Here is a 431,817-nt window from a genome sequence, read left to right as displayed (position 1 = left end):
CTGAATTTGTGAGGCCGGGGGGCCAGCCCCCCGGACCCCCCGGAGTATTTAGGAAAAGATGAAGTTAAAATTCGACCGGGCCGTCAAGCTCGTGGACCTGCCAGGGCAGACCGTGTTCGTTCAGCATGTCCATGAAGTTGTCCGGGTCCAGCTGTTCCATGTTCCACACGCCGGGTTCGCGCCAGTTGCCTTTCAGCACCTGAGCGGCACCGATCATTGCGGGGACGCCGGTGGTGTAGCTGACGGCCTGACTGCCGACCTCGGCATAGCATTCTTCGTGGTCGCAGATGTTGTAGATGTAGTAGGTCTTCTCGCCCGAGCCGTCCTTGGCCTGACCTGTGGCGATGTCGCCGATGCAGGCCTTGCCCTTGGTTTCCGCGCCCAGATCGCCGGGATCGGGCAGCAGGGTTTTCAGGAACTGGATCGGGATGATTTCCTTGCCGTCATGCATCACCGGGTCGATGCGGGTCATGCCAACGTTTTCCAGCACCTTGGCGTGAGTGATGTAGGCGTCGCCGAACGTCATCCAGAAGCGGGCGCGCTCGATCTCGGGGAAGTGGGTCGAGAGCGACTCCAGTTCCTCGTGATACATCAGGTACATGTTCTTGGGGCCGATGGCGGGGAAGTCGAACTCGACCTTGTGGGTCATGGCTGGGGAGTGTTTCCACGCGCCACCTTCCCAGTGGCGCACTTCGGCCAGCACTTCGCGCAGGTTGATCTCGGGGTTGAAATTGGTGGCAAACTCCTGATCGTTGCTGCCGCCATTGGCGTCTAGAACGTCAATCTGGCGGATGGTGTCCAGCTTGTGTTTCTTCAGCCATGTGGCAAAGACGGAGGTCACGCCCGGATCGAAACCCGAGCCGAGGATGGCTGTCAGGCCGGCCGCTTTGAACCGTTCCTGATAGGCCCATTGCCAGTGGTATTCGAACTTGGCCTCATCCTCGGGCTCATAATTCGCGGTGTCGAGATAGTGGATACCGGCCTCGAGGCACGCATCCATCAGCACCAGATCCTGATAGGGCAGGGCAAGGTTCACGAGGATTTCCGCCCCGGTTTCCTTGATCAGCCTGACCGTGTCCTCGACCTTATAGGCGTCCAGTTCGGCGGTTTTGATGTCCACGCCGACGCGGTCCTTGACGGCTGCGGCGATGGCGTCGCATTTCGATTTCGTGCGGCTGGCCAGAGTGATTTCGGTGAAGATGTCCGAATTCATCGCCATCTTGTGCACAGCAGCGTGGGATACGCCGCCTGCGCCGACAACCAGTGTTTTGCCCATGGTGTCCTCTCCTCTCGGGTTATTCGTAATAGGTGTAGCCGTTGATGCTGTCGCGGTAGGCGGCCATCAGGGTTTTGCGGTCTTTGGCCAGCAGAGTACCGGTCGAGATCGCCTCGTCCACCATTTTGCGGAAGGCGGCGACGCAGTCCTGCGGGTCGAACTCGACATAGGACAGGACTTGACTGATGGTGTCGCCCTCTTGTTCGTGCAGCAGGTCGAAACCGCCATCGGCGCGCAGGTCGATGGTGACGACATTGGTGTCGCCGAACAGGTTGTGCAGATCGCCCAGTGTTTCCTGATAGGCGCCGACAAAGAAGACGCCCATACAATATTCGCCATCCTCGGGCAGGGAATGCACCGGCAGGCTGGGCGAGACACCGTCGGCCAGAATGAAACGGTCGATCTTGCCGTCGCTGTCGCAGGTGATGTCGGACAGGACCGCGCGGCGGTCGGGGGTGTCGTTCAGCCCTTGCAGTGGCACGATCGGGTGCAGCTGATCGATGGCCCAGACGTCAGGCAGGGATTGAAACAGCGAGAAGTTGCAGTGGTAGATATCGGCCACTTTCTCAAGCTGGTCGTCCACATCCGTGTCCAGCTCGTCGCTTGCGGCCAGCGCCTTGAGGCGGGCCATCAGCGACAGATAGATGCGTTCGGCGCGGGCCATCTGGCGCAGGTCGACATAGCCGCGTCTGAACAGCGCGCGCAGTTCATTGCGATAGAAATTGGCGTCATTCCAGCATTCCTGCAGCCGGTCGCTGGACAGGTAGCCATGCACGGCGGCAAGGTCCGAGACCATGTGATGGTCGTCGGGTTCAACCTCGGGGCCGTTGGGGGCGTCATAAAGCGTGCTTTCCAGCACGTTGAACACCAGCATGGACGATGTCGCAACCACCGCGCGGCCGCTTTCGGTGACCAGCGTGGGGTGGGGCACCTCGGCCTCGTCCAGCGCATAGGCAACGGTTTCGACGACGTTGGCGCAGTATTCCTCGACCGTGTAGTTGATCGAGTTTTCGGCAGCCTTCTTCTCGCCTGTATAGTCCACGCCCATGCCGCCGCCGAGGTCCAGATGGGTCAGCGGAACGCCCTCTCGGGTCAGTTCGGTGTAATAACGGCACGCCTCACCCACGGCGCGGCGCACGTCGTTGACGTCCTGCACCTGGCTGCCCAAATGCGAGTGCTGCAGTTTCAGGCAATGCAGCAGCCCGGCCTCCTTCAGCTTGTCCACGGTGGCCACCAACTGGTCGGTGTTCATGCCAAAGGCGGATCGGTCGCCCGAGCTTTCCTCCCATTTGCCGCTGATCTGGTTGGTCAGTTTCACCCGCGCGCCCAGCAGCGGTTCGATGCCCAACTCGTTATAGACCTCGATCACCGTGTCGGCCTCTTTCGGGCTTTCCAGCACGATCACCGTATTGAAGCCGATCTTGCGGCTGAGGATGGCAAGCTGGATGAACTCGGCATCCTTGACGCCGTTGCAGACGATCAGCGCGTCGCGCGACAGCCGATGCGCCAGGGCAATCACCAGTTCGGGTTTCGACCCGGCCTCGAGCCCGTAGTCGTATGTCTTGCCGAATTCGACGATCCGGTCGACCACCTGCGCCTGCTGGTTCACCTTGATCGGGAACACGCCGCGATACGCCCCTTGGTAGCCGGTGCGGGCAATCGCATCGCGGTAGCTTTCGTTCAGATGCGCGATCTCGTGTTCCAGATAGGATGTCACGCGCAGCAGCATCGGGGCCTTGATGCCGCGGTCGTCCAGATCGGTCAGGATGCCGGGCAGGCTGATCGCCTCGGCCTCGGGGGCCATCGGATTGCGCAGACCGATCTCGCCCGCCTCCGTCACCTCGATGAGGCCCTTGCCCCATTTCTCAACCCCGTAGATGGAATGCGGTGCGTCGGGCGTGTGTTTCAATCAAGTCAGTCCTTAACGTAGGGTGCCGGTTTCGCGCCCGCCAATACGGCAGCAGTTTGATTCTTCCAAGTGTAAACTATGTGACGGGGATTGCCGAATTTTATGCGAAACTGCGGATCGGGATCAGATGGTTGTCCCATTGGCAATCAGACCGGGTCAGGATCTGTGTCCGCGGCCCGTCCAGCGTGCCGACAAGGCCGGTTCCTGTAGTGAAGACCAAACCGTTCGGACCAGACCCAAGACCGCAGACATCGTTCAAGGCGAAGGCGTCTAGGAAGGTTGCGGTCTGCACATCGAACCGGTGCAAAGCGTTGCCGCGCGGGCAGGTGATGGCGATGGCCGTCCCATCGGCTGAAAACGCTATACTGCCTGCATATCCCTGTAACCGGCTTTGATCCGCTTCGGGGGCCGATAGCAGCGTCGCAGCTTCACCCCGGCGGTGCAGACCCACCAGCGGAGGATGCTCGGACGCACTGCCCTGCCATTGCATCGCAAAACCGACAAGCCCGTCATCGCGTACGGTCAGATGCCGGATCGAGTTCTTGTGCATGGCGCGCGGCAGTTCCACCTGTTCCAGCAGTGTTCCGGACAGATCGAGGTAACTCAGATTCGGGCGCATCACCGGCAGGTTCAGTTTGGTGCGTCCGGTGTCCGGATGGGTTTCAATCCCGCCATTGGCGATCACCAGCGACTGCCCGTCTGGCATCAGTCGCATGTCATGGGGGCCAACGCCGCCAGACGAGAACTCACCCAGACGTTCAAAACTGTCCGCGTCCCAGATGCTAACTTTTCCGGTACCGGCTTCATAGTCGTTTTCGGTGGCAAAGAAGTGCATGCCATCGGCCGAAAACGTGCCATGCCCGTAGAAATGTCGCCCCTCCGGGGCTTCAAGCCGGGCCAGTTCCGTGCCGTTGGCGCAATCGATCACAACGGCGAAGGTTCCGGGGCGGCGCGCGAAGGCGACAGCCTGCGCTTTGTTCGGATGTGCGGCGGCGGCGTGGCCGCGCGCGGGCAGGGGCAGGGCGAACAGGATATCTCCATCGGCGGTCAACCCCGCCAGACGGAATGAACCGTCGGGGAACAGCCCTGCAGCCAGATAGTCTGGCGCGCCAACGGAAGCCCATCCCCGGATCGGGGTGATGCTCGCCGCCGCCAACCCGGCAAGAAAACGCCTGCGACTGGTCAAGGCTCAGTCCCCGTCCAATGAGTTGAAGCCTGCGCTGATCCCAAGGGTCGGGCCAAGTTCGGTTGAGGCGATGGTGCGGATGTCGGTGATGGATTGTTGCAGGGCTTCGATCCGAAACCGCGCCGCAGGGTCCGCCACGCCGGCCAATGCCGGATCATCAATCGACCGTGCAGTGCCTATCGCGCGAGCGAAGGCGGCGTCCAGATCGGAGGCGACCTCGGGGTGATCAGAGGATAACCGCGCCGCCAGATCGCGCAGCGCGATCAGCGACAGTTCCACATGCCGCAAGGATCGTTCAGAGCGTCGCGCCTCGGCCCGCTTGGGACGCGGGCGGTCGAATGTTCCGAGCGGTCGCCCCAGCCTTGTTGATGCGGTGAACTCAAGACCGGTCGAGAGCGCCTTGAACAACTCCTGCAGTGCCTCATCCTGCGTCCTATAGCGACTGTTGACGCCGGGTTGGGTCAGGCTGGGGGCGTAGGTCTGCCAGTCATCGGCCATCGCGCGGGCATTGGCGTCAATATCCGCTGTGATCACCTGAATCAGGGCGCAGCGGTAAGCAGCACTGCCCTGATCGGCAAACGCAGGGTCAAACAGCATCCGCTCCAAAGCAAAGAACCCACGCCCAGCCACCGAGGTTTCGGCGTAGACCTCAACGCTTTCAACGGCCGCGTCTTCGGCGGTGATATGCTGCGACAGGGCCTTGGAGGTAAACCCTTTGGTGTCGGGCCAGAAGGCCATGGCAAAAGCACGGTCATCCACCTCGGTCGGTCCAAAGCGTAAATGGCTGAGGGAAATCCAGCTGTCGAAAGACGCGCCATAGGCCGCGCGCAGGGCGGGTGAGGTTGGTTCGCAGTCCTGCTGTGCAGTCTCGGCCAGCGCGTCGGCGGTATCCGCCAGTTCGGCGAACCGGGGCAGGATATGCGACTGGGTCGCATCCAGCAGGATTGCGGAACGATCCTGTGCCAAAGCGCTAACCGGTAGCATCAGTGATGCGGCGATGAGGGGCAGTATGCGCATGTCAAAGGCTCTCAAGGAAACGGATCAGGGCGTCCCGGTCGGCCTTGGGCATTGAGACGACGGCATGGCGCGCCGCCTGCGCCTCGCCCCCGTGCCACAGGATCGCCTCCAGCAGATTGCGGGCGCGCCCGTCATGCAGGAATTGCGTGTGGCCCGAGACTCGTTCGGTCAGGCCAACGCCCCACAGCGGAGGTGTGCGCCATTCGCGACCGGTTGCGCGGGCTTCGGGGCGGTTGTCGGCCAGACCTTCGCCCATGTCGTGCAGCAGCAGGTCGGTATAGGGCCAGATCAACTGAAAACTCTGTTCGGGCCGGTCGTCCATGCGGTGTGTCACATGGGACGGCGTGTGGCATGCGGTGCAGCCCGTGGTGTAGAACACCTCTTTGCCGCGCAGAACCTCAGGGTTATCTACGTCGCGGCGGCCGGGCACGCCCAGATTGCGGCTGTAGAAGGCCACAAGATCCATGCCGATCTGATCGATCTCAAACCCGCGCGTGTCATCATCGCCATGCGGCGCGTCCGTGCAGGTGATCTGCGCGTCGGTACAATCCCCGTGCGGGGCCGGGAACAGTGGGCTTGAGATGCCGATATCCCCGGCAAAGGCCGCCGCTGACTGCTCCATGATCGTTGGCATGCCCGCCTTGTGCCCAAACCGGCCCATCATGGGGACATCGTATTCTGCCGACCAGACGATGTTCGCCCGGCCCGAGATCCCATCGCCATCCGAATCTTCGGGGTCGGCTTTGGCCAGAAGATCAGCGACCGGGATCGCCTCCAGCAAACCAAGGCCGATCATCTGCGGCGCGACGCGGGGGCTGAGCATCGCATCCGGGTGCAACGGACCATAGCCCAGATCGGCGGCCCGATAGGTCGGGCGGCGCAACGACACGATTTCGCCGTCCGACAGCGCGACCGGGACCTCTTCGTAAGTGATGTCCAACTGGTATTCCGCCGGGTGTCCGGCCAGCGCGAAGTCTTGCATCTGGCCACCATATGTCGGCTCTGGCAGGGTCGCGATATAATCCTCGATCTCGGGAAAGCCGTCGTTTGGGCCGCCCGGTATGGAGACTCGCAGGAACATAGACACCGCATTGTCATCCGGCCCGTTCGGCGTGTGCCCGCGCCCGTCCTTGATGTGACACCGCTGGCAGGACCGCGCGTTGTAAAGCGGACCCAACCCGTCAGATGCCAGCGTCGATGACGGCGACGACACCCAGATTTTCTTGAACAGCCCGTTGCCGACCTTGAAATCAAGCTCTTGCTCAAAGCTTAGGTTGCCCGAGGGTTGGGAAAACGCATCCGCATCGTTGCGCACGCGAACCGTTGCGGCCCCGGCGGGCAGGTCTTCGAACCGCTGCGGCACGCTGAAGTCCTGCGGCGGTGCAGTGACCGCCTCAACGCGGGCGCGTTCGTCATCGGTGCGGGGGGTGATGTTCAGGTGAAGGTCCTGCAGGGGAAGGTTTTGGGTTTCAGCAGGCAGGGCCGGGGTGGCCGCCAGGGCGGCCACTGACAGGGCAAAAAGACTATTCGCCTTCGTCCATTTTCGATGCGTTGAGTTGCGCATAATTGGCTTCGCCGATCCTTTCGTACAGGTCGAGCTGCGTTTCCAGGAAGTCGATATGGCCTTCCTCATCTGCGATCAATCCTTCGAACAGCGTCATAGAGACGTAGTCCCCGGCTTCCCTACAATAGTCGCGCGCTTCGGCATAAAGGGCACGAGCGTCCAGTTCGGCGGCCAGATCACACTCCAACGTTTCCTTTGGGTTCTGACCGATACGCAGCGGGTCCAGCTTTTGCAGGTTCGGGTGACCTTCCAGAAAGATGATGCGCTCAATCAGCTTGTCCGCGTGCCCCATCTCCTCGATGCTTTCTTCGCGGCTTTTCTTGGCCATATGGCCAAGGCCCCAATCTTCCTGAAGCCTGTAGTGTAGCCAATACTGGCTGACCGCGGTCAGTTCATGCCGCAGGGATTTGTTGAGATATTCTATGACCTTGGGATCGCCCTTCATCAGCTTTCTCCTGTGATACTCCGCTGCGCAACGCGCGGAGTTGCATGGGGACTTCCAGATTATCGCTAGAACGCATCGTGTCTAGGAAAAGCGGCATGCACCCGCCGCAATCCGCCGACTTTCCGAGGGCGTGGTAGATTTTGCCCGGCGTGATGATGGCCTGCGAATCCGCCGCGCGCATCCAGTCAATCGCGGCGCGGATGTCGTGGTCAGAGATGTTGGTGCAGTGGCATACGATCATGGCGAATCGAGGCTCGTTAGATTTCTTACTTAAATAGTAGGTTATTTGTTTCAGGTCCAGCGCGCTTTCATACGTCTTCGTGACCAGACCGGTCGGAACCGAGGTGTCGCCCCGTTTCCGACCGACGGGGCCGTTTAGTGGAAAACCGCGTCGGGGTTGTCCAGGCTGTCCGAGCCTTCGAACTCGATGTTGTCAAGCTCAAGTGCTGTGACGATGCGTTCGATGGTCTTGGTCTGGTCGATCAGGCCGTTGACGCCGCCCATGATCAGCGCCTCGCCACCGGCATTGCCGCGTTCCAGCATCTGGTCATAGGCAAATCCGGCCTCGGCGGTCGATTTCATCACGCCAAGCGCCAGCATCGTGTTTGCCAGCTTGGTCTTCATTTCCGCGTCCAGCGCAGGATCGCTTGCGATCACCAGCTCCGACAGCGATGCGCCGCTGACCGGCGTACCGTCGATACGGGTATAGCTGCCCAGATAGACGTTCTGGATGCCAACCCCGTTATAGTAGTGGTCGTTATGGGTGTTGTCGGCAAAGCACGAATGCTCTTCTTCTGGATCGTTCAGCATCACGCCCAACCGCATGCGTTCACCTGCGGTTTCCCCATATGACAGCGAACCCATGCCGGTCAGGATTGCACTGATGCCAGCGTCTTCGTTTTGGGTCAGAGCGGCGCGGGCTTCTCCACCTTCGGCCCACTGTGCCGCCATCCATTCCAGATCGCTGACCAGCAGATCGGTGGCAGCGCTCAGATATTGCGCGCGGCGGTCGCAATTGCCGTTGGTGCAGTCATCGCCCTGCGCATAGTCGGTGGCCGGACGGTTGCCCGCGCCAGCACCGTGGCCGTTCAGATCCTGACCCCACAAAAGGAACTCGATCGCGTGGTAGCCGGTGGCGACGTTTGCCTCGACCCCATCTGCCTCGTGCAGCGTGTCGGCCAGCAGCTCCGGCGTGATCTGGGACGCGTCAACAGTGTTGCCCGACAGATCAAAGCTTGGGTTGGCAATGACGTTCAGAACGGCGAACTCGTTTTCGTCGCTGGGCCCACCGTAAGAGGCGTCAACATAGTCGATCATCCCTTCGTCCAGCGGCCATGCGTTCACCTTGCCTTCCCAGTCATCAACGATGGCATTGCCAAAGCGATAGACCTCGGTCTGCTGGTAGGGAACACGCGCCGCCAGCCAGGCCGCGCGGGCGGCGTTCAGCGTGGCATCCGACGGATCGGCGATCAGGGCGTTAACGGCCGCTTGCAGCGATTTTGCCGCGATCAGGCTGTCGTCATATTTGGCTTCGGCGATGTCGGCATAGGTGTTCAGAACATCGGCTTTTGCGGGTGCATCACCGGCCAAGGCGCTGGTTGCGGCACAAAGTGTTAAAGCGCTGGCAGCGGTCAATAATCTGGTCATGAGGGTTCAGTCTTTCCTGTCAGAAACGGCTAAGTGGGCGAGTGGCCACATAGAGTTATGTATCAATAACTGAGTGATTAAGTCAGATTTGTCAACCTGAGTTTTATTGTCGGAAATTAAGCCGGGCAAGGTAGCAATCACCCGCTTATTCCCCATATCTGGCGAGGCCTGAACGCGGGGCTTGCGTTGCGCAACAGGGGATTCGGGCTAAACTGATCGGTGTGATTCTATTTTGGTGGTACTTGGTTAATGAAATGCGCGGTTTTGGCATTGTCCCTTTTGCCGGCGGCTGTCACGGCCCAGGCAACGCAGCTGGAAAGCCAGCCTGAACGTGGGACCGGACGGTTAGCCATTCAATTTTCGGGTGCCGAGTTTGCACTGTCTCTGGCAGTTCCCAGCGCGGATATTGTCGGGTTCGAGCGGCCTGCCGCCTCGGATGAGGACCGCGCCATGGTTGCGGTGGCAATTTCGGACCTGTCTAAGCCATTGGAGTTGTTCGTACTTCCGGAAGAAGCCGGATGCTTTACTGCCTCGGCGAATGTGGCCCTGACATCTGATGCGCAGGGTGCGCCAACCCAGGCGATCGGAGCCGAAACAAGCCCATCCGAGACCCCCGAACTGTCCGAGTTTCAGGCCGATTACGTGATCCAATGTCAGAGCATCGAGGCGCTGAACACAATCGAATTCGCCTATTTTGATCGGTTCGAAGCAACTCAGAAGTTTCAGGTCAGTGTCGAGCGGTCTGATGGGCTGCACACATTCGACGTCACCCGCGCCACGCCACTGGTGGATCTGTCGGGGCTTTAGCAACAATCCCAGCGCTCAACGCCCAATGAGCCCGCCAAGGGGACATTCAAACCATCTGTTGTCGGGAGTTTTGGTAGCGGAGGAGGGACTTGAACCCCCGACACGCGGATTATGATTCCGCTGCTCTAACCAACTGAGCTACTCCGCCATGAGTGAGAGGCGATTTAAGGGAGCCGCTGGGGAGGGTCAAGGGGGAAAAGACCGGATCACAGCGGATTCTTTCAGATCGTTTGCGTGTTTTCGTCCTCGCCGGAATTCGATGTGTCCGCAGCGGATTGAATGACCCTGCGGATGAAATCTGCGCACTGGTCCGGAACCGTGATTGGCGTCATGTGGCCCAAACCGTCAACCTCTTCGTAGAACAACCCAAACTCCGTCATCGGAGGTCCGTGCAGCGCCGGAGACAGGATCGTGTCCTGCGCGCCGTAGAATACGCCGCCCGGGGTTCGCAGTTCGGGGTAGCGGGCGCTTTGGGCTGCGATGCTGTCATCCACGCCGACAAGATCCTGCGAGGCGGTGACGAAGGCTGACGGTCTTAACCCCAATGCCCCGCCCGCGCGGCTTAGAAAATCGTCCGGCACCGGTTCCGGGTCAAAGGCGAAATGCAGGGAATGGGGGGCCGTTTTGGCGGCAATCGGAACCGCCAGCGTGTTGCCCACCAGATTGCGTATCCATTCCGAACGGATTTCCAGCGATTTGAAGATCACTGGCGGGGCGGGCATCTTGTGGGTCAGCGGTGCCAGCAGGGCAAGGGCTGCCACCCGGTTCGGGTAATCCAGCGCGATGGCCAGTGACAGCGCGCCGCCCAGGGAATGCCCCACCAGCACCGCGTCGGATATGCCTTTGACTTCAAGAAATTCGTTGATCATCCGGGCCTGTTCCGGCAGCCGCCCGACCTCGGGCGCTTCGCGGGTCGAGTAGCCACATCCGGGGCGATCCAGGGCGATGACGTGATATTCATCGGCCAGCGCGTCGACCAAAGCATAGGTGAAATGCTGCAACTGCCCCGCCAGTCCATGGATCATGACAATGGTCTGCGCCTCGGGGTTGCCTTTTTCAACATAGTGAATGCTGCCCCCGGTGACAGGAACGATCTGCCCCAACTGCGGAACAGTTTTGAACCCCTCGTTGGTCAGATGCCGGGTCCAGAGGTGCATGACCAGCAGGACGGCCGCTAAAAGGGCGATTAGGATCAGCACAATTGTCATCTCATCAATCTCCTGCCGCGTCAGGCGCGGGCCCGTAGTGTTCCATTCCTGACCGGGCCATACGCTTTTGGAATTCTGCGACGGTTCCGGGCCACAGCGTCGTGTTGCGCCCCTTGGCATCCAGATACCAGGACGTGCAACCGCCGGATTTCCAGACACCGTCTGCGTGGCGGTCCTGCATTTCTTTGGTGAACGCCTCTTGTTTCTCGGCATGCGGCGTGATGGCGTCCAGCCCTTGATCCGCCATCGCGCTCAGCACTTCGCCAATATGGCTGACCTGCGCTTCGATCATCAGCACGACCGAGTTGTGGCCAAGCCCGGTATGTGGCCCGAGCAGAATGAAGAAATTCGGGAAACCCGCGACGGCGGTGCCCAGATTGGCCTGCATCCCGTCCGACCACGCCTGCCTCAGCGTCAACCCGTCCAGGCCGGTAATGTCCAGACGTTCGGCAATGTCGGTGACGTGAAAGCCGGTGCCCCAGACCAGAATGTCGGCCTGCGTCTCGGACCCATCGGTCGCAAGTATCTTGTCGCCGTCGATGGATGCCACGCCCGACGGGATAACGTGAACATTGTCACGTGTCAGGGTGGGGTACCAGTCGTTGGAACTGAGGATGCGCTTGCAACCGATCTGATAGTCCGGGGTCAGTTTCTCGCGCTCGGCCGGATCGGATATGGCACCGTGCAGCGATTTGCGCCACATGTTCATCGCATACGCCACCATGAGCTTTTCGCCCCGGAACACGCGGTGGCGAAACTCGAAAAAGGCGAAAATCAACCCGCGTCTGATCCGGGCCAGCAAGGGGACGCGCCGGTACAGCCGCCGGACCCAGGGCGCAATTGGACCGTCCGGGCGCGGCAGGACATAAGGCGCGCTGCGTTGGAAGACCGTCACCTGTTTCGCGGTCTTTGCGATTTCGGGCACAAACTGAATGGCCGATGCCCCGGTTCCGACAACAGCTACGCTCGCGCCGGTCATGTCAATGTCGTGGTCCCATTCCGCCGAATGGAAGCTGGGACCGGGGAAGCTGTCGGCGCCGGGAATGGCCGGAATGCTTGGAATATGCAGCGCGCCGATTGCGGACACCAGAAACCGTGCCGTCCAGGTCTGGCCGCTTTCGCTTTCGACATGCCAGTGATCCCCGTCCCATCTGGCGAATTTCAGGCGTTGGTTGAACTGGCACAGATCGTACAGTCCTTCATCCCGCGCGACGTTCTGCAGGTAAGCCTGTATTTCCGCACCGCCCGCATAAGACTGGCTCCAGTCCAGATTCGGATGCGTTGCCATGGAATACAGGTGCGAGGGCACATCGCAGGCAACACCGGGATAGGTGTTCTCGCGCCAGGTGCCGCCGATGTCATCGGCCTTTTCAAGAATGATGATGTCGCGAATGCCGCGTTTTCGGGCCTCCAGCGCCATGGTCAACCCGGCGAACCCCGCGCCGACGATCAGCATCTGTGTCTTTTGCGTCAAAACCTTGCCTCCCGGCACAACCATATGGAGATAACCCAAAGATAGGAAGGGGTGTGGTTTTGAGAAGCAAGTTATCGGGAATAAAAGTAAATCAGTGGGTGCTTGCGCTGTGAACAATTGGCACGTGTGCGTGTCACAGGTTCAGCCGATCGGCCCGCCCGTGTTGCACCAGTCGCAGGTTCAGCTCATCCGCCTCGGGTGCGCCGTGTTCCAGCGCAAAGACAAAGGCGTGGGTCAGGTAGAAACAGGCGGCGTCAATGTCGCCTGCCTCCTCGCGTTCATCTGCGGCCATGGTGTAGTATCGGACAAGGCCCGCGTGATCGTTGCCGGCGTGCGCGGCAAGAAGCAAATCGTCAAGCGCGGCCCTGTCCATGCCCAACGGCCTATTCTGACCGTCCATTTTCAATCTGTGTCGCGACCCAATGGTGGAAATTATGCGTGGGGCCGTCCATCGCGGGTGAAAAGCGGCCACCGTCGAACAGCATACCGTGACGCCCCTTTTGCATCCCTTCGACGACAAAGACATCCTCTTCGAACACGGTTTTCCAAAGCTGCGCGTTTGATGCCCGCAGACCGTCATGCTGGGGTGTCTCAGCCTCGCTTTTGGCATAGTAGAGCTCGATATGCTCGACGGTGTTTTCCTGATCCACCGGTTCCAGCACGATGGCAAAGCTGTGATCGCGCTGAACGCCCAACAGCACGTTGGGATACAGCGCCACATATTCCGCGCCCTCATCCCATTTGTCGCTAAGGCCTTCGAAATCCGGCAGGGTCGCACCGTCTTGATCTGTCAGTTGCCGGTAGACCAGCGTGCCCTGACCCGAGTAATGCCCGCGCTTTTCGATATTGTAGTGGTCCTCCAGCCGGGAATAGCTGTTCAGGCCGGGATGCACCCAGGGCAGGTGATAGCTTTCGCAGTAATTCTCGACCGCCAGCTTCCAGTTGGTTTTCACCTCCAGCTTGAAGGAGGATTCGTCGCCGCCGTGAAACAGCGGGGTTTCGAACTCTTTCCAACGTTCCAGCAGCTCGCCGTGGGCGTCTTCGAAAGAGGGCGCATTGCCGTCGACATTCACAAAGATCACATCGCGCCAGACATGCGAGCGGATACGGACCAGCCCGAGGTCTTCGTTCTTGACGTCTTCGTGCTTGTTCTGGCCGGGGCCGCCGACATGAGGGGTGGCACGCAGCTCACCCTTCAGGCTGTAGCACCAGCTGTGATAGGGGCAGCGGATGGCCCCGCCGATTTTCTTTGGCGCGTCCACAAGGATCATGCCCCGGTGGCGGCAGGTGTTTTGAAACACGCCAACCTCGCCATCGCGATCCCGGACGATAAGCAGCGGCATTCCCAGAAAATCGACCGGCTTGGCATCACCGATTTCAGGCACGTCCTTGCCGAACCCGATGCCTGACCAATTCGCGTACAGGACAGATTTCCGTTCTTCCGCGAACATGGCCGGATCGACGTAATGTTCATTCGGCAGACCATTGGCTGTGTTCACATCGGTCAGAACCGACGAGAGCGGGCTGTGCTTGTTCATCGAACTCTCCTGCGGTTGGGAATTGCCTTTCAGTTTCCTATTGGCGGACAGGTTGGGGGGACATCAATATCAGAAAAGCTCATCAATGGATGAGTTGAACTAAACCGAACCATCGCGCACCTCATCGATGATCCAATTTTTCAGGGCTCGGGCGTTGTCGGACAATTCCTCATCCGGGCGTCCGACAAGGTAAAACTGGTTCGGCGCTTCCAGAAAATGTGATCCGATCGGCACCAGTTTGCCGGATTGCTGCATCGGTTGAATCAAGCGTTTCCACCCCAGGGCCAGACCCGCCCCCTTGCGGGCCATCTGCAATGCGACCGAATAGCTGTTGACCCGCGTTTCCATTGTGATCCGGTCTGTATGGCCGAGTTGACGAAACCAGTCGGGCCAGGTTGTCCAACTGTTGTCTTCGGAATCAAGATGTATCAGCCGCTGTTGCGCAAGGGTTCTTAGCCCTGTACCGGCCAACTGTTCGGCAAGTTCGGGGCTGCCGACCGGCATCAGGTGATCCCGAAACAGCGGCGTATGATCCAAGTTGGGATCACCATCGCGCCCGTAGCGGATAAAAAAGTCCAGATCGGATCGATCCTTGAACGGGCGATCCTGCGAGATCTGGTCGATGCTTACTTCGGGCATTTCACGCCAGAACCGGATCACGGATGGCGACAGCCACAAGGCCGCGACGGAGGTGGTCGATCCGACCGTGACCTTACCGCCATATGACCGATCCCGGATGGTCGAAAGCGATTTCGAGATGCGCCCGAAGGATGATGACAGCGCCTCGTGCAGCGCCTTGCCGTCATCCGTCAGAGCGACGCTGCGGTGTTTGCGCTGAAACAGCGGTGCTTCCAGATAGGCCTCCAACGCCTTGATCTGATGGCTGACCGCGCCGGGTGTCACCGAAAGCTCTTCGGCGGCGTTTTTGAAGCTGAGATGGCGGGCGGCCGCCTCAAAAGCCGACAGGGTTGTCAGGGGCGGCAGTTTGTAGTGGCGACGGGACATAGGGACCTGGCTGGCTTCGGGTTAGTTTTGCTCGTGCGACTATGAAAATTTTTATCGTTGAACGCTAGCATTTGATGCATTGAGAATGCGTCAAATTTCAACGTTTGCGATTTTGGAGTCGCGAAAAACATCAAACAGGTCGGTTCTTGCGCGCCGGTTCGGCGGATGCCCCGTTACGCAGGCATACCAAGCATAGTCAATTCCGATACACAGTCGGGCATAAGTGTTCAGGGTCGCATTCGGGCCGCCTTCCCGGAGATGCCGTTCAAGCGTGCTGGTTTAAACCTGCAAAGGACCAAGGATGGAAATGTGCGATGCAAATTCAAAAGGCAAACACTCTAGGGACCTTGTTCTAACTTCGCATGTGGTATGGAAAGTCACCCATTCGAAAAGAAACTGAGAGGGCTTCGCCTTTGCAGCGACCCCCGAAAACCACGGATCGACAACACGGAGGAGAAATATGTCGGTACCTGAACCATTCACGGATCTTGAGATAGAAACGGCCGACGCCGGTTTCTATGAGAATTATAGTGTGCCGATTGCGCTGATCAGCAAGGGCATCATGGTGGCCTTGGTGCTGTGGGCGCTGGTGTTTCCGGCAAACGCAAACAGCACATTGGGCAGCTGGAACGGTCGGCTGCTCGAAAGCTTCAACGGCTTTTACGTGATTATTGTTGGCCTGTTCTTTTTCTTTCTGGCGATTGTCGCGATCATCCCCTCGACCGGAAAGCGGATCATGGGCACGCCTGGCGAAAAGCCCGAATTCTCGAATTTCTCGTGGTTTTCGATGATGTTTGGCGCTGGTCTGGGCGTTGGCCTGATGGTGTTTGCCACCGCCGAACCGCTGGGCCTGTGGGGGTCGAACCCTGTTGTCGTGTCCGGCTCGGTCGAAGGCAACAGCCCCGAGGCGCTGCAATCGGCCTACCGGTTCACCTATCTGCACTACGGCTTCCACGCTTGGGCGATCTACGTGGTGACCGGCCTGTCGCTGGCCTACTACGCCTATACACGCAACATGCCCCTTACCATTCGCTCGGCGCTGACGCCTTTGTTCGGTCGGCTGATGAACGGGTTCCTGGGTCATGTGGTTGACGTGCTGGGTGTTGTGGCAACGATCCTCGGCGTCTCGGTGACCATCGGCTACGGTGTCAACCAGTTCATCGATGGGGTCTACGCCATCACTGGCATGCAGTGGGTCATGGATCTGGGTGGTGACGTGCCAACCCCAAGCAAAGTGGGTCTGATTGCAGGTCTGCTGGTCATCATGTGCCTGTCGATCATCTCGGCTGTTTCGGGTGTCGGGCGCGGGGTAAAGTACCTGTCGAACCTCAATCTGGTGCTTTCGATCATCCTGCTGGGAACGTTCGTCGTGTTCGGATCGTTCGTCTTTGCCATGACGACCTATGGTTCGGCGATGGTCGATTACATCCTGAACTTCCTGTCGCTCAGCTTCAGCGCGTATGGGCCGTTGTCTGCGGAATCCTTCGCGGCGGCCTTGCCTGCCGAGGCGCAGGCGCACGCCAACGACCTATTCGGCGGCGCTACCAACGCCTGGGGCAGCTTTGACGGCTTCAAAAGCGGCCTTGAAGGCGCCGCAGCCGAGTTAGACGAGGCCACTCTGACCGCAGCATATGCTGCTGGTGAGCAGGGCCGTCAGTTCGGATGGCAAGCCGGTTGGACCACGTTCTACTGGGCCTGGTGGATCGCGTTCTCGCCCTTCGTGGGCCTGTTCCTTGCGCGTATCTCCAAGGGCCGTTCGGTGCGCGAGTTCATTCTGGGCTGTGTCTTTGCACCTGCACTGGTCTGCTTTGCGTGGATGACGGTTCTGGGTGGCACCGCGATTGATCTGGAGCTGGCCGGTGCCGCAGAAGGTGCGATCATCGGGGCATCGAACACCAACAAACTGTTCGTGACCCTGTCTTACATGATCGATGGCGGGCTGCTGTCCATGCTGAACGTCATGTGCGTGATCCTGATCATGACCTTCCTCGTGACCTCAGCGGACTCTGGCATTCTGGTGATGAACACCATCATGTCGGGCGGCAGTCAGGAAACCGGCGTCAAGCACCGTATCATCTGGGGTGTGATCCTGACCGCTGTGATCGGTGCGCTGATCCTTGCAGCCGGGGACAACAACCCGATGGACGCGCTGCGCAACGCGATGATCATCGGGGCGTTGCCGTTCACGATGGTCATGGGTCTGATGTGCATCGCACTGGGCAAGGCCTTGTTCCGCGACGGGCAGCGCGACAAACACGCGGCCTCGTCTACGCAGGCGGCTGAATAGCGCCGTTTGCGATCCCTTGAAAACAACAAACGCCGCCCGAACGGGGCGGCGTTTTTCGTGTCGCTTCCTGCAAGCACATATCGCAATCAGAGAGGTGACAGCGCGGCGAATCCCCCAAAGTGAAACGCAAGATGGAGGATTGCCAAGTGAACATCCGTACGACAACGCGCGCCGGTGGGCGCTCGGCCCGCCGCGCGCTGCGCACCGCACCGAACTTTGACATGTTACCCGGCCTGACGCGGGGCATTCCGCTATGCGAGGTTATGGACGGCGGCCAGGTTGAACGCATCGACAACGCCTCGATGGACATCCTTGAAAACGTCGGCGTTCAGTTCCGCGACCCGATTGCCCTGGAGGACTGGAAGAGGGCAGGGGCCAAGGTTGAAGGTGAGTTGGTCTATCTGGATCGGGGCCTTGTGCGAGAGTTGATCGCGACGATCCCGTCGGACTTCACCTACCACGCCCGCGATCCTAGCAAGAATGTGCGTTTGGGCGGGAAGCACTCGATCTTTGTGCCGATGACCGGCGCGCCGTTCCTGCGCGATCTGGACGATGTGCGCAGGAACCCCACGCTGGACGATCTGGCGATGTTTCACAAACTCAGCCACATGATGCCCGCGCTGCATTCCTCGGCGCATCATATCGTGGAACCGTATGACCATCCGATCAGCCAGCGGCATCTGCGCATAACCTATTCGTCAATGAAACACTCGGACAAGACGTTCATGGGCATGACCACCTCGCCCAAGAACGCCGAAGACGTGATGGAGATGTGCGCGATCCTGTTTGGCGAGGATTTCCTTGAGGATCACCCCGTTACCACTGGCAATTGCAATGGAAACTCACCGCTGGTCTGGGATGAGACGATGCTGGGCGCGATGCGGGCCTTTTGCCGCCGCAATCAGCCTGTCTTGTGTTCTCCGTTCGTTTTGGGCGGGGCCAATACGCCTGCCTCTGTTCCCGCCACGGTCGCACAGCTGAACGCCGAGGCGCTGAGCGCGCTGGCGTATACGCAGGTCATCCGCAAAGGGGCTCCGGCGATCTATGGCCATTACCTGTCGACAGTGTCGATGAAATCCGGCGCACCGATGGCTGGTACGCCCGAGATCAGCCTGATGAATTTCATGATCGGTCAAATGGCGCGGTATTACGATGTACCTTGGCGCACCTCGAACACGTTGGGCGGGGCCAAAACCTTTGACGCACAGGCAGGGTATGAATCGGCGACGACGCTGAGTGCGGTGATGCATGCCGGGGCGAACTACATCTGGCACAGCGCCGGGTGGAACGAGGCCGGGATGCACTGTTCGGTTGCCAAGTTCATTGTCGATGCCGAGCAATGCGCGATGGCCTACCGCATGGCCGAGGGGCCCAAATGGGGCGATTTCGACGAAGCACTCTCTGCCGTTCCTGAGGTCGGGCCTGGCGGGCATTATCTGGGTCACCCCCACACGCAGGACAATTTCCAAACCGCGTTCTTCATGCCCGAAATGTTCGACAACAACTCGATCGAACAATGGGTGGCCGAAGGTGAGGTCGAAATAACCGAACGCGCGTTGACCCACGCCCGCAAACTGCTGGCCGAGTATCAGGAGCCCACGCTCGACATCGCCAAGAACGAAGAACTTCTGGACTACATCGCCCGCCGGGAGCGAGAGATCCCGGCAGCCGATGAGTTGAATCAGACCTACTGAAGAACACTCCCCGTACTGGCCCGCCCCTGCACAGGCGGGCCCTTTTTTGTTCATGATCCGAAGGCCAAAATGAAGATCGCCGAAATTCACATCTACAGCCACGAACTGCCGGTCAAAAACGGCCCCTACACGATGGCAAATGCCGAAGTTTGGGCGCTGGACACGACCCTTGTGAAACTCGTGGCAGAGAATGGTCTGGTGGGGTGGGGGGAAACCTGCCCGGTTGGCCCGATCTATGCCGAAGCCCATGCCGCCGGTGCCCGCGCCGCATTGGCCACAATGGCACCGGGCCTGATCGGGGCCGAGGTGCTGCCGGTGCCGCTGCATCGCCGGATGGATGCGGTGTTGAACGGGCATAACTACGCCAAGGCGGCGGTGGATATTGCGGCGCATGATCTGTTGGGCAAAGCGCTGGGCGTTTCGGTTGCTGATTTGTTGGGTGGCGCAGTGCGCCGCAGATTGCCGTCCTACTACGCGACCGGGGTCGGGGCACCGGACGATATCGCGCGGCTGGCGGGTGAGAAACTGGCAGAAGGCTATCCTCGCCTGCAGATCAAGGTTGGTGGGCGCCCGGTCGAGCTGGATATCGAGACGATCCGCAAGGTGTGGGAGGTGATCCGGGGCTCGGGCATGAAGCTGGCGGTCGATGGCAACCGGGGCTGGACCACCCGCGACGCGCTGCGTGTCAGTCGCGAATGCCCCGAGATCCCGTTCATCATGGAACAGCCCTGCAACACCATTGAGGATCTGCAGAAAATTCGCCCGCAGGTTCAGCATCCGATCTACATGGACGAAAACAGCACCAGCCTGAACACCGTTATCACTGCCGCGGGAACCGGTCTGGTGGACGGGTTCGGAATGAAACTCACTCGGGTCGGCGGTTTGCACACCATGCGCGCCTTCCGTGACATTTGCGCGGCGCGCAACCTGCCGCATACCTGCGATGACAGTTGGGGCGGGGATATCATCGCTGCCGCCTGCACACATATCGCCGCGACTGTGCGCCCGGACTTGTTGGAGGGCGTCTGGCTCGCAGCGCCTTATATTGATGGGCATTACGATCCAAAAAACGGCATTCAGATCAACGGCGGGCATATCGACCTGCCAACCGGGCCGGGCTTGGGTGTTATGCCTGACGAAAGCCTGTTCGGCGCGCCTGCCGCGTCATTTTAGATTGGGTGACAGAATGGATTTGAACGGAAAAGCAGCCCTTGTGACAGGCGCGGCAGGTGGGATCGGTACCGCACTGGTGCAGCGTTTGCGCGATGCCGGTGCGCGTGTCGCCGTGGCAGATCGCAATGTGGACGGGATCGAGGCCGAGGCGCATTTGCCAGGTGATCTTCTGAACCCCGATTACGCGGACGCTTTGCCCAAGGCGGCAGCTTCGGCTTTGGGTGGTCTGGATATCGTTCTCAACAATGCGGGCGTTATTACGCGCGGGTCTGTCACCGAGACCTCGGATGACGATTGGTCCTTGTCATTGGGCGTGAATGTCGAAGCCCCGTTTCGCATTTGTCGGGCCGCGATTCCGATCATGGCCGGTTGCGGCGGTGGAGCCATCGTCAACACAGCCTCTTGCTGGGGGCTGCGTCCGGGGCCGAACCACGCGGTCTATTGCATGACCAAGGCGGCCATCGCGTCGCTAACGCAGTGCATGGGGATGGATCATGCGCATCAGGGCATCCGCATCAATGCCGTTTGCCCGAATGAGGTGAACACGCCGATGTTGCGCTCGGGCTTTGAAAAGCGGGGATTTGACCCCGACACCGCCGTGGCCGAGCTGGGCCAGACCGTACCGCTGGGCCGCATAGCCGAGCCTGAGGATGTCGCAGATGTCATTATGTTCCTTGTCTCGGACGCGTCGCGTTATGTTTGCGGCACATTGGTTGAAGTGAACGGAGGCAAGCCGGTCTCATGACGCGATTTGAAGGCAAAACCGCGCTTGTCACCGGCGGGCGCAGCGGGATTGGTCGGGCCATTGCCGAACGGCTGCGGCACGAAGGCGCGCGCGTGTTTACGGCGCAGCGTGGGGCAGACCCGGAGCTTGAATGGATCACGGCGGACTTTACCGATCCGGATAGTCCCCGGCGGGTGGTGGATGCCGTTATCGCCAAGGCCGGGCGTCTGGATGTTCTGGTCAACAACGCAGGTATGATGCAGGAATCCTCGGTCGAGGATATGAGCCTTGAGGACTGGCAGCGCACTCTGACCGTCAATCTGACAGCGCCCTTCCTGATGATAAAAGCCGCGCTGCCGCATCTGCGCAAAACGCGGGGTTGCATCGTAAATACCGGATCGATCGAAGGTTTGGGCAGCAATCCCGGTCACGCGGCCTATTGCGCGTCCAAGGCCGGTTTGCATAGCCTGACCCGCGCTGTTGCTGTGGATCACGGGGCCGAAGGCGTCCGCTGCAACGCGGTCGCGCCGGGGTGGATCGACACCGACCTGAACGAGGATTTCGTCAACGCGATGCCCGATCCCGATGCGTTTCGCCGAGATATTGCAAATATCCACCCTGTCGCCCGGACCGGACGGCCCGAGGAAGTTGCGGCGCTAGTCGCGTTTCTGGCCTCGGAGGATGCGGCATTCATCACCGGGCAGATATACACCGTTGATGGTGGGCGAATGGCAAAGCTCAGCCTGCCCTGAGACCTTCGGCGCTATTCCTTGCCCGAGCGCCATTCCTTCCAGATCAGATAGCTGTTTGCCCCGAGCGAGGCGAAGGGCTCGGGCGGCAGGCGCGGCAGGTCCGGCTGCGCCAGAAAGTGATCCGCGATTTCTGAACCGCCCTGCAGCACAAGCTCGGCAATGCCCATTCCTTGCAATGTCCCGCGGGCGATGCCGAGGCCGTTCTGGCAGCAGGCAGAAAAGATGCCGTCCTCCAGTTGTCCAAAGGCGGCTGATCCATTGCGGCTGAGGCAGAGCATTCCGGCCCAGCGATGCTCCATCCTCACATCAGGCAAATGCGGGAAGCGTTCCGTGAACTTCCGGTCATGCACCCAGCCCGCGTTGCGCAACCGCATCGGGCTGGTTTCGATGCTCGGGTGAAAGCTGGAACAGGTGCGGATCAGGATGCGATCCCCATAGCTGCCCGACACGCGCCGGACCGAGGTGCCCATCGGATCGGCCGGCGTTGCCGACCAGCGCGACTGCCCGCCTAGCGTATTGATCTGCGCCTCGGTCAGCGGGGCCGTGATCGAGGCGTAGAGGCAGATATGCATCAACTGCCGCTGGTAGAACCCAAAGCTTTCAAGATGGCCGTTATTGGCCAGAATGATCCGCCCGGTGCTGACCCTGGCCTTGGGGGTGTTGACCACCCAACCTGCACCTTGCTTTTCAAAACCGGTGACCGGAGAGTTCTCGAACACGTCGATCTGTTCCGCCAGTCGGGCCGACAGCGCCCGGATATAGGCTGCTGGCTGGATCATCACCGTTCCCGGTGCATAAAGACCCGAGGTATAATGCGGGCTGCCCGTAATCTCTTGCATCTGCTGTTGATCATAAAGCGTATGCGGCTCGCCCAGTTTGGTCAGATGCTCGGCAAATTCGTGATTATGCGCGTCACCCGCCTTGGTGGCGGCGGCGTTGTACTTGCCGCACGGGTCGAACATCTCCTGCGGCAGGTCGCACTCATCGGCCACTTCGGTCGCAAAACCGATGGCCTTGCGGTTCAGCGCGATGGCGGCGCGATCCGCCTCTAACCCTTCGCCCGCGTAATTGTCCGAGGCCAGATCATGCGGCAGGTCGATCATGAACCCCGAGTTCCGCCCTGCCGAGCTGTCAGCGAATTGGGCCGCCTCCAGCAGAACGATTTTCAGGGACGGATCCAGTTGGTGCAGCCGTCGCGCCGTGCTGAGCCCGGCAAACCCGCCACCGACAATGGTGATGTCGGCGTTTTGGTCCTGTTCCAGCACCGGCAGGGGCGTCTGGGATGGCAGGATGGCATTCCATCCCGCCGGGCCGGTCTGCCGGGGCAGTCTTTTGGCCTTGAACCGTGTCAATCCACGGCCTCGTCCGCGTCATCGGCCAGATCGATCCAGATGGTTTTCAACTGAGTGTACTGGTCATGGGCATGGACCGAGTTGTCGCGACCACCAAAACCCGATTGCTTGTAGCCGCCAAACGGGGTGGTGATGTCGCCCTCACCAAAACTGTTGACTGTGACGGTACCCGCCCGGATCGCCCGCGCGCCGCGAATGGCGCGCTTTGCGTTGGCGGTGAAGATCGAGGCGCAGAGGCCATAGTCGGTGTCGTTGGCAAGCTTGATGGCCTCATCAAAGCCCGACACTTCGATCACCGACAGAACGGGGCCGAAGATTTCCTCGCGCGCCAGAGTGGCGTCATTGCCGGGCACTTCGACCACAGTGGCTTCGACAAAGCCCCTCTCAGCTTTTCCTCCAATGACCACGTTTTCGGCCTGATCCAGATAGCCGCACACTTTGTTGTAGTGCCCTTCGCTGACCAGCGCGCCCATACGGGTTTCCGGGTCAAGCGGGTCGCCGATATTCCACTGTTTGGCGTGATGCGCGATGCGCTCCAGCAGTTCCTCTTTCACGCCCTTATGCACGATCAGGCGGGACGAGGCCGAGCAGTTCTCGCCCATATTCCAGAACGCGCCGTTCACCACATGCGCGGCCACACGATCCAGGTTTTCGGCGTCCTCCATCACGATGGCGGGGTTCTTTCCGCCCATCTCAAGCACCACCTCTTTGGCGTTGCTTTCAGCAGAGTAGGTCAGGAACCGCTTTCCGGTGACGGTCGATCCGGTGAAGGACACCATGTCGATATCCGGATGCCGCCCAATCGGTTCTCCGACGTCGGCCCCGCCACCGGGCACGATATTCAGCACGCCGCGCGGCAGACCGGCCTCCATCGCCAGTTCGGCCAGACGCAAAGCAGTCAGCGTGGTTTCCGCTGCCGGTTTGACAACGACCGAACAGCCTGCTGCCAGAGCAGGCCCGATCTTCCACGCCAGCATCAGCAGGGGGAAGTTCCACGGTAGCACCAGCCCGACAACGCCGATGGGTTCGCGCACCACCATGGCGATGTGATCGTCGCTGGCGGGTGAGACCTGATCGTAAATCTTGTCAATCGCCTCGGCGTGCCATTTCAGGCAGTGAATCGTCTCGGGCACGTCCACGGTTTCGCAGTCATAGATGGTCTTGCCGCTGTCGATGCTCTCCATCACCGCCAGTTCGCGCGCGTTGCGTGTCATCAGCTTGCACAGCCGGATCAGCACGTCCTTGCGCTCGGATGGATGCAGTTTCGACCAGCGGCCATCGTCAAATGCCTCACGCGCCTTTTCGACAGCAAAATCCACATCCGCCGCACCGCAGGCGGCGATTTCGGCCAGTTTTTCGCCGGTGGCGGGGTTCACCGTCCCGAATGTCTCACCCGAGATCGCCGGGCGGAATGCGCCATCAATGAAGGCTCCGGTCGGCAGTTCCAGATTGGCAGCGATGGATTTGTATTCGTCCTTAGTAAGCAATCCCATGCCTTAGCCCTCCGCCACGATATCTGCGATTGTCTTTTTCAATACGCGCGTCACCTGTTCTAGCGCGCGCTTGTCGTCCTTGTTCAGACCTTTCAACGGAGGCCGCATCGCGCCCGCGTCGATCCCGTTCATGGTCACACCGTGTTTGATGGTCTGGATGAATTTGCCGCCCTGTTCCAGCACCCGCATCAGCGGCATCATGGCGGACATGATCCGGCGACCCTTGGCGAAATTGCCCTCGATCACGCAGGCCTGATACAGGGCCACATGCTCTGCAGGCAGGAAGTTCGACCCGCCGCAGACCCAGAACGGTGCGCCCCAGGCAAAGAACTCCAGCGCCTGATCGTCCATGCCGCAGCCCAGCTGGATATGCGGATAGTCGCGCGCCAGCAGATGCACCCGGTTGATATCCCCCGAGCTTTCCTTGATGCCGCAGAAGTTGCGACTGCGACCCACGCGGTCGAGGAATTCCTCACCCATCATCGTGCCGGTGCGGTGTGGGTAGTTATACAGCATGACAGGCAAGTCAGCGGCTTTGTCGATGGCCAGCGCGTTCAGTGCGTTTTCGCGATCGGTTGGCACTGAATAGGGCGGGCTGGCCAGCAGGATGGCATCGGCACCGATCTCACGCGCGCCCGAGGCCAGGGCAATCGAATCCGGTGTCAGCATTGCCCCGGTTCCTACGACCAACGGCAGACGGCCCTTCAACTGCTCATGCGTGAACCGCGCCAGTTCCAGCCGTTCCTCGACAGTCTGCGCATAGTTCTCACCGGTCGACCCGCCCGAGATCAGGCCGTGCACGCCATTCTCAATCAGGTATTCGATCACCTGCGCCAGAGCGTCCCAATTCACGCGTCCATCGTCGTGATAGGGCGTGACCACCGGGGTATAGATTCCCTCAAATCTGAAAATCGGGTTCATTCCGTCCTCATGCAGGTTTCGAAAGTGGGACGCCCATCGGGACATCCAGCGCGTCGGGCATAACGAACAGCTCGATCTGATCGCGTGACAGGTTCCAGTGATCCTCAGCCAGCTGCGCAGCAGCCGCCTCATCGCCCGCCTCGATGGCGGCGATGATGGCGTCGTGCTGACGGCTGGCTTCTGACAGGTTTTCGGACATTTTGGCCGTCTGAGGCCGGTAAAAGGTCATCCCGATCCGGGCGTGATCGATCAGCAACCGGTTAAACGACGGCAGCAAGTAGACATTGCCTGACATCTCTCCGGTCACGTCATGAAAGCGGTTGTTGGCCAGCGCGCGATCCTCGGCAGACCCCGACCGCAATGCTGCCTTAAAGGCGTGTTGGGCGTCTTTCAAAGCGTCCATCTGCGCGTGCGTGGCGTTTTGCGCCGCTAGCCGCAGGATTGCGCCGTAGATCATTGGGGCTGCCAGAAAGAAGTCGCGCAATGTGGTGTAAGACATCTCGGACACCCGCGCACTGCGATTGGCGCGCAGATCCAGATAGCCCTCGCCTGCCAACTGCCTGAACACTTCGCGCAGCGGCGTCCGGGACAGGCCAAATGCATCGGACAGATGCGCCTCATCCAGATCGGTGCCGGGTTGCAGGCGCAGCGTCAGAATCGCGACCTTCAGATGCTCGGTCAGTTCGGTTTTGCGGGACTTGGCATCGTCTTTCATCAGGGCCCTCTGGCTTGGCGCGGACGAATCACAAATCCGGCCGCTGTGCACCACCTGTATTCGAAAAAAATACAACTTGTATACAGAAAAAAATCGTGCAGCATGACACTTCCTGAAAGACTCGGGCGCGAACTGCCCAATTGAACTGGAAACACCATGCGCCAAACGCGGCACATCACCTTCATCCTGGTCGAGGAGTTTTCGCACCTCGCCTTTTCCTGCGCGGTCGAGCCGTTGCGGATTGCCAATCTGGTCAGCGATGAAAAGCTATATGAGTGGACCCTGCTGTCCGAAGATGGCGAACGTGCGGTGTGCTCGAACGAGCTGGTGACTTTGGTGCATGGCGGTTTGGATGACCTGACCAAAACGGACCAATTATTCGTGTTGTCGGGCATTCACATGCGCAATCACGTCACGCGACCGTTGCTGTCCACTCTTAGGCGCGAACGGGCGCGGGGGACGCCAATTGGGGCGTTGTGTTCCGGGGCGTGGCTGCTGGCCGAGGCCGGTTTTCTGGACGGGATGCAGGCCGCAATTCACTGGGAATATCACGACGCGTTCATGGAGGCGTTTCCCGAAGTGAACCTGGTGCGCAGCGTATTTGTGGCTGACGAAAAGCACATCACCGCCTCGGGCGGCACGGCGACGGCGGACCTGATGCTGCACCTGATCGAACGCGACCACGGAGAGGAACTGGCCATCGAGGTGGCCGATCAGATGGTCTATAACGCCGTCCGAAACGCCACCGCAAAACAGCGCGTCTCGCTTCAGTCGCGCAACGGGATGCGCAATGCACATCTGGCCAAGGCAATCCAGATCATGCAGGGCAGTATCGAAACGCCGGTCTCGCCATCCGACATTGCCGAGACCTTGGGTATTTCGACGCGCCAGTTAGAGCGTTTGTTCGGCAAATACCTCAACACCTCGCCCAAGAAATACCTGATGGAGATGCGTTTGGAGCGGGCACAGAAGCTGTTGTTGCAAACCGAAGCCTCAATCACCGAGGTCGCCATTGCCTGTGGCTTTGAAAATCCCGGCCATTTCTCACGCGTGTACCGGTCAAGCTTTGGTGTGACGCCGCATTCGCAAAGAAACAAGATAGACTAAGAACGGCAAGGCGGGGGGAGCACAGCAATCATCCGAAAATCGGACAATCGCGTGCTCACCCCCTGAACCCGCCGAGATACCCCCTCGTTAAAAAATCTGACTAGTCAACCGTTCGGTGGGCTTAGGTGTCGATATATATCGATATTGGCATAACTATTGCGAGATCATGTCACTTGTGCGTTAGTTTCTGCCACAATGATTAACATTTGAACCTTGATGAGGTCAGATGCTGGATATGAAACGCGAAATCGGGCGCTGATGATCGCGGCTAAGTTCGCCAAAAACGGCCCTTCATCAATCACCCGCCCACATCCCGAAAGAGCTTTCGTCAAACTCGGCGACCATGGGTGCGTGGTCGGATTCTGGGAATTTGCTGTCGGTTGCGAAGGCGATGCTTTCGTCGTGGATAAGTTCGTTATGAATCTCGGCATTCACAAAACTTGCCATCATTCGGCGCGACACAAGCATATGGTCCAGCAGGTTGGGCTTTCCGTGGTGATACAGGGTAAAGCGGCGGCTTTGCGCAACGGATAGTGCGACAGGGTGCATGACCCGGTCATTCAACGCGGGGTTTCCAGTGTCCTCGGTCGTACCGCGAATGGCCATGATCGGCACGTCGTTGGGCTCGGCATTGAAATCGCCGCAGATCAGGATTTTGGCGTTCGGCTCGTTCTCGAAGATACCGTCGACAAACAAACGCGCCTCCAGTGCTGCACCGACCCGTTTCATGGATGAAATGAAGTACCCTTCGGCCCAACCCGCCGCGCTGGCCCATTTGTAATTTGTTGGCCCCTGTCCCGGAATCGGAGTGGGGATCTTCGACTTGAAGTGGACGTTCAGAATGTGGATCGGATCCTCCTGACCTTTCCTCAACCGCACATAAAGGGACGGACGTTCCCATTTGACGTCCAAAGGACCCGGATTGCCGGTTGCCGTGACCCGCGAATAGGACGGCGGATTTACCAGCGTGTTCTGAACCTCCCGAACCTCTTCAACGGTCATGTCGGGCGAAGACGCAACAACCAGATTGCGGTATCTTTCGACATCGGGTTTGTTTTTCAGCGTGGTAGAAGAGAGTGTAAATTGCTCGTACCTGGTGCCCGTCAGCAACGTGTCAAGCGCCCGAAGCTGCCGCGGGCCGCTGTCCATATCCTGCCCGTGAACTTCCTGAAAACAGATGACATCTGCCCGCAGTCTTTCCAGCATCGGCTGCAGGATTTTGACGCGATCATTAAAGGCGGCGGTGCTGTTTTCTGATGTGCCGTCGTCGAGGTTCTCAATGTTGAAAGTCGCAAAACGCATGGCGTGGTCCTCAATGAAATGAATACAAAAACGCTAACATATTGGGGTAGAAATGATACCGTTTTGAGACAAACGACTGAATAGATGGCGGATCTTCTGATAGGGCCACATGATCGCTATTCGTGCAAAAACTGGACCCTGAGGACAAGTTTACCGCCCGGTTCTAGGGTCATATTCTGTAGGTTTGCCTAAGGATTGCCCGAAGCGACCATTGCCGCCAGCGAAATCATGGCTTCGCTAGGAATGCACAACACTAAAAGCGGGATGGTGCTGCTGGAGAGAATTGAACTCTCGACCTCTCCCTTACCAAGGGAGTGCTCTACCTCTGAGCTACAGCAGCGCTGTGGGCGGGTGATTAGACTCAAACGAAACGGGGCGCAAGGGTGTCTGGACGGTTTTTTTCGCCTCCTGTAGAGAAAGACCATGGCAGACAAAGATACACCTAAAAAACACGGCAAATCCGGGGATGCGCGGGAAGAGCGTTTGAAGGCTGCGCTTAAGGCGAACATGGCGCGGCGCAAGGCGCAGGCCAGGGCGCGGGCGGCATCCGACAACAAGGCCGGTAAGGACGAGGGATAAGAGCAGATGGATTCGATTCTGGTGACGGGCAACGGGCCGCTAAACGGTCAGATACCGATTGCGGGGGCCAAGAACGCGTGTCTGACGCTGATGCCTGCAACGCTGTTGAGCGAAGAACCGCTGACGCTGACCAATGCGCCGCGGCTGAGTGACATCAAGACCATGACAGCCTTGTTGCAGTCGTTGGGGGCCGAGGTGTCGTCATTGCAGGATGGACAGGTGATCGCGATGTCCAGCCACAGCCTGACCAGCCAGACAGCTGATTATGACATCGTGCGCAAGATGCGCGCCTCGAATCTGGTGCTGGGACCGTTGCTGGCGCGGTTCGGACAGGCGGTTGTGTCGCTGCCGGGCGGGTGTGCGATTGGCGCGCGGCCGATGGACCTGCATGTCGAAGGGCTTGAGGCGCTGGGCGCCGAGATTGAGCTGAAAGACGGCTATTTGCACGCCAAGGCACCGGGCGGATTGAAAGGTGCGATGCACGAGATGCGCTTTGCCTCGGTGGGTGCGACCGAGAACATCGTCATGGCCGCGACGCTGGCCAAGGGCACTACGGTTCTGAAAAACGCTGCGCGCGAGCCCGAGATTGTCGATCTGGTCGACTGCTTGCGCAAGATGGGGGCGCAGATTTCCGGCGAGGGCACTTCGACCATCGAAATTCAGGGGGTCGAGCGGCTGCACGGTGCAACGCATCAGGTTGTGACCGACCGGATCGAGCTGGGCACCTATATGCTGGCCCCGGCGATTTGCGGCGGTGAGGTGGAGTTGCTTGGAGGGCGTTTGTCTCTCGTCGAGTCGTTTGCGGCCAAGCTGGATGCAGCGGGCGTCAGCGTGACAGAGACCGAGAAAGGCCTGAAAGTCACCCGCAAAAACGGACCGGTGCGCGCCGTGGACGTGGTGACCGAGCCCTTCCCCGGTTTCCCGACCGATCTGCAGGCGCAGATGATGGCGCTGATGTGCACGGCCGAGGGGACTTCGGTACTGGAAGAGCGTATCTTCGAGAACCGCTTTATGCATGCGCCCGAACTCGTGCGCATGGGTGCGAATATCGAGGTACATGGCGGCACCGCCACGGTGACGGGTGTCGAACGTCTGAAAGGTGCGCCGGTAATGGCGACCGACCTGCGCGCCTCGGTCTCGCTGATCCTTGCGGGGCTGGCGGCGGAAGGTGAGACTACGGTCAGCCGGGTCTATCATCTGGATCGGGGATATGAACATGTGGTGCGCAAGCTGGAAGGTGTGGGTGCCAAAATCGAACGGATCAAGGGCCAATGACAGACGCAAGCTTTGAAGACGGGCGCGAGGCCCCGCTGAATCTGGGGGCCGAGGATGCGGATGACCTGCAGGTAATCTCAACCCTCGCGCAGGACGCCGTGTTTCCGGTGACAGAGATGACATGGCATCCCTCGCAGCGCCGGTTTGGCCTGCTGCTCAACCGGTTCCGCTGGGAGGACAAGGACGCAGCCACGCGCCGTGACCGCCCGTTCGAGCGGGTGCAATCGGTGTTGGTTTTTGATTCCGTGCTGTCGGTGGCCAGTCAGGGTGTCGATCGCAGCGACACGGATATGGTCATGTCGCTTCTGTCGGTCGATTTTGAGCCCGGTGAAGATGGCGCGGGCCAGATCATGCTGACGCTCGCCGGAGATGGAGCGATCCGACTGACGGTTGAGGCCATTGAAGCAACGCTCAAAGACGTGACGCGGCCCTATCAGGCCCCGTCCGGTCAGGCACCGAACCATCCGGAATAAACGCGGCATATCGCAGGCGTTCACCAACCCTGTCGAGGGGGTGGTGCTGCGCCGCGCCACCGTGTTCGACGTGTTCCAGATGAGCCAGGTGTTGATCCGGTCGATCACCCATCTTTGTGCTGCGGATCATGGGAAAGACCCGCATCTTCTGTCCCTGTGGACGGCCAACAAGGATCCGCAGAACATTCGGGGATGGATTCAATCCGGGTCCGAAGTCTGGGTCGCAGAACTGGCCGGGCAGATTGCAGCCGTCGGCGGCGTGCGGCTGGGGTCCAAGATTTCTCTGCTATACGTCGATCCGTCTTATGTCCGTCGTGGGATCGGTCGGGCGCTTTTGGCGCGGCTGGAGCAAGAACTTGCAGATCAGGAATGTGAACAAGCGTCCTTGGATGCCACGCATACCGCGCGCGCCTTCTACCTGAGATACGGGTGGGTGCAGGCGGGCGAGCCGGAAGACTGGCGCGGGATGACCCAGTTTCCCATGCGCAAATCGCTGCACCCCGCCAAGAAGGGTTGAGACCTGCGGGTCCCGGCGATATGTCCCCGTGAAACGCTCCGGAGTGCCCGATCATGCCCGTATTCCTTGATACCACATCGCCCGAGTTTGAAGCCGCTTTTCAAACCCTGCTGTCCGCCAAGCGCGAGGACAGCCCGGATGTTGATGCAGTTGTAGCCGGGATCATCGAGGATGTCCGGGCACGCGGCGATGCAGCAGTGATCGAGCTGACCGCCAAATTCGACCGGCTGGAACTGACGCCTGACACGCTGGCGTTTTCGGCCGAAGAGGTGACGGAAGCGGTTGCACAGGTATCAGAGGCCGACCGTGCGGCATTGGAACTGGCGGCTGCGCGTATCCGTGACTATCACGAAAAACAGATGCCTCAGGATCAGCAATGGACGGATGCTGCTGGGGCTACGCTGGGCTGGCGCTGGTCGGCGGTTTCGGCGGCGGGGCTTTATGTGCCGGGCGGGTTGGCCTCTTACCCCTCATCCGTGCTGATGAACGCCATACCGGCAAAGGTGGCGGGCGTGGAACGGCTGGCCATCGTGGTGCCGACGCCGGGCGGTCAGGTAAATCCATTGGTTCTGCTGGCGGCGCAACTGGCAGGCGTGGACGAGATCTATCGCATCGGCGGCGCGCAGGCTGTTGCCGCGCTGGCCCATGGCACGCAGACCATTGCGCCGGTCGACAAGATCACAGGTCCGGGCAATGCCTTTGTCGCGGCTGCCAAGCGGCGGGTTTTCGGCAAAGTGGGCATCGACATGATCGCGGGCCCGTCCGAGATTCTGGTCATTGCCGACAAGGACAATGACCCGGACTGGATCGCGCTGGACCTGCTCAGCCAGGCCGAACATGACGAAAGCGCGCAGTCGATCCTGATCACGGATGATGCCGCATTCGGACAGGCCGTGGCGCGGGCCGTTGAAAAGCGGCTGGAAACCCTGCAGCGGCGCGAGATTGCCGGGGCAAGCTGGCGCGATTTTGGCGCGATCATCACCGTGTGTGATCTTGAGGAAGCCGCCGCGCTGTCCAACCGTATCGCCCCTGAACATCTTGAGCTGTGTGTCGCAGACCCGGTGGCGCTGAGTGAAAAGACTGTCCACGCGGGCGCGATCTTTCTGGGTCAATACACGCCCGAAGCCATTGGCGATTATGTGGGCGGCCCCAACCACGTGCTGCCCACGGCACGGTCTGCGCGGTTTTCGTCCGGCCTCAGCGTTATGGATTTCCTCAAACGCACGACGCTGAGCCAGATGACACCCGAAGCGTTGCGTGCCATCGGTCCGGCAGCCGAGCAACTTGCGCAATCCGAAAGCCTTGAGGCACATGGATTGTCGGTGACGGCGCGTCTGAATCGGCTGAACGGCTGATGTGACGCAAAGACCTGTGGAATATGGCGCTTCTGTGCGTTGCCCAATGAAATGCGTTGTTATAGGTCTGAGCAGACGTGAAGGATTGTGACCGTTAAGATGACCCGCATTTCGCATATCGAACTGGACGACCGTAACCTGCCCCCGCCGACCCCCGAGATCGAGCAGGAGCGTAAGGTCGCCATCTATGATCTGTTGGAAGACAACAGCTTTGCCCTGCCAGCGCGGGACGGGCGTCAGGTGCCGGACGGGCCGTATCATCTGCAACTGTCGATCCGCGACAAGCGGCTGGTTTTCGACATTGCCACCGAAGCTGCGGAAAAAGCGGCTGAGTTCCACCTGTCGCTTGGCCCGTTCCGTCAGGTGGTCAAAGACTATTTCCAGATTTGCGAAAGCTATTTCAACGCGGTCAAAACCCTGCCGCCCAGCCAGATCGAGACCATCGACATGGCCCGGCGCGGCATCCACAACGAAGGCAGTCGGGTGTTGCAGGAGCGGCTTGAGGGCAAGGCCGATGTGGACACTGACACCGCCCGACGCCTGTTCACGCTGATCTGCGTGCTGCATTTCGGAGGCTAACGGGTGACGCCTCTGCCGCAGTCGATCCTGTTCTGTTGCGACCACAACTCGGTTCGGTCTCCGATGGCCGAGGGCATCATGAAAAAGTTCTACGGCACCGGCACCTATGTGCAGTCTGCCGGCGTGCATAATGATCTTGAGATTGACGGGTTCTGCATCTCGGTCTGCCACGAGATCGATGTTGAGCTGTCCCGCCATCGTTCACGCTCATTCGACGAGATGGAGGAATGGGGCGATGACCTCAGTTCCTTCGACCTGATCGTCGCCCTGTCCCCCGCCAGTCAGCGCAAAGCGCTGGAGCTGACCCGGATTTTTCATCTGGATGTCGATTATTGGCCAATAATGGACCCTACCGGGATGGGTGAGACGCGCGAAACAAAGCTACACCACTACCGACAGACCCGCGATCAGATCATCAAGCATCTGAAAGACCGCTGGGGCGAACCAACGGAGTGACCCATGAAACAGACCGTTCAAACCTATTTCGATGCCTTCAACGCCGGGGATCTAGACGGCATGCTGGCCTGTTTGTCCGATGACGTGGCCCATCACGTGAACGAAGGCCAGATTCGCGTCGGCAAAGAGAAATTCGCGGCTTTCTGCGCCCATATGAACCGCTGCTATAGCGAGAACCTGACCGACATCGTAGTGTTCGAGGCCGAAGGCGGCACCCGTGCGGCAGCCGAGTTCATCGTCAACGGCACCTATCTGGAAACCGACGAAGGGTTGCCGGATGCCCATGGTCAGACCTATCGCTTGCCGGCCGGGTCGTTCTTCGATCTGAAAGACGGCAAAATCACTCGCGTCACCACTTTCTACAACCTTGCGGATTGGACCAAGCAGGTCTCGAATGGCTGAGGTCACCGCGGTCCGCGCCCTGACCGGAGCGGCGCTTGAGGCTGCTCTGGACGACGTGGCGCGCCTGCGGATCGAGGTGTTTCGGGCCTGGCCGTATTTGTACGACGGCGATCTGGAGTACGAGCGGACGTATCTGCAATCCTACCGCGATAGCGACAAGGCCATCGTCGTGGGAGCGTTTGAAGGGGATCGTTTGGTTGGTGCGTCAACAGGCGCGCCGTTGATGGATCACGCTGACGATTTCGCAGTGGCGTTCGATGGCACGGGTCTGGACCTGTCGCAGATCTTCTATTGTGCGGAATCCGTCCTGTTGCCTGACTATCGCGGGCAGGGTGTCGGGCATAAGTTCTTTGACTTGCGTGAAGCTCATGCGCGCGCCTTGGGCTTTACCAAATGCGCCTTTTGCGGTGTGCAGCGCCCGACGGATCACCCGTTGAGACCCGAGAACTACCGCCCGCTGGACGTATTCTGGCGCGCCCGTGGCTATGAGCCCCTGTCGGGTGTGATTGCGCAGTTTTCGTGGAAGGATATTGGGGAAGACGGTGAGACGCTGAAGCCGTTGCAGTTCTGGATCAGAAATCTTTAGGCATTTCTTGATAGGTGGGACACCTTAGGACAATCGGAGCCGACCGGATCGTCCAAGTGGCTGTTGCTTGGACCTTTTTTCCCGCCAACATCTTGTGACTTCTTGCCAGCAGACTTGTCGGCGCGGGTTTTCCCCTCAAGTTGGCCTTGAATTAACGAGGTCACAGAATGATTGAGAACGAACCCAAGCCAGCCCGCTATTATGACGAGCACGATATTTGGACATTGGACCCAACAGCGGCAGATGCTGTGGTCTATGAACGTTTCGCCTCAACCATCGTGGACCTTGTGAATGTGCTGGATGACAGTAAGCCGATGATGTCACGGGACGTGTACGCCAGACTGTTTGATTCCTTGCTGAATATGTCGCGGATTTTGGGGCAGTACGAAGAGAGTTGGGGCCTGGCTTCGGGCGGCCAACGGACCGATTGACCTGACACCGGCCAAAAGTTGAATGGCAAATCGACGGTTTTTGCGTTTCCGCGCCCATGCTCACTATACAAACTCGGACATAGACGATTAGTCTCGCCCGCGGACCGATACGCTGGGATCGCTGAAATGAAAGTCGCCGCCGCCGCCTACAATCTCGACTGGCTCGACAGTTGGGCGCAGTATGAGGACAAGCTGGACCGCTGGGTCTCGGACGCCGTAGGGCAGGGGGCCGAGCTGCTGGTCTTCCCCGAATATGGTGCGATGGAGTTGTCGACACTGGACGGGCCCGAGGTGGCAGGCGATCTGGAACGCTCGATCCGGGCGGTGTCCGATCGGATGGGGGATGCGCAGGCCCTGCAACAGCGCCTTGCAGCTGAGCACAGTGCGTACATTCTGGGGGCCTCGGCACCGGTGATTACCGGGCCGGGCCGTCCTGTGAATCGCGCCGAGCTATATGCGCCGGACGGTCGGCAGGATCATCAGGACAAGCAAATCATGACCCGGTTCGAGCGTGAAGATTGGGACATCGCCCCTGGCGGTCCGCTCAAACTGTTCGATACGGCGCTGGGCAAGATCGGCATTCTGATCTGCTATGACAGTGAATTTCCCCTGCTTGGCCGCGCGCTGAGCGATGCGGATATCATCCTCGTTCCGTCCTGTACCGAGGCGCTTTCGGGCTATTGGCGGGTTCGGATTGGTGCAATGTCGCGGGCGTTGGAAAACCAGTGTGTGACGGTGATGTCCTCGCTGGTCGGCAGCAATGACTGGTCCGAGGCGGTTGATATGAACACCGGCACCGGGGGCATCTTTGGCCCGCCCGACAAGGGTTTTCCGCAAACCGGCGTGCTGGCCGAGGGTGCCCTGAACCAGCCCGGTTGGACCTATGCCGACATTGATCTGACCGCGATTGCCACTGTCCGCGCCGATGGTCATGTTCTGAACCGAACCCATTGGGACGAACAAATCCCCCGAGTCGAATCGGCCACAATCTCTCAGCTTTGATGATTCTGGCCTTGAAATAAGGCCGAAATAGGCTCATTTAAGCGCACATCCTCGCAGATTCTGCGGGTGCAACGTAACGATGGAGACAACATGGCCAAGGAAGATACGCTCGAATTTCCCGGTGTCGTGAAGGAACTCCTGCCTAATGCGACGTTTCGGGTCGAGCTGGAAAACGGCCATGAGATCATCGCACATACGGCAGGCAAGATGCGCAAGAACCGCATCCGTGTTCTGGCCGGCGACAAGGTTCAGGTCGAGATGACCCCCTATGATCTGACCAAGGGTCGGATCAACTACCGCTTCAAGTAACGCCTGCCGCAATGGCGTTTATCTTAGGATCGGGCAGCCCAAGGCGGCTGGACCTGCTGGCGCAGCTTGGCGTGCAGCCCGATGCTGTCAGACCCCCGGATATCGACGAAACGCCGCTGAAGGGGGAACTGCCGGTTCCCTATTGCAGCCGCATCGCACGCGAAAAAGTGCGGGCCGTGCAGGCCGATGCCGAAGATATCGTTCTGTGCGCGGATACCACGGTTGCTTTGGGCCGCCGCATTCTGGGAAAGCCTGAAGATGCAGGTGAGGCGGCGGCATTTCTTTTTGCCCTGTCCGGTCGGCGTCACCGCGTCATCACCTCGGTTGCCGTACGCCGTGGTGACCGTGTTCTGCAAAAGGACGTGGTTTCGCAAGTTCGGGTAAAGCGTCTGTCCGATACTGAGGTCAACACCTACCTTGAAACAGGGGACTGGCAAGGCAAGGCCGGAGCCTATGCCATCCAAGGTCCGGCGGGCGCTTTCATCCCCTGGATTTCCGGTTCATTCACCGGCATCGTTGGTCTGCCTTTGGCCGAAACATCGGGGCTGCTGCAAGCGATCGGTTACCCATTACATCGAGGAACGCCATGAAGGGCCGCACCATTGTTCTGGATCACATAGAAGGCCGCGAAGCTGCGGCTTTGATGGTGGACGGCAAACTGGACGACTTTCTGATCGCTGGCGACGCGCCAACCCCCGGTACGATCTACCGCGCCCGCGCGGATCGCCCGGTCAAGGGGCAGGGGGGCATGTTCCTGACAACCCCAGACGGCCCTGCGTTTCTGCGGCAGGTGAAGGGTCTAGCCCCGGGTGCCTTGGTGCTGGTTCAGGTCACAGGCTACGCAGAAGACGGCAAGGCACTGCCGGTCACGGATCGCGTTCTGTTCAAAAGCCGCTACGCCATTGTCACGCCCGATGCGCCCGGCCTGAACATCTCGCGCAGTATCAGGGACGAGGATGAGCGGGACCGGCTGCTTGAAATTGCGCATGAGATGATGGGCGACAGTCCCTACGGGCTGATCCTGCGCTCCTGCTGTGTCGGGGCCGATGCCGATGAGGTTGCCGAAGACATCAGCGCCATGCTCGCACAGTCCGAACAGGTGGTGAACGATCCCGGAACAGAGCCGGAAACCCTGTGCGAAGGGGATGGTCCACATCTGCTTGCATGGCGCGACTGGACCGATCCGGCAGAAGTTGTCACCCAGACCGGCGGGTTTGAAACCCACGGCGTGCTGGACGCGCTGGAAACCGCGCGCAGTATCAAAGAGCCTTTGACCGGAGGAGGGCTCCTGTACATCGAACCCACGCGGGCACTGGTGGCAGTGGACGTAAACACCGGCTCGGACACGTCCTTGGCGGCCGGAACCAAGGCCAACTTCGCCTGTGCGAAACAATTGGCCCGCGCCTTGCGTGTGCGGGGCCTAGGCGGACAGATCACGCTGGATCTGGCCCCGATGCCCAAGAAGGACCGCCGCGGCTTCGAACAAGCCCTGCGCACCGCCTTCCGGCACGACCCCGTCGAAACAACGCTGGCAGGCTGGACCCCTCTGGGCCACTTCGAACTGCAGCGCAAAAGGGGTCGTATCCCTTTGAAAGAGGTGTGGAAATGAGCTGCCCGATCTGTGGTGAAGAGACAGTGAACCGCTTCCGCCCTTTCTGCTCGAAGCGTTGCGCGGATATTGATCTGGCCAAATGGCTCAACGGCTCATACGCGGTTCCATCGCAACGCGAAGAGGACATCGAGGCCGACATTTCCGACGCGCCCGAAGCCCTTCAGCGGCCACATTGAAAAAATGTAAAAAAGCCTCTGGACACTGCTGAACGCAAGTCATAGAACGCCTCCACCCAACGGCAAACACCGTTCCCGTGCCCGGGTAGCTCAGGGGTAGAGCAGTGGATTGAAAATCCTCGTGTCGGTGGTTCGATTCCGCCCCCGGGCACCATTTCAAAGCGGTAGGATGCTATCTTTATTCAGTCTTGCTTAAAGTTTTTTAACCACCGTGCTTCCTCCAGGGCCGGTCTAAATCCTTCTCCTGCTCACCTGTGGGTTTCTCCCTTCGGGCGGCGGTTTTGAAATGGTCCCAACCATCTATGAACGATCAAATTTAGTTGTTCGCAAGCAGACCAGATCAGAAGATGGTGCGCGGCGCCAAGCACAAAAAGAAAACCAACGGAAGAATAAACGCAGGTGTCGCGCCCGGCTTCAGGCTTCTATGCGATAGCAAACAGCTCTCCTCGACAAAACCAGCTTGATTCCGCAACGGCGTAAAGCAACTGTGTGACCAACCGACAGAACACTCGGAGAATAAGGGAATATGACTTCTGCCAACTTAACGAAGCATGGGAGCAGGTTTCGGAGACTCTTCCGATGGCTCAACCACCAGCCTGAAGTCATTCTCCACATAGGGCAGCACAAAACGGCCTCTTCTACTATTCAAAACTCCCTGCAGGGGGCTGAGCGAGCGAAGCTGTTAAGTGGCGTTCGATATTGCGAATTTTCTCGGCCAAACCACTCTTTTTTGGTCGCTTCTGCCTTTGCCGACCCGGCATGTGTTCCATACCATAAAAGTTTGAAATTTGGTTCTGGTATCCCCTATCGGTTCATGAAGGCGCAGAGTGCGAAAGAACACATCAAAAACGAATTGAACACGGCGCGTGAGCAAATGGTCCCGCTTATTCTTTCTGCTGAGGATTTTTGCGCTCTTTCTTATGAGGAGTTGGCAGCCGCCAAACTATTTTTTAGCGAACTCGGAGTATCAAGGGTGCGCGTAATCGGGTACGCTCGCAGTGTAGAAAGTTGGGCAAATAGTTTTTCCCAGCAAATTATTAAACAAGGGGTGCAGACAATCGATGAGGTTTCTGAAATCGAAATCTACCCAAAGTACCGGGAGAATTTTGAAAAATTCATTGATCTATTTGGCGAAAAAAACGTTCACATAAGTGCTTTTGACAAGTCAGCGTTGAAAAGCGGATGCATTGTTGCTGACTTTCTAAGCAAATGTGATATTATTGGAGCCGAAATCCCTGTAATTAATAGAAACACGTCTATTAGTCTGTTTGAAGCTAAAGTTGCGTCTAGGGTAATCCCGCTTTGTCGGCAAAGGGCTGGTCGCAATTACAGCAAGTATCGACCGCTCGTGCAAAGCTACTGTAGTGAGTTTGGAGGGAGAAAGTTTTCCCTTCAACGTAAGACACTAGACAGATGCAGAGAAGCGGCATCAGACGACATCGAATGGGCCCGAGATACCTTGAAAATCGATGAGGATTTTCTTCTGTCGAAAGCAGCGGAAACACCTCGAGAAGAATATTGCGCACCAGTGCAGGATTGGGAGCTAATGCAGTTCTTTCGGCACTGTCGAAATATGATGAGAGCGGGGTAACACCTCACTCGACATTTGACCGGGAAACATGCCGAAACTCTGAAAGCACTGGGTCCAGAGCCTAGTTCAGAAAAATCTTAACCCCGAAATAGGGCCCGTGCTGTGTGACGTCATAGGCAAAGTCGCCAGTGTCGAGTGTATCGCTGTAATCGACACTGAAAAAACGATAGCCAAACGTAATCGCCGTATTCTCCCAAGGCTGATAGTCAAATCCGATATTGGCCCCGACCTGAAGGTCGTTGCCTCCGGCCCCGAAGCCGCCAAGATCTAGTGAGGCGATGGTCGTCCAGCGCTCGTTGAGGCGCCACATGCCGCGGGCCCCTATGACTGGTTCGATCCAGTCCTGGTCTCCGCCAAGGGTGGGTGGGTTTGCTGGCCCGGTTGTGGTGAAATCGATCTCTTGCCGGATCGAGTTATAGCGGAGGCCGCCTTGCAGATCGACGGTGTAGCGTTGGTTGTTCGCTCCATAGGTTCCGTCCGCTATGCGATATGCGCCGAGGATCGCGAACCACTTCTGCCGGACATCCACGTTCACGGCTGTCGCGCGTGGGCCGGGAAGTGTTGCATCCTCTTCGATGCCCACATAATTGGCGTCGACTACAATCCCCAGATCGCCGTTCCACGCCTCGTACCGCCCGGCGGCCGCGAAATCCAGAACGCTCAGCACATCGCCGAGATCAAGGTCAATATCGGCGGAAACACCAGCAACCGTTGACGTTCCAGAGGTCCTGAGTGGCGTAAACAGATAGAAGCCCAGGGTATGTCGCCACCCTTTGTCATTCTGGCCGGGCGCGGGCAGAGATTGTGCAGATGCGCCAAAAGCAAGCAGACAGGGCAGAGCAATTGTGCTTGCGGTGCAGGCGGCTGATCTGATGGTCATGTCTCAATCTCCTTAGTCTACTCCGCGGCCAGGCGGACAGTCCGTTCGTCACGAATGCAGCGCCTCTGGTCATTTGCTGACCGAGGATTGTTTGAGCAGAAAGGCCTCAACAGCGGCCTGGGTTTCGGGACGCAGGTTGTCGATGCCTTCATATGGAACGCCGCGTGCGGGTTCGGTGTCCGGGTACATTTCCTTGCGCTTCAGATGCCGTCCGAGAATGCGTACAAACTCCTGCCCGCCCCAGGCGCCAACCTCGGTAGAGACCGGGTATTTTTCATGCGTGTCCCGGTAAACATCGAAGAAGTCAGCAAGGATTGCGCTTTCACCGGATCCTGGAATACGCAGCTTTAACTGATCCTTGATGATCGCCTTGGGCGTTTTGACCGAATAGACGATCAGGTGATCCCGCCGGCCCTTTGTTTCCCCCAAAAGCAACAGCGCAGATTGATCGACGCCATCTACCAACCGGTCCCTGGGGATACCTGCATCCGCCCCCGCAAACCGAGCCAGTGTTGTGTACAGATCAGAGACATGGACGATATCCCCGACAATCCCGTCTGCCTCGATCATGCCGGGCCAGCGGATGAAGCTGTCGACCCGGATACCGCCTTCGGACACATCGCCTTTGCCGCCCGAGAAAACCATCGGCGTGAACCCGGACTGAGGGGCGTATTTGGTGAAGTGACCGTTGTCGCCCATGACGAGGACGATGGTGTTTTGGGCGATGCCAAGTGCCTCTAATTCGGCAAAGATGTCGCCCAGCCACTCATCAAGCAGTTGCATCTTGTCGACATAAAGCCCGCCATTTGGCGATTGCGGCCCGCTGCGGCCTGCGCGTGTATTATCGAGCGGGATCAGAGGCCAGTATTGCAGGAAAAAGGGCTGATCACCGCCCGCAAGCTTGCGCAGTTGTTCCAGGGTCTGATCCTGATAGCGCTGGTTCATGTCGTCGTATTTTTCTGCTGTCCAGCGTTCGCCCGCGGTCATATGAACTTCGCGCGCGGTTCCTCCTTTTTCGGCCTCTAGCCCGGTCACCATGGCCGCCGGGTCGGGGCGAAAGAAGTTGTCCAGAACAAAGCGATCATCGAAATCCGATATCCCGACAGAGACCTGTTCCCGGATTGCGTCGTCATTGAAGATCGTGAGCTGCCCCTGCTGGTGCACCGGGAAACCGGCCCAGTCAAACCCCTGGTTATGCGGCCAGGCTTCGGGGATATCGCCCATATGCCATTTGCCGACATGCGCTGTCGCATACCCTGCACCTGACAGGATCTCGGCCAGTGTGACCTCGTCAGCGGGCAGGCCGAACCCTGCGATGTCGACGGTGGTGTCGCCCATCCCCATCCGCACCGGCAGCCGTCCGGTCATCATCGCAACACGGGTGGGTGTGCACGAAGGCTCGGTATACATGCGCACCATACGCATCGCCTGATCCGAAAAATCGTTGATGTTCGGGGTGGAATACCCGCGCACAGCATTGAGTTCGGGAATGCCCAGATCGCCGAAACCAATATCGTCAATCAATATGTTGAGGATATTCGGCGGCTTGCCTTCGTTTGTGGCCCGGAAGTCCTCTAGCAGTTGATCGACCTCGGCATTATCCGCCGCCCATTGTTCCGCGTTTTGCGCTTCGAGGATATAGTATTCGGCGTCGTGGACAATGGGTGCGTTCTGCGCTGTTGCGACGTTTGCAGCGAGACAGATGAGTGCCGAAAGGCCAATCCGTTTTTTCATTTCGGTGCTCCTCATTGGTTCTGCTCAGGTGTTTGTTCGGTTGCGGAGTCGACAGCGGACTGCGGGCGAGTGGGCTCGGTGTGCCCTGCGGTTGTGCGGTTGATGTCGGTGCCGGGGAAGAACTCGACCCAGACGTGCCAGAACATCCCGGATCGCAGGGTTTCGACCCGGTTCAGCCTGCCGCAATTTGCATTTCCGAAGAAATCGATCTCTGTCACTGGCGTGCCGCTGTCATTGTACCAGACGCCAACGCTTTCATAGGTCGGGTCATAGGACACGACGACCTCGCGACCGCCCACCGTGGCGTTGATCAGCCCGTGATGTTCGGCAATGAAATCATCGGTCCAGCACACGGCATCGTCACCAACCGTCACGCCCCAGACGTATGTCTTGTTTGGAAGGCGGTCGTCGCTGTGGCTCATGTTGTCCATGACCGGCGCGGATTCCTGATGCTGTTTTGCGATGCCCGACGAGAACACGGTTTCGGTGAACATATCGAACAGCCTTAGAAATGGGTTCGATGACGGTTTGTTCAGAAAAACCTCTCCGTCCGGGTAGGCTTTCTGAAATCCACGAAAGCTCATCCGGAAGGTTGGCCAGGGCTGCATCGCGGACTGCCCTGAGGCATCGCTGTCGAAATGGCCATAGATCTGTTGGATCGGTTCGCCACTGGTGTTGTCGCGCAGGATCAGGTTGTTGCCGTGCTGGGCCAGCACTTCCAGGTCCAGTCTTTTGCCATCGACTAAGGGCTTGTAGGCCAGACCCAGATTGGCCATCGCGCAATAGGTCATCACGATGTCGTCTCCACCCAGCCCTTTCGCATTCCCGGCCAGATGCGGGCGCATCAACTGCGCGTCGGAATGCGCGCGTGCGTGGCCATTGTTCTCGATCACCAGAACGCTTGCCGATGGATTGATGTAATCGCGCGCTTCTGAGATCGGGAAATACTGCGCGCTGTTTTGCTGATTGCGCAGGCCGATGTGGACCCAAACCCAGGGGAAGACGAACAGGAAGATGATCAGCACGGTCACGGCCGGCATGCCCAGGAAAAACAACCATCCGGGGCCACCGCCCATTAAATGGCCAATAAGCATAAGGATCAATGCTCCGATACCGGCGGCCAGATAGGCGTTTTCGTTGCGGATAAATCGGATCATGTTGTTCCGCTTCACCTTCAACACCATCTGGCTGATGTCGCCGAGGTCGCGGAAATACATGAACCCTATCGTCAACGATACGATGAGACCCGCGTAGAATAAGAGATTTGCCAGCATTTGGATCGCCTTTGCCGTGTTCTGGTTAGCCTTCGGGAGGTTTTGATCTGGACGCGAGGTAAAGGTGAATTTCGTCCTCAAGCCCCCGAAGGCTATCGATTAAATCAGAGTAGGTCGGATCACTGGCATCGCAGGGTAACAGGGCAGCCAGGCTTTCATAATCAACGCAGATTTGGGCGAACACAGTGTCCGCGCTTCGAAGGCGTCCGATTTCATTCGCCCGGTCCGGAAACAACATCGACAGTGTGTCCATAGTGATCCTCAAATCGCATGTTCCCAAGTTCTGCCCCAGCGACGAGGCGCGCTCCCCCTCCTTTCCCATCCAATATCGCTGAAATTCATTTACATATTCAGGTATCTTAACGTATGTTACGACGTAACATGTTATTTTTCAGGGGCTTATAGGTTACCTGAAGGCTTCCAAGGCGATGTCGTTGACGAAATTGCAGACAGATCCGGGTCCTGATCCGGTTGGGTCGACTCTTTCGGATGTAGAAATCCGGCAGGCTTTGGCATCGATTCTGGAAAGCCCCGAATTTGACGGGGCAGAGCGTTTGCAGTCTTTTCTAAGCTACGTCGTCGAAAAGCTATTGACGGGGCAAGCCGAGGACATTCGCGCCAAATCAATTGCCGAGGACGTCTATGGCAGATCGCTGGACGCAGGTGGCGACCCGATGGCGGTCGTACGTGTCGACGCGGGCCGAATGCGCCGACGGCTGGCCAGTTACTACTCGAACTCCGGGAAAGAACAGCGCCTACGTATTCATGTCGATCCCGGTGGGTATGTGCCCCGGTTCGAGTTGCTGGAGCCTGGGCGAGGAAAGAAACGGAAGCGGCCGTTGCCGAGATACCTGCTGCCCGGAATGGTCGTTCTGGCGGCGCTGGGGGTTGGGGCAGTCGTCTTTTTCTCCAAGGCTGCAGACATGCCGCAATTCACCTCTGTTCAGTCCGATGACACCTTGAAACAGCAAGCGGTCAGAGAAGCGTTGTTTTCCACCAACCCCACAAAGTTGCAGGCGGTTAACCTGGCCGCCGAGGCGCGCCCGTTGATGTTTCCGGTTCTTGATCGTGAACGGCTGCACGCAGTACGTGGTATGTTTGACCGGGCTATCGCTTTGGATGAGACATATTTCGGCGGTTTCGCAGGCTCGGCCCAAGCCATGGGAATTCTGGCAATCACCGCTCCGCCCGGTGAGGAAAAACGCGACCTGCTGAACCTCGCAAGGGTGCGCGCGATCAAGGCTGTGGAACTGGCCCCTGATGAGGGGTGGAGCCACTCTGCGCTTGCTTTGGTCTCATTCGCCAATCGCGATTTTGATGCGGCACTCAACCAATCCGCGCGGGCGATCAGCCTCGCGCCGGACGACATCCATGTCACAAATTTTGACGCTTTGTTTGCGTTGTTTGGCGGCGCGTTCGAACGCGCAATTGCCTCTGCCAAGCGCGCGCAAGAAAGCGACCCGAACAATCGAAGGTTCCCATATCGAAGCGTCCTGGCCTCTGCGAGTTTCCATTTGGGGGATTTTCAGTATTCAGTGAACCAGTTCAACGAAGCGATAAGACTGGGCGACCCGGTAAGCGCAATTTCGATTGGGTATCTGGCCGCCGGACATCAAAGGTTGGGAGAACACGAACAAGCCGGTGCAACAATCCTGCTTTTGCAGGAAGCCTGGCCTGACTACCCCCTTGCGGCTTTGTTTCGGACTTTGTTTGCTGATCCGGCCCATGCCGAGGATATTCTGTCCGCATTGGACGAAATCGCGCCGTCACCTGTTGATCAATGATCCGGTAAACATGCGAGTCTGGAATTCAAACTCCGGAAGCAAGGCGCTCGTATTTTGCCAAAATCTGCTTTGCCAGAATGGAATAAGCAAAAAATCCAATCGGAAGCGGCTCGCTCGGCCGTCACATGGTTCAGGTTATGTTGTGCCTATCCAATCCAGGAACCGCGCGGTGCCGGGCTTTCTTGAACCTTCCGGCGTGATCGAGCAAAAATAACCACGCGATGTTGGGTGTTCGTAGCTGCAGGCAAGAGCCAGTGTTTCATTCGCAAGAAACTCATTGAGTATCGGACGCCAGCCGATCCCGATGCCCAAGCCTTTTTGGATCGCGCGAAGATACACCATACCGTCCGCCCGAAAAATGCGCACCTCCTCGAATACAGATCGTTGTTCCGCAAGCCAGTTCGCCTAAGCGTTCCGATGATCTCAGTTCCAGTTTCCTGCCGTAGGCGTTCAACAGATCAACGCAAATAGACAAGGCGCTTCATGAACTAGAAGGAGCGACCGCGAGGCTAGAGAAAAGACCCGACGCGCCTGCACCGTGGGCTACGATATTCGATTTTGGGACAGGAAGTGTGCAACCGATCTTTCGTCCCATTGTCGGGAGACTTGGATACACATCAGGTGGAACGGGAGGATTTCCCGTTTTTTTGCTGTACTTTCGGAAAATCATGGCTGTGCGGACAGTTTCCAGCTAGCCAGTCTCACTCCGATTTCCCTGAAAACAGGGAAATTTACAGGGAATACGCACCGTTTTGGCGCTATTTTATGTCTGAGGATTCAAAATATATAAGCAGGTCAGTGCCTTGTGGGTGAATTCCCTAGATGGGACAACAGGGAAACCAGACGAAGCATCAGTGAACCCCAGAGATACATCAGGGAACACAGATCAGATTTCACCTCAATTTCAACTGGTGGAGGACGGGAGTAGGAAGAAGAATGATCCGGGGATCGTCCCGATTCCCAGAGGGCATATTCAGCCGCTGTCTTCAGTGAAATCCTCAGGCTTTAGCTCCATGATTTCAAGGTACCTAGCGTTCGAAATTGGATCAATCCGATCGGCCTCTTCGCTTACGAATTCTGCCCAAGCAGTTGTGTGATCATTAGTTTCGTGGCCCCTTAACTTCAGTACGTCCTGGACCAACTGGCGCAATATCCTCGCATCTTCGAGGTCGCGGGCATGGCCAAGTAGCATGCTGCGTTTCGCTTTCTCGAATTTTTCGTCCCTGACACGGAGCGCTTCAAGCCTTGCCGCTTCGGCTTCTTTCTTTCTTCGCTCATGGTCTTGTTTACGTTCAATCAACCACTCATGCTGGCGCTCGGCATGCTCCCGGTGAAAGGTCTCGGCCAATACTACCAGCTCGATTGCAATCTCGGTAAGACGCGTTTCAAGTTTGGCGTCCGGCTTATCCGCCCAAGATAACCGGACATCTTGCCCACGAAAGTGGTTTGGAACGATCAGAGTTAGTGGTTCTTTACCTAGCCTGTGGTCGTCGGGGTTCCGATGGTAGTTGCTCCGCCTCAAATCCGCCGTCGCGAGAAGCTTAAACGGTACATGCTGTTGATGAATGGAAATCGAGATTTCGATGGCCTCTTTTCCCTGAATGCTCGGTTTGCCGCCGCATTTTGCGACGCCCAGGAAAAGTGCATTCAAGATTCTTAGCCTGCGTTGCTCGAAGGGGTTGTCGAAAAGCGGTTTGTCCCAGGAGTAAGCCCACTTGCTTTCGGCAATTTTTGCCCGTCTTTTATCGTCTGCGGAAAACAGACGTTGCAAAACATGGTGCCATGCGTGTTTGCCGTGCGGTACTGCGACTCGCCCAATTTTCTTAGCTATCCTAGCCCGGACGTCTTCAATTGGGGTGTTGAAGGACGGTGGTATAGGAAGCGGAGCCTCCAGGTCGACTTTAGAACCGTAGTACCGATCATAGCCTGATCCGCCAATTATCACTTCGTCAGACATTCCTGGGGCGCGTTCGGGCAGTGAAACACGTTTGACGGATTTTCCGGCTTTGACTTTGTTCCAGTGCCCTCTGTCGGGAATGGGGATATCGAACTTCCTGCAAGCATTCCTGACTGAAGTTGAAGACACTCCAACGACTTCGGGCATATCTTTCAAAGGTCGACTCCACACAATTTCTAGGAGTTCTGCCCTTGTCAGCCTTCTCGCTCCCGCCATTTTCGCCCCCTGATTTGTCGAAGTACTTGCCGATATCCTCAGCTTGCGGTGAAAAAATTGATACTCAGCTCAAACCAAGATTATTAGTGAAACTACAACTACCTGTCGCAGGTTTCGAGCCTCGTTCGAGCAGATAGAGAGTGGAATTTGAAACCAGTTAAGCAAAGCTGATCTACGCGTAAGCGCCATTATGTTAAATCGGTGAACCTTAGAGTTATTTGGGGCTTGAACCAATTTTGGGGAGAAGGCTAATTTGGTGCAGTTTCAAGCAATCCAAATGCACTACAGAATAAAATGTTTCAACAAAACGAAGTGTTGAAATGGTTTCGTCAAATGTTGACCGGAAAGCCATCAGAAGCCCAGGATCGATACTTCAGGCCCAGATCATGTTGAATTGTTTCCGGCGAGCTTGTGGCCAACACAAGATCAAACCGGTACTATCGGTCACATGCTCTGCTTTAAATCTCTAAATTTTTTGTCAATTTTACCGAGAAAGCCCCAACTTGTTAACAGCGAAAACAGAGTAAACATGGTGGACTTGTCGCCATCGGCAAGCAGTTGTTGCAGTTGCGGTTGAGAGGAACTTAAGCCGAGTTGCGGAAGCACGGCAGTGGCGACCAGGCCGACGATGCCGATAATAGACTTTTTACCGTCCAGCAACTTGCCAATCATCGGTCCAAGAGCATTGTTGACGGGGGTCAGTTCTTCGAGAGCTGCAATAGGCTGAGCAGTTGCTTTTTCATCCGACGAGGCGTTGATTTTTTCGTCTAAAATCGCATTAAGTAAATTGAATTTGTCATCACCATCGTCGACTTTTTTCTCGAGTCTCTTTTTCAGAATGCCTATGGCCAATGCCTTAACGGCCACGGATTTCCCACCTGTCAAAGCCATCAGTGCAATTCTCAGGATGTCGTCAGCGTCAATGTCCAAGTCTCTTTCTTTAACTTTCATAATTTTGATAGGACGTTTGCCCTCTCCCTCCGGCAAAGTATTCAAAAAGACACGCAGCTTGTTGACACGATTTATCCAACCGGCCCCAAAGATGACAAAATCCTCGAGACCGCGCAGGCGTTGTTCGTATAGCTCAAGGTATTTCTCGGAAAGCACGGACGGATCGGTCTGATTGATCGCGCTCAACGTGATCCGACCGATTATACCGTCTTCTTCCAGCGTAGTGCCGTCGACCTTCATGCCAAGCTCATTGAAGGCCCGTTGCACAGTTCTTTGAGCCACCTTTGACCCTGAGTGAACCGCCATGTTGTAGACGACCATTGCAACGCGATCGTGCAATTTATCGCACTTACATTTGATGTAGTAATTTGTATAGAGGATCTCCTCGGCCTCTTTCTGACCCATAGCGGCAACGTCTTCTTCCGTTACGTTTGTTTCGCGCCACTCCGCCAGAGTGCTCTTAGTAATGCCAAAGTTTGTGGCACCACCTTTGTCGTGCTGATTATTTACGAATCCGCCTTCTGCGTCTTTGATGAATTCGTGGAGCTTTTGGAAACGGAGATCTCTTTCGGCCAAATTTGTCGAAAAATGAATCGGTGCCGGTGACTCAGCCTCCATGGATGCCATCAAATCCGTGTCGATTGCGGGTGCGCCCAGAATGATCGAAGGCCGGGGCGGGGAGGGCAGGTGTCCACGCCAATTGTCGATCAGTTCGTTGAGGCGATCCGCCCAGGCTTCGTCTCCGCTAACCGGGTAAACACCTTTGTACAGATCGCGAGATCTTACTCCTTGAATCTGAATGTGTGGTTTCTCGATGAGCTTGCCTTTTGAGTTGTAGATCGGCGTCATTCCATTTTCTTTTGCGAGCACATGCATCCGGTCCCACCAAGCCTCCTTGTGACCAGTGGTATCCCAACTCCATTTACCGTTCTCTTTTAGGACGAAATCGACGGCGAGCCCGTATTGATGTATCGAATGCCACGGTCCAACCCAGGTCACCTTGGTGCCTGGCTTCGTTCTGCCTTGCGCATAAAGGTCTGCTTGGCGCTCTGGGGTGCGAAATGCTTCGAAAACCTCGAATGGAATATTCTCTTTCTTTAGTTGAGCCTGTATGGCTAGGACGTTTTCCCTAATTGCAGGATGCAGATTTGAGATGTCGTTTTCTCGCTTTCTTGAATTTCCCATAACTTAATTCCTTCCTCAAAAAATATTGGCGGAAACCATCCGCCACAGACTTCCAGCCCGAAATACTGCTGTATAATCCTTGAAATTTTGCACATCTGTAAGTGTACACTCTAGCATACTTGATGTAATTTTGCAGGGTTAGATACTTTTTTGTAGAACTGATTCTACGCCCGATCAAACAAAGGGCATCACCCAAATGGGCTATGCTGAAATTCGTTTTTGAGGTTAAGATGGTCTGTGATATTTGAAAAAATGGAAACTTATTGTGACCCAAGAAATTCGAAATCTTACGCTTGAAATTTATGATACAATTGCTGACCCATTGACTTGGACGAGCGTCCTTGACCAGCTGGTGGATCGCGTAGGAGCGCAGGGAAGCATAATATTTGAATGGTCTCAAGACGATGGAGATTTGTCTCTGACCGCACCGTTTCACTCTGGCTTTTATACAGGTGCTGCACTGAACACCTATCTTGTAAAGTGCCAACATCTTGAAGCCAAAGATCAGGAAATTTTACGGGAACAAACCCGAAATCACGACGAGATTGAACTTCTTGACGACACTCTTCTTGCGCCGTCGGTTAAGGAACTAAAAAGCCAAGAACACGTTCAAAAACTAATGCGTCTTGGAATATTCCATCGCGCGGCTGGAATATTGAATAAAGACAATCCATGGATATCCCTGTTTTCGGTTCAATTAAACGCCAACAGGGAGCCTCTAGACGAAGTAGAGAGGAGATACTTGGCCCAACTCCTGCCCCACATCGCAAAAGCTCTCGACCTCAGTTTTCCTATGCGGCAACTGCAGGCACGTTACCAAGGTGTACTTTCAGCCATCGACTGCTTGAACATAGGCATTTGTGTTCTTGATGGTAGAGGTATGATTGTGGCGCGAAATCAGGAGTTTCAGCGACAACAGGAAACTTATCGCACATTCCGAATTAGCCCGGACGGAAAGTTGAACATCACGGATCGTCTTGGGCAAAAGTTTTTGGAAAGCCTGATGTCCGATCTAGATCAGCACGGCAAGTTCGGCGCTCGACCACGTAAGGAGAGTATCGTTAGCCACTTGTTGGAACCCCTTTGCATCGAGCTTTCACCACTCCACAAATCTGGCGAAATCGGAACCAAGGTATTTGACGGTTTTATACTCTGTAGTACCGATACGGGGCTCCCTGTTTCGTGCAATACGCGCCTGGTGCAGCAGGCATTTGGTTTGACATCAGCGGAAACATCACTGGTCGACGCAATAGGGCAAGGTTTGACCAATCCCGAAATAGCGGACCGCCGTGGTCGTTCTGTAGCGACAGTAAACGCACAAACCAAATCCATTCTTCTTAAGTCAAATTGCTCAAATAGAACTCAGTTCGTTCGTGCGATGATGCGATTTGGGGCAAGTTTTCTTTCGACAGATGATGCCTCGAAGAAGCTTAATAAACCTAAGAGGATGATATGATTTACGTTTATTGGATCGCAATAGCAATTGTCATTGGAGGGCATTTTTTCTTTGCGTATGTACAATGGTTCCGTTGGCCAGATATTTGCAAGAAGCTCACAAATTTTTGTGAAGAGGAGATTAAGGCTACGGCATTTTTGGGACGTAGTATTTCGTCTTATAATGCATCGATAGCTGTGGGGCTTTGTTTGAGTTTCTGGCTACCGGCTCCGTATCAAACTTATACTCAAAGTATAATCCTGTTTCTAATTTCGATTACAGCTGCTGTTGGTGTTTCGGGAGCTCGTGGGAATACTATCCTGATAATGCGACTGCTGCCAGCGTTGGTCGCATTTGTGGCCTCGCTTTTGGTTTGAGTAATGGCGGCTAACTGCGGTCACACCAATCACTTGCAATGGGGGGGGCATCAGTTTCGATCGTAAATAGATGTTTCTGTGAGGCAAGGAATACCTTGAAAATCCACGGCAGCTATATTTTAACATCTTCGGTTTTGAATGTCGTTTGAAAGAGAAAGTTATACAGATTCACCGGGTGACTTATTTTCGCCAAGACTTTGATGAAAAAAGGAAAAATGTGATCGTACTAATTGAAGGCCAACAATGAAGATCTATTTTATATGAGTTAATATGCAACTTCTTATGGAACCTGAAGTCCGTAGACTTCTAATCGAAATCAAGTCAGAATTTGAATTGCAAGCTCTGGCCGGAGCAGGGGCGAACGGCCACAGTAAATTGCTTGGTATCGATCGCTTCTTTTGGCTTCGAGCAACTAAGAACGAGACCGAAATTGGTGGCCACAATATTCGTTCAATCTTTTCTGAGCCCTCACCGGACGTCCAAGAATCTTATCGACTTTGCAATCTGATCTTACAGGGCGGAGGAACACTTGGTCTGGCACATGCCGGGTTTGTCGCCGGGTTAGAGGCTGCGGGGGTGCGCTTTGCCGGATTGGCCGGGACCTCGGCAGGATCGATCATCGCCATGGGTATTGCTGCGATACGCGGCGACGATCTGACCCGCCCAACGGCCGAAAGGCTTGCAAATCTTACCGAAACAGTCCCATTGGATCAATTCATCGACGGCCCGCTACCGATCCGCAAGCTTATCAAGCAAGCGCTCAATCAACCTAAGATTTACCAATTCCGCAGTTGGTACGGTTTGCTCGCCGCCATACGCAGGCTTCGCGACCGTCGAGGTCTGAACCCAGGGCAAGCGTTTGAGAATTGGATGGAGTCCGTTTTGGACGATCTCGGCTTCAAATCTATCGAGGATTTGTACCAATCCCTCGACGAGATTTGGAACGACCTTGAGGAACTACGCACTGGAAAGGACCCTGAGGGTCAGCGCGAGGCAGAAGCCAGATTTCCTGGTCGGTTCGATGACGGTCCAATTCTCAACGCCGTGGGTTCCGAAATAGAACACCCCGGGATTGAATTGCTTCAATTGGTTGCGACGGCGATGCCAGTCGGTCTGAAGATGCAATTTCCACAAGACCTAAACTTGCTAAGCGACGAGTACAGCAAAACTTCGCCCGCGCGGTTGGTGCGAACGTCAATGTCAATTCCAGCGTTTTTCGAACCGGTGGTTATGCGTCCCGATAGAAAGACCTGGCCTGCATTCGCAAAAGCTAAACTTCATGGTTTGTTTTCGGAAGCTCAGATTCGCAGGTTCGCAGAACTGGAGAAGTTCGTTTTTCTGGATGGTGGATTGACCTCTAATCTTCCGAGCGACTCGTTTCGCAAACTGATGCCGGACGTTCCGACCGTCGTAGTGCCATTGATCAGCAGCGGCGAGAAACAAACGGTTTCGCAGCGCAGAAAGCTATCTGATCTGGCCGGTGATGTTATCGCTTGCGCAACGGCTGTCCGACTACAGCGGGACCGTGAAATCTGGCTTCAAAACACGGCTCTGCAGGATCAGTTTGATGAGCGAAAAGAGAACAAAGGCGACCTTAACCTGAAGCAACGTAAATACCCGGTGGAAATCGCGCCCATTGATCCGGGCGAGGCCAATTGGTTGAACTTTGTTATGTCGGGCCCAGAGAAGACATATCTTTATTTGGCCGGTCTTAAGCGCGCCCGACAGTTTCTGAAAGACCTGAACAAGACGGAGTAAAAGAACGGAAGAGGGGAGTTCGATATGTTACGTGAAGCATTTGATAGAATTATTAAAACTCTGGAAAAGATTATCAATTTGCAGGTTGCTAATTCCGATGCAGGCAGCCCTGAGCAACAGACAAAACACCAAGCAAAGGCTGTTCAGAAAATTCTCGAAGATCTGCTGCCGGAGGTCGACGATTTTGATCATGACTATGAAACATACAAGAACACCAACGATGAGGTTAATGAGCATCGCACGAAGATCGAAGGCTTGCGACAGAACATCCAGGCCAGTTCTGACGAACGCGCACGGATACAACGTGACGCACAACAGTTCGAAGAAATCGTCAATGAACAAAGGGAGAAGTTGGAATCCGCGGCTGAAACCGAACGCGATGCGCTTGCCGAACGACTGGATAAGGCTCAGGCCGAATTAAAAGATTGCCGACGGATCATCACCGACCTTAGCGCAACGATCAGCGAGGCAGAGCTCGAAAGAGCGACAGCGCAAAAAAAACTGGACGAAGCCGAGGCGCGCCTGAATGCGCAGGAACAACGCCGCGAGGCTGCCTATCAGAAAGCCACAGGTAAAATCCAGAACCTGCTAAACGCGCTGAACGACCTGTCCGAAAAAATCATCCTCGGCATCTTTCCGGGCGATGGCGCGCCGTTTCTCGTTGAAAACAAATCCAAACTCCCACTGCAAGAGGCGGATGATTTGCTCGACCAGGTTCGAAGTCTGGCAAGAGCGCCTCAAGAGGCAGAGAGCAAAGATGCCGATCTGTTCTTTCGTCTGAATTGCAAATCATTAGAAGAAGAAATGCAATCGCTGCTTGACCATCTGACGGCAAAGCGGGTTGCCGAAGAAATGGACGGTCAAACCTACGTGAATCGTCTGCGTGGAAACTATGACAGGATCAGTCGGAAAGCCGAAACGGACATAAAGACACTTTCGGAAGAGCAAAAAAAGGTACAATGCGCTAAGAAACAATTGCAGGACTGTCAGAGCCTCGTCGTTGCGGTGAGACAAGAATTTTCTTGGTATGCTGAGCAGATACAGACCGAAGCGGACATTGGTGAGGGCGACGACAATAACGAGAGCGACAACGTCGACCTACAAGAGATCGAAGATCTGTGCAAAAACGGTGCATCCTTTTGCGAGCGGCTTGGTGATTTTCTCAAGCAAAGCAAGGGCAATCTCAAAAACCTGCAAAGCGACTTTTGCAGCGCTCGAAACAGAGATGCGGCTGAACAGCAATCGCGATTTGTTTCGCGGGATATCGAGCGGAATCCGCTTATCAGACCGTACCCCCTCATCTGGGCAGTGTGCGTTACGCTTCTGGTCAAGATCATTCTGGGCCACAATACAACCGAACTGTTGCACGACCAATCGGTCGGAATCCTAGTCATCAGTTTTGTGGTGACCTGGGTCGCCTCGATTTGGATAGGATTTACAGCGCGCAGAAACAAGATGGAAGCACTGCGCGACCATACCTGGCATCAGATCCAACGCCTGATCAACCCAACCACCTCAAGCGACCCGAACAACCCGAAGGACGCCAGCGCCGGGTCGAAGACTGTAGTGAGTTCACAAACACAGCCCACGGAGACTATAGCCGAATTGGGACCTATTCAGCAGCGGATACAGGATTTGCGCTTAGCTGACGAAGCTACAAAATTCCTTTCCGTCCCGTATGGCGCGGCGGCAACCGGACACTCAAACTCCACTGATTTTAACTTTAAAATCAACGAACTGAGAAACAACGAGAGAGTCGTCAGGCACAATGCTTGGGCGCTGGTTATTCCCATTGCTCTGCTAGTCTTGGTGATCGCGGACAATTTGGGAGGTTCATCGCAACGGGTTTTTGTGGCTCGCTTCCCTGAGTCCCCGCCGTGCGTGCTGGCGACCGGTAGGTTGGTTTTCACCACGACAGACGACTTCTTCATCCGTGAAAAAAATATAGAAACTGACAAAACTGTAGCTCAGGGAATACAGAACTTCGTCCAAGTGGTGGCACAGCAGATATTCCCTGAAATAGGTGCTCAAGTTGTGCCTCGGGATCTGGTGATCCGTGTTATCCCCACTAACCACGCGGATGACGATCATGGCTTGCTGAATTGCACGGCAACAGATCCCAATCACAATACCTTGCGTATCCATCACGCGGGCAAGGTTCTTGATGCGCTGGGTGAAGAGGAAGTGCGCCAAGAGATTTTCTCGGGCCTTCAGAAAATTGCTGAAAATCTGAGCGGAGCACCAACTGCCGTATGGTCCCCCGATACGGATCCTGAGATTGCAGAAGCGCGCGACGAGATGGAAGAGTTGTTGGCCGTGACCGACCCAATTGAGTTCGATGGCCCTCGTTTCATTGCTGCCTTTGGCCGCATTCAACAGTCCCTGGCGGAAAAGCTTGTGATTGCCGAAAAACTGTCGATAGCGGATACCATGCGCCTGACATGGCCAAGGACAGGCTCGCTCACTCCGTCGACTAAATTCCCGAACCCGTTACAGGTGGACTTGCTCGATCAGGACGAGCTCGAGGCGCTAACTGACCTGGTGGCCAGGATTGCAGCGTCAAACGAGAAACTGGCGCAGCTTATCGAACAAGAAATACCGCTGGGAAACAGCCCGGCAGCGGTTGTCCTGCCCATCCTGCATGAGCTGCAAAAAAATACACCATCCTCAGAGGTTCAATCCAGCACTTGGATAACCAACCTTCTCCTGCCCAATGGCGCACCCGCCGGGAAGGGCTGGCCGGACACACTGATTTTGCCCTTCTTCACCGATGAAGTGAAATTCACGGAACCGAAAGACATCACAGCTTATGATGATAATCCCCTGAAAATGGCCTTTGTCTTTGGTGCGCGAAAATCGAATTTCAAAGATCCGGCGCTGGGGTCAGAAAAGGAAGACACCTATTTCAGCCGCATCGCCAAGCATCTGGGCCAATGCCTGAAAAACAATGGCGATCATAACTTGGGCGGTGACGATGCCGAACTGACTTTGGACATCATTGGGCTGGCCAGCCGCACCTGGAAAGACAAGAACCCGACGCATTCCAAAGAACAGTTGAACCTGGCTTTGGCCGAAGGCCGCCGGGCAGTCACCCTGCTCAAGCTGATCGATGCGATTTCCGACAAGGAAGTCCAGAACCGAATTCATATCATGAGCAGCAACAGCCCAACAGACACCCTGAGCCTTGCCCAAATCTCAGACATGTTAGCAGGAGAACCCGAGGACTGGTTTGATCGGCGCTTGGAATTCGATCGTTTCTCGACACATGAAGAACATGCGAAAACCCGGTCCAACTTCATTACGCCATCCGCCTCACAAGGCGACGACCGGCTACCGCTCGAAGAGCTCTTTGCGCGCTCCGTTGTCGTAAAGGTCGAACGTGTGAGAGGCGGACCATGTGCGGATATTTGACAGACTGGCAGACGGTTTTAGAACACGAACTGCAAAATATTCTGTTTGGTTGGAGCAATTCCGCCAGCCCAACGTATTAAGTGGCCAATGCCAAGAGTTGTCGAAACGAAAAGGCTTCGAGAGCTGGTTGCTTTTTTCTAACGTGTTTCTGACTTTGCTACTTGTGAGGGTTACTGCGGCCAAGGTGAAGGATTTAGGTCTCTTGATGTCACGTTTTTCTCCATTGAAAAAACTAACCATGCTTGGAATGTTTGCCTTCATTATGGGTGCAATCGGATAACCGAGGAAGGCTGCAGTCGGCTGGAATGATGATAATTGCTTTGGCGTTGGCGTAATTTTTTTTGGAATGAGATAATATTAATTTCACATTTGTGTAGAGTTATTTGCCTGCTTTGTTTAGAATTTGAATAATTATTTAGTTAATTGACAGTAGGTGAAGCATGTCGACTAAAAAGACCTCACCAGACCATTTGGTTTTTTGCGTGCATGGGATTGGAAACCAACTGCCGGGCGATACAGTCGGCGATGTGCTGAGCGGTGCTCTGGAAGAGCATAATCGGAATGGTAAGCCGCCGGCGATTGCTGACGAAACTATCGTGAACGTGTTTGAAACGCACTTTGCAGAATATGATGGTTTGTCGGTCATGGAAGAACGCACCTATCCGGGCGGCAAAAAGCAAAAGGTGCAAACCCCAATTCATGATCGCCCAAAAGGCAAAGACCCTCGGCGTGAAGGGATGCAAAAGAAATTTCCGATGCACGTCAAACGCATACGCGAGCAGGGCACCCAAACAAGCGAAGTAAAAACGGTCATGGCCGAGGTCTACTGGGCCGATATTTCACCCGAGCCAAAGGGTGCTTTTGCAACAATCTTTGATCTGATCAAGGTCTTGATGTCGATCGGTTACTTAGCGCTCGACAACGCAGCCAATACCGGAGCTCGCGGCGGTTATCGTTTCGTTGCATGGTTTCTGTGGGCGCTGATCGGCGGGGTCGTTGCACTCAACGCGGCGTTGTTGATGGGCGTTCTGGTGCTTCTGCTTGAAGGCTCGCTGGTCGATTTCAACAAGATCCAGGCAGAAGGCTTCATGGGATCTTGGGTTCAGGTAGGTCTCGCGCTGGCAATTGCCGGGTTTGCGGTCGTGGCCCTGGCGCTCGGATTTATTTGCAATCGGCGAATGGCGGAAGACCCCTTATGGAAATGGTTCGGGCGCTGTACAGTCGTGCTGATGGTGCTTGGGTTGATTGGGTTGTTCATCCTGCCAGCAGCAGAAGCCGTCGTTGCCGCCACAGGCATGCTGACGATACTTTTTGGTCGTGTAATTGGTCATACGCGATGGGAACTAAGCCTATGGCGTCAATTTAGCGTTGGGACGGGCACATGGGGTTTGTTGATCTTGTTCTTCGTTCCATTTCTGCCCGAGGCTACTTTGGCTAGTTCTATTTGCTCGACGGAGAACAGCACATTTTGCAGTCTTATTACTTCTGACAAATTTAGCGGCGAAGCAGACCAGTTGCTTTTTTTCATTGGCTGTCTGATGTTGTTACTTTCAGTCCTTTGGGCTCTATCGGTGTTGCTGTGCCTATTTGTTTACGTAGCTTGGGCGTGTGACTGCGGCGATTTACAGGGCGATTTACAGGACTCTGCGCCCTCTCAGCAACGCAGAATATATGCCCCAATCTGTTCCGCGTTATTGTTGCTTTGGATGATTGCGGCCTCGTCCTTTTGGGTGGCCATTCAGCATGCAACCGACAACCTCCGCGCCAAGACGCTCGACACAGGGCACCTTATAGGCATTGAAGAAGGCCTACCTGAGACAATCACAGTCGCAAGCCACAGTTACGGTCCAGATAGGGTATTACCCGAAGCCTTCGTGGCAATCGTCGATACGATAACTCCTACTATGGCAATTGGGGTGGCTTTCCTATTGATTTTGCTTGTTTTTGGAATTTACGTTGTGGTTAAGCGTGCGCTGAACAGGGATGTTTTGTTCGAGGCCACAACCGCCGAACCGTCGGTCGGACGGGTGCTGTTGAACGGGCTCTTTCAAGGCGTATTTGCGGCTTCAACTCTGGCGTTTGCAACCATGCTGGTGCTTCGGATTTTTGATGGGAATCTCAGTTGGATCAGCGATGGTGTCATCGGCGAAGTTTTATTGCCATTTGTGCCGGTATTTTTGTTGGGTTTGGCGTTGGTGGTTTACCAAATGCGCGATCTGGTCGCGGGCGGATTGGGTGTGTTTCGGGACATTGTAGTTTACGCGAACAACAAGGCATTGGATTCGTCGTTTGATGCCGAGAATGATCTGCTGAATTTTCCTGCCCGCAAGCAGATAGAAGGTCGGTTTGAGCGTGTCTGTGAGTTCATGATGGGTCGAGTCAAGCCCAAACGCGTTACTATAATCTGCCATTCGCAGGGAACAGTGGTGGCAACACGCGCGCTCAAACGGTTACTTGCCAAGAAAGAGAATCCGTTCAAAGACTGCGAGGTTACTTTGGTCACAATGGGTTCACCGGTCACGCATCTTTATCGCAAGTATTTTCCAAGAGGTTTTCATATTGAACCGGGTGACTTCGACAATGCAGCTAAGCCGATAAACTGGTACAATATCGGGCGAACTGATGACTTTGTTGGTACCTATATTGAGAAGCTCGACGAACTTAACGGGCTTGAACCGGCGCCGGTTAGCAAGTCAAAGAGGAACCTCTTGGTCCCGGCAGGCGGACATCCTGGCTATTTCACCGATCCATACGTGTGGCAACATTTTTCTACCAAGATAGGGTTTAACTTGCTGTAACCAAATTGCCCCGACCGAAACACAGATATGTCAGTTTGGGGTTGGCGCGGAGTGAGCCCAGCTTGCGGAGAACGCCGGGTGCAAGATGTCGTCGATCTGGCAATGCTGGCGCCTGATATTCTGGATGCCATCGCTGCGGGCGAACAACCTGATGGCCTGACCACGGATTACCTGATCAAGTCGGGCTTTCCGGCGATCTGGTCGGATCAGCATAAGCAGTTCGCTGTGCTCTGATCTACAGACACTCCCAAAGTCACCAAACTCGTACCGCCGGAATCGCGAACTGAGACTGCGGCCCGAAATCGACCATTGTTGCGCGTAAACTCGGGTCTCAGCTGGAATAGCCGGATGATAACCTGCTGAAAACACGCGGTAATAGGCGACCAAATATTCAGTGCGTGATTTAAGGGAAAATCATGGCTGTGCAGGCAGTTTGTAGCTAGCTAGTCTCGGCCCAAAATTCCCTGTAAACAGGGAATTTACAGGGAAAACTAATAGATTTAGGCCGTTTTCGGAGGTTTGGAGCTCGAAGTTACTCTTAAAAACAGTGGCTTGCGTGGATTTTCCCTAGATCGATTAACAGGGAATTTTTCTCTGATGATCAGGGAATTTCTTACGACTAACAGTGAAGAGGATAGGGGGAGCGGGCTAAACAAACCTGATCTGAATGTCGGAAGCCGACATTCACGTGAAGTGTAACCAACGGCTGTTGTGAGCCCACTCTGACCGATGCTGCGCGATGCCCGAATGACAACAATGCGCAGAAAGCTGACTTTGCAAAGTTTCGCGTGCCTAACCTGACCGGCCCAGATGGTCGGAGGCTCTTCGTGGAAGTGCGGCAGTATAGATTGTTGGCCTATTTGAAGTAAATTTAGGTGCGGAGCATTGTCGGGCTACGTCGGCCAACGTAATCGCCAGGGAATAAAGCAATACGAAATCCAATTATCCAGATGACAATTGAGGAACTTTTGGTCGATTAATCTCATTGTCCGAGCAAAACCCACCAAGTGAGCTTCAGCGCTGCTTTCGTTTAACCGAAATAATGCATCCAGAGTGTTTTGGATGCCGTGCAGGGACATCTCGTGCCATAGCGTCCACGTTTCCGAGGTGCCGCAACGCTCCGTTGTTGAGCAATACGCCTCGCCCAGCATCATACCGGCGCTGTCCGAATCCGCTGGCAACACATTCCCAGTTTTCCTTGGCCGCCGCGTTGCGGAATCTCGGTAGGTCGTGCGGGTCATGCCGTCCAGGTATTGCTGCGACGTGATCGTGTTTCTTTGAGTTGCTTTGGTGACTTAAGTGGTGGGTCACTTGTGTTGAGCCAGGTTGCTGAACAGTACCGGTTGTTGGCCTCGGCCTAGGGCGCATGATTGTCACGACACCTTGTGGATTCTTATGTCCTGGGACGGCCACGTGAGTTGCCGTAGGTCTTGGTGTCAACTGTGGAACCTGGCCAGGAACCGCTATGGGAACCTGATTAGGAGTCGCGGACGGGACGAGCGGTGGCACAGCAGTTTGGCCGGTAGGCTGAGGAGGAATCTGACCAGGAACGGCGACTGGTATTTGGTTGGGTGTCGCGGTTGGCACAAGGGGCGGCACATTAGGCTGAGGCGGCACCTGGCCAGGGACAGCTATCGGAACTTGATAAGGAGTCGCAGTCGGAACTTGCGGCGGCACAGTAGCCAATGGCGGAACCTGATTGGGAACGGCTGTCGGAACCTGGTTTGGTGTTGGATTTGGCACCAAGGGCGGAGCTAGGGTCGGCGCTACGATTGGCGTTGGAACTTGACCGGGAATCGCTATTGGCGTCGCGATAGGAACCCGACCGGGAATTGCATTCGGGACCGCGCCCGGCGCAAGGACCGGCACAGCAACGGAGGTGGGCGTTTGCGGCGTTCCCTGAGGTGGCAACTGATTTGCCACCGGCTGCGTTGGACCGGTAATTTGGTTGCCTGCCCCTTGCCCGCCGGCCTGCCCACATCCTTGGCTCGATTGGTGTGGGTTCCCTACGCCACGGCACCACCCGTAATGATTGCCGCGGGCGACGACCTGCGTGGCGGCCAGCTCTGCGACCAAACAAGCTGCGGAAAGTAAAACAATGCGGTTCCGTTTCATAACATCCTCACCAACTTGTTGTCAGAGCAAGATACGCGCCAGGATCGCCAGAGTCAGTCAACGGACCGTCTCTCAAAGGGACACCGACATATCCGGACAGGAATAGGTTTTGCTTAAACTCAATGTCCAAACCCAGACCTGTCGAGGCCAGTGTAGCACTATCAACTTCAAAACTCGCAGGGTCATTGTTCGAGATGTAGCCCACGTCGAAAAAGACAAAGGGCGTTAAGCGATGAATGCTTTGGGAACTTGGAAAGTAGGAGTGAGACACTTCGAAAATCGCGGAAATCCCGGAATCACCATCCACTTCGTCAAACCGATATCCACGCAAAGCATAACGATCACCAAGGAAGTACTCCTCGACCGAGGGCAGCCGGTCGGTGGTGTACTGCCCCCAAATCTCAGTGCGCCAAGCTGTGTTGGGCGACAAGCTCGTTAGCGGGCTTTCGTATCCAATGCCGCCCCGCAGATGCCAGAACGAAGAGTCTCCGTCGTCAAAATTCGCGTCCGTCGTGTCATTGTCGTTATCGCCAAAAGATAAGGTTAGTCCCGCTTCCAGAGCTTGACCTTTTGGATAGTTTTGCCCGTAAAGATATGTAAGGCCAACGACACTCGCGTCACTAGACAATGGAACGCCGCCACTGACTGAGTCTGCTTCGGAAAGGCGATAGTCCAGCAGAAGGTACCCATAGCGGGCCACATCGCGGATCACGGGGTAACCCAACGCGACGGTGAGGTTCTCGCCATCAACATCTGTTCTCGCAAATTCCCCCGAGAGGTCACGTTTTGCGTTTATGTTTCCGTAGAAAATCTCACCGTACAGGCCATTGCTGTTCAACGGTGCGCGATAGGTAACAGCGCCCCACAATGAATGTTCGTCGTCTTTGTCCCAATTGTGGTTGCCTGACCCCTCAAAGCGCAGCAAATCGCCGACGGTCAGCGTCGAATAAAACTCTTGTACGATATAGAAGCTGAGCGCCTCTCCAAGCTCACGCGGAGGGTTGTCGAGTGTCGCACTGCCGGCTTGTTTGCGTAGAGGTTCTCCTAACACTCTCAGCCGAGCACCAGCCTGATCCGGGTAATCAAGTTCGGTCGACACGTCCAAGTCGGGTATGTCCTCGGCTAACATAACGGCCCGCTCAAATCGTTTTAGAGTTATAGGATATGCGGTAGTGAGGGGGCGAAAGATATTTTCCAAGGTTTGGAACGTGCGCGTATCTACCCCCTCTATTTCGATGGTTTGAATACGCCCTTCATCAACAACTATGCTCTGCCCATCGGGACCAGGCCAGGCCTCAGCCAAGAAGTAACCGTCTTCTCGGTAGATCTGCGTAATCGTTGATGCGACATCCGCCGCTGTGATGCGCCCCGACCGGTCAAAGGCCAACTGACCGGCAAACGTTAACAGCTCATCGGTATCATACACCGTTACGCCACTGACAGAGTGCTGGGATGCGATGTCCCAAGTTTGGGCCATGCCGTATTTTGGGACTGATACAATAGCCAAAAAAGTGCAAATGATCGCATTTACAACCGAGTTGGTTACAGGCATTTTCTACAACCTTAGCATGATTGAGCATGTTAAAACCCAATCCTATTACGAGGTTTGAATGTCTGAGCTTACCGGTACTCAAATTTGATCACGACTGGTGCTTTCGAGATACACAGCGACCAGATTACAGTGCGCCTTCGTCGCCCAGGAACTCGATACCAGCTGTCGCACCATCCGTGTAAGCAATACAATTCCAAGGAGCACGATCCTCACCAACGCCGACAGTGACTTGTGTTCCAGCTTCGCTAAACGCGGACGAGAGCACAACCACTTGCGAATTGTTCGTGGTTTTGGCCACATCTCGCAAACATGCCTGCTGAGCGGGTGTGGGTTCGGCGGACGCGCTAGACGTACTCGTTTCGTCACATGCCGCAAGCAATGCAAACAAAGTTGTGCCTGCAATCATCACTGTCTTTTTGGTCATTTTCTTCTCCATCAGGGTCCATCGAATCTAGTGAAATTGGATGCTCCTTTTTGAAGCGTCCGCTTCTACTCAGCCAATTGAGCACAGCTCGATCCGGTGCTTACCTATCTCAAAGATTTGTCGCCAACGGATTGGTCGGGGGAACGATATCGAGTTGATTGCCGGGGCCGATAACAACGTGGGTCAAATAAAGCTTAGTCGAATTCGCATGTTTGAATCTTATTTTTCATAAATCAACATTTTTTCCGCGCGTAAATTTCGCTACCTTTTTGAAAGATAGGTTTTTGGCGTTCAAACAAAAATAGAAGGCGGGAAAACCCAGAAGGGCGAAGGCGTGCTTTTGGGTCCGCGAGGCGTTCTGAGGCCGCACAGAAACTAAGAAAGGATTGAAAAATGGGATTTGGTGAAGCCGTTAAAACGTGTTTCTCGAAATACTTCCAGTTTTCCGGTCGGGCTATACGCTCAGAATACTGGTGGTTCTTCTTGTTTGTGGTTCTCGTGAGTGCGGCTTTAGCTGTGCTGGATACGATCCTATTCGGGACCAACCCTGAAACGGGGCAGGGATCACGGGTTTTGTCCTCTGTTTTCCAACTGGCCGTTCTCATACCTATGCTGGCCGCCGGTTGGCGGAGGCTGCACGATACAGGACGACCTGGCTGGTACTTGCTACTGCCGATGGCGCTCAGCATTGTAACTCTTTTTGTTATGCTGGGTGGGGTGGCGTTCTTCTCGGTATTGGAGCAAGGGACCGAAAACCCCGATGCATTGCGAGGACCTGCGGCCGTCCTGGGCGTGACCGGCATTGTTGTTGTCTCAATTCTTCAATTGGTTCTGTCCATCCTGATGATCTGGTGGCTGACGCGACCTTCCCAAGAAGGCGCAAACGAATACGGCGCACCTGTTTCCTAACCTGGTTGCCCGAGTAACGGGCCGGAAACTCTGGCTGAATGACAGTACGAACCACAACACCATGGAGAGAGAAAATGAGTTTCAAATCGATTTCCATTGGAATGCTACTGATGGTTATGTCGACTACGGCATCAGCGGAGTGGTCGTTCAACTCCGGGCCTAACCCCAATGCTTTTTTTCAGACCGGAAACATGACGCTGGAACTTCAGTGTAATCGTATCCGCTTTGCTCCGGCTGGGTATGAGGATAGCCAGGACATCGTGGAAAAGCAGGGGCTCTCCATTCGATTTTTGAAGAACGGCACCACCGAAGTCGGGGCATTTCAGGTTGGCGCAGGAAACGCTGACGTGCAGATCGTCGACAATTATCCTGTCGAGGTCAGTTTCAATAGTCAGCAGGATTATGGTTTTGTACTGGAACAGCTCGCGGCCAATGCATCCGTTAACCTGTCCATGATTGATCAAGATGTCAGCTACGGAATCTTTGACTTGAAAGGTTCCAGCGCGGCAATTCGATCCCTTCGCTCCGCCTGCGATTCAGGTGCTAGCCAGGGGGCCTCCTACGAACCCCCAGAAGGCATCGTCTATTGTGGTGGCGGAGCGGTAGAGCGTGTCATCGAACCGGTAATTTTGGACAACCCGGAGGGAGAATGGGACGCGCGAGTAACGGTCAACGGCAAGTCGATCAGAGCCATGACGGCCTACAGTTACTTTGGAAACTATGAGCCTCCCGCCGGATTTGTCGTCGCCCTGCTTGGGGAAGACAGGTCCGAGTTTCTGATTTTTAGCGAAGGCTCGGTAAACTGGCTGGAATACGGGGACTACAGATATGATCAGTGCAATTGATGCCACCTTCCAAACAGCTTCCCAAATAGTGCGTCAATTGAAAGGTTTAGTTTCCAGGTTTGTGCTGGTCTCTGGTCTAGTATGGAACTCACCAGCTGTCGCGGCTGATGTATCGCAACTTCCGCCCGGTTTGCAGGCGAAGGTTGATCTGGCGGCACAGGCCTGCGCGGAGTTCAACGACGGTCAGTTTGACTTAGACTGGGGTGCGGTTGAGAGGGCCGATCTCGACGGAGATCTACGACGCGACTGGGTTCTGAATGAGTCTGGTTTCGCGTGTTCAAGCGCCGCATCTCTTTATTGCGGAACTGGCGGATGCATGTCGCATTTTTGGGTTGGTGAAGAGGTGCACTCCTTGCTCAATCAAGGCTGGACAGTCGTTGAATTTGGGCGCCAACGCGTTGTTGTGGCAGGTATTCATGGATCCAATTGCGACGGAATAAACCCAACGCCTTGCGTTACGGCCAGTGTTTGGGACGCGGAAGCTAAAGCGTGGCGCTCGTCTGCTGGTGATTGGGAGTAAACTGCAATTGGGCACCGTATAGAAGCCTGAGAGCCTGTTTGTTCGATGGGTTCTCTGTAGCATGCAAACTTTTGGGCGAAGTTTCAGCATATTAATTTATAAAATCAATCTTATACATGTAGCAGTTTAAACGCACCTACACCCAGTCTCGGAAATTGCAAATTCTTGTTACGAATGTCCGCTTCGGGCTGCCTGTGGTCATCCACCCTCAACAGGCGAGTGACAGTATTGTCCCGCAAACTGTGTGTTCGCGATAGCCCTGAGTTTGCAGTCGCGGCGAATGACGGCTTTGGCGGGCCGCATTGCAGCGATGAAGGTTCTGGGCCAATGGCGGCTTTGGGCCGCCAATGCCAGTCAGAGGCTCATCAACCGGCAGCTTCCAGAGCACGGTCTTGCCTGGGCGCTCTGCCGAACTTGCGCGAATACTCTCTCGAGAACTGTGCGGAGCTTTCGTAGCCCACAGCGAATGCGACTTCGGAAATCTTGGCGCGACTTGTTCTTAGGTCGTCTCTGGCCTTCAACAAGCGCAGCTCCTTCTGATATTGGAGCGGTGAAGTTCCTGTGACAGCTTTGAAGTGCTCGAAGAAGGCCGAGTTGCTCATCCCGATCCTCTCAGCCAGATTTCTGACAGCGATGGTTTCCGACAGGTTTGCCTGTATTTCGCGGGTTGCCATTAAAATTCGGCTGGCGGTGCTCTCTTGCCAGAGAAGCCTTTGCAGGGTCTGCGCATGTTGTCCGATCAAAAGTCTTGCATGGATTTCGCGGGACGTAATCGGTGCCAACAGATGCCGCGTTTCCCCTTCCTCGCACTGAAGGAAATAGCGGTGAAGTGCGTCTGTCAGACCTGGATCGGTGTCACACAAACAGATCGAGAATGGATCAGCGGACTTCACACTCAAGGTGGAGGACACCGAAGGCGCTAGTGACCTGAGAAGATCGAGTTCGAGAGGAAGGACCAAGGCCGTGTAGGGCGCCCCGGGGGAGGCCTCTGTAATGCGCGAAACAACCGGCAAGGTATGGCTGACGATAAGCGACCGCCCGGCGCCGACCGTGAGTGTTCGAGTGCTGGACCCGACCTGCTTTGCGCCTTGCAGGATAAGACAAAGTAGCGGTCGATAGACGGTTGCACTCAAGTCGGTTGTCGCGTGATGCCGCAGGAGGTGGGTGCCGCTCTGCGCATGATGAAATGAACCTTCAGCGATGCCTGCTTGATCGAGCAGCGCGGTGATGTGAGATAACAGATTTTCGCTCGTCATGTCGAAGGCCTCCCTAAGGACGTCTTTCGATAGCATCACCACACACCCCACCAAAACAGAAATCTCTATTTCTGGAGGATCAGGCAAGTATTCTGGTCAATCGGAAAAGAATGAAGCGCATGATGCGACTAACGTGATCAAGACACAGCAAAGGAGACCGACATCCAAAAGGTTATGATCACCGGTATCGCAGGCGGGTTTGGAAAGCCGACTGCGCTCGCGCTTCTTGAACAAGGCTATCAGGTTGCTGGAAGTGTTCGAAGCCGCGAGGGAAAGAGCGCCGAGACAGTTGCCGAGCTTGAAGTGGCGGGGGCGTCCATCGTCGAAATGGACGTGACCGACACGGCCAGCACCGAGCGTGGGATGGCCGAAGCCATTGCCCATCACGATGGCATTGACGTCCTTTTCAACAATGCCGGGATCGGCTCATACGGGATACAAGAGTTGATGTCGCCCGAGGATATGGCACGTGTCTTTGATGTGAATGTCATGGGTGTGCAGCGTGTCATGCGCGCGGCGTTGCCCCATATGCGGGCGCAGGGGCGGGGGACGGTTCTATACACCTCCAGCCTGATCGGCCGGATCGCGACACCGTTCTATGGAACCTATTCCGCGTCGAAATGGGCACTGGAAGCGATCGTTGAATGCTATCGGACCGAATTGTCTGGGTTTGGGATTGAATCCTGCATCTTCGAACCAGGCGCCATGCCGACTGCCTTCTTCGACGGAATGGTCGCGCCAGCCGACCCGGAACGCGAGGCGCAGTTTGGGGAGTTCGCAGCGGTACCCGCAATGTCCGCAGTCGGCTTGGCCGAGATGATAACGGCGACACCCGATCAACGCCCGGAGCGGATTGCGGAAGCGGTTGTCGACCTTCTGGAAAAACCCTTCGGACAAAAGCCGTTCCGTACCGTTGTGGATCACGTGGGCGTTGGCCCAGAGATCGAGCGCTACAATCACGTGCTTCACGAAGTCACCCGCACTGTCATGACCAACTTCGGCATCGAAGATATGCTCAAGCTCAACGCCTGAAGGAGATACCTCATGAAAACCATTCTGATCACCGGCGCCTCCTCGGGCATTGGAGAGGCCACTGCCAAACATTTCCAAACCAAAGGCTGGAATGTCGTCGCCACCATGCGCAACCCCGACAGCGCAGGCGACCTTGCCGAACTAGACAACGTCCAGGTCGTGCGTCTCGATGTCACCGATCCCGCTTCGATCACGGACGCCGTCGCCGCCGGCATCGACCGTTTTGGCAAGATCGATGTCCTTCTCAACAATGCGGGTTACGGAGCATACGGCGCGCTGGAGGCTTTCTCGATGGATCGCATCCGCCGCCAGTTCGATACCAACGTGATTGGACTGATGGAGGTCACGAAAGCCGTACTGCCGCATATGCGTGCAAACCGCGCAGGCACGATCATCAACATCTCATCCATCGGCGGCCAGATCACATTCCCGCTCGGCACGCTCTACCATGGGACGAAGTTCGCGGTCGAAGGTCTGTCGGAAGCACTACATTACGAGCTTGAACCGCTCGGAATCCATGTCCGCATCGTCGAACCCGGCATGATCAAAACCAACTTTGGCGGGAGTTCATTCGACTTCGCCATGGAAGAGGACCTTGCGGACTACGCGCCGATGGCCGAAGCCATGGGGCGAGTCTTCGGAAAGCTGGCGTCTAATCCGTCCGCCCCAGAGACGGTTGCAGACGTCATCTGGGACGCTGCCAATGACAGCGGTGACCGCCTCAGGTACCGGGCAGGAGTGGATGCGGTGGAGTTGCTCGACAGGCGCAAGACACAGGACGACGCGACCTTTATCGGCGGGATCAAAGAGTTGATGAAAGAGTAAGGCTTGGCGGTACCGCAGCGACAGCGAGGTCCGCTTTCGGGAAGCTGCGCTGCGGCATCGTTTGACACGACGAGAGTCTGGTATGGGCCGAGTAACTCACGGAAGAAAGGGTAGGGACCCATACTGCGGGGCTTCCGAGGTCTGCTATTTTCCCTTGAGCACTTCACCAACCAAGTGGTTCATAGCTTTCTTGTAAGTCACTGGGTCGCCCCCATAGGCGATCTCAAGAGCGGCGCGATCAAACGCTGCCGACAACAAATTAGTCAAAGCATCGATCTGCTCTGGTGAATGCTCAGGACGAGCCCGCGAAAGCCCTTCACGAAGTTCTGCTGTTCCATTGGCTCGAGTCAACGCGACAGCAACGCTATGCCCTAATACCGCTGGTGCCTCTTCCATCAGGAGGCGCACCCGACCTGGAACCAACATCGCTTCAAAAAAGGCATTCGATCCTGTCACCATGGCCTGTTCGGGATCGGCCACATTGCGGGTTGCTTGGTCAATATGGTGTGAGATCGCTTTGGCCTCCTCTTCTGCGACGGCGCGGAAAAGGTCAGCCTTGTCCTTGAAATGATGATACAGTGCGCCCCGAGTTACGCTGGCCTTACGTACAATGTCAGGGGTTGCAGTATCGGCAAATCCCGAATCCACAAACAGTTCACGGGCGGCCACCAGGAGTTTGGCACGCGTTTCTGCGCGCCGGTCTGCTTGGCTGCGTCGGGCGGGTTTTTCTGGGGGCAAGATTGACGGCTCCGAATATCACTACAAGCACCTTACATACATCTTGCATGTATTTGCAAATCTATGATACATACACATTGCATGTAAGTTAGGGAGATAAAGAAATGCGTGTCACTCAATATTACCCGGTCATTCAGTCTGAAACGGTTTCTGAAACGGCAGAGTTCTACAAACGTCACTTTGGCTTCCGCGCAGCATTCGAGGCGGATTGGTATGTGCATCTACAAAGTGAAGCGGATCCGTCGGTCAATCTCGCGGTCGTCCAGTCAAACCACGAGACGATCCCAGAGGTTTCCCGCGGTGCGTCTAAGGGTATGATCCTCAACTTTGAAGTCGAGGATGTCGACAAAGTGGATGAACGACTTCGGTCGGAAGGAGTTCCGGTGGCAAAGTCACTTGTGAGCGAGCCGTTTGGTCAACGCCATGCGATTTATCGCGATCCAAACGGGGTACTGATTGACGTCATCACTCAGATCCCACCCTCAGAGGAATTCCTGTCGCAATACGCGGCCGACGCGGTGCCGTCGTAATTCAGGGTGCCGGGTGGCCAGGTTAGTTCGAAGCAGTTGGAACGATTTGCCCGCGTGTAAAGGGACCAATTCTGGACAGATCAGTGGCCCTCGCCGAGTTGGCCACCTATGGTACTGGGGCGGCCTTGTTACCTGTGCCCATGTTCGAACGCTACATCGAACACGGCCGCCTGATACAACCCTTCAGTGAAGCCGTTAACGCTGGTAAATATTGCTTCGCCTAGCCTTCGGATCGCCCCGCAACGGATGATATGGGTAAATTTGCAGAATGGCTGACCGCCAACGGAGCCACTGAATTAAGTGACTTCACGGACCAGAACCGCGCAAATTGATCTGCATCAATATTTGGACCTCAAACGAGAGTTATGGCGAACCGAAGCAGTTTGGATGAAGTCGCGGTGACAAAAGAAAAAGTTGGCCGAATTGTCTGGCACGATCTTTTCACGCCTGATGTGGAAGCTTCCAGGTCATTTTACGAAAGCGTGGCAGGTTGGAGCTATATTGTCGAACACGCCACAGATTTCGCATGGGGCGGCGGCCATAGAGATTTTGTCCTCGCCACTCTCGATGGAGAGGCAGGGGCCGGGATTGTTTCTCAAAATCTGGTGCTCTTTGAAGGGTGGATTCCTTATGTTGAAGTCGAAGACGTAGATCAGGCCGCCAAACTCGCCGTCAAGCTTGAAGGATCAGTAGTGAAACCTCCCTTTGAAGTTCCTGGGGTTGGTCGGAACTGCCTCTTACGTGATCCGCTTGGCGCATTCTTCGGTGTATCAGTTTCGCGACACGAATACCCTGTCCCCGCTCGTCAGTTTACGCATGAACACTACCTATCCCGTAGCGGCGTATTCCCCGACAACTTCTACCACCAAATGTTCGGATGGAATCTCTCACCTGCTAGAAACGTACCTTCGTCACAGAGACCAATTAGTCTAAAAGACGAAGTGTTGGCGATATGTGCAGCGGAACCTGCAGTTCCCAACAACAACGTGGCGTGGGCGCCGGGTGTTCGCGTCGACTTTCTCGAAAACGCGCTGAGCAAGATCAACTCAGGCCCAGGTTCCGTGCTTGCTCGTCATCAGAATAATAAAAACACTTTTGAGAATGGTCTGGTATGCGATGCAACTGGGGCATTGTGCTGTGTCGTCCAGAATTGATGCTCGGTCGCAAGGTTCGCAGTCTATTGTTTATAACGGCATCCTCAAGTGGGTCAAAAATCTCAAATCTGACTATAGTACAAGCGTAACGCAATTCCACTTTGCCCCGTTAGAGATAATACATTTAGCGCCAGTTTTCACAATCGCAGCGAAGGCAGGAAAGCGCGCTGCTAGCGAAGTGTGCGAGAACCATACTTGAGGTTCGGGTCGGGGCGATTGCACTTGATAGTTGTTAGAATTGTGAGCACGCAACATCCTGATGCGAAACGGCATTGTTTGGCCTTGAAAACAAGGACCGGCTATTCCAGAAATCCGTCGATGGTCGAGGCGACGTCAACGGCGGTTTTCACATCAGACATGCTGGTGTTCTCAAAGGCGCTGCCGCTTTCGACACTTGGCCTGAGCCTCTCATAAATGGACAGGATGTCTTCTTCCAGTTTGGCCGGCTTTTCTTCCGACCAACCGGCTTTGGTCTTGGCGATGTCCGTTGCGAGTTTCATCAGATCAAGGCGCTGTGGCAAAGTTAGCATTGGTCGTTTCCGGGTCTGGTTGTGATGTCAGGACCAACCTACGCGCAGAGGTGGAAAGGGCAGAGTGAGTCACCGTTAAATCCCTGACGGCCGAACCTCAGTCCAACGCCCCGGTTGTGCGCAGCGCTTCGGTCATTTTCTGTGAGATGTCAGATGGCACATGCCAGATCGCGTAGAGCGTCTGGATAAAACGGTCAACATCGGGAATGTTGGTCTTCAGGGCCAACAGGGTTGAATCCAGGTCGGCGTCCGGTTCCGTGTATGGGATGCACATAAGCTCAAGCACTTCAGAACCATTCCACATGCCACCACCGACTTTGCGCGCCGCTGAACGCGCGCCGCTGTAATCATCTTTCATGAAACAGATCAGGAACGTGCTTGCGTGGTACCAGCCGGGCGGGTTGGGGCTCAGCTCGATCGCGCGGGCGCTCAGTCTCGCGGCCTGTTCAAGATCGCCGCGCAACGCAAAGCAGGCCGCCAGATCGGCCAACATGTCTGGATAATTCGGATTGGCCCGCAATGCTTTATCAGCCGCGTCTTCAAAGCTTTCGAACTCTCCACGATGAAAATGGGTCAAAAACAATGCGTGCTGGCCGGTTGCGTTCAGCGGATCCAGAGCGACCGACCGCTGTGCGGCCTCCAGCGCGCGATCAAAGGGCGGGGGGGACTTGCGAAAATTGAACCCGCCGCGCAGTTCGTCGCCGTAGACAATCGCGAGCATCCCCCAGGCGCCGGCATATTCGGGATCAATCTCAACGGCGCGCTCCAGCAGGTCGCGGACCTTCTTGTGTTTTTTAACCGTGGGTTCACGCCAGTATTCGGTGGCCAGCAACCTGCACTGATAGGCATCCAGCGTGTGCGTCTGTGCCCTGCGCTGCACTGCACCTGTTCGATGGATCACTCCGTGGGGTTCCGCGATTTCCGTGGCGATCCGGGCGGCGATATCGTCCTGAATTTCAAATAGGCTGTCCGCGCTCAGGTCGCGGTCATAAGTGTCCGCGGAAACCTGTTGGCCGGTTTCCGCGTCAATAAGCTGGGCGGTGACGCGCAGCTTGTTGTCCCAATGTCGCACGCTGCCTTCGACCAGATATTGGACGTCGAGTTCGCTTCCGACCGCGCGCGGATCGCGGCCGCGGCCGCGAAAGCGAAAGGTGACGTGCCGGGACAGCACGCTCACCTCGCGAAACCGGGCGATGGCCGAGATGATTTCCTCGGTAAACCCATCGGCCAGATATTCCTGCGACGGGTCTCCGCTCAAGTTGTCAAAGGGCATCACGGCCACCGCGACCCGTCCGGTTGGCGCCGGGGGCGTTTCGGCATCGGTCCGGCGTTCGGGGTCAAACGCGATCTCAAAAACCGGGGCGTAGGACCCCTTGGGAATATGTATTCGAACCGGGTCCTCGCGCCCTTCCTGAGCGTAATAGAGATCCAGCCGGCTGCGCATTTTATTGGCCTGAACCCGAACGATCGTGTCGATGGTGGGGTCGAAATCCTCGGGCTTGTCGAAAACGTCAATGCCGATTGCATAGCCTTTCAGCGTCTCGGACCGTCCGGCAAGCGCTTCGCCGACAATATGCGACAGAAAGCGGTTCAGGCGCGTGGTATCCGCGAAATGCGGACTGACGAGGACGCGCTTCAACTGTTCCTGAATAGCGCTTGGATCGATGGCAGAGCTTACTTCGGCAAGCATGTTTCCCTCCGTCGCTCAACTTTGTCCGATGACGAGCAGCGCCACAAGACAGCGCGACGGTTTAACCGTGACTCACTCGGATGCGGGCCGTGGATCTGCGAGGGTCTGGGCCATGGCGCTCAAAAGAGCCCAGCAAACATATGACCCATGAAAGGACTGAACCATGACAACATTTTCCGAATTCGTACAGAAAGCCAAGGACGACTATACCCGTGTCGAGGACGAGCTGAAATCGTTCGAACAGAAGGTCAAGGACGCGGGCGACGCGACCGACAAGTGGACCCAGGAGCAGGTGACAAAGCTGCAATCCGATCTGCAGGAAGCAAATGACAAGGTCACTGACCTTGCCGATCGCATCCAGAAAGAAGGCGAAGACGCTGTGACGGAAGCGCATGATCAGGCGAAGAACCATTGGGAAGCCTTGCACGCCGCCGTTGCCGCCTATCGCGATCATCTCGACAAGTCGGTCGCCTGACCCTGATCCCGGAGGTCGACATGACTGATTCAGTTAATGAAACCGTGCCGAAACCCGCGCTCATGGAAGAGGCCGCCGGTTGGCAGCCTCGACCGGCCTGGCTGATTGTGCTCGGCGTCGCCATGCTCTGTGTAGGGCTGTGCGCCGTAGCCTTCCCGCTGATGTCCACGCTGGCCGTCGAAGCCTTTGTCGGCGTGGCCCTGCTGGGCGGAGGCATCGTCACAGCGATTCAGGCATTTGCGGAAAAGGCGTGGAAAGGGTTCTTCTGGCTGTTGGCCATCGGTGTTCTGAACGCGCTTGCGGGGCTTGTTCTGTTGCTTGATCCGTTCGGCGGCGTTCTGGCACTGACCCTTGCGCTTGGCGCGGTTTTTCTGGCCGAAGGTGTGTTGCGGATCGTAATTGCCATTCGGTCGCGTCAGGAGCGGCCCATGGCGCTGATGATTGCGTCCGGCGCGATGGCCATCCTGCTTGGCGGCCTGATCCTGTCCGGTATCGTCAATGGCACGTCCCTTGTTCTGCTGGGGGTTCTTGCCGGCCTGAACCTGATATTCGCCGGTGTATCCCTGATGTCTTTGGGGCTGGTGCAGCGGTCCTTGGCGCATGGGGGCCCGCAAGCTTAAGCGCGCCCTGGCGAACCCGGAATGGCAGGGGCATCTGATGCTCCTGCTTTCCGTTTTCACTGCGCCGCTATATTCCTTGCCCGGCGCTCGCCGCCCGAGTGTCTTCAAACAGCCGGACCATGCGGTCCAGAAACCACAGCTTGCCACCCATAACCAGCAGCAACCCCAGAAGCGTCGGCCAGATTTGAAGCTGCCAAAGCCCCCAGACCAAGGGGCCGATACCGACCGCGCTGACTGCGGCCAGAACAAGAGGCATCTGGCGGTGCCTTGCAGGGACCGGCGATTTCGCGCGCGCAAGCCAGATCCGTTCCCCAAGTACACCTTTGGACATCCAGTTATCCGGATTGGCCGTTTTGCGGAAGGCGCGCGGGTTCCACCATGTCCAGAAGACAACAATTCCGATTGGAACAAGGCACCACCAGCCCTGCCAAACCCGGCTCCAGACGGCCAGAACGAACAGGGGCGGGATGCTCAGACGGCTCCAGCCGCTCCACGGGTTGGTGTGCCGGTCCCAGACGACATCGGACATCGTCATGAGCTTTTCCAGAATGCTGCGATCGGTCATCGAACCCTCTTCCGAAGCTGGATCGCAATTATGGCCGCTTCTGCCCGCGTCGGCCAGAGCGGCAGGCAACGCGCGCCGCTCTGACCATGCGGGTCAAAGACCCGAGATATCCACATACACCCGGTAATCCGCGATCCTGTCCTCGCGAAAGTTGAACCGTGCAGCAAAGCGCACGTCGTGTGTGCTTTGGTCCTTGCGCGTGTAGTGAACGGTGCCGTCGCAGAACGCGGTATCGCCGCTGGACCAGATGCCGGTGATGGTATGTTGCATACCCTGGATCGTGGCAAAGAATTCCGCGTTCGCGGCTTGCACGGCTATGCGCCCGTCAATCTGTTCGAAATTGCCAAGCTGGAATTGCACGTCTTCGGTGACATGCTCGACAACGCCGGCTTCGTCGAGCGCGTCAACCGCTGAATAAAGGGACGCGATCCGGGGTGCGTGAGCCGCTGTGGTGGGGGCCGTGATTTGCATGTTTTGGTTTCCTTTTCTGTTTGAAAGTTTTCGGTGGGTCTAAGTCTGGTTGGCCTGTGAACGTCGGTGCAGGATCGGCGGGAGTTTCAGGTGGCTGTTGGTGACGGCTAGCCCAAGGAACAGGATTGCGAGGGACCCAAGCAGTCCGAGGCCAAGAGGTTCCCGAAAGACAATTGCCCCGATTGCGATGCCGGAAAGCGTGGCAAAATAGCCGACCTGCGCGAACCCAACGCCATCCGTGCGCCGCTGTACTTCGAAGGTCAGCGCATAGCAGAGCGCGGTGATGGATCCGATGCCTAAGATTGCGCCAAGCAGGGCAGGGGGCACCGAGACGTCGCTGATTGTGCTGCCGCGTCCCAGTAACAGGGCGGAAATCAGCACCAGCTGTGACAGAAGCGTTCCGGTCGCCAGCCCCAACGGATCGCCGCCGGGCGGGTAGGCATAGCTGCGAAAGACGTTGCCGCAGGCCAGAAACAAGGGCCCCAAAAGCGACAAGGCAATCCACGCCGGCTCGACACCCGACAGGTCAAATCCACCCATGGTGGCAAGGCTGACCTCTGCAAGGCCGATCAGAATACCAATCAGGCGGTGCAACGGCAGCGTCCTGCGCGCGATCAGTGCCGTTATCGCAAAGGTAAACAGCGGTGACAGCGTGACAAGGGCGGAATAGAACCCAAGGCTCACGTGCTCCAGCACCAGAAACCCGATCACAGCGGGGCCGCTGACACCGAAAACTCCGGCACCGACATAATAGGGGATGTGCCGCGTGTCGAGCGCCACCCGCTTCTTCGGCAGCAAACACAACGCCAACAGCGCGATGCTTGCCAGCAAAACCTGCCAGAACAAAGCGGTCAGAGCAGATATTCCCGCCATCGAGACGAATTTGGACAAAGTGAAACTGACCCCCACCAGGACGCCGATGGCCATGATCAGCGCTGATACACGGGATCTTCTGACTATATCAGGCATCACGCGGCCCCCATTTCCGGCACATCGGCTGTGCGCAGAGAAGCCGGGCCGATCGGGATAATTCCGCTGGGGTTGATGTGCCGATGGCTGCGGAAGTAATGCTGACGGATATGGGCCATGTCCACAGTGTTGGCCACGCTCGGCAATCCCATGATCTCGGCCGATTCGGTGCTGACGATCCGGCCCGTAACCTTGTCCAGTAGCACAGGCACGCTGATCAGACCCGTGTAATCCGGCTTGGCACTCTGACAGACTTCGTAAAGGAAGCGGGTGCGTTTTACACCGCTTTGGTCGTCGAATAGCGTCTGGTCGATGACCCAGCCGTTTTCCGACATGACCGGGTCCATCCATGTGATGCTGAACGCATTGCGTAAGCCTTTCAAAGTTAGAATCAGATCGACGCCATGACACCAGGGGCAGGCTTTGGACAGGTAAAGGTGGTACCGGCCGGGCGTGTTAGGAAACGGGGCGCCCGGTTGCACGCTGATGTGGCTCGTGAATGGGCTTTGCAGGCGGTGAAAACGACCGTCCGAGGCGAGCGGTCTGTCACGCAGAACTCCGTTGATAAGCATCTTGGGCATGGCAGCCTTCGGCGTTAACAGGACATGCAGATAACTATTAGGCTTTCTATTTGATGATAATCGTGTGAATTTGAAACTTATAGGTGAGAATAATTCACCCAAAGGATCGCAAAACATGACTGAAATTGGCGCAATCCCCGTCTTTGTTGCCGTGGCGGACCGTGGCGGGTTCGCAGCCGCCGCGCGGCATCTGGGTCTTACAAAATCAGCAGTCAGCAAGCGGATCGGTGTACTGGAGGCACATCTGGGAACGCAGCTTTTTCATCGGTCGACGCGGTCCATTTCCCTTACCGAGGCGGGAGAAATCTATCTGGCCCACGCGGAGCAGGCGCTTGGCGCAGCGCAGGACGCCGAAGACGCAGTTGCGGCGTTGCAGGGGCAACCGGTTGGATTACTAAGGCTCAGTACACCCATGTCCTTTGGTCAACTGCATGTTGCGCCTCTGATTGCTGCATTCCTCAGGCAATATCCGGGGATTAGAATTGATCTGACAATGGATGACAAATTTGTCGATCTCGTCGAAGGGGGCATCGACGTGGCCTTACGCGCCGGAACGTTGCCGAACTCGGCCCTGATCGCACGCAAACTCGCCCCGATCCACAGCGTGATCGTCGCCTCGCCGGTCTATCTTGCGAAGTTCGGAACGCCAGAAACACCCGAGGATCTTCTGGCGCATTCCTGCCTTCACTATGCCTATTCGCGCGACCCTTCGGAATGGCGCTTAGCCGGGCCCGCGGGTGACGTGCGCGTTCAGACATCCGGTGTTCTGCGCGTGAACAACAGTGAAGCCCTGTGCACCGTGCTGCTTGACGGTCTTGGTATCGGTCGCCTGCCGACCTTTATTGCAGGAGCCCACTTGACCAGTGGCCGTCTGGTCAGGGTGCTGCCCGAATATCGCCTGCCTGAACAGGCGCTGTACGCAGTCTTCCCCGAACGAAAGCACATGCCAGCGAAAGTTCGCGCGTTTTTGGATTTCGTCGTTGAACGCATCGGGCACGACGCACCTTATTGGGATATGGATGCAGGTCCGCTTTAGGGACAAGGGCCGATGATACTCAAACAATAAACTTGGAACGACCAAGAACACCCAAAGTGCGGGGCAGTCCGGCAATGTCTTCTTCGGGGAATGCTGTAGTGCAGCGTCGGACACGTTCGTGAACGGCTGGATCGGGCCGTGGTTGGGTCGTGGCAAGCGGGGCAGGGTCAATTGCTGCGTCTGCTCCAAAGTCAGCGCTTGAGCCCAAAGTGACAAATGCTGCAGCTTGTACCGATGTCCGCTTCCACTTTAGCGCTAGGGGTCGGTCCTCAAAGTCTCTTGCTTTGCAACATACAAAGCACTTCTCGATAAGACCTATGCAAAAAGTGGATCTCTGATCGGGGATTTTGGCTATGCCAGCGGCAAATCGAGTCGGTTCCTCGTTGCTACACAGGTCAACTATCGCGCTAGCATGAATTTGAGAAGTTTCTACAGCCCTAATGACGGGCTAAGCATGGCTAAAATATTTCTGGTTCTGCCGAAAACACCTAGCGAATGTACTAATTTCGAGTGGCGTCCGTGCGCCTACAGTCCTGGTCTGATGTAATTCAGGATCGAATTCATCCTGACAATTACTTTGCGAATGACGTGAGTTGCTCCTGCTGCCTCAGTGTAAATTGCCGCCACTCCGGCCGCGCCTGGCGGAATCGTGTCCAGTAGTGCAGGGTCATCAGGCACAATCGTCACGATAAATGGCTCACTTACGATCTGCCCCGCTTGAAACACCGTGCCGGTCACTTGCGCTTGTCCTTGTGACGAAACGTCGAAGATTGTACCTACCGTACCTGTTACTAGCTCTCCCGGTCTAATTTTGAAAGCAATTTCAGTAGGTTGACCTGGCCGAAGATGGCGCATATAGATCTGATGCACCTGAACGACCAAAGCTTTTTCAGCGGTGTCAACGAATACCCCCGCGGGCGAAAACGGGAACGAAACCACTCTTTGACCTTCTGTGATGGCAAGGTTGTTTACAAAGCCTTCCGAAGGGGCACGGACAATTGTCTCTTGCAGATTCCACTGCGCCTGATCAAGCGCCGCTTGCGCCTCTGCAAGCTTGGCAACGACTCCATCGAGTGTCAGCGCGTCGAGTTCGACCTGTGCCCGAGACACGGCGGCCTGCGCTTGATCAACTGAGCCTTGTGCCGTGTCGAGACTAGACTGTCGGGTTTCGAGCCGATTTTCCGAAATAGCCCCGCTTTCGACAAGCCTACTATCATCCTCAAAGCGTGATTGAGCCAAGTCTCTTTGCGCAATTGCCTGATGCAGTTGCGCCTCGGCGGACGCAAGATTCTCACGGTCCTGCCGAATTTGTGCCTCGACACGTGAAACAGTTGCTTGCGCTCGTTCAACCGCAATTTCGAAGGGTTCCGGATCAATACGGAACAACACGTCACCCTCTTGCATCGGAACATTCGGTTCTGCCACGACCTCGACAACCTCGCCAGCGACGTTAGGCACGATTGAAACTGCTCTGGTGAGAACCTTGACCGGCCCGGAGGGTGCACCCCACTGCATGGGAATGAAAAGGAAGATGAGCAGGATAACCATCCACCCAATGGTGGAAAGCCACGTCGCCTTGGAGTTTGGAAGAACCTTGAGTTTTACAAGAGTGAAAAGGACAGCAACATATATGAGGGTCAGGAAGACAATCATGACGCGCCTTTCGACCGAGCACTGGTTTCAGCTTCGGTTGCTGAATTCGTTATTGTTTGCAGCGGCGACTTTGTGAATGCCCAAATCAATGCAAGCGGCCAAAATATGCCAAAAGTAATCGCTCCCACCCAGCCAGCGACATTGATCGCATCTGCTTGGGGATGCTCGCGTTGCTTCGCGATTTTCCCCGGTAACATTGCCAGGATCACAAATCTTACGATGGCTGTTATGATCAGTATGACAAGCACGACCCACGCAAAAATGTCCAAGCCGCTCTCTCTAAATGCCTCCCTGTATTAGCTGTGCCCACCGAGCTATATTGGTCTAATTCGCCGGAACAATTTCCGGAACACGGTAGGCTCGAAATTCTTCGACATCCGGTCGATATGCCCGAAGCAGCAGGTTCCAACCGTCTTCGGGTGTGAAGGCGAAGTTGGGAGCAAGTGCGCGACAGTCCTCGCCACCGAATGCAACGTCAAACGAGCCGTCGTCGTTGCTGACAACGCCCTGGTTTGAGCTGACGATGTTATCGGTGTCCGACATGAGGTATTTCTGCGGGCCATATACCGTGATGGAGAAGAATGCATCGACCGGTACTTTCGGGAAAGTTGCTGTGTAGCAAGCGCCTCCCACCGCGTTTTCAGGACCACCGATAGCGTACATTGCGTTTTCGTCCGCCGACAAACCCCAGGCGCCTGCCGTGACATAGGTGAAATACTCCCAGTCCTCGACATCGGCGACCCGCTTCTGCATTGCGCCAAACGAGGAAGGCAGCTTGGAATACTCCGTCAGCAGGGCGGCGCGCACCCTTTCAAGTGCCTCCGCGTCAAAACTCGGCAGATCATCCTCTGGCGCCGCGCCTGAAATCGCATATTGCGGCTGCAGTTCTTCGGTCACCACGCGTACATCGTCGGCCGTAGCATCCGTTCCGGTCCGAATGCCAACGGCGACGAAATCGGTCTCGATATCCTCGGACGAGAACGTGTATTGACCGTCCCCATACAGGTAGAACGGCGTCATGTGGTCTTCCGTGATGATCTGGATCGATAGAAACCGGTCGCCCACATCTGGCACGTCCAGCGTGAACCCCTGTCTCGCATTAACAATCGCAATCGAATAGATCGTATCGTTATTGGGCGAAACGACCCAGCGGTCGTCGGCGGTAGACAGATTCGTGAAGTGAAAGAATTGGTTGATACCAGAGCGGCCCATGAAGTTCGCGAAAAACGCCCGGCTATCTGCGTTGATGTATTCGGCGGCGCTCATCCCGTAATCGTTCGGATCTGTGGACCAGCCGGAACTGTCTATGTCCGGGATATCCGCTAGCACCGTCGGTACGATCAGAGTGCTGCACAACAAGGCGGCTGCAATCTTGTGGAACTTGCTGGATGCGCTTTTCATTTTGTTTCAACCTCGACTGTCAAGTCAGCGCCGGGAACCGGAACATAGGCGCGAAGGACGCCATAAAATGGCGTTCCGGTCGGAATGCCGTTCTGCCCCTCGCCGGACGGGCTGAGCGTTACGGTATAGGTGCCGTCTTCATTCGGCTCGGCTGTATAGCTGGTTTGATCATAGATGCCCTTGTCGTTCGGGATCAGCAGTTTGTTGGCGGACGCATAGACCGTAACGGAGAAATAGCCGCCTTCTTCGACGATGTTTGCAGGGACTGTCAGAATGTAGGTGTCTTCACCGTTGAACGGCTGGCTGTTTTCGTCAAACGCAAGCAGGCCGTACCTCACCACGTTGGACGGCGTGCCAAGCTGTCCTTGGAACACGCCGACCGCAGCGTGAATCTCGCCCACATCGCCTGAAACCGACCCGAATATCTTGTCGGTATCTACAAGCGGTACCGCTGTTTCGATGAGCGTCAGTGCCGCAGCCTCGGTTTCAGGCGAAAATCGCTGCACGTCGCGGTCCATGTCACCCTGGCCGCCTTCCATCACAATCTCACCGCTCAGTGCCATGACCTCGTCAAGATTGTCGACGACGACCATTCGGCTAAAGGCAAGCCCTTGGTCGGTTTCGAGAGCCAATTTGTGGAAGTTGCCCTCGGGCAGGGATTGCCCGGGTCGGTACAGCAGGATCGGCAAATCCGGATTCACGATGACGCCCGGTATGTTGTGCTTCATGTCGAAAATCGACACCGAGAAATAGCGGTCGTATTGCGGCGTGTGGATGATCGCCGGGCCTTCGGACAGGCTGAACCAGTTATAGCCGTAATTCACCGTCGCCTGGGGCGTGATCACCGTGTCATCGGTGGGATCGACGAGTCCCGTGAACTGAAAGCTGCCCGGCTCGTTGGTTTCGAGCCAGCGCTGCATCATGCGCACCTGTTCCTGGTTGGGATACTCGCGGATATAGTTTTCGATGGTGTCCTGAGCAAATGCAGGAACAGCAAAGAACGGCAGAAACAATATCAGATTGCACAGCTTGCGTATCAACATGTCGTTTCGTGCCTTCTTGATCCAATGATTTCGAGTTTATCACCTTGAACGTAACACTGAGCCAATCTAGGTCAAACTTCTGGGGATTGGGCGCTGTTGTGACGCACAATTTATACGGGAGTTGTATGTCCGTAGAAAACGAATGAGTTTGACGTGGCCCAAAACCCTTCAAGAATGAGCCTTTGTCTCACCAAGTTTCGGCACCATTGTTGATCATATACCGCCGCCTTCGACTGGCTTCCCCAAAGCGGTCATTGGCAAACTTGCGGCGAATGGCCGTTTCGTCAGCACAGCGGTAATTGTGAACCTCTGTGAGGATCGTCGGCTTTGGACCCTTCTAGAGCTTTTGATTGGCTCTGATATTTGTAGTCCGGATTTAGCAATAACAATGCTTCTTGAACGAGAGTGTATCGGGTTAAAGTTGAGTTTCCCGGCGTTCTGAATCTCTTCGGTTTGCCTGGAGTTCGACGTGGATGCACCGGTTGATATTGAATCTTTCACTGCAATAGTTACATTGATCTTAACAATAAAATGGCCGGAATGATCTTGACGCTGTCTGAGATTGAACCGGGACAGCGCCTGGCTGAAACAAGTGCCCAGACATATAACACGTTAGAATGCGCTTGCGTGGACCCGAAGTGAAACCCGGGGACGCATTGTATCTGACGTTCTGAATTCGGCTCCGCCTATGTGAGGAGCCACGTCATTGACTGCGCTGAAGTTAGTTTATCAATCTCCCAACGCTCTTAAGCCAAGGAACAGAAATCCCAGAACGCATTCGAAAAGCCAGATCCGGCAGGTGATGCGCTCAATCGAGCACTTTGGGTTTACCAACCCCGTTCTTGTTGATGATGACAATCAGCTCATTGCGGGACATGGCCGTGTCGAGGCAGCCAAACTCTTGGGGTTGGAGCAAGTCCCAACGATCTGTTTGTCAGGCATGAGCCAAGAGGACATTCGGGCTTATGTCATCGCGGACAACAAGCTTGCTGAAAATGCGGGTTGGGATGCAGGCCTTCTGGCGCTCGAATTCCAGTACCTCGAAGAGTTGGAAATCCCATTTGATCTCACACTAACGGGTTTCGAGTTGCCTGAGATCGATCTGAGCATCCAGGCGCTGAGACTGGATGGTGAGGAGGGGCAGGATCCGTTGGATCAGGTTCCGACACCAACTGGGAATTCGCCGGTAACCCGGGAGGGTGACATCTGGCACATTGGCCCTCATCGCCTGATCTGCGGGGATAGCACCAGGGCGGAGACCTATGCCGCTTTGCTCGGATCGGAACGTGCTCAGATGGTCTTCACAGATCCCCCTTACAACGTGCCCATACGGGGACACGTCTCGGGCTTGGGATCGGTTCAGCATCGAGAGTTTGCCATGGCGTCCGGTGAAATGTCGCCAGAAGACTTTCAGTGCTTCTTGACGACTGTATTCAAACACCTTGCCGCCTATAGTGAAGACGGTTCCATTCATTTTCAGTGTATGGACTGGCGCCATATAAGAGAAATCCTTGGGGCAGGGGACGTGGCTTACTCCGAGCTCAAAAACCTTTGTGTTTGGTCTAAGACCAATGGCGGAATGGGATCGCTGTACCGCTCACAGCACGAGTTGGTGTTTTTGTTCAAATCGGGGGCCGGCAAACACATCAACAATGTCGAACTTGGAAAGAATGGCAGGAACCGGACGAATGTCTGGACTTATGCCGGAGCCAATAGTTTTGGTGAAGGGCAGGGCGGCCTTGAGATGCACCCTACAGTTAAGCCTGTGGCATTGGTGAGGGACGCCATTCTGGACTGCTCACATCGTGGCGGGTTGGTGTTGGACCCATTCTGTGGGTCGGGATCCACACTTGTAGCGGCTGAGCAATCGGGTCGCCGTGGATATGGGGTCGAGCTTGATGCAGCCTACTGTGACGTGATCCTGCGCCGTTTGACGGAAACATTCGGCCTGATCCCACGTCTTGGTGAAGACGGTCCGGTGTTTCATGAGGTCGCGGCTGATCGTGCAAGCGAAGGTGTCAGTGCGATAGCTGAATCGGAGGCAGCAGATGCGTGACAAAGACTACCAAGTTGGCTTCGGTCGTCCTCCTCGGGATACTCAGTTCCAAAAGGGACAATCCGGAAATCCAAAAGGCAGGCCCCGTAAAAAAGGGTCCATTGAACTGGATCTGGATCAGGTCCTGGATCAGCAGGTCAGAGTTCGTTTGCCCGGCGGCAGCAAAAACATGGACGCGCGCGAAGCCACACTGCGTGTGCAGGTTGATAAAGCGCTCAAGGGAAACATCCAATCGGCAAGGTACGTGCTAAAGCAGTTTGAAAAATATGAAGCCATAACACCCCCGCGATCGAAGATACAAACAGGCGTGGTGATCGCACCAAGAGCCCCCGTGCAAGAACATGAAAACGACACCTAATGGCTATCTTCAACGCTCAAAGACTGGGGCAAGCCGCGAGGTGCAAAGTATGGCCAAGCCCCTAATTTATGTATCAAGGAATTAGCCTATGACCGATGGTGCTGACCCGCTTGAGGATTTCGATCCTCTTTATCCCACCAGGTTCCAAAGAGGAAAATCTGGCAATCCCAAGGGAAGACTGCGCGGTGCGAAAGGGATGAAGCCTATTGTCCAGAGAGTTGCGCATGAAACACATGTTGTCAGCGAAGACGGCGAACGCAAGCGCTACTCGACTGTGGAATTGGTGTTGAAGATGATTCAGCGTGAAGCGCTGAAGGGTAATCTGAAAGCCAAAGTTCTACTTGATGAACTACAGGAAAAATACAGCCCGCAGGAGGTCAATAACATGGGCTACGGCTGTCTTGTTGCGCCTGAAGGTTGCACGCTTGAGACCACGCTGCTCAGGGTCGAATACGTTAAGGAGGATGAACAACCCTGGCACCGTCCGACATAGGCAGCACTGGAATGGCGTAGCTAAGTGAGTCAGACCATCCTGTCGGACAGCCACTTAAAAAGCCCGGACTCCAAAGTTCTTGAGGCCAGCTCGTTGCCTGTCCAAATGTCCAGGTTCAAATCCCTTTGCGTTGGAAGGGCCAATGCGCCGCGTGGATCGGCACATGCAAATATGAAACGGTCCCAGGACCCATCGGCTAAGAATCGTTCAATATAGCTGTCGAGCTCAGCCTGACGTGCCTGGCTCTTGACCTGAACCCAGGCCGTTTCCCCGGTCAGGGGTTGCTCGAGCACCAGGTCCACATCAGGCATGTTGCCACCCAGCAGGCTGGTACGCCGCCAGCCGTTTCGCAGGAAGATGAGATCAATCAATGTTTCAAATTCTGCCCAATGCAGGGTCCTGATCATTTGCTCTGCCAGACTATGCATCTCGTCGGTGAGCGCGCAGGCGTGGTGTTGTAGCGGATGGCGCTCTCCCCGGATGGATCGCAACAGGTAGTCCTGAGCCTCGACCTTACAAATTGTCCGCCTGTATGATGCTGTCTTGGTGAGCGCTGAACTCAGGGTGTTTAGTTGGAGAGGGGTGCCAGCAAGCGATATTTTGGACCAGCCACTTTGTGTTGATCGCCAACGCACCGGGCCCGACGATTTTACCTTGGATAGTTCGATCTTGTCGCCCGCAAGCGCCCACCATAGGTGCCCACGCGCCATTGTAATCCAAAGCGAGCCGTCTGGCAGGTCGTAGAAGTCTTTCAATTCCCGTATATCTTCTTTTGCGGCCTGAATTCCGCGCCCGGCCTGGGTCATCGTTGTTAGCAACATCTCCCAATCGCCTTCCAGACACAGCGAGTGGTCGGCCAGGTCAAAGTCGACAGGAATGACCGCATTCTCCAGGGCATAATCAACATGTTTGCCGCCAGAGCCTAGCTTTACATATCGCACATCTGATGGGTTCAACTGGTCTTTCATCTGCCGCGCCTTGTCGTCGATCGGTGACATACCAGCGCTTCGTTTAGGACGGAAGTCAACAGAATATGTCACTGATCGTCTGTAGACTGATCATCTGTGTCGATGTCCAACACGCTGTATGGATGTGCGCGACCGCCTTGCCAAATACCTGCGACGCTTGCGGCAGATAAAAGGCTGGTCGCAAGAGGAGTTCGCGCATCAAGCGGATGTTCACAGGACGTACATTAGCGATCTCGAGCGCAGTGCCCGCAACCCAACGATTACCGTTGTGGATAAACTGGCTACCGCGCTTGGTGTCTCGCTGGGTGAGTTGTTGGACTAGTTCTACGGATTGACTGACTACCGATCCTGTGCAGGCTCATACGCCCGCTTTGCGCAATCCAAAGTTGGTGCTTCGCTTCATTTTCGCCCGTTCTGACGGGCTAAGAGCTCAATCGCCCGCATACGCGCGGCGGCGTGTTGCAGCGGGACCTGGAGGGACTGAACAAGCTCTATTGCTTCTTTTGGGCTAATCTTCGATCGCTGGCCTTTGAGAGCTTGCGATGCCGCGTCCTCCAAACTACCCGTTAGCTTTGCAAAAACGAAACTGAGCTGTTCACGGGTTGTGTTGTCCATGCCAGCAGTGCCGCTTGCCAAGCCATGGAAGTCGAGCAATTTCTTTACTATCATCGGATGTACGACAAAAAACGCTTTGAGGAATCCACATCAATTTATGGGACATGGCACAACTAATTGAGGTCCCAAACTTGTGGGCCCAATGTCCCATGACATGAAGCATCAGTCGTGGGTCAAGAAAATGCGACGCCGGAACCGGCCCAATCCCGACCTTCGCCGAGCATTCAAGATGCCGCAGCGGCAGCACGCATTCGGCCATTCGCTGCAGGCGCGAAACCTAAAAAGCCCGCCGTCGGGGGGGGCGTGAGAAAGGCGACAGTTGGCTCCTGATCGTGAATGTCGATTTCATTTCCACATTCTGAGTTGGTTATCGAATTTGACCATCCCGCGAAATATTGAAGCGTTCACAGAAGAGGTCTTGTGATTTAGTCAGAACGACGAAGGAGTGCATGCGCTAATGACTTTACAGGGTGTGTCTCCAGCGTTTCGAAACCTGTGTGGCAATATGCTTGAGAAATAGTACGCGTCCCCGGGACCCAGAACCCTGGACTGCCCATCTACCGTCACTTCAAGACGGCCCTCTATCACAACCGCGCATTCCTCTCCTTCATGCGATAGTTCAGACCGACCCGAGTCAGCTCCGACGTCGTACTTTTCTATGAGCATCTGAAGCTTTCTGTCTCGGCGCTCACCTGCGACAAGCAAATAGGAAACTCCGGGTGATCCAAGATCACGCATGCTGCTGTGAGGAAAATAAAAGCTGTCGTCGTTTTTGAGTTCAAAGCTGAAAAAGAAACCAAGATTTATGTCTACACCTGCAAGAATCTTCTTGAGCAATGCCACAGATGGCTGGGACGATCCGCTTTCAATTTGAGAAATCGTACCGCTTCCCACACCGGCCCGCTTTGCCATTTCGCGCTGACTGAGGCCCTTTGAGGTTCGAATCAATCGCAGCCGTCTTGCGGTTTCCAGATCAGATTTTAGTGAGGCATCCATAATGATTTCCCGCTTTTGATTTTAAGCACATTAGGGGGCGGCGGTCTGTTTTTCAATAACTTACAGAATCGCATAAAGCCGGGTGTGCGGAAGGTCTGAACTCTGCAAAGATTTGTCATCAAATGAAAATCTGTTTCACGAGGAAAGAACGTGCTCGATCAACCCAACTCAATGTCATCGTTTTGGATGCCGTTTTCGGCCAATCGTGATTTCCTTCGCGAGCCCCGAATGATCCAAGCGGCTGATGGGATGTACTACACTACCTCCGATGGTCGCAGGGTCATGGACGGCACCGCCGGACTGTGGTGCGTCAATGCCGGTCACCGTGATCCGCTTATCGTTGAAGCGGTACAGAAACAGGTGCACGAGCTGGATTACGCACCAAACTTCCAGTTCTCACACCCGCAGGCATTTGAGTTGTCGGCAAAGCTGACCGCGATGATGCCTGAGGGGATGAACCATGCTTTCTTCACCAACTCTGGCTCCGAGTCTGTTGATACGGCGCTAAAGATTGCGCTGCACTACCATCGAATGCGCGGCGATGGGGCGCGTACGCGTTTGATCGGGCGCGAGCGTGGCTACCACGGCACAGGGTTTGGTGGCATCTCGGTTGGCGGTATCGTCAAGAACCGCATGCATTTCGGCACGCTTCTGACCGGCGTTGATCACCTGCGTCACACGCATGATCTGGACAAAAACGCTTTCTCCCGCGGTTGCCCACAACACGGGGCAGAGCTGGCAGACGATCTGGAGCGTTTGGTTGCTTTGCATGACGCCTCGACCATTGCGGCTGTGATCGTCGAACCAATGGCCGGTTCGACCGGTGTTCTCCTGCCGCCGAAAGGATACCTAAAGCGGCTGCGTGAGATCTGCGACCGCCATGGCATTCTGCTGATTTTCGACGAGGTCATCACCGCTTTTGGCCGCTTGGGGGCAGCGACAGCATCAGAGTATTATGATGTAAAGCCGGACATCATCACGACCGCCAAAGGCCTCACCAATGGTGTCATTCCGATGGGAGCGGTCATCGTATCCGACAAGATATATGACTCGGCTATGGAAAACGCCGATGCGCCGATTGAGCTGTTCCACGGTTATACCTATTCCGCCAACCCTGTGTCCTGCGCCGCGGCGCTGGCAACGCTGGAGAGTTACAAGCAGAATGATCTATTCCGGCGCGCTGCATTGCTGTCGCAGCACTGGGAGGATCAGCTTCACAGCCTCAAGGGTCTGCCCAACGTCATCGATATCCGCAATCTGGGATTGGTGGGCGCGGTCGAGCTTGCACCACGAGAGGGCGCGCCTGGGGCACGGGGTTATGATGCAATGAAACGGGGCTGGGACGCCGGAATAATGATCCGTGTCACCGGTGACATTATCGCCTTGTCGCCGCCGCTTATCATTTCGGAACCTGAAATAACGACACTCTGTCAAACACTTGGAGAGGTATTGGCTGACTTGCCATGACCACTGACTTCTAACCCCAAAAAGGACTGACATCATGAAAGATGCATCCCCGATCGCTTTGATCGGCCACTACATTAATGGCCAAATCACTGCTCCTTCTGGTGAGAAGACCCAGCCGGTATTCAACCCTGCAACCGGGGCGCAAACCGGCGCGGTGTCGCTGGCGACGGTACAGACGGTTGACGATGCGGTTGCAGCTGCCAAAGCAGCGTTTCCCAAGTGGTCGAATACCCCGCCGATCCGCCGCGCCCGCCTGATGAACAACTTCCTGGCCCTGGTGCGCGAGCATAAGGACGATCTGGCCCGCGCCATCACCGTCGAACACGGCAAGGTGTTTACGGACGCGCAGGGTGAAGTTGAGCGCGGCATCGACATCATCGAGTTTGCCTGCGGCATCCCTCAACTCCTCAAAGGCGATTACACGGAGCAGGTGTCTACTGGAATGGACAACTGGACCACGCGTCAGGCATTGGGCGTTGTGGCCGGGATCACGCCGTTTAACTTCCCGGTCATGGTTCCGATGTGGATGTTCCCGATCGCCATCGCCGCAGGCAATACCTTTATCCTGAAGCCGTCGCCGACCGATCCGTCCGCAGCGCTGCTGTACGCGGATCTGATGCAGAAAGCCGGTTTCCCCGATGGCGTGTTCAACGTCGTGCAAGGTGACAAGGTCGCCGTGGACGCGCTGTTGGAGAATGACGACGTCAAGGCTGTGTCCTTTGTCGGTTCGACCCCGATTGCGAACTACATCTACGAGGTTGGTGCGCGGCACGGCAAACGGGTTCAGGCCCTGGGTGGCGCAAAGAACCACATGCTGGTGATGCCCGATGCGGACATGAACAAGGCCGCCGACGCCCTGATCGGCGCGGCCTTTGGGTCGGCGGGCGAACGCTGCATGGCGATCTCGGTTGCTCTGCTGGTTGGCGATGCTGCCGACAAGCTTATCCCGGTTCTGAAAGAGCGCGCCGAAACCCTGAAGGTCAAGAATGGCCTTGAGCTGGATGCCGAGATGGGCCCGATCGTTACGGCCGCTGCGCGTGACCGGATCAAGGGTTATATCGACTCTGGCGTTGCAGAAGGTGCTGACCTGCTGGTCGATGGCCGTGACTACAGCGTCGAAGGGCATGAGGAAGGCTTCTTCCTGGGCGGCACTCTGTTCGACAATGTCACGACAGATATGAAGATCTACAAGGAAGAGATCTTTGGCCCGGTTCTGTCCTGTGTCCGCGTCTCGAACTTTGCCGAAGGCCTGCAACTGATCAACGACCACGAGTTCGGCAATGGTGTGTCGCTGTTCACCCGTGACGGCAACGTCGCGCGTGAATTCGGCAAGCAGGTTCAGGTCGGCATGGTCGGCGTCAATGTTCCGATCCCGGTTCCGATGGCCTGGCACGGTTTTGGCGGCTGGAAGAAGAGCCTGTTCGGCGACATGCACGCCTATGGCGAGGAGGGTGTGCGTTTCTACACCAAGCAGAAATCCATCATGCAGCGCTGGCCTGAAAGTATCTCGGAAGGTGCCGAGTTCGTCATGCCAACCGCAAAATGATCATCCGTTCCAAGGAGTGAAGAACATGTTCATTGGTGTTCCCAAGGAAATCAAGAACCATGAATATCGGGTCGGCCTGACCCCTGAAAGTGTCGCGGAACTGGTTTCGCATGGTCACAACGTCGTCGTGGAAACCAATGCCGGTGTTGGCATTGGGGCTGATGATAATGCCTATCGTGCCGCTGGCGCGGAGATTGCCGAAACCGCAGCAGACATCTTTGCCAATGCCGAGATGATCGTGAAGGTGAAAGAGCCCCAGGCCGTGGAACGCGCCATGCTGCGTGAGGGTCAGATCCTTTATACCTATCTGCATCTGGCCCCCGACCCGGAACAAACCAAAGATCTGGTCGACTCGGGCGCTGTCTGCATCGCTTATGAAACCGTCACCGACGACAATGGCGGTCTGCCCCTGCTGAAACCGATGAGCCAGGTGGCCGGTCGCATGTCGATCCAGGCCGGTGCCGGTGCGTTGGAGAAAGCAAAGGGAGGCCTAGGCGTGCTGCTGGGCGGTGTGCCTGGTGTGAAACCAGGCAAGGTCGTGATCATCGGTGGCGGTGTTGTTGGGTTCAATGCGGCTCAGATGGCTGTTGGCTTGCACGCGGACGTGACCATTCTGGACCGCAATCCGGCAGTTCTGGAGAAGCTGGAAAACCACTTCGAGGCCTCGGCCAAGGTTGTCTATTCAACCAAAGCTGCACTGGAGGAAGAAGTCACCAATGCGGATCTGGTTGTTGGCGCGGTTCTGATCCCGGGCGCTGCTGCGCCCAAGCTGGTTTCACGCGAGCTGATCTCGAAAATGAAACCCGGTGCGGTCGTCGTGGACGTGGCGATCGATCAGGGCGGCTGCTTTGAAACGTCCAAAGCCACCACTCACGCAGAGCCTACCTATGTTGTCGACGATGTTGTTCATTACTGCGTCGCCAACATGCCTGGCGCAGTCGCCCGAACCTCGACCTATGCACTGAACAACGTCACGCTGCCGCACGCTCTGGCTATTGCCAACAATGGCTGGAAGCAGGCGCTTGCAGACAATCGTCACCTGAAGAATGGCCTGAACGTGGCCCACGGGAAGGTGACTTACAAGGCTGTGGCCGATGATCTTGGATACGAGTTCATCGCCCCGGAACTTTGCTGACTTGAAGCAAAGAAATGTCCCGTTGCGCGTATTGCGGCGGGACACACACCACTGAGGAGGAAACCTTAATGATTACGAAGATTAACCGCCGCGCCCTCGGCGCGATGGGTGGCGCAGCTTTGCTCGCTGCAACCACAATCTCAACGACCGCTGCAGCGGAAGACATGACACTGCGCTTCGCTGGCGTGTTCCCGATCGATCATCAGGGCACGAAGATGATGGAACAGGTCGCAGCGGATGTGGCAGCAGCGGATGTCGGCTTGAAGGTCGAGGTCTTCCCTGCAAACCAGCTGGGTTCTGGTGAGGCGCTGTTCGAAGATGTTGCACGCGGCAACATCGATCTGGCATCGGCGTTCATCTATGCCGATACAGATCCACGCCTCGAATTCCTGTCAATGCCGTTCCTGCTGGGCGGCTGGGATGACATGGAGAGCACGCTTCTGAACATGGACTCCGAGTTCAACACCATCCTGCAAGAGATCACCGACGAATATGGCGTGCGCGTCATGGCGCAGAATCCGGAAGGGTTCATCGGCATCGTTTCGTCGCAAGAGCCCCAGAACTGGAATACTTTTGACGACAAGGGCATGAACATTCGCGTCTGGTCGTCCAGCGTTGTGAAGTCGATGGTCGAAGAACTGGGTTACCAGGCGACCACCATGGCATGGGGCGACATCTTCCCCGCACTTCAGGCCGGTATTGTTGATGGGGCGATCTGCTGCACCAAGACAGCCACCTACTCGATCTTCGCTCAGTCAGATGTTGGCACCCATTTTGTCGAGTACAACTCGATTTCGGAACTGACAACTTTCTATGCGTCGCAGCGGACACTCGACAAGCTGAACGATGAACAGCGCACCGCTCTACAAGCCGCTATGACCAAGGCGTCCGAAGACTTCTTTGCCTACAACCGTGAGAACGACGAAGTGTTCGGCCAGAAACTGATCGACAAAGGCTACACCATCTTGCGCCTGAGCGACGAAGAACAAGCTGCGATGGCCGCTCATGTCCAGGAAACGGTCTGGCCCGCAATGGCACAAAACGTCGGTCAGGACATCATCGACCGCCTGCTGGCAGCAAAAGAACAGCAATAATCACTGAGAAGAAGGGCCAGCAGATCAGCTGGCCCTTTTTTGGTCTTTGGCTCAACAAAGGGAGGGAGAAAGATGTCTAGTTCTGAAGCTGAACGTCCATTGGTCGTCGAAAGCGCAGAAAAGAAGAGTTCGCAAAAAATCACTGACGAGTTGCCAGTCATTATTGGGTATCCGCTGAAAGCAGTGGCTTTTGTCATGAGGCAGATCGTTATGTTTGCCGGTTTCCTGATGGCTTTCACATTTGGGGCAGTTGTTGTCATCCGGTATGGATTTGGCGGTGATCTGTTTGCCTACGAAGAATGGCTTTTGGGCATTAGCATCATCGGCTTTTTTGCAGGTGCTGTTCTGGCCTCTGCCCGCAACCTGCACATCAACGCGGACATTCTTGGCATTGTGATCCAAAATCCTCGGTTGATTTGGTGGCGCGGCTTTGTCGTCCTGACAGTCGAGGTGCTGGTGATCCTATTCCTCATGTACGCCTGTTATGTCTCGCTGCTTGATGACTTCTCATTCCCCCGGCTGCGCGCAACCCCGGTGCTGCGCATTCCGTTTGTGACCTGGCGGATTGCAATCATGATTGCCTTTGGCCTCATGGCGACGTTCACGGCGGCATATTTGTACGTGCACATCCGCAAAGGGCTCGGTCTACCCCTGAGATCCGAAATGCAAAAAGGAGAAACCCAATGATCATCGGAGGAAGTCTCCTTATCGTCTGCTTTATGCTGCTGTTAGGCGTCAGCGTTTATGTGGCATTCGGATCGGTTTTGATTTTCATCGCCCTTATTGGAGATCAATCCATCACCGGCTACTTGCCCACCGGCTCTACAGGTATCCGCTCACTGGTGCTTCTGGCGATCCCCCTCTTCATGATTGCCGGTGGCATCATGGAAAAAGGTAAGATCGCCGCCCCTCTTGTTGCACTGGCTGAAATGTTCATTGGTCACATCAAAGGAGGTTTGAGCGCAGCGGGGGTGCTGGCCTGCGGTGTGTTTGGCTCCATTTCCGGCAGTGCAAACGCAACGCTGACCTGTATCGGCGGCATCATGATGCCCCACCTGAAAAAGGCCAACTATCCGGGTGGGCAATCGGCGGCTTTGATCGTAGCGGCCAGCCCTTTAGGTCTGTTGATCCCGCCGAGTTCGTCGCACATCCTTTATGGCTGGGTCGCACAGCAGCATGTACTAAAGTGCTTCTTGTCCACGGTCATTCCGGCGATCATCCTGATCACGCTATTGATAATCGTTAATCAGTTCATGCTGCGGAAGTATGACGACATCAACCTGACGGAACGTCCTAAACCGTTCCTGCCGACATTCGGAGTTCAGGCGCGCCTGGCCGGACCTGCGCTTATGATGCCGTTGATCATCCTTGGCGGTATCTATGGCGGTATCATGACACCGACCGAAGCCGCCGGTATCGCAGTGGTCTACTCGATCCCAATCGCGCTCTACTTCTATCGTGGCCTGACCTGGAAAACTCTGGCCCAGACGATCCAGAATTCCGGTGTTACGATTGGTGTGGTCATGGTCATGATCTTCATGGTTCTGATCGTGTCGGACAACCTGATCTCGCAGGGTGCACCTCAGTTGGCCAAAGATCTGGTCTATTCCGTTTCGGACAATCCGGTCGTCATCCTTCTGATGATCAACGTCGTGATGATCCTGATCGGGATGCTGATGGACGATATCTCCGGTCTGCTTTTGGCAACACCAATCCTACTGCCCATCGCGCAGAGCACCGGCATGGATCCCATCCATTTTGCGGCCGTGATTGGCGTGAACTTAGGTATGGCGAACATCACCCCTCCGACTGCACCTCTGCTCTATCTTGGTGCGCAGGTCTGTGATGAGCCGGTTTCGCGCATGTTATGGCCGACTTTGATCTTCATAGTCTTTGCCTGGCTCCCAACGCTGATGTTGACAACTTTTGTACCAGAGTTGGCCCTGTTCCTGCCGGACCTCCTGCTCAGCAGGTAGCGACGGGAAAGCACAAATAAGCCCAAGACGAAACTGCACGCACCCCATTCTTACGGCTGGGGTGCCTGTGCGCCCTCCCGAAGGTGAAATAGGAGCGGCGAGTTAGCAGCAGAAAACTGAAGACCTGAATACGGAGGTTTGAAATGTACAAAAATATTCTAGTCGCTCTGTCTCTGGAGCATGGCATCAGTGAACACGCACTTGCGGCGGCACATGCCCTTGTATCCGAAGGTGGAAAAATCACTGCCGCGCATATCCATGAGCCCCCAAACAGACAGATAATGTACTATATGGATGAAGGAATCGCAGAAAAGTCTCTCCAAAAAGCAAAGGCGCGCTTGGCCGAGCGCCTAACAAGTGAGACAGAAGTGTCGTCTATCCTGATCGAGAGCCAATCGGCGGGTCGCGCAATCACCGAATACGCCAACAAACACGGCATCGACTGTATCGTCCTCGCTTCACACAAACCTGGGATGAAAGAGTTCTTTTTGGGTTCCACGGCTGCTCTCGTTGTTCGCCATGCTCAGTGTTCGGTGCATGTACTCCGACTGTGACGCTGGCACCCGCAACATGCTCGTAACTTCGCCCAGTGAAATCTGCGGTGATAAGCACGTCTCACGGTGACCAAGGTCTAATTTTGGTGCACCTAAAAGAGTTTCACTTTGCGGCCTTTGGGAGGTATGATTCGCAGCCAATCTCGGCGGCAACGCGGCATCCTGTGATATCCTCTTTTGTCAACGTCGGGTTGTCGTTGTGGGCGGGAATGGCGGAAAGGAGGATCAGTTATGGATACACCAAACTTACCTGCCATTCGCGCGCTTCGCCCAGCTTGGAACAAGGGACGCATCGTCGGTCAAAAACGCCCGTTAAAACCCAAACACGTCTGGGCAATTCGAGTAAGATTGGAGCTCGCAGAGAACCATCGCGACCTCGCTCTCTTCAATATGGCCATCGACAGCAAGTTGCGCGGTTGTGACTTGGTGAAGATGAAAGTCGTTGACATCATGGCCTCTGGTCAGATCAAGGAGCGGGCTTCGGTGCTGCAAAGTAAAACTCAGAAACCGGTCCGCTTCGAAATTTCTGAAGGTACTCGGACCTCCGTCGAGAAGTGGATGGAAGATGAACTTATGGTTGGGTCTGAATACCTTTGGCCAGGGCGTTTCCATGAGCGTTTGCACATTTCAACGCGCCAGTATGCCCGGATCGTGCGTGATTGGGTCACGTCTATAGGTTTGGAAGCCAGCGCATATGGCACACATTCGATGCGGCGCACAAAGGTTACTCAGATTTACAAAAAGACGGGCAATCTGCGCGCGGTACAACTCTTACTTGGGCATACAAAGATGGACAGTACCGTTCGGTATCTCGGAGTTGAGCTCGAGGATGCACTTGCTATAGCAGAGGCAATTGAAATCTGAATACTGCGGGCCGCTTTCGTTGGCGGCCCCAGCCAGTCATTCATCGACTAGGAAAGATACTGTGATCGCAGCCCGCATTCTGGACGCTCGATGCAGCCGCTAAGTTAGATCGTAAACAAATTTAATCTTCTTGGACATAAGGAAAATTCGCTACGCTTTCGCCAACAATTTTTTGTTGGACTGCAGTCTTTCAGTTCGTCAAACAAGCGCCGACGCAAAGAAGAGAAATGGCCAGCACAAAGCCGCGCATGCCTCAGTGGCTGCCGAAATAGGCCTCCAGCAGCCGTTCATCGTTGCGCAGTTCTTCGGCGGTTCCCGAGGTTTGCATCCGGCCCGATTCCAGCACGTAGATCCGGCTGGCCAGAGACAACGCGAAGTTGGCGTTTTGCTCGGTGATCACAACGGTCAGGCCGAATTCCTTGTTCAACTGTCGAACAACTTCGGCGATCTCGTTGCAGATCTTGGGGGCCAGGCCGATCGTCGGTTCGTCGATCAGCAGCAGTTCGGGGCTGGTCATCAGCGCACGCCCAAAGGACACCATCTGCCGTTCACCCCCCGATTGGGTCGAGGTTTCCTGCCCTTCCCGCTCTTTCAGGCGCGGGAACAGCTTGTGGACCATGTCCATGTTGTCCTCGATATCCTCGCGGGCGGTATAGGCACCGACCATGAGGTTGTCGCGCACCGACATGTAGGGGAACAGGTTGAACCGTTCCGGCGCATAACCGACGCCGTGGCGCACGATCTCGGCGGGGGTCCGGCCCGTCAGGCTGTGGCCATGCAGCCGGATGTCACCTTCGGTTTCCACCAAACCCATGATGCTGTCCAAAAGGGTGGACTTGCCTGCCCCGTTGGGGCCGACCACGGCGACGATCTCGCCCGGTTCGACGGTGATCGAGATGTCGGTCAGCGCCTGCGCCTTGTCGTAGAACGCCGACAGGTTTTCGATTTCCAGATAAGACATCAGGCGCTCCCCAGATACGAGGCCTGCACGGCCTTGTCATTCATCACCTCGGTAAAGGTGCCCTCGGCGATCATCGTGCCCCGCTCGATGGCGACGGCGCGGTCGATCAGTGGCTCCAGCGCGGGCAGATCATGGCTGACGATCAGGAAGGTCATGCCATCCTTGCGCATCTGCTGGATCAGTTCCGAGATCTGCGCGATCTCCCCCACGGTCAGACCGGCGAACACCTCGTCCAGCAGCATCACCTTGGGTGCGGTGGCCATGGTGCGGGCCATTTCCAGCTTGCGCAGATCACCCATGGCCAGCTCGGACGGGGTCCGTTCCAGATCGGCCTCGGTAAATCCGACGCTTAGGGCAAGTTCGCGTTCCCGGTCGGGATCGGGAGATCTGGTGATCATCTGCCAGATATTGTCGGGCATCAGGCCTACGCGGATGTTTTCGGCCACGTTCATGTCGCCGAAAGGGCGCGGGATCTGATAGGTCCGGCTGACCCCGGCCTGAATCCGCTGTGATGTCGGCAGGGACGAGATCTCATTCCCGAACAGCTCGATCGTGCCGCTGTTCTGGCGATGCTCGCCCATGATCTGGCTGAACACGGTGGTCTTGCCCGCCCCGTTCGGACCGATCAGGCCCAGGGATTCACCCTCTTTGAGGGAGAAGGACAGACCATTGGTGGCGACCAGCCCGCCGAAGCGTTTGAACAGGTTTGTGACTTCCAGCGCTGCGGTCATGCCACACCTCCTTTCCGCAGCCGGGCAAAGCCGCGCTGTATCAGTTCGATCAGGCCTTTGGGCTGATACATGTAAAGGACCAGCGCGATCGCCCCGTAGACGAAGTACCGTTCCGCCCCCGGCAACACCGGACGCAGGTATTCCAGCAGGAAGGTCATGAAGAACGCTCCGATCATCGGACCGATGATGGTCGAGGTTCCGCCCAGCAGCGCCGCCACGATGATGGTGAACAAAAAGCTGATATCGAACAGAGCACGTGGTGCCAGCGAGCCCAGATAGTGGACATAGAACGCCCCGCCCAGCCCTGCGACCATCGCGCTGGTCAGAAAGGCAAACGCCTTGAGCCGCGTGGTGTTGAGGCCCGAGCCCCGCACGCTTTCCTCGTTCATGCCGATGGCGGCCAGTGCGGTGCCCAGACGGGTTTTCATCAGCAGCCACATGCTGATCGCAACGCTCAGCATCAGCGCGGTCGACAGGTAATAGCCGTTTGCCGCACCACGGGTCAGGGTCTGGATGCCCGACATGCCGCGGGTGCCGCCGGTCAGATCCGGACGGATCACCTGCACCAGTTGGTACAGCAGCTCCATGAAGGCCAGCGTGACCAGCGCAAAGTAACTGCCACGGATGCGCAGCGCAGGCAGCAGCACCAGCAGACCCGCAGCCATGGTGACCAGAACTGCAGCCGGGATGGAGATTTCGACCGGCACGTCAAACCGCTTGGTCAGGATCGCCGTGGTATAGGCCCCGATCCCGATCAGGAACGGGTGGCCAAAGCTGATATACCCGGTACGACCGGACAATACGTCCCAGCTGATGGCGAAGATCGCCAAGTAGTTGGCAAAGATCATCGTCCGCAGTGTGCCGTTCGAGACGACCTGCGGCAGCAACAGCATTCCAGCGATCAGACCGCCCCAGAGGGCAAAGTGAAACCAGCGCAGCTCCATCGTCAAAGTTCCTCGCGGCCAAAGAGGCCCTGTGGACGCGTCACCAGCACGCCAATGATCAGCAGCATGGTGAACACGCCGCGCAGTTCCGGGGCGAGTGTCGCCACCACGATAACCTCGAGAAAGCCGACGATATGGGCCACCACCAGCGTGCCGATGATCGATCCGATCCCGCCGACGATGACAACCGCGACCGAGATGATCAGCGGGGCCACCCACATCGAGGGCGACAGCTGCGTGTAGCTGGCGAAGAACACCCCGCCAAGCGCACCCAGCGCGCCGGAAATGCCCCAGGTGATCAGGTTGATCCGGTCCGGGTCGATGCCCGAGATTGCCGCGCCCTTGGCGTCCATCGACACCGCCTGCATCGCCCGCCCGGTATGGGTCAGCCGCACAAAGGCATAGAGGCCCAGCAAAATGGCCCAGCTGATCAGCGTAGCGATCAGAATGTTATACGTCACCGAGGCCCCAGCCACATTAATCACGCCGGGTACGATCGGCAGCAGGATCTTGCTGCTGTCGCCAAAGGCCAGCACCACGCCCGCCTGAATGACGACGGCCAGTATCAGCGTTGAAATCTCAACGGCGACATGATCGCCTTTCAGTGTCTTGACGATCAGGCGGTATTTCAGCACCCCCATCACCACACCCAGCGCGGCGGCAACGACAACACCCATCAGTTTGGGCATTCCCAGGGTCTGCGACACCCAGAAATAGATATACCCACCGACCATCAGATATGCGCCATAGGCAAGGTTCAGGACGCGGCCGATGCTGAAGATCAGCGTGAAACCCATGGCGATAAGCGCATAGAGACCGCTGAGCAAAAGCCCCTGTATCAGTATCTGCAACATTTAGTTTGGATCCTTAGCTTCGGGCGCGCATCAAGGCGCGCCCGCTTTATGCTATTCTACGCGGTGGGATTACTTCTCGACCCAGCTGGGCAGAGTGAACTCGCCCGTCGCGTATTTCTCGGGGTAGACCACAGCCGCCGTGCCGTCTTCGTACCATTGGACCACAACCATCGAAGGCTGGGCATCGTCGAAAGGTTCAGACAAGTCAAAACGCGCGTTGTGCGGATAGGTCCGGTTGGTGACGGGCTCAACCTCGTCATCGCCCCAGAAGGCGTAACGCAGCCACAACTGACCATCCAGATCCAGCACCAGATCCTGCTTCTTCATCGCCTCGGCCCAGGCCTCGACCTTGTCAAACCCACCGGCCTCTTCGGCTGCCGCCATCGCCTGTTTCAACCCGTGATAAGCGTTGAACCCATTAAAATGGGGCAGCAGCGGGCGGCTGTCATACTTGGCCTGATAGGTGTCGACAAATTCCTGGCTGGCCGGGTCCAGCTTGAAACCCACCGAAGGCACCGGCGACAGGGTTGAGATGCCACCGCCAGCCCCTCCTGTATCCTCCCAATACTCCATCCCCAGGGCAGAGACGTTTACGCCCGTCATCGCCATCGGCACCTGAAGCTTTACATATTGCGAGGATACCACCTGCGAGTTTACCGACGAGACCTGATAGATGAAATCTGCGCCCGTATCCTGCGCCCGGCTGAAGATCGGCGCGAAATCGACGGTGGCGACGTCATAGGTGATGATGTCCTTGACTTCGATCCCGGCCACGGGGGCCAGCGCCTCGGTCACAAGACCGGTGATGGCCTCGCCAAAGGCTGTGTCCTCGGCTAAAATGACCACGGTGTCCCAGCCCATTTGGCCCTTCAACACATCCGCGCCAAAGTTAATGTACAGCGTTGCCAGCGCCTCGTCCGAGGCGATGTTCATGAAATAGGGAGCCATACCCTCGGGGTCTTCGGCCACCATGTCGATGATGCCGATATAAGATGTCCAGGTGTCCAGCGTCGGGATGCGGTATTCCTGCATCCGTGGCAGCCAGCCCAGCGACACATCGTCGATCGAGCCCGAGATGATAAAATCAACCTCTTCGGTTTCCGCCAGATACTCGTAAGCGCGCACGCCTTCGGTAGGGTCCTGCCCGGTATCAGCTGAAACAAGCGTGATCTGCTGGCCCAGAACACCGCCATTGGCGTTCAGTTCCTCAATGGCAACTTCGGCACCGCGCAGCGTGGACAAACCGGTGTCCGAAGACAGTGACCCGATAAATCCAACTTTGATCTCTGCAGCGGCCGTCGAGGCCATTAGCGCGATGCATGTTCCGCTTAGTAGTGCTGTTTTGATCATCACATTAGCTCCCTGTGTCTGTTATTTTACCATTCTTGTATTCTGTATACAGTACACAAGCCGAAGGTGCGATCAAATCCTTTCTTGGGGACTCATGTTCAGAATCCGCTGATTTCTCCGTTTTTGTTGCGAATCACTGCGTCAACGTCGATCTTCACCAACAGACCGGGTTGCGTCAGGTCGACCTGAACAGCGGTCAGTACCCGGTCGATATCTTTGAACACCTCACCATGCACACGGGCGAATTCGCTTGCCTGTAACAGGTCAGTCAGATATAACTGCAACCTGCCACATTGCGCAGATCGGCCCCCATCTCCTTTGGCGCTTTTTCGGTGCGGGAAAGGAATTAGCTCGTTTGCGCGCCTACATCGCCGGGCGCATGAATGCGTCCCGTGAGTTCGATTGCCGTCGTACCCACGACCCAGACAAACGGCGCGATACGACTTTGAGCGCGACTATTATTGCTACAGTTGCACCCCGCAATGCTGTCATTCGCTGCGTCAGCGAAATCTCCAAGCGTATTGCCTCACAGTTGGCGCAATGAAGTGAAAAATTTCCGCATTCCGTAAAAAGAGTTTCGCAATCAGTAGAACCGCGTGATGCCTTGAAAAGCATGAAATTTAGCTTACGGGTCTTTGATTAAGGAGCTTAATTGCATCAATCACATCGATCGTAGACTCACCTCCTGCAATACCATCCAGAGCAGTACGAAGATCAGATATCGCCTTGTGCGTATGTCCAAATAGTCTGCATTGTTCTGCGTAATCTACCGACGTTCGGAGTTCAAACATCTTAGCTTTCTGTTCTCTTGCAGTGGCCAAAGCCTCAAGAAATGCTTTTTCTGCGAGCTCATTCTCGCAACGTGCGAGCGCGTAGACTCGATCGGTCTCGGATCGGGCCCAGCCTTCATTTGTGTGGTGCTGTTGATCACGGGCCTGAGCCAACAATTTCAGGGCACCGTCCCGATTACCTATGTTCAAGGTGAGTTCCGCCACTAGGGTCAGAAAGAACGGTTTATAGTTTCCCGCACCACTCTCCCACCAAGTTATAGACGCTGCGTGTAACGCATCGATCGTTTCTTGTTTCGGCGAAACATAGGCATTCACCCAGCTTCGCCACAAGGTCGCGGTCAAAGACATGAATGTAAACGAGTGCTTGGCTGAAAGTTCCTCAAGCTGTTCCGCGATCTCCAGCACTTTTGCGGGTTCACGGCGCAGAAGGTGAAGCATACACAGATAGGTCATTGACTGCGCGATGCTATGAGCATGCTCCAGCTCTTTTGCACCCGCCACCGCGAGCTGTTGAACCTCAAGGGCTTTGTCCGGGTCCCCACGCATCCAAATGGCCAAGCTTAAAAAGCACGAAGTAATCGCCGCATGGTCGGACCCATAGATGTACGCCAGATGCGCATCACGTTTCCTGCTGTAGAGGTCCAGTGCTTTGCTTAAATGCTCATACGCCGACACCAGGTCACCAATGTGGAACAGTACAGCACCCATTGCGCGATGCGCCACCATCTGATGCTGCGTCTCACGAGTCGACACCGCTAGGTCCAGCAATTGCGCTGCGACGTCCCTAGCCAAATCATACTCGGCACGCACCAAATGGAAGGAATACAAACCATTCAGAACTGGGAACAGATGCTCGGTTTCGTCGATGCGTTCACACAATTCGCGTATTCTTGCATAAACAGAACCGGTTTCGTCGGCAGCTATTCCTGCGGTTGATCGTAAGACACCAGCCTTGAGTACCTGAATCTCAATTTCCTTGCGGTCCCGTTCAAAACTTTGATCCATTTCGCCAAGCTGCTCAATCGCCAACGACAGTTGCGTGCTTGCCTCAATGTTAGCGGATCGCTGGACTGCTCGTTGGCCTGCAAGGTAACGATAATCTACGGCCTCCTTACACATTCCTGCCATGGTATAGTGATGAGCCAGAATTTCCGGGCTTGCGTCACCAGTGTGAGCCAACGTGTCATCCAAATATTGCGCGACGCGAGAGTGCAGAACCCGGCGTTCTCGCTTTAGAAGGCTGTTGTATGCGGTGTCACGAATAAGGGCGTGACGGTAGCTGAAGGTTTCAAAATCCTCTGCGCGAGAAACTGAAACTATGCCAGCTTCGACCAGAAGCTCCAATCCTGCGCGTAACGCTTTATCGCTGATTCTGGCCACTTTTGAAATCAACTGGTAAGTAAACTGAGGGCCAATTACAGCTCCAATCTGGGCAACCTCTTTGGCAGAGCTCAGGCGGTCAAGGCGTGCCATCAGTGCATCATGTAACGTACTTGGCACCGAGTTCGCAGGCGATGCCCCACCCATCGTGTAAGTGTCCCTTCCCCTGGTCAGGACGCCCGATTCAAGGAGATCTTTTGTCACCTCCTCGACGTATAGCGGCACACCGTCGGATCTTGCCGCGACCACATCATACATCCCGTCAGCGACCAACTCGTCTTTAGCGACTTCGTCAACAATGCTCTTGACCTGTCGAAAGCTTAACTGCTTCAAATCAAGCTTCGTAAGGTTCGATTGCAGTGTCCAACCTGGATCGAATTCAGGCCGGAACGTCATAACCACCAGAACTGGAAGGTCGCGAATTCGCTCCACCATCCGATCCAGCAACAATTTGGTTGTTGGATCAATCCAGTGAGCATCTTCAAACAGGAAGAGAACCGGATGATCGTCAGCCTCTGATGAAAGATTGTTCAGCAACAATTCCAGAGACAGATCCATGATCTGCCGCGGTGTCAGATCCAACGCCCCCAAATGATCTTCGAACGGTATGGACAAAAGGGATGCTGCCAACTTCAAAGCTTGGTCGGTTTGATCGCTCAACACGCCGCGGATTTTTTCAAGCTTAACGTGATTTGACTCGTCAGCGCGAAGATCAGCGGCACTCTCAAGTTGGCGAATGACAGGGTACAGTGCAGTCGCAAAGTGATATGGAGAACATTGATATCGCATTTGCGTGTGGGGCAAATCGGAGATGTTCTGCCGAAATTCCTCCACCAGACGCGACTTGCCAATTCCCGGCTCGCCTGACACCAACACAACCTGCCCATTTCGATTACTGGCCAAGGCCCAATTATCGTTCAACGCCTTCAATTCTGCGGCGCGACCGACCAAAGGCTTGAGCAAAACACTGTCGATCGCCATAAACCGGCTGACTGTTTCTCGCTCTCTGGTTACTTGCCAGGCTTCGACTTCCTTAGCAAAACCCTTGAGCTTGAACGCGCCACGCAAAACGTATTCAAAAGCATCACCAGCCAACTGATGAGTGGTTGGGGCGATGATCATCGTCCCCGGATCTGCCATCGCTTGAAGACGCGCGGCCAAGTTGGGCGTCTCACCCATCGCCGTTCCGTCCTCAAACATCTTTTCGCCTCGCAGATCGCCGACCACGACCAATCCGGTTGCGATCCCAATCCGGACGTTGAGTTTCGCGTGGGTGCGAACATCCGGCATCTCATCAATGATACGCAGACCCGCACGAATGGCGCGTTCGGGATCATCTTCATGGGCGTGGGGAAATCCAAAAAAAACCATGATTCCGTCGCCATAGTAGCTGGCAATATGGCCATCAAACGCTGCAACAGCCGCCGCACAGGTTTCCTTAAAAAGTCGAAGTACATCGGCCAGATCCTCCGGATCGACGCTTTGTGCTATTTCCGTTGATCCGACAAGATCGATAAACATTACCGTAAGCTGTCGCCGCTCTGCCACGATCTCGGGGCTGTTGGTTTTGCTGGGCGGTCGCCGCTCCTCTTCTATGCTGGCGCGAATGGCTTTCAGAAACCGCCTCCTCGGCCCGAGGGGAAGTCCGATTGTTACTAGGTCTTCGTCAGTTAATTCGGACAGGTCGCCAAGTTCGATTTCATGTTCAGTAAAAGCGACAGCATACTTGGACAAACCATGTTTCTTTAGCCAAGACGCTATATCGGACATCAATAAGTTTTGCTTACGTTAGTAACAGGATCTCTACATGTACTCTGCCAGCAAGCATCTCCTTGTTAACTTAAACCGCCAATTAACCGATGGCTTATTTGTTAAACAATAAGAACAAGTACTTATTCAATGAAGACGTCCGTTTAATACCAAGTCAAGGACTTCATTAGCTCTATTGACGTTTTACTGGAAGCCATGTCGGATCCAAGCAAGCGGTTTCGCCGAGGCTGCAAACTGTGTTGCCTGGAGAACTAGCGGACTGCGGACAGGAGCAACCATCTGTTGCAGCTCTGCGAAACAAGGGTGCATGAACGAGAAAATATATGTCAAAGTATATCTTTTTCAGCATTTTGCTTGCTTCCTTCAGGTTCGAAGGTTCAAAAACTCGCCGCGTTTGATTGATAAGCAACTATTGGCTTAGGTTCACCATCTGCGATCCCTTAGCAAACCCCCAAAGTTAACGTATGGTGTTAAGTACAGCCGCCTGTGAATAACGCGACACATGCTCTCGTAACCGATTTCATACGAATGCCGCGGATAGTCCGCGAAAGTCGCGTTGACCAACCCACTTGAGAGGTGCCCAATGTCGTTCTCTAACCGCCCACCAATTTCGCGTCGTCAGTTTCTGTACACAACTGCTGCAAGTGCCGCAGCCGTTACGCTTCACCCCTTCTCGGCTGCTGCGGCGAACAACCAGGCACATTTGCGGATCATGGAAACAACCGACATCCATGTTCATGTATTCCCCTATGATTATTATGCCGACAAGCCCCGTGACACGGTGGGCCTGTCCCGTACGGCTTCGATCATAAATGAAATCCGCTCTGAGGCGACGAACTCGCTTCTGGTGGACAACGGAGACTTTCTGCAAGGAAACCCAATGGGCGATTACATCGCCTATGAACGCGGTATGAAAGAAGGGGGCAGCCATCCAATCATCACCGCATTCAATACGATTGGCTATGATGCGGCCACACTGGGCAACCACGAGTTTAACTACGGATTAAACTTTCTTGAGACCTCATTGGCAGGTGCGGATTTCCCAGCGGTTCTGGCTAATGTAGCAAAGGAGAAAGGCGCAAGCCCGCGCGAGGACAAGACGCTTATCCAACCATACGCCATTCTCGACCGCGAGATCGAAATGGGTGACGGCACAAAACATCCGATCAAGATCGGTGTGATAGGCTTTACGCCTCCGCAGATCATGAACTGGGATCGCAAGCATCTCGAAGGCAATGTCCAAGCGCGGGATATCGTTGAGACGGCAAAGGCTTTTGTCCCTGAGATGCAGGAGCGGGGCTGCGACCTGATCATCGCCTTGTCGCATTCCGGGATTGGGGACGCCAACCATGAAGATGGTATGGAAAACGCGTCGGTCGTGCTGGCTGGCGTCGAAGGGATCGACGCGCTGGTCACAGGTCACAACCATTTAGTTTTTCCGTCGCCTACCTTTGCAGACCGCCCCGGAATTGACGTCGATAAAGGTACTCTGATGGGCAAGCCCGCCGTCATGGGCGGGTTCTGGGGGTCGCATCTTGGTCTGCTTGATCTGCTGCTGCAACGGGATGGAAATGAATGGCGGGTGGTGACAACCACATCCGAGGCGCGGCCTATCTCGCGGCGGAACGAAGACCGGTCAATCACCGCCTTGGTCGAAGATGATGAGCGCGTCCTGGACTCGGTTGCGACGGATCACGACGAAACGCTGGCCTATGTTCGTCGCGCAGTTGGCAAGACCTCGGCACCGCTGCACAGTTATTTCGCGCTGGTCGCAGATGATCCCTCAGTCCAGATCGTCTCGATTGCGCAGAAGTGGTATGTCGAAGAGATGCTGAAAGGCACCGAACATGAAGGCCTGCCGATCCTGTCTGCGGCAGCGCCTTTCAAGGCTGGTGGCCGCGGTGGTCCGGAATACTACACCGATGTACCCGTTGGTGATGTTGCCATCAAAAACGTCGCGGATCTCTATCTCTATCCGAACACGGTGCGCGCAGTCCGCGTGAATGGAGCGCAAGTTAGGGGTTGGTTGGAACGGTCGGCCGGAATGTTCAATCAGGTTGAGACGGGTTCAAAGGATGCGATCCTGCTGAACCCGGAATTCCCGTCCTACAATTTCGACGTCATAGATGGCGTGACCTATGAAATTGACCTGTCCCAGCCATCGCGCTTCGGACCCAAGGGAGAAGAGATTAACCCCGATGCAGCGCGCATTGTGAACCTTTCTTACGACGGCGAACCAGTTACCGATGATATGGAGTTCATTATCGCCACCAACAACTATCGCGCATCAGGGGGTGGTTCATTCCCCGGAGCTTTAGGTGACACAATCGTATTTGAGGCCCCGGATACCAACCGCGACGTCATCGTTCGCTACATTGTCGAACAGGGTACGATTGATCCAAAGGCAGATGCCAACTGGTCTTTTGCTCCGCTTGCGGACACGACTGTTTTGTTCGAGACAGGCCCGAAAGCACGGGATTACATAGGCGACGTCAAGGGTGTCACAATTGAGGACGCCGGAGAAGGAGCCGACGGCTTCGCAGCCTTCCGGATCAAGCTCTGACTCAATTTGGGCTCAAAAATAACCCGCCATCAAAAAAGGTGGCGGGGTTGTTTCAGTTGCCTCGCGGCCCTCTGTAGCGACGCGAATTTCATCGCTTTTGCTAAGTGCGGCTCGTCAGACGAGACACTTACTACAAACGCGAAACTCGGGCATGGGTGGAGGTCGGAAACAATAGGCAAAGACATCTTCTGACCCCAGTAAGGCTAAATTGGATATGTTGAACAGTATGAACAGAACCCATGCTTTATTTGAATGCCGATAAAAGCAAACCGCAGTCTTGGTCGAAAACCCCGTGTCTACCCTTATTGTTCTTGCAGGCAATTCTTCGGGTTATTGCGTTTCAACTTCGAATGCTCCGTGACCAAGTCAACCAACTCTGGACGGCATGAACCACAGTTCGTTCCAGCCTGAAGGGTATCTCCGATATCGTCCACATCGATCAAACGTTTGTCGTGAATGGCGCTAATGATGGTCTTTAATCCCACCCCGAAACACGAACAGATGATTGGTCCACAGTCTTCAGAAGCGGAAGATGACCGGCCAGACAGAATCTGATGGAGTGAGACCTCAGGCAAAGTTGCCAAAAACTCTCGCATTAGTGTGATGGGTTGTCGGGAAACAAAGAGCGCTGCCAAAAGGCGCTGTCCGTCAGACAATGCGATCCTGTACGAGCCGCGTTTGGAATCTTCGATTGAAGTCACTACGGCATCGGATAGCCCAAACCACTCGCGGGCTTTGTCTTCCCAATCGTCAATATCTTGCTTCCCCGCTAACTCGATCCTGTAACCTTTGGCCGTTTTGCTCATTGCCCAATATTCTGCCGTAGGTGAGGCCGCATCGACGGACACGGCGAAACCGTACCACGAGGCATTCATACGTCGCACAGAAACGGCCGCCGCCTTGCTCTCAGGCTGTCCAGAGATTGGATCGACTACACTTGGAACAAGCGCATCCACACGGGCTGTTGGCGCCGTTTCACCTGTCCAGTGAATGGGAGCAAATACTTGACCTGGCGCGACGGTGTCTGTGATGCGAAGTCGAAAGATGCCGCTTCCGACCACGCTGTTGAGCTCAACCAAATCTGCGGTACCAAGACCCAACCGATCAACGTCCTTCGGATTAACCTCGACGTATGGTTCGGCCAAATGGGCCGAAAGACGGGGAGACAACCCAGACCGAGTCATAGTGTGCCACTGATCCCGGTTTCGTCCTGTGTTCAACAGAAACGGGTATTGGTCAGACGTCGCCGCTTTGGGTGAACGATGAGTGACAGGAACAAAACGTGCTTTGCCATCCGGATGAAAAAACTGCGCATCACCGAAAAATCGGCCATCCGATTTGCGAGATGTCGTCGGCCACCGTGACGGGTTCAGATCTTCGTAGTCCGAGTCATCAATGTCCGAAAATTCGGTAATGTCCAAGTCTTTGCCAAATGCCACGGCAAGCGAAGTCATGTTCGCGTATTCTCGAAAAATCTGCGCCGGTGACTCATAACTGAATGCCTCGGTCCACCCCATGCGGCGGCCCACCTCGGCCATAACATCCCAATCCGCACGTGCTTGTCCCGGAGGTGACAGAACGACGCGTTGTCTGCTGATCGTGCGGTCTGAATTGGTTACTGTTCCGCTTTTTTCGCCCCATCCCGCAGCGGGCAACAAAACGTCTGCAACGCGTGCAGTGTCTGTTCGGGCAGTCAGGTCACTGACAACTACGAATGGACTTTTTTTGATAGCCGCCATCACTCGGTCTGCATCCGGCATGGTGGCCGCCGGATTGGTGTGGATGATCCAAAGTGCCTTTATCTGACCGCCTTCGACAGCGCGAAACAGGTCAACCGCTTTCAGCCCCTGCTTTTCTGGCATCTTTGGAGCTTTCCAGAAGTCCTGGACGGCTGTTCTGTGAGCTTCGTTTTCGATATCCAAGTGACATGCGAGCATGTTGGCCAAGCCACCGACCTCTCGGCCTCCCATAGCGTTAGGCTGACCGGTGACCGAGAACGGACCCATCCCTGCGCGCCCGATCCGCCCGGTGGCCAGATGGCAGTTCAGGATCGCGTTGACCTTGTCTGATCCGCTGGAGGATTGATTTACTCCCTGGCTGAAGATCGTAACAACGCGCTCTGTACCGATCCATAAATCGCAAAAAGCCTCAATTTCATCAGGGCTTAGCCCGGTCTCATTCGCATCATCAAGCTGCGCGAGTTCGAGGGCTTCATTGAACCCCAGGCTGCGATCCAGAAAATCCGGAGCAATATGCCCCGTTTGGTGAATTCTGTTCAGCAACCGATTGAACAGCGCCACGTCACTGCCGGGTCGCAGCGCCAGATGGAGATCTGCTTGATCGCAGCTTGCTGTTCGACGCGGATCGACAACTACAATCTTCGTACCGCGCGCCTGACGGGCAGCTATGACACGCTGATACAGAACGGGGTGGCACCAAGCGAGATTCGAGCCAACCAAGACAACCAGATCAGCCTCGTCTAGATCCTCAAAGGTTCCGGGTACTGTATCTGTCCCGAAGGCGCGTTTGTGCCCGGCCACGGTCGAAGCCATGCATAGCCGCGAGTTGGTGTCGATATTCGCCGAGCCTATGAAGCCTTTCATCAGCTTGTTGGCAACATAGTAGTCCTCGGTTAGCAACTGTCCTGATACATAAAAAGCCACGCTGTCCGGCCCATGCTTCTTAATTGCGGCAGAGAACCGATCTGCGACCAATTGCAAGGCATTGTCCCAACTGGTGTCCTGGCCAAAGGCGCGAGGAGCCAGCAACCGGTGTTGCAGCCCGACAGTTTCACCTAACGCCAGTCCTTTTGAACATAAACGACCACGGTTCGCCGGATGATCCGGATCGCCGCGAACGGTCAAACCTCCGACCCCATCAGGCCTCAGGAGCACACCGCAGCCAACCCCGCAATAAGCGCAGGTCGAACGAACTTCGGGTAGGCTGGTGCCGTCCATCAGGCTGCGCTCCGTTGAGCAACCGCGCTGACGTCGAGCAGAATACGATCATCTTCGAGGCGCACCGGATATGTGGTGATCCGACCGTCATCGGCACCCTGCGCTTCGCCTGTGTTCAGGTCGAATACCCAATTGTGTAAGGGGCAGGTCACCGACTGGCCGTGGACAATGCCTTCGGACAATGGGCCACCCTTGTGCGGGCAGCTGTTTGTCGCGGCGTATACTTCTGCCTTGGCGGTCCGGAAGACGGCGATACAGCCGATATGGGTTTTGACCAGACGCGCTCCGCGCAGTGGTATGTCGTCGATATGTCCGATGTCGATCCAGCTCATTCCGCCGCCTCCAGTGTGAAATCTGCAATCGGCGCATAAGTTTGCGCCTTGTCGCGCACGTGTTCGGCCCATGGATCCTTGCGGTAGATGCTTTGCGACAGTTCAAACCGCGCGACCAAGTCGGCCCGGTTTTCAAGATCATCCACAACCTGCGCCTTGACCCAGTCCATGCCGACCTTCTCCAGCCATTTATACAATCGATCCAGATACTTACCGCCTTCACGATAGGCCTGGGTGACGGCCATCACGACCTCGATGGCCTCGTCTTCGGTGGGCACCTGACAGAGCAACTCGGTCTCTTTCACGTCCATACCTGCGGCCCCGCCGATGCTGATCTGATAGCCAGATTCCACGCAAACGACACCGATATCCTTGCAGGTCGCCTCAGCACAGTTGCGAGGACAACCGGATACTGCCAGTTTCAGCTTGTGCGGCGTCCACGAGCCCCACAGGATTTTCTCCAGCTTGATACCAAGGCCGGTGCTGTCCTGCGTGCCAAACCGGCAATGATCGGTTCCGACACAGGTTTTGACCGTCCGCAGACCCTTGGAATAGGCGTGGCCCGAGACCAGACCAGCCTCGTTCAGATCCGACCAGATCGAAGGCAGATCCTCACCCTTCACGCCCAGAAGATCGATGCGCTGACCGCCGGTGACCTTGACGGTTGGCACATCATACTTGTCAGCGGCGTCAGCGATGGCGCGCAGTTCTCCGGGGGTAGTGATCCCGCCCCACATGCGCGGCACAACGCTGAATGTACCATCCTTCTGGATATTGGCGTGTTTGCGTTCGTTCACAAACCGGCTTTGCGGGTCGTCCTGATATTCCAAAGGCCAATCCGCCAGCAGGTAGTAGTTGATCGCCGGACGGCAGACATGGCAGCCATTTGTCGTTGTCCAGCCAAGCTCCTGCCAGACAGCGGCCTGGCTTTTTAGTTCCTGGCCCTTGATTAAACGCCGTACGTCCTCATGCGTCAGATCGGTGCAACCGCAGATCGGTTGCGCCGTTGGCATTTGGAATTCATCGCCCAGGGTGACTTGCAACACCTGTTCAACCAGCCCCGTGCATGTCCCGCACGAGGCGCTGGCCTTGGTGCTTTCACGCACGGCGCCCAGACCGTTGGCGCCTGCGTTGATCGCCTCAACTATGTTTCCTTTACATACGCCGTTGCAGCCGCAAATCTCCGCTTCAGGCGGCAATGCTGCAACGGCTGAAAGAGGGTCCGCGGTATCGCCCCCCTGATAAGCCGGACCGAAGATCAGCGTCTCGCGCATGTCTTCGATGCTAGTACTGTTCTTGATCAGGCCGAAGAACCAATTGCTATCGGCAGTGTCGCCATACATGACCGCGCCGACCAGACGATCCTCTTCGATGACGAGCCGCTTGTAGACGCCGCGCGAAGGGTCGCGGAACACGATATCCTCACGTCCCGGCCCATCCGCGAAATCGCCCACGCTGAACAGATCACAGCCGGTGACCTTCAACTTCGTTGAGAGGGTTTTCTGAACAAACGCTGCCTCTTCGCCCAACAGCACCTGCGCGGCCACTTTCGCCTGATCATAGAGCGGCGCGACAAGGCCAAAGACCGCCCCGTCATGTTCGACGCATTCTCCCACGGCGTAGACATCCGGGTCCGAGGTCAGCATCTGGTCATCCACACGAATGCCGCGCCCGGTTGCCAGCCCTGCCTCCTGCGCCAGCGCGGTATTGGGGCGGATGCCCACCGCCATGACCAGCAGATCACAGGGCAGTTCGGTCCCTTCATCCAGTAACAGAGCGCGGACCTTGCCGTCTTCCCCGAGGATTTCCTTGGAATTCGCCTGCAGGCAAATCTTGATGCCTTTGTCTTCCAGCGACTTCTTCAGCAGATAGCCTGCAGCTTCGTCCAACTGACGCTCCATCAGGTGGCCCATGATATGAACGACCGTGACGTCAACCCCATGCGCGGCCATGCCCGCGGCGGCTTCAAGCCCCAGCAGGCCGCCGCCGATGACGACAACCTTGTTGTCCGGGCCCATGCCCATCATCTGCTGGGTGTCTTCCAGATCACGATAGGCAATCACGCCGTCCAGATCATGACCGGGCAAGGGGATGATGAACGGGTTAGACCCGGTGGCGATCACCAGCCTGTCGTATGGAACGTGGCCGTTTGCGCCCACGACCACCTTCATCTCGCGGTCGATTTTTTCAACTTTTTCGCCAAAGCGGCAGGAGATGCCGCGCTCGGCATACCAGGTGTCGTCATGGGTGACGATCTCTTCATAGGTCTTCTCACCCGATAGAACGGGGCTCAGCATGATGCGGTTGTAGTTCCCGCGAGGCTCGGCGTTGAACAGGGTGATGTCGAACGCATCCGGCGCGGCATCGGTCAGGTGTTCCAGCACCCGACCTGAGGCCATACCTGCGCCAATGACAACAAGTCTTTGCTTCATGATTTCACTCCGCTGCAATCGCCTTGGGGGCGGGTGTGTTGGGCTTGGCGCCGTGTTCGTATTCTTCGAGGAAATCGAGGACTTCCTGCCGGTAGGCGTAGTAGTCCGGATGTTCCAAAAGGGCCTTGCGAGTGCGCGGCCGCGGCAGGTCAACCTTGGTGATCCTGCCGATCGTTGCCTGCGGGCCGTTGGTCATCATCACCACACGGTCGGCCAGAAGGATCGCCTCATCCACGTCGTGGGTCACACAGATCGCGGTGACCTTGGTGCGGGACCAGACCTCCATCAGAACTTCTTGCAATTCCCATCGTGTGAGGCTGTCGAGCATTCCAAACGGTTCATCCAGCAGCAGCAGTTTGGGAGACAGGGCAAAAGCGCGGGCGATGCCGACGCGTTGCTTCATGCCGTTCGACAGGTTTGAGGCGGATTTGTCCATCGCATCGGCCAGACCGACCCGCTCCAGATAGTATTCGACCACATCCTGCCGCTCGGCCAAGCTGGCCTTGGGATAGACTTTATCCACCCCAATCGCGACGTTTTCCTTGGCGCTGAGCCACGGGAACAGGTTGGGTGACTGGAACACGACGGCGCGCTCAGGATCTGCCCCTTCGACATGGCGTCCATCCAGCTTGATCGCGCCTTTCGAGATGTCGTTCAGCCCAGCGGCCATTGTCAGAACCGTGGATTTGCCACAGCCAGAGTGGCCGATCAGCGAGATGAATTCTCCCTTGTCGATCTTCAGGTCGAAATCCTCGACCACGGTCAACGGGCCTTTGGGAGTCGGATAAACCTTGTGCAGTTGCGAGAAGTCTAGGAAGCGGTCCTGGATCATTCCTTTCTGCGCCTCTGCCACCGCCGTTGGCACGCCATGAATTGGGGTGACATCGGGCAGGATGCGCGAGCCTTCGACCTTGGCCTCGATTCCCACATCCATCAGGTATTTGGTGACGTTAGCGCGCAAGCGCTTGAATGTTTCTTCGTTGTTCATCGCGCCCCGATCCCGTGGGCGCGGGATCGACACCCGAAACTCCTGTCCGAGCGTACCATCCGGGTTCAGGGCAATGATCCGGTCGGCCAGAATGATTGCCTCATCCACGTCATTGGTGATGAGGACACAGGTTTTCTTGTTAGCCTCCCAGATGTGTTCAATCTCATCCGCCAGATTGGCGCGAGTCAGCGCGTCAAGCGCTGACAGAGGCTCATCCAGCAGCAGAACCTCGGGGTTCATCGACAAGGCGCGCGCCACGTTGACCCGCTGTCGCATCCCACCGGACAGTTCTGCTGGGCGGCGCGTTGCGGCATGGCTTAGGCCTACCATCTTCACGTAGTGCGCAACCTTCTCGGATTTCTCGGCCTTACTGAGGCCGGGAAAGACTGTGTCTACCGCCAGACCCACATTGCCGCTGACCGTCAGCCACGGCATCAGAGAATAGTTTTGGAAGATCACGCCACGCTCGGGGCCCGGCCCCTTGATCGGAGTACCTTTGAACGTGACCTCTCCGCCGGTTGGGGTGTCCAGTCCGGCCATCAGGTTGATCAAGGTCGTCTTGCCGGTGCCCGAGAAGCCGAGGATCACCAGAAACTCACCCTCTTGCACGTCAAGGTCGATACCTTTCAGCACGTCGGTGCGTGCGGCGCCTGCACCGAAGGATTTCGAGGCCTTCTTGAAGCTCAGAATGCTCATCTCGATCACCGGTTATTCGTGAAGGTAAACAGCGATTGCAGCGCGTACATCACCCGGTCCAGCAGAAAGCCGATGATGCCGATGGTGAAGACCGCAACCATGATTTTGGCGAGCGAGCTGGACGAGCCGTTCTGAAACTCATCCCAGACAAATTTGCCCAAGCCGGGGTTCTGCGCCAGCATTTCAGCCGCGATCAGAACCATCCAGCCGACGCCCAGCGACAAGCGCAGGCCAGTGAAGATCAGCGGCAAGGCCGAGGGCAGCACCAGCTTTGTGATCTTGGTATAAGTGTTCATTTTCAGAACCTTGGAAACGTTTACCAAGTCTCTATCGATGGATGCCACGCCCAGAGAAGTGTTGATCAGCGTGGGCCAAAGCGAACACAGGGTCACAGTGATGGCCGAGATCAGGAAGGATTTGGCGAACAAGCCGTCATTGGTGACGTAAACCGCCGAGACGATCATGGTCACGATCGGTAGCCATGCCAGCGGTGAGACCGGCTTGAAGATTTGGATCAGCGGGTTCAGCGCCGCATTTGCAGTCGGTGAAAGGCCAGCAGCGATCCCAAGCGGAACAGCCACAACCGTAGCGATCAGGAAGCCGAAAAACACGGTTTTGATCGAGGTCCAGATTTGCTGGTAGTAGGACGGAGCACCGGTGTAAGCGACTTGCTTGACCTCATCCGCCCGGCCCGCATCGATCAGCTTCTGGTTCCGTTTCTCAACCATCGCCTCGAACTTGTCGCGTTTGGCGGCCTTGGCCTGCGCGTCCTCGTTCAGGTTGATCATTTCTTCCCAGACCTGAGCCGGTCCGGGGACCGCGCCCAGAGAGGTTTGAACTTTGGGTGCCAATGTCCCCCACAACAGCAGGAACGCGCAGATCGACAAAAGGGGAACGACCAGAAGACGCCAGATCTCGGTCATCTGGGCGCGCGGGTTGTCTCCGGCAGCGGCCTTCAGAACCGGGGTGGCCCAGCTGAGGCCCAGAACCTGGAACCATTTGTCGGCTGCGTTGATACGGGTGAACAGGCGGGCGCGACGCGCCTCTCGGGCGGCGTCTGCGTTGAATTCGGGATCGACCGTTGTCATCTGATGTGTCCTTGCGATGGCGGGGCACTTTGGGGTCCGCGCTCGACCAATGCCGGGCGCGCTGTTTCGGGATTAGCCTTGCACGTCCGAGCCGACGATCTTCTGATCGCCTTTCAGACCGATGGAGAGGCTTTCGAGATAGGCGTTGGGGGCGCGGCCGTCATAGGCGATGCCGTCGATGATATCCTCGGCAGGGGTCGGCGCTTTGTAACCATCGCTTTCCCAAGGGAAGTCGGCCTCATTCGCCAGCCCTTCGTCGACCAGCAAGCGCGCGGCTTCCAGATAGATCTCAGGCTTGTAGATGGATTTGGCGACTTCGTCATACCAGCTGTCGGGCTTGGATTCGGGGATCTGACCCCAACGGCGCATCTGGGTCAGGTACCAGATGGCGTCTGAGTAGAACGGGTAGGTCGCGTTGTAGCGGAAGAACACGTTGAAATCAGGAACTTCGCGCTTGTCGCCTTTCTCGTATTCGAACGTGCCGGTCATCGAGTTGGCGATCACGTCATAGTCCGCGCCGACGTATTCCGCACGGCTCAGAATTTCGACGGCTTCAGGGCGGTTGGCGTTGTCGTTTTCATCCAGCCACTGCGCAGCACGGATCAGAGCCTTGGTCACGGCCAGAGTGGTGTTTGGGTATTCTTCGGCGAACTCTGCCGTGATGCCAAACACCTTTTCCGGGTTGTTCTTCCACAGCTCATAGTCGGTAATCACCGGAACGCCGATACCCTTGAACACGGCCTGCTGGTTCCACGGCTCACCCACGCAGTAGCCATAGATCGTGCCGGCCTCTAACGTGGCAGGCATCTGCGGCGGAGGCGTCACCGACAGGAATACATCTGCACCGATCTGACCGGTCACGTTTTCGGGGCTGTAGAAGCCCGGATGCAGACCACCGGCTGCCAACCAATAGCGCAGTTCGTAATTGTGGGTCGAAACCGGGAAGACCATGCCCATGTTAAAAGGCTTGCCTTCGGACTTGTATTTCTCAACCACCGGAGCCAGAGCTTCGGCGCTGATCGGGTGCTGAGGACGGCCATCCTCCATGACAGGGATGTTCGGCTTCATCTCTTCCCAAACCTCGTTGGAGACGGTGATGCCGTTGCCGTTCAGGTCCATCGAAAACGGAGTGATAATATGGGCTTCGGTCCCGTACCCAATGGTCGCTGCCAAAGGCTGTCCAGCCAGCATATGCGCGCCGTCCAACTGACCGTCGATTACGCCGTCCAGCAGCACTTTCCAGTTGGCTTGTGCTTCCAGCGTCACGAACAGGCCTTCGTCCAGAAAGTACCCATTCTCATAAGCAACAGCCAGCGGCGCCATATCGGTCAGCTTGATGAAGCCAAACGTCAGCTCGTCTTTTTCCAGTTCCAACTCGGCTAGCGCCGGAGACACAAGTGCCGTCGTTGCAGCGAGGCCTAAAAGAAGCATTTTCATCTCGATCCCTTTCGGTTCAGCCCAACCCCTTGGGCAAACAAAAAAGCCGCCGACACAGTCCGCCGGGAGGAGGTGGCGGATGGTCGAGCGGCTTTGCTCTTGTGAGGTGCCCTGGACTATGGGCGAATTCCGTCGGTGGGCGTCGTTGCCTGCCGATGTCTTAATTAAGTCAGTCGCAAAGCGCGGCGTCATCACTTTTTGAGGTTTTCACCCTGAAAATTCTGCAATGCAGCAAGAAGATATGCTGCACTGCAAAAATTTTGTGCAGACTTACCCGGTAGGCTCGAAAATGCGCCGGTCGAAAAAGACATTCCGAGACAGAATCAGGCTGCCATTGGCCGAGGCAACCGCCGTCGACTCGGGCAACGCCCCCTCCAGTTTCTCCGACGCGCCGGGGGTTTCGACGCCCAACCCTTGTAACTCGCGGCGATAGAGATCACTGCGAAAGACCTTGGCGGCTTGTCGTTCCGCAGTTCCGGCGTCCAGCCCGTTTCTTTGCGCCAATTGATGCGCGACCCATTTCGCCTGGCTGCGCCACGGGAAAGTAGCGGCGCCGTCAAAGAACTCGACGAATCCATCCACATGGCGTTGCTCGCCGCGGGCCGAGATTGTGAATTCGCCCATCAATGCTCGGTCGATCAGTTCGGGTGAGACGTTGAGGTAGGTTTTACGCGATAGCATCTCGGACGCGGTCGTCCGGCTGTCTGCGTTCGAGAGCCAGCGCCCCGCGCGCCAAACGGCCCGCATGAGGCTGCCCAGCAAATGCGGCTCGGTTTCGGCCCAATCGTTTCTGACCGCCAACACCTTTTCAGGTGCACAGGTCCAGATCGCCTTGCCGGGCAGCAGCAGTGCGCCGACATTGTCGTCTACGGCGAATGAGCCCCAAGGCTCGCCCACGCAGAAGGCATCGATCTCGCCACCCGCGAGTGCCTGCGCCATCAGCGGCGGTGGCACAGTTCGGATTTCGACCCGTTTAGAGGCCAGCTCGGTTCTAGAAACCCAATAGCGCAGTAATTCAACATGCATTGAAAAGGGAAAAGGCACGCCAAATACCAAAACGTCACCGGCGGCCTTTGCCAGCGCAGTCCCAGCCGCAGCGGCATCAAAGAAGTCGAAGCCGTAACCTTGTTCGGTCAACCGGTCAGCCAATTGCGTTCCAACGCCGATGACATTGCCATTCAGGGAAAGGACAGACACGGCGGATAGCGGCGTTGCAATGCCACCAAGACCTAAAGCCATCGCAACGGGGATAGGCGACAGCAAATGCGCCGCATCCACATGCCCGAAGGCGAGCAAGTCGCGCAAAGAGGACCATGACGGGGCTGGGCGCAGGTCCAGCGAAACACCCTCGGCATGGTCAAACCCCATCTCGCGCGCGACGATAAGCGGGGCCGCGTCGACCAGAGGCATATAGGCGACGGGCAGAATTGGGGTTCTCATGACAACAACCCCGACGCAGTTACAAGGGCTTCGGCAACATCCGCGACCCGGCGGTTCTGATTCATCGCAGTTTTGCGCAGCAGGGCATAGGCTTCGTCTTCCGACACACCCTTGGCCTTCATCAACAACCCTTTGGCGCGGTCGATCACCTTGCGATCTTCCAAGGCGCGGCGGGTCTCCGCCAGTTCGGTCCGCATCTGACGTAGTACCTGAAAGCGAGCGATGGCGGTATCGATCACAGGTTTTATGCGCTCGACTTGAAGGCCATCGACTACATATGCTGAGACCCCAGCTTCAACGGCGGCTTTTGACAACCCGCCCGCTGCGCCCGAGACGAACATAGCCACGGGACGTTCCAGTGGACCCGACGCAACGGTCAGCTCTTCAAGCATATCGCGCGAGGGATTGTCGATATCTATCAGGACAATGTCTGGGCTATGCGTTGCGATTTTGCGTGCCAGCCCGGAGACATTACCGATCACAAAAACCTCAACGTCTCCGGACTCTTTTAAGGAATCTACAATTGCAAAAGCACGTTCTTGATTCTGTTCGACTACAACGACTGTCAGGTTTGTTTTCATAGAGAATCAAGTGAGCCCAAGCGTCATTGATCGCAATTACAACTCCATCAAAAGTAGTCATCGGACTACCGGTTCGCCCAATTTCTCAGCTTATTTTTCGCGCGCAGCGGAATGTCTGCACAGTTTTTTTGCATGTATCAAAAAATTTTACAGTGAACACCGCGGTGACGCATTGGATCGAATCTTTTTGGGGGGCACTCTTTAGCTCTGGGACGTTCAAATGCACTTCCTTAGACGATCAATTCGAAAGTCCGCTTTGTCAGCAAACCATGTGGTTTCGCGAACGCAGCGAACGACCGCTTCCCGCCCGATTCTTACAGTAAACAACTGGACTTTGGCTTGTACGGAAGTGGTACTGACGACGGTTGAGATTCGCTCGGGGCACCCGGGCTCCACTCAGTACAGGGCGCAGGATCAGCCTGTGCCCGCAAAGTGGAGACATCAATGACAACTTCATGTGATACGGAAATCAAAACACCACCCGCCAAACCCGCCCGGAACAACCCGACGCGACAGCAACAGTTGCAGAAACTGTTGTCCCGCAAGGCTGGTGCAACGATTGCGCAGATTCAGAACGCCTTTGGGTGGCAACCGCATTCCGCGCGCGCGGCGATTTCGATGTTGCGCAAGGCGGGACATACTGTTGAGCGATCTGGATCTGGCAAAGGTACGCTCTACCGGATAGTGAAGTCGGTGTGATCGCCATGGATCCTACGCGCGCGGATCGTGACCTTGCGAAGACATTTGACGACATTGAACACCTAGATCGCCTCGGCTGTCTTGACCGATGGCGGGAAGTGTTCGGTCGGTCGCCGCCAAAATACCTGTCCCCGCAGTTCATGAAACGGGTACTAATCTGGGAACTACAGAACCGGGAATTGGGAGGGTTGTCTGCGAAGACAGAACGCCGATTGCAGAATATCGCGTTGGGAAAAACGCCGCCTCCTAGTCTGAAGCCGGGTTCACATCTAGTGCGGGAATGGAACGGACGCACCTATCAGATTGAAGTGGTTGATCGCGGGTTAGTCATGGACGGCAAAACATGGCGTTCCCTGTCCGCCATAGCAAAGCACATCACCGGAGCGCACTGGTCCGGGCCGCGCTTCTTCGGGGTTCAGTGATGCGACGCATCCGCTGCGCCATTTACACTCGGAAAAGCTCGGAGGAGGGGCTGGAGCAGGATTTCAACTCACTCGATGCCCAGCGGGAAGCCTGTGAAGCATACATCGCGAGCCAGAAGCATGAGGGCTGGGAATTATTGCCGGATCACTATGACGATGGCGGTATCTCGGGCGGTCATCTTGACCGCCCGGCGTTGCAGCGGCTGATGCAGGCTGTTGACCAGAAACGCGTGGATCAGATTGTTGTCTACAAGATTGACCGGCTGACGCGCTCGCTGGCTGATTTTGCAAAGCTGGTCGAACGCCTCGACGCGGCCGACGCATCGTTTGTGTCCGTTACCCAGTCCTTTAATACGTCGACCAGTATGGGTCGCCTGACACTCAACGTGCTGCTCAGCTTCGCTCAGTTCGAACGGGAAGTCACCGCTGAGCGTATCCGGGATAAAATTGCTGCCTCAAAACGCAAGGGTCTTTGGATGGGCGGGAACGTTCCACTTGGGTATCAGGCTGACGGCCGGACGCTCAAAATCGACGAAGAAGAAGCTGAGATCATCAGGACTCTCTACGATCTCTATCTGGAGCATCAGACCATTCTTGACGTGAAAGAGCAGGCGGAAGCACTGGGTCTCCGGTCGCGCCGCCGGGAACGTTCTGGCGGACGCGTGACAGGTGGTACGTTCTTCGATCGCGGACACATCCATCATCTGATCAGCAACCCAATCTATGCTGGCCACATCCGACACAAGGGTCGGGTTTATGAGGGGCAGCATCCTGCCATCATCAACCCGGCGGTGTGGGAGCGGGTGCAGCAGCTGCTGAAAGATGGCGCAGTAAGGGAGCGCGGCGTTAAGCAGAAAGCAAAGCGATCAGCACTGGCCGGAAAGCTCTATGATGAGACCGGAGATCGGCTGACGCCCAGCCATAGTCGCAAAAATGGAAAGCGGTTGCGGTACTATATCTCTGGTCGTCTTGTGACGGATCGCAGTCAGAAGTTTCCCGATACGTGGCGACTGCCTGCAGAACAGCTTGAGAACCTCCTGGCTGAAGTGGTTAGACAACACCTAAGCCGACCGAACGCTGTGACATCAATGTTACAGGATATGTCTGCGGCCGAAATTGCTTCAGCAGCGGAGCATCTCAGAAATTGCCAGTCCGTCAGGAAATGCCTCGACCTGATTGCGCGGGCAGACATACGACAGGGGTCGCTGAGTCTGCAGCTGGATCTACAGGCACTGGCCCGGATGATCGAGTGCAGAGCGGATCAGGTCAATGCCGAAGAACTAACAATTGAAGCTCCATTCCAGATGCGCCGCAGAGGCGTGGAACTGAAATTGCACTTGGGCGATCCGCCTCCTGAGATCGATCAGACACTTGTCCGCAACATAATCAAGGCGCGCCAATTGTTGGCGATGATTATTGACGGCAGAACGTTTTCTGAGATTGCTGAAGAAGAGGGCATTTCCAAACGCCGCGTTCAGGATGTGGTCGATCTGGCCATGCTAGCGCCTGATGTTCTGGATGCCATCGCTGCAGGCGAGCAACCTGACGGCCTGACCACGGATTACCTAATCAAGTCCGGCTTCCCAGCGATCTGGTCAGAACAGCGCCAGCAGTTCGCTGCGCTCTGATCTACAGACTCTCCCAAAGTCACCAAACTCGTACCGCCGGAACCGCGTACTGAGACTGCGGCCCGAAATCGGCTATTGTTGTGCTCACGTTCGCGTCTCAGCTCGAATCGTCAAAAACTAAGTCCCTGAAAATTAGCCACAATCGGCAACCAATTATTCAGTGTGTGATTTAATGGAAAATCATGGCTGGGGTGGTAGGATTCGAACCTACGATACACGGTACCAAAAACCGCTGCCTTACCACTTGGCTACACCCCAACGGTGAGCGGCTATCTACGATTGTTGTTGGCGGGGTTCAAGGGCTTTTGGGTAAAAAATGCGACTGCCTTGGAAAAATATTTTTGGCCGGTCGTCAGGTGGTTTTCAACAGCACTGCGCCGTTGCGATTGCCGGTTTGGACAAGGTCATGGGCGGATGCGCAATCCTGTAGCGGCAGGATCGTTTCAACCGGGCAAATCAAGCTGCCATCTTCCAATGCTGCATGCAGCCGATTGATCGCCGCAGATCGCGGTGCAGGCGGCAGAAGGTAGATCAGGATAAGCTCAAGCGTCACAGCTTTGAACATCAGGGGGTAAAAGGGCAGGGTGGGGGACATCTCCTGCGCAGAGCCGAACGCGTTGATACGTCCATTCTCGGCGATCACGGCAGTATTTGTTTCAACATTCCGGCCAAATTCAACATCGACGATTCGGTTGATCGGAACGCCATCATTGGCGGCAAGGATTTGCTGGGCCAGATCGGGATCGCTGTAGTCCAGTACCGTTTCCGATCCGGCCTGTCGCACGCGCTCATAGTTGCGAGGGTGTGCAGTGCTAATGACACGGGCGCCTGCCCATTTCGCCATTTGGACGGCCAGATAGCCGACCGTGCCTGCTCCGCCGTGGATCAAAATGGTTTGGCGTTCAATTTCACCGCCTGAAAAGACAGCGTGGCTGGCCGTCAGGCCCGGAATGCCAAGAACTGCCCCGGTTTCCAGGGAGACGGCGTCCGGGAGGGCAACCGCCTGATCCGAGGGCAGTGTGATTTGGGTGGCCGCTGTTCCCAAGGCGCGATTCCACTGGCCATTCCATATCCAGACGCGCTGACCCAGCCGCGATTTTGGAACGCCTTCTCCAACGGCAGAGATTACACCGGACCCGTCGCTGTGGGGGACGATAACCGGGAACGCAGGTTTCGTGACCCCGGGTCTGGATCCGGCACGCGCTTTGACGTCCGAGGGGTTCACACCGGAAAAGGCCAGATCAACGGTCACGTCACCTGGGGCCGGAGGCACGTCGGGAAGGTCTTGCAGTTTCAGAACGTCTGACGCATCGCCGAATGCTGAATATGTGATGGCTTTCATGGTGTCCCCTCGGCCCTGTCAGGTCAATTTAGCTGCGTCGCGGGGCATTGCCAGAGATTCGAACCTCGGTCGCGCCCGAACGATTGCGCGGTGCAGCCAGCACAAGGCGGTGGCTCTTACTCGCGGATTTCGGAGGGTTCGACGCCCCAGAGGTTGGATTTCAAGGTCCAGCCGCGATAGCCGCCTGCGGATATACGGCACCAATCCAATGAGCAGGTGCCAAGGCGGGCGACGACTCCGGTTTCGAAATGCGCATTGATCTGAGAATTTGGGTCAGGGCGGGCGTAGACGGGCAACATATCGGATTCGATCAGAACGGTCCGAACACCTGACAGCAACGCGTAATGGACCCAGCCGCCTGCTCCGTCACGGTCCTGTACCTTGCGCCAGTTGCCATACTCTGCCGTGATCTGCAGCGGCATGCCCCGACGTTTGAACACCCAGTCGATTCGATGGGTCAGGGACGGGCCGCGCCGCACATTCCCCTCGGCCGCTTTCATCGAGACATAGCGGGGCAGGGGCAGATTCGTGACAGGGCCGCGCGCCTCTTGCGTCGCGGCGGCGATTGGGCCGAACGCCATAAGAACCACGGTAAGGATCGCCAAACAGCGGCGTTTCACCGGTAGAAGACCACTCACTGACTGTCTGCTCTTGTGCCTGTTGATCTGCTTTCGAAAAAAGGTCGACTCAATGCCTTAGGGGTTCTTGTGCCCCGCCTTATCCTGCGCCACGATGCCATGGAGCGCGCGCGTTTGCAAAGCGATGGGAGGGCTGAGGTGCCAAGAGAACGTCTGAGTGTTGTTGTAACGCGACGGTTGCCCGAGGCAGTGGAAACGCGGTTGAGCGAGTTGTTCGATGTTCGCCTGCGCGAGGATGACGCGCCCATGACACGCGAAGAACTGGTCGCGGCGGTGCAAGAGGCCGATGTGCTGGTACCCACAGTGACCGACACAATTGACGGTGGATTGTTGGGGCAGGCGGGTGAGAACCTGCGTCTGATCGCAAACTATGGCGCGGGTGTCGATAATATCGACGTGGCCACAGCCCGGCAGCGCGGCATTCTGGTGTCGAACACGCCGGGTGTGCTGACCGACGATACGGCCGACATGACCATGGGCCTTATTCTGGCGGTTACGCGCCGCATTCCCGAAGGGTTGGCCGTGATGCAGCAGGGCGATTGGACCGGGTGGGCACCCACAGCATTGCTGGGTGGCCGGATCGGTGGTCGACGTCTGGGCATTCTGGGCATGGGCCGGATTGGGCAGGCCGTTGCCCGCCGTGCCAGCGCCTTTGGCATGCAGGTGCATTATCACAATCGCCGCCGCCTGCGCCCCGAGACCGAGGAAGAGCTTGAGGCGACCTATTGGGAAAGCCTGGATCAGATGGTGGCGCGCATGGATGTGATCTCGGTCAATTGTCCGTCAACGCCATCGACCTTTCACCTGATGAATGCGCGACGGTTGAAGCTGATGAAGCCCTCGGCAGTGCTTGTGAACACGTCGCGGGGTGAGGTGGTGGACGAGAACGCCCTGACCCGCCTGATCCGCGCGGGTGAGATCGCCGGGGCCGGGCTGGATGTTTATGAACACGGCACCAATGTGAACCCGCGCCTGCGGCAATTGCCGAACGTTGTGCTTCTGCCGCATATGGGGTCGGCCACGTTGGAAGGGCGGATCGAGATGGGCGAGAAGGTGATCATCAACATCAAGACGTTTGAGGATGGCCACCGCCCGCCGGATCAGGTTGTGCCCGCTATGCTATAGCGCATTGGGAAAGGACTGTGATGGAGGTTTATCGGGCCGGATGCCGCTGTGGCAGCGTGCGCGTAACGGCAAATGGGCCTCCGTCGCGGGTTGGGATGTGCCACTGCCTTGACTGTCGTAAGCATCACGGAGCGTTGTTTTATGCCGCTGCCATCTTTCCCAGGGACGCGGTTGAGATCAGCGGAGAGGTCCGCAGCTATGCGGGGCGGTCATTTTGTCCGATCTGCGGTTCGCCGGTATTTGCCCAAACCGGAGAAGAGGTCGAGGTTCATTTGGGCAGTTTTGACCAACCCGACCAATTGAAACCGACATATGAATGCTGGACAATCCGGCGGGAAGGCTGGCTGCCCGAATTTGAGGGCATGCAACGATACGATCGGGACCGCGCAGATTAGGTGATGAACGGTGTGGCGGAACTCTGCCGTCGTTCGGTTCTGTATCAACCGATGGTTGCGGTGTTGCGGTGGCCCGTACAGTGTTGAAAGCAATAGTTGAATTGGAGGATACGATGCGTTCCGGTTATATTTCAGGTCTCATACTGTCTGCGATCACGTTTGCTGCCCCGGCTATTGCGCAGGAAACCGCAGATGCGGTTGCGCCCGAAGGGGCAACGGAAGGTCAGGTTCAGGCCCTCACCGAAGAAGTGGTTGCCGCGCTTGAGGCGAAGGCCGCAGGCGTGCCGGTGCAATCCGACAACTGGATGGTCGCCGCCGCCAATCCGCTGGCCGTCGAAGCCGGGGCGCGGGTGCTGCGCGCAGGCGGCTCGGCTGCGGATGCGATGGTTGCTGTTCAGGTTGTTCTGGGGCTGGTCGAGCCGCAATCCTCGGGTCTTGGGGGCGGGGCATTTCTGGTTTGGTACGATGCCGCCACAGGAGAATTGAACACGCTGGACGGGCGCGAAACGGCCCCACTGGAGGCGACGCCGCGGCTGTTTCACGACGAAAACGGTGAACCGCTGAAATTCTTCGACGCTGTAGTTGGCGGGCTGTCGGTGGGTACTCCGGGAACGCCCGCGCTGTTGGAAGAGGCGCACCGCCGCTGGGGCCGGTCGCCATGGCCCGGCCTGTTCACAGATGGTATCCGGCTGGCCGAGGACGGCTTCCTTGTGTCGCCGCGCCTCGCCACGCTGGTCGAGAATGATGCCGAACGGCTTTCCCGCTTTCCGGCAACGGCCGAGTATTTCCTGCCCGGCGGAGAACCCTTGCAACAAGGGCAGCGATTGGTGAACCCCGACTATGCAGAGACGTTGCGGACACTGGCGGCCGATGGGGCTGCGGGGTTTTATGGCGGTGATATCGCTGCGGGCATCGTCAACACCGTTCGGACCGCTCCGGGCAATCCGGGCGTTCTGTCGGGCATTGACCTTGCGCTGTATCAGGTGATCGAGCGTGAGCCGGTCTGCGCGGCATACCGGTCGTTTGACGTATGCGGTATGGGGCCCCCTTCATCGGGCGCGCTGACGGTTGGTCAGATTCTGGGCAAGCTGGACAATTTCGACCTGTCCGCCATGGGGCCGGACAGCATGGAAGCCTGGCGTTTGATCGGAGACGCCTCGCGCCTCGCCTTTGCGGACCGGGGGCGGTACATGGCGGATAGTGATTATGTCCCCATGCCGACCAATGGGCTGGTGGATCCGGACTACCTGTCGGAACGCGCTGCCTTGCTGAACACCGAAAGCGCGCTGACCGAGGTCGCGCCCGGCAATCCCGAATTCGACCACGCGTTGAACTGGGCCGATGATGCCTCGCTGGAACTGCCTTCGACCTCGCATATTTCGATTGTGGACGGCTATGGCAATGTCCTGTCGATGACCACGACCATCGAAAACGGCTTTGGCTCGCGCCTCATGACCAACGGGTTTCTGTTGAACAACGAATTGACGGATTTCTCGTTCAAGACCCATTCGGACGGAGTACCCATTGCCAACCGGCTGGAGCCTGGCAAACGTCCCCGCTCGTCGATGAGCCCGACGATTGTGATGCTGGACGGCGCGCCGGTTCTGGCCATTGGATCGCCCGGTGGCAGCCGTATCATTGGCTACGTGGCCAAGTCGATCATCGCCTGGGCGGATTGGGGCATGGATGTGCAGCAGGCCGTCTCGCTGCCGCATCTGGTAAACCGGTTCGGCACCTATGACGTTGAACTGGGGACCACCGCCGAAGGTTATGTCGATGCCCTGACCGAGCTTGGGTTCGAGGTGAACCCCCGCGACCTGACCTCGGGCCTGCACGCCATCGAAATTCGCGACGGGCTGAGCGGTGGCGCGGACCCTCGGCGCGAAGGCATCGCGCTGGGCGAATAGGTCTTGGGACTTGTCCCGCGTTGCCGGGCCTTTTAGTCATGAACTGAAAGGCCCGGCACCCTGTCGGGCAGGGGAGAACCAAGATGGTGCAGGCAACCGCGCTGCCCCGCAATGACGCGGGTATTGAAACGGCGATTGGAATTCTGAAACAGCGCTTTGGCGACCGGCTTCAAACCAGCGCCGCGATCCGGGAACAGCATGGTCACACCACGACGTGGATCGCGAACCAAAGCCCCGATGCCGTCGTCTTTCCGCAGACGACCAGCGAGGTCGCCGACATCGTAAAAACCTGCGCGGCCCACAAGGTTCCGGTGATTGCCTTCGGCACCGGCACCTCGCTTGAGGGGCACGTCAATGCGCCAGCCGGTGGGGTTTGCGTTGATCTGATGCAGATGAACAGGGTGCTGGCGGTAAATGCCAGCGATCTGGATTGTGTCGTGCAACCCGGCGTCACCCGAGAGGACCTGAACACCCATCTGCGCGATCAGGGCTTGTTCTTTCCCATCGATCCGGGGGCCAACGCTTCGCTGGGTGGAATGGCCGCAACGCGGGCCTCGGGCACCAATGCCGTGCGATACGGGACCATGCGCGACAACGTGCTGAGCCTTGAGGCCGTGATGCCAGACGGGCAGGTGATCCGAACCGGGAACCGCGCCAAGAAGTCTTCGGCCGGCTACGATCTGGCCCGGCTGCTGATCGGGGCCGAGGGGACGCTGGGCATTATTACGGAACTGACGCTGCGGTTGCACGGGATACCCGAGGCGATCAGCTCGGCCCGCTGTTCTTTCCCAACCGTCGATGCCGCGTGTCAGGCGGTGATGATGACAATCCAATACGGCATCCCGGTCGCGCGGATTGAACTGCTGGATGAGATGTCGGTTCGGGCCGCGAACGCCTATTCTGGCCTGACGTTGCCCGAAACTCCGCTGTTGCTGCTGGAATTCCACGGGTCCGAGAATGGCGCGGCGGAACAGGCCGCAACCTTTGGTGAGATCGCCGCTGAATTCGGGGGTGCCGATTTCGCTGCGACCTCGACCACCGAAGAACGCAACAAGCTTTGGCAGGCGCGTCATGATATGTATTGGGCCTGCCTGCAATTGCGCCCCGGCGCACAGGGCATATCGACGGATGTCTGCGTTCCGATCTCGCGCTTGGCCGAAGCGGTTGGTGCCGCGCAGGGCAAAGCCGCCGAACTGGACCTGATCGCGCCGATTGTAGGGCATGTGGGCGATGGGAATTTCCACACGTTACCCCTGATCGATATGGACAACAAAGATGAGGTTGCCAGGGCCGATCAGTTCGTTGGCTGGCTGAACGATCTGGCAATCTCGATGGATGGAACCTGCACGGGTGAGCACGGAATTGGTCAGGGAAAGCGCCCTTATCTGGTCAAGGAACTTGGCGCTGCGACCCGGTACATGGCCACGATCAAGGCTGCGTTGGATCCAGACAATATCATGAACCCGGGAAAGATCGTTCCGGACCAATAGCCCGCTGTATCGCGGGGCCATATTCGCTGTCTCACTGCGACTTTTTAGGACACTGATTCAGCCTGCGGGTCGTTTTTTTCTTATCACCGGTCGGATGAATGTCGCGCCGCGCCCTGGATTTGCGCCATATGGGTGCAACTGAATTCAAGGGGAGACGCCCGGTTATGAAAACCCAAGTCAAAGCACTGGTTGTTGGCGGCGGTGCCGTCGGCACCTCGATTGCCTATCATCTGGCCAAAGCGGGCTGGGACGATGTGATGCTGATCGAACGGGATGAGCTGACCTCGGGCTCGACCTGGCACGCGGCGGGCCTGCTGCCGCTGTTCAATATGTCCTACGCGACGACCCATATCCACAAATACTCGGTCGATTTCTATAAACAGCTTGAGGAAGAGACCGGCCTGAACGCAGGCTTTGCCGTGGTCGGCAACCTGCGCATGGCGCAGACGCAGGAGCGTATGGATGAATACATGCTCTATGCCTCGACTGCCGAGACCTGCGATGTCGCTTATGAATGGCTGACGCCCGAACAGATCAAGGACCGCTGGCCGCTGATCGAGACCTCGGATCTGAAAGGCGCGATTTATCACACCGAAGACGGCTATATTAACCCGGCCGACGTGACGCAGGCCATGGCCAAGGGCGCGCGCCAGCGCGGCGTGGACATCGTACGCAAGATGCAGGCCGATGCCTTCCACTGGAACGGCACCCATTGGGAAGTCACCTGCACCAAGATGATCGAAAAAGGTGGTAACCTTATCCCGTCCGATGAGCAGGTGGTGATCACCGCCGAGCATGTGGTGACCGCATCAGGCAACCACGCGCAGCGCACCGCCAAGATGCTGGGCATCAAGATGCCCGCGATCCCGGTCGAGCACACGTTCATCGTCATGGACAAGGACCCCGAACTGGTCAAATGGCGCGAAGCGGGCAACCCCGAGCATCCCGTTGTCCGCGACGCCGACAACGAATCCTACGCGCGTGAGGAACGCGGCGGCTGGATTCTGGGCATCTACGAACATGGCGCGCCCGCACAGTTCGAACATGGCGTGCCCGACAGCTTCCGCGCCGACCTGTTCCCGCTGGATCTGGACCGGATCGCCGATCAGTACATGGCCATGGCCGAGCGCGTCCCCTCCTGCGCCGAATCCGGTCTGAAAGACGATTTCAACGGCCCGATCTGCTACACCCCTGACGGCAACCCGCTGGTCGGTCCGGCTCCGGGCCTGCGCAATATGTGGCTGGCCGAAGGTTTCTCGTTTGGTATCACCGCTGCGGGTGGCACCGGCTATTACCTGGCGCAGATGATGGTCGATGGCGAAGCCGAGATCGACATGGCCTCGCTGGACCCCAAGCGGTACTCGTCCAACTGGATGACCACCGAATTCGCAGCCCGCAAGAACGAGGAATGCTACGAACACGTCTACATCCTGCACCACCCGGATGAAGAGCGTGAGGCTTGCCGTCCGCTGCGCACCGTCCCTGCGTATGACCGCCAAAAGGCACGCGGCGCGCAATTCGGCTGGGTCAATGGCTGGGAACGTCCCAACTACTTTGGCCCGCTGGACGCGGCGGACAATTTCGACAAGGAAAGCCGCTCGTTCCGCCGTGGCGGCTGGTGGCAATATGCCGTCGAAGAAGCCAAGGCGATCCGCGAAGGCGTCGGCCTGATCGATGCCTCGGCCTTCACCAAGCATGTCGTCAAAGGCCCCGGTGCGACCGCGTTCCTTGACTGGTTCACCTGCAACAAGCTGCCCAAGGTTGGTCGTATCAACCTGACCTACGCGCTGACCTCGCATGGCACCACCCGCACCGAATACACCATCGTCCGCAATGGCGAGAACAACTACTACATCGTCTCTGCCGGTGCCTGGACCGAGTACGACGCCGACTACCTGCGCAAGGCGGCCGAGGACAAGATGGAGGAGTTCGGCTATATCGAAATCCAGGACGTGACCACCCAGTGGGGCGTCTTTGCCATCGCCGGACCTAAGTCGCGTGACGTTCTGAAAGAGGTCATCAAGGACGCCGACCCGGACACCGCGCTGTCCAACAAGCGCTTCCCATGGCTGTCGGCGCGTCAGATCGAACTGGGTATGTGCCCGGTCAATGCGATCCGCGTGGCCTATACCGGCGAGTTGGGCTGGGAACTGCACCACCCGATCGAGATGCAGAACTACCTGTTCGATCTGCTGGAGAAAGCCGGTGAGAAACACGGCATGAAACTGGTCGGTGCGCGCGCCCAGAACTGGCTGCGACAAGAGAAATCCTATCGCGCCTTCGGCACTGAATTAGGTCGCGATGCGACCCCGCTTGAGGCCGACCTGCCGCGTTTTGTCGATCTGTCCAAGGATTTCCACGGCAAGGCCAAGCTGGAAGAAACCGGCGTGCGCGTGAAATGCTGCACGCTGCTGATCGACGGGCCGGACGATGCCGATCCGTGGGGCCGCGAGGCGCTCTATACGCCGGAAGGTGAGCGCGTGGGACGTCTGACCTCGGGTGGCTACTCGGTGGCGTTCGAAAAATCCATCGGTATGGGATACGTGAAGCCAGAACTGGCGGTCGAAGGCACCAAGCTGCAGGTCAAAATGCAGGACAAGCTGTGGGATGCGGTTGTGACCTGCGACAGCCCGTATGACCCGAAAAACGAGGTCATCCGCAAGGACGGCTAGTAGCTCGTAATAAATGGGTCGCCTTCGGCGCCCCATGCCTCCGGCGGAGGTATTTTTGAACAAGAGAAGCGGGGGCTGGTCACAAGATCCAGCCCCCCTGCTTTTGGCGAGGGGGCCTTCTCCTGTTACGGTCATCGGCGCCTCCGCCTGTACCGCAAAGACACTGTCGCCCATCAGAGTTAACGATCCGTTACTTCTTCTGTTCAAAAATACCTCCGCCGGAGGCAAGCCTGCGACAGCAGGCTTTTTGAAGAAAAGAGCCGGCTGGCTTATGCCGTGGCAATGAAGGCCAGATTGTTTGCGGGCATTTCAACAGTTTCGACGCGCTTCATCCCCTTGGCAAACAGCATTGATCGAATGTCGGCATCGTTTTTGTAACCAATTTCGGGGTCCTGCAGGACAAGCGCCTCATGAAATCGTTTATCCCCGTCACTGGTCAACAGCCCGTCCCGTTTGAACGGGCCGTACAGAATAAAGCGCCCACCGGGTGAGAGCTTTTTTGCGGTTTCCGACACCAGTGTTTCCGCCTCTTCCCAACTGATCAGGTGCAGCAGATTAATCAGCACGATCAGGTCCTTGGGCGCGAATTGCTTGCTCCAACCCGCTTGCGTTGCGTTCAATTCCAAAGCCGGCGCGATGTTGGGGTGATTGACTGCATATGCATCAATGCTGGCGCGGCGTTCGGGATCAATCTCTGTCGGCTGCCAGAACAGGTTGGGCAAACGCTCGGCAAAGGCGCAAACATGCTGGCCCGTGCCGCTGGCGATTTCGAGGGCGGAGCCGTCGGAGGGGGCCCATGCTTCCATAAGGTCACTCAGAACGCCTGCGTTCCGGGTGGCGGCGGGCGCGACCAGTTTGCCGTTATCCGCGGGGGTGGCGACGCTGGCATTTTGCGGAGGGATGCGCTTGCTCATCTGTTCAATCGGTCCGGAGTTAGCATGTTGATGATGGTTTGATCAAATATCGGAGAGTTTCCGACAACAAGGTCTGCCAGAAACTGAGACGCGGCTGGTGCGCTTTGAAACCCGTACCCGCCCTGACCAGCGCACCAGATAAACGACCGTTCCAGCGGATCGGGGCCCAGCACCAACGTCCCATCTGGCGCAAAGCTGCGCAACCCGGCCCAGTTTGTCTCAACCCGCGTGACGGGTTCGGTCACCAAAGCCTCGTACTGCGCCAAGCCTTCGGCGAGCACCATGTCATCCGCATAGGCGTCATGCGGTGTAACCGGTGTTGCGTCGGCCGGAGACACCAGCAACTTGCCCGCATCCGGTTTAGCATACCAGCTTTCGTCTGTGCCCAGCATCATCGGCCAGCCCGAGACGTCGTGCCCTCCTGGGGCCGGGATTCGCGCCACGGAACGGCGGCGCGGGGTGATGCCGATGGGCTGAACGTCGGCCAGTTGTGCAATCTCATCCGCCCATGCGCCTGCCGCGTTGATCAGGTAGCGGGCGTCGAATACGTCTCCGGCCTCGACCCGCCAATGCGCCGATTTGTGAATGGCTGTCACCTTGTGCTTTGTCAGCACGGCCCCGCCATTTCTGCGAATGGTGCGCGAGAAATCCTGCATCAGGCGGTCCGTGTCGATGTCAAACGCGGCTTCGCTGAGTGCGGCATAGCCAACACCTGCGGGATCAAGAATTGGTATTCGGGAAACTGCATCTTCGACCGACACCCTGCTCATGTCGAGACTGGTCAGATCAGCATTGAAGGCTTCACGCTGATCTTTGGCTGCGACCAGCATCAGTCCGCGGGGTGTCAGGTAGCCTTCGTTCTCTGTATGCAGAAACCGGGCGCTGGCTTTGTTCAGCTCTACCACCGATGGCGGGCCGTAGTTCTGCTCGAAAAGGGCGGCCGATCGACCGGATGCATGATAGCCAACTGCATCTTCTGCCTCCAACACGGTTACGGACCCGTGCTGTGACAGCCGGGCGCCTGCGCTCAGCCCTGCAATGCCGCCGCCGATGATGAGGAAATCAATCATATCATGTGCTTTCATTTAGGCAGGTACCCCAAAGGGTTTCAGGTTTCATATCGGTGTCTGAGGTCCCTGTTCGTCTCGACAGTCGGTCCGTGGACTATAAGCAAGCTTGAATTTGTGCTTCAACCCGGTCAAAGAAGTAGCAAAACAAACAGGAGGGTAAGGTGACCGCAGCAGAGCTTCATCCAATGGCCACCGGGCATATTCCCAGATACGTCGTCGCAGCTGACGGGAGCGATTACCTTTTCTCCGCCATGGTCGTTTTCTTTGTGGTGCTTGTGGTGCTGATCGGTGTTGGCTACCTGACACTTCATTCGGTTCCCGAGAAAATGGCGCATGAAAACAACCATCCGCAGTTCCAGTTGGTGGGAATTCTGGCGCTGTTGGCCCTGTTCACGCATAACGGAATTTTCTGGATTGCGGCCATTCTGGTTGCCGGGTTCCAGTTCCCGGATTTTGCGACGCCGATGAAGAACATTGCCGACGCTATTCGATCTTTGGGTCGGTCACCTGTGCCAGAGACGCTGCCCGAAGCGCCGCCCCCAGCCGCGCCGAGTGCGGACAAAACCGAAGCGCAGGAGCACTAAGTCATGATCGAGACGATGATCTGCGCCCTGATTACGGTGCTGCCCGACTATCTGTTCCGCCGCTTTGTCCAAGGTAAGCGGATCGGGCATGAGATTACGTTGTTCACCATGTGGTATGAATTGCGCTGGGGGCTGACCACCTGCGCCATTCTGGCCCTGACGGTCATCACCACGCTGTTCTATTTCCACCCGGCCAGCACAACCGCTGCGTCCTATTTCAGGACAGTCACCATCCTGCCGCAACTGGGTGGGCGCGTGTCCGAGGTCTATGTCCGCAACAACGAATTGGTGCAGGCCGGCCAGCCGATTTTCCGGATCGAGGATTTCACTCAGCAGGCGCAGGTTCAGGCCGCGCATGCGCAGGTTGCTCAGGTGCAGGCCTCGCTGAAAGTGGCCGAAACCGATCTGGCCGAAGCCGACGCCGGGATCGCGGGTGCCCGCGCCGCGCTGGATCAATCGCTTGAGGATCTGGAACGCAATACCACGCTGCGGGACGAAGGGTCGAGCGCTGTTCGTCTGACCGAGATCGAGCGGTTGGAGAACCTGGTAGAGGAGCGCGAGGCGCAGGTCACGGCTGCGGAATCCCGGCGCGCGGCGGTTGTTCAGCAGATCGAAGAGCTGATCCCGGCCCAGCTAGCCAGCGCCAACGCCCAACTGGACGCCGCGCTGACCGAGTTGGACAAGACCGTGATCAACGCCGGAGTAACCGGTCGGGTCGAACAATTCGGGCTGCAAGTGGGGGATTACGTCAGCCCGCTTTTGCGTCCTGCTGGCATTCTGGTGCCGTCGCATTCCGGGCATGACAGGTTTCAGGCTGCGTTCAACCAGCTTTCGGCACAAGTCATCAAACCCGGCATGATCGGAGAGCTGGGCTGCATGACCAAGCCCTTTACCGTGATCCCGATGGTCGTGGTCGAGGTGCAGGACGTGATCCCCTCGGGCCAGATCCGCCCGTCGGATGAGTTGCGGGACGTGCAGACCAACAACAACCCCGGTTCTATTCTGGTGTATATGGAGCCGTTGTATAAAGGCATGACCGACGACATTCCGCCGGGCAGTAACTGTCTGGCAAATGTCTATACCGACAACCACGAACGGCTGGAGCATGAAGACCTTGGGTTTTGGGAGGGGGCCTTCCTGCATGTCGTCGACACCATCGGCGTGGTTCATGCTGCGGGATTGCGTCTGCGCCTGATCCTGATGCCGGTGAACACTCTGGTCCTGACCGGCCATTGATCTGCCTTTGACCCCGGTCGTCAGACCGGGGTCGGCTAGGGACCGTTAATATGCCGGTACCCGAAGTGGTTTGAATTGATCTGTCGGCAGGCCGATGTGCTTCAGATGGCAGATGCAATTTTGGGGTTGGATGCCCCCGTCAAATTCCCAGTTGTGACGCTGCCAGATTGCGCAGCACCTCATCCGTGCCACCGCCGATGGTCATCACCTTCACTTCGCGGTAAATCCGTTCCGAGGCCGTCCCACGCATATATCCCGCACCACCCAGAATCTGCACCGCCTCATCGGCGCAAAATTTCAGCGCGTCCGTCGCTGTTACCTTGGCCATCGAGGTGCGGGCGACGTGGACGTTCAAGGGGTCAGCCCCCTGCATGTACCGCCAGATGATGTCATAGGTCAGGGTTCGGGTCGCATCGATCCGGGCCGCCATGTCGATCAGCTTGTGCTGAATGGCCTGACGCGCTGTCAACGGTTTGCCGAAGGCGGTGCGTTGTCTGGCCCAGGCCAGGGCCTCGTCGTAGCAGACCTGCGCCATCGTGTAGGCGTGCACCGCCAGGGCCAGTCTTTCATTGTTGAAGTTTAGCATGGCCGCCAGAAAGCCTTCGCCTTCCATACCCACCAGATTTTCAGCCGGAACGCGGCAATTGTCGAAATGCAGATGCGCGGTGTCCGACGCCCACCAGCCCATCTTTTTCAGTTCTGTCCGGGTCAGCCCCGGCGTGTCGCCTTCGACAACCAGAAACGAGATGCCGGTCATGCTTTGATCGTCAGGATCTGTGCGCACAGCCACGGTCAGTTGATCGGCCTGCATGCCCGAGGTGATAAAGGTCTTTTCCCCGTTCACGATGTAATGGTCACCGTCCCGGATCGCCGTGGTGCGCAGGGCGGCCACGTCCGATCCTCCGCCGGGCTCGGTTATGGCCAGCGCCGCGATGCGGTCGCCTGCGATCACCGGTTTCACGAACTTTTCGAGTAGTGCCGCGTTGCCGCTTTGCGCGATCGGAGGCAGCGCAATCGAAAAAGACCCCAGCGAGGCTGCAACGCCCCCCGCACCACAGCGCGCTATCTCTTCGGTGCCAACCACTTGCATGAACAGATCACCGTTCGCACCGCCTAGATCTTCGGGGAAGGCGACGCCCTGAAATCCAACCTCGGCAGCTTTCTTGTACAGCTCGCGGGGAAGGCGACCGGCGTCTTCCCATGTGTCGATATTGGGCATGATCTCGGCCTCGACAAAGGCGCGCAGGCTGCTGCGGAAGGCCTGATGTTCTGCGCTGAAATGACGGTCGGGCCGCGTATTGTCGTACATGATGCTCTTTCCCCCGAACTGTGATCAGGTGCTTTTTCTGGACTGAACGAATTGCCAGACGATTTTTGAGAACTGGTCGATTTTGGATTGCAGGGCCATCGGGTCAGGCGCAAAACGCGCCTGAATCAACAGCCCGCGCAAATAGGTGCGGCAAAGATCCCAGACCATCACCATCAATTCCGGATCATCGGGATAGGTGGCGCGCAGTTGCTGGTTCAAATCCGCGTCCCACTGCGCCAGCATATCGTTAAGCGCGAATTCCAGATTGGGGTCGGTGCGCGCAGCCACCATCAACTCGACAAAGGCGCGCCCGGCCGAGGTGTTCACAACCCTTGACCACAGCAATTGCGCGATCTGCCCATAGTCCCCGGCGCTGTCCTGACCATGCGCGCGTCCGAAATAGCTGATCGCACCGGCGCGGGCATTGTCCAACATCAGTTCCGCAGCGGCCACGATCATGTCGTGACGGGTTGGAAAGTGATAGTTCACCGATCCGCGCGACAGGCCTGACCGGCTTTGGATCGCGCTGAAACTGGTCTCGGCATAGCCAAGTTGGTCAAGGCATTCGATCACGGAATCCAGAACCGCGCGCCGTGTCGCAACGGCGCGATCCTGCTGGCGACGGGGCGATGTGCCAGTTGCGTCAGACGAAGTCGTGTTGGTTTTCATGTTGACAGGCTGCTCTGGACTTGTGAAAAAAACAGGACGTCCTGTTTTATATGAGAGCCACAGTGCCATATCAATCATCAATTCAGACCAGCAGCGAAACTTTTCACGAAAATCAGGCGGCGATGCTGTCTCTGGTCGAAAAGCTGCGCGAGCTTGAGGCGCGGCCCGTGAAGCTGTCGGAACAGAAACGCGAGCGGTTCGAAAAGCGCGGGCAGATTTTACCGCGCGAGCGTCTGGCCCGGCTGCTTGACCCCGGCATGCCGTTTCTGGCGCTGCACACCATTGCTGGGTATCTGATCGACAGTTCGAAAGAAGAGAAATCGGTGCCGGGGTCTTCGCTGATCGCGGGGATCGGATTTGTGAACGGCGTGCGCTGCATCATCTGGGTGGATGACAGCGGCATCAAAGCTGGTGCGATGGGCGTCAAGGGGCTTGAGGCCGGGCTAAGCGTGCAGCGGTTGGCATTGCGGCACAAGCTGCCCTTTGTTCATCTGGTCGAAAGCGCGGGGGCCGACCTGACCAATTACAAGGTCGAGATGTGGGCGCAGGGCGGCACAGCCTTTGCCAATCTGGCCCGGATGAGCGCTGCAGGCATTCCCACAATCGCAGTTCTGCACGGGGCCTCGACCGCGGGCGGGGCCTATATGCCCGGCCTGTCGGATTATGTGATCGGGGTGAAAAAGAATGGCATGGCGGCTCTGGCCGGGGCCGCCTTGGTCTATGCGGCCACCGGGGAAGAGGCGGACGAGAAAGAGCTTGGCTCGGCCGAGATGCACGCCTCGGTCAGCGGACTGGTCGAGTATCTGGCCGAGGATGATGTGCAGGCGATTGCCATGGCACGCGATGTGGTCGGCAAGCTTGACTGGAACAAGGGCCAGTCCATGCCGCCGCGCCACGCGTTTGAACCTCCGGTCTATGACCCGGCGGAACTGGCCGGGATTGTGCCTGCCGACCCCAAGGTACCCTATGACGTGCGCGAGGTGGTGGCGCGTCTGGTCGACGGGTCTGAGTTTGAGGATTTCAAACCGGATTTCGGCCCGGCCACCGTCTGTATGCGCGCCTCGATCCACGGGTTTGCCTGCGGCATCATTGGCAATAATGGTCCGATTGATACGCAAGGGGCAAACAAGGCCACGCAGTTCTTCCAGCTTTGCGATCAGGCGGACATCCCGGTCATCTTCCTGAACAACACCACAGGTTACATGGTCGGCACCGCCTATGAACAAGCGGGCATGATCAAGCACGGCTCCAAGATGATTCAGGCAGTCACCAACATGCGGGTGCCCAAGATCACGATGTATATCGGGTCCAGCTTCGGGGCCGGTAATTACGGCATGGCCGGATATGGCTTTGCGCCCGATTTTCTGTTCGCCTGGCCGAATTCGAAATCCGGTGTGATGGGGGGCGAGCAGGCTGCCAAGACCATGAGTGTCGTGCAGGCCATGACCGCCAAGCGCAAGGGTATGGACGTGCCGAAAGAGGCGTTGGAGCAGCAAGGCAAGATCATCCGCCATATTTTTGACGAACAATCCGATAGCTTCGTCACCTCGGGGCGTGTTCTGGACCATGGCATCATTGATCCGCGCGACAGCCGCAAGGTTTTGGCCATGTGTCTGGAAACGGTCGAGGAAGGCCGCAATCGCCGTCTCAAACCCAACGCATTTGGCGTGGGGCGGATGTGATGGACGGCGCTGCCTATAAGACTCTGGACCTTGAACAGCAGGGCGGGTGGCTGACAATCTGGTTCAACGAACCGGCCCGTCGCAACCCGCTGACGTTCGAGCGGATCGATGAGTTGCTGGCCCTCTGCGCCGAACTGCAGGGACGCCGTGACATTCGCGGCGTGGTTCTGCGCGGTCGGGGCGGGGTGTTCTGCGCCGGAGGGGACCTGCGGGCGTTTCAATCTGCTTTTCAAGGAGCGGATGCGCGCGATGAGGTCATCGCGGCGTCGGTCCGTGGGGCTCAGGTGTTCGATGCCATCGATCAGTTGCCGCAATTCGTGGTCATCGTGGTCGAAGGGGCCGCCATGGCCGGAGGTTTTGGCATGGTCTGCTGCGGTGATCTGGTGATCGCCGAGGAAAACGCCAAATTCGCCCTGACCGAGACCCGGATCGGCATCGTTGCCGCCCAGATCGCACCCATGGTGCAGCGGCGGCTGGGGCGGCGTCAGACACGTCGTTTGATGCTGTCTGCTGCCACTCTGACCAGCCAGCAAGCCGTCGAAGTTGGGTTGGTCGATCGGTTGGTCAGCGGTACAGACGGGATCGATGCGTCCTTGACCGACATTCGGGCGCAGATCACGCGTGTATCCCCCAATGCCCTGGAAGTGACCAAAGCGCTGTTGCGCGACATGGAAAGCCTGCCACGACAGGACCAGATTGCTCGCGCCGCCGACGACTTCGCCGGGTGCCTGTTGTCGCCCGAAGGGATCGAAGGCGTCACCAGCTTTATGCAGAAACGAAATCCGAAATGGGCCGAGGCCGAAGATGTTTGACACAATTCTGATTGCCAACCGGGGTGAGATCGCCTGCCGCGTCATCGACACCGCTCGGCGGCTGGGCCTGCGGACGGTCGCGGTTTACTCGGACGCGGATCGCGACGCGCGCCATGTGAAACTGGCGGACGATGCGGTTCATATCGGTGGCTCGGCCCCGGCGGACAGCTATCTGCGCGGCGATGCCATCATTGCCGCCGCACAACAGGCGGGCGCACAGGCGATCCATCCGGGCTATGGCTTTCTGTCCGAGAATGAGGCGTTTGCCGCCGCCGTTGGCGCGGCGGGGTTGGCCTTTATTGGCGCACCGGCCAGCGCAATCGCCGCGATGGGCAACAAGGCAGCCGCAAAACGGCTGATGATCGCCGCCGGGGTTCCCTGCGTGCCCGGTTATGAAGGCGAGGATCAATCCGACGCCGCGTTGACCGAAGCCGCCGCCAAAATCGGCTTTCCGCTGATGATCAAGGCCGCCGCCGGTGGCGGCGGGCGCGGGATGCGCATCGTGCATGGTGCCGACGATTTGGCGGCGGGTCTGCAGCTGGCCCGGTCCGAGGCGGAAAACGCCTTTGGGTCCGGCGAATTGATTCTGGAAAAAGCCGTAATCGCACCGCGCCATGTCGAGGTTCAGGTCTTTGCTGACGATCACGGCACAACCCTGCATCTGGGCGAACGCGATTGCTCGGTCCAGCGTCGTCACCAGAAGGTTCTGGAAGAGGCGCCATGCCCGGTGATGACGCCCGAACTGCGCAAGGAAATGACCGACGCGGCAATCGCCGCCGCCCGAGCGGTGGACTATCGCGGCGCGGGTACGGTGGAATTCCTTCTGGACGCCTCGGGCGCATTCTATTTCCTGGAAATGAACACGCGGTTGCAGGTCGAACACCCTGTGACCGAGGCCATCACCGGCCTCGATCTGGTCGAGTTGCAGATCATCGTGGCGCAGGGCCTGCCCCTGCCGTTGGCGCAAGCGGATGTGCGGCTTGACGGACACGCCATTGAGGCGCGGCTATATGCCGAAGACCCCGGCGCGGATTTCGCGCCCGCAACCGGCCCGATTGCCTTGTGGCAAGCACCCGACGGCGAAGGGATGCGCACCGATACCGGCATCGAAACGGGGGGTGAGGTCTCGCCTTTTTACGATTCGATGCTGGCCAAAGTGATCGGCATCGGTCCCAGCCGCGACGTGGCGCGTCGTCGTCTGGTCGCCGGGCTGAAGGAAACCGCGCTGTTGGGTCTGACCACCAATCGCGGCTTTCTGATCGACGCGTTGAACCAGCCCGGTTTCGCCGACGGGTCGGCCACCACGGCCTTTATCGCCGAGACCTATCCCGATGGCGTCGACCCGGTTCAGGCCCGGCCCGCCGATTTCGCGTTGACCGCCGTTCTGATCCATTGTCAGGACCGCGACCGCCTGTTTGCGCAATCCACCGTCGTCAGCGTCGAATTGCTTGACTGGCACAGCGTTGCGCCACTGCCGAACATGGTGACACTGATCCACGGCGAGACCGAGGCCAAGGTCTCGGTCTCGCCGGTTGGCAATCGTTTCGACGTCCGTTGCGGCGATGACAGCTTTGTCGCGACGGTTCAGAGCATGGACGACACCGGCGCAACCCTGACGCTGGACGGGCGGCGCGTTACCGTCAGCTTCACCCGCTGGGGCAACCGCCAATTCGGCCTGCGCCTCGACACAGTTGACCTCGCGTTCACGATTTTCGATCCACTGACCGCGTCAGGCGACGATGCGGGCGGCAGCCGGATCGTGGCTCCGATGCCGGGGGTTGTGGTCTCGATCAACGTCGCGCCGGGTGATGAGATCGAAAAGGGCCAGACGCTGGCCGTTCTCGAAGCGATGAAAATGCAGCACCAGATCACGGCCACGCGCGACGGACAGGTCCGCGAGGTTGTCACCCGGGCCGGTGCGCAACTGACCGCTGGCGCGCTGATGATCGCGTTGGAGGAAGACGCGCCGTGAATTCTGAGCTGTGCAAGAATATGGGGCTGGAGTTCCCGCTGTTTGCTTTCAGCCATTGCCGGGATGTGGTCGCTGCGGTGTCGCGGGCCGGTGGGATGGGTGTGTTTGGCGCGGTGATGTACACGCCCGAGCAGTTGCGGCAGGAACTGGAATGGATTGACGCCAACGTCGATGGCAAACCTTACGGCGTGGACCTGATCGTACCGAACAACCTTGCGGCCTCTGGTGCAGGGCTTGACCCCGACCAATTGTTGGCCGCGTTGCCCGCCGAGCAGAAACTACTGGCCGAACAAGTCCTGCAAAGCCATGGCATCGACACGTCCGGGATTGATGATGATCGGATCAGGTTCCTGGATTTCGCCCGCAACATGGATGCAGAAGGCGCGCAGGCGATGCTTGAGGTTGCGTTCTCGTTCCCGATCAAGCTGATCGCAAACGCTTTGGGTGAGCCGCCGAAGATCATGATCGACATGGCGCATGAGCGGGGCGTTCCGGTGGCCGCTCTGGTCGGGGCAAAGAAACACGCCGAACGGCAGATCGCCGCCGGGGTGGATGTTCTTGTGGCTGCGGGCGGCGAAGCGGGTGGTCATTGCGGTGAGGTTTCAACCATGGTGTTGACGCCCGAGATCGTCTCGGTCGCGCAGGGCAGGCCGGTTCTGGCGGCGGGCGGTATTGCCACGGGTCGCCAGATGGCGGGCGCGATGGCGATGGGGGCTGCGGGCGCGTGGTGCGGTTCGGTTTGGCTGACAACTGCCGAAGGGGAACCGGCGCAGCCGATCAAGGACAAGATGCTGGCGGCCACGTCCTCGGACACTGTGCGCAGCAAGTCGCGTACCGGCAAGATGTCCCGACAGTTGAAATCGGCCTGGACAGATGCGTGGGAGGACAGCGATGTGTCCCCCTTGCCGATGCCGTTCCAGACCATCGTCAGCGAGCCGGCATTGCATCTGACCGAAAAACTGGCCTCAGCCGGGCATGAAGGTGCGACCGAACTGGCGACCTATTGGGTCGGACAGGCGGTTGGATTGATGAATGAAACAACCTCGGCCGGACAGGTCGTTCAGGATTTCAAAGCCGATTTTCTGGACGCCGTCGACCGGCTCAATACTCTGTTGGAGACATAATGGAACAGGTCACTGCCTTTCTGGAGGAAAGCGAAGCATTGGCTGCCGTAATCGAGGCGCAGTGCAACGGACGTTGGGATGCGCCCACCCAGTTCAAGGGGTGGACGGTGAATGATGTGTTGGTGCATCTGCATTTCTGGAACCGGGCCGCCGATCTGTCGCTGACCTCGGCGGATGCGTTCAATGCGATGCTGGGTGAAAGCCTGCCCAAAATCCAGACGCTGGGGTTTCGGGCCATGGAAAACGCCGCCATCTCGGAACGGGGCGAGGCGCTGCTGACCCTCTGGCGGGATTACTTCCGCGATATGGCCACCCGTTGGCAGGGTGTGGATCCCAAAACGCGCCTGCCCTGGGTGGGACCGTCGATGTCGGCGCGGTCGTCCATCAGCGCGCGCCAGATGGAGACCTGGGCCCATGGGCACGAGGTCTTTGACCTTTTCGGCGCGGAACGCACCGAGAGCGACCGGATCAAGAACATCGTCATTCTGGGCGTCAACACATTCGGGTTTTCGTTCCAACTGCGCGGGAAAGAGGTTCCGCCTGCGATGCCTGCCGTCGAACTGACTGCGCCCTCGGGCGAGGTCTGGCAATTTGGCGACGCGTCGGTGGGGCAGATCAGCGGTTCGGCCCTTGGGTTTGCGCAGACGGTGACGCAGACGCGCAGCTATGTGGACACTGATCTGACCGTTTCGGGCGATCTGGCGAGGGAATGGATGGAAAACGCCCAGTGCTTTGCTGGACCGCCTGAGACCACGCCGCCGCCCGGATCGCGGTTCCGGCAATAAACGGTCCTGACCCCGGAAAGGACGAGATGCAGCCGATCGACGCCAATACCCTGAAGCCCGTACCGCTTCACCTGATCGACACCGTCAGGCGGCTTGGGGATGCGCCTGCTTATTGGCACGAGGTTGATGGGGATTGGCAATCGCAAAGCTGGTCGGGGTTCGGGGCCGAGGTTGAGCGGGCGGGTCGTGCATTGATCGCCTTGGGGCTTGACCCCGGACAGGTCGTTTGCATTCTCGGCCGCAATCGCCCGGAATGGGTGGTCATGGCCCATGCGGCAATGGCGGCCGGGTGCAATCCGACAGGGATCTATTTCACCTCATCAGCCGAAGAGATTGACTATATCATCCGCCATTCGGATTGCCCGCTGGTCTTGTGCGACACGGACGAAAACCTGTCGCGGGTGCAATCGGTGCGGGCAGATGTCCCGGGTCTGCGCCACGTCGTGTCCATGAACCGACAGGTGGCAGAGGCCGATGTGCTGTCCTGGCCTGATTTCCTTGGGCTTGGCGGGGCAGAGTTTCAGCCCGAATTGGACGCCCGCCGCAATGCGCTGACGCTGAAAGACACGGCACTTCTAGTCTATACATCGGGGACCACCGGGAAACCGAAGGCGGTTGTGCTGTCGCATCGCGCCGCGATCTGGATAACGCAGACGCTTGGTGAGTTCATGCAGGTCAAGGACGGCGCGCGTATGCTGTCATACCTGCCGCTGGCCCATATTGCAGAGTTCAACAACTCGATATTGGGCCAAGCCGTGTTTGGAAGTCAGGTCTGGTATTGTCTGGACCCTTTGACCATGCGCGATGTGCTGCCCCTGTGCCGCCCAACGGTGTTTCTGGGCGTGCCGCGCGTCTGGCAGAAGATCGAAGAACGGATCACCACGGGTGTTGCTGCGGCAAAAGGGGCCAAAGGCGCGATGGCGCGCTGGGCACTGGGTGTTGGGCAGGAGGTGGCTCAAAAGCGGCTTGGGGGTCAAAAGCCCGGCTTTGGCCTTGCGCTGCAATACCGTCTGGCTGATCGGCTGTTGCTGAGAAGGGTGCGCCGCGCATTGGGGCTGGCGGATTGCGGTACGATCCTGTCCTCTGCGGCACCGATCTCGGTTCAGACACTGCAGTTCTTTTTCGGCCTCGGCATCGATGTCTATGAAGGTTACGGCCAGTCCGAGGCCTGCGGCCCCAGCACGATGAACTGCGCCAGCGCCAACCGATTGGGCAGTGTCGGCAAACCTCTGCCGGGCATCGAGGCGCGCGTTGCCGAGGACGGTGAGGTTTTGGTGCGTGGTCCGAACGTCTTTGATGGGTATCTGAAAGACCCTGAATCCAGCAGCGAAACCCTGACCGAAGATGGCTGGCTTCTTACAGGTGACTTGGGGCAGATCGACGAGGATGGGTTTGTCACCATCACCGGGCGCAAGAAAGAAATTCTGATCACCACCGGCGGCAAGAACATCTCGCCCGCCGCGATTGAAAATGACCTGACGGATATTCCGCTGGTCGAACACGCCATGTTGTTGGGAGATAGGCGCAAATTCGTGGCCGCGCTGCTGAGTATCTCGGAAGATGCGCTGGCCGCCTTTGCCAAGGCTGAAGGGTTGGACAATCCGACACCGTTGCATCCCCGCGTGCAAGAGGTTGTCGCTGCCGCCATTGCCCAGATCAACCCTCGTTATTCTCGCGTCAATCAGGTGCATGAATTCCGTATTCTGGACCGACCTCTGTCTCAGGACGCCGATGAACTGACCCCGACCCTTAAGATGAAGCGCCGGGTGATCGAGGAAAACCATGCCGCTTTAATCGACGCAATCTATGCAAATCCCCCCGAACAGGAGCCTTTATGAGCCCCCATTTGAACGACCCAACCACCCCCATCAAACCCGCTGCGTTTGGTGCCTGCCACGGCCTTAACCATGGATAAGGCGATCCTGACCTGTGCGCTGAACGGGGTGCTGACCAACCCGGCGCAGCATCCCGTTCCGGTTACCCCCGAAGACTGCGCAGCCTCGGCGCATGAGGCTTATGATGCAGGGGCGTCGATCATTCATGTCCATTACAGGGATCAGGGCCCCGGTCGCGGTCACTTGCCCAGCTGGGATCCAAAAGTTGCCCGCGACATTACTGATGCAATCCGCGATGCCTGTCCGGACGTGCTGATCAATTCGACCACCGGCTTGCCCGGTGCGGATATCAGCGCACCGGTCGGTGTGTTGCGTGAACTCAGGCCCGAGATTGCGGCCTGCAATGCCGGGACGCTGAACTACCTCAAGCTGCGGGCCTCGGGCGATTGGGCCTGGCCACCGATGGTCTTCGATAACCCGCCCGAAAAGGTGCAGGGCTTTTTGGACGTAATGGCAGAGACCGCAAGCATTCCCGAGTTTGAGTGCTTTGACGTGGGCATTGTCCGCTCGGTCGAGATGTATGTGCGTGCGGGAATGGCCAGGCAAGCACAGTATAACCTTGTGATGGGTGTCGCCTCGGGCATGCCGGTGGATGGTGATCTGCTGCGTCTGCTTCAGAAATACATGATCCCCGGATCAAAATGGCAGACAACGCTGATCGGGCGGGCGGACATTTGGCCAGTGCACCAGCTGAGCGCCGAGTTGGGTGGTATGTTGCGCACCGGGGTTGAGGACACGTTCTATCTGCCGTCAGGCGACAAAACCTCGGGCAACGGGCAGTTGATCGAAGCGCTGGCCACATGTGCTGGCAACGCCGGGCGCGCGGTCGCATCTCCGGCCGAGGCGCGCGCGATCTTGGGGATTGGCTGACCAGTCAGGCCGATTTCGTCTGCGCGCGACCAGCCTGCCACGCTTGCTGGGCCGAAAAAGCATGAGCCATTATTGACTCATGCTGCACTAGCACAATAGGAGGGGTCGGTCCGGTCGCATCGGGTGACCGGCACAGCCTTCCCGATGGAGCATATCGAAATGTCTGAACTGCGTGACACCGCAATGTCGTCCAAGGCCTGGCCTTTTGAAGAGGCGCGCCGGTTGCTCAAACGCTATCAGAAGAATGCGCCGGAAAAGGGCTATGTTCTGTTTGAAACGGGCTATGGCCCTTCTGGCTTGCCGCATATCGGCACGTTTGGCGAAGTTGCGCGGACCACGATGGTCAAGCGTGCGTTCGAGGCGCTGTCGGATATCCCCACCAAGCTGATCTGTTTCTCGGACGATCTGGACGGGATGCGCAAGGTTCCGACCAATGTACCGAACCCTGAGATACTTGAACAGCATTTGCAGCGCCCGCTGACCTCGGTCCCGGATCCGTTCGGTGAATACGACAGCTTTGGCGCGCACAACAACGCGATGCTGCGGCGGTTTCTTGATACCTTTGGGTTCGATTACGAGTTCTATTCGGCCAAGGAATTCTACGAGTCCGGGCAGTTTGACGAGATCCTCAAGCGCGCGGTCGAACGCTATGACGAGATCATGGCAATCATGCTGAAAAGCCTGCGGGAAGAACGCCAGCAGACCTATTCGATCTTCCTGCCGCTGCACCCGGAAAGCGGGCGGGTCATGTATGTGCCGATGAAAAAGGTCTGCGCCGAGACCTTCACGGTGACCTTTGACGATGAAACCGGCAAGGAATGGACCGTGCCCGTCACCGGCGGACACGTGAAGCTGCAGTGGAAGCCGGATTTCGGCGCGCGCTGGGCGGCGCTGGGCGTCGATTTCGAGATGTACGGCAAAGAACACGCGACCAACGAAAAGATCTATGACGCGATCTGCCGTGCGTTGGGTGGCCGTGCGCCTGAGCATTTCAGCTATGAGCTGTTTCTGGATGAAAACGGTCAGAAGATCTCCAAGTCCTCCGGCAATGGCGTGTCGATTGACGAATGGCTGACCTATGCGCCGACCGAGTCGCTGGCCTATTTCATGTATCAAAAGCCCAAGACCGCCAAGCGGATGCATTTTGATGTGATCCCAAAAGCTTATGACGAGTATCATCAACAGTTGCGTGCCTATCCGGGTCAGGACCTGAAGGCGCAGTTGAACAACCCGGTTTGGCATATCCATGGCGGAGAGGTGCCCGAGTCGACCCTGATGGTGCCCTTTGCGATGTTGCTGAACCTGGCATCAGTGTCCGGGGCCGAGGACAAAGAGGCGTTGTGGGGCTTTATCCGCCGTTACGCGCCCGACGCGACTGCGGAAAGCCATCCCGATCTGGATCAGGCGGCGGGCTTTGCCGTGCGCTACTTCAACGACTTCGTCAAACCGACCCGCAAGCACCGCGCGCCAACCGATCAGGAACGCGAAGCGCTGGAGGCGCTGAAAGCTGCGCTTGAGGCCTATGACGGCCCGGTCGAGGACGAGGCGCTGCAATCAGTGGTCTATTCCATCGGACGCGAGCGGTTCGACCCGATGCGCGGTTGGTTCACGGCGCTTTATGAGGTGCTGCTGGGGGCCTCGCAGGGGCCGCGCTTTGGTGGTTTCATCGCGCTTTACGGCGTGGCCGAGACGATCGCACTGATCGACAAGGCCCTGGCCGGAGAGCTGGTCTGATTTGACCTGATCCCGCTTGGGGCTACCCTTCCGTCAGGAGGTGGCCCCATGCGTCGATTTTTGCTTGCTGTATCCCTGAGTGTCGCTCTGGCTTCGGGTGCCTATGGTCAGAGCGAAGAGATCGAGGCCAATATCGCGGCGCAGATCGAAGCGTTCGAAGCCGATGATTTCGCCACCGCCTTCACCTTTGCCAGCCCGAATATCCAGCGCCTGTTCCAGAATCCCGACAACTTTGGTGCCATGGTGCGCAACGGCTATCCGATGGTGTGGCGGCCGTCCGAGGTGCGGTTTCTGGAACTGCGCGAGATTGCGGGCGCGCTGTGGCAAAAGGTCATGATCGTGGATGGTGACGGCCGGGTTCACATTCTCGACTACCAGATGATCGAGCAGGAAAACGGTTGGAAAATCAACGGCGTGCAATTGCTGGGCAATTCCGACCCATCAGCCTGAGGCAACGCCACCGTCACGGTGGGATGAGCCGCAGTTAATCCCTTTTGGATACTCAGACTTTCGCGTTCGGGGTGGACCCGGGCTGAGGGTTTGAACGTGTCGCTGTTCTGTGCGGCGCGATTGGGAAAGGGATTTCTATGAACAAGGCAATCACCGACGGCATCGTTTTCATGCCGCCTCAATTCGCGGATGGTCTGGGGGTTTGGTCTGCGGGGGACGGGACACCGGGCTCGCCCACCTATGCCGGGTCGGGCACGGGGGCATTTGTGCCAGCGGATGCGGATTTTGGCGGCTGTCTTGAGATTCTGAAGGTCAATCCAACGCAGCAATTGCGCTATATGGGCCAGACGCCACTGCTGCCCGGCTGCTATCTGCAGATCAAGGCGCGTGTCAAAGCCGTCAGCGGTCCGTTGCCCGAGGTTCGGATTGCGGCCTGGGCTGGCGGGGCCGGGGATACAAACCTGACCGGCGTGATCGAAGAGGGGCCGGCGACGCAGCTTTCCGGCTATGGGGCAGTGCATGAAATCACCGCAATCGTCGGCACCGGGCGTCGCCCCGGGGTGGACATGCCCTGGGGTGTCGATGCGCTGTACGGCCATTTTGGTCTGGATATCCTTGGTGCCAACGGCGCACTGGTGCGGGTCGATGACATCGAGATCACGGATGTGAGCGGCGTGTTCCTGCGCGAGATGATCAGCGTTGTGGATGTGCGCGATTACGGGGCCATTGGCGACGGTGTCACCGATGACTCGGCTGCGTTCGAGGCGGCGGATCAGGCTGCGGGCGGTCGTCGGGTCTATGTTCCGCAGGGCACGTATCATTTGGCCGAAAATACCAGCATGGCGTCCGAGATGGATTTCGAAGGCACGGTGACCATGCCCGACGACAAGATGCTGCTGTTGACCAAGAATTTCGATCTGCCTGCCTACATCACCGCTTTCGGGGATGAGGAACTGGCCTTCAAAAAGGCATTTCAGGCTTTGCTGAACAACTCGGACCACGACTCGCTGGATCTTGGCGGGCGCAAGGTCGCGGTGACGGGGCCGATTGATATGGCGGCGGCTGTGCCCAACAAGCAAGGCTTCTCCACCCGACGTGTGATCCGTAACGGACAGTTCGACGTCAAAAGCAGCACGGATTGGGACACCGAGACCTTCACCTCGGTCGCCACCTATGACCCTTCCGACAATACCCGCCTTACGGATGTGGCCAATGTGGCGAATATCCCTGTTGGATCACTGGTGCAGGGCGCAGGCGTGGGGCGCGAGATTTACGTGCGATCCAAGGATGTCGGTGCGGGCGAGATCACGCTGAATGCGCCGATCTATGACGCCTCGGGCACGCAGACCTATACGTTCCAGTCCTTCAAATATCTGCTGGATTTCAGCGGCTTCAGTACGCTGCGCAAATTCGGCATGGAGCAGATCGAATTCCAGTGCAACAGCCGGTGCAGCGCCATCCGTCTGGCGCAGTCGGGCAGCACGTTTTCGCTGAACGATTGTTTCATCAGCCGCCCCAAAGATCGCGGCATCTCGTCAACCGGGACCGGGTGCAAGGGGATGCTGATCGACAATTGCCAGTTCCTGTCCGCCGAGGAATCCTTCACCGTGCCCGAGCGTAACTCGATTGCGCTGAACACAAACGCGAATGACATCAAGCTGCGCCATAACCGCGTCGTAAGGTTCAAGCATTTCGCCGTGGTGGGCGGCGACAACAACATGATTTTGGGCAATCATTTCTTTCAGGGGGACAGCATTCCGCAGGGCGTTCGCACCGCTGGCCTGATCATGATTGGCACCTACAACAGCTCGACCATTGCCCAGAACTACATCGACAACTGCTTTATCGAATGGAGCAATGAGCGCGACGCAGAACCCAGCTATGTTTCGGGCAATTCGTTCAGCGCCATGAGCATCACGGACAACATCTTCTATTCCAGCGAAGCACCGCCCTGGTTCAGCTATATTGTGGTCCGCCCCCATGGGCCGGGGCATTTTCTGAACGGGCTTTCGGTGACGGGGAACGTGTTCCGGTCAAGCAGCAGCGACATTGAACGCGCCGAGCGGGTGGATACAACGTTTGCTGACCTCAATAAGGATCGCCACGTCAATGTGACGTTCCAGAACAACACCTTTCACGGTATCGACAAGAAAGTAGCGAACCCTCTTCGGCTTCGCCATACACAGAACACGGCTGCCGGGACATGGAGCGTTTGGACCTCTGCCCGCTTGCCATTCAAGGGCAAGGCGCGAAGCTGCGATTCCGTCACCGCGCTGGGGGCGCTCAGAAGTACGCTTGGCACAGTTCGCTATGCCACCCCCTATGTCGATGTCGAGCAGGGGAACAACGAAGACGGTGTTCGCCTGCGGTGGCAGGAAAACCTGAGGGGTACGGCATCTGTTCTGGTGCGAATGGAGCGGTAAGTGCTCAGGCGGTCGCCCCAGGCGGGCGGCCGTCATTCTCTTGCCAAAATTACAAGAATCCAAGGAATTGCGCGACTTATAGGTTTCCTGTGCTAGGCTGAGATCAGCCAAAGGAGGATCAGATGCCGACCATCGCCAAAACCGCAACCGTGCAGACCGTCATTACAACATTTGAAATGACACCGGGAACCTGTCAGGACCTGTTAGAAGCGCTGACGGATGCCTATTCCAGCTTTATCTCCAAGCAGCCGGGATTCGTATCAGCGGGCCTTCATGTGAACGACGCGCAGACCCGCATTGCCAACTATTCACAGTGGGAGCGCCGTGAGGATTTCCTGGCGATGTTGCGCACGCCCGAGATGCGGGACCGCAACCGCAAGCTCAACGAATTATGCAAGAGTTTTGAACCGGTCATGTACGAGGTGGCCGAAACCTTTGACCGATCCTGACCTGGATCAAGGCCTCTGATTTCCGCGTGGTTTATTATGACTGCGGTAAAACGGAGGCCCTAAAATGTATCACAACATTCTTGTCCCCATTTCCTTCGACACCGAACGGGATACGTCCGGCCCGATCAAACTGGCCGAGGTATTGGCAACACCGGACGCAAAGGTCACCTTGCTGCATGTTGTCGAGCATATTCCCAACTATGCGATTTCCTACATGCCCGCCGAATATCTGACCGAAGCGCGCAAGGCCATTCAGACCGAGCTGGATGACCTTGCCGCAAAACTGCCCAATGCCGAAGGGCTGGTGATCGAGGGGCATTCGGGCCGCAGTATCCTGGACTGGGCCGAGGCACACAGCCCGGATCTGATCATTATGGCATCGCATCGGCCGGGGATGCAGGACCTGCTGCTGGGGTCTACCGCGACGCATGTGGTGCGCCACGCAAAATGCGCGGTTCACGTGGTCCGATGACGTCTAGAAATCCGCAGGGCTCAGACGGTAGGCTTTTCCGAACCCTGCGTTGAGCAGCCCGTCGGTGATGTCAAAGCGAACAAACCCGAAGTCTGCAAAATCGACATAAAGCTTGGCTTTCGGGCGCAACTCCAGATAGCGCAGGCGCAGGTCCTCATGATCGGGTGTGCCTCGGGCGACCAACTGTGCTGTGGCGTGCAACGTCAGGCGCGGATGGGTCAGCGGATCGCCCTTGTCCGCCGGTTCTCCGATCAATAGCGCACAGGCTGGGTTCGCGTGCAGAGCACGGGTGTGATCGGACAGCGTTGAAATCAACGAGATCGGTTGCCCTTGCTCATCCGTCGCCAGTGCAATGCGTGACGATGATGGCAAGCCGTTGTCCGGGCGCAGAAAGGACAGCGCGGCAAAAGTAGCGCTGCCCACCAGATCGCGCGCCAACTTGCGCGCTGCGTCGTCCGTGGGTTGGTATGGGTCGGCCTTGGGCATCGCACTCGGTTTGCTGTCGCGTCAGAGGTGACCATTTGATACGGGTTTGAGGGACACAGTTCCAGCCCGTCGGGTCGCCGCCGCCTCGGCTTTGCCACAAATCGCGTGTACAGACGGGGTATGGATTTGGATCGCCTCACGCAGGAACAGGATAACCTGAACCCGCAGCCCTCAAAGCGACACCTGCGCGCTGACGCGACGCGGCGGCGGGCTTTGTCGCCTTTTCGCATTGGGCTGATGGTCGTGGCCTTACCTCTGACAACCGCACTGATTGCGGCGAACATCTACATCCGAATGTCCGAGTTCGACCGGAACGGAGCGATCCTGCACCTCATCGCCCTGTCAGGCTGTGAAGCACCCGCAAAGCTTGGCTTTGGTCCATTCCGCAAAGGTTATGCCGGGTATCACGAACGCTATGACCCGGACCGCAACGGTGTCTCGTGCGAAAAGTCAGGTCAGGTGCGCGCCAACAAATCACCCACATCCGGCACGGCAACACAACGCGCTGTGGGGAACGCGAAATTCGTGCGGCCCTGATCCGTTCGGCCTGATTTCTTCACCTCAGGACAATTGAGCCCCGGCGCAGTCGCGAAAAATGCGGACCTGCGGCGCGGCACCGTCCAAAGGAAACTCGGCCACCCCGTCCTGAGTGAAGGCGTAGGCGGTCTGATTATATTCCAACCCGTCCAGCACATTTCCGAACCCGGTATCCGTGACAGTCAGCGAGGCCGCACCGTCCGACAACACATGGCGCGAGGTGGCAATTTCGATCGGGTTCGGCCCCTCAAACCGCATGGCAAACCATGGGGCCTGTGTCCAGGCCTCGGTCTTTTGCGTGACCGTCAGCGTATAGAGAGGTTGGGACGGGTCGTAGGTCAGGAAGATTTCGGCCTGTTCGGTGTCATGCGACAGGGTGCAGATTTGACCCACCGAGGCCTCCCATGCGGTGGCCGGGGTGGCGAGGAGTATCGTGAGCAGAAGAAGGCGCATGACGGAAACTTAGCTGTCGATGGGCCTTGGGCAAGGGTGGTGATCTGTCTTTACGACAGACGTTAGTAGTGCACGAGGCGGCCTGATTGAAGGCGCTGACGGATTTTTCATAAAACTGCGCCAGATCCTCGGCCAGCACCACGCGGGTGCCCCGTACCCGGTCAATGGCGCTTTGGAATTCGAGCAGGCTGTGTGGGGTGTTCGTCATGACAACCGTTTTGAAAACACAACCTGTTTTTTCAAACGTGGAGGAGAGGGCGTTGGGCTGTAAGGGTAGTGTCGGGCTGTAGGATGGGTGATTTCACCCATCAATGTTCATCACAAAAAAGATGGGTGCGAGCACCCATCCTACGCTTGCTGACAGATTTTCCTGAGAAGCGCGCCTGGTCCTTTGCCTGTACCACACGAGCGCCGTGCACTCGGTGAATGGCGCATTAGATCTCACGCCTAGAGAGAACGTGTTGGGGTGCGTCACGGCAACCGTTTGGAACCACAATTTGTGATCTCAAACGCGAAATAGAAGGGTTTTGGCTGCAAGTTCTTAGTATACGTTTGTGAGTAGGTAAGGGTCATATCCCCTTTTTTGAGTTTAGAGAGCATTGGAGGAATGAGTTGAAAATCCATCCAGCGCCTTTGGTAAGATTATGAGATGCCAAAAAAAGATGATAAGGTATGTTGGTTTTTGAGGGTTTGGTATGAAACGTAGTTTGTATTTGCAATCAATAGTTGTGGTATTTGCACTATTCAGCACAACCACATTCGCACAGTTTTCAGATTCAACAGCCGAAGATGAAACGGAGCAAGATGATGCATCGGCTGGCCAAAGCAGCGAGCTTGAGCAGGAAGGCGGTGGCTGTAAGCTACTTACACTAAAACGGAAATCCGGCGAGACGTTGAGTTTAGATGAATCAACACAGCTGCTAAATTGTTTCGAAAGCCCACTTGAGTTTGGTGATGACTGGGAGGGCTTCATGGCAAACCAACCATCACCAGATGCATTCGGAGATCCAAACAACTTTGCCCCGTGGCTAACACTGGATGAACTCAATGTATAAAATTGATTTGTTACTATCTTTGGAGAAAACAGCAGTATTGTTTGGGTGCAGTTTAGCACTGGCCCTAACTTCAGTCTTAGCGTTGTTTTTGTTCAATTTGGTGAGGGACAGATGCGTTAGCGCCGAAGCCAAAATGGACGTTTCTTACGGAACGATTTTAGGACTTGTTCTGGTTTTTGGATGTTTGGCAGGCGTTATCGGGTTACTTATGGGTAGTAGCCGTACTGCCGCTGCAGGTAATGTTTTGCCGGTAGCATTGACGTTTATTGGCGGGTTGGCGATATTTTTGATCACAAAGGAAGCAAACAAAGCCGTTAACGTTTCAGCTTCTGTTTTGGCATTTTCATTGATGCTTCTCTTTGGCACGGTAATCGGTTCGTATGAACGAGCGAGAGCGACTGAACAGGTAGCTCTAAAAACCTGGGATATTGAGAGACAAAAGTGGTTGGCGCAGCGAGAATTTGCGATAAATGCCTATCGAGATACCCTGGGTTTGAAGCCACTTGGCGAAAAAAAGTAGAGGCTATCACCTCTTCCGCCGCTTCACATTCCCACCCCGTTGGCCCGGCCTCCCAGCCGTTGACCGCCCACGCGACCTAACCGCGTCTTCCGAGGCTTTCTCGACCGCCCATTGACGCGCCATGGGGTCGTCGGCGACGGCGAGATCGACCGCTTCCAGACGTTTGATCTCATCCCGGATGTTGGCGGCCTCTTCGAATTCCAGGTTCTCGGCGGCTTTGCGCATCTGGTCGCGCAGACCGTCCAGATGGGCCTCAAGATTGGCACCGTGCATCGGTTTGTCGATGGTGGCGGTGACGCGATTCATGTCCACGTCGCCTTCGTAGAGCCCGGCCAGAACGTCCTCGACATTCTTTTTCACCGTCTCGGGGGTGATGCCGTGTTCCTCGTTATAGGCAAGCTGTTTGGCGCGGCGGCGGTTGGTTTCGCCCAAGGCGCGCTCCATCGAACCGGTGATCTTGTCGGCATACATGATAACACGGCCATCGGCGTTACGCGCGGCGCGGCCGATGGTCTGGATCAGTGAAGTCTCGGACCGCAGGAACCCCTCTTTATCCGCGTCCAGAATGGCGACCAGCCCGCATTCGGGGATGTCGAGCCCCTCGCGCAGAAGGTTGATGCCGACCAGCACGTCAAACGCGCCCAACCGAAGGTCGCGCAGGATTTCGATGCGTTCCAGCGTGTCGATATCCGAGTGCATGTAGCGCACCTTGATGCCCTGCTCGTGCAGGTATTCGGTCAGGTCCTCGGCCATGCGTTTGGTCAGCGTCGTGACCAGCGTGCGGAAGCCGATGGCGGCGACCTTGCGCACCTCGTCCAGCAGGTCGTCCACCTGCATCGACACGGGGCGGATTTCGACCTCGGGGTCCAGCAGGCCGGTGGGGCGGATCACCTGTTCGGTGAAGACGCCGCCGGTCTGTTCGATCTCCCACTTGGCGGGGGTGGCCGAGACAAAGACGGATTGCGGGCGCATGGCATCCCATTCTTCGAACTTCAGGGGCCGGTTATCCATGCAGGACGGCAGGCGGAACCCGTGTTCGGCCAGCGTGAACTTGCGCCGATAGTCGCCCCGGTACATGCCGCCGATCTGCGGCACGCTGACATGGCTTTCATCGGCGAAAACGATGGCATTGTCGGGGATGAATTCGAACAGGGTCGGGGGTGGTTCGCCCGGTGCGCGGCCTGTCAGATAGCGCGAATAGTTCTCGATCCCGTTGCAGACACCGGTGGCCTCGAGCATTTCCAGATCGAAATTGGTGCGCTGTTCCAGCCGTTGCGCTTCCAGCAACTTTCCCTCACCCACCAGTTGGTCCAGCCGGATGCGCAGCTCCTTTTTGATCCCGATGATCGCCTGCTGCATCGTGGGTTTCGGCGTCACATAGTGCGAGTTCGCATAGACCCGCACCTGTTCCATCGTTGCTGCGCGCTCACCGGTCAGCGGGTCGAATTCGGTGATCTGTTCCAGTTCTTCACCGAAGAAGGACAGTTTCCAGGCGCGATCCTCAAGGTGGGCGGGCCAGATTTCCAGTGAATCGCCCCGCACCCGGAACGAGCCACGCTGAAAGGCCTGATCGTTGCGGCGGTATTGCTGGGCCACCAGATCGGCCATCACCTGCCGCTGGTCGTACTCATTGCCAACCTTCAGGTCCTGCGTCATCGCCCCGTAGGTCTCGACCGAACCAATGCCGTAGATGCAGGACACCGAGGCGACGATAATCACGTCATCCCGTTCCAACAGCGCCCGCGTGGCCGAGTGGCGCATTCGGTCGATCTGTTCGTTGATCTGGGATTCTTTTTCTATGTACGTGTCCGAGCGCGGCACATAGGCCTCGGGCTGGTAGTAATCGTAGTAGGACACGAAGTATTCTACTGAGTTCTCGGGGAAGAAGCCCTTGAACTCACCATATAGCTGCGCCGCCAGCGTCTTGTTGGGGGCAAGGATGATGGCGGGGCGCTGGGTTTCTTCAATCACCTTGGCCATGGTGAAGGTCTTGCCCGTCCCGGTCGCGCCCAGCAGGACCTGATCGCGCTCGCCGTCGAGAACGCCGCCGGCTAGTTCCCTGATCGCTGTCGGCTGGTCTCCTGCGGGGGCAAACTCGGTATGCATCACGAACTGTTTGCCGCCTTCCAGTTTCAGGCGGGCGCGGACGTCTTCGGCGGTCAGTTGGGTCTTGTCGGAATGGGCATAGGGCATGGGCAGGCTCCAGGTCAGGCCCTTACATTTGTTCTTATTTTGTCCAACTGCAAGTCCTGATCTGGTTTTTGAAAACGCCTTTCAGTAATACGCAAGCCGACCGTCCGGGATTTGATCCGATTGCACCTGTGGCGGAAATTCGTCAGTGTTCATAAACCGGCTTAGAACGGCCCGGTTGGCCTCGGGCCGGGCATCGATTTCAAGGGTTCTTTCGTGGTGGATCAAGTTGCAATCCTCATCATGAGCTGAACCCTTTTTAGGCCACGTTGATGACAGTTTCTGGCATCAGTCGGATCGCTGAAACCCGCGACAATTGCGGACTTGTCCGCGCCGCTCGCGTGGCGCATAAACATGATCAGCCAAGTGAGGACGGAGAGGCGACATGCGCGCACGGATTTACCAGCCTTCAAGAAATGCGATGACCTCGGGCATGGCAAAGACCCGCAAATGGGTTCTGGAATATGCCCCCGCCTCGGCGCGCGAGGTTGATCCGCTGATGGGCTGGACCTCGTCCAATGACACGCAGACTCAGGTTCGGCTGAAATTCGATACCAAGGAAGAGGCGCTGGAATACGCCAAGGATAACGGCATCGAGGCGCAGGTCAGCGAGCCGCATAAGCGCAAACCCAACCTGCGCGCCCGGGGCTATGGCGAGAACTTCGCCACCGACCGGCGCGGCCCCTGGACGCACTGAGTGATCGACATTCGTCAGGCCGACCCCACATCGGACGCTTTGCGCCCGGTGGTCGAGGCGCATTTTGCCCATAGCCAAACGGCTGGCCCTGCGGAAAGCAATCATACAATGGATGCCGATGCGCTGTCCGGGTCGGGGATCCGGTTTTGGGGCGTTTATGACGGCGATCAACCGGTGGGATGCGGGGCGCTGAAGCTGTTGCCGGACCAAACGGCCGAGGTGAAATCGGTGCACATCCTGTCACAAGCGCGCGGACGCGGGCTTGCGCGCGCGATGATGGATCATCTTGCGGAACACGCCCGGTCGGAAGGGTTATCCGCGCTGGTTCTGGAAACCGGCGCGGCGCATTTGCCGGAATATGACGGCGCCCGCAAACTGTACGAAGCATTGGGATATTCCTATTGCGGCCCGATCTACGGCTATGAGGATGATCCCAACAGCGCCTTCATGCGCTTGGGCCTTGAACCCCGCCCGTAAAAACCGCAAGAAGGGCGCAGCGGTCCCTTAGCTCAACTGGATAGAGCAGCTGACTTCTAATCAGCAGGTTGAGGGTTCGAGTCCTTCAGGGATCGCCATTTCCAACCGATGCAACCGACCCATCGCGCGCGAAATCTCGTTTGTGTGATCCGGGTCACTGACCGGCCCCACAGAATCAGTCAAAGTGACCCTATTGATGAGTTGGCGTCAGTTGGTTTTATGACGTGAGTTTTTTTAAAGTTCTCCCCAAGACACTTGGCGCGTTTGTTTCAAACGCGCCATTTTCTTTTGGCCTTGGGGGAGGGTGAGGGGCTGGGTGAGGGGGTCAGGCCAGCCCCTCGTAAGGGGTTACTGAGTGGTAGTGTAATCCGCTGACCTCAAACTAGCCCAAGTCTAAGGCCTCGGATATTGGGGGATTCCCGTACGGATCGCCTTTTCTGGTCGGATTTTCTGCGATTTCCCACAAAATTCGAGCGATTTTCGGGGCCTTTGATCAAAACAGGGCCAACCTTAGGCGTGAGTCCGACGGGTGATTCCCATCCGTCAAAAGGCGCTTGGCCTGTGTTTGCCTGTTTCCTCGTGGCATCCCGAAAAAAAATCTTGCAACCGGTTGCAAAGAGCAACATTGTGACGCCAAGTAAGATTCGGGAGAATTACATGCTGAAGGTCGGGCTGCTTGGTGCTGGTCGTATCGGACGTGTCCACGCGCAAGCCATTACGTCGCATTCGGAAAGCAAGCTATGTGCGGTGTCGGACGCAATGGCCGAAGCCGCGACGCAACTTGCCGAGGCGCATGGCGCGCAGGTGCAAAGCTCGGACGAAATTATCGATAACCCGGATATTGATGCGGTACTGATCGCAACGCCGACCGACACGCATTCGGACCTGATCGAGGCTGCAACGCAGGCAGGCAAGGCGGTTTTGTGCGAAAAGCCGGTCGATCTGGACCTGCAGCGGGCGCTTGACTGCCAGACTGTTGTGGCCGGGCGCAAGCCACCTGTCATGATTGGGTTCAACCGCCGGTTTGATCCCAACTTTTCCGCGATGAAGGCCGCTGCCGACGCAGGTGAGATTGGCAAGGCTGAGCTGTTGTCGATCACCTCATTCGATCCTGCACCCCCGCCGGTCAGCTACATCAAGGTTTCGGGCGGGCTGTTCCGTGACATGATGATCCACGATTTTGACATGGCGAACTATCTGATGGGGGAAATCCCTTCCTCTATTTCCGCGGTCGGGTCCTCGGTCGTGGACCCCGAGATCGGGCAGGCCGGGGATGTTGATACCGCTGTTGTCACAATGACTTACGCCGATGGTCGGATCGCGGTCATCAAGAACTCGCGCCGTGCGGCATATGGTTATGACCAACGGGTCGAAATGCTGGGATCAAAGGGACTGCTGCAGGCCCAGAACATGCTGGAAAACACGGTGATCAAATCGACGGCGGACGGTGTTGTCGGGGCCAAGCCTACCTACTTTTTCCTTGAACGCTATATGCCCGCGTATCGGGCCGAATGGGATGCATTTGTCCAGGCCGCAACGTCGGGCGCGGCGGTTCCGGTGACTTTGGATGACGGTGTCGCTGCGCTGGCCATGGCCGAAGCGGCAACGCAATCCGCGCGGTCGGGCGCACCCGTCCAAATGGCGGAAATTTTGAAACCGGTTGCAAAATGAGCGAATTTCTTCAAACTGAAAACGGCTCGGTACCACTTCCGGCTACGACAGATTCGGTCCGACCGAGTGAATGGGGCGGATAGCCCAGGACAAAAACAGACGGTTTTTATGGGAGGAAACCAAATGAACAAGTTTGTGAAACGAGTGCTGATGGCCAGTGCTGTGGCGGTTGCAGCGGCCACGGGCGCTGCGGCGGAAGGCGAAAAGTACATCCTGGTCAGCCATGCCCCGGACAGCGACAGCTGGTGGAACACGATCAAGAACGGCATCGCGCTGGCGGGTGATCAGATGGGTGTCGAGGTCGAGTATCGCAACCCGCCCACCGGCGACATCGCCGACATGGCGCGGATCATCGATCAGGCGGCGGCCTCGGGGCCGAACGGGATCATCACCACTTTGGCCGATTATGACGTGTTGAAAGGTCCGATCACATCTGCCGTGGACTCGGGCATTGACGTTATCATCATGAACACCGGCACGCCGGATCAGGCGCGCGAGGTTGGAGCGCTGATGTATGTCGGCCAGCCCGAATATGACGCCGGTCTTGCCGCCGGTCAGCGCGCAAAAGGTGACGGCGTTACCAAATTCCTGTGCGTGAACCACGCGATCCAGCAGCCCACGGTGGGCGAGCGTTGCCGTGGCTTTGCCGATGGTCTGGGTGTTGAACTGGGCGATGCGATGCTGGACAGCGGCACCGACCCGGCGGAAATCAAGAACAAGGTTCTGGCCTATCTGTCCGCAAACCCGGATACCGATGGCATATTGACTCTGGGTCCGGTGTCGGCTGATCCCACCGTGGCGGCGCTGAAGGAAAACGGCATGGCCGGTGACATCTATTTCGGCACCTTCGATCTGGGTGAGGAAATCGTCAAAGGCATCAAGGACGGCACCATTCAGTGGGGCATCGACCAGCAGCCCTTCCTGCAGGCGTATCTGCCGGTTGTGATCCTGACCAACTACCATCGCTACGGCGTTCTGCCGGGCAACAACATCAACTCGGGCCCCGGTTTTGTGACCGCAGACGCCCTTGAAAAAGTCGAGGAACACGCGGGCGAATACCGCTGATCCCAACCGGGTGGCGCCAGGGCGCGCCACCCGCCTGACTTCAATCCGCACCTTTCAAATCGTGGAGGCACCCCATGTCCACCACCCAAGTCGCTGACGAACGCGTCAAGGAAATGTCCGCGCTGCGCCGCTGGCTGATCCGCCCCGAGCTGGGCGGGATCGTTGGAACCGTCGCAGTCTTTACCTTCTTTCTTCTATTCGCCGCTGATTCCGGCATGTTCAACGCGCAGGGCGTGATGAACTGGGGCACCGTGTCCGCTCAGTTCATGATTATCGCCGTCGGCGCGTGCCTGTTGATGATCGCGGGTGAATTCGACCTGTCCGTCGGCTCGATGATCGGCTTTTCGGGCATGATGATTGCCATCTTTCTGGTGATCCTGGGCTGGCCCGCCTGGATCTCGATCATTGTGACTTTCATTCTGTGCATGCTGATCGGTGCCTTTAACGGCTGGATCGTGATCCGCACCGGGCTGCCCAGCTTTATCGTGACGCTGGCGGCGCTGTTCGTGCTGCGGGGCTTTACCATCTATCTGCCGCAAACCTTCGAGAACAAGACCATCATCGGCGGTATCCGCGACGCGGCAGAAGGCGACTGGCTGGCCCCGATCTTTGGTGGGAAAGTTCTGCAGGGGCTGTTCGTCTGGCTGGGCGACAACGGCATTATCGCCACGTTCGAACGCGGTACGCGCGCCGGTCAACCTGTTGTTGACGGTATCCCCATGCTGATCGTCTGGGCGATTGTCATCATTATCTTTGGCCATGTGCTGCTGACCAAAACCAAGTTTGGCAACTGGATCTTTGCGGCCGGTGGCGATGCCGAGGCCGCGCGAAACTCGGGTGTGCCAGTGAACAAGGTGAAAATCCTGATGTTCATGTTCACCGCCTTCTGCGCCACCGTATTTGCGACCTGTCAGGTCATGGAATTCGGTTCGGCCGGCGCGGATCGTGGTCTGCTGAAAGAGTTCGAGGCAATCATCGCCGTGGTCATCGGTGGCGCGTTGCTGACCGGCGGCTATGGCTCGGTTCTGGGGGCGGCGCTGGGTGCGCTTATCTTTGGTGTGGTGCAGCAGGGGCTGTTCTTTGCAGGCGTCGAAAGTTCGCTGTTCCGGGTGTTTCTGGGTGTGATCCTGCTGGGTGCGGTGATCCTGAACACTTATATTCGTCGCATCATCACAGGAGAACGCTGAGATGACCGAAGACACCAAATTCCACCACGGCGACTCGCAAGAGCAAAAGCCGATCATCCGTATGGTCGACATTCAGAAACACTTTGGTTCGGTGATCGCGCTGGCTGGCGTCAGTTTCGACCTGAAACCGGGGGAATGCCATTGCCTGCTGGGAGATAACGGCGCGGGCAAGTCGACCTTCATCAAAACCATGTCCGGTGTGCACAAGCCAACCGCCGGTGAGATCTTCTTCGAAGACAGGCCGATGCATTTCGAAGACCCGCGTGACGCCATTTCAGCGGGTATCGCCACGGTGCACCAGCATCTGGCCATGATCCCGTTGATGAGCGTCAGCCGCAACTTCTTCATGGGCAATGAACCGACACGCAAAGTGGCCGGGATCAACTTCTTCGACAAGAAACTGGCGGATGAGATCACCATGGAAGAGATGCGCAAGATGGGCATCAACCTGCGTGGCCCGGATCAGGCCGTCGGCACGCTGTCGGGTGGGGAACGTCAGACAGTTGCGATTGCCCGCGCCGTGCATTTCGGTGCGAAGATCCTGATTCTGGACGAGCCGACCTCGGCCCTTGGGGTGCGTCAGACTTCGAACGTTCTGGCGACCATCGACAAGGTGCGCAGTCAGGGTGTGGGCGTCGTGTTCATCAGCCACAACGTCCGCCACGCGTTGGCGGTGGGCGACCGCTTTACCGTGTTGAACCGGGGACAGACGCTGGGCACGGCCAAACGGGGTGAGATCACGCCTGAGGAACTTCAGGACCTTATGGCTGGCGGTCAGGAACTGGCCGAACTGGAAGGTTCGCTGGGCGGGACCGTTTAAAACACGGGTGCCCCGCAGACATGCGGGGTGCCCGATCATTCAGTGGTGCAAGGCCACACATAAATCACAGGTCAGATTGGGTGGCCTGGAACCTTCAGAAATGTGAAAACCGACCTAAAGCCCATGGCGGCTTCGTGTTGAAAGGGATCATGATGAGCAAGACAGTCCGACTGACCGCGGCGCAAGCTCTGGTGCGCTATCTCGGGGCGCAGATGAATGAGGCCGGAGAGCCCTATATCGCTGGTGTCTGGGCCATTTTCGGCCATGGCAACGTGGCGGGTCTGGGTGAGGCTTTGCACGCCGTCAAGGACAGCCTGCCCACCTATCGTGGTCACAACGAACAGACCATGGCCCATTGCGCGATTGCCTATGCCAAGCAGATGCGCCGCACGCGGGCGATGGCCGTGACTTCGTCCATCGGGCCGGGGGCCACGAATATGGTGACAGCGGCGGCATTGGCCCATGCGAACCGACTGCCGGTACTGATCATCCCCGGCGATGTGTTTGCTTCGCGCGGCCCGGACCCGGTGCTTCAACAGATCGAGAATTTCGGCGACGGCACGGTCAGCGCAAATGACTGTTTCCGCCCGGTCAGCCGGTACTATGACCGCATCTCGCGCCCCGAACACCTGTTGACCGCGCTACCGCGCGCCTTCCGTACCATGACCGACCCGGCAGATTGCGGCCCGGTGACATTGGCCTTCTGTCAGGACGTGCAGGCAGAGGCTTATGACTACCCCGAAAGCTTCTTTGAGCCACGCGTCTGGTATCAGCGCCGCATCCGCCCGGACGAGGGTGAATTGGCCCGCGCGGTTGCTGCGATAAAAACGGCCAAACGTCCGGTCATCGTGGCCGGGGGCGGGGTGCATTACTCGGGCGCGACCGATGCATTGCAAAGCTTTGTTGAAACCCACAACATCCCCGTCGCTGAAACGCAGGCGGGCAAATCAGCCTTGGCCTGGGACCATCCATTGAATCTGGGGCCCATTGGAGTGACCGGTGGAGAGCCGGCCAACGATGTCTGCGCCGAGGCTGATCTGGTCCTTGCGGTCGGTACGCGGTTGCAGGATTTCACCACCGGGTCATGGGGCCTGTTTTCGAACCCCGAACGCGAGATGATCTGCCTGAACACCGCCGCCTATGACGCCGAAAAGCACGGGGCGATGCCATTGCAATCCGACGCGCGCGTGGGTTTGCAAGAGCTGGGCGCAGGCTTGCAGGGCTACAGCGCCGATCCAGTGGCCGATACCCTGAAAGCCGATTGGTTCGGCAAGGTCGACAAACTGACCGACGCGCCCGGCGACGGGAATGCTCTGCCCACCGACATGCAGGTGATTGGCGCGGTTCAGCGGGCCTCGCATAACGACACGGTCGTGATGTGCGCCGCCGGAACAATGCCCGGTGAGTTGCACAAGCTGTGGAAGGCCCCGCGCCCCGGCGCCTATCACATGGAATACGGGTTCAGTTGCATGGGGTATGAGATCGCAGGCGCAATGGGCATCAAAATGGCCGAGCCCGAGCGCGACGTGATCTGCTTTACCGGCGACGGCACCTATATGATGGCGAACTCGGAAATGGCCTCTGCCGCGATGATGGGTATCTCGTTCACCGTGGTGATCACCGACAACCGTGGATTTGGCTGTATCAACCGCTTGCAGATGGGCACTGGCGGGGCCGAGTTTAACAACCTTCTGGATCACGCGGTGCATGAGACGCCCTCGGCCATCGACTTTGCCGCACATGCGGCGGCGATGGGGGCGACCTCGGTCAAGGTGAGTTCAATTGCTGAATTGGAAGAGGCACTGGCCAAACGGGGCGACATCAAAGGACCTTACGTGGTGGTCATTGATACCGATCCGTACCCGTCGACCGAATATGGCGGCACGTGGTGGGAAGTAGCCGTGCCCGAGGTCTCAATCCGCCCCGAAGTGAACGAAAAACGCGCGGCATATGAAGTTGCGATCAAGGAAAGAAACACGAAATGAGCGTGAAGATCGGTATCTCTCCGATTGCGTGGCAGAATGACGATCTGCCCGACCTGACGGCGGCCTATACCATGGAACAGGCGCTGAAAGAGGCCAGAGAGATTGGTTATACAGGCGTTGAGCGCGGCCAGCGGATGCCCGGCGACACCGAAGGGTTGCGCGCCTATCTCGACGGCAACGACATCGCCCTGTGCGGCGGTTGGTGTTCCGGTGCGTCGCTGGTCAACGACTTCGCGACCGAACGTGAGGCGGTGCGCGAACAGGTCGAGCAATTCGTGGCGCTGAACAGCCCGTGCATTGTCTATGCCGAATGCTCGAACACCGTGCAGGGGCAGATGGGCACGCCGGTCAATCACCGTCCGAAACTGTCGAAGGATGAGGTTAAAGCCTACGCAGCCAAGATCACCGAATTGGCGAAATGGATGGCCGATCAGGGGATGCCGATGGCCTATCACCACCACATGGGCACGATCATCGAAAGCGAGGATGACGTGAACTGGCTGATGGAGGGATCGGGCCCCGAGGTGAACCTGTGCTTTGACACCGGCCATCTGCTGTTTGGCGGCGGTGATGTGATGGCAACCCTGAACCGCTGGGGCGACCGGGTGCATCACGTGCATTTCAAGGACATTCGCCCTCAGGTCGTGCAGACAACCCGCGAGAATGACCATTCTTTCCTGGATGCGGTGGTCGGCGGCGCTTTCACCGTTCCAAGCGATGGTTGCATCGACTTTCAGGCGGTCGCAAACGCGCTGAAAGCGTTGGATTACGACGGCTGGATTGTGGTCGAGGCCGAACAGGACCCGGCCAAGGCGCCGCCCTATGAGTATTCCAAGATGGGCTACGACCACATTGTCGAGGTCTGCAAACGGGCGGGATTGGAGATCACGGCGTAACACCCAGCCCCAAAGGGCAACACCAAAAGCCATGAGAAAGGAGACTGTCATGGTGACTCAACAGCTTGGATATGTCGGCTATTTCGACCGGGAATCCTGTGATCTGGATGAATTCAAGGTGTTGACCTCTCAGAACCTTTTGGCTGAAACGGTGCCTTTTGCGGCCTCCGTCGAAAAGAACGTGCCCGTCTATGACATGCAGGCGCTGCGTCCGATGTTGGAACAACCTGACACACGCCGGGCTTTGCTGGCGGAATGGGGCTGGGTTCTGGACAAATCCGCCGGTGTGATCGCTTTGAAAGGGGCGTATCCGGATACCTCGATCATTGATCGGGCGACGGATGTGTTTCGTCAGATTATCGAACTAGAACGCCAAAGCGGGGCGGGTGAGGGTGATCATTTCGCCGCCTCAGGCGCGAATGACCGGATTTGGAACGCCTTGCAAAAACAGTGCCTGCGCGATCCGGAGGGGTTTGCGCTCTATTTCGGGAACACGGCGATCTCGGCGGCTTGTGAAGCATGGCTTGGGCCGAACTATCAGGTGACGGCGCAGATCAATCAGGTGCGTCCCGGTGGCAAGGCGCAACAGGCGCATCGGGACTATCACCTTGGGTTTCAAAGTGCGGACAGCACGGCCCGGTACCCGGCCCATGCCCATCTGGTGACAGCCTCGCTGACGCTGCAGGGGGCGGTTGCGCATTGCGACATGCCGGTGGAAAGCGGTCCGACCAAGCTGCTACCGTTCTCGCAGCTCTACCCGCCGGGCTACCTGGCTTTCCATGATGAGGCCCACCGGGCGCATTTCGAGGACAGCTATATCCAGCTCCCACTGGAAAAGGGCGACGCGGTGTTCTTCAACCCGGCCCTGTTCCACGCGGCGGGCGAAAACAGCAGCGCCGATATTCACCGTATGGCGAACCTGTTGCAAATCTCCTCGGCCTTTGGGCGCGCGATGGAAGCAGTGGATCGCCAAGCGATGTCGCTGGCGGTGTTTCCGTCCCTCGTCGCCTTGAAACAGCGTGGAGTGTTGGGCGCAGCGCAGTTGGAGGCCGCGATTGCGGCCACCGCTGAGGGTTATCCCTTCCCCACCAATCTGGACACGGACCCTCCGGTCGGGGGCAACGCGCCTGAAAGTCAGGCGGACATACTGCGCCGAGCTGTTGCGGAAGGCTGGACCGAGGCGCAACTGTCCAAGGCTCTTTCGGCCCTGAACCAAAGGCAAGCTGCCTGAAACAACAATCGGGCGGCCCGAATGGCTGCCCGCAAGGAGAACAAAATGGCAGATCTGCTCAAGAAACCCTTCGGCACGCGCGGCAAGGTCCACGATATCACCCCGGCCAGCGCCGGGTGGCGGTATGTCGGGTTTGGTCTCTATCACTTGCGGGCCGGAGACACGGCGTCTGAGGTCACCGGGGATCGTGAGGTCATTCTGGTCATGGTCGAGGGGAAGGCACAGATCACCGGGGCCGGGCAGGATTGGGGTGTTCTGGGCGACCGGATGAACGTGTTCGAGAAAACACCGCCGCATTGCCTGTACCTGCCGAACGGAACCGAATGGGAGGCCGTGGCAGAAACCGACTGCGTCATCGCCGTCTGTTCCGCGCCGGGCAAAGGCGGGCATGCTGCGCGTCGCATCGGCCCCGACGGGATAACCCTGACCGAACGCGGCAAGGGCGTAAACACGCGCTATATCAACAACATAGCGATGGAGGCCGAGGACTACGCCGACAGCCTGCTGGTGACCGAGGTCTTCACGCCAAACGGCCACTGGTCGTCCTATCCCAGTCACCGCCACGACGAGGACGATTACCCCCGGATCACCTATCTGGAAGAGACCTATTACCACCGCCTGAACCCGCCCAACGGCTTCGGCATTCAGCGGGTCTATACCGATGACGGCCAGTTGGATGAAACTATGGCGGTGTCTGATGGCGACGTCGTGACCGTCCCGCGCGGCCACCACCCCTGCGGCGCGCCCTATGGGTTCGAGATGTACTACCTGAACGTCATGGCCGGGCCGCTGCGAAAATGGCGGTTCGTCCCGGCCCCCGAGGTCGAATGGATCATGGAGCGTGACGCTTAGCGCCTGCTGGATACCGGGCCCCGCCATTCCGGGGCCTTTTTGCTTCTATCGCTGCGACGGCGCACCAAAAGCGCGGATCACCATGCGAGCAGCAGCCTCGACGGGGTCATGCGTTTCCTTCAGGATGGTCACGCGGTCGAACCTGTCGGGGTCTGCATTCACGGCCTCGCGCAGGGCCTGACCAAAGGCCATGCGCAGTTCGGTTCCGATGTTGAACTTGCAAATTGCGGTCTCGCGGGCGAGGCGCGCGCGTTGTTCGACCGGCACGCCTGAACCACCATGGATGACCAGTGGAACCTCGGTCATGGCGTCGATCTGGCGGATGCGGTCTTCGTCGAGCCCGCCTTCCTTGTTTTGCTGTAAATGGACATTGCCGACCGAGATCGCCATCGCGTCCACGCCGCTGTCGCGGGCGAACTGCGCAGCCTCGGTCGGGTCGGTCCCGTTCGAGCCTTCGCCGCCGGAATAACCCACGAACCCGATCTCGCCCTCGCAGGAAATGCCTGCCGCGTGGGCCATCTCGGCAATTGCGGCAGTCTCGTCGATGTTCTGCTGCAGGGGCTTGCGCGATCCGTCGAACATCAGCGAGGTAAAGCCGCTGTCCAGTGCGATCTTGCACTCCTCAAACGTATAGCCGTGATCCAGGTGGGCCACTACCGGCACCGAAGCGTTCTCGGCCAGATGCCGGAACATCTTACCCAGAATAGGCAGGGGGGTGTGCTCGCGGCAGCTGGGTCCGGCTTGCAGGATCACTGGGGCATTTTCGGCCTCGGCCGCGGCCACATAGGCGCGCATGTCTTCCCAGCCGAGGGTCACAAGCCCGCCCACGGCATAGCCTTGTTCGTAGGCCGGTTGCAGGACGTCTTTCAGAGTGACGAGGGTCATTTGAACTTCGCGATCATGTCTTTGATGCCCGGAATCGTTTCGATCTGATAGGCATGTGTTGGTTGGAAATACTGCACCAGAGACCGCTGGCTGAGACCGCCGAGGATGGTGAAGTAATACATCTCATACCCCGGCAGCACGCAGCAGGGGTGATAACCCTTGTCGATGCAGATCGTCGAGCCATCGACGATGTGGTAGGCATCGCCCGGCTCGTTGTCCTCGCGCTGCAGCATTTGCAGGCCCGAGCCCCAGTTGGGTTTGAAGCGGAAATTATAGGTCTCGTCGTGGCGCGATTCATCCGGCAGGCGGTTGGTGTCGTGCTTGTGGCTGGGGAAACCTGACCAGCCGCCCTGACCAACCGTGAACAACTCGCTCACCAGCAGGCGACCAACCTTGTCATGTTGTTTCTGGCCAAGGATGTGTTTGATTTTACGATGGGTTTTGGTGTCATCGCTGCCATATTGCACAAGGTCATGTTCGCGCACGTCGAACGGATCCAGCACCTTGTCGAACTTCGCGCCCGCGACGAAAACCTCGGCCTCGTCCGATACACAGACCAGTTGTGCCTTGGCCCCGACCGGAACGTAAACGCCCTCGGGCTCGCCATCCCAGACATCCTCGCCCCGGTTGCCCAGCTTGGGGAAATGCGCCCCTTCGACATCTACATCCACACTGCCGGTGGCGGGCACGATGCAGGTCTCATACCCCGGTACCTGATATTCGAACGCCTCGCCACGGCGCAGTTTGACGATGTTGAAATAGTTCAGCGGCACCGTCGGATCGTCGGCATCCACAATGGGTTTGTTCTGGTTGTCATAGGGCGCGATATGCATGGGAAACTCCTATGTGGTCGGGCCGGGATGATCGGCAAGGAACGCATTCAGTTCCGGGGTTGTGGGCATGGCGGGGGCGCAGCCGGGATTGGAAACCACGATGGACGCACAGGCTGAACCGCGCAGGACCGCCTGTTCCAGCGACGCGCCAGCAGCGATCGAGGCCAAAAGACCGGCCATGAAACTGTCACCCGCGCCAACGGGTTTGATCGCATCGACCGGGAAGATGCCTGTTTGAATCTCTTGCCCGTCGGTCAGGGTCACGGCACCCTTTTCGCCCATCTTGTAGATGACAACCCGGCCCGGTTTCGAGGCCAGTTCCCGGGCCTTGTCGAACCCTTTTTCGATGCCACCGGCCATGAAACCGAATTCTTCATCATTGCCGACGATCAGGTCGCTGGCCTCTCCGGCGCGGGACAGGACATCGGCGGCCACCTCGGGTGAGGGCCAGCTATAGGGCCGGTAATCGACATCGAAGATCACCGGCAACCCGGCTTTGTGTGCATTGTCAAAAGCGCGGAACGTGGCGCTTCGGGAAGGTTCCGAGGCGAATACCGTTCCGGCGGAAAGGACAGCCGAGAATTCCCCATAGTTGACCCGGTCCACGTCATCTTCGGTCACCTGAAAATCGACGGCCCCGTTGCGATAGATGACGTTCTGGAAGTTCTCGGTCCGGCTTTCATACAACGCCAGAGAAGTGCGATATTCGCCGCCCAAAACGCGAATATAGGACGTATCCACCCCGTAATGCCGCAGCCGGTTCAGGCAAAAACGCCCGATTGCGTCATCCGAGACCGAGGTGACCAGCGATGCCTGACTGCCCAGCTTGACCAGACCCGCGCAGATATTGGCCGAGGATCCGCCAAGATCGGCGTGGAACGTCTCGGCATCTTCGCTTTTGACGTTGATGGGATCGGCAAACAGGTCCATGCCAGCACGCCCGAAAACTGCAAAACGGTTCCCTTTGATACCGTCCATCAAAGCGCTCACGTCATATTCCTCCGGCTTAGGGGCGTCGGCAAAGTTTGGACCTTGCGTTGAATCGATTCACACGATACTGATTTTGCAACCGGTTGCAAATGATATGTTCGGAGCCGTGACAGATGCCTGAAATCGGAATTGGAATCGTTGGTGGCGGCTATATGGGCAAGGCGCATTCCGTTGCCATGTCCGCCGTTGGTGCGGTGTTCAACACGGCGCTCAGACCTCGGCTTGAGGTGATTTGCGCGTCCACGCCAGCAAGCGCCGAGCGGTATCGGGAAGCCTATGGGTTTCAGCGCGCGACCCATGACTGGCGCGCTTTGGTCGAGGACCCAAAGATCGAGGCTGTGGTGATCGCGTCCCCGCAGGAAACCCATCGCCAGATCGCCGAGGCAGCTTTTGCTTTGGGCAAGCCGGTTTTGTGCGAAAAACCGCTGGGTGCGTCGCTTGAGGACAGTCAGGCGATGGTCAACGCTGCCGAGGCTGCGGGTACCGTAAATATGGTCGGTTTCAACTATATCCGCACGCCTGCCAGCCAGTACGCCCGCCAGTTGATCGCCGAGGGCGAGATTGGCAATGTTACCTGGTTTCGGGGCGAGCATACCGAGGATTTCTATGCTGACCCGCAAGCCCCCGCCACATGGCGCACGACGGGGATGGCCAATGGAACAATCGGTGATCTGGCCCCGCATATGGTGAACGGCGCGATGGCTTTGATCGGACCAATTGCGCAGGTCATGGCCGATGTGGAAACCGTGCACCGCACCCGCCCCGGCGGAGAGGTCACAAATGACGATCACGCGCAGATGATGTGCAGGTTTGAAAATGGCGTGATGGGGAACCTCTATTTCAGCCGCGTCGCGACGGGGCGGAAGATGGGCTATGCCTATGAGATTTCGGGAACAAAAGGCGCGATCCGCTTTGATCAGGAAGATCAGAATGCCCTATGGCTTTATCGGCGCGAAGGGCCCGAGGCGCAGCGGGGATTCACCAAAATCCTGACCGGCCCGGCACATCCGGATTACGAACCCTTCTGTCAGGGACCCGGCCACGGCACCGGCTATCAGGATCAGATCATCATCGAGGCCAAGGATTTCCTGCGGGCTATCCACACAGGCGAAGCGATCTGGCCCACATTCCGCGACGGGCATCAGGTCAACCGGGTGCTGGCGGCGGCACTGGCCTCATCGGACCAGCGGCAGTGGGAAAACATCAGCGATTTCTGATCGCTTAACGATACAATCGATAGAGAGACCAAGACCATGGCAAAGCTGAAATGGGGCATGATCGGTGGTGGCGAAGGCAGCCAGATCGGGCCCGCCCACCGGTTGGGCGCGCAGGCGGACGGGATGTTCGAATTCGCCGCAGGCGCGCTGGATCATCGGCCCGAGGTAGGCCGTGAATACGCGCAACGGCTGGGTATTGCTGCCGACCGCGCCTATGGCAATTGGCAAGAGATGCTGGCAGGGGAGAAAGACCGCGACGATCGCGTCGATCTGGTGACGATTGCCACGCCAAACTCGACCCATTTCGAGATCGCCAAGGCGTTTCTGGAAGCCGGGTTCAACGTGCTGTGCGAAAAGCCGATGACCATGACAGTGGAAGAGGGCGAAGAGATCGTTCGCGTCGCAGAAGCCTCGGGCAAGATCTGCGCGGTCAACTATTGCTATTCGGCCTATCCGATGGTTCGTCAGGCCCGCGCCATGGTACGGGCGGGTGATATTGGCAAGGTCCGTCTGGTTGTCACCAATTTCAGCCATGGGCACCACGGCGATGCCACGGATGCCGACAACCCGCGCGTGCGCTGGCGCTACGATCCGGCGATGGCGGGTGTCTCGGGCCAATTCGCGGATTGTGGCATCCACGCGCTGCATATGGCCAGTTTCATCTGCGATGACGAGGTGAAGTCCTTGTCCGCCGATATGGCCTCGACCATCTCCAGCCGGGAACTGGAAGACGACGCGATGGTGAATTTCCGGATGGAAGGCGGCACGGTCGGGCGGCTGTGGACTTCATCCGTTGCCATCGGGCGGCAGCACGGGTTCGACATTCAGGTGTTCGGCGAAACCGGTGGGTTGCGCTGGGCGTCCGAGCAGCCGAACCAGTTGATTTACACGCCTGTCGGTGGGCGCACCCAGATCATCGAAAAGGGCGAGGGCGGGCTGCACGATGAAGTGCAACGCCTGTCTCGAGTGGCGATTGCGCACCCCGAAGGCTTTCCGCTGGCCGTGGCCAATATCTACTGCGATCTGGCTGACGCGATCCGGGGCGAGACGCGCGACGGCTTGCCCGGCGCTGCGGATGGGGTGCGGTCTATCGCGGCAGTCCACGCCGCTGTCGCGTCCGGCAAAGAGCAGGGTGCGTGGAAAGACGCCCGCCCGCCAATGTTTCGCTGATCAAGGGCGGGGCCGCCGCAACGTGCCCCGCTCGATCACCCGACAGGGGAAAATCCGGGCCTCAGGGTATCTCTGAGGCTCTTTCAGCATCTCCTCGACCAGATCAACGGATGAGGTGATGATCTGTTTGATCGGTTGGTGAATGGTGGTCAGATCGACGCTTTCCCACCGGGCCATTTCCATGTCGTTCAGGCCGATGATTCCGATGTCCTGCCCCGGCTTCAGCCCGTGATCCTTCAACGCCGATAACGCGCCGATAGACAGGATGTCGTCGCCGCAGAAATACCCTTCGGCGGGTTTGCCTTGCAGCAGGCGCAGCATTTCCGCGCGCCCCGCCTCGAACGAGTAATTATCCGCGAAAGAATGCGACACGTCGAGGTCGGGATGCTGGTCGGTTTCCTCGATGAACCCCCGATACCGATCCATGGCCGACGTCGCATCTTTTGGCCCACCGAGGTAGCCGACGCGCTTGTACCCGCGCGAAACAAGTTCGCGCGCCGCCATGCGCCCGCATTCGACGTTGTCGATGCCGACCACATGCACCTCGGGCGAGGTCGCCGACCGTCCGAAGGTATGCACCACCGGCACGCCCGCATCGTGGAACGCCTTGGCAAAACTGGGGGGCAGGGTTGATGACGCGACAATGACCGCATCAACTGAATACTGACGCAGCATTCGCACGGAATTGGCAGGCTCGGTCTCATCCGTCAGGTTCACGATCAAAGGCCGAAGCCCACGTTCCTGCAGGGCGCGGGTGAACTGGTCGAACACCTCAAGAAATATCGGGTTATGGAAGTTATTCGAGATCAGGCCAATCAGCTTGGTCCGCCCGGTCGTCAGCGACGAGGCCAGCGCATTCGGGCTGTACCCCAATTCTCGCGCCGCTTTCTCAACCTTGCTGCGCGTTTTGGCCGAGACCGAGGCCCCTTCGGTAAAGGTGCGCGAAACGGCGGATCGGGACACCCCGGCAAGCGCCGCAACATCTTTCAAAGTCACGCTCACAGGGCGTACCGTTCATGCGGGTGGGGTGTGGATCGGGTCGCGATAATCATTGGGCTTGATTATGCACTATTGCGACGCGGCTGCAACCGGTTGCAACCTGCCCGAGGTGGTGCGAGGCGGCTTGAAAACCGCCTCGACCGGGTATGATCAGCTCGCGCCCTGGGTTTCCAGCGCCGTCAGCAGCGTGCCCAGATTATGCTGGAACATCGCCAGATAGCTTGTGGCCGGGCCACCACGCTCGGACAGGGCGTCCGAGAACAGGCGACCACCGATCTCAATACCGGTTTCGTCCGAGATCTGTTGGACCAGAGCAGGGCTGGTGATGTTTTCAACAAACAAAGCTGCCGCACCTTCGGCTTTCAGCTGCTCGATCAGTACGGCCAGTTCCTTGGCGGAAGGCTCGGCTTCGGTGTCGATACCGACCGGGGCCAGGAAGGTCATGCCATAGGCGTCCGCCAGATAGCCGAACGCGTCATGGGCAGTGACGACAGTGCGGCGGTCTGCGGGCAGGTTCGCAAGTTTGGTTTTGGTTTCGGCATCCAGTGCCTCCAGCTTGGCGATATAGGCGTCGGCATTGGCGGCGATTTCATCCGCATGCTCGGGCATGGCGTCTTTCATCGCGTCCGCCACGTTGGTCACGTAGATCACGCCGTTCAACAGCGAGTTCCAGGCGTGGGGGTCAATTGCACCGTCGACCTCGACCGGCGTGATGCCGTCGGTTGCGACATGTACGGTGGCTTCGGTGCCCGATTCCGCGATCAGCGTGTCGGACCATGTCTCAAAGCCCAGACCGTTGACAAAGATGATGTCCGCCTGCGCCACGGCCTTGGCGTCCGCAACCGACGGCTGATACACATGCGCGTCCGCATCGGGGCCAACGATTGTGGTCACATCGGCCAGATCACCCACGACCTCTTCGACCATGTCGCCGAGGATCGAGAAGCTGGCGACGACCTTGACGTGGTCTTCGCCTGCATAGGCTGGCAGGGCAACCAAAGCGAGGGATGCCGTGGCAATACCGGCATAGAGCGATTTAATAAGAGTCATTGAGCTCTCTCTTCTTGTGGAACTTGCGCAACGGGGATGTCTTTTGAAACGGACGGTTTGCGTAGCCGTCCGCCAAAACCAAGCGGCCCGAAGATGGCCGAGAACAGGAAGAACCCGCCCGCGACCAGCACGATGGCCGGGCCGGATGGCGTGTCGGGGAACAGGTAGGACAGGGTCAGACCGATCCAGCAGCTGGACAGGGCAAAGATGAAGCCCAGAACCAGTTGTGCCGTGATGGTGCTTGCCCAATACCGCGCGGCGGTTGCGGGCAGGATCATCAGGCCGACAGCCATAAGTGTGCCCAGCGTCTTGAACGCGGCCAGCAGGTTCAGAACCAGCAGCAGCATAAAGCCCTGATCGACCAGCCAGGGGCGGCGCGTCTGGGTTTCGAAAAACACCGGGTCGCAGGTGCTGACAATCAAGGGGCGCAGCAGGACAGCAAAGGCCACCAACGTCACGGTCGCGACCCCACCCACCAGCATCATCGACGCATCGTCAATCCCGAGGATCGAACCGAACAGGAAGCTTTTCAGCGGTACGGCGGACCCGGCTGCGGATAGAATGAATATCCCTATGGCCAAGGCGATCAGGTACAGCGAGGCAAGGCTGGCATCGCTGCGCAGGATCGTCCGGCGAGCAAGCAAAGCCGTAAGGATGGCCACCCCGACCCCAGCAATCAGCCCGCCGACCAACAGCGACATGACCGATAGACCCGCCGTCACGAACCCGATGACGATGCCGGGCGTAATCGCGTGGGCCATGGCTTCACCCGCCAGTGACAGGCGGCGCAGGACAAGGAATGCCCCCACCGGCGCGACCGAGGCCGACAGAACGGTGGTCGCCACAAAGGCGCGGCGCATGAAGGCAAAGCTCCACATTTCGGTAAGCAGATCAAACACGGGCATGCTCCGATGCTGAAGGGTTTCCACGGAACATCCACGAGGCCTGACTTTCGGACAGATACCCCTGCGCGACCAGCCGGTCGGGCGTCAGGACGTCATTCACCGGACCATGGGTCGCTTCTTGCCCGCCCAACAGCAGGGCATGGCTGCAATGGTCCAGAACCGATGACAGGTCATGCACGACCAGCACAACGGCGCGGCCCTCATCCCGCCAGCGGCGGATGATCGTCAGCAGATGCGCCTCGGTGCTTTGGTCAACGGCGGCAAAGGGTTCGTCCAGCAGGATCAAAGGGGCGTCCTGCATGATGACACGCGCGAACAGGGCGCGCTGAAGCTGGCCACCCGACAGCATGTGAAGCGGACGGTCGGCGATGTCCAGAACCCCGGCCTCGTCCAGTGCTGCGGTCATCCGGTCGCGCGCGGCGCGGTCCAGACCGGATCGGAAGCCAAACCCACGCCAGGCCCCCATCGCGGCCAGATCGCGCACGCGGATGGGAAAGCGGCGGTCAAACTCGGTCATTTGCGCCAAATAGCCGATGGCGCCGGGGCGGCCATTGGGCCAGTTCATGCTGCCCGAAAGCGGATCCAGCAGACCCAGCAGCATCTTCACAAACGTGCTTTTGCCCGACCCATTGGCCCCCAGAACGGCCAGAGTTGTGCCGGCTTCAATATCCATGGACAGGCGACGGAACAGCGTCAGATCAGGGTATCCAAGCGTCAGATCGCGGAGTTGCAAGACAGCCGTCATCACAGCACCACGTAAATCGCAAGACACAACACAGCCGACACGGCCAAAGCGCCAGCAATCAGCGCCACAACGCTGAATTCGGTTAGGCAGCGCCCTCGTGCACCCGAGTCGTCATGGGTAATGTGCCGCGTCATCGGGATACCCCAATGGCTTGCGCGCAAACAGGGGTGTTGCAGGTCACCGGGGCAACGGTCACCCGATGCGGGTTGCAGGGTGGAAATTCATTTGTTTGCAATGACAAAAGCATCGCCTCCTTCGCGAGGTCGAGGGCAAAGCGAGTGCAAGGTTTTGGACGGCACAGGCCGTTTGAAACATTGTCATCTCCCTCTGGGACACCCCGCCCAGGTTCATTCAAATTCGGATGGCAGGTCTCCTGACTTGCGGGTCAACGCTGTCCCGATCCTTCCCAGGCAAATGCCCAGTGGACGATCTCGGGTCGCTCGCCGCCTACAGTTGCGGGGGCAGTCACGGAATTGGCTATGGGGCCGCACCGTATTCCCTTTTATCCCTACGCGCAGAACGCGGTCGGGAACCATCGCGGGCGACAGAACACGAAACACCTTGATTCGACAAGAGCACGTTCTAGAACGTTGTTGTTATCGGACGCGCCGGTTTCGACGGGCAATAGAGCTTCGTGGCAACTTGTGGCATAAAAAGCGTGGTTTTGGGGCGGCGGGTCCGAACGGAGATCCGCAAGCGAAAAGGCCTGCCAGGCGCACGTGATAACCGCGCATTGCCTTGATATCATGTATATGGAGAAGTGGTGGGCGACCCTGGAATCGAACCAGGCGTGCGTCTCCGCGAGGGAGTTACAGTCCCCTGCCACACCTTGCGGCCTGTCGCCCACTGTCAGGCGTTGCACCTGACGTGGAGGCGTGATTACTAGCGCACCAAAGGAGCGTCAACAGGAAAATTCCGCTTTGACGCAGGAAACCGAATTCCCGGCCTGGAGGCCCCCAAAATGAAAAAACCCAAGTGGGTCGTCGAAAAGGAACAGGCGCGAAAAGCCGCCGCTGCGGAGACCGTTTGGTTGTTCGGCCTTCACGCCGTGCGGGACGCTTTGATGAACCCCAAGCGCCAGAAACTGCGCCTGATCGTGACCCGCAACGCCCGCGACAAACTGGCTGAAGCCATTGAATCTGCAGGGATCGAAGCCGAGATGGTCGATCCGCGCAAATTCACGGCACCCATCGATGCAGGCTCGGTCCATCAGGGCGCGGCGCTTGAGGTCAAGCCGCTGGAGTGGGGCGGTCTGGCTGAAAACTGCATCGGGCGCGAACACCCGCGCGTAATCCTTCTGGACCGGGTGACTGATCCGCATAACGTGGGGGCGATTCTGCGCTCGGCCGAGGTTCTGGGCGCAAGTGCCGTGATCGGAACGCGGCACCATTCGGCCCCTGAAACCGGGGCGCTTGCAAAAACGGCCAGCGGCGCGTTGGAACGTCAGCCCTATCTGCGGGTGCGTAATCTGGCCGACACGATCACCGAATTGCAGGAAATGGGCTTTCTGGTGCTTGGGCTGGACGGTGAGGCGCAAGAGACGATCGAAAGCGCGCTGGGCGATCAGCGCGAGCGGCCCGTGGCCCTGGTGCTGGGCGCCGAAGGGCCGGGATTGCGGCAAAAGACCAAGGAAACGGTTGATCAACTGGTGAAAATTGACGCATCCGGCGGGTTCGGGTCCCTGAACGTCTCAAATGCGGCGGCAATCGCCTTATATGCCTCACGTCACCATTGAACAGGAGAGCGTCATTTCCGGACCATCCAAAATCGCCACCTGCTGTTACTGCGGGACCCGGGCTGCGCTGGTTCTGACCGGTAAGAACCGGCACGAGCTGAGCTGTTCCAATTGCGGCGCGCCGTTGCATGACCTGAAGAAGCTGCCAAAGCGCAAAGTGGCAAAGCCCAGGCAGGAACGCACCGCTATCAGCCATGTTGCCCCGCCCAAGACGCGCAAGAAGAAAAAGAAGAAAAGCGTGCTGTATCGGGTGCTGGACGAAGCCTGGGACGTGATCGAGGATATTTTCGACTAAACTGCAACCCAGGCAGCACAGGCGTTCACAACCGCGTCAACAGGGGTTCCCGAAGCGTCAAAAAATTGCACTTTGATACTCTCGATTCTCAGTTGTGGGTTCCGTGATGCTTCGTCGTCGCTCCATCTTTGGTGCAATATTTGCCTTGGCCTTGGCGCCTGCCGTTCAGGCGCAGGATAAACCTGTCTATTTCGCGACCGAAGGGGCTGCGATGGCGGGGTACGATCCCGTGTCTTATTTTGACAGCGACGTTCCGATTCAGGGTCAGCCGACGATTGCCGTGATGTGGAAAGGGGCCGAATGGCATTTCGCGTCGCAGGAAAACCGCGAGCGTTTTGAAAGCAATCCGCGCGCCTATGCGCCGCAATTCGGTGGGTATTGTTCCTACGCGATGGCCAAGGGTGTGCTGAAAAGCACCGACCCGATGGCGTGGCAGGTGGTAGATGGCCGACTGTACCTGACGCATTCGCCGGAAATCGAGCAGATTTGGCAGCAGGACAGGTCGGAATACATCCAGATGGCCGAACAGAACTGGCCGGTGGTTTTGTACGAGGAATAGGCCGGTTTCCGCTTTTTGTGAAAAGTCATCACAAAAAAGAAGGCCCCCTCTTTTTTTCATCCGGATCATGCTTAAATGTCACAGTGACCGCGGAACGGAACTGCCGCGGGTCATTTCACTGTCCCTCGTTCCAACAACTGGCGCCCAAGGCTTCTTGGGCGCTTTTTTCTTTTTGCGGTCTGTGCTTAGGATGCCGCTATGCCTGACTATTCCGATGATCATCTGAAAGGTATCCTGCAGTGCACCAAACGTGTTGCTGTTGTCGGCGTTTCGATGAATCCTGTGCGGCCCAGCTATTACGTGGCGCGCTACCTGTCGCTGAAGGGGTATACCGTGATCCCTGTCAATCCGGGCCACGCGGGCAAGGACCTGTTTGGTCAGACAGTGCGCGGCAGTTTGGCCGAGATTTCCGAGCCCGTCGATATGGTGGATATCTTCCGACGGTCCGAAGCCGTTCCGCCGATTGTGGATGAGGCTTTGGAGGTCTTCCCCGATCTTCGCACGGTCTGGATGCAGATTGGCGTCGAACACGCCGAGGCCGCGGCCAAAGCGCAGGCGCGCGGCGTGGATGTAGTGATGAACCGTTGCCCGAAGATCGAATATCAGCGCCTGTTTGGCGAGTTGCGCATGGGTGGATTCAGCACCGGCATCATCTCATCCAAGCTTTAGCTTATTCAGCCGGGTAGGGCCTTAGCCGGGCCACCTGCGCCTGGCGACGCTTTTCCAGAACCACATTGCGTGGCACCCAATCGTATCTTGTGTCCTTTGACAGAGGCGACCAGTACAGCACGCCGCCATAGCGCCACGGGTCCAGTACGATGCCTTGGTCCATCGGGTCTCCGGCGCGGCTGATGATGGCGGTGCTGTGGTCGATTCGGAACGGATTGTCCGCATTGGCGATGGCGCGGTGCAGGGTCAGTGTCTGGAACTGTTCCTGCTTCAGACGTCGTTCGACATCTTCGGCCCAATGCCAGCACAACCCGCGCGGGCGCAGCCCATTGTTGACCTTGGCATTGTGGATCAGGGGCGGGTCGGTGATCTGGTATTCCTGCACCAGTTGCGCGGTATAGGCATAGGCGACCCGGGCGGCGCGGTCGGCCTCTTCGGGATCGATGCCGGGGCCCAATTCGCGAATTTCGGTGGCCAGACGCTGGGCTTCATCGCCGGTCGACGGGGGCGGGGACGCACAGGCCCCCAACGTCACAAGGGCCAGAACAAAGGCCAAAGCTCTGATCATTCTCATGCCCTTAGGGTTACAGACCGCACAGCCCGATCATAGGGCCGGGGCGGTCGCAGCGAAACCCCGCAGCTTACCCCTTGGGGCGCGCGGCCTTTTCGGCGATACCGCTGAGGCCCTGACGCCGCGCCAGTTCGGCCAGCACATCGTCTAGTGCCACGTCCCGCGCCGCCAGCATGACCAGCAGGTGATACAACACATCCGCCGCCTCGGAGGTCAGCCCCGCCTTGTCATTCTTGACGGCTTCGATGATGGCTTCAACGGCCTCTTCCCCGAATTTCTCGGCGCATTTCTCGGGGCCTTTGGCCAGCAGCTTGGCGGTCCAGCTCGATTCAGGGTCGGCGGTTTTGCGGGCCTCAATGGTGGCGGCCAGATCGTTCAGAATGCTCATGTCAGCCTCATCGGGATGCCAGCGGCGGCCATATGTTCCTTGGCCTCGCGAATGGTGTATTCGCCGAAATGGAAGATGGATGCCGCCAGAACGGCACTTGCGCCGCCTTCGGTCACACCCTCGACCAGATGGTCCAGATTGCCGACGCCCCCGCTTGCGATCACCGGAACATCCACCGCGTCCGAGATCGCGCGAGTCAAAGGCAGGTTGAACCCCGCCTTGGTGCCATCACGATCCATCGAGGTCAGTAGGATTTCCCCAGCACCCTTGGCCACAACGGTCTTAGCAAATTCCACCGCGTCTATGCCGGTGGGTTTGCGGCCGCCATGGGTGAAAATCTCCCACTTGCCGAGGCTGACGGTCTTGGCGTCGATGGCGCAGACGATGCACTGGCTGCCAAACTGATCCGCAGCCTCGGCGATCACGTCCGGGTTTGCCACCGCAGCCGAGTTGAAGCTGACCTTATCCGCCCCCGCCAGCAACAGGGCCCGCACGTCGTCCTTGGTGCGCACGCCGCCGCCCACGGTCAGGGGCACGAAACACTGCTCTGCCGTGCGCTGCACCACGTCGAACATGGTGCCCCGGTTTTCATGCGTGGCGTGGATGTCCAGAAAACAGATCTCATCCGCCCCGGCGGCGTCATAGGCCTTGGCCGATTCCACCGGGTCGCCCGCATCGCGCAGGCCCACAAAATTCACACCTTTGACCACGCGGCCATCGGCAACATCCAGACAGGGAATGATACGGGTTTTCAGCATGGGTCGTCCTTTGTTGAGCGCACCTCTACCGGCAAAGCCCCGCCGATGCCAGACTTGTGATTGCCACCCCTCTCAAAGCTGTGAAAACTGTTCCCAAATTCAGCAGGAGATCAATGAGATGCGAAACCTCTTTTTGACGACCACATTCATTTTTGCAGGAGCAGTCGCCGCAATGGCAGACGATATCATCAAGGTGGAAACCGACAAATCCGTGGCCGAGGCGCTGGACGCGCTTGAGGCTGCAGTGGGCAATGCAGGCGCAACCGTCTTTGCCCGGATCGATCACGCGGCAGGGGCCGAGAAGGTTGGCACACCCATCCCGCCCAATCAGCTTCTGATCTTTGGCAACCCCGCACTGGGCACGCCAGCGATGCAGATTGATCCGCGCGCTGGTCTGTTCCTGCCGCTGAAAGTGCAGGCTTATGAGGACGAAAACGGGCAGGTCTGGCTGGCCTATGAAGACCCGAAAGAGACCATGGACGAGCTTGATGATGTCGAAAACTCGCCCGTGATCGAAAAGATGCGTGGTGCGCTGAACAATCTGACTTCGGCTGCCGCGCAGTAGGGGTTAAGACAGGGCGCGAATGGCCTCGGCCAGGTCAATCGCGCCATCATAAAGCGCGCGACCCGAAATAGCGCCGTTCAACTCAACGCCGCAGTCGCGCAGGGCGATCAGGTCGTCCAGTGAACTGACACCGCCCGAAGCAATCACCGGGATCGACACAGCCTGCGCCAGAGCGGCCGTCGCCTCGATATTCGGGCCCTGCATCGCGCCATCGCGGTTGATGTCGGTGTAGATGATCGCGGCAACGCCTGCGTCCTCGAAACTGCGGGCAAGGTCAGTGACCTGCACGTCGGTTTCCTCGGCCCAGCCTTTGGTCGCAACCATACCGTTGCGTGCATCGATGCCCACGGCGACTTTGCCCGGGAATGCTTTGGACGCTTCGCGCACCAGATCGGGGTTTTCGACGGCGACAGTGCCCAGAATGACGCGCGCCAGTCCCTTGTCGATCCAGGTCTCGATGGTTGCCATGTCGCGGATGCCGCCGCCCAGCTGCGCGGGTACATCGCAGGCTTTCAGAATCGCCTCGACCGGGGCGGCATTGACCGGCTCGCCCGCAAACGCGCCGTTCAGGTCGACCAGATGCAGCCATTCACACCCGGCCTCGACAAAAGCGCGCGCCTGCGCTGCCGGGTCCTCGTTGAACACGGTGGCTTTGTCCATTTCTCCGCGCAGCAGGCGAACGGCGTTGCCGTCTTTCAGGTCGATGGCGGGGTAGAGGATCATGTCGGGCGGCCCTATCTAAGTGTTACACGCGCGGCATATCGCACAGGCGGGGCAGGGGATGCAACGCGACGCTGGGTCATTCTTGCCCACACGCACGCCTCGGGTCAGACTGCCCGCAAATCAGGGAGGTTGATTATGAAGAAACTCACTCTTGCCGCCGGTTTTGTAGCACTGGCCACCGGTGCTTTTGCCGATCCGGTCGATGGCATCTGGAAAACCCAAGCAGGTGATGAAGGCGGTTACCTGCACGTATCCATTTCGGAATGCGGCAGCGCCGTCTGCGGAACCATTGACAGTGCATTTGATGGCAGCGGCAATCAAAACTTGGAATACGAGAATCTGGGCAAGCAAATCATTTGGGACATGGTCCCTGAAGGTGACGGGAGCTATGACAATGGCAAGATCTGGGCCCCAGACCGCGACAAGACCTATAACTCGAAGATGACTCTGGACAGCCAGAATCAACTGACCGTCAAAGGCTGCGTTGCTGGTGGTCTGGTCTGTCGCGGGCAGACCTGGACGCGCGTTCAGTAATTGCTCAGGGGGTCCAGGTCAGGAAATTCCCGATCATGCGCAGGCCCACATCCTGACTTTTCTCAGGATGGAACTGCATCCCAACCATTGTGTCGCGGCCGATCACGGCCGTGACCTCTTGCCCATAGTCCACATGGGCCAGCCGCTGCGCCGGATCGCTGACCCGGAAGTGGTAGGAGTGAACGAAATAGGCATGATCGCCTGAACGCACCCCATCGAACACCGGATGGGCGCTTTCCAGAACCAGATCGTTCCAGCCCATATGCGGCACTTTCAACGCGCGATCTGACGGCTCGATTCGAACAACATCGCCGCCAACCCAGCCCAGCCCGTCGGTTTCTGTGTATTCGTGCCCCTTCGAGGCCATCAATTGCATTCCCACGCAGATGCCCAGAAACGGGCGGCCCTTTTGTTCGACCGCCTCGACCATCGCGTCATAGATGCCCTTGTGCCCGCGCAACTCGGCAGCGCAGGCCGGGAACGCTCCATCGCCTGGCAACACCAGGCGATCCGCACGCGCCACGACATCCGCGTCCGATGTCACGACAACCTCACCCGCGTCCACCTCACGCGCCATGCGCTGAAACGCCTTCTCGGCCGAGTGCAGATTGCCCGACTCATAATCAATGATCGCAGTCAGCATGATACGGACCTGTTCTTCTTCTTGTTCCAAATACGGCGGGGTGAATTGGCCGCAGGCCAAGAGGGGCAGCGCCCCTTACGACCGCCTACAAAGCACCCTTGGTCGAGGGAATCGCATCCGCCTTGCGCGGGTCGGTCTCAACCGCCAGCCGCAACGCGCGCGCGACAGCCTTGAACGCCGCCTCGGCGATGTGGTGGCTGTTGAACCCGTGTAACTGATCTATATGCAGTGTGACACCGCCATGGGTGGCCAGCGCCTGAAAGAACTCGCGCACCAGTTCGGTGTCGAAATTGCCGATCTTGGGCGTTGGCAGGTCAACGTTCCAGATCAGGAACGGACGGCCCGACAGGTCCAGCGCACAGCGGACCTGCGCGTCATCCATCGGCAAATGACACTCGCCATAGCGACGGATGCCCTTCTTGTCGCCAAGGGCCTGCGTCAACGCCTGTCCCAGCGCGATGCCGGTATCCTCGACCGTGTGGTGATCGTCGATGTGGTAATCACCCTGCGCCCGGATCGTCATGTCGATCAGCGAATGGCGCGCCAGCTGGTCCAGCATGTGATCGAAAAAGCCAACGCCGGTCTGATTGTCATACTGGCCGGTGCCGTCCAGATTGACCTGAACCGAAATCTCGGTCTCAGCGGTCTTGCGGCTGATCGATGCGCTGCGCATGGGCGAATTCCTTTTGCTTCGAGGGAGCTTATAGACGGGGTGGGGCGGGTTGATCCAGACCATGTGTGGCATTCGCCGCAAACTGTTGCAGGGGATTGCACCCGGCCCGGCCCCGTGCCAGCCTGCCCGCAAGTCAATTGAAGGACCGACGCCATGTCCACTTGCGTTTTCATCCAGATTCGCTGCAAACCCGGCACCACCTACAGTGTGGCCGAGGAAATCGCGCTGCGCGAAATCCATTCCGAACTCTATTCGACAAGCGGCGAATATGACCTGCTGCTGAAGCTCTATATCCCGGAAACCGAGGACGTGGGCCATTTCATCAATGAAAACCTGCTGGTCATCCCAAACATCGAACGGTCACTGACCACGATGACATTCAAGGCTTTCTGAAGGTTTTTGGTATCTGGAGCGGGCGAGGCGATTCGAACGCCCGACCCTAACCTTGGCAAGGTTATGCTCTACCCCTGAGCTACGCCCGCATCAGATACATATGTGTCGGTCCAAAGACCTCTCAATGGAGCGGGCGAGGCGATTCGAACGCCCGACCCTAACCTTGGCAAGGTTATGCTCTACCCCTGAGCTACGCCCGCGCCGTTGAGTGAGGAGGGATGTATAAATTCCCACGCGGGGCTGCAAGTGGAAAATGCGGCGCAATCGAATTTTCTTTTGCGCCGCCGGGGCCCGTCAGATGGCAAGAACGAAGCTGGTGATGGCCGTACCCAAAAGGGCGATATAGGTCAGGATCATCCCGTACATCCGCAGCGGCTGAATCTGAGGCGTGCGGCCGAAACCATAGGCGTGCATCAGGCGTCCGACCAGAAGGGCCGCGCCAAATGCGTGGATCAGCCAGCCTTCGGCCCCCTGAATTTCGATCATCGCCAGCAACAGCAGGGTGAAGGGGGCGTATTCCAGGCAGTTCTCCTGCGTGCGCATCGCCTTGAGCACTTCTTCCTTCCCGCCATCCCCGAACGAGACCAGGCCCGAGCGGCGATACCGGACGACGAGAAGGCTGAGCACAACATACAGAATGGCGATGGGGGCCGCATAAAGCGGGGTGATCGATAGCATTGGTCCTGTTTCTCCTCGGGCCGTTATGCAACCGCCGGGTCGTCCGGGCGGCTTTACAGGCAAGGGGACTAAACCGGTCGGTTCAGTTCAGCCAGTCACAGTTTTGTGTAGATGTGGCATGTCGGTCGAATGCGTGCGGAAATTGCCACGATAGTCCTGTTGGACCCGAGGTGACCTGACGATTAGCGGCAGTTGTGGGGGCAGTTGAGCCCTGAGGTAATGGGGTAAGGCCGGAAAGCCGACCCGTGACGGTTGTACCTTGCAAAAACAAAGGCGCGCCGGTGGCGCGCCTTTTTTCGTCGATTGCTTGAATGTCAGTTACTCAAGCTCAACCAACAGGTCCTTGGCGTCAATCTGACCGCCGGGCTGAACATGGACAGCTTTGACAACTGCGTCGCGTTCGGCGTGGATGCCGGTTTCCATCTTCATCGCTTCGATGGTCAGCAGCATGTCGCCTTCCTTGACCTCTTGCCCGGCTGTCACAGCGACGGTTGCCACGACACCCGGCATCGGCGCGCCGACATGGTTGGGATTGCCGGCTTCGGCCTTCGGACGGGCCTGTGTGGTCGAGGTCACCATGCGGTTCGGTACCCGGATCACGCGGGGCTGGCCGTTGAGTTCAAAGAACACTTTGACCTCGCCCTTTTCGTCGGTGTCGCCAATGGCCTGACAACGGATTTCCAGCGTCTTGCCGGGATCGATTTCCGCCGTGATCTCTTCGCCCGGCTCCATGCCGTAGAAGAAGGTGCGCGTGGGCAGGGTGCGGACCGGGCCGTAAACCCGGTGGCGGCCCATGTAGTCCAGAAAGACCTTGGGATACATCAGGTATCCGTTCAGGTCCTCGTCATCGACCTCCATGCCTTCCAACTGTTTGGACAGATCGGCACGGGTGGCTTCCAAATCGACCGCTTCGACCCCCTTGCCGGGGCGCTCGGTATTGGGCGTTTCGTCCTTCAGCACCTTCTTGATGATCGACTCGGGGAACCCGCCCGGAGGCTGGCCCAGATTGCCGCGCATCATGTCCACCACCGAGTCGGGGAAGGCCACATCCGTCGACGGGTCTTCGACCTGTTCCCGGGTCATGTTCTGGCTGACCATCATCAGCGCCATGTCGCCCACCACCTTGGACGAAGGCGTCACCTTCACGATATCGCCGAACATCTGGTTCACATCGGCGTAGGTCTGAGCGACCTCGTGCCAGCGCTCTTCAAGGCCGAGGCTGCGGGCCTGCGCCTTGAGGTTGGTGAACTGACCGCCCGGCATCTCGTGCAGGTAAACCTCAGAGGCCGGGGCCTGCAGACTGGATTCGAACGCCGCGTACTGGCCGCGGACTGCTTCGAAATAGTCGCTGATCTCACGGATGGCCTTGATGTCCAGCCCGGTGTCCCGCTCGGTATGACGCAGGGCTTCAACCACGGTGCCTAGCGTTGCCTGCGAGGTGTTGCCGCTGAAGCTGTCCATCGCGCAATCCACCGCATCCACGCCCGCCTCGGAGGCCGCCAGAATGGTTGCGCTGGCGATACCGGCGGTGTCGTGCGTGTGGAAGTGGATCGGCAAGCCGACCTCTTCCTTCAGCGCGCGGATCAGGATCTTGGCCGAGGCCGGTTTCAGCAGGCCCGCCATATCCTTGAGGCCCAGCACATGCGCCCCAGCATCGCGCAGCTCTTTCGCCATGCCGACATAGTATTTCAGGTCATACTTGGCGCGGTCCGGGTCCAGTATGTCGCCGGTATAGCAAACTGTGCCTTCACAGATCTTGCCGCTCTCAACAACCGCATCCATCGCAACGCGCATATTCTCGACCCAGTTCAGCGAGTCGAACACGCGGAACACGTCGATGTTCTGCGCTGCCTGACGCACAAATTCCTGCACGACGTTGTCGGGGTAGTTGGTATAGCCAACCCCGTTTGCGCCGCGCAGCAGCATCTGGGTCATCAGGTTCGGCATCGCCTCGCGCAGATCGCGCAAGCGCTGCCACGGGCATTCCTGCAGGAAGCGATAGGCCACATCGAAGGTCGCGCCGCCCCAGCATTCGACGCTGAACAGCTGTGGCAGGTTGGCCGCATAGGTCGGGGCAACCTTGATCATGTCGATCGAGCGCATCCGGGTCGCCAGCAGCGACTGGTGCCCGTCCCGCATGGTGGTGTCGGTGATCAGCAACTGCCGCTGCGCCTTCATCCAGTCGGCAACCGCCTGCGGGCCTTTCTGTTCCAGCAGGTTGCGGGTGCCCATCTGCGGTTCGGCCTTAGCGGCGGGGGCCTTGGCCTCTTTCAGATCAGTGCGCGGTTCCGGGCGGTCCTTGGTTTCGGGATGCCCGTTCACGGTGATATCCGCAATATAGGTCAGAACCTTGGTGCCCCGGTCGCGGCGGCGCTTGAACTGGAACAGGTCCGGCGTCGTGTCGATGAACTTGGTGGTGTATTCATTCGACAGGAAGGTCGGGTGCTTCAGCAGGTTGATGACAAAGTCGATATTGGTGCTGACGCCGCGAATACGGAACTCGCGCAGGGCGCGGTCCATCCGGGCAATCGCCGCCTCGGGCGTCGGCGCCTTGGCGGTGACCTTGGTCAGAAGCGAGTCGTAATAGCGTGTAATCACCCCGCCTGCATAAGCCGTGCCGCCATCCAGACGGATGCCCATGCCGGTGGCCGAGCGGTACGCAGTAATGCGGCCATAATCGGGGATGAAGTTGTTCTGCGGGTCCTCAGTTGTGATCCGGGTCTGCAACGCATGACCGTTCAGGCGCACATCGGCTTGGCTGGCGGCACCGGTGGCCTCGGCCAGGGTTTTACCCTCGGCGATCAGAATCTGAGCCTGCACGATGTCGATACCGGTGACCTCTTCGGTGACAGTGTGTTCCACCTGCACGCGGGGGTTCACCTCGATGAAATAGAACTTGCCGGTTTCCATATCCATCAGAAACTCGACCGTGCCTGCGCATTCATAGTTCACATGGGCACAGATCTTGCGGCCCAGTTCGCAGATTTCCGCGCGCTGTTCTTCGGACAGGTAAGGGGCAGGGGCGCGTTCGACGACTTTCTGATTCCGACGCTGGACCGAGCAGTCGCGTTCATAGAGGTGATAGATTTCACCATGCTTGTCGCCCAGAATCTGCACCTCGACATGACGCGCGCGGGTGATCATCTTTTCCAGATAGCCCTCGCCATTGCCGAATGCGGCCTCGGCCTCACGCCGACCTTCCAGCACCTTTTCTTCCAGCTCATCCTCGGAGTTGATGGGACGCATGCCGCGCCCGCCGCCGCCCCAGGACGCCTTGAGCATAAGCGGATAGCCGATCTCTTTGGCCTCAGCCCGGATCGCATCCATGTCATCGCCCAGAACCTCGGTCGCGGGGATCACCGGAACACCTGCCTCAATCGCCACGCGCCGCGCGCTGGCCTTGTCGCCCAGGGCGCGCATGGTCTCGGCCTTTGGTCCGATGAAGGTGATGCCGTTCTGAACACAGGCATCCACAAAGTTGGGATTTTCGGATAGCAGGCCATAGCCCGGATGGATCGCATCCGCGCCGCATTCCTTGGCCACCCGGATGATCTCGCCAATCGACAGATAGGCCGCGACCGGTCCCATGCCTTCGCCAATGCGATATGCCTCATCCGCCTTGAAACGGTGCAGGCCCAGCTTGTCTTCTTCGGCAAAGACGGCGACGGTGCGTTTGCCCATCTCATTGGCTGCGCGCATGACGCGGATAGCGATTTCGCCGCGGTTGGCGATCAGGATCTTGTTGAAGTCGGTCATTTTAGGTCCCGGTCATTTAGGTGTGGCCGTTTAATAGGCGGACAATACGCGCACGTATATCAGTCGTTCTGGGTAGAACCGGCATGTTATCGCTCGCAAACGCCGCCTTATGGCGGTTTCTCTTTAGCGTTGCTGCGGCGCAGCATCAATCGCAGAGTTGACCTTGCGGCACCTGATCCAGCGAAGCGATGCCCATTTGTCCCATATTGGCCAGCAAATCCTGCCGCAGAATGTCGATCACATGGGCCGGACCCTGCGCGCCAAGGGCCGCAAGCCCATACAGAAACGCCCGCCCCAGCATGACAAAATCCGCACCTTTGGCCATGGCGCGCAGTATGTCCAAACCACCCTCGACGCCGCTGTCGAAAATCAGCGGCAGGCTGCAGGCGGCGCGAATCTCGGGCAGCACGTCGATGCTGGCCGGTGCAGCGTCAAACTGGCGTCCGCCGTGGTTCGAGACCCAAATCGCATCCACACCTGTTTTCTCAAGCCGTTCCGCATCTTCGGGGCGCAACACGCCCTTCACGATAAACGGCCCGTCCCATTGATCGCGCAGCCATTTGACGTAATCCATGTCGGGCGAGGTGCGCAGCAGATACCCGATATGGGCGGTTGGGGGCAGGGTCTGCTGGCCATCGATATACTTGTCCAGGGTCCGCATCCTGGGCGTTCCGTGTCGCCACATGCCCATGGCCCAGGCCGGGCGCATCGCAACCTGAGCCAGCAATCGCGGCGTCAGACGCGGCGGCTGCGTCAGGCCCGAGCGCGTCTGACGTTCGCGCCGCGACGCAACCGGCACATCGGCGGTCAGAACCAGAGTCTTGAACCCGGCGTTACGTGCGCGGGCCAGCACATCGCTGCGAATCTCGGGGTCTTTGGGCGGGTAGAGTTGAAACCACGCGTTTTCACCCAGATGCGGTGCCATATCCTCGGGCGATTGGCTGGCGACGGTCGACAGGGTGAAGGGCAGACCGGCCTGCGCGGCTGCGCGCGCCAGCAACGCTTCGGCATTTGGCCAGATCAGGCCGCACATCCCGATCGGGGCGATTCCAAAAGGCAAGGCGCAGGTCTGCCCCAAAAGCTCGACCTGTGTGTCGAACGTTAACTCTCCATGCAGGATCGAGGGGTACAGTCGCACATCGTCCAGCGCCTGCCGGTTACGGTGCAGAGTGGTTTCCGTTCCGGTGCCGCTGTCCACATATTCCCAGACAAAATGCGGCAACCTGCGCCGGGCGCGGCGTTTCAGATCCGGGATGCCGGGGTACATGCTGTGCAAATCCATGCGGATTGATCCGACCTGCACGGCGATTCGGCAAGGGTTTGGGCGTTGCAGGTCCTTCGACGCGCCTTGGCCGATCAAAATGAGCCGTTCGAAGCGCGCGTTAAGAAAGTTGAAAGCGCGTGTGAACAAGCCGTGAACAAACTCTTTCCCTTGGCACGCATCCGGCGTAGTTTGGAGCCATGAGCAGTTTTGACGAAATGGACGCCTTCGAGGGCGCATCGCTGTCGCAAAGAGCCATGGCTGCGCGGCCAGCGCCGTATCTGGATGACCTGAACCCGGCCCAGCGCGAAGCGGTCGAGCGGTTGGACGGGCCCGTGCTGATGCTGGCGGGCGCGGGGACGGGGAAAACCAAGGCCCTGACGACCCGGATTGCGCATTTGCTGACCACCGGGAAAGCGCGTCCAAATGAGATTCTGGCGGTGACCTTCACCAACAAAGCCGCGCGAGAGATGAAAGAGCGTGTGGGGCGGCTGCTTGGGCAACCAGCCGAGGGCATGCCCTGGTTGGGCACTTTCCACGCCATCTGTGTCAAGCTGCTGCGGCGGCATGCCGAACTGGTCGATCTGAAATCGAACTTCACGATTCTGGACAGCGACGACCAACTGCGCCTGCTCAAGCAGTTGGTGCAGGCCGCCAATATCGACGACAAACGCTGGCCTGCGCGGATGCTGGCCGGAATCATCGATGATTGGAAAAACCGCGCCCTGACGCCTGACAAAGTGCCCGCAGCGGATGCCGGGGCGTATAACAGCAAGGGCATCGAGCTGTACGCGCAGTACCAGACCCGCCTGCGCGAGTTGAACGCGGTGGATTTCGGCGACCTGCTGTTGCATATGGTCACGATCTTCCAGACCCACCCGGACGTTCTGGAACAATACCAACGCTGGTTCCGCTATATCCTTGTGGACGAGTATCAGGACACAAACGTCGCCCAGTACCTCTGGCTGCGTTTGCTGGCCGGGGGGCACAAAAATATCTGCTGCGTGGGCGATGACGACCAGTCGATCTATGGCTGGCGCGGGGCCGAGGTGGGCAACATCCTGCGGTTCGAGAAGGATTTTCCGGGCGCTTATGTGGTGCGGTTGGAGCAGAACTACCGCTCGACCCCGCATATTCTGGCGGCTGCGTCGAATGTCATTCGGGGCAACGAAGGCCGTCTGGGAAAAGAGCTGTGGACAGCCGAAAAAGAAGGCGAAAAGGTTCGTTTGATCGGCCATTGGGATGGCGAGGAAGAGGCGCGCTGGATCGGCGAGGAAATTGACGCGATGCAGGGCGGCACGCGCGGCGTGCGGCCGATGAACCTCGATGAGATTGCCATTCTGGTCCGCGCCTCGCATCAGATGCGGGCGTTTGAGGATCGGTTTTTGACGATTGGTCTGCCCTACAAGGTGATCGGAGGCCCTCGGTTCTATGAACGGATGGAGATTCGCGACGCCATGGCCTATTTCCGTCTGGTGGTCAGCCCCGAGGATGATCTGGCGTTTGAGCGGATCGTGAACACGCCGAAACGCGGTCTGGGGGACAAGGCGCAGCAGACGATTCAGGTTGTCGCTCGCGAGAACGGGGTGTCTCTGGTCGATGGTGCGCGGATCGCGGTCGATAACGGGCTGATCAAGGGCAAAGGCGGCAAGGCGCTGCGTGAACTGATTGATGGTCTGGCGCGCTGGAATGCGATGACACGGGGCCCTCGGATCGAGGTCGATGACGACTCGGTCATCGACGATGGCGTGTCGCCGATCCGCTATGGCGCGCCGGAGCATACGCATATCGAACTGGCGCAGATTGTTTTGGACGAGTCCGGCTATACCGGTCACTGGCAGAACGACAAAACACCCGAAGCGCCGGGACGGCTGGAGAACCTCAAAGAACTCGTCAACCAGTTGGACAATTTCGAAAACCTGCAAGGGTTTTTGGAACATGTCAGCCTGGTCATGGATAACGAGCAGGATTCGGATGGGGCCAAGGTTTCCATCATGACACTGCACGCGGCCAAGGGGCTGGAGTTTCCCGCGGTGTTCCTGCCGGGGTGGGAGGATGGTCTGTTCCCCTCGCAACGTTCAATGGACGAATCGGGCCTCAAGGGCCTCGAAGAGGAACGGCGATTGGCTTACGTGGGCATCACCCGTGCGGAAGAGGTCTGTACGATTTCTTTTGCGGCCAATCGGCGGGTGTTTGGGCAGTGGCAGAACTCGATGCCGTCGCGGTTCATCGACGAATTGCCCGAGGATCATGTGGAGGTGCTGACGCCTCCGGGGCTGTATGGTGGTGGTCAGACAACGGCAGGGATCGAAACCCGCGCGGCGGAGGCGAATGTTTATAACTCTCCCGGTTGGAAGCGGATGCAGGCGCGGCAGGGCCAGTACGGTATGTCGCAACCGCGTGAGAGCCGGAATACGGTGATCGATGCCACGGCTGTGGCCAGTTTCACCCTGGGTGAAAGGGTCTTTCACCAGAAATTCGGCTATGGCGGTGTGGTTGGCATCGAAGGCGACAAGGTCGAGGTCGAGTTTGACAAGGCCGGGACGAAGAAAGTTGTTTCCCGGTTCCTGTCTGCCAAGGACGACGTGCCGTTTTAGTCTTTTGCGAGGCTCTGCCTCGCGCTCCGAGGTATTTTGAACAGAAGAAGCAGGGGCGTTCGCGCCCCTTTTTGCTGTGCGCAAAAGAAAAGCGGCGGTTCCCAGGGAGGAGGAGGGGGAACCGCCGCTCTTTGCAACATCAGAGCAGGGAGGAGGAGAGCCCTGATGTATCAGCACCCGGGTTTGAGCCCGGTATGGGTAAGACGCGGCGACGTCAGGGAGGAGAAGGACGTCGCCGCGCGCTTTCAACATCAGGGCAGGGAGGAGGAGAGCCCCGATGTACCAGTTTCCGGCGTTCAGGGCCGGTATTAGGTGCGGCAGCGTCAGGGAGGAGGAGAGACGCCGCCGCTGATTACAGACCCTAAAGGGAGGAGGAAGGGTCTGATCTCGGGTATTTCGGTGCGCCTAGCGCGCGGTGTAATCGTCAGCCGCCTGCATCGCTACGCGGCGGATCATCGAGCGGTGCAGGCCCAGATCGGCCAGCTCGCGGTTGGACAGGCCGGACAGTTCGTTGACCGTCTGGCGGTACATGCGGTGACGGGCAAAGCGGATTTTGGCGGCTTCGATCAGCGCGCTCAGCCCGCTTGAGTGTGCGCCCTTCAGCGCGGTGGAATTTGCTGCAACAGCCATGTGCTTTACTCGGTCTCGTGTGTCTGTGCCGGTGTCATCCGGCGCTTGCTTGAGACTGAAAATAGGCAAATGCTGCGATTGCACAATACCGGGTGACGTCAATGCTGCTATGCAGCAAATGCATAGATATCAGAATGTTGAGCGGGCACCCGTAGATTCCCCTTATAAATATGGGTTTTGGACACGCCTTTGGTTGTGGTTTGCGAAGCGGAAAAAAGTTACCGCAAGCATTCGCCATATGTTTGAGCGCTAACTTGGAAAATTTGTGCGTTGTAAAAGCCCAAGATTTCAGCAGCGCCAGCCTGTTTGGGACTGTGACGGCCCCCACTTGGGAATTCATAGGATGTTCTGTGGATTGATGGTCCAAGCAAGACTGCCGTGGATTTTGAGGTCATTGATTCGGGATGGGTGTCACGGTTTTTGGGCGGTATTTCCAGAAAGTCGGGGTAAAGCTAAAAAAAATGGGAAATCGTGGGAAGTCTTTTCCGCTTATAGAAATTGGAACATATGGGTACATAGATGCCTTGCTTGTCTATATGCGGTGTATATACGCCTGTTAATCATAGTGATATGATGGTCGCATCGCAGCTTGACGAACGCGGTGACCAAATTTTCCAGTTGATTTCCATGATTTCCCATGTCATCCCTTATTCATCCGATGAGGACGAGGCAGCAGGGGCACAAAACGACCCCAACCAATAATAATCAGGTTTCATACAGGCATCTCGCTTTCATCTATCAAGAGATCCGGCGCGCGGGCGAGCAGACATCCCCCCAGGTGGCGCGTGCAGCTGGACATCCCGCAAAGCGGGTCAATGCGGCGGGTTGATCAGTGGCAGCAGATCAACCCGCCGTTTTTCATCCGGGGGGGCGTGAATTTGAGGTGGGGCGCAAGCGAAAGGGACAGTCGTCTTGGCGCGCAGGTTTAGAGGTGAAAGCCACCATAAGGTGGACACGAAGGGCAGGGTCTCGATCCCGGCCTCGTTTCGCCGTGTGCTTGAAGCGTCCGATCCCAACTGGCAGCCCGGTGACAATCCTGAGCTTGTGATTGTCTATGGCGATCACCGCCGCAAATATCTTGAATGCTATACGATGCAGGCGATCGACGAGGTTGATGCCAAGATCGATGCGCTGCCGCGCGGCTCGATGGAGCGCAAGATGTTGCAGCGCATGTTCCACGGTCAATCCTTCCCGACCAATGTGGACGAAACCGGGCGGCTGGTGCTGCCGGCAAAGCTGCGCAGCAAGATCGACCTTGCAAATGAGGCGTTCTTTATCGCTGCCGGTGACACCTTCCAGATCTGGAAGCCTGAGACCTACGAGGTCGAGGAACTGGCCAAGGCCGAAGAGTGGATGGACGATCTGCCAGACGATTTCGACCCGATGGTCTATCTCGATGGCATCGGGGACGCGTGACGGCATGTCCGGCGCTGACACCCCTTCCGATAAACCTCATATCCCTGTTCTGTTGCGCCCGTTGCTGGGTGCGGTGGCGCCGGTTTCAGGCGTGTGGTTGGACGGAACCTTCGGCGCGGGCGGGTATACGCGTGGCTTGTTGGGGGCTGGGGCTGACAAGGTCATCGGCGTGGACCGCGATCCGCTGGCCTTTGAGATGGCGGCGGGTTGGGCAGCCGAATATGGTGACCGGCTGGTGATGCAACCCGGCGTGTTTTCCCGGATGGACGAATATGCCGAAGGTCTGGATGGCGTTGTGCTGGACCTCGGGGTGTCGTCCATGCAGTTGGATCAGGCCGAGCGTGGGTTTTCCTTCATGAAGGACGGGCCGCTGGACATGCGCATGAGCCAGGAGGGTGAAAGCGCCGCTGATCTGGTGAACGAAGCGACCGAGGCGCAACTGGCCGATATTCTGTTTCACTACGGTGAAGAACGCGCCAGCCGTCGGATTGCCAAGGCAATTGTCAAAGCGCGGGCCGAGGAGCCGATAACCACAACCCTGCGTTTGACAGAGATCATCGAATCCTGCTTGCCGCGCCCGAAGCCGGGGCAATCGCATCCAGCGACGCGCAGCTTTCAGGGGCTGCGGATCGCGGTGAACGCGGAATACGAAGAACTGTTTCAGGGCCTCATGGCCGCCGAACGGGCGTTGAAGCCGGGCGGGCAACTGGCTGTTGTCACCTTCCATTCCATCGAAGACCGCATGGTCAAACGGTTCTTTCAGTCCCGCGCGGGCAAAACAGGCCGGGCGAACCGCTATGCGCCCGAAATGGAACAGGAATTGCCGCAATTCACTTTGAAAACCCGCAAGGCCGTGGGCCCGGATGATCAGGAATTGCAGGAAAATCCGCGCGCGCGGTCGGCCAAACTGCGTGTTGCGGTGCGAACCGAGGCTCCGGCGGGGGAAATTGACGCCCGCGCAATCGGGATGCCGCAATTGGGGGGAAGGGCAAGATGAAGAGTGTTTTGTATGTGTTGACCGCTCTGTCCGTGTTCGGGTTGGCGCTTTGGGCGTATCAGGAAAATTACCGCACCCAGCAAGTGTTAAAAGAAACACAGAAATTGCAGCGCGAGATCGGCATGGCGCAGGTGCGTCTGGCGGTTCTTAACGCCGAATGGGCCTATCTGAACCGTCCCGACCGGTTGCGCGAACTGGCGGATTTGAATTTCGAACGTCTGGGTCTGCTGCCCCTGCGGGCCGAGCAGTTTGGGCGTGCCGATCAGATCGCATATGCCGAAGACCCTGATCTGCCCATCGTGGATCCGATTGAATTGCAGGCGATTACTGACTTGCAGGCATTGGGCGAGGTGCAGATTCCATGACCCGCACACCGCTCCGCCCTTTGGCCCGTGTTCTGGATGCCCGTGCGCGTGGGGAAAATCCGAAGGTCATCGAACGCGAAAACATCCGTCAGCGTCATGAACAGATGAAAGACCGCGCCCGCGCCAGGGCCGAGGGTCGCCTGCTGGTGCTGGGCCTTTTCTTTTTCTGTGCCTTCTCGGTCGTTGGCTTTCGGATGGGAATGTTGGCGACCTCCGAGGCGCAAGAGCCGCTGGCCAGCGCGCCGGGGGCGGCGATTGCGATGCAGCGCGCCAATATTGTGGATCGTGAGGGTCGGATTCTTGCGACCAATCTGGATACATACTCCGTCTACGCCCAACCGCCCCTGATGATCGATCCGATTGCTGCGGCGGATCAGTTGGTGGCGATATTCCCTGACCTCGACAAAGAGCGTCTGGTCAAGGATTTCACCGGCGAACGCAAATTCCTTTGGATCAAAAAGCGCATCTCGCCCGAGCAGAAACAGGCCGTTCATGACATCGGTGATCCCGGCATCCTGTTTGGTCCGCGCGAAATGCGCCTGTATCCGAATGGCAAGCTGGCCGCGCATATTCTGGGTGGCTCCGGTTTTGGTCGTGAGGGCGTGAGTGCTGCCGAAGTGATCGGCGTTGCTGGTGTCGAGAAGAAATTCGACGATTATCTGCGCGATCCGGCCAACGGCAACAAACCGTTGCAACTGTCGCTGGACCTGACCATTCAGGCCGCAGTCGAGCAGGTGCTGTATGGCGGCATGAAAATCATGAACGCCAAGGGGGCTTCGGCCGTTCTGATGAATGCGCATACGGGTGAGGTGGTCTCGGCCGCGTCGCTGCCGTCTTTTGATCCCAACGATCGCCCGCGCCCTCCGACCTCGGGCTTTGATCCGTCGGACAGCCCGTTGTTCAACCGCTATGTGCAGGGCGTGTATGAGCTGGGCTCGGTCTTCAAGATCTTTACTGCCGCGCAGGCCGTGCAGCTTGGGTTGGTGAACTCCGAGACCATTATCGACACCTCGGGGCCGATGAAAATCGGTCGCTTCCCGATTGGTGAGTTCAACGGCAAGAACTACGGCAAGATCAGCGTTGCGGATGTGATCGTCCATAGCTCGAACCGGGGAACCGGGCGGTTGGCCTTGCAGATCGGTTCCAAACGTCAGCAGGAGTTTCTGCAAACACTGGGCATGTTTGAACCCACACCGTTTGAGATTGTCGAGGCCGCCGGGGGCGCGCCGCTGAAGCCCAAGAAATGGGGTGAGTTGAGCACGGTGACCATTTCCTATGGCCATGGCCTGTCGACCAGCCCGATGCACCTGGCGGCGGGGTATGCGGCGATTGCCAATGGCGGGCATTATGTCAGCCCGACAATCCTTAAGAAAAACGGCCCGCAATACGGCCCGCGTGTGCTTTCCGACAGCGCGGCATCGCAGGCGCAGAAGATGCTGCGCAAAGTGGTGACCGACGGCACCGCCAGCTTTGGCGATGTCAAAGGTTATGACGTTGCGGGCAAAACTGGAACGGCGGATAAGCCGAAACCGCGTGGCGGGTATTACGATGACAAGGTCATCGCGACCTTTGCCACCATCTTTCCGGCCTATGATCCGAAATACGTGCTGATCGTCACGCTGGATGAACCGTCAATCGTGGCCTATGGCGAAAAGCGCCGCACCGCAGGCTGGACGGCTGTCCCGGTCGCGGCTGAGCTGATCGGGCGGGTTGCTCCTTTGCTGGGCCTGCGTCCCCGGCTTGAGCCTGAGGCGGGCGCTGCTATAACCCTGACCTCGAATTAGGGTGCCAAAGAACAGGTGGGTCATGGGCGCAAGAACAAAGAAACTCAGCCAACTGGCCCTGACCGCACGCGGTGGCGCAAATCCGGATATCACCGGGCTGGCCGTTGACAGCCGCGAGGTCAAAGACGGCTACTTGTTTGCGGCCCTTCCCGGCACCCGAGTCCACGGGGGTGAGTTCATCCAATTTGCCCTGCGCATGGGGGCCGCCGCCGTTTTGACCGATGCCGAAGGCGCACGGATCGCGGCAACCGAACTGGCCGCTTCCGACGCCGCCCTGATCGTGGTCGAAGACCCGCGTCAGGCGCTGGCCGGGTCGGCGGCGCTGTGGTTTGGCCAGCAGCCGCAGACCATTGTGGCGGTTACCGGCACCAACGGTAAAACTTCGGTTGCCAGCTTCGTGCGCCAGATCTGGACCGAGCTTGGCCATGCTGCCGTCAATCTGGGCACCACCGGTGTCGAGGGTGCCTGGACCGCTCCGCTGGCCCACACCACGCCCGAACCGATCACCCTGCATCGCTGTTTGTCCGAGGCCGCCGAGAACGGCGTGACCCATGCGGCGATGGAGGCGTCTTCGCATGGGCTAGAGCAGCGCAGGCTGGATGGCGTTCAGCTAACCGCCGCCGGATTTTCGAACTTCACGCAGGATCATCTGGACTATCACGAAACCTTCGAGGCCTATTTTGCAGCCAAGATGGGGCTGTTTGACCGGGTTCTGCCTCATGATGGGACCGCAGTGATCAACCTCAGCGACCCAAAGGGAGCCCGCGTGCGCAAGATTGCCGAGGCGCGGGGACAGTCGGTGCTGACAGTCGGATTGGGCGAGGCCGATCTTTGCCTTATGAACCAACGCTTTGACTCGACCGGGCAGGATTTGCGGTTTTCCTGGCAAGGCAAGACCTTCCAGACCCGCCTGAACCTGATCGGAGGGTTTCAGGCCGAAAACATCCTGCTCGCCTGTGGATTGGTGATCGCCGCCGGGGATGAGCCCGAGCGGGTGTTCGAAACCCTGCCGCACCTGACAACGGTCCGGGGGCGTATGCAACTGGCGGCCACACGTGACAACGGCGCAGCAGTATTTGTGGACTATGCCCATACGCCCGACGCCGTTGCCACGGCATTAAAGGCGCTACGCCCGCATGTGATGGGCCGTCTGATCGCCATTGTTGGCGCAGGTGGAGATCGCGATGCCACCAAACGTCCGCTGATGGGCAAGGCAGCAACGAACCATGCGGATATTGTATTCGTCACCGATGACAACCCGCGTAGCGAAGACCCAGCCACCATCCGCGCTGCTGTCATGGACGGCGCACCGGGTGCGACCGAGGTAGGCGACCGGGCCGAGGCCATCCTTCGCGGCATCGACGCCTTGCAGCCGGGCGACGCGTTGCTGATCGCAGGCAAGGGGCATGAAACCGGCCAGATCGTCGGCGATCAGGTTCTGCCCTTCGACGATGTCGAGCAGGCGAGCATTTCCGTGGCCGCTCTCGACGGGAGGGTCGCATGACGCTCTGGACAGCGGCAGAGGCTGCCGAGGCCACCGGCGGGCGGGCAACCACGGATTGGCAGGTAAATGGCGTGTCGATTGACACAAGAACGTTGCAGCCGGGTGACCTGTTTGTTGCGCTGAAGGCTGCACGTGACGGGCATGATTTCGTGGCTCAGGCGCTTGAGAAGGGCGCAGGGGCGGCGCTGGTTTCCCATATCCCCGAAGGTGTGTCCGAGGATGCGCCGCTGTTGATCGTCGAGGATGTGCAAGCCGGGCTCGAGGCGCTCGGGCAGGCCGCGCGCGCGCGGACAGATGCGCGCGTGGTCGGGGTAACAGGTAGCGTCGGCAAAACTTCGACCAAGGAAATGCTGGCAACCATTCTTGAAACTCAGGGCAAAACCCATGCCAGCGTCGCCAGCTACAACAATCATTGGGGCGTGCCGCTGACACTGGCACGGATGCCGCAGGACACCGAGTTTGCGGTGATCGAGATCGGCATGAACCACCCCAGCGAGATTGCTCCGCTGGCCCGCCAGGCACGCCCGCATGTGGCGCTGGTGACAACCGTGGCTGCGGTTCATCTTGAGGCGTTTGAGTCGGTTGCAGGGATCGCCCACGAAAAGGCGGCTATTTTCGAGGGGCTGGAACCCGGCGGCGCAGCCATCGTGAACGCCGATATAGAACACGCCGAAATTCTGCGTCACACGGCGCAAGATCACGGTGCAGGGATCGTTGAATTTGGCCGCAAGGCTGCAGATTACAAACTGACGGATGTGACTGCCGGGCCGGATTCGGTTCAGGCCCAAGCCGCGGTTGGTGACACGCAGTTCACCTTCGACGTCCAATCCGCCGGTACGCATTTTGCGATGAACGCATTGGGCGCTTTGGCCGCTTGTGTCGAACTGGGCGTTGATCTGGATCAGGCCATCGCCGGTCTGCGGCAATGGTCGCCGGTCAAGGGGCGCGGCGTGCGCGAGACCTTGCCGCTGGCCGCTGGCGGACAGATCGAACTGCTGGACGACAGCTACAACGCCAACCCCACCTCGATGGAGGCCGCCTTGGATGTGCTTGCTGCATCGCAAGGCGCGCGCCGCATCGCCTTTCTGGGTGACATGAAAGAACTGGGGCCGCAGGAACAGGCCATGCACGCAGCCATGGCCCAGGTCGATGCGATGGCGCGTGTGGACCAAGTGCATTGCATCGGTCCGCTTATGCAGGCTCTGCATCAGGCCCTGCCAGCCAACAAGCGCGGACTGTGGTTTGAAACCAGCACCGAGATGGCCGTGCACCTGCCTGATCTGATCAAAATCGGCGATACTGTGCTGGCCAAGGGCTCGCTGAGCATGGCTCTGGCGCGGATTGTTGACGGTCTGCGCAAAATGGGGCAAGGGGGCGCGCTTAACGGGTGAACGCACCCATGAGCCTCGTGTGAGAAGGGTTTTGTAATGCTGTATTGGTTGACCGCCTTGTCGGACGGAGGGGATTTCTGGAACCTCTTCCGCTACATTACCTTCCGCGCAGGCGGCGCCTTCATGACCGCGCTGATCTTTGGCTTCATCTTCGGCAAGCCGCTGATCAACGTGCTGCGCAGGAAGCAGGGCAAAGGCCAGCCTATCCGCGATGACGGGCCAGAGGCGCATTTTTCCAAGGCCGGAACACCGACCATGGGCGGGTTGCTGATCGTCGGCGCGCTGGTGACATCGACGCTTGTCTGGGCGCGGTGGGACAATCCCTATGTCTGGATGGTGCTGTTCGTGACTCTGGCCTATGCGGCCATCGGCTTCGCGGACGATTACGCGAAGGTTTCAAAGCAGAATACTAAGGGTGTTTCGGGCCGGATGCGGCTTGCGCTGGGCGTTATCATCGCCGTTCTGGCCTCGCTCTGGGCCACTCTGCATCATCCTGAAATACTGCAAAACCAACTGGCCGTGCCGGTGTTCAAGGACACTCTGGTCAATCTGGGCATCTTCTATATCCCGTTCGCTATTGTCGTTATCGTGGGGGCCGCAAATGCGGTGAACCTGACCGATGGTCTGGACGGTCTGGCCATCATGCCCGCGATGATCGCGGCCTCGACCCTGGGGATCATCGCCTACGCCGTGGGCCGGGTAGACTTTACCGAGTATCTGGACGTGCACTACGTGCCCGGCACCGGTGAGATCTTCATCTTCACCTCGGCCCTGTTCGGCGCGGGGCTTGGCTTCCTGTGGTACAACGCGCCGCCTGCGGCCGTGTTCATGGGCGACACCGGATCACTGGCGCTGGGCGGTGCGCTGGGCGCCATAGCTGTCGCTACGAAACACGAGCTGGTTCTGGCCGTCGTCGGCGGTTTGTTCGTGGTCGAAGCGCTGAGCGTGATCATTCAGGTCCTCTATTTCAAACGCACCGGCAAACGCGTCTTCCTGATGGCCCCGATCCATCACCATTATGAAAAAAAGGGCTGGGCCGAGCCAACCATTGTGATCCGCTTCTGGATCATCTCGCTGATCCTGGCGATGATCGGGTTGGCGACGTTGAAGGTTCGGTGAGCGATCGCCGGATTGTACTGTCCGGGTGTTCGGGCGGTGGTAAGTCCACACTTCTTAACGAAATGGCCCGGCGCGGCTATGCGACGGTTGAGGAACCGGGTCGCCGCGTTGTGATGAACGAGCAAAGGGAAAGCGGGGGTGCCGTGCCATGGGCCAACCCGGAAGCCTTTTGTCGAAAGGTGATCCAAACCGCTTTCGATGATATGGCCGGGGCTCCGGATGGGTTGGTCTTGTTCGACCGTTCAGCACTGGACGCTTTAATCTGGTTCGACCGAACCGGTGCCGCTCTGGAAAGCGCTTTACGGAACAGGATATTGCACCTCGGCTATGATCGCCGCGTATTTCTGTTCCCACCGTGGCCTGAAATCTATGAAAAAGATGAACAACGAAGGCACGATTTGTCCGACGCACTTGCGGAGTATGAGGCTTTGTGCGACCGCTTACCGAAACTCGGGTTTCAAACTCTGCTTGTTCCGAAAGCACCGATTGCTGAACGCGTGGATTGGTTTGAGGCAAAGCTAGACGAAGGGCAAAGGACATGATCCCGGTCAAAGGGTTTTCAGGACAGAAAGTTGCGGTTCTGGGGCTGGGGCGGTCTGGGCTGGCCACCGCACGGGCACTACGGGCGGGTGGGGCTCAGCCGGTGTGCTGGGATGACAATCCGGATGCGCGGGATACGGCTGAGGCTGAGGGGTTCGTTTGCACCGATCTGCTTCGGAACGGGGCGTTTGATCAGATTGCGGCGTTGATCGTGTCTCCGGGCATTCCGCATTTGTATCCGACGCCCAATCCGGTTGTCGCGGCAGCTTTGGAGGCGGGCGTTCCGGTCGATAATGATATCGGTCTGTTCTTCCGTTCCTTTGCGGGGCCGGAATGGAACAATTTTGACACCCCGCCGCGTGTGATCGCGGTGACCGGGTCGAATGGAAAATCGACCACGGCGGCGCTGATCCATCACATTCTGACCGAGGCTGGGCGCGATGCGCAATTGGCCGGAAATATCGGGCGCGGGGTGCTGGATATTGATCCGGGCGGCGATGGCTCGGTCGTGGTGCTGGAGCTTAGCAGCTATCAGACGGAACTCGCCCGCTCTCTGACGCCGGATGTGGCGGTATTCACCAATCTTTCACCGGATCACCTGGACCGTCACGGCGGTATGGGGGGCTATTTTGCTGCCAAAAGACGGTTGTTTGCCGAGGGCGGCCCGGATCGCGCCGTCATTGGCGTGGATGAGGCCGAGGGCGCGTTTCTGGCTGGGCAGATGGCCGAGGGGCCAGCGGATGATCGGGTGATCCGCATATCGGTCGAGCGCAAGCTGACCGGTCCGGGCTGGCAGGTTTTTGCCCGCAAGGGGTTCTTGTCGGAATACCGCAAAGGGCGGCAGGCGGGTTCGATCGATCTGCGGGCGATCAAGGGCCTGCCGGGGACGCATAACCACCAGAACGCCTGCGCGGCCTATGCGGCCTGCCGTTCGCTGGGGTTGGCGCCTCGGGTGATCGAGGACGCTCTGCACAGCTATCCGGGCCTGCCCCATCGCAGCCAGATCATCGCCGAAGCCGGGGGCGTGACTTATGTGAACGATTCCAAGGCCACCAATGTCGACAGCGCGGTGAAGGCGCTGGGCGCGTTCAAGCGGATTCGCTGGATCTGCGGCGGGTTGGAGAAAGAGGGTGGGCTGGACGCGCTGAACGATGCTGCAAGCGATGTGCTGAAGGCCTATGTGATCGGGCGCGAGGCGGCAGGTTTCGCCATGCAACTGAACGTGGATGCGCAAGTGTGCACGACCATGGTCGCAGCGGTCGAGCAGGCGATGGCGGATGCCGAGGCAGGTGAAACTGTGTTACTTGCGCCCGCTGCTGCAAGTTTCGACCAATATGATAACTTTGAACAACGCGGTGAGGATTTTGCCGACAATGTGCGGCAAAGGCTGGCTGAATAACGCGGTTGCAATCGACCGCCGGTTCATCTGCTCTGGGTCGCTATCGGCTTGACGCCCCACCGGATTTGGTCTTGCCTTGGCGGGACGTTAGAAAACGAGGTTACGGATATGTCCAACCGAAAGAAATTGATGGCCTTGCCAGCGGTGCTGCTGATTGGGGCCTGTGCAAGCTCGGGTGCCAACTATACGCCGATCATCGACGGCAATATTGGTCCGAATTACAACGCGGATCTGGCGCAGTGTCAGGCTCTGGCCCGGACACAGCCAACTGTTGATGGCCGAACGGCCGGCGCGGCGGCCATTGGTGCTGCGGGTGCGGCGGGTGCGAAGGCGATCATTGATGACAGCGCCAGCGACCTTGGCCGGACGGCTGTCGCAGGGGCGTTGCTGGGCGCGGGGGCAAGCGCGTTGCAGAACAACCAGAATCAGGAAGTTATTGTGCGCAACTGCATGCGCGGGCGCGGGTATAACGTCGTCGGCTAAGGGTGCTGACGGCTTGCGATGGCGGTTCCGGCGGAATGCCCCGAGGACCACGCCCATTGAAAGTTGTAACCGCCCAGCCAGCCGGTGACATCCACAGCTTCACCAATCGCATAGAGGCCGGGGATCTCCCTGGCCTCCATCGTTTTTGACGACAGGTCATCTGCGTCGATCCCGCCCAGAGTGACCTCGGCGGTGCGATAACCTTCTGTGCCCGAAGGGGTCAGGTGCCAATCGGACAGGGCGGCGATCAGGTCTTTGAGGGCCGCGTCGGACTGGTCGGCCAGATTGCGCGGCATCGGGATATGCTGGCTGAGGTAGTCCACCAGCCGCGCGGGCAGGTGGCGGGCCAGTTCCGTGGTTAGCGCCTTGCGCCCGCCGCTTTGACGTTGATCGCGCAGCAGGTCGAACAGGGGCAGATCGGGGATCAGGTTGACGCGGATCGCCTCGCCCTCGCGCCAATAGGACGACAGTTGCAGCACCGACGGACCGCTGAGCCCGCGATGGGTGAACAGCAGCGCCTCGTCAAAGCTAGTACGGTCGTTTGACAGCCGCGCTGGCAGCGAGACGCCCGAGAGGTCTTTGAATTTCCCGTCCGAGAAGGTGAACGGGACCAAAGCGGCACGTGTTTCGGTGATTCGCAGCCCGAATTGCTGCGCGATGTCATATGCCAGACCAGTCGCCCCCATCTTTGGGATCGACTTGCCGCCGGTGGCCAGCACGAGGTTGCTGCAAGTCAGGCTGAGGCGCTGACCTTCGCGGTCGACCTCAAGTTCAAACCCGGCCTCGGTCTTGCGCAGGTCCCTGAGTTCAGTTCGCACCCACAGCTCGGCCCCGGCGCGCTCCATCTCGGTCAGCAGCATCTGGATGATCTGTTTCGAGGAACCGTCGCAGAATAGCTGCCCCAGCGTTTTCTCGTGCCACGCGATATTGTGGCGCCCGACCAGATCGACGAAATCCCATTGCGTGTAGCGCGCCAGGGCGGATTTGCAGAAATGCGGATTCTGGGACAGGAAATTTGCCGGTCCCGCATACATGTTGGTGAAATTGCAGCGCCCGCCGCCCGAGATGCGGATTTTCTCGCCGGGGGCTTTTGCATGGTCGATCACCAAAACGCGCCCGCCGCAGTGGGCGGCGCACATCATACCGGCTGCACCGGCCCCGAGGATGATCGTGTCGTAGGTCATGGGCGGGGGATGGCGTGGATTGAAGGGGATGGCAAGTGCACTCGGATCGATTGGAGCGAATTCGAGCGCAAAAATAACTCGATGGGGCTGGATCTAGTCTAGAGGAACTCGAAGCTTCTTGGGTCTGCGTCTTCCAAGCGGATCGACTATTTCAGAGCGCTTGCCACTATTGCCGAGGTACTCTCTTGAAGATCGACGTCCATTGCGATCTTCGATGGTGATCACATATTTATTTCCGCTTGACTGAGATATAAAGCGCACCAGAAAATCGGTGTAGTCAGAATAGTTTACTTGGTTTTGCTCGCAAAAATCAGGGAACGCGTTTCTGAACAGCGGAAGAAAGGTTGCCAACTCATCGTCGAACAAGCCGCCGCAAGCCCGGCCCGTTAGGAAGTTGGCGATGAAATAGCCGTCTTTATTTCGAGCCGCCTCGGCAAACACCGAAATTTCGATCATGTGGCCCGGCACGACGAAGCTAAGGCCACCAGCCAGTGAATCGGTGAAGTTATGGGCTACGCTATGAAGAATGCTGTGTTTCATGCCGCAACTCTAGCCTCGACGCTGAGCAGAGAAAAAGTAGGGTTCTGTTCTTTTGTGCGTTGCCCTTCATTTCCCTAGCCCAATCTCCAAAATCCCTGTAGACTCTCACCCAGATCCCGAAAACGGGACACGAGTGAGGCAGTAAGTGGCGGTATCTCATGACTGAGATGGTGTATGGCGCGGTCCAGGACCAGCGCGGGGAACCGATTCTACCAAAGTGGTGGCGTACGATTGATCGCTGGACGATGTCCTGCGTTCTGATCCTGTTTGTCATCGGGCTGTTGCTGGGGTTGGCCTCATCGCCGCCGCTGGCCGGGCGCAACGGGTTTGATCCGTTTCACTATGTCGAACGGCAGGTGTTGTTCGGCGGGCTGGCGCTGATTGCGATGCTGCTGACGTCGATGATGTCTCCGACCCTTGTGCGCCGTTTGGCGGTTCTGGGCTTTCTGGGGGCGTTCGTCGCGCTGGCCTTTCTGCCGATCTTTGGCACCGATTTTGGCAAAGGGGCGGTGCGGTGGTATTCGCTGGGCTTCGCCTCGTTGCAGCCGTCTGAATTTCTGAAGCCCGGATTTGTGGTTGTGGCCGCGTGGTTGCTGGCGGCCTCGCAGCAGATCAACGGCCCTCCGGGGCGGTTGTGGTCTTTTGCGCTGTGCATGGCGATTGTCGGGATGCTGGTGATGCAGCCCGATTTCGGTCAGGCGTGTCTGATCCTGTTCGGCTGGGGCGTGATGTATTTCGTGGCCGGGGCGCCCATGCTGCTGCTGGTTGGCATGGCGGGCGTCGTCGTGCTGGGCGGTATGTTCGCCTATTCCAACTCGGACCACTTTGCGCGCCGGATTGACGGGTTTCTGAATCAAGAGGTCGATCCGACCACCCAGCTTGGCTATGCCACCAACGCCATCCGCGAAGGTGGCCTGTTTGGCGTTGGCGTGGGTGAGGGGCAGGTGAAGTGGTCTCTGCCCGATGCGCATACGGATTTCATCATCGCTGTGGCGGCCGAGGAATACGGCCTGATCCTGGTGCTGATCATCATCGCGCTTTATTCACTGATCGTTGTACGCTCGCTTTTGCGGCTGATGCGCGAACGGGACATGTTCATCCGACTGGCGGGCACCGGTCTGGCCTGCATGTTCGGTGTTCAAGCGATGATCAATATGGGTGTTGCGGTGCGCCTGCTGCCTGCCAAGGGCATGACGCTGCCCTTTGTCAGCTATGGTGGTTCGTCCCTGATCGCAGGCGGCATCGCCATCGGCATGTTGCTGGCCTTCACCCGCACCCGCCCACAGGGCGAGCTTGGCGATATTCTGCGCGGACGAGGTTGATGAGCAAACCCTACCTTCTGATTGCGGCGGGCGGCACCGGGGGCCACATGTTCCCGGCGCAAGCGCTGGCCGAGGCGATGCTGCACAAGGGCTGGCGCGTGCGCCTGTCCACCGATCCGCGCGGCGCGCGCTATACCGGTGCTTTCCCCGAAGGCGTTGAGATTGTCGAGGCATCCTCGGCCACTTTCGCGCGCGGGGGTCTCGCCGCCAAGGCGCTGGTCGGACCAAAGATTGCGGGCGGCGTCGCCAGCATGGCCTTTCAGATGATGCGCGACAAACCGGATGTGGTCGTGGGCTTCGGGGGGTACCCCTCGATCCCGGCGCTGGGTGCGGCGACACTGCTGAAAATCCCGCGCATGATCCACGAACAGAACGGTGTTCTTGGACGTGTGAACCAACTGTTTGCCACCCGCGTCGCTCAGGTGGCTTGTGGCGTCTGGCCGACCGACCTGCCGGAGGGCGCACGAGGCATCCACACCGGCAACCCGGTGCGCGCTGCCGTTCTGGATCGGGCAGCCGCCCCCTATATCCCGCCGGGCGAATACCCGATGTCGGTTCTGGTTATGGGCGGATCGCAGGGCGCGCGTATCCTCAGCGATGTCGTGCCCGGCGCGATCGCTGCATTGCCCGAATTCCTTCGATCCTACATCCGCGTCTCGCATCAGGCGCGGGACGAGGATGGCGACCGCGTCACCACCTTCTACGCCGACCATGGCATCCGCGCCGATGTTCAGCCGTTCTTTGATGATGTGCCACGCCGTATGTCGGACGCGCAACTGGTGATCAGCCGCTCGGGTGCGTCCAGCGTGGCCGATATCTCGGTCATCGGGCGGCCTTCGATCCTGATCCCGTTTGCTGCCGCCGCTGGCGATCACCAGACCGCCAATGCCCGTGGTCTGGTACAGGCGGGCGGGGCGATCATGATCCCTGAAAATGCTCTTGACGCGGCCGCGTTGACCGAGCAAATGACCACGGTTCTGACAAACCCCGAAGCCGCACAGAAAATGGCCCACGCCGCCTTGTCGGTCGGGGCACCGGACGCCACCGAGCGTCTGGTTGCCCAGGTCGAGCAACTGGCGCAGAAGGAGACCACATGACCCCAGCAACCAAACTGCCGCAGGACGTAGGGCCGATCCATTTCGTCGGGATCGGCGGGATCGGGATGTCTGGCATTGCCGAGGTGTTGCTGAACCTTGGGTACAGGGTTCAGGGGTCGGATCTGAAGGCGTCGAAAATCACTGACCGTCTGGCCTCGCTGGGGGCCGAGATTTTCGTGGGGCAAAAGGCCGAGAACCTCAAGAACGCTGCAGTGGTTGTCACGTCGACCGCGATCAAACCGGGCAACCCGGAACTGGATGAGGCGCGCGCCCAAGGCCTGCCTGTTGTACGCCGGGCGGATATGCTGGCCGAACTGATGCGCTTGCGCTCGAACATCGCGATTGCCGGAACCCACGGCAAAACCACCACAACCACGATGATGGCCGAGCTGATGGTCGCCGGTGATTTCGACCCCACCGTGATCAATGGCGGCATTATTCACGCCTATGGCTCGAACGCGCGAATGGGGCAGGGCGAGTGGATGGTGGTCGAGGCGGACGAAAGCGACGGCTCTTTCAACCGCCTGCCTGCAACCATAGCCATCGTCACCAATATCGACCCCGAGCATATGGAGCATTGGGGCGATTTCGACACGTTGCGCGATGGGTTCTATGAGTTTGTCTCGAACCTGCCCTTCTACGGTCTGGCTGTCTGCTGCACCGATCATGCCGAGGTGCAGGCTCTGGTTGGTCGCATCACCGACCGCCGCGTGCGCACTTATGGCTTCAACGCGCAGGCGGATGTGCGGGCCGAGAACCTGACCTACAAGGGCGGCGTCGCGCATTTCGACATCCACCTGCAATACGAAGACAAAGTGATCGAGGGCTGCACCCTGCCGATGCCGGGCGATCACAACGTGTCAAATGCGCTGTCCGCCGTGGCCGTCGCCCGCCATCTGGGCATGAAGGCCGCGGAAATCCGAGAGGCACTGGCCAATTTCGGCGGTGTGAACCGTCGCTTCACCAAGGTCGGCGAGGTCGATGGAGTCACCATCATCGACGATTACGGCCACCATCCGGTCGAAATTGCCGCCGTCCTCAAAGCCGCGCGTCAGGCGACCGAAGGCCGTGTGATCGCTGTTCACCAGCCACACCGCTACTCGCGCCTGTCTAACCTGTTCGACGATTTCTGCACCTGCTTCAACGATGCCGACGTTGTCGCCATTGCCGAAGTATTCGCCGCCGGGGAAGACCCGATCGAAGGCGCGTCCCGTGACGATCTGGTCGAAGGTCTGATCCGTCACGGCCACCGCCACGCGCGCGCGATACTGAGCGAAGACGATCTGGAACGCCTTGTGCGGGAGCAGGCCCGTCCGGGCGATATGGTCGTCTGCCTCGGGGCCGGTACGATCAGTGCTTGGGCCAATGGACTGCCTGAGAGATTGCAAAGAAAACAAGCAGTTTGACGTTCATCCTCATTTGGCACACAACCTGAAAGTGTGATAGAGTATTCACTGATACCGCGTACCCGTGGAGGGGGCGAATGGACTATTCGATGATCTTTGCCGCGCTTTGGGTGATCTGCGCGACCATCGTGGCGCTGTTGCCGATGCGGCTGCAATTCCCTCCGGGTATCTTGCTGCTGATCTGCGCGCCGGTGCTGATCCTTTGGCTGGGTTATGATCACGGCTGCTTCTGGTCGGTTGCGGCCTTTGCCGGGTTCGTGTCGATGTTCCGCAATCCCATCCGCTTTTACTGGCGCAAATGGACGGGCCGGGAGGTCACGGAATGAGCTGGTCGATTGCTCTCGCCGCTGCTTGGGGTGTGGCCGCCAACGTGCTGGCGATGATCCCCAGCAAGGACAACCACTGGACCCGCGCCTACATCCTGATCGCGGTTGGCATCCCAATCGTTGGGTATGTCACGTTCGAGCATGGCCCCTGGATTGGCTTGCTGGTGCTGGGAATGGGGATGTCCGTGCTTCGGTGGCCAGTGATTTATCTGGGGCGGTGGCTGCGTCGGCGGGTCTGAGAAACGTATCCCTTATACGTCTTGCCTTGGACGCCTAAATCCGCGATCTAGCGGCCATGAGCACTCTTCCATCAACACGCGGCAGGCTGTCCCAAAATCGCAGCCTCAACGACCTGACATGGCTCCGTGTCGGAGGGCCGGCGGACTATCTGTTTCAACCTGCCGATCTGGAAGACTTGCGGGGCTTTCTGCGCGATCTGCCCGCAGATACTCCTGTTTTTCCGATGGGCGTCGGGTCTAACCTGATCGTGCGCGATGGTGGTTTGCGTGCCGTGGTGATCCGGCTGGGGCGCGGTTTCAATGGTATCTCCATCGACGGTAACACCGTCACCGCAGGCGCTGCGGCCTTGGATGCGCATGTGGCGCGGAAGGCGGCGGATGCGGGGGTTGACCTGACGTTTCTGCGCACCATTCCCGGATCTGTCGGAGGCGCGGTGCGGATGAACGCGGGCTGCTATGGCAGTTACACAGCGGATGTTCTGCGCAAAGCCACCATCGTCACGCGGCAGGGTGAGGTCGTGGACCTGACCCCAGCGGATCTGAACTTCCGATACCGCCAGACCGATCTGCCCGAAGGCGCGGTGTTGGTTTCGGCGACGTTCGAAGGCCCCTCGGGCAATCCGGAAGAACTGCACGCCCGCATGGACGCACAATTGAAAAAGCGGGATGAGACGCAGCCGACCAAGGACCGTAGCGCCGGATCGACCTTCCGTAACCCGGCGGGGTTCTCGTCAACGGGGCGGGAAGACGACGTGCATGACCTCAAGGCGTGGAAGGTGATCGATGACGCGGGGATGCGCGGGGCCACCAAGGGCGGCGCGCAGATGAGCCCGAAGCACTCGAATTTCCTGATCAATACCGGTGACGCCACCGCTGCCGACCTCGAAGGGCTGGGCGAAGAAGTGCGAAAAAAGGTTTACGAAACAAGCGGCATCACGCTAGAGTGGGAAATCATGCGGGTCGGCGATCCGCTGACAGAATAAAGCCCCAACCGTCAGACCATAACAGGCAAATTCAGGCGACGGATCAAAGGCATAACGCAGTACGGACCACGACATAAGGTCCGGGGACATTGAGGCGCACAAAGTGGGACTGTCGAGCAGGACAAACCCCAAAGTGGCGGTATTGATGGGCGGCCCCTCGGCGGAACGCGAGGTGTCACTCAGCAGCGGGCGCGAATGCGCAGCCGCCCTTGTGGGAGAAGGCATTGAAGTGGTCGAGCTGGACGCGGGTCCCGACCTCTATGCGCGCCTATTGGACATCAAACCGGATGTTGTATTCAACGCCCTGCATGGCCGCTGGGGTGAGGATGGCTGTGTGCAGGGTCTGCTGGAATGGATGCGCATTCCCTATACGCATTCGGGCGTGCTGGCCTCGGCCCTGGCGATGGACAAGCAGCGCAGCAAAGAGGCGTTTCGGGTGGCCGGGCTGCCCATCGCGGAAAGTGTGATTGCCGCCAAGTCGGATGTGATGGCCGATCACGTCATGCCACCGCCCTACGTGGCCAAGCCCAACAACGAAGGGTCCAGCGTCGGCATTTATATCGTGCATGAAAACGCGAACGGCCCGCCGCAGCTGTCCGAGGACATGCCCGATCAGGTGATGGTCGAACAATACGTGGCGGGGCGCGAGTTGACGGTGACGGTGATGGGCGATCGCGCCCTGACCGTGACCGAGATCATGACCGATGGCGGCTGGTATGACTATGACGCCAAATACAAGCCCGGCGGCTCGTGGCATGTGTTGCCTGCCGAGATTCCGTCCGAGATTTTCGATCTGTGCATGGACTACGCGTTGCGCGCCCACAATGTGCTGGGCTGCAAGGGCGTCAGCCGGACCGATTTCCGCTGGGACGACAGCAAGGGGCGCGACGGCTTGTTCCTGCTGGAGACCAATACTCAGCCGGGCATGACGCCGACCTCGTTGGTGCCCGAGCAGGGGCAGCATCTGGGCATGACATTCGGCCAGCTTTGTGTGTGGATGGTGGAGGACGCCTCATGCGACCGCTGACAGCCACCCGCGCGCCAGTGATTCACCGAACCAAGGCCTTGGCCGGTCCGGATGCCGATTTTGAATCTGCGGATACGGAACCCCATGACACTCAGCCCGTTCTGCGCTTGAGCGGAGTAAAGCTGTTCAACCGCACAGCGCGCCGGGCTGATCCTGCGCCGTCGCGGCTCAGCTATCGGTTCCAGCGGTGGATGCTGACGCCGGGCATTCGACTGGGTGTCAAGCTGGGCCTGCCGATTTGCGCGGTGGCTGCTGCCATCGGCCTGTACTTTGCGTCGGAAGATCGGCGCGAGGCGGTCAGCACCTATATCGCCGACATCCGCACCTCGATTCAGGAGCGTCCGGAATTCATGGTCAACCTGATGGCCATTGATGGCGCAGGGGCCGGTCTGGCCGACGATATTCGCGAAGTGGTGCCGTTGGATTTCCCGATCAGTTCCTGGGATCTGGATGTCGAACAGATGCGCGACACGATCACCGGGCTGGACCCGGTGAAATCCGCGACCGTGCGAATCCGGCCCGGAGGCATCCTTCAGGTCGATGTGGTCGAACGGCAGCCCGTGATCGTCTGGCGCACCCGTGACGGCGTTGAGCTGTTGGATGAGACCGGTGTGCACGTGGATCAGGCGGCCTCGCGCAAGGATCATGCGGGCCTGCCCTTGATTGCGGGCGAAGGTGCGGATGCGCATGTGGCCGAGGCGCTTGAGATTTTTCAGACCTCGCGCAGCCTTGGCACTCGTGTCCGGGGATTGGTGCGCGTGGGTGAGCGCCGCTGGGATCTGGTGCTGGATCGTGGTCAGCGGATCATGCTGCCGACCGAGCGCCCGGTGCGCGCGCTGGAGCGTGTGCTGGCGGTGAACGAGGTGCAGGACCTGCTGGAGCGTGATGTGGCCGTGGTCGACATGCGCCTTGGGAACCGGCCAACTATAAGAATGACCAAAGCCGCCAGCGAAGACTGGTGGAATACAAAAGTGAACGCGAGTAACGGGCAGTAGCAACCATGATGACCGATCTTTATCAGTCCCAGCGCGCCATGCGGCAGATGCGCAGACAAGCGATGCAACGGGGCGTTATCGCCATTCTGGATGTGGGCAGTTCCAAGATCGCATGCCTTGTGCTGCGGTTTGACGGGACCGGTCGGCTGAGCGAAGACAACACCATCGGGTCGATGGCCGGGCAGACCGGGTTCCGCGTGATTGGCGCGGCGACCACACGCTCGCGCGGGGTGCAATTCGGTGAAGTCACCGCGATGCAGGAAACCGAGCGCGCCATTCGCACCGCATTGCAGGCAGCGCAGAAGATGGCCGATATTCGTGTCGATCACGTGATCGCCTGTTTCTCGGGCGCAAACCCGCGCTCTTACGGTCTGGACGCGCAAGTCGATCTGGAAGGCCAGCTTGTGACCGAGGCCGAGGTGGGCCGAGTGCTCAACGCTTGCGACGTGCCGGATTACGGGGCAGGGCGCGAGGTGCTGCATGCCCAGCCGGTGAATTTTGCGCTGGACAACCGCTCGGGCCTGATCGATCCGCGTGGGCAGTTGGGGCAGAGCCTTGCCGTGGACATGCACATGCTGACTGTCGACGCTGTGGCGATTCAGAACATCGTGCGTTGCATCAAACGCTGCGATCTGGAATTGGCGGGGATTGCGAACTCGGCCTATGTGTCGGGCATCTCGGCGCTGGTCGAGGATGAGCAGGAATTGGGTGCCGCCTGTATCGACATGGGCGGTGGCACGACCAGCGTCTCGATCTTTATGAAGAAACACATGATCTATGCCGACTGCGTGCGCATGGGCGGCGATCACGTGACGCAGGACATCTCGATGGGTCTCGGCGTGCCGACTGCCGTGGCCGAGCGGATCAAGACCTTTAACGGCGGCGTCCATGCCACCGGGGCCGATGATCGCGACCTGATCGATATCGGCGGCGATACCGGCGATTGGGAGCATGATCGCCGTACCGTCAGCCGGGCTGAATTGATCGGTATCATGCGGCCTCGGGTCGAGGAAATTCTGGAAGAGGTCCGCGTGCGGCTGGATGCCGCCGGGTTCGAACATATGCCCAGCCAGCAGATCGTTCTGACCGGGGGCGGCAGCCAGATCATGGGGCTGGACGGTTTGGCCACGCGCATTCTGGGTCAAAGGGTCCGCCTGGGCCGTCCGCTGCGCGTTCACGGCCTGCCGCAATCGGCGACGGGGCCGGGCTTTTCCTCAGCCGTAGGTCTCAGCCTGTTTGCGGCACATCCGCAGGACGAATGGTGGGATTTCGAAATTCCGGTCGATACCTATGCCGCGCGCCCGTTCAAGCGCGCGGTGCGGTGGTTCCGTGACAATTGGTAAAACCCTTGGCGGCGCCGCTCTGGCGTTGTGGCCGGGTCTCGCCCCGGCCCAAACCCTGATCACGCCCGAGGTTTTTCTGGACGCCGTTATCGGCAAAACCGTCATGTTCTACGAGATCCGCAGCGGTGATCTGGTCGGAACGGAGGAATTCCTGAACCACAGAACTTCGGTCTGGCGGGAAGCAGGGAGGGGCTGCGTCTACGGGCAGATCACCACGCCCAACGGCCAGATCTGCTTTCTATATGACAATGACCCGGATGGCATTCCGGTCTGCTGGTGGCCGTTTCTGCATGAAGACCGCCTGATGGTCCGGCTGGCGTCATTGACAAACGGCGAAATTCAAGAGGTGCGCAGCATCACCGAAAACGGCTTGGACTGTCCAAGTGCCCCGATCAGCTAAAGAAACCGGTTGCGGCTGCGGGATTTATCCCTAAAGATATCCACAAGGCCCGTCAGAGGCCCGGCGGCAGGACATTGAGCAGTTTTCCGCCCTACCAAAACCGGGATTTCCGTCCGTGTGCAAATCAATCGCCACGGCGCGGTTTTCGGCTGTCTTGTGGCATCTTTAGGCCACTCCGCAAGATTTGGCGGCTGGTGCGAAATACCGCCGTTTGATGCCTTATTTCCTCCATATTTTGTGGATTTGCGCGATTTTTGACGTGACCTTTGCGCATCACAAGGATAGAATCGAACAAGGATAGGTAAGAAAAACACCGCTTTGGCGGAACAAAAATACAGGCGGACAGAGCATGACATTGAATCTTTCGATGCCCGGGCACGACGAACTGAAGCCTCGGATTACAGTATTTGGCGTTGGCGGCGCAGGCGGCAACGCGGTCAACAACATGATTGAAAAACAGTTGGACGGCGTCGATTTTGTCGTCGCCAACACCGACGCGCAGGCGTTGCAGCAAAGCCAGTCTTCGGCGCGGGTGCAACTGGGTGTGAAGGTCACCGAAGGTCTGGGGGCAGGGGCCCGTCCGACGGTTGGGGCCGCCGCCGCCGAAGAAAGCATCGAACAGATCGTCGATCATCTGGCAGGTGCGCATATGTGTTTCATCACCGCCGGTATGGGCGGGGGTACCGGTACCGGGGCCGCGCCGATCATCGCGCAGGCCGCGCGGGAACTGGGTGTGCTGACCGTTGGCGTTGTCACCAAACCCTTCCAGTTCGAAGGTGCCAAGCGCATGCGTCAGGCCGAAGACGGCGTTGAGGCGCTGCAACAGGTCGTCGATACGCTGATCATCATCCCGAACCAGAACCTGTTCCGTCTGGCCAATGAAAAGACCACGTTCACCGAGGCGTTCTCGATGGCCGATGACGTTCTGTATCAGGGCGTCAAGGGCGTGACCGATCTGATGGTGCGTCCGGGTCTGATCAACCTCGACTTCGCGGACGTGCGCGCCGTGATGGACGAGATGGGCAAGGCGATGATGGGCACGGGCGAGGCGACCGGCGAAGATCGCGCAATTCAGGCCGCCGAAAAGGCGATTGCCAACCCGCTGCTGGACGAAATCAGCCTCAAAGGCGCGAAGGGCGTGTTGATCAACATCACAGGCTCGCACGACCTGACACTGTTCGAACTGGACGAGGCCGCCAACCGCATTCGCGAGGAAGTGGACCCCGAGGCCAATATCATCGTCGGCTCGACGCTGGACACCGCGATGGAAGGCGGAATGCGTGTTTCGGTCGTGGCAACCGGGATCGATGCCACGGAAAAAACCAGCGATGTGCCGGTTGCGCGCCGTTCGATGTCCGAGCCGTTGACCCGCACCGTTTCGGCCGAAGAACCTGCGCGTGAAGAAGCACCTGCCGCAGCAGAAGTGGCCGAGGCCGCGCCTCAGATGCCGGAAAACCGCGAACCCTCGCTGTTCGAGGCAACCGAAGAGCCCGCGCAATTCCAGCCACGTGACGAACAGGACGATGATGGCCTTCCGCCGCCCGCCTACCAACCGCGTGTCGCTGAATTCGAACCGCAGCCGGAACCTGTTGAGCAGGCGCCGAACGCCTACGCCGCGCAACCACACGCGGCGGGAACGCCTTCGCCCGAGGCGCTGCAGCGCTTGCAGGCGGCGGTGCAGAATGTCCCCTCGGCAGCACAGCGTCTGACCGCAACACGGTCGCCGGAAACCGCGCCGCAGCCGCAAGCTGAAGCCGAAGAGCGCCCCCGCTTTGGCTTTAACCGTCTGATCGATCGGATGACCGGTCACGCCGCGGATACCCCCGCGCAGCCGGTCCGTCAGCAGCCCGCGATGCGACAGGTTGACGCCACGGCACCTGCGCATGAAGAAGCGGATCCCGACCAGGAGCGGATCGAAATTCCGGCTTTCCTGCGCCGTCAAGCCAACTGATCGCGGTAACAAAATGAGCATCAGGGGTCGCCATCAGGCGGCCCTTTTTCTATATTTGTTAAGGATTTATGAGCAGATAAGCAGGGTTTTGCCGATCTGTTACATTGATGTTTCATTCAGTTACAAAGAGTGAGTTGAGCCTGACCGCCCGCTTCCTTAACTGAGTGTCCAACACAGCCGTCCGAGGCTGGACACCACTCGCTGAGGCCCATTTTGCAACATACGCTCAAATCTCCGGTCACGTTCAAAGGCGTCGGACTGCATGGCGGTCAGCCTGTTGTCATGGTTCTGAAACCGGCAGCAGCAGGTCATGGCATCTGGTTCAAACGGACGGATATCGAGCTGGGCAACGCTTTGATCCCTGCCATCTATGACATTGTCGAACGTACGCCGCTGTGCACCCGACTGATCAATGATGCAGGCGTGTCGGTGTCGACCGTCGAACATATCATGGCGGCGCTGGCGGGTTGCGGCGTGCACAACGCGCTGATCGAGATTGACGGGCCCGAAGTGCCGATCATGGACGGGTCGTCCATCGACTTTGTGCGGGGCATCATGGCCAAGGGTGTGCGCCGTCAGGCCAGCCCGGTTCTGGCTTATGAAGTGCTGAAACCCGTCACCGCATCGCGCGAGGGGGCCAGCGCATCTATCGCTCCGGCGGATGGGCTGATCATCGATTTCCATATCGACTTTGAAGATGCCGCTATCGGCAATCAGACCAAAACGCTGGATATGCGCAACGGATCCTTCGTGCGCGAGCTGAGCGATTGCCGCACCTTCTGCCGTCGCATCGACGTGGAAGCCATGCGCGAAAACGGTCTGGCCCTGGGCGGTACGCTGGAAAACGCTGTTGTGGTGCAGGGTGACGAGGTTCTGACCCCGGGTGGCCTGCGCTATGCGGACGAAGCCGTTCGTCACAAGATGCTGGATGCGTTGGGTGATCTTTATCTGGCGGGTGGTCCGATCCTGGGTCATTTCACCGGTGACAAGTCCGGCCATTCGATGACCAACACCCTGCTGCGCAAGCTGTTCGAGACACCCGGCGCCGTGCGTCCGATCCTGTGCACACCTGAACAGGCAGCCCGCTTGCCGGGTCAGGGCCTTGTTCTGGATGAAATTCCGGCGGTCGCCTGATTCAATCAACTCTGACGACATTTGCGACAGAGCGCGCATAAGGCGTTTTGCACCGGAAATATCTATGCTAGACCATGGCTCAATTCGGGGCAAACCTCGTTGAGTATGATGACAAGGATGGGCGGTATGGTTGGCAGCAAAGCGGCAGTCAGGTTCGCGGGCGCGATTCTTCTGGCAGCAGTTTTGACAGCATGTGGTAACAGGGGCGCTGACCGCGAACAGAACCTTGAAGGCTTCACGCCCGAGCAGATCTATACGCGTGGCGAATATGAGCTGTCGCAGAATCGCTCGGACGATGCGGCTTGGTATTTCTCGGAAGTCGAACGGCTGTACCCCTATTCGGATTGGGCCAAACGCGCGCTGATCATGCAGGCGTTTTCATTCCATGCCGACAAGAATTACGAAGAAAGCCGCGCCGCCGCGCAGCGCTATATCGACTTTTACCCCACCGACGAAGATGCGGCCTATGCGCAGTATCTGCTGGCGCTCAGCTATTATGACCAGATCGACGAAGTTGGCCGCGACCAGGGCCTGACCTTTCAGGCCCTGCAAGCGCTGCGCACGGTGATCGAGGTTTACCCCGACAGCGAGTATGCCACCTCGGCAGTGTTGAAGTTCGATCTGGCCTTTGACCATCTGGCGGGCAAGGAAATGGAGATCGGGCGCTATTACCTGCGTCAGGATCACTATATCGCGGCCATCAACCGCTTCCGTGTCGTGGTCGAGGATTTCCAGACCACGTCGCACACAGCCGAAGCGCTGTATCGTTTGGTCGAGGCCTATCTGTCCTTGGGTCTGTTTGATGAGGCGCAGACCGCAGGCGCGATCCTTGGGTACAACTACCAGTCCTCGGAATGGTATGACGATGCCTACAAGCTGTTGACTTCGCGCGGGCTGGATCTGAAGAGCCGTGGCAACAACTGGCTCAGCCAGATCTATCGCCAGACGATCAAGGGTCAGTGGTTGTAAGCTGGTGACGGTCTGGGGATGCTAACACCCGATGCTGCGCGCCTTAGATATCCGTGACATGCTGATCATCGACCGGTTGGAACTGACGTTCCAGCCGGGTCTGAACGCGCTGACGGGTGAGACCGGGGCGGGTAAGTCGATCCTTTTGGATTCGCTGGGGTTCGTTCTGGGTTGGCGCGGTCGGGCCGAACTAGTTCGGCAGGGTGCAGCGCAGGGTGAAGTTGTAGCCGAGTTTGAGCTGCCCGACGGCCATCCGGCCCATGCGGTTCTGGCAGAGGCTGGATTGCCGGGCGGAGAGGAATTGATCCTGCGCCGCGTCAACACCGCCGAGGGCCGCAAGACCGCCTGGGTCAATGACCGTCGTTGCTCGGGCGAGGTGTTGCGGGCGCTGTCCGAAACGCTGATCGAATTGCACGGCCAGCATGATGATCGTGGATTGCTGAACCCGCGCGGCCACCGGGTTTTGCTGGATGACTACGCTCAGGTCTCGGGTCAGTTGGCATCGGTCCGCCGCGCGTGGTCCGAGATGTCGCGCAGCCGCAAGGCATTGGCCGAGACCGAGGCCGCGCTGGCCGCGATGCGCGCCGAAGAGGAATTCCTGCGTCATTCCGTGGCCGAGTTGGACAAGCTGGACCCGCAACCGGGTGAGGATGCCGATCTGGATGCGCGCCGCCGCATGATGCAGGGGGCCGAGCGGATCCGCGATGATGTCGCCCGGGCATTTGACCTGTTGGGCGGTGAGGGGGCCGAAGGCGCGATGTCGGACGCAATGCGCTGGCTCGAAGGTGTGTCCGACAATGCAGGCGGGCAGTTGGAAGACCCCATCGCTGCGCTGGGGCGTGCCCTGATCGAATTGGGTGAGGCGCAGGACGGTGTGAACGCCTGCCTTCAGGCGCTGGACTTCAATCCGGCGGAACTGGAAGCCGCCGAAGAACGCCTGTTCGCGATCCGCGCGCTGGCCCGCAAGCATAACGTGGCACCGGATGATCTGGGCCCGTTTGCAGATACTCTGCGGGATCGTTTGGGGCAGTTGGACGCCGGTGACGCCGATCTGGCCGAGTGTCGGGCCGCCGTCGAGGCTGCGCAGGCCACATATGATACGGCTGCGGCCAGGCTCAGCGCGACCCGCCAAAAGGCCGCCGGGCAGTTGGATGCGGCGGTCATGGCCGAGCTTGCGCCGCTGAAAATGGAACGGGCGGTGTTTCAGACAGAAATATCGCCAGCCGATCCCGGCCCCGAAGGCACCGATGCGGTGGCCTTCACGGTTGCCACCAACCCCGGCGCACCGTCGGGGCCGCTGAACAAGATCGCCTCGGGTGGTGAGCTCAGCCGGTTTCTGCTGGCGCTCAAGGTTTGCCTGTCCGGTGATGACAGTGCCCGAACGATGATCTTTGACGAGATTGACCGGGGCGTCGGCGGTGCCACTGCCGATGCGGTTGGGCGCCGACTGGCAGCCCTTGCGCAAGGCGGGCAGGTGCTGGTCGTCACACACTCACCCCAAGTGGCCGCGCGGGCTGCGCATCACTGGCGGGTGCAGAAGCAAGTAAGCGCGGGTCAGACCCTTTCGACCGTTGTGCCCTTGGCCGAAGGTGATCGCGTGGATGAGATCGCCCGAATGGTGTCGGGCGACACGATCACCGACGAAGCGCGCGCTGCCGCCCGCGCCTTGCTGGACGCCTGACGCCGTTTGTGGCGTTTCCTGGTGCCCCCACCGTCGCTATCGCACTTTTATATGGCCGCCCCGTGGCTTACTAAGGGGTATGTATTGATCCCCGAGGGCCAATGACCCAGTCAACCCGCACCGTTCTGCGCAACCAGCTCAATCAGGCCATGGCCGCGATCAAGGATGCGTGGCGGGTGATGCGGCGTCGTGGGCCCAGCCAGATTCAGTTCTGGTTCATCGCGCTGGCCATCGGAATCGCCGCCGGGTTCATGGCGCTGGGGTTCCGCAAGGCGATCCGCGCGCTGCAGGCGTATCTCTACGACACCGAGGATATTCTGCTGTTGCACAGCCATGCAGAGATGCTGCCGTGGTTCATGGTGTTGATCATCCCCATCATTGGCGGTCTGATCGTTGGTATCATCCTGAACAAGTTTACCGATGATGGCCGCGTGCGGTCTGTCGCGGACGTGATCGAAGGGGCCGCCGTCAGCGATGGCCGGGTAGAAACCAAGGCTGGTATCGCCTCGTTCTTCGCCTCGCTGATCACGCTGAGTTCGGGCGGCTCAACCGGTCGGGAGGGGCCGGTGGTGCATATGGCCGGTGTCATCTCAACCTGGGTCAGCAACCGCATCCACGCCGACGGGATCACCGGGCGGGATCTGCTGGGGTGCGCGGTCGCCGCCGCCGTTTCAGCCAGCTTCAACGCGCCCATCGCCGGGGCGCTGTTTGCGCTTGAGGTGGTGTTGCGTCACTTCGCCGTGCACGCCTTTGCGCCGATTGTCATCGCCTCGGTCGCGGGGACGGTGATCAACCGTCTGGAATATGGCGATGTCACCGAATTTACGCTGGATACGCCCGGATCGCTGCAATTCTACGTGGAACTGCCCGCCTTTCTGATCCTCGGGCTGATCTGCGGGTTCGTCGCCTTGCTGCTGATGCGCTCGATCTTCTTTGCCGAGGATATTGGCAACCACATCCAGAACCGCCTGTCTCTGCCCGGTTGGCTGCGCCCGGCTGTGTCCGGTGCGATGCTGGGCCTGCTGGCGATCTGGTTCCCGCATATCATCGGTGTGGGGTATGAGACGACGACCCGCGCCCTGACCGGCGATCTGGTTTTGACGACGGCCATCCTGTTTGCCGTGGTCAAGACCGTTGCGGTTGCCATCACCATGGGCGGGCGCATGGGGGGCGGGGTATTCTCACCCGCGTTGATGATCGGGGCGCTGACGGGGCTGGCCTTTGGTCTGATTGCCACCGGTTTGTTGCCCGACGTGTCGGGAACCCACACGCTCTATGCCTTTGCCGGAATGGGGGCGGTTGCAGCCGCCGTTCTTGGTGCGCCGATCTCGACCACACTGATCGTGTTTGAATTGACCGGAGACTGGCAGATCGGTCTGGCCGTGATGGTGTCGGTGTCGATGTCCACAGCGCTGGCCTCGCGCCTTGTAGATCGGTCGTTCTTCCTGACCCAGCTAGAGCGTCGCAATGTGCATCTGGCCGCCGGTCCGCAGGCCTATCTGCTGGCCATGCTGCGGGCCGGGGCAGTGATGCGGCCCATTGGCGACGCGCGCTCGATCACCGCTGACGAGGCGCGCGCGCTGATCGAGCAGGGCCTGTGTGTCAAGGCCAGCGCCACGCTGGAGGCTGCGATGCCCTATTTCGATCGGGACGACATTCCATGCATCCCGGTGATTATCCTGGAAGACGACGGGACCGAAACTCCGGTTGGTGCCTTGTATCATGTAGATGCGCTGAAGGCGTATAACCGCGCCTTGGCCGCCACAGCGGCCGAAGAGCATTCCTAGCCGCGATACACGCTCGCCGCATCGCCCAGATAGTTGTCCCACGCGAACCAGTACGAGATATGCCCGGCCACCCGTGGCAATTGTGTGCCATCCGGGCCGACCAGCATTTCTTCGGTCAAGGTCCACTTTCGGCCTGCTTCATCCACCAGACCGCCATCCGCAGCCTTGAACCTGTGCCCGGCACGTTCATAGGCGCGTACGGTGCGCCGATCCGGGTTGCCGATCAGGACCAAAGGCCGGTTCGCAATCGCATCGTTGATCACGCGGGTTCGGCTGAACGCATCCAATGGCCAGGCCCGTGCCGCGCCAAACTGACGGATCGCAAACACATAGTCCTTTTGCCGGTGCTGTGACTGATCCACCTGCGCCGGGAACATCAGTTCGGGTGAGGCAAAATACTCGCGATACACCACGCCCGAGCCATAGTTCCGTCGATGCCCGGTGTTCAACGACAAGGCCCGCGTGTCAGGGTGCGAGGTTTTCCAGCTATCCCAGGTGGTGATGACAACCGGCCGCTGTTTCAGTTCTATCCCGCTGTCAACCAGTGGGCCGACGACGGGCTTGCCGGTATATTGGTTCCACAGCGAATGCGTCTCGCGGTCAAACATCAGCTTGTTCGAACGGTAAAGGAACCCTGACGAGCCAAACACAAAGGGCTTGCGCCGACCCGCGACCTGCGTTTCGAACAAAATACCGGACCCGCATAGGGTGCAATAGGCCAGGGCGACAGGGACCCCGCCGATCACCTCGTTAAACATCTCGTGCCAGCCCATGATCCGCAGCGGATAGGCGCGCGTGTCGCCGTTGATCGAGACGCCAAAGACCAGATCATCGTCCCTGAGGTAACTGGCATCCGAGGCCGAGATCAGCGTCGGATTGTCCAATGAGGGAATGCCATCCTTGTAAACGCCGCCCCATGCGATCTCTTCCAGCCGGATTTTCATCCTGTCGCGCGTCAGGTATTCGGGCCGCAGGAACAGATCGAAATTCTGATCGATCCCCAACAGAACTTCGCGTTTGAACGGGATGAGCGACGGATGGGGGACCAGTTGCGGGTTCCGTTCCTGCCAAAGCATCCAGTCAAACCAGTCAGTGCCGTATTTCTGGCCCGAGAGGGTTTCAATCACTTCGGAAATCTCGTCCCGCCGCCGGTCAGAAAACCGCATCGCGGTGATCAGGGCCGGAACCACATCCGGGTTTCCTCGCCGTATCAGGTAAGCCATCTGTGCTTCAAAATCGGTACGACCGGAATACAGCGTGCTGCGTATGGCCTCCAGCACCGGATCGCTTTGCGCCCATACCGACCCCGGCACTAACGCTCCGACCCCGATCAACCCGGCAAATCTGCGACGTGAAACAGACATGGCACCCTCCTGTTCGCATCCACATTCAGTGTGCACGCCACACGCTTCACATGCACACCACAGTCGCGTGAGCAGGATACGCGAATTTGAAATTGGCTTTGCGTCGAAATTCGAATCTCGTCATGGTCGCGTCAGAATCCCGGAAACGGGACCAACACATGCGGTTGTTTCATCTGCCAGGAGCCAGCGATGTCGAACACAAATGGTGCGGTTGCTCTGAAAGATCAGGGGCTTGTTCTCCACACCGGTGGGCAGGACGTCTATTTCAACTATTACTGGCTGCGGGACAATTGCACCTCGTCTTTTGATCCCGAACTGCGTGAGCGCACGTTTGACATTACTTCGCTGACTCAAGCCCCGCAGGCCAGATCGGCCGAGGTTGAGGGCAATGATCTGATCATCGATTGGCTGGGTGAAGACCACCAAAGCCGGTATTCAATCGACTGGCTGATGGGGTTTCAGACACGCGGCGGGCGGGATGATCCGGCGGTGCTTCCCAGAAAGCTCTGGCGGGCCGGGCATAGCGACAGCTTTCCACGGTTCAGCCAACATGACGTGATCCACGACATGACAACCCGCGCGGCCTGGGCCCGTGCCTTGATCGAAGAAGGCGTCGCCGTCATCACGGATATGGAGGACAGCGACGAGTCCTTGACCAAACTCACCAATTGCCTCGGGCTGGTCCGGCCCTCGGTCGCTGGTGAATATTTTGATGTGAAGGTCCATATAGACCCCGTCAATCTTGCGTTCACCGCCAATGCACTGGAGATGCATACCGACACACCGTCAGAAGAAATGGCGCCCGGTGTTCAGTTTCTGCATTGCCGCAGAAACAGCGTGGATGGGGGCTACAGCCTGTTTGTCGACGGGGCCGCCGTGGCCGAAGACTTCCGCGCCGAACATCCCGAAGACTTTGATCTGCTGGTCCAGCACAAAGTGCCGTTTTTCTATGACCACGAAGATTTCGATTGGCGCGCGCATCAGCACGTGATCGAACTGGATACAAATGGCACCGTGTCAGGCGTGACCGTCTCGCAGCATATGGCGGATGTGTTTGATTTGCCCCAGGACATTCTGGATGCCTATTACCCGGCTTTCAGCAAGTTCCTGCGGGCAATCAACAGCCCCAAATACCTCAACCGCTTTCGCATGCAGGCAGGCGAGTGCTTTGTCTTCGACAACCACCGGATCGTTCATGGCCGCGAGGCGTATTCTGCCACAAGCGGAGAGCGCTACCTGCGGGGATGTTACATCGACCGGGGCGAGATGCGATCAAGCTACCGCACGCTGGTGCGCAAGGGCTATGTCTGATCCGCGCCGCAGCCCAGGGCAAATACAGGTGAGCCAAACAGGTTTAAATCTGTTCAACCTTCACTGACTCCGCTGGATAAAACGCCAGATAACCCTTGATCTCGGCCATGGCAGGGATCGGGTTTTCATAGCTCCAGGCGGCGTTTTCTGTCACCGATGACTTGTTCACGATCGAATAATGCGTCGCGTCGCCCTTATGCGGGCAATGCGTAACCTTGTCCGTCTGATCCAGAAACGCCATCGCGATATCCGCGCGAGGAAAATAGACCACTGGATCCAGATCGCCTTCCAGCAGTACCAGAGCATTGCTGCTTTCGCCCAGAACCGCACCGCCCGAGCGAACGCTCCACTTTCCGTCCGCCTTCTCGATTGTGATCTCAGTCATATTTCGTCTTTTCCTCGCCTTTTTCGGGCCTCTCCTCTGCCCGTTCCATGTAACAGTCCGATGTCAAATCGGCGCTGTTGCGGCATCCAACCACAGTTGAGCCTCAGGGCCCAGCCTTGGCCGGATCTTTTCTGCAACGGCCTGATGATAGCTGTTCAGCCAGGCGCGTTCGGTGGAGGTAAGCATATCTACCAAGATCAGGCGCCGGTCAATCGGCACGTAAGTCAGCGTACGCCATTGCAGCATGGCGCGTTCATCATCGCCGTCAGGCAGGTTGGGGGCTTCTTCGACCACGACAAGGTTTTCGATGCGAATACCAAACGCGCCTTCGCGGTAATATCCGGGCTCGTTCGACAGGATCATGCCGGGCTCCAACGGCACGTGGCTGATCCGCGACAGGCGCTGCGGGCCTTCGTGCACGCTTAGGTAAGCGCCGACACCGTGACCGACCCCGTGATTGAAATCCTGTCCCGCCTGCCACAGCGGCACCCGGGCGATGCATTCAATGTCGCGCCCGGCCAGCCCGACCGGCCAGCGCAGCATCGACAGATTGATCATGCCCTTCAGAACGCGGGTGAAGCAGGCTTTTTCGACCTCTCCGACCTCGCCGATTCCAATGGTTCGAGTAATATCGGTGGTCCCGTCCAGATATTGCCCGCCACTGTCCAGCACCAGCAGATGGCCGTTTTCCAACCTGCTATCGGTCGCCTCGGTCACCCGGTAGTGCATGATCGCACCATGGGGGCCGGTTCCCGCGATTGTGTCGAACGAAATGTCCTGCAACGCATTGTCTTTGCGCCGGCTCTCTTCCAGCCGTGTCACGACCTGGGTTTCAGAGACGGTACCGGGGCCTTGTCCATCCAACCAGCACAAGGTTTCGATCACCGCAACCGCATCACGCAAATGCGCCTCGGCGCTGCCTGCGATTTCAGCCGGGTTTTTACAGGCTTTCGGCACGGCGCAGGGATCGCCGCCATCAACCATCTTGTCCCCCAAAGCGTCTGCAACGATCTGAGGTACCGTGTTCGGATCCACCTGAACGCGCCCCTCCAACCGACCGACAGCATCCAGAAACTCCGCAGGGTCCCGGACCGAGACCTGATCCCCCAAATGCTCGCGTACACCGTCCAGCTTTCCGGCGGCCATGAACAGATCAACCTGCCCGACGGCGTGCAAAATCGCGAACCCGTGCGCCACAGGGTTATAGGCGATGTCCGAGCCGCGAATATTCAGCAGCCACATGATCGAATCCGGCAAGGTGATCAGCGCCGCCGCGCGCCCGGACGTATTCAAACCCTCCGCCAGTCGCGCGATCTTGCTTTCGGCGGTTTCCCCGGCAAATTCAATCGGATGGGCTGCCACAGGGTTCATTGGCGGGGCAGGCTGATCCGCCCAGATCCGGTCTACCAGATTGTCACTGCGCACCAGTTCAATACCGCTGCCCGCAAGCTCTTTCGCCACGGCCGAGACCTGACCGGCCGCGTGCAACCAGGGGTCAAACCCGACCTTGCCGCCCTGCGGCAACTGCTCTTTCAACCAGGTGCTCAGGCTGACATCCGGCCATGGGACCGGAGTGTAGACCTCGGCAACCTGCGCCTTGACTTGCGTCCGATACCGCCCATCGACAAACACACCGGCCACATCGCGCAGCGCAGCGCAGAACCCGGCCGAGCCGGTAAACCCGGTCAACCAGCCCAGCCGCTCATCCCGCGGGGCCACATATTCCCCCTGATGCGCATCCGCGCGCGGGATCAGAAACCCGTCCAGTCCCTCACGCTCCATCTCGGCCCGCAATGCAGCCAAGCGCGGCGGCCCCTGTTCCGGACGCGCCGTAACTTCAAAAGACTGAAACATCGTTCCCTCCCTCAAACCGAAGGACGGCTTGAAACGCCGCCTCTTCTTCTTGTCTAAAATACGGCCGCCGGAGGCAAGGCCAGCCTTAGCTGGCCTTTTTCATTCCCATCACACGCGCGCGGGCGCGTGGATCGCTGTCAAACAGCGCCGCCAGTTGTTCGGTCATCGCGCCAGCCAACTGCTCGACATCGGTGATCGTGACGGCCCGATCATAATACCGGGTCACGTCGTGGCCGATCCCGATTGCCAGCAATTCGACCATCTTGCGTTTTTCGACCATGGCGATCACATCGCGCAGGTGTTTTTCCAGATAATTTGCCGGGTTCACGCTGAGCGTTGAATCATCGACCGGAGCGCCATCCGAAATCACCATCAGGATCTTGCGCTGCTCCCGTCGTGCCAGCATGCGGCGATGGGCCCATTCCAGCGCCTCACCGTCGATATTTTCCTTCAGCAACCCCTCTTTCATCATCAGACCCAGATTGGCCCGCGCGCGCCGCCAGGGCGCATCGGCCCCTTTGTAGATGATATGGCGCAGATCGTTCAGACGCCCGGGCTGTTGCGGGCGGCCATCGTTCAGCCATGCCTCACGCGCCTGACCGCCTTTCCACGCGCGCGTGGTAAAGCCCAGAATCTCGACCTTCACATTGCAGCGCTCCAGCGTCCGCGCCAGAACATCGGCGCAAACCGCCGCGATCGAGATCGGACGCCCGCGCATCGATCCTGAGTTATCCAGCAGCAGAGTCACCACGGTATCGCGGAACTCGGTGTCTTTTTCGACCTTGAAGCTCAGCGGCGTGGTCGGGTTCGCCACGACACGCGCCAGACGTCCGGCATCCAGAATGCCTTCCTCGCGGTCAAACTCCCACGACCGGTTCTGTTGCGCTTGCAAACGGCGTTGCAGCTTGTTGGCCAAACGGCTGACAGCCCCTTTCAACTGATCCAGCTGCTGATCGAGATAGGCGCGCAGCCGTTCAAGCTCGGCCGGTTCGGCCAGATCTTCGGCGGCGATCTCTTCGTCATGCGTGTTCAGGTAGACCTTGTAATCCGGGTCAGCCTCGGACGCGGGCGGTGGGGCAGGCGGTTCCAGTGGAGCCTCGCCATCCGGCATTTCGGCCTCATCGCCCATCTCATCTTCGGCCATCTCATCCATCGAGACCTGGGCCTGAGACTGATCTTGCTGTTCTTCCTGCGTTTGCTCGGGCGTGGCGTCGGCGTCTTGCTCGTCCTGATCATCCTGCCCGGTGCTGTCGGGATCGGGCTGTTCGTCCGCGTCGTCCTCGGCCTGATCTTCCTGCTCGTCATCCAGCTCATCCGGGTCATCGCCCAGCTGGTCGCCATAGCCCAGATCCTTGATCACCTGACGGGTGAATTTGGCAAACTCGGCCTGATCCGAGAGAATATCGTCGAGGTTTTCCAGCGTGCCGCCCGCCTGTTCCTCGATAAACCCGCGCCACAGGTTCATGACGTTTTCCGCTGCAGGCGGCAGATCGCGCCCGGTGGCCAGATGCCGGATCAGATAGCCTGCCGCCACCGACAGGGGCGCTTCGGCCGGTTGCTTGCATTGATCATACCCGCGCCGCAGCGCTTCGTGGCCAATCTTTACGTCGATGTTCGACGCCGTGCCGGGCATATCCCGCGCACCCATCGCCTCGCACCGCGCGACCTCCATCGCTTCATAAAGATCCCGCGCCATGTCGCCCGGAGGCGCATAGCGCGCATGGGTCGCGTCATCATGGTATTTGCGTTGCAACGCCAAGGCATCCGCCGTGCCGCGCGCCAGCAACACCTCTTCTCGAGTCATCCGGCGCGACACCTGAGGCAGCCGCATCGACTCACCCGACATGCCCGAGGGATCGACTGTATAGGTCACCGACAGTTCGGGATCATCGGCCATGACCTTGGTGGCCTCGGCCAGGGCCTTCTTGAACGGATCAGCAGGGTTGTCGTTCTTCTGTGCCATGTCCTAAGCCCTCATCAAAGTGACCTGCCCAACGCGGAGAAGACTAACGGATCCGCCTTCATCTGGCCAAAAATATCCCCGCCGGAGGCATTGCGCCCGAAACGGGCGCAATTCGGGTGCTTACCCCAAGCTCGCGCTCGCCGCGCTTTCCGGCAGTTCCTCATCAAAGCAACGCTGATAGAACTCGGCCACGGTCTGACGCTCCAACTCGTCGCATTTGTTCAGGAAAGACAGACGGAAGGCATAGCCGACATTACGGAAAATCTCGGCGTTCTGGGCCCAGTTGATCACGGTCCGTGGGCTCATGACGGTGGACAGATCGCCATTCATGAACGCGGTCCGGGTCAGGTCGGCGACTGTGACCATCTGGCTGACGGTCTTGCGGCCCTTCTCGGTGTTGTAATGCGGGGCCTTCGACAGAACGATCATCGTTTCGGCGTCGTGGCTCAGGTAGTTCAGGGTCGAGACCAGTGACCAGCGGTCCATCTGCGCTTGGTTGATCTGCTGCGTGCCGTGATAAAGGCCCGTGGTGTCGCCAAGACCAACAGTGTTGGCGGTGGCGAACAGGCGGAAGTTCGGGTTCGGCGTAATGATCTCGTTCTGGTCCAGCAGGGTCAGCTTGCCGTCATGCTCCAGAACACGCTGGATCACGAACATCACGTCGGCGCGGCCTGCGTCGTATTCGTCGAAAACGATGGCAACGGGGTTGCGCAGCGCCCAGGGCAGGATGCCTTCGTGAAATTCAGTCACCTGCTTGCCGTCGCGCAGCTTGATCGCGTCTTTCCCGATCAGGTCGATCCGGCTGATGTGGCTGTCCAGGTTCACACGTACGGCGGGCCAATTCAGGCGGGCGGCGACCTGTTCGATATGGGTCGATTTCCCGGTGCCGTGATAGCCCTGGATCATCACCCGGCGGTTATGGGCAAAGCCTGCCAGAATCGCCAGCGTCGTCTCCGGGTCGAACTTGTAGGTGTGATCAATGGCAGGCACACGGTCGCTGGCCTCGGCGAAGCCCTTGACCGCCATGTCGCTGTCAATGCCAAACACTTCACGGACCGAGATCTCTTCGGTTGGTTTTGCGTTGATGTCGATCGATCCGTCAGCCATGCGCCTTGTCCTTATCCTTTGACCCGTATTGCCGGGTTTGAACCCGTGTGTGGTGCAACATATTGCAGGCAAGGGCAAGGGAAAGCCGCCACTTGAAGAAGCTGACCGGATGTTTCTTTTCAACTGGCCTTATCGGTTGGTCTGAAACGATTACTGCAGGATCTCCTTACGCAATCTGATCAGGCTGCGCTCATCAACAAATCGTGGCGTTTGGCGCATGTAGTCCTGAAAGGAGCGGCCATAGCCCTGAAGCAGCCATCTTTCTTCGTTCAGAACGAACAGAAAGTAGATCAGGAACAGAATGGCGGCCAAGGCCAGGGTCAGCCACGATCCGCTGGAGATCCCCAGACCCACCGTTGCCAGCACCGAGGTAACATATTGCGGGTTGCGCGAATAGGCATACATGCCGCTTGTCACCAACCCGTCGCTTTCGCAGTAGGTATTGTCGAGCCCCAGAAAGCGGTACCCGCGCAGCGTGATGCCGAAGGAAAGCACCATGATCGGCACGCCGATAGCGTAGCGCACCCAATGGCCCCAGCCGTTCACCCAAACCTCGGACAAGGCGAACACGACGGTGGCGCCGCAAAACAGCCGAAACAGCCCGAATGCCGCGTGATGCCGCCATCCGCTGGCGCTGGGCCACAGACCCAAACGCGGCAAGCGCAGGTTCAGGGCAAGATACAGGCTCAACATCAGGGCCGAACCGAGGGCCAGCACCACTGAGACCTCGTGAACGGTGTAGATCAGGTTGTCCATATCACAGTCCAAACTCGCTGTTCGCGTCAAATCGGATATGGGCAGAGTACGCGGCCCACGGGACAGGCCGTAACAAGGGTTTGTAACAGGTTGAGGACGACGAGATGCTCTGAACGATCAGGTTCGTATTGGACGTCACGCTTGAGGGCTGTGGGGCCACCGCATGCAGGTGTCAGAGTTGCAATTTACTAGCGCCGGTGATCGGCCAGAACCGCTCAGTCCTGATGCGCTTTTTCATATTCCAGCCGCGCAGCCTTGACCTGCTCCTGTCGCGTGCTGGACCAGAAGACCAACGGTTTCAGATGCTCCAGAAGGCTACGACCCAGCGGGGTCAGTTCGTAAGACACAGCGACCGGAGGACCAGGATCAACGGTCCGTGTCAAATACCCATCGCGCTGAAGCCCCCGCAGGTTTTCGGTGAGAACCCGCTGTGTCACATCGCCGATGCAGCGCTTGATCTCTCCAAACCTTTTCGGTTCATCCTCAAGCGACAAGATGATGATCATGCGCCACTTGCCCGTAACATTCGACAGAACGGAGCGAATGGGGCAGTTCGATGCTTCGGCTTTGCTTTCAACGCCTATGGGTAGCATTTTCGCCTCGGTGCAAATTGAATACCAGCGTCGATTACCATACCGATGTTCGGCGATTCAAGCGCCCTTGGACCAGACCAGGTATCCTAAAACATACCTTGTTTCATTTTAGTGCGTAATTGAAACGTAGTGCATTTTTGATACCAGCTATTGCCATAACGCGAATCGAAAGGACGCACGATGACACCTAAGGAACTGGTTATGGCTCTGTTTACAGCAGCCTTTGTTGAACATGACCCGCAAGCGGCCAAAGATCTGCTGGCCCCGGACTACATTCAACACAATCCTTCAATTCCAACCGGGGCCGACGCATTGCTGAGCGTTATTCCGGCAATCGAAGCCTCAGGCATGACCGTCACAACCCACCGCGTCATTGCCGAGGGGGATTATGTCGTCTTGCACAACACTTTTGAAAACGCCGATGCTTTTGGCGCCCCGACCCTTGTTGCCTTCGATGTGTTCAGGGTCGAAGACGGGCTGGTTGCTGAACACTGGGACAACTTGCAAGCCCCGCCTGAGACCACGGCGTCGGGACGCTCAATGACAGATGGGCCGGTCGAGTTGGCCGATCATGGGAAAACGGCTGAAAACAAACAGCTTGTCGTCGGCTTCGTGCGGGATGTCCTTGCCGGAAATGCCCCCGAGAAAGTCACCGATTACATGGACCCTGCCGTTTATCGTCAGCACAATCCGAACATCGCGGATGGCTTGGATGGCCTAATGGCAGCGGTCGAGGCATTTGCGGCGCAAGGGATGGTCATCACCAAGTTCGAACCGCAGATTGTTGTTGCCGAGGGGAACTTTGTCTTCGTGGCGTCGGATGCCGTCATGGGTGGCGAGCCGTGGGCGTTTTTTGATCTTTGGCACGTCGAGAATGGCAAAATCGTCGAACACTGGGACGTCGTTTCGCCCATCCCAAACGAAATGGCCCACGACAACGGTAAATTCTGATTGTGCTTGGCAAGACCTATTGCATGGGGTGGGGGATTCCAGCCCGTGCAATTCGATCTTCAAATCAGGCGTATCTGATGATCCCACAACCCTATTAACAAGCGAGGCTTGGGCCAGACGTCACTTGAAGTTCCGGCTATCCTTGATCTGATCCCAGGCCCAGACGACCTCTTGCAGCTGTTCCTCTTGCGAGCGGTCGCCGCCGTTCATGTCCGGGTGCAGTACCTTGATCAGCTTCTTGTAGGCCTTGCGGACCTCGGCTTTGGACCAGCTGTCATTGGCTTCCAGAATCTCGATTGCACGACGCTCGGTGGGCGGCAGGCGACGGCCTCCTCCGCCTGAGGTGCGGCCCTTGTTCTGGGTGCTGTTCGAACCCAACACCTGATGCGGGTCTTCGATGCCCAGGCGGGCCCAGGCACGGGCTTCGGGATCGCCCATGGGTTTGGTTTCACGTTCCCAAACCTTGTCTTTCGAACGCTGCGCGTTCAGCTCGGCCTCGGTCGTGCCGTCGAAGAAGTTCCATTTCTGGTTATATTCGCGCACATGCTGCTGGCAGAACCAGTAGAAATCATCCAATACATCCGGTGCTTTGGGCGCGCGGTACTTGCCGGGTTCTTCACATCCCGGGTGGTCGCAGATCCGCACCGAGGTCTCAGACGCGCCCGACATACCCCGACGCCCGCGCGGGTTCTTTTTCTTGGCGCTGGAAACGGACATATCAAATCCGAAGGGGTCTGACTTCGCCATGCTGTGATCCTCACGAACGCATCTTTTCGACTCGGAGGCAGCAGTTTAGTCTAAGCAGCCGAAAGTAGAAGAGGGGCGCGGCAAAATTTTTGCCGCTGAGCATAAAAATGAGCGTGACCGACGAAATCCGAACCCGCCTGCAAGCCGCATTCGATCCGCGCGAGCTTGAGGTTGTCGATGACAGCGAAAGCCATCGCGGCCATGCGGGGTATCAGGACGGTGGCGAGAGCCATTTCAACGTCCGCATCCGAGCCTCTGCATTCGAGGGGCAGTCCCGCGTCGCCCGCCATCGTGCGGTGCACAAGGCGTTGGGGGATATTGTGCCCCGGATCCATGCGTTGGCGCTGGATATCGACGTCTGACCCTGTTCCAAGCGGATCACAGAATCGCTTGGGCCGTTTTCCAGCGGTCGCTGTCAAAATTTCGTTTCTAATTCGCATGGGATTCCGGTCTTGCAGAGCGATTGTTCAGGCTATGACTTAGGCGAGGGTTATAGAAACCGGCCAGGGACCAATTAGAGCGCCGTTTTTCGTCTTAATTTTAATTTAACAAACGATTTGTTGTATGAACTTCTGGCGTGGTTTAGCGTCACGAAGCCTGCTGATTTGTTTTAGGGTGTTTTGGTGCGAGTACTATTTGTACAGGCCGGATTTGGGCCGGGTGGGGCGGAAAAAGTCATCTCAATGTTGTCGGGGCATTTCGCCCGGCGAGGGCTGAAGGTGCATGTGACGGCCTTCAGCATGCCCGAGCAGGGGCCGTACTTCGAAAATCACCCTGATGTTGAAATCAGTGCGCTGACCGGGAAGTCGGGGCAGCTCAGGCGCTTGATGCACATCCGAAAAACAGTGCGCCAATTCAAGCCAGATCTGGTGATCTCATTTCTGACCAAGGTCAACGTGCTGACCTTGCTGGCCACATTGGACAAGCGCATTCCAGTCATCATTTGCGAGCGCAACAATCCAAAACGGCAAAATGCCCATCCTTTGTGGTTGAAGCTCAAGGCCGTGTTGGGGATGCGGGCTGCCAAAGTGGTCGCTTTGACACAGAAAGGTCTGGCGGATTTGCCACCGGCGCTGCGCAAGCGTGGGATTGTTATTCCGAACCCGATTACGCCCTTTGATGTCGTTGCCCCGACAAAGACCGGACCAGCGCGTCAATTGGTTTCGATCGGACGGCTGGTGCCCCAAAAGGGCTTCGATATGCTTTTGCAAGCCATGCAACGTATTCACGCGCACAGCCCCGAAACGACTCTGACAATATACGGAGAAGGGCCCGAACGCGGCGCATTGGAAACGCTGCGCAAAGATCTGGGGCTTGAGGGCGTTGTGAATTTGCCGGGCAATACGCCCGAGGTCGGTCTTTGGGCAAAAAACAGTGAGATCGTTTTGGCGACGTCCCGCTTTGAAGGGTTTCACAATGTTGTCGCCGAGGCGGCGGTCAGTGGTATCCCCATTGTATCCTTCGATTGCGACTATGGCCCATCCGATCTGATTGATCACGGTCGAAATGGTTTTTTGGTGCCGACCGGAGATGTCGATGCGCTGGCCGCGTCTGCCTTGCAGCTGATACAGGATCCGCACATGCGCACAGAAATGGCGGCCAATCACACGGACATACGCCACCGGCTGGCGCCGGACCTTGTGTTTTCGGTCTGGGATGACCTGATTGTCGAAGTCACGTCTTAGCGGTCGGGTACAGTCGGCAGGGTTTAGGCTTTGTCCGGCTCTTTTGCCGCATCATCGCTGTGTTTCAGCGTCAGGGGCGGTTCGTCTGCTTCTTCGGCGATGGGCTCGGGCGCTTGCACGGCCTCCGGCCCCGGAACAGGTTGGGCCAGCGGCACGCCTTCGGGTGTTTCGGTCGGGGACGGGGTGGGCACAACGGCCGCCGCGATCATCCGCCGGAACACCAGAACATTGCGCCAGTTCGTGGTCGATTTGGTCAGGCCCGAGCGTTCCTCGCTAGGCAGCAGTTCCGCCCGCTGGTATTCCCACCCCTCCTGCGCCATTTGGTTCAAAACCTGCTCGACCGAGGCCGCAAAGCGCCCCTCGACCGTTTTGACGCCCTTGGCCTTGGTGCCTTTTTGCGGGGCGGGGATCACCTTGTATTCGTAGCGCTGCATCAATTGTTTCCTAATGCCTGTTACGGCCAACTTAGCACGCCAGTCCATGGGCGAAAGGGAGGTTGCAAAAATGGCGTCATTCAGCCGGTTTTCTGCGCCGCCTTGGCCACAACCGACAGGCACAGTTCGGTTGCCTGTGCCATGTCCTGTACCGAAATCCATTCCAGCGGTCCGTGAATGCATTGCATCCCGGTGAACAGGTTGGGGCAGGGGGTTCCGAACTCGGTTAGACGGGACCCATCCGTGCCGCCCCGAATGGGAACGGACAGTGGTTCGATGCCAAGCTCCTGACAGGCTTCGCGGGCCAGATCGACGGGCGTCATGTCGTTTTCCAGCCAATAGCGCATGTTGCGGTATTGATGGCTGATGTCGCAGGTGATGGTCGCACGCGGTTCGGTGGCCTGCACGGCGTCGCAGACCTGACGCACGATCTGCCGTTGCGCCTCAAGCCCCTCCATCTCGAAATCGCGCAGGATCAGTTTGAGCTCCATCTCGGATGAGCCGCCATTCATATCGGTGATATGGATGAAACCATCACGCCCATCAGTGGTTTCCGGGGTCATGGTCGCCTGCGGCAAGGTCTGCACGATCTTGGCGGCGAGGTGGGCGGCATTAACCATCTTGTCCTTCGCCAGTCCGGGATGGATCGAGACGCCGGTAATTTTGATCACCGCGCGGTCGGCCGAGAAGCTTTCGTATTCGATCTCGCCCACTTCCTGACCGTCCAGCGTATAGGCGAAATCGGCCCCCAGGTCTTTAGGCAGTTGCGGGGTCACACCACGGCCGATTTCCTCGTCCGGGGTGAAGGCGATGCGGATCGGACCGTGCGGGATGTCAGGATTTTCGATCAGATGCCGCGCCATTGTCATCAGGATCGACACGCCCGCCTTGTCGTCGCCGCCCAATAAGGTGGTGCCGGATGCGGTGATCAGGTCATGACCGATCTTGTCCGCCAGATAAGGATGTTCCGCAGGTGACAGCACCAGATCAGGATCATCGGGAAAGCTGATATCGCCGCCGTTGTACCCCTTGATCACACGCGGTTTGACGCCGGTGGCGTTGAACTGGGGCGCGGTGTCCACATGGGCCAGAAAGCCGATGGTCGGCCCTTGCGCGGTGCCGGGGATTGTCGCCACAACAACTTTGTCGCCGGTCAGTTCAACATCCTGCGCGCCGATTGCCCTTAGCTCGTCACGCAGTAGGTTCAGCATGTCGAACTGAATGTCCGTGCTGGGGGTGGTGGCCGAGGTCTCATCGCTTTGGCTGTCGATGGCCGCGTAGCGGACCAGACGGTCCTCGAGTTCCTGATCAAATCTGTTCTGCATGGCACCCTCCGTCATCTCTGCCGAAGAAAGGGCGCAAATGAAAACGGAGTCAAGCCGGTGGCCTGACTCCGTTCAATCCGGGTGAGCGGGGGCTTACGATCCCAGCTTTTTGCTGACCAGTTCGTTCACAGCCTTGGGGTTGGCCTTGCCGCCGGTGGCTTTCATCACCTGACCGACGAACCAACCCGCCAGTTTCGGGTTCACCTTGGCCTTTTCGACCTGCGCCGGGTTGGCGGCGATGATCTCGTCCAAGGCGGCCTCAATGGCGCCCGTGTCCGTCACCTGTTTCATGCCGCGTTCTTCGACGATCTGCGCCGGGTCGCCGCCTTCTGTATAGACGATCTCGAACAGATCCTTGGCGATCTTGCCGGAAATGGCGTCCGAGGCGATCAGGTCGATGATGCCACCCAACTGCGCAGGCGAAACCGGCGAGTCGGTGATCTCGTGATCTTCTTTCTTCAATCGGCCGAACAGCTCGTTGATGACCCAGTTCGCGGCCAGCTTGCCGTTGCGGCCCTGTGCGACCTCTTCGAAATAGGCGGCGCTTTCGACCTCGGCCGTCAGGACTGAGGCGTCATAGTCGGTCAGGCCAAATTCGCTGATGAAGCGTGCCTTTTTCTGGTCGGGCAGTTCGGGCAGCTTGGCGGCGATGTCATCGACCCACGCTTGTTCGATTTCCAAAGGCAGCAAGTCGGGATCGGGGAAATAGCGGTAATCATGCGCCTCTTCCTTGGACCGCATGGACCGCGTCTCACCCTTGTCCGGATCGTAAAGGCGGGTTTCCTGATCGACCTTGCCACCCCCTTCGACAATGGCGATCTGGCGGCGGGCCTCGACCTCGATCGCCTGCTGGATGAAGCGCATCGAGTTCATGTTCTTGATCTCGCAGCGCGTGCCCAGATGCGAGAAATCCTGCGTTTCCTGATATTTCTCATACGCGCCCGGCAAGCAGATCGAGACGTTCACGTCCGCCCGCAGGTTGCCGTTCTGCATGTTACCGTCGCAGGTGCCCAGGTACCTCATGATCTGGCGCAGCTTGGCGATATAGGCGGCGGCCTCCTCGGGGCCGCGAATATCGGGGCGGCTGACGATCTCCATCAGGCAAACGCCGGTCCGGTTCAGGTCGACAAAGGACATATGCGGGTCCATGTCGTGGATCGATTTACCCGCGTCCTGCTCCATATGGATACGTTCGATGCGGACCATGCGCGCGGTGCCGTCGCCCATCTCGACCAGCACTTCACCTTCGCCCACGATAGGGTGGTACAGCTGAGAAATCTGATAGCCCTGCGGCAGGTCAGGATAGAAATAGTTCTTGCGGTCGAAAGCAGATTTCAGGTTGATATCTGCCTTCAGGCCCAGCCCGGTGCGCACAGCCTGTTCAACGCAATACTCGTTGATCACCGGCAGCATGCCCGGCATTGCCGCGTCCACGAAGGCCACGTTCGAGTTCGGCTCGGCCCCGAATTGGGTTGACGCGCCGGAAAACAGCTTGGCATTGGACGAGACCTGAGCGTGCACCTCCATCCCGATCACCAGTTCCCAATCGTGCTTGGCCCCGGCAATGGTTTTGACTTTGGGCATGTCGTAGGTCAGGTCGAGCATGGCGCGCCTCATATCCGCAGAAATCTAAGCCTGCGTATTAGGCCCGGCAGGGGCTAGGGGCAAGAGGGAAGGCGCGATTCAGTGCTGCGAAAACTGCAGGCCGGTCGGAGTGAAGGTCACATCCTTGCCGCTGCCCAACTCATCCCGGAAGAAATCGCCAATCGCTCGCAAAGCATCGCGCTGTCCGCGCGCGGCGAACCGCTCGGGTGAGTTGATGCGGACCGAGTTGTTAAATCCGGCCGCCGCATGGGCCCAGATCAGCGGGTGAAGCTCGGTCAGGTGATCGCGGATCAGCCAGTTTGCAGCCTCGCGCATCTGGCTGCGCACCAGATCGGCCTGTTCGTTCAGGCCCAGCCCGTTTTGCAGCGTGATCGCGCAATAGGCGGACAGCATGTTGACCATCTGCTGATCGGGTCGCCGTTGCAGGATATCCCGCAGACCTTCCAGGAAATACTCGACATCCAACCGCGCGCAGGCCTCTTCATCCAGCGCGATGGCGTCGAACTGAACCCAGGTATAACCACCTGCGCCCCATGTCTTATGGGTGCGGGCAGCGTTGCGCAGGGCCTGAATTTCCAGCTCCTCGTAACTTCCGAACCAACGGGGCAGCAGGTGGCTGCCCATCGCGCGCATGTGGCGCTGATTATTCGGGTCCAGGGTGATCAGGCGTTCATATTCATCTGCAACCCGCGCCGTCGCCTTGCGTTGACCGGCCAGCAAGGCACATGCCGCAGCCGCGATCAGCGGGCTGTTGGGGGCGGCGGCTTTGCAATCCGGCAAGATTTGCGCCGCCCGGTCGAAATGCGCCGCACAGCGCGATCGATGCAGCGGCGGTAGGGTCGCATCCGCCGCGTTTCCGCGCCACGCCCATGCGATGTCGATATGGGCCAGCGCCACGACCAGAGCGATCATCGGGTCGTCGGGATTGTCGCGCAATTCGGATTCCAGATCTGAAATGCCACCCAGAAGGTCGTAATCCGAAATCGGTTTGCCGTCGGACAGGGCATGTTCTGCCGCCAGCACCACATCGGAACGCGCGCCAAAGGCCAAAAGATCGGCGATTGGCATCCCGTCCGGGGCCGCCTTGCACGCGTCGTCAGCGGCACGCATTTCCTTGGACAGTTCAGCCCAGCGATCCTGACGCGCCAGATGGCGGCCACGCTCAATCGTTTCGCGCCCGACCATGTCCTCGGGGCCCAATTTGGCCACGGGAATATTCAGCTGACCCTGCTCGGGCAAGGCTGCGGCCAAGGCGGACGTTGCGCTGAAATCAGACGCGGTTTGGGGTTTGGAAGCTGTCAATCGGGCAGAAAGCGCCCGTGCAAACCGGAACATGGTGGAACTCGAAAACTTAAAAACTGGTAACGTACGACTCAAAATTGGCCGGAAACTGCGGCTATTTCAAGTTAAATGCTCGTTACCTTTTATGAATTCTGCGCAATCTTGCATTGTTGCACGGATCGTTTCAGAAAACGGTAAAATGGTGGCGTTTGACGCGAAAACCGGCCTGTTCCAGCACGGTTTCGAATGCGCGATGCGGTGGAATCGACTCATCCGGCAGGCGGACCTTTTTGTCCGAGTGCAGAACCAGTGAGACGCGGACCGAGAAATCCCAGCGCGTGTCAAAGCGGATGTATTGGATTTCATCCAAGGCCATTTCGCCCTGTCTTTTGCCTGAAAACCAGCGCAGGCGATGCTGATCCAGTTGAACGCCGGCGCTGCTGTCCTGAACGACGTCCCAGATGGCGGGCAAGGTCGCAAGGGACAGCAACCCGACGATCCACCACACCGCGTCGAACAGGATGATCAGCGACAGCAATGCGGCATAGACACCGATCAGAATCAGAATCGTGCGCGGATTCCGGTTGTGCCGCGTGAACGTGTAGGTCGTCATGCGCCCAGAATGCGCGACACCATCTCGGTCGTGTCGCGTGACAGGTCTGGTGTCTCGGAAATGCGGGTCAGATGCGCGCGGATCAGGTCCTGACGGTCTGCGTCGTATCGCCTCCAGGTCTGGAAGGCCGAACACATGCGCGCGGTGGTCTGTGGATTCACCGGGTCCAGGCGAATGAGCCAATCGGCCAGCAAGCGATACCCTGCGCCATCGGCCTGATGAAACCCGGCATGGTTCATCGCCAGCCCGCCCATCACAGCGCGGAAGCGGTTGGGGTTTTTCCAATTGAAATCAGCGTGCTGTGTTAGCGTTTGGGCGGTTTTTGGCGTTGCCTCGGGCGCGGCCATCGCAATCTGCAGCCCGAACCATTTGTCGATCACCAGACGGTCATGCTGCCACTGATCATAGAACGCGGCCAGTTCGGCCTCGCCCTTGCGGGCGCGCAACAGGCAGGACAGGGCCGAGAGTTGCAGGGTCATGTTGTCCGATTTGGAATAGGCCTCCGCCGCCATCGCGCCGCCGTCCAACCGCGTGGTTAGGGCCAAAGCCGCACCTCCCAGCGCGCGCTTGCCGGATTGTTCCGCATCCGGCTTGTAGGGCGCGTCCACCAAAGCCTCGCTGTGCAGGCGGGGCAGCAGGTCTTGCAGATGCTGTGCCGTGGCCTGCCGCAGGGTCTCGGTCGCTGTCCAGATTGCCATCGGGTCGGGCGTTTCGCCCCGTTCATACAAAGCCGCCGCCAGTTCGGATTGCGTGGGCAGGCCCAGCATCAACGCGCGGTAGGCCGGGTCCAGATCGCCATCGCGTAATACCGCCAGCAAACCATCCAGGTAATCGGCATCCGGCACCGCCTCATCCGAGATCATCCGCAGCAACGTATCCTCGGCCAGCGCGCGCCCCGCCTGCCAGCGGTTGAACGGGTCGGTATCATGGGCCAGCAGAAACGCCCGTTCGGCATTCGAGTGATCTTGTTCCAAGATCACCGGGGCCGAGAAATCGCGCAGGATCGAGGGCACGGGTTTGGCCGCCAGACCGGTGAAGGTAAAACTCTGCTCGGCCTCGGTCAGTTCTAGCACCTCGGTTGCGCGGACCTCATCGCCATTGGGGCCAAGCAGGCCCACGGCGACGGGGATCACCTTCGGTTCTTTGGTGTCCTGACCCGGCGTGGGTTCGGTGCGCTGGCGCAACGTCAGGGTATAGGCGCCATCTTCCCAATGTTCGGCAACCGATACCCGAGGCGTTCCGGATTGGCTGTACCAGCGCTTGAATTGGGTCAGATCGCGGCCTGTTGTGTCCTCGAACACCTTGATCCAATCCTCGATGGTGCAGGCCTGCCCGTCATGGCGGTCGAAATACAGGCCCAGCGCCTTTGCGTAGGCTTCATCCCCGACAAGTCGTTTCAGCATGCCGATCACCTCGGCCCCCTTTTCATAGACGGTCGCGGTGTAGAAGTTGTTGATTTCCTGAAAGCTTTCTGGTCTCACCGGATGCGACAGTGGCCCGTTATCCTCGGGGAATTGCCGTGCACGCAGATCGATGGCGTCATGGATGCGCTTTACCGGGGCCGAACGCATGTCGGACGTGAACTGTGCATCGCGGAAGACGGTCAGCCCCTCTTTCAGACACAGCTGGAACCAGTCGCGGCAGGTGATGCGGTTGCCGGTCCAGTTGTGGAAATACTCATGCGCGATGATCGCCTCGATCCGTTCGAAATTCACATCGGTCGAGGTTTCCGGGCTGGCCAGAACGGCCGAGGAGTTGAAGATGTTCAGTCCCTTGTTCTCCATCGCACCCATGTTGAAATCGTCCACGGCGACGATGTTGAACACATCCAGATCGTATTCGCGGCCATAGACGTCTTCGTCCCATTTCATCGACTTTTTCAGGGCTTCCATGCCAAAGGCGCATTTGCCCTCGTCTCCGGGGCGGACCCAGAGGTTCAGGTCCACGTCGCGGCCCGACATGGTGGTGAAGCGGTCGGAATGCGCGATCAGGTCACCTGCGACCAGCGCGAACAGGTATGCGGGCTTGGGCCATGGGTCGGTCCATTCGGCCCAACCTTCGCCCTTGCCGGACGGGTTGCCGTTGGACAGCAGTACGGGCAGGTCGCCATTGATGCGCACAGTGAATGTGGACATCACATCGGGCCGGTCGGGGTAATAGGTGATCTTGCGAAACCCTTCGGCCTCACATTGGGTGCAGTACATGCCGTTCGACATATACAGCCCTTCCAGCGCGGTGTTGTTGCCCGGGTCGATTTCGACCTCGGCCTCCCAGATGAACGGCGCATCCGGGGCGGCGGCGGTCAGGCCCTTGTCGGTGAGTTCGGGCGTGACATCGACACCGTCAATGGCGGCGCGGATCAGGGTCAGGTCTTCGCCATGCAGGAAAAACGTGCGGTCTGTGGCCTCGCGGTTTGGCCGGAATGCAATGCGCGAGGTGACGCGGGTTGCGTGATCAGCCAGATCAAAGGTCAGATGCACATTATCCACCAGATAGCCGAAGGGCGCGTAGTCTTTCAGGTAGATTGTGGGGGCGGCGTCGCGCATCGGGGGCCTCGCATCGGTTCGTGTCTGGCGCGACGTTAGGGGCTGCGCCGCCGGGCTGCAAGCAGGGTGGCGTCGGCCATCCAGGCCTCGGGTTTTGGTTTGATCTGGTGTGTGTGGCGGGTTTGGGGGATGAATTTCCCAACAAGAGTTGCCTATCGGAAACATCCGTCCTAATTGAGGACGGCATACAGTGGCGTACAAAAGCGGGAGAAATGGTAGATGAGCAGCAGAGAAACCCGGAGCGGCCTGCAGATCTCCGCAGAGTTGACAGGTTTTATCGAGGGTCAGGCGCTGCCGGGTACGGGTGTGTCGCCGGAAACATTCTGGTCCGGCCTGTCCCGAATGGTCGAAGAGTTGGGGCCGAAGAACAAGGCGCTGCTGGCCAAACGCAACGAGATTCAGGGCCGCATCGACGGCTGGCATCTGGCGAATATCGGTCAGGATCATGACGCCGCCGCCTATCAGGCCTTCCTGCGCGAGATCGGCTATCTGGTTGAAGACGGCGCGGCGTTTCAGATCGAAACCACCAATGTCGACCCCGAGATCGCGCTGACCCCCGGCCCGCAGCTGGTGGTGCCGATCACCAACGCCCGCTTTGCGCTGAACGCCGCCAATGCGCGCTGGGGCAGCCTGTATGATGCGCTGTACGGCACCGACGCGATGGGTGATCTGCCCGAAGGTGGCGGGTACGATACCGAACGCGGCGCCCGCGTGATCGCCTGGGCCAAGTCGTTTCTGGATGATGCCGTGCCACTGGCCGAGGGGTCGTGGGCAGATGTTACCGGCCTGCACGTCGCGGGCGGTGCGCTGGTGCCCTCTCTGGCCAACCCGGCGGGCTTTGTGGGCTTTGGTGGCGCCGCGGACGCGCCCGAATTTGTGCTGCTGAAAAACAACGGCCTGCACATTCAGATCATGATCGACCCAACAAGCAATATCGGCGCGACGGACCCTGCCGGGATCGCGGATATGCGTCTGGAATCTGCGCTGTCCACGATCATGGACTGCGAGGACTCGGTCGCCTGTGTCGATGCCGCGGACAAGGTGGTGGCCTATAGCAACTGGCTGGGTCTGATGAAGGGCGACCTGACCGAAGAGGTCACAAAGGGCGGCAAGACCTTTACCCGCAAACTGGCGGACGACTTGGGTTACACCACCGCTGGGGGAGAGCAGGCAACGCTGAAGGGCCGCTCGCTGATGCTGGTGCGCAATGTGGGCCACCTGATGACCAACCCCGCCGTACTGGACGGTGAAGGGAACGAGATCGGTGAAGGGCTGATGGATGCGCTTTGTACCACTCTGATCGCGATGCATGACCTCAAGCGCGAGGGCGGCAACTCGGTCGCCGGGTCGGTCTATGTGGTCAAACCCAAGATGCATGGCCCGGAAGAGGTGGCCTTCTCGGTCGAGATTTTCGACATGGTCGAAGACATTCTGGGCCTGCCGCGCAATACCGTGAAGCTGGGCATCATGGATGAGGAACGCCGCACGTCGGTGAACCTTGGCGAGTGTATTCGGGCTGCGAAATCGCGGGTGGCCTTCATCAATACCGGGTTCCTTGATCGGACGGGGGATGAGATCCACACCTCGATGGAGGCCGGCCCGATGCTGCCGAAAGGCGACATCAAGAACACGCCGTGGATTGCGTCCTATGAGGATCGCAATGTCGATATCGGCCTGGCCTGCGGCCTGAAAGGCAAGGCACAGATCGGTGAGGGCATGTGGGCGATGCCGGACCGGATGGGCGACATGCTGGAGGCCAAGATCGGACATCCGCAATCCGGGGCCACCTGCGCCTGGGTGCCGTCACCAACTGCCGCAACCCTGCACGCGACGCATTATCATAAAGTCAGTGTTCTGGACCGTCAGGACGAATTGGCCGCTGGTGGACCCCGTGGCACGCTGGAGAATCTGCTGACCATCCCGCTGCTGGGTGGGCGCAACCTGAGCGCGGATGAGATCACCCGCGAGATCGAGAACAACGCGCAGGGCATTCTGGGCTATGTGGTACGCTGGGTCGATCAGGGTGTGGGCTGTTCGAAAGTGCCGGATATCAACGATATCGGCCTGATGGAGGACCGCGCGACCTGTCGGATTTCGTCTCAGGCCCTGGCCAACTGGTTGCACCACGACGTGGTAAGCGAAGAACAGGTCATGGCGGCGATGCGGAAGATGGCAGCCGTGGTGGATCGCCAAAACGCGGATGATGCGGCCTATGTTCCCATGGCACCCGGCTTCGACGGTATTGCTTTCCAGGCCGCCTGCGATCTGGTTTTCAAAGGCCGCATTCAGCCTTCGGGCTATACCGAGCCGGTTCTGCATGCGCGGCGGTTGGAATTCAAAGCCAGCCGGGGCTAGGCGGCAATGGCGGGAACGAGGGGGCTGTCTGCCCCCTCGCACTCCCCCGAAGATATTTTTGGCCAGATGAAAGGGATCAGGTATGGGCATTTCCTTGCGCAAGGCGCGCACCATCATTCGTAAGGCTCTGGAAAAGGGGCATGAGATGGAGCTGAAGCCTCTGTCCGTTGTGGTTCTGGACGCGGGCGGTCATGTCATTGCGTTTGAGCGCGAGGATGGCGCGGCCCCCGGTCGGTTCGCGATTGCGCAGGGCAAGGCCTATGGTTCTGTCATGCTGGGCATGGCGGGGACGGCGCAGATGCAACGGGCCGAGGCGCAGGCCTATTTCATGGCCTCGGTGAACGGCGCCTATGGTGGTCAGGTCATTCCTGTGCCGGGCGGCATTCTGTTGCGGGACAAGAAGGGCGCTGTGATTGGCGCGGTTGGCGTGACCGGCGATACCTCGGACAACGACGCCGTGGCGGGCATGGCCGGGATCGAGGCCGCCGGGTTGACCGGAGAGATCTGACCAGCCGGTCGAATAGTTACGCTTGTGCGCAGTTGAACATTGCGTTGCGCTGTCATGCAGGGCGTGTTCTGTTGCACGTTCCCAAGTCTGCCGTTAGCGTCCATTCCAATCAGTGCAACAGCAAGGACATTGGAATGGCGCGGCCCGTCGTAGGCATCATTGGCAACTCTTACCTGATGAATGATCAATACCCGACCCATGCGGGCGGGACGATGAATTCGGATGCGGTGGCCAATGTCTCGGACTGTTTGCCACTGCTGATCCCGGCGGATCCGCGGTTTGTCTCGGTCGATGAGCTGCTTGAGACCTGCGACGGGTTTCTGCTGACCGGTGGTCGCCCCAATGTGCACCCCGAGGAATATGGCGAGCCTGCAACCGATGCCCATGGCGATTTCGACCGGGCGCGGGATGCGATCACCTTGCCGCTGGTGCGCGCCTGTGTGGAGCGTGGTCAGCCTTTCTTGGGCATTTGCCGCGGGTTTCAGGAGGTCAACGTGGCCATGGGCGGTACGCTGTACCCCGAGATCCGGGACTTGCCGGGCCGGATGAACCACCGGATGCCGCCGGACGGTACGCTGGAGGAGAAATTCGCCTTGCGCCATGTGGTGACGCTGACCGAAGGTGGCGTTTTCCACGACCTGTTTGGTGCTTCCGAGGTGATGACCAATACGTTGCACGGGCAGGGGATCAAGACCGTCGGCCAGCGGGTTGTGATCGATGGTCACGCGCCGGATGGCACGCCAGAGGCGATGTATATCAAGGATGCGCCGGGCTTTACGCTGTCGGTACAGTGGCATCCGGAATGGGATGCGGTCAACGACCCGGTATCCCGCCCATTGTTCGAAGCCTTTGGGGCGGCTGTGCATTTGTGGAGTTGCGGCCGCAAAACAGGTGCCTTTCAGAAATCGGCCTGATACGTATCGGGCGTTTGCACATCCGCCACATTCTCAAATTTAGATTTTATTGTAGTCAATTTGGCTTGTCTGGCCGTGTTTGCGTTTGAGAGGCTTGAGCCATCGTGCTTTGCCTTGGGCCTTTTGCCCGAAACGCAACTTTGGGGCCTGATATGCGACGACCTTTAAAGCGGATGCGGCGGTACTCTGGTCTTTTTATGGCCGCGTGTTTTGCGACTTTTGGTATTGCCGCTGATGTAGCGGCGCAGCAATGCGGTTCTTTGGGTGAGTTACTTTATATCGGTCGCACCCCGAACTCGGCGTCATCCGTTTGGCTATCAGCGACCGGGCAAGGGAATTTCCGTCTTGAAGCCGCACAGCGCAACACAACGGTCGATACATGGAGCAGGTCACGCAATGGCGTTCATCTGAGTTTTTCACCTTTTGTGTCGAACGGAAACGGCGGCGTGCATCGGCTGTTCGAGGTAGGCGGAGCCCCAAACGGTCGCGATTGTTTGATCGACACCCAAAACCAACAAAGAAATTGGAGCTTGCCCGGTGGTGGCGGTAGCTCTGGTGGCAGCAACGGCGGGTCCGGTGGAGGGAACGGTAGCGGCGGTTCCGGTGGCAGCAGTGGTGGAACCGGTGGCGGCAGTGGAGGCTTCGGTGGCGGAAGCAGCGGTGGCGGCTTTGGCGGCGGAAGCGGCGGCTTTGGCGGCGGCAGTAGCAGCGGCGGCACCGGCAGCAGCAGCGGCGGCGGCACCGGCAGCAGCGGCGGAACGGGTGGTTTCGCGGGGAGTTCTGGCGGGTCTGGCGGGTTTCCCGGAGGTGGGTCGACAGCGGTCGTTGTGCCGCGTACACAGCCCGGCTCGTCTGGTGGTGGAACCGGCGTTGCCCGAGCGGAATGTGTAAACGCGGCGACAGGCAAGCTGGATCCCGCGCTATGTGACCCTCAAGTTGTTCCTATTGTTGCCGGGCCGCCATTGACGGAAGGCCGGGATCTTGCGCCGCCATCGCCATGGAACGTCTGGACGGATTTCTCCTATACGGAAATTGAGGATACGCGCGGCGCCAATGAGGTTGATGTCAATGACAGGTATTTCGCTGCTGGTATCGATCGGCTGGTACGAGAAGATCTGGTGATTGGCTTTCAGGTCGAGATGGAAAGTATTGATGTCGAAGGTTTTGAGGGTCAGTTCACTCAGGACACCCAAGGATTCGCGGCCGGTCCCTATTTCGCCTGGCGCATGTCAGACCGATGGGTTCTCAATGGCGTGGCAACGTTCGGCGAGTTTTCAACAGATGTCGGTGTGCTTGAGCTGAGCGGCGACTTTGACCGCACGCGCTGGCGCGCCAATTTGGAAGCTATTGGCCAATACGAGGCCGGGCGGTACCTGATCAGACCGTCTATCGCCTTTGACTACTACAATTACAGCGCCGAAGAGTACGACCTGACCGGCACGGTTCTGGGCCAGCCTACCAACATAATCGGCGAGGTTGCCAAAGTCAGATACAGTGCCCTAACGCCGGAGTTGGAGGTGAGCAGGCCGTTTGTCACGTCGCGGTCCGTTGTATCTCCGTTTGCGTCGCTCAGCGCAACCTACTGGTTCGAGCGGGACGAAATTGGGGTCAGCTCAACATCGCAGTCAGATGTGACATGGGCTACGCGTATCGGTGTACGGGGAAGAGCCAGCGAGGCTGTTTTCCTGGAAGCGACACTGGGGTATCTGGGTCTGTTCGAGGATGATTTGGATGCGACCGAGGCATCCATCTTCCTGTCGGTCAATTTCTGACTGTGTCGAGGGCAGATTGATCCCCGGCCCTGTACGGACAGGACCGGGGTGTTCGCTCAGATCAGCAGATTGAACTGCTTCATCAACGGCAGGGTGCGGGCGCGTTCGCCGGTCAGGTCGAACAGTGCGTTGCCTAGTGCTGGCATTGAAGGCGGCGTGCCGGGCTCGCCCGCGCCGCCCATATGACGGTTGGTTTCCAGCACGCGCACCTCGACCTGCGGGGCTGTGTGCATGCGGATCGCGTCGTAGTCGGGGAAGTTGTACTGCTCGACCTCGCCTTCGGCAAAGGTGATCTCGCCGTAACAGGCCGCCGACAGGCCATACATCATGCCGCCAAACAACTGGGCCTTGACGTTTTCCGGGTCCAGCGCCAGCCCCATGTCGCAGGCGATCCACGCTTTGTTGATGCGGATGGTGCCGTCTTCGTCGACCACTTCGATGACCTGAGCCACAGGTGTTCCGAAGCTGTACGTAAAGGCCACACCGCGCCCGACGCCGTTGGGTGTTTGACCCGTCCAGCCGGACATTTCTTTCACTGCTTCCAGGCAACCGGCCGAGGGTGCATGTTCGCCCTTCATCAACTCCAGCCGGAATTCCAGCGGATCGCGGCCAGCGGCGTGGGCCAGTTCGTCCATGAAGGTTTCATGAAAAAACCCGTTGTGGCTGTTCCCGACCGAGCGCCAGAAGCCAACGGGGACATTCAGATCGGCGATATGGCCGCTCATGCGATAGTTCGGAACGGCGTAGGGCTGGTTAAAGAACCCTTCGACCAGCACCTTGTCCGGACCCGCGCCGGGAAGGCCGGTGTAGCGCCCGACCGCCTGCTGCGTGCAGGATTGTGCCGCCACTTGACCGTCGATCAGAACTGCCTTGCCGTCCTGAACCGCGCCCCGCATCCGGGCGATGGCGCCGGGGCGGAAATAGTCGTGGCGCATGTCTTCTTCGCGGCTCCAGGTGGTTTGCACCGGGGTTCCGGGCATGGCCATGGCAACCTTGGTGGCGATCTCGCCAAAGTCCAGCTCTCCGCGCCGACCGAATCCGCCGCCCAGATAGGTGGTGTGAATCTGCACCTGCTCGGTCTCTAGTCCGGCGGTGTTGGCGACGCGGAACTGGATCAGGGTCGGGGCCTGATTGCCGCACCACAGCTCCAGCGCGTCTCCGGTGTAAAGCGCAGTGGCGTTCATCGGCTCCATCGTCGCGTGGGCGAGGTAGGGCAGCTGGTATTCCGCCGTGATCTCGGTTGCGCCTTCGGGCGTGACGCTGACATCGCCGTCGTCGCGCATGGTCGAGTTCGGCGAGTCGTCAAAGGCTTCGGCGATCTTGGCGAAGATACCATCGGTGTCGGGCGGATAGGGCGCGTCGCCCCAGTCGACCTCGATGGCCTCGACCGCCTGATTGGCGAGCCAGGTGTTGTTGGCAATGACCGCAACGCCGGTGCCCAGATCGACGATCTGTTCGACGCCGGGCATGGATTTTGCGGTGCTGTCATCAAAGCCGTTCATCGCTCCGCCCAGTTTGGGGTTCATACGAACGGCGGCGAATTTCATGCCGGGCAGGCGCACATCGACGCCGAATTCAGCGGTGCCGGTGGCCTTTTCCACCATATCCAGACGCGGCTGGGTCTGACCAAGATAGCGCCATTCGGACGGATCGCGCAGGGGCACCTCGACCGGCTCCAATCCGGCGGCGTCCATCGCAAGCTCGGTATATGCGATCTTGTCGCCATTGGGGGCGATCACATGGCCCGAGGCGGTTTGCAGTTGCGAGGGGTCAACGCCCAACCGGTCCGCCGCAGCCCGTTTCAGCGTCTCCCGCGCCGATGCCCCGGCCTGACGCATTCGTTCGAACCCGTCCTTCATCGAGGTCGAACCGCCGGTGACCTGCAGGCTGAGTGTTCTGCCCAGAACGCCCAGAGCCTCGCCCAGATTGTGCTGGAAATTCGAGATATCGTAGCCCTTGTTGGGCAGACCTTCACCAATCAGGGCCGAGTTGTAATAGGCCGCCGCTGCAGGGCCATGCAGAACGGTGATCTGGTCCAGATCGACGTCCAACTCCTCGGCAATCAACGCGGCCCAGGTGGTTTGCACGCCCTGTCCCATCTCGGCGCGGGGGGCAAACAGCGTCACGCCGTTCTGGTCGATCAGGATGAACGGGTTCAGCGCGGCCTCGCCGTCGCCGGGTTTCAGCGGGTTGGCGGCGGGCCGGGTGACGTAATAGGCCCCAAAGGCCACGCCGCCAACAATAGCGGCAGACCCGATCAGGAAGGTGCGGCGCAGGATTTTTCCAACTTTGCCCATAACTTACGCCTCCTTCAACTTGCCAGCAGCGTCGTGGATCGCTGCGCGGATGCGGGGGTAGGTGCCACAGCGGCACAGGTTGCCCTGCATCGCCTCGTCAATGTCAGTGTCCGTGGGCGAGGGGTTTTCGGCCAGCAATGCCGCCGCCTGCATGATCTGCCCGGACTGGCAGTAGCCGCATTGCGCCACCTGATGGTCAACCCAAGCCTGCTGGATCGCCGACATCGCCGCGGGGCTGCCGACGCCTTCGATCGTGGTCACATCGCCCCAGACATCCGACAGGGCGACCTGACAGGATCGAACAGCCTCGCCATCGATATGAACCGTGCAGGCCCCGCAGGCAGCGACGCCGCAGCCGAATTTGGTGCCGGTCAATCCGACCTCGTCGCGCAAAACCCAAAGCAGGGGGACGTCATCAGGCAGGTCAACCTGATGCGCTGTTCCGTTGATTTTCAGGGTGGTCGCCATGGCACACCTCTCGCTCGCTGTGGCAGTTTATGACATAATTGGTGAAAAGTGTCAGTATGTCAATTGACAAAATAGACGAAAACTGTCAGAGCTTCGGGAATGAAGGATTCAAGTGAAGACAAGCGGCAAAAGGCCATCCTGGACTCGGCGTTTCAGGCGTTTTCCAGCTATGGCTTCCGCAAGACCTCGATGGACGACATAGCGCGCGGCGCTGGAATGTCCCGCCCTGCTGTCTATCTGCACTACAAGAACAAAGAGGCGATCGTTCGCGAGCTGACGCAACTGCATTACGCAGAGAAGATTGCCGCCGTGGCCAAGGCTCTGGCGGGCGAAGGATCGGTTTCGGATATTCTTGCGTCAGCTGTCAGGGCACAAATGGATGGTATGGCGGCTATTCTGGCCTCGCCCCACGGGGTCGAAATGCTGGATACGACCAAATCCATGTCGACCGACATTGTCGAACAGGGTGAGGCCGATCTGACCGATCTTTTCGCCGCGTGGCTGACCAGGATGCAAGCCGAAGGCCGCGCGCAAATCTTCGACGCGCCGCATGAGACGGCCACGACCATTACAGCAAGCCTGAAGGGCATCAAGCTGACCTCATCCAGCGCTCAGGATTTTGAACAGCGCATTGCCCAGTTGGCGGCGTTGATCGGGGCCGGGTTGGAGGTCAGGTAACCCGCTGGCGGATCTTGTATTCGGGCCGGTCCCAAAGCCGGTTGCTCATGATATCCGCCAGTATTTCGACGGCCCAATCCACATCCCCTTCATCGATGTAAAGCGGTGTGAACCCAAAGCGCATGATGTCCGGGGCCCGGAAATCTCCGATCACGCCACGGGCAATAAGCGCCTGCATCGCGGCATAACCGTCAGAGAACCGGAATGAGATCTGGCTGCCGCGCTGGGCCGGATCACGGGGACTGGCAAGTTCCAGATCAGGGCAGGTGGCCTCGACGCGGGTAATAAAGCGCTGGGTCAGTTCAATGGACTTGGTGCGAACATCCGCCATCTCGGCCATGTCCCAGATGTCCATCGCTGCCGACAGGGCGGTCATCTGAATAACCGGCGGGGTCCCGACCCGCATCCGTTCGATCCCGGCGCCGGGGCGATAATCCAGATCAAAGGCAAACGGAGCCTCGTGGCCCAACCAGCCGGACAAGGCCGGGCGCACCTGGTCAGAAAGGCGCGGCGCGACGTAGATAAAGGCGGGAGCACCCGGTCCGCCGTTGAGATATTTATACGTACAGCCGACGGCGAAATCGGCATTGCACCCGGCCAGATCCACCGGGATCGCACCTGCCGAATGCGCCAGATCCCAAACCGTCACCACGCCTTTGGCATGGGCCTGGTCGGTCAGCGCTTTCATGTCATGCATCCGCCCGGTGCGGTAATCGACCTCGGTCAGCATCAGAACGGCGATCTCATCCGTGATCGCTTCGGCCACCTGTTCGGGCTCAACCACGCGCAGTTCGTAGTCCGCGCCGAGCGATCGCAACAGCCCGTCGGCCATATACAGATCGGACGGGAAGTTGCCATTGTCCGACAGCACAACCCGGCGGTCCGGGTTCAGTTCCAAAGCCGAGGCAACCGCCTGATAAACCTTGATCGATAACGTGTCGCCGACAACAACGCTGCCGGGTTCGGCCCCGATCAGCCGCCCGATCCGGTCGCCCAGACCTACCGGCATCCCCATCCAACCGGCCTTGTTCCAGCCCGTGATCAGCATCTGGCCCCATTCGTCGGACATCATGGCCTGAACCCGGTCGGCCGCCCCTTTGGGTACAGGCCCCAAAGAGTTCCCGTCCAGATACACCATGCCATCTGGCAGCGTGAACATGGCCTTGGTTGCGGCGAAATCAGTCATGGCAGCTCACTTTATCGTTTCAAAGTCGCGGGTTACCTTGGGCGTAAACGATCCCCGCCGCCCTGTCCATTGATGCGACATACTGAGGTTTTGCTATTTTGGCCTGAAAACGATAGGACAGCGCCCAGAAACGACACGTGCCCTTACGTGGCGTCAATCTTCGAGGATTGCGATGCGCTGGATCGATGTTCCCCCTGTTTGGCTTGCGGGTTTTGTCCTGTTGGCCTGGCTGCAGGCGCGGTTCCTCAGCTTTGGTCTGTCGCTTGACGGGGGGCTGACCGATCTGATCAGCGGAGTGCTGATCGGCGGCGGCATCCTTCTGGCGGTCCTGGCCGTTGTCGAGTTTCGGCGGCATCAGACCACCGTCATCCCCCATGGAACGCCCAGCGCGATGGTGCAGTCCGGCATCTACAAGCGCAGCCGCAACCCGATCTATCTGGGCGACGTTCTTATTTTGGCAGGGCTGATCCTGCGGTTCGACGCGGTCGTGTCGCTTGCCCTTGTCCCGATCTTTGTCTGGGTGTTGGAGCGGCGCTTCATTCTGCCCGAAGAAGACCGGCTGCGCCGCACCTTTCGCGCTGATTTCGCCCGCTACGAACGCAAGACACGGCGCTGGGTTTAGGAGGGGGCGGCAATGACACAACGTAACAAATGCTGCGCTTGCGAAATAAAATTGCGCGAGATACACGTTTTCTTAACAATCAATACCGAGGACCTGCTCGGCCTTGGAACCACGGGAGATTGCCAGTGAAAATAGGCACACCAAGAGAGATATATGAGGGTGAGAATCGGGTTGCGATGACGCCTGAGTCTGCGGTTCAGTTGCAGAAGCTGGGGTATGCGTGCCTGATTGAGACGGGTGCTGGGGCTGCGGCCGGGTTTTCGGATGCGGTTTATGAGGCGGCGGGTGTTGAGGTTGTGAAGACCGCGGCGGCGCTGTGGAAAGAGGCTGACATTGTTGCCAAGGTGCGCCAGCCGAATGCGACGGAACTCAAGCGTCTGACCAAGGGCAAGACCCTGATTTCCTTCTTCAATCCTGCCGGGAACGAAGAAGGCATGGAGCTGGCCAAATCCAAGGGCGCGAATGTGATCGCGATGGAGATGGTGCCTCGGATCAGCCGCGCGCAGAAGATGGACGCGCTGTCCTCGATGGCCAATATCGCCGGTTATCGTGCGGTCATTGAGGCGGGCAACAACTTTGGCCGGTTCTTCACCGGTCAGGTGACGGCGGCGGGTAAGGTGCCGCCTGCCAAGGTGCTGATCGTGGGGGCCGGTGTGGCCGGTCTGGCGGCGATCGGGACCTCGACCTCGCTGGGTGCGATCACCTATGCGTTCGACGTGCGCCCCGAAGTGGCCGAGCAGGTCGAATCGATGGGCGCCGAGTTCGTCTATCTGGATTTTGAGGAACAGCAGCAGGATGGCGCGGCCACCGGCGGCTATGCCAGCGTTCAGTCGGAAGAATTCCGCAACGCGCAGCTGGCCAAGTTCCGTGAGTTGGCGCCAGAAATGGATATCGTCATCACCACGGCGCTGATCCCGAACCGCGAAGCGCCTGAGCTTTGGACCAAGGACATGGTCGAAAGCATGAAGCCGGGCTCGGTCATCGTTGACCTTGCGGCGGAAAAGGGCGGCAACTGCAAGCTGACCGTGGCGGATGAGAAGATCGTGACCGACAATGGCGTGACCATCATCGGCTATACCGACTTCCCCAGTCGGATGGCGGCGCAGTCCTCGTCGCTTTATGCGACGAACATCCGTCACATGATGACTGACCTGACGCCTGAAAAGGACGGCCAGATCAATCACAACATGGAAGATGACGTGATCCGCGGCGCGACCGTGACCCATGAGGGCGAGATCACCTTCCCGCCGCCACCGCCGAAAGTGCAGGCGATTGCGGCGCAGAAGAAACCCGAGGTCAAGGAACTGACCCCGGAAGAGAAAAAGGCGCAGGAAATTGCGGCCTTCAAAGCGCAGACCAAACAGCAGTTCACCCTGCTGGGGGTCGGCGGCGCGCTGATGCTGCTGGTGGGGCTGATCGCTCCGGCCAGCTTCATGCAGCACTTCATTGTCTTTGTGCTGGCCATCTTCGTGGGCTTCCAGGTGATCTGGGGCGTCGCGCACAGCCTGCACACACCGCTGATGGCGATCACCAACGCGATCTCGTCGATCATCATCGTTGGGGCGTTGATGCAGATCGGATCGGGGTCGTTCCTGGTCATTCTGCTGGCGGCGCTGTCCGTCTTCATGGCCGGGATCAACATCTTCGGCGGCTTCCTCGTAACCCGGCGCATGCTCGCCATGTTCCAGAAATCTTAAGGAGGCCGGGCACATGGAATTTGGCTTCACCACTGCCGCCTATGTTGTTGCAGCTGTTCTGTTCATCCTTTCGCTCGGCGGTCTGTCGAACCAGGAAAGCGCCAAGCGCGCGGTCTGGTATGGCATCGTCGGTATGGCGCTGGCGGTCTTTGCCACGCTGGTTGGCCCCGGTTCGGGTCTGTGGCTGCTGTCGCTGCTGCTGATCGCGGGCGGTGGTCTGATCGGTCAATATGTGGCGCAGCGCGTCCAGATGACCGAGATGCCGCAGCTGGTGGCCGCGATGCACTCGCTGGTGGGTCTGGCGGCTGTGTTTGTGGGCTTCAACGCGCATTTTGAGATCGGCAACGTGGCGCAGGTCATGGCGATTGCCGACAGCGCGTCTCAGGCGGATCTGAGCGATCTGGGCGCGTTTGCCAAGCTGATCGCCAAGAAAACCTCGGCCGAGCTGGCGATCCTGCATGTCGAGCTGTTCCTGGGCATCTTCATCGGTGCGATCACCTTTACCGGGTCGGTCGTGGCCTATGGCAAGCTGGCGGGCAAGGTGACCTCGGCGGCGACCAAGCTGCCCGGCGGTCATGCGCTGAATGCGGCGGCTGCTGGTCTGTCGCTGATCTGTCTGGTCTGGTACACTATGTCGGGCGGTCTGCTGCCGCTGATCCTGATGACACTGGCGGCGCTGTTCATCGGTTATCACCTGATCATGGGCATCGGCGGGGCCGACATGCCGGTGGTTGTGTCGATGCTGAACAGCTACTCGGGCTGGGCGGCTGCGGCGATCGGCTTCTCGCTGGGCAACGACCTGCTGATCGTTGTTGGTGCGCTGGTGGGCTCGTCCGGTGCGATCCTGTCCTACATCATGTGCAAGGCGATGAACCGTCACTTTGTCAGCGTGATCCTGGGCGGCTTTGGTGGCCCGCAGGGCGAGCAGATGGCCGTTGAAGGCGAACAAGTGGCGATTGACGCCGATGGCGTGGCCGCCGCGCTGAACGAGGCCGACAGCGTGATCATCATCCCCGGTTACGGCATGGCCGTGGCGCAGGCGCAGCAATCGGTTTCCGAGCTGGTCCGCAAGCTGCGCGCCAAGGGCAAAGAGGTGCGCTTTGCGATCCACCCGGTCGCGGGCCGTCTGCCCGGGCACATGAACGTGCTGCTGGCCGAGGCCAAGGTGCCCTATGACATCGTGCTGGAGATGGACGAGATCAACGATGACTTCCCGGATACGGATGTGGCCATTGTCATCGGCTCGAACGACATCGTGAACCCTGCGGCACAGGAAGACCCCAACAGCCCCATCGCCGGAATGCCGGTTCTGGAATGCTGGAAGGCCAAGCAGGTGTTTGTCTCGAAACGCGGTCAGGGCACCGGGTACTCGGGCATCGAAAACCCGCTGTTCTTCAAGGAAAACACCCGCATGTTCTACGGCGACGCCAAACAGTCGCTGGACAAGCTGCTGCCCATGATCGACTGATCAAACGGGTCGTAATCAAAACGCAAAGGGCGCCAATGGGCGCCCTTTTTTGCGTTTGAATGGGGGCCTATTCAGAAATCGATCTCGCCGGTTTCGTCGTGGATCACCGCATCCACGTCGATCTCCACCATCAGACCGGGTTGCGTCAGGCCCGCCTGCACGGCGGTCAGGACCGGGTCGATACCCTTGAACACCTCACCATGTACGCGGGCGAACTCACCTGCCTTTGACAGGTCGGTCAGATAGGCCCGCACCCGTCCCACATGGCGCAGCTCGGCCCCCATCTGCTTTAGCGCGTCTTCGGTGCGGGACAGGATATAGCGCGTTTGCGCGCCCACATCGCCGGGCGCATGGATGCGGCCCGTGGGTTCGATGGCCGTCGTGCCCGCGACCCAGACAAACGGGCCTATGCGTTTGGCCCGGGAATACGAGGCGACCTCTTCAAACCGTCCGCCGGAATTCCAGATGCGAACCGTCACAGGCCCAGCCTCAGCCGGATGGCATCCGCTGCCGTTTGCAGCGCCGCCTGTTCCGAGGGCGTCAGGCGCAGTTCCTCGACCTCGACCAACCCGCCCGCGCCCAGATGGGCGGGCACGCCCAGCACCACGCCATCGATGCCATATTCGCCCTGCAGCATGACCGAGACCGGAACCGGCCCGGTCCGTGCACTCCGGATGTGGTCGATCAACTCGATCGAGGCATGGGCCGGGGCAATCGTCGCAGAGCCCGATTTCTTGAGCGCCACAACCTGCCCGCCCCCGGTGATCGCATCCTGCACGCAGGCGTCGATTTGTTCGGGGGACAGGAACACGTCCAGCGGGCGGCCCTTGATGCGGGCGCGGCTGGGGATCGGGGCCATCTCGTCGCCATGGCTGCCAAGCGTAAACGCCTCGACATCGGCGGGTGTGACACCGGCGGACATCGCCAGTGCGTTGCGGAACCGGCTGCTGTCCAGCGTGCCTGCCATGCCCAGCACCCGTTCGCGCGGGAAACCCGTGGCGCGCAGCATCTCGACCGTCATTTCGTCCAGCGGGTTGGTCACTACGATCACGATGGCGTTCGGGGCGGCGGACCGGATCGCCTCAGCCGCCTGACGGATCACGCGGGCGTTCACGTCGATCAGATCGGCGCGGCTCATGCCCGGGCGTCGGGCGCGACCTGCGGTGACGACGACAACCTCGGCCCCGGTCACCAGATCCAGCGATTCTCCGCCGGTACACCGGGCGCAGGCACCGGTGATGCCGGATGTGTGGTTGAGGTCCAGCGCGGTCGAGGCCGCCAGTCCCGGCGCGATGTCGATCAGCGCAATCTCATCCGCGATATCCGCCATCGCCGCCAGATGCGCGATATTGCCGCCAACGCCCCCGGCCCCCACCAGCGCCAGTTTGCCCAGCCTGCGCGCCTTGCGCGGGGCGCGCGAGGGGGCGACCCATTTGGGCGAGCGGCGATAGAGCACCCGGCGCATCGATACCGCGCCGTCAGTGCGCGGCGGTTGCGGGCGTTCCAGCGGCCCATCTACCAGCGCGATCCCTACGCGTTCTGCGGTTTCGCGGGCCAATGCGGTTACGATGTCACCGGGCAGTACCTCGAACACGATCCTGCCGCGACGGCGGGCGTCTTCGACCGCGTCCGAACCTATGACGCGCGGAGTGGCCATCACCCGGCCTGCCCGTCCACGGCCTCGATGGCGCGGGTGGCGGCCTCGACGGCGGTTTTGACCGAGTTCTCCGAGCCCGAGATAAACAGACGCCCGAACCGCCCCACCGCACGCACCTCGACAATGTCGATCTCGGCGGCTTTTTCGGCCTCGTTCGCGGCAATCGAGATATAGGCGGCAGGCGCACATTCGACGATGCCCAGCGTTTGCCCGGGCACAATCAGCGCCCCCTTGCGCCATTTGTTCAGCAGTTGCGCCTGATAGGGTTCAACGCTGGTGATGATCTGCGTCGAACTGATTGCGGGCTTCAGCCGGTCAGACATCGACGCGCCAAGTTCCGCCAGCATCGCATCGCGCGCGGCGGACACTTCGGCATTCGAGGGTGAGCGCAGGATGAAAAACCCGAACTCGCGTTCCACCATTTGCGTCGTCGCCTCGACCGAAGACGCCTTGAGCGCCCGGTCGATCAGCGAGAACACCCCGTTGCCGGGCGCAAACTCACCAATCAGCACGGTGTCGCCGGACAAGGGCACCGAGCCCTGCACCGTCGCGCCGTTATAGGCGGCAAATTTAGGTTGCAGGTTGTCGATCTGCATCAGCGCCCGGATGGTGATCTCGCTCATGCGCCATACTCCTCGTAAATGTCGCGCCAGGGTCTGCTTTCATAGGCGACCCGCTTGATATTGATCAGATGCAGGGCCGTCACGTTGTCCGAGGTGATCGAGCCCGACCACGTGCCGGTGCCCAGCATGAAGGATGGTTCCAGATCGGTGGAATAGCCCATGCCGCCCATGATCCCCGGCGTGTTCACCAGCACCCGGCCTGTTGGGACCGTTGCGAACCGGGCCACCACCTCAGGGTCATCGGAGTGGATGACCGAGGAATGGCCCCAGCCTTCGAATTTGGCGATGGATTGTGCCAGCTCAATACCGTGATCGGTGGATTTCGCCTCATAAAACGCCAGCACCGGGTTCAGCTTTTCCGCCGAAAGCGGGCGGTGCCAGCCCACTTCGACCTCTTCCGACACCAGACAGCGGGTGCGCGGCGGGATCGAGAATCCGGCGGCATCGGCCAGCGCCTGCGGGCTTTGCCCGACCCGTTCCGGGTCCATCATCCGCGCGCCTTTGAAGATCACTTTGGCCAGCCGGTCGGCCTCGGCCGGGGTGCAGAAATAGGCCCCTTTGAGTTTCAGCTCGTGCCGCAGGTCGCGGGCGATTTCGGGGTCGGTAACCACGGCCTGCTCGCTGACGCAGGCGGTGCCGTAATCGAAACTTTTCGAGGCAACGATCATCTCGGCCACTTCGGCCAGATCGCGGGCTTTGGATTTATGCACGTAACAGGGCACATTGCCCGCCCCAACTGCCAGCGTCGGCTTGCCGCTGGAATAGGCGGCCTTGACCATCGCCGGGCCGCCCGTGGCCATCACGACCGAGGTGCGGCGGTGTCGCATCAACTCGGCTGTGCCCTGAATGGTCACCGCATCAAGGCATTGGATCAGCCCCTTGGGCGCACCCATCTGTTCGGCCACACGGGCCATGATGCGCACGGTTTCGATCCCGCAATTCACGCCGCGCGGATGTGGGGCGCAAACGATGGCATTGCCCGCCTTCACCGCCGACAGCACCTTGTAGATGATGGTCGAGGTTGGGTTCGTAACCGGAATCAGCGCGGCCACCACGCCCATCGGTTCACCAAAGGCGGCGACCTTGGTGGCATCGTCGCGCCAGAGCAGACCAAGGGTGGTCACATCGCGCAGATAATCCGCCACCGACAGGGCGTTGAACAGGTTCTTGACCCGCTTGTCGGGCACATTGCCATACCCGGTTTCCTCGACCGCCAGTTGCCCCAGCCGTTCAGCCTCGGGCTCGATGGCGCGGGCCATGGCGTCAACGATGGCATCCACCTGCGCGGGGTCGGTGCCCAGTAAGGCGCGGTAGGCCTCGAACGCGATTTCAGCAGCGCGGCGGGCAGCGGCGATGGAGTTCAGGTCAGCGTCCATCACGCGCCTCCGGTGGCTATGGTGTCAAAGATACGGCGGGCCTGATCGACGTCGCCTGCTGTAATTCCGATCGTTTCCAGCCGGCGACCAGCGGCAGCCACGTCTGCGCCCAAAATCCGGTCTGACATGGCGATCAGGCTGCTGGTCAGCGGCGTCGGAATGCCTGCCAGTTCCCCGGCTGACACAAGTGGCACCAGAGAGCCCAATACCCCGTCGCGCATCAAACCGCGCGCGGCCTGCTGATCCGGGATCGGACGTGCACCGGCCCCCCGCTCGGCCCCGGCAAAGGTCGAAACCCAGTCTTCGGTCTGCGGCAGGTTGCGCACGCCAAAGGCGGCGGCTATGCGCCGCCTCTCGTCGGCGAGCCCGTGGATCACCGCCATCTGGTCGGCCCCGATCAACGCGGCAAAGGTCTGGTTGGCCGCAAGCGGAACACCACCCATTGGCACAGCGGGACCGCCGGTGCCCATCGCCGCACCGCCAAGGATCAGCGCCGGGATCTCAACGGCGGCGGACAGGTCGCTGAACCCAGATGCCAGAACCGAGTCGACCGGGTGCAGGTTCGGCAGGTAGCGCGACAGCGCGCCCAGTACCTGATCCCGCCCGCGCGGTAAGGTCGCCGCAGCCATCGGTGCCGCCTGGGAGAGTGTCAGGCCCGACCCCTCGGCCCGGTACCAGTAGGGCAGGCCCTGCACCTCGACCAGCGTGACATCGGCGGTGCATCCCCCGATCCGCAGCAGCCATGCGGTTTCAACCGCACCCAGCGACCGGCCCGGGGCCAGAACCAGTATCTGCCCTTCGCTCAGATGATCGGCCAGTACCATGGCATAGGTACGTTGCTTGTGGATCGGACCGGTCAGGAAAATCGCCTGAGCATCGCGCACAGCGGCATCCAGTTCCGCCGTGGTGCGCACCGATGGCCCGTCGCGATCCACCTGATAGTTGCCCACTGGCCCGTCGCCCTGAATGCCGATGCCCGAGGATTGGGCCAGCAAAGCCAATTCGGCCCCATAGGCCGAAAACAGGGTGACCTCGGCCCCTTCGGCCAGACACAGAGCTGCCAGCAGGCGGGCGTCCGGCCCGCCGCCCAGAACGCAAATACGCTCCAGCCGAGGCGGCTCGGGCGCGTCCCGCGTGGTGCCGCGTGTCACGGCGCGGGTGAAATCCTCGAATCCGGCTGACATGAGACCTCCTCAGACGGGATCAGGCCGTCGAACCGGAACCGAGGCTGTCGATGATCCCCTCAAGCTCGTCATGAGGGCGCGCGATGACGTGGACCGAGACCACTTCGCCGACCTTGTTGGCCGCGGTCGCACCCGCATCGGTGGCCGCTTTGACCGCGCCGACCTCGCCGCGCACAAGCGTAGTGACCAGCCCGCCACCGGCTTTGGTCTGGCCCACAATTGCAACGCTGGCCGCTTTGACCATCGCATCGGCTGCTTCGATTGCACCGACCAGACCCCGGGTCTCGATCATGCCAAGGGCCATCTGCCCTGCCACTGGTTTCGCCATTTTCTGTTCCTCCGAAGATAAAAGTTCCGCGTGTTGTGACTCAGGTGATCGAAACGCGATCCACCACTGCGACGATGGCCAGATCGACCGGAGCGGTGGACAGCCCCGCAGCCATGCGCGCCGCCGATCCGGTGACAAGCAGCACCGTGTCGCCGACCCCCGCGCCGCAGGTGTCGACCGCCACGCGCGCCGGATCGATCAGCTTGCCCTTGCCGTCGACCAGATCGGTCAGCAGCAGTTTCGACCCCACCAGCTTGGCGTCCTTGGCGGTTGCCGTGACGGTTCCTGCGACCTTGCCCAGATGCATCAGAGCGTCCTCAGATAGCGGTCCAGTTCGACCTGCGTGACCTGCTGGTTGAAGAAATCCATCTCGCGCTCGGCCTGTTGTACGACCAGTTGCCATTGCATCTCGCCCAGCACATCGCGCAGCCAGTCCGAGCCCTGCGCCAGCGCGATGGCCGTCGGCAGATCGGTTGGTATCAGATCGCCGATACCCTCTTCATAGGCGTTTCCGGGTGTGGGGTCGGTGGGGGTCAGCCCCTGTTCGATCCCGTCCAGCCCCGCGGCAATCTCGGCGGCGAGCAGCAGATAGGGGTTCGCATCCGCCCCCGCATCGCGCTTCTCGACGCGCACGGCACTGTCGGACCCCTCGATCACGCGAATGCCCACGGTGCGGTTGTCATAGCCCCAGCTGGTGTTGATCGGGCAGAACGTATAGGGCTGCCGACGGCGATAGCCGTTGACCGTCCCGCCGCCGCAAATCGACATCTCGCACATGCGCTGTTGCAGACCGGCGATGAAGGATTTTCCGGTGTCGTTGATCTTTCCATTGTCGGCAAAGACGTTCACGCCATCCTTCCACAGTGAATAATGCGTGTGGAACCCGTTGCCGGACTGATCGAAAAACGGCTTGGGCATGAAGGTCGCCAGATAGCCATGGGCAATGCCCAACTGGCGGATCAGGGATTTGAACAGAACCACGCGATCCGCCGCCGCGAGGGCTTCGCCATAGCGAATGTTCACCTCGATCTGACCGGCTGCGTATTCCGGGTTCGACTGTTCGATGGGAATACCGCATTCGTTGATCTGCTGGCGGATTGGGCCCACGATATGTTCCATCCGCGCCGCGCGGCCCAGGCCATAGACCTGAATACCACTGTCGCGCGGCTGGCCGGTTTCGGGATCGAGCAGGTAGAACTCCAGTTCGGTGCCCACATTGACCTCGAACCCCATGTCGCGGGCGCGGTCGACCTGACGGACCAGAGCCTGACGGGGATCGATCGGCACCGGCTTGTGATCCATGCCCTCGGCGCGGCCAAAACAGACCGCCACGCCGGGTTCCCACGGCACCGGCACCGGCTGCGTCATCGGGAACACATGCATGTCCGGATAGCCATTGTCGAAATTGACATAAGGCGTGTCCCAGACATCGCAGGTCATGTCGATGGCCAGCAGGGCAATCGACAACGCATTGCCGCTTTGACAGACGTGATCCCAATGGCTGGCCGGAATGCGCTTGCCGCGCATGATGCCGTTCAGATCACCCACACCCAGAATGACGGTATGTATGCCCTCGGGCAGTTCAAACCCCGAACTCATTTGCGCGCGCTCCCTGTTTTTGGCTTTATAATTGCTGTATTCTGTATACAGTATTCACAAAGCCAGCCCGGAAACAAGGAAAATCTGCGCCATGTCCAAAAGCTCTGTAATCGTTGTCGGGGGTGGTATTGCCGGGGTCATGACCGCGCTGACCCTGCAACGGCGCGGCGAGGCCGTGACGCTGATCGATCGGTGGGAACCGGGACATTCCCGTGCATCTTCAACGGATTACAACCGGATGATCCGCGCCATTTCCGGGCGGGACGAGTTCTATACGCGGTGGGCCCGCGAAAGCCGCCTTCGGTGGCTCGAGCTGCAGGCCGAGAGCGGGCAGAACCTGATGTATGAATGCGGCGCGCTGATTCTGGCGACCGGGGGGCATTGCGACTGGGAAGACGCCACTGCCGAAACCTTCGACCGGGTCGGCGTGCCCTATTACAAGTTCGCGCGGCAGGACATCGAGGCCCGGTTTCCGCAATTCCGGGTGCCCGATATCGACTATGCCCTGTTCGAGCCCGAGGCCGGGATGCTGATGGCCCATCGCTGTGTGCTGACCGGGCTGGACCTGTTCCGCCGCGCGGGCGGCACCGTGCGGCGCGGCCGCGTCACCACCGACGGGTCCGAACGTCCGATGCTTGACGGCAAACCGCTTGAGGCCGATCTGATCGTCATCGCCACCGGCCCCTGGATGGCGGATATGTTCCCCAAAACGATCAAGCCGATCTCGACCGTGGTTGGGGTCAATGTCCTGTATACCTCGACCCCCGACGGGTCCGAGGATTTCGACATGAGCCGGATGCCCTGCTGGATCGATCACGGGCAGGGCTCATTCGGGCTGCCGTCCTCAGAAGGGTCGGGCGTCAAGGCGGCGGTGGTGATCCCGGACAAGATCGATCTGGACAATGACGAACGCCTGATCCGCCGGGAAACGCTGGGCCGCACCCGCAGCTATATCCGCCACCGCCTGCCGGGGCTGGACGGGCAGCGGGTGGTGGATTCCAAGTTCAACCAGATCATCCTGACGCCTGACACCCATTTCATCGTCGACTGGCATCCTGAACATGACAACGTGCTGTTCGCCGGTGGGTGTTCGGGACATCTGTTCAAACACGCGCCGGTGTTCGGAGAGTTCGTGGCAGGCGTCGGATTAAAGGATTTCGGCACTGCCGACCGGTTCAAGATCACAGGTCGCAGAAAGCTGAGCCCCAAGGAAAGCCCCAGCGGGCGTTAACCCCCTTTAGTCGGGCCTGTAGGTTCCGCGAAACAGATCGACGGCCTCAGACACCGCCAGATCCAGGGGCACGTCGCTGCTGTGAAGGTCGGCCAGACCGGCATCAGCCTCATACCCGGTCAGAAACACATCGCGCCCGCGCTGGAACAGGTCGCGCAGGTGGACGGCCTGGTATTCGGGGTGAAACTGCACCGAACGCGCCGGGAAATCATAGTCCAGCGCCCCAACCGGGCAGTGACTGGCCGCCCCCGTCACCCGCGCGGATGGCGGCACCTTCGTCACTTGGTCCTGATGCCAGACATAGGCGTCCACATGATCGCCGCCATACTCAAAGTGCCGCGCGCCAACGATATTGCCAACCGCCGCCTTTTCGGCTTTGCCGCCATAGACATCGGCCATGATCTGATGGCCAAAACAGATGCCAAAGACCGGCTTTTGCCCGGCTTTGCACTCCACCAGAAACGCCCGCAGGGGCTGCATCCATTCGGTGTCGTCATAGACCCCAAATTCCGAGCCTCCGACGATCACGCCATCAAAATCCGCCAGCGCGGGCAGCGGCGCGCCGTCCACCACGTCGGTTGCAGTAAACCGTGCCTCGGGCAGATGTGGCGCAAGCCAGTCGCGGATCTGCTGCGCGGTGCGCGGCAGACCCTGCAACAGCGGCAGCGGATGGCCGGTCAGTTCAAGAAGTGCAATCCTCACCAATCAAACGCGCGGTCGATCCCGGCCATTTTCACGCCGGTAAAGGCCGACGCCTCAAAGCTGAGCGCGCGCAGGTCTTCGGTCTCCAGATTATGGACCGAGGATTTGCCGCAGGCCTTGGCCAGTGCGGTGATCTCCATCGTCATTGCGGTCAGATAGCGGGCGATGCGCTCGGCCCCTGCATGGGGGTTCATGCGCGCCTCAAGGTCCGGGTCCTGCGTGGCCACACCCACCGGGCAGCGGCCCGTATGGCAATGGTGACACGCGCCCGGAGAGGTGCCCAAAGCGGTATAATCCTCAAGATAGCGCGGGCTGTTGCACCCCAGCGCCACCATCGCCGCGTTGCCGATCATCACCGCATCCGCGCCCAAGGCCAGACATTTGGCCGCATCCACACCCGACCGGATGCCACCGGCGGCCACAAGGGACACTTTGCCGGTCATGCCGCAGTCGTCCAACGCCTCGCGCGCTGCGCGAATGGCGCTCATGGTCGGGATGCCGGTGTGGTTCAGCAGCAGTTCGGGCGAGGCCCCGGTGCCGCCCTCGGCCCCGTCCACCACAACCACATCCGCGCCCGCTTTGGCGGCAACTGCCACGTCGAACCGGGGGCGGGTTGCGCCCATCTTGATGAAGATCGGCACCTGATAGTTGGTGGCAATCCGCAATTCCTCGATCTTGACGGACAGATCGTCGGCCCCAAGGAAATCCGGATGCCGGATGGTCGAGCGTTGATCGACCCCTTCGGGCAATGTTCGCATCTGGCTGACACGCGGGCTGACCTTCATGCCCAGCAACAGGCCGCCGGTTCCCGGCTTGGCCCCCTGCCCCACGACAATTTCCAGCGCATCGGCGCGGCGCAGATGGTCCAGATCCACGCCATAGCGAGCGGGCGACATCTGATAGAGCAGGCGCTGCGAGGCTTCGCGCTCTTCCTCCAACATGCCGCCTTCGCCGGTGCAGGTCATGGTGCCCACTTTTGACGCCCCATAGCCCAGCGACGCCTTGGCCGAGGCCGACAATGCGCCGAAAGACATGGAGGCGATGTAGATCGGGATTTTCAACTCCAGCGGACGTTCGACCAACCCGCGCCCACCGCCCAGAACGGTCGTCGTATCGCAACTCTCACGATAGCCTTCCAGCGGCAGGCGGGTCATGGTTGCGGGGACAAATGTCAGGTCGTCAAAGGTCGGCATCCGCTTATTGAACGTGTTGTAGCCGCGCACCTGATACCGGCCCAACTGCGCCAAAGCGTGAACCTCCGAGATCGCCTCGGGCGTCCAGCGCGTCGATCCGCCTTCGTCGTATGAGGAGGGCACACCCGCCGGGCGACCCTCGATTGCGCCTGCGTCGCGGAACCGGATTTCCTCCTCGGGGGCGACGTCGAATGGATACTCATAGGGTTTACTCAGATCATGAGCCATGCGCTTGCGTCCCTGCTTTCAAAATACCAAAGGCGTTGACCGGAAACCATCTTGCGCCAGTTCCGGGAACGGTCGACCAGCCCCAGCGGATCGAGGATCGCGTCGACCTCGGCCACTTCCTCGGCGGTCGGTTCGATCACGTTGACATCGACGCCGACGCTATCGACCTCACCCGCGACCCAGACCTCGCCCTCCCACAAAGCATCAGCGCAGGATTCGCCCGCGCCGCCCAATGCGATGATCCGCCCGGAATGGGCCATAAAGCCCGATTGATAGCCGATCTTGCCCTCAACCACGATATTGCCGCCCTTCATGGCAACACCAACACGCGGCCCGGCATCGCCCTTGACGTGGATCGTGCCGCCGATCATCGCGGCCCCGCAGGACATGCCCGCATAACCACCGACAGTGATGTGACCCTTGGCCATGCCTTCCCCCACGGCCCAGCCGCAATTGCGTTCGATGGTGATATTGGCCCCGGTATTCAGCCCGCCGCAGTAATACCCAACCGAGCCTTCAAAGGTGATGTCCACATTGTCCGGCAGGCCCACGCCCAGATTGTGCCGGGACAGCGTATCAACCACCCGGATCGGACGACCTGTGGCACAGGCGGCCATGATGTCCCGGTTCACCTCACGGATATGGCGCTTGCCAACCTCGATAACGATCTCATCCATCTGTGCTGCCACCTCGCTCATGCCGCCAGGGTCCGGTTGCCGACGCCCCAGATGCCGGTCAGCGAGGGGCCGTCATAGTTGATCACGTCACATTCCTCGGTCATCACCCGGCGCACGGCCTGTTCCTCGGTCGCGGCGGCCAGGTCGCCGTTGCGGTTGACGACGACCAGCGGCTTCATCGCAAAACGATCCTTGGCAAAGCCGATCCCGTCCGGCGTGGCGATCATGTAGGTAAAGACCCCGTCGATCGAAGTGATCGACTTTTTCAACGCCTGCTCCATGGTCAGGCCCGCTTTCATCTGGTCGCTGACCCAGACCGCGATCAACTCGCTGTCATTCTCGGTCAGGAACCGATAGCCCGCGCGGGTCAACCGGTCGCGCCAAGTGAAATAGTCGGTGATCTGCCCGTTATGGACAATCGCCACATCCGAAAACGGCCGCGCCCAGAACGGGTGCGAGGCATTGGGCAGAACCGAGCTTTCCGTCGCCAGCCGCGCATGGCCCAACCCATGGGTGCCGATCATGTCACGCACGCCATGCTTGTCGGCCACCGCTTCGGCCCCGCCAATATCCTTGATGATCTCAAGGCTGCGGCCACAGGACTGAACCTCGATCCGGTCGGTCAGTTCATCGGCATCTGCGACCCAGGCCTGCAGATTCGACGGGTCCGAGATCTCGATCCGAAAACAGTAATGGCGGTTTTCATCCGTCACGATCTGGGGGTCGGACAGAAAGCTGCTGCCATGTTCACGCAAAACGGATTCAAAGGCGGTCAGGTCCGCATCCTGCCGGGATTTGTCAAACCCCATTCCGCGCAGGACATACCCGGTTTCCCGTGGCACGCCATAAACAGCAAACCCGGTACTGTCCGCGCCCCGGTGTTCCTGCGCATCCATCAGGTCAACCAGATCCGCACCAACCTTGCCGGGCGCGGCCAGTATCCTGCCAGCTATTCCACACATGAAGAGCTCCCTGTTCAATCGCGTTTGTATACTGTATACAGTACACGAGTAATAGCAACCCTATTCGCCTTGGCACCTGTTGGATTTTTGAATACAGAATTCAAAAGACAGAAAGAGAGGCTGCGAGTGGCTCTGAAACAAATAAAGACACAACGCCGACGGCTGGCGGATGAGGTCTATGATCAACTGGTCGACGCGATCATGAGTCGCGAGATCACGACCGAGGACCGGCTAGTGCAGGAAAAACTGGCCGCCGAGCTGAACATCAGCCGCACCCCCGTGCGCGAGGCCTTGATGCGGCTGGAAACCGAAGGCGTGCTTGAGGTTGCGGCCAGCGGCGGCTTTCGTCTCGCCCAGATGGATCAGAACGAGGTCCGGCAATTATATCAGGCGCGGGCCGCAATCGAAGGGCAGGCAGCACGGATTCTGGCCGTTCACGCCGAACCGGACGTGCTGAACCGGCTGCGAGATCTCATTCGTCGCGAAGAGGATCTGACAGACCCGTCCACCCGCGACTATTTCATCGCCAACCGCCGTATCCACCGGGCCTTCATGGCCGAGGCGGGCAACAAGTTCCTGTTGGACATGTTCGACATGATCTGGGGCAAGGCGATGGCGTTTCACCTGTTTTCGGCCATTGAAAACGTCGATATTTCAAAGTCCCTCGGAAACCATCTGATGCTGGTCGACGCCATTGCTTCGGGTGACGCGACCGAAGCGCTTGAAACCTTTACCGCCCATATTCAGGCCGGTTTTGACCTGCAGATCGAAGGGCTGAAGGAAGAACACAAAAACTGAAGCCGGTGACGGGCGGTCCAGACGGCCAGCCCGTCCGTGGATGACGCGACGATACAAATGCAAAGCAGGGGCCTCCGTGTCATCGTTTGTCAGAAATGACAGAAATGAACGTGAGCGCCATGACCACATCCGCATCAATGAGCCACCTGCCCACGCATGAGGTGCAAAACCAGCCCGTCCCCCGCGATGGTTTTGATCTTTGGGCCACCGACCCGATCCTGCGCGATCACATCGGGCTGAGTCAGGCCGATACCGCACAGATCGCCGATATGGGTGCCCGACTGGGCAGCGCCGAGATGCGCGAAGCCGGACGCGAGGCCAACCGGGTCGAGCCCAAACTGATCAGCTTTGACCGCTCGGGCCGCAGGCTGGACGAGGTGCGGTTTCACCCCGGCTATCACAAGATCATGGATCTGGCGTTTACCTCGGGCATTGCCGCAGCGGCCTGGGACGGGGCCAAGGGTGGGCACACTCACTACATGGCGGGCATGTATATGCTCAGCCAGGTTGAACCGGGAACAAGCTGCCCGGTGACGATGACCTATGCCGCCACGCCCTCGCTGATGGCCGCGCCCGAGCTGGAGCGGATCTGGCGGCCCAAGCTGACCGCGCGGGCCTATGACACGGACATGAAACCGGTACAGCAAAAACGCGCCGCCACCCTTGGCATGGCGATGACCGAGAAACAGGGCGGCTCGGATGTGCGGGCCAACACCACCGTGGCCACGCCCGATGGTGACGCCTATCGGCTGCGCGGGCACAAATGGTTCTGTTCGGCCCCCATGTCCGACGGCTTCCTGACGCTGGCGCAGGCCCCCGGCGGGCTGACCTGTTTTCTGGTGCCCCGCTGGCTTGAGGGCGAGCGCAATTCGCTGTATGTGATGCGCCTTAAAGAGAAGCTGGGCAACAAGGCCAATGCCTCGTCCGAGATCGAATATCACGACACGCTGGCCTATCGCGTGGGTGATGAGGGGCGCGGCGTGCCCACCATCATCGAAATGGTGCAGCACACCCGTCTTGGCACCGCCATGGCACCCGCCGGTCTGATGCGCGGCGCGCTGGCCGAGGCGAAATGGTGGGTCGAAGGACGCTCGACCTTTCAGCGCCGGTTGATCGACCAGCCGATGATGCGGTCGGTTCTGGCCGATCTGACGCTGGATTTCGAAGGCACAACCGCGCTGGCCCTGCACATCGCACGCGCCTTTGACAGCGGCTCGGCAGATGACATGGCCTATGCCCGTATCGCGGTCGCGCTTTCCAAGTTTCTGGGCAACAAGCTTGCGCCAACGATCGTCTATGAAGCGATGGAGTGTCTGGGCGGCGTTGGCTACACCGACGACACGCCCCTGCCCTTGCTGTTCCGTGAAACGCCGCTCAATTCGATTTGGGAAGGGTCCGGCAATGTGATCTGTCTGGACGTGTTGCGCGCCCTGACGCGCGAACCGGAAAGCGGTGAGGCACTGCGCGCGGATCTGGACAAGGCGCGCGGGGCCAACACCGCCTTTGATGCCGCACTTGATCAGCATTTTGCCCGCTGGCCTGCCCTTCCGGCAGAAGCGGAGGTCCGGTGGTTTGCCGAAAGCCTGGCCACGTTGATGACTGCGTCGGTGCTGCTGCGTCATTCACCCGCCGCAGTGTCGGATGCCTATGTCGCAACCCGCCTGAACCCGGAAGGGCGCGGCCGGATCTACGGGGCCGTCAGCGGCATGGACACCAGCGCCATTCTTGAGCGGCTGGGTTAACCCCCAACAGCCAACCGGTCCAGCCGTGCGGCGCGCGGCTGGGCAGCTTGCCTGATGCCTGAATGCTAGCCTTACATGCGCAAGACTTAGCTGTGCCCTTCCTTACCTGACCTGAATTCATCAGCGCCAGGGCACCCCCCGTTGCACCCCTGAATGACGCAATCGACAAACAGCTCAACTGCGCGTCGTTGCAGGTTGGACGTCCGCGTCGCCAGAAAAAAGGTCGAGGTCCAGTGCAATCGATCAGGGGCCAGCGCCTTTAGGTTCTTCTTACGGCCCATGCTCTCGGCGTAATGAACCGGCAAAGGGCCCAAATAGGCTCCGGTTTCGATCAGCGTCGCCATCGCCTCCATGTTTGCCACAACGGCCTTGGGATCGCTGGGTTGAAGTTCGGGCGGCATCAGCGCGCTGTACGAGCGCTGGCAAATCTCGAAACGTGACGCGACACTCAGGTCAATATCCTCGTCCGGCCAGTCGAACAGCGGATGACCCCGACCGCAATACAGCCGGTGCTCCTCATCACACAGTTTGGTATAGCGCAATTCGGGTACCTGGCTTCGGAACGGCGCAATGGCCACGTGCACATCGCCCGAAATCAGCCTTTGCGTCAGTTCGGTCGGTGAGGCCACCACCATTTCCAGCCTGACCTCATTCGGGCGGTCCAGGAATTGTTGCAGGGACCGGGTCAGGTGCAGATCGGTCAGAGTATTTACCGCATCTACGATGCCGATCCGCAGATCGCCTGTGACGGCATCCCGAAGCTCCAGCAATTCGGCATCGAAATCCCGGATGTTGCGCAGGATCTCACCAGCCTTGCGATAGGCGATCTCACCCCGCTCGGTCAGGCGAAAGCCACCGCGCCCACGTTCGCAGATCCGGTACCCCAACGCCTCTTCCAGATCACGGATTCGGATGCTGATCGCGGATTGGGTGATGCCCAAAGCGTATTGCGCATCCGTGAAGCCACCGCATTCCACGACGGTCACGAAAGTTTCCAGCAGTGTATTTCTGAACAGTTTCAACGGCGTCAGCTCTGGCAGATTGTGCCGTTTACTTACACAACTTTCATTTATGTGAACATAAGCAATATGATATTTTTTCGTGTAATGATCTGTGCTGTGCTTCTTCCCAACAAGACCCCCAAAAGGATAAAAGGGAGGACCTCCGCATGACCTTCACTCTACGACAAATGCGCACGACCGCAGCCGCCGCCCTGCTTGGCCTTGCCCCATTCACCGCCTTGGCTGAGGACTGGAAATTCGCCATCGAGGAAATTCCGGGCTCGATCATGGATGCCTACGCGCAAGAGTTCAAATCGCGCATTGAGGCCGCAACCGACGGCGAAGTCACCGTCACTGTCTTTCCGATGGGCACACTGGGCACGCCCACCGAAACCGTGGAACAGGCCGCTGATGGCGTGATCCAGTTCACCAACGTCTCGATCGGCAACCTGGGTACTGTTGTGCCGGAAAGCCAGGTGTTCCTGCTGCCCTATTTGCTGCCCTCCGACCCGGCAGCGATTTCAGAAGTGCTGAGCAGCTCGGAAACCATCTATGGTCCGCTGAATGACGATTTCCGCAAGCGCGGGCTGGAAGTTCTGACCATGTATTCCGAAGGTCCGCAGGTCTGGACCACCAACCGTGAAATCCGCACCCCCGAGGATTTCGACAACTTCAAAATGCGCGTGATGGTCTCGCCGATCCTGGTTGAAACCTACAACAACATGGGCGCCAGCCCGACCCCGCTGCCGTTTGGCGAAGTGTTTGGCGCGCTGCAACTGGGTGCCATCGACGGTCAGGTCAACCCGATCCCGACCATCGAAGAGATGAAGTTCTACGAGGTTACCAGCCACCTGATCTGGGCTGGCGAACAGGAACTGGTCACCACCGTTGTTGCCGGGTCCGACTGGTTCGAAACCCTGACCCCCGACCGTCAGCAATTGGTGCGTGACACCATGGCCGACATGACCGGCTTCATCGACGGTGTTGTCACCGATTTCAACCAGCAGCGTCTGGACATCATCAAGGAAGCCAAGCCCGATATTGGTCTGGTCGTCCTGAGCGAAGAAGAGCGCGACGCCTTCCGCGCACGCAGCACCGGCACATCGGCAGCCTATGTCGAGACCGTAGGCCCCCGCGGTCAGGAATTGCTGGACGCCCTGCAGGCCGAACTGGCCGGAAATTAACCACTCCCCCACCACTCACTCCAAACTTCCTCACGCGCTCTGCGCGTGAGGCTTTCTAAAAAGGGGGGACACCATGGAAAACGGTACTGCCACTCCTTTCGGCATTTTGGGAAAGGTCGATGCCGTCATAGGCCGGATCGAAGTCTGGATCCTGGGCTGGGGCATCATCCTGATGGCCGTCAACACAATCGCCAATGTCTTTGGCCGCTATGTGTTCAACCAATCCATATATTTTTCCGAAGAATTGAACGAGTTCCTGATCGTGATCGTCACCTTCATGGGGCTGGGCTATGCCACCCGCAAAGGCATCCATATCCGCATGTCGGCGATCTATGACGCGCTGCCGATCAAGATGCGCAAGGGCCTGATGGTCGTCATCGCAGCCACCACCGCCGTCGTCATGGCCGTTCTGGCCTGGTACGCGCTGGAATATGTGCAGAAAGTCGCCTCGCGCGGGCGGATCACCCCGGCGCTGCAACTGCCGCTGTATCTGACCTATGTCTGGGTGGTGATCGGTTTGGCGCTGGCCTCGTTCCAGTATCTGCTGACCGCAATCCGGAACCTGAATTTCGCCGATGAGGACGTCTACGTCTCGTACCTCGAAATTGACAGCTACGAAGACCCCGAAACCGCAGCCGCCATCAAGAAATTCGAGGAGGCCGACAAATGACCGAGTTGATGCTGGCCGTCATGATCGTCCTGCTGCTGGCGGGCTTTCCGATGAAAATGCCGCTGATCTCGGCCGCCGTGCTGGGGTTCTTGGTCTATTTCCCCACGATGAACATGCAGATCCTGATCCAGCAGATGATCGGGGGGGTCAAACCCGCTGCGCTGATCGCGGTACCGATGTTCATTCTGGCCGCCGACATCATCACGCGCGGCCATTCCGCCAACCGTCTGATCGACCTTGTCATGAGCTTCATGGGCCATATCAAGGGCGGTCTTGCGATTTCCGTCACTTCGGCCTGCGCCCTGTTCGGCGCGGTCTGCGGCTCGACCCAGGCGACCGTTGTGGCCATTGGCGGCGCGATGCGGCCCCGGATGCTGAAATCGGGCTATAGCGACAGTTTCTCGATCGGTCTGATCGTGAACGCCGCCGACCTTGCCTATCTGATCCCACCATCCATCGGCATGATCATCTATGGCGTGGTCTCGGGCACCTCGATCTCGCAATTGTTTATCGCGGGCATCCTGCCGGGGCTGCTGATCGTGGTGCTGTTCTCGGCCTATTGCATGTTCTACGCCTATCGCCATGACATCCCTGTGCTGCCGCGCGAGGGCTGGGGCAAGCGATTCACTGCCCTGCGCAGGGCATTGTGGCCCATGGGCTTTCCAGCCATCATCGTCGGCGGCATCTATGGCGGTGTGTTCTCTCCCACCGAGGCGGCGGCGATCTGCGTGCTTTATGCGGTGATCCTTGAGGTCGTGATCTTCCGCTCGATCAAGGTGAAAGACCTGTTCGACATCGCGCTGTCCACCGGGGCCATCACCTCGGTCGTGTTTATCCTGATTGCGGCGGGTGCGGCGTTCAGCTGGACGCTGAGCTTTGCGCAGGTGCCGCAAACCATCATCGCCGCGCTGGGTCTGGAAAGTGCCAGCCCGCTGATGGTGCTGCTGGCAATCAACGTGGCCTTCTTTGTGGGTTGCATGTTCGTGGACTCGATTGTGGTGATCCTGATCCTGGTCCCGATCTTTGCCCCGATGATCAAGTCCAGCGGGCTGGATCCGGTGCTGGTCGGCGTGCTGATCACGCTGCAAGTTGCCATCGGCGCCGCCACGCCGCCCTTCGGCTGCAACCTGTTCACGGCCATCGCCGTGTTCCGCCGCCCGTTCATCGAAGTGGTCCGCGGCGTGCCCCCGTTCCTGATCATTTTGTTGATTGTGACAGGGTTGCTGATAGCTTTTCCCCAAATCGCGCTGTTCCTTCCGGAATTGGCCTATCGTTAAACCATAAGAAACGGAGAAATCATGTCGGGACATGGTTATGAATCTGGTCGTCTGAACCTGCCTTTTGTCGGCATTTCGACCTTTGGCAAGAAACCCTATGTCGAGAACTGGGACGAGATCGACGCCGATGTGGCGATCCTGGGCGCGCCGCTTGATTTCGGCTGTCAGTTCCGCTCGGGCGCGCGGTTTGGCCCGCGTTCGGTGCGTGAGGCATCGACCCTGTTCAGCTTTGGCCATGCAGGCGCTTATGACCACGAGGATGACGCCACCTATCTGGGCGAAGACGTGCGCATCGTCGATCTGGGCGACGCCGATATCATCCACACCAAGACCGAGGAAAGCCACGCCAATATCGAATATGGCGTCAAGAAAATCCTCGACGCGGGCGCGATCCCGGTCACCATCGGCGGCGACCATTCCGTCAACATCCCCTGCATCAACGCTTATGCCGAGGATTGCGAAAAGAACGGCCCGATCCACGTGATCCAGATCGACGCACATCTGGACTTTGTCGATGAACGCCACGGCGTCACCATCGGCCACGGCAACCCGATGCGTCGCGCCATCGAAAAGGACTACGTCTCGGGCATGACCCAACTGGGCATCCGCAACGTGTCCTCGACCGCGAAAGAGGGGTATGACGACGCCCGCGCCCGTGGCTCGGACATTCTGTCGGTGCGTCAGGTGCGCAAGCTGGGCACCCAAGGCGTGCTGGACCGCATCCCCGAAGGTGTTCGGTACTATGTCACCATCGACATCGACGCCTTCTGCCCCTCAATCGCGCCGGGCACCGGCACGCCCAGCCATGGCGGGTTCCAGTATTACGACGTTCTGGAAATCCTGCAGGGCCTCAGCAAACGCGGCGACGTGGTGGGCATCGACCTGGTCGAAGTTGCGCCCGCCTATGACCCCAGCGAAAGCACGCAGATTCTGGCGGCACAATTGCTGCTGAACTTCATCGGGTTCATCTTCCACAACAAGTAAGACGCACTGATACGAAAAACGACAGGCCCGCCAGATCACTGGCGGGCCTTTTTCTTGGACCAACGCGCGTCCGAACCACCAATGGATCCGGACGCAGGTATAGCTTGCGGCGTCAGAACTTCAGCTCATATTCGCCGCCAAGGCTCAAATACCCGGCCGCATCCACACCGGCGCGGGCAGTGACCTGCCCCAGCTGCAATCGCCGTGACACGTCAGCGGCAACAGACAGGGTCGAGAACCCGTTTCCACGCTCTCCGCTGATGCGGATGCCGTGCTGCCAGCCATGTGCTGTTTCATTGAAGCTTTCGTATTCAAGCTCGGCCCCAAGGCTGCAGGCATTGTCGAAACTTCCCGACGAGGCATAGCACGCCACAACCGGAGTGAAGGCCAGAAGCGACGCGCCGTCGTTCACCTCGCGCTCGATCCGTAGTTCTGCAAAAAGCCGCGTGTTGGTCAGCGAGGCCAGTTCCACCAGACCCGATTCAGTGATGCTCTGGAACCGTGCAACCACATCCACATCGACCGACGGCGAATACGCATAGTCGATACCCGCGCGCGGGACGAAACGATAGGTCTCGCGGTCAATCTCACCCGACAGGGCCACGCCCGCGAAACCCGCAAAATACCTGTAATCGCCAGTCGCCGCGATGGTGCCAAAGCTTCTTTCGAAATCCAGATCGAAATCATGACGCCCGACGGCACCGCCCAGATAATAGTCGAGATACAGACCATTGCTGAACCGGTTCGCTCCGAAGACACCGGCATTGACGCCAAAGCCCTGAATCTCGCCCTCCGCCCTGCTGGTCACGTCACCGGTGCTTCCGTAAATCCCGACAAAGTAGCCGCGCACCCGGTTGTCGCTGACAAAGCGCTCGCGACGGTATGACAGGTTCAGCAGGGTTTGCGACAGGCCGCTGTCTGTCTCGAAGAAGTTCAATGAGCCTTCGATGGTTTCCCACACGTCGCGGGCGCAATTGTAGTTCTGGTGGAACAGCCCACCATCCACCGTCACGTCCGAGCCATTGGCCTGCAAATTGAAGGTTCGGTCCAGGTCCGATGTGTTCTTGCAGGTGTCATACTGTTCCTGCGCTTCCATCGGAGTGAATTCGACCCGGCGATTGCGTGCCTTGCCTTGGGCCGTCGCGTTTGTGTCGATCGGACGGCTTTCGCCGTACCCGCGTGCACGATACCCGACTGTGTCCACGCCACGGGCCGTCAGAGCCTGCAAAACCGCATCAACCCGCCGTTGGCTGAGCGCCAGATTGTAGGCATCCGATGCGTCGCTGTCGGTGTGGCCAGCAATCTCGAATGCGCTGCCCTCACAGCTTCCCAGAATCTCGGCGATCTGGTCCAGAATTGGGTCGCTTTCCGGCTTGATGATTGCCTTATCGGTATCAAACAGGATCGGCCGGTCGTTCAGATGATCGTTCACGGCGGTCGCACATTGACGCGCGCCGCGCTGTCTGAGGCGATCCAGCGCTCCGGCGGCAAAATCCCGGGCCTGCTGGCTTTGCAATTCGACAGTCATGTCGCGATCTTCCTCCAGAATTGCAATCAGGTCCTCGGCGATTTCGTCGATCAGCGATGGGTTCGACACTTCCACACTCATCCGCGCCGTATCGCAGTTCGTGGGGTTCAGTGTCTCGCAAATCTCGTAGGTGAAGACATAGGTGCCTGCGGTCGTGCCCGGAGCCACCTCGATCTCGCCTGCCGCGTTCATGGTGATGGAACCCGTCGCCGGGGCCACGTCCAGACCCAGAACCGTGACACCGTCACTGGCCGTGCCCGAGTTGGTCAACGTGACTTCCGCCGGGTTCAGGGCGATGCCGTTCAGCGTGTCGTTATCCATAACCGAGGCCGTTGTTGCGCCGGTGATCCCATTCACAGCCGTCGGCGCATCATCCACCGCGTCAATCGCCGCTGCATCGACCATAACCGTCGCCTGCGCCGTGTCGCAGTTCGTGGAGTTCAGTGTCTCGCAGATCTCATAGGTGAACACATAGGTGCCTGCCGTGGTGCCCGCAGCGACCTCGATCTCACCCGCTGCGTTCATCGTGATGGAACCCGCCGCCGGGGTCACGTCCAGACCCAGAACGGTCACCCCGTCATTCGCCGTGCCGGAGGTGCCCAGCGAGATATCCGCCGGGTCCAGAACAGAGCCGTTCAGAGTATCATTGTCCAGAACCGAGGCCGTTGTTGCGCCACTCGCCCCATTCACCGCTGTCGGCGCATCATCCACCGCGTCAATCGCCGCTGCATCAACCGAAACCGTCGCCTGCGCCGTGTCGCAATTGGTGGAGTTCAACGTCTCACAGATCTCATAGGTAAACACATAGGTCCCCGCCGTGGTGCCCGCAGCGACCTCGATCTCACCTGCCGCGTTCATCGTGATGGAACCCGCCGTCGGGGTCACATCCAGACCCAGCACCGTCACCCCGTCATTCGCTGTGCCGGAGGTGCCCAGAGAGACATCCACCGGGTCCAGAACAGAGCCGTTCAGCGTGTCATTGTCCAGAACCGAAGCGGTCGTCGCGCCGCTCACCCCATTCACCGCCGTCGGCGCATCATCCACCGCGTCGATGACCGGGATCGGCAACACAATCGGGGTCGGGGTGCCCGGCCCGCCGGGGTTCGACGTTGGGTTTGTTCCGTTGTCGGACGCATCGGATACCGTCGTGCCGCCCAGATCATCGCCGCTGGCGGTCGCCATGTTGTTCAGGCTGGCCGGCGCCCCTGCCGCAGTGGGGTCCACATTCACGGTGAATTCGACCTGATAGCTGTCACCCGGCGCCAGAACGCCGTCGCTGCCCACAAGCAGGTCATTTGTGCCGTCATAAGACGCGCCATTGCTCGTCGGCAGGCTGGATCCTGCGCCGATGGTCACAGCACTGACCACCGGGGCTGACGTCACCCCATTGAAGGTCGAGCCGAGCTGATCCGATGCTGTCAGGTCGTCCACCAGGCTCAGCGTATCCAGCGTCAGGTTCCCGGTGTTCTGCACGACGATCGTATAGGTCACATTCGCGGTGCGATCGGCCAGCAATGCCCCCACAGAGGCCGATTTTGCAACGCCAAGCTGCGGGGCGGGCGTCAGCGTGAAGCGGGTCGGATCATCGGCCCCTGCCCCTTCGCCAAAGGCGGATTCATCCGACAAATCCGACTGGGGCGACCCCTCGGCGTCGACTGCATTGGCCGAGGCCTGGTTGTCCACAAATCCGGCAACAATGTCTGCTTCGGTAATGGCATAGGTCGCCCGGTGAACCGTTGTCTGTGCCAGCGTGAACGGGTCTGTCGGCTCGGTTCGACCGACAAGGTCTGCCTCGTCGCCATCACCATCGACATTCCCGCCACCTCTGACAAAGGCAGGGACCGGAGGTGTGCCGGTGCCCGTAAAGCTGGATCCGTCCTCGATCACATCGATGTCGAACATCGTCACGTTACTCAGGTTGCGCGTGGTGTATGTATAGGTGACGATTTCACCGGCCTGAGGCGGCGAGGACAATGCGGATGTATCTACCGCCTTGGTCACGGCGATGAACTGGTTGGGCTCATCGTGGTCAAGGAACCCGTTCTGGTCCCAAACCGCGCCGGGAAAGATGACCGAGATATCGTCAAACGTGAAATTGTCGCCGGTACCGGCTCCGTTATAGGTAATGGTCACGTTGCTGACAGGATTTGACAGATCGTAATTTCCGATAAACCCAAAGACCTGATTGCCCAGCGTCACCGAAGCGCCGGTATTCGAATCTGTTACGGTGCCGACCAGATTGCTTCCCACCCAATCCGTGCTGTCCCAAACCGGTGTGCCATCGAAGGAAATCTGCAGGTTCGAGATCGCACCGCCATCATGAATATCACCCAGATACAGACCGAACCCTACAACGGGTTGATTGAAATTGATCGACACGATTGCGGTCTCGCTTGGCGACCCGCCGATCTGGACCGTTGCCTGACGCGATCCGGTTCTTGGGGATGTGCCATACTCGGCGTTGTCGATATCCAGATCGCGGGGAAGGGCGCTGGAATGTGTCGCGGTGATCGAGAACCGGGAGTTTCTGAAGCCGTTCAGCGGTGAGTCGATTGCCGCGCCTTCGAAACTTTCGGAAAAGAACTGGCTGGAGGGTAAAGCGGCAAGCACGCTGTCCCACGCCGCCCCGTCCGTAAGGGTTCCGGTGCCGACGATGTTGGAGATTTGCGTGCCATCCAGCAAGGTGCCGAAGCCTTCCAGAGCGTCAGAGACACCATCGCTGTCGCTGTCCTGCGCAAGGGTCTCGACCGGTGTCAGTATCAGTCCCAACAAAAGCGCCCAAACGAAGAGGGTTTTGGCCAGGAAACCACCGCGCACAGGCAACGCGTTCACCTTCATTCTCATCACCACTTAACAGGCCCGCCGGGGGGCACAAATCACTTTGCCAAAGCGCCAGATATCAAAGTCCTGACCGCCGTTTCCATTGTTAAGGTGCTGGAGTTGCAGGTTGAATTTCGAAAAAAGCTACCGCAGAAGCGCCGCAGTTGCGGTCGCTTTCCTTAGGAAAACGCAATTTCGAAACGGATTTTTTTCAGCGCAATCAGAGTGTATTTGGTGCTGCCGAACGTTACTTGCACGCCCCATCTTGAAGGGCTGGCTTCTACTGACATTTTGTTAAGATCGCGACCAAATGCGGTTTTTGTGACTAAAATTTAGGCAATGTCGCGGCGCAGCATCGCCGCGACACGGCGGTCGGCTGTTGATCCCAGGGCTGAGGGCGCCGCACTAGCATCCGTGTGCCGGGCCACCCGCTGAATTCAGGATCTGTCCTTCTTGTCTTTAACCCACTGATCTGACATTTGTTTCTGCCCCGTTGCCGTCGTCATTCGACCGGGGACAGCAACCGATAAACAGGCAAAAGCCGTCGGAAATCATCGATGGATCGCCGCACCAGGTCCGGCCTGATAACACTTTCGTGATCAGCCCGGTCAATCCATGCCGAATACCCCTTGCGGCGCAGCGCATCTTGATTGGGGTGATCTTTGTCGAAACCGGATGGTACGCGTTTCAGATCGGGTTCGCTGACCCAAATGCCAGCGCCCTGCAACTCGGCAGTCAGTTTCAGCAACTCGGCCCCTTGTGGCCCCGCCATCGCGGTCCGAAACGCGGCCAACGCGGTTTTGTCATACTGGAACACTCCGCATCCCAGCGACAGCTTGCCCGGTGACAGCCCAAAGAACCACATCGGCGGCTGGCCCGCCTGCCCCTCGGGCGTGAAGGCAATGTGGAGATGCGCGTTGTACGGAGTCTTATCCTTGGAAAAACGCACGTCCCGATGGGTGCGAAAGATCTTGCTGGAATGGCTCTGACCGGTCAGGCCATGCAATGCCGTTGCCACGTCGCCTGCAAACTGTTTGCCGGGCTCTTTCAGGTGACGTTCATAGATTGTCTTGTTCGCGGCAAACCATTCTCGCGTGTTGTTCGCCTTCAACCCCTCAAGAAAGCCAAGCGCCTCGGGCGAGAAACAGTTGAATCCGGCCATCACATCCTCCGTTCAGTCTTTTGCGGGCAGGGCTGCGGCGTGTTCAAGGCACATCTGCAACCAGTGCTGCAGGGCATCGTCGTCACAATCCCCCTCATCAACACGGATAAAACCGCCCAGTTTGCGGGTTCCGTGAATCACCGTTTGGGCCGTTGGGTCCGTCAGCGCCGTGGCCTCGTTCGCCTTGCCGACCCGAAACATGAACCGGCCCACGCCGTCCTTGTGCCGTCGCACGCCGCCCAGCATGTTGCCGTTCAAAAAGAAACATTGCCCGCCCATCATCTGTTTCTCGGAAATCCCCACATGCGCGGCCAAAGCGTCACGCATGCGGGCGTTCAGTGCTTCGTCCACTGGCATCAGACGCCCGCGCCAAGGTGCCAGAGGATCGCCAGCGCCAGCACGAGCATGGTCAAGGTCGTCAGCCCGGCCCCAATCGCGCGGCCCTTGCCGTTGGTCGAGGCGCGCAGGCTGAAATAGTGAATCAACCGCGCAAGCAGCAAAACACCGCCACAAGTCGCCACCAGCCAGGTCGGGGTTCCCGCAACCTCGGCCCCCGCAAGGGCCAACAGGGCCAGCGGGACATATTCGACAAAGTTCCCATGCGCCCGCATCAGGCGCAGCAGCCCTTCATCCTCGCCATGCAGCAATTGGATCCCGGTCTGGGCGCGGCGCACTCCGACGGCGATGGCCATCGGAATGCTGATCAACACAAACACCGCCGTCACGGCGAGGGTGATTTCGGGGATATGTACCATCTGAACCCTCCTTCCACGCCGCGCTTAAGACGCCATGCTTTCATATGTGATCAGCGCGAACCGGGCTCCCTGAGGGTCGGTCAGCGTGACCATGCGCCCAACGCCCGGCATGTCCATCACCGGCTGAATGACCGTGGCACCCTTGGCCTGCGCCGTGGCAATACTTGCGTCCACATCTGCAACGGTGAAGAAGATCGTCCAGCTGCCATCGTCCTCGGGCATCGGGGAAAAGCCGCCAATGGCGGTTTCACCGACCACCGCAGCCGAATAGCTTGACCCGTCCTGCATCGGCATGTCGTTGATCGCCCAGCCCAGAACGTCCTGATAAAACGCCTTGGCCTTGCCCTGATCCGGGCCGGAATGGCCGATCCAGCCGGAATTGCCGATTGCGGTCATCTCAAGAATACTCATGGCTTTCTCCCTTGGTTGCGCCCGCCACATGCGGGTCTGATCCAAGGACGCATGAGGGGGCCGTATCCCTACATCTCGCCCAATTCTTTTTGACTGATTGCGATTTTATCTGTGATTGCAACGCGTTCCGGGCCTGTTGGGGCGAGGGTCAGCGCCGTCTCAAACGCTGCAATCGCCGCCTTGTGGTCGCCGATGTCCTGCAAAAGACCCCCTCGCATCGCGTGAAACCAGCGATACGAGGACAAATCCGCAGCCAGCACTTCCATAGCCTTCAGGGCATCGCGCGGCCCGTACAGCTTGGCTTGCGCAGCGATCTGGTTCAGCCGCACAACCGGGGTTGGTTGCAGGGCGTAAAGGGCAGCATAGTGACTTTCGATGAAGGCCCAATCCGTCTGATCAGACGAGGCCGCGCGGGCGTGTTCCGCCGCAATCGAAGCCTGAATGATATAAACACCCCGATGGCCAATCCGCTGCGCTTTTTGCAAATGCGCCGTCGCCTCTGCGATGTTGGCCTTGTCCCACAGGCTGCGGTCCTGATCGTCCAACGCAACCAGCTTGCCCTGCCCGTCCATCCGCGCGCGCCGTCTGGCGTGTTGCAGCAACAAAAGCGCCAGCAGCGACGCCTGTTCGCCCATCGCAGGAAACAAACCCGCCAGCAGGCGGGCAAGGCGGATGGCCTCTTCACACAAGGTCAGCTTCATCTGCGTCGGCCCGGCGGAAGAGGACCAGCCTTCGCTGAACATCAGGTAGATCATCAGCGACACCTCACCCAACCGCGCGCCGCGTTCCGTCGGGCTGGGCGTTTCAAAGGCGACCCGGTTGCTGGCGATCTTCTTCTTGGCGCGGGTGATACGTTGTTCCATCGTCTTGGGTTTGACCAGAAAGCCACTGGCAATCTCATCCACGCTCAGCCCCGCCACGATCCGCAGGGCGATGGCGATCTGGTCGCGCCGGTCCAGTTCCGGGTGGCAGCAGATGAACAACAGCCGCAAGACATCGTCGCGCAGCTCATCAGGGTCAGGCGTTTCGGCGGGCATCGGCTGAAACTCTTCAGCGTGGCGCGACAGGATTGCGCTGCGGCGGCTGGACTTGCGCACGTGGTCCAGACCCGCGTTCCGGGCGGTGGCCAGCAACCACGCCAGCGGATCGCGCGGCGCACCGTCCTTTGGCCAGACCGTCAGCGCCTTTACGCACGCATCGGCAAAGGCTTCTTCGGCCATGTCGATATCGCCAAACACCCGTGTCAGCGCCGCAAGGGCGCGGGGGCGGTGTTGGGAAAATGTGGCCTCCAGCCAATCCGACATAGGCTATTCCGACGAAATCAGACCACCGGCCCAGGCAACAGGGCGCACTTCTAGCCGTGCAACGGGTGACGAGATCATCTTTGCATACTCCAGCGCCTCATCAAGATCCCGGAAATCTGCGGCGTAGAATCCCAGAAAACTCTCTTTGGTTTCCGAAAACGGCCCATCCGTGATCAGCGGCGCAGCGCCCTCGGCCGTTGCAGGTTCTATCGTGACGGCTGCGGTGGGCGGCATCAGTTTCATCGTCACAAACTCTCCCCGCGCCTTCAGGGCAGTTTGCAATGCGCCGTGGCCCGACATCACCTCATCCTGGCGATCCTTGGGCAATGCCTCGAACACGCCCGCCTGCCCGTAAATCGAGATTACATAGATCATTTTAGCCTCCGCAGTTCGGTTACATGCTGCAAGGACGCGCGAAGACATGCAAATCCGACAGCGGGTTTTGGCTTCGACAAAACCGTCCGGCACGCCCAAGTGCAAATCGCGGTGATTGTTCCAAGCTATGTACCCGTGGCGATAAAGATGCCGTAAGCTGGGGTCGAATGCCTGCAAGGGAACCTTCCGAATGATTGCCTATGTCACCATTGGTGTCGACGATATCGAACGGGCCGAGCGGTTTTATTCCGCGTTTCTGCCTGCCCTTGGATACTCGTTAGAAAGGTATCACGGGGACCTCAGCTATGCGCTGCCAGTGGAACCCGGCCAGCCCCCCTTGCCAGAGTTCTACGTCAAGTCACCGTTTGACGGACACCCCGCCTCGGCCGGGAACGGGACCATGGTCGCATTCGAGGCGCAAACCCAACGCCAGGTTCGCGATCTTCACGCGGCAGCCCTTGCAGCAGGGGGATCTGACGAAGGGCAGCCGGGGTTTCGCGAATCTTACGGCCCGCAATTCTATGTTGGCTACCTTCGGGACCCTCAGGGCAACAAGATCGCCTTGTTTTCCAGCAATCCGAATGAACCCAGGCGGGACGACTAGGCCGAGCGCAATCAGTCGCTGTGACGGGCAAGGATTTGCCCTAGGTAGCTTGTCGAATGCCATGTCTGGCTGGCACAGAATATCCCCGCACAGCCTTTCAGTTTCAAACTGTGCCCGGATGCAGCGCGAATGGATCCCCGAAACCGTCGCCCGGTTTCGGGGTCAAGCAACGCACCCCTCCAAACGGCCCCGTCCAGTGTAAGGTCGGTCAGGATCACATCGCCAATGCGCGCATGGGGGGTCTTGTCCTGGTCCCAGACCCAAACCAGACGACCGCATTTGGTGGTGGCCTCTGCCGTGCAGGGTTCAAACCTGACAATGACGCCCAGCCCCGGTGAGGCGTAGCTGCCAGAAAGCTCGAACGCATCTCCCCGGCCTGCCAGACACACACTGAAAATGACAAGGACCAGCGCCCCGGCTTTGAGGCGGTTCCCGGAGATCCGAGGGGCCGCCTTTGCGAACGCCTGCAGATAGTGCGGATGCTCGGTTTTCATCAGGCGATCCCACCACGAGAAGTAGAGGCCAAGATTGTAACCCGCATGGGCGTGGTGCAGATCGTGATGCGTCACCGTGGTCATCCAGCCAAAAACGGGGCGTCCTGTGGCTGTTGCGGGAAAGACCTCGACCCCGCAATGACCCACGGCATTTCGCAACATCATATGAGTCACAAAGATGAACAGCGCCACGGGATGTGCTGGGATCAGGATCAGTACCAAAGGCAGATAGGCGGCGTTCACCACGGCCTCGCCCAAATCAAAGCTGTAGGACGTGAACGGTGTCGGCTGATACGATCTGTGGTGCAGCCGGTGAAACCTCCGAAACAGAGGCGGATAGTGAAGGGCGCGATGGGTCCAGTAGAACCACGCATCGTGCAGGACGATCAGCAAGACTGTGCTGAGCAGGAAATAGCCCCACCCATAGGCCGCAACGTCCGGGTAGACTGTCATCAGGCCGGCTTTGGCCCCCAATGCGATTGACGTTCCGGCGGCGGCAAAGATCAAAACAGTGCGCAGGCTGGCCAGAACCTCTTGCCTGATCTGGCCTTTTGGCGGTTCCGTGGCTCTGATTTTCTGACCGCGCAGACGGCGGGACAGGAAAACGCTGATCACCAGATAGGTGCCGCCCGCGCCCACAACGTATCGCAGCAGGTCCGCGCCGAAGATATCGGCATAGATGGATGGTATTTCTGAAAGGGCTGTCATTGTTCGCTCCGTCATCAAAAGGGATATGGGCGGAACATGCGCGGGCGTGGTGAGCGCTGGCGCGCCGATTTCGAAACACGGCGCGGATTCTTCAGGATCGGTCAGGATTTTTCACAATCGGCAAGCCTGTGCCGTTGACCCGCGCGGGAAACCGGAATTTGCTTATGGCCACGATGCCGGACACAGCGATCTTTGATCTTTTCCTTCGGGGAAGCGCCTTCGGTGCGCTTGCGCTTTGCGCCCTGGTGTTTCTGACCAACGGCGCGCGGACGCGCAAAAGCGTGTCTGTTGCTTTGCTTTGTCTTGGCCTTGGCCCCTACCTTGTCCTGTCGTCCCCAAATATCGAGCTGGCCCCAGCCGCGCAGTCCGCGCTTATTATGGTGGCCTCGACCATCCCCGTTTTGGTGTACTGGGCCGCCATTGAACTGTTTCAGGACAGCGTTGGGATCAGGCCATGGCAGATTGTCATTGCCGCAATCCTTGTGGTCTCGGCCTGGCTGGCCCATCTGAACCTTCCCACAGGGGCTATCCGGGGTGCCTGCGCGTTGGTTCTTTTTGCGCATATCCTTGGCATTGTCATAAAGGGCGACGCGGATGATCTGGTGGCCACCCGCCGCCGGTTCCGGCGCTGGTTTCTGGCCTGGGTTCTGTGCCTCGGCATCATCATTACAGCGCTTGAGATCACGCAACTGGACCGTGCCCTGCCGCATTGGGTCTACATGTCCCAAGCGACGCTGATCTTTCTGTCGGCAGGCGCGTTCCTGCTGTGGTCGGTGCGATTGCGATCGGATATCTGGATCGTCCAGCCCGCCGGGCAACCAGAGGACGTGACGCTCAGCCCCGCGCAGGCCGCACTGATCGGGCGGATCGAAAAGACAATGTCAGACGGGCTGTGGCGCGAGGAAGGTCTGACCGTGACGCGAATGGCCGCCCATCTTGATACACCCGAGCACCGTATCCGGGCGGCCATCAATCAGGGCATGGGCCATCGGAACTTCCCCAGCTACGTCAACACCTTTCGCATTGACGAGGCTCGGAAACTGCTAATCGCGCCGGACATGGAGGACAGCACCGTGCTGAGCATCGCGTATGAAGTCGGGTTTTCGTCGCTTGGCCCGTTCAACCGGGCGTTCCGGGCCAGCACCGGCATGACACCGACCGAGTTCAGAAAACAATATGGCAAAGGCACCACCCCGGCCCCGGCTTAACGGCGGCGGAGCTTCCTTGCACGTCAATCTCCTAGCCCGTGTCGCCCGACATCTCGGCGTCCAAAAACGCTTCGGCGCTATCGACTTCCCTCAGCTTTCGGCCCTTGATCCACCAGAACCGGGTTCCGACAGTGCGGATGAACTGCCTGTCATGGCTGACCAGTAGACAGGTGGTATCCTGGGCGATCAACTCTGCCTCCAACAGTTCTTGCCCGGCGATGTCCAGGTGGTTCGTGGGCTCGTCCAGCAGATAGAAATTGGGATTCTCCAGCCGCAGGACCAGCATGGCCAGACGCGCTTTTTGCCCACCTGAAAGCTGATCGATCGGGCGGTCCTGCCGCGCAATCTCGATCCCTGCCCCGGCCAGAACCTGACGCGCGCGCCGGTCGCCAATGTCGGACCGGTGCGTGACAGCGATCATCGGCGTTGCCGCATCGTTCAATTGCTCAAAACTCTGACCTGAATAAGCCGGAATGATCGAGGATGCGCATCGGATCTGCCCCTCTTCACCAGTCAACGCACGCCGGACCGCCTGGATCAGCCGGGTTTTCCCGGCCCCGTTTGTGCCCAGCAAAACCACGCGGTCGCCCTTGGTGATCCATTTTTGACCGGTTCGGTACAAGGGCGCGCCATCGGGTTTGGTGATGGTCATATCCTCCAGTGACACCAGTGCCCTTGCATGGGTGCCGCTATTTGCCAGCCTGATTTGCCCCGCATCCTTTTCCTGATGTGCTGGCCTTGCCATCTCCTCAAGGCGTTCGGCACGTTCGGTCAGACGCTTTGTCTTGGTCAGCAACAGGTCCGAGCCCGAATTGATCCCGACATTCTTGAGTTTTGCCGCCTGGCGCCGCAATTGCCGCACCTTGTTCATGTCGTTGGAATACTGCCGCGCATCGGCCGTGTCCGCCACGTCCAATGCCTCCCGCGCTGCAGAAAACGGCAGGTTGAACACGCGCGAATGGTCCGGCCGGATAAACAGCGTCCTGTTCGTTGTTTCGTCCAGAAACGCCCGGTCATGCGAGGTCATCAAAATGGCGACACTGTGCGGCAGGGCTGCAAGCCAATCCTGCAACAAGGCGATCCGGCGCAAGTCCAGATGGTTGGTGGGTTCGTCCAGTAACAGAAGATCCGGCTGATTGACCCAAGCCGCGGCAAGCAGCGCCGTTCGCTGCCAGCCCCCGCTGAGTTCGGCCAAAGGGACCTGCTGAACCTCGAACGGCACCTGCAAATCCGCAAGGGCCACGTCGACTTTCCAGCTTTCATACTCTGCCACCTCGGGCGGCAGGTTGCGAAGAACCCAGTCATACAACGTAACCGACAGCGCCGCATCGGGGACATCTTGCGGAACATATCCGACGCGCAGCCCCCTGCTGCGCGTGATTTCGCCGGATGTTTGTTCGATCAGACCAGCAAGGCATTTCAAAAGCGTGGATTTACCACGGCCATTGGCTGCAATCAGGCCAATGCGGTCACCTTTTGAAATGGTCAGATCAAGGTTCTGAAAAAGAGGAGTCCCCAGCGTTACGCCAAGCGACTTGGTATTGAGAAGAGTCATAACGGTCTCGTGTCACAAGAAATGCGCCGCCACGCGGCTTTGGGCAGACCGTCAATCGGATAAGGATTTGGTCAGCCCTGCAAACGGATTTGCAGGGCAAAACAGGGACCATGCTGAAGTCGGCGTGTGATGCGCATGCTCAGCAATTGCCCTCCTCTTGTGACCGTTCAGACAGGGAAAGGTTAGCCGGGCTGAGGTGTTCAGGCAAGTCGCAGCGGACGTCTTGATCTTGCATTCTTGCTGAAACAGGGGTGATGTTCGGGTGCCTACGGCGTGATTGCGACAGGAGCAGGCAGTGGATTCGCGTTCAATCGTCCTGACAATCGGATTTGGTCTGGTCCTGATCAACACCATGCCGGTCTGGATTGGCGATCTGGCGTCAAATGCCCGTCTGTCTGACGCTCAGGCCGGGGGTATCGGCAGTCTTGTCCTGTTGTCCGCCGCTGTGGCCTGCGCCACTGCCAGACACGCAATCCGTGCCGGTCTGGCAAAGATCGGCGTGCCGGTGTGCCTTGTCTATCTGGCCCTCAGCCCGCCTTTGAACGCTGTCTTCACACTGGTCGCCTGCTGTATTCTCGGGCTGGCGATCGGGTCTTTGGCCGGGTTCGCGACACGCGGTTTGGGCAGTCTTGGCACAGGGCTTCGCGTTATCAGCACGGCGATGACAGTCGGGTTGGTGGTCTCACTGATCGTCTATCTGGTATTGCCAGTATTGGGTATTTCGTCCTTCTGGGTTCTGGCTGTGATCTCTCTCGGCCTGCTCGCTGCGCCGCTGCAGACATCACCCGCCGGGCAGCACGTCAACTGGCGCAGCATCCTCGCGGATGTGCCTGCCCGATACCTTCCCTTTTTCGTGCTGATGGGTGCATATTGGACCTATCTGGAGCTTTTCGGAGGCAGGTTCGAGGACGCGCAGAACCTGCCCTTCTGGCTGCTTTCCAGCCTTGTAACAGGCGCGTTGGGATCAATCCTTGCCTCGCAGGTGCCAGCAAACTGGCGCGGCAGGGCCCAATCGCTGTCGATGTTCGCGGCCGCGCTGATCGGGGCGCTGAGCTACGTGGCGCCAACCCTGTTCCTGTTCGGCCTGACAATACTCTTGAACGGGTTCGCCTTGTTTCTGTTCTTTCCCCTCTATTTGGGATCCGCCGGGGACCGGGCACCGGGGGCGATGGCCGGATACCTGCTTGGGTTCGCTATCGGAGGGGTGGCCGGGGCCGCGCAGGTCCATGCTGCGGGATACGCATCGCTTGCAGCCGCTATCCTGTTGTCCGGCATTATCGGCCTTCTGCCGCGCCGGTAATAGTCAACCCTGCTCTGCGCCAGCTTGATAAGGCCTGCTCGACAAGGTCCGAGTTCGCCTCCCACATCGCCAGTTCCTGAAAGACGCGGGTCTCGAAGTCCGGGAAAGCCTGTTTCAGGGCCAAAACCTCTTGCTGCGCCGCATCCAGATCGTCGAGGGCGACATACAGCCAGACAAGATGCGCATGGTACCAATAAAACCCCGGCATCGGGACTTTCTGAAGCTCGACCAAAGCCGCCTCGTTCAGTCCCAGTCTGGCGTATCTCCAGACCTTGGCGAAATGGTACCAGCCGGGATGTTCCGGGCTGATGTCCATGGCCCGGTCCAACAGCTGCAAGGCCTCATCTTCCCGGCCCAGAAATGCGTAGCAATGGCCGATTTCCGACAGCACATCCGAATGCCCCGGATTCAAGGCTAGCGCCTTTTGCGCCGCCTGATCAAAGGCGGCGACATCCATTGCGAACAACCGACACATAGCCAGTGCAACCCAGGCAAACGCATTGCGCGGGTCTGAGACAGTCGCCTTTTCTGCCGCCCCCGTCGCCAAGGCCAGGGCATCGATACCGGGCCTTTCGTTGACGTGATACCGAAACTCTTCCAGCAAGATGACAGAATAGGCCGCCCATCCGTCCGAGGCATCCGGGTGGCGATCCAATGCCTGCGGCAGTTCCTCGCGCAAACGGGCGTGCAATTCTATGTCGTAGGTGCGGTAAAACCGGCGAAACTCGGACACCAGACGAAACATCGTCCAACTGGAATGGGATGTTTCGGTTCGGATCTCTGCGGCGATCCTGTCGGCCACCGGCCCATGCGGGCCAGCAAGTCGGCCTGCGCAGGTCAAGGCGATCTTGTCCTGCACATCAAACAGCGACGCAACCGTGGCCTCGCTATCGAACTGATCGGTGACCACAATCGCGCCGGTTTCTGTCGATACCAGTTGCACGCTGACACGCAATCTGGCTTCGGTCTGACGAACGCTGCCTTCGATGACAAACTCTGCCCCATAACGGCGGCGGATCTCGTCATGATCCAGTTGCGCAGCCTGAATGGCGTCTGCGGTGGTGCGGGACAACACTTTGAAGTCCCGGAACCGGGACAGGCTTGCAATGATTTCATCCGTAATCCCGTCGCAGATGAACTGGGCCTCTGCATCCCGGCTTGTGTTCTTGAAGGCCAAAACAACCAGACAGGGGACAGCCGGTTCAGGTCTGCCGCCCTCAGTCACCGGGGCGGGATCAAGGGCCATTCGGAAGCCCACACCATGAACCGTCTTGATGACCCGCTGCGCCGTGCCGCTGTCCCCGACCGCGCGCCGCGCTTCTTTTATGGCGGTCGAAAGGGTGGCGTCCGTGACAATGCGATCCCCCCAGACCCTGAGAATCAGGTCATCCTTGCTGACGACAGCTCCGCCAGCCTCAAAAAGCGTGCGCAATATCCCAAGCGACTGCCGGGTCAGCCTTAGGGTCTGACCGCCATGGGTGGCCGTCACCTGATCAAAATCGATCTCGGCATCTGAAATCCGGACTTTCATGACCTCACACTAGCTGCACTGCAAAGCCACGCAAAGCCTCAGACGTTCTCAGGGTTTTCTCAGGTTTGCCTCAAGCCCGCATTGCGCCGCCGGGGTAGCACATCCTCATCACTGAACGAAGACACCCCATTCTCAGGAGGGAGGAAAGATGAAATACCGAAACGCTCTGCCGCAATTGTCCGGACATTCGATGATCACCGATGGTGGGTTAGAGACCTTTCTGATCTTCCAGAAAGGGATCGACCTGCCGCTGTTTGCCTCTTTCAAGGCGCTGGAGACCGAAGAGGGCGTCGCCGCCCTGGACGCCTACATGATGCAGTTCGCCGAGATGGCCGTCGCGGAAAAACGCGGATTTGTCATGGACACTCCGACCTGGCGCGCCAGTGCCCGTTGGGCCGCCGAACTGGGCATCAGCCATGACACGTTGCGCGCGGTACACCGGGAAGCCATCTGCAACCTCAGCAAGCTACGCGACCGGATGGAAATCGAAGGTCAATCCCCCTTTGTCATCAATGGCGTCCTTGGCCCGCAGGATGATGGATACGCGCCGACGCGCATTCTGACACCGGATCAGGCCCAGGCCTACCATGACGCGCAGGTCGGTTGGTTCGAAGAATTCGGGGCCGATATGGTCTCGGCCATCACGATGACCTACTCGGCCGAGGCTTTGGGCATCGCACGGGCCGCCAAGACACGGGGCATTCCGGTGGCCATCGCCTTCACGCTTGAAACCGACGGGCTGTTGCCCTCGGGCGAGACCTTGCAGCAAGCGATCGAGGTGGTTGATGCAGGTACCGACGCCTACCCTGCTTACTACATGATTAATTGCGCCCACCCGGACCATTTCACCCATGTTTTGAACGGCGGCTGGACCCGGCGGATCATGGGCCTGCGTGCCAACGCGTCACGGCAAAGCCACGCCGAGCTGGATGCTGCCGAGACGCTGGATGACGGCAACCCGGCCGAGCTTGGGGCGCTTTATGCAGGACTGTCGGCGATGCTGCCGAACCTGACCGTCATGGGCGGATGCTGCGGCACGGACCACCGCCATGTCTCTGCGATCTGCAAGGCAACGGAACCCGCCTGAGATCGCCCAACCCTTCGGGCTTTTGGCCCTGACCAGATCGTCGCCTGCGGACAGGTCCGCGGGCGGGTGATGACCCATTGAAATCTGAAACTGAAAGGAAAATTCAATGTCCAAATCAATTCTCTCAATGCTCGCCATTCTGGCGTCCACCGGAATGGCCTATGCGCAAGAGCCGCTGATGGCGTTCGATGTGGCCGAAGATCACACGCGGATCTTCATGGCGGCGGACCCTGTGCACGAAAACGGGATGCCAGCCCATGGCAACGCATTCGTAAGCCAGGGTTACATCTACCCCGCCGGCACGCTCAGCGATCAGACCAAGGGCGTCAATCAGGATGGCAGCCCGGCCTTTCCCGGACTGGTTCTGGGGACCTGGACCTGTGATGGGTACTTTGTTGGCGAAGGCGGCAACGCGACCTCGGGTGTCTGGGTCATCAGCCGGCAGGTTTTTGAATTCAACGACGGGGACACAGTCATCACGCAAGGCCCCGAAATCGCTGATATCGGCAAGGAAAACCTGCGCCCGGTCACCGGATCGACAGGCGAATTTGTCGGGATTGAGGGCGGGCTGGTTCAAACCACCCTGGGCTTCAACGAATTCATGGCCATCAACGCGACTTTCAAGTTTGAAACCGCCGAGAAGGATCACGCCTCTTACAAGGTCGATGACGGTGACTTTCTGGAATGGGACTCGGGCGTGCCCGTTGGCCCGATCGAGTTCACAGCCGACGCCAATTCCTGATCGCACTTAGCAGCGCCATGCCCGGTATCCGACCGGGCATGGTGCCTTGTGCAAATTCATCCAATTCACGCGTGGACGTTATGAAAGACACAACACTCCCTGAAATTCGACCTGCGTCCAGAAACGACGCAAAAGACCTTGCCAAGCTGATCGACATTGCAGGCGAGGGTATCCCCTCATGGCTGTGGGCAAAGTCAGTGGCCCCCGGACAAACCGTGCTCGACGTCGGCATGGCGCGGGCGCAACGCACCAGCGGCGGCTTTTCCTATACCAACGCTATTCTCGCCCGGAACCAGAACCACGTGTTGGGCATGGCGTTGACCTATCCGATTGAAACGGTGCCCGAAGGAAACATCGCGGACCTTCCGGATCCGATCAAACCCTTCGTCGAGCTTGAGGCGCTGTCGACCGGGACATGGTTTGTCAACGCGCTGGCCGTCTACGCCTCGGCCCGAAACCGGGGCATCGGAAGCGCGCTACTGGCCGAGGTCGAGAACACTGCCCGCCGGGCCGGGTACCAAAAGCTGAGCATTCAGGTCTATGGCCAAAATACCGGCGCGCTGCGGCTGTATCGCAGGCTTGGCTTTGAACCGGTCGCGCAGGCGCCCGTGCGGAACCACCCTTGCCAGCCCTACTACACCGGCGACGTCGTCTTGCTGATCCGCAACCTGCCCTGACCTGCCGTTTGACCGGGTCTGCACCCGCCCAGTGCTTGCCCCAGCCTTTTCAGGAGTTGAAAACAATGCACATCAGTTTGAGATCTTTGATTGTGACGCCCTTATTGGGCGTCATGCTCTCAACCTTCGCCCTGCCGCAGGTTTCCTGGGCCGAGCATTGGTTGCCCTTGCCCGATCCGCTGGAGGACACGGATTTCCTGTATGACGGTGCACCCTCGGACACGTTGGTCGAGTTGGGCCGCAACCTGTTTTTCGACCCGATCCTGTCCGGAAACAAGAACATATCCTGTGGCACCTGCCATGACCCCAGCCTGGGGTCGGGGGATGGTTTGGCCTTGGGCATTGGCGAAGGCGGTACAGGGACCGGGGCGCATCGCGTCACACATGATGCCGTCAACGGGCGCATTCCGCGCAACGCTCAGGCGCTTTGGAACATCGGGGCACGGGCCTACACAAGCATGTTTCACGATGGGCGGGTCGAGGCGATGGGCGCAACCATTCGAAACCCGGCCGGATCAGCCCTTCCGCCTGATCTGAGCAGCGTTCTGGCGGCTCAGGCGTTTTTCCCGGTGACATCGCCATTGGAAATGGCCGGTCAGTATGGCGAGAACCCAGTCGCCGATGCCGCAGCAACCGAGGACAGGGCGACAGTCTGGGCGCTGCTTGCAAAGACGGTTTCCGAAATTCCCGCATATGTCGCCCTTTTTGATGCCGCCTTTCACGAGATCAGGCAGCCATCAGACATTACCTACGCGCATATTGCCGAAGCACTTGCAGCCTTTCAGACCGTGGCTTTTCGATCTGACAACAGCCCGTTTGATCTGGTGTTGCGGACAGGGGATATGTCGCATCTGTCCCACGATGCGCAGGCAGGTCTGCAGCTGTTTTACGGCAAGGCGGGCTGTTCCGGCTGCCACAGCGGGCCGCTTTTGACCGATCATGGTTTTCACGCCATTGCCATGCCGCAGATTGGGCCCGGCAAGGGCCACGGGGCGGATCTGGAATACTGGCGCGAGACCGGGTTCTTTGCCCGAACCGAGGATGAGGGCCGATACAGGGTCAGCAAACGCGGCAAAGATCTGTTTGCGTTTCGTACCCCGTCTTTGCGAAACGTCGCGATTACAGGTCCGTGGGGGCATAGCGGCGCGTATGACACGCTTGAAGACGTCATCCGTCACCACATTGACCCGGTCGGCAGCCTGAACCGCTATGGTCTAAAACCCGATATCTTGCCTGAACTGAAACATGTCCAACGGCTTTCGGCGCGTGGGTCGGCCTTGAGTTTCACCGCAGTCGAACCCGACCGCCGGGGCGCTTTCGATACCCGCGATGGCTGGGTTCTTGAATCCCCCAACCTGAAAGCACGCATCGCCGCCGCGAACCAGCTCGAGCCGCGCCCCGATCTGACAGATCGCGACGTTGCGCATCTTGTGGCCTTTCTGAACGCGTTGACGGATCCAGCCACGAACACCCTGCGCCACTGGGTGCCCGATGACGTACCCTCGGGGCTTGATCCGCAGCCAAACTAGGTTGGAATTGGGGTTGCCGCACCCGGTCGGATCGAGACGGACCGAGATGCCATTCTGAAACAGCACCTTCGGGCTTTCGGATACCGCAATGCTGGTGAATCTGGCTCGTTCCGAGGTGTCAGCAGGTGCCCTTGGCGTCTCATGTTGAGGCTCAGCAAGATGCGACCAAAGACGTCAGGGCTTTACGAACAGTTTCCGGGGGCGGTTGCAAAAACACTCTGCCGGGCCGGACTCGCGGATCAGAATGGATTCAGTGATCTCCAGACCCCAATCCTGCATCCACAGGCCCGGCATGAAGTGGAAGGTCATTCCGGGTTCCAGGATGGTCTCGTCCTCATCCCTCAGGGAAATTGTCCGCTCGCCCCAATCCGGCGGGTAACTCAGGCCAATCGGATAGCCGCACCGCGCGCCGCGTTCGATCCCGGCGCGCTCCAGAGGGGCTGCCAGAGCGGCTGCAATATCCCGCGCCCGGTTGCCGGCGCGCGCCGCGTCCAGCCCGGCCTCCAACCCTTCGACCAGCGCCGCTTCGGCCCGTTTCATCTGCTCCGGAGGCTCACCCAGAAAGACCGAGCGGCAGAATGGGGCGTGGTAGCGCCGGTAACACCCTGACAGTTCAAAGAACGTGCATTCACCAGATTTGAACACGTCACCGTTCCAGGTCAGATGCGGCGCAGCTGCATCCGATCCGGACGGCAACAGCGGCACAATCGCAGCGTAATCGCCCCAATCCTCTCCAACCCCGGTGATCGCGTCGTGATAGATCTGCGCGACCAGTTCATTCTTACGCAGGCCCGGTTCGACCCTGTCCAGCACCCCATCGACGATATGCTCGGAAATCCGCGCCGCCTTGCGCATCAGGGCGATTTCTTCGCCGGATTTAACCGCCCGCTGCCAGTTCACCAAGGCGGTGGCATCCACAAAACTTGCGTTGGGCAGTTCGGCTTCTAGGGTCTGATGGGCCTTGGCCGAGTAGTAGTAATTGTCCATCTCGACACCGATACGGCTTGTACCATGACCGAACCGGGCGATGACCTGCGCCAGATCCTGCATCGGATGACGGGTTGTGGATTGCACAAAGTGATCGGCATATCCCAGAATGCGATCATCCCCCATCCACACCGTCCGCAGTGCGCCATTGCTGTCTTGCTGCCGCCCCCACCAGACCGGATCTGCATCGAGGAAGACCAGCACCCCCTGATGCACATAGAAGGACCACCCCTCATACCCTGTCAGCCAGGCCATGTTGGACGGGTCCTGAACGAACAGACAATCCAGACCTTTCGCCGCCATCGCGTTTCGGGTCTTGGCAAGACGACGGTCATATTCAGCTTGAGTGAACGCAGGGTCAGAATGAGTCATCGCCACCTCGGGTTATGAAACAGTTTGCGTTGACACAACCGCACCAAATGGCTCAGGTCAACGCAACGAAACGTCGGAGGTCCCATGCACACTGTCAACAACCCGCATCGGGGGGGTCAGAAACTGGCACCATCCGCCCCTTATCCATCGACAGATGCGGCGCGCGTGGCCGATTTGTTGGCGCAATGCCCCGCCGCTAGGGAAACGCCATTGGTCGAGGTTTCAGGGCTGGCACCGGTCGCGCGCCTGTGGGTCAAGGATGAACGCGGGCGGATGAATTTGGGATCGTTCAAGGCGCTTGGTGCGGCTTATGTGATCGCCCGGCATGCTGCCGAAGAAAAAGGCAAGCCGGACGCGACGACATTGCAGGGGCGTACTTACGTGACCGCCAGTGCAGGCAATCACGGGATGAGTGTCGCAGCCGGAGCCAGAATGTTCGGCGCAAAGGCTGTCGTCTACATTGCCGACACGGTGCCCGAAACCTTTGCCGACCGCCTGCGCGCGCAGAATGCGCAGGTTGTGCGCGAAGGCACGGACTATGCCGCCAGCATGGACGGCGCAAGCACGGCTGCCCGCGACAACGGCTGGATCCTGCTGTCCGACAGTTCGTGGGAGGGGTATTTCGATCTCCCCCACACGTTGATGGAGGGGTATTTGCAGATGGCCGCCGAAGCAGCAGAGCAATGCCCCGAGCCCCCGACTCATATCCTGCTGCAGGCAGGCGTCGGCGGGCTGGCCGGGGCGGTCGCGGCGTATGCGCGTACCGTTTGGGGAAACGCGCCGAAGATCGTCGTGGTCGAGCCCGAGGATGCGCCCGCCCTTCAGGCCAGCATTTCAGCAGGCGAATGCGTTTTCGCCGATGGTCCGGACAGCGTCATGGGGCGGCTGGACTGCAAGGAACCCTCGCTGATCGCGCTGAACGGGTTGGCCCGCGATGCGGATCAGTTCCTAACCCTTCGCGATGACGAAGTGACGACACATCTGGATGCGATGGAGGATGCGGGGCTGGCAACAACGGCCTCGGGCGGCGCCGGGGTTGCTGCCGTGATGAGCGCCGAGGCTCGGGCCGCAATAGGGATCGACGAAAACGCGCGCGTTCTCTGCATCCTGTCCGAGGTCGCGGAATGAGGGGGTTTGACCCGACCGAGTTTCAGGCCCGAACCGAACGCGCCCAACGACTGATGGATCAGGCGGGCTTGTCGGCGCTGCTTTTGACCACGGAAACAGATGTGCGGTATTTCACCGGCTTCCTGACCCGGTTCTGGGAAAGCCCGACGCGGCCCTGGTTTCTGATTGTGCCTGCCAGCGGCAAACCGGTTGCGGTGATCCCATCGATCGGCGCGGCCTTGATGGCACAGAGCTGGATCGACGATATCCGCACGTGGTCCTCACCGGATTTACAGGATGATGGCGTCTCGCTTCTGGTTGACGCGCTGACCGAACTGGCCCCTTCGAACGGTGTCATAGGCCTGCCGGATGGGCATGAGACCCACGCCCGAATGCCGCTGGCCGATCTGGAGCGGGTGCGTCGGGCCATCACTCCGCGCAGCCTGTCCGGCGATCATGGCATCCTGCGCCAGTTGCGCATGGTCAAATCTGCCGCGGAAATCACCAAGCTTGAAACCGCTTGCGGGATCGCCGGGCGCGCCTTTGCCCGCGTCCCGGAAATCGCGCGTGAAGGCGTGGCGCTGGATGAGGTGTTTCGCAAGTTCCAGATGCTCTGTCTGGAGGAAGGCGCGGATTGGGTTCCCTACCTTGCCGGGGGCGCAGAGCAAGGCGGATATAGCGATGTGATCTCGCCAGCCAGTCCCACCCCGCTGGCCAAAGGCGATGTGCTGATGCTGGACACCGGGCTGGTCTGGGACGGGTATTTCTCGGATTTCGACCGCAACTGGTCAGTCGGTCCGGCAACGCCCGCTGTCCGCGCGGCCCATGCGCGGCTGATCGAAGCCTCGGACGCGGCGTTTCAGATCGCCCGACCCGGTGCCACCGCATCGGATCTGTTCCATGCCATGAACACCATTCTGACCGCAGATAGCGAAGGAACCGACGCCGGGCGGTTGGGCCACGGGCTGGGCATGTCGCTGACCGAATGGCCCTCGCTCATCCCGACGGATCATACGGTGCTGGAACCCGGAATGGTTCTGACGCTGGAGCCCGGCATCGCCGTGGCGGACAAGATACTGGTGCACGAGGAAAACATCGTGATCACCGAAGATGCACCGCGTTTCATCAGCCCCCGCAAAGGGCCGGAGGTGGCCCAGCTATGACACCTATCCCCTACACTCTGGACGCTGACGATCCGGCCGCCTCACCGATGGGCCTGATCGTGCTGCAAACCGACGAAACGCTTGAGCCCGAGTTCAGCGACTACTTTTCGGACCGGAAATATCCGATCTACGTCACCCGCATTCCCAGCGGAATCCAAGTGACGACCGGCACGCTGGCCGAGATGGAAAACGCCCTGCCCGCCGCTGCCGATTTATTGCCCAAGGCGCGGCCATACAAAGTTGTCGGCTATGGCTGCACCTCGGCCAGTTCGGTGATTGGATCAGACCGTGTTGCCCAAATGGTCAAGAAGACCTGCAACACGGCCGAAGTGACAAACCCGTTGCGGGCTGCCGTGGCCTGCGCCGCGAATCACGGTGTTTCGAAATTCGCGCTTCTGTCTCCTTATATTGAGGAAGTGAACATTCCCCTGCGGCGCACTTTTGCTGAAAACGGAATCTCGACCGATGTTTTTGGCACATTCGGCGAATCAGAAGAGGCAAAGGTTGTGCGGATTTCCAATGATTCGGTTGTCTCGGCAGCCGTTGAATTGGGGTCGGATCCACAAGTGGATGCTGTTTTCTTAAGCTGTACCAACCTCAAAACTTTGTCAGCACTGCCGGAAATACGGGCGCGGCTTGGAAAGCCTGTATTATCAAGCAATCAAAGCCTTGCGTGGCACATGCGGCGCCTGAATTCCGTCAATTGAATTGTCAATTCGAGACCCCAGGAACAAAAAACGACATTCCTTGTTGCAAAACGTATTCGGCTTGGTCTTAATTCATGCGGACAGATCAATGAAATCCGGAAAAGCCGGATAATCATTTGACGAAACAGGGGGTCTTGTGACCGAAGCAATGAACGACGCCGCGTTTGTCGAATTTCAACGCGTTCAAAAGTCTTATGATGGCGAAATCCTCGTCGTTAAAGACCTCAATCTGGCACTGCCAAAAGGCGAATTTCTGACCATGCTCGGGCCGTCGGGCTCTGGCAAGACCACATGCCTTATGATGTTGGCCGGGTTCGAAACTGCCACCCATGGCGAGATTTTGCTGGACGGCAAACCCATCAACAACATTCCACCGCACAAGCGCGGAATTGGCATGGTGTTCCAGAACTACGCGCTGTTCCCGCACATGACCGTGGCCGAGAACCTCTCGTTCCCACTGGAAGTGCGCAAGCTGGGCAAATCCGAACGTGAGGCCAAGGTCAAACGTGCGCTGGACATGGTTCAGATGGGTGCCTTTGGCGGTCGCCGCCCGGCGCAACTGTCCGGTGGTCAGCAACAGCGGATCGCTCTGGCGCGCGCGCTGGTGTTCGAGCCCGAACTGGTTCTGATGGACGAACCGCTGGGCGCGTTGGACAAGCAGCTGCGCGAGCATATGCAGTTCGAGATCACGCGCCTTGCGCATGAGCTGGGCATTACCACCGTCTACGTAACCCACGACCAGACCGAAGCGCTGACTATGTCAGACCGGGTCGCGGTGTTTGACGATGGCCGCATTCAGCAGCTCGCCCCGCCGGATCAACTGTATGAAGAGCCGGAAAACAGCTTTGTTGCGCAGTTCATTGGCGAGAACAACACGCTGGAAGGCGTGGTCAAGTCAATCGAAGGCGACACCTGCCTGATCCAGTTGGACGACGGCTCGGAAATCGATGCTGTGCCGATCAACGTGCACAATCCGGGCGAACGGACCAAGGTGTCGATCCGGCCCGAGCGGGTCGAGTTCAACAAGGACCGTCTGCATGCCGACGCGCATACGCTGAAAGCGACGGTCAAGGAATTCATCTATATGGGCGATGTCTTCCGCTTCCGCATGTCGGTTGCCGGAAACGACGATTTTATCGTCAAAACACGGAACGCCCCCGACGCCATTCGCCTGCAGGCCGGTCAGGAGATCGAGATCGGCTGGCTGGCACAGGATTGTCGTGCGCTCGACGCATAGACCAAGCCGCGCAAAACAAGCGGATCTATACGAGAGGGACCGGCTGATGAAGACCCGTGCATCAGCTGACCACATACATAAACGGGATGAACTGGGAGTTACACATGAAAGCAACCAAAACCCTTCTGACTACTGCCGCCGTTGCAATCGCTGCGGGCGGCGTGTCCGCGCAGGAAATGACGATCGTTTCCTGGGGTGGCGCATATTCCAAGTCGCAGCTTAAGGCATATCACGAGCCCTATTCGGAAAAGACCGGCGTCACCATTCTGAACGATGACAGCTCGGCCGAAGCGGTTGCCAAACTGCGCGCGATGAACGAAGCGGGCAACATCACATGGGATGTGGTCGATGTTGTTGCCGCCGATGCGATCCGTCTGTGCGACGAAGGTCTGGCGATGGAAATCGACCCTGACACCATGCTGGCCCCTGCCCCCGATGGCACGCCCGCGTCCGAAGACTTTGGCGACCTGCTGGTCAGCGACTGCTTTATCCCGCAGATCGTTTATTCGACCACATTCGGCTACCGCACCGATCTGGTTGGTGACACACCGCCCACCGATGTCTGCGCCGTATTTGATCTGGAAGCCTATCCGGGCAAACGCTCGCTGGAGAAGCGTCCGATCAACAACATGGAATGGGCCCTGATCTGCGATGGCGTTGCGAAAGACGATGTCTATGACGTTCTGGCAACACCGGAAGGTCAGGACCAGGCGCTGGCCAAGCTGGACACCATCAAGGACAGCGTTGTCTGGTGGTCAGCCGGTGCTGACACGCCGCAGCTGCTGGCGGATGGCGAGGTTATCATGGGCTCGACCTATAACGGTCGTCTGTTCAGCGTGATCGAAGAGCAGAACCAGCCCGTCGCCATGCTGTGGGACGCGCAGGTGTTCGATCTGGACGGATGGATCATCCCGGCTGGTCTGAGCGAAGAGCGTCAGAAGCAGGCGCTGGACTACATCATGTTCGCCACCGACACTCAGCGTCTGGCGGATCAGGCCAAGTGGATTTCGTACGGTCCGGCCCGCGCCTCGTCGGCTCCGCTGGTGGGTCAGCATGCCGATCTGGGCATCGACATGGCACCGCACATGCCGACCGATCCGGAAAACGCAAAGAACACGTTCCTGTATAACTACGAGTTCTGGGCGGACTACCGCGACGACATCGACGCCAAATTCCAGGCGTGGCTGGCACAATAAGCCGGACCTGACGACATAGGATTGTCGGGGGCGGTACGCCGCCCCCAGACCAAGACAAAACAGGGAATAACGATGACGGACGCAAGCGATAACGCAGGGCCAATGCTGGCGGCAGATGGGACGCCGCTGAAACAGTCGCTGGCCCGTTCTTTGCGGCGACAGAAAATGCGGGCTTTGCTGCTGATTGCCCCTTTGCTGCTGTTCGTGATGTTCTCGTTCATCATTCCCATTGCCTCGATGCTGTTCCGCTCGGTCGAAAACAGCATTGTTGCGGACACGCTGCCTCTGACCGTCGAAGCCCTCAAGGATTGGGACGACAAGTCGGGCGAGTTGCCGGATGAGGCCGTCTATGATGCATTCGTGCGCGATATGCTTGTCGCCATCGACAACAAACAGCACACCCGTCTGGGCTCGCGTCTGAACTACGAAGAAACCGGCATGTCTTCGATGTTCCGCAGATCCGGGCGGCAAATCAACAAAATGGATCCGGAAACGGACGGTCCATTCAAGGAAAAACTGATCGACGTGCACGATGGCTGGGGGGACCCAAAGACCTGGGCCGTGATCAAAACCCACTCGCCTGCTGTTACCAACGGTTATTTCCTGAACGCGGTCGACATGCGCCGCACCCCCGAAGGCGCGCAGGCCCAGCCCGAAGACAAACAGATCCTGATCAAGCTGTTCGGGCGCACGCTGTTCATGTCGTTGGTGATTACGGGGGCCTGTATTCTGCTGGCCTATCCGGTCAGTTACCTGTTGGCGACCTTGCCGATGCGGGTGTCGAACCTGCTGATGATCCTTGTCCTGTTGCCCTTCTGGACCTCGTTGCTGGTGCGAACTTCGGCGTGGAAAGTAATGCTGCAACAACAGGGGGTGATCAACGAAACCCTTGTCTGGCTAGGGCTGGTGGCGGATGACGCGCGGCTTGTGATCATCAACAACCAGATCGGTACGATCATTGCGATGACGCATATCCTGCTGCCCTTCATGATCCTGCCGATGTATTCGGTGATGCAGACCATCCCGCCCTCTTACACCCGCGCGGCGAAATCGATGGGCGCCACCAACTGGACCACGTTCTGGCGCATTTACTTCCCGCAATCCATTCCGGGTATCGGCGCGGGATCGATCCTCGTGTTCATTCTGTCGATCGGTTACTACATCACGCCCGAGATCGTGGGCGGCACCAAGGGCGTCTTTATCTCGAACCGGATCGCCTATCACATCTCGTCCTCGCTGAACTGGGGGCTGGCCGCGGCACTGGGGACGATCCTTCTGGGCGTCGTGCTGTTACTCTACTGGGTCTACGACAAGATCGTCGGCATCGATAACGTGAAGCTGGGATAATCAAAATGGCCGCACTGACTCTGATTTCCCGCAAACCCATGTCCATGGTCCTGCCCAGCGTCGCGCTGGCAGGGGCCTTCGCCGGTATCTTTGTCGGCGCAGGCAACGGATCGATCCTTCTGGGCCTTCTGGGCGGCGCTGTCCTGATTGCCGGGCTGGCCTGGGTCTACATCAACCTGCTCAAGAACGAGAAGCTGGCCCGTTGGGTCAACATCCTGGGTTTCGGCATTGTTGGATTTCTGGTCGCCGGCCCGATGGGCGGCGTTCTGGGCCTGCTGGGCGGCTGGTTCTTTGCCTGGTTCACCTATTGGCTGTACGAGGGGCGTTATCGGCAGAAACTGCTGCCCTATCTGACGCCGAAACAGGTATTCTACCACTATCTGTTCCGGGTGATCTGCGGCGCGATCTTTGTGTTCCTGATCACGCCGATCCTTGTGGTTCTGCCCCTGTCGTTCAACGCACAGGATTTCTTTACCTTCACGCCCGAGATGCTGCGGCTGGACCCGGAAGGTTATTCGCTGAAGCACTATCGCGACTTCTTTACCAACAATGAATGGCAGCGCAGCTTCAAGAACTCGCTGATCATCGCGCCGATTGCGACGGTCATCTCGGTCTCACTGGGAACACTGGCCGCCATCGGGCTCAGCCAGTCCCACGTGCCGGGTCGGCGGGCGATCATGGGGATCCTGATTTCGCCGATGATCGTGCCCCTGATCATCTCGGCCACCGGCATGTTCTTTTTCTACAGCGACATCGGGAACTTCCTTGAAGGGACGCTGGGTATGAACAAGAACTTCGTGGGTTACGTAAAAGTGATCCTCGCGCACGCCGTTCTGGGCATCCCCTTCGTCATCATCACCGTGACCGCGACGCTGGTGGGCTTTGACCGGTCGCTGACGCGGGCGGCGGCCAATATGGGTGCAGGCCCGGTGCGGACCTTCTTCAAGATCCAGATGCCGCTGATCCTGCCGGGCGTGATCTCGGGCGGGTTGTTTGCCTTCATCACCTCATTTGACGAGGTTGTGGTGGTGCTGTTTGTCGGCTCGGCCAGCCAAAAGACGCTGCCCTGGCAGATGTTCACCGGCCTGCGCGAGCAGATCAGCCCGACCATTCTGGCAGTCGCCACGATCCTTGTGGTGCTGTCGATTGCTCTGCTGACCACGGTTGAACTGCTGCGCCGCCGGTCCGAGCGTTTGCGGGGTCTCTCGCCCGCTTGACGCAGGGACAAAGCTGATCTAACGATTCACCTGTTCACCCCAGCCGCGATGGCGTCGCGGACGCACTGGGGCGAACGGCTCTCGGAACCCGAGACCGCCTGTCCTGAACGCCGGGACAAGTGGCCGGGCTTTGCATACCCGGCAAAGATGAGAGACCAAGGATGAACGATATAGCTCAACGCCCCGAATTCTTCACTTGCCACAATGGTGACAAGGCCCCCCTGCCCTTTAGCAAAGCCGAATACAGCCGCCGCCTGAGCGCCCTGCGCGCCATCATGGCCAAGCGCGATATCCCGGCGGTGCTGCTGACCTCGATGCAGAACATCGCCTATTACTCGGGCTTTCTGTATTGCTCGTTCGGTCGCCCCTATGGCTGCGTTGTCACGCAGGACGCCTGCACCACCGTTTCTGCCAATATCGATGCGGGTCAGCCGTGGCGGCGCTCGGTTGACGAGAATGTGATCTACACCGACTGGAAGCGCGACAACTACTGGCGTGCCGTGGCCAGCCTGATCGGTGGCGCGAAACGGATCGGGATCGAAGGCGATCACATGACCCTGGCCGCACGCGACACCGCGCTGCGGATGCTGGACGCGCCCGAACTGATCGATATCGCACCCGACACGATGTTCGCCCGCATGGTGAAATCCGCGGAAGAGATCGAGCTGATCAAGGGCGGTGCGCGCACCGCTGATGTCGGCGGCGCCGCCATCCACGCGGCCATCCGCGAAGGCGCGACCGAGATCGAGATCGCCATGGCCGGACGCGACGCGATGGAAGAGGAAATCGCGCGGGCATATCCCGACTCCGAAATTCGCGACACATGGGTCTGGTTCCAGTCCGGGCTGAATACGGATGGTGCCCATAACCCGGTCACCAAACGGGCGCTGCAAAAGGGCGATATCCTGTCGCTGAACACCTTCCCGATGATCTCAGGCTATTACACCGCGCTGGAACGCACCCTGTTCCTGGGAGAGCCGGACGCCGACAGCCTGCGCCTGTGGAAGGCCAACGTGGCCGCGCATGAACTGGGCCTGAGCCTGATCAAACCCGGCGCGACCTGCTCGGGCATCACCGCCGAGATCAACCGGTTCTTCGCGGATGAGGGCCTGCTGCAGTATCGCTCGTTCGGCTATGGCCACTCGTTCGGGATCCTCAGCCACTATTACGGGCGTGAGGCCGGTCTGGAACTGCGCGAAGATATCGACACCGTTCTGGAGCCCGGCATGGTCGTCTCGATCGAGCCGATGCTGTGGCTCCCCGAAGGCCAGCCGGGCGCGGGTGGCTATCGCGAGCATGATATTCTGGTCGTGGGCGAAGACGGGGCCGAGAATATCACCGGCTTCCCCTATGGGCCGGGCCACAACATCATCGGTGCCTGACCGATCCAGGGTGGGGCCTTTGCCCCACCCCATTTTCCTGCGGCTGCGCGCTGAAAGCCCTATAAATAGTCAGCAATACAACCGTTTCGGGGCCATTTCGGCCGTTCCCCTTGCAAACTCGGATATGTTCGTCAAACTTCCTGCATGGGAGAATTCTTTGACGAAATGTACAATGGCGACGGATCTCTGCGCGGTCCTTACGAAGAAATCGGTCGCTGGTTTAATCACGAAGATGTCGCCAGATTACGGGCAAAACAGCGCGAAGCCGAAGAGGTCTTTCGCCTGACAGGCATCACCTTCAACGTCTACGGCAAGGCCGAAGCAGAAGAGCGGCTGATCCCCTTCGACATCATCCCCCGCATTATCTCGGGCCGCGAATGGCAACGGCTGGAACGCGGGATCGAACAACGCGTACGCGCGATCAACGCCTTTCTTTACGACATCTATCACCGGCAGGAAATTGTCCGCGCCGGTCGCCTACCGCCCGAGATGATTGCCGCGAATGAGGCGTTCCTGCCCCAGATGATCGGTGTCGCCCCTCCGGGCAAGATCTACACTCATATCGTCGGCATCGATCTGGTCCGCACCGGGCCAGATGAGTTCTACGTGCTGGAAGACAATGCGCGCACGCCCTCGGGCGTCAGCTATATGCTGGAAAACCGCGAGACGATGCTGAAGATGTTCCCGGAACTGTTCAGCGCCAACAATGTGCGCAACGTCTCGGACTATCCGCGCAATCTGCGGCGGTCGCTTGCCGCCTGCGCGCCCGATTGTGCCGAAGGTGAGCCGACCGTGGCTGTTCTGACGCCCGGCATCTATAACTCGGCCTATTACGAACATGCATTTCTGGCCGATCAGATGGCGGTGGAACTGGTCGAAGGCCACGATCTGCGCGTGGTCGACGGGCGCGTCTGTATGCGCACCACGCGCGGGTATCGGCCCATCGATGTGCTCTATCGCCGGGTCGATGACGATTTTCTGGACCCGCTAAACTTCAACCCCGACAGCGCACTTGGCGTTCCGGGCATTCTGGACGTCTACCGCGCAGGCGGCATCACCATCGCCAACGCGCCGGGCACGGGCATCTCGGACGACAAGGCAATCTATTCCTACATGCCCGAAATCGTCGAGTTCTACACCGGCGAAAAGCCGATCCTGCAAAACGTCCCGACCTGGCGTTGCGCCGATCCGAAATCCCTGTCCTACGTCCTCGACAACCTGTCCGATCTGGTGGTGAAAGAGGTTCACGGTTCGGGCGGCTACGGGATGCTGATCGGCCCGACCGCCAGCAAGAAAGAGATCGCAGCCTTCAAAGCAAAGCTAAAGGCGCGCCCGGCCAACTATATCGCGCAACCTACGTTGTCGCTGTCCACGGTTCCGATCTTTGCCCGCTCGGGGCTGGCCCCCCGCCATGTGGACTTGCGCCCCTTCGTGCTGGTCTCGCCCGACGGGATCAAGATCACGCCCGGCGGGTTGACGCGGGTTGCACTAAAAAAGGGATCGCTGGTGGTGAATTCCAGCCAGGGTGGCGGGACCAAAGACACCTGGGTACTGGAGGACTAAGCCATGCTGGGAAAAACTGCAGGTGGATTGTTTTGGATGTCCCGCTACCTGGAACGCGCGGAAAGCACGGCCAGATTGCTGGAAACCGGCCAACGCATGGCGCTGACCCGCACCCAGAACTCGGTCGAGGAATGGAGTTCGGTCCTGCGCACGGCGGGCGTTCTGGGCACCTATCAGGAGAAATATGACGAGGTCACCCGCGACAATGCGGTCGACTGGGTGCTACGCGATGGGGATAACCCGTCATCGGTCTGGTCCGTTGTCAAACAGGCGCGCGAGAATGCAAAACTGGTGCGCACGGCGCTGACCCATGATGTCTGGAGCGCAGTGAACGCCACATGGATGCAACTGGACGAGTCCCTTCGGCGCAAGGTGAACGAACGCGACTTGCCCGGCCTGCTGGAACTGATCCGCCATCAATCGGCGCTTGTGCGCGGCGCCATACTTGGCACCATGCTGCGCAACGACATGTTCGACTTCACCCGCATCGGCACCTTCATCGAACGCGCCGATAACACCGGGCGCATTCTGGACGTCAAATATTATGTGCTGTTGCCAACAGCCTTTTCGGTGGGATCGTCGCTGGACAATATCCAATGGGAAAGCATCCTGCGATCCGTCGGCGCTGGCGGGGGCTATCGGATGACGCATGGCCAAAAAACCTCGCCTTCGGACATCGCGCAATTCCTCATACTGGACCAGCGCATGCCGCGCAGCCTACATTTCTGTTGCCGCAAGATTCAGGAGAATCTGTCGTACCTGAAAAAAGATTACGGCTTCGCCGGTCCATCCTGCGAGGCGTCCAATGCGCTGTATGACAAATATCTGGATCGCGACATCGCCGATATCTTCGAGTTTGGCCTGCATGAGTACATTCAGGAATTCCAGAACGATCTCGCCGGGCTGAGCCGACAGATCGAAATCGATTATCGTTTCTATGAGTAAGCCATGAAACTGCATATCCGACACGAAACCCGATACGATTTCGACGCCCCGGTGCCTTTTGGCCTGCAACAGCTGAGAAAAACGCCCAAGTCGTTCCGCAACCAGAAGATCGACAGCTGGACCACGCAGGTGCTGGGCGGCCGCAAAGAGCTGAGCTTTGAGGATTACCACCGCAACACGGTGGAACTGATCAGTTTCGAGCCTAACACGCAAAGCGTCTCGCTGATCTCGGAAGGCGTGGTCGATATCTCAGATACCCACGGCGTTCTGGGACCTCATGAAGGGTCGATCCCGCTGTGGCTGTTTCAGCGCGACACGGATCAGACCAAGCCCGGCAAAGGCGTGGCCGCGCTGATCAAATCCCTGCCCGATGGCGAACCGCTGGACCGGATGCACGCGCTGTCGGCCGCGATCCGCGATCATGTGACCTACAAGATCGGATGCTCGGAGCCCGACTGGACAGCCGAAGACGCACTGGAGGCTGGCTGCGGCGTCTGTCAGGACCATAGCCACATCTTTATCACCTGCGCCCGGGCGCTTGGCATTCCGGCCCGCTATGTCTCGGGCTATCTGATGATGAGCGATACCGAGGTTCAGGACGCCACCCACGCCTGGGCCGAAGCGCATCTGGACGGGCTGGGATGGGTCGGATTTGACATATCGAACGGAATATCCCCCGACAGCCGCTACGTCCGTGTTGCAACCGGTCTGGACTATGCGCAGGCTGCCCCGGTAAGAGGAAGCAGAATTGGGGCAGCGGGCGAGCAATTGACAGTGCAGTTGCAGGTCGCACAGCAGTAACGGAGACCAAGATGACCTATGCTGTGGGGATGCGGCTGAACCGTGGGCTGGTGTTCATGTCCGATACCCGCACCAATGCCGGGGTCGACAATGTCTCGACCTTCAACAAGATGTTCAACTGGACGGTCGAGGGCGACCGCTCGATCACGATTCTGACCGCTGGAAATCTGGCCACGACGCAGGCGACGATCAGTCTGCTGGAAGAACGCACCAAGGTGCCCGCAGACCGATCCCCTTCGATCCTCGAAGCACCGACGATGTTTCAGGTCGCGCAACTGGTTGCCGATACGCTGAACGACGTCATCGAACAGCACGCCCGGTCCGGCCAACAGGCCGATAGCGCCTTTCACGCCACGCTGATCCTGGGCGGCCAGATCAAGGGCGGACCATCGCGCCTGTTTCTGATCTACCCCGAGGGCAATTTCATCGAGGCGGGCGACGAAACGCCGTTCTTCCAGATTGGCGAAACCAAATACGGACGCCCCATTCTGGTGCGCGCCTATGATCCCGACATGAGCTTTGCCGAAACGGTGAAACTGCTGCTTGTCAGCTTTGATTCGACCATCAAAGCCAACCTGTCCGTCGGCGCACCGCTCGACCTGTTTCTCTATGACGAAGACAGTTTCGAACCCGGTCAGCGCACCCGGTTCGAAGGGGACGATCCCTATTTCCGAACCATCTCGGATGGGTGGGGGGACGCGCTGAAATCTGCGCTGTCGAAACTTCCGGAATATGCACCCGATTAACCGGGGGTGTTCGGACCTTTGGGTCTGACAGACGGCAAGCCGAATCTCTTCCTTTTCGAAGGTGAAAACCGCAGTCGGAGATGATGACTGCGGTTACTTTTTCATTTTCGGAAATTTCAGCCACTTTTTTGAAAAAATACGCAGGCACTGATTTTCAACGCGTTAAGGCATTTTTTCACCCAGTAAAAAACATTTTCGAGAAAATTGCAGTTTCCCCCGCCCGATAAGACAATTTCGTCAAAGCGGAGGAAGCGAAAATGTCCAACCAGAACCCGGTCTTTATTCCCGGTCCAACGAACATCCCCGACAGGTTGCGGCTGGCGATGCAGGTGCAGACTCAGGACCACCGCGCCCCGGATTTTGTACAGACCTTCGCACCGGTGCTGGAAGACACCAAGAAGGTTTTTGGCACAACCGAAGGTCAAATCATCACCTTCCCCGCCAGCGGAACCGGAGGATGGGAGGCGTCGATCACCAACACGCTCAGCCCCGGCGACACGGTTCTGGTCGCGCGGTATGGCATGTTCAGCCATCGCTGGATCGACCTGTGCCAGCGCCACGGGCTGGATGTGCGGATCATCGAATGCCCCTGGGGCAGTGGCGCACCGGCGGATAAATTTGCCGAGACTCTGGCTGCGGATAAGAGCCATCAGATCAAGGCAGTTCTGGTCACTCATAACGAGACGGCCACCGGCGTACGCTCGGATATTGCGGCTGTGCGCAAGGCAATGGATGCCAGTGACCACCCGGCGATGCTGTTTGTGGATTGCGTCAGTTCGCTGGCCTCGATGCCTTTTGCCTTTGATGACTGGGGCGTCGATATCGCGGTCTCGGGCTCGCAAAAGGGGTTCATGCTGGCGACCGGCATGGCGATCCTGTGCGTCAGCCCCAAAGCGCTTGCGGCGATCGAGACCGCAAAACTGCCGCGCACCTTCTTTGATTTTCGCGACATGATGAACGCCAACGCATCCGGTGGCTTTCCCTACACCCCGCCGCTGCAATTGATCTACGGCATGCGCGAAAGCCTGAAGATGCTGTTCGAGGAAGGCTTGGACAATGTTTATGCCCGTCATTTCCGTCTCGCCGAGGGCGTGCGAAAAGCCACCACCGCTTGGGGGCTGGATCTGGTGGCGCAGTCGCCGGATCTCTACTCGGACACGGTCAGCGCGATTTATGTACCCGACCTCTTCGACAGCAATGCCCTGACCGACCATGCCTTCAACGCCTATGGCGTCAGCTTTGGCATCGGCTTGGGCGAGATGAACGGCAAGGCCTTCCGCATTGGCCATCTGGGCAGTCTGACGGATGTGATGGTACTGTCCGGTCTGGCGACCATCGAAATGGCGATGGCCGACCTGAATTATCCAATCGAGTTGGGCAGCGGTGTTGCAGCGGCACAAGAATACTTCCGTCTGGGCCACGCCAATCCCATGCAATCCGCAGCGTAAGGACCCAAGGATGCTAGATTCAATGACCACAGCCGATTGCCTGACCCTTGCCGATATGCGCGAAGCGCATGAGCGGATCAGACCACATATCAACCGCACACCGGTGCTGCGCTCGGCCTATCTGGACGATCTGACGGGCGCGCAGCTGTTTTTCAAATGCGAGAACTTTCAAGAGGCCGGTGCCTTCAAAGTACGCGGCGCGTGTAACGCGGTCTTTGGCCTGAATGACGAAGTCGCCAAGCGCGGCGTCTGCACGCATTCCAGCGGCAACCATGCGCTCAGCCTGTCTTACGCAGCGGGTCGCCGGGGTATCCCTTGTAACGTGGTGATGCCGCGCACCGCGCCGCAGGCCAAGAAAGACGCGGTGCGCCGCTATGGCGGGATCATCACCGAATGCGAGCCCTCGACCACCTCGCGCGAGGCGGTGTTTGCCGAGGTGCAGGCGCGTACGGGTGGCGAGTTCGTGCACCCCTATAACGACCCGCGCGTAATTGCGGGGCAAGCGACCTGTTCGGCGGAACTGCTGGAGCAGACCGACGGTCTGGACGCCGTGGTCGCGCCGATTGGCGGCGGCGGCATGATCTCGGGCACCTGCCTGACGCTGTCGAACCTCGCGCCTGAGGTGAAGATCTATGCCGCGGAACCGGAACAGGCCGACGACGCCTATCGCAGTTTCAAGGCCGGTCACATCATCGCTGATGACGCGCCGGTGACCATCGCCGACGGGCTGAAAGTGCCGCTGAAGGAAAACACCTGGCACTTTGTCTCGAACTTCCTGAGCGACATCCACACCGCCAGCGAAGACGAGATCATCGCCGCGATGAAGATCACCTGGAAGTACCTGCGCATCGTGATGGAACCCAGCAGCGCGGTGCCTTTGGCGACCATTCTGAAAAACCCCGACGCCTTCAAGGGCAAACGCGTCGGCGTGATCATCACCGGCGGCAATGTGGATCTGGACAAACTGCCCTGGACCCAAGGCTGAGGAGGACAACATGAACAAACCCGTAAACATCGAGCAACTCGAAGTCGGCTACGACATCCCCGCTGCCATCGGCATGGACGCATCCGAGATCCAGACCCCGGCCCTTGTGTTGGATCTGGACGCACTGGAGCGCAATATCCAGAAAATGGGCGATTACGCCAAAGCCCACGGCATGCGCCACCGGGTGCATGGCAAGATGCACAAATCCGTCGATGTGGCGCGGCTACAGGTCGAGCTGGGCGGGGCCTGCGGTATCTGCTGCCAGAAGGTCTCCGAGGCCGAGGTCTTTGCCCGTGGCGGGATCAACGATGTGCTGGTGTCCAATCAGGTGCGTGACCCGGCCAAGATCGACCGTCTGGCGCGGATGCCCAAGTTGGGCGCGCGGACGATCTGTTGCGTCGACGATATCGACAACGTTGCCGACCTGTCCGAGGCCGCGCAGCGTCATGGCACCCAGATCGAATGTCTGGTCGAGATCGACTGCGGCGCAGGCCGCTGCGGTGTCACCACCACGCCCGAGGTCATCGCCATCGCCAAAGCCATCGACGCGGCCCCTGGCCTCAAGTTCGCCGGCATTCAGGCCTATCAGGGCGCGATGCAGCACATGGACCTGTACGAGGATCGCAAAGCCAAGATCGACATCGCCGTGGCGCAGGTGAAAGACGCCGTGGATGGGTTGAAGGCCGAAGGGCTGGACTGCGACATCGTCGGCGGTGGCGGCACCGGGTCATACTACTTCGAGAGCGCGTCGGGCGTGTATAACGAACTGCAATGCGGCTCTTACGCCTTCATGGATGCCGATTATGGCCGCATCCTTGACGAAAACGGCAACCGCATCGACCGGGGAGAGTGGGAAAACGCCTTCTTCATCCTCACCAGCGTTATGAGCCATGCCAAGGCAGACAAAGCCATCGTGGATGCGGGGCTCAAGGCCCAGTCCGTCGACAGCGGCCTGCCGGAGATCTTTGGTCGCTCGGATGTGGAATACATCAAATGCTCGGACGAACATGGGGTCGTGTCGGACCCGGACGGGGTTCTGAAGGTCAATGACAAGCTGCATCTGGTGCCCGGCCACTGTGACCCGACGGCCAATGTCCACGACTGGTATGTGGGCGTGCGGGGCGGCAAGGTCGAAACCCTCTGGCCCGTGTCCGCGCGCGGCAAGGCGTACTGAGGCGAGGGAAGGATCATGAAAGATATGACAGACACACCCTTGTTGATCGTCGGAGAAGACCTTTGCCGGCAACTGGTTGGCCGCGCCGAGGCATTCGACGCTGTTCGGGACGTCTTCGCCGCCATGGCGCGGGGCGACGCCTATAACTTCCCGGTCATCCGCGAGGCCATCGGCTATGCCGACGCGCTTTACGGCTTCAAATCCGGTTTCGACCGCGCTGGTCAGGTGCTGGGCGTCAAATCCGGCGGCTACTGGCCTGGCAATATGGATAAGGGGCTGACCAACCATCAATCCACCGTGTTCCTGTTCGACCCCGATACCGGACGTCTGTCGGCTCTGGTCGGCGGCAATTATCTCACCGCCGTGCGCACAGCTGCGTCCTCGGCTGTGTCCATCGCCCATCTGGCCCGGAAAGATGCCAAGGTGCTGGGTATGGTCGGCGCGGGTCATCAATCCACCTTCCAACTGCGCGCCGCCGCCGAACAGCGCGACTTTGAAAAAGTCGTCGCTTGGAACCCCCACCCCGAAATGCTGCCCCGTCTGGGCGCGGTCGCGACCGAGCTCGGGTTGGAATTCGAGGCCGTCTCGCAACAGGACCTTGGCGCGCAGGCAGATGTCATCATCACCATCACTTCGGCTTTCGAGCCGCTGTTGATGAAAGACTGGATCAAACCCGGCACGCACCTGGCCTGCATGGGCACAGACACTAAAGGCAAGCAAGAGGTCGACGCGGCCCTTGTCACCGAAGCCACGGTTTTCACCGATGAGGTCGCCCAATCCATCTCGATCGGCGAGGCGCAGCACGCCGTTGAAGCAGGTAACCTGACCGAGGATCAGATCACGCCCATCGGCGCCGTGATTAACGGAACCCATCCGGGTCGCAGCAGCGATGACCAGATCACCCTGTTCGACGGCACCGGCGTCGGCCTGCAAGATCTGGCCGTGGCCTCTGTAGCAGCCCGGCTGGCACAAGAGGCGGGGTTGGCAGACCAAGCCACGTTGTAACGTCCCGCTGACGCGTCACTCGGCACTGATTTCTCCCGTCGGTGCCGGGTGCTTGCTGATCTGCCGTCCGGGTAAAACCAGCCGCTATACAAACAGCGAAACCTGCGCCACTAATAGCCTCCGGACGACCTGAGCCAAGAAGGAGCGCAGCATGAAGCTTTTACGTCACGGGCCAGAAGGCGCTGAAAAACCCGGTCTTCTGGATGCCAATGGCACAATCCGCGACCTCAGCGGTCATATCGATGACATTGCCGGGGCAACGCTTGGCGACGCGGAACTGGACCGGGTGCGCGCAATCGATCCGACCAGTTTGCCAGCGGTGGACGCGGGCACACGTATCGGCCCCTGCGTCGGGCAGGTTGGCAAGTTTATCTGTATCGGCCTCAACTACGCCGACCACGCCGCCGAAGCCGGAATGGACCTGCCTGCCGAGCCCGCGATTTTCTTCAAGGCAACCTCGGCCATTGCAGGGCCGAATGACGACATCGAAATCCCCCGCGGATCAGAGAAATCGGATTGGGAGGTCGAACTGGGCGTCGTGATCGGCAAGGAAGCGAAATACATCTCCGAAGCCGACGCCTTGAACCACGTGGCGGGTTATTGCGTGGTGAACGACCTGTCCGAGCGCGACTTTCAACTGCATCGCTCGGGCCAGTGGGTCAAAGGCAAGTCGGCGGATACGTTTGGCCCCATCGGCCCCTGGCTGGTGACACGGGATGAGGTGCCGGACCCTCAGAACCTGCCGATGTATCTTGAGGTCAACGGCCATCGCTATCAGGACGGCTCGACCCGGACGATGCATTTCGGTGTGGCCACGGTGATCGCACACCTGTCGCAATTCATGTCCCTGCAACCCGGTGATATTGTTTCAACCGGCACGCCTCCGGGTGTGGGCATGGGTCAGACGCCACCGACCTACCTGAAACCCGGCGATCGTTTGGAGGCCGGGATTGTCGGGCTGGGTGTGCAACGACAAGTCACCGTTGCGGGATAAGGGCTGCGATAGCAGTTAGGCATCGTGAAGTCAGGCCAAACAGAGTACGCTGCCAACACGCCTTGATCTCAGCTTGCAGGGACCGACCGTGACAATCCGAATGCTGCGCACCCTTGTGGCGATTGCAGACACAAAAACCTTCAGCGCGGCGGCGGACGTTGTGCATGTCACCCATGCCGCTGTCAGCCAACAGATGCAGACGCTTGAGGCGGATCTGGGCGTGGCACTGTTTGATCGCAGTACAAGAACGCCGGAACTGACCCCTGTTGCCCATCAGATCGTCGAAAAAGCCCGCAAGATCATCGCGGATTACGACAATCTGGTGCCTTCGGTGATGCAGGAAGGCGAATTGAACAGCGTGATCCGGCTGGGCGTTCTGCGTACAACGCTGACCGGGTTGGCGCCGCAGGCCATGGCGCAGCTGAAAGCGCATCATCCCGGCATGGGATTACACCTGAAACCCGGATTGACCGGCGCTTTGCTGGCAGACCTGGCCCGCGGAAATCTGGATGCGGCTTTGGTGACCAAGCCCGCCGTCATGCCACCGGGCGTTATCTTCCGGAAGCTGGTCGAAGAACCGATGCAACTGATCGCCTCGCTGGAGGAACCCGAACTAGACCCGATCACCCTGTTGAAGATCCGACCCTTTATCCGCTTCAACCGCAGCGCCGTGGTCGGGGCGCTGATCGACAACTGGATCCTGTCGAAACGCATCCGGGTCAATGAGGCGATGGAGCTGGACGGGCTTGAGGCCATAGCCAGCATGGTTCACGCCAATTTGGGCGTCTCGATCGTGCCGGACCTTGCCGTTCCGCCGATGGATCCGCTGCCACTCAACCGGCTAAACCTTGGTCCCGATGCGCCCCGCCGGACGCTGGGCCTGATCTATCCCGAGACCCAAAGCAAGATGCGGGCCATGGATGCGCTTTTCAATGCGCTGGCCGGTGTGATAGCTGCATCCAAAAGCACCGGACACACGCCTGCGCATGACATTTGAAACGGTTTTCTATCTGATCCTCGGCGCGGCGGCGGGTGGCTTTATCAACGGGCTTGCGGGCACCGGAACCGCGTTGTTTGCGCTTGGGTTCTACCTCGTCGTGCTGCCACCGGTAACAGCCGTGGCGATTGTCGCCCTCATGTCGGTTCTGGCGGGGCTGCAGGGGCTGTGGATCGTTCGGGCCGACATTCTGGCGCAGCCCCACAGGTTGCTGCGCTTTCTCGTGCCCGGCCTGCTTGGGGTGCCCATTGGCCTTGCGCTGCTGAACCAGATCGACGCCAGCACGTTGCGGATCGGTGTTGCGGGTTTTCTGATCCTCTATGGCGGCTATTTCGGTTTTCGCGCGACCCTTCCCGCGTTCGAGCGTCGAACGCCCTGGCTGGATACCGGGGTTGGCCTGACCGGAGGCATTCTGGGCGGGGCCGCCGCCGTCTCGGGCGCGATCCCGGCCATGTGGCTGTCGCTGCGGCCCTGGACCAAATCCGAGACGCGCGCGGTTTTGCAGCCGTTCAACGTGACCATTCTCAGCACCACGATCTTCCTGCTGTTCTTGAAGGGCGCCTATGACAGCGCGGCCGTGAAAGCGCTGCTGGTGACTGTCCCTTGCGGTCTGATCGCAGCGCAAATCGGCATCATGGTGTTTCGCCGCCTCAGCGACACAGGCTTCCGACGCCTTTTGATCTTGTTGACGCTGCTGGTGGGGCTGGGCGTAATGGCAAGCGAGGTTCTATAGTCCAAACGCAAGACCAATAGAAAGGGCCGACCGGGATGCTTGTATTCTACTATTCCAAAGGCTCCTCCGCGCTTGCCGCACATATCCTTTTGATCGAGGCTGGGGCAGAGTTCACGGCGGTCGAAATCTCAATTCCCGACGGGGCGCATCGCAGCCCGGATTTCTTGCGTAAAACCCCAAAAGGGCGCATCCCGGTTCTGGAAACGCCCGAGGGGCTTCTGACCGAAAACCCAGCTATTCTGGAGTATATTGCCGCCACCCATCCTAAGGCGGGTCTGTTGCCCGATGGCGACTTTGCGCAGGCACAGGCGCGGTCTCTCTGCGCCTATCTCTGTTCGACCGTACATGTCGGATTTGCCCATCTCAAACGCGGCAGCCGGTGGGCTGATCAGGACGCCTCGCTGCAGGATATGCGCGGTGTCGCGCCACGCAATCTTGCGGCCTCAGCGAATCTGTTGGAACAGCAACTGGAGATGACCCCTTGGGCGATGGGCGCACAGTTCAGCTTTTGCGACCCTTATCTGTTCCTGTTGCAGCACTGGATGGCCGCAGCCGATCTGTCGCTGGACCCTTATCCCAAACTGGCCGCACATAACGAAGCCATGCGCGCCCGACCGGCAACGCAGACTGTTCTGGCCCTGTACGGGTCACTGTAGAGCGGCCTCAGATCACTTCATCCCGTCGATCATTGCTTTCACCGTAGCGCTTCATGACAGCAGGTTTCGTGCCCTCATAAACCTGTTCGATAGTCTCGGCGATCTTGGCGTTTTCGCGTTCAAACAAACAGTCTCCGTTCAGGTCCGAGGCCACGATGAATGGCCCCATCCGCCTGCACCGGATCACCCACATCGCCTGCGCCAGACCCAGTTCCTGGTTCCAATGCACCGCCTCGACGTTTTCCACGCCGCGCCCCAGCAATGCCCCGGTGCCGTAGCCCACGGTGGACAGGTATACGGCACCATTCGGTACGAAATACTCTTTGTAATCCTTCGAGGACATCCCGCCCTTGCCAACGATCAGTCGCGCCCCGGTCTTGGCGATCCATTCCGGCAACCATTTGGCAAAGCGAAACGACGCGGTCGCCGTTACTGCGCCCATGTCAAAGGAGCCATCCGTATTGATCCGCGCCGCGGGTGAGCAATGAAAATTGGCGGCACTGTCCGAGGGCAACTCCATCGGGATATTCGCCTTATCCTCCAGCGCGCGCATATAGACACCTTCGCGGGCGGTATACATCAGCCCGGTCAGATACACGATGTCTCCAAGCCGCAGATCGGCGATGTCTTCTTCCGATGGGGTGGTGGATAGCTCGATCTCGCGCAAACTCATTTGCTTGTCTCATTTTGCATGTCGCGCCACACCCCGCAGGCTGTTTTGAGGGTTTTGCCGGAGTTGTCTTTCATCCAGGCCATGAACTTTCGGTTCATCTTAAAATCCTCACCCAAGCGGCTTTTGAAATAGCGCCTGACATTCTGAGTGTTGCGGTACTTCGCATCGATGACGGTTTCGTCGCTCAGCGGGGCAGAATGCCAGTCCAAATTGTCACTCATTCCGCGGCCTCCTGCACCGGGTTCCAGTCCACTGTTTCGCGGCGCTGATACGGCGTGAACCAATTCGGGTCGGTGCGGTGCTCGACCCGGCCATCGGTGTGGATGCGCGCGACGGCCCGGCGCGACGACAGGCAGAACGCGTGGACCGACATGGGCATCCCGCCGGTGTGGCAATAGCCGACCTCGATATTGCAATCGATCACCATGTTCCTTCCTACAAATCCCATGGCCCCCATACCGATAGAGTTCCCCAGTTCCTTGAACTCATCCTCCATCTCGGCAATGCGCGGGTCCGAATTGCGGCTGCCCACCACACGCAGGGTCGAGGCGCGTTTGCCCAGCGTCATGCAGATGTCCTTGGACCCGCCCAGCCCGATCCCGATAATCGCAGGCTGACAGGCCAGACCGCGCTTGCCAAAGGCCATCAGGCTGTCGAGGTAGAAGCGCTTGATCCCCTGTATCCCGTCCGAGGGGAACAGCATCCGGTAATCTGTGCCGAACAGCCCGCCTTTATGCACGGTGATCAGATCGATCCACGCGCCTTCAGGCTCGAACCCGTATTCAATCTCGGGCGCGCCGATACCGACATTGTTGTCGTGATCCGTGCGCCACAAAGGATGCACCCTATTGGGGCGCAAAGGCACGCCATTTGTGGCATTTGCCGTTGCCCGCCTGAGAGCCGCTTCCAATGCAACCATGCCGCCTTCGACCTGCGCCTCATTGCCCAGTTTGACGAACCAGCGCGGCACGCCGGTGTCGCCGCACATGGCCCGGCGGTCCTCTTTCGCGGCTTCGTAGTTCTCCAGCATGGCTTTCAGGACAAATGACGACAGATCGCCATCCTCGGTCTTTGACGCCGCTTTCAGCCCAGCGAGGTAATCTTGCGGGATCTCAATCGCCGCCTTGTCCATCAGCGTTTCGGCCGTGGATTGGATAAGAGAAATGGGGATCATGTTTTCTTCACCAATCGATGTGTGTTCTTCTCAAGCAACCCCCAGCGTTCCAGTTTATCCGGGTTTTCCCTATGGGGGTCGTTGGCGTCGCGCTCGGACGGGGATTGTTGGAATGCGATGGCACCGGACCGCACAAGCAGTCGGCGCAGCTCGTCATCCTCGAACCCCCGGATATGCGACTTGATGGTGTAGAAGCTTCGCAACTCCCAGCCCTGGCGATCCAGCAAATGGATGATCGCCGCCTCGGTCGAGGTTTCAAGCTTCAACTCTTCGCGTATTCTGACATGCTCGTGCCGCGATTGGTAATGCGCGGTGAGATAGGCAACGACGATCGAAGCAAGGATCGCGACGAACCATTGATTTTTCGAAAGCCACTCCCAAACGGTGTTTAGCAAATCCATGTGTTCACCTTCTGCTACTGCGCCACCAAAGTCTCGGGCTCGCCCTTTGGCAGGATCGTTTCTCCGGGCTTCACAATTGTGAATTGAACAGGCTCCTGCGAAACTTCCACAGCCCCATCGACCTGTTTGGCAACCGTGAATGCGCTGTCTTCCATCGCGCCCGGCTCGGGGAAATCTTCGCGGTAATGCGCCCCGCGAGAGTTTTCGCGCGCCAGCCCGGCCCGGGTGATGACCTCGGATATATCACAAAGCGAGCGCAGGTTCAGCCAGTCATGCCAGGTCAGGTTGAAGGCCAGATTGCTGCCCTCGACCCCCACATCCATCAGCGCGTCGGACACCTGCGCAATCCCTTGCAGGCCGCGCGACATACCCTCCTCGGTGCGCATCACGCCCACATCTTCCCACATCAGGTTCTGCAATTGTTTGCGCAGCGGCAGAACAAGGTCGGGTTTGCGTGACAGAGGATGGATGGCGCGGTCAAGCTCGGCTGTCAGGGCTGCCTCGTCCGGGTCGCGCAGGGACATGGCCCTTACATCCGCGCCCATCACATCCCCCGCAATACCGCCATAAACCGTTGAATTTGCAACGCCATTGCCGCCCAATCGGTTCGACCCATGCGCGCCCCCGGCATCCTCACCCGCAACATACAAGCCTTCCATCGCCGTGCGCGTGTCCACATCGACAACCACGCCGCCCATGAAATAATGCGCAGTTGGCACAACCTCGACCTTGCCTGCCGCCAGATCGAAGCCGCTGTCAGCACAGCGTTTCACCATGCCTTTGAACTTCTGGCGCACAGTCTCGGGGCCCAGATGGGACATCGAGATAAACACCCCCTTCTGCCCCGGATCGTTGGTCTTGCGCATCTCGGCATAGATGCCGCGGCTGACCACATCCCGCGTGGCCCGCTCGCCCTTAGGGTCATAGTCGAACATGAACCGCTGACCCGCGTGGTTCAGCAATTGCCCACCCGCACCTCGCAAGCCTTCCTCAAGCACCGTTCCGGTCATCCGTGTGTGATCGCCCGCCAGCAGGCCGGTCGGATGGAATTGCACCATCTCCATATCGCGCAGCGGCAAGCCTGCACGCAGCGCCATGGCCAACCCATCCATTGTTTTGTCCCCAGATGGGGTGTGATAGCGGTACATGGTCGGCCCGCCGCCGGTGGCCATCAACACACATTTGGCGCGGACAAAACGGAAGCGACCCGTGCGCATGTCGATCATCAGAACACCCGACAAGGCGCCGCCGTCCTTGCTGGGGACCAATCCAATCGCGCGATGTTCCTGCAGTTTTTCGACGCCGCTTGCCAGCACTTTCTCCATCAGCCGGTTGATGATCTCGATCCCGGTCAGATCGCCCTTATGCACCGTTCGGTCCGCAGTCTGACCGGCGAAGGCTTTCTGGTGCAGCGAGCCGTCGGGATTGCGGTCAAAGAAACACCCGACCTCGTTTTCCAATTCCCGAATGCGCACGATGGCCTGTTCGCACAAACGCCAGGCCATGTCTTGGTTGGGCAACCATTTGCCCCCGTGAATGGTGTCCATGAAATGCCGCTCGACCGTATCGCCACCACCCAAGGCGACATTGTAGCCACCCTGCACCATCCGCGTGCAGCCGCATTTCCCGATCAAGCCTTTGACGGCGATGGTGATCCTGGTGCCCTCGGGCGCGGTTTGCTGGGCATGCAGCGCGGCAAACAGCCCCGCGCCCCCGCTGCCGAGGATCAGAATGTCGGTATCTTGCCGGTCGATCTCGAAGTGCCGCATCGCTAAATCGCCCGCATGAAAAACAGCCCGGCCACGAGGAACGACATCGCCGCCGCCCCCGCCGCCAGCGTCTTCTGCGATGGGCGCCAAGGCAGCCATTCCAACGCCATCAGGCGCAGGCCGCCGAACATATGCACGGCCAGCAGGAATACGAGGCCGAATTCGACCAGCTTCACCGCGCCGGACTCGGTCATTGCCAGGGCCGCATCCAACCGCGCGGGACCTGTCAAAGCCATGGCCAGAACCCAGAAATGGATCGGCAGTAACAGCGCCAGAGCAATCCCGGACAAACGATGCAGAATATAGGCCAGCCACAGCGGATGGGCCCGAGACTGGATACCGCGCACCGCCCTCATGACGCGGCCCCAACCGCAAACGTGACCGCCCATACCGCGCGTGCACCCAAAGCAAATAGCGCCAGCCCGGTCGCCCACATAAAGACGTCCAGTGCCCCACCCGTCAGGCCACCCCATTCAAAGGCAATCACCCGTAGACCAATGGCCCCGTGAATGGATACCGCAACAGCAAAAAGCCCGTAGAACAGGAACCAGATCAGTGAACCCTGCGTTCGCCCCAAAATCTCGACAGCGGTCAGCCCGCCCTGAATGGCGTAGATCATCACCGCAAGATGCCCCAGCACAAGCGGGGCCATCACCAGCGCCGTCACCCGTTGCAGCATGTAAAGGCGCAAATCCAGCATCAGCGCCCCTTCCGCAATATGGATTTCAGCGTCTCGCGTTTCAGACCGGCGATTGCTGACATCGGGTCCAGCTCGTTCGGGCAGTAGGCCGTGCAGGATCCCATCGAGTGGCAATTGTGGCAACCGCCCTGCCCCGACACCGCCTGCAGTATCTCGGCACGCCCGGCATCCCGGCTGTCATTCACAAGGGTCCAGGCCCGTTGCAGCGCGGCGGGTCCCAGATAATCCGGATGCGCCGACACCGTATCGCAGGCCGCATAGCAGACCGCGCAGTTGATACACTCGATCCCGGCATTGGCCGTGGCCCGTTCGGGAGAGGATTCGTCGACCGGAGTGATGGGATCGTTGCGCGTCGATACGCCATGGTGAACGCCCTCGGCCGCGATCCATTTGTCGAAGAACGGATCCATGTCCACGACTAGATCCTTGATGACCGGAAGGTTGCGCAGCGGGCCGATGGTGACGCCATCCCCGTCCAGCACCTTTGAGATATGGGTTCGGCACGTCCAGCGCGGCACACCGTTGACCATCACGGCACAGGACCCGCACATCCCCACGCGGCAGGCAAAGCGATAGCTGAGCGTTGGGTCGGCGTTCTGCTGAATCCACGAGACAACGTCCAGCACGGTCTGATTGTCGTGGGCCGGGACCTTGAACGCATCAACGCGATCCGCGCCCCGTTCGATCCGAATGTTTAGCTGTGCCGCTGAATTCATACTCAAGCGTGTCCAGATGCTGTATGGCTGGACCAAAGCTTAACCGACAGTTTGCCTTAATGAACGCCAAAAAATCTTAAGCTTTGTGTAAGATAGAGTTTCGAAAGAGGTGCCGCCGTGGCCGATCTTCCAACTTCCGATCTGCAAGCCGCCCTGCGCGCCCGGTTCTCGGATGCGCCTGAAACGGTGCCCGAGGCGGCAACGCCGTTGTACCCCATGGCGGCCCGAGGGTCGTGTCGCAGTTTCCGCGATCAGGACATTCCCGCTGACCTGCTGGAAACACTCTGCGCCATTGCCTTGGCCGCACCGACCAAAAGCGATCTGCAACAGCGGGATGTCATCCTGCTGCGCTCACCCTCTCAGCGCCGGAAACTGGCCAAACTGATCCCCTGTCAGGATTGGATTGCAAAGGCTCCGATGATCCTGATCTTCTGCGGCAACAATCGACGTCAGAGGCTGCTGCATGATTGGACAGAGACCCCTTTTGCCAATGATCATCTGGATGCGTTCTTCAACGCGGTCGCGGACGCCGCCATCGCACTTGGGGCCTTTGTCACAGCGGCCGAGGCGACAGGGCTGGGCTGCTGCCCGATCAGCGCGGTGCGCAATCAGGCCCGGGCGGTCAGCGACCTGCTGAACCTGCCGCAGCATGTGTTCCCGCTGGCCGGTCTGGCACTGGGCTATCCGGCTTCCCCTGCCCCCATTTCCAAGCGACTGCCCTTGCGCGTGACATGTCATGAGGATGAATACCGCGAAACCAACCTACGGGAAGCGGTTGAAACCTACGCGCAGGAACGCGCGGTTGTGCAGCCCTATACCAGCCAAAGGGACTCGGATCACAAAGGCGGGAAACCGGGCTATACGTGGATCGACGACAAGACCCGACAGTACAGCAAGCCGGAACGCGAAGGATTTGGCGACTATGTCCGCACGCAAGGGTTTCGACTGACCTAGGTGCAATCCGTTTTCCCGTGTTTGTGGGCCGTTGGGCCTCAGGCGGTTCAACACCTCATCCAAGCATCGACAAACCGTTCAGGGCGGGCCAAGCTTGGGCACAGCGTTCGGACCGAAGCAGGGGGAAGGGATGACCGAATATCGCCAGACACGCAGGATCACAGCACTTTGCGTCCTTCTGTTCGTGCTGCTCAGCCTGCCTTTGCACGCCCAGACTGCCCCGAACCCGCAAGAGGTGAAACGTATCGTCGATCACCGCTGCGTTGTCTGCCATAGCTGTTATGACGCCCCCTGCCAGTTGAAACTCACCTCGCCCGAGGGGTTGGCACGCGGTGGCAGCAAGCTGGCGGTTTATCACACCGAACGGCTGAAAGATGCGCAACCCACACGCCTTGGCATCGATGCCCAAACGATACCCGAATGGCGTGCGCTGGGGTTTCACCCGGTCATCGATGACCCGTCAGGACCAGCAGATGGTCCAAGCCTGTTAGAGCGGTATCTCGAACTCGGTCGCCAGAACCCGCTGCCTGCCGACGGGCCGGTGCCCGAGGTTCTGGGCCTCGCGCTGGATCGCGCTTTGGCTTGTCCGACGCCCGGTGAGTTCGACCAATACCGGGACACAAACCCGCTTGCCGGGATGCCCTACGCCGCCGCAGCGCTGAGCGACGCCGAATATGAAACGCTGATCACCTGGGCGCGCAGCGGTGATGCCCTGCCAGCCGCAGCCACCGAAATCCCTGACGCTGTTGCCGACCAGATTACCGCGTGGGAGGCGTTTCTGAACTCCGACGATCTGCGCCACCAGTTGATGAGCCGGTATCTCTATGAACATCTCTTTCTGGCGCGGCTGCATTTCAGCGACGGGCCGGACAGGCTGTTCTTCCAGATGGTGCGATCCACCACGCCTTCGGGGCAAGAGATCGACGTAATCGCCACCCGACGTCCTTTCGACGATCCGGGCAGCGACCGGTTTTATTACCGCCTCCAGCAAATCTCCGAAACTATCGTGCACAAAGAGCATCTGGTCTACGCGTTAAGCCCCGCACGGATGGAGCGGTACAGCCAGCTCTTTCTGACACCGGATTGGACGCTGGACAGCCTGCCCCCGTTCGGAGATGTCGAAGGCGGCGACCCGTTCAGCACATTCGCCCGGATCCCCGCCCGCAGCCGCTATCAGTTTCTGCTGGATGAGGCGTTGTTCTTCGTCCGTAGTTTCATTCGCGGCTCGGTCTGTCACGGCGAAACCGCTGTGGATGTGATCGAAGACCGGTTCTGGGTCAGCTTTCTGGACCCCGACGCCGATCTGTCGATTACCGACCCCAGCTACTTGCAAGACGGTGCCGCCGCGCTCGATCTGCCGGTGTCAAAGGTGGACGATGGCGCGCTTGGCGATCTGCAAGGTTTCTCGCACCAAAACCAAATCAGATATCTTGAGTTCCGAGACGCCCGATACCGCAACAGCCCGGCGCATCAGACCGGGTTCGGGTACGACGCCATCTGGGACGCGGACGGGACCAACCCCAATGCGTTGATCACGGTGTTTCGTCACTTCGACAATGCCTCGGCCATGACGGGCCTGCATGGTGACATACCGGAAACGGCCTGGGTGATCGACTACCCCATTTTTGAACGTATCTATTATGATCTCGTCGCAGGCTATGACGTGTTTGGCCGGGTCGAACACCAACTCGCCACCCGGCTGTATATGGATGAATTGCGGATGGAGGGTGAAGATACGTTTCTGGCCTTCATGCCCAAAGACGACCGGCGGCAGATGCACGACACCTGGTACCGGGGCGTGTTGGCCAAGGTGCACACCTATTGGCACCAGCGCCGTGTCGATGACAGCTTTCCAACGGGTATCGCGTATAAGACCGACACCCCGAAGCAGGAATTCTTCGACGCCTTATTGGCCCGCGGCAACGGGTTATGGCCCCTGCAGGATCCGATCAACCGATGCACCAATGACACCTGCGCGCAGGGCACGGACGGCGCCCTGCGTGCACTGGCAAGTCAGCGCGGCGACTGGGTCCGCTACCTGCCCGACCTGTCCGTGCTTGCGGTGGAAGGCCCGGATGACAAGGTCGCCTATTTCACCCTCGCCCATGACAAGGCCCACGACAACGTGGCCTTCCTCTTCCATGAGGCCGCTCGGCGCGACCCTGCCGCCGATGTACTGACGATCATTCCGGGGTTCTTCGGCAGCTATCCGAATTTCTTTTTCCGCGTCCAATCAGATGACCTGCCTGCATTCATCGACGGCATGACCGCCATCCGGTCCCAGTCGGATTATATCGCGTTTGTCACCAAATTCGGCATCCGCAGAACCAGCCCCGAGTTCTGGGCACTCAGCGACAGGATGACGGCCGAGTTTCTGCGGCAGGCTCCGATTCAGGCCGGACTCTTCGACCTTAATCGTTACAAGGATCCCCGGTCTGATCAGGACCCGACCTGACCCCTGAAATGCAAAGACCCGGTGATCTGACTCACCGGGTCTTTTTCGTTCAGCGTGATGTTTGACTTCAGGCGGCTTCGGGTTCCGGCTGACCCGCGTGAATATTCACCTCGCGCAGGATCAGCGACACCTGCGCTTTCAGCGCATCCGCGACGTCCTCCATGGCGTAGTGCCGGGCACCTTCTTCCCACCGCTGGTCCTCGGGCTTTTCGGGCTTCGATGTTTTGGGCCGGTAAGCCGACAGCCCGCCATGCAGGTCTTGCAGATGTTTTTGCACATCGTTGGCAAATTGCGGCTTCTCCTGTTCGGGCAGGGCCTCGATGATCTCTTCAAACTTGAAGGGATCGGATTTGCACAGGCCGTGCAACGCTTTCATCGGGGTATCGATGTCCGGTGTCAGACAGCTCTCCTTGGACAGGCGCGGATAGGCCTTGGTTGCGGCGGCGCGTTTGAACTTCAGCCACGAGGTCAGCGTCAGATCCGGGGTTCCGGGGTGCCAGTCCGACACTTTGGGGACGCTGCGCAGGACCACGGGGTCTTCGCTGTAAAGCGTCTCGAAATACTTCACCACCTTCAGACACACATCCTTGTCCGAGGCCAGGATTTCCGGTGTCAGGCCACAGTTCCGCCCGACCTGAGCGGCCACGGGATCCCCGACAATGGCGATGCCATAGGCCAGAACACATTTGGCCAGGGTCGAGTTCCACGCAATCGCGGTTCTGGCCGCCTTGCGGTTTCCGGGGTTGTTGCGGGCATCGACATACAGCTTCCAGCCGCGCAGGATTTTGGCCTGATCATACATCTTGTAGCCATAATCCGTCAGCGCCTTGGCCATCGAGGTTCCCGCCGCAATGCCTGTTGCCGCGCCCGTTACATCCCCAAGACGCGTGCCCTGAGACACCACACCCAGAACCGAGAAGAACGCATTGAAGGATTTCTGGCTGAGTTGAACGCTGGAGTTTTCCAGCCGTTCCTTCACCGCAGCCTCGTAGACTGATCCGCTGGCCGAGGCTAGGGCCGCGTTCTTGCGCCATGTGTTCAGCTCATCGCCTTTCCGCAACAGGGCAACAGCATCGACGCTGAGTTGGCGCAGTGAATCCGCCAGACCGGTTACCGGGAACAGCCGGGTCAGGACCTTGGTGCCACCGGCCGCAATGGTCTCGATCAGCTTGATCTTCATCTCCGACGCCTTGATTTCGGCGATCAGCGCATCCACCGCCTTCTTCGATTTTTCAACTGCCGCCTCATCCTTCGGGTCTGCAGGTGGGGTGGCGGCGGCAATGACGTCTTTCAAATGCTGAAATTCGGCATCGGCCTCTTCTTCGATGCTGGCCAGAAACTCTTCACGGCTGCCCTTGTCGGCCAGTTTCGCTTTCAGCGCATCCAGTTCCTTGCCGGTCTTTTCCGCTTCAAGCTTCTCGGTGGCCTCTTTGGTCTTGCGGGCGATGGCTTCATTGGCCCCCGGTTTGGCATGGTTTTCATTCAGCGCCTCAACCATCGATTTGATCGACGAATTGACGTCGGCGAAATAGCTGGCATAGCTGAAGGGCGCAAAGCCCGCCTCGCCCGGCGAAAGCTGGAAGGCCGAGCCGGACACATCCAGCCGCTGTTGCAAAAGTTTCTCGATTGACTTGTCCTGCAAATCCTCGGCTTCCGAGTCCGACAGCAAGGCCTTTTCCGGGTAAAGCGCCATCTCGCCATTCACAGTTGCGGACGAGGCCCCGATATGCGCCAGACCGGCGGTCAGATGACCTGCGAGCATTTTGAAATCCGGGTTCGGCTTGGCCAGTTCCTTGCACGCGCCGCCGACATTTGCGGTCATGATGAAAAAGGCGCGGATGCTTTCGGAAACAACCCCGGACAGATAGGGGCGTTCGTCAAATTCCTTGTCTACTTCATGGCTGCCGATGCTTTCGTCGCGGTGCTTGGTCGGATCTGAATCCGCCAGTCCCGAATTTACCTCGCCGCCCACCTGGTTCGTGGCGGCGGCGGCCTCGGCCAGAGTGTCACCCAGCGACGACAGGATGCTCATGACCGCCTTTTCGCGCGCCTCGGGCGTCTTGGCCTGTGCGGCCAGAAGGATTTTAGCCGCCAGCTTGTTTCCATTGATCAGTGCGGCCAATGCACCCTGACCGGCGCTGAACCCCTGACGGTGATCATGAGTATTGCCGCCGTCTTCATTCTGCGACCGGTCCGCAGTGGCCGCCGCGCTGAGTGCGGCGGTGACGACACCGCTCAGCACGTCATTTGCGGCGTCGGATGCGAAATGCAGGGTTTTGCCCACGTCCTTCTCGGGCTTTTCGGCAAAGCGAACGCCCTTTTCGGCAACGGTCAGACTGGTCGTTGCAAGGCTGGTGGCGGCCACGCGCAGCAACTGTTTCCCGGCGACCCAGCGCGGATCGGAAAATTGCTCTGCGGACAGGGCGGCGCGGGCGGCGTCAATGTCGTTGAACTCGGTCACGACGCTGGCAAGTTCGGGGTTTTCCTTTGCCTTTGCCAACACGGTCAACGTGCCAGCGTCGTCCGGCAGTTCCAGCTTGGTGCGTGTTTCGTCGATCAGCGCGTTTTGCTTTGCGCCCAGAACGGCGTTCTTGGCTTCCAACTCACGCCCGTCCGCCCGGCTTCGGCCGGTGATATCGAAATCGGCAAATGTCATTGAGGACGCGGCAATGGTCGAGGCCATCGTGATCGTGTCCTTGGCAATGCCCATGACCCTGAAAACGTCCTCGAATTTCGAGGCAGTGTCGGAATATTCATCCAGCTTGGCATCGTAAATTTCCGAGGCACCGTCGAACATCTTTTTGAATTCGCTGTAGGCGTCGGGCACGATGTTCGACGGGATGATGCCCTCCCGCACCAGGGGGGCCCATAATTCGCGGGCGATGTCTTCGTCGCTGAACAGGCCGCTGTCCTGCATCTCGTGCTGGCGGTCCAGAATCTTGGCCAGCGATTCACTTGCCGCCTTCATCACCTCGGGGGTGACACCGGTTGCGTCGGGCAGGTCGGCATAGCTGTCCACCTCGGACATCATCTTGCCGTTCAGCCAATCCATCTTGCCCTTGCCCGGCAGTTTGAACACGCCCGCATGACGTGCCATCGAGACCTTGAAATCCTGTGCCTCTTTGATGCCCTGTTTGTCCGCATCCAGTTTCGTCAGGATATCGGTCAAGACCGCCGCTTTCTGGGCCGTCGCCTCGGCGCTTTTTTCAAAGTCTTCGGCCTTGCCCTGTGCGGTTTCCAGCCATTTGATCTGAGTGTCTGTAAAAGCCATGTCTATTCCTTGTTCCGGTCTTTACGCCGGTCTCATCAAATTCAGGACGCCAGTTGCAGCAGCCGGACTTCCAGTTGGGTCAGTTCGTCAACGGCGATGTGAAGTTTGTTCTGAACGCTGGTGAACGGGTGGTTGAGGTAATGCTGGATGCCCGCATTGCCCCGGATCTGAGCCAGCAGCGGGCGCACCTGCCGCAGGGCTTGTTCGCGCGCCTGTTTCCGGGCGGCAAGATCCTGATCCCGATCCGCGATGATGTCCGTGTGGGTCTTCAGACCCTGCAGAACCAGTTGCGAGGAGATGTTGTTCGCAAACCGCTGCAAGGCCGCCTGATCCACCACATTCTGTCCGTCGCCTTTCAGCGCATCGACCTGAGTGACAAAATCGTTCCGCACGAAATCGGCGGCATCCTGAAGGGTTCCGATGCACCGTTCGGCATAGGTGGTCAGCCCCTGCGCCAGATCGTCCCGGAAACCGGTGATCTCGCTGCGGATGAAGTCCATGCTTTGTTGCAGGTCGTTGAAACGCTCTTTGTTCTTGGCGAACTCATCCTTGGTGATCGAACGCTTTTCCAGAACCGTCAATTCATCCCGAAGATCCCGCAGCCGGGACAGATCAAAGGTTTCGGGATCGACACGGGAATGGCCTTTGAACTTGTCCAGAATGCGCTTGAGGCTGACCTTGTCGCGCAGCATCGCGTCCAGTTCGTCTTTCAGCGGTTTGGCCATGGCCGCGAATTCCTTGGCCCTGTCCTTGTTGTTCCGCCGGTCTTCCTGATCCTTGAGATAATCAGATGTGATCTGGTCCAGCTTCTGCTGATCGTGGTGGTTCAAATCAGACGTCTGCTTCAACTTCGCAAGATCATAGAGGATTTCAGCCTGCCGGGCGGTCTTCTTCTTAAGGTCGCCCATCTTTGAAAGGGCGTCGGACATATCCTCTTTGGTCAGCGCATTTTTTGCCAGTTCAAGCAGGTCTTCATGCTCGATCTTCAGCGGTCCGGCCCCTTTGGACTTTGCGAGCCGTTCGAAGAACGGGATCTTGTCATGCGGCAGAACTGCCCGGATCTTTGAAACCAGATCATCATTCACAAGCGCTGCGACCCTGTCCAAATCCTTGATCACCGCCGCGCTTTTGGTTTCAAAGTCCTTCCCGGTCTTCTCAGCCTCTTTGGCGTTTGTGTGCAGCTCTTCGAAATCGGTGCGCAGCAATTGCGAAAACTCGGTTTTCGCAGTTTCGATTGGCATCGTGGTGTAGCCCGCGCTCAGCTTGCTGACCTTTTCGGCCAGGCGCAGCCTTTCCTCGATGTAGAACCCGGCGGTCCGGCCCGAGGCCAGTTTGTCGATCTTATCCGACAGATCGGCCAGCTTTTTCTTCAGCTTGGCATAGTCACCGGCGTTATTTGCAATCCCATCCAGAATGCCCTTGGCCTTTTCCAACTCTTGCTTGGCGATGCTGTCCACGCCCTTGACGCCCGAGGCGTGCAATTCGTCCAGAAACTCGAGCGAGTCCAAAACGGCCTGCACGGTTTCCCGCGGGACCTTCTTGTTGCCCCGGCGCGGGATCTGGACGTAGACATCGTGGTCCAGATCCTTGTACGTGCCGGCCTTGCGCTCGACATGAGTCTTGTCGTCTTTTGTTTCGATCCGGCCAAGGTCGTCGCGTTTGATCAGCTTGTCGAACTGCTCGCGGACTTCGGTCGTCAGCGCCTCAAGCTCCGCATCATCCCATTCCTTGCCTTTGGCTTGCTCTTCATATCTCTCGGCGCTGGATTTGAGCAGGTTGAGGTCGCTGACAGTGCCCAGAACAGTGCGACCTTCGCGCGCCTGAATGGATGCCAGTTCGGTTTCGATATTATGCGCCCACTGATCGAACCCTTCCTTGTCCAGGCTGTTGCGAATGACGCCGATCCGGTCGCTGGTCTTGGTCAGAACGCCGATGGCCTTGCCGGTTTTCTGAACCTCGTCTTCCAGCATTCCCCAATAGGCGTGTTCTTCAGGCGCGACCTCTTGCGACAGGTCTTTCAGCTTGGCCTCAAGGGACTTTGCCAACCCGACAAATTCGATCTGACGCAAGCTGCGCGCGGCCTCTTGTGTTTTGGCGGACAGGGCTTTCAGCGCTGCCGAAGGTTCCGGCGCGGGCTGCGAAACCTGCGCCGCCAAACGGGCTGTGCGAATGTCGGACAGATCATGTTGCACATCGGTCAAGGTGGATTGCGCTTCGTCAAAACCGCCCAGTTTCGCCTGTGCCTCGGCAATCTCCAGCTTCCGGTCGCACAGGGCCAGCATCTCTGCAAGGATGCCTTGAGTGCTGTCATCAAGACCGGATGTCGGGATCAGCTTCCCTTCGGCCTCGCGCTGCTTTTTGATCAACTTCACCTGCGACTGGATAAGATCGACCTGAGATTTGTTCTGTGCCGTCGCCTGCGCGTTGCTGTCCTGCGCGCGCAATTCCTCTTGCAATTCGGCCAGTTCTTCATGGGTGGACTCGGCGTGCTCAAGCTCGCTGGCGATCAGTTGAACCGTGAACTCGGCCTGCACCTGATCCACGATTTCGCGAACCGGCTGTTCGGCTTGCACATCGGTTTCACTGGAAGTTTCCACCGACGCAGCGGGTCCGGCGTCCGGAAACGCCCATCCGCGCAATTTGTAGTAATTCTGAACCCAGTCCAATTGCTTTGGGTCCATTGTCGGGAATTCCATTGTTTCCGGCATTTAGGCTCTTACCCTTTACATATCCAGATCTTTAATTTGGAACGCAATGTGAAATAGATTACACAACCTCAGAGAGTATAACCTTTTTCACCACTTTCCTTTTCAAGACCCATACGCAGTCATCAATACGTGCCTGCCCCGATTCCAAATGCGGATCGGTTTCGGCTAAATAACCCGTAGACTGTATTCCGAGGGGGATTCAACTAAAGCAATTCAAAGTTTTCGTGTGATTTGTTACCAAGGCAGCGAAGGCTTGAACCGCATACCGCGCAGGGGTTTACGTAACCTCGCAAAAGGTAAAAACAATCCCGATCAAAACGGAAGATTTGTTGTCCGTTTGGTCAAATACAAACCCAAATTTTGTCAATTTTTCTGAAAACAGGCCCCGTTTCAGACCTGTTGATCAAAAAACCTGTAACCAAATACACGCAAATGTATATCAGGTTTAATTGTGCAGCATCGCCTCATATGCTCTTAGATCGAACTGTATGAGTCTCGGCACCCGAAAGTGCCGTAATTTCGTCCGGTGTGGAGTGATCACTGTGGATAAAGCGCAGATAAAAGAATTAAAGGCCAAATTGGCAATCGCGAAAACGAAACCGCTCAATTTCGCATTTGCCCCGGCCAAGGCGGTCGCCGACAGTGCGTGTGAACTGCACGCAACAACCAAGGCTGAAAAGCTTCGCAAGACGGTCAAGGCCGACGCGGGGGTTTCAGACAATAAGGCGGTTGTGTGGGGCGTTGCCAAACTGGAAGACAAGTTTCTTGTCATCACCTGCGAGGATGATCCCAAGCGCCCGTCCGTCAAGGCGTTGCGGCAGTTTCTGAAAGCCGCCAAGCTAAGCTTCAAGGTTCGCATTCTGGATTCCAGCGGCAAGGTGCTGGATGACGAACTTGAGGATGAAGATCAGGACACCGCCGATCAAGGCGCTGTGGCTGACGCTCCAGCTGATGAGGCCGACGACACCCCGGCTTCCGATGACCTGGGCGAGTTGCAGAAGAAATTCGAAACGCTCAGCCGCATGACCAAAACCGTTGCCGAGCAAAACCCTGATCGGTCGCAGGCCCTACTGTCGGCGCTGCAAACCATCGGCGGTCTGGTCGAGGCCGGAGATCAGGACAAGGCCCGCGCGGGGATGGCCCGTCTGGCGGCGGCGTTGAAAAAGCAGGGTTCGGCTGACCAGCCAAAGACGGATGCCAAGGCGGTCAGCGCGACCTTCAAGAAACTTGTGCAACTTCGGTCTGACACCAACGCGAATTTCGACAAGCTGATGACCACCCTTGCCCAGCAGCCGGACCCAAGGATCAGCCGCATCGCAAATGACGATTACAAAAGCGTCTTTGGCGGGGCGACCGGCCTGCTGGACAGCATCGAAACGGATCTGTTTGCAGCGGCGGGCGTCTGGAACCAGACCCAGGGCGCTGAACGAAAAGCGGCAGAGGCGGAAATCCGTCACTGCATCCAACGTTTACGCAGCCATCTGGACGGCAATGCGCTGATCGCGCTTCTGGAAGACAATCCGTTTGTATCCAGCTTGAAGATCAAGGCCCCTTTGCTGGCCGTTCTGAATGAGCTTGACGGCCAACTGGCCGCCTGATTGCTTTAGCCAGACAAAAGCCCGCCCAATCAGGGCGGGCTTTTTTTGTGCCTGAAACTCGGGTCAGCAAGATCGCTGACCCTTCGGTTTACAGACCAATCGCGCGGGACAGGCTGATTTCAGCAGATCCTACGGCTGCAACCAGCATGTCGATCTGTTGCCGCTCGACCCCTGCCAGTTCCGGATCGCTGGCCCGGATCAATGTGATGGCCTTTCGGATTTCCGTCTGCGCGGTTTGAATGGCAGCGCGCGCCTGATTGACGGCATCGCGGCGAATGGCGTCCCGCTGGGCCGCTGTGGTGGCAAGCGCCAGACGGCGGTTCGCCTCATCCCCGGCGGCGCGGATACCTGCGCTGGCGTCGCGAATGATGTCGCCGACCTCTTCCAACCCGGCCGGAAGATCATTGGCAATCGAATCCAGTTCACCGGCAAAATCGTCCAGAGCTTCGGCCAGACAGTCCAGATACTGGGTCAGGCCCTGATCCGCTGCCTCACAGCTTGCAATCGCGTCCTCAAAATCGGCCGAGACGTCCTCGACAATATCGGTTGTCCCTGTGGGGCCAACACCGGGGTTTGCGGCAGTTCCCCCACCGCCGGTGTCATCGATGATATCCGTATCGACGGTTGGTGTGACATCCACGGTGGGCACCGGCGGCAATTGCGGTGGAACAACGCTGCCGGGGCCGCCCGGAATGCCGATTGCGGGCGTAATCGTGGCGCTACCGACAAGGGCGACAACACGAAACGTTTGTCCGTTGGCGCTGTTCAGGTTGCTGGTATCAACGGTGAATGTCGTGGGGCCCACGTTCTGGCTGGCAAATGTCAGCGACTGAAAGATCGGAGAGGTATTCAGCGTGTCAGGGTCAGGTCCAAAGCGAAACTGCGACGGCCCGCCGGAAACTGTTCCGGTTGTGGTCGCTGCCGCCGTCTGACCCGCAATCGCTGTGGTCGGATCAGGAATGGCAAACACCACCGGCGAGGTTGAATAGTTGGCAGGCAAGAACCCGGCTGATCCCGGTGCCCAGACATTGTCGAAATCCCACCCCTGAGCGGATGCCAGGTCAAAGAATCCCTGCGTGTCCTGAAACTGCGCCGTCGTAAGGGCTGTTCCGCCATCGCTCGCGGTCTGGCCCGAGCTGTTGACGTCCCAGAAGGATGCGGTCACGGTTCCAAAGACCGGTGTATCGATGCCGGCTAGACGTGAGTTGTTGCCGATCAACCCCCCAACTTCATCACTTGTAGAACCCGTTGTCGTCACGACACCGGTTGAGTAGGATCGCTCGACCGAGCCTCCGGCATTTGATCCTGCCAACCCACCGACTGAAGTCAAACCGGACCCAGCCAAAGCTACGACCGCCCCTTGAGCGTAGGAATCTTGCGTCAACCCAAAGTTTGAACCGACAAGGCCCCCACCTACCAATTCGCCAAATCCAGTTTCGTCCTCAACCGTTACATTTCCAAGGCTATGAGACCGCTCAATATCCCCGAAGTTCAAACCTACTAACCCGCCAGCGGTAATGAAGTTTGCACTGGCATCAATCGGCAGGAAGGCGTTCACGGACGCGGTCGAGAAACTGTCGACAACGGTGCCGGTGTTGTTGCCAACCAGACCGCCGACAATCGCGCCACCAAGGTTGTTGTTTGCCTTTATGCTGCCGGATACGGCGACGCCGGAAATCTCTCCGGTGTTGAAACTGGCGACAATGCCGCCGGTGCCCACTGTCACGTTTGCGTTGGTCAACTGGAACTCGGTCAGCACGCCGTCGTTTGTATCTACAAAACCGCCGGATCCTGTTCCCTGATCGATCACTAGCCCGTCGATGATATTGCGATTGCCATCAAGCGTGCCCGAGAAGTTGCCGATGGGATCAAACCCGCCCGTCCATCCGGCGGTGACCGAAGCGTCGATGTTGTTGGCCAGCTCATAGTTCTGGGATCCCCGTCCCGCGCTGCCGATGCCCTGCAATCCGTAGACATCCGTGAACTGGAACGGGTTGGCCGCAGTGCCATCCCCGGCCAGCGCCCGCAGAAAGCTTGCGCCACTGCTGATCGAAAAATCCGCCGCAGCAAAGGACGGAAGTGTGCCCGAGACCTGTTCCCACGACCCCGCCAGCAGCGAGAATGCACCCACATCGATGGTGCCCCCTGCCCCGGTCGAGATCAGCCCGATCCCGTCCACCGCCCCAAGGGCGTTCAGGGTCAGGCTGCCGTTGGGTGCATTGATCGCGCCGTTGAATGTGATGGCGTTGTCCGCATTCAGCCTCAGGTCCGAGGTCGATATCCAGTCGATATCGGCGTTGATCGTGATGTTGCCGTCATCCGTGCCAACTACGTCCGAGGTATCCAGAATGACATTGCCCAGATCCAGCTGCGCCTCCAGCCCGGCTTCGGTCAGCGTGCCGGGTATGGTGATGTTCTGCGGGTCCAGCAGAAGCGTCCCCACCTCACCCTTCGGCGCGCGCAGATCGGCAAGTCCGCGATAGCGCAGGTCGACAAGGCCGGACACCTCGGCAAAACCACCGTCACCACCATTTGCCCCACCCCGGGCCGAGATGGTGCCGTTGAAATTGGTGAAGTCATCCGACCAGACGATGACCCGACCGCCATCACCCCGGTCGCCTGCATCCGCCGACAGGGTGGTGCCTGCGTCAACAAAGGTGGTCTGCGCGGTCTGCAAATCGCCGCCGCCCTGATAATCGCCCCCTACCCGGATGGTGCCGCCGTCGCCAGCGCCAAGCCCGTCGGCCCTGAGCGTCGCGCCGGTCAGGGCAATCGCTTCACCCGTGATCGTGATGCTGCCACCCGAACCGGGCCGCGCAACAGGTCTGGGAGAGCTGGCCACCTGCGCCACCGATGCCGATGTGTCAATCGTTCCACTGACCTGCACGCCACCACCGCTGCCGCCCAGCACCACCGCGCCGGAGCGGCCCGAGACCGAGCGCGCCTCGATCACGCCGGACATATTGATGACCTGACGCGCCGCGTTTCTGGCGCTGGCGGCCTGAAGATGCACGCTGCCGCCATTGGCCTCGATCCGGCCCGAGTTCGACACCAGCGCCTCCATCAAGGCGTCATCCGTGTCCGAAGGCACTGCGACCTGCAAGAACCCGTCGCCCGAGACGTCCAGCGTCACCTGCTCGCCAGCGCCCAGACCGACCTTGCCCAATGGCACCCGGATCAGGCCCGAATTGCTGACCCGCCCGCCGATCAGGGCCGCATAGCCCCCCGGCACGATCGAGATTGTCCCCGCATTCTCGACCGCTGCCGAGTTGCCGTTGCCCGTGTAACGATAGGTGCCGTTCAGAAAATCCTCGTTCGAGATGTTCAGCGAGGATGCCACAAAACCAGCCGTGCTGACACTGCCGTTCGGACCAATGAAAATACCGTTCGGATTGACCAGATGCACCTGCCCGTTGGCGTTCAGTTGCCCGTGGATCTGGCTGGTGGTGTCACCGGTTACACGCCCCAGAAACACGCTGGCAGCGCCGGGTTGGTTGATGTCGACCCGCGCGCCTTCACCGATTGAGAAGCTGTTGAAATTGACAATGGCCGCGTTCGAATTCTGATTGATGTTCAGCTGGGTATTGCTGGGCTGGCTTAGAGTCGCGGACCCCGCAACCACCGATCCACCTGTGGGCAATGCCTGCGCCAAGGCGGTCGTCGCCCATAACAGGGCGGTTGCCGAACACCAGAAACCTGTCGTAATCTGTTTCATGACGGTGCTAGAACCTGCGATTGAAAGTGATGTTGAACCGGTTGCCGTCTTCGCCAAAGTCATCGCGTTCGCCTCTTCCATATTCCACTCGTACCGATGCCGACCGATAGGCCGAATTCTCAATTGTAAAAACGTCCAGACCGACGCCATAGGACGACGCGCGGGTCGTGCCCTGCTCAAGAACGGTGGGCTGTTCAACACCCAAAACGCCATGCGCGCCAAAAACGTAGGGTTTGATGACCAGCGGCAGGCCTGCTACCGCCGTCTGCTGGCTGCGCCCCAGCTCAGCCCGCAGAACCCAGCCGTCATCCCCACGCAACTCACCCGCATCGAAGGTGGACAATTCGCTGGGCCCGGCGATGCTGAATTGTTCCGACGTCACCAGCGGATCGCCAAAGCTGGTCTGAATCCGCCCGTTCACCGAGAGAGACCAGTTGCGGTCCAGCGGACGGTCGTAGCGCGCGCCCAGAACCAGTTTGGTAAAGACCGCGCTTGCGCCCTGCCGCGACAGCGGCGTGTCATCCGGCCCGACCGAGGCGCTGGCCCCGAAGGCGTCCAGGCCCCGCGACAAGGTGGCGTTGCCCGTCAGGGATGACCCGTTCTCGAACTGCCACGTACCGTCCAGCGAGGCGCGCAGAATGCTTAGATCATCTTCAAAGATCGGCAGGGACGCCGCGCCGATGACCAGATCCTGCGAATCGCTTACCCGGTCCAGAACAAGCTGCGACGACAGGTTGACCCGGCGCGAGCGTATCCACGGATAGAAAAGCCGCAGCGACAGGCGGTCAAAATTGCTGCTGCTGGGCAAAAGATCCGCGTCCGGAAGGGTGTCGCTTGTCGTCACCTCGGCGTTGAAGGTCAGACCATTGATCCCGATTGGGATAACCGCCCCGGCGGCCAGAATCCGATATTGCGAATCGGTCGAGAAAAACCGATCCGGCGCGCCGCCCGCGCGGAAATAGAAGGTCTCACCCAGACCCAGCAGGCCGTTGGCCTCGACCCCTGCATTCAGATTGACCGGTCCCAGCGTGTCCGATAGCGAATTGTCGAACCCGAAAGACCCGGTGAAGGTGCGAAACTCACCATCCAGCGTCAGAACAGTGCCGCCCCGGCTGTCGCCTTGTGACAAGGTCGAAGACAAACGGATGCCAAAGGTATCCCCGGCCAGCAACAAGGCGCGTTCGATGTCGTTCAGCAGGATACCGCGCTGTCCGATCAGCGGGTTTGTCACCGCCTGAACCCGCGCCCGGGCGGGCTCGGGAACACGGGATGCATCTATGCGCTCGACAAAACCGTCGATCACCACGATCCGCAACGTTCCCCCATCCAGCAGGGTTTGCTGCGGCAGGACCACGCGGCTAAGTGCATAACCTGCGGTTGTATATGCGTTTTCCAAACGTCGGGTGGCCCCGAATATCTCGGATACCGCAACACGCTTCCCGCGCAGGTTTTCGACGAAGGCCTCATTCGCGCCGGATAGCTGAGGCAACGCCCCTTCGATCTCAACCTGCCCAATTGTGACAAACAACTGATCCGCACCCGCCGGTGCCGGGGCTCCGGGATCGCGGGCAACGGTGACCGGCCCTGTGCTGCGCTGATTCTGCGGCTGAAAGGTGGATGGGGCAAGGTTGGATGCAGTCTGCGCCAGCGCGGTACCACCCACCCAAGTCACCATCAAACCCAGGGCCGCAGCCCCCAAAACCGAGGGCCGTCGCCTGATCACCCAAAGGCGCAACGCCTGTATACTTGTTAAAAACATCATCATGAATGACCCAATCGCGCGGATCGCACACCGGTTGCAACCCTCGCAAGATCAACACGCCGAGAGCGAGTTGTCACAATTGACCCTTGCTGAAATGCAAAGACGGTAACCGCCAATCACGACCACGTCAGGCGTCTTTCATCTGATCGACAACCGACCCAAAGCTTTGGATATACGCATCCCGGTACAAGTTTCAGGAGTCCTGGTAAGGTGGAAGCTACATCGACAATGAGCCTGCGCGACAAAGCCCGTATCTTTGTCGAATTGCCCGTGGTCACGAATGTCATTCTCGGCCTGATCATTTTCAACGCGATCACGCTAGGGTTGTCCACGTCTGACTGGGTCAAGGACAGTGTCGGCCCGGCGCTGGCGCTGCTGGACAAGATCGTCCTGTTCATATTCGTGGCCGAATTGTTGCTGAAACTCTTTGCCTATCGGCTGGAATTTTTCCGAAACGCCTGGAACATTTTTGACCTGGTTGTGGTCTGCGTCGGGCTGTTGCCGGAACGCGAGGGCCTGTCCGCCCTGCGGGGGCTGCGCGTCATCCGGGCAATGCGTCTGCTGTCAGTCATTCCCCAGATGCGCGCTGTGGTGAAAGCCCTTTTGGACGCGCTGCCGGGTATGGGCGCGGTGATCATCATGATCTCGATTGTGTTCTATGTCTTCGCAGTCATGGCAACACTGATGTATGGACCGGATTTCCCGGAATGGTTCGGAACGTTGGGGCGGTCTCTTTACACGCTGTTCCAGATCATGACGCTGGAAAGCTGGTCAATGGGCATCGTGCGCCCGGTGATGGAAGAACACCCGACCGCCTGGATTTTCTTTGTGCCCTTTATCGTCATCACCGCGTTTTCGGTTCTGAACCTGTTCATCGGTCTGCTGGTCAACACCATGCAGTCGGCGGTTGAAGACGAAGCAGGCCAGGAATTCTCGCGCCTGCGCGAGCTGGTCCGCAGTGAAACCGACATCGTCGACAGGAACGTGATCGAGCTGCTGGCTGAGGTGAAGAAACTACGCACAGAGGTCGCGGCACTGAAAGATGACGGCAAATAAATCCGGTAACTCAGTTCGGTAATCCCGATCCCACGAGGGAAATCCGCTTACCAGGACTTCCCGCTGTAAGGCTCGTCTTCAACATATTTTCGCAAAGCGTCGATGTCCGAGATCTCGGCATGGTTGCGGTTGATTTTTACGCCCACTGTCTTGAGCCGCGAAAAGGCGCGGCTCAGGCTTTCGGGCTTCATTCCCAGACGGCCCGCGATCAGCATTTTGTCATAGGGCAAGGACACATCACATTCGCCCGCATCGCAATCACACAGGTTCAGCAGAAATTCGGCCACGCGCTGCGCGCCAGTCTGCGCCTTCAGTTGTTCAAGCTGGGCCACCAGTGAATGCAGATGTGTAAAAGTTGACGCCAGGATCGAGATTCCGATTTCGGGATCCTCTTTCATCAATGAGATCAGGATCGGGCTGGGAATATGCATCACCTCGCAGGTCGAAACAGCCTCGGCCGAGACCGGGTACGGCACGTTGCGCAGGGCGACGGCCTCGCCAAAACTGTCGCCGCGTTTGAAAACGCTCACGACCGCCTCGGCGCCGGTTGGGGTCATGCGGAACAGCTTGACCCATCCGGCCAGCACCACGTGAACGGCCTGCGCGGTCTCTTCCTGCAAAAATATTGTCTCACCCCGATCATACTGACGCCAGATCGCGTGGCTCAGCAGTGTTTCCACATGCTGATCCGGTAAACTGCGCAGCAGCAGCGACTGGCGCGCGATTGCCTTTTGTGGCTCATGCGACATGAATATACCCCGTGTCTTTCCCGCCGCCCTTCAAGCACGGCCAGATCACCCTGTCCTTAAGCTATATCAAACTGGGCGCGGGTCTGCTCTGTTAAAGCCTGCGCCACTTGACAATTGTCATGTTGCGGTACGCGCCGCTGCCTTACGCTTGATCCAAAGCCAGTAATCCGGGGAGCCCGCAACATGGACTACGAGCGATTCTTTACCCAGAGCCTTGATGACCTTCGGGACGAAGGCAACTATCGCGTCTTCATCGATTTGCAACGCCGCTGCGGGTCTTTCCCGAATGCGCGCCAAACCGATGGGCCGGTCCAGCGGGACGTTCGGATCTGGTGTTCGAACGACTATCTTGGAATGGGCCAAAACCCGGCGGTGATTTCGGCAATGCACGACGCCCTGGACCGCTACGGCGCGGGCGCGGGCGGGACGCGGAACATATCCGGCACCACCCATGATCATGTGCTGCTTGAGGCCGAACTGGCCGATCTGCACGGCAAGGAAGCCGCGCTGCTGTTTACCTCGGGCTATGTGTCAAACTGGGCCGCGCTGGGGACACTGGCGGCGAAAATCCCCGGACTGATCGTGTTTTCGGACGCACTGAACCACGCTTCGATGATAGAAGGCATCCGCCATTCACGGGCGCAAAAGGTGATCTGGAAACACAACGATCTGGAAGACCTTGAGGCGAAACTGGCCGCTGCAGACCCGGATGCGCCAAAGATGATTGCCTTTGAATCGGTCTATTCAATGGATGGTGACATCGCCCCCATCAAGGAAATCTGCGATCTGGCCGACAAATACGGCGCGATGACCTATCTGGACGAGGTGCACGCCGTTGGTTTGTACGGCCCGCGCGGCGGCGGAATCGCTGAACGCGAAGGCCTGATGGATCGCCTGACCGTGATCGAAGGGACACTGGGCAAAGCCTTTGGTGTGGTCGGCGGATACATTGCGGCCTCAGCCGCGCTGTGCGATTTCGTGCGCAGTTTTGCCAGCGGGTTCATCTTTACAACCGCTTTGCCCCCGTCGATTGCCGCCGGGGCTGCCGCCTCGATCCGGCATTTGAAACAGTCGAATGCCGAACGTGACCTGCAAAAGGCCCGCGTGGCCCAGGTCCGCGCGCGGCTGGATGCCGAGGGCATTCCACATCTTCCCAACCTCAGCCACATCATCCCGGTGATGGTGGGCGATCCGGTGAAGTGCAAGTTCATCTCGGACACGCTGCTGGAGGAGTTTGGCATCTATATCCAACCTATCAACTATCCCACGGTCCCGAAAGGAACCGAACGTCTGCGGATCACGCCGTCACCGGTTCATACCGATGAAGATATCGACCATCTGGTGGGGGCGTTGTCAGTCCTTTGGCAGCGCTGTCAGATCGCGAGGATGCCGATGGCAGCCCAATAAACAAAGCCTCCCTTTGCTTTGCAGACTGCCGTCCCTGTCGGGGGCGGCTTTTTTCAGATCAGGTAGAGGCCAAAGATCAACAGCGAGAAGATGGTGAGAACCATGGTGAACCCGCGTAGCCAGTTTGGGCTGTGGGCCAGATCAAGGTATAGCGCGAGGATCAGCCGCGTTTTGATCAGGGCGAGAACCAGCACACCGGCAGCCACCACCTTTGGGCTGTGCAGCAGGGTCAGCAGCGCCGACGCAAGGCTGAGCGCCAGCAGGCCAAGCCAGGCGCGGGTCAAAGGGTCGGGACGCCTCCGGCGGCCGTTTTTGGAACGAGAAGAAGACAGGGGCATCTCGCTTATCCCAGCAGGTAGATCACGGGGAACAGCATGATCCAGACCAGGTCGACCATGTGCCAGAACTGTGCCCCCGCCTCGATGTTGTTTGGATCATCGCGCCAGGCGACCAGCAGCAGAATCGCGACCCCCGCCAGGACATGGGCGGCGTGAAAGCCGGTCAGCAGATAGTAAAACAGGAAGAACGGGTGGGTTTCATAGGTGATACCCTGCGCGGCCTTGCCGGTGTATTCCACGCCTTTGATGATCAGGAACACGATCCCCAGCGCCGCGGCCCCGGTCAGGGCGAGCCGGGATTTGAGGCGGCGTTCGGCGCGGCGCCAGCGCAACGCTAGCGCGGCAAGATAGCCTGAGGTCACAAGGACCACGGTATTGAAAGCCGCGCCAGTGCGATAGAGATGCGATTGCGCCTCGGCAAATCCTGCCGGGTCGGTCAGGCGGACGCCCATGAAGGCGATCAGGCCCGCGCCGAACACCAGCAGTTCCGAGATAATCAGCACCCACATCAGCAACTCGCCCGGAAGCTCGTCGATCAGAGAGGCGTCGCTCATGCGCCGACCAGTTGGCGGTAGATCTGCGGCAACGCCATGGTCAGGCGGTGCGGGTCGGGGATGACCGCGAAACCACCCTGTCCGAACATGCGTGGGAACCAGCTTTTGCCGGTCTTGTCGATGGTGACGCCAAAGACCGAATGCCCGGTCCGGCGCGCTTCGCGAACGGCCATGCAGGTGTCTTCGATCCCGTGGCGGCCTTCGTAATGGTCCAGATCGTTGGGCTTGCCGTCGGTGATGACCAGCAGCAAGCGGCGTTTGCGCGACTGCGCCGCCAGATCGGCAGAGCAATGGCGGATCGCCGCGCCCAGCCTGGTGTAGTGGCCCGGGCGCAGCGACGCGATGCGTTGTTCAACCTTGGTGCCCATCGGCTCGTCAAACCGTTTGCAGCGCTGCACATAGACGCGCTGGCGTTTCAGCGAGCTGAAGGCATGGATGGCGAAATCGTCGCCGCAGGCATTCAGGCCCCAGGCAAGCGCGGCCAGTGCTTCACGCTCGATGTCGATCACGGCGCGGCCCGTGACGGCGCTTTCAGTGGATCGGCTGACATCCAGCAGGATGGACACTGCCAGATCGCGTGCCTCGGGGCGGGATTGCATCCAGACACGTTCGTTGCCTTCGCCACTGGCATGCCGGTCCGCTTGCGCACGCACTGCGGCTTCGATGTCCAGCTGATCGCCGTCCAGATGGCCGCGTGTCATCACGCGACCGGGGCGCAGCGCTTCGAACTGGCGTTTGACGGCGCGAATGCGAGGGGCGGTGGCTGGGTCTTTGCCAAACTCGGCGGCATCCTCGCGAATATCGGCGTCCGAGAGCAGGACGTTGACGTGATCCGGCAGGTACTGGCCGGTGCGTACATCCCATTCAGGGTACAGGATACGGCCCGACAGACGCTCGCGATTCACATCCTCCGGAGCCAAATCCAGATGCAGTTTCAACCGCGTCGGCGGCGCTTTGGAGATCTGGCCCAGCCCGATCTCTTCCTGATCGTCGGCGGCCTTTTTGGCGTTGTCGGGGTCGTCATCGTCGATGCGCCGGTTGATGTTCAGGAACTCGGCCCAGCTTAGGATGGCTTCGAACTTGTGCAGGATAAAACTGTCACTGCGGCTCGCCTGATCGGATTTGCGGCGGCGGGCGCGGTGGGTTTTCTCGCCCGATTCCTCGGGCGGGCCTTCGGTTTCGGGGTTTTCGACCTCATTGTGTTCAGAGAAGCCGACAGCGCGCAGTTCCGGCCATAACGGGACAGGGCGGAACGACTGGTAACCGCGCGGGGCGGTCAGATCGGCGTCCAGCGCCAGCAATTCCTTGGCCCTGTCGGACAGGGGTGCGGGATCGCCCAGCATGTTGCGGATCAGGTCTTCGACTGCGGCTTCAACAGGCGGCAGGTCGGGGACGTCGCGGTGATGCAGCAGACCTTTGCAAAGCTCAACGTAAAGCGGGCGCAGGCCCGGCGCGTCCTCCAGTGTCGCGTCAATCATCTGTTGTGCAGCGGTCAATGCGCGCAGATCGGCGCGCAGCGGATCTTCCTCGTCAATGCGGGTTCCGGCATGGGCCGCCGCGGCGGCCAGCCAGACATAGAGCGCGCCATTGGCCTCGCGCGCGGGGAAAACCGACAGGCTGTCGGGCAGGCGCAGAACCTCACCGTCGAATGAGGCGCGCGGCATCATCTCGGCCTCGGTCGCCAGACGGCGGCGCCAGTTCAGACGGTGGTGTGAAATTTCGGGTGAGACCGGGCGCAATTCAACGCCCGGGCTACCCCCAAGTCCCCGAAAGAGGACGGCCAGCCGCCCCGCGACCTCTGAGAGGTCGACCGCGGCTCCAACATGCACCTGGGGTGCATCGAGGCGGCTGGCAAGGGTGTGCCACAGTTTCCCGATCGTTTCTTCGGGTTCCCATGGCTCAAAATCGATCTTGACCATCGGCCGGCCTCACCCAAAGACAGCCGTGACAAGATCGAGGAGCCCGCGTTTGATGTCCTCGTCATCAGTCAGAGGTTCAATCATGGCGGCAAGGATGGCGCGGTCGGTGGACATGCCTTGCGCAATAAGCGTCGCGGCATAAACGACCAAACGGGTGGAGACGCCTTCCTCAAGGTCCTGACCCTTCAGCCCGCGCAACTTGCCGGCCAGTCGGACCAGCGGCTTGCAGCGTTCCAGCGGCAGGCCACTTTCCTGTGCGACGACCTCGGCCTCCATCTGAGGCGAGGGGAAGTCGAACTCCAGCGAAATGAACCGCTGCCGGGTCGAGGGTTTCAGGGTTTTCAGGATATTCTGATATCCCGGGTTGTATGAGGCCACCAGCATGAAGCCGGGGGCGGCTTCAAGCTCTTCGCCGGTGCGGTCGATCGGCAGGATGCGCCGGTCGTCGGTCAGCGGGTGCAACACAACGGTCACGTCCTTGCGGGCCTCGACCACTTCATCAAGGTAGCAGATCGCGCCCTCGCGCACCGCCCGGGTCAGGGGGCCATCGACCCAGACGGTCTCGCCACCTTTCAGCAGGTAGCGCCCGATCAGGTCGGCGGCGGCAAGGTCATCGTGGCAGGCCACGGTATAAAGAGGGCGGCCCAGACGAGCGGCCATATGGGCCACAAACCGGGTCTTGCCGCAACCTGTCGGACCTTTCAGCAAGACCGGCAGATCATTCTTGTAAGCAGCGCAGAACACATCGCATTCATCGCCTTGAGCGAGGTAGAAGGGGGCGTTTGCCACCCCCTCGTTCATTTTCATGGAGCCGTCCATATCCATCACTCCGCAGGGGTTTCGGCCGCGCCGGGTTCAATGATCTCTTTCCGGGGGACCCAGATCGAGTAGATGAACAGCAGCGCACCCAAGACGACCACCACACCAGAGCCAAAGCGCATCCAGTAGAAGATCGCGATCTGGTCTTGGACATCCATGAAGTAATCTCCGACCACGCGCTGCATATGGGTCTGCACGGTTCCGCCGAAGGTCAGGACAAAGGTCATGAAGACCATGCCGCTGGTCATCAGCCAGAACGAGCCCATGTTCAGCACCTGATTATACGGATCACGGTTCTTGAGGATCGGCATGGCATAGCTGAAGATCGCCAGGTTGAGGCAGACATAGGCACCATAGAAGGCCAGGTGACCGTGTGCGGCAGTGATCTGCGTGCCGTGGGTATAGTAGTTCACCCCGTGCAGCGTGTGCAGGAAGCCCCAGACACCGGCCCCAAAGAAGGCGAGCGTGGCACAGCCCAGCGACCACAGCAACGCGGCCTTGTTGGGGTGGTCCCGGCGGCCCTTCCAGACCATGACGAAGGCAAAGGCCATCATCGCGAAGAACGGGATCACTTCGAGGCTTGAGAAGATGGACCCGATCCACTGCCAGTACGCAGGCGTACCGATCCAGTAGTAGTGGTGGCCCGTCCCAAGGATGCCCGAGAACAGCGCGGCGGCGACGATGACGTATAGCCATTTTTCGACCACCTCACGGTCAACACCGGTCAGTTTCAGCATCAGGTAGGCCAGGATCGAGGCCATGATCAGCTCCCACACGCCTTCGACCCACAGGTGGACGACATACCACCAGTATTGCTTGTCCAGGGACAGGTTGCCGGGGTTGTAGAAGGCAAACAGGAACAGCAGCGCCAGACCCCAAAGACCCAACAGAAGGATGTTGGTAATTGCGGTTTTCTTGCCTTTCAGAACGGTCATCGACACGTTGTAAAGGAAGATCAGCGCCGCCACGACGATACCGGCCTTGACCCATTTGGGCTGTTCAAGGAACTCGCGCCCCTCTTTGCCCAGCAGCCAGTTGCCTTCGAACAGGTTGAACACATAGGTCACAACCACGCCCAGCGTACCGACCACAAGGATGATCAGCTGCAGATAGGCCAGCTTGGGCGAATGGATCTCGCGTTCGGCTTCTTCCGGGATCAGAAAGTAGGCCGCCCCGAAGAAGCCCAGGATCAACCAGACGATCAGAGAGTTGGTGTGCAGCATCCGCACGATGTTGAACGGCAGAAGCTCGCTCAGGAAGTTGGGCGACACATAGATCAGACCGGCCAGAAGGCCGCCCAGAACCTGTATCGCAAACAGGGCCATGGCTACTGCAAAGTAGGCATAGGCGATTTTTTGGGTTTCGTATTTCATTGCTCCGTTCCCTTTCTCAGCCCGCCTCGTTGGGCGGCCAGCCCTGAGCGTCGATATTGTCCGTCCAGATCAGGAAGTTGGTCAGGTCACGAAGCTCTTCGTCGCTGAGGTTGAAATTGGGCATCTGCCGACGACCGGGAATTCCGGTCGGCTGCGCCTCCATCCAGCCCTTGAGCGCCTCAAAGGCTGATTCCGGGTCGTCCAGCACGCCCCATCGGGTCATCACGTTCGCAACTTCGGGCGCAAAGTAAGCGCCTTCACCCAGGATCGTGTGACAGTTGATACAGGCGTGTTTTTCCCAGACGTGCTTGCCCCGCACCACGCTTTCATCAAGCTTCGCCGCGTTTTCGGATCGCACGATATACAGGTGGGAATGGGCCGACAGGGCCAGAAAGATGAGGATGAAGAACAGGGACCCGCCATAGAAAATATTGCGGGCCATGCTCTTTGTCATGACTTCTCGCATCGCGCTCTCCTTTGCGCAGATTAGCTAGTCTGGTCACAATGGCGGTAAGGGCGCGGTGGCTCCTTAACGAAAGTCAAGACTATGGAAAGGAAGTCGGATCAGCCTGATTTGGCGGCCTTCGGGCCGGTTAATGCGGGCCACATGGCGACAAGATACAGCGCAAAAGCCGCGACCCAGAGACCGTCGGACAAAAGCATCGCCACCAGATACCCGGCATTCATTTCGGCCCCGACCCAGCGCGACAAAGCAGCCACCGCCATCAGCCCATAGGCCACAACCATCGGCGCAGGCGCAACCAGCGCCCGCCCGCTATGCCCCAGCGCGGCGCGGCTCATGACCGCAAGGGTCATGCCACCGACGCAGCCGATGCCCAAAACATGCAGGGCGGCGACCTCGTTCCCAAGGCCCAGAACCGCCAGCCCCCAAAGGATCAGACCCAGCGCCAGCATGGCCAGCCCCAGATGCAGCGCCAGCAGAATCGGTTGCCGGGCCGCCCAGACCGCGCGCCAGCGGGCCATGCGCATAATCTGCACAACGCCCAAAACCAGCGCCAACCCGCCTGCCACCGGCCCGACCCCCAGGACCAAGGCACAGAGCGGCACCAGCAAGGCCAAGGCGATTCCTGCCTTGTCGAATGTCGGGGCCGAGACCGGCCAGTTGACCTCGGGCACGCCTGCGCGCTTCATCGCGTTGCGCGTGAAGGCCGGCGTGATACGCCCGCCCAATATGGCGATCATCGCACACAGGGTCAGAAGCCCGGCCCGAAGCCCGGTTTGCAGCGTGTCGTTGGTGATCCCCATCCATTCCAGATGAGTCATCAGATCCGCCACCCAGATTAGGCTGAGCAGAACCAGAAAGACCATGTTCTGCGGTTTCGGACGTTTGATCAGCTGCGTCAGGATCTTGGCGGCCAGAATCGGTACAAAGGCCAGATCGACCACAGCCACCAGCGCCGCAGGCAGAGCCCCCGAAAACCACATCGCCATCCGACCGGCCAGCCACAGACCTGCAGCCAGGGTTATGAACCGCGCGCGCGCGTCCGGCGCGCCGGTCCAGTTCGGGACGGCGGTCAGGAAAAACCCGCCAAGCGCCGCCGTTGCATAGCCAAAGATCATCTCATGCGCGTGCCACATGGGCGGCGTCATGCCGTATTCCGGCGCCAGATAGGGCACTGTCAGCCACAGGCCCCAGACCAGACCGACAAACAGGCCATAAAGACCGGCCGACAGAAAAAATACACGGAACCCTTCACCAAAAACGCGTGTGATGATTGCGGGCATTGCTGCTCTCCTTGGTGTTTTCCAAGCCCTAGCAATGCGCTCCTGACCGCGACTTAACCAAAATCAAAAGCTGCGGAAAATATGACCCTCAGACACAGGTTTTTTAAAGTGCCTGAGGGGCCCCTTTTTCCGCTTTTGTTTACGAAATGCCGGGGCAGCGTTGACTTTCGTCAAGGATGACAAACGCGTGATGTCCCACCCTTGGACCTGCCTCACCAGCAAATGGAGAGTGATCATGTCACTTGGAATCAGCTACAACAAAACTGGCCGCGCCTTCGGGGTCGGTTTGGCGATGCTGCTGGGCAGCGTCGCCGCGCCAACCTTCGCTGAAGGCCCGACACTTAGCGACGAAGCCTTCGAGTCTTCCAAGCAACTTTACTTTGAACGCTGCGCCGGTTGCCACGGCGTGTTGCGCAAGGGTGCCACCGGTAAAAGCCTTGAACCGTTGGTGAAAACAAAGAATGCCGATGGTACCGTGACCGAATCCGGGACCCTGAAACTGGGTCAGGATCGGCTTGAAAAGATCATCGCATGGGGCACCGAGGGCGGGATGAACAACTTCTCGGACGTGATGTCCGAGGATGAGATCCGCGATATGGCGACCTATATCCAGATGGAGCCGCCCAAGCCGCCCGAGATGTCGCTTGAACAGATGATGGCGACCCGCAAGGTCTATGTCGAACCCGAAGATTACCCGACCGAGCCGCTGCATGGCCGCAACTGGGAAAACTTCTTCGTGGTCATCGAACGTGACGTGGGCAAGGTGGCCGTGATCGACGGCGACACCAAGGAAGTGCTGGCGCATATTCCGACCGGTTACGCGGTGCACGTGCTGAAAGCGTCCGAGCACCACAAACTGGAAGAGCCGGAAAACCCGGGCCGCTTCTGGTACACCATGGGCCGCGACGGCAAGATGACCAAGATCGACCTGTGGCAGAACCCGGAAAACATGCTGGTGGCCGAAGTGACCATTGGCTATGACGCCCGCGACGTGGCCGTGTCGGGTGACGGTAAATACGTGATCGGTGGGGCCTATTGGCCGCCGCATTTCGCGATCGTCGACGCCCACACGATGGAGCCGAAAAAGGTCGTCTCGACCCGTGGCTACAACGTGGACGGGGATTATGTGGAAGAGGCCCGCGTGGCCGCAATCTACACCACCCCGAACGAGCCCACATGGATCGTGGCGGTCAAGGAACTCGGTCAGTTGTGGCAGGTGGACTATACCGACCTGGACAACCTGCGGATCGACAAGATCGACAGCGCCAAGTTCCTGCATGACGGGTTCTTCGATCCAACCGGCCGTTACTTCCAGATCGCCGCAAACGCGTCGAACAAGATGGTTGTGGTCGATACCGAGACCCACAAGCTGGAAGCTCTGATCGACACCGCGCCGCTGCCGCACCCCGGCCCGGGCGCCAACTGGGATGATCCGAACTGCGGTCCTGTTGCCGGAACAACCCACCTGGGCGAAGGTACGGTCACCGTTTGGGGCAACGACCCCGAAGGCCACCCGGATCAGGCATGGCAGACCTGTTATGAGGTCGAAACCGACGGACCCGGTCTGTTCATCCGGACGCACCCGGAATCAGATTACATCTGGGCGGACCAGACCAAGCACCCCGAGCCTGAGATCCAGCAATCGGTGCAGGTCATCGACAAGGCAACCGGTGAGATCGTGAAAACGATCCAGATCACCGAAGAGGAAGGCAACGTCGCCGTCCACTTCGAGTTCAACCAGGACGGATCCGAGGTTTGGGTTTCCAAGTGGAACCGCTCGACCTCGAAAGAACCGAACGGTGAGATCGTGATCTACGACGCCAAGACGCTGGAAGAGATCGGCCGCGTGAAGGGGCTGTTTGCTCCGACCGGGAAGTTCAACGTCTACAACCGCTCGAACCACGTCACCTGACGGGTTCGCAGCCCAAATCGGAAAGGGCGGGCCCCTCGCCCGCCCTTTCTTCGTTTTCCCCATCAGCTAAACGCGCCGGCCTGACACGCCGGGCCAGTTAGAACAGCCAACGGAGCCCGGATATGACCTCCGAACCTGATAAAAAACCACCGATCTGGCGCCGGTATTTCCTGTGGGGGATGCCCGTGGCCGGTTTCGCTGCGGCCTTTGCCGCTGGCATTATCTTCTGGGGCGGATTCAACACCGCCATGGAAGCGACCAACACCAAGGAATTCTGTGTCTCGTGCCACGAGATGCGCGATTTCGTCTATGAGGAATACACCGGCACGATTCACGACGTGAACCGATCCGGCGTCGGCGCGGTCTGTTCCGACTGCCACGTGCCCAAGGACTGGACCCACAAGATCATCCGCAAGATCAAGGCCTCGAAAGAGCTGTATGGCAAGATGGTCGGCACCATCAACACACGCGAAAAATTCGAAGCCAAGCGCGTGCATCTGGCGATGAACGAATGGGAACGGATGAAGGCCACCGACTCGCGCGAGTGTCGTAACTGTCACGATTTCGAATCGATGATGCCCGAGTTCCAGAAACCCCGCGCCCGTCAGCAGCACCTGAACGCCATGACCGTTGGCCAGACCTGTATCGACTGTCACAAGGGGATCGCACATTCGGACGCCCGCGACCGGGCCGACGAAGGGTATCTGGAAGAACTCGAAGCCCCGAACCCCGCGTTCATCCGCGAAATCCCGGCAGAATACCTGGCCAGCCTCGAGCGGATCGAAGCCAAGGAAGCCGCCGAAGCCGAGGCCGAAAAAGCCGCGCGTGTGGCTCAGCAGGAAGCTGTGCAGGCTCAGATCGCGGCAGCGGTTGACGCGGCGGTTGCGGAAGAACGGGCCAAAGCTTCGGGCGAAGAAGCGGCTGCACCGGCCGGTGGCGGCAGCGATGTCGGCACGAATGTCGATTGGGCTGCGGTGCCAACTGCGGATATGAAGCTGTTCTACCCCGGTCAGGCCTCGTTCGAATGGGTCCAGAACGGCAGATCCCACGGCGGCGCACGGCCTCTGACCAAAGGCGGGGACAAATGCACCACCTGTCACGCCGCCGAACTGGATGCGATCGGCAACAAGATCGTGGCTGGTGGCGAGCTGGAACCAACGCCGATCCCTGGCAAACGCGGTGTGATCGACGCAACCGTTCAGGCAGCGCATGATGATGAAAATCTCTACATCCGCCTGCAATGGCCGGATGCAGGTCACAACCCGGCGCCGTTTGTCGACGGTGGCAAGATGGACCCCGACAACCAGATCAAGGTTGCCATGATGATCACCGGCACCGGGATCGAGTTGGGTGATCAGGTGGGTTGCTGGGCCTCGTGCCACGCCGACAACAGCTATATGCCCTTTGATCCGGGTGCCGAGGCGATTGCCGCCAACGGGGACGTCTCGGGTCGTCTGACCGCACAGGACACGGTGACCAAATACATCAGCGAAAGCCGGACCGAGGTCGAAATCAAAGGCCGTCGCGGCAAGGCGCTGGGTGGTTGGGACAAGCTGCAAGCGGCAGAGCAGATCGAGCAATACCTGGCAGACGGCACCTATCTGGACCTGATGCGGGTTTATGCGGACGGCAGCGCCACCAATGGCTATCTGCTGGAACAGCGTGTGGTCAATGACGGTGACATCGCCGCCTCGGCCAGCCTTGATGCAGGTATGTGGACCGTGGTCTTCACCCGTCCGCTGAACTCGGGCGCAGCCGGTGATGTGCCGCTTGAGGCCGGGCAGACCTATACCGTCGGCTTTGCCATCCATGATGACTTTGCCGCCGCACGGTTCCACCACGTGACGCTGGATACCAGCCTTGCGCTGGACGACGACAGCGCCTTCATCAACGTGGTCAAACAATAATGGACAGGGGCCGGATAATCCGGCCCCTTCCGCTTAGAAGAGGAGATTTGGACGATGAAACCCCAACACCTTCTTCCCGCGCTGCTGCTTTTGGCTGCGCCCGCCTGGGCCGATGACACTGCCGAACTGTGTGCCGAGGCCGAAGACCGCTATGTCGAGCTGTTCGGTCAGCCCTCTTCCGCTGTCGAGGATGCCGAGGTGGTGCTGATGTATAAATACACGTTCTGCCCGGTCGAGTTGACGGTCAAGGCAGGCACAACGGTGCGCTGGGTGAATGTGGACAAAAGGACCAGCCATTCCGTGTTGCTCAAAGACGGCAGCGCGCCTGAAAGCGATCGTTTGTTCCCTGAGGAATCGGTTGATCTGACCTTCTTAACCCCCGGTCCGCGGGACTATCTGTGCGGCCCGCATTGGGAGACGCAGAACATGATCGGAATGATCACCGTCGAACCCTAAGGCAGGACTACAGGCAAGAGAAAGGAGCGCGGGCGCAAATCCCGCGCTCCTTAACTTTAGTCAAGGAGGTTCTTTTTTGGTTGCGGCAGTCTTGGCGCATGACACGCCCGGCTGACCCAGCAACGTCACCAGATCGCGCAGGAAAACCTGGGTTCCGAAGACATTCAGACCAAGCGAGTTTGCACATGAGCGGTAAGGTTTTTCTGATTGGCGCAGGCCCCGGCGACCCCGAACTGATGACCCTGCGTGCGCTGCGGATGCTGCAAGAGGCGGACGTGGTGGTTTATGACCGTCTGGTCTCGGCCGATATCCTCGATTTGCACGCTTTTGGTGCGCGGCTGATCCCGGTCGGCAAAGCGCCCAAATGCCATACGGTGCCGCAGGACCGTATCAATGAAATCCTGGTTCACGAAGCCCGTGCAGGTCACACGGTTGCACGGCTGAAAGGCGGCGACCCGATGATTTTCGGGCGCGGCTCGGAAGAGGCCGCCTATCTGATGGCCCATGGCATCGCGGTGGAATACGCGCCCGGCATCACGGCAGCGCAGGGGGCGTCCTGTTCCACCGGTGTGCCGCTGACCCATCGCGGGCTGGCGACCTCGGTGCAATATGTCACCGGGCACCGGCAGGCCGACAAGGTGCTGGATCTGGATTGGAAACGTCTGGCCGACCCAGAGACAACGCTGGTTGTCTATATGGGCGTGGCCAATATCGGCCAGATCGCCATGGGGCTGATGACCGAGAATCTGCCCGGATCAACCCCGGTTCTGGCCGTTGGCAAAGCGACCCTGCCCGATGAACGCCGCCTTGTATCCCGGCTGGATCGGCTGGCCGCAGATGTGCGCGAGGCCGGGCTGCAAGCCCCCACGCTGTTCATCATCGGCAAGGTGGTCTCGCTTTACGCCGAACGCCCCGTGGCCGAATTACTGGAGCAGGCCCATGGCTAAGCTTGGACGCAGAAACGTTGCGCCCGGTGGCACCGCAGGGCAGCGCCCGAGCGCCCCCCCGGGCGGGCGCTTCTCGCCCACCCGCGGCAGGTCGCTGCCTTCAGTTCTACTTACATCTGCCGTGCTTGTGGCCACCACAGCATTCGCTGCTGACACGCTCGACCCGAACGCTCTGAAACGCCTTGTCCATCAGGATTGCGGTTCCTGCCACGGGCTGTCGCTGAAGGGCGGCCTTGGCCCGGATCTGCGTTCGGAAACGCTGGACCACTACGACCCTGAGGTCCTGACCGGTGTGATCCTCGACGGCATCCCCGACACTGCGATGCCCCCCTGGCGGCCCCTGATCAGCGAAGAAGAGGCCGAATGGATCGCCCGCTATCTGCTGGAACAGGAGGAATAATGAGACATTTGATCCTGACCCTCGCCGCCACCCTCATGATGACCACCGCGCAGGCGGAACCCACCGCAACCGGAGATCTAGGGTTGGTGATCGAACGCGCCAAAGGCTCGGTCCTGTTGGTGGATCAGTCCGACCGCGCGGCGCTGGCGCGGATCGAAGGGCTGGGCGATCTGTCCCATGCCTCTCTGGTTTATTCGCCCGATGAACGGTTTGCCTATGTGTTCGGGCGCGACGGCGGATTGACCAAAGTCGATATCGTCACTCGCCAGATTGCAAACCGTGTCGTGCAGGCCGGAAATGCCATTGGCGGCGCGATCTCGGACGATGGTAAGCTGGTCGCCGTGTCGAATTATGAACCCGGCGGCGTGCGCGTGTTCGATGCCGAGACGCTTGAGATGGTCGCCGACATTCCCACGGGCGGCAAAACCATCGGTCTGGTCGATGCGCCGGGCCGCCGGTTCGTGTTCACCATGTGGGACACGGGCGAAACCTGGATTGCCGATTTTGCCAAGGGCAACCCCGCGATCACCAAAATCCCCGAGATGGGCAAGAACCCCTATGACGCGCTGATCACCGCCAATGGCCGCACCTATATCACCGGCCTGTTTGGCGAGGACGGCCTGACCGCGCTGGATCTGTGGGCCGATAGCCCCGAGCCAATTCGCGTGCTGCCCGACTATGGGCGCGGGCAAGAGGAAATGCCGGTTTACAAAATGCCCCATCTGGAAGGCTGGGCCCTGACCGGGCGCGAGTTCGTTTTGCCTGCGGTCGGCCATCACGAGGTTCTGTGGATCGACGCCGACACCCTGACCGAAACCGGGCGCACCAAAACCCACGGCCAGCCGGTCTTTGCCATGGCGCGGCCTGACGGGCGGCAGGTTTGGGTGAACTTCGCCCACCCGCTGAACGACACAATTCAGGTGATCGATTCCGTGACCAAAGAGATCGTCCACGAATTCAAGCCCGGCCCGGCGGTGCTGCATATGGAGTTCACACCGCGCGGGCACGAAGTCTGGCTTAGCGTGCGCGATGCGGGCAAGGTCATGGTCTATGACACGCAAACGTTTGAAAAACTGCGGGAAATCGAGGCCGACAGTCCATCCGGCATCTTCTTCACCGCCCGCGCGCACAGAACGGGGCTGTAAGCGATGCAACATATCACCGATCCGATTGATTGCCGCCTGCTGGACGATTTCCAGCGCGATTTTCCCATCACCGAACGCCCGTTTCAGGTTCTGGCCGACGCTCTGGGGCTCGACGAGGCCGAAGTGCTCGACCGTCTGGCGCGGATGCGCAAGACCGGGCGCATCACGCGGGTTGGCGCAACCATTGCGCCGGGCGCGGTTTCGGCCAGCACCCTGGCCGCCGTGGCCGCGCCCGAGGAACGTCTGGAAGACATCGCCGCCCTGATCGACGCGGAACCCGGCGTGAACCACAATTACCAGCGCGAGGATGACTGGAACCTGTGGTTCGTGGCCACCGGCCCGGACCGAGCGCATGTCAACGACACGCTGGCCCGGATCAGCAACCAAACCGGATTGCGGGTTCTGGACCTGCGTCTGGTGCGGCCATTCAACGTCGATCTTGGGTTCCGCATGTCCGGCAAAACCCGCAATGTTCCCGGCCCGCGAAAAGTGGATCGCGCGGCCATGCGCGACGGGGACCGCCCCTTGTTGCAGGCGCTTAGCTCTGGCCTGTCGCTGGTCGCTGAACCTTACGCCGCGCTGGCCCGGACCCTGAACCGCGATATGGGCGAGGTGATGGCCCGGATTGAGGCCCTGCACGGCGCCGGAATTATCTCGCGCCTTGGGGTCATCGTGCGGCATCGGGCGCTGGGATGGTCCGCCAATGCGATGGTGGTTTGGGATATGCCGGCCGAGCAGGTCAGCACCGCAGGCCCGGCGCTGGCAGCGCATCCCGGTGTCACGCTGTGTTATGAGCGTAAACCGGTCGAGGATGTCTGGCCCTATCGCCTCTATTCCATGATCCACGCGCGCTCGCGCCCAGAAGCAATGGAGGTCTTGGCCGGGGCCGCCGCCCTGCCGGAACTATTTGGTGCGCAACGCAAAGTGCTGTTCTCGACCCGCTGCTTCAAACAGACCGGCGCATTGATCCAACCGAAAGAGGCCGCCGCATGACGCTGGACGAAACAGACCGCGCGATCCTGAACCGGATGCAGGACGACCTGCCGTTGACCTCGCACCCCTATGCCGCCGTCGCCGACGAGTTGGGGATTGCAGAAAGCGATCTGCTGGCCCGCCTGTCGCGGATGAAAGAAGACCGCATCATCACCCGCTTTGGCCCCTTCTTCGACGCGGCTGCCATGGGTGGCGCATTCTGCCTGTGCGCCATGGCCGTCCCGCCCAAGGATTTCGAAACCGTCCTGACCAAAGTCAATGCGCATCCTGAGGTGGCGCATAATTATGAACGCACGCACCGGCTGAACATGTGGTTCGTGCTGGCCACCGAAACGCCCGAGGGGATCGGAGCCGTCGCCGATGCGATTGAACGGGAAACGGGGATCGAAGTGCTCCGCTTCCCCAAATTGCAGGAATTCTTCATCGGCTTCCGGGTGGCGGCATGATTGACGCATCAGACAGAGAGATTATCGAGGCGCTGCAAGGCGGTCTGCCTCTTGTGTCCGCGCCATATGCGCAGGTCGCGGCAGATCTTGGCATCGACGAGAACGCCTTGTTGGCCCGCCTTGCCGACATGAAATCGCGCGGCGTAATCCGCCGTATCGCTGCCGCTCCGAACCACTACAAGCTGGGGATGACATCGAACGGCATGACTGTTTGGGATGTTGACGACGGCTGCATCGCTGAACTTGGCGCTCATATCGGCGCGTTGCCCTTTGTCACCCATTGCTACGAACGCCCGCGCGCCCTGCCGGGCTGGCCTTATAACCTGTTTGCCATGGTCCACGGCGCCGACCGGGACGAGGTCGAGGAAAAGCGCGCACAGATCGCCGCCATTCTGGGCGATGCCTGCAGGGCCAAAGATATCCTCTATTCCACGCGCATCCTGAAAAAGACCGGGCTGCGCCTGAAAAAGAAAGGCTGAGACATGTTCCGCCTGACCGAATACATGCACCAACTTGTGAAACCGACCCCGGTGCGCAAACGCCGCCCCGGCCCGGTGAAACCGGTGGTGATCTGGAACCTGACGCGGCGCTGTAATCTGAAATGCCGCCATTGCTATACCGTCTCGGCGGATGTGGCCTTTCCGGGCGAGCTGAGCCATGAGCAAGCCATGGTCACGCTTGAGGATCTGGGCCAGTTTCGCGTTCCGGCCCTGATCCTGTCGGGTGGAGAACCGCTGGACCGGTTCGATTTCTTCGACATCGCCAGACGCGCGCGCGAGTTGGTGCCGATGCTGGCGCTTTCGACCAACGGCACGCGGATTTACGACGAAACCGCAGATAGGATCGCCGATGTGGGCTTCAGCTATGTCGGCATTTCTCTGGACGGGATCGGGGCCACAAATGACTGGTTCCGCGGGGTCGAAGGTGCCTTTGCCGACGCCCTGCGCGGCGTGCGCGAATGCAAGAAACGCGGCATCAAGGTGGGGCTGCGGTTCTGTCTGACCGAGGGCACCCAGCATCACCTGCCCGACCTGCTGCAGCTGTGCGATGACGAAGGTGTGGACAAATTCTATCTGTCCCATCTGGTCTATGCGGGGCGTGGTGACAAGAACCGCGGCGAAGACGCCGAACATCTGCGCACCCGCAAGGGGCTGGACCTGTTGCTGGAACGCGCTTGGGAGGCGGCCTCGGGCGGGCGGCCTCTGGACATCGTGACCGGCAATAATGACGCCGATGCCGGGTATTTTCTGAACTGGGTTCGGGCGCATTTCGACGACGCCAAAGCCGCCCATGTGCGCGAACATCTGGCCGCCTGGGGTGGGAATTCCAGCGGGCTGGGCGTGGCCAATATCGACAATCTGGGCCGGGTGCATCCCGATACCTATTGGTCCGATTACACGGTCGGCAATGTGAAGACCCAGCCATTTTCCGAGCTTTGGACCAGCGACGATCCGATGCTGGCCATGCTGCGTACCCGTCCGCGTCCGCTGAAAGGGCGCTGCGGGGCGTGTCAGTTGAAGGATGTCTGCGGCGGCAACACCCGTATCCGCGCCCTGCAACTGACCGGCGATCCCTGGGCCGAAGATCCGGCCTGCTATCTGTCAAATCAAGAAATCGGCGTGGATGATGCAGGTGAACGTCTGCAGGTCACGCCGTTCCGGGGGAAACGTCATGATCCGGCACATCAGTTCTTTTGATACCGTTTTCTCTGCTCGCCCGGCCCCTGCGCGGGTGGTGCGTGCAGGAGCCTCCGGCGAGAGTATTTTTGAAAAGATGAAGATCGGGGTTTTGTGTTCGATCCTGAGCGTGGGCGCGGCCTGGGCTGATGCGCCTGCGGATTATGCGGAACATTGTGCCTCGTGCCATGGGGAAAACAGGCTGGGCGGGGTTGGGCCTGCGCTGATCCCGGAAACGTTGAAGCGGATGCGGGGCCCACGCGTAGCGGCGGTGATCGCCGAAGGGCGCGCGGCCACGCAGATGCCGGGGTTCTCGCATGAGTTGGACGCCTTGCAAATCGAGGAACTGGCGGGCTGGTTGAAATCTCCGCTGGAGACCGACCCGGAATGGGGCGAGGCCGACATCATGGCCAGCCGGTCTCTGGACGAGGATTATGTGCCGGTGGATGCGCCCGTCTGGGACAGCGACCCGATGAACATCACTCTGGCGGTCGAGACCGGGGATCATCACGTCAGCGTATTGGACGGCGATACGTTCGAGGTTTTGGACCGGTTCGAGACCCCGTTTGCCGTGCATGGCGGGCCGAAATTCAGCCCCGATGGGCGTTTTGTGTTCATCATGTCCCGCGATGGCTGGGTGCAGAAATACGACATCTGGGCGCTGCATCAGGTGGGCCGCGTGCGTGCGGGCCTGAACAGCCGCAACATCGCCATGTCGGGGGATGGCAAATGGGTGGCGGTGGCGAATTACCTGCCAAACAGCCTGACCCTGCTGTCGACCGAAGACCTCTCGGTCGCCAAGGTCATCGAGGTCAAAAGCAAGAAGGGCCAGCCCAGCCGCGTCTCGGCCGTGTATCAGGCACCTCCGCGCGAAAGCTTTGTGCTGGCCCTGAAGGACGTGCCCGAGATTTGGGAGGTCTTTTACGGGGCCAATCCGCCGCAATTCGGTTTGGGTCATGACTTTCGCATCGAAGGTCAGTTCAAGAACCCCGACCCCTTCCCGGTGCGCAAGATCACCACGCTCGACTATCTGGACGATTTCTTTTTCGACCAGAGCTATGAATACGTGATGGGCGCATCCCGCGACGGCAAGGGCGGGCAGGTGATTGATCTGGTTATCGGGCACAAGGTGGCAGATCTGGACCTGCCGGGGATGCCGCATCTGGGCTCGGGCATCACGTGGAAACATGGTGATACGACCGTGATGGCAACACCGCATCTGACCGATGGCACCGTGTCGGTGATCGATATGGAAAGCTGGGAAACTGTTAAACGGATCAAGACCGAAGGGCCGGGTTTCTTCATGCGTAGCCATGAGAATTCGCCTTATGTCTGGGCCGATGTGTTCTTTGGCCCCAACAAGGACGCGATGCATGTGATCGACAAGCAAAGCCTTGAGATCGTAAGGACTCTGCGCCCCGCCCCCGGCAAGACCGTGGCCCATGTGGAGTTCACCAAAGATGGCAGTCACGCGCTGGTGTCGATCTGGGAAGATGACGGCGCGGTGATCGTTTATGACGCGCAGACGCTGGAAGAGGTTCGCCGCCTGCCGATGCGCAAACCGTCTGGGAAATACAATGTCTGGAACAAAATCACCTTCTCGGAAGGCACCAGCCACTGACGGGCGATGGCCGGTCTGGAAACTGGCCATTCTGCTCTATCCTGCCACGATGCTGACCGTGGCCATCAACCTGTTTCTGTTGGGCCTGATCCTGCACAGCGCGGGCTTCAGCGCAATCGAACCGGTGCCTGCGATCCTGTGGTCGATTCCGCTCGGTATTCCGGCAACTTGGCTGGCCGGGCGCTGGGTGCGCGGGTTGATGGATGAGGCGGATGGGTAGGTCAGAATTTTTCAGACACCTGACCTAAGTCAAGTGTCGGCCTGAGAGAATCTCATAGGTTTTGGGAACGAACGCCGAGTTGGATTCTCTATGCTCATCTGCCGCCCCCCGCATACCTTTCTTGATCGCGTGTCCCGTGCGGCGTGCGGTGTGGTGGGCATTTTCCTGTTGCTTTTGCAAATGCTTGGCCCGGCGCTGGCAAGCGCCGGGGACAGCACATGGATCGAAATCTGCTCGGAGGGCGGCGCGGTTTGGGTTGAGGTGGATCTTGAAGAAACCGATGACCCGACCGCGCCCTGCCCGAAATGCGCTGACTGCGCCCTGTGCGCCGTCACCTCGGGGGCTCCTGTGCCCGAACTGCCTGCCGTGACACGGTTCGGGTTTGTTCAAACCGCGCGCTGCGAATACCGTGATCAGGTCTATGTATACGATGTGAAACGATTGTGGCCCGAAACCCGCGGCCCCCCGTTGGTGCCCCAAGACACAACTGAACGCGCCCTGCGCGCGCCCATGGCGTTCACCCAAGTTACCGGAGGTGCGCCGTGGTCTTAAGTCGCGCAATCCATTTCCTGCTGGCCGTTGCCCTGTCCTGCCTGATGGCGATCAGCGCCCATGCCGACAGCCTTGCCAGTTTCCTGCCCGATGTCACACCTGCCGATCTGGTTCCCGGTGCCGATGCCTTTGGCCCGGTGCGCGATGACGTGCCCGTTGCCCCGGTTCTGAAGGGCGGTGAGACAGTTGCCTGGGCTTTTCTGACATCCGATTTCGTGGGCACCACCGGATATTCCGGCAAGCCCATCCATGTGGTCGCCGCCATCGACAGTGACGCGGTTCTGACCGGTGTGAAACTGGTCAAACACTCGGAACCCATCGTTCTGATCGGCATCCCCAATTCGCGCATGGTTGAGCTGACCGAAGGCTATGCCGGTCTGGACCTCAAGGTTGAGGCCGAGACCGGGGGTGAGGGGCATGACCTAGACATCATCTCGGGCGCGACCGTCACGATCATGGTGATCGACGACAGCCTTGTGCGCGGCGGGATCAAAGTGGCCCGTACGTTGGGTCTGGGTGGATTGTCCCCCGTGCTGGCCGATGGGCCGAAGCGCGAAGTCGATATGGCGCAGGATGCGGTCTATGACTGGACCACGCTGTCCGGCGACGGCTCGGTCCGGCGGCTGACGCTGGATATCGGGCAGGTCAACGCGGCGTTCGAGGCCACGGGCGATCAGCGCGCCATCAAACGCCCCGAACCCGGCGAACCGGATGACACCTTTATCGACATGCTTATGGCGTTGGTCTCGGTCCCGTCGATCGGCAAATCGCTGCTGGGTGAGGCCGAATACCAGAACCTTGTGAACTGGCTGGGCGAAGGCGAACAGGCCATTCTGGTGCTGGGGCGCGGGGCGTACAGCTTCAAAGGCTCGGGCTATGTGCGGGGCGGGATTTTCGACCGGATTCAGCTGATCCAGGGCGACAGTTCGGTGCGGTTCTTTGACCGCCAGCAGCGTCGTCTGGGTGAAGTGGCCGCGCCGGATGCGCCCAGCTTTACCGAACTCGACATCTTCAAAATCCCCGCTGATGCCGAGTTTGACCCGGCTGAACCCTTCCGCCTGCAACTGCTGGTGCAACGGGCCGTAGGCGCGGTTGAAAAGACCTTTCTGACCTTCGATCTGGGCTACAAATTGCCGGAACAGTATCTGCTGCCGGTCACCACCCCTGTTGTGATCGACGACGCCACCGGCGAGGCTGCCGCCAAAGCCGCCCTGTGGCAGCGTATCTGGAAGGACCGCACGGTCGAGATCGCGGTTCTGGGCGTCATGCTGCTAGTGCTGACCGCCACGTTCTTTTTCCAGTTCCACGCGACCATGAATGCACGGGTCTTCTACTGGTTCCGCATCGGATACCTGACCGTGACCCTGTTCTTCATCGGCTGGTATGCCAATGCGCAGCTGAGCGTGGTGAACCTGATGGCGCTGGCAGGCAGCCTGCGCACAGGATTCTCGTGGGATGCCTTCCTGCTGGACCCGCTGGTCTTTATCCAATGGTTTGCCGTCGCCGCCGCGCTGTTGTTCTGGGGCCGGGGTGCTTATTGCGGCTGGCTCTGCCCGTTCGGCGCGCTGCAGGAACTGACCAACAAGATTGCCCGCGCGCTGAAGGTGCCGCAATGGACCCTGCCCTGGGGTCTGAACGAGCGCCTGTGGCCCGCGAAATACATGATCTTCCTCGGTCTCTTCGGCCTCAGCTTTGTCTCGATCCCGCTGGCCGAGAAATATGCCGAGATCGAGCCGTTCAAGACCGCGATCATCCTGAAATTCATGCGCGACTGGCCGTTTGTCGTCTTTGCGCTGCTGCTGCTGGGGATCGGGCTGTTCATCGAACGGTTCTACTGCCGCTACCTCTGCCCCTTGGGCGGGGCGCTGGCGATCCCTGCCCGTATTCGCATGTTCGACTGGCTGCGCCGTTACCCCGATTGCGGCAGCCCCTGTCAGACCTGCGCCAACGAATGCCCCGTTCAGGCGATCCACCCCACCGGTGAGATCAATCCGAACGAGTGCGTCACCTGCCTGCATTGTCAGGTGCTCTACCAGTCCGAGGACAAATGTCCCGTCGTTATCCGCCAACTGAAACGGCGGGCCAAGACAGGGTCGGTCAACCTCAAGACCCCCCTCGGACAACCACCGGCGAACCATCCGAACGCCAAACCGCAATCCGTTTCCTAAAAGGAGGAACGATCATGTCGGAACATGATATGAAACTGAATATCACACGCCGTGGAATGCTGGGGGCAACCGCCACCGGCGCGGTGATTGCCGGGACCGGTCTGGGTTCAACCCTGATGACCGCGCGCGAGGCAAGTGCTGCTGCGAACGCGCATCTGGAACCGGGTGAGCTGGACGAATATTACGGCTTCTGGTCCTCGGGCCAGACGGGTGAGCTGCGTATCCTCGGCGTGCCCTCGATGCGCGAGCTGATGCGCGTTCCGGTGTTCAACCGCTGCTCGGCCACCGGTTGGGGGCAGACCAACGAGTCGCTGAAAATCCTGACCGAGGGCCTGCTGCCCGAGACCAAGGAATACCTGGCCGCAAACGGCAAGGTCACTTATGACAACGGCGACCTGCACCACCCGCATATGTCCTTCACCGATGGCACCTATGATGGCCGCTATCTGTTCATGAACGACAAGGCCAACACCCGCGTGGCCCGCGTGCGCTGCGACGTGATGAAATGCGACAAGATCATCGAGATCCCGAACGCGCATGACATCCACGGTCTGCGCCCGCAGAAATACCCGCGCACCGGTTACATCTTCGCCAATGGCGAGCATGAGGCACCGCTGGTCAATGACGGCCAGATCCTCGACGATCCGTCGCAATATGTGAACATCTTCACCGCCATTGACGGTGATACGATGGAAATCGCGTGGCAGGTGATGGTCTCGGGCAACCTCGACAACACGGATTGCGACTATCAGGGCAAATACGCCTTTTCGACCTCGTATAACTCGGAAATGGGCATGAACCTGGCCGAGATGACCGAGAATGAGCTGGACCACGTGGTCGTGTTCAACCTCAAAGGCATCGAAGAGGCTGTGGCCGCCGGGAACTTTCAGGAACTGAACGGCGTCAAGGTCGTGGACGGCCGGAAAGAGGCCGGCGGCAACCTGACCCGCTATATCCCGATCCCGAACTCGCCCCACGGTGTGAACGCTGCACCCGACAAGAAACACATCATGATCAACGGCAAGCTGTCGCCGACCGTTTCGGTGATTGATGTGGAAAAAGTCGATGCGCTGTTTGCCGACAACGCCGATCCGCGTTCCGCTATCGTGGCCGAACCGCAGCTGGGTCTTGGCCCGCTTCACACCGCGTTCGACGGCAAAGGCAACGCCTACACCACCCTGTTCCTGGACAGTCAGGTGGTGAAATGGGACATCGCCAAGGCCATCGAAGCCTACGCAGGTGCCGATGTTGACCCGATCCTCGACAAGGTGGACGTGCAGTATCAGCCGGGCCACAACTCGACCTCGATGGGTGAAACCGCCGAAGCCGATGGCAAGTGGCTGATTTCGATGAACAAGTTCTCGAAAGACCGCTTCCTGAACGTAGGTCCGCTGAAGCCTGAAAACGAGCAGCTGATCGATATCTCGGGCGACAAGATGAAGGTGGTCCATGACGGCCCGACCTTTGCAGAACCGCATGACTCGATCCTTGTGCACCGGTCCAAAGTGAACCCGGTCAACGTCTGGGATCGCAACGACCCGATGTGGGAAGATGCGCGCAAACAGGCCGAGGCCGATGGTGTCGATCTGGATTACGGCGCGGAAGAGCCGATCCGGGATGGCAACAAGGTCCGCGTCTACATGACTTCGGTCGCGCCCGTGTTCAGCATGGAGAAATTCACCGTCAAACAGGGTGACGAGGTTACGATCTATGTCACCAACCTGGATGATGTGGACGATGTGACCCACGGGCTGTGCCTGTCGAACTTTGGCATCGCGATGGAGATCGGGCCGCAGGCGACCGCCTCGGTCACCTTCATTGCCGACCGTCCGGGCGTGCACTGGTACTATTGCCAGTGGTTCTGCCACGCGCTGCACATGGAAATGCGCGGCCGGATGTTTGTTGAACCCCGGAGTGCATAAAATGCGTTGGTCCCTGCTCATACCGCTCCTGCTCGGCTCGCCCCTTTGGGCGGCGGACTGGGATGTGCCCAACCGGGCGGGGGCCATCAACGAGATACTGGCGCAGGCGGCGGATGGAGATACCCTCCGCCTGAGCCCCGGTATTTACACCGAAACACTGGTTCTGGACCGGCCCATCACAATCGATGGGCAGGGCTTGGCCACCATTGACGGACAAGGCGAAGGTAGCGTCATCACCGTAACCGGGCCGGGCGTGACCGTGCGCGGGCTGACGGTGATCGGGTCCGGCTCGGACCATGACGGTATCGACAGCGGTATCCAACTGACCAAGACGGCCCATGCGCCGGTGGTCGAGGACAATGTGCTGCTGGGCAATCTCTACGGCATCGACATCCATGGTGCGAAAGACAGCATTGTGCGCCGCAACCGGATCGAGGGGCGGCAGGACCGCCACATGAACGCGCGCGGCAATGGTGTCTATGTCTGGAACGCGCCGGGTGCGCGGGTTGAATCGAATGATATTCGCTATGGCCGCGACGGGATCTTTGTGAACTCGTCCAAGAAGAACACTTTCACCGGCAACCTGTTCCGCGATCTGCGTTTTGCGGTTCACTATATGTATGCCGACAACTCGGTCGTCAGTGACAATGTCTCAATCGGCAACGATCTGGGCTATGCGGTGATGTTTACGACCAATGTGACCGTGGCCAACAATGTCTCGATCGGCGACCGCGAACACGGCGTGATGCTGAACTACGCCAACAAGAGCACCATCACCGGCAATGTGGTGAAAGGTGCCAAGGAAAAATGCACCTTCCTTTATAACTCGAACAAGAATGAGTTCACCGACAACTGGTTTCAGGGCTGCGGCATCGGCATCCATTTCACTGCGGGTTCCGAGCGCAATCGCATCCTTGGCAACGCCTTTGTCGGCAACCGGACCCAGGTGAAATACGTCTCGACCAAATGGGTCGAGTGGTCCGAAGACGGGCGCGGCAACTACTGGTCCGATTTCGCCGCCTTTGATGTGGATGGCAACGGCATCGCCGACGCCCCCTATCGCCCCAACGACTCGATGGATCATGTGCTGTGGACCCAACCCGCAGCCAAATTGTTGCTCGGCTCTCCCGCCGTGCAGCTGGTGCGCTGGTCGCAATCGGCCTTCCCGGCGCTTCTGCCGGGGGGCGTGATGGACAGCAACCCATTGATGCAAGCCCCTGAACCCCCAGCAATGAAAAAGGTGCCTCATGACGGATAAGGCCCTGTCAATTGACCATGTTCTCAAGGATCGGGGTAAAACCCGCGTTCTTGACGACATCACCCTGTCTCTTGCCCCCGGCCAACGCGTTGCGCTGCTGGGCCATAACGGCGCGGGCAAGTCGACCCTGATCAAATCCATCCTCGGCCTGACGCCGATCCATGGCGGAGCCATCCGGATCGGAAACGCCACCCCCGGCAGCGCGCAGGCGCGGCGGGAAACGGCGTATTTGCCCGAGGCGGTGTCGTTTCATCCGGCGCTGACAGGCCGCGAGCAACTGACCTTGTTCGCACAGCTATCGGGCGCGAAGGCGGATGTGCCGGGCCTGCTGGAACGCGTTGGCCTCAGCGATGCACTGGATCGCCGGATCGGCACCTATTCCAAAGGAATGCGGCAAAGACTGGGTCTGGCACAGGTTCTGCTGGGCCAGCCGAAAGTGGCGCTGCTGGATGAGCCGACCTCCGGCCTTGATCCGATTTCGCGACAGGACCTCTATGCCATTATCGACGAGTTGGCCGCACAGGGCACCGCCGTCCTGATCGCGTCCCACGCACTGACCGAGGTCGAGGCCCGTACCGACCGCATAGCGATCATGCGCAAGGGCCGGATGGTGGCCGATGACACGCTGAACAACCTGTCGGCGCTGGCCGGTCTGCCGATCCGCCTGAAGGTGCGCGCCAGCAACAACCCGGATGCCTTGGCCGCCGAACTGGGCGGCAACCGGATCAATGGCGCGTCGGTCGAACTGCTCTGCACCCCCGACGACAAGATGAAAGCCCTGCGCCGGATCGCCGGTCTGGGCGACGCGGTAGCGGATGTCGAGATGACTCCGCCCAAGCTGGAAGACCTCTATCGCCATTACGCACAGGAGGATTTGCAATGACCCGCTTCCTCGCCATCACCCGCACCGAAATGCTGATCCTGCGCCGCAACCGCTGGCTGCTGGTCGCCACGCTGATCATGGTGCTGTTCGCTTTGGCGCTGACCTTTGCAGGCAGCGCCCCAACCGGCACGCTGGGCGTCGATATGCTGACCGTCTCGGTCGCCTCGATGACCACGCTGTCGGTCTACCTTGCGCCGTTGCTGGCGCTGATGATTTCCTTCGACGCCATCGCCGGAGACGTAGACCGGGGCAGCCTGTCGCTGCTGCTGTCCTACCCAGCGGGACGCGGAGAAATCCTGTTGGGCAAATTCACCGCCCATCTGGCCGCATTGGCCTTTGCCATGACCATCGGCTTTGGCACGGCAGGCGCGGTGGCGGCCTTCTTTGGTGGCGCAGGGCCGGAAAGCCTGATGGCTTTGACGCGCCTGATCCTTACTTCCATCCTTCTGGGCGCTGTCTTTCTGGCGCTGGGATACCTGCTGTCCGCCCTGGCGAAGGGGGCCACGGCGGCGGCGGGTCTGTCGGCCGGGCTTTGGCTGGTCTTTGTCGTCCTCTATGATCTGGGCCTGTTGGGGGCCGTCGTCATGGACAAGGGCGGCAGCTTCACCCAATCCGTCTTTCCCTGGGTGATGGTAGCCAACCCGGCCGACGCTTTCCGTCTGTGGAACATCGCCGCGACCGAGGGCGTCGCCATGGCATCTGGCATGACCGGGGCCGCGCAGGCCTTGCCGGTCTGGGCCGCACCTGCATCCTTGCTGATCTGGCCGGTGATCGCCTTCGCCCTCGCCCGCCTTGCCTTTCGGAGGGTTGAGCCATGAAACGCCTTGCCCTGATCGCTCTGATCGCGCTGGCCGCCTGCAAGGAAGAGGTGGCCGAGGCCCCCGACCCGGTCGATCTGACCCCGGACGCGCTGAGCTTTTTCTGCCAGATGAACATCGCCGAACATGGCGGCCCCAAGGGGCAGATCCATCTGGAAGGCTACCCCACACCGCTGTTTTTTGCCCAGGTGCGCGACATGGTGGCCTATCTCAAAAGCCCTGAACGGGACGCCAGAATCACCGCCGTCTATGTCAGCGACATGAGCGTCGCCCCCAGCTGGCGGCAACCCGGAATTTCCAACTGGATCGACGCCGAGGGTGCCAGCTTTGTGGTCGGGGCCAACGTCGCCGGCGGCATGGGCGCGCGCGAAGTGGTGCCCTTTGGCGATCCCGCCGCTGCCCAGGGCTTTATTGCCGAATATGGCGGTACTGCGCTCCCGCTGTCCGACATTCCTGACACCGAAGTTCTGGGGCCCGTCGATCTGGACCTCGCGCTGGAGACACCCGCATGACCACCCTGACCCGTCGTCGCTTTCTGACCATCTCAGCCGCTTGCGCCGCGTTTCCGGCAAAGGCTGCGACCGATCGCTTCGCCGAATGGCGCGGCATCGCAATGGGGTCGCAGGCCAGCATGCGCCTGAACGGGCTGGACAAGGCCGACGCCGCCCCCATCTTCGACGCTGTCACCGCCGAAGTCGCCCGGCTTGAAAATATCTTCAGCCTGTACCGCCCCGAGTCAGAACTGTGCCGTCTGAACAAGGACGGGCACCTGTCGGCCCCATCGCCCGAGATGCTGCAATTGCTCGGCTTGTGTACGGCCCTGCACACTGCGTCCGATGGTGCTTTTGACCCCACCGTTCAACCGCTGTGGGTGGCCTTGGCCAACAACGCAGACGCATCCACGCGCGAGGCTGCTTGGCGCGCGATTGGCTGGCACAAGGTCTCGGTCAATGCGACAGCGATACGCTTGCCTTCCCCCGGTCTTTCCGCGCTGACACTGAACGGCGTGTCGCAAGGGGAAGTTACGGATCGCGTTGCCAACCTTCTGAAATCATTCGGTCTACGGGATGTTCTGGTCAACATGGGCGAAGTCCGCGCCGAGGGGCAACGCGGCGATGGCCGCCCATGGCAAATTGGGCTGGCGGGTCCGGAAGGGAGTGTGCACCGCCAAATCGGTCTGCAGGATCGCGCCGTCGCAACCTCGGCCCCTTCGACAATGGCGCTGTCCGGGGGGCACGGGCATATCCTGAACCCAACGGGCGAAGGTTTGGTTCACCGCGCCATTTCGGTGTCCGCGCCCAGTGCGGCGCTGGCCGACGGACTATCGACGGCATTGTGCGCGCTTCCCAAAAACATGATCGACCCGGTTCTGTCGCAGTTTCCGGGCGCAAGGCTAGAGATGCAGATTTGATTTGATGGGCTTAACACATCCCTAACAGAATAGCACCGTCGCCCGCCCGGTCGCTTGTGCCTTGAGGTTGAAAGCCGCAACCCAATCAGCGCTTTCGCGCGACAATGTAGCGGCTTGGCAGTGTTCCGAATTGATCTGCGGTCTCGATTACCTCAAACCCCGCGGCGGCCATCTTTTGTTCAAGGGTCGCTGCTGGCAAGAACTCTACAAACGGCGCTTTTCCGACGGCCTGCATCAACGGGATTGCGACGCGTCGGATCATCGCGTATTTGAACCCGCCACCACTTGGCGCGCAGACCGTTTTGGAAACGAAAAGCCCACCGGGTTTTATCAGTGACGAAATATGCTTCAGCGCCGCGTCCAGATCCGGCAGCAGGTGAAGCAGGTTGTGCGCCAGAACCGCGTCATATGTCGCATTGTCCGAGGGATGCTCAAGAACCTCGGCCACTTGGAATGTGACATTTTGCAAGCGTTCGCTTTCAAGCTTTTCCCCGGCGATCTCGATCATTCCCGGTGCCACATCCGTGGCGGTTATGTGGGCGACATGAGGGGCGAGCAACAGCGCCGTCGACCCGGTGCCGCAGCCGATCTCAAGCACGGTGTCATCGGCTTTCAGGTAGGATTTCGTGCGTTCCAGCGTCTTAAGATACCCGTCCATGTTCCGAATTGGATCGGATGCGTATTTGCGGGATATCCTGCTCCAGAATGCGGCATCTGTGGTTCGTGCGGCCATAATGCGTCTCTTTCGTAAATGGGTGCTTTGCGCCTGCTAAACTCAAACACAGATATATGGAATTGCCTCGAATTGCAGAAGTGTTATGCATAATTGCATGAACTGGACGGCGATCAATTTCGATTGGAACCAGGTGCGCTCATTTCTGGCGACGGCTGAAATGGGGTCTTTCTCGGCGGCGGCGCGCGTGCTTGAACAAACCCAACCCACCGTCGGCCGTCAGGTTGCAGCGCTTGAGCAATCCCTTGGCGTCACCCTGTTCGAACGGGTCGGCAAAACGCTGAACCTGACCAGCGCGGGTGAAGAATTGCTGGTGCACGTGCGAGAGATGGCCGATGTCGCAAACCGAATTTCGATAACGGCAACGAGCCAGTCCAAAACCATCGAAGGTCAGGTCAGGATTACCGCGTCGGACGTCATGTCCGCCTATCAGCTTCCGCCTATCCTCAAACAGATACGCAAACTCGCGCCGCGATTGCAGATCGACGTGGTCGCCGCGAATGACCTGCGCGACATACAGCGACGCGAGGCCGACATTGCGATCCGACATGTACGCCCAACGCAACCGGACCTGATCGCGAAACTGGTGGCCGAGGCAACAGCGCATTTCTATGCGGCTCCGTCCTACCTGGATCAGGTGGGTCGGCCCAAAACCGAAGCAGAGCTTGCCAAGCTGGACTTTGTCGGGTTCGGCGAAGTGCGCACAATGATTGGCTTCCTCAATCCGGCCGGGATTCCGGTTACCGAAAAGAACTTTCGGGTGGGGTCAAAAACCGGTGTTGTGTCCTGGGAACTGGTGCGTCAAGGGCTGGGCGTGAGTGTCATGTCAGACGACGTCGCCGCCATGACGCCCGGAGTTGAACGCGTACTTCCTGATCGGGACCCCTTCACCTTTCCGATCTGGCTGGCCACACATTCCGAATTGCACACCGCGCGACGCATCCGGTTTGTCTTTGACCTGCTTGCCGAGCAACTCGGCGGCAAGGCAGGTAGGAAGGTGTGAGTGAAACTGTCGACGGTTCTGAGAAACGCGTACGACATCTCTCAAGGACGACGCCGTTTCTAGGCCGTCTTTAGCCAACTTGTTACGTCAAAATGCACAAGGCTTTGCAGGGTCAGAATGTCTTCGCGATAAAAATCCACAAGCCTGTTGTGCAGCCCGGGTGTAAGACGCGGTGACGCGGGCCAGCCGGACTTTTTGACTTTGTGCGCACTGGTGTGAATCGGATCGGACAGCGTGTCGAGCGAGATGTCACACGGGATCTTCAGCTCGGAAAAAAGATGCCTGATCGCGGCAGCCGGGTTATCTTTCAGATCATCATAGCGGCAAACTATTATGTCAGGAAACACCGTTTTCCAATGACTTAGGATACGTCCGTACAAACCAATTGACAGCATAATGTGGTCATCTGTCATCAGATCGATTTCAGGTGTGTAGTCCAGCCGCCCCTTGTGAATGTGATGCGTGAAGGCCGACCGGTAGCGATCAATTGGATTGCGTAGAATAACCACTGGGCGCACATCCGGGACTGCACCTTTTATCTGACTGGCAATATCCACAAAGACATTGGGTGCATGAAAATAATGTGGCGTGCTTTCAAGATAATATGCGGCACCTGGCTTTTCGCGGACGGGAAAATGCGCGCGGTATTCATCAAGCCGCGAAGCGCAGTCGGCCCGCCCCCAGAAATTCACCTCTTTCTTGGCGGACCCGAATATATGCCGTGACGAAGACAGCACTTCATGCATCCAGGTCGAGCCTGACTTTTGAACACCGACTAAAAGAAGGTTTGGCAACCGCGTTGATGAACTTTTCAAAAGAACTCCACTTTTTGCTGAAGGCGAAGGCAGGACGGTTTCACAACTGTTCTACGTCTGCGTTATCTGTAGGCCCAGAGGCAAAAGCAACCAAAGCAACAGGATCAAATTACGTTGTGATACGGCCAGCGCCGTAACATCATCCACCGCTTGATTTGGTTTACCTTTGATGATTAAGGTCAGCCGGTATTTTCGAGGCCGATGTGCTCAGATCAGTACCGACCAAATTCGGAAGCAGTCCCGGACGGCAAAGTAACCAAGCATGGCACCCTATTTCCTCAATTCAGGTATCAAGGTAACCCTGTCGGGCCGACGCATCCACCCCAACGAAGCTCAGAATCTCAAGCGAGTTTACTCAGAATGACCGACGCACCGCTTCCTTCACATATTGTACTGGTTCTAGGTATGCATCGCAGCGGCAGTTCCTCTGTGACCAGGGTGCTCAACCTCTTGGGATATGCATTGCCGAAAACACTGATCAAAGGAAATGCATCGAACAGACGCGGACATTGGGAAAGCCAACCCGTCGCCAGATTGAACGACCGTTATCTGAACGGTGCTGACCTGACATGGGCGGACTGGAGCCCTGGCAAGCTGAAAACGGTCAGCGCGGAAGACCGTCAGAATTTCGAACAAGATATCAGGGCACTGCTCGCCGATGAGTTTCCTGCAGGTCAGCCTGTAGTTCTGAAAGAACCCAGGATTTGCAGGCTGGTGCCTCATTACCGCGCAGCGTTGGAAAATCAGGTTCCAATGACCGCCGTGATAACGGTTCGCAACCCGCTGGAGGTCATCGCGTCTTTGGTCAAGCGCAACGCGCTTTCGGAAACCAATGCTTGTCTGCTTTGGCTGAGATATATGTTGGATGCGGTGTCTGACACGGATGGGATGCAGCGCGCCTTTATTGCATATGAAGACTGTATCTCGGACCCGGTCACAACCCTGACGATGGCGGCAGAACATTCGCAACTTTCCTATCCAAACGATCTGCAGACAGTTGTCCCGGAAATTGATGAATTTCTAAGCACCTCCCTGCGCAACCACACCCGCACGCCCGAAGATGTCATTCACAACGATCTGACCCACGGATGGACCAGCGATGTCTACGAGGCACTGCGGTTGCTGAAACACGACCCGAATGCACCCACAGCGCTGGCGACAATTGCCCGTGTCCGGCAAGAGCTTGATGAAGCATCACCGATGCTGAACTTCATCGTTGCCAATTACGACCGGGAATGCAGCGAGTTGAACCGTCGCGTCGCGTCGTTGACCGCCGCGCTGGACCTGAAGACAGAGCAGGTAAAGCTACTGCGCGAGCAACTGGAACAACCGCTGACGAAAGTGGTTGCATCTTCGATCAAGGTGAATCGACGATCTCTTCGGGATCGGTTTCGCAAGATCAGAAAGTCTCTCAAAAAGCGCGTTGGTAAGGCCTAGCAGCCGCTTCGCACCCCTTGACAAGCCGCCCCAACACGCTTCGAAAGATGCCGGTTACCAATACACCGGCGTTTGGTTCGTTGCGCAGCACGACTTGGAAAAGAACCATGTTTCGATGGCATATCGCGGCTGCGTGTAACCCGGGTCCGACGATGTTGCGTGAAGGTTGAAGTGGTCAAAAAACAGCGCATCACCAGCGCCAAAATATGGCCTGACCGGTTTGATGTCAGGAAAGGTTTCGGCGACCGTTGCGCCTGAGATCGACCAATTGAAAATCGCGCCATTCGTGCCCGGTTTCAGAACCTTGGTCAGTCGCTTCGGAATCAAATCCATCCCGGGACTTTCGGTGCCTTCGCCGCAATCAGTCAAAGCGACCCAGACATTCAGGCTTTGAATGTTCTTGTTCATGAACGCGCCATCCTGATGCCATTCAGCCTTATGCTTTAGTGGCGTGGCCCGGCGCAGCACGCATTTCTGGTAGGAAACGCATGGCTCGTCCTGAAAGTAGCGCTGTAAAATTTCCCGCAACCCGACGCGTTCAAAACTGTCGAACAGATTGTGCGAAACGAGCGGAGACAGAAATGTCTCGATCGAACCACTGTCATTCAGGAATACATGCGCCGTTTCTCTGTCTAACCCGGCCTCCTTGGTCAGAGGCATAAAGTAAGATTTCTCGGTCGTGCTGCGATCGTCAGGCCCACCGTCCTGTGTGGCTTCTGCAAATGCTTTGGCCGAGTCCATGACCTCATCAATGTCTTTTTGGAATCGCAACGCCCGAGCCGGTTCAAAAAAGTTCCTGACGATTATCGCGCCGTAGTGATGCATCGCGCTGATGACAGCATCGCTTGTCAGCTCATGAATATCGACTTCCGGTATTCCATGCGGGCCCAAATCGAACAGGTTTTCGGGCGCCACGGGCCTGCCTCGCATCCACGAGGTGTTCAGATCGGTGTGCACGCTTTTACCTGCCATCACCCTTGAATCGCGCAGGCGTACCAAGTCGCCGATCTGACCGTCCTTGCGAAAAACCCCGGCTGCCTTCGAAACCTTCGCAACCAGCTCATCGTTCAGAACGGCCCCGTGCAAGGGCGATGGTACCTGTGTCATAAATGCGCGATCCCGTGATTCGTGTGGTTGTGTTGGTAAATTTACTCAATTACCACTCTGGGACGCGAGCAGAATTGAGAAAGTTCGGACGATGTCACCGAATACAAAAACACAGCGTCGGATAGATCAGTTGCTTCGGCACATCAGCGCGCTTGAAGAAGAACGTGATAAGCTGAAAGAGCGTGATCGCATCTATCAGGCGACGTTTGACAGGGTTACCGACAGCCTGAAATCCGAACGGCCGAAAGATGACGCCACGAAAGGTGTCTTTACCGGCCTGTCCATCGTTATCGCCTACTACGATATCCCCAGACAAATCGAACGGACCCTGATTTCGTGTTCACCGGACTATCAGGGCGTTTCTGACGGTGACATCGAGGTCATCATCATCGACAACGGCTCGAACGAACCGTTGCCTGCCGATCTTCAAGCCCGGTTTCCATTTGTCAGCCAGATCATCAGGGTGGATGGCCACCCCTCGCCCGTTTTCGGACTGAACCAGGGTATCGAAGCCGCCCGTCATGAGATGATCGCGCTGATGATCGACGGGGCCCATATGCTGTCACCGGGTGTCGTCCGCAATTCCGGCGAAGTCTACGAGAGATTCCAAAACCCGGTTATCAACGTACCTCAGTATATTCTGGGGGCTGAATCCCAGAACCTCACTCTGGCATCCGATGCATTTGAACGTGAGACCGAAGATCTGAAAGCGCTTGGCTGGCCCGCGGATGGCTATCGTCTGTTTGAATATGCGGTTTATCCAGGCGAGAACTATCGGCGCAGCTTTGTAGATGCTATCGAAACCAATTGCCTGATTACGACACGCAAAGTGTTTCAGGAAAACGGCGGCTTTGATGAGCGATACAGCGAGCCCGGCGCGGGGTTCGCAAATCTCGAGATTTTTTCGCGCCTTATCCATGAGCAGGACAACAGCTACATCATTCTTTCAGGCGAAGGCACATTCCATCAGGACCACAGCGGCGTGACGACGCAAAAATCACCGGAAGACCGCAACGTACTTGTCGCCGAATACAAGAACCGCCACGCAGAAGTCACCGGAAGCCAGGCCATCGTCAATGCGCGCAGCCCTATCTTATACGGCAAAACGCGGCGCATGACGCAGCGTGTACCGACCATCTCAACCGAGTTCGGCAAAGCCAGCAACAAAGTTCTGTCTCAGTTGGCAGACGTCTATATCAGCCGTATCCGCGCGGGCATTACCGAAAAATACGAACCGACCCTGACCGTTGGTCTTGTGCCGGATGAACGAAGGGCGCGGCCCCATCTTGCCCCTTTGGGTCTGCTATCCGAAGCTGCGCGCCGCAACGGCGTTGAAGAAAAGAAGCTGAGTTACCTGAATTGCTTACGACAGGTTCATCGTCATGTACGGCCTGAAAGCTATTTCGAGATTGGCGTGGATACAGGGGCAAGCCTGAGTCTTGCCAACTGCCCCAGTGTCGGTGTCGATCCGGCGTTTACTCTGTCAAATCAGATTAAAGCTCCGGCGCGGCTGTATCGGGAAACAAGCGACGATTTCTTTGCCAACACGGACAGATGCAAGGCACTGTTCCCGCAAGGCATCGATCTTGCCTTCATCGACGGCATGCATCTGGCCGAATATGTGGTGCGCGACTTCATCGAAACCGAGAAATGGATGGGTCGCGACGGCGTTATTCTGATCGACGACGTGCTGCCGGACAAGATCGAGATGCTGGAGCGCGACCGCCGGTTCAACGCCTGGTGCGGTGACGTCTACAAGATCGTCCCGATACTCAGGCGCTACCGGCCGGATTTGTCCGTATCGGTGTTTGAAACCTTTGTCGGGCCTTACCGCAAGGGTCTTGCCGTTGTCTCTGGCCTTGATCCCGACAACACCAAACTCGGGCGCCACTACAAGGAAATCGAGGCGGGGGTTCTGGGAAACACTTATGATGTCGCCTCGATCGAGGAACTGGACAAGGTGATGAAACCCGAACCGATTGCGTGTCTGGGCGCGGCAACCGGGCGACGACCTGTCCGAAATCTGGCGGCGTGTCTGGCGGATGGTCCCGTTGCAGATACTGTGACGGGATCTGAGGTCCCCACCACCCCGCGCCTGTCGGTCGTAGTGATTGCACATGAGATGGCCCGGGAAATTCCACGCACACTGCGTACGCTGTCCGCCAAAATGCAAAAGGACATCTCGACGGATGATTACGAAATAATCATCGTGGACAACGGTTCCACCGACACGAGCGGATTTGCCAGCTGGGTTGAAACAGCCCCCAATGCAAGGGTCATTTCCCTGCCAGCTGGCAATGTCTCCCCATGTCACGCCGTGAACATAGGGCTTGCCGCTGCCAAGGCGGATCAGATCGGCGTGTTCATTGACGGCGCGCGCATGGCATCACCCGGTATGCTGTCTCGCGCTTTGGATCAACTGAACACTGACCCAAACGCAATTGTCGGAACCTTCGGGTTTCATCTGGGGCACGAAGTGCAGGCCGATGCGGTTCAGTCTGGATATGACGCCTCTGCCGAGGATGCCCTTTTGGAAAACTCAGGATGGGAAGACGACGGGTATCGCCTGTTCGATGTTTCGGTATTCGCAAAGTCGTCAGGCAAGGGTTGGAAGGTTCTTCCGTCCGAAGCAAACGCTGTCTTTATGCACAAGAAACTCTGGATAGAACTGGATGGGTTCGAGGAGCGCTTCCGCTCACCGGGCGGTGGTCTAGCGAACCTTGATCTGTGGAAACGCGCTTGCGAGAAACCGGGCGTGACGATTCATATGTTGCTGGGTGAAGGGACATTCCACCAGATACATGGTGGTGTTTCGAGCAATGCGCCGGTTTCAAAGCGACCTGCTTTCGACGCGGAATACGAAACGATCCGTAAGGCGCCGTACCGCCGCCCGGACGTTCCTGCCAATTTCGTCGGCTCTGAACGTGAAACGGCAAAACCGGTTTTGTGATCAGTTTTGAGTTCAGATCATGAACCAGCGAGACTATTTAGAGCATCGACGCACTGAAACATATGAGGAACCATACTTGCGCTGAAACAAATGCGCGTTCGACGAGACGAGTGCCTTAAGGCTACGTCGGCATTGCCGAATGGCCCTATAGGATCGATGATAGGTAAGAATGACTAAGCTGACTGAACGCAATAAAAAAGACTCGCTCTGGCAGCGCCATTGGGTTCCGCAGATCAAAAAAGCCGAGAACTGTCCGGCGTTCGACCAGAATTGTATGTCGCATCTTGCGGCTTCTGGACTGCCTGCGGCACATGCTATCCCTGAAAAAGACGGGCTTGTCGTTTGCAGTTTGCGTATCGGCAACATTCCGGTTGTGGACCGCTGGCACCTAATAGCCGTTTCGACGGCCGCAAAGCAGAACTGGCCCGAAACGGGTGCCAATCGCCATGCCAATTAGCCGGAGTGCAAAAATAAGAAGGGAACTTGTTCGGCCCGCCCGGCAACTCAGCCGCCTGATCTATCGATCCGCATCCAGCGTGTATTCGCCGTTTATTTACGACCATACCCAGCGGTCAAAGGTTCGAATCTCACCCGGCGCGGTCGCATTGAAGGATCATGTCTGCATTTATGTAATAGCTCCTTTTTTTGGATTGTGGCCATCAAGACTTGCTGCGTTGGACTACATGCTCGAAGCCGGAGTATCCCCTATCACGGTCTCGAACATGCCATTGTCGGAAAAAGACAAGGCATCCGTTTCCGAACGAAGCGCGATTGTAATTGAACGTCCAAACCACGGTTATGACTTCGGCGCGTATCGTGAGGCGAACCTGTACCTGCGGGATCGGCTGGACAGCTTGACGCGCTTGACGCTTCTGAACGACTCGACCTGGTTTCCGGCTCCGGGATCGCAGAACTGGTTCGCGTCCGTTGAACAAAGCCCGACAGATTTTATCGGTGCGACCTCCAATTTTGGAGGATCTACAATTGTCCCGAAATCGCTAACGCCGGAGCCCTGGGATTATGGTTCTTTTGCGTCCGGCTACCATCTTCAGTCCTTCGCCGTGTCCTTTTCACCGAACGTGCTGCGCAATCAAAGTTTTTTTGAGTTCTGGAAAAACTACCCATTGGTCAATGACAAAGACCTGACCGTAAAAAGGGGCGAAAAGGGCCTGACGAAATGGGCGCTTGAACAAGGCCTTTCAATGTCAAGCACCTATCCGGTTGAACAGCTTGACAACCTTCTGGCAAATTTACCCTTTGAACGTCTGCAACAGATTTCCGAGAATGTGATCGTCTTGGGTAATCCCAGATTTGAAACGTTAAAGCGTGAAGTCCTGCAAAGCTGCCCCGACGCCGAAACACTTCGATCGTTTCTTCTTGCGGCCGCGAGATGCTTGGGCGTTTCTTACGCATTGCCTGATTTCAACCTAAGAGAAATGCGGTTTCCGTTTCTGAAGAAAACACCCGTCTGGCATCAGCGGGAAGCGTCCGACATTACAATGAGGATCATCAACAGCTTTGGCGACACCTGGGACGTTGCGGAAGAAGCGCAGTATCTAAGGCGAACTCTGTTAAAATAATCTAGCAAGCTACCAACGGCACCTGCCGCGCTCGGTCGAAATCTGTCAGCCCGCCTTCAGGTTTTCGCGGCAGGAATATCCGAGGCGACAACGTCATTGGCCTTTATCCGTGCGCCGTTCCCGATGGTAATGGGGCCGATGATCTTTGCGCCCGTACCAATGCTCACACCCTTTCCAATCGTAGGGCCGACATAATCGCCGTCACGCAAGCCAATCGTTACAAAGGGTCTGATCGTGGCGCGCGCTCCGATATGAGTAATGCCGTCAATGACCACCTGCCCATGCGGCAAAACGATACCAGGGTCCATAACGACAGGGGCACCAATGTGCACCTGAGCAATCAGGATGGAAAGGCGTCGAAGGACGGTCGGTAAGATCGGAACCCCATGTGCGCGCAGTCGCGCGGCAGCCCGAATCAAAACAAGCGCGAGATACCCGTCAGCCTCCCAAATCATTCTTAGAACAACATGGGCGGCTGACCACTTTCTGCAAAGTTCGGCACTGTGCAAAGAGGCCGCGACAGCCTGTGCGTCTGCCAGAATTGCGGGGAAGAATTTGGGGTTCGCCCGACCGCGTTCTCTTAGGAATTCCCTTGGTGTCATATATGTACCCTCCGGCCGAGTAACCCTCACCCGATAATTGTTGATCACGTTTGGTGTTTCCAAGTAATGACCGGATTGCACAAAGACCACCAAAACCGATTGCGTGTCGATTTAGTGACACACGCATGCACACACGCGTGATATGCCTGATGGATCCGCCGGGCAGACCTTGAACTGACGTGCGCACCCACCTAGAAGTTTGGTCGCTCGCGGGGAACAAACAGCAGTAGTGTTGGTGATCCTCAGAGCGACTAAAGCAATACTGCAAAGCGGTTCGCGCATGCCCAAAGAAGTCTTGGATTTACGCGAGCTTTCCGTCGTCCTGCCGCGAAAGGCTGCTGCCTTTGAACGTGGCATCACACCGGTTAGCCTGCTGCGCGGTAAACAAGGGTAGCTGCATGGGATTGGCCAAATCAATCAACCGCCGGATGATGCTGGTCCGCGACGAAGACTTTCGGACGGCGCTCAAAGTGTTGCTTGCAAGGCGCAAGAAACGGCGTCAGTTCGAGCTTGAAAAGTTTGGCCGGTACCTGACCGAAGCGGGCTTGGGTCAGGATGATACAAATGCAGCTGAGTTCTTTGCCGCGTCTGCATCCAGTCACCTAGACCGGGAATGGTACGCGCAAGTAAATGGTCTGCCGTCTGCCAAAGATGCCCTGTCGCATTATAAATCGGACGGGGTAAAGTTTGCCCTGGCACCGTTCCGGGAACTGGCGGCTGAAGATGGCAAAACCCTGTCGATGTGGGGCATTGAATACCTTGTGCGCATGGGATTTCCCTTGGGTGACACCGGAGATCAACCCTTGCGCCCCGATGACCGCCGGGCGTTGGATCCCTTTAGCCTAACGAACAGCAATAAAAAACGTGTTGCTGTTGTAACGGCAATTTTCGGTCAATTTGACTCGCTTGTTCCGATCGATCCGGCTTGGAAAGAAACTGCTGACTTCTTTGTGTTTTCAGATCGGGCTTATGATGCAACCGGCGGATGGCAACAGGTACACGCGCCGTTTCACCATGCGGATACCCGCCGCAAGGCCCGGTTCACAAAGCTGAACCTTCCGGCATTTTTCTCCGACTACGAATGGGTGATCTGGGTCGACGGCAACATAATGATGTGTCATGGCCCGGAAGATATTCTGAACTCGCTGGATCCCGAGTCCTTCGATTTTGCGACCTTCCGACATCCTGACCGTCAAGGTCTGTTGGCCGAGGCCGCAAAATGCGTCCAACTTGCCAAAGACGATCTGCGCACGATGGCGCTTCACCTGAGCCAGAACCAATCCCACCCAGCGTTTCGCGACACTGATCTGTATGAAACCATGGTTATGGTTTTGCGCCCTTCGTCTTCGACAGTTCGGCAGATGTGCAACAGTTGGTGGCGGATGCTGGCACGCGGCTCGAAACGCGACCAGGTTTCATTGCCTTTGGCCATTGCAGAAACACCCGATTTGCGCGTCAAACACTTGCCCGGTGACATGCGGTCATCCGCGCATTTCGCGCGTACGAGGCATCGCGCATGAAACGAAACAAAACTCCGACCCCGGCCGAGGTTATTGTCTGCGTCCACAACAGTTTTGACGATGTGCAAGCCTGTATCCAATCTGTTCTCGACACTCTCAGGAACGATGACCGGCTTATCATTGTAGATGATGGATCCGAGACGGAAACGCAGAAACTGTGTGAGGGATTTGCTGCCAGCAATCCCGGCAACTGCCACTTGATCCGTCGACCGCAAGGCAGCGGGTTCTGCAAGGCGGCAAATGCCGGAATGCGGTATTCCACTGCTGATATGATTGTTCTGCTCAACAGCGACACAATTGTAAGCGGTGATTGGCTAAATCGTCTCGATGCCTGCTTAAACTCAAATTGGAAGATCGGGTTGGCCGGACCATTATCGAACGCGGGGGGCTGGCAGTCCATTCCTTTCCTGCCGGGGCCAGATGCACGGCCAAACGAAGTCCCCTCAAACGGCGAAGTGATCGGCGCCATACATACACTATGCGGCGAATTCGCCGAGCGTTTTGGCTATCCGGTTGTCGAACAGCTTAATGGATTCTGCCTTGCGATCAGTCGGCTTGTGCTGGACGCCATCGGGATGTTCGACGAAGAACGTTTTCCAATGGGCTACGGCGAGGAAAGTGATTTTGTCCTGCGGGCGCAGGATGCCGGATTTCTGTGCGCTGTATGCATTGACTGCTTTGTTTTTCATTCGAAAACAAAGAGCTATACGTCCGAGCAACGTCTAAAATATAACGACGCAGGCCAAAAAAACCTGAAAGCCCTGCACGGGGAATACAGGATTCGGAACGCGGTGTTAGGCACGCAATATCACCCGACCCTTGTGACGATCCGCAATGAAACCCAATCTTCCTTTGAACAGAATGGTTGGCTAGATGCGGGCAAAGGACAAACTGCTTAAGCGCATGAAATGATTGGTCAAGCACCCGTCTTGGGTGCTCGACCTCGTCTTGCGGCCTAACCCAACAGGGACTTCAGGTATTCGCCATAGGTGGATCTGGCGAACAGCTTTGCGCGCGCCTCCAGTACGGCGTCATCTACCCAGCCGTTCAGCCAAGCGATTTCGTCCAGGCTGCCGGTCTGCATACCCTGACGGTCTGTCAGGGTTCGCACGAAATTACCTGCATCCAAAAGTGAGCCATGGGTCCCGGTGTCCAACCAGGCAAAACCACGACCCATGGTCGAAACGTTCAGCAGACCGTCATGCAGGTACATTTCCAGCAATGACGTAATTTCCAACTCACCGCGTTCGGACGGTTGCACCTGACGGGCACGGGCCGGTGCATCGCCGTCCAGAAAGTAAAGCCCCGTCACAGCGTAGCTCGATGGTGGAACCATGGGTTTTTCAACGATACCACGCACCTTGTCACCGTTGAAATCGACGACCCCATATCGCTCGGGATCGGCAACGCGATAGGCGAATACTGTCCCGCCGCTTTCCTGGGCATCCGCCTCTTGCAGCAACTCGGTCAGACCATGACCAAAGAAAATATTGTCGCCGAGGATCATCGCGGACGGCGCACCATCCAGAAAATCCTCGGCCAAAGTATAGGCTTGCGCCAGGCCTTCGGGCGACGGTTGCGTAATCCAAGTGAGTGACAAACCATACTGACTGCCATCGCCCAGCAGTCGCTGGAATTGTTCTTGATCCTGTGGCGTGGTGATGATCGCAATCTCGCGGATCTGCGACAGCATCAGAACGCTCAGCGGATAAAAGATCATCGGCTTGTCGTAGATCGGCAGTAACTGCTTTGAAACCGCTGTGGTGATCGGATACAGCCGCGTTCCCGACCCTCCGGCCAGAATGATCCCTTTTCGTTGCATGTCCTATCCTTTTCCGACGGGGCCGTTTGCCACCTTTATCTCGGATAACACATCCGAAAGGCCTGCTTTCCAGGCAGGTCGTCGAAGTCCGTAAATCTGTTCGATACGCCCGCAGTCCAGACTTGAATTCAAAGGCCTGCGCGCCGGGGTCGGGTATTCCAATGTCGGAATATCAACGATGCTGGTGGCCAGCCCAGCTTGCGCGACGATTTCGCGGGCGAAATCGGCCCAACTGACATCCGGGCCCCCGCTATAGTGAAACAAGCCTCCGTCGGCGCGCTGCCCGGATTTGGCAATGGTCAAAAGCGCATCAGCGATATTTGCGGCGGGCGTCGGACCGCCAATCTGATCCGCCACGATTGTCAGCTGATCGCGGGTTTCGGCCAACCGCAGAATGGTTTTGACAAAGTTGTTGCCATGGGCCGAAAATACCCAGCTCGTTCGCAGGATGGCGTACCACCCGCCAGCTTGCGCGATCTGGCGTTCGCCGTCCAGCTTGGTCAGGCCATAGACACCCAAAGGGCCAGTCGGATCCTGTGTGGACCGGGGAGTATCGGAAGATCCGTCAAAAACATAATCGGTTGAAACATGCAGGAAAGGCAGATCGCGCTGCGCTGCTGCCCGAGCCATTTCTCCCGGTGAGTCTCCGTTGATCAGCCGTGCGTGATCCGCCTCATCCTCGGCCTTGTCGACTGCTGTGTAAGCGGCAGCGTTTATGATCACCGCCGCATCAGTTTGTTCGATGACGGCTGCACAAGCCAGTGGGTCGGTTAAGTCAGCCCGAGATCGATCCAGCGCTTCAACCGAAATTCCATGCGTCCCGGCACGCCTGCGCAACTCTGTGGCGACCTGACCATTGCGACCGAAAACCAGCGCTTTCACCTGACAACCCCAAGCCGCTTGCCCACACCGCTGCGCGTCTTAAGCGCATTCAACCAGGCAGCATTGTCCAGATACCACCGAACCGTCTGCTCCAACCCGGTTTCCGGGGTATAGGATGGACGCCAATTCAGCTCTTTCCGGACGCGGGTCGGGTCTATGGCATAACGACGGTCATGACCGGGCCGATCAGGAACATAGGTTATCAGATCGGCATAAGGCGTTTGACCCGGCTTCAACCGATCGAGAATGGCACAGAGAATTTTGACCAGTTCAAGGTTGGTCATCTCATTTTCACCGCCAATGTTATAGCTGCGGCCCAGCTCACCCTTTTTCAGCACCAGCAACAGCGCCTCGGCATGATCTTCGACATGGAGCCAGTCGCGGATATTGTCCCCTGCGCCGTAAATCGGAATAGGCTTGCCCGATAGCGCGTTCAGAATCACGACCGGGATCAGCTTTTCGGGAAACTGGAATGGACCGTAATTGTTCGAACAATTGGTGAAGACCACTGGCAATCCGTAGGTTTCATGCCAGGCGCGAACAAGGTGATCAGACCCTGCCTTCGAAGCCGAATAAGGCGAGTTAGGCCGATAGGGGCTGTCTTCAGTGAAAAGACCTTTCTCACCCAAGGACCCAAAAACCTCATCTGTCGAGACATGGTGAAAGCGGAAGCTTTCTGGTCGACCGGCATTCACCCAATAACTGCGCGCCGCTTCAAGCAGAACATAGGTTCCGGTGATGTTGGTGTCGATAAAGGCGGCGGGTCCGTCGATTGAACGGTCGACATGGCTTTCGGCTGCCAGATGCATGACTGCGTCTGGTCGATGACGGCTGAGAATTTCGGCCATCGCATCCGCGTCCCGGATGTCGGCGTGCTCAAAAGAATAACCCTTCGCCCCAGAAACCGAAGCGACATTTTCCAAACAGGCCGCATATGTCAGCGCATCCACGTTGACGACCGAGTGACCTTTGGAAATAGCGCGCCGGATCACGGCAGAGCCAATGAAACCCGCGCCGCCTGTCACCAGAATTTTCATGACGCGTCCTCAATCGAGAACGGAGAGTCGAAGCCCCGCAGATTTGGCGCTGCTTTGTCTTTCTCTGACAATTGCGGCGCGGCACTGACCTGCGGCCAGATAATACCAATATCGGAATCGTCCCACCGAATGGACCCTTCTGTTTCTGGCGCATAGGTGTCCGAGCATTTATAGACAATCTCGGTATCCGGCTCCAACGTCATGAAACCATGGGCAAATCCGGCGGGGACCAGCAACATTCGGCCATTCTCAAAGCTAAGCTCTTCGCCGACCCAATGACCAAATGTGGGTGACCCCTTGCGGATGTCTACCGCCACGTCGAATAGTCGACCGCGCCCGCATCGCACAAGCTTGGCCTGCGCTTTTGGCGGGGCTTGGAAGTGCAGGCCTCGCACGGTTCCAGCAGCGCTGGACAGCGAGTGGTTGTCCTGCACGAAGACCGTGTAGATTCCACTGGCCGTAAACCTGTCCAGGTTATAGGTCTCTTCAAAAAAGCCCCGATGATCGCCAAACCGACTGGGCGTGATCAGTTTCACATCCGGAATGGCAAGAAGCCTAATCTCCATCGTCCCAGTTGCCTCGTTCAAATAGTGCCGTACCACTGATTTGTGTGGTCATCTCATACCCGTGCGATAACGCAAAGGTTTTTATCCGCGCTGGCAGTTGCACTGCGGAGTAACCACGCGTCATTCCGCAAGGCCCTACCGAGAGCTTTGTGAATTCTGGTGTGGCTGGGTTTCAGTAGGATGGCTGCGGTCAGGTGTTCGCTCAGTTCGATTCCAAAACTGCGTTCAGGAATTGTTGCGTGCGTTCCCGTTGTGGGTTTTCGAACAACTCCCCGGGGGTCGCCTGTTCTTCGATTGCGCCGTTGAAGAAGAAACAGACCCTGTCCGAGATGTCCTTGGCGAACCCCATCTGATGCGTGACCATCAGCATGGTCAGGTTATGGGCATCCACCAGTTTGCGGATGACATTGGTCACTTCGCCGATCACCTCGGGGTCCAGCGCAGATGTGACCTCGTCAAACAGCATGACCTTGGGGCGCATCGCAAGGGCGCGGGCGATGGCGACGCGCTGCTGTTGTCCACCCGACAGGCGCGAGGGGTGCTGGTCGCGTTTCTCGGCCATGCCGACCATCTGAAGCAGCTCCATCGAGCGTTCCTCGGCCTCTTTCCTTGGCAGGCCCAGAACCTGAACCGGCCCTTCCATGCAGTTTTGCAGGGCGGTCATATGCGGGAACAGGTTGAAATGCTGGAAACACATACCGATCTTGCTGCGGATGCGTCGGATATGGGCCGGGTTGGCGGGCACCAGAACGCCGTCCTTTTCCATATGCGTCAAGGGCTCCCCATCGACATAGATGACCCCGCCGTTGATCGTCTCCAGCGTCATCAGCATCCGCAGAACGGTGGTCTTTCCCGATCCCGACGGCCCGATGATCGTCACCATCTCGCCCGCGTCGATATCCAGATTCAGATTGTCGAGCACCGTCAGCGCGCCATAGCTTTTGCGCACGTTCTGAAACCGGACCATGGGGATGTCGTCACCCTCCAGACGCAAGGGGTACTGGCTCATGTCTTCGGTCATTTATCTCATTCCCATTTTGCGGCGTACCCATTTTTCGAACTGAGCAATCAGAAACGCGGTCGGCAGCGAGATCAAAAGGAAAATCACCCCCACCATGGTATAGGGTTCAAGGTAGCGATAGCTTTGGGCACCAACCGCATTGGCGGTATGCATCAACTCGGCCACGCCGATCACGGACAGCATCGGCGTGTCCTTGAAAATACCCACCAGATAATTGCCCATTCCCGATACGGCAGGCGGCAGCGCCTGCGGGATGATGATGCGGCGATAGGTCTGCAAGACCGGCATATTGATGGCCGTCGCGGCCTCCCACTGGCCTTTGGGCACGCTTTCGATGCCACCGCGATAGACCTCGGACAGGTAGGCCGCATAGTGCAGCCCGATGGCGATCAAACCGGATGTCCAGGGCGACAGGTTGATCCCGAGTTGCGGGCCCACATAGAAAACAAAGAACACCTGCAACAGCAGCGGGGTCGAGCGGATGAACTCGACAAATTCCCGCACGCACAGGGTCAGGATGCGGTAAGGCGTGCGCTGCGCCAGTGCAAACACAAGCCCCAGCACCACGGCGATGGCATATCCTCCGCCCGCAGCCAGCAGCGTTTTGCCCGTTGCGTCGATGAAACGCGGCAATTTAAATTGATCTTGAAACCAACAATGACAGAGTATTGAGCATGGTTGTCACACCATCGACAGTCTGGCTTCAGGCTCTTGTACGGGGATAGTTGGAAATGGAAGACACTTCAGTTCGTACGTCGGTACTAGATGCGATAGACAGCGAAATAAGGGCTTCTAAAAAGCAGCAGAAGATCTATTGGCTGCTCTCTACAGTACTTCTGCTGGTGGTCATAGTGGCCGGTGCGTTGGCCACGTTCCTGTCCGCCGTCAAAATAGACAACAATATCCTGACGGCGGCATTGGCCTTGTGTACAACGATTTTCGGAACCATCGAGAAGAACTTTGGGCTTGCGCAGAAAGCCTCGGGCTATCGTAAGGTGAAAGCACATTTTCAGAACTTGAAACTGGATATGCTGCAGACAAAGCCAGACGAGCCGGTCCCGGCAGAAGTATTCAAGAAAATCAAAGAGCTCAGGTTGCTGAAGGCGGAACTTACGGATGACTAGGGAACGCCGGAAGCACATTGACCTCATGCGATCTCTTGCTTCCGGAAACAGTGGCCAAACCAGCTGTACGGACATCTAAGCAAAGGTAAAATCTTGTATCCGTCGAATTCACCTGCGGCGGGTCCAAACTGACGTTTCCGGCTTGACGACCAAAACCCCCTATCTGTCTCGGCAAAAAATTGCCGGAGGTGTATCATTCTTTCCATGAACAGCGCTGTCAAAGCTCAGAGGGGGTTTACCTTGTGCAAGGTTCATTTTTCCGACAGGTGAACTCCTCTCACCCAAACTAAAACCTGGTACCGCGCGCCGTTACCTTTTGTTGATACAGCATCGGAAATCTGCCAGCATACTTTTCGGAAAGGACCTAATTCGAAACCAATGAATGTATTTTTTGCGAGTTTAGCGTGTACAAGAATTCAAGGCGATTATTGACAATATTGGCGGCAGATGTCGCCGGATTCACAAAACTCGTTTCTGAGGATGAAGAAGCCACCCTCCATCGCCTTGCAGAGCTTCGCTCGATTATGGATCCGATTATCGAGTCTTACGGAGGCAGGATTGCGAACACGGCTGGCGATAGTGTTCTGGCGTGTTTTGACAATCCCACCGGCGCGGTGGAAGCCGCTATTTCTATTCAAGAACAACACAATGCCAACAACGCTCAGCTTAGAACAAGCGACCGCATGAGGTACCGGATCGGTATCAATATTGGTGAGGTAGTTCAGCAACCCAACGGTGATTTGTTGGGTCACGGAGTGAATGTAGCATCCAGGCTTGAGACGATTTCGGAACCTGGCGGCATCTGCTTGGCTGAAAACGTTATTGAGCAAGTCAAAGGAAGCTTGGACTATCGGTTCACAAAGATCGGGGAGCATTTTGTCAAAAACCTTGATCAACCGCTAAAGGTGTACAAGGTGGGTGAGGCCACCTTGCCAACCTACGAGAAGGCCGCGCGAAGACTTCAGGCATGGGTTCGTGGGCAGTACTTCTTGCCCCTCTTGTTCGCGGTTGTCTTAGTATCTATTGGCTTCTCAGCCTTTGCCCTTCTGTCAAACAAATCCGACGAAGCCAAAAGTTTTGACCCTGAATACCTCGAAGATTTTCTGACCTTAGATCCATCTCCCGAAGAGTTGCTCGAATTTTTTGATTTGGTAACCGTCGGCGAATACGAGGATTCGACTTACTACGTAATCAGAACGTGGGGCGCAGAATTTGAGATTCTTGAAAAGGTTTCCGAAGCCTTGGGTGGACACCTCGTTACCATCACTGACGAAGAAGAAAACGACTTTGTGTATCAACTGACGCTGGAAGATGAGGGGCACTGGGCGTTTGAGGGAAACCTCGCTCTGGGACCATTAATTGGCTTGGTGCAGGACCCCGAAGGCGCAGAGCCTGATGGTGGCTGGGGATGGGCAAATAATGAGCCCATGAATTTCTCCAATTGGAAGCGGGGTAGTCCCGACAACAGCAGCGGCAACCAGGATTTCGGAAATTTTCAAGGCCCTAATGTTCCCAAAACCAGCCCTCTTTGGAACGACACAACAATATGGAAGCGTTCGTTCATAGTTGAGGTTCCCAAACCCTAATTCCGAAATGCGCCAGTCACAGTTTTGCGGAAGTTTCATAATTCAAGCGTGGTGCTTGACTGATTCCAGAACACCTCACTAGCATCAGTGAAAAGTATTCTGGTGGAGTATTGGTGATATGCGGTCTTTTTTCGCTTTATTTTTAATATGTTGTGTTTGTTTTTTTGGCGCAAAACCCGTGATGGCCGATTTCGCAAACGCCCAAAAAAGACTGGAATTCTTCTCCGCGAATAGTTCCTACAGAAATGCCTGGTGCCCGGAACGTAAACCTTCCAAATTCACAACCGCACCAATCACTCAACCCTTCAAAACAGCGTCCGGCAAAGACCGACCTCCCGCTGTTTTCATGAATGAACTCGGCGCAGCAAATTCCCATCTACTCCGTACCGGTTCCAAGGCGGACGCCAACCAGATCGCCGATCAGCTTGCGGCAGCCGCTCAGGCCAGATCATTCGAAAAGCAAGGTTTGTACGATGGCGTGAAGATAGACGCAGCCTGGTGGCAAGCGAACATTCTGCTCAACTTGTCGATGGTGCACAGTTCACTAAGCGCAATTCTGGGAAAAAATGACCCGAGAGTTGTCGCAATTGCGGATTGGGGAGATCGACTTGCGGCAAGGGCAGGCTCAGTAGGCGGTTTCGAGCAGATGTACGGTAAAGAAGGCCATGCCGCCCGTGCGGCTGGACTTTTGGCGTGGGGTGCAGAAACAGGTAATCGAAAGGCGTTCAAAAAAGGTGAAAGAGATCTAGCATATCTGGCGCGGCAAATGCGCCCTAACGCCCCTTTGGCCGGTACATTTGACCAAGCTCGCAACAAACGTCCGGCCAAACGGCAACTACATTACACGTTCATCACGTACGGGTACCTCGTGATTGCGATGGATGCATCGCGGCGTGGCGGTGGAAAAGGCTTTCGACATAAGAGCCGTCAGACAGATATCCATGGAGCATTGGTATGGCTTGTTCAGTCATCCGCAGCGCCGAATAACCCAGTTGGCTTAAGCGGTCCCCAAGATACCTTTTTCTGGACTACGCGAAGCGATAGGTACCACAACCTCGCTTGGGCGGAGGCTTATCTTCGTAACTATCCCAACACCCAAGCAGGATTGCTTTTGAAAAGAAAACTCAAAGGTCAACGTTCGCGCGGCGTGTTTGCCGGGTGGTATGGTGGCAACCTGACCTGTTCTCTTGGCCCCGGCAGTTAGGGCCAATCAAATATCGTGAGTGTCGCTTGCTTCCCCTGCCACGCCTGCGGCGTTCTTAGGACATTCGCGTCTCAGAGTGAGTCACGTAGTACCCGAAGCAAATTAGGTCTTTCGCCGTTTCGGAACCGCATCGCCGCCTTTTCCGGCCTTGGCCGCGGCAGCACGTGCGAGGTTCTTTTTGCTGTTTGGCTTCCCCTTTGGCGGCGGTGGGCCTTTTGAGGCGCCCCGGGTCGATTGCGTATCGCCGCCTTTGGGTGCAGCGCCACGGGCTTTGCGGTTTTTTGGTTTTGCCCCCGCCGCCTTGAACAGACCATCCCCGTCGCCTGTCCGAGCGTCGCGGCGTTCGTTTCTGTCAGAATGCTCAGGTTCCGGGCGTCGCTTCTTTGATTTGAAAGGCTCACGACCCTCGGGATCGGGTTTGCGACGATGCGGGGCTGTGGCCTGATCCCGTTTTACCTGATCGGGGTCTTTTTTCGGCCCAAACGGTTTGCCCTTGTGCTTGCGATTGGGTCCGGCCCGACCGGTTGCTGATAAGTCCGGGGCTTGATCCAGACGCACGAGGTCTTTGGTCTTTTCGATCTTCATATCGGGCCCAATGGCCGCCAGAAAACCTGCGACACTGGTCTCGCGGATTTCGACATAGGTCACGTCATCTGCAATCCGAATGGCCCCGATATCGTCTTTGGTCAGATCCCCGGCCTTGCAGATCATTGGCAACATATGACGCGGCGAGGCATTCTGATTGCGCCCCTCGGACAGCGAAAACCAAACGCTTGGGCCAAACGCCGCGCGTGGTTTCGGAGCGGGTTGATCGACCGCCGCCAGCTCTTCCGGTGCGGAATGGCGCAGCTTGTACTGACGCAGATAGGCCGCCGCGATCTGCTCGGGCGTGAACCCCTCAACCAGTTTCCGAACCGAAGGACGTTCGCTTTCCGTGATCTCTGCCAGCCAGTCATCTGAGGCAAGCATCCGGGCCTGATCGCGTTCGTTCACCTCGTCGGCGGACGGGGCCGTTCCCCAATCCGCCGTCAGTTTTGCGAATTTCAGAATGCGTTCCGCCTTTTTCCGCGACGAAGGTTCAACGACCAGCGCGCTGACACCCTTGCGTCCGGCGCGGCCCGTCCGGCCAGAACGGTGCAACAGGGTTTCGTGGCTGTTTGGCAATTCGGCATGGACCACCAGATCAAGGTTCGGCAGGTCGATGCCCCGAGCCGCCACATCCGTTGCAACACAAACCCGCGCGCGCCCGTCGCGCATGGCCTGCAAGGCATTCGACCGCTCGCTCTGGGTCAATTCGCCCGAAAGCGCCACAACCGAAAACCCCCGGTTCGACAGGCGCGCGGTCAGGCGCGCCACCATCGCCCGCGTGTTGCAGAACACGATGACATTTGGGGCCTCGTAATAGCGCAGCACGTTGATGATCGCGTTTTCGCCATCGCGCGGGGCCACCGTCATGGCGCGATATTCGATATCGGTATGCTGGGTTTGCTCGCTGACCGTACTGACCCGTTCGGCATCGCGCTGATACCGTGTCGCCAGATTGGCAATCGCGCGCGGGACCGTCGCGGAAAACAGCAATGTCTGACGGTCTGCCGGCGTTTCATCCAGAATGAACTCCAGATCCTCACGGAAGCCCAGATCCAGCATTTCGTCAGCTTCATCCAGAACCACGGCGCGGATCGCCGTCAGATCGATCGAGCCCCGCATGATATGGTCGCGCAACCGCCCCGGCGTGGCCACAACGATATGCGCGCCACGAGCCAATGCGCGACGCTCGTCCCGAATATCCATTCCGCCAACGCATGAAGCCAGATATGCACCGGCATCGGCATACAGCCAACCCAGTTCACGCTTGACCTGCAGCGCCAGTTCCCGGGTCGGCGCAACAACCAGGGCCAGAGGTGCCCCCGACACCCCGAACCTGTCACCTTCTTCCAGCAGCCGATGCGCAATCGCCAGACCAAACCCGATGGTTTTGCCCGACCCGGTCTGGGCCGAAACCAGCATATCGCGCCCTTCCAGTTCGGGCCGGGTCACAGCCTGCTGGATCTGGGTCAGAGTATCATAGCCCTTGCGCGCAAGCGCATCTGCAATGGTTTGTTTCACGGTGGTGGTTCTTTGTATCGGCCAGGTGATGTGGCTGCGCGGTATTGCAATCAGCGCATCATCCAAGGGTAAAGACCGCCCCTTAACCGGTGTTATTCCCATTGTATAGATAAGAACCGGGGCAAATCCTCGGAAAAGCGTAAATGCAGGTCAGCCCTTCCGTCACGTATTTGGATGCATAAGGCCAGCCCAATGCCGGCCTTCGTTCAAACATGGTGTGGGGCCAGTCGGCTAAACTTCGGGCAAATCGGCCCGACTTCCCACGCGCAGGAAGTCCGCGAGAATACCGCTTTTATGCATTCATGGCCTCTTGGGTAACTCGCTGCACGATTCCATGTCACAGACTCCATGCTTTTATTATGTGCATAATATAATGTTTTTGAACATTACATATGCGATATAATGAGGCCAAAACATCACCGACGGCTATCGGGATGTGTCGCAAACTATGAGACCCAATTGACGAACATGCGTGATCTGACGTTTGTTCCCGTCGAATAGCTTTTCAAACGGTTTCGGCATGATTTCGTTGAAAGGCTGTCATTTCCCCAAGGATGCAACTTTGCACACTGCGTACTTCTATCTGCGGTACACGGTGTCCTATCGTAACTTCTAAGAGATCATGGCTGAACGCGGCGTGCAGGTGGACCACACTACCCTCAACAGGTGGGTTGTTAAGTACTCACCAATAATCGCGGGGCGCGCGCAATCGAAGAAGCGACCAACACTAAGTTCCTGGCGCATGGGCGGGATCTATGTTCGTGTTCGCGGCAAATGGATGTACCTTTATTGGGCCGTCGACAAAGCTGGAACGGCCCTTGATATCATGTTGCCTGTGCAGAGGAACCGTCCAGTGGCAGCCAGGTTCTTTGCCAAAGCTCTGTCTTCTAATGGAATTCCAGACAAGATCGTCATTTACGAAAGTGGAGCCAACGCGGCAGGCATTCGGCTATTTGCCAAGATCGCAGGATAGGTGTGTCCAGTAAGTCGCTGGCACTGGCCGCTCCAAAAAAATTTCCGACATATCTATGTTTGATAGGGTAGCCCTTCACATACATTTTAAAGCCAAATGTGCCGCTTGGGCGGTGCTATTCTGCTGCCTCGAAGCGCAGGCTACGCACCTCTGGGTCAACGCGGCCGTAGGCAGAGAGCAGACGCCCGGACCACTTCTGTGCTATGTAGTCGGCCATAAACCGAGACGGTGCCATCAGAGTCACCACGCCCCCTGCCCTGTCGGCCTCGGTCAGATGCTGGAACCAGCTGGACCAAAGCTCGGGATCGCGCCCGTGCAAAATGGTCTGAACCTGCGTCCAGACATCCGCGCCGCTCGAATCGGGTGCAGGTGGCTTCACCTTGAATGGCACGATATTGGTGTCACCCTTCGGCTCTTCGGTCATCCGCGCCTGGAAATCGGGGCCGATTGTGGGCCAGACCTCGGAGGTGTCCACCATCACCTGCTTCAGATCAAACTCATAAACTGCAACGCGACCACGGGCTGCCGGACGTTTGACGGTGATCCAACCCATTGTTTTCAGCTTGGCCATTTCGCGTTTTACGGTCCGTTCGTTCACCGACCAGAGCCGGGCGATCTCTTCCCTGCCAATCGACAGCTCATTGCTGCGCCAGTTATAGCGGGTGGTAATCAGAGCGATAACGCGGAGAATGCTGCGCTGGCGGTGCTTGTCGCCGGATAGGGCGTGCACGGTCAACGCCGAGAGAATGTCATATTTAATAGCGGGCGCATTTCGCCCGACCGGTTTTGCAACCTGCATCCCTATTCTCACCGTTCTATCTGCCTCGGACGGATGACACCGCCTATACCGCGTCGTTTTCCAACGCTTTTCGTCGTGTTGCCCTGATTAGCGTCCAAACCGACGATTCTGTCAAGCGGAGTCTGATTTGAGCGGGAGTTTGATCCAAATCCAAATCCAATTTCAAAAAGAAAATGGGTGAAGTATTGGTGATGGGGGACAGCTTGGGAGTCCCCCTATTTCCTTGTTATGTCCCCCTAAATGGGGTGGTTCTACCGATTTCGTCCCCCTAAATACTGACGCTGGCAACGTTAGCTGGGCGGCGTTGGAGGCGACGACCCCCGAATCAGTCGGTGGCTGGGAACCCCTTGTTTTCTTACCCGTGGGTACGATTATTCACTCATCATATTTCCTTTTGCGAAATGTGCAATTTAAGCGTAAAAAGAGAAAACGTAGAAAATAGCGTCCCAAAGAACGAGACCTGAGGCATGTACACGCACGAAGACCTTAATGCATTGCGCAACCAGTCCCTCAAGCTGCAGGGCTGGATTCGCCAGCAGACCTTCAGCCCCGAGATGGAAAAGACCCTCCGCCGCTTTTCAAGCTGGGAAGTGTCCGAACTGATCTTTCGCGTCAACCAATCCACTTTTCGCGGTAAGCTGGCCGCCGACCCCTCGCTGCCCGGAGGCGAGGTTGAGCCTGACGGCCGCCAGCGCTGGTTCAGCCTGGAAGAGGTGAATGAGCTGCGCCGCCGGCTCAAGGTGAACCGCAAGTCCCTCATGCCGCCTCGCCCCGCCGGCAAACGCGCCATCCGAGCAGCCGTGGCCAACTTCAAAGGCGGCGCCGGCAAGTCCACTGTTGCCCTGCATTTGGCCCACGCCGCCGCGCTGGATGGCTACCGTGTGCTGGTGGTGGATTTCGACCCGCAGGCAACGCTGAGCCATTCCATGGGTCTGACTGACGTGGCTGAGGATTTCACTGTTTGGGGTATCATGGCCCGCGATCTGATCCGCGAGACCGAGAGGATGAACAACCGCCCCGCTGCTGCCGAATCAGGGACCGCCCTGCCCCACCGCGAGTTGCCGCCATCAATCACCGATATGGGTCTCGGCGATCTGCGCATCTCGGACTTCATCAAGCAGAGCTCGTGGTCGACCATTGATGTCGTGCCCTCCTGCGCTAACGCCGCCTTCGTGGAATTTGCCTCGGCGCAGTATCGGCATCTAAACCCCGAGTGGTCGTTCTTTGCCGCGGTGTCGCGCTATCTGGATCAGATCCCTGACGATGCCTATGACTTGATCTTATTCGATTGCCCGCCTGCGATCGGCTACCAATCTATGAACGCGGTGTTCGCCGCGGATATGCTCTACGTTCCCTCCGGCCCGGGCTATTGGGAATATGACTCGACGACGTCCTTCATCGGCCAGCTGGCCGAGGCGCTGGAAGATCTGGCTTATGGTTTCGATAAGACCTTACCCACGGGTAAGATTGGTCTGCCGAAAACGTTCTGCGAACTGCGCTTTCTGTTGACCCGGTACGAGCCGGGCAATGCGCTGCACCTGGCCATGTTCGACGCGTTCAAGAAGGTGTTCGGCGAACATGTGGCGGAACACCCGGTCGAGATGACACGCGCTGTCGAACAATCTGGCCGCTTCCTCAGTTCGGTCTACGAGATGGACTACCGCGAGATGACGCGCGAGACTTGGCGCCGTGCGCGCTCGACCTTTGACAATGTGTATGAAGAATTCCGGGGCGTGATGCTGTCGGCCTGGGATAAGCTGGAGGATGACGCATGAGCCGTAAACGCAGAATGTTCGACATCGACATGCCGGCCATGGATGACATCCCGGTTGGCAAGGTTCCGGACAAGGTGCTGGAAAAAAGACGCGGGCCGATGGCGACGGCGATCTCGGAAAACGCCGATGCGCTGCGCAATCAGCAATCGACCGAGGATTCCATCCGCGCCGAGAATGACCGTCTGGCGCATGAACTGGTTCGCTTGCGGTCCGAAGGTTTGGTGACCGAGCATGTGGCCTTGGCGGATGTCGTAACCGAAAAACTGACCCGCGACCGCAAGAGCGGTGTCGACCCCGAACTGGAGGAACTGAAAGACTCGATCCGGGATATCGGTCTGTCGAATCCCATTCGTCTCGAACGCCGGTCGGACGGTCGGTTCGACCTGATCCAGGGGATGCGCCGCCTGTCCGCGTATCGGGCTTTGCATGAGGAAACCGGCGACGAGACTTATGCGAAAATCCCGGCGGGCATTTCCGATGCGACCGATCTGAATGACAGCTACCGTCGGATGGTTGATGAGAACCTGATCCGCAAGGATATCTCCTTTGCAGAAATGGGTGCGCTGGCGCGGGCCTTCGCAGACGACCCGGCGAATGATTGCCCAGACGTGGACAAAGCCGTGGCGATTCTGTTCAAGTCCGCCAGCTATACCAAGCGGAGCTACATTAGATCTTTCGCCAGTTTGCTGATGATGCTGGACAAGGTGCTCATTCACCCCAATGAAATTCCCCGTAATCTGGGGGTCGAACTGAAACGCAAACTCGATGCCAATCCGGGATTGATCCGGCAAGTCAGCACGGCGGTGATGAGCGAACCTGATCGCGATGGCCCGCGAGAAGTATCCATTCTTCGAGAATTTGTGGAACCGAAGACCAGCGCGCTCAAAAAACCTATAGCATCCGGGAGCGGTAAAACGCGCCGTGCGAAAACCACATTTCAGGTGTCGGGTAGGGCAGGGGTGGCCAAGTGTTCGGCATCCAGTGGTAGGATTGAGTTGCGCTATGATCTCGACTTTACCCGTGTGGATAGAGCCAAGTTGGAACAGGCCATTGCCACTCTGATTGACGATTTGCAGGAGGATGACAGTCTTACCCATGGGTAAGATTGATACATGTAATTGGTAAGGCGAAGCGCCGGGTCCATAGCCCGGTGTTTTCTTTTTTGTTCCTACCCCAACAAATCCGCCGCCGGATTTTCTGTGATATCGACATCGTCATAGTATTTCTGCGCCTGTGCGAGGGAGCGGTGCAGCGACAGGCGCATGGCGGCCTGGATCGGGGCGCCGTCGAGTGCGGCCTGGGTCAGGAACCCCGAGCGCAACCCGTGCGGCGAGGCGAAGTCCTCAGGCAGCCCGGCCCGTGCCAGTCGATGTTTGACGATCTGCGCAATGGCATCCGGGCTGAGGCGGCGTTTCAGCACCCGGTCAGCCTTGGAGATGGGGCGGAACAATGGACCATCCTCGATCCCGCCAACCTCAATCCAATGCACCAGTGCCTGGGCTGCGCGGCCTTTCAGCAGCAGCCGTGGGGTCTCGTCCTTGGTGGTGGTCTTGGTTTCCAGCAGCGATATCCAGACCACGCCAGTCTTTTCGAACTCCTTTGACGAGAGGTCTTCGCGCATCAGAACGGTGAGTTCCGAGCGCCGTCTACCACCAGAAGCCCAACCCAGCATCAAGATGGCGCGGTCGCGGCAATCGCGCCGAGAACCCCGACAGGTGGTGAGCAACTGCTCGAGCACGTCCCGCGTGATCGGGTGCTGCGTTTTCGGGGCAGGGGGCCGGGCTGTAGCGCGGCGCGCCTTGGCCCGGGCCTGTTTCACTTGAGGCGCGTCAAACGGGGAGGGGAGGTTCTTCATCCGGTGAAACGCCAGCCAGGACGCGATGCGCCGGTCTAAAGTGGACGGGGCAGGGCAGGCAAGCGACTTGCGCAGACCCCGGTCGATCAGTGCCTCAGCTGCCTGCCGGGCGCGGTCCTCATTCGGTGCGTCTTCAAGATCGCGGGCGTGATCGAGAATGAAGGCTAGGGCTGTGGCCTCAGACTCGGGCCAGTCCAATGCAGCGTTGAACCGGGCAGATTTCCACGCTGTGACATATAGCAGGTCGCGCTCATAGGCCCTGAGCGTATTGGCGGGGGTGCCGCGGATATAGAGATCGGTCAGCGCCTCCTGGTCCGCTTGTGACAGCGCAGGGGAGGCGGCAGGCAAATACGGTGCGGGCGGTGTCATGGCTGCCATTCTGCGCGCATTTCCTCGCAAAATCAATTAGACATGATAAGCGGTACTTATCGGGAGTGACAGAAATCTGTTACCACGCCCAATGTAACGCGCAAAAAGGCTTGATTTTGATTGTAAATCGGATGGAGGTCTAGAATTTTAGCAAAACCCGAGGATGTGTCGCAAACCCTTAGAATGGCTGTCACGCTATCCTTAATTACTGGTCTGTGCCCCCAATACGCTGCAATCCCATGCTCTGATCGGCTATTACCTTGACGGCTGGGATTACTGGTTCCGCTAAGTCGCGGCGGGCGCGTTCATTCAAAGACCTATTGCCGGGTAATCTGAATCTGCGCGCGCAGGCCCTGATCTCCGGCTTCGAAACTCAAGCCGCCGCCGTGTTGCTCGGCGACGGTTGCCGCGATGGTCAGGCCCAGGCCGAACCCGTCTGACGATCCGGTGTTCGAGCCGCGGCGGAACGGGGCCATCAGCGCCTCGATATCCGAGACCGAGAGATCGGTGCCTTTGTCCTCGACCGTGATCGTCGCGGTGGTGGCGTCGGTTTCCAGTTGCACCTCGGCGCGGCGACCGTATTTCAGCGCGTTGTCGATCAGGTTGGTCAAGGCGCGTTTCAGCGAAATAGGCCGCCCCATCACCAGCATGCGCCGGGTTTCCGGCAGAGATCCATGGCCGCGCCGCGACATGAATACCGACGGTGCGCCCTCGATCTTGACCGGAGCGATTTTTCTGAGCGTCACCGGCAGGTCCATGTCCTGATAATCGGCCACGAGGGACTCGACCAAAGCGGTCAGAGAAATCTGCTGCGGCTCTTCGATGCTGAGTTCCGAGCGGGTGTAGGTCAGCACGCTTTCGATCATGCCGGTCATCTGGTCCACATCGGCCTCGAGCTTTTCGCGCAGCTCGTCATCGGCGATCAGCAAGGCGCGCAGGCGAACGCGGGTGGCGGGGGTGCCAAGGTCGTGGCTGACGCCGGACAGAACCGTGGCGCGCTTTTCCAGCTGCATCCGTTCGTCATCCAGATGGGCGTTCACGGCCGAGACGATCTCGCGCAATTCTGCAGGCCCGTCCGCGTCATAGCTGTTTGGCCCGCCCCGGCGTTTGCGGTCGTGCAGAGCGGTGGCGAAACGGGTGAAGCTGTCCGAGACATTGCCGACCGAGGTCAGAATGACCGCCAGCGCCACAATCGCGGCCAGAATGGCGGGCAGGCGCAAATCGGCAGGGGCGGCCTTGCAGCCCCAGACCCCGGTGCCATCGACCCGCTGCCAGGGGCTGCGCCCGAATTGCGCGATCAGGATCGGCTCGCTGCAATAGGTGGCCAGCAGGCGGGTCAGGTTGGCCAGTTTCTCGGGGGGCGTTTGATCGATGCCGGACATTATATCCGACACCGGATAAACCAGCCGGTCGGACATCACCGCCAGCGTCAACTCGCGCCCGGCCAGAGGGGCGGTGTTGTCGGTCAGGATCGACAGGTTGGTAACAAAACTGCGGTCCGACAGGCCCGGCAATTGCTCGAACAGCCCGGCATCGGCCAGCGCTGCGGCCTGGGCGGGCAGGGGGGTGATGGTGATCCCTGGCGGGGGGATCTGACCAATGCGCAGGTCCTCGTAGACCGCGAAGCCCGCGACATAGGCGCGGGTCAGGAAGTCCTCCCACGCGCGGGCCGAGGCGAACCACAGCCCCGCCGCCAGCAGGCCCGAGGCAAAGGCCGCCCCGGTCCAGATCCAGCCCAGGCTGCGCAGGCGCGGGGCGCGCGCTGTCATGCGTCTTCTTCCACCGAAACCTCGGCGGCGAAGACATAACCGACCCCGCGTTCAGTGCGTAGCATCTGCGGGTCTTTCGGGTTGGCCTCGATCTTGGACCGCAGCCGCCCGACCAGCATGTCGATGGCGCGGCCCTGCGCCTCGGGCTTGTCGGCGCTGCCGGTGACATCCAGCGCGGCGGCGATCTCATCCCGTGTCAGGGGGATATGCGGGTTGGCCAGCAGAACCTTGAGCAGCGCGGTTTCCCGTTGCGACAGGGATACCAGATAGCCCTCGGGCGAATGCACCTCATCGCGCTTGCCGTCATAGCTCCAGTCGTTGAACCGAAAGCTCTTGGTCCGGCGGCGATAGGCCAGCGAGGGGGTGCGCCTTGCGCGCTGCATCACGGCGCGGACACGGGCCAGCAGCAATTGGGGGTTGAAGGGCTTGGCGATATAGTCGTCGGCCCCGACCTCATACCCAGCCATGCGTTGATGATCGGCAGACAGGGCCGAGACCAGAATGATAGGCACATCCTGTTCGGCGCGCAGGCGGGCGCAGATTTCGACCCCGTTTTCGTCCCCCAGCATCACGTCCAGCAGAATCAGGTCGATCCGGCCCGACGTCAGATGCGAGCGGATTTCGCTTTCGGAACTGGCGGGCAGGGCGATGAACCCGTTCTGATGCATGAACTGGGTCATCATCGACCGCATCTCGGGGTCGTCATCCACCACCAAAAGTCGCGGAATGCTCACGCGGTTTCTCCTCCCGATTTCTGCGCCTCCGACATCATGCATTGTAACGAACGGAAACAGATTCAATGTCAACGTAACACGCTGTAACAAAAGCGGTGAAAATTTGGGCAGTGGCACGCATTCGTCGCGGATTCTGCGTTGCCAGATGATGATCCGGTCGCAGTAATGCAGCCATCGCTGCTTTTCGCAGTCACTGAGTTCTCAGGGAGGAGACACATAATGAATCGTTTTGCATTTGCCACCGTTTCGACACTGGCCATTGCGGTCGCGTCGTCTGTTGTGGCCGAGCCGCAGGCCGAAGTTCTGCATTGGTGGACATCGGGTGGTGAAGCCAAATCGGTGGCCGTTCTGCAGGAAGAGTTCGCCTCGAACGGCGGTACATGGACCGACATGCCGGTGGCCGGTGGCGGCGGTGATGCGGCGATGACCGCGCTGCGTGCCCGCGTTCTGGCCGGTAACGCGCCTACCGCCGTTCAGCTGAAAGGCCCCGCCATTCAGGAATGGTATGAAGAGGGCGTTCTGGCCGACATTTCCAGCGTCGCCGAGGCCGAAGGCTGGGCCGATGTGCTGCCCGCCTCGATCGCCGGTCACATGCAGTGTGAGGGCACGTGGTGCGCGGCACCTGTGAACGTGCACCGCGTCGACTGGATTTGGGCCAACGCCGACGTTCTGGCGGCCAATGGCATCGAAATGCCCACTACATGGGACGAGTTCAACGCCGCTGCCGAGAAGCTGCAGGCCGCTGGTGTGATCCCGCTGGCGCATGGTGGTCAGGCGTGGCAGGACGCGACCGTGTTTGAAACCGTGGTTCTGGGCATTGGCGGGCCTGAGTTCTTCCAGAAAGCTCTGGTTGATCTGGACCCCGACGCGCTGACCTCGGACACGATGGTTCAGGTCTTTGACCAGATGCGCACCCTGCGTGGTTACGTGGACGAGAACTTCTCGGGCCGCGACTGGAACCTTGCCACCGCGATGGTCATGAACGGCGAAGCGGCGTTCCAGATCATGGGCGACTGGGCCAAGGGTGAGTTCCTGGCGGCGGGCAAGAAGCCCGGCGAGGATTTCCTGTGTGCCTCGACCCCCGGTGACGGCTACCTGTATAACGTTGACAGCTTTGCCATGTTCGACGTGGACGGCGATGACAAGAAAGCCGGTCAGGACCTGCTGGCCAAGCTGATCGTTGCGCCGAACTTCCAGAAAGTGTTCAACCTGAACAAAGGCTCGATCCCTGCACGCACCGACGTTGCGCTGGATGATTTTGACATCTGCGCCAACCTGTCGGCCGAAGACATGGGTTCGACCTCGGACGCAGGTTCGCTGCTGCCGTCTTATGCCCACGGCATGGCGCTGCGCGGGTCGCAGTCCGGTGCGATTACGGATGTTGTGACCGCGCATTTCAACTCGGATATGTCGTCGGCTGACGCAGTTCAGCAACTGGCGACCGCAGTGGCCAACAGCTACTGATCCAAATCGCTCTGCCCCTTATACTGACGGGGCAGAGCACCTTTCCCCGGAGGCTAAAATGTCCGAATGGCTGGAAAACCACCTGCCCAAGGTGGTGCTGGCACCGTCGTTCATTGCCGTATTGATCTTTGTCTACGGCTTTATCGGATGGACGGCTTGGGTGTCACTAACCCGATCGAAATTACTGCCGAAATACGAGATCAACGGCTTCATCCAATATGAACGCCTGTTCGATTCGCCCCGCTGGGATACGGCAATCAACAACCTGTATATCTTTGGCGCGCTGTTCATCGTGATTGCGATGGTGCTGGGCCTGCTGCTGGCCATCCTGCTGGATCAGAAGATCCGCGTCGAAGGGGCGATCCGCACGATCTACCTGTACCCGATGGCGCTGTCGATGATCGTAACCGGCACGGCGTGGAAGTGGATCCTGAACCCCGGTTTGGGGATCGAATCCATGGTGCAGGGCTGGGGCTTTACCAATTTCGAATTCGACTGGCTGGTGAACCCGGATTACGCCATCTACACCATCGTGATGGCCGCGATCTGGCAGAGCTCGGGCTTCGTCATGGCGCTGTTTCTGGCCGGTCTGCGGTCCGTGGATGGTGAGATCATCAAGGCCGCACAGGTCGATGGTATCCCCACATGGCGCATCTATACGGCGATCATCATCCCGTCGATGGCCCCGATCTTCCTGTCGGCCTTCATCGTTCTGGCCCACCTTGCGATCAAAAGCTTTGACCTTGTCATTGCCCTGACCGGCGGCGGTCCGGGGTATGCGACCGACCTGCCAGCAACCTATATGTACGCCATGGCGTTTTCGCGCGGCGATATTGGTCAGGCGGCCTCGTCCGCGATGATCATGATGCTGGTCGTCTTTGCCATCGTGGTTCCCTATCTTTATTCAGAGCTGAGGGCGAAAAATGACTGATCTGTCGATGCCCCAAACCCAAACTCGCACCCAAAGCGCCGCTGGCAAGATTGCCCTGCGTTGGCTGCTTTACGTCCTGCTGGGCCTGTTTGCGCTGTATTACCTGATGCCGCTTTTTGTGATGCTAACCACATCGCTGAAAAGCCTTGAGGAAATCCGCACTGGCAGCCTGATTTCGCTGCCGCGAGAGGTCAGTTTCGACGCCTGGAAAACCGCTTGGTCCGGGGCCTGTACCGGTATCCAATGCGAAGGCCTGCGGCCATACTTCTGGAACTCGGTCCTGATCGCGGTGCCAGCGGTGGCCCTGTCGACCCTGCTGGGCGCGCTGAACGGTTATGTCGTGGCGCAGTGGCGGTTCAAAGGTGCCAACATCATCTTCTCGCTGATGCTGTTTGGCTGCTTCATCCCGTTCCAGGTGGTTCTGCTGCCGATGGCGCGCCTGCTGGGCATGATGGGCATCGCTGGAACCATTCCGGGTCTGATCTTTGTCCACGTGATCTATGGGCTGGGTTTCACCACGCTGTTTTTCCGCAACTACTATGTCACCATCCCGGCCGAGCTGACCAAAGCCGCGCGCGTCGATGGGGCCGGGTTCCTGCGGATCTTCTGGTCGATCTTCCTGCCGCTGTCACTGCCCATCATCGTTGTGACCGTGATCTGGCAGTTCACGCAGATCTGGAACGACTTCCTGTTCGGCGTGTCATTCAGCCAGGCGGGGACGCAGCCCGTGACCGTGGCGCTCAACAACATCGTAAACTCCACCACCGGCGTCAAAGAATACAACGTCGACATGGCTGCCGCGATAATCGCGGGGCTGCCGACGCTGCTCGTCTATGTCGTTGCCGGTAAGTATTTCATCCGCGGCCTGACCGCTGGTTCTGTGAAGGGATAAGACCCATGGCTCCTATTCTCGACATCAACAAACTCTATAAGAATTACGGCGCGACCGAGATTCTGAAGGACATCAACATCTCGATCGATCCGGGTGACTTTCTGGTGCTGGTCGGGCCGTCGGGCTGCGGCAAGTCCACCCTGCTGAACTGTATCGCGGGGCTGGAGGAGATCACCGGCGGCACCTTGTCCATCGGCGGCAATGACATGACCCATGTCAGCCCCAAGGATCGTGATATCGCAATGGTGTTTCAATCCTATGCTTTGTACCCGACCATGTCGGTGGCCAAGAACATCACCTTTGGCATGAAGGTGCGCGGGGTGGATCAGGCGACGCAGGAGGCCAAGCTGAAGCAGGTGGCCCAATTGCTGCAGATCGAGCCGCTGCTGAACCGCCGCCCCAGCCAGTTGTCCGGCGGTCAGCGTCAGCGGGTGGCGATGGGACGGGCACTGGTGCGCGACCCCAAGCTGTTCCTGTTTGACGAGCCGCTGTCGAACCTCGACGCCAAGCTGCGGGTCGAGATGCGGACCGAGATCAAGAAGCTGCACCAGACGTTGGACGCGTCGATTGTCTACGTGACCCACGACCAGATCGAGGCGATGACGCTGGCGACCAAGATTGTCGTTCTCAAGGGTGGTGTCGTGCAGCAGATCGGCAGCCCGGCCGAGATCTACAACAACCCGGCCAACCTGTTTGTGGCCGATTTCATGGGCTCGCCCGCAATGAACCTGATCCCGGCGCAGGCCAGCAAGAACGGCCCCGGCACGCAGATCGCCATTTCGCGCCCGTCCGGGGACACGCTGGTTCTGAACGATGCGCGCGAGTTGTCGCTGCCGCAGGACGTGATCCTTGGCCTGCGCCCCGAAGACATCGCCGAGGCCGGGTTCCGCGCCGGGGCAGGGGTGCAAGAGGCCGAATGTCTGGTCGACATGGTCGAACCCGCCGGGGCCGATACCTATGTGGTCTCGGAACTGGGCGGCAAGCAGGTCACTGCACGGCTGCACGCCGAAACCAGCGCCAAAGCCGGAGAGATGCTGAACTTTGCCATCGACATGAGCAAAGTGTCGTATTTCGCAAAAGAAACCGGCGAGCGGCTGAACTGACCCCATGCGACTGGTTGCGGATATTGGCGGCACAAACACGCGGCTGGCCCTGACAGGGGCCGGTTCCGTGTTGATCGAAAACGCCAAGGGCTACAAAAACGCGGACTACGCCAGGTTCGAGGATGTGATTTTGGCTTATTTCGATGAGGTCGGTGCCCGCGACCCCGACCAGATCGTGGTCGCGATGGCCGGGCCGGTCAGCGGCAACAAGGGCCGATTGACCAATCTGGATTGGGTGATTGACGGCCCTGCCTTGTCGTCGCGCTTTTCGGGCGCGCGGGTGCGTGTGATCAATGATCTGACCGCCCTGGGCCACGCGGCCTTTCACCTGAAACCTGCGCAGCTTTTGTCTGTCGTGGAAAATGATCCACTGGGCTCTGAGCAACCACAGGCGCTGGTGGTGGGGATCGGCACCGGTTTCAACGTCAGCCCGGCGGTCGATCTGGGCGACCGGACGGTCTGCCCGCCGGTCGAGGCCGGGCATGCAAGCCTCTATAGCTCGGTCAGCGCTGCGCTGGAGGACGTGCAACCGGGCCTGTCCGCAGCCTTTCCCACGGTCGAGACGCTGTTCTCGGGCCGTGGCCGCCGCAAGTTCCTGTCCTTGGTCACAGGGCAGCGCGTTGACAGTGCCACGCCCTATATCGCCAAAACTGGCGAACCCGGAAACGACACATTCGACACGGCGCTTGACAGCTATGCGCATCTGATCGGCGTGTTGCTGCGTGAATTGAAGGTGGCCTACCTGCCCACCGATGGAATCTTTCTGGCCGGGGGCGTTGCGCGCAGCTCGCTTGTGGGCAAACGGGCCGAGATTTGCTGCGCGGCTTTGTTACAGAAAAACGACTATGTATCGCTTTCGCCTTCGGTCTGGATCATCGATGACGATGCGGCGGCGCTAACAGGCTGCGCATCACTGGCCTGAAACCCGGTTTCGTTCAACGTCAAGTAAACAAGTTGGGATATCGGACTCAACCGTCTGGTAACGGCGTGGTGCACCCACTAAGCTCGGCCCGACCTTGCGGCAGAGAGGTTTTGTTCCTGCCGGCAAGGGCCGTTGTGGAGCCAAAATGCGTGTCAGTGTCGGGATCGCCGTATCTATACTTGTTGCCCTGTCGATCGGTGTATCGACCTTTGTCGTGCATTCTTTGTGGTGGACCACGGCACGGGAAAACAGCCGGATGCTGGCGGCCGAGATCAATGGCCAGATCGCCAACACCGTAAAAACCGAACTGGGCCTGACCCTAAGGTCAGCCGAGGCGGCCTGGGCCGCGGTGCGGACCATCTTTATCCAGAACGTCATCCAGACCCGTCAGGCCGACAAGCGCGAGTTTGTGTTTCTGTCGCAGCTGCAGGCGCAGCCCAATATCTCATGGATCACCTTCGGCTGGCCCGACGGCAATTTCTTTGCCGCCCATCGTCTGGGCGACAGCGGGCTGGAGATGATCGAGATCGACGAGAATATCCGCGACCGGCAACTGCGCAAGGATCGCTACATCTTCATCCCCGGCGATATCCAGTTCGAGGAACGCAGCTTTACCGAAACCGGATACGACCCACGCGCGCATGCCTGGTACCGCAATTTCATAACCCGTGACACGCCCGACTGGATCGAGGTCCGGGACCTGCCGGACAGCGACAAGACCGTCTATGCCTTCGCCGGTCCAATTGACGTGCGCCGTCAGCGGCAGGGTGTTTTGGCGGTGGCCATCGACACTGACCGGTTGTCGCGCTTTCTGGGCTCGTTGCGCCCGGGCGAGTTCGGCGCGGCCTTCATCCTGAACGCCGATGGCAAGGTGATCGCCATTCCCGATCCCAAAGCGGATGAGGTCACTCCGGCCCGGATGGGTGAGGGAGAGCTGTATGAGGTTGCCAAGATCTCGGGCGAACGGCTGATGGCGGATGCAGAAAACAAGACGCCCGGCCCGGTGACCAAGCGGATCGTTTATGACGACGTGCCTTATGCTGTGGCGCTGACGCCGCTGGGGTTTTACGGCTGGCGGGTTGCTACGGTGATCCCGGAATCGGCTTTCCTGTCGGGGATCGACCGGACGCTGGTCAATCTCGTCTACATCCTGCTTGGGGTCGTGGTTGTGGCCATCGGTCTGGCGATCTGGTTCGTGCGCCACGTGGTGGCGAACCCGCTGTCCCGCGTGGCCGAGGACCTGAGCCGGATCGAGCGGTTTGACGTTGAACAGGTCTCGCGCCGCCCCTCGCGCCTGACCGAGTTGGAGAACCTGTCGGCGGCAACGGCCAGCATGGCGGTGGGTCTGTCGGCCTTCCGCAAATACGTGCCGACCGATCTGGTTCGGATGCTGGTGGCCGAAGGGATCAAGACCCAGCCCGGTGGTGAGACCAAACAGATCTCGGTTCTGTTCTGCGATGTGTCGGGCTTCACCGGTTTGACCGAGAAGCACGGCCCCAAGATCGTGGAGCTGATGGAGCCGTTTTTCAGCGCGGCCTCATCCACCATCGAACGGCATGACGGGACCATCGACAAGTTCATCGGCGACGCGGTGATGGCCTTTTGGGGCGCGCCCCGGGCGCATCCGGATCACGCCGAACATGCCTGCCGCGCCGCGCTTGAACTGATCGATGTGGTGGAAAAATCGGGCCTTCAACGCGAAAACGACAACGCGTTGCGCGTGCGGATCGGCTTGAATAGTGGTGAGGCGCTGGTCGGCAATATCGGGTCCGAGCAGCGGTTGAACTACACCGCGATTGGTGACGTTGTGAATGTGGCCAGCCGCCTGGAAGGGGCCAACAAGGGTTACGGAAGCTCGATCATCATCGGTCCCGAAACTAGGCGCGAGGCGGGCGAGTCCATCGTGGTGCGCGAATTGGACACGGTAGAGATCATGGGCCGGTCGAAGGAACTGGTGGTGTTTGAACTGATCGCCATGGCGGACAGTTTCACTGGGCCCCGTGACTGGATCGACGCGTATGAGACCGGCCTGTCCCACTTCCGCGCCGAACGTTTTGCTGAGGCTATTGCCGCCTTCCAAAAGGCCGACAGCTTGCGCGGGGGTGATTCGGCATCGGTTATCATGATGAAACGCGCATCAGCGTTGCGCGCTGACCCGGTACAAACCGCCTGAGCCTAGCGGGCGGCAGTCGTTATGAAGAAATAGACCCATTCGCCTTTGAAATCCGGGTTCTCGGCACGGGCATCGGCAACGCGTTGCCTGAGGAAATCCAGATACGGACCGGCGGGTTCGGCAAGGGGCCGTTCCCCTTCATACAAAGGCACGGATGAGGCGAAGGCCACCGCGATTTCCTGCCCGTAGGGCGGGCCGATGGTAATGAACAGGCCGGGATCGCCCTGTTTCTCGGCTCCGATCTTCAGCGCCGCCTTGGCAGGCGTTCGCGTCAATGGGGCTGAACTGTTGGGGCTGAGATGGATCACCTGACCGGCAGCGTCGAAATAATCGACATAGACATAAGCGTCGTAGTCAGCCCCGGTCAGGTCCAGCACCAGTTGCTGGCCTTGGGTATATATGAACTCGCGTGCATGAACGTCCTCACCCACCAGAAGCGAGTTGGTGATCTGGTCCGTCGATTGCGGCAGGCCGACGGATGCGATCCCGGATAGCGCGCCGCATTGGGGGCGCGGCAGGATCAGCAGATTGTCGGCCACCCGGATGTTTTCACCCATCCGGGCCTGCAAGGCAGACAGGACCGGCGCGCGCAGGCCGTCCTCGGGGATATGGCCGATCAGCTCCAGCGTGTTGGTCTCGGGCTGGAACTGAACCTGCAACCGGGCGCAAGGCACCTGAGACAGCAGCCCGTCGATCCCGTCGCGCAGATCCTGCGCGCTTTGGCCCACATCCTCGGGCCTTGTGAAACTTTGGAACGCGGCGAGGCTGACCGGATCGACCGGGCCATCGCCCGTGGCCGAAAACACGTCGGTGGCCTTGGCCGTTTCCGTTTCGGGGACCGTCTGGGTCAATGCCACGGGCTGCGCCTCGACCGCTGTCGCGCTTTCTGCTTTGGGGGCCGCTAGGGCCACCGCCTGGGTCGGTGCAATCCCGGCCTCAGCCGCGTTCAGCGGCAGGCTGGCGGCAATCAGGGGCGCGGCTGCGACCTCGGCGGTCTCAAGCGGCAGGGGGGCATCCTGAACCGCGGTCAGGGCCTCGGCGCGTGCGGTCTGATCCTCGGCGCTGAGTTCAACGGATGGAGCCGCGATGGCCGTGGCCGAGGATTGCGGGATCGCGCCTTGTTGCAGTTGCGCGCCTGATGCGTCTGCGTTCTCGGCTGTGGTGGCCTCGGGCTGCGCCTCAACGGCGGTGCTTTGGGTCACCTGATGCGCTGACAATTGCATCCGGGTTTCGGGCACGGGTTGTTCTGTGACCGGTTCCGGGTCGACCGAGTGCAGCAGAACCACGCCAGCCACAGCATGCAGCGCCACCGAACACAGCAGGGCCGCGCCCCATATCAGCGGCGCGCGCCTCACCGGACCGGCCCCGGCGGGGTGACGACCAGAACCACATCGCGCGCGCCTGAGGCTTCGAATTCGGCGATCAGCGGCAGAACCTCGCGCAAGGCGGCGTCCTGATGGGCGTTGATGCGGATCAGCAGGTCGGGGTTTTCGTCCAATTCCGCCTGAACCTGTTGCAGGGCATCCGCGCTGGTCACTTCGGTGCCGTCCAGCGCAAAGGTTCCGTCAATGCTGACCGACAGGGTCAGACCACCCGCGGGCATATCCGCACCGGTTTGCGCCACCGGGGGTGAGACGTCGAACGGGGCGGTTGCATCCATCCGGCCGATCAGCATGAAGAAGACCAGCAGGAAGAACACCACATCAATCAAGGCAATGATTGTCTCGGGGCGATTGCGGGGTGCGGGGCGCGTGATCCTCATGGACGCGCCTCCAGCCGGACAACACGCAGATTGGCGACACCCGCCTGTGTGACCACATCCATCACCGAGACCAGCGATTGCAGCCGGGCGCTGCCAGTGGGCAGGATGATGACCTGCGTCGCTGCGTTCTGGGTCAGGCGGTCGCGCAGCAGCAGGGTCAGCGCGTCAGGCTCCAACGCCTTGCCCTGAAAATGCGGTGCGCCATCCGCACCGATGCGGATCAGCAGAACGCCCGAGGCATCCGGGCCGCTTGTCGCCGAGGCGGGCGCGGGGCGGTCGGATTGCGCCAGCGCCGGGATCATGTCGAGGTTCAGATAGGTCGAGGTCACCATGAAGAAGACCAGCAGAATCAGCATCACGTCGATCATCGGCACCAGTGAGATCACTGGCCGTGATGGTGTGCGTCTGCTCAGGCTGATCTCGCGCGACATCGATGGCCCCTTAATGCGCGCCGCGTTCTTCAAGCACCATCAGGCGACCCACCGCGTTTTCGATGGATTGCGCCCCGGCCTCGGCCCGGCCTGACAGCAGGGATGCCCCGATGGCGGCAGGGATGGCCACCAGCAGCCCGGCGGCGGTGGTCAGCAACGCCTGCCAGATCCCGCCCGCCAGGACCGAGGCATTGGCCGAACCCTGCGCCAGTTCCAGTTCCTGAAACGACTGGATCATGCCAGTCACCGTACCCAGCAGGCCCAGCAGGGGTGAGATCATGGCGATCAGCTCAAGCACCCGTATCCATGTGTTCATTGCCGTGAATTCAAGATTGCCGCGCCGGGTCAGTTCGGCGGTCAGGGCCGGGCCCTTGAAGCCGTCGATCAGCGCCTGCATCGCGTAGGCGCAAACCCGGTCTGCCGGGGATTTGCCGGATGCCACAGCGGCCTGAGCCCCCTGTCGGTCTCCACTCGACCATTGCACAAGGGCCGCATCGCGCGCCGCCGCGCCGGATCGGACCGGGGCAAGTTGGATGACCTTGAACGCGATCACGGTCAGCGACAGCAATGACAATGCGCCAAGAACGATCAGGATCGGGCCGCCGGTGCCCAGATTTTCAAACCCCAACATGGCTTATTGCGCCAGGCTGGCTGAGGTCTTGCTGTCCAGCGCCAGCAGCGGGAAGCAATCGATGGGTTCGGCATTCTGCGGCGTGCAGGCAGGCAGGTCGTGCAGCAGAACCTCGGAGATATTGGCGCAGTCGATCTCGGGGATCTCGAACAGTTTCAGAACCGTGCGCTGGACGGGCAGGGGGGCCGCGTCGATGGACAGCAGCCGGTCGATCACGCCATTGCCGTCCAGAATGGCCAGCGACATCTCAAACTCTTCGAAACTGTTGCCGGTCTGGTTGTGGAACAGGAAAAAGGCGCGGCAACCGCCGGTTTCACCGGGTTCGAACTTGTTCAGCTCGATCGACAGTTTGCCCTCATCCGCGTGCGCGATCACGGGCGACAGCGCCAGCAGGAAGGCGGCGATAATCCCTGGTCTCATGTTTGGTTCCCTGTTCTTGTGTGCGACGGCATTGATTTTGGGCCCTGTGGTGACGTCAGGACCCTGTCCGATCATTGCAGCAACAGGGCCAGACCGGGAAGATAAAACTGCGCGGTTCGTGAAAGCTTGAACCGGGCGGCGTTTTGAACACGCCCCGTAGCGCAAGGGCGAATATGTATGTTAAGTTCGACATAACCGGGCCAATGCGGCGGATTAACCACACAGAATGCAGATAAATAGCAAAGTGTTTGCCAGTCTTTAACTCCTGTGAACAAATTCATACACACGGGACCACACGCTGCGCTAAGCGGTGCAAGAGAACAAGAATCGACGAAAAAGTCAGATGCGAACGGGGAAAAAATGGATCTAACGTCTTATCTGGAACCCAGGGGGGATGATGCCCCGAGTGGCGAGAATCTGGAATACGATCCTGCGTTCACAGATCTGGAGATTGCCGCGCAGCCCGGCGAAGAACGTCAGATGGGCGACGAGGTTGTCGCGGCGGAAGAACAGGACTGGGGCGATGTCGAAGGCAAATCGCTGGCGGTCATGGACAAAAGTCACGACCTGCGCGCCGCGGTCTATCTGGCCGAGGCGGTGCTGCACACCAAGGGCTTGCCCGCCTTTGCGACCTCGGTCGGGTATGTGAAATCGCTGCTGGAAGATTTCTGGGACAGCTGCCACCCTGAACTGGACGAAGATGATGGCGACGCCACGATGCGGATCAATGCGGTGCGCGGGCTGGCCTCGACTGATCGTATCGTGCGGGCGCTGCGCCGCACCGGCCTGACCGAAAGCCGGATGTTTGGCCACATGACCCTGCGCCATCTTGAGGTGGCCGAAGGCAAGATCAACATGCCGCCGGACATGGATGACATTCCCGATGCCACCAGCGTCGCGGCGGCGTTCAAGGATACTGATGATGAGGTTCTGGCGGCCAATGCCGATGCGGTTGCGGGCGCGCTGGACGATGTGGCCGCAATCGATGCGGTCTTTTCCGACAAGACCCCCGGCGAAGGCCCGGACCTTGAACCGCTGAGCGATGTCCTGAAACACATCAAACAGGCGCTGGCGCGCTATGCCGATGTGGGTGAGGTGGACGAGGATGATGCAGGTGACACCGACGCGGGCGCTGCCCCTGCGGCGGCGCGGGCTGCTGTACCAGGGCCGTCGGGGGGCGGTGCGATCAACTCGCCCGATGATGTCACGATGATGCTGGATCGCATCATGGACTATTATGCACGCTGCGAGCCGTCCAGCCCGCTGCCGGTCCTGCTGGAACGTGCAAAGCGCCTTGTTAATGCCGATTTTCTGACGATTATCGAAGACATGGCGAAGGAAGGTCTGGATGAGGTCCGTCAGATTGGCGGTCTCAAGCAGGACGACGACGATTATTAATCCGGTCCGGCTGCGCCGGTACAGCGGATTGCAAGTAAAAACTGATGGATGAATCGAGGAGCATCAGATGGCTGACAGTTCACAGAAATTTATAGCCCGGAACAGGGCTCCGAGGGTTCAGATCGAATATGATGTTGAACTGTACGGGGCCGAGAAGAAGGTACAGCTGCCTTTTGTCATGGGCGTCATGAGCGATCTGGCGGGCAAGTCCGAGGTCGAACAACCCGCCGTGGCCGACCGCAAGTTTCTGGAGATCGATGTCGACAATTTCGACGACCGGATGAAGTCGATGGCCCCGCGCGCGGCCTTTACCGTGCCGAACACCCTGACGGGTGAGGGCAATCTGGCCGTGGATATCACATTTGAATCGATGGATGATTTCAGCCCGGCGGCCATCGCCGCCAAGGTCGAACCGCTGAAAGAGCTGCTGGATGCGCGCACGCAGTTGTCCAACCTGATGACGTATATGGATGGTAAGACCGGGGCCGAGGATCTGATTTCCAAGATCATGCAGGACCCGAGCCTGCTGAAGACACTGGCAGCCCAGCCCAAACCGGGCGGCGACGCCGCCGAGGAGGAGTAAAAGATGGCCGAAGAAGAAGCCAAGGTAGAAGCCGCCGAAGGCGCGACAGCATTTGGATCCTCGGAATTCGAGGCGCTGCTGACCAAAGAGTTCCGCCCCAAATCGGATCAGGCGAAAACCGCTGTTGAAAGCGCGGTCAAGACGCTGGCCGAACAGGCGCTGGCCAATACCGGCCTGATCTCGGACGACGCTCTGCGCTCGATCGAAGGGATCATCGCCGAGATTGACAAGAAGCTGACCGAGCAGGTGAACCTGATCCTGCACCATGCCGATTTCCAGCAGATGGAAAGCGCGTGGCGTGGTCTGCATTATCTGGTGAACAACACCGAAACCGACGAGATGCTGAAAATCCGCGTGATGAACATCTCGAAAAAGGACATGCACAAGACCCTGCGCAAGTTCAAAGGCACCGCGTGGGATCAGTCGCCGATCTTCAAGAAGCTCTACGAAGAGGAATTCGGCCAGTTCGGCGGCGAGCCTTACGGCACTTTGGTCGCGGATTACCATTTCGACCACAGCCCGCAGGATATCGAGCTGCTGGGCGAGATGTCCAAGATCGCAGCCGCGGCCCACGCGCCGCTGATCACCGGCGCCAAGCCCAGCCTGTTCCAGATGGACAGCTGGTCGGAACTGGCCAACCCGCGCGATCTGACCAAGATCTTCCAGACCCCGGAATATGCCGCATGGCGGTCGCTGCGCGACAGTGAAGATGCCAAATATGTCGGTCTGGCGATGCCACGCTTCCTGGGTCGTCTGCCCTATGGTTCGAAAACCGAACCGGTTGAAGAGTTCGCGTTCGAGGAAGACACCACCGGTGCCAACAGCGAAAGCTATAGCTGGGTGAACGCAGCCTATGGCATGGCGGTGAACATCAACCGTTCGTTCAAGGAATACGGCTGGTGCTCGCGCATTCGCGGTGTGGAAAGCGGCGGTACGGTCGAAGGCCTGCCGGCGCATACGTTCCCGACAGACGATGGCGGCGTGGACATGAAGTGCCCGACCGAGATCGCGATCTCGGACCGGCGCGAGGCGGAACTGGCCAAAAACGGCATGATGCCTCTGATCCACCGCAAGAACAGCGATTCGGCGACCTTCATCGGCGCGCAGTCGCTGCACAAACCGGCCGAATATGACGATCCGGACGCAACCGCGAACGCCAACCTGGCCGCGCGCCTGCCTTACCTGTTCGCGACCTGCCGATTCGCGCATTACCTGAAATGCATGGTGCGCGACAAAGTGGGTTCGTTCAAAAGCCGTCAGGACATGGAAACCTGGCTGCAGGACTGGATCAACCAGTATGTGGACTTCAACGCAGATGTCTCGGCCGAAGCGGAAAAAGCCCGCAAGCCGCTGGCCTCGGCCGAGGTCGTCGTAGAGGACGTGGAAGGCAACCCCGGATATTACACATCCAAGTTCTTCCTGCGTCCGCACTATCAACTTGAAGGTCTGTCGGTTTCGCTACGTCTCGTATCGAAACTTCCGTCAGAAAAAGGCGCATAAAAGTAAAAAAACCTGGCGGGATGTGAATTGTTTCACTGCCGCCGGGCCGACATTTCCGTAGACCGGAACCATAAACCTTAGAGGAAGGCAAAATGGAAAACGTATTCGTAAAAATCGACGGAATCCCCGGTGAAGCACGTGAGAAAGGTCACAAGGACTGGATCGCCTGTAAGACGCTGGCATGGGAAGTTGCCCGCACCTTGGACATGGCCGACCTGGGCACCACCCAGCGTGGCTATGCCAACGCCAACTTCGGCAAAGTCACCATGACAACCGAGCTGAGCAAGGCATCCCCCAAGCTGATGCTGTATGTTGCATCGGGCAAAGCGACCAAAGAGATGACTGTTCATCTGTGCCGGTCGGGCGATGACGACAAGAAAGGCATGGAGCCCTATCTGATCTTCACCCTGCGCCACGCAATCATCGACAGCTACTCGGTCGATGGCGGCGAGGATTCGATCCCGTCGGAAAACTGGACCATCGCTTATCGTGGTATCCAGATTCAGTACAAAGAAGCTGACTTCAACACCGGCAAACTGGGCAGCCCGACCGAGTTCCTGTGGAACCTGGAAACCGGCGACGTCAGCTAAGCCCTGCAAGACCATGGGTCCCGGCGGCGTGGGCTGCCGGGGCCTTTACGCATTTTTACCATCCTGACAGCGCGAGGGTTACATGACGCCGGAAGAGCATCTTAAATCAGGCGATCTGGCGGCCACGCTGGCCACTCTGCAAGACAAGATCCGCGCCAATCCCGCAGATGCCAAGCTGCGGATTTTTCTGTTTCAGCTGCTCTGTGTTATGGGCGACTGGAAGCGCGCGATCACCCAGCTGAAGCTGAGCGCCGAGATGGATGAAGCGGCCACGATGATGGCCAAAACCTATCGCGAGGCGATCATCTGCGAGGTCTATCGCGAAAAGGTGTTTGCGGGGGAAAAGACCCCGATGATTTTTGGCGAGCCGCAGGAATGGCTGGCCCATCTGATCGAAGCGCAGAAGCTGACCGCAGGGGGGCACTTTGATCAGGCCGCCGAGATGCGCGGGCGTGCCTTCGACGCCGCCCCGGCAACCTCGGGCACTGTGAACGGTGAGGCGTTCGAATGGATTGCCGATGCAGACATGCGTCTGGGACCGGTGTTGGAAGTGATCGTGAACGGCCGTTACTTCTGGCTGCCCTTTGCACAGATCGTCCGCTTGGACATCGATCCCCCCAGTGATTTGCGCGACGCGGTCTGGACCGCGTGCACGCTGACCGTCGCCAGCGGCGGCGAGGTCGCGGCACTGATCCCGACGCGCTATGCCGGCACCACCGAACAGGGCGACGATGCGGCGCGTCTGGCACGGGCGACAAGCTGGGCTGATGCCGGCGCGGATACTTTTGTCGGCCTTGGACAGCGATTGTTGGCGACAGATAAATCTGACGTCGCATTGTTGGATATTCGCGAACTGGTACTGGACGTCGCCGTGGAGGCCGAGGAAGCGGCAGGAGATGGCTGAAAAGACACTTGCCGAACGATTGCAGCCTTCGCTTCTGGATCGGCTGACCGATAACGCTCCGGATCAGAAGAAAGAAGGGCGCGATGCACGTGTCATCGATGTTGGCCGTCTGCGAGAGATTATCCAGCGCGATTTGTCCATGTTGCTTAATACCACCGATCAGTCCGATCTGATCGACGAAGATGTTTATCCCTACGCGTCGAAATCCGTGTTGAACTACGGCATTCGCGAAACCTCGGGCGCGTTTTCGACCCTGAGGCAGGCGCAGCGCATCCGGAAATCCATTGCGGATTCGATTGAGGTGTTCGAACCCCGGATCGTGAAAGGTTCGGTCGCGGTTGATCTGCGGTCGGAAAACCGCTCGGGCGAGATGCATGTCGAATTCGACATCCGCGCCGTGATGTGGGCGCAGCCGATGCCGCTGGAACTCTATCTGCGCAGCCGGGTCGATGTGACCACCGGCGAAGTCGCGATTGAGCGGAGTTAGACGCCATGGATACGCGACTGCTGAAACACTATGAAACCGAACTGGCCTTTCTGCGGGAAATGGGGGCCGAGTTTGCCAGTGCCTATCCCAAGATTGCCTCGCGGCTGGGGATGGAGGGGATCGAAGTTGTCGATCCCTATGTCGAGCGTCTGCTGGAAGGCAGCGCCTTTCTGGCCGCGCGGGTGCAGTTGGAGCTGGAGATGCAGTTCCCGACTTTCACCTCGAACCTGCTCGAGATTGTTTACCCGCATTATCTGGCCCCGACGCCGTCGATGATGATCGCGCAGCTGGAGCCGGATGTGGGCAATGCCGCGCTGAAAGAGGGGTATCCGATTGCCCGGGGGTCCACCCTGCGCGCGCGTTTGGCCGAGGGGGAACAGACGGCCTGTGAGTTTTCGACCGCATCGGACCTGACACTCTGGCCCATCGAGATTTCCGAGGCCGAATATATCGACGGTCGCGGAGAGCTTGTTGCCGCCGGTGTGGCCCGCGACACCGACGCCCGCGCGGGCATCCGGCTGCGGCTGAACCGCACCGATGGCGAGCCGATGGCCGAGCTTGAGATGGACAGCCTTGTGCTGCATCTCGACACGCAAAGCGGCAAACCCTGGGCGCTGCACGAATTGCTGGCCACCCAATGCGTTGGTCTGACCGGGCGTTCCACCGACCGCCGCGCCGACTGGACGACGCGCCTGACCGACGCGGATGTGGTGCCCAAAGGGTTCGAACCGGACGAGGCGCTGTTGCCGACCCCGCGCCAGTCTTTCGACGGCTACCGCCTTTTGCAGGAATATTTCGCCATGCCGGAGCGATTCCTGTTTGTGGAACTGACGGGGCTGAAACCCGCGCTGCAGCAATCGGCGGGGACGGATGTCGATATCTACATTCTTCTGAAAGACGGCATGCGCGACGTGGCCCCGGCGGTCACACCTGCGGCGTTTTCGCTGAATGCGGTGCCCGCCGTGAACCTGTTTCACCGCCGCTGCGACCGGGTGCATATCACCCAGATGGACACCCAGCACCACGTGGTGCCGAACCGGACGGCGGGGTTGGATTACGAGATTTTCTCGATCGAGCGTGTGACCGGTATCCAGTCTGAAGAGGAAGGTGATATTCCTTTCCGTCCCTTCTACAGCGACACCGATCTGACGGCGGCGGGCGACAATCACTCGGCCTATTACACCGTCAAACGGCGGATGCGGCAGCGCAATGAAAAAGAGCGACTGCGCGGGGTGCGAACTTCGTATCTGGGGTCCGAGGTCTACCTGACGCTGGTGGATCGGGCGCAGGCGCCTTATCCCGGATCGCTGGATCAGCTGGCAGTTGAAGCCTTATGTTCCAACCGTGACCTACCCATGCTGCTGGCGGCAGGCGGCGATGATGTGTTCCATCTGCCCGATGGCGGGCCGGTCAAATCGGTGCGTACTCCGGTTACACCAACGCGCCCTCATGCAACGTTGGCGCAAGGCGATGCGGCGTGGAAGCTGATCAGCCACCTGAGCCTCAATTACCTGTCCATCGCGGGCGACGGCAAGGAAGGCGGGGCAGGGGCGTTGCGCGAACTTCTGGGTATTTACGCCCCTCTGGGCAACCGCGTGACGGAAAAGCAGTTGGAAGGCGTGGTCTCGGTCACAAGCCGCCCCATCGTGCGCCGCATGAGCGATGAGGTGCTCAGCACCGCCGTGCGGGGTCTGGAAATCACGCTGGGCTTTGACGAAAGCTTTTACGAAGGCACCAGCGTCTACGTGCTGGGCGCGGTGCTGGAGAGGTTCTTCCGCAAATACACCACGATCAACAGTTTCACGGAAACCGTGCTGAAAACCGAACGACGAGGAGAGATTGCCAGATGGCGACCGGCAGCCGGACTGGGCAGGATCATCTGAGCCTGCTTGCCGCGCTTGCGGCCGACCCTGAAAGACATCACGTCTTTCAGGCGTTGCGGGTGATCGAGGCGCATTATGCAGATGCGCCGCGTCTGGGGGAATCGCGCCGCCCGCGCGAGGATCGCGTGCGTTTGGGGCAGGATGTCTCGCTGGCCTTTCCGCCCACCACGCTGACGCGGTTTGAACCGGCGACGGACGCGGCTCCGGGCAAGCTGAACAACCTGTTCTTCGGCTTCTTCGGCCCGCAAGGTCCGATGCCGCTTCATCTGACCGAGTTCGCACGCGACCGGCAGCGCAACCATCGCGACCCGACCTTTGTCGCCTTTGCCGACATGCTGACCCACCGGATGATGAGCTTGCTCTATCGTGCGTGGGCGGCGGCGGAACCGGCACCCAGTTTTGACCGGGGTGATGACCCGTTCGAACAGCGCGTGGCGGCCTTGGCCGGGTTCAAGGGTGCGGATTTCAGCGACCGCGATGCCATGCCCGACATGCTGCGCCGCTTTTTTGCGGGGCATCTGGGATCGGGCACCAAGACGGTCGAGGGTCTGATCGCGATCATTTCCGACTATTTCGGGGTCGAGGCGCATGTGCAGCAGTTCATCGGCTCGTGGCTGGAACTGGAACCGGATGACACATGGCAATTGGGTAGGCCTGCGCGGCTGGGGCAATCGACCAGCATTGGCAACCGGGTCTGGTCGCGCTCGGCCAAGTTCCGCATTCGCATCGGGCCTTTGTCGCTGGAGGATTACAAACGTCTTCTGCCCGGCGGCGTGTCGCAGGAACGGCTGGAATCGATCCTGCGCACCTATGCCGGCGACACGCTGGATTGGGAGGTCAATCTGGTCCTAGCCGGTGACGAGGTGCCGCGTGCCTCTTTGGGCGGAACCACGCAGCTGGGCCATACCAGCTGGATCCGCACCCGCGATGACCCTGACAAGAACCGCCCGGATGCGGATGATCTGATCCTGTATCCCGGTTACGTAACACAAGAATTCGAGGCCGAAGAACTGGCCCACAGCGAGAGGTATTGAAGATGACGGAAATCAGCCGTGTGTCGCTATTCGGCAAGCTGAACAAGCTGGGCTATCAGGCCATCGAAGGGGCCACCGTGTTCTGCAAGATGCGGGGCAATCCGTATGTCGAGATCCAGCATTGGCTGCATCAGATCCTGAATGGTCAGGACAGCGACATTCACCGCATCATTCAGCATTATGATCTGGATCCGGGCAAGATCGCCTCGGAACTGACGCGCAGCCTGGACATGCTGCCGCGTGGGGCGTCCTCGATCTCGGATCTTAGCGATCATCTGATGGACGCGATGGAGCGGGGCTGGGTCTGGGGCTCGCTGCTGTATTCCGACAGCAAGGTGCGCACCGGGTATCTGATTTTGGGCATGCTCAAGACGCCCGCGCTGCGCAACATTCTGGCCAGCATGTCGCCGGAACTGGCGAAGATCGGTGCCGATGATCTGGCCGACAGCTTTGGTGAGGCCACCGATGGCTCGCCCGAGGATACGCTGGGCGCGCAGGACGGCTCTAACGTGGGTGGCGGAGCGGAACCCGGTGAGGCCAGCGGCGCGATGGCCCCCGGCGCGATGGGCAAGGGCGAGGCGCTGGAGCAGTTCTGCACCGACCTGACCGAACAGGCCCGTAACGGTGAGATCGATCCCATCGTGGGTCGTGACGAAGAAATCCGCCAGATCGTCGATGTTCTGATGCGCCGTCGTCAGAACAACCCGATCCTGACCGGTGAGGCGGGTGTTGGTAAAACGGCTGTGGTCGAAGGTTTCGCGCTGCGGATCGCTCGTGGTGACGTGCCGCCCGCGCTGAAAGATGTGCGCCTTTTGGTGTTGGATGTGGGCCTGCTGCAAGCGGGCGCGTCCATGAAGGGCGAGTTCGAAAACCGTCTGCGTCAGGTGATTGATGAGGTTCAGGCCAGCCCGACGCCGATTGTGATGTTTGTTGACGAAACGCACACATTGGTTGGTGCAGGGGGTGCCGCCGGAACCGGCGATGCGGCCAACCTGCTGAAACCGGCGCTGGCGCGGGGCACGCTGCGCACTATCGGCGCGACCACATGGGCCGAGTACAAAAAATACATCGAGAAAGACCCGGCCCTGACCCGCCGTTTTCAGGTGGTGCATGTGGAAGAACCCGATATCCCAAAGGCGGTTCTGATGATGCGCGGCATCGCCTCGATGCTGGAAAAACACCATCGCGTGCAGGTGCTGGACGAGGGGATCGAAGCGGCGGTTACTCTGTCCGCGCGCTACATCCCCGCGCGTCAATTGCCGGACAAATCGGTGAGCCTGCTGGATACGGCCTGTGCGCGGGTCGCGGTATCTCAGCACGCTGTTCCGGCCGAGGTGGATGACAGCCAGCGGCGGATTGAGGCTTTGACCACTGAGTTGGAGATCATCGAACGCGATGAGACCGCAGGCTATGACGTCGCAGACCGGCGCGAGGCCGTGAATGCCGCGAAAGAGGCGGAAGAGGCGCGGCTGGCCGAACTCAACGGGCGTTGGGAGGCCGAGAAAAAGGTGGTCGAAGAAATCCTCGAGCTGCGGGCCAAGCTGCGCGCAGGCGGGCAAGAGGTCGAAGGCACCGGCACCGCCGAAGGCGAAGCCGCGACCGAGGAAGCGCCAGACGCTCAGCCCATCGACCGTGAGGCTCTGTTGGCTGAGTTGAAAGCGAAGAATGCCGAACTGGAAGAGGTACAAGGCGACAGCCCGCTGATTCTACCCATCGTAGATCATCAGGCGGTGGCCAGCGTGGTCGGTGACTGGACCGGTATCCCGGTTGGCCGCATGGTCAAGGACGAGATCGAGACCATTCTGAATCTGGAAACCCGTCTGGCCCAACGTGTGATTGGTCAGGATCATGCGATGAAAATGATCGCCAAGCGCGTTCAGACCAGCCGCGCGGGGCTGGACAATCCGAACAAACCCATCGGGGTCTTCATGCTGGCAGGCACCAGTGGCGTCGGCAAAACCGAAACCGCGCTGGCTCTGGCCGAAGTTCTCTATGGCGGTGAACAGAACGTCATCACCATCAACATGTCCGAATATCAGGAGGCGCACACCGTCAGCAGCCTGAAAGGCGCCCCTCCGGGCTATGTCGGATATGGCGAGGGCGGTGTGCTGACCGAAGCGGTGCGGCGCAAGCCGTATTCGGTGGTACTGCTGGACGAGGTCGAAAAGGCCCATCCGGATGTGCACGAGATCTTTTTCCAGGTCTTCGACAAAGGCGTCATGGAGGATGGCGAAGGCCGCGTGATCGACTTCAAGAACACGCTGATCCTGCTGACTTCGAATGTTGGTACCGAGATGATCATGGATATGTGCGCCGACCCGGACCTGATGCCCGATCCCGAAGGCATGGCCAAGGCGCTGCGCGATCCGCTGCTGAAAGTCTTCCCGCCGGCGCTGTTGGGACGTTTGGTGACAATTCCCTATTATCCGCTCAGCCCCGAAATGCTGGGCGAGATCACCAAGCTGCAGCTGGGCCGAATCAAGAAGCGGGTCGAATCCGCGCATGGCGTGCCGTTCGAATACACCGACGCCGTGGTGGACGAGATCGTCAACCGCTGTCAGGAGCTGGATAGCGGTGGTCGTATGATCGATGCGATCGTAACCAATACAATGCTGCCGGATATTTCGGCTGAATTCCTAAAAAGAATGATGGAGGGCGAAGAAGTTGCCAAAGTCGTGATCGATGTCACAGACGGCGACTTCACTTATGGGTTTGACTGAGCGGGACCTGAATACAAGGGCAACTGGAACTAGAAAATCCCGATAGCGGAGGAACGCTGAAATGGCCAAGAAAGAAGTTACATCCCACAAATTCTATGTCGTCGATCTGATCCGGTCGAAACCCAAACTGGAATATATCGAAATTCCCAGCTACCGCGTTGACGTCAAATTCGACGTCACCGCCAAGGGTCCGGTCCCGTCGACCACGCTGAAGCGTCTTGAAGCGACCGGCATGAAAGAGCTGGAACGCTACGAGAAGGTCATCACACAAGAGGCGGTCAAGCTCGACAAGAAAGTCGGCGAGCTGATGAAAACGCCGGGTCCGAAAGCTCAGGCTGAAGCCGAGAAGATGATCCAGGCGACCAACCAGATGATCTTGAACGCGCTGAGGTCTGCGGAAGGGGCGGCCAATGTTGCGATCGAAAAGCAGATCAAGGTCGAAGCCAACAAAGACAAGCTGCTGAAAGAGGCGCGGGTCAAGACCACGCTGAAAGTGACCGCAGGTGTGATCAAGATCGGCACCGCAATCACCCGGCTGGTGGCGACCTCGGGCGCAGATGTCATGGCCTACAAGACCATCGTCAAGCAGGTGTATGATCTGGGCAAAGAGGTTCAGCAGCAATTGAAGGGGGAAGAGGCGCTGCGCAAGGATCTGTACAGCGCGATCCAGAAATATATCACGCTGCGCGGTACTTCGATCATGCAGGCGGCGGAACGGCAGGGGATCACCGACACGTCGGGGATTTCGGTCAAAAAGCCGATGGAAGCGATCAAGAAGTTCACCGCCAAGGCCGTTGCCATGGGCGACGAGGTGACCAAGGGCCGCGATCCGAAGGCCATCGCCAAGGACATCATGGATTTTGCGATCAAGGGCTATCAGTCCTACCAGAAGGATTCGGACAAAAAGCGCAAGCTGTACCGGGAGCACACCACCAAGACCCGTCAAAAGGTGGATTCGCTGGGCAAGGCCGCTGACAAGCTGATGAAGGCCGCGAAATCCCAGAAAACGCTGAAGGAAGGCATCAAGCTGGGCGCCGAATGTATGGCCGTCAAGCGTGAGGCCAGCGCCATGGCCGCCAAGCTGGAAGAACGTCAGAAGTTCCTGGCCGAAATGGAAGCGCTGATGGAAGGCAACGGTCTGAAGGTGGATGACACCGCCATCATCGACAAGCTGAAGAAACTGGACAAAATGACCGTCCTGAAAGAGGCCAAAGAGATGGTGACCTCGGTCAAGGGTGTCATTACTCTGGTTGAAGGCATTAGCGACGTCGTCGGCTAAGACAAAAACACGCGCCGGGTGCAGGATGCTGCGCCCGGTGCCTATGTGACAGGAGGGCGTGTTGGAGACCGGTATCGAGAAGAGCGAAACGCTCCGCGACACCGCGCGCGAATTTGTCGAGCGCAAGGCCGTGACCAACACCATTCTGGGCGTGATCATCTTCAACGCGATCACGCTGGGCCTGTCCACGTCCGCGTCAATCCAATCCAGCATCGGCGATGTTCTTGTGGTGATCGACAAGATCGTGCTGGGCGTTTTTGTGGCCGAGCTGCTGGTCAAGTTTTACGCCTATCGTCTGAGTTTCTTCAAAAACGCATGGAATATCTTTGACCTGGTGGTCGTGACCCTGGGCCTGTTGCCCAACCGCGATGGTCTGTCCGCCCTGCGGGGGCTGCGCGTTATCCGCGCGATGCGCCTGTTGTCTGTCATCCCGCAGATGCGCGCCGTGGTTCAGGCATTGCTGGACGCGCTGCCTGGCATGGGGGCGGTGATCATCATGATCTCGATCGTGTTCTATGTCTTCGCGGTCATGGCGACGCTGATGTATGGCCCTGATTTCCCAGAATGGTTCGGAACACTTGGCCGCTCGCTCTATTCCCTGTTCCAGATCATGACGCTGGAAAGCTGGTCGATGGGCATCGTGCGCCCGGTGATGGAGACGCATCCGACCGCCTGGATCTTCTTTGTGCCCTTTATCGTCATCACCGCGTTTTCGGTACTGAACCTGTTCATCGGTCTGCTGGTCAACACCATGCAATCGGCGGTCGAGGACGAGTCGGTCGAAGAATTCTCACATCTGCGCGAACTGGTGCGCAGCGAGACGGATATCGTCGATGAGCGCGTTAAGGAACTGCTGGAAGAGGTCCGGGCCCTGCGCCGTGAAGTGGCCGACTTAAAAGGGCAGAACAATGGCTGACAGTTCCCAGAAATTCATCGCGCGCAACCGCGCGCCCCGCGTTCAGATTGAATATGATGTCGAGCTTTACGGAGCCGAGAAAAAGGTTCAGCTGCCCTTTGTCATGGGCGTGATGAGCGACCTGTCCGGCAAATCAACCGTGGAAACGCCGTCGGTGTCGGACCGCAAGTTCCTTGAGATCGATGTCGATAATTTCGACGACCGCATGAAGGCCATGGCCCCGCGGGTCGAATTTGCCGTGCCCAACACGCTGACCGGCGAGGGCAATCTGGCCGTTGATCTGACCTTTGAAAAGATGGCCGATTTCACCCCGGCCCAGATCGCCTCAAAGATCGAGCCGCTGCGCAAGCTGCTTGAGGCGCGGACCCAATTGTCCACGCTGATGGCCTATATGGACGGCAAAACCGGGGCTGAGGCCTTGATCGAAAAGATCCTGGCCGACCCGGCGCTATTGGGCGCGCTGGCCAACAGCCCGGTGCCCGAGCAGGACAGTCAGGCCACACTGGATGCCCTGCGCGACGCGGCCCCCGAAGACGCGCCCAAAGATACGTCTGTCGAGGATGCGCTGGCCTCGCTGCCCGAGACGGAAACTGCTGAGGAACAGGATCAGTCCGACGACATCCTGTCGGGACTGGCGGCGGCGGCTCCGGACGATGCGCCCGAGGATACCTCGGTCGCGGACGCCTTGTCCTCGATCCCCGAGGTTGAGGTGTCGGAAGAGGCGGACGGTTCGGCAGATGTTCTGGCCGATTTGGCCGATGCTGCCCCGACGGACACGCCCGAGGATACTTCGGTCGCAGATGCCCTGTCCTCGATCCCCGAGGTTGAGACGTCGGAAGAATCTGACGGCTCGGCAGACGTTCTGGCCGATTTGGCCGATGCCGCCCCGACGGACACGCCCGAGGATACCTCGGTCGCAGACGCCCTGTACTCGATCCCCGAGGTAGAGGCGTCGGAAGAGGCGGACGGTTCGGCAGACGTTCTGGCCGATTTGGCTGAGGCCGCTCCGACGGGCACGCCCGAGGATACCTCGGTCGCGGACGCCCTGTCCTCGATCCCCGAGGTTGAGATTTCGGAGGAGGAGGACGGTTCGGCGAATGTTCTTGCTGACCTCGCCGATGCCGCGCCCGCTGAGCAGGCCGCTGACACGGCGACGGATGACGCCCTGTCGTCCCTGCCCGAGATAGACCTGCCCGAGGATGAGGACTCATCCGGCGATGTTCTGGCCGGTCTGGCCGACGCAGCCCCCGAGGATACGCCCGAAGATCGATCCGTAGACGACGCCCTTTCATCCTTGCCTGAAATGGAGGCAGCAGAGGAAGACGACCAAAGCGACGATATTCTGTCAGAACTGGCGGATGCGGCCCCGGAAGAGGCCGACGCCGGTGCCGAGCTTGAAGACGCGCTGTCCTCGATCCCTGATGCGCCGGAAACGATCGAGGAAGACAACTCGGATATTCTGTCCGACCTGGCGGATGCCGCGCCTGAGGAAACGGAAGACGACACCGATCTGGATGATCTGTTGGGTGATCTGGCCGACGCTGCTCCTGAGGACAAAGAAGATACGTCTGCCGATGATATCCTTGCGACCGTTCCGGAGGTTGAAGCTGCCGAGGAAGAGGACGGTTCGGACGACATTCTAGGTGAACTTGCGGATGCAGCGCCAGAGGAGGTGGCCGAAGACGAGACCGATCTTGATGATCTGTTGGGCGATCTGGCCGACGCTGCTCCTGAGGACGAAGAGGATACGTCAGCCGATGATGTCCTTGCGACCGTTCCGGAGGTTGAGACTGCCGAGGAAGAGGGCGGTTCGGACGACATTCTGGGAGAACTTGCGGACGCAGCACCGGAGGACGCGGCTGATGACGACACCGATCTGGATGATCTGTTGGGCGATCTGGCCGACGCTGCTCCTGAGGACGAGGAAGGTACATCTGCGGACGACGTCCTTGCAGCAATGCCTGAGGTGGACGCCGAAGATGAGCTGGATGAGTTGGATGACATATTGGGCGATCTCTCCGACGCCGCGCCACAAGAGGATACCGACGACGGTGATACGCTCGACGATGTGCTGGGCGATCTGACCAGCGACACTGAGAGCGAAGAAGAGACTGAGAGTGATGCGGACGACCTGGATCTCGATCTGGACGACCTGCTGAGTGATGACGCATCGTCCGATGATGACGCCGACACGGCCGAGGATGACGCGGACGATCTGGACCTCGATCTGGACGATTTGTTCGATGACGATACGCCGTCCGAGGATGATAAAGACACGACCGAGGGTGATGCTGACGACTTGGACCTCGATCTGGATGATTTGTTCAATGATGACACGCCGGCGGGGGATGACTCCGAAACGGCTGATGATCTGGATCTGGACCTCGACGATCTGCTGAGCGGCGATGATACGGAAAGCGGGGAATCGGGGGAGGCCGCGCCCGACACGGTAGGAGCCGAGCAATCAGGCGAACCGCAGCTTGCCTTTGGGCGGATGAGCGCGGATCGGCCGGACCCGGAACGTCTCAGGCGTACGCGATTCCGGATTGCCATATTCGGCGATTTCTCGGGCCGTTCGGCGCGCGGGCAGATCGAAACTGGGGACGCGTTGGCCGCGCGCAAACCGATCCTGCTGGACCCCGATACGGTCGAGGATGTGATCGAAAGCTTTGCCACAACGCTGGTGCTGCCGATTGGTAAGGACGGGGCCGGGATCGAGGTCAAGCTGAACGAATTGGACGACCTGCACCCCGATGAGCTTTATGAAAAGGTCGAGTTGTTCGACGGGCTGTCGGGCCTGAAAAGCCAGCTAAGTTCGGGTGCGACGGCAGATCAT

The 431,817-nt window shown here is 58.8% G+C and carries 391 protein-coding genes, 8 tRNA genes, 1 pseudogene and 1 riboswitch (1 of these 401 running past the window's edge); of the genes and pseudogenes, 229 read left to right on the top strand and 171 right to left on the bottom strand.

The window, feature by feature from the left end; translation table 11 throughout:
- Positions 1-64: 64 nt before the first annotated feature.
- From ACR0MO_RS09415 to ACR0MO_RS09380, 8 genes are all read right to left on the bottom strand, one after another.
- Entirely contained in the window at positions 65-1,276 is a 1,212-nt protein-coding gene (locus ACR0MO_RS09415) for a saccharopine dehydrogenase family protein (protein ID WP_480582515.1), read from the bottom strand.
- A gap of 19 nt (positions 1,277-1,295) precedes the next feature.
- Positions 1,296-3,185 (bottom strand): biosynthetic arginine decarboxylase, encoded by a 1,890-nt coding sequence (gene speA, locus ACR0MO_RS09410; protein ID WP_480890863.1) that lies wholly within the window; start codon positions 3,183-3,185, stop codon positions 1,296-1,298.
- A gap of 100 nt (positions 3,186-3,285) precedes the next feature.
- A complete protein-coding gene (locus ACR0MO_RS09405; RefSeq protein ID WP_480890860.1) occupies positions 3,286-4,371 on the bottom strand; it encodes a DUF1513 domain-containing protein in 1,086 nt (361 codons plus the stop codon).
- Positions 4,372-4,374: 3 nt separating this feature from the next.
- Complete coding sequence (locus ACR0MO_RS09400) at positions 4,375-5,388, bottom strand: imelysin family protein (RefSeq protein ID WP_480780204.1); 1,014 nt, start codon at positions 5,386-5,388, stop codon at positions 4,375-4,377.
- A gap of 1 nt (position 5,389) precedes the next feature.
- Positions 5,390-6,952, bottom strand: coding sequence for a di-heme oxidoredictase family protein (locus ACR0MO_RS09395; protein WP_170622961.1), 1,563 nt, complete (start codon positions 6,950-6,952; stop codon positions 5,390-5,392).
- Positions 6,912-7,397 carry a bacterioferritin gene (gene bfr, locus ACR0MO_RS09390; protein WP_170452473.1) on the bottom strand — a complete coding sequence of 162 codons (486 nt, stop codon included), beginning with the start codon at positions 7,395-7,397 and terminating at the stop codon, positions 6,912-6,914. Before bfr ends, ACR0MO_RS09395 begins: the two co-directional genes overlap by 41 nt.
- Positions 7,345-7,638, bottom strand: coding sequence for a (2Fe-2S)-binding protein (locus ACR0MO_RS09385; RefSeq protein ID WP_170452471.1), 294 nt, complete (start codon positions 7,636-7,638; stop codon positions 7,345-7,347). The genes bfr and ACR0MO_RS09385 overlap by 53 nt, the downstream gene beginning before the upstream one ends.
- 134 nt (positions 7,639-7,772) lie before the next feature.
- Positions 7,773-9,044, bottom strand: a complete 1,272-nt coding sequence (locus tag ACR0MO_RS09380) for an imelysin family protein (RefSeq protein ID WP_170622962.1) — start codon at positions 9,042-9,044, stop codon at positions 7,773-7,775.
- A 270-nt stretch (positions 9,045-9,314) separates the two neighbouring features.
- Here ACR0MO_RS09380 and ACR0MO_RS09375 point away from each other — a divergent pair, with 270 nt between their 5' ends.
- Positions 9,315-9,851 (top strand): ZrgA family zinc uptake protein, encoded by a 537-nt coding sequence (locus tag ACR0MO_RS09375; RefSeq protein WP_170622964.1) that lies wholly within the window; start codon positions 9,315-9,317, stop codon positions 9,849-9,851.
- 71 nt (positions 9,852-9,922) lie between these two features.
- Here ACR0MO_RS09375 and ACR0MO_RS09370 read toward each other — a convergent pair.
- From ACR0MO_RS09370 to ACR0MO_RS09345, 6 genes are all read right to left on the bottom strand, one after another.
- Positions 9,923-9,999 (bottom strand) — tRNA-Met (locus ACR0MO_RS09370).
- Positions 10,000-10,072: 73 nt separating this feature from the next.
- Positions 10,073-11,059: an alpha/beta fold hydrolase gene (locus ACR0MO_RS09365; RefSeq protein WP_170622966.1), complete on the bottom strand. Its 987-nt coding sequence runs from the start codon at positions 11,057-11,059 to the stop codon at positions 10,073-10,075.
- 4 nt (positions 11,060-11,063) lie between these two features.
- Positions 11,064-12,533 carry a flavin-containing monooxygenase gene (locus tag ACR0MO_RS09360; RefSeq protein WP_480890857.1) on the bottom strand — a complete coding sequence of 490 codons (1,470 nt, stop codon included), beginning with the start codon at positions 12,531-12,533 and terminating at the stop codon, positions 11,064-11,066.
- A gap of 133 nt (positions 12,534-12,666) precedes the next feature.
- Positions 12,667-12,906: a hypothetical protein gene (locus ACR0MO_RS09355; protein ID WP_170632158.1), complete on the bottom strand. Its 240-nt coding sequence runs from the start codon at positions 12,904-12,906 to the stop codon at positions 12,667-12,669.
- A 10-nt stretch (positions 12,907-12,916) separates the two neighbouring features.
- Positions 12,917-14,071, bottom strand: coding sequence for an aromatic ring-hydroxylating oxygenase subunit alpha (locus ACR0MO_RS09350; RefSeq protein ID WP_170452462.1), 1,155 nt, complete (start codon positions 14,069-14,071; stop codon positions 12,917-12,919).
- 99 nt (positions 14,072-14,170) lie between these two features.
- A complete protein-coding gene (locus tag ACR0MO_RS09345) occupies positions 14,171-15,076 on the bottom strand; it encodes a LysR substrate-binding domain-containing protein (protein ID WP_480890854.1) in 906 nt (301 codons plus the stop codon).
- Between the two features lie 460 nt (positions 15,077-15,536).
- Here ACR0MO_RS09345 and ACR0MO_RS09340 point away from each other — a divergent pair, with 460 nt between their 5' ends.
- From ACR0MO_RS09340 to ACR0MO_RS09320, 5 genes are all read left to right on the top strand, one after another.
- Positions 15,537-17,363: a BCCT family transporter gene (locus tag ACR0MO_RS09340; protein WP_480890852.1), complete on the top strand. Its 1,827-nt coding sequence runs from the start codon at positions 15,537-15,539 to the stop codon at positions 17,361-17,363.
- A 146-nt stretch (positions 17,364-17,509) separates the two neighbouring features.
- Complete coding sequence (locus ACR0MO_RS09335) at positions 17,510-19,057, top strand: trimethylamine methyltransferase family protein (protein WP_480890850.1); 1,548 nt, start codon at positions 17,510-17,512, stop codon at positions 19,055-19,057.
- A gap of 69 nt (positions 19,058-19,126) precedes the next feature.
- Entirely contained in the window at positions 19,127-20,230 is a 1,104-nt protein-coding gene (locus tag ACR0MO_RS09330) for a mandelate racemase/muconate lactonizing enzyme family protein (RefSeq protein WP_480890848.1), read from the top strand.
- 13 nt (positions 20,231-20,243) lie between these two features.
- Positions 20,244-20,975: an SDR family NAD(P)-dependent oxidoreductase gene (locus ACR0MO_RS09325; protein ID WP_480890845.1), complete on the top strand. Its 732-nt coding sequence runs from the start codon at positions 20,244-20,246 to the stop codon at positions 20,973-20,975.
- Positions 20,972-21,706 (top strand): SDR family NAD(P)-dependent oxidoreductase, encoded by a 735-nt coding sequence (locus ACR0MO_RS09320; RefSeq protein WP_480626307.1) that lies wholly within the window; start codon positions 20,972-20,974, stop codon positions 21,704-21,706. Before ACR0MO_RS09325 ends, ACR0MO_RS09320 begins: the two co-directional genes overlap by 4 nt.
- An 11-nt stretch (positions 21,707-21,717) precedes the next feature.
- Here ACR0MO_RS09320 and ACR0MO_RS09315 read toward each other — a convergent pair whose 3' ends face one another.
- From ACR0MO_RS09315 to ACR0MO_RS09300, 4 genes are read right to left on the bottom strand one after another with little or no spacing between them, the layout of a single operon-like run.
- Positions 21,718-23,058 carry an NAD(P)/FAD-dependent oxidoreductase gene (locus tag ACR0MO_RS09315; RefSeq protein ID WP_170452450.1) on the bottom strand — a complete coding sequence of 447 codons (1,341 nt, stop codon included), beginning with the start codon at positions 23,056-23,058 and terminating at the stop codon, positions 21,718-21,720.
- The gene (locus ACR0MO_RS09310; RefSeq protein ID WP_480890842.1) at positions 23,055-24,551 is read right to left on the bottom strand and encodes an aldehyde dehydrogenase; all 1,497 of its coding nucleotides are present in this window, start codon (positions 24,549-24,551) and stop codon (positions 23,055-23,057) included. Before ACR0MO_RS09310 ends, ACR0MO_RS09315 begins: the two co-directional genes overlap by 4 nt.
- A 3-nt stretch (positions 24,552-24,554) precedes the next feature.
- Entirely contained in the window at positions 24,555-25,472 is a 918-nt protein-coding gene (locus ACR0MO_RS09305) for a dihydrodipicolinate synthase family protein (protein WP_170622983.1), read from the bottom strand.
- 7 nt (positions 25,473-25,479) lie between these two features.
- On the bottom strand, positions 25,480-26,187 hold the full coding sequence (locus ACR0MO_RS09300; protein ID WP_480626305.1) for a GntR family transcriptional regulator: 708 nt from the start codon (positions 26,185-26,187) through the stop codon (positions 25,480-25,482).
- Positions 26,188-26,343: 156 nt separating this feature from the next.
- Here ACR0MO_RS09300 and ACR0MO_RS09295 point away from each other — a divergent pair, with 156 nt between their 5' ends.
- A complete protein-coding gene (locus ACR0MO_RS09295) occupies positions 26,344-27,294 on the top strand; it encodes a GlxA family transcriptional regulator (RefSeq protein ID WP_170452443.1) in 951 nt (316 codons plus the stop codon).
- A 294-nt stretch (positions 27,295-27,588) separates the two neighbouring features.
- Here the strand turns inward: ACR0MO_RS09295 and ACR0MO_RS09290 are convergent, their stop codons facing one another.
- Complete coding sequence (locus ACR0MO_RS09290) at positions 27,589-28,596, bottom strand: endonuclease/exonuclease/phosphatase family protein (RefSeq protein WP_170452441.1); 1,008 nt, start codon at positions 28,594-28,596, stop codon at positions 27,589-27,591.
- Positions 28,597-28,861: 265 nt separating this feature from the next.
- Positions 28,862-28,936, bottom strand: a tRNA-Thr gene (locus ACR0MO_RS09285).
- A gap of 83 nt (positions 28,937-29,019) precedes the next feature.
- Between ACR0MO_RS09285 and ACR0MO_RS09280 the strand changes: the two genes are divergently transcribed.
- The 17 genes from ACR0MO_RS09280 to ACR0MO_RS09200 all read left to right on the top strand — a co-directional run bounded on the left by ACR0MO_RS09280 (position 29,020) and on the right by ACR0MO_RS09200 (position 39,939).
- Positions 29,020-29,175, top strand: a complete 156-nt coding sequence (locus ACR0MO_RS09280) for a hypothetical protein (RefSeq protein ID WP_170452420.1) — start codon at positions 29,020-29,022, stop codon at positions 29,173-29,175.
- 6 nt (positions 29,176-29,181) lie between these two features.
- Positions 29,182-30,450, top strand: coding sequence for a UDP-N-acetylglucosamine 1-carboxyvinyltransferase (gene murA / locus ACR0MO_RS09275; protein WP_170452419.1), 1,269 nt, complete (start codon positions 29,182-29,184; stop codon positions 30,448-30,450).
- On the top strand, positions 30,447-30,923 hold the full coding sequence (locus ACR0MO_RS09270; protein ID WP_170452417.1) for a DUF2948 family protein: 477 nt from the start codon (positions 30,447-30,449) through the stop codon (positions 30,921-30,923). The genes murA and ACR0MO_RS09270 overlap by 4 nt, the downstream gene beginning before the upstream one ends.
- Before the next feature lie 43 nt (positions 30,924-30,966).
- Positions 30,967-31,440 (top strand): GNAT family N-acetyltransferase, encoded by a 474-nt coding sequence (locus ACR0MO_RS09265; RefSeq protein WP_480890839.1) that lies wholly within the window; start codon positions 30,967-30,969, stop codon positions 31,438-31,440.
- Between the two features lie 53 nt (positions 31,441-31,493).
- The gene (gene hisD / locus ACR0MO_RS09260; RefSeq protein WP_480890837.1) at positions 31,494-32,795 is read left to right on the top strand and encodes a histidinol dehydrogenase; all 1,302 of its coding nucleotides are present in this window, start codon (positions 31,494-31,496) and stop codon (positions 32,793-32,795) included.
- A 99-nt stretch (positions 32,796-32,894) separates the two neighbouring features.
- Positions 32,895-33,374, top strand: a complete 480-nt coding sequence (locus tag ACR0MO_RS09255; protein WP_170452413.1) for a UPF0262 family protein — start codon at positions 32,895-32,897, stop codon at positions 33,372-33,374.
- Positions 33,375-33,377: 3 nt separating this feature from the next.
- A complete protein-coding gene (locus tag ACR0MO_RS09250; RefSeq protein ID WP_170452411.1) occupies positions 33,378-33,830 on the top strand; it encodes an arsenate-mycothiol transferase ArsC in 453 nt (150 codons plus the stop codon).
- A gap of 3 nt (positions 33,831-33,833) precedes the next feature.
- Positions 33,834-34,232, top strand: a complete 399-nt coding sequence (locus ACR0MO_RS09245; RefSeq protein ID WP_170452409.1) for a ketosteroid isomerase-related protein — start codon at positions 33,834-33,836, stop codon at positions 34,230-34,232.
- Positions 34,225-34,818, top strand: coding sequence for a GNAT family N-acetyltransferase (locus tag ACR0MO_RS09240; protein ID WP_170452407.1), 594 nt, complete (start codon positions 34,225-34,227; stop codon positions 34,816-34,818). Before ACR0MO_RS09245 ends, ACR0MO_RS09240 begins: the two co-directional genes overlap by 8 nt.
- Positions 34,819-34,985: 167 nt before the next feature.
- Complete coding sequence (locus ACR0MO_RS09235) at positions 34,986-35,249, top strand: hypothetical protein (protein WP_170452405.1); 264 nt, start codon at positions 34,986-34,988, stop codon at positions 35,247-35,249.
- Positions 35,250-35,375: 126 nt separating this feature from the next.
- A complete protein-coding gene (locus ACR0MO_RS09230; RefSeq protein WP_170452402.1) occupies positions 35,376-36,251 on the top strand; it encodes a carbon-nitrogen hydrolase family protein in 876 nt (291 codons plus the stop codon).
- A 90-nt stretch (positions 36,252-36,341) separates the two neighbouring features.
- Positions 36,342-36,560: a translation initiation factor IF-1 gene (infA, locus tag ACR0MO_RS09225; protein ID WP_005978431.1), complete on the top strand. Its 219-nt coding sequence runs from the start codon at positions 36,342-36,344 to the stop codon at positions 36,558-36,560.
- An 11-nt stretch (positions 36,561-36,571) separates the two neighbouring features.
- A complete protein-coding gene (locus ACR0MO_RS09220) occupies positions 36,572-37,150 on the top strand; it encodes a Maf family protein (RefSeq protein ID WP_170452400.1) in 579 nt (192 codons plus the stop codon).
- A complete protein-coding gene (locus ACR0MO_RS09215; RefSeq protein WP_480890833.1) occupies positions 37,147-38,169 on the top strand; it encodes a ribonuclease E/G in 1,023 nt (340 codons plus the stop codon). The genes ACR0MO_RS09220 and ACR0MO_RS09215 overlap by 4 nt, the downstream gene beginning before the upstream one ends.
- Positions 38,166-38,348 (top strand): DNA gyrase inhibitor YacG, encoded by a 183-nt coding sequence (locus ACR0MO_RS09210; RefSeq protein ID WP_170452396.1) that lies wholly within the window; start codon positions 38,166-38,168, stop codon positions 38,346-38,348. Before ACR0MO_RS09215 ends, ACR0MO_RS09210 begins: the two co-directional genes overlap by 4 nt.
- A 79-nt stretch (positions 38,349-38,427) precedes the next feature.
- Positions 38,428-38,502: transfer RNA gene (locus ACR0MO_RS09205), tRNA-Phe, on the top strand.
- Between the two features lie 372 nt (positions 38,503-38,874).
- Positions 38,875-39,939, top strand: coding sequence for a hypothetical protein (locus tag ACR0MO_RS09200; protein WP_480890831.1), 1,065 nt, complete (start codon positions 38,875-38,877; stop codon positions 39,937-39,939).
- A gap of 61 nt (positions 39,940-40,000) precedes the next feature.
- On the opposite strand, the gene ACR0MO_RS09195 is transcribed toward ACR0MO_RS09200, so the two are convergent.
- The 3 genes from ACR0MO_RS09195 to ACR0MO_RS09185 all read right to left on the bottom strand — a co-directional run bounded on the left by ACR0MO_RS09195 (position 40,001) and on the right by ACR0MO_RS09185 (position 43,827).
- Positions 40,001-40,819 carry a hypothetical protein gene (locus tag ACR0MO_RS09195; RefSeq protein WP_480626291.1) on the bottom strand — a complete coding sequence of 273 codons (819 nt, stop codon included), beginning with the start codon at positions 40,817-40,819 and terminating at the stop codon, positions 40,001-40,003.
- 69 nt (positions 40,820-40,888) lie between these two features.
- The gene (locus tag ACR0MO_RS09190) at positions 40,889-42,553 is read right to left on the bottom strand and encodes a sulfatase-like hydrolase/transferase (RefSeq protein WP_170452390.1); all 1,665 of its coding nucleotides are present in this window, start codon (positions 42,551-42,553) and stop codon (positions 40,889-40,891) included.
- Positions 42,554-42,564: 11 nt separating this feature from the next.
- On the bottom strand, positions 42,565-43,827 hold the full coding sequence (locus tag ACR0MO_RS09185) for a DUF3179 domain-containing (seleno)protein (protein ID WP_170452387.1): 1,263 nt from the start codon (positions 43,825-43,827) through the stop codon (positions 42,565-42,567).
- Between the two features lie 434 nt (positions 43,828-44,261).
- On the opposite strand from ACR0MO_RS09185, the gene ACR0MO_RS09180 reads away from it, so the two are divergent.
- Positions 44,262-45,611 carry a tetratricopeptide repeat protein gene (locus ACR0MO_RS09180; protein WP_480890826.1) on the top strand — a complete coding sequence of 450 codons (1,350 nt, stop codon included), beginning with the start codon at positions 44,262-44,264 and terminating at the stop codon, positions 45,609-45,611.
- Positions 45,612-45,746: 135 nt separating this feature from the next.
- Here the strand turns inward: ACR0MO_RS09180 and ACR0MO_RS09175 are convergent, their stop codons facing one another.
- The 3 genes from ACR0MO_RS09175 to ACR0MO_RS09165 form a co-directional block, all read right to left on the bottom strand.
- Positions 45,747-45,953, bottom strand: a complete 207-nt coding sequence (locus tag ACR0MO_RS09175) for a type 2 periplasmic-binding domain-containing protein (RefSeq protein ID WP_170452383.1) — start codon at positions 45,951-45,953, stop codon at positions 45,747-45,749.
- 631 nt (positions 45,954-46,584) lie between these two features.
- Positions 46,585-47,724, bottom strand: a complete 1,140-nt coding sequence (locus ACR0MO_RS09170) for a hypothetical protein (protein ID WP_480890823.1) — start codon at positions 47,722-47,724, stop codon at positions 46,585-46,587.
- Between the two features lie 504 nt (positions 47,725-48,228).
- The gene (locus ACR0MO_RS09165; RefSeq protein ID WP_170452379.1) at positions 48,229-49,920 is read right to left on the bottom strand and encodes a glycosyl hydrolase 108 family protein; all 1,692 of its coding nucleotides are present in this window, start codon (positions 49,918-49,920) and stop codon (positions 48,229-48,231) included.
- Positions 49,921-50,185: 265 nt separating this feature from the next.
- Here ACR0MO_RS09165 and ACR0MO_RS09160 point away from each other — a divergent pair, with 265 nt between their 5' ends.
- The 6 genes from ACR0MO_RS09160 to ACR0MO_RS09135 all read left to right on the top strand — a co-directional run bounded on the left by ACR0MO_RS09160 (position 50,186) and on the right by ACR0MO_RS09135 (position 59,933).
- Positions 50,186-51,376 (top strand): helix-turn-helix domain-containing protein, encoded by a 1,191-nt coding sequence (locus tag ACR0MO_RS09160; RefSeq protein ID WP_170452376.1) that lies wholly within the window; start codon positions 50,186-50,188, stop codon positions 51,374-51,376.
- A complete protein-coding gene (locus ACR0MO_RS09155) occupies positions 51,373-51,732 on the top strand; it encodes a DUF1304 family protein (protein ID WP_480890821.1) in 360 nt (119 codons plus the stop codon). Before ACR0MO_RS09160 ends, ACR0MO_RS09155 begins: the two co-directional genes overlap by 4 nt.
- Positions 51,733-52,002: 270 nt before the next feature.
- Positions 52,003-53,490: a patatin-like phospholipase family protein gene (locus tag ACR0MO_RS09150; protein ID WP_170452371.1), complete on the top strand. Its 1,488-nt coding sequence runs from the start codon at positions 52,003-52,005 to the stop codon at positions 53,488-53,490.
- Positions 53,491-53,514: 24 nt separating this feature from the next.
- Positions 53,515-56,901: a hypothetical protein gene (locus tag ACR0MO_RS09145; protein WP_170525089.1), complete on the top strand. Its 3,387-nt coding sequence runs from the start codon at positions 53,515-53,517 to the stop codon at positions 56,899-56,901.
- A gap of 440 nt (positions 56,902-57,341) precedes the next feature.
- Complete coding sequence (locus ACR0MO_RS09140; protein ID WP_480890818.1) at positions 57,342-59,699, top strand: hypothetical protein; 2,358 nt, start codon at positions 57,342-57,344, stop codon at positions 59,697-59,699.
- Positions 59,700-59,777: 78 nt separating this feature from the next.
- Positions 59,778-59,933, top strand: coding sequence for a hypothetical protein (locus ACR0MO_RS09135; RefSeq protein ID WP_170452363.1), 156 nt, complete (start codon positions 59,778-59,780; stop codon positions 59,931-59,933).
- Positions 59,934-61,821: 1,888 nt separating this feature from the next.
- Here ACR0MO_RS09135 and ACR0MO_RS09130 read toward each other — a convergent pair.
- Both ACR0MO_RS09130 and ACR0MO_RS09125 read right to left on the bottom strand, forming a co-directional pair.
- On the bottom strand, positions 61,822-63,366 hold the full coding sequence (locus ACR0MO_RS09130) for a ShlB/FhaC/HecB family hemolysin secretion/activation protein (protein WP_480890817.1): 1,545 nt from the start codon (positions 63,364-63,366) through the stop codon (positions 61,822-61,824).
- 124 nt (positions 63,367-63,490) lie between these two features.
- Positions 63,491-63,790: a hypothetical protein gene (locus ACR0MO_RS09125; RefSeq protein WP_170471152.1), complete on the bottom strand. Its 300-nt coding sequence runs from the start codon at positions 63,788-63,790 to the stop codon at positions 63,491-63,493.
- A gap of 393 nt (positions 63,791-64,183) precedes the next feature.
- Between ACR0MO_RS09125 and ACR0MO_RS09120 the strand changes: the two genes are divergently transcribed.
- The 3 genes from ACR0MO_RS09120 to ACR0MO_RS09110 all read left to right on the top strand — a co-directional run bounded on the left by ACR0MO_RS09120 (position 64,184) and on the right by ACR0MO_RS09110 (position 66,064).
- Complete coding sequence (locus ACR0MO_RS09120) at positions 64,184-64,699, top strand: DUF805 domain-containing protein (protein ID WP_117870863.1); 516 nt, start codon at positions 64,184-64,186, stop codon at positions 64,697-64,699.
- Between the two features lie 74 nt (positions 64,700-64,773).
- Positions 64,774-65,544 carry a hypothetical protein gene (locus tag ACR0MO_RS09115; RefSeq protein WP_480881865.1) on the top strand — a complete coding sequence of 257 codons (771 nt, stop codon included), beginning with the start codon at positions 64,774-64,776 and terminating at the stop codon, positions 65,542-65,544.
- Complete coding sequence (locus ACR0MO_RS09110; protein WP_480890813.1) at positions 65,528-66,064, top strand: hypothetical protein; 537 nt, start codon at positions 65,528-65,530, stop codon at positions 66,062-66,064. Before ACR0MO_RS09115 ends, ACR0MO_RS09110 begins: the two co-directional genes overlap by 17 nt.
- Before the next feature lie 365 nt (positions 66,065-66,429).
- Here the strand turns inward: ACR0MO_RS09110 and ACR0MO_RS09105 are convergent, their stop codons facing one another.
- Complete coding sequence (locus tag ACR0MO_RS09105) at positions 66,430-67,320, bottom strand: AraC family transcriptional regulator (RefSeq protein ID WP_170623084.1); 891 nt, start codon at positions 67,318-67,320, stop codon at positions 66,430-66,432.
- Positions 67,321-67,494: 174 nt separating this feature from the next.
- Here ACR0MO_RS09105 and ACR0MO_RS09100 point away from each other — a divergent pair, with 174 nt between their 5' ends.
- Together ACR0MO_RS09100 and ACR0MO_RS09095 are read left to right on the top strand one after the other, a co-directional pair.
- Positions 67,495-68,352, top strand: a complete 858-nt coding sequence (locus ACR0MO_RS09100) for an SDR family oxidoreductase (protein WP_480627388.1) — start codon at positions 67,495-67,497, stop codon at positions 68,350-68,352.
- A 12-nt stretch (positions 68,353-68,364) separates the two neighbouring features.
- Positions 68,365-69,177: an SDR family oxidoreductase gene (locus ACR0MO_RS09095; protein ID WP_170623086.1), complete on the top strand. Its 813-nt coding sequence runs from the start codon at positions 68,365-68,367 to the stop codon at positions 69,175-69,177.
- Positions 69,178-69,321: 144 nt separating this feature from the next.
- On the opposite strand, the gene ACR0MO_RS09090 is transcribed toward ACR0MO_RS09095, so the two are convergent.
- Complete coding sequence (locus ACR0MO_RS09090) at positions 69,322-69,915, bottom strand: TetR/AcrR family transcriptional regulator (RefSeq protein WP_480890810.1); 594 nt, start codon at positions 69,913-69,915, stop codon at positions 69,322-69,324.
- Positions 69,916-70,019: 104 nt separating this feature from the next.
- Here ACR0MO_RS09090 and ACR0MO_RS09085 point away from each other — a divergent pair, with 104 nt between their 5' ends.
- Both ACR0MO_RS09085 and ACR0MO_RS09080 read left to right on the top strand, forming a co-directional pair.
- Positions 70,020-70,445: a VOC family protein gene (locus ACR0MO_RS09085; protein ID WP_170511118.1), complete on the top strand. Its 426-nt coding sequence runs from the start codon at positions 70,020-70,022 to the stop codon at positions 70,443-70,445.
- Between the two features lie 365 nt (positions 70,446-70,810).
- Positions 70,811-71,599, top strand: a complete 789-nt coding sequence (locus tag ACR0MO_RS09080) for a VOC family protein (protein ID WP_480890807.1) — start codon at positions 70,811-70,813, stop codon at positions 71,597-71,599.
- 299 nt (positions 71,600-71,898) lie between these two features.
- Here the strand turns inward: ACR0MO_RS09080 and ACR0MO_RS09075 are convergent, their stop codons facing one another.
- Entirely contained in the window at positions 71,899-72,129 is a 231-nt protein-coding gene (locus tag ACR0MO_RS09075; RefSeq protein WP_170646575.1) for a hypothetical protein, read from the bottom strand.
- 97 nt (positions 72,130-72,226) lie between these two features.
- Positions 72,227-73,819, bottom strand: coding sequence for a tetratricopeptide repeat protein (locus tag ACR0MO_RS09070; RefSeq protein WP_170451074.1), 1,593 nt, complete (start codon positions 73,817-73,819; stop codon positions 72,227-72,229).
- 163 nt (positions 73,820-73,982) lie between these two features.
- Between ACR0MO_RS09070 and ACR0MO_RS09065 the strand changes: the two genes are divergently transcribed.
- The gene (locus tag ACR0MO_RS09065; RefSeq protein WP_480890804.1) at positions 73,983-74,294 is read left to right on the top strand and encodes a hypothetical protein; all 312 of its coding nucleotides are present in this window, start codon (positions 73,983-73,985) and stop codon (positions 74,292-74,294) included.
- 20 nt (positions 74,295-74,314) lie between these two features.
- A complete protein-coding gene (locus ACR0MO_RS09060) occupies positions 74,315-74,914 on the top strand; it encodes an HdeD family acid-resistance protein (RefSeq protein ID WP_480890802.1) in 600 nt (199 codons plus the stop codon).
- A 67-nt stretch (positions 74,915-74,981) separates the two neighbouring features.
- On the opposite strand, the gene ACR0MO_RS09055 is transcribed toward ACR0MO_RS09060, so the two are convergent.
- From ACR0MO_RS09055 to ACR0MO_RS09040, 4 genes are all read right to left on the bottom strand, one after another.
- Positions 74,982-75,479 carry a DUF6653 family protein gene (locus tag ACR0MO_RS09055; protein WP_480890800.1) on the bottom strand — a complete coding sequence of 166 codons (498 nt, stop codon included), beginning with the start codon at positions 75,477-75,479 and terminating at the stop codon, positions 74,982-74,984.
- A gap of 93 nt (positions 75,480-75,572) precedes the next feature.
- Positions 75,573-75,950, bottom strand: a complete 378-nt coding sequence (locus ACR0MO_RS09050) for a nuclear transport factor 2 family protein (RefSeq protein WP_170623095.1) — start codon at positions 75,948-75,950, stop codon at positions 75,573-75,575.
- Between the two features lie 39 nt (positions 75,951-75,989).
- Complete coding sequence (locus tag ACR0MO_RS09045; protein ID WP_480890798.1) at positions 75,990-76,877, bottom strand: DMT family transporter; 888 nt, start codon at positions 76,875-76,877, stop codon at positions 75,990-75,992.
- A 41-nt stretch (positions 76,878-76,918) separates the two neighbouring features.
- Complete coding sequence (locus ACR0MO_RS09040) at positions 76,919-77,500, bottom strand: glutathione S-transferase family protein (protein ID WP_480890796.1); 582 nt, start codon at positions 77,498-77,500, stop codon at positions 76,919-76,921.
- A gap of 115 nt (positions 77,501-77,615) precedes the next feature.
- On the opposite strand from ACR0MO_RS09040, the gene ACR0MO_RS09035 reads away from it, so the two are divergent.
- A complete protein-coding gene (locus ACR0MO_RS09035) occupies positions 77,616-78,536 on the top strand; it encodes a LysR family transcriptional regulator (RefSeq protein WP_480627386.1) in 921 nt (306 codons plus the stop codon).
- 525 nt (positions 78,537-79,061) lie between these two features.
- On the opposite strand, the gene ACR0MO_RS09030 is transcribed toward ACR0MO_RS09035, so the two are convergent.
- The 4 genes from ACR0MO_RS09030 to ACR0MO_RS09015 are packed head-to-tail and all read right to left on the bottom strand — an operon-like array spanning position 79,062 to position 82,633.
- Entirely contained in the window at positions 79,062-80,189 is a 1,128-nt protein-coding gene (locus tag ACR0MO_RS09030; protein WP_480890793.1) for an HlyD family secretion protein, read from the bottom strand.
- Positions 80,186-80,458, bottom strand: coding sequence for a DUF3302 domain-containing protein (locus ACR0MO_RS09025; protein WP_480890790.1), 273 nt, complete (start codon positions 80,456-80,458; stop codon positions 80,186-80,188). The genes ACR0MO_RS09030 and ACR0MO_RS09025 overlap by 4 nt, the downstream gene beginning before the upstream one ends.
- 55 nt (positions 80,459-80,513) lie before the next feature.
- Entirely contained in the window at positions 80,514-81,590 is a 1,077-nt protein-coding gene (locus tag ACR0MO_RS09020; protein WP_480890788.1) for a DUF1254 domain-containing protein, read from the bottom strand.
- Positions 81,587-82,633 carry a DUF1214 domain-containing protein gene (locus ACR0MO_RS09015; RefSeq protein ID WP_480890785.1) on the bottom strand — a complete coding sequence of 349 codons (1,047 nt, stop codon included), beginning with the start codon at positions 82,631-82,633 and terminating at the stop codon, positions 81,587-81,589. Before ACR0MO_RS09015 ends, ACR0MO_RS09020 begins: the two co-directional genes overlap by 4 nt.
- Positions 82,634-83,339: 706 nt before the next feature.
- On the opposite strand from ACR0MO_RS09015, the gene ACR0MO_RS09010 reads away from it, so the two are divergent.
- The 3 genes from ACR0MO_RS09010 (at position 83,340) to ACR0MO_RS09000 (ending at position 85,540) form a co-directional block, all read left to right on the top strand.
- Positions 83,340-84,689 (top strand): site-specific DNA-methyltransferase, encoded by a 1,350-nt coding sequence (locus ACR0MO_RS09010; RefSeq protein ID WP_480890782.1) that lies wholly within the window; start codon positions 83,340-83,342, stop codon positions 84,687-84,689.
- Positions 84,682-85,047, top strand: a complete 366-nt coding sequence (locus ACR0MO_RS09005; protein WP_170449314.1) for a DUF5681 domain-containing protein — start codon at positions 84,682-84,684, stop codon at positions 85,045-85,047. The genes ACR0MO_RS09010 and ACR0MO_RS09005 overlap by 8 nt, the downstream gene beginning before the upstream one ends.
- An 88-nt stretch (positions 85,048-85,135) precedes the next feature.
- The gene (locus ACR0MO_RS09000; protein ID WP_170623111.1) at positions 85,136-85,540 is read left to right on the top strand and encodes a DUF5681 domain-containing protein; all 405 of its coding nucleotides are present in this window, start codon (positions 85,136-85,138) and stop codon (positions 85,538-85,540) included.
- A gap of 29 nt (positions 85,541-85,569) precedes the next feature.
- Here ACR0MO_RS09000 and ACR0MO_RS08995 read toward each other — a convergent pair whose 3' ends face one another.
- The gene (locus tag ACR0MO_RS08995; protein ID WP_170452301.1) at positions 85,570-86,538 is read right to left on the bottom strand and encodes a restriction endonuclease; all 969 of its coding nucleotides are present in this window, start codon (positions 86,536-86,538) and stop codon (positions 85,570-85,572) included.
- An 88-nt stretch (positions 86,539-86,626) separates the two neighbouring features.
- Here ACR0MO_RS08995 and ACR0MO_RS08990 point away from each other — a divergent pair, with 88 nt between their 5' ends.
- A complete protein-coding gene (locus ACR0MO_RS08990) occupies positions 86,627-86,830 on the top strand; it encodes a helix-turn-helix domain-containing protein (protein ID WP_480890777.1) in 204 nt (67 codons plus the stop codon).
- 722 nt (positions 86,831-87,552) lie between these two features.
- Here the strand turns inward: ACR0MO_RS08990 and ACR0MO_RS08985 are convergent.
- Complete coding sequence (locus ACR0MO_RS08985) at positions 87,553-88,119, bottom strand: cupin domain-containing protein (RefSeq protein ID WP_170456026.1); 567 nt, start codon at positions 88,117-88,119, stop codon at positions 87,553-87,555.
- A 171-nt stretch (positions 88,120-88,290) separates the two neighbouring features.
- On the opposite strand from ACR0MO_RS08985, the gene aptA reads away from it, so the two are divergent.
- The 8 genes from aptA to ACR0MO_RS08945 all read left to right on the top strand — a co-directional run bounded on the left by aptA (position 88,291) and on the right by ACR0MO_RS08945 (position 96,755).
- The gene (gene aptA / locus ACR0MO_RS08980; protein WP_480780878.1) at positions 88,291-89,586 is read left to right on the top strand and encodes an omega-aminotransferase AptA; all 1,296 of its coding nucleotides are present in this window, start codon (positions 88,291-88,293) and stop codon (positions 89,584-89,586) included.
- Positions 89,587-89,620: 34 nt separating this feature from the next.
- On the top strand, positions 89,621-91,132 hold the full coding sequence (locus ACR0MO_RS08975) for a CoA-acylating methylmalonate-semialdehyde dehydrogenase (protein ID WP_480627365.1): 1,512 nt from the start codon (positions 89,621-89,623) through the stop codon (positions 91,130-91,132).
- 25 nt (positions 91,133-91,157) lie between these two features.
- A complete protein-coding gene (ald, locus tag ACR0MO_RS08970; protein WP_170456022.1) occupies positions 91,158-92,267 on the top strand; it encodes an alanine dehydrogenase in 1,110 nt (369 codons plus the stop codon).
- A 104-nt stretch (positions 92,268-92,371) separates the two neighbouring features.
- A complete protein-coding gene (gene dctP / locus ACR0MO_RS08965; protein WP_170456159.1) occupies positions 92,372-93,361 on the top strand; it encodes a TRAP transporter substrate-binding protein DctP in 990 nt (329 codons plus the stop codon).
- A gap of 72 nt (positions 93,362-93,433) precedes the next feature.
- Positions 93,434-94,048, top strand: coding sequence for a TRAP transporter small permease (locus ACR0MO_RS08960; protein WP_480627364.1), 615 nt, complete (start codon positions 93,434-93,436; stop codon positions 94,046-94,048).
- The gene (locus tag ACR0MO_RS08955; protein ID WP_170456020.1) at positions 94,045-95,337 is read left to right on the top strand and encodes a TRAP transporter large permease; all 1,293 of its coding nucleotides are present in this window, start codon (positions 94,045-94,047) and stop codon (positions 95,335-95,337) included. Before ACR0MO_RS08960 ends, ACR0MO_RS08955 begins: the two co-directional genes overlap by 4 nt.
- Before the next feature lie 143 nt (positions 95,338-95,480).
- Entirely contained in the window at positions 95,481-95,891 is a 411-nt protein-coding gene (locus tag ACR0MO_RS08950) for a universal stress protein (RefSeq protein ID WP_170456018.1), read from the top strand.
- Between the two features lie 231 nt (positions 95,892-96,122).
- On the top strand, positions 96,123-96,755 hold the full coding sequence (locus ACR0MO_RS08945; protein ID WP_170633759.1) for a tyrosine-type recombinase/integrase: 633 nt from the start codon (positions 96,123-96,125) through the stop codon (positions 96,753-96,755).
- A 253-nt stretch (positions 96,756-97,008) separates the two neighbouring features.
- On the opposite strand, the gene ACR0MO_RS08940 is transcribed toward ACR0MO_RS08945, so the two are convergent.
- The 7 genes from ACR0MO_RS08940 to ACR0MO_RS08910 form a co-directional block, all read right to left on the bottom strand.
- On the bottom strand, positions 97,009-97,716 hold the full coding sequence (locus tag ACR0MO_RS08940) for an ABC transporter ATP-binding protein (RefSeq protein ID WP_170456014.1): 708 nt from the start codon (positions 97,714-97,716) through the stop codon (positions 97,009-97,011).
- The gene (locus tag ACR0MO_RS08935) at positions 97,716-98,447 is read right to left on the bottom strand and encodes an ATP-binding cassette domain-containing protein (RefSeq protein ID WP_170456157.1); all 732 of its coding nucleotides are present in this window, start codon (positions 98,445-98,447) and stop codon (positions 97,716-97,718) included. Before ACR0MO_RS08935 ends, ACR0MO_RS08940 begins: the two co-directional genes overlap by 1 nt.
- Positions 98,444-99,391 (bottom strand): branched-chain amino acid ABC transporter permease, encoded by a 948-nt coding sequence (locus ACR0MO_RS08930; protein WP_170456012.1) that lies wholly within the window; start codon positions 99,389-99,391, stop codon positions 98,444-98,446. Before ACR0MO_RS08930 ends, ACR0MO_RS08935 begins: the two co-directional genes overlap by 4 nt.
- A gap of 2 nt (positions 99,392-99,393) precedes the next feature.
- Positions 99,394-100,245, bottom strand: a complete 852-nt coding sequence (locus tag ACR0MO_RS08925) for a branched-chain amino acid ABC transporter permease (protein WP_170523080.1) — start codon at positions 100,243-100,245, stop codon at positions 99,394-99,396.
- Positions 100,246-100,314: 69 nt separating this feature from the next.
- Positions 100,315-101,595, bottom strand: coding sequence for an ABC transporter substrate-binding protein (locus ACR0MO_RS08920; protein WP_170623048.1), 1,281 nt, complete (start codon positions 101,593-101,595; stop codon positions 100,315-100,317).
- A 98-nt stretch (positions 101,596-101,693) separates the two neighbouring features.
- Positions 101,694-101,879 carry a RidA family protein gene (locus ACR0MO_RS08915; protein WP_480890771.1) on the bottom strand — a complete coding sequence of 62 codons (186 nt, stop codon included), beginning with the start codon at positions 101,877-101,879 and terminating at the stop codon, positions 101,694-101,696.
- 336 nt (positions 101,880-102,215) lie between these two features.
- Positions 102,216-105,536 carry an ATP-binding protein gene (locus tag ACR0MO_RS08910; protein ID WP_480890769.1) on the bottom strand — a complete coding sequence of 1,107 codons (3,321 nt, stop codon included), beginning with the start codon at positions 105,534-105,536 and terminating at the stop codon, positions 102,216-102,218.
- Between the two features lie 583 nt (positions 105,537-106,119).
- Here ACR0MO_RS08910 and ACR0MO_RS08905 point away from each other — a divergent pair.
- Complete coding sequence (locus ACR0MO_RS08905; protein WP_170456002.1) at positions 106,120-108,099, top strand: bifunctional 2',3'-cyclic-nucleotide 2'-phosphodiesterase/3'-nucleotidase; 1,980 nt, start codon at positions 106,120-106,122, stop codon at positions 108,097-108,099.
- A gap of 302 nt (positions 108,100-108,401) precedes the next feature.
- On the opposite strand, the gene ACR0MO_RS08900 is transcribed toward ACR0MO_RS08905, so the two are convergent.
- The 8 genes from ACR0MO_RS08900 to ACR0MO_RS08865 form a co-directional block, all read right to left on the bottom strand.
- Positions 108,402-111,056: a molybdopterin-dependent oxidoreductase gene (locus tag ACR0MO_RS08900; protein WP_480875390.1), complete on the bottom strand. Its 2,655-nt coding sequence runs from the start codon at positions 111,054-111,056 to the stop codon at positions 108,402-108,404.
- On the bottom strand, positions 111,056-111,388 hold the full coding sequence (gene nirD, locus ACR0MO_RS08895) for a nitrite reductase small subunit NirD (RefSeq protein WP_170455998.1): 333 nt from the start codon (positions 111,386-111,388) through the stop codon (positions 111,056-111,058). Before nirD ends, ACR0MO_RS08900 begins: the two co-directional genes overlap by 1 nt.
- Positions 111,385-113,820 (bottom strand): nitrite reductase large subunit NirB, encoded by a 2,436-nt coding sequence (gene nirB, locus ACR0MO_RS08890; RefSeq protein ID WP_480890766.1) that lies wholly within the window; start codon positions 113,818-113,820, stop codon positions 111,385-111,387. The genes nirD and nirB overlap by 4 nt, the downstream gene beginning before the upstream one ends.
- 4 nt (positions 113,821-113,824) lie before the next feature.
- Positions 113,825-115,504: an ABC transporter ATP-binding protein gene (locus ACR0MO_RS08885; protein ID WP_170455994.1), complete on the bottom strand. Its 1,680-nt coding sequence runs from the start codon at positions 115,502-115,504 to the stop codon at positions 113,825-113,827.
- 5 nt (positions 115,505-115,509) lie between these two features.
- Positions 115,510-116,592, bottom strand: coding sequence for an ABC transporter permease (locus ACR0MO_RS08880; RefSeq protein WP_170455992.1), 1,083 nt, complete (start codon positions 116,590-116,592; stop codon positions 115,510-115,512).
- 72 nt (positions 116,593-116,664) lie between these two features.
- A complete protein-coding gene (locus tag ACR0MO_RS08875) occupies positions 116,665-118,029 on the bottom strand; it encodes a CmpA/NrtA family ABC transporter substrate-binding protein (protein ID WP_480627358.1) in 1,365 nt (454 codons plus the stop codon).
- A gap of 270 nt (positions 118,030-118,299) precedes the next feature.
- Positions 118,300-119,469 (bottom strand): ABC transporter substrate-binding protein, encoded by a 1,170-nt coding sequence (locus ACR0MO_RS08870; protein ID WP_480890764.1) that lies wholly within the window; start codon positions 119,467-119,469, stop codon positions 118,300-118,302.
- Complete coding sequence (locus tag ACR0MO_RS08865; RefSeq protein ID WP_170623060.1) at positions 119,466-120,050, bottom strand: ANTAR domain-containing protein; 585 nt, start codon at positions 120,048-120,050, stop codon at positions 119,466-119,468. Before ACR0MO_RS08865 ends, ACR0MO_RS08870 begins: the two co-directional genes overlap by 4 nt.
- A gap of 444 nt (positions 120,051-120,494) precedes the next feature.
- Between ACR0MO_RS08865 and ACR0MO_RS08860 the strand changes: the two genes are divergently transcribed.
- Genes ACR0MO_RS08860 through ACR0MO_RS08850 form a run of 3 tightly spaced genes read left to right on the top strand, consistent with a single transcriptional unit; the run spans position 120,495 to position 122,799 of the window.
- Positions 120,495-120,749, top strand: coding sequence for a DUF3489 domain-containing protein (locus tag ACR0MO_RS08860; RefSeq protein ID WP_170452284.1), 255 nt, complete (start codon positions 120,495-120,497; stop codon positions 120,747-120,749).
- A gap of 5 nt (positions 120,750-120,754) precedes the next feature.
- Positions 120,755-121,171: a DUF2924 domain-containing protein gene (locus tag ACR0MO_RS08855; protein WP_480890762.1), complete on the top strand. Its 417-nt coding sequence runs from the start codon at positions 120,755-120,757 to the stop codon at positions 121,169-121,171.
- Entirely contained in the window at positions 121,171-122,799 is a 1,629-nt protein-coding gene (locus ACR0MO_RS08850) for a recombinase family protein (RefSeq protein WP_170523110.1), read from the top strand. Before ACR0MO_RS08855 ends, ACR0MO_RS08850 begins: the two co-directional genes overlap by 1 nt.
- A 183-nt stretch (positions 122,800-122,982) precedes the next feature.
- Here ACR0MO_RS08850 and ACR0MO_RS08845 read toward each other — a convergent pair.
- From ACR0MO_RS08845 to ACR0MO_RS08835, 3 genes are all read right to left on the bottom strand, one after another.
- Positions 122,983-123,057, bottom strand: a tRNA-Gln gene (locus ACR0MO_RS08845).
- Positions 123,058-123,151: 94 nt separating this feature from the next.
- The gene (locus ACR0MO_RS08840) at positions 123,152-124,141 is read right to left on the bottom strand and encodes an NADPH:quinone reductase (protein ID WP_170452279.1); all 990 of its coding nucleotides are present in this window, start codon (positions 124,139-124,141) and stop codon (positions 123,152-123,154) included.
- A 116-nt stretch (positions 124,142-124,257) separates the two neighbouring features.
- Positions 124,258-124,722, bottom strand: a complete 465-nt coding sequence (locus ACR0MO_RS08835) for an SH3 domain-containing protein (protein ID WP_170453126.1) — start codon at positions 124,720-124,722, stop codon at positions 124,258-124,260.
- Positions 124,723-124,917: 195 nt separating this feature from the next.
- On the opposite strand from ACR0MO_RS08835, the gene ACR0MO_RS08830 reads away from it, so the two are divergent.
- The 5 genes from ACR0MO_RS08830 (at position 124,918) to ACR0MO_RS08810 (ending at position 132,368) form a co-directional block, all read left to right on the top strand.
- Entirely contained in the window at positions 124,918-125,904 is a 987-nt protein-coding gene (locus ACR0MO_RS08830) for a 2-hydroxyacid dehydrogenase (RefSeq protein WP_480890760.1), read from the top strand.
- Between the two features lie 20 nt (positions 125,905-125,924).
- Positions 125,925-126,299 (top strand): GFA family protein, encoded by a 375-nt coding sequence (locus tag ACR0MO_RS08825; protein WP_170452277.1) that lies wholly within the window; start codon positions 125,925-125,927, stop codon positions 126,297-126,299.
- Positions 126,300-126,412: 113 nt separating this feature from the next.
- Positions 126,413-128,206 carry a gamma-glutamyltransferase gene (gene ggt / locus ACR0MO_RS08820; RefSeq protein WP_170452275.1) on the top strand — a complete coding sequence of 598 codons (1,794 nt, stop codon included), beginning with the start codon at positions 126,413-126,415 and terminating at the stop codon, positions 128,204-128,206.
- Between the two features lie 83 nt (positions 128,207-128,289).
- Positions 128,290-129,696 carry an FAD-binding oxidoreductase gene (locus ACR0MO_RS08815; RefSeq protein ID WP_480890758.1) on the top strand — a complete coding sequence of 469 codons (1,407 nt, stop codon included), beginning with the start codon at positions 128,290-128,292 and terminating at the stop codon, positions 129,694-129,696.
- 164 nt (positions 129,697-129,860) lie between these two features.
- Complete coding sequence (locus ACR0MO_RS08810; RefSeq protein WP_480890757.1) at positions 129,861-132,368, top strand: GcvT family protein; 2,508 nt, start codon at positions 129,861-129,863, stop codon at positions 132,366-132,368.
- Between the two features lie 269 nt (positions 132,369-132,637).
- Here the strand turns inward: ACR0MO_RS08810 and ACR0MO_RS08805 are convergent, their stop codons facing one another.
- Together ACR0MO_RS08805 and ACR0MO_RS08800 are read right to left on the bottom strand one after the other, a co-directional pair.
- On the bottom strand, positions 132,638-133,282 hold the full coding sequence (locus ACR0MO_RS08805; RefSeq protein WP_170523126.1) for a DUF938 domain-containing protein: 645 nt from the start codon (positions 133,280-133,282) through the stop codon (positions 132,638-132,640).
- On the bottom strand, positions 133,279-134,352 hold the full coding sequence (locus ACR0MO_RS08800) for an FAD-dependent oxidoreductase (protein WP_170523128.1): 1,074 nt from the start codon (positions 134,350-134,352) through the stop codon (positions 133,279-133,281). The genes ACR0MO_RS08805 and ACR0MO_RS08800 overlap by 4 nt, the downstream gene beginning before the upstream one ends.
- Positions 134,353-134,537: 185 nt before the next feature.
- Here ACR0MO_RS08800 and ACR0MO_RS08795 point away from each other — a divergent pair, with 185 nt between their 5' ends.
- Both ACR0MO_RS08795 and ACR0MO_RS08790 read left to right on the top strand, forming a co-directional pair.
- The gene (locus ACR0MO_RS08795; RefSeq protein WP_170453124.1) at positions 134,538-134,936 is read left to right on the top strand and encodes a hypothetical protein; all 399 of its coding nucleotides are present in this window, start codon (positions 134,538-134,540) and stop codon (positions 134,934-134,936) included.
- Between the two features lie 3 nt (positions 134,937-134,939).
- The gene (locus ACR0MO_RS08790) at positions 134,940-136,172 is read left to right on the top strand and encodes an HlyD family secretion protein (RefSeq protein WP_170633721.1); all 1,233 of its coding nucleotides are present in this window, start codon (positions 134,940-134,942) and stop codon (positions 136,170-136,172) included.
- Between the two features lie 139 nt (positions 136,173-136,311).
- Here ACR0MO_RS08790 and ACR0MO_RS08785 read toward each other — a convergent pair whose 3' ends face one another.
- Both ACR0MO_RS08785 and ACR0MO_RS08780 read right to left on the bottom strand, forming a co-directional pair.
- Entirely contained in the window at positions 136,312-137,481 is a 1,170-nt protein-coding gene (locus ACR0MO_RS08785) for an acyl-CoA dehydrogenase family protein (protein WP_170452264.1), read from the bottom strand.
- 24 nt (positions 137,482-137,505) lie between these two features.
- Positions 137,506-138,150, bottom strand: a complete 645-nt coding sequence (locus tag ACR0MO_RS08780; RefSeq protein WP_170452262.1) for a TetR/AcrR family transcriptional regulator — start codon at positions 138,148-138,150, stop codon at positions 137,506-137,508.
- A 62-nt stretch (positions 138,151-138,212) separates the two neighbouring features.
- Here ACR0MO_RS08780 and ACR0MO_RS08775 point away from each other — a divergent pair, with 62 nt between their 5' ends.
- The 12 genes from ACR0MO_RS08775 to ACR0MO_RS08720 all read left to right on the top strand — a co-directional run bounded on the left by ACR0MO_RS08775 (position 138,213) and on the right by ACR0MO_RS08720 (position 152,818).
- Positions 138,213-139,832 carry an acyl-CoA carboxylase subunit beta gene (locus tag ACR0MO_RS08775; RefSeq protein ID WP_480890752.1) on the top strand — a complete coding sequence of 540 codons (1,620 nt, stop codon included), beginning with the start codon at positions 138,213-138,215 and terminating at the stop codon, positions 139,830-139,832.
- Complete coding sequence (locus ACR0MO_RS08770) at positions 139,832-140,644, top strand: enoyl-CoA hydratase/isomerase family protein (RefSeq protein ID WP_480890749.1); 813 nt, start codon at positions 139,832-139,834, stop codon at positions 140,642-140,644. Before ACR0MO_RS08775 ends, ACR0MO_RS08770 begins: the two co-directional genes overlap by 1 nt.
- Entirely contained in the window at positions 140,637-142,616 is a 1,980-nt protein-coding gene (locus tag ACR0MO_RS08765; protein WP_170622327.1) for an ATP-binding protein, read from the top strand. Before ACR0MO_RS08770 ends, ACR0MO_RS08765 begins: the two co-directional genes overlap by 8 nt.
- Positions 142,613-143,740 carry an NAD(P)H-dependent flavin oxidoreductase gene (locus ACR0MO_RS08760; protein WP_170622328.1) on the top strand — a complete coding sequence of 376 codons (1,128 nt, stop codon included), beginning with the start codon at positions 142,613-142,615 and terminating at the stop codon, positions 143,738-143,740. Before ACR0MO_RS08765 ends, ACR0MO_RS08760 begins: the two co-directional genes overlap by 4 nt.
- Positions 143,740-144,525: a TIGR03084 family metal-binding protein gene (locus tag ACR0MO_RS08755; protein ID WP_170452253.1), complete on the top strand. Its 786-nt coding sequence runs from the start codon at positions 143,740-143,742 to the stop codon at positions 144,523-144,525. The genes ACR0MO_RS08760 and ACR0MO_RS08755 overlap by 1 nt, the downstream gene beginning before the upstream one ends.
- 26 nt (positions 144,526-144,551) lie before the next feature.
- Complete coding sequence (locus tag ACR0MO_RS08750) at positions 144,552-146,363, top strand: AMP-dependent synthetase/ligase (RefSeq protein WP_480890746.1); 1,812 nt, start codon at positions 144,552-144,554, stop codon at positions 146,361-146,363.
- 69 nt (positions 146,364-146,432) lie between these two features.
- Positions 146,433-147,290, top strand: a complete 858-nt coding sequence (locus ACR0MO_RS08745; protein WP_480890743.1) for a beta-keto acid cleavage family enzyme — start codon at positions 146,433-146,435, stop codon at positions 147,288-147,290.
- 159 nt (positions 147,291-147,449) lie between these two features.
- Positions 147,450-149,024, top strand: a complete 1,575-nt coding sequence (locus ACR0MO_RS08740; RefSeq protein WP_170453123.1) for a lysine--tRNA ligase — start codon at positions 147,450-147,452, stop codon at positions 149,022-149,024.
- A 48-nt stretch (positions 149,025-149,072) separates the two neighbouring features.
- The gene (locus tag ACR0MO_RS08735; protein WP_170452248.1) at positions 149,073-149,474 is read left to right on the top strand and encodes a DUF4864 domain-containing protein; all 402 of its coding nucleotides are present in this window, start codon (positions 149,073-149,075) and stop codon (positions 149,472-149,474) included.
- Positions 149,475-149,611: 137 nt separating this feature from the next.
- A complete protein-coding gene (locus tag ACR0MO_RS08730) occupies positions 149,612-151,897 on the top strand; it encodes a glycosyl hydrolase family 28-related protein (protein ID WP_170622331.1) in 2,286 nt (761 codons plus the stop codon).
- A gap of 122 nt (positions 151,898-152,019) precedes the next feature.
- Complete coding sequence (locus ACR0MO_RS08725) at positions 152,020-152,346, top strand: antibiotic biosynthesis monooxygenase family protein (RefSeq protein WP_170452244.1); 327 nt, start codon at positions 152,020-152,022, stop codon at positions 152,344-152,346.
- A gap of 64 nt (positions 152,347-152,410) precedes the next feature.
- Positions 152,411-152,818, top strand: a complete 408-nt coding sequence (locus ACR0MO_RS08720) for a universal stress protein (protein ID WP_170452242.1) — start codon at positions 152,411-152,413, stop codon at positions 152,816-152,818.
- Positions 152,819-152,821: 3 nt separating this feature from the next.
- Here the strand turns inward: ACR0MO_RS08720 and ACR0MO_RS08715 are convergent, their stop codons facing one another.
- On the bottom strand, positions 152,822-153,304 hold the full coding sequence (locus ACR0MO_RS08715) for a pyridoxamine 5'-phosphate oxidase family protein (RefSeq protein ID WP_170452240.1): 483 nt from the start codon (positions 153,302-153,304) through the stop codon (positions 152,822-152,824).
- A gap of 120 nt (positions 153,305-153,424) precedes the next feature.
- Between ACR0MO_RS08715 and ACR0MO_RS08710 the strand changes: the two genes are divergently transcribed.
- Positions 153,425-153,841 (top strand): hypothetical protein, encoded by a 417-nt coding sequence (locus tag ACR0MO_RS08710; protein ID WP_170452238.1) that lies wholly within the window; start codon positions 153,425-153,427, stop codon positions 153,839-153,841.
- 24 nt (positions 153,842-153,865) lie between these two features.
- Here the strand turns inward: ACR0MO_RS08710 and ACR0MO_RS08705 are convergent, their stop codons facing one another.
- The gene (locus tag ACR0MO_RS08705; protein WP_480625686.1) at positions 153,866-154,294 is read right to left on the bottom strand and encodes a hypothetical protein; all 429 of its coding nucleotides are present in this window, start codon (positions 154,292-154,294) and stop codon (positions 153,866-153,868) included.
- 695 nt (positions 154,295-154,989) lie between these two features.
- Between ACR0MO_RS08705 and ACR0MO_RS08700 the strand changes: the two genes are divergently transcribed.
- Together ACR0MO_RS08700 and ACR0MO_RS08695 are read left to right on the top strand one after the other, a co-directional pair.
- Positions 154,990-155,349, top strand: a complete 360-nt coding sequence (locus ACR0MO_RS08700; protein WP_170452235.1) for a hypothetical protein — start codon at positions 154,990-154,992, stop codon at positions 155,347-155,349.
- Entirely contained in the window at positions 155,342-155,869 is a 528-nt protein-coding gene (locus ACR0MO_RS08695) for a hypothetical protein (RefSeq protein ID WP_170452233.1), read from the top strand. Before ACR0MO_RS08700 ends, ACR0MO_RS08695 begins: the two co-directional genes overlap by 8 nt.
- Before the next feature lie 6 nt (positions 155,870-155,875).
- Here ACR0MO_RS08695 and uvrB read toward each other — a convergent pair whose 3' ends face one another.
- Positions 155,876-158,062: an excinuclease ABC subunit UvrB gene (gene uvrB, locus ACR0MO_RS08690; RefSeq protein WP_170452231.1), complete on the bottom strand. Its 2,187-nt coding sequence runs from the start codon at positions 158,060-158,062 to the stop codon at positions 155,876-155,878.
- A gap of 382 nt (positions 158,063-158,444) precedes the next feature.
- On the opposite strand from uvrB, the gene ACR0MO_RS08685 reads away from it, so the two are divergent.
- The 11 genes from ACR0MO_RS08685 (at position 158,445) to iolB (ending at position 168,940) form a co-directional block, all read left to right on the top strand.
- Positions 158,445-158,756 (top strand): ETC complex I subunit, encoded by a 312-nt coding sequence (locus tag ACR0MO_RS08685; protein ID WP_170452229.1) that lies wholly within the window; start codon positions 158,445-158,447, stop codon positions 158,754-158,756.
- Positions 158,757-159,233 (top strand): GNAT family N-acetyltransferase, encoded by a 477-nt coding sequence (locus ACR0MO_RS08680; RefSeq protein WP_480890740.1) that lies wholly within the window; start codon positions 158,757-158,759, stop codon positions 159,231-159,233. It abuts the gene before it with no gap.
- Positions 159,234-159,254: 21 nt separating this feature from the next.
- Positions 159,255-159,331 (top strand) — tRNA-Arg (locus ACR0MO_RS08675).
- A gap of 559 nt (positions 159,332-159,890) precedes the next feature.
- Complete coding sequence (gene iolG, locus ACR0MO_RS08670; RefSeq protein ID WP_170452225.1) at positions 159,891-160,904, top strand: inositol 2-dehydrogenase; 1,014 nt, start codon at positions 159,891-159,893, stop codon at positions 160,902-160,904.
- 123 nt (positions 160,905-161,027) lie between these two features.
- Entirely contained in the window at positions 161,028-161,969 is a 942-nt protein-coding gene (locus ACR0MO_RS08665) for a sugar ABC transporter substrate-binding protein (protein WP_170452223.1), read from the top strand.
- 74 nt (positions 161,970-162,043) lie between these two features.
- Positions 162,044-163,156 (top strand): ABC transporter permease, encoded by a 1,113-nt coding sequence (locus tag ACR0MO_RS08660; protein WP_170452221.1) that lies wholly within the window; start codon positions 162,044-162,046, stop codon positions 163,154-163,156.
- Position 163,157: 1 nt separating this feature from the next.
- Positions 163,158-163,976, top strand: coding sequence for an ATP-binding cassette domain-containing protein (locus tag ACR0MO_RS08655; RefSeq protein WP_170452219.1), 819 nt, complete (start codon positions 163,158-163,160; stop codon positions 163,974-163,976).
- A 152-nt stretch (positions 163,977-164,128) separates the two neighbouring features.
- Positions 164,129-165,961, top strand: coding sequence for a 3D-(3,5/4)-trihydroxycyclohexane-1,2-dione acylhydrolase (decyclizing) (iolD, locus tag ACR0MO_RS08650; RefSeq protein ID WP_480890737.1), 1,833 nt, complete (start codon positions 164,129-164,131; stop codon positions 165,959-165,961).
- Complete coding sequence (gene iolE / locus ACR0MO_RS08645; protein ID WP_480890735.1) at positions 165,958-166,857, top strand: myo-inosose-2 dehydratase; 900 nt, start codon at positions 165,958-165,960, stop codon at positions 166,855-166,857. The genes iolD and iolE overlap by 4 nt, the downstream gene beginning before the upstream one ends.
- A gap of 49 nt (positions 166,858-166,906) precedes the next feature.
- Positions 166,907-168,088 carry a phytanoyl-CoA dioxygenase family protein gene (locus tag ACR0MO_RS08640; protein ID WP_480890732.1) on the top strand — a complete coding sequence of 394 codons (1,182 nt, stop codon included), beginning with the start codon at positions 166,907-166,909 and terminating at the stop codon, positions 168,086-168,088.
- 45 nt (positions 168,089-168,133) lie between these two features.
- Positions 168,134-168,940 carry a 5-deoxy-glucuronate isomerase gene (gene iolB, locus ACR0MO_RS08635; RefSeq protein WP_480890730.1) on the top strand — a complete coding sequence of 269 codons (807 nt, stop codon included), beginning with the start codon at positions 168,134-168,136 and terminating at the stop codon, positions 168,938-168,940.
- 45 nt (positions 168,941-168,985) lie between these two features.
- Here iolB and ACR0MO_RS08630 read toward each other — a convergent pair whose 3' ends face one another.
- The 3 genes from ACR0MO_RS08630 to iolC are packed head-to-tail and all read right to left on the bottom strand — an operon-like array spanning position 168,986 to position 171,636.
- Positions 168,986-169,825 (bottom strand): class II fructose-bisphosphate aldolase, encoded by an 840-nt coding sequence (locus ACR0MO_RS08630; RefSeq protein ID WP_480625691.1) that lies wholly within the window; start codon positions 169,823-169,825, stop codon positions 168,986-168,988.
- On the bottom strand, positions 169,822-170,658 hold the full coding sequence (locus ACR0MO_RS08625) for a 5-deoxy-glucuronate isomerase (protein ID WP_170452207.1): 837 nt from the start codon (positions 170,656-170,658) through the stop codon (positions 169,822-169,824). Before ACR0MO_RS08625 ends, ACR0MO_RS08630 begins: the two co-directional genes overlap by 4 nt.
- A gap of 9 nt (positions 170,659-170,667) precedes the next feature.
- A complete protein-coding gene (iolC, locus tag ACR0MO_RS08620) occupies positions 170,668-171,636 on the bottom strand; it encodes a 5-dehydro-2-deoxygluconokinase (protein ID WP_170453122.1) in 969 nt (322 codons plus the stop codon).
- 125 nt (positions 171,637-171,761) lie between these two features.
- Between iolC and ACR0MO_RS08615 the strand changes: the two genes are divergently transcribed.
- Both ACR0MO_RS08615 and ACR0MO_RS08610 read left to right on the top strand, forming a co-directional pair.
- The gene (locus ACR0MO_RS08615; RefSeq protein WP_480890727.1) at positions 171,762-172,865 is read left to right on the top strand and encodes a Gfo/Idh/MocA family protein; all 1,104 of its coding nucleotides are present in this window, start codon (positions 171,762-171,764) and stop codon (positions 172,863-172,865) included.
- A 36-nt stretch (positions 172,866-172,901) separates the two neighbouring features.
- Positions 172,902-174,035 (top strand): Gfo/Idh/MocA family protein, encoded by a 1,134-nt coding sequence (locus ACR0MO_RS08610; RefSeq protein WP_170633669.1) that lies wholly within the window; start codon positions 172,902-172,904, stop codon positions 174,033-174,035.
- Here ACR0MO_RS08610 and ACR0MO_RS08605 read toward each other — a convergent pair whose 3' ends face one another.
- The 6 genes from ACR0MO_RS08605 to ACR0MO_RS08580 form a co-directional block, all read right to left on the bottom strand.
- Positions 174,036-175,037: a LacI family DNA-binding transcriptional regulator gene (locus ACR0MO_RS08605; protein ID WP_170452201.1), complete on the bottom strand. Its 1,002-nt coding sequence runs from the start codon at positions 175,035-175,037 to the stop codon at positions 174,036-174,038. It lies immediately after the preceding gene.
- Positions 175,038-175,184: 147 nt separating this feature from the next.
- Entirely contained in the window at positions 175,185-176,084 is a 900-nt protein-coding gene (locus ACR0MO_RS08600) for a metal ABC transporter solute-binding protein, Zn/Mn family (protein ID WP_170452199.1), read from the bottom strand.
- Positions 176,081-176,983, bottom strand: coding sequence for a metal ABC transporter permease (locus ACR0MO_RS08595; RefSeq protein ID WP_480890723.1), 903 nt, complete (start codon positions 176,981-176,983; stop codon positions 176,081-176,083). The genes ACR0MO_RS08600 and ACR0MO_RS08595 overlap by 4 nt, the downstream gene beginning before the upstream one ends.
- Positions 176,976-177,734: a metal ABC transporter ATP-binding protein gene (locus ACR0MO_RS08590; RefSeq protein WP_170452197.1), complete on the bottom strand. Its 759-nt coding sequence runs from the start codon at positions 177,732-177,734 to the stop codon at positions 176,976-176,978. Before ACR0MO_RS08590 ends, ACR0MO_RS08595 begins: the two co-directional genes overlap by 8 nt.
- The gene (locus ACR0MO_RS08585; RefSeq protein ID WP_480707800.1) at positions 177,734-177,868 is read right to left on the bottom strand and encodes a hypothetical protein; all 135 of its coding nucleotides are present in this window, start codon (positions 177,866-177,868) and stop codon (positions 177,734-177,736) included. The genes ACR0MO_RS08590 and ACR0MO_RS08585 overlap by 1 nt, the downstream gene beginning before the upstream one ends.
- A gap of 212 nt (positions 177,869-178,080) precedes the next feature.
- Positions 178,081-178,286: riboswitch (cobalamin riboswitch) on the bottom strand.
- Positions 178,287-178,495: 209 nt separating this feature from the next.
- Positions 178,496-178,579: transfer RNA gene (locus tag ACR0MO_RS08580), tRNA-Tyr, on the bottom strand.
- 116 nt (positions 178,580-178,695) lie between these two features.
- Here ACR0MO_RS08580 and rlmB point away from each other — a divergent pair.
- The 4 genes from rlmB (at position 178,696) to ACR0MO_RS08560 (ending at position 180,992) form a co-directional block, all read left to right on the top strand.
- Positions 178,696-179,469 carry a 23S rRNA (guanosine(2251)-2'-O)-methyltransferase RlmB gene (gene rlmB, locus ACR0MO_RS08575; RefSeq protein ID WP_170452152.1) on the top strand — a complete coding sequence of 258 codons (774 nt, stop codon included), beginning with the start codon at positions 178,696-178,698 and terminating at the stop codon, positions 179,467-179,469.
- On the top strand, positions 179,450-179,764 hold the full coding sequence (locus ACR0MO_RS08570; protein ID WP_170452150.1) for a hypothetical protein: 315 nt from the start codon (positions 179,450-179,452) through the stop codon (positions 179,762-179,764). The genes rlmB and ACR0MO_RS08570 overlap by 20 nt, the downstream gene beginning before the upstream one ends.
- Positions 179,765-179,870: 106 nt before the next feature.
- Positions 179,871-180,323: a YHS domain-containing (seleno)protein gene (locus tag ACR0MO_RS08565; protein ID WP_170452148.1), complete on the top strand. Its 453-nt coding sequence runs from the start codon at positions 179,871-179,873 to the stop codon at positions 180,321-180,323.
- A gap of 198 nt (positions 180,324-180,521) precedes the next feature.
- Positions 180,522-180,992 (top strand): CoA-binding protein, encoded by a 471-nt coding sequence (locus tag ACR0MO_RS08560; protein WP_170452146.1) that lies wholly within the window; start codon positions 180,522-180,524, stop codon positions 180,990-180,992.
- A 1-nt stretch (position 180,993) separates the two neighbouring features.
- On the opposite strand, the gene ACR0MO_RS08555 is transcribed toward ACR0MO_RS08560, so the two are convergent.
- From ACR0MO_RS08555 to hisF, 3 genes are all read right to left on the bottom strand, one after another.
- A complete protein-coding gene (locus tag ACR0MO_RS08555) occupies positions 180,994-181,560 on the bottom strand; it encodes a hypothetical protein (RefSeq protein ID WP_170452145.1) in 567 nt (188 codons plus the stop codon).
- A 73-nt stretch (positions 181,561-181,633) separates the two neighbouring features.
- The gene (locus tag ACR0MO_RS08550; RefSeq protein WP_170452143.1) at positions 181,634-181,951 is read right to left on the bottom strand and encodes a phosphoribosyl-ATP diphosphatase; all 318 of its coding nucleotides are present in this window, start codon (positions 181,949-181,951) and stop codon (positions 181,634-181,636) included.
- Complete coding sequence (gene hisF / locus ACR0MO_RS08545; protein WP_170452141.1) at positions 181,948-182,709, bottom strand: imidazole glycerol phosphate synthase subunit HisF; 762 nt, start codon at positions 182,707-182,709, stop codon at positions 181,948-181,950. Before hisF ends, ACR0MO_RS08550 begins: the two co-directional genes overlap by 4 nt.
- Before the next feature lie 172 nt (positions 182,710-182,881).
- On the opposite strand from hisF, the gene ACR0MO_RS08540 reads away from it, so the two are divergent.
- A complete protein-coding gene (locus ACR0MO_RS08540) occupies positions 182,882-183,274 on the top strand; it encodes a DUF302 domain-containing protein (RefSeq protein ID WP_170452139.1) in 393 nt (130 codons plus the stop codon).
- Between the two features lie 3 nt (positions 183,275-183,277).
- Here the strand turns inward: ACR0MO_RS08540 and hisA are convergent, their stop codons facing one another.
- The gene (hisA, locus tag ACR0MO_RS08535) at positions 183,278-183,997 is read right to left on the bottom strand and encodes a 1-(5-phosphoribosyl)-5-[(5-phosphoribosylamino)methylideneamino]imidazole-4-carboxamide isomerase (protein WP_480625700.1); all 720 of its coding nucleotides are present in this window, start codon (positions 183,995-183,997) and stop codon (positions 183,278-183,280) included.
- A 135-nt stretch (positions 183,998-184,132) separates the two neighbouring features.
- Between hisA and ACR0MO_RS08530 the strand changes: the two genes are divergently transcribed.
- Positions 184,133-184,531, top strand: coding sequence for a DUF2147 domain-containing protein (locus ACR0MO_RS08530; RefSeq protein ID WP_170452135.1), 399 nt, complete (start codon positions 184,133-184,135; stop codon positions 184,529-184,531).
- Positions 184,532-184,535: 4 nt separating this feature from the next.
- On the opposite strand, the gene hisH is transcribed toward ACR0MO_RS08530, so the two are convergent.
- Both hisH and hisB read right to left on the bottom strand, forming a co-directional pair.
- Complete coding sequence (gene hisH / locus ACR0MO_RS08525) at positions 184,536-185,174, bottom strand: imidazole glycerol phosphate synthase subunit HisH (RefSeq protein WP_170452133.1); 639 nt, start codon at positions 185,172-185,174, stop codon at positions 184,536-184,538.
- Between the two features lie 85 nt (positions 185,175-185,259).
- Positions 185,260-185,847, bottom strand: a complete 588-nt coding sequence (hisB, locus tag ACR0MO_RS08520; RefSeq protein ID WP_170452131.1) for an imidazoleglycerol-phosphate dehydratase HisB — start codon at positions 185,845-185,847, stop codon at positions 185,260-185,262.
- A 153-nt stretch (positions 185,848-186,000) separates the two neighbouring features.
- Here hisB and ACR0MO_RS08515 point away from each other — a divergent pair, with 153 nt between their 5' ends.
- A complete protein-coding gene (locus tag ACR0MO_RS08515) occupies positions 186,001-186,240 on the top strand; it encodes an Lrp/AsnC ligand binding domain-containing protein (RefSeq protein WP_170452129.1) in 240 nt (79 codons plus the stop codon).
- Between the two features lie 14 nt (positions 186,241-186,254).
- Here the strand turns inward: ACR0MO_RS08515 and ACR0MO_RS08510 are convergent.
- The 5 genes from ACR0MO_RS08510 to ACR0MO_RS08490 all read right to left on the bottom strand — a co-directional run bounded on the left by ACR0MO_RS08510 (position 186,255) and on the right by ACR0MO_RS08490 (position 191,956).
- Positions 186,255-186,329, bottom strand: a tRNA-Gly gene (locus ACR0MO_RS08510).
- Positions 186,330-186,365: 36 nt separating this feature from the next.
- Positions 186,366-186,440: transfer RNA gene (locus ACR0MO_RS08505), tRNA-Gly, on the bottom strand.
- A 94-nt stretch (positions 186,441-186,534) separates the two neighbouring features.
- The gene (locus tag ACR0MO_RS08500) at positions 186,535-186,918 is read right to left on the bottom strand and encodes an MAPEG family protein (RefSeq protein ID WP_170622355.1); all 384 of its coding nucleotides are present in this window, start codon (positions 186,916-186,918) and stop codon (positions 186,535-186,537) included.
- 318 nt (positions 186,919-187,236) lie between these two features.
- Positions 187,237-190,674 carry a pyruvate carboxylase gene (locus ACR0MO_RS08495; protein ID WP_480890717.1) on the bottom strand — a complete coding sequence of 1,146 codons (3,438 nt, stop codon included), beginning with the start codon at positions 190,672-190,674 and terminating at the stop codon, positions 187,237-187,239.
- 145 nt (positions 190,675-190,819) lie between these two features.
- Entirely contained in the window at positions 190,820-191,956 is a 1,137-nt protein-coding gene (locus ACR0MO_RS08490) for an alpha-hydroxy acid oxidase (protein ID WP_480890714.1), read from the bottom strand.
- Between the two features lie 179 nt (positions 191,957-192,135).
- Here ACR0MO_RS08490 and ACR0MO_RS08485 point away from each other — a divergent pair, with 179 nt between their 5' ends.
- Positions 192,136-194,532 carry a UvrD-helicase domain-containing protein gene (locus ACR0MO_RS08485; RefSeq protein WP_170523340.1) on the top strand — a complete coding sequence of 799 codons (2,397 nt, stop codon included), beginning with the start codon at positions 192,136-192,138 and terminating at the stop codon, positions 194,530-194,532.
- Between the two features lie 405 nt (positions 194,533-194,937).
- Here the strand turns inward: ACR0MO_RS08485 and ACR0MO_RS08480 are convergent, their stop codons facing one another.
- Positions 194,938-195,162: a DUF1127 domain-containing protein gene (locus ACR0MO_RS08480; RefSeq protein ID WP_170523343.1), complete on the bottom strand. Its 225-nt coding sequence runs from the start codon at positions 195,160-195,162 to the stop codon at positions 194,938-194,940.
- A gap of 912 nt (positions 195,163-196,074) precedes the next feature.
- On the opposite strand from ACR0MO_RS08480, the gene mraZ reads away from it, so the two are divergent.
- The 10 genes from mraZ (at position 196,075) to ACR0MO_RS08430 (ending at position 206,160) form a co-directional block, all read left to right on the top strand.
- Positions 196,075-196,578, top strand: coding sequence for a division/cell wall cluster transcriptional repressor MraZ (gene mraZ, locus ACR0MO_RS08475; protein ID WP_170734320.1), 504 nt, complete (start codon positions 196,075-196,077; stop codon positions 196,576-196,578).
- A 4-nt stretch (positions 196,579-196,582) separates the two neighbouring features.
- Positions 196,583-197,575 carry a 16S rRNA (cytosine(1402)-N(4))-methyltransferase RsmH gene (rsmH, locus tag ACR0MO_RS08470; RefSeq protein ID WP_480780529.1) on the top strand — a complete coding sequence of 331 codons (993 nt, stop codon included), beginning with the start codon at positions 196,583-196,585 and terminating at the stop codon, positions 197,573-197,575.
- Positions 197,572-197,940 carry a cell division protein FtsL gene (gene ftsL, locus ACR0MO_RS08465; RefSeq protein WP_170633591.1) on the top strand — a complete coding sequence of 123 codons (369 nt, stop codon included), beginning with the start codon at positions 197,572-197,574 and terminating at the stop codon, positions 197,938-197,940. The genes rsmH and ftsL overlap by 4 nt, the downstream gene beginning before the upstream one ends.
- Positions 197,937-199,724 carry a peptidoglycan D,D-transpeptidase FtsI family protein gene (locus ACR0MO_RS08460; RefSeq protein WP_480707806.1) on the top strand — a complete coding sequence of 596 codons (1,788 nt, stop codon included), beginning with the start codon at positions 197,937-197,939 and terminating at the stop codon, positions 199,722-199,724. Before ftsL ends, ACR0MO_RS08460 begins: the two co-directional genes overlap by 4 nt.
- A gap of 22 nt (positions 199,725-199,746) precedes the next feature.
- The gene (locus tag ACR0MO_RS08455; RefSeq protein WP_480890711.1) at positions 199,747-201,228 is read left to right on the top strand and encodes a UDP-N-acetylmuramoyl-L-alanyl-D-glutamate--2,6-diaminopimelate ligase; all 1,482 of its coding nucleotides are present in this window, start codon (positions 199,747-199,749) and stop codon (positions 201,226-201,228) included.
- Complete coding sequence (locus tag ACR0MO_RS08450) at positions 201,225-202,619, top strand: UDP-N-acetylmuramoyl-tripeptide--D-alanyl-D-alanine ligase (protein WP_480890709.1); 1,395 nt, start codon at positions 201,225-201,227, stop codon at positions 202,617-202,619. The genes ACR0MO_RS08455 and ACR0MO_RS08450 overlap by 4 nt, the downstream gene beginning before the upstream one ends.
- Positions 202,620-202,655: 36 nt before the next feature.
- The gene (mraY, locus tag ACR0MO_RS08445) at positions 202,656-203,738 is read left to right on the top strand and encodes a phospho-N-acetylmuramoyl-pentapeptide-transferase (protein ID WP_170452107.1); all 1,083 of its coding nucleotides are present in this window, start codon (positions 202,656-202,658) and stop codon (positions 203,736-203,738) included.
- Complete coding sequence (locus tag ACR0MO_RS08440) at positions 203,735-204,280, top strand: AAA family ATPase (protein WP_170452105.1); 546 nt, start codon at positions 203,735-203,737, stop codon at positions 204,278-204,280. Before mraY ends, ACR0MO_RS08440 begins: the two co-directional genes overlap by 4 nt.
- Complete coding sequence (gene murD / locus ACR0MO_RS08435; protein ID WP_170452103.1) at positions 204,277-205,677, top strand: UDP-N-acetylmuramoyl-L-alanine--D-glutamate ligase; 1,401 nt, start codon at positions 204,277-204,279, stop codon at positions 205,675-205,677. Before ACR0MO_RS08440 ends, murD begins: the two co-directional genes overlap by 4 nt.
- A 108-nt stretch (positions 205,678-205,785) precedes the next feature.
- The gene (locus ACR0MO_RS08430; RefSeq protein ID WP_170452101.1) at positions 205,786-206,160 is read left to right on the top strand and encodes a glycine zipper family protein; all 375 of its coding nucleotides are present in this window, start codon (positions 205,786-205,788) and stop codon (positions 206,158-206,160) included.
- Here the strand turns inward: ACR0MO_RS08430 and ACR0MO_RS08425 are convergent.
- Together ACR0MO_RS08425 and ACR0MO_RS08420 are read right to left on the bottom strand one after the other, a co-directional pair.
- Complete coding sequence (locus tag ACR0MO_RS08425) at positions 206,157-207,344, bottom strand: BaiN/RdsA family NAD(P)/FAD-dependent oxidoreductase (RefSeq protein WP_170452099.1); 1,188 nt, start codon at positions 207,342-207,344, stop codon at positions 206,157-206,159. The two genes, ACR0MO_RS08430 and ACR0MO_RS08425, sit on opposite strands and share 4 nt — an antisense overlap.
- A 93-nt stretch (positions 207,345-207,437) precedes the next feature.
- Positions 207,438-207,884 (bottom strand): hypothetical protein, encoded by a 447-nt coding sequence (locus tag ACR0MO_RS08420; RefSeq protein ID WP_480890705.1) that lies wholly within the window; start codon positions 207,882-207,884, stop codon positions 207,438-207,440.
- Positions 207,885-208,042: 158 nt separating this feature from the next.
- Between ACR0MO_RS08420 and ftsW the strand changes: the two genes are divergently transcribed.
- The 15 genes from ftsW to ACR0MO_RS08345 all read left to right on the top strand — a co-directional run bounded on the left by ftsW (position 208,043) and on the right by ACR0MO_RS08345 (position 224,544).
- Positions 208,043-209,206, top strand: a complete 1,164-nt coding sequence (gene ftsW, locus ACR0MO_RS08415) for a putative lipid II flippase FtsW (RefSeq protein WP_170452095.1) — start codon at positions 208,043-208,045, stop codon at positions 209,204-209,206.
- Entirely contained in the window at positions 209,206-210,303 is a 1,098-nt protein-coding gene (locus ACR0MO_RS08410; RefSeq protein ID WP_480890703.1) for a UDP-N-acetylglucosamine--N-acetylmuramyl-(pentapeptide) pyrophosphoryl-undecaprenol N-acetylglucosamine transferase, read from the top strand. Before ftsW ends, ACR0MO_RS08410 begins: the two co-directional genes overlap by 1 nt.
- Positions 210,300-211,709, top strand: coding sequence for a UDP-N-acetylmuramate--L-alanine ligase (murC, locus tag ACR0MO_RS08405; protein WP_170523373.1), 1,410 nt, complete (start codon positions 210,300-210,302; stop codon positions 211,707-211,709). The genes ACR0MO_RS08410 and murC overlap by 4 nt, the downstream gene beginning before the upstream one ends.
- Before the next feature lie 77 nt (positions 211,710-211,786).
- Positions 211,787-212,035 carry a DUF2484 family protein gene (locus ACR0MO_RS08400; protein ID WP_170523376.1) on the top strand — a complete coding sequence of 83 codons (249 nt, stop codon included), beginning with the start codon at positions 211,787-211,789 and terminating at the stop codon, positions 212,033-212,035.
- The gene (locus tag ACR0MO_RS08395) at positions 212,032-212,274 is read left to right on the top strand and encodes a DUF2484 family protein (protein WP_170452087.1); all 243 of its coding nucleotides are present in this window, start codon (positions 212,032-212,034) and stop codon (positions 212,272-212,274) included. The genes ACR0MO_RS08400 and ACR0MO_RS08395 overlap by 4 nt, the downstream gene beginning before the upstream one ends.
- Positions 212,275-212,330: 56 nt before the next feature.
- Positions 212,331-213,257 carry a UDP-N-acetylmuramate dehydrogenase gene (gene murB, locus ACR0MO_RS08390; RefSeq protein WP_170452085.1) on the top strand — a complete coding sequence of 309 codons (927 nt, stop codon included), beginning with the start codon at positions 212,331-212,333 and terminating at the stop codon, positions 213,255-213,257.
- A gap of 103 nt (positions 213,258-213,360) precedes the next feature.
- Positions 213,361-214,284: a D-alanine--D-alanine ligase gene (locus ACR0MO_RS08385; protein WP_170452083.1), complete on the top strand. Its 924-nt coding sequence runs from the start codon at positions 213,361-213,363 to the stop codon at positions 214,282-214,284.
- On the top strand, positions 214,272-215,279 hold the full coding sequence (locus ACR0MO_RS08380; protein ID WP_170452082.1) for a cell division protein FtsQ/DivIB: 1,008 nt from the start codon (positions 214,272-214,274) through the stop codon (positions 215,277-215,279). The genes ACR0MO_RS08385 and ACR0MO_RS08380 overlap by 13 nt, the downstream gene beginning before the upstream one ends.
- A gap of 8 nt (positions 215,280-215,287) precedes the next feature.
- Complete coding sequence (ftsA, locus tag ACR0MO_RS08375; protein ID WP_170452079.1) at positions 215,288-216,622, top strand: cell division protein FtsA; 1,335 nt, start codon at positions 215,288-215,290, stop codon at positions 216,620-216,622.
- A complete protein-coding gene (locus ACR0MO_RS08370; protein ID WP_170622368.1) occupies positions 216,609-217,022 on the top strand; it encodes a hypothetical protein in 414 nt (137 codons plus the stop codon). The genes ftsA and ACR0MO_RS08370 overlap by 14 nt, the downstream gene beginning before the upstream one ends.
- Before the next feature lie 349 nt (positions 217,023-217,371).
- A complete protein-coding gene (gene ftsZ, locus ACR0MO_RS08365) occupies positions 217,372-218,973 on the top strand; it encodes a cell division protein FtsZ (protein WP_480890699.1) in 1,602 nt (533 codons plus the stop codon).
- Between the two features lie 213 nt (positions 218,974-219,186).
- Positions 219,187-220,107: a UDP-3-O-acyl-N-acetylglucosamine deacetylase gene (gene lpxC / locus ACR0MO_RS08360; RefSeq protein WP_170633564.1), complete on the top strand. Its 921-nt coding sequence runs from the start codon at positions 219,187-219,189 to the stop codon at positions 220,105-220,107.
- 126 nt (positions 220,108-220,233) lie between these two features.
- The gene (locus ACR0MO_RS08355; protein WP_170452073.1) at positions 220,234-221,076 is read left to right on the top strand and encodes an outer membrane protein assembly factor BamD; all 843 of its coding nucleotides are present in this window, start codon (positions 220,234-220,236) and stop codon (positions 221,074-221,076) included.
- A gap of 31 nt (positions 221,077-221,107) precedes the next feature.
- Positions 221,108-222,757 carry a DNA repair protein RecN gene (gene recN / locus ACR0MO_RS08350; RefSeq protein WP_170622371.1) on the top strand — a complete coding sequence of 550 codons (1,650 nt, stop codon included), beginning with the start codon at positions 221,108-221,110 and terminating at the stop codon, positions 222,755-222,757.
- 101 nt (positions 222,758-222,858) lie between these two features.
- Positions 222,859-224,544 (top strand): chloride channel protein, encoded by a 1,686-nt coding sequence (locus ACR0MO_RS08345; protein ID WP_170452070.1) that lies wholly within the window; start codon positions 222,859-222,861, stop codon positions 224,542-224,544.
- On the opposite strand, the gene ACR0MO_RS08340 is transcribed toward ACR0MO_RS08345, so the two are convergent.
- The gene (locus ACR0MO_RS08340) at positions 224,541-225,908 is read right to left on the bottom strand and encodes a DUF3179 domain-containing protein (RefSeq protein ID WP_170622372.1); all 1,368 of its coding nucleotides are present in this window, start codon (positions 225,906-225,908) and stop codon (positions 224,541-224,543) included. The genes ACR0MO_RS08345 and ACR0MO_RS08340 overlap by 4 nt on opposite strands.
- Before the next feature lie 189 nt (positions 225,909-226,097).
- Here ACR0MO_RS08340 and ACR0MO_RS08335 point away from each other — a divergent pair, with 189 nt between their 5' ends.
- Positions 226,098-227,219 (top strand): TauD/TfdA family dioxygenase, encoded by a 1,122-nt coding sequence (locus tag ACR0MO_RS08335; protein ID WP_480890695.1) that lies wholly within the window; start codon positions 226,098-226,100, stop codon positions 227,217-227,219.
- Between the two features lie 43 nt (positions 227,220-227,262).
- On the opposite strand, the gene ACR0MO_RS08330 is transcribed toward ACR0MO_RS08335, so the two are convergent.
- The 6 genes from ACR0MO_RS08330 to ACR0MO_RS08305 form a co-directional block, all read right to left on the bottom strand.
- Positions 227,263-227,604, bottom strand: coding sequence for a DUF427 domain-containing protein (locus ACR0MO_RS08330; RefSeq protein ID WP_170452064.1), 342 nt, complete (start codon positions 227,602-227,604; stop codon positions 227,263-227,265).
- A 63-nt stretch (positions 227,605-227,667) separates the two neighbouring features.
- A complete protein-coding gene (locus ACR0MO_RS08325; RefSeq protein ID WP_480871810.1) occupies positions 227,668-229,458 on the bottom strand; it encodes an aminopeptidase P family protein in 1,791 nt (596 codons plus the stop codon).
- Between the two features lie 85 nt (positions 229,459-229,543).
- The gene (gene cobT / locus ACR0MO_RS08320; RefSeq protein ID WP_170452060.1) at positions 229,544-231,421 is read right to left on the bottom strand and encodes a cobaltochelatase subunit CobT; all 1,878 of its coding nucleotides are present in this window, start codon (positions 231,419-231,421) and stop codon (positions 229,544-229,546) included.
- A gap of 120 nt (positions 231,422-231,541) precedes the next feature.
- The gene (gene cobS / locus ACR0MO_RS08315; protein ID WP_170452058.1) at positions 231,542-232,528 is read right to left on the bottom strand and encodes a cobaltochelatase subunit CobS; all 987 of its coding nucleotides are present in this window, start codon (positions 232,526-232,528) and stop codon (positions 231,542-231,544) included.
- Positions 232,529-232,678: 150 nt separating this feature from the next.
- A complete protein-coding gene (locus tag ACR0MO_RS08310) occupies positions 232,679-233,284 on the bottom strand; it encodes a methyltransferase family protein (protein ID WP_480780314.1) in 606 nt (201 codons plus the stop codon).
- 215 nt (positions 233,285-233,499) lie between these two features.
- Positions 233,500-233,877 (bottom strand): winged helix-turn-helix transcriptional regulator, encoded by a 378-nt coding sequence (locus ACR0MO_RS08305; protein ID WP_170452054.1) that lies wholly within the window; start codon positions 233,875-233,877, stop codon positions 233,500-233,502.
- A gap of 201 nt (positions 233,878-234,078) precedes the next feature.
- Here ACR0MO_RS08305 and ACR0MO_RS08300 point away from each other — a divergent pair, with 201 nt between their 5' ends.
- A complete protein-coding gene (locus ACR0MO_RS08300) occupies positions 234,079-234,828 on the top strand; it encodes a nuclear transport factor 2 family protein (protein WP_480582262.1) in 750 nt (249 codons plus the stop codon).
- Positions 234,829-234,948: 120 nt separating this feature from the next.
- Here ACR0MO_RS08300 and ACR0MO_RS08295 read toward each other — a convergent pair whose 3' ends face one another.
- The gene (locus tag ACR0MO_RS08295; protein ID WP_170452049.1) at positions 234,949-235,575 is read right to left on the bottom strand and encodes a J domain-containing protein; all 627 of its coding nucleotides are present in this window, start codon (positions 235,573-235,575) and stop codon (positions 234,949-234,951) included.
- A 107-nt stretch (positions 235,576-235,682) separates the two neighbouring features.
- On the opposite strand from ACR0MO_RS08295, the gene ACR0MO_RS08290 reads away from it, so the two are divergent.
- Both ACR0MO_RS08290 and ACR0MO_RS08285 read left to right on the top strand, forming a co-directional pair.
- Entirely contained in the window at positions 235,683-235,937 is a 255-nt protein-coding gene (locus ACR0MO_RS08290; protein ID WP_170452047.1) for a BolA family protein, read from the top strand.
- Between the two features lie 261 nt (positions 235,938-236,198).
- A complete protein-coding gene (locus ACR0MO_RS08285) occupies positions 236,199-237,260 on the top strand; it encodes a glycosyltransferase family 4 protein (protein ID WP_480890692.1) in 1,062 nt (353 codons plus the stop codon).
- A 23-nt stretch (positions 237,261-237,283) separates the two neighbouring features.
- On the opposite strand, the gene ACR0MO_RS08280 is transcribed toward ACR0MO_RS08285, so the two are convergent.
- The 6 genes from ACR0MO_RS08280 to pepN form a co-directional block, all read right to left on the bottom strand.
- Complete coding sequence (locus ACR0MO_RS08280; RefSeq protein ID WP_170523431.1) at positions 237,284-237,694, bottom strand: MSCRAMM family adhesin; 411 nt, start codon at positions 237,692-237,694, stop codon at positions 237,284-237,286.
- Between the two features lie 80 nt (positions 237,695-237,774).
- A complete protein-coding gene (gene pepT, locus ACR0MO_RS08275; RefSeq protein ID WP_480890689.1) occupies positions 237,775-239,019 on the bottom strand; it encodes a peptidase T in 1,245 nt (414 codons plus the stop codon).
- A 93-nt stretch (positions 239,020-239,112) separates the two neighbouring features.
- Positions 239,113-240,624, bottom strand: coding sequence for an Asp-tRNA(Asn)/Glu-tRNA(Gln) amidotransferase subunit GatB (gene gatB, locus ACR0MO_RS08270; protein ID WP_480890686.1), 1,512 nt, complete (start codon positions 240,622-240,624; stop codon positions 239,113-239,115).
- Between the two features lie 78 nt (positions 240,625-240,702).
- A complete protein-coding gene (locus ACR0MO_RS08265; RefSeq protein WP_170452033.1) occupies positions 240,703-241,959 on the bottom strand; it encodes a hypothetical protein in 1,257 nt (418 codons plus the stop codon).
- A gap of 130 nt (positions 241,960-242,089) precedes the next feature.
- Positions 242,090-242,518 carry a hypothetical protein gene (locus tag ACR0MO_RS08260; RefSeq protein ID WP_170452031.1) on the bottom strand — a complete coding sequence of 143 codons (429 nt, stop codon included), beginning with the start codon at positions 242,516-242,518 and terminating at the stop codon, positions 242,090-242,092.
- Positions 242,515-245,064, bottom strand: a complete 2,550-nt coding sequence (gene pepN / locus ACR0MO_RS08255; RefSeq protein ID WP_170622381.1) for an aminopeptidase N — start codon at positions 245,062-245,064, stop codon at positions 242,515-242,517. Before pepN ends, ACR0MO_RS08260 begins: the two co-directional genes overlap by 4 nt.
- Before the next feature lie 219 nt (positions 245,065-245,283).
- Between pepN and ACR0MO_RS08250 the strand changes: the two genes are divergently transcribed.
- The 5 genes from ACR0MO_RS08250 (at position 245,284) to ACR0MO_RS08230 (ending at position 250,613) form a co-directional block, all read left to right on the top strand.
- Complete coding sequence (locus ACR0MO_RS08250) at positions 245,284-247,419, top strand: malate synthase G (protein WP_480890682.1); 2,136 nt, start codon at positions 245,284-245,286, stop codon at positions 247,417-247,419.
- A gap of 82 nt (positions 247,420-247,501) precedes the next feature.
- Positions 247,502-247,927, top strand: a complete 426-nt coding sequence (locus ACR0MO_RS08245; RefSeq protein WP_170452025.1) for a heme-binding protein — start codon at positions 247,502-247,504, stop codon at positions 247,925-247,927.
- A 134-nt stretch (positions 247,928-248,061) separates the two neighbouring features.
- Positions 248,062-248,841, top strand: a complete 780-nt coding sequence (locus ACR0MO_RS08240; protein ID WP_480625729.1) for a gamma-glutamyl-gamma-aminobutyrate hydrolase family protein — start codon at positions 248,062-248,064, stop codon at positions 248,839-248,841.
- A 537-nt stretch (positions 248,842-249,378) separates the two neighbouring features.
- Positions 249,379-249,732 carry a hypothetical protein gene (locus tag ACR0MO_RS08235; RefSeq protein WP_480890680.1) on the top strand — a complete coding sequence of 118 codons (354 nt, stop codon included), beginning with the start codon at positions 249,379-249,381 and terminating at the stop codon, positions 249,730-249,732.
- Positions 249,669-250,613 (top strand): autotransporter outer membrane beta-barrel domain-containing protein, encoded by a 945-nt coding sequence (locus ACR0MO_RS08230; RefSeq protein ID WP_170622385.1) that lies wholly within the window; start codon positions 249,669-249,671, stop codon positions 250,611-250,613. Before ACR0MO_RS08235 ends, ACR0MO_RS08230 begins: the two co-directional genes overlap by 64 nt.
- Positions 250,614-250,669: 56 nt before the next feature.
- Here the strand turns inward: ACR0MO_RS08230 and ACR0MO_RS08225 are convergent, their stop codons facing one another.
- Positions 250,670-252,910: a xanthine dehydrogenase family protein molybdopterin-binding subunit gene (locus ACR0MO_RS08225; RefSeq protein WP_480871796.1), complete on the bottom strand. Its 2,241-nt coding sequence runs from the start codon at positions 252,908-252,910 to the stop codon at positions 250,670-250,672.
- A gap of 3 nt (positions 252,911-252,913) precedes the next feature.
- Positions 252,914-253,378 carry a (2Fe-2S)-binding protein gene (locus ACR0MO_RS08220; protein WP_170452014.1) on the bottom strand — a complete coding sequence of 155 codons (465 nt, stop codon included), beginning with the start codon at positions 253,376-253,378 and terminating at the stop codon, positions 252,914-252,916.
- A 99-nt stretch (positions 253,379-253,477) separates the two neighbouring features.
- On the opposite strand from ACR0MO_RS08220, the gene ACR0MO_RS08215 reads away from it, so the two are divergent.
- Positions 253,478-254,056: a TetR/AcrR family transcriptional regulator gene (locus ACR0MO_RS08215; RefSeq protein ID WP_170452013.1), complete on the top strand. Its 579-nt coding sequence runs from the start codon at positions 253,478-253,480 to the stop codon at positions 254,054-254,056.
- On the opposite strand, the gene kynU is transcribed toward ACR0MO_RS08215, so the two are convergent.
- Positions 254,049-255,242, bottom strand: a complete 1,194-nt coding sequence (kynU, locus tag ACR0MO_RS08210; RefSeq protein ID WP_170452011.1) for a kynureninase — start codon at positions 255,240-255,242, stop codon at positions 254,049-254,051. The two genes, ACR0MO_RS08215 and kynU, sit on opposite strands and share 8 nt — an antisense overlap.
- A 172-nt stretch (positions 255,243-255,414) precedes the next feature.
- Here kynU and ACR0MO_RS08205 point away from each other — a divergent pair, with 172 nt between their 5' ends.
- From ACR0MO_RS08205 to ACR0MO_RS08195, 3 genes are all read left to right on the top strand, one after another.
- Positions 255,415-255,864 (top strand): methyltransferase family protein, encoded by a 450-nt coding sequence (locus ACR0MO_RS08205; RefSeq protein ID WP_170452009.1) that lies wholly within the window; start codon positions 255,415-255,417, stop codon positions 255,862-255,864.
- A gap of 125 nt (positions 255,865-255,989) precedes the next feature.
- On the top strand, positions 255,990-257,561 hold the full coding sequence (locus ACR0MO_RS08200; RefSeq protein ID WP_170452007.1) for a Re/Si-specific NAD(P)(+) transhydrogenase subunit alpha: 1,572 nt from the start codon (positions 255,990-255,992) through the stop codon (positions 257,559-257,561).
- 13 nt (positions 257,562-257,574) lie between these two features.
- Positions 257,575-259,029 (top strand): NAD(P)(+) transhydrogenase (Re/Si-specific) subunit beta, encoded by a 1,455-nt coding sequence (locus ACR0MO_RS08195; protein WP_170452005.1) that lies wholly within the window; start codon positions 257,575-257,577, stop codon positions 259,027-259,029.
- Between the two features lie 71 nt (positions 259,030-259,100).
- On the opposite strand, the gene ACR0MO_RS08190 is transcribed toward ACR0MO_RS08195, so the two are convergent.
- Genes ACR0MO_RS08190 through ACR0MO_RS08155 form a run of 8 tightly spaced genes read right to left on the bottom strand, consistent with a single transcriptional unit; the run spans position 259,101 to position 265,796 of the window.
- On the bottom strand, positions 259,101-259,508 hold the full coding sequence (locus ACR0MO_RS08190; RefSeq protein ID WP_480890678.1) for a Rid family hydrolase: 408 nt from the start codon (positions 259,506-259,508) through the stop codon (positions 259,101-259,103).
- Positions 259,505-260,686 (bottom strand): malate dehydrogenase, encoded by a 1,182-nt coding sequence (locus ACR0MO_RS08185; protein WP_480890676.1) that lies wholly within the window; start codon positions 260,684-260,686, stop codon positions 259,505-259,507. Before ACR0MO_RS08185 ends, ACR0MO_RS08190 begins: the two co-directional genes overlap by 4 nt.
- Positions 260,686-261,309, bottom strand: coding sequence for a BMC domain-containing protein (locus ACR0MO_RS08180; protein ID WP_170611731.1), 624 nt, complete (start codon positions 261,307-261,309; stop codon positions 260,686-260,688). Before ACR0MO_RS08180 ends, ACR0MO_RS08185 begins: the two co-directional genes overlap by 1 nt.
- Positions 261,306-262,685: an aldehyde dehydrogenase family protein gene (locus ACR0MO_RS08175; protein WP_480890674.1), complete on the bottom strand. Its 1,380-nt coding sequence runs from the start codon at positions 262,683-262,685 to the stop codon at positions 261,306-261,308. The genes ACR0MO_RS08180 and ACR0MO_RS08175 overlap by 4 nt, the downstream gene beginning before the upstream one ends.
- Positions 262,685-263,869 (bottom strand): hypothetical protein, encoded by a 1,185-nt coding sequence (locus ACR0MO_RS08170; RefSeq protein ID WP_170630869.1) that lies wholly within the window; start codon positions 263,867-263,869, stop codon positions 262,685-262,687. The genes ACR0MO_RS08175 and ACR0MO_RS08170 overlap by 1 nt, the downstream gene beginning before the upstream one ends.
- A 19-nt stretch (positions 263,870-263,888) precedes the next feature.
- Complete coding sequence (locus ACR0MO_RS08165; RefSeq protein WP_170630867.1) at positions 263,889-264,197, bottom strand: BMC domain-containing protein; 309 nt, start codon at positions 264,195-264,197, stop codon at positions 263,889-263,891.
- Positions 264,198-264,237: 40 nt separating this feature from the next.
- Positions 264,238-264,504, bottom strand: coding sequence for a EutN/CcmL family microcompartment protein (locus ACR0MO_RS08160; protein ID WP_170630865.1), 267 nt, complete (start codon positions 264,502-264,504; stop codon positions 264,238-264,240).
- Positions 264,504-265,796 (bottom strand): glutamine synthetase family protein, encoded by a 1,293-nt coding sequence (locus ACR0MO_RS08155; protein WP_480890671.1) that lies wholly within the window; start codon positions 265,794-265,796, stop codon positions 264,504-264,506. The genes ACR0MO_RS08160 and ACR0MO_RS08155 overlap by 1 nt, the downstream gene beginning before the upstream one ends.
- A gap of 91 nt (positions 265,797-265,887) precedes the next feature.
- Between ACR0MO_RS08155 and ACR0MO_RS08150 the strand changes: the two genes are divergently transcribed.
- A complete protein-coding gene (locus tag ACR0MO_RS08150; protein ID WP_480890669.1) occupies positions 265,888-267,027 on the top strand; it encodes an FAD-dependent oxidoreductase in 1,140 nt (379 codons plus the stop codon).
- A 6-nt stretch (positions 267,028-267,033) separates the two neighbouring features.
- Here ACR0MO_RS08150 and ACR0MO_RS08145 read toward each other — a convergent pair whose 3' ends face one another.
- The 4 genes from ACR0MO_RS08145 to ACR0MO_RS08130 are packed head-to-tail and all read right to left on the bottom strand — an operon-like array spanning position 267,034 to position 270,789.
- A complete protein-coding gene (locus ACR0MO_RS08145) occupies positions 267,034-267,729 on the bottom strand; it encodes a type 1 glutamine amidotransferase (RefSeq protein WP_480890668.1) in 696 nt (231 codons plus the stop codon).
- A complete protein-coding gene (locus ACR0MO_RS08140; protein WP_480890666.1) occupies positions 267,726-269,150 on the bottom strand; it encodes an FMN-binding glutamate synthase family protein in 1,425 nt (474 codons plus the stop codon). The genes ACR0MO_RS08145 and ACR0MO_RS08140 overlap by 4 nt, the downstream gene beginning before the upstream one ends.
- A complete protein-coding gene (locus ACR0MO_RS08135) occupies positions 269,135-269,848 on the bottom strand; it encodes a GltB/FmdC/FwdC-like GXGXG domain-containing protein (RefSeq protein ID WP_480584468.1) in 714 nt (237 codons plus the stop codon). Before ACR0MO_RS08135 ends, ACR0MO_RS08140 begins: the two co-directional genes overlap by 16 nt.
- The gene (locus ACR0MO_RS08130; RefSeq protein ID WP_480584466.1) at positions 269,845-270,789 is read right to left on the bottom strand and encodes a class II glutamine amidotransferase domain-containing protein; all 945 of its coding nucleotides are present in this window, start codon (positions 270,787-270,789) and stop codon (positions 269,845-269,847) included. The genes ACR0MO_RS08135 and ACR0MO_RS08130 overlap by 4 nt, the downstream gene beginning before the upstream one ends.
- Positions 270,790-270,915: 126 nt before the next feature.
- Between ACR0MO_RS08130 and ACR0MO_RS08125 the strand changes: the two genes are divergently transcribed.
- Positions 270,916-271,587: a GntR family transcriptional regulator gene (locus ACR0MO_RS08125; RefSeq protein WP_480890663.1), complete on the top strand. Its 672-nt coding sequence runs from the start codon at positions 270,916-270,918 to the stop codon at positions 271,585-271,587.
- A 119-nt stretch (positions 271,588-271,706) separates the two neighbouring features.
- Positions 271,707-273,329, top strand: coding sequence for an acyl-CoA dehydrogenase family protein (locus tag ACR0MO_RS08120; RefSeq protein WP_480890660.1), 1,623 nt, complete (start codon positions 271,707-271,709; stop codon positions 273,327-273,329).
- Positions 273,330-273,415: 86 nt separating this feature from the next.
- On the opposite strand, the gene ACR0MO_RS08115 is transcribed toward ACR0MO_RS08120, so the two are convergent.
- Positions 273,416-274,351 (bottom strand): LysR family transcriptional regulator, encoded by a 936-nt coding sequence (locus tag ACR0MO_RS08115; RefSeq protein ID WP_170622405.1) that lies wholly within the window; start codon positions 274,349-274,351, stop codon positions 273,416-273,418.
- Between the two features lie 146 nt (positions 274,352-274,497).
- On the opposite strand from ACR0MO_RS08115, the gene ACR0MO_RS08110 reads away from it, so the two are divergent.
- From ACR0MO_RS08110 to speB, 4 genes are all read left to right on the top strand, one after another.
- Positions 274,498-275,514: a TRAP transporter substrate-binding protein gene (locus tag ACR0MO_RS08110; RefSeq protein WP_480881771.1), complete on the top strand. Its 1,017-nt coding sequence runs from the start codon at positions 274,498-274,500 to the stop codon at positions 275,512-275,514.
- A 73-nt stretch (positions 275,515-275,587) separates the two neighbouring features.
- On the top strand, positions 275,588-276,184 hold the full coding sequence (locus ACR0MO_RS08105; RefSeq protein WP_170622406.1) for a TRAP transporter small permease: 597 nt from the start codon (positions 275,588-275,590) through the stop codon (positions 276,182-276,184).
- The gene (locus ACR0MO_RS08100) at positions 276,181-277,461 is read left to right on the top strand and encodes a TRAP transporter large permease (RefSeq protein WP_480890657.1); all 1,281 of its coding nucleotides are present in this window, start codon (positions 276,181-276,183) and stop codon (positions 277,459-277,461) included. The genes ACR0MO_RS08105 and ACR0MO_RS08100 overlap by 4 nt, the downstream gene beginning before the upstream one ends.
- 21 nt (positions 277,462-277,482) lie before the next feature.
- Positions 277,483-278,445 (top strand): agmatinase, encoded by a 963-nt coding sequence (speB, locus tag ACR0MO_RS08095; protein ID WP_480890655.1) that lies wholly within the window; start codon positions 277,483-277,485, stop codon positions 278,443-278,445.
- A gap of 112 nt (positions 278,446-278,557) precedes the next feature.
- Here speB and ACR0MO_RS08090 read toward each other — a convergent pair whose 3' ends face one another.
- The 7 genes from ACR0MO_RS08090 to ACR0MO_RS08060 form a co-directional block, all read right to left on the bottom strand.
- Positions 278,558-282,811: an OmpA family protein gene (locus ACR0MO_RS08090; RefSeq protein ID WP_480890652.1), complete on the bottom strand. Its 4,254-nt coding sequence runs from the start codon at positions 282,809-282,811 to the stop codon at positions 278,558-278,560.
- A 484-nt stretch (positions 282,812-283,295) separates the two neighbouring features.
- Positions 283,296-283,955: a DUF2461 domain-containing protein gene (locus tag ACR0MO_RS08085; RefSeq protein WP_170622411.1), complete on the bottom strand. Its 660-nt coding sequence runs from the start codon at positions 283,953-283,955 to the stop codon at positions 283,296-283,298.
- 12 nt (positions 283,956-283,967) lie between these two features.
- The gene (locus tag ACR0MO_RS08080; RefSeq protein ID WP_170622412.1) at positions 283,968-284,312 is read right to left on the bottom strand and encodes a TfoX/Sxy family protein; all 345 of its coding nucleotides are present in this window, start codon (positions 284,310-284,312) and stop codon (positions 283,968-283,970) included.
- A complete protein-coding gene (locus ACR0MO_RS08075; RefSeq protein ID WP_170622413.1) occupies positions 284,312-284,710 on the bottom strand; it encodes an MAPEG family protein in 399 nt (132 codons plus the stop codon). Before ACR0MO_RS08075 ends, ACR0MO_RS08080 begins: the two co-directional genes overlap by 1 nt.
- A gap of 24 nt (positions 284,711-284,734) precedes the next feature.
- Complete coding sequence (locus ACR0MO_RS08070; protein WP_170622414.1) at positions 284,735-285,121, bottom strand: VOC family protein; 387 nt, start codon at positions 285,119-285,121, stop codon at positions 284,735-284,737.
- A gap of 68 nt (positions 285,122-285,189) precedes the next feature.
- Positions 285,190-286,425, bottom strand: a complete 1,236-nt coding sequence (locus ACR0MO_RS08065) for an RNA polymerase sigma factor (protein WP_480890649.1) — start codon at positions 286,423-286,425, stop codon at positions 285,190-285,192.
- A gap of 3 nt (positions 286,426-286,428) precedes the next feature.
- Positions 286,429-286,800, bottom strand: a complete 372-nt coding sequence (locus ACR0MO_RS08060; RefSeq protein ID WP_170622416.1) for a YciI family protein — start codon at positions 286,798-286,800, stop codon at positions 286,429-286,431.
- 190 nt (positions 286,801-286,990) lie between these two features.
- Between ACR0MO_RS08060 and ACR0MO_RS08055 the strand changes: the two genes are divergently transcribed.
- Positions 286,991-287,404: a VOC family protein gene (locus ACR0MO_RS08055; protein WP_170622417.1), complete on the top strand. Its 414-nt coding sequence runs from the start codon at positions 286,991-286,993 to the stop codon at positions 287,402-287,404.
- Positions 287,405-287,415: 11 nt separating this feature from the next.
- On the opposite strand, the gene ACR0MO_RS08050 is transcribed toward ACR0MO_RS08055, so the two are convergent.
- Positions 287,416-288,606, bottom strand: coding sequence for a sterol desaturase family protein (locus ACR0MO_RS08050; protein WP_170622418.1), 1,191 nt, complete (start codon positions 288,604-288,606; stop codon positions 287,416-287,418).
- 164 nt (positions 288,607-288,770) lie between these two features.
- Here ACR0MO_RS08050 and ACR0MO_RS08045 point away from each other — a divergent pair, with 164 nt between their 5' ends.
- On the top strand, positions 288,771-289,814 hold the full coding sequence (locus tag ACR0MO_RS08045; protein ID WP_170622419.1) for a helix-turn-helix domain-containing protein: 1,044 nt from the start codon (positions 288,771-288,773) through the stop codon (positions 289,812-289,814).
- Positions 289,815-289,845: 31 nt separating this feature from the next.
- On the opposite strand, the gene ACR0MO_RS08040 is transcribed toward ACR0MO_RS08045, so the two are convergent.
- Positions 289,846-291,369, bottom strand: coding sequence for an ABC-F family ATP-binding cassette domain-containing protein (locus ACR0MO_RS08040; protein ID WP_480890646.1), 1,524 nt, complete (start codon positions 291,367-291,369; stop codon positions 289,846-289,848).
- A gap of 295 nt (positions 291,370-291,664) precedes the next feature.
- Here ACR0MO_RS08040 and ACR0MO_RS08035 point away from each other — a divergent pair, with 295 nt between their 5' ends.
- Positions 291,665-292,669, top strand: a complete 1,005-nt coding sequence (locus ACR0MO_RS08035) for a hypothetical protein (protein WP_480890644.1) — start codon at positions 291,665-291,667, stop codon at positions 292,667-292,669.
- Here the strand turns inward: ACR0MO_RS08035 and ACR0MO_RS08030 are convergent.
- Positions 292,644-294,200 (bottom strand): winged helix-turn-helix domain-containing tetratricopeptide repeat protein, encoded by a 1,557-nt coding sequence (locus tag ACR0MO_RS08030; RefSeq protein ID WP_480873572.1) that lies wholly within the window; start codon positions 294,198-294,200, stop codon positions 292,644-292,646. The two genes, ACR0MO_RS08035 and ACR0MO_RS08030, sit on opposite strands and share 26 nt — an antisense overlap.
- 148 nt (positions 294,201-294,348) lie before the next feature.
- On the opposite strand from ACR0MO_RS08030, the gene ACR0MO_RS08025 reads away from it, so the two are divergent.
- The 4 genes from ACR0MO_RS08025 (at position 294,349) to ACR0MO_RS08010 (ending at position 298,235) form a co-directional block, all read left to right on the top strand.
- On the top strand, positions 294,349-295,287 hold the full coding sequence (locus ACR0MO_RS08025) for a homocysteine S-methyltransferase family protein (RefSeq protein ID WP_480890641.1): 939 nt from the start codon (positions 294,349-294,351) through the stop codon (positions 295,285-295,287).
- A 106-nt stretch (positions 295,288-295,393) separates the two neighbouring features.
- Positions 295,394-296,029: a hypothetical protein gene (locus tag ACR0MO_RS08020; protein ID WP_480873569.1), complete on the top strand. Its 636-nt coding sequence runs from the start codon at positions 295,394-295,396 to the stop codon at positions 296,027-296,029.
- Between the two features lie 80 nt (positions 296,030-296,109).
- Positions 296,110-296,706 carry a GNAT family N-acetyltransferase gene (locus ACR0MO_RS08015; RefSeq protein WP_170622425.1) on the top strand — a complete coding sequence of 199 codons (597 nt, stop codon included), beginning with the start codon at positions 296,110-296,112 and terminating at the stop codon, positions 296,704-296,706.
- Between the two features lie 65 nt (positions 296,707-296,771).
- Positions 296,772-298,235 (top strand): cytochrome-c peroxidase, encoded by a 1,464-nt coding sequence (locus ACR0MO_RS08010; protein ID WP_480890639.1) that lies wholly within the window; start codon positions 296,772-296,774, stop codon positions 298,233-298,235.
- 174 nt (positions 298,236-298,409) lie between these two features.
- Here ACR0MO_RS08010 and ACR0MO_RS08005 read toward each other — a convergent pair whose 3' ends face one another.
- Positions 298,410-299,594, bottom strand: coding sequence for a M24 family metallopeptidase (locus tag ACR0MO_RS08005; protein ID WP_170622426.1), 1,185 nt, complete (start codon positions 299,592-299,594; stop codon positions 298,410-298,412).
- An 84-nt stretch (positions 299,595-299,678) separates the two neighbouring features.
- Here ACR0MO_RS08005 and ACR0MO_RS08000 point away from each other — a divergent pair, with 84 nt between their 5' ends.
- The 20 genes from ACR0MO_RS08000 to ACR0MO_RS07905 all read left to right on the top strand — a co-directional run bounded on the left by ACR0MO_RS08000 (position 299,679) and on the right by ACR0MO_RS07905 (position 320,997).
- Positions 299,679-300,722, top strand: a complete 1,044-nt coding sequence (locus ACR0MO_RS08000) for a pyridoxal-phosphate dependent enzyme (RefSeq protein WP_170622427.1) — start codon at positions 299,679-299,681, stop codon at positions 300,720-300,722.
- Positions 300,719-301,864, top strand: a complete 1,146-nt coding sequence (locus tag ACR0MO_RS07995; protein WP_480707820.1) for a M24 family metallopeptidase — start codon at positions 300,719-300,721, stop codon at positions 301,862-301,864. Before ACR0MO_RS08000 ends, ACR0MO_RS07995 begins: the two co-directional genes overlap by 4 nt.
- A complete protein-coding gene (locus ACR0MO_RS07990; protein ID WP_480707821.1) occupies positions 301,861-302,571 on the top strand; it encodes a maleate cis-trans isomerase family protein in 711 nt (236 codons plus the stop codon). The genes ACR0MO_RS07995 and ACR0MO_RS07990 overlap by 4 nt, the downstream gene beginning before the upstream one ends.
- A 148-nt stretch (positions 302,572-302,719) precedes the next feature.
- Positions 302,720-303,808 (top strand): ABC transporter ATP-binding protein, encoded by a 1,089-nt coding sequence (locus tag ACR0MO_RS07985; RefSeq protein ID WP_170622665.1) that lies wholly within the window; start codon positions 302,720-302,722, stop codon positions 303,806-303,808.
- A 104-nt stretch (positions 303,809-303,912) separates the two neighbouring features.
- Complete coding sequence (locus ACR0MO_RS07980) at positions 303,913-305,004, top strand: extracellular solute-binding protein (RefSeq protein WP_170622430.1); 1,092 nt, start codon at positions 303,913-303,915, stop codon at positions 305,002-305,004.
- Between the two features lie 72 nt (positions 305,005-305,076).
- Positions 305,077-306,351, top strand: coding sequence for an ABC transporter permease (locus ACR0MO_RS07975; protein WP_480890635.1), 1,275 nt, complete (start codon positions 305,077-305,079; stop codon positions 306,349-306,351).
- A 5-nt stretch (positions 306,352-306,356) separates the two neighbouring features.
- The gene (locus tag ACR0MO_RS07970; protein WP_170622432.1) at positions 306,357-307,568 is read left to right on the top strand and encodes an ABC transporter permease; all 1,212 of its coding nucleotides are present in this window, start codon (positions 306,357-306,359) and stop codon (positions 307,566-307,568) included.
- Between the two features lie 161 nt (positions 307,569-307,729).
- Entirely contained in the window at positions 307,730-308,950 is a 1,221-nt protein-coding gene (locus tag ACR0MO_RS07965) for an aminopeptidase P family protein (protein ID WP_170622433.1), read from the top strand.
- A gap of 144 nt (positions 308,951-309,094) precedes the next feature.
- Positions 309,095-310,513, top strand: a complete 1,419-nt coding sequence (locus ACR0MO_RS07960; protein WP_170622434.1) for a circularly permuted type 2 ATP-grasp protein — start codon at positions 309,095-309,097, stop codon at positions 310,511-310,513.
- Between the two features lie 3 nt (positions 310,514-310,516).
- The gene (locus ACR0MO_RS07955; RefSeq protein ID WP_480890631.1) at positions 310,517-311,458 is read left to right on the top strand and encodes an alpha-E domain-containing protein; all 942 of its coding nucleotides are present in this window, start codon (positions 310,517-310,519) and stop codon (positions 311,456-311,458) included.
- Between the two features lie 3 nt (positions 311,459-311,461).
- Positions 311,462-312,259 (top strand): transglutaminase family protein, encoded by a 798-nt coding sequence (locus ACR0MO_RS07950; RefSeq protein WP_480890628.1) that lies wholly within the window; start codon positions 311,462-311,464, stop codon positions 312,257-312,259.
- 11 nt (positions 312,260-312,270) lie between these two features.
- Positions 312,271-313,005, top strand: a complete 735-nt coding sequence (locus ACR0MO_RS07945) for a proteasome-type protease (RefSeq protein WP_480584401.1) — start codon at positions 312,271-312,273, stop codon at positions 313,003-313,005.
- Between the two features lie 257 nt (positions 313,006-313,262).
- The gene (bhcA, locus tag ACR0MO_RS07940; protein WP_480890625.1) at positions 313,263-314,453 is read left to right on the top strand and encodes an L-aspartate--glyoxylate aminotransferase BhcA; all 1,191 of its coding nucleotides are present in this window, start codon (positions 313,263-313,265) and stop codon (positions 314,451-314,453) included.
- Between the two features lie 10 nt (positions 314,454-314,463).
- Positions 314,464-315,438 carry a beta-hydroxyaspartate dehydratase BhcB gene (gene bhcB, locus ACR0MO_RS07935; protein WP_480890622.1) on the top strand — a complete coding sequence of 325 codons (975 nt, stop codon included), beginning with the start codon at positions 314,464-314,466 and terminating at the stop codon, positions 315,436-315,438.
- Positions 315,439-315,448: 10 nt separating this feature from the next.
- Positions 315,449-316,612, top strand: coding sequence for a 3-hydroxy-D-aspartate aldolase BhcC (gene bhcC / locus ACR0MO_RS07930; protein WP_480890619.1), 1,164 nt, complete (start codon positions 315,449-315,451; stop codon positions 316,610-316,612).
- Positions 316,613-316,636: 24 nt separating this feature from the next.
- A complete protein-coding gene (gene bhcD, locus ACR0MO_RS07925) occupies positions 316,637-317,617 on the top strand; it encodes an iminosuccinate reductase BhcD (protein ID WP_480890889.1) in 981 nt (326 codons plus the stop codon).
- A 151-nt stretch (positions 317,618-317,768) separates the two neighbouring features.
- The gene (locus ACR0MO_RS07920) at positions 317,769-318,611 is read left to right on the top strand and encodes a fumarylacetoacetate hydrolase family protein (protein ID WP_480890616.1); all 843 of its coding nucleotides are present in this window, start codon (positions 317,769-317,771) and stop codon (positions 318,609-318,611) included.
- 100 nt (positions 318,612-318,711) lie between these two features.
- Positions 318,712-319,608 carry a LysR family transcriptional regulator gene (locus tag ACR0MO_RS07915; protein WP_480873539.1) on the top strand — a complete coding sequence of 299 codons (897 nt, stop codon included), beginning with the start codon at positions 318,712-318,714 and terminating at the stop codon, positions 319,606-319,608.
- Positions 319,598-320,341, top strand: coding sequence for a sulfite exporter TauE/SafE family protein (locus ACR0MO_RS07910; protein WP_170622443.1), 744 nt, complete (start codon positions 319,598-319,600; stop codon positions 320,339-320,341). Before ACR0MO_RS07915 ends, ACR0MO_RS07910 begins: the two co-directional genes overlap by 11 nt.
- Before the next feature lie 35 nt (positions 320,342-320,376).
- Positions 320,377-320,997, top strand: coding sequence for a glutathione S-transferase family protein (locus ACR0MO_RS07905; RefSeq protein WP_480707825.1), 621 nt, complete (start codon positions 320,377-320,379; stop codon positions 320,995-320,997).
- Between the two features lie 7 nt (positions 320,998-321,004).
- Here the strand turns inward: ACR0MO_RS07905 and ACR0MO_RS07900 are convergent, their stop codons facing one another.
- Genes ACR0MO_RS07900 through ACR0MO_RS07865 form a run of 8 tightly spaced genes read right to left on the bottom strand, consistent with a single transcriptional unit; the run spans position 321,005 to position 326,430 of the window.
- Positions 321,005-321,670, bottom strand: a complete 666-nt coding sequence (locus ACR0MO_RS07900; RefSeq protein WP_480890614.1) for a fumarate hydratase C-terminal domain-containing protein — start codon at positions 321,668-321,670, stop codon at positions 321,005-321,007.
- The gene (locus ACR0MO_RS07895) at positions 321,667-321,891 is read right to left on the bottom strand and encodes a DUF6434 domain-containing protein (RefSeq protein WP_480890612.1); all 225 of its coding nucleotides are present in this window, start codon (positions 321,889-321,891) and stop codon (positions 321,667-321,669) included. Before ACR0MO_RS07895 ends, ACR0MO_RS07900 begins: the two co-directional genes overlap by 4 nt.
- Positions 321,888-322,844, bottom strand: a complete 957-nt coding sequence (locus ACR0MO_RS07890; protein ID WP_480890610.1) for a fumarate hydratase — start codon at positions 322,842-322,844, stop codon at positions 321,888-321,890. The genes ACR0MO_RS07895 and ACR0MO_RS07890 overlap by 4 nt, the downstream gene beginning before the upstream one ends.
- Complete coding sequence (locus ACR0MO_RS07885) at positions 322,841-323,245, bottom strand: hypothetical protein (protein ID WP_170622447.1); 405 nt, start codon at positions 323,243-323,245, stop codon at positions 322,841-322,843. The genes ACR0MO_RS07890 and ACR0MO_RS07885 overlap by 4 nt, the downstream gene beginning before the upstream one ends.
- A gap of 14 nt (positions 323,246-323,259) precedes the next feature.
- On the bottom strand, positions 323,260-325,014 hold the full coding sequence (locus tag ACR0MO_RS07880) for an L-aspartate oxidase (protein ID WP_480890608.1): 1,755 nt from the start codon (positions 325,012-325,014) through the stop codon (positions 323,260-323,262).
- Positions 325,015-325,016: 2 nt separating this feature from the next.
- Entirely contained in the window at positions 325,017-325,370 is a 354-nt protein-coding gene (sdhC, locus tag ACR0MO_RS07875) for a succinate dehydrogenase, cytochrome b556 subunit (protein WP_480890606.1), read from the bottom strand.
- The gene (locus tag ACR0MO_RS07870; RefSeq protein ID WP_170622450.1) at positions 325,367-325,714 is read right to left on the bottom strand and encodes a succinate dehydrogenase/fumarate reductase transmembrane subunit; all 348 of its coding nucleotides are present in this window, start codon (positions 325,712-325,714) and stop codon (positions 325,367-325,369) included. The genes sdhC and ACR0MO_RS07870 overlap by 4 nt, the downstream gene beginning before the upstream one ends.
- Entirely contained in the window at positions 325,714-326,430 is a 717-nt protein-coding gene (locus tag ACR0MO_RS07865) for a succinate dehydrogenase/fumarate reductase iron-sulfur subunit (protein ID WP_480890603.1), read from the bottom strand. Before ACR0MO_RS07865 ends, ACR0MO_RS07870 begins: the two co-directional genes overlap by 1 nt.
- Before the next feature lie 117 nt (positions 326,431-326,547).
- Between ACR0MO_RS07865 and ACR0MO_RS07860 the strand changes: the two genes are divergently transcribed.
- Both ACR0MO_RS07860 and ACR0MO_RS07855 read left to right on the top strand, forming a co-directional pair.
- Positions 326,548-327,384 carry a nitroreductase family protein gene (locus ACR0MO_RS07860; protein WP_480890601.1) on the top strand — a complete coding sequence of 279 codons (837 nt, stop codon included), beginning with the start codon at positions 326,548-326,550 and terminating at the stop codon, positions 327,382-327,384.
- A 130-nt stretch (positions 327,385-327,514) separates the two neighbouring features.
- Positions 327,515-329,839, top strand: a complete 2,325-nt coding sequence (locus ACR0MO_RS07855; protein ID WP_480890598.1) for a fatty acid cis/trans isomerase — start codon at positions 327,515-327,517, stop codon at positions 329,837-329,839.
- A gap of 67 nt (positions 329,840-329,906) precedes the next feature.
- Here ACR0MO_RS07855 and ACR0MO_RS07850 read toward each other — a convergent pair whose 3' ends face one another.
- Complete coding sequence (locus ACR0MO_RS07850) at positions 329,907-333,110, bottom strand: hypothetical protein (protein WP_480890596.1); 3,204 nt, start codon at positions 333,108-333,110, stop codon at positions 329,907-329,909.
- A 41-nt stretch (positions 333,111-333,151) separates the two neighbouring features.
- A complete protein-coding gene (locus tag ACR0MO_RS07845; RefSeq protein WP_480890593.1) occupies positions 333,152-335,818 on the bottom strand; it encodes a hypothetical protein in 2,667 nt (888 codons plus the stop codon).
- 578 nt (positions 335,819-336,396) lie between these two features.
- Between ACR0MO_RS07845 and ACR0MO_RS07840 the strand changes: the two genes are divergently transcribed.
- Entirely contained in the window at positions 336,397-337,416 is a 1,020-nt protein-coding gene (locus tag ACR0MO_RS07840; protein ID WP_480890590.1) for a hypothetical protein, read from the top strand.
- A gap of 88 nt (positions 337,417-337,504) precedes the next feature.
- Here ACR0MO_RS07840 and ACR0MO_RS07835 read toward each other — a convergent pair whose 3' ends face one another.
- Positions 337,505-341,131 carry a two-partner secretion domain-containing protein gene (locus ACR0MO_RS07835; protein ID WP_480890588.1) on the bottom strand — a complete coding sequence of 1,209 codons (3,627 nt, stop codon included), beginning with the start codon at positions 341,129-341,131 and terminating at the stop codon, positions 337,505-337,507.
- Between the two features lie 7 nt (positions 341,132-341,138).
- Positions 341,139-342,893 carry a ShlB/FhaC/HecB family hemolysin secretion/activation protein gene (locus tag ACR0MO_RS07830; RefSeq protein WP_170622457.1) on the bottom strand — a complete coding sequence of 585 codons (1,755 nt, stop codon included), beginning with the start codon at positions 342,891-342,893 and terminating at the stop codon, positions 341,139-341,141.
- 228 nt (positions 342,894-343,121) lie between these two features.
- Between ACR0MO_RS07830 and ACR0MO_RS07825 the strand changes: the two genes are divergently transcribed.
- Positions 343,122-343,949, top strand: a complete 828-nt coding sequence (locus tag ACR0MO_RS07825) for an ion transporter (RefSeq protein ID WP_170622668.1) — start codon at positions 343,122-343,124, stop codon at positions 343,947-343,949.
- 47 nt (positions 343,950-343,996) lie between these two features.
- On the opposite strand, the gene ACR0MO_RS07820 is transcribed toward ACR0MO_RS07825, so the two are convergent.
- On the bottom strand, positions 343,997-344,698 hold the full coding sequence (locus ACR0MO_RS07820) for a Crp/Fnr family transcriptional regulator (RefSeq protein WP_170630753.1): 702 nt from the start codon (positions 344,696-344,698) through the stop codon (positions 343,997-343,999).
- A gap of 183 nt (positions 344,699-344,881) precedes the next feature.
- On the opposite strand from ACR0MO_RS07820, the gene hemA reads away from it, so the two are divergent.
- Positions 344,882-346,105, top strand: a complete 1,224-nt coding sequence (gene hemA, locus ACR0MO_RS07815) for a 5-aminolevulinate synthase (protein ID WP_480890584.1) — start codon at positions 344,882-344,884, stop codon at positions 346,103-346,105.
- Between the two features lie 53 nt (positions 346,106-346,158).
- On the opposite strand, the gene ACR0MO_RS07810 is transcribed toward hemA, so the two are convergent.
- From ACR0MO_RS07810 to ACR0MO_RS07780, 7 genes are all read right to left on the bottom strand, one after another.
- The gene (locus ACR0MO_RS07810; protein ID WP_480707835.1) at positions 346,159-346,389 is read right to left on the bottom strand and encodes a cytochrome C oxidase subunit IV family protein; all 231 of its coding nucleotides are present in this window, start codon (positions 346,387-346,389) and stop codon (positions 346,159-346,161) included.
- Positions 346,390-346,448: 59 nt separating this feature from the next.
- Positions 346,449-346,997 carry a cytochrome c oxidase subunit 3 gene (locus ACR0MO_RS07805; protein WP_170622461.1) on the bottom strand — a complete coding sequence of 183 codons (549 nt, stop codon included), beginning with the start codon at positions 346,995-346,997 and terminating at the stop codon, positions 346,449-346,451.
- Entirely contained in the window at positions 346,994-348,916 is a 1,923-nt protein-coding gene (locus tag ACR0MO_RS07800) for a nitric oxide reductase activation protein NorD (RefSeq protein WP_480890580.1), read from the bottom strand. Before ACR0MO_RS07800 ends, ACR0MO_RS07805 begins: the two co-directional genes overlap by 4 nt.
- Positions 348,917-348,925: 9 nt before the next feature.
- Positions 348,926-349,735: a CbbQ/NirQ/NorQ/GpvN family protein gene (locus tag ACR0MO_RS07795; protein WP_170622463.1), complete on the bottom strand. Its 810-nt coding sequence runs from the start codon at positions 349,733-349,735 to the stop codon at positions 348,926-348,928.
- Positions 349,736-349,740: 5 nt separating this feature from the next.
- Positions 349,741-351,108 carry a cbb3-type cytochrome c oxidase subunit I gene (locus ACR0MO_RS07790; RefSeq protein WP_170630743.1) on the bottom strand — a complete coding sequence of 456 codons (1,368 nt, stop codon included), beginning with the start codon at positions 351,106-351,108 and terminating at the stop codon, positions 349,741-349,743.
- A 16-nt stretch (positions 351,109-351,124) separates the two neighbouring features.
- Positions 351,125-351,574, bottom strand: coding sequence for a c-type cytochrome (locus ACR0MO_RS07785; protein WP_170622465.1), 450 nt, complete (start codon positions 351,572-351,574; stop codon positions 351,125-351,127).
- Positions 351,575-351,672: 98 nt separating this feature from the next.
- Entirely contained in the window at positions 351,673-352,854 is a 1,182-nt protein-coding gene (locus ACR0MO_RS07780; RefSeq protein WP_480890576.1) for an NnrS family protein, read from the bottom strand.
- Between the two features lie 235 nt (positions 352,855-353,089).
- Between ACR0MO_RS07780 and ACR0MO_RS07775 the strand changes: the two genes are divergently transcribed.
- From ACR0MO_RS07775 to ACR0MO_RS07680, 20 genes are all read left to right on the top strand, one after another.
- Positions 353,090-354,766 carry a cytochrome D1 domain-containing protein gene (locus ACR0MO_RS07775; protein WP_480890574.1) on the top strand — a complete coding sequence of 559 codons (1,677 nt, stop codon included), beginning with the start codon at positions 353,090-353,092 and terminating at the stop codon, positions 354,764-354,766.
- Between the two features lie 122 nt (positions 354,767-354,888).
- Complete coding sequence (locus ACR0MO_RS07770) at positions 354,889-356,673, top strand: NapC/NirT family cytochrome c (RefSeq protein WP_480890572.1); 1,785 nt, start codon at positions 354,889-354,891, stop codon at positions 356,671-356,673.
- Between the two features lie 54 nt (positions 356,674-356,727).
- A complete protein-coding gene (locus tag ACR0MO_RS07765) occupies positions 356,728-357,129 on the top strand; it encodes a plastocyanin/azurin family copper-binding protein (protein WP_170622469.1) in 402 nt (133 codons plus the stop codon).
- Positions 357,130-357,314: 185 nt separating this feature from the next.
- A complete protein-coding gene (cobA, locus tag ACR0MO_RS07760; protein ID WP_170622470.1) occupies positions 357,315-358,076 on the top strand; it encodes a uroporphyrinogen-III C-methyltransferase in 762 nt (253 codons plus the stop codon).
- Complete coding sequence (locus ACR0MO_RS07755) at positions 358,069-358,476, top strand: c-type cytochrome (protein WP_480707836.1); 408 nt, start codon at positions 358,069-358,071, stop codon at positions 358,474-358,476. Before cobA ends, ACR0MO_RS07755 begins: the two co-directional genes overlap by 8 nt.
- Entirely contained in the window at positions 358,476-359,621 is a 1,146-nt protein-coding gene (locus ACR0MO_RS07750; protein ID WP_170622471.1) for a cytochrome D1 domain-containing protein, read from the top strand. Before ACR0MO_RS07755 ends, ACR0MO_RS07750 begins: the two co-directional genes overlap by 1 nt.
- Positions 359,622-359,624: 3 nt before the next feature.
- Positions 359,625-360,614, top strand: a complete 990-nt coding sequence (gene ahbB, locus ACR0MO_RS07745) for a siroheme decarboxylase subunit beta (RefSeq protein ID WP_480890570.1) — start codon at positions 359,625-359,627, stop codon at positions 360,612-360,614.
- Positions 360,611-361,060: an Lrp/AsnC family transcriptional regulator gene (locus ACR0MO_RS07740; protein WP_170622473.1), complete on the top strand. Its 450-nt coding sequence runs from the start codon at positions 360,611-360,613 to the stop codon at positions 361,058-361,060. Before ahbB (ACR0MO_RS07745) ends, ACR0MO_RS07740 begins: the two co-directional genes overlap by 4 nt.
- A complete protein-coding gene (ahbB, locus tag ACR0MO_RS07735) occupies positions 361,057-361,539 on the top strand; it encodes a siroheme decarboxylase subunit beta (RefSeq protein WP_170622474.1) in 483 nt (160 codons plus the stop codon). Before ACR0MO_RS07740 ends, ahbB (ACR0MO_RS07735) begins: the two co-directional genes overlap by 4 nt.
- Before the next feature lie 3 nt (positions 361,540-361,542).
- Positions 361,543-362,757, top strand: coding sequence for a heme d1 biosynthesis radical SAM protein NirJ (gene nirJ, locus ACR0MO_RS07730; protein WP_480890568.1), 1,215 nt, complete (start codon positions 361,543-361,545; stop codon positions 362,755-362,757).
- A 76-nt stretch (positions 362,758-362,833) separates the two neighbouring features.
- A complete protein-coding gene (locus tag ACR0MO_RS07725; protein ID WP_480890886.1) occupies positions 362,834-364,357 on the top strand; it encodes a cytochrome D1 domain-containing protein in 1,524 nt (507 codons plus the stop codon).
- The gene (locus ACR0MO_RS07720; protein WP_170630722.1) at positions 364,314-364,577 is read left to right on the top strand and encodes a hypothetical protein; all 264 of its coding nucleotides are present in this window, start codon (positions 364,314-364,316) and stop codon (positions 364,575-364,577) included. Before ACR0MO_RS07725 ends, ACR0MO_RS07720 begins: the two co-directional genes overlap by 44 nt.
- Positions 364,578-364,667: 90 nt before the next feature.
- Positions 364,668-365,129, top strand: coding sequence for a DUF2946 family protein (locus ACR0MO_RS07715; RefSeq protein ID WP_480890566.1), 462 nt, complete (start codon positions 364,668-364,670; stop codon positions 365,127-365,129).
- Entirely contained in the window at positions 365,120-367,297 is a 2,178-nt protein-coding gene (locus tag ACR0MO_RS07710) for a 4Fe-4S binding protein (protein ID WP_480890564.1), read from the top strand. Before ACR0MO_RS07715 ends, ACR0MO_RS07710 begins: the two co-directional genes overlap by 10 nt.
- A gap of 14 nt (positions 367,298-367,311) precedes the next feature.
- A complete protein-coding gene (gene nosZ, locus ACR0MO_RS07705) occupies positions 367,312-369,219 on the top strand; it encodes a TAT-dependent nitrous-oxide reductase (RefSeq protein WP_480890562.1) in 1,908 nt (635 codons plus the stop codon).
- A 1-nt stretch (position 369,220) separates the two neighbouring features.
- Positions 369,221-370,477 carry a nitrous oxide reductase family maturation protein NosD gene (locus ACR0MO_RS07700; protein ID WP_480890560.1) on the top strand — a complete coding sequence of 419 codons (1,257 nt, stop codon included), beginning with the start codon at positions 369,221-369,223 and terminating at the stop codon, positions 370,475-370,477.
- Complete coding sequence (locus ACR0MO_RS07695; RefSeq protein ID WP_480890558.1) at positions 370,467-371,360, top strand: ABC transporter ATP-binding protein; 894 nt, start codon at positions 370,467-370,469, stop codon at positions 371,358-371,360. The genes ACR0MO_RS07700 and ACR0MO_RS07695 overlap by 11 nt, the downstream gene beginning before the upstream one ends.
- Complete coding sequence (locus tag ACR0MO_RS07690; RefSeq protein ID WP_480890555.1) at positions 371,357-372,178, top strand: ABC transporter permease; 822 nt, start codon at positions 371,357-371,359, stop codon at positions 372,176-372,178. The genes ACR0MO_RS07695 and ACR0MO_RS07690 overlap by 4 nt, the downstream gene beginning before the upstream one ends.
- Positions 372,175-372,690 carry a nitrous oxide reductase accessory protein NosL gene (locus tag ACR0MO_RS07685; RefSeq protein WP_480890553.1) on the top strand — a complete coding sequence of 172 codons (516 nt, stop codon included), beginning with the start codon at positions 372,175-372,177 and terminating at the stop codon, positions 372,688-372,690. Before ACR0MO_RS07690 ends, ACR0MO_RS07685 begins: the two co-directional genes overlap by 4 nt.
- On the top strand, positions 372,687-373,589 hold the full coding sequence (locus ACR0MO_RS07680; RefSeq protein WP_480890552.1) for an FAD:protein FMN transferase: 903 nt from the start codon (positions 372,687-372,689) through the stop codon (positions 373,587-373,589). The genes ACR0MO_RS07685 and ACR0MO_RS07680 overlap by 4 nt, the downstream gene beginning before the upstream one ends.
- Positions 373,590-373,674: 85 nt before the next feature.
- On the opposite strand, the gene ACR0MO_RS07675 is transcribed toward ACR0MO_RS07680, so the two are convergent.
- Positions 373,675-374,322, bottom strand: coding sequence for a class I SAM-dependent methyltransferase (locus ACR0MO_RS07675; protein ID WP_480890550.1), 648 nt, complete (start codon positions 374,320-374,322; stop codon positions 373,675-373,677).
- Between the two features lie 97 nt (positions 374,323-374,419).
- Between ACR0MO_RS07675 and ACR0MO_RS07670 the strand changes: the two genes are divergently transcribed.
- The gene (locus tag ACR0MO_RS07670; protein WP_480890547.1) at positions 374,420-375,325 is read left to right on the top strand and encodes a LysR family transcriptional regulator; all 906 of its coding nucleotides are present in this window, start codon (positions 374,420-374,422) and stop codon (positions 375,323-375,325) included.
- A 59-nt stretch (positions 375,326-375,384) separates the two neighbouring features.
- Here ACR0MO_RS07670 and ACR0MO_RS07665 read toward each other — a convergent pair whose 3' ends face one another.
- Entirely contained in the window at positions 375,385-376,140 is a 756-nt protein-coding gene (locus tag ACR0MO_RS07665) for a sulfotransferase family protein (protein ID WP_480890544.1), read from the bottom strand.
- 201 nt (positions 376,141-376,341) lie between these two features.
- Here ACR0MO_RS07665 and ACR0MO_RS07660 point away from each other — a divergent pair, with 201 nt between their 5' ends.
- Positions 376,342-377,577 carry a sulfotransferase family protein gene (locus ACR0MO_RS07660; protein ID WP_480890542.1) on the top strand — a complete coding sequence of 412 codons (1,236 nt, stop codon included), beginning with the start codon at positions 376,342-376,344 and terminating at the stop codon, positions 377,575-377,577.
- 54 nt (positions 377,578-377,631) lie between these two features.
- Here ACR0MO_RS07660 and ACR0MO_RS07655 read toward each other — a convergent pair whose 3' ends face one another.
- A complete protein-coding gene (locus ACR0MO_RS07655) occupies positions 377,632-378,576 on the bottom strand; it encodes a phytanoyl-CoA dioxygenase family protein (protein WP_480890539.1) in 945 nt (314 codons plus the stop codon).
- A 238-nt stretch (positions 378,577-378,814) separates the two neighbouring features.
- Between ACR0MO_RS07655 and ACR0MO_RS07650 the strand changes: the two genes are divergently transcribed.
- The 3 genes from ACR0MO_RS07650 (at position 378,815) to ACR0MO_RS07640 (ending at position 383,214) form a co-directional block, all read left to right on the top strand.
- Positions 378,815-381,634 (top strand): glycosyltransferase, encoded by a 2,820-nt coding sequence (locus tag ACR0MO_RS07650; RefSeq protein ID WP_480890536.1) that lies wholly within the window; start codon positions 378,815-378,817, stop codon positions 381,632-381,634.
- 169 nt (positions 381,635-381,803) lie between these two features.
- The gene (locus ACR0MO_RS07645; protein ID WP_170622490.1) at positions 381,804-382,091 is read left to right on the top strand and encodes a hypothetical protein; all 288 of its coding nucleotides are present in this window, start codon (positions 381,804-381,806) and stop codon (positions 382,089-382,091) included.
- Complete coding sequence (locus ACR0MO_RS07640) at positions 382,081-383,214, top strand: rhamnan synthesis F family protein (RefSeq protein ID WP_170622491.1); 1,134 nt, start codon at positions 382,081-382,083, stop codon at positions 383,212-383,214. The genes ACR0MO_RS07645 and ACR0MO_RS07640 overlap by 11 nt, the downstream gene beginning before the upstream one ends.
- Positions 383,215-383,270: 56 nt before the next feature.
- Here the strand turns inward: ACR0MO_RS07640 and ACR0MO_RS07635 are convergent, their stop codons facing one another.
- Entirely contained in the window at positions 383,271-383,522 is a 252-nt protein-coding gene (locus ACR0MO_RS07635; protein ID WP_170622492.1) for an LbetaH domain-containing protein, read from the bottom strand.
- A gap of 692 nt (positions 383,523-384,214) precedes the next feature.
- On the opposite strand from ACR0MO_RS07635, the gene ACR0MO_RS07630 reads away from it, so the two are divergent.
- Positions 384,215-385,336 (top strand): glycosyltransferase domain-containing protein, encoded by a 1,122-nt coding sequence (locus tag ACR0MO_RS07630; RefSeq protein ID WP_480890534.1) that lies wholly within the window; start codon positions 384,215-384,217, stop codon positions 385,334-385,336.
- Positions 385,333-386,235: a glycosyltransferase family 2 protein gene (locus ACR0MO_RS07625; RefSeq protein ID WP_480890532.1), complete on the top strand. Its 903-nt coding sequence runs from the start codon at positions 385,333-385,335 to the stop codon at positions 386,233-386,235. The genes ACR0MO_RS07630 and ACR0MO_RS07625 overlap by 4 nt, the downstream gene beginning before the upstream one ends.
- Positions 386,236-386,291: 56 nt before the next feature.
- Here ACR0MO_RS07625 and rfbA read toward each other — a convergent pair whose 3' ends face one another.
- From rfbA to ehuD, 6 genes are all read right to left on the bottom strand, one after another.
- Complete coding sequence (gene rfbA, locus ACR0MO_RS07620) at positions 386,292-387,158, bottom strand: glucose-1-phosphate thymidylyltransferase RfbA (protein ID WP_480890529.1); 867 nt, start codon at positions 387,156-387,158, stop codon at positions 386,292-386,294.
- Positions 387,159-387,161: 3 nt separating this feature from the next.
- A complete protein-coding gene (rfbD, locus tag ACR0MO_RS07615) occupies positions 387,162-388,040 on the bottom strand; it encodes a dTDP-4-dehydrorhamnose reductase (RefSeq protein ID WP_480890526.1) in 879 nt (292 codons plus the stop codon).
- Positions 388,037-389,077, bottom strand: a complete 1,041-nt coding sequence (rfbB, locus tag ACR0MO_RS07610) for a dTDP-glucose 4,6-dehydratase (RefSeq protein ID WP_480890523.1) — start codon at positions 389,075-389,077, stop codon at positions 388,037-388,039. Before rfbB ends, rfbD begins: the two co-directional genes overlap by 4 nt.
- Positions 389,074-389,643: a dTDP-4-dehydrorhamnose 3,5-epimerase gene (gene rfbC / locus ACR0MO_RS07605; protein WP_480707847.1), complete on the bottom strand. Its 570-nt coding sequence runs from the start codon at positions 389,641-389,643 to the stop codon at positions 389,074-389,076. The genes rfbB and rfbC overlap by 4 nt, the downstream gene beginning before the upstream one ends.
- 202 nt (positions 389,644-389,845) lie before the next feature.
- Positions 389,846-390,664, bottom strand: a complete 819-nt coding sequence (gene ehuA / locus ACR0MO_RS07600; protein WP_480584291.1) for an ectoine/hydroxyectoine ABC transporter ATP-binding protein EhuA — start codon at positions 390,662-390,664, stop codon at positions 389,846-389,848.
- Positions 390,665-391,297: an ectoine/hydroxyectoine ABC transporter permease subunit EhuD gene (gene ehuD / locus ACR0MO_RS07595; protein WP_480881847.1), complete on the bottom strand. Its 633-nt coding sequence runs from the start codon at positions 391,295-391,297 to the stop codon at positions 390,665-390,667. It abuts the gene before it with no gap.
- Between the two features lie 98 nt (positions 391,298-391,395).
- Here ehuD and ACR0MO_RS07590 point away from each other — a divergent pair, with 98 nt between their 5' ends.
- The 3 genes from ACR0MO_RS07590 (at position 391,396) to ACR0MO_RS07580 (ending at position 394,578) form a co-directional block, all read left to right on the top strand.
- A complete protein-coding gene (locus ACR0MO_RS07590; RefSeq protein WP_170622499.1) occupies positions 391,396-391,788 on the top strand; it encodes a hypothetical protein in 393 nt (130 codons plus the stop codon).
- Positions 391,789-392,192: 404 nt separating this feature from the next.
- Positions 392,193-393,374 (top strand): adenylate/guanylate cyclase domain-containing protein, encoded by a 1,182-nt coding sequence (locus ACR0MO_RS07585; protein ID WP_480873454.1) that lies wholly within the window; start codon positions 392,193-392,195, stop codon positions 393,372-393,374.
- Between the two features lie 118 nt (positions 393,375-393,492).
- Positions 393,493-394,578: a hypothetical protein gene (locus ACR0MO_RS07580; RefSeq protein WP_480890519.1), complete on the top strand. Its 1,086-nt coding sequence runs from the start codon at positions 393,493-393,495 to the stop codon at positions 394,576-394,578.
- 102 nt (positions 394,579-394,680) lie between these two features.
- Here ACR0MO_RS07580 and ACR0MO_RS07575 read toward each other — a convergent pair whose 3' ends face one another.
- Complete coding sequence (locus tag ACR0MO_RS07575) at positions 394,681-396,684, bottom strand: DEAD/DEAH box helicase (protein WP_480890517.1); 2,004 nt, start codon at positions 396,682-396,684, stop codon at positions 394,681-394,683.
- 622 nt (positions 396,685-397,306) lie between these two features.
- On the opposite strand from ACR0MO_RS07575, the gene ACR0MO_RS07570 reads away from it, so the two are divergent.
- The gene (locus tag ACR0MO_RS07570; protein WP_480890515.1) at positions 397,307-397,657 is read left to right on the top strand and encodes a DDE-type integrase/transposase/recombinase; all 351 of its coding nucleotides are present in this window, start codon (positions 397,307-397,309) and stop codon (positions 397,655-397,657) included.
- Positions 397,658-397,772: 115 nt separating this feature from the next.
- Here the strand turns inward: ACR0MO_RS07570 and ACR0MO_RS07565 are convergent, their stop codons facing one another.
- Positions 397,773-398,456, bottom strand: a complete 684-nt coding sequence (locus ACR0MO_RS07565) for a DnaA N-terminal domain-containing protein (protein WP_170622504.1) — start codon at positions 398,454-398,456, stop codon at positions 397,773-397,775.
- Between the two features lie 467 nt (positions 398,457-398,923).
- On the opposite strand from ACR0MO_RS07565, the gene ACR0MO_RS07560 reads away from it, so the two are divergent.
- Both ACR0MO_RS07560 and ACR0MO_RS07555 read left to right on the top strand, forming a co-directional pair.
- Positions 398,924-400,231, top strand: coding sequence for an AAA family ATPase (locus ACR0MO_RS07560; RefSeq protein ID WP_170622505.1), 1,308 nt, complete (start codon positions 398,924-398,926; stop codon positions 400,229-400,231).
- Positions 400,228-401,334, top strand: a complete 1,107-nt coding sequence (locus tag ACR0MO_RS07555) for a ParB N-terminal domain-containing protein (RefSeq protein ID WP_480707849.1) — start codon at positions 400,228-400,230, stop codon at positions 401,332-401,334. The genes ACR0MO_RS07560 and ACR0MO_RS07555 overlap by 4 nt, the downstream gene beginning before the upstream one ends.
- Positions 401,335-401,399: 65 nt before the next feature.
- Here the strand turns inward: ACR0MO_RS07555 and ACR0MO_RS07550 are convergent, their stop codons facing one another.
- The 3 genes from ACR0MO_RS07550 to ACR0MO_RS07540 form a co-directional block, all read right to left on the bottom strand.
- A complete protein-coding gene (locus tag ACR0MO_RS07550; RefSeq protein WP_480890513.1) occupies positions 401,400-402,455 on the bottom strand; it encodes a tyrosine-type recombinase/integrase in 1,056 nt (351 codons plus the stop codon).
- Positions 402,456-402,772: 317 nt separating this feature from the next.
- Positions 402,773-404,224 carry a sensor histidine kinase gene (locus tag ACR0MO_RS07545; RefSeq protein ID WP_480890511.1) on the bottom strand — a complete coding sequence of 484 codons (1,452 nt, stop codon included), beginning with the start codon at positions 404,222-404,224 and terminating at the stop codon, positions 402,773-402,775.
- Positions 404,221-404,958, bottom strand: a complete 738-nt coding sequence (locus tag ACR0MO_RS07540) for a response regulator transcription factor (protein WP_170630660.1) — start codon at positions 404,956-404,958, stop codon at positions 404,221-404,223. Before ACR0MO_RS07540 ends, ACR0MO_RS07545 begins: the two co-directional genes overlap by 4 nt.
- A 219-nt stretch (positions 404,959-405,177) precedes the next feature.
- On the opposite strand from ACR0MO_RS07540, the gene ACR0MO_RS07535 reads away from it, so the two are divergent.
- The 6 genes from ACR0MO_RS07535 (at position 405,178) to ACR0MO_RS07510 (ending at position 412,443) form a co-directional block, all read left to right on the top strand.
- On the top strand, positions 405,178-406,422 hold the full coding sequence (locus tag ACR0MO_RS07535; RefSeq protein WP_480890509.1) for an ABC transporter substrate-binding protein: 1,245 nt from the start codon (positions 405,178-405,180) through the stop codon (positions 406,420-406,422).
- 58 nt (positions 406,423-406,480) lie between these two features.
- On the top strand, positions 406,481-407,353 hold the full coding sequence (locus ACR0MO_RS07530; RefSeq protein ID WP_170622510.1) for a carbohydrate ABC transporter permease: 873 nt from the start codon (positions 406,481-406,483) through the stop codon (positions 407,351-407,353).
- On the top strand, positions 407,346-408,245 hold the full coding sequence (locus ACR0MO_RS07525; protein WP_170630655.1) for a carbohydrate ABC transporter permease: 900 nt from the start codon (positions 407,346-407,348) through the stop codon (positions 408,243-408,245). Before ACR0MO_RS07530 ends, ACR0MO_RS07525 begins: the two co-directional genes overlap by 8 nt.
- A 5-nt stretch (positions 408,246-408,250) precedes the next feature.
- The gene (locus tag ACR0MO_RS07520) at positions 408,251-409,348 is read left to right on the top strand and encodes a sn-glycerol-3-phosphate ABC transporter ATP-binding protein UgpC (RefSeq protein WP_170622512.1); all 1,098 of its coding nucleotides are present in this window, start codon (positions 408,251-408,253) and stop codon (positions 409,346-409,348) included.
- A gap of 4 nt (positions 409,349-409,352) precedes the next feature.
- Entirely contained in the window at positions 409,353-410,270 is a 918-nt protein-coding gene (locus ACR0MO_RS07515) for a glucokinase (protein WP_480890505.1), read from the top strand.
- A 145-nt stretch (positions 410,271-410,415) separates the two neighbouring features.
- Positions 410,416-412,443, top strand: coding sequence for an adenylate/guanylate cyclase domain-containing protein (locus tag ACR0MO_RS07510; protein ID WP_480890503.1), 2,028 nt, complete (start codon positions 410,416-410,418; stop codon positions 412,441-412,443).
- A 2-nt stretch (positions 412,444-412,445) separates the two neighbouring features.
- Here the strand turns inward: ACR0MO_RS07510 and ACR0MO_RS07505 are convergent, their stop codons facing one another.
- From ACR0MO_RS07505 to ACR0MO_RS07485, 5 genes are read right to left on the bottom strand one after another with little or no spacing between them, the layout of a single operon-like run.
- Positions 412,446-413,798 (bottom strand): DUF4384 domain-containing protein, encoded by a 1,353-nt coding sequence (locus ACR0MO_RS07505; protein ID WP_480890502.1) that lies wholly within the window; start codon positions 413,796-413,798, stop codon positions 412,446-412,448.
- Positions 413,795-414,205: an ExbD/TolR family protein gene (locus ACR0MO_RS07500; protein ID WP_480890500.1), complete on the bottom strand. Its 411-nt coding sequence runs from the start codon at positions 414,203-414,205 to the stop codon at positions 413,795-413,797. Before ACR0MO_RS07500 ends, ACR0MO_RS07505 begins: the two co-directional genes overlap by 4 nt.
- Entirely contained in the window at positions 414,202-414,636 is a 435-nt protein-coding gene (locus ACR0MO_RS07495; RefSeq protein WP_480890498.1) for an ExbD/TolR family protein, read from the bottom strand. Before ACR0MO_RS07495 ends, ACR0MO_RS07500 begins: the two co-directional genes overlap by 4 nt.
- A gap of 10 nt (positions 414,637-414,646) precedes the next feature.
- Positions 414,647-415,267, bottom strand: coding sequence for a MotA/TolQ/ExbB proton channel family protein (locus tag ACR0MO_RS07490; RefSeq protein ID WP_480584235.1), 621 nt, complete (start codon positions 415,265-415,267; stop codon positions 414,647-414,649).
- A 3-nt stretch (positions 415,268-415,270) separates the two neighbouring features.
- On the bottom strand, positions 415,271-415,687 hold the full coding sequence (locus ACR0MO_RS07485) for a hypothetical protein (RefSeq protein WP_480890496.1): 417 nt from the start codon (positions 415,685-415,687) through the stop codon (positions 415,271-415,273).
- 360 nt (positions 415,688-416,047) lie between these two features.
- Between ACR0MO_RS07485 and tssA the strand changes: the two genes are divergently transcribed.
- From tssA to ACR0MO_RS07420, 13 genes and pseudogenes are all read left to right on the top strand, one after another.
- A complete protein-coding gene (gene tssA / locus ACR0MO_RS07480; protein ID WP_480890494.1) occupies positions 416,048-417,085 on the top strand; it encodes a type VI secretion system protein TssA in 1,038 nt (345 codons plus the stop codon).
- A 67-nt stretch (positions 417,086-417,152) separates the two neighbouring features.
- Entirely contained in the window at positions 417,153-417,668 is a 516-nt protein-coding gene (tssB, locus tag ACR0MO_RS07475; protein WP_039526464.1) for a type VI secretion system contractile sheath small subunit, read from the top strand.
- Between the two features lie 3 nt (positions 417,669-417,671).
- Entirely contained in the window at positions 417,672-419,168 is a 1,497-nt protein-coding gene (gene tssC, locus ACR0MO_RS07470; protein WP_170622521.1) for a type VI secretion system contractile sheath large subunit, read from the top strand.
- Positions 419,169-419,260: 92 nt separating this feature from the next.
- Positions 419,261-419,758, top strand: a complete 498-nt coding sequence (locus ACR0MO_RS07465) for an Hcp family type VI secretion system effector (protein ID WP_170622522.1) — start codon at positions 419,261-419,263, stop codon at positions 419,756-419,758.
- Between the two features lie 82 nt (positions 419,759-419,840).
- Positions 419,841-420,662: a type VI secretion system accessory protein TagJ gene (locus ACR0MO_RS07460; protein WP_170622523.1), complete on the top strand. Its 822-nt coding sequence runs from the start codon at positions 419,841-419,843 to the stop codon at positions 420,660-420,662.
- A complete protein-coding gene (gene tssE / locus ACR0MO_RS07455) occupies positions 420,655-421,149 on the top strand; it encodes a type VI secretion system baseplate subunit TssE (protein ID WP_170622524.1) in 495 nt (164 codons plus the stop codon). The genes ACR0MO_RS07460 and tssE overlap by 8 nt, the downstream gene beginning before the upstream one ends.
- Before the next feature lie 5 nt (positions 421,150-421,154).
- Positions 421,155-423,032: a type VI secretion system baseplate subunit TssF gene (gene tssF, locus ACR0MO_RS07450; protein WP_480584226.1), complete on the top strand. Its 1,878-nt coding sequence runs from the start codon at positions 421,155-421,157 to the stop codon at positions 423,030-423,032.
- On the top strand, positions 422,996-424,066 hold the full coding sequence (gene tssG, locus ACR0MO_RS07445) for a type VI secretion system baseplate subunit TssG (RefSeq protein WP_480890492.1): 1,071 nt from the start codon (positions 422,996-422,998) through the stop codon (positions 424,064-424,066). Before tssF ends, tssG begins: the two co-directional genes overlap by 37 nt.
- 2 nt (positions 424,067-424,068) lie before the next feature.
- On the top strand, positions 424,069-426,786 hold the full coding sequence (gene tssH, locus ACR0MO_RS07440) for a type VI secretion system ATPase TssH (RefSeq protein WP_480890489.1): 2,718 nt from the start codon (positions 424,069-424,071) through the stop codon (positions 426,784-426,786).
- A 61-nt stretch (positions 426,787-426,847) separates the two neighbouring features.
- Positions 426,848-428,065, top strand: a complete 1,218-nt coding sequence (locus tag ACR0MO_RS07435; RefSeq protein ID WP_170622528.1) for a hypothetical protein — start codon at positions 426,848-426,850, stop codon at positions 428,063-428,065.
- A 58-nt stretch (positions 428,066-428,123) separates the two neighbouring features.
- Entirely contained in the window at positions 428,124-428,981 is an 858-nt protein-coding gene (locus tag ACR0MO_RS07430; RefSeq protein ID WP_170622529.1) for an ion transporter, read from the top strand.
- A pseudogene (gene tssB, locus ACR0MO_RS07425) lies at positions 428,974-429,474 on the top strand (type VI secretion system contractile sheath small subunit); the annotation flags it as partial. The gene ACR0MO_RS07430 and the pseudogene tssB (ACR0MO_RS07425), both read left to right, overlap by 8 nt.
- 810 nt (positions 429,475-430,284) lie before the next feature.
- Positions 430,285-431,817 carry the 5' portion of a type VI secretion system contractile sheath domain-containing protein gene (locus ACR0MO_RS07420; protein ID WP_480890883.1) on the top strand. The gene runs 1,407 nt beyond the window's last position, so only the first 1,533 of its 2,940 coding nucleotides appear in the window; it begins with the start codon at positions 430,285-430,287; its stop codon lies off the right edge, out of view.

Source organism: Ruegeria sp. K5, from assembly GCF_056531805.1.
Note: the sequence above shows the minus strand (reverse complement) of the source record. Positions and strands in the feature narration are given on the sequence as shown.

Coding starts and splice junctions, on each gene's coding strand:
- dctP (WP_170456159.1), top strand. CDS start 92,372: ATGGGTGGCGCAGCTTTGCTCGCTGCAACCACAATCTCAACGACCGCT.
- nirB (WP_480890766.1), bottom strand. CDS start 113,820: ATGAAGCAAAGACTTGTTGTCATTGGCGCAGGTATGGCCTCAGGTCGG.
- ACR0MO_RS09035 (WP_480627386.1), top strand. CDS start 77,616: ATGACTGAAATTGGCGCAATCCCCGTCTTTGTTGCCGTGGCGGACCGT.
- ehuA (WP_480584291.1), bottom strand. CDS start 390,664: ATGACCGAAGACATGAGCCAGTACCCCTTGCGTCTGGAGGGTGACGAC.
- ACR0MO_RS07715 (WP_480890566.1), top strand. CDS start 364,668: ATGCTCATCTGCCGCCCCCCGCATACCTTTCTTGATCGCGTGTCCCGT.
- ACR0MO_RS07870 (WP_170622450.1), bottom strand. CDS start 325,714: ATGCTGGATTTGCGCCTTTACATGCTGCAACGGGTGACGGCGCTGGTG.
- ACR0MO_RS09215 (WP_480890833.1), top strand. CDS start 37,147: ATGAAGGGCCGCACCATTGTTCTGGATCACATAGAAGGCCGCGAAGCT.
- ACR0MO_RS07635 (WP_170622492.1), bottom strand. CDS start 383,522: ATGGACCCTGGTATCGTTTTGCCGCATGGGCAGGTGGTCATTGACGGC.
- rfbB (WP_480890523.1), bottom strand. CDS start 389,077: ATGAAAATTCTGGTGACAGGCGGCGCGGGTTTCATTGGCTCTGCCGTG.
- ACR0MO_RS07885 (WP_170622447.1), bottom strand. CDS start 323,245: ATGGATTTGCTAAACACCGTTTGGGAGTGGCTTTCGAAAAATCAATGG.
- ACR0MO_RS08180 (WP_170611731.1), bottom strand. CDS start 261,309: ATGAGCGAGATCACCATCCGGGCGCTGATGCAGATCGACAACCTGCAA.
- ACR0MO_RS08185 (WP_480890676.1), bottom strand. CDS start 260,686: ATGGCCACTCCGCGCGTCATAGGTTCGGACGCGGTCGAAGACGCCCGC.
- ACR0MO_RS08685 (WP_170452229.1), top strand. CDS start 158,445: ATGCGCGCACGGATTTACCAGCCTTCAAGAAATGCGATGACCTCGGGC.
- ACR0MO_RS09005 (WP_170449314.1), top strand. CDS start 84,682: ATGCGTGACAAAGACTACCAAGTTGGCTTCGGTCGTCCTCCTCGGGAT.
- ACR0MO_RS07915 (WP_480873539.1), top strand. CDS start 318,712: ATGCTGCGCACCCTTGTGGCGATTGCAGACACAAAAACCTTCAGCGCG.
- tssF (WP_480584226.1), top strand. CDS start 421,155: ATGGATACGCGACTGCTGAAACACTATGAAACCGAACTGGCCTTTCTG.
- ACR0MO_RS07790 (WP_170630743.1), bottom strand. CDS start 351,108: ATGAAATACGAAACCCAAAAAATCGCCTATGCCTACTTTGCAGTAGCC.
- pepT (WP_480890689.1), bottom strand. CDS start 239,019: ATGCAGAACAGATTTGATCAGGAACTCGAGGACCGTCTGGTCCGCTAC.
- ACR0MO_RS08805 (WP_170523126.1), bottom strand. CDS start 133,282: ATGAGCAAGCGCATCCCTCCGCAAAATGCCAGCGTCGCCACCCCCGCG.
- ACR0MO_RS09130 (WP_480890817.1), bottom strand. CDS start 63,366: ATGCCTGTAACCAACTCGGTTGTAAATGCGATCATTTGCACTTTTTTG.
- ACR0MO_RS08565 (WP_170452148.1), top strand. CDS start 179,871: ATGCTTCGTCGTCGCTCCATCTTTGGTGCAATATTTGCCTTGGCCTTG.
- ACR0MO_RS07550 (WP_480890513.1), bottom strand. CDS start 402,455: ATGACACCGCCCGCACCGTATTTGCCTGCCGCCTCCCCTGCGCTGTCA.
- ACR0MO_RS07720 (WP_170630722.1), top strand. CDS start 364,314: ATGTCTGGAACAAAATCACCTTCTCGGAAGGCACCAGCCACTGACGGG.
- ACR0MO_RS07465 (WP_170622522.1), top strand. CDS start 419,261: ATGGAAAACGTATTCGTAAAAATCGACGGAATCCCCGGTGAAGCACGT.
- ACR0MO_RS08865 (WP_170623060.1), bottom strand. CDS start 120,050: ATGAAAACAAACCTGACAGTCGTTGTAGTCGAACAGAATCAAGAACGT.
- ACR0MO_RS08660 (WP_170452221.1), top strand. CDS start 162,044: ATGTCCACCACCCAAGTCGCTGACGAACGCGTCAAGGAAATGTCCGCG.
- ACR0MO_RS09395 (WP_170622961.1), bottom strand. CDS start 6,952: ATGCGCAACTCAACGCATCGAAAATGGACGAAGGCGAATAGTCTTTTT.
- ACR0MO_RS08055 (WP_170622417.1), top strand. CDS start 286,991: ATGATTGCCTATGTCACCATTGGTGTCGACGATATCGAACGGGCCGAG.
- infA (WP_005978431.1), top strand. CDS start 36,342: ATGGCCAAGGAAGATACGCTCGAATTTCCCGGTGTCGTGAAGGAACTC.
- ACR0MO_RS07920 (WP_480890616.1), top strand. CDS start 317,769: ATGAAGCTTTTACGTCACGGGCCAGAAGGCGCTGAAAAACCCGGTCTT.
- ACR0MO_RS08550 (WP_170452143.1), bottom strand. CDS start 181,951: ATGAGCATTCTGAACGATCTGGCCGCCACCATTGAGGCCCGCAAAACC.
- cobS (WP_170452058.1), bottom strand. CDS start 232,528: ATGGCTGACGGATCGATCGACATCAACGCAAAACCAACCGAAGAGATC.
- ACR0MO_RS09340 (WP_480890852.1), top strand. CDS start 15,537: ATGTCGGTACCTGAACCATTCACGGATCTTGAGATAGAAACGGCCGAC.
- ftsW (WP_170452095.1), top strand. CDS start 208,043: ATGACTGAGATGGTGTATGGCGCGGTCCAGGACCAGCGCGGGGAACCG.
- tssA (WP_480890494.1), top strand. CDS start 416,048: ATGGATCTAACGTCTTATCTGGAACCCAGGGGGGATGATGCCCCGAGT.
- ACR0MO_RS08710 (WP_170452238.1), top strand. CDS start 153,425: ATGGATTTGGATCGCCTCACGCAGGAACAGGATAACCTGAACCCGCAG.
- ACR0MO_RS09235 (WP_170452405.1), top strand. CDS start 34,986: ATGATTGAGAACGAACCCAAGCCAGCCCGCTATTATGACGAGCACGAT.
- ACR0MO_RS07525 (WP_170630655.1), top strand. CDS start 407,346: ATGACTGATCTGTCGATGCCCCAAACCCAAACTCGCACCCAAAGCGCC.
- ACR0MO_RS09175 (WP_170452383.1), bottom strand. CDS start 45,953: ATGGTGTATCTTCGCGCGATCCAAAAAGGCTTGGGCATCGGGATCGGC.
- ACR0MO_RS08770 (WP_480890749.1), top strand. CDS start 139,832: ATGGACGGCGCTGCCTATAAGACTCTGGACCTTGAACAGCAGGGCGGG.
- ACR0MO_RS08005 (WP_170622426.1), bottom strand. CDS start 299,594: ATGACTCATTCTGACCCTGCGTTCACTCAAGCTGAATATGACCGTCGT.
- ACR0MO_RS08050 (WP_170622418.1), bottom strand. CDS start 288,606: ATGACAGCCCTTTCAGAAATACCATCCATCTATGCCGATATCTTCGGC.
- ACR0MO_RS08455 (WP_480890711.1), top strand. CDS start 199,747: ATGGGCGCAAGAACAAAGAAACTCAGCCAACTGGCCCTGACCGCACGC.
- ACR0MO_RS07895 (WP_480890612.1), bottom strand. CDS start 321,891: ATGAGTGACAATTTGGACTGGCATTCTGCCCCGCTGAGCGACGAAACC.
- ACR0MO_RS08975 (WP_480627365.1), top strand. CDS start 89,621: ATGAAAGATGCATCCCCGATCGCTTTGATCGGCCACTACATTAATGGC.
- ACR0MO_RS09220 (WP_170452400.1), top strand. CDS start 36,572: ATGGCGTTTATCTTAGGATCGGGCAGCCCAAGGCGGCTGGACCTGCTG.
- murC (WP_170523373.1), top strand. CDS start 210,300: ATGACCCCAGCAACCAAACTGCCGCAGGACGTAGGGCCGATCCATTTC.
- ahbB (WP_480890570.1), top strand. CDS start 359,625: ATGCAACATATCACCGATCCGATTGATTGCCGCCTGCTGGACGATTTC.
- ACR0MO_RS08150 (WP_480890669.1), top strand. CDS start 265,888: ATGTCCAAAAGCTCTGTAATCGTTGTCGGGGGTGGTATTGCCGGGGTC.
- ACR0MO_RS08260 (WP_170452031.1), bottom strand. CDS start 242,518: ATGACGACCTACACGTTCACGCGGCACAACCGGAATCCGCGCACGATT.
- ACR0MO_RS08570 (WP_170452150.1), top strand. CDS start 179,450: ATGCCTCACGTCACCATTGAACAGGAGAGCGTCATTTCCGGACCATCC.
- ACR0MO_RS09045 (WP_480890798.1), bottom strand. CDS start 76,877: ATGGCCATCGGCGTCCTGGTGGGGGTCAGTTTCACTTTGTCCAAATTC.
- ACR0MO_RS09210 (WP_170452396.1), top strand. CDS start 38,166: ATGAGCTGCCCGATCTGTGGTGAAGAGACAGTGAACCGCTTCCGCCCT.
- ACR0MO_RS08215 (WP_170452013.1), top strand. CDS start 253,478: ATGAAGGATTCAAGTGAAGACAAGCGGCAAAAGGCCATCCTGGACTCG.
- tssG (WP_480890492.1), top strand. CDS start 422,996: ATGGCGACCGGCAGCCGGACTGGGCAGGATCATCTGAGCCTGCTTGCC.
- ACR0MO_RS07740 (WP_170622473.1), top strand. CDS start 360,611: ATGACGCTGGACGAAACAGACCGCGCGATCCTGAACCGGATGCAGGAC.
- ACR0MO_RS07750 (WP_170622471.1), top strand. CDS start 358,476: ATGAGACATTTGATCCTGACCCTCGCCGCCACCCTCATGATGACCACC.
- ACR0MO_RS09240 (WP_170452407.1), top strand. CDS start 34,225: ATGGCTGAGGTCACCGCGGTCCGCGCCCTGACCGGAGCGGCGCTTGAG.
- ACR0MO_RS08950 (WP_170456018.1), top strand. CDS start 95,481: ATGTACAAAAATATTCTAGTCGCTCTGTCTCTGGAGCATGGCATCAGT.
- ACR0MO_RS09110 (WP_480890813.1), top strand. CDS start 65,528: ATGATCAGTGCAATTGATGCCACCTTCCAAACAGCTTCCCAAATAGTG.
- ACR0MO_RS07530 (WP_170622510.1), top strand. CDS start 406,481: ATGTCCGAATGGCTGGAAAACCACCTGCCCAAGGTGGTGCTGGCACCG.
- iolE (WP_480890735.1), top strand. CDS start 165,958: ATGAGCGTGAAGATCGGTATCTCTCCGATTGCGTGGCAGAATGACGAT.
- ACR0MO_RS07725 (WP_480890886.1), top strand. CDS start 362,834: ATGAAGATCGGGGTTTTGTGTTCGATCCTGAGCGTGGGCGCGGCCTGG.
- ACR0MO_RS08170 (WP_170630869.1), bottom strand. CDS start 263,869: ATGTCAGCCGGATTCGAGGATTTCACCCGCGCCGTGACACGCGGCACC.
- hisD (WP_480890837.1), top strand. CDS start 31,494: ATGCCCGTATTCCTTGATACCACATCGCCCGAGTTTGAAGCCGCTTTT.
- ACR0MO_RS08100 (WP_480890657.1), top strand. CDS start 276,181: ATGACCGAGTTGATGCTGGCCGTCATGATCGTCCTGCTGCTGGCGGGC.
- ACR0MO_RS07690 (WP_480890555.1), top strand. CDS start 371,357: ATGACCCGCTTCCTCGCCATCACCCGCACCGAAATGCTGATCCTGCGC.
- ACR0MO_RS08290 (WP_170452047.1), top strand. CDS start 235,683: ATGAGCGTGACCGACGAAATCCGAACCCGCCTGCAAGCCGCATTCGAT.
- ACR0MO_RS07515 (WP_480890505.1), top strand. CDS start 409,353: ATGCGACTGGTTGCGGATATTGGCGGCACAAACACGCGGCTGGCCCTG.
- ACR0MO_RS08860 (WP_170452284.1), top strand. CDS start 120,495: ATGACAACTTCATGTGATACGGAAATCAAAACACCACCCGCCAAACCC.
- ACR0MO_RS09380 (WP_170622962.1), bottom strand. CDS start 9,044: ATGACCAGATTATTGACCGCTGCCAGCGCTTTAACACTTTGTGCCGCA.
- ACR0MO_RS08780 (WP_170452262.1), bottom strand. CDS start 138,150: ATGAAAACCAACACGACTTCGTCTGACGCAACTGGCACATCGCCCCGT.
- ACR0MO_RS09065 (WP_480890804.1), top strand. CDS start 73,983: ATGACAACATTTTCCGAATTCGTACAGAAAGCCAAGGACGACTATACC.
- ACR0MO_RS07485 (WP_480890496.1), bottom strand. CDS start 415,687: ATGAGACCAGGGATTATCGCCGCCTTCCTGCTGGCGCTGTCGCCCGTG.
- ACR0MO_RS07645 (WP_170622490.1), top strand. CDS start 381,804: ATGACTAAGCTGACTGAACGCAATAAAAAAGACTCGCTCTGGCAGCGC.
- ACR0MO_RS07780 (WP_480890576.1), bottom strand. CDS start 352,854: ATGCCCGCAATCATCACACGCGTTTTTGGTGAAGGGTTCCGTGTATTT.
- ACR0MO_RS08640 (WP_480890732.1), top strand. CDS start 166,907: ATGGTGACTCAACAGCTTGGATATGTCGGCTATTTCGACCGGGAATCC.
- ACR0MO_RS07570 (WP_480890515.1), top strand. CDS start 397,307: ATGGCTGAACGCGGCGTGCAGGTGGACCACACTACCCTCAACAGGTGG.
- ACR0MO_RS08120 (WP_480890660.1), top strand. CDS start 271,707: ATGACCACATCCGCATCAATGAGCCACCTGCCCACGCATGAGGTGCAA.
- ACR0MO_RS08610 (WP_170633669.1), top strand. CDS start 172,902: ATGGCAAAGCTGAAATGGGGCATGATCGGTGGTGGCGAAGGCAGCCAG.
- ACR0MO_RS08815 (WP_480890758.1), top strand. CDS start 128,290: ATGGTGCAGGCAACCGCGCTGCCCCGCAATGACGCGGGTATTGAAACG.
- ACR0MO_RS08220 (WP_170452014.1), bottom strand. CDS start 253,378: ATGGCGACCACCCTGAAAATCAACGGAACAGCGCATCAGGTTGACCTG.
- ACR0MO_RS09325 (WP_480890845.1), top strand. CDS start 20,244: ATGGATTTGAACGGAAAAGCAGCCCTTGTGACAGGCGCGGCAGGTGGG.
- ACR0MO_RS08345 (WP_170452070.1), top strand. CDS start 222,859: ATGACCCAGTCAACCCGCACCGTTCTGCGCAACCAGCTCAATCAGGCC.
- ACR0MO_RS07660 (WP_480890542.1), top strand. CDS start 376,342: ATGTGCTCAGATCAGTACCGACCAAATTCGGAAGCAGTCCCGGACGGC.
- murD (WP_170452103.1), top strand. CDS start 204,277: ATGATCCCGGTCAAAGGGTTTTCAGGACAGAAAGTTGCGGTTCTGGGG.
- ACR0MO_RS07765 (WP_170622469.1), top strand. CDS start 356,728: ATGAAACCCCAACACCTTCTTCCCGCGCTGCTGCTTTTGGCTGCGCCC.
- ACR0MO_RS09245 (WP_170452409.1), top strand. CDS start 33,834: ATGAAACAGACCGTTCAAACCTATTTCGATGCCTTCAACGCCGGGGAT.
- hisA (WP_480625700.1), bottom strand. CDS start 183,997: ATGATCCTCTACCCCGCCATCGACCTGAAAGACGGCAACGCCGTTCGC.
- hisF (WP_170452141.1), bottom strand. CDS start 182,709: ATGCTGAAAACCCGTATCATTCCCTGTCTGGATGTTGCCGATGGCCGC.
- ACR0MO_RS07770 (WP_480890572.1), top strand. CDS start 354,889: ATGACCTCCGAACCTGATAAAAAACCACCGATCTGGCGCCGGTATTTC.
- ACR0MO_RS08870 (WP_480890764.1), bottom strand. CDS start 119,469: ATGAGAACCCCAATTCTGCCCGTCGCCTATATGCCTCTGGTCGACGCG.
- ACR0MO_RS09080 (WP_480890807.1), top strand. CDS start 70,811: ATGGCGAACCGAAGCAGTTTGGATGAAGTCGCGGTGACAAAAGAAAAA.
- ACR0MO_RS08105 (WP_170622406.1), top strand. CDS start 275,588: ATGGAAAACGGTACTGCCACTCCTTTCGGCATTTTGGGAAAGGTCGAT.
- ACR0MO_RS08450 (WP_480890709.1), top strand. CDS start 201,225: ATGACGCTCTGGACAGCGGCAGAGGCTGCCGAGGCCACCGGCGGGCGG.
- pepN (WP_170622381.1), bottom strand. CDS start 245,064: ATGCGCGACGCCGCCCCCACAATCTACCTGAAAGACTACGCGCCCTTC.
- ACR0MO_RS07985 (WP_170622665.1), top strand. CDS start 302,720: ATGAACGACGCCGCGTTTGTCGAATTTCAACGCGTTCAAAAGTCTTAT.
- ACR0MO_RS08940 (WP_170456014.1), bottom strand. CDS start 97,716: ATGTCTTATCTGGAAATCGAAAACCTGTCGGCGTTCTACGACAAGGCG.
- ACR0MO_RS09155 (WP_480890821.1), top strand. CDS start 51,373: ATGATTTACGTTTATTGGATCGCAATAGCAATTGTCATTGGAGGGCAT.
- ACR0MO_RS08515 (WP_170452129.1), top strand. CDS start 186,001: ATGTCCACTTGCGTTTTCATCCAGATTCGCTGCAAACCCGGCACCACC.
- ACR0MO_RS09230 (WP_170452402.1), top strand. CDS start 35,376: ATGAAAGTCGCCGCCGCCGCCTACAATCTCGACTGGCTCGACAGTTGG.
- ACR0MO_RS08665 (WP_170452223.1), top strand. CDS start 161,028: ATGAACAAGTTTGTGAAACGAGTGCTGATGGCCAGTGCTGTGGCGGTT.
- ACR0MO_RS09310 (WP_480890842.1), bottom strand. CDS start 24,551: ATGGGATTGCTTACTAAGGACGAATACAAATCCATCGCTGCCAATCTG.
- ACR0MO_RS09055 (WP_480890800.1), bottom strand. CDS start 75,479: ATGACCGATCGCAGCATTCTGGAAAAGCTCATGACGATGTCCGATGTC.
- ACR0MO_RS08355 (WP_170452073.1), top strand. CDS start 220,234: ATGGTTGGCAGCAAAGCGGCAGTCAGGTTCGCGGGCGCGATTCTTCTG.
- ACR0MO_RS07825 (WP_170622668.1), top strand. CDS start 343,122: ATGAGCCTGCGCGACAAAGCCCGTATCTTTGTCGAATTGCCCGTGGTC.
- ACR0MO_RS08785 (WP_170452264.1), bottom strand. CDS start 137,481: ATGTACGACAATACGCGGCCCGACCGTCATTTCAGCGCAGAACATCAG.
- ACR0MO_RS08195 (WP_170452005.1), top strand. CDS start 257,575: ATGGAATTTGGCTTCACCACTGCCGCCTATGTTGTTGCAGCTGTTCTG.
- cobT (WP_170452060.1), bottom strand. CDS start 231,421: ATGGCACAGAAGAACGACAACCCTGCTGATCCGTTCAAGAAGGCCCTG.
- ACR0MO_RS08420 (WP_480890705.1), bottom strand. CDS start 207,884: ATGAAACACAGCATTCTTCATAGCGTAGCCCATAACTTCACCGATTCA.
- iolD (WP_480890737.1), top strand. CDS start 164,129: ATGAGCAAGACAGTCCGACTGACCGCGGCGCAAGCTCTGGTGCGCTAT.
- ACR0MO_RS07995 (WP_480707820.1), top strand. CDS start 300,719: ATGAGGGGGTTTGACCCGACCGAGTTTCAGGCCCGAACCGAACGCGCC.
- ACR0MO_RS08075 (WP_170622413.1), bottom strand. CDS start 284,710: ATGGTACATATCCCCGAAATCACCCTCGCCGTGACGGCGGTGTTTGTG.
- ACR0MO_RS07960 (WP_170622434.1), top strand. CDS start 309,095: ATGGGAGAATTCTTTGACGAAATGTACAATGGCGACGGATCTCTGCGC.
- ACR0MO_RS08600 (WP_170452199.1), bottom strand. CDS start 176,084: ATGACTCTTATTAAATCGCTCTATGCCGGTATTGCCACGGCATCCCTC.
- ACR0MO_RS08340 (WP_170622372.1), bottom strand. CDS start 225,908: ATGTCTGTTTCACGTCGCAGATTTGCCGGGTTGATCGGGGTCGGAGCG.
- ACR0MO_RS08310 (WP_480780314.1), bottom strand. CDS start 233,284: ATGGACAACCTGATCTACACCGTTCACGAGGTCTCAGTGGTGCTGGCC.
- ACR0MO_RS08875 (WP_480627358.1), bottom strand. CDS start 118,029: ATGAAAATGCTTCTTTTAGGCCTCGCTGCAACGACGGCACTTGTGTCT.
- nosZ (WP_480890562.1), top strand. CDS start 367,312: ATGTCGGAACATGATATGAAACTGAATATCACACGCCGTGGAATGCTG.
- ACR0MO_RS07975 (WP_480890635.1), top strand. CDS start 305,077: ATGACGGACGCAAGCGATAACGCAGGGCCAATGCTGGCGGCAGATGGG.
- ACR0MO_RS07955 (WP_480890631.1), top strand. CDS start 310,517: ATGCTGGGAAAAACTGCAGGTGGATTGTTTTGGATGTCCCGCTACCTG.
- ACR0MO_RS08015 (WP_170622425.1), top strand. CDS start 296,110: ATGAAAGACACAACACTCCCTGAAATTCGACCTGCGTCCAGAAACGAC.
- ACR0MO_RS08065 (WP_480890649.1), bottom strand. CDS start 286,425: ATGTCGGATTGGCTGGAGGCCACATTTTCCCAACACCGCCCCCGCGCC.
- ACR0MO_RS09095 (WP_170623086.1), top strand. CDS start 68,365: ATGAAAACCATTCTGATCACCGGCGCCTCCTCGGGCATTGGAGAGGCC.
- ACR0MO_RS08130 (WP_480584466.1), bottom strand. CDS start 270,789: ATGTGTGGAATAGCTGGCAGGATACTGGCCGCGCCCGGCAAGGTTGGT.
- ACR0MO_RS07980 (WP_170622430.1), top strand. CDS start 303,913: ATGAAAGCAACCAAAACCCTTCTGACTACTGCCGCCGTTGCAATCGCT.
- ACR0MO_RS07565 (WP_170622504.1), bottom strand. CDS start 398,456: ATGCAGGTTGCAAAACCGGTCGGGCGAAATGCGCCCGCTATTAAATAT.
- iolB (WP_480890730.1), top strand. CDS start 168,134: ATGGCAGATCTGCTCAAGAAACCCTTCGGCACGCGCGGCAAGGTCCAC.
- ACR0MO_RS07880 (WP_480890608.1), bottom strand. CDS start 325,014: ATGCGGCACTTCGAGATCGACCGGCAAGATACCGACATTCTGATCCTC.
- ACR0MO_RS07495 (WP_480890498.1), bottom strand. CDS start 414,636: ATGTCGCGCGAGATCAGCCTGAGCAGACGCACACCATCACGGCCAGTG.
- ACR0MO_RS08925 (WP_170523080.1), bottom strand. CDS start 100,245: ATGTTGCAGATACTGATACAGGGGCTTTTGCTCAGCGGTCTCTATGCG.
- bhcD (WP_480890889.1), top strand. CDS start 316,637: ATGACAGACACACCCTTGTTGATCGTCGGAGAAGACCTTTGCCGGCAA.
- bhcB (WP_480890622.1), top strand. CDS start 314,464: ATGCTAGATTCAATGACCACAGCCGATTGCCTGACCCTTGCCGATATG.
- ACR0MO_RS09195 (WP_480626291.1), bottom strand. CDS start 40,819: ATGACCATCAGATCAGCCGCCTGCACCGCAAGCACAATTGCTCTGCCC.
- ACR0MO_RS08085 (WP_170622411.1), bottom strand. CDS start 283,955: ATGGCCGGATTCAACTGTTTCTCGCCCGAGGCGCTTGGCTTTCTTGAG.
- ACR0MO_RS08010 (WP_480890639.1), top strand. CDS start 296,772: ATGCACATCAGTTTGAGATCTTTGATTGTGACGCCCTTATTGGGCGTC.
- ACR0MO_RS08655 (WP_170452219.1), top strand. CDS start 163,158: ATGACCGAAGACACCAAATTCCACCACGGCGACTCGCAAGAGCAAAAG.
- ACR0MO_RS09125 (WP_170471152.1), bottom strand. CDS start 63,790: ATGACCAAAAAGACAGTGATGATTGCAGGCACAACTTTGTTTGCATTG.
- ACR0MO_RS07680 (WP_480890552.1), top strand. CDS start 372,687: ATGACCACCCTGACCCGTCGTCGCTTTCTGACCATCTCAGCCGCTTGC.
- ACR0MO_RS08800 (WP_170523128.1), bottom strand. CDS start 134,352: ATGATTGATTTCCTCATCATCGGCGGCGGCATTGCAGGGCTGAGCGCA.
- speB (WP_480890655.1), top strand. CDS start 277,483: ATGTCGGGACATGGTTATGAATCTGGTCGTCTGAACCTGCCTTTTGTC.
- ACR0MO_RS08720 (WP_170452242.1), top strand. CDS start 152,411: ATGTATCACAACATTCTTGTCCCCATTTCCTTCGACACCGAACGGGAT.
- ACR0MO_RS08295 (WP_170452049.1), bottom strand. CDS start 235,575: ATGGCGAAGTCAGACCCCTTCGGATTTGATATGTCCGTTTCCAGCGCC.
- hemA (WP_480890584.1), top strand. CDS start 344,882: ATGGACTACGAGCGATTCTTTACCCAGAGCCTTGATGACCTTCGGGAC.
- ACR0MO_RS09400 (WP_480780204.1), bottom strand. CDS start 5,388: ATGCGCATACTGCCCCTCATCGCCGCATCACTGATGCTACCGGTTAGC.
- ACR0MO_RS09140 (WP_480890818.1), top strand. CDS start 57,342: ATGTCGACTAAAAAGACCTCACCAGACCATTTGGTTTTTTGCGTGCAT.
- ggt (WP_170452275.1), top strand. CDS start 126,413: ATGCGTTCCGGTTATATTTCAGGTCTCATACTGTCTGCGATCACGTTT.
- murB (WP_170452085.1), top strand. CDS start 212,331: ATGAGCACTCTTCCATCAACACGCGGCAGGCTGTCCCAAAATCGCAGC.
- ACR0MO_RS09295 (WP_170452443.1), top strand. CDS start 26,344: ATGCGCCAAACGCGGCACATCACCTTCATCCTGGTCGAGGAGTTTTCG.
- ACR0MO_RS08930 (WP_170456012.1), bottom strand. CDS start 99,391: ATGGAGCTGCGCTGGTTTCACTTTGCCCTCTGGGGCGGTCTGATCGCT.
- ACR0MO_RS08045 (WP_170622419.1), top strand. CDS start 288,771: ATGGCCACGATGCCGGACACAGCGATCTTTGATCTTTTCCTTCGGGGA.
- ACR0MO_RS09000 (WP_170623111.1), top strand. CDS start 85,136: ATGACCGATGGTGCTGACCCGCTTGAGGATTTCGATCCTCTTTATCCC.
- ACR0MO_RS09150 (WP_170452371.1), top strand. CDS start 52,003: ATGCAACTTCTTATGGAACCTGAAGTCCGTAGACTTCTAATCGAAATC.
- ACR0MO_RS08485 (WP_170523340.1), top strand. CDS start 192,136: ATGAGCAGTTTTGACGAAATGGACGCCTTCGAGGGCGCATCGCTGTCG.
- ACR0MO_RS09105 (WP_170623084.1), bottom strand. CDS start 67,320: ATGACGAGCGAAAATCTGTTATCTCACATCACCGCGCTGCTCGATCAA.
- ACR0MO_RS08160 (WP_170630865.1), bottom strand. CDS start 264,504: ATGCATCTGGGCAAGGTCGCAGGAACCGTCACGGCAACCGCCAAGGAC.
- ACR0MO_RS08305 (WP_170452054.1), bottom strand. CDS start 233,877: ATGCTACCCATAGGCGTTGAAAGCAAAGCCGAAGCATCGAACTGCCCC.
- ACR0MO_RS08080 (WP_170622412.1), bottom strand. CDS start 284,312: ATGCCAGTGGACGAAGCACTGAACGCCCGCATGCGTGACGCTTTGGCC.
- tssE (WP_170622524.1), top strand. CDS start 420,655: ATGGCTGAAAAGACACTTGCCGAACGATTGCAGCCTTCGCTTCTGGAT.
- ACR0MO_RS07795 (WP_170622463.1), bottom strand. CDS start 349,735: ATGGACGGCTCCATGAAAATGAACGAGGGGGTGGCAAACGCCCCCTTC.
- ACR0MO_RS09365 (WP_170622966.1), bottom strand. CDS start 11,059: ATGACAATTGTGCTGATCCTAATCGCCCTTTTAGCGGCCGTCCTGCTG.
- rsmH (WP_480780529.1), top strand. CDS start 196,583: ATGTCCGGCGCTGACACCCCTTCCGATAAACCTCATATCCCTGTTCTG.
- ACR0MO_RS08715 (WP_170452240.1), bottom strand. CDS start 153,304: ATGCCCAAGGCCGACCCATACCAACCCACGGACGACGCAGCGCGCAAG.
- ACR0MO_RS08020 (WP_480873569.1), top strand. CDS start 295,394: ATGTCCAAATCAATTCTCTCAATGCTCGCCATTCTGGCGTCCACCGGA.
- bhcC (WP_480890619.1), top strand. CDS start 315,449: ATGAACAAACCCGTAAACATCGAGCAACTCGAAGTCGGCTACGACATC.
- ACR0MO_RS08625 (WP_170452207.1), bottom strand. CDS start 170,658: ATGCATATCGCGCCCTATGACAACCAGAACAAACCCATTGTGGATGCC.
- mraY (WP_170452107.1), top strand. CDS start 202,656: ATGCTGTATTGGTTGACCGCCTTGTCGGACGGAGGGGATTTCTGGAAC.
- ACR0MO_RS08070 (WP_170622414.1), bottom strand. CDS start 285,121: ATGAGTATTCTTGAGATGACCGCAATCGGCAATTCCGGCTGGATCGGC.
- ACR0MO_RS08245 (WP_170452025.1), top strand. CDS start 247,502: ATGGGCATTTCCTTGCGCAAGGCGCGCACCATCATTCGTAAGGCTCTG.
- ACR0MO_RS07910 (WP_170622443.1), top strand. CDS start 319,598: ATGACATTTGAAACGGTTTTCTATCTGATCCTCGGCGCGGCGGCGGGT.
- ACR0MO_RS07900 (WP_480890614.1), bottom strand. CDS start 321,670: ATGAGTTTGCGCGAGATCGAGCTATCCACCACCCCATCGGAAGAAGAC.
- ACR0MO_RS08910 (WP_480890769.1), bottom strand. CDS start 105,536: ATGTCCGATATAGCGTCTTGGCTAAAGAAACATGGTTTGTCCAAGTAT.
- ACR0MO_RS08030 (WP_480873572.1), bottom strand. CDS start 294,200: ATGAAAGTCCGGATTTCAGATGCCGAGATCGATTTTGATCAGGTGACG.
- ACR0MO_RS08265 (WP_170452033.1), bottom strand. CDS start 241,959: ATGTTCCGGTTTGCACGGGCGCTTTCTGCCCGATTGACAGCTTCCAAA.
- ACR0MO_RS08995 (WP_170452301.1), bottom strand. CDS start 86,538: ATGTCACCGATCGACGACAAGGCGCGGCAGATGAAAGACCAGTTGAAC.
- ACR0MO_RS09290 (WP_170452441.1), bottom strand. CDS start 28,596: ATGCGTTTTGCGACTTTCAACATTGAGAACCTCGACGACGGCACATCA.
- ACR0MO_RS08855 (WP_480890762.1), top strand. CDS start 120,755: ATGGATCCTACGCGCGCGGATCGTGACCTTGCGAAGACATTTGACGAC.
- ACR0MO_RS08325 (WP_480871810.1), bottom strand. CDS start 229,458: ATGTTTCAGTCTTTTGAAGTTACGGCGCGTCCGGAACAGGGGCCGCCG.
- cobA (WP_170622470.1), top strand. CDS start 357,315: ATGAGCGGTAAGGTTTTTCTGATTGGCGCAGGCCCCGGCGACCCCGAA.
- ACR0MO_RS09330 (WP_480890848.1), top strand. CDS start 19,127: ATGAAGATCGCCGAAATTCACATCTACAGCCACGAACTGCCGGTCAAA.
- ACR0MO_RS07835 (WP_480890588.1), bottom strand. CDS start 341,131: ATGAAACAGATTACGACAGGTTTCTGGTGTTCGGCAACCGCCCTGTTA.
- ACR0MO_RS07535 (WP_480890509.1), top strand. CDS start 405,178: ATGAATCGTTTTGCATTTGCCACCGTTTCGACACTGGCCATTGCGGTC.
- hisH (WP_170452133.1), bottom strand. CDS start 185,174: ATGCTGACTGCGATCATTGATTATGAGTCGGGCAATCTGCACTCGGCC.
- ACR0MO_RS07755 (WP_480707836.1), top strand. CDS start 358,069: ATGGCTAAGCTTGGACGCAGAAACGTTGCGCCCGGTGGCACCGCAGGG.
- ACR0MO_RS07510 (WP_480890503.1), top strand. CDS start 410,416: ATGCGTGTCAGTGTCGGGATCGCCGTATCTATACTTGTTGCCCTGTCG.
- ACR0MO_RS07625 (WP_480890532.1), top strand. CDS start 385,333: ATGAAACGAAACAAAACTCCGACCCCGGCCGAGGTTATTGTCTGCGTC.
- ACR0MO_RS07800 (WP_480890580.1), bottom strand. CDS start 348,916: ATGGTCAAGATCGATTTTGAGCCATGGGAACCCGAAGAAACGATCGGG.
- ACR0MO_RS08250 (WP_480890682.1), top strand. CDS start 245,284: ATGAGCAGCAGAGAAACCCGGAGCGGCCTGCAGATCTCCGCAGAGTTG.
- ACR0MO_RS07845 (WP_480890593.1), bottom strand. CDS start 335,818: ATGCCGGAAACAATGGAATTCCCGACAATGGACCCAAAGCAATTGGAC.
- ACR0MO_RS09355 (WP_170632158.1), bottom strand. CDS start 12,906: ATGGACAGGGCCGCGCTTGACGATTTGCTTCTTGCCGCGCACGCCGGC.
- ACR0MO_RS09415 (WP_480582515.1), bottom strand. CDS start 1,276: ATGGGCAAAACACTGGTTGTCGGCGCAGGCGGCGTATCCCACGCTGCT.
- ACR0MO_RS08165 (WP_170630867.1), bottom strand. CDS start 264,197: ATGGCGAAACCAGTGGCAGGGCAGATGGCCCTTGGCATGATCGAGACC.
- ald (WP_170456022.1), top strand. CDS start 91,158: ATGTTCATTGGTGTTCCCAAGGAAATCAAGAACCATGAATATCGGGTC.
- ACR0MO_RS09165 (WP_170452379.1), bottom strand. CDS start 49,920: ATGGGAAATTCAAGAAAGCGAGAAAACGACATCTCAAATCTGCATCCT.
- ACR0MO_RS08955 (WP_170456020.1), top strand. CDS start 94,045: ATGATCATCGGAGGAAGTCTCCTTATCGTCTGCTTTATGCTGCTGTTA.
- tssC (WP_170622521.1), top strand. CDS start 417,672: ATGGCCGAAGAAGAAGCCAAGGTAGAAGCCGCCGAAGGCGCGACAGCA.
- ACR0MO_RS08040 (WP_480890646.1), bottom strand. CDS start 291,369: ATGACTCTTCTCAATACCAAGTCGCTTGGCGTAACGCTGGGGACTCCT.
- ACR0MO_RS09020 (WP_480890788.1), bottom strand. CDS start 81,590: ATGAAAAGCGCATCCAGCAAGTTCCACAAGATTGCAGCCGCCTTGTTG.
- ACR0MO_RS08500 (WP_170622355.1), bottom strand. CDS start 186,918: ATGCTATCGATCACCCCGCTTTATGCGGCCCCCATCGCCATTCTGTAT.
- recN (WP_170622371.1), top strand. CDS start 221,108: ATGCTGCGCGCCTTAGATATCCGTGACATGCTGATCATCGACCGGTTG.
- ACR0MO_RS07490 (WP_480584235.1), bottom strand. CDS start 415,267: ATGTTGGGGTTTGAAAATCTGGGCACCGGCGGCCCGATCCTGATCGTT.
- ACR0MO_RS07500 (WP_480890500.1), bottom strand. CDS start 414,205: ATGAGGATCACGCGCCCCGCACCCCGCAATCGCCCCGAGACAATCATT.
- ACR0MO_RS08705 (WP_480625686.1), bottom strand. CDS start 154,294: ATGCGCCTTCTTCTGCTCACGATACTCCTCGCCACCCCGGCCACCGCA.
- ACR0MO_RS08460 (WP_480707806.1), top strand. CDS start 197,937: ATGACCCGCACACCGCTCCGCCCTTTGGCCCGTGTTCTGGATGCCCGT.
- ACR0MO_RS07865 (WP_480890603.1), bottom strand. CDS start 326,430: ATGAATTCAGCGGCACAGCTAAACATTCGGATCGAACGGGGCGCGGAT.
- ACR0MO_RS08990 (WP_480890777.1), top strand. CDS start 86,627: ATGGATGTGCGCGACCGCCTTGCCAAATACCTGCGACGCTTGCGGCAG.
- ACR0MO_RS08175 (WP_480890674.1), bottom strand. CDS start 262,685: ATGGACGCTGACCTGAACTCCATCGCCGCTGCCCGCCGCGCTGCTGAA.
- ACR0MO_RS08425 (WP_170452099.1), bottom strand. CDS start 207,344: ATGACCTACGACACGATCATCCTCGGGGCCGGTGCAGCCGGTATGATG.
- ACR0MO_RS08205 (WP_170452009.1), top strand. CDS start 255,415: ATGCGCTGGATCGATGTTCCCCCTGTTTGGCTTGCGGGTTTTGTCCTG.
- ACR0MO_RS09350 (WP_170452462.1), bottom strand. CDS start 14,071: ATGAACAAGCACAGCCCGCTCTCGTCGGTTCTGACCGATGTGAACACA.
- ACR0MO_RS08630 (WP_480625691.1), bottom strand. CDS start 169,825: ATGACCCTCGTCACTCTGAAAGACGTCCTGCAACCGGCCTACGAACAA.
- ACR0MO_RS08880 (WP_170455992.1), bottom strand. CDS start 116,592: ATGACAACGGTCGATCCCGAATTCAACGCAGACGCCGCCCGAGAGGCG.
- ACR0MO_RS08725 (WP_170452244.1), top strand. CDS start 152,020: ATGCCGACCATCGCCAAAACCGCAACCGTGCAGACCGTCATTACAACA.
- ACR0MO_RS09345 (WP_480890854.1), bottom strand. CDS start 15,076: ATGTCCCGTCGCCACTACAAACTGCCGCCCCTGACAACCCTGTCGGCT.
- ACR0MO_RS09190 (WP_170452390.1), bottom strand. CDS start 42,553: ATGAAAAAACGGATTGGCCTTTCGGCACTCATCTGTCTCGCTGCAAAC.
- ACR0MO_RS08850 (WP_170523110.1), top strand. CDS start 121,171: ATGCGACGCATCCGCTGCGCCATTTACACTCGGAAAAGCTCGGAGGAG.
- ACR0MO_RS08700 (WP_170452235.1), top strand. CDS start 154,990: ATGAAACGTAGTTTGTATTTGCAATCAATAGTTGTGGTATTTGCACTA.
- ACR0MO_RS08900 (WP_480875390.1), bottom strand. CDS start 111,056: ATGGACGGCACCAGCCTACCCGAAGTTCGTTCGACCTGCGCTTATTGC.
- ACR0MO_RS08280 (WP_170523431.1), bottom strand. CDS start 237,694: ATGCAGCGCTACGAATACAAGGTGATCCCCGCCCCGCAAAAAGGCACC.
- ACR0MO_RS09100 (WP_480627388.1), top strand. CDS start 67,495: ATGATCACCGGTATCGCAGGCGGGTTTGGAAAGCCGACTGCGCTCGCG.
- ACR0MO_RS08530 (WP_170452135.1), top strand. CDS start 184,133: ATGAAGAAACTCACTCTTGCCGCCGGTTTTGTAGCACTGGCCACCGGT.
- ACR0MO_RS09115 (WP_480881865.1), top strand. CDS start 64,774: ATGAGTTTCAAATCGATTTCCATTGGAATGCTACTGATGGTTATGTCG.
- hisB (WP_170452131.1), bottom strand. CDS start 185,847: ATGCGCAGCGCATCGATCAGCCGCAAGACCGCTGAGACCGAGATTTCG.
- ACR0MO_RS08920 (WP_170623048.1), bottom strand. CDS start 101,595: ATGATCAAAACAGCACTACTAAGCGGAACATGCATCGCGCTAATGGCC.
- ACR0MO_RS09320 (WP_480626307.1), top strand. CDS start 20,972: ATGACGCGATTTGAAGGCAAAACCGCGCTTGTCACCGGCGGGCGCAGC.
- ACR0MO_RS07590 (WP_170622499.1), top strand. CDS start 391,396: ATGGAAGACACTTCAGTTCGTACGTCGGTACTAGATGCGATAGACAGC.
- ACR0MO_RS08590 (WP_170452197.1), bottom strand. CDS start 177,734: ATGACGGCTGTCTTGCAACTCCGCGATCTGACGCTTGGATACCCTGAT.
- bhcA (WP_480890625.1), top strand. CDS start 313,263: ATGTCCAACCAGAACCCGGTCTTTATTCCCGGTCCAACGAACATCCCC.
- ACR0MO_RS08755 (WP_170452253.1), top strand. CDS start 143,740: ATGGAACAGGTCACTGCCTTTCTGGAGGAAAGCGAAGCATTGGCTGCC.
- ACR0MO_RS08945 (WP_170633759.1), top strand. CDS start 96,123: ATGGATACACCAAACTTACCTGCCATTCGCGCGCTTCGCCCAGCTTGG.
- ACR0MO_RS09305 (WP_170622983.1), bottom strand. CDS start 25,472: ATGAACCCGATTTTCAGATTTGAGGGAATCTATACCCCGGTGGTCACG.
- ACR0MO_RS08905 (WP_170456002.1), top strand. CDS start 106,120: ATGTCGTTCTCTAACCGCCCACCAATTTCGCGTCGTCAGTTTCTGTAC.
- ACR0MO_RS08790 (WP_170633721.1), top strand. CDS start 134,940: ATGATCGAGACGATGATCTGCGCCCTGATTACGGTGCTGCCCGACTAT.
- ACR0MO_RS08490 (WP_480890714.1), bottom strand. CDS start 191,956: ATGGATTTGCACAGCATGTACCCCGGCATCCCGGATCTGAAACGCCGC.
- ACR0MO_RS08090 (WP_480890652.1), bottom strand. CDS start 282,811: ATGAAGGTGAACGCGTTGCCTGTGCGCGGTGGTTTCCTGGCCAAAACC.
- ACR0MO_RS09085 (WP_170511118.1), top strand. CDS start 70,020: ATGCGTGTCACTCAATATTACCCGGTCATTCAGTCTGAAACGGTTTCT.
- ACR0MO_RS08885 (WP_170455994.1), bottom strand. CDS start 115,504: ATGAGCATTCTGAGCTTCAAGAAGGCCTCGAAATCCTTCGGTGCAGGC.
- nirJ (WP_480890568.1), top strand. CDS start 361,543: ATGTTCCGCCTGACCGAATACATGCACCAACTTGTGAAACCGACCCCG.
- sdhC (WP_480890606.1), bottom strand. CDS start 325,370: ATGAGGGCGGTGCGCGGTATCCAGTCTCGGGCCCATCCGCTGTGGCTG.
- ACR0MO_RS07820 (WP_170630753.1), bottom strand. CDS start 344,698: ATGTCGCATGAGCCACAAAAGGCAATCGCGCGCCAGTCGCTGCTGCTG.
- ACR0MO_RS07670 (WP_480890547.1), top strand. CDS start 374,420: ATGAACTGGACGGCGATCAATTTCGATTGGAACCAGGTGCGCTCATTT.
- ACR0MO_RS08735 (WP_170452248.1), top strand. CDS start 149,073: ATGCGTCGATTTTTGCTTGCTGTATCCCTGAGTGTCGCTCTGGCTTCG.
- ACR0MO_RS08585 (WP_480707800.1), bottom strand. CDS start 177,868: ATGACGCGGCACATTACCCATGACGACTCGGGTGCACGAGGGCGCTGC.
- ACR0MO_RS08225 (WP_480871796.1), bottom strand. CDS start 252,910: ATGGGCAAAGTTGGAAAAATCCTGCGCCGCACCTTCCTGATCGGGTCT.
- kynU (WP_170452011.1), bottom strand. CDS start 255,242: ATGACTGATTTCGCCGCAACCAAGGCCATGTTCACGCTGCCAGATGGC.
- ACR0MO_RS09060 (WP_480890802.1), top strand. CDS start 74,315: ATGACTGATTCAGTTAATGAAACCGTGCCGAAACCCGCGCTCATGGAA.
- rfbA (WP_480890529.1), bottom strand. CDS start 387,158: ATGCAACGAAAAGGGATCATTCTGGCCGGAGGGTCGGGAACGCGGCTG.
- iolC (WP_170453122.1), bottom strand. CDS start 171,636: ATGGACGGTATCAAAGGGAACCGTTTTGCAGTTTTCGGGCGTGCTGGC.
- ACR0MO_RS08615 (WP_480890727.1), top strand. CDS start 171,762: ATGCCTGAAATCGGAATTGGAATCGTTGGTGGCGGCTATATGGGCAAG.
- iolG (WP_170452225.1), top strand. CDS start 159,891: ATGCTGAAGGTCGGGCTGCTTGGTGCTGGTCGTATCGGACGTGTCCAC.
- ACR0MO_RS07830 (WP_170622457.1), bottom strand. CDS start 342,893: ATGATGTTTTTAACAAGTATACAGGCGTTGCGCCTTTGGGTGATCAGG.
- aptA (WP_480780878.1), top strand. CDS start 88,291: ATGTCATCGTTTTGGATGCCGTTTTCGGCCAATCGTGATTTCCTTCGC.
- ACR0MO_RS08840 (WP_170452279.1), bottom strand. CDS start 124,141: ATGAAAGCCATCACATATTCAGCATTCGGCGATGCGTCAGACGTTCTG.
- ACR0MO_RS07555 (WP_480707849.1), top strand. CDS start 400,228: ATGAGCCGTAAACGCAGAATGTTCGACATCGACATGCCGGCCATGGAT.
- ACR0MO_RS07970 (WP_170622432.1), top strand. CDS start 306,357: ATGGCCGCACTGACTCTGATTTCCCGCAAACCCATGTCCATGGTCCTG.
- ACR0MO_RS08825 (WP_170452277.1), top strand. CDS start 125,925: ATGGAGGTTTATCGGGCCGGATGCCGCTGTGGCAGCGTGCGCGTAACG.
- ACR0MO_RS09200 (WP_480890831.1), top strand. CDS start 38,875: ATGACTTCTGCCAACTTAACGAAGCATGGGAGCAGGTTTCGGAGACTC.
- ACR0MO_RS08000 (WP_170622427.1), top strand. CDS start 299,679: ATGCACACTGTCAACAACCCGCATCGGGGGGGTCAGAAACTGGCACCA.
- ACR0MO_RS07850 (WP_480890596.1), bottom strand. CDS start 333,110: ATGGCTTTTACAGACACTCAGATCAAATGGCTGGAAACCGCACAGGGC.
- ACR0MO_RS09185 (WP_170452387.1), bottom strand. CDS start 43,827: ATGCTGGCAAATCTCTTATTCTACGCGGGTCTCATCGTATCGTTGACG.
- bfr (WP_170452473.1), bottom strand. CDS start 7,397: ATGAAGGGCGATCCCAAGGTCATAGAATATCTCAACAAATCCCTGCGG.
- ACR0MO_RS09015 (WP_480890785.1), bottom strand. CDS start 82,633: ATGTTGATACGCAAGCTGTGCAATCTGATATTGTTTCTGCCGTTCTTT.
- ACR0MO_RS08795 (WP_170453124.1), top strand. CDS start 134,538: ATGGCCACCGGGCATATTCCCAGATACGTCGTCGCAGCTGACGGGAGC.
- ACR0MO_RS09050 (WP_170623095.1), bottom strand. CDS start 75,950: ATGCAAATCACGGCCCCCACCACAGCGGCTCACGCACCCCGGATCGCG.
- ACR0MO_RS07675 (WP_480890550.1), bottom strand. CDS start 374,322: ATGGCCGCACGAACCACAGATGCCGCATTCTGGAGCAGGATATCCCGC.
- ACR0MO_RS07905 (WP_480707825.1), top strand. CDS start 320,377: ATGCTTGTATTCTACTATTCCAAAGGCTCCTCCGCGCTTGCCGCACAT.
- ACR0MO_RS07520 (WP_170622512.1), top strand. CDS start 408,251: ATGGCTCCTATTCTCGACATCAACAAACTCTATAAGAATTACGGCGCG.
- ACR0MO_RS09270 (WP_170452417.1), top strand. CDS start 30,447: ATGACAGACGCAAGCTTTGAAGACGGGCGCGAGGCCCCGCTGAATCTG.
- ACR0MO_RS08750 (WP_480890746.1), top strand. CDS start 144,552: ATGCAGCCGATCGACGCCAATACCCTGAAGCCCGTACCGCTTCACCTG.
- ACR0MO_RS08410 (WP_480890703.1), top strand. CDS start 209,206: ATGAGCAAACCCTACCTTCTGATTGCGGCGGGCGGCACCGGGGGCCAC.
- ACR0MO_RS08135 (WP_480584468.1), bottom strand. CDS start 269,848: ATGAGCGAGGTGGCAGCACAGATGGATGAGATCGTTATCGAGGTTGGC.
- ACR0MO_RS08155 (WP_480890671.1), bottom strand. CDS start 265,796: ATGAGTTCGGGGTTTGAACTGCCCGAGGGCATACATACCGTCATTCTG.
- ACR0MO_RS08730 (WP_170622331.1), top strand. CDS start 149,612: ATGAACAAGGCAATCACCGACGGCATCGTTTTCATGCCGCCTCAATTC.
- ACR0MO_RS08765 (WP_170622327.1), top strand. CDS start 140,637: ATGTTTGACACAATTCTGATTGCCAACCGGGGTGAGATCGCCTGCCGC.
- gatB (WP_480890686.1), bottom strand. CDS start 240,624: ATGCTCGACCTGACCTACGACATGCCCAAAGTCAAAACCATTGCCGGG.
- ACR0MO_RS08810 (WP_480890757.1), top strand. CDS start 129,861: ATGAAAACCCAAGTCAAAGCACTGGTTGTTGGCGGCGGTGCCGTCGGC.
- ACR0MO_RS07695 (WP_480890558.1), top strand. CDS start 370,467: ATGACGGATAAGGCCCTGTCAATTGACCATGTTCTCAAGGATCGGGGT.
- ACR0MO_RS08495 (WP_480890717.1), bottom strand. CDS start 190,674: ATGACCGACTTCAACAAGATCCTGATCGCCAACCGCGGCGAAATCGCT.
- ACR0MO_RS08300 (WP_480582262.1), top strand. CDS start 234,079: ATGGCTCTGTTTACAGCAGCCTTTGTTGAACATGACCCGCAAGCGGCC.
- ACR0MO_RS08330 (WP_170452064.1), bottom strand. CDS start 227,604: ATGACTGAGATCACAATCGAGAAGGCGGACGGAAAGTGGAGCGTTCGC.
- ACR0MO_RS07580 (WP_480890519.1), top strand. CDS start 393,493: ATGCGGTCTTTTTTCGCTTTATTTTTAATATGTTGTGTTTGTTTTTTT.
- ACR0MO_RS08935 (WP_170456157.1), bottom strand. CDS start 98,447: ATGACCGCAGCGCTGGAAGTCACAAACCTGTTCAAACGCTTCGGCGGG.
- rlmB (WP_170452152.1), top strand. CDS start 178,696: ATGAAAAAACCCAAGTGGGTCGTCGAAAAGGAACAGGCGCGAAAAGCC.
- ACR0MO_RS07990 (WP_480707821.1), top strand. CDS start 301,861: ATGACACCTATCCCCTACACTCTGGACGCTGACGATCCGGCCGCCTCA.
- ACR0MO_RS08335 (WP_480890695.1), top strand. CDS start 226,098: ATGTCGAACACAAATGGTGCGGTTGCTCTGAAAGATCAGGGGCTTGTT.
- ACR0MO_RS08745 (WP_480890743.1), top strand. CDS start 146,433: ATGGATAAGGCGATCCTGACCTGTGCGCTGAACGGGGTGCTGACCAAC.
- nirD (WP_170455998.1), bottom strand. CDS start 111,388: ATGAGCTGGATCGACATCGGACATATCGACGACATACCACTGCGCGGA.
- ACR0MO_RS07545 (WP_480890511.1), bottom strand. CDS start 404,224: ATGACAGCGCGCGCCCCGCGCCTGCGCAGCCTGGGCTGGATCTGGACC.
- ACR0MO_RS09030 (WP_480890793.1), bottom strand. CDS start 80,189: ATGATTGTCTTCCTGACCCTCATATATGTTGCTGTCCTTTTCACTCTT.
- ACR0MO_RS08400 (WP_170523376.1), top strand. CDS start 211,787: ATGGACTATTCGATGATCTTTGCCGCGCTTTGGGTGATCTGCGCGACC.
- ACR0MO_RS09040 (WP_480890796.1), bottom strand. CDS start 77,500: ATGCCCAAGATGCTTATCAACGGAGTTCTGCGTGACAGACCGCTCGCC.
- tssB (WP_039526464.1), top strand. CDS start 417,153: ATGGCTGACAGTTCACAGAAATTTATAGCCCGGAACAGGGCTCCGAGG.
- tssH (WP_480890489.1), top strand. CDS start 424,069: ATGACGGAAATCAGCCGTGTGTCGCTATTCGGCAAGCTGAACAAGCTG.
- ACR0MO_RS08960 (WP_480627364.1), top strand. CDS start 93,434: ATGTCTAGTTCTGAAGCTGAACGTCCATTGGTCGTCGAAAGCGCAGAA.
- ACR0MO_RS08835 (WP_170453126.1), bottom strand. CDS start 124,722: ATGGCGTTCGGCCCAATCGCCGCCGCGACGCAAGAGGCGCGCGGCCCT.
- ACR0MO_RS09255 (WP_170452413.1), top strand. CDS start 32,895: ATGACCCGCATTTCGCATATCGAACTGGACGACCGTAACCTGCCCCCG.
- ftsZ (WP_480890699.1), top strand. CDS start 217,372: ATGACATTGAATCTTTCGATGCCCGGGCACGACGAACTGAAGCCTCGG.
- murA (WP_170452419.1), top strand. CDS start 29,182: ATGGATTCGATTCTGGTGACGGGCAACGGGCCGCTAAACGGTCAGATA.
- ACR0MO_RS07945 (WP_480584401.1), top strand. CDS start 312,271: ATGACCTATGCTGTGGGGATGCGGCTGAACCGTGGGCTGGTGTTCATG.
- ACR0MO_RS08060 (WP_170622416.1), bottom strand. CDS start 286,800: ATGATCTATGTAATCTCGATTTACGGGCAGGCGGGCGTGTTCGAGGCA.
- ACR0MO_RS08480 (WP_170523343.1), bottom strand. CDS start 195,162: ATGGCTGTTGCAGCAAATTCCACCGCGCTGAAGGGCGCACACTCAAGC.
- ACR0MO_RS07630 (WP_480890534.1), top strand. CDS start 384,215: ATGGGATTGGCCAAATCAATCAACCGCCGGATGATGCTGGTCCGCGAC.
- ACR0MO_RS09070 (WP_170451074.1), bottom strand. CDS start 73,819: ATGCTTGCCGAAGTAAGCTCTGCCATCGATCCAAGCGCTATTCAGGAA.
- ACR0MO_RS09145 (WP_170525089.1), top strand. CDS start 53,515: ATGTTACGTGAAGCATTTGATAGAATTATTAAAACTCTGGAAAAGATT.
- ACR0MO_RS08540 (WP_170452139.1), top strand. CDS start 182,882: ATGGCAGACGATATCATCAAGGTGGAAACCGACAAATCCGTGGCCGAG.
- ACR0MO_RS08560 (WP_170452146.1), top strand. CDS start 180,522: ATGCCTGACTATTCCGATGATCATCTGAAAGGTATCCTGCAGTGCACC.
- ACR0MO_RS08395 (WP_170452087.1), top strand. CDS start 212,032: ATGAGCTGGTCGATTGCTCTCGCCGCTGCTTGGGGTGTGGCCGCCAAC.
- ACR0MO_RS07890 (WP_480890610.1), bottom strand. CDS start 322,844: ATGATCCCCATTTCTCTTATCCAATCCACGGCCGAAACGCTGATGGAC.
- ACR0MO_RS07435 (WP_170622528.1), top strand. CDS start 426,848: ATGGCCAAGAAAGAAGTTACATCCCACAAATTCTATGTCGTCGATCTG.
- ACR0MO_RS07785 (WP_170622465.1), bottom strand. CDS start 351,574: ATGCGAGAAGTCATGACAAAGAGCATGGCCCGCAATATTTTCTATGGC.
- ACR0MO_RS08555 (WP_170452145.1), bottom strand. CDS start 181,560: ATGATCAGAGCTTTGGCCTTTGTTCTGGCCCTTGTGACGTTGGGGGCC.
- ACR0MO_RS08025 (WP_480890641.1), top strand. CDS start 294,349: ATGAAATACCGAAACGCTCTGCCGCAATTGTCCGGACATTCGATGATC.
- ACR0MO_RS07965 (WP_170622433.1), top strand. CDS start 307,730: ATGAACGATATAGCTCAACGCCCCGAATTCTTCACTTGCCACAATGGT.
- uvrB (WP_170452231.1), bottom strand. CDS start 158,062: ATGCCCTATGCCCATTCCGACAAGACCCAACTGACCGCCGAAGACGTC.
- ACR0MO_RS07700 (WP_480890560.1), top strand. CDS start 369,221: ATGCGTTGGTCCCTGCTCATACCGCTCCTGCTCGGCTCGCCCCTTTGG.
- ACR0MO_RS07685 (WP_480890553.1), top strand. CDS start 372,175: ATGAAACGCCTTGCCCTGATCGCTCTGATCGCGCTGGCCGCCTGCAAG.
- ACR0MO_RS08695 (WP_170452233.1), top strand. CDS start 155,342: ATGTATAAAATTGATTTGTTACTATCTTTGGAGAAAACAGCAGTATTG.
- ACR0MO_RS07950 (WP_480890628.1), top strand. CDS start 311,462: ATGAAACTGCATATCCGACACGAAACCCGATACGATTTCGACGCCCCG.
- ACR0MO_RS07560 (WP_170622505.1), top strand. CDS start 398,924: ATGTACACGCACGAAGACCTTAATGCATTGCGCAACCAGTCCCTCAAG.
- ACR0MO_RS08985 (WP_170456026.1), bottom strand. CDS start 88,119: ATGGATGCCTCACTAAAATCTGATCTGGAAACCGCAAGACGGCTGCGA.
- ACR0MO_RS09120 (WP_117870863.1), top strand. CDS start 64,184: ATGGGATTTGGTGAAGCCGTTAAAACGTGTTTCTCGAAATACTTCCAG.
- rfbC (WP_480707847.1), bottom strand. CDS start 389,643: ATGGAGATTAGGCTTCTTGCCATTCCGGATGTGAAACTGATCACGCCC.
- ACR0MO_RS09385 (WP_170452471.1), bottom strand. CDS start 7,638: ATGATCGTATGCCACTGCACCAACATCTCTGACCACGACATCCGCGCC.
- ACR0MO_RS09075 (WP_170646575.1), bottom strand. CDS start 72,129: ATGCTAACTTTGCCACAGCGCCTTGATCTGATGAAACTCGCAACGGAC.
- ACR0MO_RS07640 (WP_170622491.1), top strand. CDS start 382,081: ATGCCAATTAGCCGGAGTGCAAAAATAAGAAGGGAACTTGTTCGGCCC.
- ACR0MO_RS08240 (WP_480625729.1), top strand. CDS start 248,062: ATGGCGCGGCCCGTCGTAGGCATCATTGGCAACTCTTACCTGATGAAT.
- ACR0MO_RS08380 (WP_170452082.1), top strand. CDS start 214,272: ATGCGACCGCTGACAGCCACCCGCGCGCCAGTGATTCACCGAACCAAG.
- ACR0MO_RS07805 (WP_170622461.1), bottom strand. CDS start 346,997: ATGAGCGACGCCTCTCTGATCGACGAGCTTCCGGGCGAGTTGCTGATG.
- ACR0MO_RS07775 (WP_480890574.1), top strand. CDS start 353,090: ATGTCACTTGGAATCAGCTACAACAAAACTGGCCGCGCCTTCGGGGTC.
- ACR0MO_RS09280 (WP_170452420.1), top strand. CDS start 29,020: ATGGCAGACAAAGATACACCTAAAAAACACGGCAAATCCGGGGATGCG.
- ACR0MO_RS09300 (WP_480626305.1), bottom strand. CDS start 26,187: ATGAAAGACGATGCCAAGTCCCGCAAAACCGAACTGACCGAGCATCTG.
- ftsA (WP_170452079.1), top strand. CDS start 215,288: ATGACCGATCTTTATCAGTCCCAGCGCGCCATGCGGCAGATGCGCAGA.
- ahbB (WP_170622474.1), top strand. CDS start 361,057: ATGATTGACGCATCAGACAGAGAGATTATCGAGGCGCTGCAAGGCGGT.
- ACR0MO_RS08740 (WP_170453123.1), top strand. CDS start 147,450: ATGTCTGAACTGCGTGACACCGCAATGTCGTCCAAGGCCTGGCCTTTT.
- ACR0MO_RS08430 (WP_170452101.1), top strand. CDS start 205,786: ATGTCCAACCGAAAGAAATTGATGGCCTTGCCAGCGGTGCTGCTGATT.
- ACR0MO_RS08140 (WP_480890666.1), bottom strand. CDS start 269,150: ATGGCTCATGATCTGAGTAAACCCTATGAGTATCCATTCGACGTCGCC.
- ftsL (WP_170633591.1), top strand. CDS start 197,572: ATGAAGAGTGTTTTGTATGTGTTGACCGCTCTGTCCGTGTTCGGGTTG.
- ACR0MO_RS08110 (WP_480881771.1), top strand. CDS start 274,498: ATGACCTTCACTCTACGACAAATGCGCACGACCGCAGCCGCCGCCCTG.
- ACR0MO_RS07460 (WP_170622523.1), top strand. CDS start 419,841: ATGACGCCGGAAGAGCATCTTAAATCAGGCGATCTGGCGGCCACGCTG.
- ACR0MO_RS07855 (WP_480890598.1), top strand. CDS start 327,515: ATGACCGAATATCGCCAGACACGCAGGATCACAGCACTTTGCGTCCTT.